The organism is Rhizobium sp. BK491 (assembly GCF_014194925.1).
Classification (GTDB): Bacteria; Pseudomonadota; Alphaproteobacteria; order Rhizobiales; family Rhizobiaceae; genus Rhizobium.
Map to the genome: position 1 here is coordinate 223,676 of NZ_JACIAR010000001.1, position 456,066 is coordinate 679,741.

438 protein-coding genes, 4 tRNA genes and 3 riboswitches (2 of these 445 only partly in view) are annotated in these 456,066 nt (G+C 59.4%); of the genes, 199 read left to right on the forward strand and 243 right to left on the reverse strand.

Annotated features, from left to right (window positions below; all coding sequences use genetic code 11):
* The 3 genes from FHX05_RS01210 to FHX05_RS01220 all read right to left on the reverse strand — a co-directional run.
* Positions 1 to 405 carry the 5' portion of a GntR family transcriptional regulator gene (locus tag FHX05_RS01210; RefSeq protein WP_183870439.1) on the reverse strand. Its footprint begins 210 nt before the window's first position, so the window shows 405 of its 615 coding nt (coding positions 1-405); its start codon is at positions 403 to 405; its stop codon lies beyond the left edge, outside the window.
* 186 nt (positions 406 to 591) lie between these two features.
* Positions 592 to 798, reverse strand: coding sequence for a hypothetical protein (locus tag FHX05_RS01215; RefSeq protein WP_112610249.1), 207 nt, complete (start codon positions 796 to 798; stop codon positions 592 to 594).
* Between the two features lie 193 nt (positions 799 to 991).
* Positions 992 to 1,249: a GlsB/YeaQ/YmgE family stress response membrane protein gene (locus FHX05_RS01220; protein ID WP_015339842.1), complete on the reverse strand. Its 258-nt coding sequence runs from the start codon at positions 1,247 to 1,249 to the stop codon at positions 992 to 994.
* Between the two features lie 377 nt (positions 1,250 to 1,626).
* Between FHX05_RS01220 and FHX05_RS01225 the strand changes: the two genes are divergently transcribed.
* Both FHX05_RS01225 and FHX05_RS01230 read left to right on the forward strand, forming a co-directional pair.
* Positions 1,627 to 1,702: transfer RNA gene (locus FHX05_RS01225), tRNA-Lys, on the forward strand.
* Between the two features lie 799 nt (positions 1,703 to 2,501).
* A complete protein-coding gene (locus tag FHX05_RS01230) occupies positions 2,502 to 2,864 on the forward strand; it encodes a hypothetical protein (protein WP_246698824.1) in 363 nt (120 codons plus the stop codon).
* Between the two features lie 833 nt (positions 2,865 to 3,697).
* Here FHX05_RS01230 and FHX05_RS01235 read toward each other — a convergent pair.
* Positions 3,698 to 3,979, reverse strand: coding sequence for a PsiF family protein (locus tag FHX05_RS01235; protein ID WP_112338356.1), 282 nt, complete (start codon positions 3,977 to 3,979; stop codon positions 3,698 to 3,700).
* A 282-nt stretch (positions 3,980 to 4,261) separates the two neighbouring features.
* Here FHX05_RS01235 and FHX05_RS01240 point away from each other — a divergent pair, with 282 nt between their 5' ends.
* Together FHX05_RS01240 and FHX05_RS01245 are read left to right on the forward strand one after the other, a co-directional pair.
* Positions 4,262 to 5,014 (forward strand): cytochrome c biogenesis CcdA family protein, encoded by a 753-nt coding sequence (locus FHX05_RS01240; RefSeq protein WP_183870440.1) that lies wholly within the window; start codon positions 4,262 to 4,264, stop codon positions 5,012 to 5,014.
* 64 nt (positions 5,015 to 5,078) lie between these two features.
* Positions 5,079 to 6,041 carry an AEC family transporter gene (locus FHX05_RS01245; protein WP_112610255.1) on the forward strand — a complete coding sequence of 321 codons (963 nt, stop codon included), beginning with the start codon at positions 5,079 to 5,081 and terminating at the stop codon, positions 6,039 to 6,041.
* Here the strand turns inward: FHX05_RS01245 and FHX05_RS01250 are convergent.
* On the reverse strand, positions 6,018 to 7,220 hold the full coding sequence (locus FHX05_RS01250; RefSeq protein ID WP_183870441.1) for a UbiH/UbiF family hydroxylase: 1,203 nt from the start codon (positions 7,218 to 7,220) through the stop codon (positions 6,018 to 6,020). The two genes, FHX05_RS01245 and FHX05_RS01250, sit on opposite strands and share 24 nt — an antisense overlap.
* A gap of 212 nt (positions 7,221 to 7,432) precedes the next feature.
* On the opposite strand from FHX05_RS01250, the gene pcsA reads away from it, so the two are divergent.
* From pcsA to FHX05_RS01325, 15 genes are all read left to right on the forward strand, one after another.
* On the forward strand, positions 7,433 to 8,158 hold the full coding sequence (gene pcsA, locus FHX05_RS01255) for a phosphatidylcholine synthase (protein WP_183870442.1): 726 nt from the start codon (positions 7,433 to 7,435) through the stop codon (positions 8,156 to 8,158).
* 12 nt (positions 8,159 to 8,170) lie between these two features.
* Positions 8,171 to 9,154: a quinone oxidoreductase gene (locus tag FHX05_RS01260; RefSeq protein ID WP_183715204.1), complete on the forward strand. Its 984-nt coding sequence runs from the start codon at positions 8,171 to 8,173 to the stop codon at positions 9,152 to 9,154.
* A gap of 42 nt (positions 9,155 to 9,196) precedes the next feature.
* Positions 9,197 to 10,771: an ABC transporter ATP-binding protein gene (locus tag FHX05_RS01265; RefSeq protein ID WP_183870443.1), complete on the forward strand. Its 1,575-nt coding sequence runs from the start codon at positions 9,197 to 9,199 to the stop codon at positions 10,769 to 10,771.
* Positions 10,761 to 11,846 (forward strand): ABC transporter permease, encoded by a 1,086-nt coding sequence (locus FHX05_RS01270; RefSeq protein ID WP_183870444.1) that lies wholly within the window; start codon positions 10,761 to 10,763, stop codon positions 11,844 to 11,846. The genes FHX05_RS01265 and FHX05_RS01270 overlap by 11 nt, the downstream gene beginning before the upstream one ends.
* The gene (locus FHX05_RS01275; protein WP_183870445.1) at positions 11,843 to 12,763 is read left to right on the forward strand and encodes an ABC transporter permease; all 921 of its coding nucleotides are present in this window, start codon (positions 11,843 to 11,845) and stop codon (positions 12,761 to 12,763) included. Before FHX05_RS01270 ends, FHX05_RS01275 begins: the two co-directional genes overlap by 4 nt.
* A 53-nt stretch (positions 12,764 to 12,816) precedes the next feature.
* Positions 12,817 to 13,893 carry a BMP family ABC transporter substrate-binding protein gene (locus tag FHX05_RS01280; protein ID WP_112400646.1) on the forward strand — a complete coding sequence of 359 codons (1,077 nt, stop codon included), beginning with the start codon at positions 12,817 to 12,819 and terminating at the stop codon, positions 13,891 to 13,893.
* Between the two features lie 141 nt (positions 13,894 to 14,034).
* Positions 14,035 to 14,997, forward strand: a complete 963-nt coding sequence (gene ytfQ, locus FHX05_RS01285) for a galactofuranose ABC transporter, galactofuranose-binding protein YtfQ (protein ID WP_112338366.1) — start codon at positions 14,035 to 14,037, stop codon at positions 14,995 to 14,997.
* 131 nt (positions 14,998 to 15,128) lie between these two features.
* Entirely contained in the window at positions 15,129 to 16,652 is a 1,524-nt protein-coding gene (ytfR, locus tag FHX05_RS01290; protein WP_183870446.1) for a galactofuranose ABC transporter, ATP-binding protein YtfR, read from the forward strand.
* A complete protein-coding gene (locus FHX05_RS01295; RefSeq protein ID WP_112338368.1) occupies positions 16,649 to 17,677 on the forward strand; it encodes an ABC transporter permease in 1,029 nt (342 codons plus the stop codon). The genes ytfR and FHX05_RS01295 overlap by 4 nt, the downstream gene beginning before the upstream one ends.
* Positions 17,674 to 18,642 carry a galactofuranose ABC transporter, permease protein YjfF gene (gene yjfF, locus FHX05_RS01300; RefSeq protein WP_112338369.1) on the forward strand — a complete coding sequence of 323 codons (969 nt, stop codon included), beginning with the start codon at positions 17,674 to 17,676 and terminating at the stop codon, positions 18,640 to 18,642. Before FHX05_RS01295 ends, yjfF begins: the two co-directional genes overlap by 4 nt.
* 16 nt (positions 18,643 to 18,658) lie before the next feature.
* Positions 18,659 to 19,405, forward strand: a complete 747-nt coding sequence (locus FHX05_RS01305; protein ID WP_183870447.1) for a FadR/GntR family transcriptional regulator — start codon at positions 18,659 to 18,661, stop codon at positions 19,403 to 19,405.
* A gap of 100 nt (positions 19,406 to 19,505) precedes the next feature.
* Positions 19,506 to 20,867 (forward strand): bifunctional UDP-N-acetylglucosamine diphosphorylase/glucosamine-1-phosphate N-acetyltransferase GlmU, encoded by a 1,362-nt coding sequence (glmU, locus tag FHX05_RS01310; protein ID WP_183870448.1) that lies wholly within the window; start codon positions 19,506 to 19,508, stop codon positions 20,865 to 20,867.
* A 114-nt stretch (positions 20,868 to 20,981) separates the two neighbouring features.
* Complete coding sequence (glmS, locus tag FHX05_RS01315) at positions 20,982 to 22,808, forward strand: glutamine--fructose-6-phosphate transaminase (isomerizing) (protein ID WP_183870449.1); 1,827 nt, start codon at positions 20,982 to 20,984, stop codon at positions 22,806 to 22,808.
* Positions 22,809 to 22,984: 176 nt separating this feature from the next.
* Complete coding sequence (locus tag FHX05_RS01320) at positions 22,985 to 23,677, forward strand: DUF502 domain-containing protein (RefSeq protein WP_112610275.1); 693 nt, start codon at positions 22,985 to 22,987, stop codon at positions 23,675 to 23,677.
* A 241-nt stretch (positions 23,678 to 23,918) separates the two neighbouring features.
* The gene (locus tag FHX05_RS01325) at positions 23,919 to 25,406 is read left to right on the forward strand and encodes an esterase-like activity of phytase family protein (protein ID WP_246698858.1); all 1,488 of its coding nucleotides are present in this window, start codon (positions 23,919 to 23,921) and stop codon (positions 25,404 to 25,406) included.
* Between the two features lie 42 nt (positions 25,407 to 25,448).
* Here the strand turns inward: FHX05_RS01325 and recG are convergent, their stop codons facing one another.
* Positions 25,449 to 27,554, reverse strand: coding sequence for an ATP-dependent DNA helicase RecG (recG, locus tag FHX05_RS01330; RefSeq protein WP_183870450.1), 2,106 nt, complete (start codon positions 27,552 to 27,554; stop codon positions 25,449 to 25,451).
* 172 nt (positions 27,555 to 27,726) lie between these two features.
* Here recG and FHX05_RS01335 point away from each other — a divergent pair, with 172 nt between their 5' ends.
* Positions 27,727 to 28,041: a succinate dehydrogenase assembly factor 2 gene (locus FHX05_RS01335; RefSeq protein ID WP_183871162.1), complete on the forward strand. Its 315-nt coding sequence runs from the start codon at positions 27,727 to 27,729 to the stop codon at positions 28,039 to 28,041.
* Positions 28,038 to 31,538 carry a transcription-repair coupling factor gene (gene mfd, locus FHX05_RS01340; protein ID WP_183870451.1) on the forward strand — a complete coding sequence of 1,167 codons (3,501 nt, stop codon included), beginning with the start codon at positions 28,038 to 28,040 and terminating at the stop codon, positions 31,536 to 31,538. Before FHX05_RS01335 ends, mfd begins: the two co-directional genes overlap by 4 nt.
* 95 nt (positions 31,539 to 31,633) lie before the next feature.
* Here the strand turns inward: mfd and FHX05_RS01345 are convergent, their stop codons facing one another.
* Positions 31,634 to 32,056, reverse strand: coding sequence for a RidA family protein (locus tag FHX05_RS01345; RefSeq protein ID WP_183870452.1), 423 nt, complete (start codon positions 32,054 to 32,056; stop codon positions 31,634 to 31,636).
* A gap of 163 nt (positions 32,057 to 32,219) precedes the next feature.
* On the opposite strand from FHX05_RS01345, the gene FHX05_RS01350 reads away from it, so the two are divergent.
* Positions 32,220 to 32,807: a TetR/AcrR family transcriptional regulator gene (locus FHX05_RS01350; protein ID WP_183870453.1), complete on the forward strand. Its 588-nt coding sequence runs from the start codon at positions 32,220 to 32,222 to the stop codon at positions 32,805 to 32,807.
* A gap of 80 nt (positions 32,808 to 32,887) precedes the next feature.
* On the opposite strand, the gene FHX05_RS01355 is transcribed toward FHX05_RS01350, so the two are convergent.
* Positions 32,888 to 33,559 (reverse strand): DsbA family oxidoreductase, encoded by a 672-nt coding sequence (locus FHX05_RS01355; protein ID WP_183870454.1) that lies wholly within the window; start codon positions 33,557 to 33,559, stop codon positions 32,888 to 32,890.
* Positions 33,560 to 33,652: 93 nt separating this feature from the next.
* Positions 33,653 to 35,464 (reverse strand): extracellular solute-binding protein, encoded by a 1,812-nt coding sequence (locus tag FHX05_RS01360; protein ID WP_183870455.1) that lies wholly within the window; start codon positions 35,462 to 35,464, stop codon positions 33,653 to 33,655.
* A 264-nt stretch (positions 35,465 to 35,728) separates the two neighbouring features.
* Here FHX05_RS01360 and FHX05_RS01365 point away from each other — a divergent pair, with 264 nt between their 5' ends.
* Positions 35,729 to 36,388 (forward strand): invasion associated locus B family protein, encoded by a 660-nt coding sequence (locus tag FHX05_RS01365; protein WP_015339874.1) that lies wholly within the window; start codon positions 35,729 to 35,731, stop codon positions 36,386 to 36,388.
* Between the two features lie 153 nt (positions 36,389 to 36,541).
* Here the strand turns inward: FHX05_RS01365 and hspQ are convergent, their stop codons facing one another.
* The 4 genes from hspQ to FHX05_RS30715 form a co-directional block, all read right to left on the reverse strand.
* Entirely contained in the window at positions 36,542 to 36,871 is a 330-nt protein-coding gene (gene hspQ / locus FHX05_RS01370) for a heat shock protein HspQ (protein WP_015339875.1), read from the reverse strand.
* A gap of 209 nt (positions 36,872 to 37,080) precedes the next feature.
* Positions 37,081 to 38,490 (reverse strand): type I glutamate--ammonia ligase, encoded by a 1,410-nt coding sequence (gene glnA, locus FHX05_RS01375; protein ID WP_112400637.1) that lies wholly within the window; start codon positions 38,488 to 38,490, stop codon positions 37,081 to 37,083.
* Between the two features lie 62 nt (positions 38,491 to 38,552).
* Positions 38,553 to 38,891 (reverse strand): P-II family nitrogen regulator, encoded by a 339-nt coding sequence (locus tag FHX05_RS01380; RefSeq protein WP_015339877.1) that lies wholly within the window; start codon positions 38,889 to 38,891, stop codon positions 38,553 to 38,555.
* A gap of 218 nt (positions 38,892 to 39,109) precedes the next feature.
* Positions 39,110 to 39,241, reverse strand: coding sequence for a hypothetical protein (locus FHX05_RS30715; protein WP_281409876.1), 132 nt, complete (start codon positions 39,239 to 39,241; stop codon positions 39,110 to 39,112).
* On the opposite strand from FHX05_RS30715, the gene FHX05_RS01385 reads away from it, so the two are divergent.
* Entirely contained in the window at positions 39,240 to 40,715 is a 1,476-nt protein-coding gene (locus FHX05_RS01385; RefSeq protein ID WP_183870456.1) for an NAD(P)H-hydrate dehydratase, read from the forward strand. The two genes, FHX05_RS30715 and FHX05_RS01385, sit on opposite strands and share 2 nt — an antisense overlap.
* Before the next feature lie 2 nt (positions 40,716 to 40,717).
* Here the strand turns inward: FHX05_RS01385 and FHX05_RS01390 are convergent, their stop codons facing one another.
* Together FHX05_RS01390 and uvrA are read right to left on the reverse strand one after the other, a co-directional pair.
* Positions 40,718 to 41,524, reverse strand: coding sequence for a DUF72 domain-containing protein (locus FHX05_RS01390; protein WP_183870457.1), 807 nt, complete (start codon positions 41,522 to 41,524; stop codon positions 40,718 to 40,720).
* A gap of 33 nt (positions 41,525 to 41,557) precedes the next feature.
* Positions 41,558 to 44,479, reverse strand: a complete 2,922-nt coding sequence (uvrA, locus tag FHX05_RS01395; RefSeq protein WP_112610291.1) for an excinuclease ABC subunit UvrA — start codon at positions 44,477 to 44,479, stop codon at positions 41,558 to 41,560.
* Positions 44,480 to 44,752: 273 nt separating this feature from the next.
* On the opposite strand from uvrA, the gene FHX05_RS01400 reads away from it, so the two are divergent.
* Positions 44,753 to 45,304, forward strand: a complete 552-nt coding sequence (locus FHX05_RS01400) for a single-stranded DNA-binding protein (RefSeq protein ID WP_183870458.1) — start codon at positions 44,753 to 44,755, stop codon at positions 45,302 to 45,304.
* A gap of 50 nt (positions 45,305 to 45,354) precedes the next feature.
* Here the strand turns inward: FHX05_RS01400 and FHX05_RS01405 are convergent, their stop codons facing one another.
* Positions 45,355 to 45,987, reverse strand: coding sequence for a MarC family protein (locus FHX05_RS01405; protein WP_069612164.1), 633 nt, complete (start codon positions 45,985 to 45,987; stop codon positions 45,355 to 45,357).
* A 224-nt stretch (positions 45,988 to 46,211) separates the two neighbouring features.
* Here FHX05_RS01405 and gyrA point away from each other — a divergent pair, with 224 nt between their 5' ends.
* Positions 46,212 to 48,998: a DNA gyrase subunit A gene (gene gyrA / locus FHX05_RS01410; RefSeq protein ID WP_183870459.1), complete on the forward strand. Its 2,787-nt coding sequence runs from the start codon at positions 46,212 to 46,214 to the stop codon at positions 48,996 to 48,998.
* Between the two features lie 148 nt (positions 48,999 to 49,146).
* Here gyrA and FHX05_RS30285 read toward each other — a convergent pair whose 3' ends face one another.
* From FHX05_RS30285 to FHX05_RS01425, 5 genes are all read right to left on the reverse strand, one after another.
* Positions 49,147 to 49,710, reverse strand: a complete 564-nt coding sequence (locus FHX05_RS30285) for a hypothetical protein (RefSeq protein WP_246698825.1) — start codon at positions 49,708 to 49,710, stop codon at positions 49,147 to 49,149.
* Positions 49,711 to 49,743: 33 nt separating this feature from the next.
* Positions 49,744 to 50,037 (reverse strand): NAD-dependent epimerase/dehydratase family protein, encoded by a 294-nt coding sequence (locus FHX05_RS30290; protein ID WP_281411833.1) that lies wholly within the window; start codon positions 50,035 to 50,037, stop codon positions 49,744 to 49,746.
* Between the two features lie 209 nt (positions 50,038 to 50,246).
* Positions 50,247 to 50,381, reverse strand: a complete 135-nt coding sequence (locus FHX05_RS30720) for a hypothetical protein (protein ID WP_281411835.1) — start codon at positions 50,379 to 50,381, stop codon at positions 50,247 to 50,249.
* Positions 50,382 to 50,420: 39 nt separating this feature from the next.
* The gene (locus FHX05_RS01420) at positions 50,421 to 50,579 is read right to left on the reverse strand and encodes a hypothetical protein (protein ID WP_015339886.1); all 159 of its coding nucleotides are present in this window, start codon (positions 50,577 to 50,579) and stop codon (positions 50,421 to 50,423) included.
* Positions 50,580 to 50,670: 91 nt separating this feature from the next.
* Complete coding sequence (locus FHX05_RS01425) at positions 50,671 to 50,895, reverse strand: hypothetical protein (protein WP_246698826.1); 225 nt, start codon at positions 50,893 to 50,895, stop codon at positions 50,671 to 50,673.
* A 202-nt stretch (positions 50,896 to 51,097) separates the two neighbouring features.
* Between FHX05_RS01425 and coaD the strand changes: the two genes are divergently transcribed.
* The 7 genes from coaD to FHX05_RS01460 all read left to right on the forward strand — a co-directional run bounded on the left by coaD (position 51,098) and on the right by FHX05_RS01460 (position 56,871).
* Entirely contained in the window at positions 51,098 to 51,610 is a 513-nt protein-coding gene (gene coaD, locus FHX05_RS01430) for a pantetheine-phosphate adenylyltransferase (protein ID WP_015339888.1), read from the forward strand.
* 29 nt (positions 51,611 to 51,639) lie between these two features.
* Complete coding sequence (locus tag FHX05_RS01435) at positions 51,640 to 52,212, forward strand: peptidylprolyl isomerase (RefSeq protein ID WP_015339889.1); 573 nt, start codon at positions 51,640 to 51,642, stop codon at positions 52,210 to 52,212.
* 34 nt (positions 52,213 to 52,246) lie between these two features.
* Entirely contained in the window at positions 52,247 to 52,747 is a 501-nt protein-coding gene (locus FHX05_RS01440; RefSeq protein ID WP_183870460.1) for a peptidylprolyl isomerase, read from the forward strand.
* A gap of 88 nt (positions 52,748 to 52,835) precedes the next feature.
* Entirely contained in the window at positions 52,836 to 53,921 is a 1,086-nt protein-coding gene (queA, locus tag FHX05_RS01445) for a tRNA preQ1(34) S-adenosylmethionine ribosyltransferase-isomerase QueA (RefSeq protein ID WP_183870461.1), read from the forward strand.
* Between the two features lie 6 nt (positions 53,922 to 53,927).
* On the forward strand, positions 53,928 to 55,058 hold the full coding sequence (gene tgt / locus FHX05_RS01450; RefSeq protein ID WP_112400629.1) for a tRNA guanosine(34) transglycosylase Tgt: 1,131 nt from the start codon (positions 53,928 to 53,930) through the stop codon (positions 55,056 to 55,058).
* Positions 55,059 to 55,301: 243 nt separating this feature from the next.
* Positions 55,302 to 55,727: a VOC family protein gene (locus tag FHX05_RS01455; RefSeq protein ID WP_183870462.1), complete on the forward strand. Its 426-nt coding sequence runs from the start codon at positions 55,302 to 55,304 to the stop codon at positions 55,725 to 55,727.
* A gap of 253 nt (positions 55,728 to 55,980) precedes the next feature.
* Positions 55,981 to 56,871 carry a cell wall hydrolase gene (locus tag FHX05_RS01460; RefSeq protein WP_183871163.1) on the forward strand — a complete coding sequence of 297 codons (891 nt, stop codon included), beginning with the start codon at positions 55,981 to 55,983 and terminating at the stop codon, positions 56,869 to 56,871.
* A gap of 180 nt (positions 56,872 to 57,051) precedes the next feature.
* Here the strand turns inward: FHX05_RS01460 and FHX05_RS01465 are convergent, their stop codons facing one another.
* The 6 genes from FHX05_RS01465 to FHX05_RS01490 all read right to left on the reverse strand — a co-directional run bounded on the left by FHX05_RS01465 (position 57,052) and on the right by FHX05_RS01490 (position 63,887).
* Complete coding sequence (locus tag FHX05_RS01465; protein ID WP_112415143.1) at positions 57,052 to 57,474, reverse strand: DUF4864 domain-containing protein; 423 nt, start codon at positions 57,472 to 57,474, stop codon at positions 57,052 to 57,054.
* 57 nt (positions 57,475 to 57,531) lie between these two features.
* Positions 57,532 to 58,797 (reverse strand): beta-ketoacyl-ACP synthase II, encoded by a 1,266-nt coding sequence (gene fabF, locus FHX05_RS01470; RefSeq protein WP_183870463.1) that lies wholly within the window; start codon positions 58,795 to 58,797, stop codon positions 57,532 to 57,534.
* A gap of 17 nt (positions 58,798 to 58,814) precedes the next feature.
* Positions 58,815 to 59,321 (reverse strand): helix-turn-helix domain-containing protein, encoded by a 507-nt coding sequence (locus FHX05_RS01475; RefSeq protein ID WP_112610307.1) that lies wholly within the window; start codon positions 59,319 to 59,321, stop codon positions 58,815 to 58,817.
* 146 nt (positions 59,322 to 59,467) lie between these two features.
* Positions 59,468 to 60,058, reverse strand: a complete 591-nt coding sequence (locus FHX05_RS01480) for an NADPH-dependent FMN reductase (protein ID WP_183870464.1) — start codon at positions 60,056 to 60,058, stop codon at positions 59,468 to 59,470.
* Between the two features lie 35 nt (positions 60,059 to 60,093).
* Positions 60,094 to 61,995 carry an ABC transporter ATP-binding protein gene (locus tag FHX05_RS01485; protein WP_183870465.1) on the reverse strand — a complete coding sequence of 634 codons (1,902 nt, stop codon included), beginning with the start codon at positions 61,993 to 61,995 and terminating at the stop codon, positions 60,094 to 60,096.
* Positions 61,996 to 61,997: 2 nt separating this feature from the next.
* Positions 61,998 to 63,887: an ABC transporter ATP-binding protein gene (locus FHX05_RS01490; RefSeq protein WP_183870466.1), complete on the reverse strand. Its 1,890-nt coding sequence runs from the start codon at positions 63,885 to 63,887 to the stop codon at positions 61,998 to 62,000.
* 228 nt (positions 63,888 to 64,115) lie between these two features.
* Between FHX05_RS01490 and FHX05_RS01495 the strand changes: the two genes are divergently transcribed.
* The gene (locus FHX05_RS01495; RefSeq protein ID WP_183870467.1) at positions 64,116 to 64,772 is read left to right on the forward strand and encodes a dihydrofolate reductase family protein; all 657 of its coding nucleotides are present in this window, start codon (positions 64,116 to 64,118) and stop codon (positions 64,770 to 64,772) included.
* Between the two features lie 55 nt (positions 64,773 to 64,827).
* Here FHX05_RS01495 and FHX05_RS01500 read toward each other — a convergent pair whose 3' ends face one another.
* The gene (locus FHX05_RS01500) at positions 64,828 to 65,709 is read right to left on the reverse strand and encodes a LysR family transcriptional regulator (RefSeq protein WP_246698827.1); all 882 of its coding nucleotides are present in this window, start codon (positions 65,707 to 65,709) and stop codon (positions 64,828 to 64,830) included.
* A gap of 101 nt (positions 65,710 to 65,810) precedes the next feature.
* Here FHX05_RS01500 and FHX05_RS01505 point away from each other — a divergent pair, with 101 nt between their 5' ends.
* Both FHX05_RS01505 and FHX05_RS01510 read left to right on the forward strand, forming a co-directional pair.
* Positions 65,811 to 66,038 (forward strand): DUF1127 domain-containing protein, encoded by a 228-nt coding sequence (locus FHX05_RS01505; protein ID WP_246698828.1) that lies wholly within the window; start codon positions 65,811 to 65,813, stop codon positions 66,036 to 66,038.
* 269 nt (positions 66,039 to 66,307) lie between these two features.
* A complete protein-coding gene (locus FHX05_RS01510) occupies positions 66,308 to 67,159 on the forward strand; it encodes a D-alanyl-D-alanine carboxypeptidase family protein (RefSeq protein ID WP_112610323.1) in 852 nt (283 codons plus the stop codon).
* 220 nt (positions 67,160 to 67,379) lie between these two features.
* Here the strand turns inward: FHX05_RS01510 and FHX05_RS01515 are convergent, their stop codons facing one another.
* From FHX05_RS01515 to metG, 5 genes are read right to left on the reverse strand one after another with little or no spacing between them, the layout of a single operon-like run.
* Positions 67,380 to 67,976 (reverse strand): SRPBCC family protein, encoded by a 597-nt coding sequence (locus tag FHX05_RS01515; RefSeq protein ID WP_348648300.1) that lies wholly within the window; start codon positions 67,974 to 67,976, stop codon positions 67,380 to 67,382.
* 29 nt (positions 67,977 to 68,005) lie between these two features.
* On the reverse strand, positions 68,006 to 68,497 hold the full coding sequence (locus tag FHX05_RS01520) for a YbaK/EbsC family protein (protein ID WP_183870470.1): 492 nt from the start codon (positions 68,495 to 68,497) through the stop codon (positions 68,006 to 68,008).
* A complete protein-coding gene (locus FHX05_RS01525) occupies positions 68,494 to 69,321 on the reverse strand; it encodes an MBL fold metallo-hydrolase (protein WP_112413779.1) in 828 nt (275 codons plus the stop codon). The genes FHX05_RS01520 and FHX05_RS01525 overlap by 4 nt, the downstream gene beginning before the upstream one ends.
* Before the next feature lie 4 nt (positions 69,322 to 69,325).
* Complete coding sequence (locus FHX05_RS01530) at positions 69,326 to 70,108, reverse strand: TatD family hydrolase (protein ID WP_183870471.1); 783 nt, start codon at positions 70,106 to 70,108, stop codon at positions 69,326 to 69,328.
* Between the two features lie 8 nt (positions 70,109 to 70,116).
* Positions 70,117 to 71,670 (reverse strand): methionine--tRNA ligase, encoded by a 1,554-nt coding sequence (metG, locus tag FHX05_RS01535; RefSeq protein WP_183870472.1) that lies wholly within the window; start codon positions 71,668 to 71,670, stop codon positions 70,117 to 70,119.
* Positions 71,671 to 71,880: 210 nt separating this feature from the next.
* Between metG and FHX05_RS01540 the strand changes: the two genes are divergently transcribed.
* Both FHX05_RS01540 and FHX05_RS01545 read left to right on the forward strand, forming a co-directional pair.
* Positions 71,881 to 72,714 carry a sulfite exporter TauE/SafE family protein gene (locus FHX05_RS01540; protein WP_183870473.1) on the forward strand — a complete coding sequence of 278 codons (834 nt, stop codon included), beginning with the start codon at positions 71,881 to 71,883 and terminating at the stop codon, positions 72,712 to 72,714.
* A gap of 123 nt (positions 72,715 to 72,837) precedes the next feature.
* Positions 72,838 to 73,758 (forward strand): LysR family transcriptional regulator, encoded by a 921-nt coding sequence (locus tag FHX05_RS01545; protein WP_183870474.1) that lies wholly within the window; start codon positions 72,838 to 72,840, stop codon positions 73,756 to 73,758.
* Between the two features lie 17 nt (positions 73,759 to 73,775).
* Here FHX05_RS01545 and FHX05_RS01550 read toward each other — a convergent pair whose 3' ends face one another.
* The 8 genes from FHX05_RS01550 to FHX05_RS01585 form a co-directional block, all read right to left on the reverse strand.
* The gene (locus FHX05_RS01550) at positions 73,776 to 74,729 is read right to left on the reverse strand and encodes an NmrA/HSCARG family protein (RefSeq protein ID WP_183870475.1); all 954 of its coding nucleotides are present in this window, start codon (positions 74,727 to 74,729) and stop codon (positions 73,776 to 73,778) included.
* Positions 74,730 to 74,971: 242 nt separating this feature from the next.
* Positions 74,972 to 76,003 (reverse strand): DNA polymerase III subunit delta', encoded by a 1,032-nt coding sequence (locus FHX05_RS01555; RefSeq protein WP_112602626.1) that lies wholly within the window; start codon positions 76,001 to 76,003, stop codon positions 74,972 to 74,974.
* Entirely contained in the window at positions 76,000 to 76,677 is a 678-nt protein-coding gene (gene tmk / locus FHX05_RS01560) for a dTMP kinase (protein WP_112602628.1), read from the reverse strand. The genes FHX05_RS01555 and tmk overlap by 4 nt, the downstream gene beginning before the upstream one ends.
* A gap of 153 nt (positions 76,678 to 76,830) precedes the next feature.
* Positions 76,831 to 78,042, reverse strand: a complete 1,212-nt coding sequence (locus FHX05_RS01565; protein WP_112602630.1) for a D-alanyl-D-alanine carboxypeptidase family protein — start codon at positions 78,040 to 78,042, stop codon at positions 76,831 to 76,833.
* A 70-nt stretch (positions 78,043 to 78,112) separates the two neighbouring features.
* On the reverse strand, positions 78,113 to 79,285 hold the full coding sequence (locus FHX05_RS01570; RefSeq protein WP_112602632.1) for a septal ring lytic transglycosylase RlpA family protein: 1,173 nt from the start codon (positions 79,283 to 79,285) through the stop codon (positions 78,113 to 78,115).
* Positions 79,286 to 79,639: 354 nt separating this feature from the next.
* A complete protein-coding gene (locus FHX05_RS01575) occupies positions 79,640 to 80,536 on the reverse strand; it encodes a sigma-70 family RNA polymerase sigma factor (protein WP_112602634.1) in 897 nt (298 codons plus the stop codon).
* Positions 80,529 to 81,152 carry a flavodoxin family protein gene (locus FHX05_RS01580; RefSeq protein ID WP_183870477.1) on the reverse strand — a complete coding sequence of 208 codons (624 nt, stop codon included), beginning with the start codon at positions 81,150 to 81,152 and terminating at the stop codon, positions 80,529 to 80,531. Before FHX05_RS01580 ends, FHX05_RS01575 begins: the two co-directional genes overlap by 8 nt.
* 104 nt (positions 81,153 to 81,256) lie before the next feature.
* Positions 81,257 to 81,346: transfer RNA gene (locus FHX05_RS01585), tRNA-Ser, on the reverse strand.
* Between the two features lie 414 nt (positions 81,347 to 81,760).
* On the opposite strand from FHX05_RS01585, the gene FHX05_RS01590 reads away from it, so the two are divergent.
* Positions 81,761 to 82,357, forward strand: a complete 597-nt coding sequence (locus tag FHX05_RS01590; RefSeq protein WP_183871165.1) for a DNA-3-methyladenine glycosylase — start codon at positions 81,761 to 81,763, stop codon at positions 82,355 to 82,357.
* A gap of 174 nt (positions 82,358 to 82,531) precedes the next feature.
* Here FHX05_RS01590 and FHX05_RS01595 read toward each other — a convergent pair whose 3' ends face one another.
* The 4 genes from FHX05_RS01595 to FHX05_RS01610 form a co-directional block, all read right to left on the reverse strand.
* Complete coding sequence (locus FHX05_RS01595) at positions 82,532 to 84,076, reverse strand: DHA2 family efflux MFS transporter permease subunit (RefSeq protein WP_183870478.1); 1,545 nt, start codon at positions 84,074 to 84,076, stop codon at positions 82,532 to 82,534.
* A complete protein-coding gene (locus FHX05_RS01600; RefSeq protein ID WP_183870479.1) occupies positions 84,069 to 85,295 on the reverse strand; it encodes an HlyD family secretion protein in 1,227 nt (408 codons plus the stop codon). Before FHX05_RS01600 ends, FHX05_RS01595 begins: the two co-directional genes overlap by 8 nt.
* Positions 85,288 to 85,752, reverse strand: coding sequence for a MarR family transcriptional regulator (locus tag FHX05_RS01605; protein ID WP_015339927.1), 465 nt, complete (start codon positions 85,750 to 85,752; stop codon positions 85,288 to 85,290). The genes FHX05_RS01600 and FHX05_RS01605 overlap by 8 nt, the downstream gene beginning before the upstream one ends.
* A gap of 239 nt (positions 85,753 to 85,991) precedes the next feature.
* Positions 85,992 to 86,273, reverse strand: a complete 282-nt coding sequence (locus tag FHX05_RS01610; protein WP_112339004.1) for a hypothetical protein — start codon at positions 86,271 to 86,273, stop codon at positions 85,992 to 85,994.
* A gap of 179 nt (positions 86,274 to 86,452) precedes the next feature.
* Between FHX05_RS01610 and FHX05_RS01615 the strand changes: the two genes are divergently transcribed.
* From FHX05_RS01615 to glp, 5 genes are read left to right on the forward strand one after another with little or no spacing between them, the layout of a single operon-like run.
* Positions 86,453 to 88,345: a peptidylprolyl isomerase gene (locus FHX05_RS01615; protein ID WP_183870480.1), complete on the forward strand. Its 1,893-nt coding sequence runs from the start codon at positions 86,453 to 86,455 to the stop codon at positions 88,343 to 88,345.
* A gap of 25 nt (positions 88,346 to 88,370) precedes the next feature.
* Entirely contained in the window at positions 88,371 to 89,393 is a 1,023-nt protein-coding gene (trpD, locus tag FHX05_RS01620) for an anthranilate phosphoribosyltransferase (RefSeq protein WP_112411771.1), read from the forward strand.
* A 6-nt stretch (positions 89,394 to 89,399) separates the two neighbouring features.
* Positions 89,400 to 90,215 (forward strand): indole-3-glycerol phosphate synthase TrpC, encoded by an 816-nt coding sequence (gene trpC / locus FHX05_RS01625; protein WP_183870481.1) that lies wholly within the window; start codon positions 89,400 to 89,402, stop codon positions 90,213 to 90,215.
* Between the two features lies 1 nt (position 90,216).
* Positions 90,217 to 90,711: a cyclic pyranopterin monophosphate synthase MoaC gene (gene moaC / locus FHX05_RS01630; protein WP_183710083.1), complete on the forward strand. Its 495-nt coding sequence runs from the start codon at positions 90,217 to 90,219 to the stop codon at positions 90,709 to 90,711.
* Between the two features lie 3 nt (positions 90,712 to 90,714).
* Positions 90,715 to 91,941 carry a gephyrin-like molybdotransferase Glp gene (glp, locus tag FHX05_RS01635; protein WP_112602651.1) on the forward strand — a complete coding sequence of 409 codons (1,227 nt, stop codon included), beginning with the start codon at positions 90,715 to 90,717 and terminating at the stop codon, positions 91,939 to 91,941.
* Between the two features lie 128 nt (positions 91,942 to 92,069).
* Here the strand turns inward: glp and gnd are convergent, their stop codons facing one another.
* The gene (gene gnd, locus FHX05_RS01640) at positions 92,070 to 93,095 is read right to left on the reverse strand and encodes a phosphogluconate dehydrogenase (NAD(+)-dependent, decarboxylating) (protein ID WP_112338954.1); all 1,026 of its coding nucleotides are present in this window, start codon (positions 93,093 to 93,095) and stop codon (positions 92,070 to 92,072) included.
* 304 nt (positions 93,096 to 93,399) lie between these two features.
* Here gnd and tehA point away from each other — a divergent pair, with 304 nt between their 5' ends.
* The 3 genes from tehA to FHX05_RS01655 are packed head-to-tail and all read left to right on the forward strand — an operon-like array spanning position 93,400 to position 95,460.
* Positions 93,400 to 94,401 (forward strand): dicarboxylate transporter/tellurite-resistance protein TehA, encoded by a 1,002-nt coding sequence (gene tehA / locus FHX05_RS01645; protein WP_183870482.1) that lies wholly within the window; start codon positions 93,400 to 93,402, stop codon positions 94,399 to 94,401.
* Between the two features lie 30 nt (positions 94,402 to 94,431).
* Complete coding sequence (locus tag FHX05_RS01650; protein ID WP_183870483.1) at positions 94,432 to 94,803, forward strand: VOC family protein; 372 nt, start codon at positions 94,432 to 94,434, stop codon at positions 94,801 to 94,803.
* Entirely contained in the window at positions 94,804 to 95,460 is a 657-nt protein-coding gene (locus FHX05_RS01655) for an alpha/beta hydrolase (protein ID WP_348648301.1), read from the forward strand.
* Between the two features lie 55 nt (positions 95,461 to 95,515).
* On the opposite strand, the gene FHX05_RS01660 is transcribed toward FHX05_RS01655, so the two are convergent.
* On the reverse strand, positions 95,516 to 96,649 hold the full coding sequence (locus FHX05_RS01660) for a citrate synthase (protein WP_183870484.1): 1,134 nt from the start codon (positions 96,647 to 96,649) through the stop codon (positions 95,516 to 95,518).
* Positions 96,650 to 96,733: 84 nt separating this feature from the next.
* On the opposite strand from FHX05_RS01660, the gene FHX05_RS01665 reads away from it, so the two are divergent.
* Positions 96,734 to 97,822: a citrate synthase/methylcitrate synthase gene (locus FHX05_RS01665; RefSeq protein ID WP_112411779.1), complete on the forward strand. Its 1,089-nt coding sequence runs from the start codon at positions 96,734 to 96,736 to the stop codon at positions 97,820 to 97,822.
* A gap of 23 nt (positions 97,823 to 97,845) precedes the next feature.
* On the opposite strand, the gene FHX05_RS01670 is transcribed toward FHX05_RS01665, so the two are convergent.
* Complete coding sequence (locus FHX05_RS01670; protein WP_183870485.1) at positions 97,846 to 98,721, reverse strand: LysR family transcriptional regulator; 876 nt, start codon at positions 98,719 to 98,721, stop codon at positions 97,846 to 97,848.
* 97 nt (positions 98,722 to 98,818) lie between these two features.
* On the opposite strand from FHX05_RS01670, the gene FHX05_RS01675 reads away from it, so the two are divergent.
* On the forward strand, positions 98,819 to 99,418 hold the full coding sequence (locus tag FHX05_RS01675) for a LysE family translocator (RefSeq protein WP_183870486.1): 600 nt from the start codon (positions 98,819 to 98,821) through the stop codon (positions 99,416 to 99,418).
* Positions 99,419 to 99,444: 26 nt separating this feature from the next.
* On the opposite strand, the gene FHX05_RS01680 is transcribed toward FHX05_RS01675, so the two are convergent.
* From FHX05_RS01680 to FHX05_RS01695, 4 genes are all read right to left on the reverse strand, one after another.
* A complete protein-coding gene (locus tag FHX05_RS01680) occupies positions 99,445 to 101,304 on the reverse strand; it encodes an adenylate/guanylate cyclase domain-containing protein (protein ID WP_183870487.1) in 1,860 nt (619 codons plus the stop codon).
* Between the two features lie 12 nt (positions 101,305 to 101,316).
* Positions 101,317 to 101,850: a FecR domain-containing protein gene (locus FHX05_RS01685; protein WP_183870488.1), complete on the reverse strand. Its 534-nt coding sequence runs from the start codon at positions 101,848 to 101,850 to the stop codon at positions 101,317 to 101,319.
* 86 nt (positions 101,851 to 101,936) lie between these two features.
* The gene (locus FHX05_RS01690; protein WP_183870489.1) at positions 101,937 to 102,986 is read right to left on the reverse strand and encodes a HoxN/HupN/NixA family nickel/cobalt transporter; all 1,050 of its coding nucleotides are present in this window, start codon (positions 102,984 to 102,986) and stop codon (positions 101,937 to 101,939) included.
* 139 nt (positions 102,987 to 103,125) lie between these two features.
* The gene (locus tag FHX05_RS01695) at positions 103,126 to 103,518 is read right to left on the reverse strand and encodes a rhodanese-like domain-containing protein (RefSeq protein WP_112398305.1); all 393 of its coding nucleotides are present in this window, start codon (positions 103,516 to 103,518) and stop codon (positions 103,126 to 103,128) included.
* Positions 103,519 to 103,583: 65 nt separating this feature from the next.
* Here FHX05_RS01695 and ftrA point away from each other — a divergent pair, with 65 nt between their 5' ends.
* Positions 103,584 to 104,636, forward strand: a complete 1,053-nt coding sequence (ftrA, locus tag FHX05_RS01700) for a transcriptional regulator FtrA (RefSeq protein WP_183870490.1) — start codon at positions 103,584 to 103,586, stop codon at positions 104,634 to 104,636.
* Between the two features lie 33 nt (positions 104,637 to 104,669).
* Here ftrA and FHX05_RS01705 read toward each other — a convergent pair whose 3' ends face one another.
* The 4 genes from FHX05_RS01705 to FHX05_RS01720 all read right to left on the reverse strand — a co-directional run bounded on the left by FHX05_RS01705 (position 104,670) and on the right by FHX05_RS01720 (position 108,879).
* Positions 104,670 to 106,307, reverse strand: coding sequence for a CTP synthase (locus FHX05_RS01705; protein WP_015339947.1), 1,638 nt, complete (start codon positions 106,305 to 106,307; stop codon positions 104,670 to 104,672).
* Positions 106,308 to 106,441: 134 nt separating this feature from the next.
* Positions 106,442 to 106,960: a preprotein translocase subunit SecG gene (gene secG, locus FHX05_RS01710; protein ID WP_183870491.1), complete on the reverse strand. Its 519-nt coding sequence runs from the start codon at positions 106,958 to 106,960 to the stop codon at positions 106,442 to 106,444.
* Between the two features lie 113 nt (positions 106,961 to 107,073).
* On the reverse strand, positions 107,074 to 107,844 hold the full coding sequence (gene tpiA / locus FHX05_RS01715) for a triose-phosphate isomerase (RefSeq protein WP_183870492.1): 771 nt from the start codon (positions 107,842 to 107,844) through the stop codon (positions 107,074 to 107,076).
* A gap of 138 nt (positions 107,845 to 107,982) precedes the next feature.
* Positions 107,983 to 108,879, reverse strand: coding sequence for an alpha/beta fold hydrolase (locus tag FHX05_RS01720; protein ID WP_183870493.1), 897 nt, complete (start codon positions 108,877 to 108,879; stop codon positions 107,983 to 107,985).
* A gap of 206 nt (positions 108,880 to 109,085) precedes the next feature.
* Here FHX05_RS01720 and parE point away from each other — a divergent pair, with 206 nt between their 5' ends.
* Together parE and FHX05_RS01730 are read left to right on the forward strand one after the other, a co-directional pair.
* Positions 109,086 to 111,146 carry a DNA topoisomerase IV subunit B gene (parE, locus tag FHX05_RS01725; RefSeq protein WP_183870494.1) on the forward strand — a complete coding sequence of 687 codons (2,061 nt, stop codon included), beginning with the start codon at positions 109,086 to 109,088 and terminating at the stop codon, positions 111,144 to 111,146.
* Between the two features lie 235 nt (positions 111,147 to 111,381).
* Positions 111,382 to 112,560: an AI-2E family transporter gene (locus tag FHX05_RS01730; protein WP_112411785.1), complete on the forward strand. Its 1,179-nt coding sequence runs from the start codon at positions 111,382 to 111,384 to the stop codon at positions 112,558 to 112,560.
* A gap of 4 nt (positions 112,561 to 112,564) precedes the next feature.
* Here the strand turns inward: FHX05_RS01730 and FHX05_RS01735 are convergent, their stop codons facing one another.
* From FHX05_RS01735 to FHX05_RS01750, 4 genes are all read right to left on the reverse strand, one after another.
* Complete coding sequence (locus FHX05_RS01735) at positions 112,565 to 113,032, reverse strand: GNAT family N-acetyltransferase (protein ID WP_183870495.1); 468 nt, start codon at positions 113,030 to 113,032, stop codon at positions 112,565 to 112,567.
* Between the two features lie 130 nt (positions 113,033 to 113,162).
* Complete coding sequence (locus FHX05_RS01740; RefSeq protein WP_183871167.1) at positions 113,163 to 114,317, reverse strand: DUF2336 domain-containing protein; 1,155 nt, start codon at positions 114,315 to 114,317, stop codon at positions 113,163 to 113,165.
* A 112-nt stretch (positions 114,318 to 114,429) separates the two neighbouring features.
* Positions 114,430 to 115,035, reverse strand: coding sequence for a flavin reductase family protein (locus tag FHX05_RS01745; protein WP_183870496.1), 606 nt, complete (start codon positions 115,033 to 115,035; stop codon positions 114,430 to 114,432).
* On the reverse strand, positions 115,035 to 115,622 hold the full coding sequence (locus FHX05_RS01750; protein WP_112602681.1) for a nitroreductase: 588 nt from the start codon (positions 115,620 to 115,622) through the stop codon (positions 115,035 to 115,037). Before FHX05_RS01750 ends, FHX05_RS01745 begins: the two co-directional genes overlap by 1 nt.
* 153 nt (positions 115,623 to 115,775) lie before the next feature.
* On the opposite strand from FHX05_RS01750, the gene FHX05_RS01755 reads away from it, so the two are divergent.
* A complete protein-coding gene (locus FHX05_RS01755; RefSeq protein WP_246698830.1) occupies positions 115,776 to 116,846 on the forward strand; it encodes a hypothetical protein in 1,071 nt (356 codons plus the stop codon).
* Positions 116,847 to 116,919: 73 nt separating this feature from the next.
* Here FHX05_RS01755 and FHX05_RS01760 read toward each other — a convergent pair whose 3' ends face one another.
* The 5 genes from FHX05_RS01760 to FHX05_RS01780 all read right to left on the reverse strand — a co-directional run bounded on the left by FHX05_RS01760 (position 116,920) and on the right by FHX05_RS01780 (position 121,448).
* The gene (locus FHX05_RS01760; protein ID WP_112602682.1) at positions 116,920 to 117,759 is read right to left on the reverse strand and encodes a lysophospholipid acyltransferase family protein; all 840 of its coding nucleotides are present in this window, start codon (positions 117,757 to 117,759) and stop codon (positions 116,920 to 116,922) included.
* A 142-nt stretch (positions 117,760 to 117,901) separates the two neighbouring features.
* Positions 117,902 to 119,890 (reverse strand): threonine--tRNA ligase, encoded by a 1,989-nt coding sequence (gene thrS, locus FHX05_RS01765; RefSeq protein ID WP_183870497.1) that lies wholly within the window; start codon positions 119,888 to 119,890, stop codon positions 117,902 to 117,904.
* 128 nt (positions 119,891 to 120,018) lie between these two features.
* Positions 120,019 to 120,546: a DUF1697 domain-containing protein gene (locus FHX05_RS01770; protein ID WP_183870498.1), complete on the reverse strand. Its 528-nt coding sequence runs from the start codon at positions 120,544 to 120,546 to the stop codon at positions 120,019 to 120,021.
* A gap of 3 nt (positions 120,547 to 120,549) precedes the next feature.
* Positions 120,550 to 120,972 (reverse strand): membrane protein insertion efficiency factor YidD, encoded by a 423-nt coding sequence (yidD, locus tag FHX05_RS01775; RefSeq protein WP_183870499.1) that lies wholly within the window; start codon positions 120,970 to 120,972, stop codon positions 120,550 to 120,552.
* A gap of 2 nt (positions 120,973 to 120,974) precedes the next feature.
* Positions 120,975 to 121,448 (reverse strand): iron-sulfur cluster assembly scaffold protein, encoded by a 474-nt coding sequence (locus tag FHX05_RS01780; RefSeq protein ID WP_183870500.1) that lies wholly within the window; start codon positions 121,446 to 121,448, stop codon positions 120,975 to 120,977.
* A gap of 290 nt (positions 121,449 to 121,738) precedes the next feature.
* On the opposite strand from FHX05_RS01780, the gene folE reads away from it, so the two are divergent.
* The 3 genes from folE (at position 121,739) to FHX05_RS01795 (ending at position 123,893) form a co-directional block, all read left to right on the forward strand.
* Entirely contained in the window at positions 121,739 to 122,350 is a 612-nt protein-coding gene (gene folE / locus FHX05_RS01785; RefSeq protein WP_112398297.1) for a GTP cyclohydrolase I FolE, read from the forward strand.
* 25 nt (positions 122,351 to 122,375) lie between these two features.
* The gene (gene hisI, locus FHX05_RS01790) at positions 122,376 to 122,825 is read left to right on the forward strand and encodes a phosphoribosyl-AMP cyclohydrolase (protein ID WP_183870501.1); all 450 of its coding nucleotides are present in this window, start codon (positions 122,376 to 122,378) and stop codon (positions 122,823 to 122,825) included.
* Between the two features lie 108 nt (positions 122,826 to 122,933).
* Positions 122,934 to 123,893 (forward strand): patatin-like phospholipase family protein, encoded by a 960-nt coding sequence (locus tag FHX05_RS01795; RefSeq protein WP_015339965.1) that lies wholly within the window; start codon positions 122,934 to 122,936, stop codon positions 123,891 to 123,893.
* A 111-nt stretch (positions 123,894 to 124,004) separates the two neighbouring features.
* Here the strand turns inward: FHX05_RS01795 and FHX05_RS01800 are convergent, their stop codons facing one another.
* Positions 124,005 to 124,439, reverse strand: coding sequence for a CBS domain-containing protein (locus FHX05_RS01800; RefSeq protein ID WP_015339966.1), 435 nt, complete (start codon positions 124,437 to 124,439; stop codon positions 124,005 to 124,007).
* Between the two features lie 165 nt (positions 124,440 to 124,604).
* Positions 124,605 to 125,375, reverse strand: coding sequence for a rhomboid family intramembrane serine protease (locus tag FHX05_RS01805; protein WP_183870502.1), 771 nt, complete (start codon positions 125,373 to 125,375; stop codon positions 124,605 to 124,607).
* 317 nt (positions 125,376 to 125,692) lie between these two features.
* On the opposite strand from FHX05_RS01805, the gene FHX05_RS01810 reads away from it, so the two are divergent.
* The 7 genes from FHX05_RS01810 (at position 125,693) to FHX05_RS01840 (ending at position 132,215) form a co-directional block, all read left to right on the forward strand.
* On the forward strand, positions 125,693 to 126,316 hold the full coding sequence (locus FHX05_RS01810; RefSeq protein ID WP_246698831.1) for a PAS domain-containing protein: 624 nt from the start codon (positions 125,693 to 125,695) through the stop codon (positions 126,314 to 126,316).
* Positions 126,317 to 126,439: 123 nt separating this feature from the next.
* A complete protein-coding gene (locus FHX05_RS01815; protein WP_112602690.1) occupies positions 126,440 to 127,069 on the forward strand; it encodes a PilZ domain-containing protein in 630 nt (209 codons plus the stop codon).
* Between the two features lie 72 nt (positions 127,070 to 127,141).
* Positions 127,142 to 128,104, forward strand: coding sequence for a prolyl aminopeptidase (pip, locus tag FHX05_RS01820; RefSeq protein ID WP_183870504.1), 963 nt, complete (start codon positions 127,142 to 127,144; stop codon positions 128,102 to 128,104).
* Between the two features lie 389 nt (positions 128,105 to 128,493).
* Entirely contained in the window at positions 128,494 to 129,099 is a 606-nt protein-coding gene (locus tag FHX05_RS01825) for a transglutaminase-like cysteine peptidase (protein ID WP_112338987.1), read from the forward strand.
* A 324-nt stretch (positions 129,100 to 129,423) separates the two neighbouring features.
* On the forward strand, positions 129,424 to 130,191 hold the full coding sequence (locus tag FHX05_RS01830; RefSeq protein WP_246698832.1) for a hypothetical protein: 768 nt from the start codon (positions 129,424 to 129,426) through the stop codon (positions 130,189 to 130,191).
* 117 nt (positions 130,192 to 130,308) lie between these two features.
* Entirely contained in the window at positions 130,309 to 131,814 is a 1,506-nt protein-coding gene (locus FHX05_RS01835; RefSeq protein WP_183870505.1) for a D-alanyl-D-alanine carboxypeptidase, read from the forward strand.
* A 125-nt stretch (positions 131,815 to 131,939) separates the two neighbouring features.
* Entirely contained in the window at positions 131,940 to 132,215 is a 276-nt protein-coding gene (locus tag FHX05_RS01840) for a hypothetical protein (RefSeq protein ID WP_075856917.1), read from the forward strand.
* Here the strand turns inward: FHX05_RS01840 and FHX05_RS01845 are convergent.
* Both FHX05_RS01845 and FHX05_RS01850 read right to left on the reverse strand, forming a co-directional pair.
* Positions 132,212 to 132,646: a DUF1489 family protein gene (locus FHX05_RS01845; protein ID WP_183870506.1), complete on the reverse strand. Its 435-nt coding sequence runs from the start codon at positions 132,644 to 132,646 to the stop codon at positions 132,212 to 132,214. The two genes, FHX05_RS01840 and FHX05_RS01845, sit on opposite strands and share 4 nt — an antisense overlap.
* 58 nt (positions 132,647 to 132,704) lie before the next feature.
* Positions 132,705 to 134,114 carry an L-serine ammonia-lyase gene (locus FHX05_RS01850; RefSeq protein ID WP_183870507.1) on the reverse strand — a complete coding sequence of 470 codons (1,410 nt, stop codon included), beginning with the start codon at positions 134,112 to 134,114 and terminating at the stop codon, positions 132,705 to 132,707.
* A 197-nt stretch (positions 134,115 to 134,311) separates the two neighbouring features.
* On the opposite strand from FHX05_RS01850, the gene FHX05_RS01855 reads away from it, so the two are divergent.
* From FHX05_RS01855 to FHX05_RS01865, 3 genes are all read left to right on the forward strand, one after another.
* Entirely contained in the window at positions 134,312 to 135,004 is a 693-nt protein-coding gene (locus FHX05_RS01855; RefSeq protein WP_183870508.1) for a DUF599 family protein, read from the forward strand.
* A 62-nt stretch (positions 135,005 to 135,066) separates the two neighbouring features.
* Entirely contained in the window at positions 135,067 to 136,056 is a 990-nt protein-coding gene (locus tag FHX05_RS01860; RefSeq protein ID WP_183710049.1) for a DUF1624 domain-containing protein, read from the forward strand.
* 12 nt (positions 136,057 to 136,068) lie between these two features.
* Positions 136,069 to 136,542, forward strand: coding sequence for an isoprenylcysteine carboxylmethyltransferase family protein (locus tag FHX05_RS01865; RefSeq protein ID WP_183710048.1), 474 nt, complete (start codon positions 136,069 to 136,071; stop codon positions 136,540 to 136,542).
* 23 nt (positions 136,543 to 136,565) lie between these two features.
* Here the strand turns inward: FHX05_RS01865 and FHX05_RS01870 are convergent, their stop codons facing one another.
* Entirely contained in the window at positions 136,566 to 136,955 is a 390-nt protein-coding gene (locus FHX05_RS01870; protein WP_069612249.1) for a MerR family DNA-binding transcriptional regulator, read from the reverse strand.
* Positions 136,956 to 137,260: 305 nt separating this feature from the next.
* Here FHX05_RS01870 and FHX05_RS01875 point away from each other — a divergent pair, with 305 nt between their 5' ends.
* Positions 137,261 to 137,755, forward strand: coding sequence for a peptide deformylase (locus FHX05_RS01875; RefSeq protein WP_183870509.1), 495 nt, complete (start codon positions 137,261 to 137,263; stop codon positions 137,753 to 137,755).
* A 60-nt stretch (positions 137,756 to 137,815) separates the two neighbouring features.
* On the opposite strand, the gene FHX05_RS01880 is transcribed toward FHX05_RS01875, so the two are convergent.
* Positions 137,816 to 138,352, reverse strand: a complete 537-nt coding sequence (locus FHX05_RS01880; RefSeq protein WP_041677455.1) for a hypothetical protein — start codon at positions 138,350 to 138,352, stop codon at positions 137,816 to 137,818.
* A 584-nt stretch (positions 138,353 to 138,936) separates the two neighbouring features.
* Here FHX05_RS01880 and FHX05_RS01885 point away from each other — a divergent pair.
* On the forward strand, positions 138,937 to 139,104 hold the full coding sequence (locus tag FHX05_RS01885; protein ID WP_162700929.1) for a hypothetical protein: 168 nt from the start codon (positions 138,937 to 138,939) through the stop codon (positions 139,102 to 139,104).
* A gap of 102 nt (positions 139,105 to 139,206) precedes the next feature.
* Here FHX05_RS01885 and lipB read toward each other — a convergent pair whose 3' ends face one another.
* Entirely contained in the window at positions 139,207 to 139,923 is a 717-nt protein-coding gene (gene lipB / locus FHX05_RS01890; RefSeq protein WP_183870510.1) for a lipoyl(octanoyl) transferase LipB, read from the reverse strand.
* A 237-nt stretch (positions 139,924 to 140,160) separates the two neighbouring features.
* On the opposite strand from lipB, the gene FHX05_RS01895 reads away from it, so the two are divergent.
* The 3 genes from FHX05_RS01895 to FHX05_RS01905 all read left to right on the forward strand — a co-directional run bounded on the left by FHX05_RS01895 (position 140,161) and on the right by FHX05_RS01905 (position 141,030).
* Positions 140,161 to 140,245 (forward strand) — tRNA-Leu (locus tag FHX05_RS01895).
* Between the two features lie 294 nt (positions 140,246 to 140,539).
* Positions 140,540 to 140,755: a hypothetical protein gene (locus FHX05_RS01900; protein ID WP_015339986.1), complete on the forward strand. Its 216-nt coding sequence runs from the start codon at positions 140,540 to 140,542 to the stop codon at positions 140,753 to 140,755.
* Between the two features lie 80 nt (positions 140,756 to 140,835).
* Positions 140,836 to 141,030, forward strand: coding sequence for a hypothetical protein (locus tag FHX05_RS01905; protein ID WP_112338999.1), 195 nt, complete (start codon positions 140,836 to 140,838; stop codon positions 141,028 to 141,030).
* Positions 141,031 to 141,068: 38 nt separating this feature from the next.
* On the opposite strand, the gene FHX05_RS01910 is transcribed toward FHX05_RS01905, so the two are convergent.
* Complete coding sequence (locus FHX05_RS01910; protein ID WP_112339000.1) at positions 141,069 to 141,491, reverse strand: helix-turn-helix transcriptional regulator; 423 nt, start codon at positions 141,489 to 141,491, stop codon at positions 141,069 to 141,071.
* A gap of 218 nt (positions 141,492 to 141,709) precedes the next feature.
* Between FHX05_RS01910 and FHX05_RS01915 the strand changes: the two genes are divergently transcribed.
* The 6 genes from FHX05_RS01915 to sugE all read left to right on the forward strand — a co-directional run bounded on the left by FHX05_RS01915 (position 141,710) and on the right by sugE (position 147,867).
* Positions 141,710 to 142,645: a DMT family transporter gene (locus FHX05_RS01915; RefSeq protein ID WP_183870511.1), complete on the forward strand. Its 936-nt coding sequence runs from the start codon at positions 141,710 to 141,712 to the stop codon at positions 142,643 to 142,645.
* Between the two features lie 81 nt (positions 142,646 to 142,726).
* Positions 142,727 to 144,736, forward strand: a complete 2,010-nt coding sequence (locus FHX05_RS01920) for an acetyl/propionyl/methylcrotonyl-CoA carboxylase subunit alpha (RefSeq protein ID WP_183870512.1) — start codon at positions 142,727 to 142,729, stop codon at positions 144,734 to 144,736.
* A 162-nt stretch (positions 144,737 to 144,898) separates the two neighbouring features.
* Positions 144,899 to 146,026 carry an S-(hydroxymethyl)glutathione dehydrogenase/class III alcohol dehydrogenase gene (locus FHX05_RS01925; RefSeq protein ID WP_112413749.1) on the forward strand — a complete coding sequence of 376 codons (1,128 nt, stop codon included), beginning with the start codon at positions 144,899 to 144,901 and terminating at the stop codon, positions 146,024 to 146,026.
* A 78-nt stretch (positions 146,027 to 146,104) separates the two neighbouring features.
* A complete protein-coding gene (locus tag FHX05_RS01930) occupies positions 146,105 to 146,569 on the forward strand; it encodes a YaiI/YqxD family protein (RefSeq protein ID WP_112606485.1) in 465 nt (154 codons plus the stop codon).
* On the forward strand, positions 146,566 to 147,399 hold the full coding sequence (fghA, locus tag FHX05_RS01935; RefSeq protein WP_183870513.1) for an S-formylglutathione hydrolase: 834 nt from the start codon (positions 146,566 to 146,568) through the stop codon (positions 147,397 to 147,399). Before FHX05_RS01930 ends, fghA begins: the two co-directional genes overlap by 4 nt.
* A gap of 153 nt (positions 147,400 to 147,552) precedes the next feature.
* Positions 147,553 to 147,867, forward strand: coding sequence for a quaternary ammonium compound efflux SMR transporter SugE (gene sugE, locus FHX05_RS01940; protein WP_112334785.1), 315 nt, complete (start codon positions 147,553 to 147,555; stop codon positions 147,865 to 147,867).
* Here sugE and FHX05_RS01945 read toward each other — a convergent pair.
* The 8 genes from FHX05_RS01945 to FHX05_RS01980 all read right to left on the reverse strand — a co-directional run bounded on the left by FHX05_RS01945 (position 147,851) and on the right by FHX05_RS01980 (position 154,217).
* Positions 147,851 to 148,261 (reverse strand): DoxX family protein, encoded by a 411-nt coding sequence (locus FHX05_RS01945; RefSeq protein ID WP_112420487.1) that lies wholly within the window; start codon positions 148,259 to 148,261, stop codon positions 147,851 to 147,853. The genes sugE and FHX05_RS01945 overlap by 17 nt on opposite strands.
* Positions 148,262 to 148,403: 142 nt before the next feature.
* Complete coding sequence (locus tag FHX05_RS01950; protein ID WP_112411947.1) at positions 148,404 to 148,796, reverse strand: DoxX family protein; 393 nt, start codon at positions 148,794 to 148,796, stop codon at positions 148,404 to 148,406.
* A 123-nt stretch (positions 148,797 to 148,919) separates the two neighbouring features.
* Positions 148,920 to 150,452: an acyl-CoA carboxylase subunit beta gene (locus FHX05_RS01955; protein WP_112334782.1), complete on the reverse strand. Its 1,533-nt coding sequence runs from the start codon at positions 150,450 to 150,452 to the stop codon at positions 148,920 to 148,922.
* Positions 150,453 to 150,515: 63 nt separating this feature from the next.
* A complete protein-coding gene (locus tag FHX05_RS01960) occupies positions 150,516 to 150,911 on the reverse strand; it encodes a hypothetical protein (protein ID WP_310232425.1) in 396 nt (131 codons plus the stop codon).
* Positions 150,912 to 151,055: 144 nt separating this feature from the next.
* Positions 151,056 to 151,841 carry an ATP12 family chaperone protein gene (locus FHX05_RS01965; protein ID WP_112334780.1) on the reverse strand — a complete coding sequence of 262 codons (786 nt, stop codon included), beginning with the start codon at positions 151,839 to 151,841 and terminating at the stop codon, positions 151,056 to 151,058.
* A gap of 9 nt (positions 151,842 to 151,850) precedes the next feature.
* Entirely contained in the window at positions 151,851 to 152,504 is a 654-nt protein-coding gene (locus FHX05_RS01970) for an HAD-IA family hydrolase (protein WP_183870514.1), read from the reverse strand.
* Complete coding sequence (locus tag FHX05_RS01975) at positions 152,501 to 153,499, reverse strand: RluA family pseudouridine synthase (protein WP_112334778.1); 999 nt, start codon at positions 153,497 to 153,499, stop codon at positions 152,501 to 152,503. Before FHX05_RS01975 ends, FHX05_RS01970 begins: the two co-directional genes overlap by 4 nt.
* 184 nt (positions 153,500 to 153,683) lie before the next feature.
* Positions 153,684 to 154,217, reverse strand: coding sequence for a copper chaperone PCu(A)C (locus FHX05_RS01980; RefSeq protein WP_183870515.1), 534 nt, complete (start codon positions 154,215 to 154,217; stop codon positions 153,684 to 153,686).
* Between the two features lie 168 nt (positions 154,218 to 154,385).
* Positions 154,386 to 154,469: riboswitch (glycine riboswitch) on the forward strand.
* Positions 154,470 to 154,472: 3 nt separating this feature from the next.
* Positions 154,473 to 154,550: riboswitch (glycine riboswitch) on the forward strand.
* A 71-nt stretch (positions 154,551 to 154,621) separates the two neighbouring features.
* Here FHX05_RS01980 and gcvT point away from each other — a divergent pair.
* From gcvT to FHX05_RS02000, 4 genes are all read left to right on the forward strand, one after another.
* On the forward strand, positions 154,622 to 155,758 hold the full coding sequence (gene gcvT / locus FHX05_RS01985; protein WP_183870516.1) for a glycine cleavage system aminomethyltransferase GcvT: 1,137 nt from the start codon (positions 154,622 to 154,624) through the stop codon (positions 155,756 to 155,758).
* A gap of 23 nt (positions 155,759 to 155,781) precedes the next feature.
* Positions 155,782 to 156,144: a glycine cleavage system protein GcvH gene (gene gcvH / locus FHX05_RS01990; protein WP_112334775.1), complete on the forward strand. Its 363-nt coding sequence runs from the start codon at positions 155,782 to 155,784 to the stop codon at positions 156,142 to 156,144.
* Complete coding sequence (gene gcvP, locus FHX05_RS01995) at positions 156,144 to 159,008, forward strand: aminomethyl-transferring glycine dehydrogenase (RefSeq protein ID WP_183870517.1); 2,865 nt, start codon at positions 156,144 to 156,146, stop codon at positions 159,006 to 159,008. Before gcvH ends, gcvP begins: the two co-directional genes overlap by 1 nt.
* A gap of 148 nt (positions 159,009 to 159,156) precedes the next feature.
* Positions 159,157 to 159,417: an addiction module antidote protein gene (locus FHX05_RS02000; RefSeq protein WP_183710028.1), complete on the forward strand. Its 261-nt coding sequence runs from the start codon at positions 159,157 to 159,159 to the stop codon at positions 159,415 to 159,417.
* Between the two features lie 27 nt (positions 159,418 to 159,444).
* Here FHX05_RS02000 and FHX05_RS02005 read toward each other — a convergent pair whose 3' ends face one another.
* The 8 genes from FHX05_RS02005 to FHX05_RS02040 all read right to left on the reverse strand — a co-directional run bounded on the left by FHX05_RS02005 (position 159,445) and on the right by FHX05_RS02040 (position 167,285).
* Positions 159,445 to 160,137, reverse strand: coding sequence for a transporter (locus FHX05_RS02005; protein ID WP_183870518.1), 693 nt, complete (start codon positions 160,135 to 160,137; stop codon positions 159,445 to 159,447).
* 126 nt (positions 160,138 to 160,263) lie between these two features.
* A complete protein-coding gene (gene sufA / locus FHX05_RS02010) occupies positions 160,264 to 160,653 on the reverse strand; it encodes a Fe-S cluster assembly scaffold SufA (RefSeq protein ID WP_112606464.1) in 390 nt (129 codons plus the stop codon).
* A 76-nt stretch (positions 160,654 to 160,729) separates the two neighbouring features.
* Complete coding sequence (locus tag FHX05_RS02015) at positions 160,730 to 161,110, reverse strand: SUF system Fe-S cluster assembly protein (protein WP_075850603.1); 381 nt, start codon at positions 161,108 to 161,110, stop codon at positions 160,730 to 160,732.
* A gap of 11 nt (positions 161,111 to 161,121) precedes the next feature.
* Positions 161,122 to 162,363, reverse strand: a complete 1,242-nt coding sequence (locus FHX05_RS02020; RefSeq protein ID WP_183870519.1) for a cysteine desulfurase — start codon at positions 162,361 to 162,363, stop codon at positions 161,122 to 161,124.
* A 15-nt stretch (positions 162,364 to 162,378) separates the two neighbouring features.
* Positions 162,379 to 163,653 (reverse strand): Fe-S cluster assembly protein SufD, encoded by a 1,275-nt coding sequence (gene sufD, locus FHX05_RS02025; RefSeq protein WP_112334771.1) that lies wholly within the window; start codon positions 163,651 to 163,653, stop codon positions 162,379 to 162,381.
* Between the two features lie 22 nt (positions 163,654 to 163,675).
* Entirely contained in the window at positions 163,676 to 164,431 is a 756-nt protein-coding gene (gene sufC / locus FHX05_RS02030) for a Fe-S cluster assembly ATPase SufC (RefSeq protein ID WP_015340013.1), read from the reverse strand.
* A 71-nt stretch (positions 164,432 to 164,502) separates the two neighbouring features.
* Positions 164,503 to 165,972 carry a Fe-S cluster assembly protein SufB gene (gene sufB / locus FHX05_RS02035; protein WP_112606458.1) on the reverse strand — a complete coding sequence of 490 codons (1,470 nt, stop codon included), beginning with the start codon at positions 165,970 to 165,972 and terminating at the stop codon, positions 164,503 to 164,505.
* Between the two features lie 146 nt (positions 165,973 to 166,118).
* Positions 166,119 to 167,285 carry a cysteine desulfurase family protein gene (locus tag FHX05_RS02040; protein ID WP_183870520.1) on the reverse strand — a complete coding sequence of 389 codons (1,167 nt, stop codon included), beginning with the start codon at positions 167,283 to 167,285 and terminating at the stop codon, positions 166,119 to 166,121.
* A gap of 233 nt (positions 167,286 to 167,518) precedes the next feature.
* Here FHX05_RS02040 and FHX05_RS02045 point away from each other — a divergent pair, with 233 nt between their 5' ends.
* A complete protein-coding gene (locus tag FHX05_RS02045) occupies positions 167,519 to 168,196 on the forward strand; it encodes an alpha/beta hydrolase (RefSeq protein ID WP_004108794.1) in 678 nt (225 codons plus the stop codon).
* A gap of 11 nt (positions 168,197 to 168,207) precedes the next feature.
* On the opposite strand, the gene FHX05_RS02050 is transcribed toward FHX05_RS02045, so the two are convergent.
* Positions 168,208 to 168,726, reverse strand: a complete 519-nt coding sequence (locus tag FHX05_RS02050; RefSeq protein WP_183870521.1) for a GNAT family N-acetyltransferase — start codon at positions 168,724 to 168,726, stop codon at positions 168,208 to 168,210.
* 179 nt (positions 168,727 to 168,905) lie between these two features.
* The gene (locus FHX05_RS02055; protein ID WP_246698833.1) at positions 168,906 to 171,329 is read right to left on the reverse strand and encodes a caspase domain-containing protein; all 2,424 of its coding nucleotides are present in this window, start codon (positions 171,327 to 171,329) and stop codon (positions 168,906 to 168,908) included.
* 358 nt (positions 171,330 to 171,687) lie between these two features.
* Here FHX05_RS02055 and tyrS point away from each other — a divergent pair, with 358 nt between their 5' ends.
* Complete coding sequence (gene tyrS / locus FHX05_RS02060) at positions 171,688 to 172,944, forward strand: tyrosine--tRNA ligase (protein ID WP_183870523.1); 1,257 nt, start codon at positions 171,688 to 171,690, stop codon at positions 172,942 to 172,944.
* A 171-nt stretch (positions 172,945 to 173,115) separates the two neighbouring features.
* Positions 173,116 to 173,442 carry a hypothetical protein gene (locus tag FHX05_RS02065; protein ID WP_183870524.1) on the forward strand — a complete coding sequence of 109 codons (327 nt, stop codon included), beginning with the start codon at positions 173,116 to 173,118 and terminating at the stop codon, positions 173,440 to 173,442.
* Positions 173,443 to 173,492: 50 nt separating this feature from the next.
* Here FHX05_RS02065 and FHX05_RS02070 read toward each other — a convergent pair whose 3' ends face one another.
* A complete protein-coding gene (locus FHX05_RS02070) occupies positions 173,493 to 176,912 on the reverse strand; it encodes a DUF3971 domain-containing protein (protein ID WP_183870525.1) in 3,420 nt (1,139 codons plus the stop codon).
* 129 nt (positions 176,913 to 177,041) lie between these two features.
* Between FHX05_RS02070 and FHX05_RS02075 the strand changes: the two genes are divergently transcribed.
* The 5 genes from FHX05_RS02075 (at position 177,042) to FHX05_RS02095 (ending at position 181,999) form a co-directional block, all read left to right on the forward strand.
* Positions 177,042 to 177,524 (forward strand): peroxiredoxin, encoded by a 483-nt coding sequence (locus tag FHX05_RS02075; RefSeq protein ID WP_183870526.1) that lies wholly within the window; start codon positions 177,042 to 177,044, stop codon positions 177,522 to 177,524.
* A 4-nt stretch (positions 177,525 to 177,528) separates the two neighbouring features.
* Positions 177,529 to 178,359, forward strand: a complete 831-nt coding sequence (locus FHX05_RS02080) for a ferritin-like domain-containing protein (RefSeq protein ID WP_112411937.1) — start codon at positions 177,529 to 177,531, stop codon at positions 178,357 to 178,359.
* A 114-nt stretch (positions 178,360 to 178,473) separates the two neighbouring features.
* Positions 178,474 to 179,790, forward strand: coding sequence for a peptidoglycan DD-metalloendopeptidase family protein (locus FHX05_RS02085; RefSeq protein WP_183870527.1), 1,317 nt, complete (start codon positions 178,474 to 178,476; stop codon positions 179,788 to 179,790).
* Between the two features lie 197 nt (positions 179,791 to 179,987).
* The gene (locus FHX05_RS02090; RefSeq protein ID WP_183710004.1) at positions 179,988 to 181,508 is read left to right on the forward strand and encodes a DEAD/DEAH box helicase; all 1,521 of its coding nucleotides are present in this window, start codon (positions 179,988 to 179,990) and stop codon (positions 181,506 to 181,508) included.
* Positions 181,509 to 181,576: 68 nt separating this feature from the next.
* On the forward strand, positions 181,577 to 181,999 hold the full coding sequence (locus FHX05_RS02095) for an NUDIX domain-containing protein (RefSeq protein WP_183870528.1): 423 nt from the start codon (positions 181,577 to 181,579) through the stop codon (positions 181,997 to 181,999).
* Positions 182,000 to 182,002: 3 nt separating this feature from the next.
* Here FHX05_RS02095 and FHX05_RS02100 read toward each other — a convergent pair whose 3' ends face one another.
* The 7 genes from FHX05_RS02100 to FHX05_RS02130 are packed head-to-tail and all read right to left on the reverse strand — an operon-like array spanning position 182,003 to position 187,675.
* Positions 182,003 to 182,323 (reverse strand): TfoX/Sxy family protein, encoded by a 321-nt coding sequence (locus FHX05_RS02100; protein ID WP_112606435.1) that lies wholly within the window; start codon positions 182,321 to 182,323, stop codon positions 182,003 to 182,005.
* A gap of 3 nt (positions 182,324 to 182,326) precedes the next feature.
* Positions 182,327 to 183,961 (reverse strand): molybdopterin-binding/glycosyltransferase family 2 protein, encoded by a 1,635-nt coding sequence (locus FHX05_RS02105; protein ID WP_183870529.1) that lies wholly within the window; start codon positions 183,959 to 183,961, stop codon positions 182,327 to 182,329.
* Positions 183,958 to 184,665: an XdhC family protein gene (locus FHX05_RS02110; protein WP_183870530.1), complete on the reverse strand. Its 708-nt coding sequence runs from the start codon at positions 184,663 to 184,665 to the stop codon at positions 183,958 to 183,960. Before FHX05_RS02110 ends, FHX05_RS02105 begins: the two co-directional genes overlap by 4 nt.
* Positions 184,665 to 184,994, reverse strand: a complete 330-nt coding sequence (locus tag FHX05_RS02115) for an XdhC family protein (protein WP_015340028.1) — start codon at positions 184,992 to 184,994, stop codon at positions 184,665 to 184,667. Before FHX05_RS02115 ends, FHX05_RS02110 begins: the two co-directional genes overlap by 1 nt.
* A gap of 7 nt (positions 184,995 to 185,001) precedes the next feature.
* Complete coding sequence (locus FHX05_RS02120) at positions 185,002 to 186,249, reverse strand: VWA domain-containing protein (RefSeq protein ID WP_183870531.1); 1,248 nt, start codon at positions 186,247 to 186,249, stop codon at positions 185,002 to 185,004.
* Between the two features lie 3 nt (positions 186,250 to 186,252).
* Positions 186,253 to 187,179, reverse strand: a complete 927-nt coding sequence (locus FHX05_RS02125; protein ID WP_183870532.1) for a MoxR family ATPase — start codon at positions 187,177 to 187,179, stop codon at positions 186,253 to 186,255.
* 19 nt (positions 187,180 to 187,198) lie between these two features.
* The gene (locus tag FHX05_RS02130; protein ID WP_183710162.1) at positions 187,199 to 187,675 is read right to left on the reverse strand and encodes a flavin reductase; all 477 of its coding nucleotides are present in this window, start codon (positions 187,673 to 187,675) and stop codon (positions 187,199 to 187,201) included.
* A gap of 187 nt (positions 187,676 to 187,862) precedes the next feature.
* On the opposite strand from FHX05_RS02130, the gene FHX05_RS02135 reads away from it, so the two are divergent.
* From FHX05_RS02135 to purB, 4 genes are all read left to right on the forward strand, one after another.
* Positions 187,863 to 188,942 (forward strand): ABC transporter substrate-binding protein, encoded by a 1,080-nt coding sequence (locus FHX05_RS02135; protein ID WP_112606423.1) that lies wholly within the window; start codon positions 187,863 to 187,865, stop codon positions 188,940 to 188,942.
* A gap of 82 nt (positions 188,943 to 189,024) precedes the next feature.
* Entirely contained in the window at positions 189,025 to 189,711 is a 687-nt protein-coding gene (gene rpe, locus FHX05_RS02140; protein WP_112334753.1) for a ribulose-phosphate 3-epimerase, read from the forward strand.
* Between the two features lie 46 nt (positions 189,712 to 189,757).
* A complete protein-coding gene (locus FHX05_RS02145; protein ID WP_112606421.1) occupies positions 189,758 to 190,219 on the forward strand; it encodes a hypothetical protein in 462 nt (153 codons plus the stop codon).
* Between the two features lie 102 nt (positions 190,220 to 190,321).
* Positions 190,322 to 191,623, forward strand: a complete 1,302-nt coding sequence (purB, locus tag FHX05_RS02150; RefSeq protein WP_112420492.1) for an adenylosuccinate lyase — start codon at positions 190,322 to 190,324, stop codon at positions 191,621 to 191,623.
* Here purB and FHX05_RS02155 read toward each other — a convergent pair.
* Both FHX05_RS02155 and FHX05_RS02160 read right to left on the reverse strand, forming a co-directional pair.
* A complete protein-coding gene (locus FHX05_RS02155) occupies positions 191,604 to 192,119 on the reverse strand; it encodes a low affinity iron permease family protein (RefSeq protein ID WP_183870533.1) in 516 nt (171 codons plus the stop codon). The two genes, purB and FHX05_RS02155, sit on opposite strands and share 20 nt — an antisense overlap.
* 70 nt (positions 192,120 to 192,189) lie before the next feature.
* On the reverse strand, positions 192,190 to 193,005 hold the full coding sequence (locus FHX05_RS02160; RefSeq protein ID WP_112606500.1) for a DUF2189 domain-containing protein: 816 nt from the start codon (positions 193,003 to 193,005) through the stop codon (positions 192,190 to 192,192).
* 168 nt (positions 193,006 to 193,173) lie between these two features.
* Here FHX05_RS02160 and FHX05_RS02165 point away from each other — a divergent pair, with 168 nt between their 5' ends.
* The 7 genes from FHX05_RS02165 (at position 193,174) to FHX05_RS02195 (ending at position 197,379) form a co-directional block, all read left to right on the forward strand.
* The gene (locus tag FHX05_RS02165) at positions 193,174 to 193,728 is read left to right on the forward strand and encodes an alpha/beta hydrolase (RefSeq protein ID WP_183870534.1); all 555 of its coding nucleotides are present in this window, start codon (positions 193,174 to 193,176) and stop codon (positions 193,726 to 193,728) included.
* Between the two features lie 266 nt (positions 193,729 to 193,994).
* A complete protein-coding gene (purC, locus tag FHX05_RS02170; RefSeq protein ID WP_015340039.1) occupies positions 193,995 to 194,759 on the forward strand; it encodes a phosphoribosylaminoimidazolesuccinocarboxamide synthase in 765 nt (254 codons plus the stop codon).
* A 17-nt stretch (positions 194,760 to 194,776) separates the two neighbouring features.
* Positions 194,777 to 195,019, forward strand: a complete 243-nt coding sequence (purS, locus tag FHX05_RS02175) for a phosphoribosylformylglycinamidine synthase subunit PurS (protein ID WP_069613006.1) — start codon at positions 194,777 to 194,779, stop codon at positions 195,017 to 195,019.
* 8 nt (positions 195,020 to 195,027) lie between these two features.
* Complete coding sequence (locus tag FHX05_RS02180; protein WP_112413739.1) at positions 195,028 to 195,585, forward strand: RNA 2'-phosphotransferase; 558 nt, start codon at positions 195,028 to 195,030, stop codon at positions 195,583 to 195,585.
* The gene (gene purQ, locus FHX05_RS02185) at positions 195,582 to 196,253 is read left to right on the forward strand and encodes a phosphoribosylformylglycinamidine synthase subunit PurQ (protein WP_183870535.1); all 672 of its coding nucleotides are present in this window, start codon (positions 195,582 to 195,584) and stop codon (positions 196,251 to 196,253) included. Before FHX05_RS02180 ends, purQ begins: the two co-directional genes overlap by 4 nt.
* A 110-nt stretch (positions 196,254 to 196,363) precedes the next feature.
* A complete protein-coding gene (locus tag FHX05_RS02190; protein WP_183870536.1) occupies positions 196,364 to 196,771 on the forward strand; it encodes a hypothetical protein in 408 nt (135 codons plus the stop codon).
* Between the two features lie 74 nt (positions 196,772 to 196,845).
* Complete coding sequence (locus FHX05_RS02195; RefSeq protein WP_183870537.1) at positions 196,846 to 197,379, forward strand: AAA family ATPase; 534 nt, start codon at positions 196,846 to 196,848, stop codon at positions 197,377 to 197,379.
* 122 nt (positions 197,380 to 197,501) lie between these two features.
* Here FHX05_RS02195 and FHX05_RS02200 read toward each other — a convergent pair whose 3' ends face one another.
* Positions 197,502 to 198,383, reverse strand: coding sequence for an AraC family transcriptional regulator (locus FHX05_RS02200; protein WP_183870538.1), 882 nt, complete (start codon positions 198,381 to 198,383; stop codon positions 197,502 to 197,504).
* A gap of 279 nt (positions 198,384 to 198,662) precedes the next feature.
* Positions 198,663 to 198,905, reverse strand: coding sequence for a DUF1127 domain-containing protein (locus FHX05_RS02205; RefSeq protein ID WP_183870539.1), 243 nt, complete (start codon positions 198,903 to 198,905; stop codon positions 198,663 to 198,665).
* 106 nt (positions 198,906 to 199,011) lie between these two features.
* On the opposite strand from FHX05_RS02205, the gene FHX05_RS02210 reads away from it, so the two are divergent.
* From FHX05_RS02210 to FHX05_RS02225, 4 genes are all read left to right on the forward strand, one after another.
* Positions 199,012 to 200,430 carry a PLP-dependent aminotransferase family protein gene (locus FHX05_RS02210; protein WP_112606407.1) on the forward strand — a complete coding sequence of 473 codons (1,419 nt, stop codon included), beginning with the start codon at positions 199,012 to 199,014 and terminating at the stop codon, positions 200,428 to 200,430.
* 122 nt (positions 200,431 to 200,552) lie between these two features.
* A complete protein-coding gene (locus tag FHX05_RS02215) occupies positions 200,553 to 201,161 on the forward strand; it encodes an acyloxyacyl hydrolase (protein WP_181476105.1) in 609 nt (202 codons plus the stop codon).
* 170 nt (positions 201,162 to 201,331) lie between these two features.
* On the forward strand, positions 201,332 to 203,563 hold the full coding sequence (gene purL, locus FHX05_RS02220) for a phosphoribosylformylglycinamidine synthase subunit PurL (RefSeq protein ID WP_112606404.1): 2,232 nt from the start codon (positions 201,332 to 201,334) through the stop codon (positions 203,561 to 203,563).
* 14 nt (positions 203,564 to 203,577) lie between these two features.
* Complete coding sequence (locus FHX05_RS02225; RefSeq protein WP_004108912.1) at positions 203,578 to 203,811, forward strand: BolA family transcriptional regulator; 234 nt, start codon at positions 203,578 to 203,580, stop codon at positions 203,809 to 203,811.
* Here the strand turns inward: FHX05_RS02225 and FHX05_RS02230 are convergent.
* Positions 203,797 to 204,996 (reverse strand): hypothetical protein, encoded by a 1,200-nt coding sequence (locus FHX05_RS02230; protein WP_183870540.1) that lies wholly within the window; start codon positions 204,994 to 204,996, stop codon positions 203,797 to 203,799. The genes FHX05_RS02225 and FHX05_RS02230 overlap by 15 nt on opposite strands.
* A gap of 212 nt (positions 204,997 to 205,208) precedes the next feature.
* Positions 205,209 to 205,511 carry a hypothetical protein gene (locus FHX05_RS02235; protein WP_112401223.1) on the reverse strand — a complete coding sequence of 101 codons (303 nt, stop codon included), beginning with the start codon at positions 205,509 to 205,511 and terminating at the stop codon, positions 205,209 to 205,211.
* Between the two features lie 380 nt (positions 205,512 to 205,891).
* On the opposite strand from FHX05_RS02235, the gene grxD reads away from it, so the two are divergent.
* The 3 genes from grxD (at position 205,892) to FHX05_RS02250 (ending at position 208,908) form a co-directional block, all read left to right on the forward strand.
* Positions 205,892 to 206,227: a Grx4 family monothiol glutaredoxin gene (gene grxD / locus FHX05_RS02240; protein ID WP_112334744.1), complete on the forward strand. Its 336-nt coding sequence runs from the start codon at positions 205,892 to 205,894 to the stop codon at positions 206,225 to 206,227.
* Positions 206,228 to 206,366: 139 nt separating this feature from the next.
* Entirely contained in the window at positions 206,367 to 207,599 is a 1,233-nt protein-coding gene (locus FHX05_RS02245) for a multidrug effflux MFS transporter (protein WP_112606494.1), read from the forward strand.
* A gap of 13 nt (positions 207,600 to 207,612) precedes the next feature.
* Positions 207,613 to 208,908, forward strand: a complete 1,296-nt coding sequence (locus FHX05_RS02250) for a multidrug effflux MFS transporter (RefSeq protein ID WP_246698834.1) — start codon at positions 207,613 to 207,615, stop codon at positions 208,906 to 208,908.
* Positions 208,909 to 208,927: 19 nt separating this feature from the next.
* Here the strand turns inward: FHX05_RS02250 and FHX05_RS02255 are convergent, their stop codons facing one another.
* From FHX05_RS02255 to FHX05_RS02310, 12 genes are all read right to left on the reverse strand, one after another.
* Complete coding sequence (locus FHX05_RS02255) at positions 208,928 to 209,857, reverse strand: adenylate/guanylate cyclase domain-containing protein (protein WP_183870541.1); 930 nt, start codon at positions 209,855 to 209,857, stop codon at positions 208,928 to 208,930.
* A gap of 113 nt (positions 209,858 to 209,970) precedes the next feature.
* Positions 209,971 to 210,795 (reverse strand): inositol monophosphatase family protein, encoded by an 825-nt coding sequence (locus FHX05_RS02260; RefSeq protein ID WP_183870542.1) that lies wholly within the window; start codon positions 210,793 to 210,795, stop codon positions 209,971 to 209,973.
* 16 nt (positions 210,796 to 210,811) lie between these two features.
* Entirely contained in the window at positions 210,812 to 211,639 is an 828-nt protein-coding gene (locus FHX05_RS02265) for an inositol monophosphatase family protein (RefSeq protein ID WP_183870543.1), read from the reverse strand.
* Between the two features lie 73 nt (positions 211,640 to 211,712).
* The gene (ttcA, locus tag FHX05_RS02270; protein ID WP_183870544.1) at positions 211,713 to 212,600 is read right to left on the reverse strand and encodes a tRNA 2-thiocytidine(32) synthetase TtcA; all 888 of its coding nucleotides are present in this window, start codon (positions 212,598 to 212,600) and stop codon (positions 211,713 to 211,715) included.
* A gap of 61 nt (positions 212,601 to 212,661) precedes the next feature.
* Complete coding sequence (locus FHX05_RS02275; RefSeq protein WP_183870545.1) at positions 212,662 to 213,591, reverse strand: glutaminase; 930 nt, start codon at positions 213,589 to 213,591, stop codon at positions 212,662 to 212,664.
* Positions 213,592 to 213,662: 71 nt separating this feature from the next.
* Complete coding sequence (gene rpsD, locus FHX05_RS02280; protein ID WP_015340058.1) at positions 213,663 to 214,280, reverse strand: 30S ribosomal protein S4; 618 nt, start codon at positions 214,278 to 214,280, stop codon at positions 213,663 to 213,665.
* 232 nt (positions 214,281 to 214,512) lie between these two features.
* Positions 214,513 to 216,030, reverse strand: a complete 1,518-nt coding sequence (locus tag FHX05_RS02285; RefSeq protein ID WP_183870546.1) for an ATP-binding protein — start codon at positions 216,028 to 216,030, stop codon at positions 214,513 to 214,515.
* Positions 216,031 to 216,160: 130 nt separating this feature from the next.
* Positions 216,161 to 217,306 carry an alpha-hydroxy acid oxidase gene (locus FHX05_RS02290; protein WP_183870547.1) on the reverse strand — a complete coding sequence of 382 codons (1,146 nt, stop codon included), beginning with the start codon at positions 217,304 to 217,306 and terminating at the stop codon, positions 216,161 to 216,163.
* Positions 217,307 to 217,379: 73 nt separating this feature from the next.
* Positions 217,380 to 217,844 carry a GNAT family N-acetyltransferase gene (locus FHX05_RS02295; protein WP_183709965.1) on the reverse strand — a complete coding sequence of 155 codons (465 nt, stop codon included), beginning with the start codon at positions 217,842 to 217,844 and terminating at the stop codon, positions 217,380 to 217,382.
* A 2-nt stretch (positions 217,845 to 217,846) separates the two neighbouring features.
* Entirely contained in the window at positions 217,847 to 218,647 is an 801-nt protein-coding gene (gene murI / locus FHX05_RS02300) for a glutamate racemase (RefSeq protein WP_183870548.1), read from the reverse strand.
* The gene (locus FHX05_RS02305; protein WP_183870549.1) at positions 218,628 to 219,470 is read right to left on the reverse strand and encodes an RNA methyltransferase; all 843 of its coding nucleotides are present in this window, start codon (positions 219,468 to 219,470) and stop codon (positions 218,628 to 218,630) included. The genes murI and FHX05_RS02305 overlap by 20 nt, the downstream gene beginning before the upstream one ends.
* A gap of 112 nt (positions 219,471 to 219,582) precedes the next feature.
* A complete protein-coding gene (locus tag FHX05_RS02310; protein WP_183870550.1) occupies positions 219,583 to 220,167 on the reverse strand; it encodes a hypothetical protein in 585 nt (194 codons plus the stop codon).
* A 222-nt stretch (positions 220,168 to 220,389) separates the two neighbouring features.
* Here FHX05_RS02310 and FHX05_RS02315 point away from each other — a divergent pair, with 222 nt between their 5' ends.
* Together FHX05_RS02315 and FHX05_RS02320 are read left to right on the forward strand one after the other, a co-directional pair.
* A complete protein-coding gene (locus tag FHX05_RS02315) occupies positions 220,390 to 221,604 on the forward strand; it encodes an NADP-dependent isocitrate dehydrogenase (RefSeq protein WP_112334731.1) in 1,215 nt (404 codons plus the stop codon).
* 117 nt (positions 221,605 to 221,721) lie between these two features.
* On the forward strand, positions 221,722 to 222,351 hold the full coding sequence (locus tag FHX05_RS02320; RefSeq protein ID WP_112334730.1) for a glutathione S-transferase family protein: 630 nt from the start codon (positions 221,722 to 221,724) through the stop codon (positions 222,349 to 222,351).
* 43 nt (positions 222,352 to 222,394) lie between these two features.
* On the opposite strand, the gene FHX05_RS02325 is transcribed toward FHX05_RS02320, so the two are convergent.
* The 3 genes from FHX05_RS02325 to recA all read right to left on the reverse strand — a co-directional run bounded on the left by FHX05_RS02325 (position 222,395) and on the right by recA (position 227,303).
* A complete protein-coding gene (locus tag FHX05_RS02325) occupies positions 222,395 to 223,246 on the reverse strand; it encodes an AraC family transcriptional regulator (protein ID WP_183870551.1) in 852 nt (283 codons plus the stop codon).
* Positions 223,247 to 223,382: 136 nt separating this feature from the next.
* Positions 223,383 to 226,043 carry an alanine--tRNA ligase gene (alaS, locus tag FHX05_RS02330; RefSeq protein ID WP_183870552.1) on the reverse strand — a complete coding sequence of 887 codons (2,661 nt, stop codon included), beginning with the start codon at positions 226,041 to 226,043 and terminating at the stop codon, positions 223,383 to 223,385.
* A gap of 174 nt (positions 226,044 to 226,217) precedes the next feature.
* The gene (gene recA, locus FHX05_RS02335) at positions 226,218 to 227,303 is read right to left on the reverse strand and encodes a recombinase RecA (RefSeq protein ID WP_183870553.1); all 1,086 of its coding nucleotides are present in this window, start codon (positions 227,301 to 227,303) and stop codon (positions 226,218 to 226,220) included.
* A gap of 239 nt (positions 227,304 to 227,542) precedes the next feature.
* On the opposite strand from recA, the gene FHX05_RS02340 reads away from it, so the two are divergent.
* Both FHX05_RS02340 and FHX05_RS02345 read left to right on the forward strand, forming a co-directional pair.
* Positions 227,543 to 228,487 carry a carbohydrate kinase family protein gene (locus FHX05_RS02340; RefSeq protein WP_183870554.1) on the forward strand — a complete coding sequence of 315 codons (945 nt, stop codon included), beginning with the start codon at positions 227,543 to 227,545 and terminating at the stop codon, positions 228,485 to 228,487.
* 46 nt (positions 228,488 to 228,533) lie between these two features.
* A complete protein-coding gene (locus FHX05_RS02345) occupies positions 228,534 to 229,460 on the forward strand; it encodes a pseudouridine-5'-phosphate glycosidase (RefSeq protein ID WP_112334725.1) in 927 nt (308 codons plus the stop codon).
* Between the two features lie 58 nt (positions 229,461 to 229,518).
* Here the strand turns inward: FHX05_RS02345 and trpS are convergent, their stop codons facing one another.
* Together trpS and FHX05_RS02355 are read right to left on the reverse strand one after the other, a co-directional pair.
* A complete protein-coding gene (gene trpS, locus FHX05_RS02350; protein ID WP_183870555.1) occupies positions 229,519 to 230,538 on the reverse strand; it encodes a tryptophan--tRNA ligase in 1,020 nt (339 codons plus the stop codon).
* Between the two features lie 226 nt (positions 230,539 to 230,764).
* On the reverse strand, positions 230,765 to 233,383 hold the full coding sequence (locus FHX05_RS02355; protein WP_112606376.1) for a PAS domain-containing sensor histidine kinase: 2,619 nt from the start codon (positions 233,381 to 233,383) through the stop codon (positions 230,765 to 230,767).
* 393 nt (positions 233,384 to 233,776) lie between these two features.
* On the opposite strand from FHX05_RS02355, the gene FHX05_RS02360 reads away from it, so the two are divergent.
* Entirely contained in the window at positions 233,777 to 234,706 is a 930-nt protein-coding gene (locus FHX05_RS02360; RefSeq protein WP_183870556.1) for a flagellar biosynthetic protein FliO, read from the forward strand.
* A 98-nt stretch (positions 234,707 to 234,804) separates the two neighbouring features.
* Here the strand turns inward: FHX05_RS02360 and dksA are convergent, their stop codons facing one another.
* The gene (gene dksA / locus FHX05_RS02365; protein ID WP_015340076.1) at positions 234,805 to 235,224 is read right to left on the reverse strand and encodes an RNA polymerase-binding protein DksA; all 420 of its coding nucleotides are present in this window, start codon (positions 235,222 to 235,224) and stop codon (positions 234,805 to 234,807) included.
* A 281-nt stretch (positions 235,225 to 235,505) separates the two neighbouring features.
* Between dksA and FHX05_RS02370 the strand changes: the two genes are divergently transcribed.
* The 4 genes from FHX05_RS02370 to FHX05_RS02385 all read left to right on the forward strand — a co-directional run bounded on the left by FHX05_RS02370 (position 235,506) and on the right by FHX05_RS02385 (position 239,327).
* Entirely contained in the window at positions 235,506 to 235,997 is a 492-nt protein-coding gene (locus tag FHX05_RS02370; RefSeq protein ID WP_183871169.1) for a histidine phosphatase family protein, read from the forward strand.
* 122 nt (positions 235,998 to 236,119) lie between these two features.
* The gene (locus FHX05_RS02375) at positions 236,120 to 237,595 is read left to right on the forward strand and encodes a YcjX family protein (protein WP_183870557.1); all 1,476 of its coding nucleotides are present in this window, start codon (positions 236,120 to 236,122) and stop codon (positions 237,593 to 237,595) included.
* Positions 237,592 to 238,671: a TIGR01620 family protein gene (locus FHX05_RS02380; protein ID WP_183870558.1), complete on the forward strand. Its 1,080-nt coding sequence runs from the start codon at positions 237,592 to 237,594 to the stop codon at positions 238,669 to 238,671. Before FHX05_RS02375 ends, FHX05_RS02380 begins: the two co-directional genes overlap by 4 nt.
* A 104-nt stretch (positions 238,672 to 238,775) precedes the next feature.
* The gene (locus FHX05_RS02385; RefSeq protein ID WP_112334718.1) at positions 238,776 to 239,327 is read left to right on the forward strand and encodes a hypothetical protein; all 552 of its coding nucleotides are present in this window, start codon (positions 238,776 to 238,778) and stop codon (positions 239,325 to 239,327) included.
* Positions 239,328 to 239,401: 74 nt separating this feature from the next.
* Here FHX05_RS02385 and folK read toward each other — a convergent pair whose 3' ends face one another.
* From folK to folP, 3 genes are all read right to left on the reverse strand, one after another.
* Positions 239,402 to 239,929: a 2-amino-4-hydroxy-6-hydroxymethyldihydropteridine diphosphokinase gene (gene folK, locus FHX05_RS02390; protein ID WP_210294795.1), complete on the reverse strand. Its 528-nt coding sequence runs from the start codon at positions 239,927 to 239,929 to the stop codon at positions 239,402 to 239,404.
* Positions 239,913 to 240,284, reverse strand: coding sequence for a dihydroneopterin aldolase (folB, locus tag FHX05_RS02395; RefSeq protein WP_112398356.1), 372 nt, complete (start codon positions 240,282 to 240,284; stop codon positions 239,913 to 239,915). Before folB ends, folK begins: the two co-directional genes overlap by 17 nt.
* A gap of 61 nt (positions 240,285 to 240,345) precedes the next feature.
* Positions 240,346 to 241,128, reverse strand: a complete 783-nt coding sequence (gene folP / locus FHX05_RS02400) for a dihydropteroate synthase (protein ID WP_210294818.1) — start codon at positions 241,126 to 241,128, stop codon at positions 240,346 to 240,348.
* 178 nt (positions 241,129 to 241,306) lie between these two features.
* Between folP and FHX05_RS02405 the strand changes: the two genes are divergently transcribed.
* Positions 241,307 to 241,930: a DUF922 domain-containing protein gene (locus tag FHX05_RS02405; RefSeq protein ID WP_183871171.1), complete on the forward strand. Its 624-nt coding sequence runs from the start codon at positions 241,307 to 241,309 to the stop codon at positions 241,928 to 241,930.
* A gap of 439 nt (positions 241,931 to 242,369) precedes the next feature.
* On the opposite strand, the gene FHX05_RS02410 is transcribed toward FHX05_RS02405, so the two are convergent.
* Positions 242,370 to 242,690 carry a 2Fe-2S iron-sulfur cluster-binding protein gene (locus FHX05_RS02410; RefSeq protein WP_015340086.1) on the reverse strand — a complete coding sequence of 107 codons (321 nt, stop codon included), beginning with the start codon at positions 242,688 to 242,690 and terminating at the stop codon, positions 242,370 to 242,372.
* 148 nt (positions 242,691 to 242,838) lie between these two features.
* Entirely contained in the window at positions 242,839 to 243,207 is a 369-nt protein-coding gene (locus tag FHX05_RS02415) for an Hpt domain-containing protein (RefSeq protein WP_112606362.1), read from the reverse strand.
* A gap of 492 nt (positions 243,208 to 243,699) precedes the next feature.
* Here FHX05_RS02415 and FHX05_RS02420 point away from each other — a divergent pair, with 492 nt between their 5' ends.
* Positions 243,700 to 250,380 (forward strand): hypothetical protein, encoded by a 6,681-nt coding sequence (locus FHX05_RS02420; protein ID WP_183870560.1) that lies wholly within the window; start codon positions 243,700 to 243,702, stop codon positions 250,378 to 250,380.
* 139 nt (positions 250,381 to 250,519) lie between these two features.
* Here the strand turns inward: FHX05_RS02420 and FHX05_RS02425 are convergent, their stop codons facing one another.
* From FHX05_RS02425 to FHX05_RS02470, 10 genes are all read right to left on the reverse strand, one after another.
* A complete protein-coding gene (locus tag FHX05_RS02425) occupies positions 250,520 to 250,846 on the reverse strand; it encodes an RcnB family protein (RefSeq protein ID WP_112398361.1) in 327 nt (108 codons plus the stop codon).
* Positions 250,847 to 250,985: 139 nt separating this feature from the next.
* Entirely contained in the window at positions 250,986 to 252,596 is a 1,611-nt protein-coding gene (locus FHX05_RS02430) for a glycoside hydrolase family 43 protein (protein ID WP_183870561.1), read from the reverse strand.
* 91 nt (positions 252,597 to 252,687) lie between these two features.
* Positions 252,688 to 253,719 (reverse strand): L-glyceraldehyde 3-phosphate reductase, encoded by a 1,032-nt coding sequence (gene mgrA / locus FHX05_RS02435; protein ID WP_183870562.1) that lies wholly within the window; start codon positions 253,717 to 253,719, stop codon positions 252,688 to 252,690.
* Between the two features lie 69 nt (positions 253,720 to 253,788).
* A complete protein-coding gene (locus FHX05_RS02440; RefSeq protein WP_183870563.1) occupies positions 253,789 to 254,922 on the reverse strand; it encodes a Gfo/Idh/MocA family oxidoreductase in 1,134 nt (377 codons plus the stop codon).
* Between the two features lie 11 nt (positions 254,923 to 254,933).
* The gene (locus tag FHX05_RS02445) at positions 254,934 to 255,695 is read right to left on the reverse strand and encodes a sugar phosphate isomerase/epimerase (protein WP_183870564.1); all 762 of its coding nucleotides are present in this window, start codon (positions 255,693 to 255,695) and stop codon (positions 254,934 to 254,936) included.
* 106 nt (positions 255,696 to 255,801) lie between these two features.
* A complete protein-coding gene (locus FHX05_RS02450) occupies positions 255,802 to 258,267 on the reverse strand; it encodes a glycoside hydrolase family 2 protein (protein WP_183870565.1) in 2,466 nt (821 codons plus the stop codon).
* Positions 258,268 to 258,325: 58 nt separating this feature from the next.
* Positions 258,326 to 259,417 carry an ABC transporter ATP-binding protein gene (locus FHX05_RS02455; protein ID WP_183870566.1) on the reverse strand — a complete coding sequence of 364 codons (1,092 nt, stop codon included), beginning with the start codon at positions 259,415 to 259,417 and terminating at the stop codon, positions 258,326 to 258,328.
* A 3-nt stretch (positions 259,418 to 259,420) separates the two neighbouring features.
* A complete protein-coding gene (locus FHX05_RS02460) occupies positions 259,421 to 260,317 on the reverse strand; it encodes a carbohydrate ABC transporter permease (protein WP_210293569.1) in 897 nt (298 codons plus the stop codon).
* Positions 260,318 to 260,354: 37 nt separating this feature from the next.
* Positions 260,355 to 261,260, reverse strand: coding sequence for a sugar ABC transporter permease (locus tag FHX05_RS02465; RefSeq protein WP_183870567.1), 906 nt, complete (start codon positions 261,258 to 261,260; stop codon positions 260,355 to 260,357).
* A 219-nt stretch (positions 261,261 to 261,479) separates the two neighbouring features.
* On the reverse strand, positions 261,480 to 262,715 hold the full coding sequence (locus FHX05_RS02470) for an ABC transporter substrate-binding protein (protein WP_015340098.1): 1,236 nt from the start codon (positions 262,713 to 262,715) through the stop codon (positions 261,480 to 261,482).
* Positions 262,716 to 263,161: 446 nt separating this feature from the next.
* Between FHX05_RS02470 and FHX05_RS02475 the strand changes: the two genes are divergently transcribed.
* On the forward strand, positions 263,162 to 264,196 hold the full coding sequence (locus FHX05_RS02475; RefSeq protein WP_183870568.1) for a LacI family transcriptional regulator: 1,035 nt from the start codon (positions 263,162 to 263,164) through the stop codon (positions 264,194 to 264,196).
* Between the two features lie 62 nt (positions 264,197 to 264,258).
* Here the strand turns inward: FHX05_RS02475 and gndA are convergent, their stop codons facing one another.
* On the reverse strand, positions 264,259 to 265,686 hold the full coding sequence (gene gndA, locus FHX05_RS02480; protein WP_183870569.1) for an NADP-dependent phosphogluconate dehydrogenase: 1,428 nt from the start codon (positions 265,684 to 265,686) through the stop codon (positions 264,259 to 264,261).
* 284 nt (positions 265,687 to 265,970) lie between these two features.
* On the opposite strand from gndA, the gene FHX05_RS02485 reads away from it, so the two are divergent.
* Positions 265,971 to 266,369 (forward strand): SRPBCC family protein, encoded by a 399-nt coding sequence (locus FHX05_RS02485; RefSeq protein ID WP_112606340.1) that lies wholly within the window; start codon positions 265,971 to 265,973, stop codon positions 266,367 to 266,369.
* 6 nt (positions 266,370 to 266,375) lie between these two features.
* Here the strand turns inward: FHX05_RS02485 and FHX05_RS02490 are convergent, their stop codons facing one another.
* The 6 genes from FHX05_RS02490 to FHX05_RS02515 form a co-directional block, all read right to left on the reverse strand.
* Positions 266,376 to 266,990 (reverse strand): ABC-type transport auxiliary lipoprotein family protein, encoded by a 615-nt coding sequence (locus tag FHX05_RS02490; RefSeq protein WP_112411895.1) that lies wholly within the window; start codon positions 266,988 to 266,990, stop codon positions 266,376 to 266,378.
* A 38-nt stretch (positions 266,991 to 267,028) separates the two neighbouring features.
* Positions 267,029 to 268,399, reverse strand: a complete 1,371-nt coding sequence (locus tag FHX05_RS02495) for an MlaD family protein (RefSeq protein ID WP_183870570.1) — start codon at positions 268,397 to 268,399, stop codon at positions 267,029 to 267,031.
* Between the two features lie 9 nt (positions 268,400 to 268,408).
* On the reverse strand, positions 268,409 to 269,272 hold the full coding sequence (locus tag FHX05_RS02500) for an ATP-binding cassette domain-containing protein (RefSeq protein WP_183870571.1): 864 nt from the start codon (positions 269,270 to 269,272) through the stop codon (positions 268,409 to 268,411).
* A 12-nt stretch (positions 269,273 to 269,284) separates the two neighbouring features.
* Positions 269,285 to 270,445: an ABC transporter permease gene (locus tag FHX05_RS02505; protein ID WP_112334702.1), complete on the reverse strand. Its 1,161-nt coding sequence runs from the start codon at positions 270,443 to 270,445 to the stop codon at positions 269,285 to 269,287.
* 150 nt (positions 270,446 to 270,595) lie between these two features.
* Entirely contained in the window at positions 270,596 to 271,813 is a 1,218-nt protein-coding gene (locus FHX05_RS02510; protein WP_183870572.1) for an MFS transporter, read from the reverse strand.
* A gap of 155 nt (positions 271,814 to 271,968) precedes the next feature.
* Complete coding sequence (locus tag FHX05_RS02515) at positions 271,969 to 272,775, reverse strand: UDP-2,3-diacylglucosamine diphosphatase (RefSeq protein WP_112334700.1); 807 nt, start codon at positions 272,773 to 272,775, stop codon at positions 271,969 to 271,971.
* 274 nt (positions 272,776 to 273,049) lie between these two features.
* Here FHX05_RS02515 and FHX05_RS02520 point away from each other — a divergent pair, with 274 nt between their 5' ends.
* Together FHX05_RS02520 and FHX05_RS02525 are read left to right on the forward strand one after the other, a co-directional pair.
* Entirely contained in the window at positions 273,050 to 275,362 is a 2,313-nt protein-coding gene (locus FHX05_RS02520) for an NADP-dependent malic enzyme (RefSeq protein WP_112334699.1), read from the forward strand.
* A 195-nt stretch (positions 275,363 to 275,557) separates the two neighbouring features.
* On the forward strand, positions 275,558 to 276,310 hold the full coding sequence (locus FHX05_RS02525) for a hypothetical protein (RefSeq protein WP_183870573.1): 753 nt from the start codon (positions 275,558 to 275,560) through the stop codon (positions 276,308 to 276,310).
* A 52-nt stretch (positions 276,311 to 276,362) separates the two neighbouring features.
* Here the strand turns inward: FHX05_RS02525 and FHX05_RS02530 are convergent, their stop codons facing one another.
* The 3 genes from FHX05_RS02530 to FHX05_RS02540 all read right to left on the reverse strand — a co-directional run bounded on the left by FHX05_RS02530 (position 276,363) and on the right by FHX05_RS02540 (position 280,807).
* On the reverse strand, positions 276,363 to 278,108 hold the full coding sequence (locus FHX05_RS02530; protein WP_183870574.1) for an ankyrin repeat domain-containing protein: 1,746 nt from the start codon (positions 278,106 to 278,108) through the stop codon (positions 276,363 to 276,365).
* Positions 278,109 to 278,271: 163 nt separating this feature from the next.
* Positions 278,272 to 279,096, reverse strand: a complete 825-nt coding sequence (locus tag FHX05_RS02535; RefSeq protein WP_183870575.1) for a PD40 domain-containing protein — start codon at positions 279,094 to 279,096, stop codon at positions 278,272 to 278,274.
* A gap of 31 nt (positions 279,097 to 279,127) precedes the next feature.
* Positions 279,128 to 280,807, reverse strand: a complete 1,680-nt coding sequence (locus FHX05_RS02540; protein ID WP_183871172.1) for an NAD+ synthase — start codon at positions 280,805 to 280,807, stop codon at positions 279,128 to 279,130.
* A 417-nt stretch (positions 280,808 to 281,224) separates the two neighbouring features.
* Between FHX05_RS02540 and FHX05_RS02545 the strand changes: the two genes are divergently transcribed.
* Positions 281,225 to 281,761 (forward strand): DUF1003 domain-containing protein, encoded by a 537-nt coding sequence (locus tag FHX05_RS02545; protein ID WP_183870576.1) that lies wholly within the window; start codon positions 281,225 to 281,227, stop codon positions 281,759 to 281,761.
* Positions 281,762 to 281,764: 3 nt separating this feature from the next.
* Here the strand turns inward: FHX05_RS02545 and FHX05_RS02550 are convergent, their stop codons facing one another.
* From FHX05_RS02550 to rpiA, 5 genes are all read right to left on the reverse strand, one after another.
* A complete protein-coding gene (locus FHX05_RS02550; RefSeq protein ID WP_183870577.1) occupies positions 281,765 to 282,190 on the reverse strand; it encodes a GFA family protein in 426 nt (141 codons plus the stop codon).
* Between the two features lie 157 nt (positions 282,191 to 282,347).
* Positions 282,348 to 283,721 carry a 3-deoxy-7-phosphoheptulonate synthase class II gene (locus FHX05_RS02555; protein WP_112334694.1) on the reverse strand — a complete coding sequence of 458 codons (1,374 nt, stop codon included), beginning with the start codon at positions 283,719 to 283,721 and terminating at the stop codon, positions 282,348 to 282,350.
* 154 nt (positions 283,722 to 283,875) lie between these two features.
* Positions 283,876 to 285,261: a glutathione-disulfide reductase gene (gor, locus tag FHX05_RS02560; RefSeq protein ID WP_183870578.1), complete on the reverse strand. Its 1,386-nt coding sequence runs from the start codon at positions 285,259 to 285,261 to the stop codon at positions 283,876 to 283,878.
* A 181-nt stretch (positions 285,262 to 285,442) separates the two neighbouring features.
* Positions 285,443 to 285,997, reverse strand: a complete 555-nt coding sequence (locus FHX05_RS02565; protein ID WP_112606318.1) for a DUF2059 domain-containing protein — start codon at positions 285,995 to 285,997, stop codon at positions 285,443 to 285,445.
* Positions 285,998 to 286,010: 13 nt separating this feature from the next.
* Positions 286,011 to 286,712 carry a ribose-5-phosphate isomerase RpiA gene (gene rpiA, locus FHX05_RS02570; RefSeq protein ID WP_112411885.1) on the reverse strand — a complete coding sequence of 234 codons (702 nt, stop codon included), beginning with the start codon at positions 286,710 to 286,712 and terminating at the stop codon, positions 286,011 to 286,013.
* A 195-nt stretch (positions 286,713 to 286,907) separates the two neighbouring features.
* Here rpiA and FHX05_RS02575 point away from each other — a divergent pair, with 195 nt between their 5' ends.
* Positions 286,908 to 287,582, forward strand: coding sequence for an HAD family hydrolase (locus FHX05_RS02575; RefSeq protein WP_112334690.1), 675 nt, complete (start codon positions 286,908 to 286,910; stop codon positions 287,580 to 287,582).
* A gap of 90 nt (positions 287,583 to 287,672) precedes the next feature.
* Here the strand turns inward: FHX05_RS02575 and FHX05_RS02580 are convergent, their stop codons facing one another.
* On the reverse strand, positions 287,673 to 289,571 hold the full coding sequence (locus tag FHX05_RS02580) for a L,D-transpeptidase family protein (protein ID WP_183870579.1): 1,899 nt from the start codon (positions 289,569 to 289,571) through the stop codon (positions 287,673 to 287,675).
* 402 nt (positions 289,572 to 289,973) lie between these two features.
* Between FHX05_RS02580 and fumC the strand changes: the two genes are divergently transcribed.
* The 3 genes from fumC to FHX05_RS02595 all read left to right on the forward strand — a co-directional run bounded on the left by fumC (position 289,974) and on the right by FHX05_RS02595 (position 294,588).
* The gene (fumC, locus tag FHX05_RS02585; protein ID WP_112334688.1) at positions 289,974 to 291,365 is read left to right on the forward strand and encodes a class II fumarate hydratase; all 1,392 of its coding nucleotides are present in this window, start codon (positions 289,974 to 289,976) and stop codon (positions 291,363 to 291,365) included.
* A 351-nt stretch (positions 291,366 to 291,716) separates the two neighbouring features.
* The gene (locus FHX05_RS02590) at positions 291,717 to 293,324 is read left to right on the forward strand and encodes a fumarate hydratase (protein WP_183870580.1); all 1,608 of its coding nucleotides are present in this window, start codon (positions 291,717 to 291,719) and stop codon (positions 293,322 to 293,324) included.
* Between the two features lie 196 nt (positions 293,325 to 293,520).
* Entirely contained in the window at positions 293,521 to 294,588 is a 1,068-nt protein-coding gene (locus tag FHX05_RS02595; protein ID WP_112606312.1) for a GGDEF domain-containing protein, read from the forward strand.
* 54 nt (positions 294,589 to 294,642) lie between these two features.
* Here FHX05_RS02595 and FHX05_RS02600 read toward each other — a convergent pair whose 3' ends face one another.
* Both FHX05_RS02600 and FHX05_RS02605 read right to left on the reverse strand, forming a co-directional pair.
* Complete coding sequence (locus FHX05_RS02600; protein ID WP_112606310.1) at positions 294,643 to 295,251, reverse strand: pyridoxamine 5'-phosphate oxidase family protein; 609 nt, start codon at positions 295,249 to 295,251, stop codon at positions 294,643 to 294,645.
* A 56-nt stretch (positions 295,252 to 295,307) separates the two neighbouring features.
* Positions 295,308 to 296,273 (reverse strand): alpha/beta fold hydrolase, encoded by a 966-nt coding sequence (locus tag FHX05_RS02605; RefSeq protein ID WP_183870581.1) that lies wholly within the window; start codon positions 296,271 to 296,273, stop codon positions 295,308 to 295,310.
* Between the two features lie 45 nt (positions 296,274 to 296,318).
* Here FHX05_RS02605 and FHX05_RS02610 point away from each other — a divergent pair, with 45 nt between their 5' ends.
* The gene (locus tag FHX05_RS02610) at positions 296,319 to 296,804 is read left to right on the forward strand and encodes a MarR family transcriptional regulator (protein ID WP_183870582.1); all 486 of its coding nucleotides are present in this window, start codon (positions 296,319 to 296,321) and stop codon (positions 296,802 to 296,804) included.
* Here the strand turns inward: FHX05_RS02610 and FHX05_RS02615 are convergent.
* Positions 296,798 to 297,997: a low temperature requirement protein A gene (locus FHX05_RS02615; RefSeq protein ID WP_183870583.1), complete on the reverse strand. Its 1,200-nt coding sequence runs from the start codon at positions 297,995 to 297,997 to the stop codon at positions 296,798 to 296,800. The two genes, FHX05_RS02610 and FHX05_RS02615, sit on opposite strands and share 7 nt — an antisense overlap.
* A gap of 31 nt (positions 297,998 to 298,028) precedes the next feature.
* Positions 298,029 to 298,403 carry a DUF971 domain-containing protein gene (locus FHX05_RS02620; protein ID WP_112334830.1) on the reverse strand — a complete coding sequence of 125 codons (375 nt, stop codon included), beginning with the start codon at positions 298,401 to 298,403 and terminating at the stop codon, positions 298,029 to 298,031.
* A gap of 133 nt (positions 298,404 to 298,536) precedes the next feature.
* Here FHX05_RS02620 and moaA point away from each other — a divergent pair, with 133 nt between their 5' ends.
* Both moaA and FHX05_RS02630 read left to right on the forward strand, forming a co-directional pair.
* Positions 298,537 to 299,586: a GTP 3',8-cyclase MoaA gene (gene moaA / locus FHX05_RS02625; RefSeq protein WP_183870584.1), complete on the forward strand. Its 1,050-nt coding sequence runs from the start codon at positions 298,537 to 298,539 to the stop codon at positions 299,584 to 299,586.
* 21 nt (positions 299,587 to 299,607) lie between these two features.
* Positions 299,608 to 300,360, forward strand: a complete 753-nt coding sequence (locus FHX05_RS02630; RefSeq protein WP_183870585.1) for an MBL fold metallo-hydrolase — start codon at positions 299,608 to 299,610, stop codon at positions 300,358 to 300,360.
* Positions 300,361 to 300,464: 104 nt separating this feature from the next.
* On the opposite strand, the gene FHX05_RS02635 is transcribed toward FHX05_RS02630, so the two are convergent.
* Complete coding sequence (locus FHX05_RS02635; RefSeq protein ID WP_183870586.1) at positions 300,465 to 303,014, reverse strand: methyl-accepting chemotaxis protein; 2,550 nt, start codon at positions 303,012 to 303,014, stop codon at positions 300,465 to 300,467.
* Between the two features lie 356 nt (positions 303,015 to 303,370).
* On the opposite strand from FHX05_RS02635, the gene FHX05_RS02640 reads away from it, so the two are divergent.
* Genes FHX05_RS02640 through mobB form a run of 3 tightly spaced genes read left to right on the forward strand, consistent with a single transcriptional unit; the run spans position 303,371 to position 305,470 of the window.
* A complete protein-coding gene (locus FHX05_RS02640; RefSeq protein ID WP_183870587.1) occupies positions 303,371 to 304,282 on the forward strand; it encodes a DMT family transporter in 912 nt (303 codons plus the stop codon).
* Positions 304,283 to 304,292: 10 nt separating this feature from the next.
* Positions 304,293 to 304,943, forward strand: coding sequence for a molybdenum cofactor guanylyltransferase MobA (gene mobA, locus FHX05_RS02645; protein ID WP_183870588.1), 651 nt, complete (start codon positions 304,293 to 304,295; stop codon positions 304,941 to 304,943).
* Positions 304,940 to 305,470, forward strand: coding sequence for a molybdopterin-guanine dinucleotide biosynthesis protein B (gene mobB / locus FHX05_RS02650; protein ID WP_183870589.1), 531 nt, complete (start codon positions 304,940 to 304,942; stop codon positions 305,468 to 305,470). The genes mobA and mobB overlap by 4 nt, the downstream gene beginning before the upstream one ends.
* Before the next feature lie 53 nt (positions 305,471 to 305,523).
* On the opposite strand, the gene FHX05_RS02655 is transcribed toward mobB, so the two are convergent.
* Positions 305,524 to 308,040: an OmpA family protein gene (locus tag FHX05_RS02655; protein WP_183870590.1), complete on the reverse strand. Its 2,517-nt coding sequence runs from the start codon at positions 308,038 to 308,040 to the stop codon at positions 305,524 to 305,526.
* A gap of 368 nt (positions 308,041 to 308,408) precedes the next feature.
* Here FHX05_RS02655 and FHX05_RS02660 point away from each other — a divergent pair, with 368 nt between their 5' ends.
* The 8 genes from FHX05_RS02660 to FHX05_RS02695 all read left to right on the forward strand — a co-directional run bounded on the left by FHX05_RS02660 (position 308,409) and on the right by FHX05_RS02695 (position 313,960).
* On the forward strand, positions 308,409 to 309,191 hold the full coding sequence (locus tag FHX05_RS02660; RefSeq protein WP_015340138.1) for a lysine/arginine/ornithine ABC transporter substrate-binding protein: 783 nt from the start codon (positions 308,409 to 308,411) through the stop codon (positions 309,189 to 309,191).
* Positions 309,192 to 309,309: 118 nt separating this feature from the next.
* Complete coding sequence (locus FHX05_RS02665) at positions 309,310 to 310,113, forward strand: ABC transporter permease (RefSeq protein WP_095435085.1); 804 nt, start codon at positions 309,310 to 309,312, stop codon at positions 310,111 to 310,113.
* Positions 310,110 to 310,940 (forward strand): ABC transporter permease, encoded by an 831-nt coding sequence (locus tag FHX05_RS02670; RefSeq protein ID WP_112334674.1) that lies wholly within the window; start codon positions 310,110 to 310,112, stop codon positions 310,938 to 310,940. The genes FHX05_RS02665 and FHX05_RS02670 overlap by 4 nt, the downstream gene beginning before the upstream one ends.
* A gap of 185 nt (positions 310,941 to 311,125) precedes the next feature.
* Positions 311,126 to 311,392 (forward strand): Usg family protein, encoded by a 267-nt coding sequence (locus FHX05_RS02675; RefSeq protein WP_015340141.1) that lies wholly within the window; start codon positions 311,126 to 311,128, stop codon positions 311,390 to 311,392.
* A 111-nt stretch (positions 311,393 to 311,503) separates the two neighbouring features.
* Positions 311,504 to 312,328, forward strand: coding sequence for a methyltransferase domain-containing protein (locus FHX05_RS02680; protein WP_183870591.1), 825 nt, complete (start codon positions 311,504 to 311,506; stop codon positions 312,326 to 312,328).
* A 129-nt stretch (positions 312,329 to 312,457) separates the two neighbouring features.
* Positions 312,458 to 313,150: a glutathione S-transferase family protein gene (locus tag FHX05_RS02685; protein WP_183870592.1), complete on the forward strand. Its 693-nt coding sequence runs from the start codon at positions 312,458 to 312,460 to the stop codon at positions 313,148 to 313,150.
* Complete coding sequence (locus tag FHX05_RS02690) at positions 313,143 to 313,487, forward strand: metalloregulator ArsR/SmtB family transcription factor (RefSeq protein WP_183870593.1); 345 nt, start codon at positions 313,143 to 313,145, stop codon at positions 313,485 to 313,487. The genes FHX05_RS02685 and FHX05_RS02690 overlap by 8 nt, the downstream gene beginning before the upstream one ends.
* Positions 313,484 to 313,960, forward strand: coding sequence for an SRPBCC family protein (locus FHX05_RS02695; RefSeq protein ID WP_183870594.1), 477 nt, complete (start codon positions 313,484 to 313,486; stop codon positions 313,958 to 313,960). Before FHX05_RS02690 ends, FHX05_RS02695 begins: the two co-directional genes overlap by 4 nt.
* Here the strand turns inward: FHX05_RS02695 and FHX05_RS02700 are convergent.
* The 4 genes from FHX05_RS02700 to FHX05_RS02715 all read right to left on the reverse strand — a co-directional run bounded on the left by FHX05_RS02700 (position 313,957) and on the right by FHX05_RS02715 (position 317,965).
* Positions 313,957 to 314,757 (reverse strand): ATP-binding cassette domain-containing protein, encoded by an 801-nt coding sequence (locus FHX05_RS02700; protein WP_183870595.1) that lies wholly within the window; start codon positions 314,755 to 314,757, stop codon positions 313,957 to 313,959. The genes FHX05_RS02695 and FHX05_RS02700 overlap by 4 nt on opposite strands.
* 10 nt (positions 314,758 to 314,767) lie before the next feature.
* Entirely contained in the window at positions 314,768 to 315,604 is an 837-nt protein-coding gene (gene ssuC, locus FHX05_RS02705) for an aliphatic sulfonate ABC transporter permease SsuC (protein WP_183870596.1), read from the reverse strand.
* 23 nt (positions 315,605 to 315,627) lie between these two features.
* Positions 315,628 to 316,803 (reverse strand): FMNH2-dependent alkanesulfonate monooxygenase, encoded by a 1,176-nt coding sequence (ssuD, locus tag FHX05_RS02710; RefSeq protein WP_183709875.1) that lies wholly within the window; start codon positions 316,801 to 316,803, stop codon positions 315,628 to 315,630.
* A gap of 193 nt (positions 316,804 to 316,996) precedes the next feature.
* Positions 316,997 to 317,965, reverse strand: coding sequence for an aliphatic sulfonate ABC transporter substrate-binding protein (locus FHX05_RS02715; RefSeq protein WP_183870597.1), 969 nt, complete (start codon positions 317,963 to 317,965; stop codon positions 316,997 to 316,999).
* Positions 317,966 to 318,106: 141 nt separating this feature from the next.
* Between FHX05_RS02715 and FHX05_RS02720 the strand changes: the two genes are divergently transcribed.
* On the forward strand, positions 318,107 to 319,105 hold the full coding sequence (locus FHX05_RS02720; RefSeq protein ID WP_281411842.1) for an NAD(P)-dependent oxidoreductase: 999 nt from the start codon (positions 318,107 to 318,109) through the stop codon (positions 319,103 to 319,105).
* A gap of 62 nt (positions 319,106 to 319,167) precedes the next feature.
* Here FHX05_RS02720 and FHX05_RS02725 read toward each other — a convergent pair whose 3' ends face one another.
* The 3 genes from FHX05_RS02725 to FHX05_RS02735 form a co-directional block, all read right to left on the reverse strand.
* Positions 319,168 to 319,656, reverse strand: a complete 489-nt coding sequence (locus tag FHX05_RS02725; RefSeq protein ID WP_069613098.1) for an Lrp/AsnC family transcriptional regulator — start codon at positions 319,654 to 319,656, stop codon at positions 319,168 to 319,170.
* Positions 319,657 to 319,722: 66 nt separating this feature from the next.
* The gene (locus FHX05_RS02730) at positions 319,723 to 320,355 is read right to left on the reverse strand and encodes a uracil-DNA glycosylase family protein (protein ID WP_183709864.1); all 633 of its coding nucleotides are present in this window, start codon (positions 320,353 to 320,355) and stop codon (positions 319,723 to 319,725) included.
* Positions 320,352 to 320,924, reverse strand: a complete 573-nt coding sequence (locus FHX05_RS02735) for a thermonuclease family protein (protein ID WP_210290243.1) — start codon at positions 320,922 to 320,924, stop codon at positions 320,352 to 320,354. The genes FHX05_RS02730 and FHX05_RS02735 overlap by 4 nt, the downstream gene beginning before the upstream one ends.
* Positions 320,925 to 321,050: 126 nt before the next feature.
* On the opposite strand from FHX05_RS02735, the gene FHX05_RS02740 reads away from it, so the two are divergent.
* Entirely contained in the window at positions 321,051 to 322,580 is a 1,530-nt protein-coding gene (locus FHX05_RS02740; protein ID WP_183709860.1) for a HAMP domain-containing sensor histidine kinase, read from the forward strand.
* A 118-nt stretch (positions 322,581 to 322,698) separates the two neighbouring features.
* Here the strand turns inward: FHX05_RS02740 and FHX05_RS02745 are convergent, their stop codons facing one another.
* Together FHX05_RS02745 and cobT are read right to left on the reverse strand one after the other, a co-directional pair.
* Positions 322,699 to 323,091 carry a diacylglycerol kinase gene (locus tag FHX05_RS02745; protein WP_092716218.1) on the reverse strand — a complete coding sequence of 131 codons (393 nt, stop codon included), beginning with the start codon at positions 323,089 to 323,091 and terminating at the stop codon, positions 322,699 to 322,701.
* Positions 323,092 to 323,276: 185 nt separating this feature from the next.
* Positions 323,277 to 324,293, reverse strand: coding sequence for a nicotinate-nucleotide--dimethylbenzimidazole phosphoribosyltransferase (gene cobT / locus FHX05_RS02750; protein WP_183870599.1), 1,017 nt, complete (start codon positions 324,291 to 324,293; stop codon positions 323,277 to 323,279).
* A gap of 127 nt (positions 324,294 to 324,420) precedes the next feature.
* Here cobT and FHX05_RS02755 point away from each other — a divergent pair, with 127 nt between their 5' ends.
* The 4 genes from FHX05_RS02755 to FHX05_RS02770 all read left to right on the forward strand — a co-directional run bounded on the left by FHX05_RS02755 (position 324,421) and on the right by FHX05_RS02770 (position 327,137).
* On the forward strand, positions 324,421 to 325,197 hold the full coding sequence (locus FHX05_RS02755) for an adenosylcobinamide-GDP ribazoletransferase (RefSeq protein ID WP_183870600.1): 777 nt from the start codon (positions 324,421 to 324,423) through the stop codon (positions 325,195 to 325,197).
* 19 nt (positions 325,198 to 325,216) lie between these two features.
* Positions 325,217 to 325,438, forward strand: a complete 222-nt coding sequence (locus FHX05_RS02760; RefSeq protein WP_069613105.1) for a DUF1289 domain-containing protein — start codon at positions 325,217 to 325,219, stop codon at positions 325,436 to 325,438.
* Positions 325,435 to 326,136, forward strand: coding sequence for a TIGR02281 family clan AA aspartic protease (locus FHX05_RS02765; protein WP_183870601.1), 702 nt, complete (start codon positions 325,435 to 325,437; stop codon positions 326,134 to 326,136). The genes FHX05_RS02760 and FHX05_RS02765 overlap by 4 nt, the downstream gene beginning before the upstream one ends.
* 98 nt (positions 326,137 to 326,234) lie before the next feature.
* Positions 326,235 to 327,137 (forward strand): EamA family transporter, encoded by a 903-nt coding sequence (locus tag FHX05_RS02770; RefSeq protein WP_112334655.1) that lies wholly within the window; start codon positions 326,235 to 326,237, stop codon positions 327,135 to 327,137.
* Between the two features lie 33 nt (positions 327,138 to 327,170).
* On the opposite strand, the gene FHX05_RS02775 is transcribed toward FHX05_RS02770, so the two are convergent.
* The 6 genes from FHX05_RS02775 to FHX05_RS02800 all read right to left on the reverse strand — a co-directional run bounded on the left by FHX05_RS02775 (position 327,171) and on the right by FHX05_RS02800 (position 332,728).
* A complete protein-coding gene (locus FHX05_RS02775) occupies positions 327,171 to 327,701 on the reverse strand; it encodes a GNAT family N-acetyltransferase (protein ID WP_183870602.1) in 531 nt (176 codons plus the stop codon).
* Positions 327,698 to 329,029 (reverse strand): Mur ligase family protein, encoded by a 1,332-nt coding sequence (locus FHX05_RS02780; RefSeq protein WP_183870603.1) that lies wholly within the window; start codon positions 329,027 to 329,029, stop codon positions 327,698 to 327,700. Before FHX05_RS02780 ends, FHX05_RS02775 begins: the two co-directional genes overlap by 4 nt.
* Before the next feature lie 77 nt (positions 329,030 to 329,106).
* Positions 329,107 to 329,868 carry an ABC transporter permease gene (locus tag FHX05_RS02785; protein WP_183709854.1) on the reverse strand — a complete coding sequence of 254 codons (762 nt, stop codon included), beginning with the start codon at positions 329,866 to 329,868 and terminating at the stop codon, positions 329,107 to 329,109.
* Complete coding sequence (locus FHX05_RS02790; RefSeq protein WP_112606234.1) at positions 329,865 to 330,791, reverse strand: ABC transporter ATP-binding protein; 927 nt, start codon at positions 330,789 to 330,791, stop codon at positions 329,865 to 329,867. Before FHX05_RS02790 ends, FHX05_RS02785 begins: the two co-directional genes overlap by 4 nt.
* Before the next feature lie 382 nt (positions 330,792 to 331,173).
* Entirely contained in the window at positions 331,174 to 331,428 is a 255-nt protein-coding gene (locus tag FHX05_RS02795) for a hypothetical protein (protein ID WP_112606231.1), read from the reverse strand.
* Between the two features lie 106 nt (positions 331,429 to 331,534).
* Positions 331,535 to 332,728, reverse strand: coding sequence for an extensin family protein (locus tag FHX05_RS02800; RefSeq protein WP_112334650.1), 1,194 nt, complete (start codon positions 332,726 to 332,728; stop codon positions 331,535 to 331,537).
* Positions 332,729 to 332,966: 238 nt separating this feature from the next.
* Here FHX05_RS02800 and FHX05_RS02805 point away from each other — a divergent pair, with 238 nt between their 5' ends.
* From FHX05_RS02805 to FHX05_RS02825, 5 genes are all read left to right on the forward strand, one after another.
* Complete coding sequence (locus FHX05_RS02805) at positions 332,967 to 333,356, forward strand: acyl-CoA thioesterase (protein WP_112334649.1); 390 nt, start codon at positions 332,967 to 332,969, stop codon at positions 333,354 to 333,356.
* A gap of 4 nt (positions 333,357 to 333,360) precedes the next feature.
* Positions 333,361 to 333,951, forward strand: a complete 591-nt coding sequence (locus FHX05_RS02810; RefSeq protein ID WP_112334648.1) for a hypothetical protein — start codon at positions 333,361 to 333,363, stop codon at positions 333,949 to 333,951.
* A 131-nt stretch (positions 333,952 to 334,082) separates the two neighbouring features.
* A complete protein-coding gene (locus FHX05_RS02815; RefSeq protein ID WP_183870604.1) occupies positions 334,083 to 335,666 on the forward strand; it encodes a tetratricopeptide repeat protein in 1,584 nt (527 codons plus the stop codon).
* 55 nt (positions 335,667 to 335,721) lie between these two features.
* Complete coding sequence (locus tag FHX05_RS02820; RefSeq protein WP_183870605.1) at positions 335,722 to 336,789, forward strand: SEL1-like repeat protein; 1,068 nt, start codon at positions 335,722 to 335,724, stop codon at positions 336,787 to 336,789.
* Positions 336,790 to 336,986: 197 nt separating this feature from the next.
* On the forward strand, positions 336,987 to 337,502 hold the full coding sequence (locus FHX05_RS02825) for a hypothetical protein (protein WP_112334645.1): 516 nt from the start codon (positions 336,987 to 336,989) through the stop codon (positions 337,500 to 337,502).
* Between the two features lie 52 nt (positions 337,503 to 337,554).
* On the opposite strand, the gene FHX05_RS02830 is transcribed toward FHX05_RS02825, so the two are convergent.
* Entirely contained in the window at positions 337,555 to 338,805 is a 1,251-nt protein-coding gene (locus FHX05_RS02830) for an MFS transporter (protein WP_183870606.1), read from the reverse strand.
* A gap of 283 nt (positions 338,806 to 339,088) precedes the next feature.
* On the opposite strand from FHX05_RS02830, the gene uvrB reads away from it, so the two are divergent.
* The 3 genes from uvrB to FHX05_RS02845 all read left to right on the forward strand — a co-directional run bounded on the left by uvrB (position 339,089) and on the right by FHX05_RS02845 (position 343,751).
* Positions 339,089 to 341,878, forward strand: coding sequence for an excinuclease ABC subunit UvrB (gene uvrB, locus FHX05_RS02835; protein ID WP_112606214.1), 2,790 nt, complete (start codon positions 339,089 to 339,091; stop codon positions 341,876 to 341,878).
* 200 nt (positions 341,879 to 342,078) lie between these two features.
* The gene (locus FHX05_RS02840) at positions 342,079 to 342,534 is read left to right on the forward strand and encodes an SRPBCC family protein (protein ID WP_113230657.1); all 456 of its coding nucleotides are present in this window, start codon (positions 342,079 to 342,081) and stop codon (positions 342,532 to 342,534) included.
* A 158-nt stretch (positions 342,535 to 342,692) separates the two neighbouring features.
* Positions 342,693 to 343,751 (forward strand): adenylate/guanylate cyclase domain-containing protein, encoded by a 1,059-nt coding sequence (locus FHX05_RS02845; protein ID WP_183870607.1) that lies wholly within the window; start codon positions 342,693 to 342,695, stop codon positions 343,749 to 343,751.
* 97 nt (positions 343,752 to 343,848) lie between these two features.
* Here the strand turns inward: FHX05_RS02845 and FHX05_RS02850 are convergent, their stop codons facing one another.
* Positions 343,849 to 344,028 carry a hypothetical protein gene (locus FHX05_RS02850; RefSeq protein ID WP_183870608.1) on the reverse strand — a complete coding sequence of 60 codons (180 nt, stop codon included), beginning with the start codon at positions 344,026 to 344,028 and terminating at the stop codon, positions 343,849 to 343,851.
* A gap of 1 nt (position 344,029) precedes the next feature.
* Positions 344,030 to 345,538 carry an anti-phage dCTP deaminase gene (locus FHX05_RS02855; RefSeq protein ID WP_183870609.1) on the reverse strand — a complete coding sequence of 503 codons (1,509 nt, stop codon included), beginning with the start codon at positions 345,536 to 345,538 and terminating at the stop codon, positions 344,030 to 344,032.
* A 473-nt stretch (positions 345,539 to 346,011) separates the two neighbouring features.
* On the opposite strand from FHX05_RS02855, the gene FHX05_RS02860 reads away from it, so the two are divergent.
* Positions 346,012 to 346,224: a cold-shock protein gene (locus FHX05_RS02860; protein WP_004109325.1), complete on the forward strand. Its 213-nt coding sequence runs from the start codon at positions 346,012 to 346,014 to the stop codon at positions 346,222 to 346,224.
* Between the two features lie 143 nt (positions 346,225 to 346,367).
* Here FHX05_RS02860 and dusA read toward each other — a convergent pair whose 3' ends face one another.
* Positions 346,368 to 347,381, reverse strand: coding sequence for a tRNA dihydrouridine(20/20a) synthase DusA (gene dusA, locus FHX05_RS02865; protein ID WP_183870610.1), 1,014 nt, complete (start codon positions 347,379 to 347,381; stop codon positions 346,368 to 346,370).
* A gap of 142 nt (positions 347,382 to 347,523) precedes the next feature.
* Between dusA and FHX05_RS02870 the strand changes: the two genes are divergently transcribed.
* Both FHX05_RS02870 and FHX05_RS02875 read left to right on the forward strand, forming a co-directional pair.
* A complete protein-coding gene (locus tag FHX05_RS02870; protein WP_112334639.1) occupies positions 347,524 to 348,219 on the forward strand; it encodes a fumarylacetoacetate hydrolase family protein in 696 nt (231 codons plus the stop codon).
* Between the two features lie 16 nt (positions 348,220 to 348,235).
* A complete protein-coding gene (locus tag FHX05_RS02875; protein WP_112411850.1) occupies positions 348,236 to 348,766 on the forward strand; it encodes a gamma carbonic anhydrase family protein in 531 nt (176 codons plus the stop codon).
* Positions 348,767 to 348,816: 50 nt separating this feature from the next.
* On the opposite strand, the gene FHX05_RS02880 is transcribed toward FHX05_RS02875, so the two are convergent.
* The 3 genes from FHX05_RS02880 to FHX05_RS02890 are packed head-to-tail and all read right to left on the reverse strand — an operon-like array spanning position 348,817 to position 350,916.
* Positions 348,817 to 349,215: a Fur family transcriptional regulator gene (locus tag FHX05_RS02880; protein ID WP_112334637.1), complete on the reverse strand. Its 399-nt coding sequence runs from the start codon at positions 349,213 to 349,215 to the stop codon at positions 348,817 to 348,819.
* Positions 349,212 to 350,039 carry a zinc ABC transporter permease subunit ZnuB gene (znuB, locus tag FHX05_RS02885; protein ID WP_183870611.1) on the reverse strand — a complete coding sequence of 276 codons (828 nt, stop codon included), beginning with the start codon at positions 350,037 to 350,039 and terminating at the stop codon, positions 349,212 to 349,214. Before znuB ends, FHX05_RS02880 begins: the two co-directional genes overlap by 4 nt.
* Positions 350,032 to 350,916, reverse strand: coding sequence for a metal ABC transporter ATP-binding protein (locus FHX05_RS02890; protein WP_183870612.1), 885 nt, complete (start codon positions 350,914 to 350,916; stop codon positions 350,032 to 350,034). Before FHX05_RS02890 ends, znuB begins: the two co-directional genes overlap by 8 nt.
* Positions 350,917 to 351,016: 100 nt before the next feature.
* Between FHX05_RS02890 and znuA the strand changes: the two genes are divergently transcribed.
* Together znuA and FHX05_RS02900 are read left to right on the forward strand one after the other, a co-directional pair.
* A complete protein-coding gene (gene znuA / locus FHX05_RS02895; RefSeq protein WP_112605528.1) occupies positions 351,017 to 351,991 on the forward strand; it encodes a zinc ABC transporter substrate-binding protein ZnuA in 975 nt (324 codons plus the stop codon).
* Positions 351,992 to 352,073: 82 nt separating this feature from the next.
* Positions 352,074 to 353,279, forward strand: a complete 1,206-nt coding sequence (locus tag FHX05_RS02900) for a GTP-binding protein (protein ID WP_183870613.1) — start codon at positions 352,074 to 352,076, stop codon at positions 353,277 to 353,279.
* A 188-nt stretch (positions 353,280 to 353,467) separates the two neighbouring features.
* Here the strand turns inward: FHX05_RS02900 and FHX05_RS02905 are convergent, their stop codons facing one another.
* The 14 genes from FHX05_RS02905 to FHX05_RS02970 form a co-directional block, all read right to left on the reverse strand.
* The gene (locus FHX05_RS02905; protein WP_112411847.1) at positions 353,468 to 354,190 is read right to left on the reverse strand and encodes a PAS domain-containing protein; all 723 of its coding nucleotides are present in this window, start codon (positions 354,188 to 354,190) and stop codon (positions 353,468 to 353,470) included.
* 259 nt (positions 354,191 to 354,449) lie between these two features.
* Positions 354,450 to 355,382: a lipid A biosynthesis lauroyl acyltransferase gene (locus tag FHX05_RS02910; RefSeq protein ID WP_112334631.1), complete on the reverse strand. Its 933-nt coding sequence runs from the start codon at positions 355,380 to 355,382 to the stop codon at positions 354,450 to 354,452.
* A 5-nt stretch (positions 355,383 to 355,387) separates the two neighbouring features.
* Positions 355,388 to 356,416: a zinc-binding dehydrogenase gene (locus FHX05_RS02915; RefSeq protein WP_015340187.1), complete on the reverse strand. Its 1,029-nt coding sequence runs from the start codon at positions 356,414 to 356,416 to the stop codon at positions 355,388 to 355,390.
* A gap of 54 nt (positions 356,417 to 356,470) precedes the next feature.
* The gene (locus FHX05_RS02920; protein WP_112334629.1) at positions 356,471 to 357,751 is read right to left on the reverse strand and encodes a beta-ketoacyl-ACP synthase; all 1,281 of its coding nucleotides are present in this window, start codon (positions 357,749 to 357,751) and stop codon (positions 356,471 to 356,473) included.
* Between the two features lie 10 nt (positions 357,752 to 357,761).
* Entirely contained in the window at positions 357,762 to 358,967 is a 1,206-nt protein-coding gene (locus FHX05_RS02925) for a beta-ketoacyl-ACP synthase (protein WP_183870614.1), read from the reverse strand.
* A 43-nt stretch (positions 358,968 to 359,010) separates the two neighbouring features.
* Positions 359,011 to 359,484 carry a 3-hydroxyacyl-ACP dehydratase FabZ family protein gene (locus tag FHX05_RS02930; RefSeq protein WP_015340190.1) on the reverse strand — a complete coding sequence of 158 codons (474 nt, stop codon included), beginning with the start codon at positions 359,482 to 359,484 and terminating at the stop codon, positions 359,011 to 359,013.
* 124 nt (positions 359,485 to 359,608) lie between these two features.
* Entirely contained in the window at positions 359,609 to 359,887 is a 279-nt protein-coding gene (locus tag FHX05_RS02935; protein ID WP_041677496.1) for an acyl carrier protein, read from the reverse strand.
* A gap of 222 nt (positions 359,888 to 360,109) precedes the next feature.
* Positions 360,110 to 360,538, reverse strand: a complete 429-nt coding sequence (locus FHX05_RS02940; RefSeq protein ID WP_183870615.1) for a L,D-transpeptidase — start codon at positions 360,536 to 360,538, stop codon at positions 360,110 to 360,112.
* Positions 360,539 to 360,656: 118 nt separating this feature from the next.
* Entirely contained in the window at positions 360,657 to 361,637 is a 981-nt protein-coding gene (gene cbiB, locus FHX05_RS02945; RefSeq protein ID WP_015340193.1) for an adenosylcobinamide-phosphate synthase CbiB, read from the reverse strand.
* Positions 361,634 to 362,632: a threonine-phosphate decarboxylase CobD gene (gene cobD / locus FHX05_RS02950; RefSeq protein WP_183870616.1), complete on the reverse strand. Its 999-nt coding sequence runs from the start codon at positions 362,630 to 362,632 to the stop codon at positions 361,634 to 361,636. The genes cbiB and cobD overlap by 4 nt, the downstream gene beginning before the upstream one ends.
* On the reverse strand, positions 362,629 to 363,936 hold the full coding sequence (locus tag FHX05_RS02955) for a cobyrinate a,c-diamide synthase (RefSeq protein WP_183870617.1): 1,308 nt from the start codon (positions 363,934 to 363,936) through the stop codon (positions 362,629 to 362,631). Before FHX05_RS02955 ends, cobD begins: the two co-directional genes overlap by 4 nt.
* Positions 363,933 to 364,781, reverse strand: a complete 849-nt coding sequence (gene cobA, locus FHX05_RS02960; protein WP_183870618.1) for a uroporphyrinogen-III C-methyltransferase — start codon at positions 364,779 to 364,781, stop codon at positions 363,933 to 363,935. Before cobA ends, FHX05_RS02955 begins: the two co-directional genes overlap by 4 nt.
* A gap of 288 nt (positions 364,782 to 365,069) precedes the next feature.
* The gene (locus tag FHX05_RS02965) at positions 365,070 to 366,029 is read right to left on the reverse strand and encodes a nucleoside hydrolase (RefSeq protein ID WP_112605499.1); all 960 of its coding nucleotides are present in this window, start codon (positions 366,027 to 366,029) and stop codon (positions 365,070 to 365,072) included.
* A 161-nt stretch (positions 366,030 to 366,190) separates the two neighbouring features.
* Positions 366,191 to 366,595, reverse strand: coding sequence for a cobalamin biosynthesis protein (locus FHX05_RS02970; RefSeq protein ID WP_183870619.1), 405 nt, complete (start codon positions 366,593 to 366,595; stop codon positions 366,191 to 366,193).
* 147 nt (positions 366,596 to 366,742) lie between these two features.
* Here FHX05_RS02970 and FHX05_RS02975 point away from each other — a divergent pair, with 147 nt between their 5' ends.
* The 3 genes from FHX05_RS02975 to FHX05_RS02985 all read left to right on the forward strand — a co-directional run bounded on the left by FHX05_RS02975 (position 366,743) and on the right by FHX05_RS02985 (position 368,794).
* Positions 366,743 to 367,528, forward strand: coding sequence for a TSUP family transporter (locus FHX05_RS02975; protein ID WP_112605493.1), 786 nt, complete (start codon positions 366,743 to 366,745; stop codon positions 367,526 to 367,528).
* Between the two features lie 100 nt (positions 367,529 to 367,628).
* Positions 367,629 to 367,994: a nuclear transport factor 2 family protein gene (locus FHX05_RS02980; RefSeq protein WP_183870620.1), complete on the forward strand. Its 366-nt coding sequence runs from the start codon at positions 367,629 to 367,631 to the stop codon at positions 367,992 to 367,994.
* Positions 367,991 to 368,794 carry a helix-turn-helix transcriptional regulator gene (locus FHX05_RS02985; protein WP_112605487.1) on the forward strand — a complete coding sequence of 268 codons (804 nt, stop codon included), beginning with the start codon at positions 367,991 to 367,993 and terminating at the stop codon, positions 368,792 to 368,794. The genes FHX05_RS02980 and FHX05_RS02985 overlap by 4 nt, the downstream gene beginning before the upstream one ends.
* A 15-nt stretch (positions 368,795 to 368,809) precedes the next feature.
* Here FHX05_RS02985 and cobO read toward each other — a convergent pair whose 3' ends face one another.
* The 5 genes from cobO to cobU are packed head-to-tail and all read right to left on the reverse strand — an operon-like array spanning position 368,810 to position 375,601.
* Positions 368,810 to 369,454 (reverse strand): cob(I)yrinic acid a,c-diamide adenosyltransferase, encoded by a 645-nt coding sequence (gene cobO, locus FHX05_RS02990; protein ID WP_183870621.1) that lies wholly within the window; start codon positions 369,452 to 369,454, stop codon positions 368,810 to 368,812.
* Positions 369,451 to 370,050, reverse strand: coding sequence for a dimethylsulfonioproprionate lyase family protein (locus FHX05_RS02995; RefSeq protein ID WP_183870622.1), 600 nt, complete (start codon positions 370,048 to 370,050; stop codon positions 369,451 to 369,453). Before FHX05_RS02995 ends, cobO begins: the two co-directional genes overlap by 4 nt.
* A complete protein-coding gene (gene cobN / locus FHX05_RS03000; RefSeq protein WP_183870623.1) occupies positions 370,047 to 374,012 on the reverse strand; it encodes a cobaltochelatase subunit CobN in 3,966 nt (1,321 codons plus the stop codon). Before cobN ends, FHX05_RS02995 begins: the two co-directional genes overlap by 4 nt.
* A 9-nt stretch (positions 374,013 to 374,021) precedes the next feature.
* Positions 374,022 to 375,071: a cobalamin biosynthesis protein CobW gene (gene cobW, locus FHX05_RS03005; RefSeq protein ID WP_183870624.1), complete on the reverse strand. Its 1,050-nt coding sequence runs from the start codon at positions 375,069 to 375,071 to the stop codon at positions 374,022 to 374,024.
* A gap of 5 nt (positions 375,072 to 375,076) precedes the next feature.
* Entirely contained in the window at positions 375,077 to 375,601 is a 525-nt protein-coding gene (gene cobU, locus FHX05_RS03010; RefSeq protein WP_183870625.1) for a bifunctional adenosylcobinamide kinase/adenosylcobinamide-phosphate guanylyltransferase, read from the reverse strand.
* A 140-nt stretch (positions 375,602 to 375,741) separates the two neighbouring features.
* Positions 375,742 to 376,141, reverse strand: a riboswitch (cobalamin riboswitch).
* A gap of 180 nt (positions 376,142 to 376,321) precedes the next feature.
* Between cobU and FHX05_RS03015 the strand changes: the two genes are divergently transcribed.
* A complete protein-coding gene (locus FHX05_RS03015) occupies positions 376,322 to 378,118 on the forward strand; it encodes a chloride channel protein (RefSeq protein ID WP_183709800.1) in 1,797 nt (598 codons plus the stop codon).
* Here FHX05_RS03015 and FHX05_RS03020 read toward each other — a convergent pair.
* A complete protein-coding gene (locus tag FHX05_RS03020; RefSeq protein ID WP_183870626.1) occupies positions 378,115 to 379,569 on the reverse strand; it encodes a cobyric acid synthase in 1,455 nt (484 codons plus the stop codon). The two genes, FHX05_RS03015 and FHX05_RS03020, sit on opposite strands and share 4 nt — an antisense overlap.
* A 235-nt stretch (positions 379,570 to 379,804) precedes the next feature.
* Between FHX05_RS03020 and FHX05_RS03025 the strand changes: the two genes are divergently transcribed.
* The 5 genes from FHX05_RS03025 to bmt all read left to right on the forward strand — a co-directional run bounded on the left by FHX05_RS03025 (position 379,805) and on the right by bmt (position 385,143).
* Positions 379,805 to 379,948: a hypothetical protein gene (locus FHX05_RS03025; RefSeq protein WP_015340209.1), complete on the forward strand. Its 144-nt coding sequence runs from the start codon at positions 379,805 to 379,807 to the stop codon at positions 379,946 to 379,948.
* 812 nt (positions 379,949 to 380,760) lie between these two features.
* Positions 380,761 to 381,759, forward strand: coding sequence for an ABC transporter substrate-binding protein (locus FHX05_RS03030; protein WP_112334614.1), 999 nt, complete (start codon positions 380,761 to 380,763; stop codon positions 381,757 to 381,759).
* Positions 381,760 to 382,006: 247 nt separating this feature from the next.
* On the forward strand, positions 382,007 to 382,918 hold the full coding sequence (locus FHX05_RS03035) for a proline/glycine betaine ABC transporter permease (protein ID WP_112334613.1): 912 nt from the start codon (positions 382,007 to 382,009) through the stop codon (positions 382,916 to 382,918).
* Complete coding sequence (locus tag FHX05_RS03040; RefSeq protein ID WP_183870627.1) at positions 382,911 to 383,963, forward strand: glycine betaine/L-proline ABC transporter ATP-binding protein; 1,053 nt, start codon at positions 382,911 to 382,913, stop codon at positions 383,961 to 383,963. The genes FHX05_RS03035 and FHX05_RS03040 overlap by 8 nt, the downstream gene beginning before the upstream one ends.
* 166 nt (positions 383,964 to 384,129) lie before the next feature.
* Positions 384,130 to 385,143: a betaine--homocysteine S-methyltransferase gene (gene bmt, locus FHX05_RS03045; RefSeq protein ID WP_183870628.1), complete on the forward strand. Its 1,014-nt coding sequence runs from the start codon at positions 384,130 to 384,132 to the stop codon at positions 385,141 to 385,143.
* A gap of 120 nt (positions 385,144 to 385,263) precedes the next feature.
* On the opposite strand, the gene glf is transcribed toward bmt, so the two are convergent.
* The 6 genes from glf to FHX05_RS03075 all read right to left on the reverse strand — a co-directional run bounded on the left by glf (position 385,264) and on the right by FHX05_RS03075 (position 391,809).
* The gene (gene glf / locus FHX05_RS03050; protein ID WP_183870629.1) at positions 385,264 to 386,439 is read right to left on the reverse strand and encodes a UDP-galactopyranose mutase; all 1,176 of its coding nucleotides are present in this window, start codon (positions 386,437 to 386,439) and stop codon (positions 385,264 to 385,266) included.
* 36 nt (positions 386,440 to 386,475) lie between these two features.
* Positions 386,476 to 387,276: a hypothetical protein gene (locus tag FHX05_RS03055; protein ID WP_183870630.1), complete on the reverse strand. Its 801-nt coding sequence runs from the start codon at positions 387,274 to 387,276 to the stop codon at positions 386,476 to 386,478.
* Positions 387,277 to 387,532: 256 nt separating this feature from the next.
* Positions 387,533 to 388,465, reverse strand: coding sequence for a hypothetical protein (locus tag FHX05_RS03060; RefSeq protein WP_112334609.1), 933 nt, complete (start codon positions 388,463 to 388,465; stop codon positions 387,533 to 387,535).
* A 155-nt stretch (positions 388,466 to 388,620) separates the two neighbouring features.
* Positions 388,621 to 389,349, reverse strand: coding sequence for a phosphodiester glycosidase family protein (locus FHX05_RS03065; RefSeq protein WP_246698865.1), 729 nt, complete (start codon positions 389,347 to 389,349; stop codon positions 388,621 to 388,623).
* A gap of 85 nt (positions 389,350 to 389,434) precedes the next feature.
* Positions 389,435 to 390,127 (reverse strand): 4Fe-4S dicluster domain-containing protein, encoded by a 693-nt coding sequence (locus tag FHX05_RS03070; RefSeq protein ID WP_183870632.1) that lies wholly within the window; start codon positions 390,125 to 390,127, stop codon positions 389,435 to 389,437.
* A gap of 101 nt (positions 390,128 to 390,228) precedes the next feature.
* Positions 390,229 to 391,809, reverse strand: coding sequence for a trimethylamine methyltransferase family protein (locus tag FHX05_RS03075; RefSeq protein ID WP_112605458.1), 1,581 nt, complete (start codon positions 391,807 to 391,809; stop codon positions 390,229 to 390,231).
* A 259-nt stretch (positions 391,810 to 392,068) separates the two neighbouring features.
* On the opposite strand from FHX05_RS03075, the gene FHX05_RS03080 reads away from it, so the two are divergent.
* Positions 392,069 to 392,770, forward strand: coding sequence for a B12-binding domain-containing protein (locus FHX05_RS03080; protein WP_112334822.1), 702 nt, complete (start codon positions 392,069 to 392,071; stop codon positions 392,768 to 392,770).
* A gap of 66 nt (positions 392,771 to 392,836) precedes the next feature.
* Here FHX05_RS03080 and FHX05_RS30295 read toward each other — a convergent pair whose 3' ends face one another.
* Entirely contained in the window at positions 392,837 to 392,995 is a 159-nt protein-coding gene (locus FHX05_RS30295; protein WP_112334606.1) for an entericidin A/B family lipoprotein, read from the reverse strand.
* 19 nt (positions 392,996 to 393,014) lie between these two features.
* Between FHX05_RS30295 and FHX05_RS03085 the strand changes: the two genes are divergently transcribed.
* From FHX05_RS03085 to FHX05_RS03115, 7 genes are all read left to right on the forward strand, one after another.
* Positions 393,015 to 393,653, forward strand: coding sequence for a DUF1638 domain-containing protein (locus FHX05_RS03085; RefSeq protein ID WP_183870633.1), 639 nt, complete (start codon positions 393,015 to 393,017; stop codon positions 393,651 to 393,653).
* Positions 393,654 to 393,889: 236 nt separating this feature from the next.
* On the forward strand, positions 393,890 to 394,192 hold the full coding sequence (locus FHX05_RS03090; protein ID WP_095435163.1) for a virulence factor: 303 nt from the start codon (positions 393,890 to 393,892) through the stop codon (positions 394,190 to 394,192).
* Entirely contained in the window at positions 394,185 to 394,763 is a 579-nt protein-coding gene (locus FHX05_RS03095) for a methylenetetrahydrofolate reductase C-terminal domain-containing protein (RefSeq protein ID WP_183709782.1), read from the forward strand. Before FHX05_RS03090 ends, FHX05_RS03095 begins: the two co-directional genes overlap by 8 nt.
* A 3-nt stretch (positions 394,764 to 394,766) precedes the next feature.
* Positions 394,767 to 395,873: a methylenetetrahydrofolate reductase gene (locus FHX05_RS03100; protein ID WP_112334603.1), complete on the forward strand. Its 1,107-nt coding sequence runs from the start codon at positions 394,767 to 394,769 to the stop codon at positions 395,871 to 395,873.
* 102 nt (positions 395,874 to 395,975) lie between these two features.
* On the forward strand, positions 395,976 to 396,941 hold the full coding sequence (locus tag FHX05_RS03105) for a methyltetrahydrofolate cobalamin methyltransferase (protein WP_112605452.1): 966 nt from the start codon (positions 395,976 to 395,978) through the stop codon (positions 396,939 to 396,941).
* Between the two features lies 1 nt (position 396,942).
* Positions 396,943 to 397,272, forward strand: coding sequence for a hypothetical protein (locus FHX05_RS03110; RefSeq protein WP_183870634.1), 330 nt, complete (start codon positions 396,943 to 396,945; stop codon positions 397,270 to 397,272).
* Positions 397,273 to 397,326: 54 nt separating this feature from the next.
* Positions 397,327 to 399,327 (forward strand): ASKHA domain-containing protein, encoded by a 2,001-nt coding sequence (locus tag FHX05_RS03115; RefSeq protein WP_183871173.1) that lies wholly within the window; start codon positions 397,327 to 397,329, stop codon positions 399,325 to 399,327.
* Positions 399,328 to 399,344: 17 nt separating this feature from the next.
* Here FHX05_RS03115 and FHX05_RS03120 read toward each other — a convergent pair whose 3' ends face one another.
* Positions 399,345 to 400,244 (reverse strand): LysR family transcriptional regulator, encoded by a 900-nt coding sequence (locus FHX05_RS03120; RefSeq protein ID WP_015340229.1) that lies wholly within the window; start codon positions 400,242 to 400,244, stop codon positions 399,345 to 399,347.
* 119 nt (positions 400,245 to 400,363) lie between these two features.
* Between FHX05_RS03120 and FHX05_RS03125 the strand changes: the two genes are divergently transcribed.
* The 3 genes from FHX05_RS03125 to FHX05_RS03130 all read left to right on the forward strand — a co-directional run bounded on the left by FHX05_RS03125 (position 400,364) and on the right by FHX05_RS03130 (position 402,202).
* Positions 400,364 to 400,609: a hypothetical protein gene (locus FHX05_RS03125; protein ID WP_015340230.1), complete on the forward strand. Its 246-nt coding sequence runs from the start codon at positions 400,364 to 400,366 to the stop codon at positions 400,607 to 400,609.
* Positions 400,610 to 400,738: 129 nt separating this feature from the next.
* The gene (locus tag FHX05_RS30300) at positions 400,739 to 400,879 is read left to right on the forward strand and encodes a DUF1127 domain-containing protein (RefSeq protein WP_233789767.1); all 141 of its coding nucleotides are present in this window, start codon (positions 400,739 to 400,741) and stop codon (positions 400,877 to 400,879) included.
* A gap of 303 nt (positions 400,880 to 401,182) precedes the next feature.
* Positions 401,183 to 402,202 carry a GlxA family transcriptional regulator gene (locus tag FHX05_RS03130; RefSeq protein WP_348627044.1) on the forward strand — a complete coding sequence of 340 codons (1,020 nt, stop codon included), beginning with the start codon at positions 401,183 to 401,185 and terminating at the stop codon, positions 402,200 to 402,202.
* A 40-nt stretch (positions 402,203 to 402,242) separates the two neighbouring features.
* On the opposite strand, the gene FHX05_RS03135 is transcribed toward FHX05_RS03130, so the two are convergent.
* The 4 genes from FHX05_RS03135 to FHX05_RS03150 all read right to left on the reverse strand — a co-directional run bounded on the left by FHX05_RS03135 (position 402,243) and on the right by FHX05_RS03150 (position 409,238).
* Positions 402,243 to 403,574 carry a diguanylate cyclase gene (locus FHX05_RS03135; RefSeq protein WP_112334599.1) on the reverse strand — a complete coding sequence of 444 codons (1,332 nt, stop codon included), beginning with the start codon at positions 403,572 to 403,574 and terminating at the stop codon, positions 402,243 to 402,245.
* Between the two features lie 175 nt (positions 403,575 to 403,749).
* Positions 403,750 to 404,589, reverse strand: a complete 840-nt coding sequence (locus FHX05_RS03140) for a response regulator (protein WP_112413704.1) — start codon at positions 404,587 to 404,589, stop codon at positions 403,750 to 403,752.
* A gap of 222 nt (positions 404,590 to 404,811) precedes the next feature.
* Positions 404,812 to 407,406, reverse strand: a complete 2,595-nt coding sequence (locus tag FHX05_RS03145; RefSeq protein ID WP_183870635.1) for a mechanosensitive ion channel family protein — start codon at positions 407,404 to 407,406, stop codon at positions 404,812 to 404,814.
* A 416-nt stretch (positions 407,407 to 407,822) separates the two neighbouring features.
* The gene (locus FHX05_RS03150; RefSeq protein WP_183870636.1) at positions 407,823 to 409,238 is read right to left on the reverse strand and encodes an FAD/NAD(P)-binding protein; all 1,416 of its coding nucleotides are present in this window, start codon (positions 409,236 to 409,238) and stop codon (positions 407,823 to 407,825) included.
* Between the two features lie 644 nt (positions 409,239 to 409,882).
* On the opposite strand from FHX05_RS03150, the gene FHX05_RS03155 reads away from it, so the two are divergent.
* Positions 409,883 to 411,100 (forward strand): SfnB family sulfur acquisition oxidoreductase, encoded by a 1,218-nt coding sequence (locus FHX05_RS03155; RefSeq protein ID WP_183870637.1) that lies wholly within the window; start codon positions 409,883 to 409,885, stop codon positions 411,098 to 411,100.
* A gap of 20 nt (positions 411,101 to 411,120) precedes the next feature.
* On the opposite strand, the gene FHX05_RS03160 is transcribed toward FHX05_RS03155, so the two are convergent.
* Positions 411,121 to 411,588, reverse strand: a complete 468-nt coding sequence (locus tag FHX05_RS03160) for an Rrf2 family transcriptional regulator (protein ID WP_015340239.1) — start codon at positions 411,586 to 411,588, stop codon at positions 411,121 to 411,123.
* 208 nt (positions 411,589 to 411,796) lie between these two features.
* Positions 411,797 to 413,260, reverse strand: a complete 1,464-nt coding sequence (locus FHX05_RS03165) for an FAD/NAD(P)-binding protein (RefSeq protein ID WP_183870638.1) — start codon at positions 413,258 to 413,260, stop codon at positions 411,797 to 411,799.
* 1,110 nt (positions 413,261 to 414,370) lie between these two features.
* Between FHX05_RS03165 and FHX05_RS03170 the strand changes: the two genes are divergently transcribed.
* On the forward strand, positions 414,371 to 414,667 hold the full coding sequence (locus FHX05_RS03170) for a hypothetical protein (protein ID WP_112334593.1): 297 nt from the start codon (positions 414,371 to 414,373) through the stop codon (positions 414,665 to 414,667).
* A 275-nt stretch (positions 414,668 to 414,942) separates the two neighbouring features.
* On the opposite strand, the gene FHX05_RS03175 is transcribed toward FHX05_RS03170, so the two are convergent.
* From FHX05_RS03175 to FHX05_RS03210, 8 genes are all read right to left on the reverse strand, one after another.
* A tRNA-Lys gene (locus tag FHX05_RS03175) sits at positions 414,943 to 415,018 on the reverse strand.
* 124 nt (positions 415,019 to 415,142) lie between these two features.
* Positions 415,143 to 416,060 carry a PhzF family phenazine biosynthesis protein gene (locus FHX05_RS03180; RefSeq protein WP_183871174.1) on the reverse strand — a complete coding sequence of 306 codons (918 nt, stop codon included), beginning with the start codon at positions 416,058 to 416,060 and terminating at the stop codon, positions 415,143 to 415,145.
* A gap of 68 nt (positions 416,061 to 416,128) precedes the next feature.
* Complete coding sequence (locus FHX05_RS03185) at positions 416,129 to 416,869, reverse strand: NUDIX hydrolase (RefSeq protein WP_183709766.1); 741 nt, start codon at positions 416,867 to 416,869, stop codon at positions 416,129 to 416,131.
* Positions 416,866 to 417,981 carry an endonuclease/exonuclease/phosphatase family protein gene (locus FHX05_RS03190; protein WP_183870639.1) on the reverse strand — a complete coding sequence of 372 codons (1,116 nt, stop codon included), beginning with the start codon at positions 417,979 to 417,981 and terminating at the stop codon, positions 416,866 to 416,868. The genes FHX05_RS03185 and FHX05_RS03190 overlap by 4 nt, the downstream gene beginning before the upstream one ends.
* 48 nt (positions 417,982 to 418,029) lie before the next feature.
* Entirely contained in the window at positions 418,030 to 419,025 is a 996-nt protein-coding gene (locus FHX05_RS03195; protein ID WP_183870640.1) for an isopenicillin N synthase family oxygenase, read from the reverse strand.
* Between the two features lie 76 nt (positions 419,026 to 419,101).
* Positions 419,102 to 420,133 (reverse strand): ABC transporter ATP-binding protein, encoded by a 1,032-nt coding sequence (locus FHX05_RS03200; RefSeq protein ID WP_183870641.1) that lies wholly within the window; start codon positions 420,131 to 420,133, stop codon positions 419,102 to 419,104.
* Positions 420,121 to 421,815 carry an iron ABC transporter permease gene (locus FHX05_RS03205; protein WP_183870642.1) on the reverse strand — a complete coding sequence of 565 codons (1,695 nt, stop codon included), beginning with the start codon at positions 421,813 to 421,815 and terminating at the stop codon, positions 420,121 to 420,123. Before FHX05_RS03205 ends, FHX05_RS03200 begins: the two co-directional genes overlap by 13 nt.
* 17 nt (positions 421,816 to 421,832) lie before the next feature.
* Positions 421,833 to 422,813, reverse strand: coding sequence for an ABC transporter substrate-binding protein (locus tag FHX05_RS03210; RefSeq protein WP_183870643.1), 981 nt, complete (start codon positions 422,811 to 422,813; stop codon positions 421,833 to 421,835).
* A 172-nt stretch (positions 422,814 to 422,985) separates the two neighbouring features.
* On the opposite strand from FHX05_RS03210, the gene FHX05_RS03215 reads away from it, so the two are divergent.
* Entirely contained in the window at positions 422,986 to 424,044 is a 1,059-nt protein-coding gene (locus tag FHX05_RS03215; RefSeq protein WP_183870644.1) for an aldo/keto reductase, read from the forward strand.
* A gap of 142 nt (positions 424,045 to 424,186) precedes the next feature.
* Here the strand turns inward: FHX05_RS03215 and FHX05_RS03220 are convergent, their stop codons facing one another.
* Entirely contained in the window at positions 424,187 to 425,416 is a 1,230-nt protein-coding gene (locus tag FHX05_RS03220; RefSeq protein ID WP_183870645.1) for a PLP-dependent aminotransferase family protein, read from the reverse strand.
* A gap of 158 nt (positions 425,417 to 425,574) precedes the next feature.
* On the opposite strand from FHX05_RS03220, the gene FHX05_RS03225 reads away from it, so the two are divergent.
* Positions 425,575 to 426,162: a class I SAM-dependent methyltransferase gene (locus tag FHX05_RS03225; RefSeq protein ID WP_183870646.1), complete on the forward strand. Its 588-nt coding sequence runs from the start codon at positions 425,575 to 425,577 to the stop codon at positions 426,160 to 426,162.
* A gap of 50 nt (positions 426,163 to 426,212) precedes the next feature.
* Here the strand turns inward: FHX05_RS03225 and ilvC are convergent, their stop codons facing one another.
* Entirely contained in the window at positions 426,213 to 427,232 is a 1,020-nt protein-coding gene (gene ilvC / locus FHX05_RS03230) for a ketol-acid reductoisomerase (protein WP_183870647.1), read from the reverse strand.
* Positions 427,233 to 427,276: 44 nt separating this feature from the next.
* Complete coding sequence (locus FHX05_RS03235) at positions 427,277 to 427,927, reverse strand: TetR/AcrR family transcriptional regulator C-terminal domain-containing protein (RefSeq protein WP_183870648.1); 651 nt, start codon at positions 427,925 to 427,927, stop codon at positions 427,277 to 427,279.
* A 234-nt stretch (positions 427,928 to 428,161) separates the two neighbouring features.
* Here FHX05_RS03235 and FHX05_RS03240 point away from each other — a divergent pair, with 234 nt between their 5' ends.
* A complete protein-coding gene (locus FHX05_RS03240; RefSeq protein ID WP_183870649.1) occupies positions 428,162 to 428,596 on the forward strand; it encodes a hypothetical protein in 435 nt (144 codons plus the stop codon).
* A gap of 18 nt (positions 428,597 to 428,614) precedes the next feature.
* Here FHX05_RS03240 and FHX05_RS03245 read toward each other — a convergent pair whose 3' ends face one another.
* Positions 428,615 to 429,523, reverse strand: coding sequence for an AraC family transcriptional regulator (locus tag FHX05_RS03245; RefSeq protein WP_183709747.1), 909 nt, complete (start codon positions 429,521 to 429,523; stop codon positions 428,615 to 428,617).
* Positions 429,524 to 429,724: 201 nt separating this feature from the next.
* Between FHX05_RS03245 and FHX05_RS03250 the strand changes: the two genes are divergently transcribed.
* Positions 429,725 to 430,768 (forward strand): NAD(P)-dependent alcohol dehydrogenase, encoded by a 1,044-nt coding sequence (locus FHX05_RS03250; protein WP_183870650.1) that lies wholly within the window; start codon positions 429,725 to 429,727, stop codon positions 430,766 to 430,768.
* A gap of 54 nt (positions 430,769 to 430,822) precedes the next feature.
* On the opposite strand, the gene FHX05_RS03255 is transcribed toward FHX05_RS03250, so the two are convergent.
* Positions 430,823 to 432,085 (reverse strand): NAD(P)/FAD-dependent oxidoreductase, encoded by a 1,263-nt coding sequence (locus FHX05_RS03255; protein ID WP_183870651.1) that lies wholly within the window; start codon positions 432,083 to 432,085, stop codon positions 430,823 to 430,825.
* 111 nt (positions 432,086 to 432,196) lie between these two features.
* Positions 432,197 to 432,661 carry an Lrp/AsnC family transcriptional regulator gene (locus FHX05_RS03260; protein WP_015340263.1) on the reverse strand — a complete coding sequence of 155 codons (465 nt, stop codon included), beginning with the start codon at positions 432,659 to 432,661 and terminating at the stop codon, positions 432,197 to 432,199.
* Between the two features lie 162 nt (positions 432,662 to 432,823).
* Here FHX05_RS03260 and FHX05_RS03265 point away from each other — a divergent pair, with 162 nt between their 5' ends.
* From FHX05_RS03265 to FHX05_RS03285, 5 genes are all read left to right on the forward strand, one after another.
* Positions 432,824 to 433,543 carry an aspartate/glutamate racemase family protein gene (locus FHX05_RS03265; RefSeq protein WP_183870652.1) on the forward strand — a complete coding sequence of 240 codons (720 nt, stop codon included), beginning with the start codon at positions 432,824 to 432,826 and terminating at the stop codon, positions 433,541 to 433,543.
* A 70-nt stretch (positions 433,544 to 433,613) separates the two neighbouring features.
* On the forward strand, positions 433,614 to 434,543 hold the full coding sequence (locus FHX05_RS03270) for a helix-turn-helix domain-containing GNAT family N-acetyltransferase (RefSeq protein WP_183870653.1): 930 nt from the start codon (positions 433,614 to 433,616) through the stop codon (positions 434,541 to 434,543).
* Positions 434,544 to 434,629: 86 nt separating this feature from the next.
* The gene (locus FHX05_RS03275; RefSeq protein WP_183870654.1) at positions 434,630 to 435,136 is read left to right on the forward strand and encodes a GNAT family N-acetyltransferase; all 507 of its coding nucleotides are present in this window, start codon (positions 434,630 to 434,632) and stop codon (positions 435,134 to 435,136) included.
* Between the two features lie 90 nt (positions 435,137 to 435,226).
* Complete coding sequence (locus FHX05_RS03280) at positions 435,227 to 435,844, forward strand: TetR/AcrR family transcriptional regulator (protein ID WP_183870655.1); 618 nt, start codon at positions 435,227 to 435,229, stop codon at positions 435,842 to 435,844.
* Between the two features lie 52 nt (positions 435,845 to 435,896).
* The gene (locus tag FHX05_RS03285) at positions 435,897 to 437,111 is read left to right on the forward strand and encodes an MFS transporter (RefSeq protein WP_112605387.1); all 1,215 of its coding nucleotides are present in this window, start codon (positions 435,897 to 435,899) and stop codon (positions 437,109 to 437,111) included.
* Here FHX05_RS03285 and FHX05_RS03290 read toward each other — a convergent pair whose 3' ends face one another.
* Complete coding sequence (locus FHX05_RS03290) at positions 437,112 to 438,359, reverse strand: NAD(P)/FAD-dependent oxidoreductase (RefSeq protein WP_183870656.1); 1,248 nt, start codon at positions 438,357 to 438,359, stop codon at positions 437,112 to 437,114.
* A 9-nt stretch (positions 438,360 to 438,368) separates the two neighbouring features.
* Positions 438,369 to 438,788: a helix-turn-helix domain-containing protein gene (locus FHX05_RS03295; RefSeq protein WP_112334569.1), complete on the reverse strand. Its 420-nt coding sequence runs from the start codon at positions 438,786 to 438,788 to the stop codon at positions 438,369 to 438,371.
* Positions 438,789 to 438,926: 138 nt separating this feature from the next.
* Here FHX05_RS03295 and FHX05_RS03300 point away from each other — a divergent pair, with 138 nt between their 5' ends.
* A complete protein-coding gene (locus FHX05_RS03300; RefSeq protein ID WP_183870657.1) occupies positions 438,927 to 439,814 on the forward strand; it encodes an SDR family oxidoreductase in 888 nt (295 codons plus the stop codon).
* Positions 439,815 to 440,063: 249 nt separating this feature from the next.
* On the opposite strand, the gene FHX05_RS03305 is transcribed toward FHX05_RS03300, so the two are convergent.
* Both FHX05_RS03305 and FHX05_RS03310 read right to left on the reverse strand, forming a co-directional pair.
* Entirely contained in the window at positions 440,064 to 440,816 is a 753-nt protein-coding gene (locus FHX05_RS03305) for a pyridoxine 5'-phosphate synthase (protein ID WP_112605376.1), read from the reverse strand.
* 187 nt (positions 440,817 to 441,003) lie between these two features.
* Complete coding sequence (locus FHX05_RS03310; protein WP_112398953.1) at positions 441,004 to 442,131, reverse strand: ATP-dependent RecD-like DNA helicase; 1,128 nt, start codon at positions 442,129 to 442,131, stop codon at positions 441,004 to 441,006.
* A gap of 152 nt (positions 442,132 to 442,283) precedes the next feature.
* Here FHX05_RS03310 and FHX05_RS03315 point away from each other — a divergent pair, with 152 nt between their 5' ends.
* The 3 genes from FHX05_RS03315 to FHX05_RS03325 are packed head-to-tail and all read left to right on the forward strand — an operon-like array spanning position 442,284 to position 443,999.
* Complete coding sequence (locus FHX05_RS03315) at positions 442,284 to 442,661, forward strand: hypothetical protein (RefSeq protein WP_112605370.1); 378 nt, start codon at positions 442,284 to 442,286, stop codon at positions 442,659 to 442,661.
* Entirely contained in the window at positions 442,645 to 443,199 is a 555-nt protein-coding gene (locus FHX05_RS03320) for an RNA polymerase sigma factor (RefSeq protein ID WP_183870658.1), read from the forward strand. Before FHX05_RS03315 ends, FHX05_RS03320 begins: the two co-directional genes overlap by 17 nt.
* The gene (locus FHX05_RS03325) at positions 443,196 to 443,999 is read left to right on the forward strand and encodes an anti-sigma factor (RefSeq protein WP_183870659.1); all 804 of its coding nucleotides are present in this window, start codon (positions 443,196 to 443,198) and stop codon (positions 443,997 to 443,999) included. Before FHX05_RS03320 ends, FHX05_RS03325 begins: the two co-directional genes overlap by 4 nt.
* Positions 444,000 to 444,223: 224 nt before the next feature.
* Here FHX05_RS03325 and FHX05_RS03330 read toward each other — a convergent pair whose 3' ends face one another.
* The 4 genes from FHX05_RS03330 to FHX05_RS03345 are packed head-to-tail and all read right to left on the reverse strand — an operon-like array spanning position 444,224 to position 446,494.
* Entirely contained in the window at positions 444,224 to 444,595 is a 372-nt protein-coding gene (locus FHX05_RS03330) for a nitrile hydratase accessory protein (protein ID WP_183870660.1), read from the reverse strand.
* Positions 444,582 to 445,241, reverse strand: coding sequence for a nitrile hydratase subunit beta (nthB, locus tag FHX05_RS03335; RefSeq protein ID WP_183870661.1), 660 nt, complete (start codon positions 445,239 to 445,241; stop codon positions 444,582 to 444,584). Before nthB ends, FHX05_RS03330 begins: the two co-directional genes overlap by 14 nt.
* The gene (gene nthA, locus FHX05_RS03340) at positions 445,238 to 445,876 is read right to left on the reverse strand and encodes a nitrile hydratase subunit alpha (RefSeq protein WP_183709728.1); all 639 of its coding nucleotides are present in this window, start codon (positions 445,874 to 445,876) and stop codon (positions 445,238 to 445,240) included. Before nthA ends, nthB begins: the two co-directional genes overlap by 4 nt.
* Positions 445,877 to 445,900: 24 nt before the next feature.
* Positions 445,901 to 446,494: a LysE family translocator gene (locus FHX05_RS03345; RefSeq protein WP_112605352.1), complete on the reverse strand. Its 594-nt coding sequence runs from the start codon at positions 446,492 to 446,494 to the stop codon at positions 445,901 to 445,903.
* Positions 446,495 to 446,697: 203 nt separating this feature from the next.
* Between FHX05_RS03345 and FHX05_RS03350 the strand changes: the two genes are divergently transcribed.
* Positions 446,698 to 447,546: an aldo/keto reductase gene (locus FHX05_RS03350; RefSeq protein ID WP_348648310.1), complete on the forward strand. Its 849-nt coding sequence runs from the start codon at positions 446,698 to 446,700 to the stop codon at positions 447,544 to 447,546.
* A 2-nt stretch (positions 447,547 to 447,548) separates the two neighbouring features.
* Here the strand turns inward: FHX05_RS03350 and FHX05_RS03355 are convergent, their stop codons facing one another.
* The 3 genes from FHX05_RS03355 to FHX05_RS03365 all read right to left on the reverse strand — a co-directional run bounded on the left by FHX05_RS03355 (position 447,549) and on the right by FHX05_RS03365 (position 451,210).
* The gene (locus FHX05_RS03355) at positions 447,549 to 448,556 is read right to left on the reverse strand and encodes a capsular biosynthesis protein (protein WP_183870663.1); all 1,008 of its coding nucleotides are present in this window, start codon (positions 448,554 to 448,556) and stop codon (positions 447,549 to 447,551) included.
* 204 nt (positions 448,557 to 448,760) lie between these two features.
* Positions 448,761 to 449,333 (reverse strand): acetolactate synthase small subunit, encoded by a 573-nt coding sequence (gene ilvN, locus FHX05_RS03360; RefSeq protein WP_112334546.1) that lies wholly within the window; start codon positions 449,331 to 449,333, stop codon positions 448,761 to 448,763.
* Between the two features lie 83 nt (positions 449,334 to 449,416).
* Positions 449,417 to 451,210, reverse strand: a complete 1,794-nt coding sequence (locus tag FHX05_RS03365; protein WP_015340284.1) for an acetolactate synthase 3 large subunit — start codon at positions 451,208 to 451,210, stop codon at positions 449,417 to 449,419.
* 327 nt (positions 451,211 to 451,537) lie between these two features.
* Here FHX05_RS03365 and FHX05_RS03370 point away from each other — a divergent pair, with 327 nt between their 5' ends.
* Positions 451,538 to 453,556 (forward strand): ATP-binding protein, encoded by a 2,019-nt coding sequence (locus FHX05_RS03370; protein ID WP_183870664.1) that lies wholly within the window; start codon positions 451,538 to 451,540, stop codon positions 453,554 to 453,556.
* A gap of 7 nt (positions 453,557 to 453,563) precedes the next feature.
* On the opposite strand, the gene miaA is transcribed toward FHX05_RS03370, so the two are convergent.
* Positions 453,564 to 454,460 carry a tRNA (adenosine(37)-N6)-dimethylallyltransferase MiaA gene (gene miaA / locus FHX05_RS03375; protein ID WP_183870665.1) on the reverse strand — a complete coding sequence of 299 codons (897 nt, stop codon included), beginning with the start codon at positions 454,458 to 454,460 and terminating at the stop codon, positions 453,564 to 453,566.
* On the opposite strand from miaA, the gene serB reads away from it, so the two are divergent.
* Together serB and FHX05_RS03385 are read left to right on the forward strand one after the other, a co-directional pair.
* A complete protein-coding gene (gene serB, locus FHX05_RS03380; RefSeq protein ID WP_183709723.1) occupies positions 454,459 to 455,349 on the forward strand; it encodes a phosphoserine phosphatase SerB in 891 nt (296 codons plus the stop codon). The genes miaA and serB overlap by 2 nt on opposite strands.
* Positions 455,350 to 455,382: 33 nt before the next feature.
* Positions 455,383 to 455,964 (forward strand): GNAT family N-acetyltransferase, encoded by a 582-nt coding sequence (locus FHX05_RS03385; RefSeq protein ID WP_183870666.1) that lies wholly within the window; start codon positions 455,383 to 455,385, stop codon positions 455,962 to 455,964.
* A 3-nt stretch (positions 455,965 to 455,967) separates the two neighbouring features.
* Here FHX05_RS03385 and FHX05_RS03390 read toward each other — a convergent pair whose 3' ends face one another.
* A protein-coding gene (locus FHX05_RS03390; protein ID WP_183870667.1) for a Do family serine endopeptidase crosses the window boundary here: on the reverse strand, positions 455,968 to 456,066 show its 3' portion. The gene runs 1,608 nt beyond the window's last position; only the last 99 of its 1,707 coding nucleotides appear in the window; the start codon falls outside the window, past its right edge; the stop codon is at positions 455,968 to 455,970.

Genomic DNA, 456,066 nt, shown 5'->3' on the forward strand with positions numbered 1-456,066 from the left:
CAGAATTTCATCGAATGTCTTGTCGGCGGCGAAAAAACCGGGCAGGTCGCCGATACTGGCGCATTCCGCCATCCGACGGGCGCATTCCCGCAATCGCTCCCGTTGCTGCGGATCGGCATAGGTGGCGGCGAGCGCGGCAGCAATCGGTTCCAGTTCGCGCCGCACCTGCATGACGTATTGATGATCTTCCGGACGAATTTCCGCGATTTGCAGGCCGACGCGCGGGCGCACATGGATCAATCCTTGCCAGGCCAGCTTCTGAATGGCCTCGCGCACCGGCGTCCGTCCGTGTCCCGCCATCTCGATCAGCTGCTTTTCGGTTACAAGGCCGCCTGGCTTCAGCTCGAGCGACACGATCGCATATTCCAGCGCGAGATAGGCAAGATGGCTGAGCGAATTCTGCATCCGAAATCATGTCCGGCTTATGCGTGAGGGCACACAGTGTCATCTGGCCTCGTCGAAGGCAACGGTCGTGACACGTCAACAAGGCCGGCTTGGGGCGGCCCGTTCAAATCGCCGTACCGGAAATCGTCGTCCCTAAGGGCCGACGATTTCGGGATATTTCGCAAGTGGAGCAAAGGAGCTGCGTCGTTATTGGCTGATTGCGGTGGCGAGGGTGGACGGTCTTCGTTTGGCGGCCATGAGCAGGTCCAGTTCGGTGGACGACGGGCCGAACTTGTAGAAGAGGCGTTTAGCCTCCGCATCGTCGAGACGGTACTTCCGTGCAAACTCGGCAATACTGTATGGGCGGCCGCGGATAACTTTGCGAGCGGTTGTCCGATTGGTGTTTTCTATCATGTTTCCAACCTCCTTTCGGTTCCTCATCCGATAGATAGCGCCAAGGTGGAGCTTGGAAAGACCTTGAAAGTCGCGTTGCCTCCGCTAAAGGCAGACTTCCGCCGGGACTCACGCGACAAAAAAGGGAAGGCGATTTGCTCCGCCTTCCCTTTTTTCCTCTTCCCAATTCGGGCGTATGCAGCCCGATACGCTGCTATCGCCTGATCAATCGCCCGATGAAAATAAGAATGCAGGCGCCGATGAAGCCAGTGACCAGATAGTTCAGCCATACATGGAACGGCAGCGCGATGCCGAGGGCACGGAACAGCCAGCTGGCGACGAGCGCGCCAACAATGCCGAGGATGATGTTCATGATGATGCCGGTATTGCTCTTCATGATCATCTCGGCGAACCAGCCGGCCAAACCGCCGATGATAATTGCTGCAATCCAACCTACGTTTGCGTCTTCCATAAAAGAACCTCCTGAGGGCCCGACAGGTTGTTAACAATAGCTGATATACACCAAAAACGATTCGCACCCCAACTGTTGCGCACGGCGAGCCGATTGATCCGTTCATTGCAACTCTGATTATTAAGGGAAATTGTTACGGTTGTTTGGGTCTCTGAGAATCGATTGTCTTGCCGCAGCTCATTCGTCGCTGACGCCGGAGTTCTGATTTTCCCGAAGAACGGGCGGCTTCTTCGGCCCTATGGCGTCGTTTCGTGGTAGTGAGGCGAGGAAAAGCATCCTCGGCCGCTGACAACCGCAATTTTATGGGTTGACCACAATAAGGCGTCTGCATATGTTCCGCGCACTTCCAGCCGGGGCAGCTTCTGCCAGCGGAGAGGGAGAGCGTAGCTCAGTCGGTAGAGCAACTGACTTTTAATCAGTAGGTCATGGGTTCGAATCCCATCGCTCTCACCATCGTTTCTTTGTCCAGCCCGGAGAGATAGGTCGCCAAACGCCCTTAGGTGAAGGTGCGGATTTTCGTATTGCTCGATTTTCCAGTGATATCGCCGTTACCTAGACCAGGCACCCGGCCAAGATGCGGCACACAAACAGGAAGGGCCAATTTTTTACCGAGCAACCCAGACACAAGAATAACCCGGTATTCGCTGCCTGCAAGGGAGATGCGCGAATCGAGATATTTAACTGAGCTCGCTGATCCACTAAATGAGCGCTCTTAAATACCAAAGGATCGAGATGTCTGACCATCCGCGTTCATTAGAGTCGACAAGGCGTTGCTTATCGGACCGAAAGCCTAAAGGCACCATTATTTACATAATGGTCGCTGCGGTTGCGGTCATCATCGGATTGACTTCCGGAAGGCACGAGAGCGCGATGCAAACTGTCCCCCAGGTTGCGAAGTTGGTTCATTAGAACGATCATGAGCCTACCCGAAGGCCACGCACAGCCCGGCAACCTTCGCAGTTTTTGCATTGCTGAATCTCGCTGATTGTCTTGCCTCTGTTCGCATCGCGCTTTCGTCCGTCAACCAGAACGCACAGGTTGTTGATGACGTTGAGTCCGAATTGGCTGGTGACGAATCTCGATTTGATAGTATCATAGCTTCATCAATAAGACTGTTGGTGAAGACGACGGGCGAATAATGGAATTCGTGGCAGAGCTGTCTCTGTGGGAGATTTATGCAATCGTTTGCGGGTTGCTGGTATCCTTGGGCCTTTTAGCCGGGCTGATCGCGGGCAGGAGGTTTTCTATAGCCTTGAGGGTGCTGCCGCTTCTCGGAATCGCGATCACCGCGCCCGCGACCGAGCGGCTTGTGATCCCCTACCTCTCCGAGCGTTATCCGGTGATTTTCGCCAACAAGGATTTGCCTAAGAAGATCGACCAGAAAACCACGCTGACGAAGATAGACCTCAGCGATCACATCTATAGCTATTTCTACGATCTCGATGGCGATGATGACGATTTCGATCCGCCTCTCGTCAAATCCGCGCAGCTTACGGATCTCTGCGATTTCCTACTGCCGAAATTCAGTTCCGGCGAAGCATCTTTGGCGAATTATATCTATCAGCTGAAGGGCAGGGACTATTCGTTTTCGGTCGACAGCGCCGACTGTTCCTGACGTTGGGCAGGCGAAATATCGAGCAGCAAGATTCGAGATCCCGATAGCGTTATTACCGCGCTCGCCTCTGCGGAGGTCGTGACCGGTACTTACGCGATTGTTGAGAGCGCAACGACTGCGACCGCCGTCAGTCCACCGAAGATCGGCAGCAATTTGAGCATAACAAGCCGCGCGAGCTTCTTTCTTTCGATCGACGTCATGATCAGCATTCCTCACATGGCAGCGAAGCTGAAACGGATGGAATTCAAGATTCGTTTCACGCCTGTCGTCGCATTATTATATTATATGTCGCTAAAAGTACAGCGAAGCGGCATTTGCCTAATTCAAAGACAACAAATCCGCTCGTTAGTGGGATAGGGACCGCTAAACATAATCGTGTCGTGCCTTCGATCGGAACCTAATTTCATCAGGTGAGTTCCCTCTTTAACAAAAAGGAGGCACGCCTTGGCACAAGATCGATATGAATCGAATGGCGAACGTGAGAAGAAGCAAGCGCTGGCAAAGATACAGCACAGCAAGGCGCATGAGAGCGATCGAATGAATAGGGAAAAGGATGGAGCTTCAGTCGTTGCCGATCCCAGAAATAGGCTTGCGGAGGGCAAGACCGATCCGGCGACAAAGGAGCGCAAACCGAGAGATGCATGAGCGCTAACTGCTGCTCATACATTTGGTGGCCATCTGAACGATTGAACGAAATTCAAATCCGGCTAACGCGATTTTTCGCCGAGGCCTGGCATTTCATCTGAATTTTGCGTGAGAGTAACGAGCCGGTCGCGATCAACCTTACCGCCGGCTGGATGGTAAAGTTGACCGCGATTTCAGAGTGAAAAAGTCTAGGCCTTGCCGCCGTTCTTCTTGCAATCGCTTCGGAACTTGGCGCGCGCCTTTCCGTGCAGGCCCTTGGCATCGGCCTGGGCCGAACATGCCTTCGAAACCGCGGTTTGAGCGGGCTTCATTGCCTTTGGCTTCATCGTGTTGGTCGTCGATGGAGCCGATGTGGTTGCACTTGGCGTAGTGGTTGTCGTCGTGCTCGGAGTAGTTGCCGTTTGTGCCATCGCGCTTACGCTGAAGAGGGCGACAAAGGCTGCAGTCGTGAACATGGTAGCAATTCTCATGGGGGCTTTTCCTCTGCTGACTAGCTTGAGTGGAATGTGCGTTGTCCGACGAACATCAACAGCTTGAACCAATATTTTTACAAATGCAATTCGCTCATCGAGCAGATTGCGGATGCCTGTTCCCGCCCGGAAAATCGGGGAAAATCGCTGTTTTGCAACAGGCTGCAGCTTTCCCAATTCCGTCAACTTTAAGGCAAGATGCCGCCCGCTCGAAAAGGTGATTGGCTTTCCGATACCCGCGCCGTTAGGAAGGGGATCGGAATGATATAGCCGGAGTCCATCGTGTCGCTTGCCGATATTTCGCTTCTGAGTGCTTTGGTCGCCGGAGCGCTTTCGTTTCTTTCACCCTGCGTGCTGCCGCTCGTGCCGCCTTATCTCTGTTACATGGCGGGAATTTCGGTCGAGCAGTTTCGCGGCGGCGGAGCGGCCGTCGCTCAGGCACCGGGCATCCGCGGCAATGTGTTGATGTCGGCGCTGTTCTTCACCCTGGGGTTTGCCACCGTATTCATCGCGCTCGGCGCCGGTGCGTCCTCGATCGGCATGCTTCTGCGCCAGCACCTCGATATTCTCGCCAAGATCGGCGGTTTGATCATCGTCATCATGGGGCTGAACTTCCTCGGCATCTTCCGCATCGGCCTTCTGGCCCGTGAGGCGCGCTTTCAGAGCGGCGGCAAGCCGGCGACGCTGACGGGCGCCTATATCATGGGCCTTGCCTTCGCCTTCGGCTGGACGCCCTGCATCGGCCCGGTGCTCGGTGCCATCCTCGGCATTGCCGCATCGCGCGAAACGATCGGCGCGGGCGCTGGCCTGCTCGCCGTCTACTCTCTCGGGCTTGCCATCCCCTTCTGGATCGCCGCCGGCTTTTCCGGCGCCTTCATGCGTTTTCTCTCCCGTTTCCGCCGTCATCTCGGCACGGTCGAACGGATCATGGGTGGGCTTTTGGTGCTCACCGGTCTCGCCTTCATCTTCGGCTATATCAGCGACATGGCGATCTGGTTTCAGCAGACCTTTCCGATCCTGATGAAAATCGGCTAAGTCGGGCGATATTTTCGCCTCTCGTTCTTCTCGGCAAATGGAACATGCCCGATGGCTGACCCCCATGGCTGATATTGTTGGTCTGTTGCTGCCGTTCTTTGGGCTGATCCTGATCGGCTACGTCGCCGCACGCGTTACGAAGCAGCCTGCCGAGGCGCTCGGCTGGTTGAATACGTTCATCATCTATGCCGCGTTGCCGGCCCTGTTCTTCAAGCTTGTGTCCCAGACGCCGATCGAACAACTGACGCGGATCGACTTCATCGCCACCGATATCGCCGCGACTTACTCGATTTTCCTGCTGCTGTTTCTGATCGGCCGTTTCCTGCGCCGCAATTCGGTTGCCGACAGCACTATCCAGGGCTTTGCGGGAGCCTATGGCAACATCGGCTACATGGGGCCGGGGCTTGCGCTGCTGGCGCTGGGCGAAAAGGCGGCTGCTCCGGTGGCGCTGATCATCTGCTTCGAAAATGCGCTGCACTTCATCGTCGCACCCGCTCTGATGGCGCTGGAAGGTGCCGACAAGCGCTCTCCGCCGCGGCTTGCTGCGGATATCGCCCGGAAGGTGCTGCTGCACCCTTTCATCCTGTCGACGGCGCTTGGTTTCGTCGTGGCTGCGTTATCGCTGCATCAACCGATCGCCTTCGAGCGATTTGTCAATTATCTCGCGCAAGCTGCTGCTCCTTGCGCACTATTTGCCATGGGTGTGACGCTCGCGCTGCGCCCGCTTAAGCGGATTCCGGTCGAGATCGGCTACATCGTGCCGGCAAAACTCGTCCTGCATCCCCTTGTGGTCTATATCGTTTTGCAGGCGGTCGGCGGCTTTGATCCGATCTGGATCGAGGCAGCCGTGTTGCTGGCGGCATTGCCGACGGCAACGAATGTCTTTGTCATCGGTCAGCAATATGGTGTCTGGCAGGAGCGGGCCTCCGCCACCATCCTGATCACCACGGCCTGTTCCGTGGTGACGGTTTCACTGGTGCTTTACCTGATAAAGGCGGGCGTCTTACCGGCGCAGCTTTTCCCGTAACGCCGAGGAAAAATTGCGCAGGCCGCCGCCGGGTTCGATGCCCTCGCGCATGACGATGTTGCGGAGCGGCGCGATGGCCGAAAGCACATGCAGGCCTGCTGCCCGCAGCATCTGCACGGGCAGAAAATCCGACAGAAGCGAGCGATTGAGGAGATCGACACTCGCCGTGCGGCTGACAATATCGGCGCGCCTCTTGCGATCGAAACTGTCGCCCGATGTCGCCGGGATCGGAAGGTCTGCGCGCGAGCAGAGAATGTCCGACAAAGCCAGGATATCGCGAAGGCTGAGATTGAGGCCCTGCGCGCCGATCGGCGGGAAGACATGGGCTGCTTCGCCGATCAGCGCGGCGCGACCCTTGCCGAAACGGTAGGCCGTCATGCCGGAAAGCGGCCAGACCTGCACGCTGTCCTCGATCGTGACGTGGCCGAGCATCGACTGCATCCGCTCCTCGACCAGCCGGCCGAGTTCTTCGAGCGACTTCTCCGCGTTGGCAGCGGCTTCGGTCGGCTTCTGCACCCAGACGAGACTGGAGCGTCTGCCGGGCAGGGGTACCTGCGTGAAGGGGCCGCTTTCGGTGTGGAATTCCGTGGAGATGTTCTGATGCGGCAGGCTATGCGCGAAATTCAGAACCATTGCCGATTGCGGATAGGACCAGCCCTTGGTTTTGATTCCGAGGGTCTCTCGCACCATCGAATTGCGGCCGTCCGCGCCGACGACGAATGCAGCTTCGATCGAATCACCATTGTCGAGCGTGATCGCGACACCATCGTCGCGGAAGGCGATTTCGGAAGCCGTGGCTTCGATGCGAAGTACATTGCCTTCCGCTTCGATGGCTTGGCTGAGGTTGTCCAGCAACACGGCATTCGGAATATTGTAACCGAAGGCATCCAGGCCGATTTCCGATGCCCGGAACGAGACCGTCGGTGCCCGCAGCAGCCGCGACGTGCCGTCGATGATGCGCATCGTCGTCAGCGCCGCCGCCGAAGGCGCGATCTTCTCCCATACCGTCAGTCGCTCCAGAAAGCGGATCGATTGATCCATCAGCGCCGTAGTCCGCTTGTCGGCTTTGTTGTGCGGCGCGGCCACAAGGGCGACGGATCTTCCGCCGCGCGCCAGCGCGAACGCCGTGATCATGCCGGCGAGCCCACCGCCGATAACGGCCACTTCAATCTGCTTCATATCGATGCCTCAATTGCCTTCGGTACTGAAAATAAGCGCTTAGCCTGTTGAAATCCATGGGATGAAACTTCGCAACGGGTGAAAATGACAGTAAGTCGCGCTAGCGTGCCCAGATAAACGCTTTTGCGCTGGCGATGCCGACCAAAGGATGCATATTAGCAAGAAAAACCGCCTGCCGGGGCAGGTGAATAAGCTGACGAGTCGTGGGGCGGATGAAAATCTTCAATTACAAGCGGGTGCCTTATGCGGAGATGCGTGCCTTCTCCGTTCATATACTGACGGCATCCGGATCGTTTCTCGCCTTTCTCGGCGTCGTCGCGGCATCAGAACATCGCTTTGTCGATATGTTCTGGTGGCTTGGCCTGGCGCTACTGGTCGATGGCATAGACGGACCAATCGCACGCAAGGTCCGCGTCAAGGAAGTGTTGCCCAACTGGTCCGGCGATACGCTCGACAATATCATCGATTACGTGACCTACGTGCTCCTGCCGGCATTCGCGCTCTATGAGAGCGGCATGATCGGCGAGCCCTGGTCGTTTGTCGCAGCCGGGATGATTGTCGTTTCCAGTGCCATCTATTACGCCGATACCGGCATGAAGACGGACGAATATTTCTTCTCCGGCTTCCCGGTCGTCTGGAACATGGTGATCTTCACGCTTTTCGTCATCGGCGCCAGCGCCACGGCGGCCATGATCCTCGTCGGCGTTTCCGTCGTCCTGACCTTTCTGCCGATCAATTTTCTGCACCCCGTGCGTGTCAAGCGCTTGCGGCCGCTGAACCTTGGCATATTTCTCTTCTGGTCGGCACTCGGCATCTATTCGCTGCTGATGCATTTCGTCATGCCGCAATGGGCCGTTGTCCTCTTCATCATCAGCGGTATCTATCTCTATTGCATCGGTGCCGTGCTGCAGTTTTTCCCGTCCCTCGGGCGTCAGTGAGGATTGTGCATCATGAAGAAGACCAAAGTCATCCGTATCCATGAGAATGGCGGTCCGGAGGTCATGAAGCTGGAGGAGGTGGATCTGCCGCCTCCCGGCGCGGGTGAGGTGCAGCTTCGTCAAGCTGCGATCGGCCTTAACTTCATCGATGTCTATTTTCGATCCGGCCTCTACAAGGCACCTCAGTTTCCATTGCCGCTCGGCAAGGAAGCTGCGGGCACGATCACCGAAGTTGGGCCTGGCGTGACCGATTTTGCTGTTGGCGATCGCGTCGCCTATGTCGGCAGCGATGGCGCCTACAGCGTCGAGCGCAATATCGAGACGCGTCATCTGGTCAAGGTGCCCGATGATATCACGCTCGAAACCGCGGCATCGATGATGCTGAAGGGCATGACGGCCGAGTATCTGCTGAACCGCACCTTCAAGGTCGGCCCTGGAACGACGCTTTTGTTCCACGCGGCCGCCGGTGGCGTTGGCCTGATCGCCGGCCAGTGGGCCAAAGCCCTCGGCGCCGAAACCGTCATCGGCACTGCCGGTTCCGCCGAAAAGGTCGAACTGGCGCTGGCACATGGCTACGACCACGTCATCGACTACAGCAAGGAGAATTTTGCCGAGCGCGTTCGCGAAATCACCGGAGGCAAGGGCGTCGATGTCGTCTATGACTCGGTTGGGAAGGATACTTTCCCGCAGTCGCTCGATTGCCTGAAGCCGCGCGGGATGTGGGTCACCTTTGGCCAGTCTTCTGGTCCGATCGAGAATTTCAATCTCGCCATCCTCAACCAGAAGGGTTCGCTCTTTGCCACGCGGCCGAGCCTTTTCGCCTATGTCGGTACACCTGACGAGTTGAGAGCCAGTGCAAAGTCGTTATTTGCTGTTGTGCAAAGCAGCAAAGTGCGTATCAATATTCATCAAACTTATCCGCTTGTTGACGCAGGGCGCGCACATGCGGATCTGGAAGCCAGGAAAACGAGTGGAACTACACTGCTGATCCCATAGATCCGTAAAGGGCAGGAACGGTGGGAAGGAAATGAGGGGAACGTGTCGTCATCCGATGCGCCGGCAACCGGCGCACTATTGTCGGTTCGCAAACTGACGAAACTGTTTGGCAGTTTTACTGCTTGCAACGAAATCGATCTTGAAATCCAGCCGGGAGAAATTCACGCTCTCCTCGGAGAAAACGGCGCAGGCAAATCCACGCTCGTCAAGATGTTGTTCGGCGTGCTCGAACCGTCGCATGGGCAGATCGTCTGGCAGGGGCAGCCTGTGGCGATCGATGCGCCGGGCACGGCGCGCAAGCTCGGCATCGGCATGGTATTTCAGCATTTTTCTTTGTTCGAAGCGCTGACTGTCGCGGAAAATATAGCGCTCTCGCTCGACAACAATATCCCGCTCGCAAAAATTTCCGAGGAAGCCGCGAAGCTCTCTCACGCTTATGGCTTGCCGCTCGATCCGAATGCGCATGTGGCCGACCTCTCGGTCGGCGAACGCCAGCGCATCGAGATCGTTCGGGCGCTCCTGCAAAACCCTAAACTGATCATTCTCGACGAGCCCACCTCCGTTTTGACACCGCAGGAAGCCGATCGACTGTTCGAAACGCTATTCAAGTTGAGGGACGAGGGCCGATCGGTGCTTTATATCAGCCACCGGCTGGAGGAAGTGCAGCGCATCTGTTCGCGCGCCACCGTCCTGCGTCACGGCAAGGTCACGGGCGCCTGCGATCCCAGGCAGGAAACGACCGGTTCGCTTGCCCGCATGATGGTCGGCAGCGATGTCGCCAGCGTGCAGCACGAGGGGCTTGGCAACAAGGGCGATATTCTCTTGGAGATCGCAGGCCTTTCGGCACCGGCGAGAACCCCGTTTGCCATGGCGCTGAAGGACGTTTCCCTGCGTGTACGGGCCGGTGAGATATTGGCGATTGCCGGCGTTGCCGGTAACGGCCAGGGCGAATTGTTCGATGTCATTTCCGGCGAATACACCGTCCCCGCGGATGATCTGGTCCAGTTGCGCGGCAAGGCTGTCGGCACCAAGGGCATTAATGCGCGCCGGCTGATCGGCGCGGGTTTCGTACCCGAAGAACGCCACGGCCATGCTGCGGTATCGACGTTGAAGTTGTCGGATAACCTCGTGCTTGCCCGGCATCAGTCGGATCGCAAGTCGTTCCTGGGTGGTGGCTTCTTCAATGTCATCAGGCACGGCGCGGTCAAGCAGGCGACGAAGCGCATCTGCGAGGCGATGGATGTCCGCAAGAGCGGCGAGGATCCGGCTGCCGGCGCGTTGTCCGGCGGCAATCTGCAGAAGTTCATCGTCGGCCGAGAACTGGATCGGCAGCCGAGCGTGCTCGTCGTCAATCAACCAACCTGGGGTGTCGATGCCGGCGCCGCAAGCCGCATCCGCCAGGCACTGGTCGATCTCGCCCGCGACGGCTCGGCCGTGCTCGTTATCAGCCAGGATCTGGATGAGATTTTCGAAGTCGCGACCGATATTGCCGTCATCTCGGAAGGACGGCTGTCGCCGTCCTATCCGGCCGGTGAGCTGACGCGCGAAAAGATCGGACTGCTGATGGGCGGTCTGCATGAATCGAAGACGCATTCGGAGCCTGCACATGCGCATTGAACTTGAAAAGCGCCTGCAGGTCTCCAAGCTGTTCGGCTTGCTATCGCCCCTGCTTGCTCTCGCATTGGCGTTGATCGCCGGCACCATCATGTTCGCCGTCATGGGCAAGGATCCCGTCGATGCGCTCGATGCATTCTTCGTCGAACCTCTGCTGGAGGTCTGGTCGCTGCACGAACTGGCGATCAAGGCCGGACCGCTGATCCTGATCGCCGTCGGCCTTTGCCTCTGCTATCGCTCCAACAACTGGAACATCGGCGCCGAAGGGCAATTCACCATGGGCGCGATCGCCGGATCATTCATCCCGATCGTCTTCACTGATTGGCACTCGCCCCTGATCCTGCCTTTGATGCTGATCGCCGGCGCCGTCGGCGGCGCGCTCTATGCCGCCATTCCGGCGCTCCTGAAGGCGCATTTCAATACGAACGAGATCCTGACGAGCCTGATGCTGGTCTATATCGCTCAGCTCTTCCTTGATTGGCTGTCGCGCGGGCCGTGGCGCGATCCGCAGGGCCATAACTTTCCGCAGAGCATCGACTTTCCGCCAGAAGCGGTTTTACCGGCGATCTGGGAGGACTCCGGGCGTGCGCATTGGGGCATCGTCTTCGCCGTGGTCGCGGCGATCCTTGCCTGGTTCATTATGAAATATACGCTGAAAGGCTTTGAGATAAGCGTGCTTGGACAGTCGGCGCGGGCAGGGCGCTTTGCCGGTTTTTCCTCGCGGAAAATGGTCTGGTTCGCCTTCCTCGTCTCCGGCGCGCTCTCGGGACTGGCTGGCATATCCGAAGTTTCCGGCTCCATCGGCCATCTGCAGCCGGCGATTTCGCCGGGTTACGGTTTCACCGCCATCATCGTCGCCTTCCTTGCGCGCCTTAATCCGCTCGGAGCCATTCTCTCCGGTCTGGTGCTGGCGCTGACCTATCTCGGCGGCGAAGCCGCGCAATTGTCGCCGGGGATATCAGCCAAGGCGGCCAGCGTCTTCCAGGGCTTGCTTTTGTTCTTCGTGCTCTCCTGCGACACTCTGATCTACTACAAAATCCGTGTGGTCTGGTCGCGGGTCCGTGGAGGTGCGGCATGAGTGTGTTTGAAGCAATCCTCCTGACTATCATCACGGCGTCGACGCCGCTCGTCATCGCCGGCCTCGGCGAGCTGGTGGTGGAACGCTCCGGCGTCCTGAACCTCGGCGTCGAGGGCATGATGATTATCGGTGCCGTTGCCGCCTTCGTCGGGGCGCAGATGAGCGGATCGCCCTATGTCGGCCTTCTGACCGGCATCGTCGCGGGCGCGCTCTTCTCGCTACTGTTCGGCTTCCTGACCTTGACGCTTGTAACAAACCAGGTCGCGACCGGCCTGGCGCTGACCATCCTTGGGCTCGGCCTTTCGGGCATGATCGGCGAAGGCTATGTCAGCGTGCCGGGCGTGCAGCTGCATGAAATCGTATTTCCGCTGCTGTCGGACATACCGTTCCTCGGTCCGGTACTTTTTAGGCAGGACCTGACCTTCTATCTGTCGATCGCGCTGCTCGCCGGCGTCAATTGGTTCCTCTTCCGCAGCCGTGCCGGCCTGAAGCTGCGCGCCGTCGGCGATAGCCATGGCTCGGCCCATGCTCTCGGTATCGACGTCATCCGCACCCGTTATCTCGCCGTCATGTTCGGCGGTGCCTGCGCGGGGCTTGCAGGCGCTCAGCTGTCGCTGGTCTACACCCCGCAATGGGTCGAGAACATGTCGGCCGGTCGCGGTTGGGTGACCTTGGCGCTCGTGGTCTTCGCCTCCTGGCGGCCGATGCGCGTGCTGGCCGGCGGTTATCTCTTTGGCGCCGTGACGATCCTGCAATTCCATGCGCAGGGCTTCGGCGTCGGCATACCCTCGCAATTCCTGTCGATGCTGCCCTATGCATCGACTATTGTGGTTCTCGTCATCATCTCTCAAAATCGCCGCGCGACCTTGATCAACACGCCAGCGTCGCTCGGCAAAGCCTTCGTTCCGGAGCGCTGATTGCAACAGCCGGACCGATTTCTGCAAAACATGTCAAACCAGTAGGGGTAACCATGAAAAAACTAGCACTCGCCCTCACAACGACAGCCGCTGCCATCGTTGGTTTCGCTGCCGCCGCTGAAGCGGCACCGACCAAGGTCTGCTTCGTCTATGTCGGTTCGCACACGGACGGCGGTTATTCGCAGGCGCACGATCTCGGCCGTCAGCAGATCCAGAAGGAATTTGGCAACAAGATCGAGACGCCCTATCTAGAAAACGTACCGGAAGGCCCGGATGCCGAGCGCGCCATCGAGCGTCTTGCCCGTTCCGGCTGCTCGCTGATCTTCTCGACTTCGTTCGGCTTCATGGATGCGACCGTCAAGGTTGCCGCCAAGTTTCCGAAGGTGAAGTTCGAACATGCGACCGGCTTCAAGAGCGGCCCGAATCTCGCAACCTACAACTCGCGCTTCTATGAAGGCCGCTATATCCTCGGCCAGATCGCCGCCAAGATGTCGAAGAACCATGGCGCTGCCTACATCGCGTCCTTCCCGATTCCGGAAGTGGTGATGGGTATCAACTCCTTCGAACAGGGCGCCCGTTCGATCGATCCGAGCTTCAAGCTGAAGGTCGTATGGGTCAACACCTGGTTCGACCCGGGCAAGGAAGCCGATGCAGCCAAGGCCATGGTCGACCAAGGTGTCGATATCCTGACGCAGCACACCGATACGACGGCGCCGATGCAGGTGGCTGAAGAGCGCGGCATCCATGCTTTCGGTCAGGCTTCTGACATGATCAAGGCTGGCCCGAAGGCGCAGTTGACGGCGATTATCGACACCTGGGGTAACTACTACTCCAAGCGCGTTCATGCGCTGCTCGATGGCACGTGGAAGTCCGAGCAGAGCTGGGACGGCCTGAAGGACGGCATCCTGAAGATGGGCGACTATACGAATATGCCAGACGACGTGAAGAAGATGGCTCAGGAAACCGAAGCCAAGATCAAGTCAGGCGAGCTTGCTCCCTTCACCGGCCCCATCAACAAACAGGACGGTACGCCCTGGCTCAAGGCCGGCGAAAAGGCCGATGACGGGACGTTGCTCGGCATGAACTTCTACATCGAAGGCGTGGACGACAAGCTGCCGGCTTCTAAGTAAGCAGACGAAATAGTTTAAGTTGAAAAGGGGCGTTCAAAACGCCCCTTTTTGTTGCGCTGCAACATCGAATGCTGATTTACAAAAGTATTACTATATGATTTTTAAACCATGGCCTGAGGAAATGGCCTTTGGGAGGAAATCATGAAGTTGAAGACTGCACTGATCAGTGCGACGATGCTCGCTGCCTGCATGTTCACATCGGCATCGGCTAAAGACCTGGTCGTCGGATTCTCGCAAATCGGTTCGGAGTCTGGTTGGCGTGCGGCCGAAACGACGCTGACGAAGCAGGAAGCCAAGAAGCGCGGCATCGATCTGAAGTTCGCCGACGCGCAGCAGAAGCAGGAAAACCAGATCAAGGCGATCCGGTCCTTCATCGCGCAAGGCGTTGATGCGATCCTGCTGGCACCGGTCGTCGAAACCGGCTGGGATGCTGTCCTGAAGGAAGCCAAGGAAGCCAAGATCCCGGTCATTCTGCTTGACCGCACGGTTGCTGCACCGAAGGACCTTTATCTGACAGCTGTCACGTCCGACCTGGTTCATGAAGGCAAGGTCGCCGGTGACTGGCTCGTAAAGACGGTCGGCGACAAGAAGTGCAACATCGTCGAGCTGCAGGGCACGACGGGCTCCTCGCCGGCCATCGCCCGCAAGAAGGGCTTCGAGGAAGCCATCAAGGGTCACGACAACCTGAAGATCGTTCGCAGCCAGACCGGTGATTTCACCCGCGCCAAGGGCAAGGAAGTCATGGAAAGCTTCCTGAAGGCTGAAAACGGCGGCAAGGATATCTGCGCGCTCTACGCCCATAACGACGATATGGCCGTCGGCGCTATTCAGGCGATCAAGGAAGCTGGCCTGAAGCCGGGCAAGGACATCCTGACCGTGTCGATCGATTCGGTTCCGGATCTCTTCAAGGCCATGGCTGCCGGTGAGGCGAACGCAACCGTTGAGCTGACGCCGAACATGGCAGGTCCTGCCTTCGACGCGCTCGATGCGTATTTGAAGACCAAGAAAGAGCCGCCGAAGTGGATCCAGACGGAATCCAAGCTCTATACCCAGGCGGATGATCCGCAGAAGGTCTACGAGCAGAAGAAGGACCTCGGCTACTAAGACGAAAGCCCATCGCACCGGATCGGCAATGCCGCGCCGGTGCGATATCTTGTGCAAGATGCCGGCGCACCCACGGAATGCGCCGGCTATCGCTTTCGCAATTTGATTCATTCCAAGGAAATTCGCGCTTCATGGCTCACGACGTAGAGCGACTTCTGACGGCGACAGGTTTTTGTAAATATTTCCCCGGTTCGACCGCTCTCGATCATGTCGATTTCACATTGATGCGCGGCGAGGTCCATGCGCTTCTCGGCGAGAACGGTGCCGGAAAATCGACCCTGATCAAATGCATGACCGGCGCTTATCGTCGCGATGCGGGCACTCTGGTGCTCGATGGGGCGGAGATCGATCCGCATGATACGCTTGCCGCTCAGAAGCTTGGTATTGGAACCGTCTACCAGGAAGTGAACCTGCTGCTCAATCTGAGTGTCGCGGAAAACCTGTTTCTGGGCCGCCAGCCGCGACGGTTCGGGATGGTCAGCAGCCGCGTCATGAATAAGATGGCCAGAGATCTGGTGTCACAATATGGCCTGGATATCGATGTCAGCCGCCAGCTCGATCGCTTTTCGGTCGCCATTCAGCAGGTGATCGCCATCGCCCGCGCGGTCGATCTCTCCGGCAAGGTCCTCATTCTGGATGAGCCCACTGCGAGCCTGGATACGCATGAAGTCGAGATGCTGTTCGGTATCGTCAGGCGATTGAAGCAGCGCGGTCTGGGAATTGTCTTCATCACGCATTTCCTAGAGCAAGTTTACGAGATCTGCGATCGCATCACCGTTCTCCGCAACGGCCGCCTGGTCGGCACGCGCGATGCGCACGGTCTTCCGCGGCAGACTCTAATCGCCATGATGCTCGGCCGCGAACTCGCCGAGGCTGAAGGCACTATAAAGCAGAGCGAGACGGAAAGCGGCCCGGTCAGATATCATTTCACGAATTTCGGCAAACGCGGCAAGATCAAGCCGTTCGACATGGAGGTACGCGTCGGCGAAGTTGTGGGCATTGCGGGCCTGCTTGGCTCAGGGCGGACCGAGACCGCCGAAGTGCTCTTCGGCGTCGAGCGCGCCGACAGCGGCGAGGCGAAAATCGAAGGCAAGACCATTGCGCTTTCCAGTCCGCGCGCCGCGATCAAGAGCGGCTTCGGCTTTTGCCCGGAAGACCGCAAGACCGATGGGATCATCGGTGATCTCTCCATTCGCGAAAATATCGTTATGGCGCTACAGGCAAGGCGGGGCTGGGCAAGGCCTTTGCCGCGCAGCGAGCAGAACGCCATCGCCGATCGCTACATCAAGGCGCTGGATATCCGCACGACCGATCGGGAAAAGCCGATCAGGCTGCTTTCAGGCGGTAACCAGCAGAAGGCGATCCTTGCGCGATGGCTGGCGACCAATCCGAGCTTCCTCATCCTGGATGAGCCGACGCGCGGCATCGATGTCGGTGCCCATGCGGAAATCATTCGGTTGATCGAGGATCTTTGCCGGCAGGGAATGTCCCTGGTGGTCATTTCATCCGAACTTGAGGAGCTTGTCGCCTATAGTTCGCGCGTCCTCGTCCTGCGCGACCGCGAACATATTGCTGAGTTGGCCGGAAGTGAGATAACGGCTGGAAATATCGTCGAGGCCATCGCTACGGCGCAAAAGACGCGGGAGAAAGCATGAGCTCGCCAATCAAAACCTCCTTGCTTCGGCTGATGCCTCAGCTCATTGCGCTCGCGGTTATTCTTCTTTTGAATTTCATAATGTTCCCGCATTTCTTTCATCTGGAAGTTCAGAATGGAAGACTCTACGGGAGCTTGGTGGACGTACTCAATCGTGGTGCGCCGGTAGCGTTGCTTGCCATCGGCATGACGCTGGTCATCGCCACGAAAGGCATCGATCTGTCCGTCGGCGCGGTCATCGCGATCTGCGGCGCGGTTGCGGCATCCTCGATCGTTGCCGGCTACTCGCTTTCCTATACGCTGCTGTTGACGATCGGCGTCGGTCTGGCATGTGGGCTCTGGAACGGTTTCCTCGTCGCAGTACTCGATATCCAGCCGATCATCGCAACGCTGGTGCTGATGGTGGCGGGCCGCGGCATTGCTCAATTGATCACTGAGGGCGCGATCCTCACCTTCAACAATGACGGACTGATCTTTCTTGGTAGCGGCTCATTCGTCGCCCTGCCGATGCCGGTGGTGATCTGGCTTGTCGCTGCGCTTTTGGTGATCGCTTTGGTCCGGCGCACGGCTCTCGGAATGTTGGTCGAAGCCATCGGCATCAATCGCCGGGCAAGCACCTTGTCCGGTATCCGGACCCCGGTCCTGCTGATTGCGGTTTACGCGTTGAGCGGCCTTTGTGCCTCCATCGCGGGTATCATCGTTACGGCCGACATCAAGGGTGCGGACGCCAATAATGCCGGTCTGTGGCTTGAACTGGATGCGATCCTTGCGGTCGTGGTTGGCGGCAATTCGCTGCTCGGCGGTCGTTTCAGCATCGTCGGTTCGCTGATCGGCGCAATGATCATTCAATCGGTCAATACAGGCATCCTGCTCTCCGGCTTTCCGCCGGAATTCAATCTGGTGATCAAGGCGATTATCGTCATCGTCATTCTGGTCATCCAGTCTCCGGCGGTTCAATCCGCCACGTCATTCTTCTGGCGTCGCCGAGACGAGGGGCAGATGGTGCAAAAGGAGCAGGCAAAGTGAATTCGAAATATCTTCCGCTGCTTGCAACGATCCTCATCTTCATTCTGGCCTATATCGCCTGCGTGACGCAGTATCCGAACATGCTGTCGACGCGGGTGATGGGCAACCTGTTGACTGATAACGCATTTTTGGGAATTGCCGCCGTAGGCATGACCTTCGTCATCATCTCGGGCGGCATCGACCTGTCCATCGGCTCGATCATTGCCTTTACCGGTGTTTTCCTGGCTGTCATTCTGCGCGATACGGCGATCCACCCGTTGATCGCGTTCGTTCTTGTTCTTGTCATCACGACGATTTTTGGCGCCGGCATGGGTGCCATCATTCACTATCTCAGCATGCCGCCTTTCATCGTGACGCTGGCCGGCATGTTTCTGGCGCGGGGCATCGCCTTCGTGTTGTCGATCGACAGCATTCCGATCGAGCATGATTTCTATTCACAGCTCAACGACCTCTATTGGCTGATGCCCGGCGGCGGCCGGCTGACATTGATCGGCGGCCTCATGCTGCTCGTCTTTGCCGGCGGCATTGTGCTGGCGCAGCGCACCCGCTTCGGCGCCAATGTCTATGCTCTCGGTGGCGGCGCTCAAACGGCGGTGCTAATGGGTGTGCCTGTCGGCAAGACGACAATCCAGATTTATGCCCTTTCTGGATTTCTTGCTGGCCTATCCGGAATCGTTTTTTCTATCTATACATCTGCCGGATACTCGCTTGCCACGGTCGGTGTCGAACTCGATGCCATCGCTGCCGTGGTCATAGGGGGAACACTGCTGACGGGAGGAGCGGGATTCGTCGGAGGAACACTCATCGGAATTCTCATACAGGGCTTGATTCAGACCTACATCACCTTCGATGGAACGCTTTCCAGTTGGTGGACGAAGATATTGATCGGCTTGTTGCTGTTTGCCTTTATTCTGATGCAGAAGGGACTTCTGCTGCTTTCCCGCTTAAACCGACGATATGTCTGAGGGAGGGACAGAGCTCTTGCGAAACCGAATGCTTGAGACCGGAAAATCCGAGGGAAAATCGCGCACGAGCCACGCTCAAGTGGTCGATGAGTTGGGTAAGGCGATCGTCTCGGGTGCATTTCCGATCGGAAGCATTCTTCCCGGTGACAGCGAGCTTCTGCAACGGTTCAAGGTATCCCGCACGGTCCTGCGTGAAAGCATGAAGACATTGGCGGCAAAGGGGCTTGTGGTGCCGCGTGCGCGCGTCGGGACGCGCGTGACCGAGAAGATCCATTGGAACATGTTCGATAATGAAGTGCTCAATTGGCATTTCGAGAGCGGCGTCAACAAGGAATTTCTTCTTCATCTTTACGATATACGCATGGCGTTCGAGCCTTTCGCCGCGAGTCTGGTGGCGAAGAGGGCCAGCCGAGAGAGTATTGAACTGCTTCGCAATCTTGCGGCCGCCATGGCGGCGCCGCACCATACATCCGATAGCCTCGCAGTCGCCGATTTGCATTTCCACTTGGCAATTACTGAGGCTTCACAAAATCCGTTCATGCGATCGCTGGGTGGGCTTATCAAAGCTGCACTGGTTGGCATGTTTCGCATGAGCGCGCCGCCGTCAACCAATGGCTTCGCCAATATTGCTGATACGCATATGGCCATAGTGGACGCGATAGCGGCACGGGACGGCCTTGCTGCCCATAAGGCGATGGAATTTGTGATCATCGATGGGCGTCAGCATGTCCTCGAAGCTTTCGAGGCTCTTGCCGAGGCCTGAGGTCGCCTTGAATTTCGCCGTAGTTCATCGCTCGACTTGTTGATATGAGGGGACTCGCTCGGCCTGTGCCGACGCTTGACCGTACATCTCGGAGCCTGAAATGGAACGCAGCTGCCTCGCCATCATCCTCGCCGCCGGTGACAGCACCCGCATGAAGTCATCGATGTCGAAGGTCCTGCATCCGATTGCCGGGCGCCCGATGATCGCCCATGTCATGGATGCGATCTCCAAGACCGGGATTTCGGCGGCGGCGCTGGTTGTCGGGCGCAATGCGGATGAAGTCAGCGCGGCAGCGTCGATCGGCGGCATCACCATCGAATCCTATCTTCAGAAGGAACGTCTCGGCACGGGCCATGCCGTGCTGGCGGCGCGCGAGGCGATTGCCCGTGGATATGACGATATTATCGTTGCCTACGGAGACGTCCCTCTGCTGACCGATGTGCCGCTTCGGGCCGCCCGCCAGGGACTGGCCGATGGTAACGACATCGTCGTCATCGGGTTTCATACGGAACATCCCAACGCCTATGGCCGGTTGCTGGTCAAGGATGGCGAGCTGATCGCCATTCGAGAAGCCAAGGATGCAACCGATGCCGAACTCGCGATAAAATGGTGCAATAGCGGGCTGATGGCGATCAACGGCCGCAAGGCGCTGGAGCTTCTCGACCGCATCGGCAACAACAATGCCAAGGGCGAATATTACCTCACCGATCTCGTCGAAATCGCCCGCTCGCTTGGCGGACGCTCCGTTGCCGTCGATGCGCCCGAAGTCGAGATGACAGGCTGCAACAACCGCGCCGAACTTGCCTTCATCGAGCGCCTCTGGCAGGAGCGCCGCCGGCATGAGGTGATGCTGTCGGGCGTGACCATGATAGCGCCGGAAACCGTTTTCCTCGCCTATGACACCGTGATCGGCCAGGATGCGCTGATCGAGCCGAATGTCGTCTTCGGTCCGGGCGCGGTCATCGAGGGGGGCGCAGTCATTCATGCCTTCTCGCACATCGAGGGCGCCCATGTCAGCGCTGGAGCGACAGTCGGACCTTTTGCACGGCTGCGCCCGGGCGCCGATCTCGCCGGTGGCGCCAAGGTCGGCAATTTCTGCGAGGTCAAGAACGGCAAGATCGGCGAGGGCGCCAAGGTCAATCATCTGACCTATATCGGTGATGCGACGATCGGAGCCGGAAGCAATATCGGCGCGGGTACGATCACTTGCAATTATGACGGCGTCAACAAGCATGAAACGCATATCGGCGCCAACGCTTTCGTCGGTTCCAATTCGTCGCTGGTTGCGCCCATCCGCATCGGCGACGGCGCATATATTGCTTCCGGCAGTGTCATCACCGAGGATGTTCCGGCCGATGCGCTGGCCTTCGGTCGGGCTCGTCAGGAAGTAAAGCCGGAGCGGGCCAAGGTGATCCGCGAGCGAGCCCTTGCCATCAAGGCAGCGAAAAAGGGCGGCCACTAAACTCTCGCGCGTTGACGTAACGGTCGGAAATCGAAAGTGACCGTTGTGGCAATTGAGAAAATTGCAGGAATGATTAGGACTTGCCTTCATATCTGAGGCCAGACGGAGAGCTGTATGTGCGGTATTGTTGGGATCGTCGGAACGAAGCCTGTGGCGGAGCGTTTGGTGGACGCGCTGCGGCGGCTCGAGTACCGCGGCTATGATTCGGCTGGAGTCGCGACGATCCATGACGGCGTGATGGATCGCCGCCGCGCGGAAGGAAAGCTCTTCAATCTGGAGAAGCGGCTGGAGACGGATCCTCTGCCTGGCACGACGGGCATTGCGCACACGCGCTGGGCAACCCACGGTGTTCCGAATGAAATCAATGCCCACCCGCATTTCGTGGAAGGCGTTGCCGTCGTCCATAACGGCATCATCGAAAACTTCTCCGAGCTGCGCGAAGAGCTGAAGACCGAAGGGCAGGAATTTGCCTCGCAGACGGATACGGAAGTCGTCGCCCATCTTCTGGCCAAATATGTCCGCGAGGGCTTGGACGCACGTACAGCCATGCTGAAAATGCTGAACCGCGTGACCGGCGCCTACGCATTGGCCGTTATGTTCCAGAATGATCCTGACACGTTGATGGCGGCGCGTTCTGGCCCGCCGCTTGCCGTGGGTTACGGCAAGGGCGAGATGTTCCTCGGTTCGGATGCAATCGCCCTTGCGCCCTTCACCAATGAGATCAGCTATCTCGTCGACGGCGACTGCGCGATCGTCACCCATGCCGGCGCAACCATTCTCGATTTCAACGGCAATGAAGTGACTAGGCCGCGGCAGATTTCGCAGGCAACCGCCTATGTGGTCGACAAGGGCAATCATCGCCACTTCATGGAAAAGGAAATCTACGAACAGCCGGAGGTCATCTCCCATGCGCTGAGCCATTACGTCGATTTCGCCAGCCATCGTGTGCGCCCGGATGTCTCGGCCATCGATTTCGGCGGGGTTTCCGGCCTTGCGATATCAGCCTGCGGCACCGCCTATCTCGCCGGCCTGGTGGGTAAATATTGGTTCGAGCGCTACGCGCGGTTGCCGGTCGAAATCGATGTTGCCTCCGAGTTCCGCTATCGCGAAATGCCGTTGTTGCAGTCGCAGGCGGCCCTTTTCATTTCCCAATCAGGCGAAACCGCGGATACCTTGGCGTCACTGCGCTATTGCCGGGATAACGGCCTGAAAATCGGTGCTGTCGTCAATGTGAGGGAATCGACCATCGCGCGCGAATCCGATGCCGTGTTTCCAATCCTGGCCGGCCCGGAAATCGGTGTCGCCTCGACGAAGGCTTTCACCTGCCAGCTTGCCGTTCTTGCCTCGCTGGCGATTGGAGCCGGCGTCGCTCGAGGTACCATCAGCGCTGAAAATGAACAGGAAATGGTGCGCCATCTCGTCGAGATGCCGCGTATCATGGCGAATGTTCTGAATATCATCCAGCCGCAGATGGAAAGCCTGTCGCGCGAGATCTCGAAGTTCAAGGATGTGCTCTATCTCGGCCGCGGCACCAGCTTCCCCCTCGCCATGGAAGGCGCGCTGAAGCTCAAGGAGATTTCCTACATCCACGCGGAGGGCTATGCGGCCGGCGAATTGAAGCATGGGCCGATTGCGCTGATCGACGAGAACATGCCCGTTATCGTCATCGCCCCGCATGACCGCTTCTTCGACAAGACCGTTTCCAACATGCAGGAAGTCGCGGCTCGCGGCGGCCGAATCATCTTCATCACAGATGAAATTGGCGCTGCCGCATCGACATTGCCGACCATGGCGACGATCACCTTGCCCGTCGTGGACGAGATCATAGCCCCGATCATATTCTCGCTGCCGATTCAATTGCTTGCCTATCATACGGCCGTGTTCATGGGCACGGATGTCGATCAGCCGCGCAATCTCGCCAAATCGGTCACCGTGGAATAGGATTCCTTCCGCCGCGCATTTGCCGTCACGTCCTCGTGAGTCGATCGCTTGTTGGGCTCACAGATCTGGCTAGCGGGTTGTATGCCGCGCTAATTTCTGGCACGATTCGCCCACAGAGATGGTGGGGAGGGTTTGCCGGGAAGCGGTAGCGACGGGACGGAGTTTTCGAGCGGCGAATGACTGAAAAACTCATCAAAATGTCCGTGACGACGCGGATCAGAAACAATTTCCTGGCCGGCCTGATTATCTGTGCCCCGATCGCCATTACCCTATGGCTGACCTGGTCCGTCGTCCATTGGGCCGATAGCTGGGTTCGCCCCTATATTCCCGCGCGCTACGATCCCGAAAGCTATCTGAACTTCGCCGTTCCCGGTACCGGCCTGGTGATCGCGATGATCTTCATCACGATCGTCGGCTTTCTGGCCAAGAACCTGATCGGTCAGAGCATCGTCCGCTTCGGCGAGTCGATCGTCAATCGCGTGCCGCTGGTGCGAACCATCTATAAGAGCGTCAAGCAGATCTTCGAGACTGTGCTCAAAGAGCAGGGCAGTTCGTTCAAGAAGGTAGGGCTGATCGAGTATCCGAGCCCCGGCCTCTGGTCCATGGTCTTCATATCCACGGATGCCAAAGGCGAGATCGCTTCGAAATTCAATGCCATGGGTCAGGACATGGTGGCGGTGTTCCTGCCACCGACGCCCGTACCGACGGCCGGATTTCTGGTTTTCGTTCCGCGCGAAAAGATCACGGTGCTCGATATGAGCCCTGAAGATGGCGCCAAGCTGCTGATTTCGGGCGGCCTTGTGGCGCCGGAATACGAGAAGCTGGTCGCAGCCAAGGAATTGCGGCAGCGGGTTCCCGTGGCTCCTTAACCTCAATTGCTCATCTTCTAATAGTTGGATCAATGCCTTCGCGTTCTGCGCGAATTGTCATGCCTCTATCATATTGACGCCTTAGATCGTCAGTCGGGGCAGATAATCGCACGTATCTCAGCATCGTATGTTCGGGGCACAGGCACCGAGCTGCGGTTCTCCAACGCGGTCCGAAACGGCCGGAGATGGATGTCGTTGCCTTCACAAAGTTTTTAATTAGGAGGATATGGTTTTGAGATATATGCGTTCGAAGAGCTTGCCGCTGCTGTCGGCAGCGCTTGCCACATTTGTTTTCACGGCTCCAATGCTGGCGCTGGCGGATAATTCCGTGACGATTGACGGTGTTAAGCTGGTCAATAAAGGCCGCGTCGCGATCGGCCGCATTCCGGCCAATCAGCGCGATAAGTTCGGTGAGACTTTCGGCTCCGGTTCAGGCATGTCAATCGACACCAAGAGCTGGACCCGCAACGCTGACGGCACCTACAAGGGCTCGCTGTGGCTGCTGCCGGACCGCGGCTATAATGTCGCCGGCACCACGGATTACCGTGCGCGTCTCAACACCATCGATATCAAGCTGACGCCGGTTGCCCCCGGTGCGACACCTCCAGCCGGCCAGGAACAGGCGGGCGTCGAAGCCAAGCTCGCGGATACGCTGCTGTTGAAAGACAACAAGGGCAACGAAACCACTGGCCTTGACCCAGCCAACGGCGCTCGCCAGGCGGAAGGCGGCTTGCCACTTTTGCCACAGGCACCAAACGGTAAGGTCTCGCTCGACAACGAAGCCATTGCCCGGCTGCCCGATGGTTCGATGTTCATCAGCGATGAATACGGTCCCTATATCTACCGCTTCTCGGCGGATGGGCTGATGATCTCGGCCACGGCACCACCGGCCGCGTTTCTGCCGATGCGCCACGGCGCCGTGAATTTTTCCTCGAACAATCCCGGCCCTGGCGAAACCGCTCCCGATCCGAAAGATCCGACCAGCGGGCGCCAGAACAACCAAGGCTTCGAGGGCATGTCTCTGACCCCGGACGGTAAGTTCCTGATCGTCGTGCTCCAGTCCGCGACTCGCCAAGATGGCGGCGATTCCAGCTCCACGCGCCAGAATACCCGCGCGCTTGTCTATGATGCCGCCGACTCTGCAAATCTGAAGCTGGTGCACGAATATGTCGTGCCTCTGCCGGTGTTCACCAATGAGAAGGGTAAGACAGCCGTTGCCGCCCAGAGCGAAATCGTGGCGCTCTCACCGACAAGCTTCCTGATGCTGGCGCGCGATAGCAACAATGGCTACGGCCAGAAGGGCGATAAGTCGCTCTATCGCAGCGTTGTGGCTGTCGATGTTTCCGCTGCCACCGATATTGCCGGCGGCAAGTTCGACGGCGACACAGCTGTCGCGCCGAAGGGCGTTCTTGATCCTTCAGTCAAGCCGGCGGTAGTCAGCAATTTCATCGATATCAACGACAGCGCCGATCTAGCGCGCTTTGGTCTGCATAACGGCGCGCCGAACGACAGAAACAACCTCTCGGAAAAGTGGGAGGCCATGTCGCTCGTCAGCGTTCAGGATCTGAAGCTGCCTGACGATTACTTCCTGTTCGTCGCCAATGACAACGACTTCATCACCCAGGATGGTTTCCAGGTCGGCGCTGCCTACAAGGATGATAGTGGCGCGGATGTCGATACCATGTTCCAGGTATTCCAGGTTACCATTCCCGGTCTCGCCGCAAAGTGATCTGATGAAACGCGGATGGACGCGGCTAACGCGTCCATCCGCCTACCCCGCTCGCAGGAAGCGGATCGCCTCGTCGCGGCGGAAGAGATAGAGCAGGGTGCGTACCGCACTGCCACGCTCACTGGTCAGTTCCGGATCGCGCTCGATGAGATAGGCGGCATCCTTGCGGGCGATTTCCAGGAGATCGGCATGAGCCTCGAGGCTGGCGATGCGGAAGCCTGGCGTGCCGGACTGGCGTGTCCCAAGAAGCTCACCTTCGCCGCGTAGCTTCAAGTCCTCCTCGGCAATGCGGAAGCCGTCTTCGGTCTCTCGCATGATCGACAGCCGGGCATGCCCGGTTTCGCCGAGCGGCCCTTTGTAAAGCAGAATGCAGGTCGAGGCCTCGTCGCCACGTCCGACGCGGCCGCGCAACTGATGAAGCTGTGCCAGGCCGAAACGTTCAGCATGTTCGATGACCATGATCGTCGCGTCCGGCACGTCGACGCCCACCTCGACGACCGTCGTGGCCACCAGTAGGCGGATCTCGCCGTTCTTGAACGCCATCATCACAGCGTCTTTCTCCGGGCCGCTCATCCGGCCATGGATGAGACCGATGCTTGGGCCGAGCGCCTTGGTCAGTGTCTCATGCCGCTCCTCCACCGACATTAAATCGGATTCTTCGGATTCCTCCACAAGTGGGCATATCCAATAGGCTTTTTTACCTTCCGCTAGCGCACTCCTTAGGCGCGCGACGATGTCGCCGGTTCGTTCATTCGGAATGGTGATCGTCTGGATCGGCTTGCGGCCCGCGGGCTTCTCGGTGAGCTTCGAAACGTCCATGTCGCCGAATGCGGCCAGCACCAGCGTTCGCGGTATCGGCGTTGCGGTCATAACGAGCATGTGGGGCGAAATGCCCTTCGCAGTCAGCCGCAGGCGCTGATGGACGCCGAAGCGATGCTGCTCGTCGACGACGGCCAGCATGAGGTTGGCATAGGCGACGCTATCCTGAAACAACGCATGCGTGCCGATGATGATCTGCGCTTCGCCGGAGGCGATGCGCTCCAAGATCGCATCCCGTTCGCGCCCCTTCGTGCGGCCTGTGAGAACTTCGACGGAAAGGTTTGCACTTGCTGCGAATTTCGAAATTGTTGCGTAATGCTGGCGGGCGAGAATTTCGGTCGGTGCCATCAGCACGGCCTGACCACCGCTTTCGATCACGGCGGCGATAGCCATCAGCGCCACCAGCGTCTTGCCCGCGCCGACGTCGCCCTGCAGCAGCCGCAGCATGCGCTCGGTGCCCGCCATATCCTTGAGAATATCGGCAACCGCATCGTGCTGGCTATTCGTCATCGAGAAGGGTAGGGATTCCAGTATCTTGCCGCTGATTTCTCCAGTTGCATGCACGGGTTGACCGGCAACCTTGCGCAACCTCTGGCGCACCAGCGAGAGTGACAATTGCCCCGCCAGGAATTCGTCATAGGCCAGCCGACGCCGCGCTGGTGCCTGCGGATCGATATCGGCCGCATCCCTGGGCGCATGCAGCATGTGGAAGGCATCGGAGATCGAGGGAAAGCCCGGCTTCTGCGTCAGAGCAATATCATCCCACTCGGGCAGCTGCGGAATGCGCGGCAATGCTGCCTCTATCGTCTTGCGCAGGAACTTCGGCGTAAGCCCGGCGGTTAACGGATAGACCGGCTCGACGAGCGGCAGGTTTTCGGCCTCGCTCTCGCGCATGATATAATCCGGATGCACCATGGACGGGCGGCCGTTGAACCAGTCGACCTTGCCACTGACGGTAACGGTTTCATCGATCGGCAGCTGCTTTTCGAGCCACTGTGCCTTGCCACGAAAAAAGACCAGCGCAAGTTCGCCTGTCTCATCGTGCAGATAGACACGATAAGGCACATTGCTGCGCGGGTTGGGCGGCGGCTGATGTCGGTCAACACGACCGGTTATGGTAACAATGGCGCCCTGCGGTGCTCTCGCGATACCAGGCTGCTCGCGCCGGTCGATGATCGAATGCGGCGCGTGGAAAATAAGGTCGATGACGCGGCAATCGTCGATCGTCTCGCGATCGAGCAGCTTCACCAGCAGCTCGGATACCTTCGGCCCGACGCCTGATAGCGAAGAAATGGAGGCAAATAGCGGGTCGAGGATAGCGGGACGCATGGCCGGCAAAATGCGACGGGCGGGGCGTCCTTGGCAAGGGGCGGCGGAGAACTCGGCCGCATTGTATCAAACACTCCCCCGAAAATTGCGTTTCTGGCGCTTTTTTCTGAAAAACCGGTTCCCACCTTTGAGCGCTGGTTTTATAGAGACGCATCAACATAAAGGTGTTTTGATGACTGGGCTGACCCTCAGCAGTGCCGATCTCGATCCTCGCCGTCGGCGCATCCTTTTCCGTTGCTGGCATCGCGGCATCCGTGAGATGGATCTCGTCTTCGGCCAGTTTGCCGACAACGAGCTGCCGGGCCTCGCTGAAGCCGATCTCGATGAGCTCGAGCGCATCATGGCCGAAGAGGACAATGATCTTCTGAAATGGATCCTCGGTAGCGAGCCGACGCCGCAGCATCTGCGCACACCGCTCTTTGAGCGCCTGGCCTCCTACAAGCCCGATTTCGAAGAGATCGCCGAAAGGTTCGGATTAACCAAATGATCCCCGGTTTCGATGCGAAGAAGCTGCTCGCCGACAGCGAGCCGACAACGATCGGTCATGTTCCGGCCGGTCTTGAGCCGTTCCTGATTGCCGAAATGGCAAAGGCCGGTCAGCCGGTTGCCTATGTCATGTCCGACGGGCAGCACATGGCCGATGTCGAACAGATGCTCGGCTTCATCGCGCCTGAAATTCCGGTACTCACTCTGCCGGCCTGGGATTGCCTTCCCTATGACCGCGTTTCCCCAAGCTCCGACACCTCGGCCCGGCGCTTGGCGGCTTTGTCCGGCCTGATCGCGCATCATCGCAAGCCGCATGCAGCCATTGTGCTGGTGACCGTCAACGCCATGCTGCAGAAGGTCGCCCCGCAGGATATCATCGAAAGCCTGGCGTTCTCGGCACGTCCGGGGAACCAGGTCCGGATGGACGATATTGCGGCTCGTCTCGAGCGCAACGGCTTCGAGCGCGTGGCAACTGTGCGTGAGGTCGGCGAATATGCTGTGCGCGGCGGCATTCTTGACGTCTTCGTTCCGGGCACGGAAGAGCCGGTGCGCCTGGACTTCTTCGGCGATACGCTGGAGAGCATCCGCAGCTTCGATCCGGCCAGCCAGCGCACGACAGGGCAGGTGCGTTCGCTCGATCTCAATCCGATGAGCGAAGTGACGTTGACGCCGGATACGATCAGCCGCTTCCGCAAGAACTATCTCTCCGCCTTCGGCGCCGCCACGCGCGATGACGCTCTCTATCTCGCCGTGTCCGAAGGTCGGCGATATGCCGGCATGGAACATTGGCTGCCGCTGTTCTACGAGAAGCTCGAGACGGTCTTCGATTACCTTAAAGGCTTTCGCTTGGTCACGGATCACACCGGGCGCGAGGCGGCCGAGGAGCGCTCCAAGCTCGTCTTCGACTATTACGACGCCCGCCTTCAATCCGGCCAGCAGGCCAAGGGGCAGATGGCACAGGGCACGCCCTATAAACCAGTAACGCCCGGCCAGCTCTATCTCGATGGCAAGGCTTTCGGCAATGCGCTCGATGCCTTTGACGCTATCCGTATTTCGCCCTTCAACGAGCATGAGGGCGAGGCGCGTCGCGTCATCGAGCTAGATGCCCGCCAGGGGCCACGCTGGGCGCGGTCAGCGACCGACACAACCGATAGCGAGCGCGTCAACGTCTTCGATGCAGTCGTCAAGCATATCGCCGACAAGCGGGCTGCGGGCGGCAAAGTGCTGATTTCGGCCTGGACCGAAGGCTCGCTCGATCGCCTCCTGCAGGTGCTATCCGAACACGGGCTGGCGCGCGTCAAGACGATCGAGGCCTTCAAGGACCTTGGCGGCCTGGCGAAGGGTGAGGCGGCCGCGGCCGTGCTCAGCCTCGAAGCCGGTTTCGAAGCCGGCGATCTGATCGTTATCGGCGAGCAGGATATCCTCGGCGACCGCATGGTGCGCCGTTCCAAGCGCCGCAAGCGCGCCGCCGATTTCATCTCGGAAGTAGCAGGCCTGGATGAAGGCTCGATCGTCGTTCATGCCGAGCACGGTATCGGCCGTTTCGTTGGCCTCAGGACCATCGAGGCAGCCGGTGCACCGCACGCCTGCCTCGAGCTGCAGTATGCCGACGATGCCAAGCTGTTTCTGCCGGTCGAAAACATCGATCTACTCTCGCGCTATGGCGGCGAGGGCACCGAGGCGCAGCTGGATAAGCTCGGCGGCGGCGCCTGGCAGATGCGCAAGGCCAAGCTCAAGAAACGCCTGCTGGATATGGCCGGCGCCTTGATCCGCGTCGCGGCCGAACGCCTGACGCGGCATGCGCCTGTGCTCAGCACGCCGGACGGGCTGTATGACGAATTTGCCGCGCGTTTCCCGTATGACGAGACCGACGACCAGATGAACGCGATCGAGGCGGTGCGCGAGGATCTCGGCGCCGGCCGGCCGATGGACCGTCTCGTCTGCGGCGATGTCGGCTTTGGCAAGACGGAAGTGGCGCTGCGCGCAGCCTTCGTCGCTGCCATGAATGGCGTGCAGGTCGCCGTCGTCGTGCCGACGACGCTGCTTTCGCGCCAGCATTTCAAGACCTTTTCCGAGCGCTTCCGTGGGCTGCCGATCCGCATACAGCAGGCATCTCGCCTGGTCGGTTCCAAGGAACTGGCGCTCACCAAGAAGGAAGTGGCCGATGGCAAGACCGATATCGTTGTCGGCACCCATGCGCTCCTCGGCGCCGGCATCCAGTTCGCCAATCTCGGCCTGCTCATCATCGACGAGGAGCAGCATTTCGGCGTCAAGCACAAGGAGCGCCTGAAGGAGCTGAAGAGCGACGTGCATGTGCTGACGCTGTCGGCGACGCCGATCCCGCGCACCTTGCAGCTCGCGATGACCGGTGTACGCGAACTGTCGCTCATCACCACGCCGCCGGTCGACCGCATGGCGGTGCGCACCTTCATCTCGCCCTTCGATTCACTGGTCATCCGCGAAACGCTGATGCGTGAGCATTATCGTGGCGGCCAGAGCTTCTATGTCTGCCCGCGTCTTGCCGATCTCGCCGATATCCATGCCTTCCTGCAATCGGATGTGCCGGAGCTGAAGGTGGCGGTCGCCCATGGCCAGATGCCCGCCGGTGAGCTGGAAGACATCATGAATGCCTTCTACGAGGGGCGTTATGACGTGCTGCTATCGACGACCATCGTCGAATCCGGTCTCGACGTACCGACGGCCAACACGCTGATCGTCCACCGCGCCGACATGTTCGGCCTTGCCCAGCTCTATCAGCTCCGCGGCCGCGTCGGCCGTTCCAAGGTTCGGGCCTTCGCGCTGTTTACCCTGCCGGTCAACAAGGTTCTGACCACGACGGCGGAGCGCCGGCTCAAGGTGCTGCAGTCGCTGGATACGCTCGGCGCCGGCTTCCAGCTGGCGAGCCACGATCTCGATATCCGCGGCGCCGGCAATCTGCTGGGCGAAGAACAGTCAGGCCATATCAAGGAAGTTGGCTTCGAGCTCTACCAGCAGATGCTCGAGGAGGCCGTCGCCGAGGTCAAGGGCGTCGACGAGATCCAGGATACCGGCTGGTCGCCGCAGATCTCCGTCGGCACGTCTGTCATGATTCCGGACGACTACGTGCCCGATCTGCATCTGCGCATGGCCCTCTATCGCCGCCTCGGCGAGATCACGGAGCTGAAGGAGATCGACGGGTTCGGCGCCGAAATGATCGACCGTTTCGGTCCCTTGCCGATGGAGGTGCAGCACCTCCTCAAGGTCGTCTACATCAAGTCGCTGTGCCGCATCGCCAACGTCGAGAAGCTGGATGCCGGCCCGAAGGGTGTCGTCGTCCAGTTCCGCAACAAGGAATTCCCGAACCCCGCCAATCTCGTCGGCTACATCGCCAAGCAGGGCACCATGGCCAAGATCCGCCCCGACCACAGCGTCTTCCTGACCCGCGACCTGCCGACGCCGGAAAAGCGGCTGCAAGGAGCGGCAGTTGTCATGACGCAGCTGGCGGAGCTTGCGAAATAGGGTGGGCGCTCGCAGCGGCTTTGCCCCTGATGATGAACCCGGTATCCGGCCCGCCGCAACCCATTTTCCGCGGCAGGCCGAGATCGGACATCTCCTCAAGCCGCTTGTGGCTCGCGCATCTCCGCGGCATCCGGAATGCGCGCGATGACCTTGATTTCGAAATCGAAGCCCGCCAGCCAATTGACGCCGATCGCCGTCCAGTTCGGGTAGGGTTTTTCGGTGAAGATCCGGTTCTTGACGGCCATGATCGCACCGAACTGCCGCTCCGGGTCTGTGTGGAACGACGTGACATCGATGATGTCATCGAAGGTGCAGCCTGCCGCTTCCAAAGTTGCTCTCAGATTGTCGAAGGCGAGCTGGACCTGCTTTTCGAAATCCGGCTCCGGGCTTCCATCCGCGCGGCTGCCGACCTGGCCGGAGACGAACAGCAGATCGCCGGAGCGGATTGCGGCGGAATAGCCATGCTCCTCATAAAGCGCATGCCTGTTCTTCGGGAAGATTGCGTTACGTGTCGTCATAATGTTTGGCTTTCGTTGATGTGAAAAGATCGGAAGAACGCAAGCTCACGCGAGACTTCCAAACTGCCGCTTCGTTTGATATACGACATGTATGTGAAATATTCATATGCGCGACGTATGTCAATATTTCAAATACGAAACGTATGTGAAATTTGAGAGTGATATGGCAAAGCGCCTGGAAACCATGGAAGAAAATCGGAGCAAGCTGATTGCCGCTGCGCGGAAAGCCTTTGCGGAGAAAGGATTTGCGGCGGCCTCAATGGATGAGTTGACGGCGGATGTTGGCCTGACGAGAGGTGCCCTCTATCATAATTTCGGCGATAAGCGCGGCTTGCTCGCCGCCGTTGTCGATCAGATCGACAACGAACTGGCGCTGCGGGCGAAGGAGATCGGCGCGCAGGCGGATGGGGACTGGCAAGGTCTGCTTGCGGAAGGCGAGGCCTACATCAAGATGGCTCTCGATCCCGAAGTGCAGCGCATCGTCTTGCTCGACGGTCCGGCCGTTCTCGGCGACCCCTCGAAATGGCCCAGCCAGAACAGCTGTCTCGCCGGCACCCGGCAGACGGTCTCAAAACTTCTGGAACAAGAGGTGGTCAAGCCGGTCGATCCCGAGGCGGCTGCCCGGCTCATTTCCGGTGCGGCGCTGAATGCTGCCCTCTGGGTTGCTGCCAGCGATAATCCGGCGGAAGTGCTGCCCAAGGCGATAGAAGCCTTCCGGGCGATGGCTTCGGGACTACTGGTAAAAGCCTGATGTCGGTATGACGCGGCTACTTCCGCGAATCGCAGATCGCGGAAGCTCTTGCAGCTATGATCGAAAAAGCGGAATCCCGCTTAGTTCATCCCCGCCCGTGCTTCCGCTTTCATCTTGGCGATGTCGCGCAAGGCCTCGACGCGCACATCCGGTGTCTGCGCGCCGCTGATGGCATATTGCTGGTCGAAGATGAAGAAAGGAACGCCGTTGACGCCGATCTTCTGGGCGGCGTCGATCTCGCCGATGATGAGATCGCGGTCCGCATCGGAGGCTAGCAGCGTTGATATGACCGAGCGGTCGAGCCCGGCTTTTTCGGCAATATCGAGCAGTACGGCATGATCGCCGACATTGAGGCCCTCTTCGAAATTGGCCTTGAAGAGCGCATCGACCACCTTGTCCTGCTTTTCGCGGCTTTCGGTGACGGACCAGTGGATGAGGCGATGGGCATCGAGCGTGTTCGGGCCGATCTTGATGGCGTCAAAATCGAACTTGATTCCCACTTCGCGGCCGAGCTCGGTTAACATCTTGTGCCCCTCGGCGACACGCTCGGCGCCGCCAAGCTTTTGCTCCAGCGCCTTTTTCTGGTCGACGCCTTCGGGCGGATAGTCGGGATTGAGCCGATAGGGTCGCCAGTTGAGGTCGACGCCTACTTCGTCCTGCACCTCGGCAATGGCGAGCTCCAGGCGGGCCTTGCCGAGATAGCACCACGGGCAGACGACATCCGAGACGATGTCGATCGTGATGCGTTCCATGGTTTCATCCTTTCGGTTTTTCGCGCTGTTCTTCTCCATCTATGCCTTTGTGCCGATGGCTTCAACCGGTTACCGAAAGGGAACCGGCCGAGATTATTGCGCGGAAGCATCCCACCACGCAGGCAGATAGTACCCGTAAAGCGGCAGAACACCGGGATGGTTGACGCGGCTTCGCCGCGCTGCCCATTGTTGATCGATATGGTAGAGCGGCACTAGATAATATCCGGAAATCAGCATCCGATCGAAAGAACGCACGGCGTCGCGGAAATCCTCGGCCGAACGCGCCATCAGAAAATGCGATATCAGCGTATCGACATCGGGGTCTGCGACGCCGACGAAATTAAGGCTGCCTTCGGTCTTGGCGGCAGCGGAGCTCCAGCGCCCCACTTGCTCGATGCCCGGCGATAGCGACGAAGGGTAGGACTTGATGATCATGTCGTAGTCGTAGTTGATCGTCCGGAGCTGATATTGCGAATCATCGACCGTGCGAATCGTTACTGCAATGCCGAGCAATTCCAGAGATCGGCGATAGGGGATCGCCATGCGCTCCTGATCCGCATTTTGGGTCAATATTTCGAAGCTGAGCTGGCGGCCGTTCTTATCGACCATCTTCTCACCGCGGATTGTATAGCCACCCTCCTTGAGCAGGGCTACCGCCTCGCGCAGGATCTTGCGGTCACGCCCGGAACCGTCGCTGACGGGCAGCTTGTAGGTGCCATCGAGCACGTCCGGATCGATGCGGTCCTTGATCGGTCCCAGCATGGCGAGCTCATGCGGATCCGCTGGAATGCCGAACGACGAAAGATCGGAATTTTGCCAATAGCTCTCCGTGCGCTTGTAGGCGCCCGAATAGAGATTTCGGTTCAGCCATTCGAAGTCGAAGGCGAGGGTCAGTCCCTTGCGCACATTCTTGTCGGCAAACATCGGCCGCCGCGTATTGAAGACGAACCCCAACATGCCGCTCGGCGTTTTTGGCCTAAAGGTCTCCTTGATGATGGCGCCGGAAGTTACCGCAGGAAAATTGTAAGCCTGCTGCCAATGGCCCGGGCTGCCGTCGGGATAAATATCGACATCGCCTTTCTTGAAAGCTTCGAACAGCGTCGTGTCCTGCAGGAAGTAATTGACGGTGATTTCATCATAATTGTCGATGCCGACCTTCGACGGGAGGTTCTTGCCCCAGTAGTTAGAACGGCGCTCGAAGACGATGCGCTGGCCGGGATCGATGCTCTTAATCCTATAGGGGGCGGAGCCGATCGGAATGCGCAGGGAGGTCTGATCGAAACTATCCGTGTCGATCGCATGCTTCGGCAGAATCGGCAGCGACGAGGCGATGATGAGCGGCGTTTCGCGATTGGCTTTCTCGTTGAAGCGGATCATCACGCTGTGCTCACCAACCTTCTCCATGCTGGCGATGGTCTCAAGCCACGATGAAAACGGGACGCGGCCTTTGTCGCGAAGAAGCTGGAACGTGAAGATCACATCTTCCGGCGTCACCGGCTGCCCGTCTGACCATTTGGCATCAGGATTGAGGTTGAATTGAATATAGCTTCGGCTGTCGTCCCATTCGACCGTCTGCGCCAGCAGCCCATACAGCGTAAAAGGCTCGTCGCGCGAGCGCACCATCAGCGGTTCATAAACGAGATTACCGTATTCCGGGTCCCACATGCCCCGCGCCGTCGTGCGCATGCTCTTCAGAATGAAGGGGTTGAGATTGTCGAAAGTGCCGACGACGCCATAGCTGACGCGGCCGCCCTTTTTGACATCCGGATTGACATAGGGGAAATGCTTGAAGTCCACCGGCAGCGCCGGATCTCCATGCATGGCGATGCCGTAAAGCGGCTGAGCTGCCGCGGCATTGCACAAGGTTGCTAAGAACAGGAAGGCAGCGATCCGGAGCGCTTGCATGGCATCCTTTCCGGGAAGGGTATGATTCGGCCGAACATTATCATGAGCGTGCCGAATTCAACACGCGACTGCGGAAATCTTAGGACTTGGCAGAAAAGGCCAAAGAAAAGCTGGATATCCGTGCCAGTGCGATGTAACAGGGGTGCCGGGTTTCTCGGGTCATGTATTTGCCTTATTCATTCGACAGGTGGACGACGGTTTGACCCGAATTGCATGGGACGGCGCGCTGTCGTCCCGCAGCGGATTTCAGGAGGCGGTTTCGCTATGATGTTCAAGACTGACAACAAAATGCGGGCAGGTCTTTCTGCTCTGGCTCTCATGATTGGCGCGGCCATGCCGGCTGCCGCTTTCGCGCAGGATGCGTCCAACGCAGCTCCGGCCGATGGCGGTGGTGATCCCAACCAGCCGCGTCTGGGCTGGTACAAGACCTGCACCAAACAGGACGATGCCGACATCTGCATCGTGCAGAACCTGATCATGGCAAACAACGGCCAGCTCGTTACGGCTGTTGGCCTCATCTCCGTCGACGGCAAGGTAAACCGCAAGATCCTGCAGATCTCCGTTCCGACGGCCCGCCTCATTCCGCCGGGCATCACCATGCAGGTCGATGGCGGCAAGGGTCAGAAGCTCGATTACGCCGTCTGCCTTCCAGACAAGTGCACCGCGGAAGTCCCCGTGACGGACGCGATGATTGCTTCGCTGAAGAAGGGCACCGACGTCACCTTCACGTCTGTGAACTTCCGTCGCGCTCCGAACCCGATCAAGATCTCGCTGACCGGCTTCGGCGCCGCTTTTGACGGCCCGGCTATCTCCGACAGCAAGCTCGCCGAAAGCCAGAAGAGCCTGCAGGACAGCATGCAGAAGAAGGCTGAGGAAGCACGCAAGAAGCTGGAAGACGCTCAGAAGGCTGCCAAAGCGCAGTAAGCTTGCGGAATTTCATTATCCTATAAAAAAAAGCCCGGAGCGCTCCGGGCTTTTTCTTTGCGCAGGGGACGGCATGCGATGCTCGGAAGCCAAATAAAAAGGGAAGGCGTTGGGAGCGCCTTCCCTTTGGAATAGGATATATTTTAGCGGTGTTTAATGGGCAAAGCTCATCTTGGGCTTGAGCTGCCCGGTCGGGGCCTGGTCGAATATCTGAGCGACTTGCGGATTGCGCAAGGGAAGCCCGCTCTCATCGTTGATGAGGTTCTGCTCCGATACGTATGCGACATATTCCGTCTCGTCGTTTTCGGCGAGAAGATGATAGAAGGGCTGGTCCTTATCGGGACGCACTTCCGCGGGAATGGAATTCCACCATTCCTCTGTATTTGCGAATTCCGGATCGACATCGAAGATGACACCGCGGAAGGGGAACATCCGGTGTCGAACCACGTCGCCAATATTGAATTTTGCGTTTCGTTGTTTCATGGCACGACTTCCTTTCAAGCAATCATGTGGTGACTTTCACCACTGATATCAAGGATTTTGCCCTCATTCCTTCATTGAACTGTCACATTCGGCTCGGTTCTACGCCGAGCAGCAGCTCAATGTGAAGACGGTATTTGGAGGGACGCCTGCCACCGGCTTCCTCATAATGAGGAAAGCCCCGGCAAGGCCGGGGCTTTCGCAATTTTTTATTAGACCGAATAGTACATGTCATATTCGACCGGATGCGGGGTCATTTCGAAGCGCATGACTTCCTGCATCTTCAGTTCGATGAAGGCATCGATCTGATCATCGTCGAAAACGCCACCGGCGGTCAGGAACTTGCGGTCCTTGTCCAGGCTTTCCAGAGCTTCGCGCAGCGAGCCGCAGACCGTCGGGATCTTCTTCAGTTCCTTCGGCGGCAGGTCGTAGAGATCCTTGTCCATGGCCTTGCCGGGATGGATCTTGTTCTTGATGCCGTCGAGGCCGGCCATCAGCATGGCGGCGAAACCGAGATAGGGGTTGGCCGTCGGGTCAGGGAAGCGGACTTCGACGCGCTTTGCCTTCGGGTTCGAGCCGAACGGGATACGGCAGGAAGCCGAACGGTTGCGAGCCGAATAGGCGAGCAGAACCGGAGCTTCGTAGCCCGGAACGAGACGCTTGTAGGAGTTCGTCGACGGGTTGGTGAAGGCGTTGATCGCCTTGGCATGCTTGATGATGCCGCCGATGTAATAGAGGCAGGTTTCGGAAAGACCTGCGTATTCGTCGCCTGCGAATGTCGGCTTGCCGCCCTTCCAGACCGACTGGTGAACGTGCATGCCCGAGCCGTTGTCGCCGAAGATCGGCTTCGGCATGAAGGTTGCGGTCTTACCATAAGCATTGGCGACCTGGTGGACGACATACTTGTAAATCTGCATGCCGTCGGCGCTGCGTACCAGCGTATCGAACTTGATGCCGAGTTCGTGCTGGGCGGCTGCGACTTCATGGTGATGCTTTTCGACGGTAACGCCCATTTCTGTCAGAACCGTCAGCATCTCCGAACGCATGTCCTGGCAGCTGTCGATCGGCGGAACCGGGAAGTAACCGCCCTTGACGCGCGGACGGTGGCCGAGGTTGCCAGTTTCATAGTCGGTGTCGTCGTTGGACGGCAGTTCGCTGGAATCGAGCTTGAAACCGGTATTGTAGGGATCGGCCTTATACTTGACGTCATCGAAAACGAAGAATTCGGCTTCCGGGCCGAAGTAGGCGGTGTCGCCGATACCCGAAGCCTTGAGATAGGCTTCGGCTTTCTTAGCAGTGCCGCGCGGATCGCGGTTATAGGATTCGCCGGAGATCGGGTCTAGGATGTCGCAGAGAATGACCATCGTCGACTGCGCGAAGAATGGATCCATGTGGACCGTATCCGGATCCGGCATCAGCACCATGTCGGATTCATTGATGGCCTTCCAGCCCGCAATCGAGGAGCCGTCGAACATGACGCCATCGGCGAACATATCTTCGTCGACACAGACCACATCCATGGTGAGATGCTGCAGCTTGCCCTTCGGATCGGTGAAGCGCAGGTCGACGAACTTGACGTCGTTGTCCTTGATTTGCTTCAAAATTTCGCTTGCAGTCGTCATGAAATTACTTCCCTTGACATAGATGACGATTGAACGAGCCGCGGCCCGAAGGGCCGGGCGGATTAGATGGCGTCGATGCCCGTTTCGCCGGTACGAATTCGGATGACTTCTTCCACGTTGGAAACGAAAATCTTTCCGTCGCCGATACGCCCTGTTTGCGCGGCCTTGCGGATGGCCTCGATCACCGCCTCCGCATTTTCGTCCGCCAACACAACTTCGACCTTCACCTTCGGCAGGAAGTCGACGACGTATTCGGCGCCACGGTAAAGCTCCGTGTGGCCCTTCTGACGACCGAAGCCCTTCGCTTCCGTGACGGTGATGCCCTGCAGTCCGACTTCCTGAAGGGCTTCCTTCACTTCGTCGAGCTTAAAGGGCTTAATGATCGCTTCGATCTTTTTCATGAGAAAATGTCTCTCCGCTTCTCCTGTTACAGCAGGCCTATTTCCCGCTCGGCCAACGTAATGCACGTATCATGCCAATTGAAAACAAGCTGCCGTAAAAATTCCCGGCGATTTCGCACCGAGACGATGAATTGATGAGGATTTTTCGGGAAAATGGAAGCGATTTCGCGTCGAAATGCGTTGGATAAGCAAAATTTCGCAAAAAAGTGCTGTGCGCGTCATGTTTGTGCTCCAGCAAGGTCTTGAATGTTATCGGTTAATTGTTGTGCAAATGCATATTTATAAACCAAAATGGCCGCCGCAATAGCGGTTGTTTTTGAGGCAGATTTCGCATCTATAATATCCGCCATGATGTTCCCGCTCGCCGATCTGCTTCTCACCCCTGACGCCATGTCTCGCGTCGACTGCGCTGCGGCCGCATCCGGCATCAGCTCCTATGGCCTCATGGAGAAGGCAGGGCAGGCGGTTGCTGCCGCGTCACTTCGGCACTTTCCCGGAGCGCTGCGTTATGTCGTCCTTTGCGGGCCTGGCAATAATGGCGGGGACGGCTACGTGGCGGCGCGGGCGCTGCGACAGGCCAGAGCCGACGTGCAGCTCTTTCATCTGGGCGATCCACAGCGGCTCAAGGGGGACGCCGCCCGCGCTTTCGCCGAGTGTCCAATCGATGGCGCTGCGTTCAGTGGTTATGCCCCGATGACCGGAGATGTGGTGATCGATGCTATCTTTGGCGCAGGACTCTCCCGTTCCGTGCCGGATGATGTGGTGGCCATTATTGGGCGTGTCAATGAGGCTGGCATTCCGGTGATTGCCGTTGACCTGCCCTCGGGCCTCGATGGCCGCAGCGGCCGCATTCTCGGCGCTGCCTTTCGCGCTGTGCGAACAGTGACCTTCATGACGCGCAAGCCGGGACATCTTCTCCTTCCCGGTCGCGACCTTTGCGGAGAGCTTGAGGTTTTCGACATCGGCATTCCCGACCGCATCGTCCGCGCCCATGCCGACCGCTTGCTCGCCGAAAACAAGCCGGCACAGTGGCAGGCGGCCATACCTTCGGCAGGCGTCGAGACGCACAAATACAAGCGAGGTCATCTCGTCGTCTTCTCGGGCGGGCCGAATGCGACAGGTGCCGCGCGCATGTCGGCAATGGCGGGCCTGAGGGCTGGGGCAGGGCTCGTCACTATTGCATCGCCCTCGGAGGCTCTGGGGGTTAACGCCAGTTTGTTGACCTCAATCATGCTGCATGCAGTCGACGACGAAGCCGCTTTACGGAAATGGCTTACCGATCAGCGTCTTTCGACCTTCATTCTGGGGCCGGGCTTCGGCGCCGGTGAGAAGGCGCGGCAATTCTGCCTCGCGCTTGCGGATCGGCATCTGGTATTGGACGCAGACGGCATCACCTCGTTTCGCGACGAGCCGCAGCGATTGTTCGATGCTTTTGCCGAAGGGCCGACGCGATTGGTGCTGACGCCGCATGAGGGGGAGTTTGGTCGCCTCTTTCCCGATATTGCGGCCGACGAGACATTGAGCAAGATCGACAAGGCGAGGGCAGCGGCAAAGAGAGCCCATGCCGTGATCATCTACAAGGGCGCCGACAGCGTGATCGCCGCCCCCGATGGCAGGGCACTGATCAATGCCAACGCGCCACCCTGGCTTGCCACGGCCGGCTCCGGCGATGTACTTGCCGGCATTGTCGGCGGCCTCATGGCGCAGGGAGCGCCCGCATTCGAAGCCGCCGCGGCCGGCGTCTGGCTGCATGGCTTGGCGGGCCAGCATGCCGGCAAAGGACTGACGGCCGAAGATCTCGTAGCAGCCGTCAAGCCGCTATAGGGCTACTTTGCCACTTCTTCCTGCAATGCGATCGCGCCCGGAGGCGCGTTCACCTTGCCCTCATGGATCATGAAGGCAAAGACATCACGCGGCTCGGCTTTGATTTTGCGTTTCGCATCGATCAGCGGCAGGTCATCCGGCACCTTGCCCGCGGCCCAGGTTTTCAGGCGATCCGCCCAGGCTTTCAGGTCCTTCTGCGGATAGCAGGTCTTGATGTCATCCGAGCCTTTTTGCAGTCGGGCATAGACGAAGTCCGCGGTCACGTCGGCGATCATCGGATATTCGAAATGCTCTGCACAGACTGGCGCCACATTATACTTTTCAAGCAGTGCAATGAATTCCGGCACCTTGAAGGAATCGTGCCTGACTTCGACCACATGCCTGAGAGCAAGCCCATCCTGCTTGGCCGGCAGCAGCTTCAGGAAAGCCTCGAAATCATCCGGATCGAATTTCTTCGTCGGCGCGAACTGCCACAGCAGCGGGCCGAGGTGATCGCCGAGCTCGCTGATGCCGGATTCCAGAAACTTCTGCATTGACTCGCCCGCCTCGGCAAGGACGCGGCGGTTGGTGACGAAACGCGTCGCCTTCAGGGAGAAAATAAAGCCGTCGGGGACATCGGCGGCCCATTTGGCAAACACTTCAGGCTTCTGCGTGCTGTAATAGGTGCCGTTGACCTCGATCACTTTCAGCTGGCGGCTGGCATAATTCAGCTCGTCCTTCTGCTTCAGCGTGTCGGGATAGAAGGTCCCGCGCCAGGGCTCGAAGGTCCATCCGCCGATACCTGTGCGGATTTCGCCCGCTTTGGTCATTCTCTCCTCCTTGGACGTCAGTCCGGGTGAACCTTACTCCGCCGCGGCAACCTTCTTCACCGGCCGCCGCTCCAGCAGTTCTTTCAGGAATTGCCCCGTATAGGAGCGCTTCTCCTTCACGATCGCCTCCGGCGTGCCGACAGCCACGATCTCGCCGCCGCCATCACCGCCTTCAGGACCGAAATCGAGGATCCAGTCGGCGGTCTTGATGACTTCGAGATTGTGCTCGATGACCACGACGGAATTGCCCTGATTGACCAGTTCGTGCAGCATTTCCAGAAGCTTGGCGACATCGTGAAAGTGCAATCCGGTTGTGGGTTCGTCGAGAATGTAGAGCGTGCGGCCCGTCGATCGCTTCGACAATTCCTTGGCTAGCTTGACGCGCTGCGCCTCGCCACCCGAAAGCGTATTGGCCTGCTGTCCCACCTTGATATAGCCGAGACCGACATCCTTCAGGCTCTGCAGCTTGTCGCGCACGGCGGGGACGGCCGCAAAGAAATCGACGCCTTCCTCGACCGTCATGTCGAGCACGTCGGCGATCGACTTGGTCTTGAAGGTGACGTCGAGGGTTTCGCGGTTGTAGCGCTTGCCGTGGCAGACGTCGCAGGTGACGTAGACGTCGGGCAGGAAGTGCATCTCGATCTTGATGACGCCGTCGCCCTGGCACGCCTCGCAGCGGCCGCCCTTGACGTTGAAGGAGAAGCGGCCCGGCTGATAGCCGCGCGCCTTGGCTTCCGGCAGTCCGGCAAACCAGTCGCGGATTGGCGTGAAGGCGCCGGTATAGGTCGCTGGGTTCGAGCGCGGCGTGCGGCCGATCGGTGACTGGTCGATGTCGATCACCTTGTCGATATGCTCGAAACCGTCGATGCGGTCATGATCGGCGGGGATTTCACGAGCGCCCATGACACGCCGCGCCGCCGACTTATAAAGTGTCTCGATCAGGAAAGTAGACTTGCCGCCGCCGGACACGCCAGTCACTGCAGTGAAGACACCGAGCGGAATAGACGCCGTGACATTCTTGAGGTTGTTGCCTCTCGCGCCGACGACCTTGATCTCCTTGCCCTTCTTGGGCTTGCGTCGCTCGTCTGGAACCGGCACGCCGAGCTCGCCGGAAAGATATTTACCGGTCAGTGACTTCGGGTTCGCCATGATTTCCTGCGGCGTGCCATGCGCCACCACCTGCCCGCCATGCACGCCAGCCGCGGGGCCGATATCGACGACATCGTCGGCTGTGAGGATGGCGTCCTCGTCGTGCTCGACGACGATGACGGTGTTGCCGATATCCCGCAGATGCTTCAGCGTTTCCAGAAGGCGTGCATTGTCGCGCTGATGCAGGCCGATCGACGGCTCGTCGAGGACGTAGAGAACGCCGGTCAGGCCCGAGCCGATCTGCGACGCGAGCCGGATGCGCTGGCTTTCGCCGCCGGACAGCGTGCCGGAATTACGCGACAGGCTCAGATATTCGAGGCCGACATCGTTGAGGAAGCGGAGGCGATCGCGGATTTCCTTGAGAATGCGCACCGCGATTTCGTTCTGCTTGTCGGTGAACGTGCCCGGCAGCGCATCGAACCAGTCGCGAGCAACGCGGATCGACATCTCCGCCACCTGGCTGATGTGCAGCTTGTCGATCTTGACCGCCAGAGCCTCCGGTTTCAGGCGATAGCCGTTGCAGGCCGGGCAGGGGGCGGCCGACATAAAGCGTTCGATCTCCTCGCGTGCCCAGGCGGAATCCGTTTCCTTCCACCGGCGCTCGAGGTTCGGCACGATGCCTTCGAAATTCTTATGCGTGGTGTAGGAACGCGCCCCATCGGCATAGTGGAATTCGATCTTGTCTTCCGTGCCGTTCAGGATCACATCCTTGGCCTTGTCGGACAGCTCGTTCCAGCGATTGCCGAGCTTGAAGCCATAGTGCTTGCCGAGCGCTTCCAGCGTCTGGTTGTAATAAGGCGAGGTCGACTTGGCCCAGGGAGCGATCGCGCCATCGCGCAACGTACGTTCCGGCTCCGGCACGATCAGTTCCGGATCGATCTTCTGCTGCGAGCCTAGGCCGTCGCAGGACGGGCAGGCGCCGAAGGGATTGTTGAAGGAGAACAGGCGCGGTTCGATCTCCGGAATGGTGAAGCCGGAAACCGGGCAGGCGAATTTCTCCGAGAACAGCACGCGCTCATGTGTCTCGTTCAGCGACTTGTTGGCCGAACCGCCGGCAGCGGTTTCTTCAGGCGGCAACGGCTTGTCTGCGAATTCCGCGACCGCAAGCCCATCGGCAAGACGCAGTGATGTCTCGAAGCTGTCGGCAAGGCGCGCCGCCATGTCTGGACGCACGACGATACGGTCGACGACCACGTCAATGTCGTGCTTGTATTTCTTGTCGAGCGCCGGCACATCGGCGATCTCGTAGAACTGGCCATCGACCTTGACGCGCTGGAAGCCCTTTTTCATGAGCTCTGCCAGTTCCTTCTTGTATTCGCCCTTACGCCCGCGCACGAGCGGCGCGAGAATATAAAGCCGCGTGCCTTCCTCATAGGCGAGCACGCGGTCGACCATCTGGCTGACGGTCTGGCTCTCGATCGGCAGGCCCGTGACTGGCGAATAGGGAACGCCGACGCGGGCAAACAGCAGACGCATATAGTCGTAGATTTCCGTAACCGTGCCGACCGTCGAGCGCGGATTGCGCGAGGTCGTCTTCTGCTCGATCGAAATCGCTGGCGAGAGGCCGTCGATCTGGTCGACATCAGGCTTCTGCATCATTTCGAGGAACTGCCGCGCATAGGCCGAAAGGCTTTCGACATAGCGGCGCTGGCCCTCGGCATAGATGGTGTCGAAGGCGAGCGACGACTTGCCGGAGCCGGAAAGGCCGGTCATGACGATCAGCTTGTTGCGTGGCAGATCAAGATCGATGCCCTTGAGATTGTGCTCGCGCGCACCACGTATCGAAATAGTCTTCAGTTCGCTCATCGTCGTATGCAGGTCCTTTGGAGTCTGCCTTTATTTAGTGATGTCAGCCCGCGAGTCGAGGCTGAAATGAAGGGATGGAGCCGGGTTTTCGATTCCGTTGACATCATCATAGGGATAAATTAGAACAAATAAAGAACAAAATTATCGCGGCGATTTCTTTGTGGATGAACGGAACCGAGAAGGCCGCATAAATAGCACCCGACGCCCGCTATGGGTTAAGGTGCTCCCCATAGAATTTCAAAGCCGTCGATGGGCGGCAAGCAGGGTGGTATCATGGCCGGTAGTGTAAACAAGGTAATTCTGGTTGGAAATCTCGGGGCGGACCCGGAAATCCGCCGCACGCAGGACGGCCGCCCGATCGCCAACCTCAATATTGCCACGTCGGAAACTTGGCGCGACCGCAATTCCGGCGAGCGCAAGGAAAAGACCGAATGGCACCGCGTCGTCATCTTCAATGAAGGCCTCTGCAAGGTGGCTGAGCAATATCTGAAGAAGGGTGCCAAGGTTTACATCGAGGGCGCGCTGCAAACGCGCAAATGGCAGGATCAGAACGGTCAGGACCGCTACTCGACCGAAGTCGTGCTGCAGGGCTTCAATTCGACCCTGACCATGCTCGATGGCCGCGGCGAGGGCGGCGGTTCCATCGAAGGTGGAAGTCGTGGCGGCCGCGGCGGCGGTGATTTTGGCGGCGACTACGGTGGCGACGACTACGGCCAGTCCTCATCGCAAGGCTCCTCCCGTGGCGGTGGCGGCAACCGTGGCAGCAGCAGCCAGGGCGGCGGCGGCAACTTCTCGCGCGATCTGGATGATGACATCCCGTTCTGAGATAGGCGCAGCTGCTTGATCGTTAAAAGCCCGCTCGTTTGCGGGCTTTTTCATGAAAGCGTGAGCGCCGCTTTTGCTCCATCCACTACGAACTGCGCGGCAAGCGCCGCAAGAATAACCCCGAGCAGCCGGGTGAGAATGGCCCGGCCGGTAGCGCCGAGCATTCGGTCGAGCCTGTCTGAAATGGCAAGGGCTGCAAAGACCAGGGCGAGATTGACGGCGATGACGCCGATCAGCTGCGCCCGGTCAAGCGTCGTTTGCAGCGAGCCGGCCAACAGAATGGTGGCGGAGATGGCGCCAGGACCGGCGATCAGGGGCAGGGCGAGGGGGAAGACCGCAATATTGCGGATATGATCCTTGGTGATCGCGACTTCGGTCGTCTTTTCCTTCCTGTCCTGCCGCCGCTCGAACACCATCTCGAAGGCGATCCAGAACAGCAGCAAGCCGCCGGCAATGCGGAAGGCGCCGATGGAGATACCAAGCACACCAAGCACGCTGGCGCCGAACAGGGCGAAGGCCGCCAGGATGAAGAAGGCGATCAGCGAGCCGCGCAGCGCCACTTGCTTGCGCTCCGAACGATTCATGCCAGCCGTAAGTCCGATGAAAAGCGGCGCGAGCCCCGGCGGATCGACAGTGACAAGCAGAGTCGTGAAGGCATTGATCAGCGTATCCGCGCTCGCCATATAGTCCCCGAAGCTTGTTCTGTCGCTGTTAGCGAGCATTGTTATGCGAGGAACGGGCTTTCGCAAAGGGTCATGCGCTGGTGTTGATCAGTTTCGCCATGGAAATGTTCGATTCCATGGCTTAAAGGGGCAAAACCTGTTCAAAAACACCGGCCAAAATTGGCGCTCGCCAGGCCTTTCGGCTATAAATTTCGCAGTGATTCTAAAAGAGATCGTGATCTGTTTTGACTGAGCAAACACCACCCGGCGGCGGGAAGCTCCCGCCAGGCATCGAGCCGATTTCCATCATCGAGGAAATGCAGCGGTCGTATCTCGATTACGCCATGAGCGTGATCGTCAGCCGTGCGCTTCCTGACGTTCGCGATGGTTTGAAGCCCGTTCATCGGCGCATCCTCTACGCGGCGCATCAGAGCGGCTATCACTGGAACCGCAAATATGTGAAGTCGGCCCGTCCCGTCGCCGACGTCATGGGTAGCTATCACCCGCACGGCGACGCTTCGATCTATGACGCCTTGGTCCGCATGGCGCAGGATTGGTCGATGCGTGTGCCGCTTATCGACGGGCAGGGCAATTTCGGCTCGATTGACGGCGATCCGCCGGCGGCGATGCGCTACACGGAATCCCGCCTGACGAAGGTCGCCCACGAGCTTCTCGAGGATATCGACAAGGAAACGGTCGATTTCCAGGAAAACTATGACGCGACGACGGAAGAACCAAAGGTTCTGCCGGCACGCTTCCCGAACCTGCTCGTCAACGGCTCCGGCGGCATCGCGGTCGGTATGGCGACGAACATTCCGCCGCACAATCTCTCCGAAGTCATCAACGGCTGTATCGCGCTGATCGACAATCCGGCGATCGAGCTGCCTGAGATGATGGAGATCATCCCCGGTCCGGATTTCCCGACCGGCGCGAAAATTCTCGGCCGCGCCGGCATCCGCTCCGCCTATGAGACGGGGCGCGGCTCCGTCGTCATGCGCGGTGTCGCGACCATCGAGCCGATGCGTGGCGATCGCGAGCAGATCATCATCACCGAGGTTCCCTATCAGGTGAACAAGGCGTCGATGATCGAAAAGATGGCCGAACTCGTGCGCGAGAAGCGCATCGAGGGCATCTCGGACCTGCGTGATGAGTCCGACCGCCAGGGCTATCGCGTCGTCGTCGAGCTGAAGCGCGATGCCAATGCCGACGTCATTCTGAACCAGCTTTATCGCTATACGCCGCTGCAGACCTCTTTCGGCTGCAACATGGTGGCGCTGAACGGCGGCAAGCCCGAGCTGATGAACCTGATGGACATGCTGCGCGCTTTCGTGGCGTTCCGCGAGGAAGTCATCAGCCGCCGCACCAAATATCTGCTGCGCAAGGCCCGTGATCGCGCTCACGTCTTGGTCGGTCTGGCAATTGCCGTCGCCAATATCGATGAAGTCATCCGCGTCATTCGCCAGGCGCCGGATCCGCAATCGGCCCGCGAAGAGCTGATGACACGCCGCTGGAATGCGGCAGACGTCGAATCTCTTATCCGGCTAATCGATGATCCCCGGCATCGCATCAACGAGGATGGCACCTACAACCTCTCTGAAGAGCAGGCGCGCGCCATTCTCGAACTGCGTCTGGCACGTCTAACCGCTCTCGGCCGTGACGAAATCGATGAAGAACTCAATCAGATCGGCGCTGAGATCAAGGACTATCTTGATATTCTCTCGTCGCGTGCCCGCATCCAAACCATTGTAAAAGATGAGCTTGCTGCCGTTCGCGACGAATTTGGGACGCCGCGCCGCACCGAGATCGTTGATGGCGGTCTTGAGATGGACGACGAGGATCTGATCGCCCGCGAGGACATGGTCGTCACCGTTTCTCATCTCGGCTACATCAAGCGCGTGCCGTTGACCACCTATCGTGCGCAGCGCCGCGGCGGCAAGGGTCGCTCGGGAATGACCACTCGTGACGAAGATTTCGTTACCCGGCTATTCGTTCTCAATACGCATACGCCAGTCCTGTTCTTCTCGTCGCGCGGTATCGTCTACAAGGAAAAGGTCTGGCGTCTGCCGATCGGCACGCCGACATCGCGCGGCAAGGCGCTGATCAACATGCTGCCGCTGGAGCCCGGCGAACGCATCACCACGATCATGCCGTTGCCGGAAGACGAGAGCACCTGGGACAATCTCGACGTCATGTTCACGACGACGCGCGGAACCGTGCGCCGCAACAAGCTGTCGGATTTCGTTCAGGTGAACCGCAACGGCAAGATCGCCATGAAGCTCGAGGAGGAGGGTGACGAAATCCTCTCCGTCGAGACCTGCACCGAACATGACGACGTGCTGATGACGACGGCGCTCGGCCAGTGCATCCGCTTCTCCGTATCGGATGTGCGTGTCTTTGCCGGCCGCAATTCGATCGGCGTTCGCGGTATCACGCTTGCACCAGGCGATCGCATCATTTCGATGACGATCGTCCGGCATGTGGATGCCGAGCCGTGGGAGCGCGCAGCCTATCTCAAGCGCTCCGTCAGCGAGCGCCGCTCCGCGACGGGTGACGACGAGGAGATTGCACTGGTCGGCGAGGAAGTCACCGAAGAGGGACAGCTCGGCGACGAGCGCTACGAAGAACTCAAGGCGCTCGAGCAGTTCATCCTGACGGTTTCGGAAAAGGGCTTCGGCAAGCGGTCGTCTTCTTACGATTTCCGCATCTCCGGCCGCGGCGGCAAGGGTATCCGCGCCACCGATACGTCGAAGACGGGCGAGATCGGCGAACTCGTCGCCGCATTCCCGGTCGAAGATGGCGATCAGATCATGCTCGTCTCGGATGGCGGTCAGCTGATCCGTGTGCCGGTCGGCGGCATCCGCGTCGCCAGCCGCGCCACCAAGGGCGTCACCATCTTCTCTACTGCAAAGGACGAGAAAGTCGTATCCGTCGAGCGTATCAGCGAGCCGGAAGGCGACGAGGATGATGTTTCGGCAGCCGAGGACGATGCTGCTGCCGGTGATGCCGGCAGCGAGGGTGGCAGCGAAGAATAGTCTTCGCTGTGGCCGCTTGGAGAGTAGTGAGGCCGGGCTGGCCCATCTGGACGCTGAAGGTTTTCGATCGCGTGAGCTTGGCAACAAGGCTCACGCGGTTGTCATTTGGAGCAGAGCGCACAGAATCTGGCTGCCGATTCCTAACTCTTTATTCCGGGCGTTCGTTATTTTGCGAAAAGGGCGGCAGAACCTCCAGGCTGTCCCGTTCCAGCTGCGCAAAAACCTCGTCATAGCCAAAACGGAAATGCCAGCCGAGAACCGTGCCCGCAGATTTGGATGCATAAATGCGATCGATTCTGTCCGGCAGCGACCAGTTTCGCTGTGCAAATTTCGCGGCAAGGCCGGGCGCGCGCAGCTGGATGACGGAGGCGGCATCGGCCGCGAGCGCTTCGCAGTCTTCTGGTTTAAATAGCGTGCCGGCGGAAACGATATGTCGTTGAAAATCTTTGCCGCTGTTCGTCAGCGCCGCGACATGGGCATCCGCAACATCGCGGATATCGACGCCGCGATGCAGACGATAGACGGCCATCACATTGGTCGATTCCGGAAAGCTTCGAGACATGCGTAAAACGCGGACCTGCAAACCCGGGCCAGTCATGCCTTTAAGGATCTGCTCGGCTTCCAGTTTCGTGCGGTGATAGATGCTTTTCGGTTGCGGTGCGGTGTCTTCATCGACCCCATGTGCAATGACCGGGAACGATCGCCCGACCATAAAGTGCGGTCGTACCGGTAAACACCAGTCGTCTCACGCCGGCAGCCAGCGCCGCTTCCGCCAGCTGCCGTGTTCCATCCACATTGATGCGGCGAATTCATCCTCGGAAACCGTGCCGACATGAGGGGCGTGCAAGGCCGCGCAATGGATGACTGCATCCGCATCCGTCAGCGCCCGGCGTAGCAACGCCGCATCGGTAAAATCTCCAAAGAGATGCGTCGTTGAAAACGGTGAACGATCGATGCCTATCACCCTATGGCTTGGCGCCAGGCCATTAAAGATCGCCCGGCCAAGTCGCCCGGAGCTGCCTATCAGGACAATGCGCATCTTGATCCCTCGATGAACCGCGATCACCATAGCATGATTGAAGCAACCGGCGCGCTTCCTCTTACAAAATCATGCTTTTGCGTCTTGGCAGTGGGGCCTAAGGGAAGCGCCGGGACCATAAGGGAAAAAAAACGGACGCTGGCGGGGAAAGCGTCCGGTTCAGGTTCCATGCGAGCTATGTGGCGGGGGAGGTGCTCGGTACGCGGAGATCAGAGCGTCTTGTGACGCTTATGCAGCCTCTTGCTGTCTTCGCTTTCGCGATGAAGCGCCGAAATGGTGGATGCGACTGACACGACAAACATGATGCTGATGAAAAGTGTAAGCAGCGTCAAAATTGTGAACATGATCGCTCCCTCCTTTGGTGGGACTAGCGTTCAGATCCCTTAGTACTGGCTCGAGGCAACGAAGGGACGAGCCGAAGCAAAGGGACCGTAGATCTTCGACTGGTCGGGTTTCTGATCGTAAAGCGCAACGGTTGCTGCAAGCATTCCCGAAATCATGGCCATCCAAACAACGTTAATAAGGGTGATCTTGTCGGGCATACTCTTCTTCCTTCTTGCCGCAATGTGCAATCTGAGTTTCGGACTGTTAACGCGGCGTTTTCCAAATGGTTCCGCCGATATTGAGAGCTATCTAGCAATGTGTGCCTGAAGCGACCTTGAATGCCTTGTTCATCTGGCGTTCAGATTCGCGATGCGTCTTGCGCATGGCAGTGGCGATTTCTTGGGCAAAATTGATATCTTTGCTGTTTTCCGAGGCGGAATCCCATTCGATCTCATAATGGTCGGAGAAAAGATGAACGAGGTATTCGACGAAAAATGAACCGATGATGGCGCCTGCGATGATGAAGACGAGCATGGCATGATGTCCCTGAAACCGAGATCGGCGAGCCGTTGAACCAGGCCCGTTTCGATGTTGATGCCAGTAAAGCATTGTCGAGCTGAAACAGGCTTGAACGGCGTGTTCATCTGCAGTTCAGAGGCTGCCGCCGGGTTGCAAATCACTTGCGATACGGCCTCATCCATGACAAAAGGCGTCGAAACAACGAGCCGGCTTGATAATGACGACAGCCTTCTATCCAGGGTCCTTCGACCCGATGACCAACGGACATTTGGATGTCCTCGTGCAGGCGTTGAATGTCGCCGCCAAGGTGATCGTCGCGATCGGCATTCATCCGGGCAAGAAGCCGCTTTTCTCTTTCGAGGAGCGGGCGGAGCTGATCCGCAGATCGCTCGGTGAGGCTCTGCCGCAGAAGGCGGGCGATATTTCCGTCGTCGCTTTCGACAATCTGGTTGTCGATGCCGCTCGCGCCCACGGCGCGACCTTGCTTGTACGCGGCCTGCGCGATGGCACCGATCTTGATTATGAAATGCAGATGGCCGGCATGAACAGGCAGATGGCGCCGGATATTCAGACGCTGTTTCTGCCTGCCGGCACGGCCTCGCGGCCTATAACCGCCACATTGGTGCGGCAGATCGCATCCATGGGCGGCGATGTCAGCGCCTTCGTGCCGTCGGCGGTTCTGGAAGCGCTGAACGGCAAACTCAAAAATAAGGCCAGCGGCAACAGCTGAGCCGAAATCCAATCCCGAACGGAGCATCCATGAAACTCTTTCATATTGCATTGGCAGGATTCCTGAGCCTTGCCGCCTTCGCAGGCAGTGCGTTCTCGGCCGCAGCCGCAGATCTTTTGACCATCCAGCTCAAGGACGGCCCGGTGGTTATCCAGCTGATGCCGGAAGTTGCTCCGAAGCACGTCGCGCAGATCGAAGCGCTGGCGAAGAAGGGCGCTTACGACAACGTCGTGTTCCATCGCGTTATCGATGGCTTCATGGCTCAGACGGGCGACGTTCAGTATGGTAACGCCTCTAAGGGTTTTGATCCGAACAAGGCCGGCACCGGCGGTTCCGATCTGCCGAACCTTCCGGCCGAATTCTCCAAGGTTCCGTTCACGCGCGGCGTTGTCGGTATGGCGCGCGCCCAGGACCCGAATTCCGCCAACTCGCAGTTCTTCATCATGTTCGCCGACGGCGCTTTCCTGAACGGCCAGTACACGGTCGTCGGCAAGGTCATCTCGGGCATGGAGCTCGTCGACAAGATCAAGCGTGGCGAAGGCCAGAACGGCGAAGTGAGCAACCCTGACAAGATGGTCAAGGTCACCGTCACCAAGAAATAATTCCAAAGCAAACAGAGAGAACAAGGAAACGAACATGGCTGAGATCAAGGATCCAGAAAACACCCTCATCCTGGAAACCACCAAGGGCCAGGTTGTCATTCAGCTTCTGCCGCAGGTTGCTCCGGAACATGTTGCCCGCATCAAGGAGCTTGCCCGTGAAAAGGCTTATGACAACGTTGTTTTCCATCGCGTCATCGACGGATTCATGGCTCAGACCGGTGATGTCGAGCATGGCAAGGTTGGCGGCAACACCGCCCGCGCCGGCACCGGCGGCTCGTCCAAGCCTGATCTGAAGGCTGAATTCTCCGCAACTCCGCACGTTCGTGGTACGTGCTCGATGGCTCGTTCGCAAAGCCCGAACTCGGCCAACTCGCAGTTCTTCATCTGCTTCACAGATGCACCTTGGCTGAACAAGCAGTACTCCGTTTGGGGTCAGGTCATCTCCGGCATGGAATTTGTTGACCAGATCAAGCGCGGCGAGCCGGTAAAGGATCCGGATTCGATCGTCTCCGCGCGGGTTGCCGCCGACGTCTGATCGTGATTACTCCTGAAACCCGCTTCTTGCGCCTTGGGCGTGAGGGGCGGGTTTCGCTTTGCCTGGATGAACTGCCTGGACCAATTGAATGCGTGTTGACCTTTTCGATTTCGATCTGCCGGAGGAGCGTATCGCGCTCAGGCCTGCCGAGCCGCGCGACGGCGCGCGTCTGCTTGTTGTCGATCCGAACAATGGCTCGCATGCGCTGAGCGACTATCAGATACGGGATCTGCCATCCTTCCTGCGCCCAGGCGACGCGGTGGTCTTCAACGATACCAAGGTTATCCCGGCGCAGCTGGAAGGCATTCGTCACCGCGAAGGCGCGCCCGGCCAGCAGGTGTCTGCTACCCTCCATATGCGCGCCGCACCCGACCGCTGGAAGGCCTTTGCCAAGCCCGGCAAGCGTATCAAGATCGGCGATCGCATCCAGTTCGGTCACGGCGAAAATGTCTGCGCGCTCGGTTCGCTCGACGCCACTGTCGAGGAAAAGGGCGAGGGCGGCGAGATTACCCTGCGATTCGATCTGTCCGGTCCGGCTCTCGACGAGGCGATTGCCAGCGTTGGGCATATTCCACTGCCACCTTACATCGCGGCGAAGCGCCCCGAAGACGAGCGCGATCGCGCCGACTATCAGACGATCTATGCGCGTGAAGAGGGCGCGGTCGCAGCGCCCACCGCCGGCCTGCACTTCACGCCGTCGCTCTTTGCCGCGCTCGATGCCATGGGCGTCGAGCGGCATTTCGTGACGCTGCATGTCGGCGCCGGCACCTTCCTGCCTGTCAAGGTCGACGATACCGATGACCACAAGATGCATTTCGAGATCGGCTATGTCGATGCCGCCACCGCCGAGAAGCTTAACGCCGTCAAGGCGAGGGGTGGGCGCATCGTCTGCGTCGGCACCACGTCGCTGCGACTGATCGAAAGCGCCGCCGCTAACGACGGCACAATCCAGCCTTGGCAAGGCGCTACCGGCATCTTCATCACGCCCGGCTACCGCTTCAAGGCCGTTGATATGCTGATGACCAATTTCCACCTGCCGCGCTCGACCCTGTTCATGCTCGTATCGGCCTTTGCCGGCCTCGATACGATGCGCGCGGCCTATACCCATGCTATCGAGACGGGCTATCGCTTCTATTCCTATGGCGATGGCAGCCTGCTCCACCGGAAAGACTAGGACGAAATGAGCGAGAGCTTTCAGTTTCAATTGAAGAAGACCGATGGTGGCGCCCGCCTCGGGGAAGTTTCCATGCCGCGCGGCACGATCCGCACGCCGGCCTTCATGCCTGTCGGTACCGTCGGCACAGTCAAGGCGATGTATCTCGATCAAGTACGCGAGACGGGTGCCGATATCATTCTCGGCAATACCTATCACCTGATGCTGCGTCCGACAGCCGAGCGGGTCGCCCGCCTTGGCGGCCTGCACCAGCTGATCCGCTGGCCGCATCCGATCCTCACGGATTCTGGCGGCTTCCAGGTGATGTCGCTGTCCGGTCTGCGTAAACTCGATGAGCAGGGCGTCACCTTCAAATCGCATGTCGACGGCAGCTTGCATCACATGTCACCGGAGCGATCGATCGAGATCCAGGGATTGCTCGGCTCCGATATCCAGATGCAGCTCGATGAATGCGTCGCCCTGCCGGCAACGCCGAAGGAAATCGAGCGCGCCATGGAAATGTCGCTGCGGTGGGCGGAGCGTTGCAAGGTTGCCTTCGGCAACCAGCCCGGCAAGGCGATGTTCGGCATCGTCCAGGGTGGCGACGTGCCGGAGCTGCGCGTCCGCTCCGCACAGGCGCTGAGCGGTATGGACCTGAAGGGCTATGCGGTCGGCGGCCTTGCCGTCGGCGAGCCACAGGAAGTCATGCTGCGCATGCTCGAGATCACGCTTCCGGAGCTGCCGACTGAGAAGCCGCGCTATCTGATGGGCGTCGGCACGCCCGACGACATCCTGAAATCCGTCGCCCGCGGCATCGACATGTTCGATTGCGTGATGCCGACCCGCTCGGGTCGTCATGGATTGGCCTTCACGCGCCGCGGCAAGGTGAATATCCGCAATGCCCGCCACGCCGAAGACATGCGTCCGTTGGACGAGCAGTCCAATTGCCCGGCTTCGCGGGATTATTCCCGCGCCTACCTGCACCATCTCGTCCGCGCCAACGAAGCGCTCGGCGGTATGCTGCTCTCCTGGCACAATCTCGCCTACTATCAGGAACTGATGCAGGGCATTCGCCAGGCGATCGCCGAAGGCCGCTTTGCCGATTTCATGGCCGAGACGCAGGAAAATTGGGCGAGGGGTGATCTCGAGCCCGTTTGATTCAATGACGACGAGGATGCGCCACGCGATCTTGCTCCAGTGGCGGTTTCGCGCTAACAGAAGCGTGTCGAAAAAGGCAGGGTTGGTTTCGGTAGGCCCAACCCCTTCCAATCTGGAAGCACTGCTCCTAGCCGTTGGTTATGAGAGCCCGCGACGCGGAACTTGACCATTGTGGTCGAGTGTCTCGCGTTGGCGTGCCGTTTCGACCGACATGTCTCCGCGGGAAAGCCTTTTGGAGCTGTCATGAGACTGAACCACCTGGATCTGCACGTTCCCGATGTCGCCGCGACCCGGGATTTTTTTGTTTCCGTTTTCGGTCTGACGGAGGTGGAAACGCGGGGCGCAAATGGCCTTGCCATCCTTCGCGACGATGCCGGACTTGAACTTGTCATTAGCCGGCCTATCGCGAAATTCGGCGGCGCCGATGGCGTCTCCGTCGGTCGCAATACCTATCACATCGGCTTCATGCAGCCCTCCCGCGAGGCGGTTGATCTGTTGTTCGAGCGGGTGAAATCGAGCGGCTGTGAAGTTTCGAAGCCGCCTTCGACCATACGCGGCAATTGGTCGTTCTATTGTTTCGCACCGGGGCGAATCCTCGTCGAAGTCGGCTGGCGCATGGACCTTGCTCTGTTGGTAAATCATTTATTATCGATTGATTGCTATCCTTAACAAACATCATTCTGAGCCGGCCGGAACGGGCTTGCCTTGGGCAATTTCCGTTCCCGGCCGTGTTTCAAAATGAGCTCGGCGACAATAAACCATTGGGAAAAATAGCGAATCGGAATAAACGGTCCATCCGCCTTTGAAAAACGTCATTGGCAGATTTGATTGCGTGGCCGCTTGGAATTTTGAAAAAATCCGGCTAAAACGCATTCTCTTGATCGATAAGGGCTGTACTACCGAAAATAGGAGGCACTTGCCGTTGAGGGCGCAACGCAAATTCGGGGCATGTCTTTCGGGACTATTGGTTGTCGGTTTGGCCGCTACGGGCTGCACGACGACGCAGAAGACAACCCCCACCCCCAGCAATACTACCAAGCCCATTCGTGGCGCTAAAGTAACGTACAATTACACGACGAAGGACAAGGACTGTCTCGAACGTGCAATGTACTTCGAATCAGAGCGTTCCGACCCGAGCGGTTACATGGCTGTCGGTACGGTCGTAATGAACCGGCTGACCTCCGGTGCTTATCCACCCACGATATGCGGCGTCGTTGCCCAGGAAAAGCAGTTTGCTCCAGGCGTGATGACCAGGGAAGTCAAGGATCAGGCAAAGCCCGATCTTGAAGTCGCTGCCTCGAAGATCCTGCGCGGCGAACGGCATCCCCAGGTGAAGGACGCGATGTTCTTTCATACCGAAGGCCTGAGATTCCCATACGATAATATGCACTACGTCGCTTATGCCGGCGGCAACGCGTTCTATGAGAAGCGTGGTCGCGATGGCGAATTACAGACGCCTGCGCCGCTTCCGGCCTATGAGGTTGCGATGAATTACGTGCCCGCACAGGGCGCGCCGCAATCTCCGTTCGTCCTGCCGGAAACGCAGCCTGCGTCCATGACGTCTGCCGTAGCGGCCTTCACGCCGGTCTCGAATCCGACGGTGACCATGCCACAGAGTGCCGTCGTCATCCCGACTGCGGTTCCGATCCCGACGCCCGCACCTACGGACATGGCAATTTCAGGACCGCTCTCGAGCGGCGAGACCACATACACGAATACACCTATGCCGGCTTCGACAGTTGTGATTCCGCAGCCTCGGCCGGAATTCGAAGGCAACATGCCCGCAGGAAATTCGCTTAGAGTTCGCGGTTAATAAGATCGGGCCTATGCTTTATGACAGCGCGTCTCTTGTTTAGAGGTGCGCTGTTTGCGTTTTGTAGCCAGCGATGCTTTAGAGCGGTTCCAGCAAAAGTGCGAAGCGGTTTTGCGTCCGGAACGGCGTAAAAACAAGAAGATAGAGCGTTTTCGCGATTCGAAGAAAAGCGGAAATGCTCTAAATGCCCTCACTTGCCGTTTTGGCAAGAATCTGCACGCCGTTGATCTTATAACTGCCGTCCGGTTGACGAGTTATCTGGTAGATCGCCGTCCAGTCCTTGTCATCGGTGCCTGTGATCAACACCTCCTGATAGACGACTGCGCCATTGTCGATCGCGCGGCTTTTGCCGAAGGCATAGTTGCCGGGATGATAGACCGGCAGGTAGTTCTTCCTCACCATGGCGAAGAAGCTGTCCTTGTCGGGAAAGAGCGCCTTGATGCCAGGTGCGGCGAAGGAATAGGCCGTTGCTGCATCATCGTGCAGAAAAGCTTCGATCTGCTGCTCAATAAGGCTCTGTGCCGTTTGCACCGGATCTTCCGCGTAAGCGACCGGTGCAAAGGCAACGCAGAAGAGAAAAACGGCGAAAGAAAAAGCGCGCATGTCCGTCCCCAGCCATATGGAGAAAGCTTAGCGCGCTTTGATCGCAAGCAGAAGCGATTACTGCCAGCGGCGGAAGAGGGCGCTGGCGTTGACGCCGCCGAAACCGAAACCATTGGAGATTGCGTAGTCCATGGCCATCGGTCGCGCCGTGCCGCCAACAATGTCGATGCCCTCGGCCGCCGGATCCGGATCCTGCAGATTGCGCGTCGGCGGCGCGATCTGGTCCCGCAGCGCCATGATGGTGAAGATCGCTTCCATGCCGCCGGCCGCGCCCAGAAGGTGGCCAGTCGCCGCCTTCGTGCCACTGACGGCAATCGCACCCTCGCGGCCGAAGACGGTCTTAATTGCTTCCATCTCGCCGCGGTCACCGACTTGGGTCGATGTCGCGTGCGCATTCAGGTGTTTGACCTCGGCAGGCGAAATCCGTGCTTGGACGAGGGCCGCGAGCATAGCCCGGCGTGCGCCATCGCCGTCTTCCGGCCCTGCCGTCATGTGATAGGCATCGGCGGCAGTGCCATAGCCGACAAGCTCGGCAAGCGGCGTGGCACCACGCGCAAGGGCGTGCTCCAATGTCTCAATGACAAGCATTCCCGCGCCTTCACCCATGACGAAGCCGTCACGGCCACTGTCGAAGGGACGAGAGGCTTCCTCGGGGCGATTGCTGAAACCTGTCGAAAGCGCGCGCGCCGCAGCAAAGCCGCCAAGGCTGACCTTGTCGATGCAGGCTTCCGCTCCGCCGCAGATGGCAACATCGGCCTCTCCGGAGCGGATCAGCCGCGCCGCATCGCCGATTGCCTGCACGCTGGCCGCACAGGCGGTGACCGGTGCACCGAGCGGCCCCTTGAAGCCATAGCGGATACTCACCTGGCCAGCGGCAAGATTGACGAGGAAGGAGGGGATCGTGAAGGGTGACAAACGCCGCACGCCCTTCGTTTCGGCTGTGCGCACGGCATCGGCGATGGCGGGAAAGCCACCGACGCCCGATGCAATGATCGTGGCCGTCCGCTCCAGAGCGCCGACGTCAGTCGGTTGCCAGCCGGCCTGCAGGATCGCTTCCTCGGCGGCAGCCATGGCGAAGAGGATGAAGCGATCCATCTTCTTCTGGTCTTTGACGGGCACATAGCGATCGGCATCGAAGCCCGCCTCGGGATCTTCGGCGCTATCGGGAACGACGCCGCCGATCTTCGCTCCGAGATCGCCCACCATTTCTTCGGGCAACAGCCTCAGGCCTGAGCGCCCCTCGACAAGCCTCTTCCAGCTTGCATTGACCCCCACGCCCAGGGGCGAAACCAGGCCCATGCCGGTGACGACGATACGATCCATCTTTTGCTCCTATTATCTCAGGCGTCGAAGCCCAGAAACCATGCTTTCATCTGGGCAATGCGTTCGTGAACCGCGTCGTCGGCGGCCGGTCCCGGCACGAGGATCGTGTCTTCGGGCTGAAAGGCGCGGCCGGTGACGCGGTCGATGAGAAGCGGGTCACGATCTTCACCGGTGTTAGCGTCGGCTAGCCGCACGGCGACTTCTTCGGCAGGCAAGTGCCGATTGCCCCAAGTGAAGAGCGCCATCAGCACAGGGAAGAAATCTCGGCCCTTGTCAGTCAAGACATATTCGTAGCGAGGCGGCCGCTCTTGATAGAGCCGCCGCTCAAACAGACCTTCATCGGTCAGATGCTTGAGCCGGCGCGTCAGAATATTGGGTGCAATTCCAAGGCTTTTCTGGAATTCATCAAACCGCCTTAACCCCTGAAGCGCATCGCGCAAGATCAGAATACTCCACCAGTCACCGACGCTTTCGAGCGCACGGGCGGCTGGGCATTTGAAACTGCTGAAGCTCGTTCTCTGCATGCGGAGGCAGATAGCACGAGTAACTATCATGATGCAAGTTACTATCGCGGAGCCAGATTTGCGCGAAGCTGGAACTCAATCTGCTGGCATGCGAGGCTAGGTGGGGATGAGCGAAATGCGCCTGGCTGCGGCCAGGCGGCAGGTTTTCAGTAAGGAGGTGCCTTGCGGGCACGCTGCAGTTTTGCTGCCTCGGTCCACCAGGCGAGGTCCTCGGCAAAACGGGGAAACGCTTTCGCAAGGGCATCGCCTCCGTTCCCGGTAGGTTTGCCGTCAGCGTCCAAGGCGGCCGAGATATTGGCGACTGCGAGGGTGCTTGAGATGACAACCATTCCCATCTCGGAAAGGGTGCCATGCCAGGAGACCGCCGCGTGGGCGCCGGAAAGGCGGCCGCCGGAATAGCTGGCAATGGCCGCCGGTCGCCAAAACCACTCCTCAAGGTAATGGTCGGTCAGGTTTTTCAGGCCGGGTTGCATGCCCCAATTATATTCGCCCGTGACGAAGACGAAGGCATCGGCAGCCCGAATTTTCTCGGCAAGCTGCTCCATGGCCGAGGGAGCGGAGCCTTTGGGATATTCCTTGTACATTCGGTCCAGCATCGGCAGGCCAACTGCTTTGGCGTCGATGAGCTCCACATCGTTTCCGCGCTGACGCAGGCTGGTTACGAGATAATTCGCGAGACGGATGCCGAGGCGATCCGAGCGGTAGGAACCGTAGAGAACCAGAATACTGTCGGTCATTGTTGATTGCCCCCACAGTTTTGTGTGATCTTATTCTAGGTCTGCGACTCCGCAGGCACTGACACAGACGCCTCTTCCTCCGGAATGTCGTCGAAGGACGCATAATTGAGGTTATAGAGTTTTGAGTAAAGCTTGCCGTTTGCCATCAGCTGATTGTGGTTGCCGCTTTCAAGCAGTTGGCCGTTTTGCAGAACGATGATGCGGTCGGCTTCGCGGATGGTGGCTAGGCGATGGGCGATGACGAGGCCGGTGCGGCCTTCGAGCAGCTTCACCAACGCTTTCTGAATCAGCATTTCGGTGTAGCTGTCGATATTCGCCGTCGCTTCGTCGAGCACGAGGATCTTGGCATCGGCCACGAGAGCGCGGGCGAAGCTGACGAGCTGGCGCTGGCCGAGCGAAAGACCGCCGCCGCGCTCGCCGAGAACGGAATCGTAGCCATCCGGAAGGCGCATGACGAACTCATGCGCGCCGACGGCCTTGGCGGCTTCTATGACTTCCTCGCGCGTCGCCTCCGTCTTGTTGTAGCGGATATTCTCCAGCACCGTGCCAGTGAAGAGGAACGGCTCCTGCAGCACCATGGCGATCTGGCGGCCGAGCGAATCCTGGGTGAGGGAGCGCACGTCGTGACCGCCGACCAGTACTTGGCCCTGCTGCACATCATAGAAGCGATGGATAAGCGCCATCGAACTGGATTTGCCCGAGCCCGTCGGCCCGATCAGCGCCACCGTTTCTCCTGGATTGACCCTGAAGCTGACATTCTTCAGCACAGGGTGCTGCGGATCATAGCCGAAGATCACATCGCGAAATTCCACCGAGCCATCCATATCCGGCGACAGCTCGATCGCATCCGGCGCATCTTTGATGTCAACCGGAACGTCGAGCACTTCGGTCAACCGCTGGCCGGAGGCCATGGCGCGCTGCATCACCGAATATTGCATGGTGAGCGAGCGGATCGGATCGAAGAAGCGCTGGATGTAGAACAGGAAAGCGACCATGATGCCGACATCGAGCCTGTGGTTCAGCACCATCGAGCCGCCGACAATGATAACGATCGCCATCGCCATGCCGGTCAGCGTATCGACGATCGGCACCATGATCTGCGCATAGCGTGCCGCCGTCAGATGCGACTGAAGATTCGTATGTGCCTTGTCATCAAAAAGAGCGAAATTGACGGATTGCCGATGCATGCCCTGGACGGCGCGTACGCCATGGATGGCCTCCGCCAGCGCCCCATTGGTGACGGAGTTGGTCTCATGCGCGTTCATGAAGGCGACACGCGCCTTCGGCAGCCAGAACAGCCGCACGATGAAGAGGATCGGCATGACGGATAGGGTCAGCAGGCCGAGCCGGAAATCGAGCGACAGCATGACGATGACGATGCCGAAAAGCAGGGCTATATCGCCGACGGAAAGCACTGAAGTTTCAAGGAATTCCTGCATCGAGTTCACGTCGCCCTGCAGGCGCGACATCAAACGTCCGACTTCCGTCTTGTCCATGAAGGACAGAGAGACGCGCTGCAGATGCGCGAACATCGCCCGGCGGATGTCGAACAACACTTCTTCGGCGACTTGGCCGACAAAGGTTTCTTGCACGTAGCTCGCGCCGTAGTTGACGAGAATGGCCGCAGCAAAAATCGCCAGGGACAGCCAGAGTGCCGAGTAATCAATGGCACCGGGTGCCATCGCCTTGTCGATCGCATGCCGGATCACGAGCGGGATGACGATCTGCGATCCCGTGAAAAGCAGAACGGCGACGACCGAAATATAGACCTGCCGGCGGTAAGGGCTGACGAAGGCCCAGATGCGGCGGATGATCTTGCTGTCGAAGACCTTGCCAAAGATCTCTTCTTCGACGCGATGCGAGCCGACAACTGCGCGGGGAGGGCGGCGACCGTCGTCGCGCACATCGTTGCGCTCGGTTTCGGTGATTTCCGACATTGTCATACCTCCCTCTTTGCTCTTTCGAGCACATCGCCCGATGTCCTGATGACATCGTCCTCCGGGCGAACCTGCAGATCGTAGAGCGCCTTGTAACGGCCAGCGGCGGCCAAAAGCTGCTCATGCGTGCCGCGCTCGACGATCTCGCCATCCTCGATGAAAAGGATCTGGTCGGCATGCATCAGCGAGCTCAGTCGATGGGCGACGATCAGGGTCACGCGGTCGCGAGCAAAACGCTTCATGGCGCTGCGGATGCGCTGCTCCGTCGCGGCGTCGATCGCGGCGGTGGAATCGTCGAAGACCATGACGGCGGGCTTCAGCATCAATGTCCGGGCGATCGTCAGGCGCTGGCGCTGACCACCGGAAAGAGATACGCCGCGCTCGCCGACGACCGTGGTGTAGCCGGCGGGCAGGCCGAGAATGTAATTATGCAACTGCGCCGACTCTGCGGCGCGCTCGATGCGGGTTTCCTTTGCCCAAGGATCGCCATAGGCAATGTTGTTCTCGATGCTCGTCGTGAACAGGAAGGAATCCTGCTGCACGACGGCAACGTTCTGCCGCAGCGATTGCAGTGTCGCCTTGCGGATATCCTGACCGTCAAGAGTGATCCGTCCGGCCGTGACATCGTAGAAGCGTGGAATGAGATGCGCGATGGTGGACTTGCCGCTACCGGGCGGGCCGACAATGCCGATCGTTTCACCGCGTCTTGCCTCGAAACAGATATTCTTCAACACCGGGCGCTCCTCAGCGCCTGGATAGCTGAAGTCGACATTCTCGAACCGCAGCGTGCCGTCGGTCACGACGAGCGGCTTGGCGTCCGACGCATCCTTGATGGGGATATCGAGATCGAGCAGCGCAAACAGGCGCGAACCGCAGGTCGATGCGCGGGCGAAGGCATTCACCATCAGGCCAAGCTGGCGCACCGGCATCTGCAAGATGGTCATGAAGGTCAGGAACGAGGCCAGCGTGCCGACGCTGATCTCACCCGCAATGACCTTGAGACCACCCAGCCAAAGCACGAGCCCCATAGATGCGAAAAAGGAGAAGTTCATGGCGCTGGTGTTAACCACGCGGATGCCGACGCGCTTGTGCGCCAGCGAAAGCGCATTGTGGGAGGCACGATCGAACTTCAGGATTTCATGCGCCTGAGCGGCAAAGGCCCGGACGACACGGATGCCGCCGAGATTTTCCTCCATGACGCGCGTCAGCACCGAGAGCCGTTCCTGTAGCTCCAGCCATGTCGAACGCAGCCGCAGCTGCGTGACGGAGGAGCGCCAGGCGACGAAGGGCACGAAACTCAAGGCCAGGAGGCCGAGTGCCACATCCGTCGTAAGCAGCATATAGGCGCCGACACCGATCAGCATGGTGAGCAGCACCATACGCACCAGCGCGGTGGAGAAATACATGCGCACGCCTTCGAGATCGAGCAGACCGACGGTGATGAGATCACCGGAATGGACCTTATCGTGGAAGCTGAAGGAGAGCTGCTGGATCTTCTCGTAGCAGGCAAGCCGCAGCTCGTAGCCCATATGGTGGCCGACCGATTCGCTGTAATAATTCTGCACCATCGTGAACAGGCCGCGCAGAATGCTGACGACGAGCAGCAGCAAAGCGGTCGTCATCAAAGCATTTTCGGCGATCTGGCCAGCGGTACCACCAGCGACCGCTGTCTGTGTCTGATCGACCGCGCGACCGAGCAGGCGCGGGATCGTCAGCTGCAACGTTGCAGCTACGAATGTTGCCCCTATGGCGAAGCTCGTCTGCCATGGGTGGCGCAGCGTCATATGGGTGATCCTGACAATCGTCGACAGGCCTTGGCCCCACCCGACCGCATTGATATGCGCACGCGAGGCCAATGGCTTCGCCGCGCTTCTTGATGAATCGCTGCTCACGCTTTTATCCAGGCATAATTGAACGAGGCGGGCCCGCTGACGGGTTCGTATCTCAGGGAAAGTATTGATAGGATGAATTTTGCCGATTCCATGGCGACGTTCAAGAGTCAATCGGTCACAAGTGCCACGCGAACGTTAGATTGCGTGTTCAAAAAAATTGCCGATGAGATGTCGGGATGGGGCTCGATGAGGCGTCCTTTGGGGACCATGCCAGAAAAGGAGAGCATCATGCGCAAGATTATCGCAGCGACATTCATCAGCCTCGACGGCGTCATGCAGGCACCCGGTGGTCCGGACGAGGATCCGACCGGCGGCTTCAAGTATGGCGGCTGGGTCTTCCCGCACTCTGACGAGGAAACCGGCAAGACGCTCTTCGAACTGTTCGAAAAGCCGTTCGATCTGCTGCTCGGCCGCAAGACATATGACATTTTCGCAGCCTATTGGCCCTATATCGACAACGACAATCCGATTGCCAATAAATTCAACAGCGTCACCAAATATGTCGCGACGCGCGGCGACGCCGAATTGAAATGGAACAAGAGCCGATCGCTCGGCAAGGATGTCGTTGCTGCAATAAGGGAACTGAAGGCGGGTGAGGGGCCGGATCTGCTGATCCAGGGCAGTAGCGATTTCATTCAGACCCTGCTCCGCCAAGGGCTGATCGACGAATACCATCTGGTGATCTTTCCGCTGGTGCTGGGCGGCGGCAAGAAGCTGTTTGCCGGCGGGGCAGTGCCTTGCGCAATGAAGCTGCTGCGCAGCAAGATCTCTCCGACCGGCGTCATCTTCGCGACCTACGAACCCGATGGGCCGGTGAAGACGGGCTCCTTCGTTGGTCAGAATCCCTCTGAAGAGGAGATGGAGCGCCGCAGGCGGCTCGAATAGGCAGCCAAGGCCGGGGCGGGACACTGTCTAGATGTCCTGCCAAGGTTTACATCGCCTATTCCGATGTTTGAAAATCACGTAGCGCTTTCATGACTTCGCGAAGACCTCTTGTGAGATGCTTGTCCCGGCGCAACACCATGCCGAGTTGCCGAACGAGCCTCGGCTTGAGTGGCGAGGTAACCAGCTGGCCCGACCTATCCCGTCTCAGAGCCATGTCGGGAAGGATGGACCATCCGAGGCCGGCGGCGACCAGTTCCTTGATGGCTTCGACACTCCCAAACTCCATGGCCGGCTCGGGGTGAACCCTGCCGGCCTCGAACCATCCATTCGTGGCGCGACGCGTGTTGCCGCCTTCGTAAAGCAGCATCGTCTTGGTTTTCATGAACTCTACATCCGGCCCGCCCTCCGGCATCACGCTTCCCTTGGGGGCCACGGCCAGAAGCTCGTCTTCATGGAATGGCTCGACTTCCAGCGAACGGCCAGAGGCGGGCAGGGCAACGACCGCGAGGTCCAACGCATTGGCTTCGAGATCACGCAGAATCTCCTCGATATTGCCGACACGGACGATGATCTCGAGATCGGGCATGCGCTTCTTTGCTATGGCGATGGCGCGGGGCAGCAGATGAATCGAAGCGGTGCCGCCGCTGCCGATTCGCACGCGTCCGACCGATCCCTCTCGAAAAGGCGTCATCGACTCCTCTGCGATCGAGCAGGCTTCGATGATGCGGCGGGCATGCGCAAGCAAATCAAGCCCGGCCGGCGAGGGCTGCGCCCGCCTGCCGACGCGCTCGATCAGCTTTACGCCGAGACGCTGCTCCAGCAGTTTCACCTGCAGGCTGACAGCCGGTTGTGTGAGCCCGGCCTTATCGGCAGCGGCTGTAAAGCTTCCGAGATCGACAACACTGACAAAGGTGGCTAGCTGATCCAGGTTGAACAAAAAAGAATTCCTTATGGTTTGTATAAATATCATAAGCTTCATTCATTGTCAGCGCCAGTGCATCCTAAGCCCATGTTCATATGAGCCTGAGGAGCAGGAAAATGACGACCGATATCGACAGACCGATGCAAGCAGCGGCCGCCGTTGCAGGTAGAGGTCGGCGAAAGCGGGGATTTTGGCGAAAAGCGCTTGAGAGATTCCTGACCTATCTTGAAAAGCGCGAGACGAGATGGAACCTGCGTGAGCTGACCGATGACCAGCTTCGCGACATCGGCATGACGCGCGCCGAAGCCAGGACCGAAGTCAATAAGTCGTGGTTCTGGGGATAGGGCGCTTGAGGGCGTTCAAACCATCGGCGCGCGGGTTGGAACAGCGGTATTTTGCAGCGATTGCCGGCGGAAAGCGGTTGAAAGCTTAGCATTTGGGCGAGGGCGGGCAAAATGGTCTGGGGAGTATTTTCCGATCGTCCTTTTTTCATCCCATTGTTCTTTTTTCCGCCACAGATTTGCCCGATCCATTCCGCTCGAAAGCAGGCAGCCGGTTTCCTCGGTGATCTGCTGTTTCGCCCGGAACATCAAAGTAAGAGACCGCAAAATCCATGCTCAAGACAAAATCCCTGCTCCTCGCCGCGGCGATTTCGACCCTATCGCTTCTCGGCGCAGCTTCGGCAGCGGAGGCCGGGCAGGCGAGTTATCTCGTGGATGCGCATAGCGGTCAGGTGCTGGAAGCATCGAATGAGAACGAGCTGAATTATCCGGCCTCGCTCACCAAGATGATGACGCTCTATCTTGCCTTCGAAGCGCTGCATGACGGCCGCCTGAAATGGGATCAGAAGCTGACCATGTCGGAGAATGCCGAGAGCAAGGAGCCCTTCAAATTCGCGATCGGTGCAGGCCGCAAGGTCACGACGCGCGAGGCTGTCGAAGGCATCGTCGTGCTGTCGGCCAATGATGCGGCTGTCGCGATTGCCGAGCAGCTTGGTGGCTCGGAGGAGAGCTTCGGCAAGATCATGACCGCGAAGGCGCACCAGCTTGGCATGAGCAAGACCGTCTTCAAGAATCCGTCAGGTTTGCCGGATCCGGAACAGGTCACGACCGCACACGATATGGCAACGCTTGGTGTTGCGCTCATGCGCGACTTTCCGGAAGAGTTCAAACTTTTCTCGCTGCGCGGCATGAAGTTCCGCGGCATGAAGCTGCGGGGTCACAACAATCTGATGTATCGTTACGCAGGCGCCGATGGCATCAAGACCGGCTATACCGATGCCTCCGGATACAATCTCGTGACGTCAGCCTCGAAAAACGGCCGCCGCGTAGTCGGCGTCGTGATGGGCGAAAAGACGGCGCAAATTCGCGACGACAAGATGGCGAGCCTTCTTGACGCTTATGTGCCGACAGCGACCGTCGCTACCGGTTCGACAGTGACGGTTAAACAGAGCACCACCAACTGATTTTGGCGCATCGAGGGAGGAGGAAGACGCCGTCGATCGGCGAGGGTGAGTTGCTGACAGCAGTGGGACATGCCAAAACCTCCAAAGTGAAGCCATTGAAATCATTGGCATGTCGCACTTTAAAATAGAATGTACCCGTAAACCACATACTTATCAGATAAGATAGATTATGGAACTAAAGCCGATATCAATACCACAATGAGTTCGACATTTTTCGATTTTATTCCAGATGGTTGGCCAGATTTTCGAGAGTCGATTTCAGTCCCTCGTCATGATCTTCTCTGCTGATACCGTAAGGCACGTTCTCGCAAACTACGGTGACCCTTGTGCCGGTCTGAACTTCTGTCAAGGACCAGCTTATGGTCATCGTCCCGCCAAATGCGGCGTCCTCGGATTCGAAATCCACCGCCTGAACGATGCGTTCATCCGCCACGATCTCGATGAACTGACCAGAGATAATGTCGGTATGCTCGGAGGATTTTCCAGATGTCGAATGATCCGGTGCATCATAGAATAGCACCATTCGATAACTGCCGCCCTTATGCGGTTCGAAGACCTGGATGCGGCACGTCATGCCTTTCGGCGGAAGCCATGAGGCCAGCGCTTCGGGATCGAGGAAAGCTCTGAAGATCGCGTGTGGCGTCGCACGAATTATCCGGGAAGCCGTATCGGTCCTTTTGCCGTCCGAAGCCTCGCCCATCGCATCCTCCCTGTGGCACCACCGCCCGGCTGCATTCGTTATTCTTAGAGCATTTCCGCTTTTCTTCGAATCGCGAAAGCGCTCTATCTTCTTGTTTTTACGCAGTTCCAGACGCAAAACCGCTTCGCACTTTTGCTGGAACTGCTCTAGTTCGCTTTGATGCGGATCACCCTAGCCGCAATCTTCTCGGCCAGCGTCGTTGGATTGCAGGAGAAAATGCTGTCCGGACGCCCGGCCGCGCACCAGACCTGATCATAAGCCAAAAGGCTCTCGTCCATAAAGACAGGCAGATCGACCAAATGGCCGATGGGTGCGACGCCGCCGATGGCAAAGCCGGTTTCGTCGCGAACGCGATCGATATCCGCGCGCTTCAGCCGAACGCCATAAGCCATTGCAATATAAGCGGTGTCGGCATTATGGGCGCCAGAAACAAGAAGCAGCGTCAGTGCCTGCGTATCGGCATTGACGAAGACCAGAGATTTCACGATCTGGCCGACGGCGCATCCTACGGCCTTGGCAGCTTCTTCGGCGGTCCGCGTCGATTGCTCCATGCGCTTGATCGAGATGTCGAGCCCCAGCGTGCGCGCTGCAAGTTCGACGCGCTCCAGGCTGGAAAGCTTCCTGATATCTTCGCTCATAGCTCATCATCCTCCACGTCGAGTTCGATCTGCATCTGATCGTAGGCCGGCTCGACATGATCGGGCGTTTCAGCCAGTACGGTTTCATAATCGAGCGGCGTATGCATGTGGGTCAAGATGGCGTGTTTCGGCGCCAAGCGTTCGATCCATTCGAGCGATTGCTCCAACGACAGATGGCTTGGATGCGGCCGATACTGCAACGCGTCGATGATCAGAATGTCGAGGTTCTGAACTCTTTCTATCGATTCCGGTGGGAAGTCGCTGATATCGCTGCAATAAGCGAGTTTGCCGATACGGAAGCCCAACGAATGGATATCGCCATGTACCTGCTTGTGCGGCCAGAAGCGAATCGGACCGCCTGCCCCATCGATCACGAAACTTTTCTCGAGATTTTCGATCAGCACAGGCCGCACGATCGGTGGATAGCTGCTGCCGGCAGGCGTTTCCAGGCAGTAGCGAAAGCCTTCGCGAATGCGGTCCATCGTCGGCGGATCGGCATAGATCGGGATGCGCTCGTTCGAGATATGGAAATAGCCGCGCAGATCATCGATGCCGTGAATATGGTCGGCATGGGCGTGGGTATAGAGAACGGCGTCGATGAAGCTGACGCCGGCATGGATCATCTGTTCGCGAAAATCCGGACCGGTATCGATGACGACGGTGGTAATGCCGCCATCCGGTGCGATCTGCTCGATGAGAAAGGCAGCGCGCGTGCGGCGGTTTTTTGCGTTTTTCGGATCGCAGGCGCCCCAATCGCCGGTAATACGCGGAACACCCGGCGACGATGAACAGCCCAAAATGGTGAAGCGTCGCCGGTATGTCACGACGTCAGACCCTCGTCATTTTGGAGAAGCAGCGGAAGGCGTTTTCGGTCGTGATGTCGGCGATCTCGTCCATGCTGACACCGATCGTATCGGCCAGCACTTCGGCAGTGTTGATGACATAGGACGGCTCATTGCGTTTTCCCCGCCAGCGCTTCGGCGCGAGATATGGCGCATCCGTTTCGACCAGCAGACGATCGTGTGGGACAGTCTTGGCGATCTCGCGCAGCTCTTCCGATTTCGGAAAGGTCAGGATGCCGGAAAAGGAAATATAGCCGCCGAGCTCGACGCCGATCTGGGCAAGGGCAGGGCCGGCAGAAAAGCAATGGAGGATAAAGGGGAAAGCCCCCTTCCCTGTTTCCTCCGTCAGGATCGCGGCCATGTCCTCGTCGGCGCTGCGGCTGTGGATGACGAGCGGCAGCTGCGTTTCGCGCGCGGCAGCGATATGGCGCAGGAAACCGGTCTTCTGGTCTTCCGGCTTGACGGTATCGTAGAAGTAATCGAGACCCGCCTCGCCGATCGCGACGATCTTCTCATGCTGGTTTGCCAACCGCACGAGATCTTCCGTCTGAATATCAAGCTCCTGATCGGCGCTGTTCGGATGAGTGCCGACCGAGCAGAAAACGGACGGATAACGCTCGGTAAGAGCAAGCAATCCGTCGAGCTTCCTGACCTTTGTCGAAATGGTGACCATCTGCTTGACGCCCATCTCGTGAGCGCGAGCGACGATCGCGTCGCGCTCCTCTTCGAAGTCGGCAAAATCCAGATGGCAGTGCGTGTCGATCAGCATGGAAAACCTTATTCGGCAGTCGGCGCGACATAGCGCGGGAAGACCGGCTTTGGTGCCTCCAGCGGCGTTCCGGCAACGAGGCGGCCGGCCTCGCCGAGGGCTGCGAAATCGCGCTTGTCGGCTGGGATGGCGATGAGATCCAAGAGCTTACCCGAGGATTCCGGCATGAAGGGCTGCAGGAGAATGCCGATCTGACGCACGACATCGGCCGTGACATACAGCACGGTTGCCATGCGCGCCGGATCGGTCTTCTTCAGCGCCCAGGGCTCCTGGCTCGCGAAATAGCGGTCGGTTTCGGAAACCACCGCGATGATGGAAGCGAGAGCGCGATGGATCAGCTGCTTGCCCATGTCTTCGCGGGTCGAGGCAAGCAACGCGTCGGCCTGAGCCAAAAGCGCCTTGTCTTCATCCGTCAGCGGACCGCATTCAGGAATCTGTCCGTCGCAGTTCTTCACGATCATCGACAGCGAGCGGCTGGCGAGATTGCCAATGCCATTGGCGAGGTCGGAATTAATGCGCGTGCCGATCGCTTCTTCGCTGTAGCTGCCGTCCTGGCCGAAGGAGACTTCGCGCAGAAAGAAGTAGCGCACCTGGTCGAGGCCGAAATGGTTCACCAGATTGACCGGATCGACAACGTTGCCGAGCGACTTCGACATCTTCTCGCCCTTGTTGAGCAAGAAGCCGTGGGCATAGACACGCTTCGGCAGCGGCAGCTTCGCCGACATCAGGAAGGCCGGCCAGTAGACGGCATGGAAACGAATGATGTCCTTGCCGATGATATGAAGATCGGCAGGCCAGTATTTCGCCCTCGGATTGTTCTTATCCTCGATGTAGCCGGTCGCCGTGATGTAGTTCGTCAGAGCGTCGACCCAGACATACATGACGTGCGTGGGATCGTTGGGCACCTTGATACCCCAATCGAAAGTCGTGCGGGAAATCGACAGATCCTTCAGGCCGGACTTGACGAAGGAAATGACTTCGTTGCGGCGTTCGGCCGGACCGATGAAATCCGGGTTCTCTTCGTAAAGCTTCAGCAGCCGGTCCTGGTATTCGGAGAGCTTGAAGAAGTAGCTTGCCTCCTCCACCCACTCGACCGGCGTGCCTTGCGGCCCGTAGCGCACGCCATCGGCGCGCAGCTCGGTTTCGTTTTCCTGGTAATAGGCTTCGTCACGCACGGAATACCAGCCGGCATAGGAATCCTTGTAGATGTCGCCGGCATCGGCCATCAGGTTCCAGATGTTCTGCGAGGTCTCGTGGTGGCGCGGCTGCGTCGTGCGGATGAAATCGTCATTCGACGCATTCAGCAACTTGCCCATCGCCTGGAATTCATCGGAATTGCGATTGGCGAGCTGCTGCGGTTCCATGCCTTCGGCCCGCGCCGTCTGCTGCATCTTCTGGCCATGCTCGTCCGTACCCGTCAGAAAGAAGACATCGCGGCCATCGAGGCGCTGGAAACGTGCCAGCGCATCAGTGGCGATCAACTCATAGGCATGGCCGATATGCGGCTTGCCGTTGGGATAGGCGATCGCGGTGGTGATGTAGAACGGAGTTTTTTCGGTCATGTGAGGCAGTGGCCCGCTTTTACTGTTACGTCGCTGTTATTCTTGCTCCGCTCGCTTTAGCGCATGTTTGCCATGAGCGAAACACCAAGTTTCGCGCGCGCAGCATTCGGAACTTCAGGATGGCGCTTTGCTTGACTCGACTCCCCCTCGCCTTTACCCCTTCGGGAGAGTGGAACGCAGGACAGACGTAGCCGTGGATTTCATCGTTTTATGTATTGGTCTGCCAAACGGCTTCAAGAGGCCGTGAGTTTGATCGATTCCTTTCAGCCGCTTTATTCCTTTTCCGGCTTTTTCGTTGGCATGCTTGTGGGCATTACAGGGGTCGGCGGCGGCTCGCTGATGACCCCCCTGCTCGTACTTCTCTTCGGTGTCCATCCGGCAACGGCCGTTGGCACGGATCTGCTCTATGCCGCAATCACCAAGACCGCGGGAACGGCCGTGCACGGCATGCACGGACGCGTCAATTGGAAGGTTGTGAGCCTTTTGGCGTCAGGCAGCGTTCCCGCGGCGCTTGCCATGCTCTGGATCATGGCCGGCGTCAATCGCGAGAGCCCCGCCGTTGCTCATACCATCACCCTGTCGTTGGGCTGTCTTTTGCTTTTGACGGCGCTGATGCTGATTTTCCGTGGCCAGATCCTCAAGGCCATCCGCAAATGGCGCGGCGAACGCGGAACGATATCGCCACGCAATATTGCTCTGCTCACAGTCATCCTCGGCCTTATGCTCGGTATCCTCGTCACGATGACCTCGGTCGGCGCCGGCGCGCTCGGTGTCACCGTCCTGCTGGTGCTCTATCCGCAGACGGATGTCCGCGAAATCGTCGGCTCCGACATCGTCCATGCCGTGCCGCTGACTTTGATCGGTGGCATGGGCTATTGGTTCATCGGCGAGATCAACTGGACGATGCTGTTCGCTCTGTTGGTGGGGTCGATTCCAGGTATCGTCGCCGGTAGCCTGCTCGCGCCTCGCCTGCATGAGCGGTCCGTGCGCATCATTCTTGCCGTGACGCTCACGATCGTTGCCGGGAAGCTGATCTTTCCCTAGGTCGCCCTGAACATAATGCCGGATTGACAGCCGGTACGATCATGCAGTCGCCTTGGAAGGGTTGCCGTAGCTAAAGGCGATTGATCAATTTATAAGAGGTAATGAACCTGATTTCGCCAAAAAATGGATGATCAAGGCCTTTCCCTGGATCGGATGCGGACGTTCGTCCGGGTTGTAGAACGTGGTCGTTTGTCGGCTGCTGCGCGAGAGCTTGGCCTTGGTCAATCGACGGTAACCCGCCATATCAATGAGTTGGAGGCGGCCGTGGGGGTCCCTCTTCTCGGAAGAACCACACGCCGCGTCACGCTCACCGAGGAAGGGAGCCGCTACTATGCAAACTGCCTGCAGATTCTGCGGCTTGTCGAGCAGGCCACCGAAGAAGCAAGAAATGCGCGGCGGTCGCCGGCAGGTGCCGTTCGTCTGTCCTGCACTGCTGCTCTCGGCGTCATGCACGTCACGCGGATGATTTTCGATTTTCAAGATCGATATCCGGAGATCAGGGTAGATCTTAATCTTACGGATGAGCGCATCGATCTCGCTCGTGAGGGGATTGATATCGCTTTGCGTCTGGGGCCGATTGCCGATGACGCCATGAAGCTCGTTTCCATCGGAAAAAGCCATCGAAGGCTCGTGGGTTCGCCCGATTATTTTCGCCGCAAAGGGCGGCCCACACGTCCCGCCGACCTCGCGCAGCACGATAGCGTGGTAATGTCCAACATTGCCGGAAGCGATCAGCTTATTCTGTTTGATCCGGATGGGATGCGTCTGGTGGTTCCGGTGAGCGGAATGCTGCGGGTCGATCACGGCCTCGCTGCTCGCGCTGCTCTGGCGGCCGGCCGCGGCATCGGTCCCGCTCACCTCTGGCTGGTTCAGGATCTGCTCGATGCCGGTACGCTCGAAGTCCTGTTTGACGAGTACGACCTTGAGGCGGTTCCCATCAGCCTGCTCGTCGTCCCCGAACGAGCAGGCGTCGCTCGCGTACGGCTACTAGTCGATTTCCTCGTCAAGGAGTTAAAGAAGCTGCCAGGCATCGCTGTGAGCTGAGAGACAGGCAATCGGCCTCAAAGTCCGAACGCTCGCTTTTCACCGCGCCAGCCGGTGGTTCGCAAAAATTGCTCCCAGTTCAATGTGTCCGAACCCAAGCGGCGACTCCAGCCGAGATCATGTTCTCCACTGAAATAGCCATATTCGACGGCATATTCGACCATCCCCAAAATTTCGCGGACGAGCAGCTCGTTGGCGGCGAATTCCGGAAAATACTGCAGGAGGCCGTCCCTGGAAAAGGCGTTCCGATATTCGGCTTTCAGGCCCGTTACGCGCCGGAAGGTATCGACCATTTCACGCGGTGAAATGATATCGCCCACGATCGGAAGCGTCTTTCCGTTGTAGCGTTCAGGGTGGGAGAAGATCTCCAGGACGACAGGACCGGTGGCCGTCAACGGATCGACGAAAGGTGCGGCGACGTCTTCCGGCAGATAGATCGGCAATAGGAGCGTGTCGCCATCATACCGAGGAACATAATATTCGAGCAGGTTGGTGTAGAAGAACGCGAGCATGACGAAGGAGTGCGAGACCGGAAGTCCGCGTATATAATCGGCAACCTTTGCCTTGTCGGTGAAGTGTGGCGCATATTTCGTCCGGCCTGAGATCTTTTCGACATTCTCCAGCGTGCTGAAGACCACATGGCCGACCCCGGCCTCCACGGCAGCATCGGCCAATTGCCGGCCAAGCGGCGCCTCACTCGTGTCTGGCGGCGCGATAGGAGGCGTCATCAGGAAGGCGCCGGCAGCGCCCTCGAAGGCACCCACGAGTTCCTTTGTCCGGCCGAGTTCGAGCGGCACCGTCACGATTTCCGCCCCTAACGCCTGCAGCGCGCGCGCTGAGGGTGAATCCTTGCTCCGAGTAAGCGCACGGACGCGGAAGCGTTGACTTTGAAGCAGCGTCGTCGCCACGCTTCGCCCTTGCTTGCTCGTCGCACCGACAATCGCGATCAACGGTTTGTCATGTAGTGTCACGGTTAGTCTCCAATCCAATTCCACAGCCGAAAAGCTGCGGCACCTTCAAATGAGACCGATCACTTCAGCTGGGATACGGTCTGACCATGAAGGTAGGGGGCCGCATCGCGCTGCACTACACGCTGGTAATGGATTACATCATGCCGTTTTTTGGATATATCGCTGTGATGATCCGCATGCATCTCTCGCCGCAAAACTAAGGAATGCAGCGAGTTTTCATTCCCGGAAATCGCATAGGGAAGCTAGGCTGAAAGCTGCTGTTTGAGCTCGCCGAGGATGGTAATCAGCGTCTGCTTACGATCGAGATTATAGGCCTGCGACACGTTCAGCCGCTCTGTGGTCTCGGAATGCAGCCGTGCCAGCCTTTCGGCCGTCGAAATCGAGCCGTCAAGCGCGGCGGCGCGGGCTCGCTCGATGATATCGTCGCCGATATGCGACAGGAAGAAGCCGAAGATCGTGTCGCTGTCCTTGCCGGAAAGCGCGTCAGCGAGTCGATGCATTGCCTTGCGTGCCGCAGGTCCGTCTGCCGAAAGCACCTGGCGGTAAGCTTCGATGATCTCGCCGCCACCATAGTTCAGGAGCTTGAGCGCCTCGCTGACGCTGCCTTTGGCTGCTGAAAGCACGTCGTTCCCCTGCCCTGGCGGCACGCCAAGATTTTCGAGCGCCCAGCGCAGAGGCTCGTTTTCGAGCGGCGCGAGCTTCAGAGGCAGACAGCGCGAGCGTATCGTCGGCAAAAGCCGGCCTGGCGCATGCGACAGCACCAGGAACAAAGCGCGCTTCGGCGGCTCCTCGAGGATTTTCAGGATGGCGTTGGCCGCGCTTCGGTTGAGATCGTCGGCGGGATCGATGATGACGATGCGCCAGTTGCCCGTGCCTGATGTCTGCGAGAAGAATTTTCCGGCGCGGCGCACTTCGTCGACGGTGATCGCGGATTTCATCTTGCCGGTCTTGTCGTCGACCGGCCGGCTCAAATGCAGCAGATTATGCGATGCTCCGCCGGAAATCTGCCGGCTGACGACGGATGCCGGGTCGGGATCGCCGATCGTCTTAGGCGCAGATGCCGGATCGGGATGGGAGAGGACGTGATTGGCGAAACGGAAGGCAAGGGTCGCCTTACCGATGCCTTCGGGGCCTTCGATCAGCATGGCATGATGCCCCTTGCCGGAGCGATAGGATTGGGCGAGGAAGGCTTCGGCTTCTTGATGGCCGAACAGCTTCGTATTGTCCTGCGGAGGAATGGCGCCGTCGAGGACACCCGGTCGCTCGTCGCTCATTGCGCGGCTTCCGATCTGGCGACGATATTGGCAGCGCCGAGCCTCTTGTCGACGATCCCGGCAATTTCGGCGGCGATCTCATCTTCCGGCTTCAGGGCGTCGATGACGTGGCAACGCTCGGGCTCGCGGGCGGCGATATCGAGGAACGCCTCGCGGCGCTTCTCGTGGGTCTGCATCTCTTCCTTTTCGAAGCGATCGGGTGCGGTTACGGCGGAGGCGCGCTTGCGTGCGCGCTCCAGACCGACTTCGGCGGGAATGTCGAGAATCAGCGTGCAATGCGGAATGACGCCGTTGACGGCAACCCTCTGCAGAGCCTCGATATAGTCAGGCTCGAGATTGCCCGTCACACCCTGATAGACGCGCGAGGAATCCATGAACCGATCGCAAAGGACGATGGTGCCGCGCGAAAGTGCCGGACGAATGACGTCCTCGACATGATCGTTGCGGGCAGCAGCGAAGAGGATCGCCTCCATGCGCGTGCCGAAGGTTTCCGCAGCACCTGAAAGCAGGACGTGCCGTACCGCTTCCGCTCCTGGCGAGCCCCCGGGTTCACGCGTTACCAGAACCTCGTGACCACGCTCGCGCAACCGCTCAGCCAGCCGGCGAATCTGGGTGGATTTGCCAGCCCCCTCGCCGCCTTCAAAGCTTACGAATAATCCGTCTGCATCAGCCAATGATCATGTCCTGCACTTTTCGCGTGCCATTCGTGCGGCGTGCGATACGCATCCTGTTTAACCCAAGACATGTTCAGGTGGAACCGTGCATGTCCCGGTCTCCGCCACTCTATATGGGGTGTGAACAGAGATTTCGCGAGCCTTACAACCCACTCACGTCGGCAAAGGCTTGTCCCACAGCCAGGAGAACAGCAGCGATTCCGTCAGTTCCATGAAGGCATCGAAAGCGCGGCGACCCAATGTGCCCCGCTCGACCGATTCCTTCGTATAGAGTGGCAGCTCCCGCACCAAACGCGCGCCCAGGAACACGCGAAGGGTGCCGGCTTCGTAACCCGCAGCCACCGGTGCCGTCAAAGGCCAGCGATAGACGATGCGCGCCGAAAGCCGATCCGGCGTCTCAATCGGAACATAGACGTCGACGGGTATTTTCGCCTGCAGGCCGACGGTAGAAGCAGCGCCGCCATAGACGCTGGCGTCGCCGATCACTTCGCCATCGGCGAAGATACGCTGGCTCTTGAAATTGCTGAGGCCCCATTCGAGGACACGGCGCGTCTCCTCGATGCGTTCCTTGTCGCTCTTCAACCCTCCGAGTGCCAGGAACAGCCGGCGGCCATCGCGCTGAATGGACGCTACGATCGAAAAGCCTTCCCCTTCCGCAAAGCCAAGCCCCAGACCATCCACGCCGATATTGAGCAGAAGCATCGGGTTCTTGTTGCGCTGATAGATCTTGTTCCAGGTAAAGTCGGCCTGCCCGAAATATTTGTAGAGATCCGGGTGCTTCTCCTGCAGGTCCTGCGCCAGCATGACCATCTCTCGCGCGGAAACCTTGCCGCCGGCATTGGGATCGTCGGCATCCGGCAGGCCGGTGGAATTGGTGAAGGTGGACCGGGACATCCCGATCTCTCTTGCGCGCGCCGTCATGCGACGGGCGAATTCGCGTTCGCTGACAGACATGCCTTCCGCCAGAACGATACAGGCGTCGTTTGCCTGCTGTACGGCAATACCCTGGATCAGATCGCCGACGCGGATGCGCGATTTCAGAGCTGCGAACATTGTCGATGCGCGTGAGGGAGCGCCGCCCGTACGCCAGGCATTTTCCGAGACGGGATATTCGGTATCGAGATTGATCTCCCCTCGCCCGATCGCATCGAAAACGACATCCAGCGTCATCAGTTTCGCAAGCGACGCAGGCGAAATCAGCTGATCCTCGTTTTTGGCAAGCAGGATAGTACCGGTCGACGCCTCGATCATGAATGCCTGCGCGGCTTTCGTGTCGAAAGCACCTGGCGCGGCCGGCTGCGCGAAGGCCGTGACCTTCGCGAACCCGAGGAGAAGAAGGAACAAAAGAATCAAGCGCTTTGGCATATCGTCCCCTTCATCCGACCACCGGCACGATTATTTTAGTGACGGGTTAAGATTCAGGCAATGACGTCGATCAATCGACCTGCGTCGCACCCTGATGCTGGCGGCGATAGGACAAGAGAATCGATTCCTGCGTGAGGCCGTCGTTACGAACCATGACGGCATCGAAAGCGAGGTCGACATAAACTGTTTTGACCGGCGCATTCTGATAGGCGGCGACAGCCGAACCGATCGATTGATCGTCAAGGCTTGCCAGTCGGGGCGTGAAATCCGGTCGCTCACGGGGAATCGGCCCGATTTGCGGCAGAACGATCATGACCGGCTCGGCGCTCTCGGCGGCAGGCATGGCGCCGCCGTTCCAGGTCATCGGCGGCGGATTGTTGCGCTTGTCGCCATTGTAGGCAGGCTTCGGCGCATCGGCGAAGGCTGTTGCTGAATAGGGCGACTGGCGTGGAACGGGTGCGATCGCCGGCGCGGCATCAAAGCTGCGCACCTGACGGCTGGGGCGCGTCGGTGTAGGGGTATACGAATCCGGCAGCTGATCCGCAGTCATGCGGCCGGCAGAGGCCACCATCACGCCCGTTGCGATCTGGCCACCTGGGTTGATGCCAGGCAGACGCGAACCCTTCGGGATGTAGGAGGCCATCAGATAAGGCTCGTCATGACCGTCCATGCGGGCGCGGCCGACATATTGCACGCGTACGTCGCCGGTGCCGCTGTGCTGAAGGTCGAGCAGCTGTGCCGTCTTGTTCGAAAGGTCGATGATGCGGCCGGGATGGTATGGGCCGCGATCGTTGACGCGTACGATGATGGAGGATCCGGTCTCGACGTTGGTGACGCGGGCATAGCTCGGCAGCGGGAAAGTCGGATGGGCGGCGGTCAGCGACTGCTGGTCGTAGACTTCGCCGTTGGCGGTTAGGCGGCCGTGAAAGGCCGAACCGTACCAGGAGGCGACGCCGACCTTGTTATAGCCGAAATCTTCCTTGGGATAATACCACTTGCCCTTCACCTGATAGGGATTGCCAACCATGAAGCGGCCGCCGCCCTTCGGCACCGGACCGTTATTGACGACGCGTGGGCTCGCCTTCACGCCATATTCCTTCTCGGAGAAATATTCCTTGCCGTGCTGGCGCTTGCTGGGCGCTTTCTGCGTCGTTCCGCAGGCCGTGATGGTTGCGCACATCAGTGAGAGAGCAAACCAACGCATGGCCGTTGTGTATGTCACCGCACGATTTTCGAATGTCATCTGTCCCAAGCCGCTACTCATTACTTTGACGGAGGTCTGCTACCGGTAGTCCCTCGTTCCGGTATCCTGCTACGCTCCAATCACCTAACGGTGCTTTAATCATGATTGCAGTTTGTCCATTTTGCGATGCAAATTGAGCGCACCGAAGAAATTCCGAAGATCATGGTTAATGTTCGGTAAAGCGCTGCCAGCTTCAAGTAGTCTTAATCAAAATCGTTTCGCACCGGTAATGGACTGCTTTCTGATCGCCACCCGCCTGTCCGGATTGCAACGGATGCACTCGGTTTGTGATTGCGTTGGGATCTTGATGGGCAGATTTGGAACAGTTCTTTCCAGTGCTTGTATGAAGTCGCATCAGTAGTTCGCCGTGATAGACGTCGCCGACTCTACCGCCCCGATAACGTGCTGCAGCTTGTCCGGGTTGCGGGTGCAATAAATGGCAACGACTTTTTCCCGCTCGATCTGCAGCGCGGTGGTCTGTACGATGTTTCCGCCCTCTATCGTCACGAAGCCTGGCAAGCCGTCGATAATCGCATAGTGGATCAGTTGCGAGGGCTGTGCCCGGAAGATTCGCGTCAGCCGCTCATGAAGCCGCATGGTGGCAGAAAGCCCGATATGTGGTCGCTGCGATGTCGGCACCTTGCCGCCGCCGTCGGCATAGACAACGACATCCTCGGAAAGCAGCGCCTGAAGAGAGACCATGTCTCCCGTTCTTGACGCCGTAAAGAAGGCTGCGGCAAACTTGAGCCCTTCTTCCTTGTCGACAGCGAAGCGCGGCCGGGCCTCGGTGACATGTGCCCTCGCCCGACTGGCGAGCTTGCGACAGGCGGACGCCTCGCGACCAATCACCGAGGAGATATCATCGAAACTCATGCCGAACACGTCATGCAGAAGAAAGGCGGCCCGCTCCAGCGGCGAAAGGCGCTCCAAGGCCAGCATCAGCGGCATGGTTATATCGTCAGCGGCATCGCCGTCCTCCTGATCGAAAATCGGCTCCGGCAACCAGGAACCCACATAGGATTCTCGGCGGCGGCGCGCCGATTTCAGCTCGTTCAGACAAAGCCGGGTGACGACTGTCCGCAGGAATGCCGCCGGTTCGCGGACGGAAGCGCGATCGGCGGCCAGCCAGCGCAGCCAGCTATCCTGTACGATATCCTCGGCATCCGCGACCGATCCGAGCATTCTGTAGGCGAGCCTGAAAAGGCGCGGACGCAACTCGGAGAAGATCGGGTCGGACGGCGCCTCATTCATTGGCTGCAAACTCGCGTGTAAATGGATTGACCTCGCGGCCACGGGCGAACTGCAGCGCCGTCAGCGCCACCCGCCGGCCGAGATGGCGAGCGGTCGCGAGATCGGATGCCGGCGGGGCGGTCTCAGGGCCTTCATCCGTGTTCGCCTGCGCCGCCGCGCCGAGCCAGAAACCGAGACGGTTCATATCTTCTTCCGAGCCGGTCGAAGAGCAATTGGCCGGCGGCAGATCGAGACCGACCCAATGCATTCCATGCTGGGCTGCGAAGATTACCATCTGCATCAGCGTCGAAAGCTTGTCACCGGATCGTGACCCCGAGGTGGTGAAACCAGCCGCGATCTTGTCCCTCCACAAATAGCCCCTCGCAAGAACGGTCTTCGACGTCGCTTCCTGAAATGCTTTGAATGGTGCAGAAACTGCGCCCATATAGGTCGGCGAGCCAAAGATGATCGCCTGCGCCGCATTGAGATCACCCCAATGGTGCTCCACCCTGTCCACGGTTACGACTATCGCCTCCGCGCCATCAACCTCTTCGACCCCTGCCCTGACAGCATCGGCCTGCCGGCCGGTATGTCCGTAGCCGCTATGATACACGATTGCGATGCCCAGCCGGATCATTGTCATCTCCTTCGAATTTAGCGTTGCGAAGGACATGACAAGGCATGGGCGCGGATTGTGACATGCCTGGATTTTACGAGAACGTAAAAATTGGAAAAGCCCTTTGGCGGAAGAGGTGGGATTCGAACCCACGGTACGGTTTCCCGCACGCCGGTTTTCAAGACCGGTTCCTTAAACCACTCGGACACTCTTCCAAGCAACTGAAAAGGCCTGAAAAATCTAAGCAGTGCTGATTTTTCGAAACCGGGTGTGGCTACCGGTTTTCTGCCCAATCACTCGACGGCTGGCTTTTTAGCAGCTTTGGTCGCCGCGTCAACTTGTTCCGCCTAGCTCCATCGCATTCTCGAGGTCGGCTGGAATGGCAATTGAGGAATGTCGGTCGGTTCAGGTGGCGCCGTGGGGAATTCATGTCGTCAGCGCGCTAAAAATAAGGTGGCCCTGCCGCTGGAAAAGGGCCGGGCCACCCCGCCAGGTCAGGGGTCAAATCTGACTGAAGCAGGCTATTAATAAGTTATGCTTAGCTTTTGTCAATTATCAGTACGCCGGACCAAGCACTTGATGCTCGGCGCCGTGTTGATGGCTTCGGCTATCGGAGATAGTCTCCCTTGATGACTTCTGACGATCATTCCCTCGCTGTCGGTATTAAACCCCTCTCCGGCCCTGTCCTCACCACGTTTTTCAGCCGAGATGCCGTCGTGGTCGCGTCCGATCTGATTGGCATGCGTTTCACGGTTGCGGGGATAGGCGGTCGTATCGTCGAGACGGAAGCCTATAGGCCCGATGACGAGGCGTCCCATGCATATCGCGGGCCGACAGCGCGCAATGCGGCCATGTTCGGACCGGCCGGCCATGTCTATGTCTACCGCTCCTACGGCATTCACTGGTGTTTGAATTTCGTTTGCACTAAAGGGAGCGCCGTGCTCATCCGGGCGATCGAGCCGGAAAACGGCATTGAAGACATGATCCGGCGGCGGGGATTGGCCGACATCGTCTCGCTTTGCAACGGGCCGGGAAAGCTTTCGCAGGCGCTTGCTATCGATATAAGCCTCGACGGTCGCTCGCTGGATGCGGCACCATTTTCGTTGTCTCGGGCGGAACCGGTGCCGATCGTCTCAGGCAAGCGCATCGGCATCACGAAGAATATCGATCCGCTCTGGCGCTTCGGTGCTGCTGGCTCGCGCTTCGTCAGCCGCCGTTTCCCGTAATCATGTTAAAAAAGACCGCCGGGGTGGTGCCCGGCGGCCGTCTGGCCACGCAGTGAAACTGGAAAGACTGCGTGGCAAGCATTTCCGCTCTCCATCGAATCGCGAAACGCTTGTCCTATGATTTCTCAACGCATTCCGGACGGAAAACCGCTTCGCACTTTTCCTGGAAATGCTCTATTCCATCGCGACGCTATGGTCGACCGCCGGCGGCGCCTTCGGTTTGCGCAAAAGCATCAGCAACGGCATGGCAAAGATCGACATAAGCATCAGGAGCTTGAAGTCATCCATGTAGGCAATGATTGTCGCTTGCGTCGTGATTATGCCATCGAGCGTCGCCCGGCCGACTGCCGTCATCGGGCTCACCCCTTGCGCAGCCGTCTCCCCAAAATACCGGTTAAACGGTGTAACATAGGCGGCGATGTTGGCATGGTTGACCTGTGTGTTCTCGGTAATCAGCATCGAGACGACCGAGATTCCAACGCTGGAGCCGATGTTGCGCGAGAGATTGTAGAGGCCCGTCCCCTCGCCGCGCATCTGCGCCGGCAGTGTCGCAAAGGCGATCGTGGTCAGGGGCACGAAGAGGAAGCCGAGGCCGGCACCCTGAACGAAGCCGACCGATATCAGCGTCCATTGTGAAACATCCGGCGTCCAGCCCGTCATGTCGTACATGGCCCAGGCCGTCAGCGCGAGGCCGATGAACAATAGCCAGCGCGTGTCGACCTTGCCGATCAGGCGCCCCACGAGGAACATGCAGAACATGGTGCCGAGGCCGCGCGGTCCCATGACGATGCCGGCAGTGACGACCGGATAGCCCATCAATGTCTGCAGATAGGGCGTCATCAGCGCCAGCGATGCCAGATAAGTCACGCCGACGATGAAGATGAACAGAATGCTGACGGCAAAGTTTTGGTCCATGAAAAGCCGCGGATTGACGAAGCTTCGCTCGGCCGTGAACATGTGCACCAGGAAGAGATAGAAGGCGCTGACACAGACGAGCGCCTCGATTATGATCTCGCTCGAATAGAACCAGTCGAGCTGCTCGCCGCGATCGAGGAAAAGCTGCAGGCCGGCAATCGCGATAGAGAGCATGCCGAAGCCGAACCAATCGAGCTTGGCGAGTGCATCGAGCTTGGTTTCCGTCACGTAGACGACGATGCCGAAGAAGGCGAGCGCGCCGATCGGCACGTTGATGTAGAATACCCAGCGCCAGCTGATATTGTCGGTCAGCCAGCCGCCGATGACGGGACCCAGCACCGGCCCGACCATGACCGAGACGCCGAACAGCGCCATGGCGCGGCCGCGCTCCTCGACATTGTAGATATCGAGCAGGATGCCCTGCGACAGCGGTACGAGCGAGGCGCCGAACAGGCCCTGCAACAGGCGAAAACCAACGATCTGGATCAGCGATTCAGACAGGCCGCACAGCACCGAGGCGGCGACGAAGCCGGCAATAGCGACCAGCAAGACCCGCTTGCGACCGAATTTTGCCGAAAGGAAGCCGGAGGGCGGTGTCATGATCGCCGCTGCGACGATATAGGACGTCAGGACCCAGTTGATTTGGTCGGCGCTGGCCGAAACGTCGCCCTGGATATGCGGTAGGGCGACGTTGGCGATGGTGGTGTCCAATGCCTGCATGATGACAGACAGGATGACGCAGGCGGTGATCGGACCGCGATTGGCGACTGGCGCCGACGGCGAGGCGGTGGTGGCGTTACTCATGATCCTGACCGCGTGAGCGGCCCAGCAGGTTGGTGATGAAATCAGGCAAGCCGCGGGCGTGGCCCGTGTCGACATCGGCGACGACGCTCATTCCGACGCGCAACGGAGGCTTGCCCGCCGTGTCGTCGATATTGATGATCATCGGTATGCGCTGCACGACCTTCACCCAGTTGCCGGTCGTGTTCTGCGCCGGCAGAAGCGAGAAGCTGGAACCGGATGCCGGCGCAATGCTGGCGACCGTACCCTTCCAGGTCACATCCGGATAAGCATCGACGGAGATATCGACCTTCTGGCCGGGGCGGACATAGGTGAGTTCCGTTTCCTTCGGGCTGGCATTGATCCACATATGCGTGGTGGAAACCAGCGAAAAACCAGGCTGGGACGCGGTTAGATAAGCGCCAACCTGCAGGGAGGGAACATTGGCGGTCACTCCGTCAAAGGGGGCCCTCACCACGGTATCGTCAAGTTCGCGCTGCGCATTGTCGACTGCGGCCTTGGCCTGCAGATAAAGCGGGTTCTGTTCCGCAGGCAGATCGGCAGCGCCTTCACCGCCCAACTGTGCAAGGGTCGCGGCGGCCGTGGCCTTTGCGACCAATACCTTCTGCTGTGCCGCTTCGAGATTGTGTCTGGCTTGGTCGAGAGCTGCCTTGGAAGCGACCGAATTGGTGATCAGGTTCTGCTGGCGGTCGAGTTCCGTCTGATAATACGGAATATCGGCCTGCGCCTGGGCGATTTCCGCCAGGGATTGCTTGTAGCTCGCCTGCAGGTTCAGGATCTGGTTCCTGGCATTGCCGAGCTGCGCCTTCGCGCCGTCCAGTGCGATCCGGAACGAATCAGGCTTCAGGCGGAAGAGCACCTGCCCTTTCTTCACCACTTCGTTTTCATGCACGTCGACCGATATCACCGTGCCGGAAACGTCGGTGGAAACACCAACCATATCGGCCTGGATATAGGCATTGTCCGTGGACATGATCTGCCCGCCGGTGACGTAGTAATAGCCGCCGATGACGAGCGCGACAGGCAGCAGTGCAAACAGCACTGGTCGCGTCAGCTTGCGGCGCTTGCGAGGCATTTCTGGGGGCGAAACCGGCGCCGCCACTGCAGCCGCCGCCGGCTGTGGTGAGGGATTGGAGGACGGGGCCTCGGCCACCGGGGCCTCAGTCTGTTCAGCGGAATTTGCGTTCGCGGGTATGCGGATTGAGGAAGAAGCTTCAGCCATGTTGTAACTCTTTGTCGACTGCCTTTGAACGGCAGGCGCTAATCAGGTTCGATTTCATAAGGATAAGCAATTCGTAGAGGCGCTCTTGATCCTCCTGTGAGGCTCCTTCGAGCGCTTCCCTGCGTGTCAGGTCGCCCATACCGCGCATCGTGTCCATCAATGGTCGGGCTTCGTCGCGCATGTAGAGCAGCCAGCTTCTTCGATCGTTTGGATGCTGCCGACGCTCCACCAGACCGCGTTCGCTGAGCTTATCGAGGATGCGAACCAAGGTAATCGGCTCGATTTCCAGCATTTCGGCCAGGCCAGCCTGGTGAATGCCCTCGTTGTTTGCGAGGTAGGCGAGCGTCTGCCATTGCGAACGCGTCAGGCCCAGATCTTTTGCGCGCTGCTCGAATCGTTTCCGAAGAAGCCGGGCAACGTCATGCAGAAGAAAGCCGAGAGTAGGTGTCGAACTCATCTATAAGAAGCCTGCTATTCATAAGCAACCTTATAATGGTTGCTACGTATAGTAAGTGCGCATGCGATACAAGGGGTATGTGATCAACAAATGGCGATGGCACAAGATGTCGCAGCCGCCGGTGGCGCTTTGGGCCAGGTACGAGCGAAGCGAGCAAAGGCCTTTAACGTTCAATCAAAAAAGGCGCAGCTCACTCGGCTGCGCCTTCTGCAGTTTTGCAATTGAGAGAGCCAGCCTGGCTAGCGGCGATTCAGCAGGCCGATGAGGTAGCCGAGCCCGGCTGCCGCGACGACCATGAAAATCGGCTCCTCGCGAACGCGCTCGCGCAGTTGCTCAGTAAGTTCCTGGGCTTCTTCCGTGACGACAGACTTCGCTCCCTGCCCGACGGCTGCCACGCTCTGCGAAAGCTTTGCCAAATCTTCCCGCAATGCTGCGACCTGGGCGGCAAGATCTTCCATTGCCGTTTCAGTCTGCGCCCGCGCCGAAGATGAGGGAGTGGAAGCTGATTTCGTGTCTGCCATCATGTGCTCCTCATGTTTTCTCGTTGCTAAAACGCCGCTGCCTATCAAAGGTTCCGGCATAGCTGCGCCTCATTGGGCGATTTCCCCACTGGCTCTTCAATTCCGGTTCGGATTGTTCTAAGGAACTCCGATTGTTTCGCCGTGTGCGAAGACTTGATGATGACGAGGTTTGCTTTCCGATGTTCGACGTGCTGAGAAAAATCGCCCAAACCTGGCTTGCCAAGGGCCTGTTGCTTCTTCTTGCGGCAGCCTTTGGTGTATGGGGCGTCGAGCGGTCCCTCATCACCGGCGGCAGCAGCAATACGGTTGTCACGGTTGGCGATCAGCATATCGATACCAATGAATTCCGTCTCGCCTATCGTCGACAGATGCAGGCGATCAGCCAGCAGTTGCGCATGCAAATCACGCCGGAACAGGCGCGCGCCTTCGGTATCGGGCAGCAGACGGTATCACAGCTGGTCGCCGGCGCTTCCCTCGATCAACTTGCCGCCGATATGGGTCTCGGTCTTTCGCAGGATCGGCTGGCCAAGCTGATCGGCGACGATCCTGCTTTCAAGGCGACGAATGGCGCTTTCGACCGCCAGAAATTCGACCTGCTGCTGCGCAACAGCAACATATCGCCCGATGATTACATCAAGGAGCGCAGCAAGGTCGCGATCCGTGGCCAGATTGTCGAGGCCGTATCAAACGGTTTTACCGCACCGACAATCCTTGTCGACGCCGTCAAGCAATATCACAACGAGACCCGCAGCATCGATTACCTGTTGCTGACCAACGCCAACATCGATCCCGTCAAGGCCCCTGCCGACGATGTCCTGCAGAAGTGGTTCGATGGCGTGAAGTCGAAATATCGTGCGCCCGAATATCGCAAGTTCGCCTTTGTGAAATTGCAGGCCGAGGATATCGCCGACACCGCGAGTGTTACGGATGACGAAGTGCGTGCGCAGTTCGATAAGCGCAAGGACAGCTTCACCACGCCCGCAACCCGCACGATCGAGCAGCTGACCTTCGCCAACAAGGATCTCGCCAATGCTGCAGCCGATGCGCTGAAGACGGGGACCACCTTCGATCAGCTCGTCTCCGACCAGGGCAAGAAGCCTTCCGACGTGCTGCTCGGCACCTTCACCAAGGATCAGGTTCCGGATAAGACCGTTGCCGAAGCAGCCTTCGCCGTTTCCAAGGAAGGCGGCACCACTCCCGTTGTCGAAGGTTCGTTCGGGCCGGTGATCCTGCGCGTGACCAATGTGAAGAACGAAACGGCGAAGAATTTCGACGACGTCAAGGAAGATATTCGCAAGCAGATTGCGCTCAGCAACGCCGCAAACGAGATCACCAGCGTCCACGACAAGTTCGAAGACCTGCGGGGCTCCGGCGCATCGCTGCAGGATGCGGCATCGCAGCTTAAGCTTAAACTCGTCACCGTCGATTCGATCGATCTGACTGGCCTTGATCAGAATGGCAACGAGATAAAGGATCTTCCGGCCCGCCAGCAGCTGCTTTCGGAAGTCTTCAAGGCCGATCAGGGCGGCAACCCCGCTCCTCTGACGGTCGGCAATGACGGCTATATCTGGTACGATGTGACGAACATCACGCCCGATCACGATCGTCCGCTTGCGGAAGTGCGCGAAAAAGCCGTTGCCGACTGGACTGCCGAACAGCAGAAGATTGCGCTCGCTGCCAAGGCGGCCGAGCTGAAGCAGGAAGCGCAGAAGGGCAAGTCGCTTGCCGATATCGCCGCGCCGCTTGGTATCGCTGTTGAAAGCAAGAGCGGCATCACCCGCTCGACGGACGATCCGGTTTTGGGTCGCGGCGGTATCGCTGCAGCTTTCTCCGGTCCCGTCGATACGGCCGGAAGCGCCATCGGCGCCGATGACACCACGCAGATCCTGCTCAAGGTCACCGATGTCAACGACAATCCGACGACCGATGCGCTGAGCAACGACGATCAGCAGGTTGCCCAGATTGCCAACGCCGCCGGCGACGACATTCTCGATCAGATGGTCAGCCAGCTGCAGGGCAAATATACCGTCACGGTCAACCAGAGCCTCGCCGAACAGGCGATGTCCCGCTAGACCCGGTCGGGAGGATGGATAGTCGATGAGCGAATTGAAGCCTTTTCTCGCCAAGGTCGCCAATCGCGAGGCATTGACGCGGGATGAAGCCCGGCAGGCATTCGAAATACTGATGTCGGGTGAGGCCACGCCGTCTCAGATCGGCGCATTCTTGATGGCTCTGCGGGTGCGCGGCGAAACCGTCGACGAAATCGTCGGCGCCGTGACCACGATGCGTGCCAAGATGCTGCCGGTGAAAGCCCCGGCCGATGCCATCGATATCGTCGGAACAGGCGGCGACGGTGTCGGAACCTATAATATCTCGACGCTGGCCGCATTCATCGTCGCCGGCGCCGGCGTACCCGTCGCCAAGCACGGCAACCGCGCCCAGAGCTCCAAGGCCGGCACCGCCGATACGCAGTCCGTGTTAGGCATCAAGCTCGATATCGGACCGGAGACGATCGCCCGCTGCATTCGGGAAGCCGGCATCGGCTTCATGTTCGCGCAGCTGCATCATTCCTCCATGCGCCATGTCGGTCCCTCGCGCGTCGAACTCGGCACGCGGACGATCTTCAATCTGCTTGGGCCTTTGTCCAACCCTGCTGGCGCCCGTCGCCAGCTGCTAGGCGTCTTCGCGCCGCAATGGGTGCTGCCGTTGGCCGAGGTGCTGAAGGATCTCGATGCGGAAAGCGTCTGGGTCGTGCACGGCGACGGTCTGGACGAAATCACCACGACCGGCAAGACCTCGGTCGCAGCACTTGAGAATGGCAAGATCCGCACTTTTGAGCTAACACCGGCCGACTTCGGCCTGCAGCATGCCGACCTTGCCGATCTCAAGGGTGGCGATGGCGTTGCCAATGCTGCAGCCCTTCGTGCCGTGCTCGCAGGCGAAAAGAACGCCTATCGCGACATCGCGCTTGCCAATGCGGCGGCCTCGCTGGTCATTGCCGGCAAGGCGGAAACGCTGCATGATGGCATGAAGCTCGCGGCCCATTCGCTCGATAGCGGCGCCACCGCCGTTGCGTTGGAAAAGCTTATCGCCGTTTCCAACGAGGAAGAACAGGACTAGGACGTCATGACCGATATCCTTCAAAAGATCGAGGCCTACAAGCGCGAGGAAATCGCCGCTGCCAAGGCCAGGCTTTCCCTTGCCGACCTGAAGGCGATGCAGGCCGGACAGTCCGCGCCGCGCGGTTTCCATAAGGCGCTGCTCGCCAAAAAGGATGCCGGCGTTTTCGGCCTGATTGCCGAGATCAAGAAGGCAAGTCCTTCAAAGGGGCTCATCCGCCCCGATTTTGACCCGCCTGCCCTCGCCAAGGCCTATGAAGCCGGCGGTGCCGCCTGCCTTTCGGTGTTGACCGATACGCCGAGCTTCCAGGGCGCTCCGGAATTCCTGACGGCTGCCCGCGCGGCCTGCTCGCTGCCGGCACTGCGCAAGGACTTCATGTTCGACACCTATCAGGTACAGGAAGCTCGTGCCTGGGGTGCCGATTGTATCCTCCTCATCATGGCTTCGCTTTCGGATGATGATGCCGAGCGTCTTCAGGACGAGGCATTCGGCCTCGGCATGGACGTGCTGGTCGAGGTGCACGACGCCGAAGAGATGGAGCGTGCGCTAAAACTCTCCTCCCCACTGATCGGCATCAACAACCGTAATCTGCGCACTTTCGAAGTCAGCTTGACGGTCAGCGAGAACCTGGCACCCATGGTGCCGGAGGATCGGCTGCTGGTTGGCGAAAGCGGCGTCTTTACCCATGCCGACTGCAAGCGCCTCGAGGCCGTCGGCATCAGCACCTTCCTCGTCGGCGAAAGCCTCATGCGTAAGGACGATGTGACGGCGGCAACCAAACTGCTTCTGAAGGGCGAAACCGGCATTCTGGCGGCTGAGTGAAATGAGCACCGAGAAGGCCGGTCTTACTCATATCGACGCTTCGGGCGAAGCTTCTATGGTCGATGTTGGCGACAAGGCCGAGACGGCACGCAGCGCCACCGCGACCGGCTACGTCAGGATGAAGCCGGAGACCCTGATGCTGATCCGCGAGGGCAACGCCAAGAAGGGTGATGTCATCGGCACGGCGCGGCTTGCCGGCATCATGGCAGCGAAGCAGACCAGCAATCTCATTCCGCTCTGCCATCCCCTCATGTTGACGAAGGTTGCCGTCGACATCGTAGAGGATGCCGCCCTGCCCGGCCTGCGTGTCACCGCGACGGCAAAACTGACCGGCCGCACCGGCGTCGAGATGGAAGCACTGACGGCGGTTTCCGTCGCCTGCCTGACGATCTACGACATGGCCAAGGCCGCCGACCGCAGCATGGAAATCGGCGGTATCGTTCTATTGGAGAAATCCGGCGGCAAATCGGGGGATTTCCGCCATCCGGGGGCCTGACACATGAGCCTATTGCCCGTTGCCGAAGCGCAGGCGCGCCTATTGGACAGTGCAGCGCCGATCCATCGTGTTGAAAGCGTTCCACTCGATATGGCCGAAGGCCGGGTTCTGGCTAAAGATCTGACGGCCCGCCTGACACAGCCGCCTTTCGACGCTTCCGCGATGGATGGTTACGCGCTGCGCTTCGAGGATGCGGCAATGCCGGGTTCGGAGTTGCAGGTCATCGGTGCCTCTGCCGCTGGCCACGCCTTCGATGGTAGCGTCGGCAAAGGCGAAGCGGTTCGCATTTTCACCGGCGCGCCCGTTCCGGCCGGCGCCGATTCGGTGCTTTTGCAGGAGGACGCCGAGCACCTAGAAGGCGATCGTATCCGCACGACCTATCCCTTGCGCAAGGGGCAACATATTCGCCCGCGCGGACAGGATTTCCTGGAAGGAGAAGTGGTGCTTTCCGCCGGCACGGTGATGGACTTTTCGCGGCTCACCGTCGCCGCGGCCATGAACCATCCGGCATTGGATGTCTACCGGCGGCCGCTGCTCGCCATTCTGGCGACCGGCGACGAACTCGTGGCGCCCGGCAATCAACCGGGTCCCTCGCAAATTATTGCCTCGAATACCTTTGGCATTGCCGCACTCGCGCGCAATGCCGGCGCGCATGTGCTCGATCTCGGCATCGTCGCCGACGACACCGACGAGATCACCGCCGCTATCGGTCGGGCGCAAGTGGCCAAGGCCGACATCATCGTCACGCTCGGCGGCGCCTCTGTCGGTGATCACGATCTGGTACAGGCAACGATGATATCAGCCGGCATGAAGCTGGATTTCTGGCGCATCGCCATGCGCCCTGGCAAGCCGCTGATGGTCGGCAGCCTCGGCGACATGCATGTCCTCGGCCTTCCCGGCAATCCCGTTTCCAGCCTTGTCTGTGGCCTGCTCTTTCTCGAGCCGTTGATAAGAAAGCTCGCATCTCTGCCCGTGATAAAGCGTGAAGGTATTGCGCGCGCCGCCGTGCCCTTTGCCGCCAACGATCAGCGACAGGACTATGTCCGCGCGACGCTGACGAAAGCCGCCGATGGCGGTTGGCTCGCCGAGCCCTTCTCGAAGCAGGATTCGTCGATGATGAAGGTCTTTTCGCGCGCCGACTGCCTGGTCGTCCGCCCGCCGCATGCGCCGCAGCTTGATGTAGGCTCGCCCACTCCAGTCATAGTCCTGCGACCTGATCTGCTGGGCTGAAGTTACCCCGGGGAAAGTGCTTAGCGCGGCTTTCCTGCTGGAAGCATTAAGACAATAGAAGCGGGCAAGAAAAAGCCGGGAGGTTTGACCCACCCGGCTCGCAATCATCAGATCGATAGGCCGATCAATTACTTGACCGGCTTCTCATGGTGGCCGCCGAAGCCGGCGCGCATGGCGGAGAGAACCTTGTTGGCGTAATCGTCATTGCCACGCGAAGCAAAACGGCCGTAAAGCGCAGCGCTCAGCACCGGCGTCGGAACGCCTTCGTCGATCGCAGCCGAGATCGTCCAGCGGCCTTCGCCCGAATCGGACACGCGGCCGGCATATTGCGAAAGGGCTGCGTCGCCATGCAGCGCGTCGGCTGTGAGGTCGAGCAGCCACGAGGTGATCACGCTGCCGCGACGCCAGACTTCGGAGATTTCGGCGATATCGAGATCATACTGATAATACTGAGGATGCGAGAGCGGCGCGGTTTCAGCGTCCTTCTCGGCGTCCTGCTTGCCGATATTGGCATGGCGCAGAACGTTGAAGCCTTCGGCATAGGCGGCCATCAGGCCATATTCGATGCCGTTATGGACCATCTTAACGAAGTGGCCGGCGCCGGACGGGCCGCAATGCAGATAGCCCTGCTCTGCCGTGCTCTTCTTGGCAGCCTCTTCCGAGCGCATGGCCGACGGAGCGACGTCACCGACGCCCGGCGCGAGCGTCGCGAAGATCGGTGACAGATGCTGGACGGTTTCCTTCTCGCCGCCGATCATCAGGCAGTAGCCGCGCTCCAGACCGAAAACACCGCCGCTGGTGCCGACGTCGACATAGTGGATGCCCTTCGGCTTCAGCTCTTCGGCACGGCGGATATCGTCGTGATAGTAGGAATTGCCGCCATCGATGACGATGTCGCCCTCTTCCAGCAGCGGGACGATCGCCGCCAGTTCCTGATCGACGATTGCCGCCGGCAACATCAGCCAGACGACCCGTGGCTTTGCAAGTTTTGATACGAAATCCGCAAGAGACTTGCTGCCGGTGGCGCCGAGCTGTTCAAGCCCGGCGATGCTTTCCGGGCGCGCATCGAAAACAACGGCGCTGTGACCGCCTCGCATCAGGCGCTGCACCATGTTGTTGCCCATACGGCCAAGGCCAATCATTCCGATTTGCATGTTTCAGTCTCCTAGGACGGTTTCAATCGTTTGAATACTGCATAGAGATATTTCGCAATATTTTCCAATGAACAAATGACGGGAGAGCTATGCAGGAGCCATGGAGCGGAGAAAAATACGCGCGTTCACGCATCCGTGATGTCGCATGCCGAAGCCTCCCGCTTTTCTCCATGATCGCGCTTTGCCGGCTTGGAGGAAAGCTGTATTTTACTTCCCGTTCGCATTGATAGATTTAGCATCGATCTCGAATTCCTTGCACAATTCTCTTTCAGGTGGGCCTCAGATAGGGCGAAAAAGGGGGCATATGACTGCGTCTTTGAAACTGCCGCTGGTTCCAGCTTCGTTTTTCGGTATGGTTCTTGGCCTTTCTGGTCTTGCCAATGCGTGGCGCGTGGGTGCTCGCATCTGGCGCCTGCCGGCCCTTATCGGTGAAGTGCTGACCTTTATTGCGCTAGCCGTCTGGCTGCTGCTGATCGTGCTCTATGCGTTGAAGTGGATGATGACGCGCGAGGAGGCCTTCAAGGAAGCGGCGCACCCAGTTCAGTGCTGCTTCATCGGCCTCATCGGCGTAGCAACCATGCTGGTGGCCGGCGGCCTGCTGCCCTATTCGCGCATCGGCGCCGAAACCATATTCCTGATCGGCGCCGTCTACACGCTGGCATTCTCCGTTTGGCGCACGGGAGGGCTCTGGCAGGGCGAACGCGATATTGCGACGACGACCGCCGTGCTCTACCTGCCAAGCGTCGCCGGCAGCTTCGTAACCGCCATCGTCGGCGCCGCGCTCGGCTTTCCGCAATGGGCGCAGCTTTTCTTCGGCGCCGGCTTCTTCGCCTGGCTTGCCATCGAATCCGCCCTGCTGCACCGCCTGCTGACCGGACCGGCGTTGGCTGCGCCGCTGCGGCCGACCCTTGGAATTCAGCTGGCTCCCCCGGCCGTTGGTGCGCTAGCTTATATCGGCGTCACGCAAGGCCCTCCCGATATGCTCGTCCATGCAATGATCGGCTATGGCTTGCTGCAGGCTCTGATCATGTTGCGCCTCCTGCCCTGGATCATGAAGGAGGGCTTCAGCCCAGCCTATTGGGCCTTCACCTTCGGTGCAACAGCACTGGCGACTGCACCGATGCGCCTTGTCGAACGCGGCGATGTCGGCGCAGTCACGCAACTTGCCCCCATTTTCTTCGCCGCCGCCAATATCGTCGTGGGTTTGATCGCGCTGGCGACGATCTGGCTGATTGCCAACCGCAAACTCGTCATCGGCTGGGTCGCGCTTGCCGACCGCAACGCTGGCACCGTTGGCCAGCGGTAGTAAAGCTCAATCTCACTTTTGGAGGGTGATGTGCTTGATCATGTGACGATCGGGGTTCGCGATCTCGAGCGATCGAAGATCTTTTATGACACGATACTGCGCTCTATCGGCATAGAGCGTCTTTATGCTGAAGGCGAAAGATTTGCGGGTTACGGCATTGGAAAGAAGGCTTTCTTCTGGATCGGTCAGCGTGATGCACCGCGGACAAGTGCGCATATAGCCTTCACGGCCGAAAGCAGGAAAATCGTCGACGAATTTCACCGGGCGGCGCTTGCAGCCCGCGGCATCGACAACGGCCCTCCCGGGCTTCGTCCTCACTATCACGCGAACTACTATGGCGCTTTCGTTCTCGATCCGGACGGCCACAACATCGAAGCGGTTTGTCACTTGCCGGTGACTTGAGTGGCGGGCGCTGCATTTCCTGTGAAATCGCGGTACGGGTGGCCGTACATAGCGCATACGCCAAACCGGCGCGAAGGCAATGCGGCTATCGAAACGATAAAAAATGGTCTGATTATGTGCCGTTCAAGAACGCAAGACTTGTTGGTCGTTAGCGATATCCATGGCTTTCCGGAAACTTTTGTCGAACCATTGGATGCCGGAGGCATTAGGCACCGCGGTTTACAGCTTGCCAGCCTCAGCGGGCGCCCTGACCTAAGTGGAGACAATCTTCACGACCACCTTTTCAATAAAGGTGGTTTGCAACAAGCGTTTCGAGGACTTCTCGAACTTGATGGACGCATGTGCGTCGGCATTGGCTTCAGCGCAGGTGGAACTGCTCTATGGAATGCGGTCAAGGAGGGGCTGGAGCTCAAGGCTTTGATCTGCGTATCATCAACGAGACTGCGCTTGGAAACCTCCCCTTTGAATATACCGACTATGGTACTCTGGGGAGAGGCCGACCCATATCGGCCAACCGAAAGTTGGAACAACACTCTTCCGAGTTATTGGAAAGCCTACGCAGGAAAGCAGCACGATTTTTATCGGATTGACGCCGTTACGGCGAACTCTCCTTTGCGCACGGATATTGCAGCCTTCATCGAAAGCCTCTTTCCATAGCGCGTATCTGTGCTCCTTTGGGGACATATAGCCTTCACCGCAGCCAGCGGCCAAATTACTCTACCGGCGGGCCGACATAGCGCGCACGCGGGCGAATGAGCCTGCCGCTGGCGGCCTGCTCCATGGCATGCGCAAGCCAGCCGACCGTCCGTGCCAGCGCGAAAATGATCAGCGGTGCATCCTCCCGGAGATGATAGGCGTGAGTCATCGCCGTCAGTGCGAAGTCAATATTGACGCGCTCACCGACCAATTGCTCGCCGACATCGCGAACCCTGGCGAAGAGCGGAGGCAGTGTGAAGCAGCCAAGCAGCGCCTCGCCACGAATATCGACGTCAGGATAAAGCTGATGGCCGAAAGCAGGCAATGGCCGTCCTTCCGCCAGATAGCTGCGCACCGCTTCGTCCACTCCCGTCGTGGCCGCCCGCGCGATCAGCGTGCGCGCGCTCTGCCACGCGCCGCCATGCAGCGGACCGGTCAGCGTCGAAAGGCCGGATAGAGTGGCAGCAGATAATGTCGCGCCTGCGGATGCCGTGATCCGCGCAGTGAAGGTCGACGCATTCAGCTCATGATCTGCGAGCAAGACGAAGCTGCGGCGGATCACATCCTCGGCATCCGGACGGTTCCAGGCGGTGGCGAGACGTCGATGCAGCGGCTGATCCCATGGGCCGGGAGCCAATGCTTCGGCCACCGTACCGAATACGCTTTCAGCTTCGTTTTGGAGGGCCGGAAGTGAACGTCCGAGCGACGGTAGGTCGCGTGTTATGCGCTCGGCAAGCATGGAGAAAGCGCTAACCAGTGAGGGCGGCTTCCGCCGCGCCTCGCTTGGCTCGAATCGCAACGGCCGCTTCATATCCCAAAGCAGCAGCGCGATATCTTCGAGGCTTGCGCTTTCGGCAAGCCGCGCCACATCCTGGCCGCGATAGAAAAGCCTGCCGTTTGAAACCGTCGACAGCGCCGATGGCAATACCGGATCGCCCCATTGAATAGCTTCGGCGGCCACCGCCTCGGTCTTGCGCCTTCCGGCATGGCGGGCGGCCAATCGTTTGACGTCATCGGCGAAATAAAGGCTGCGCCGCGTATCCGAGGGATCGGCTTTCGCACGAATGCGCCCGCGGCTGACATTGGCGTAGAGCGTCTGTGATTTCGTTCCCAGCAGGTTCAGCGCCTGCTCCGCCGTCAGCCAGCTCATCGGTCCTCATATTGATCAATTGTATCAAGATTGACGTCAATAGAAATAGATCCGATCTAATCGGATAGTCAAAGGAGAACCGTAATGAAAAGTGGTCTTGAAGATGTCATTGCCGCAGAAACCAAGCTGTCCGACGTCGACGGCGCTGCCGGTCGCCTGATCATCCGCGGCGTGTCGCTCGATGATCTGGTGGCGACCAGCCGCTTCGAGGATGTTGCTGCGCTGCTGCTCGATGGCCTGTTTGACGAACATATCGATGCAGCTTCCATCCGAACTCAACTCGGCGCGGCTCGCGTTGCGCTTTTCCCGCATGTTGAGGCTGCCGATGCCGCTCTGCTCGCACTGCCGCCGGTGGACGCCGTGCGCGCCTTGCTGGCGCGCGTTGCCGACGGCGAAGATTTTGCAACGGCGATCCGCCTGATGGCGGCCCCGGCCGTTTTCCTGCCGGCCATCTTGCGATTGCAGAAGGGGCAAGCACCGATCAAGCCGGATGCATCCTTGTCCCAATCCGGTGATATCCTGCGCATGCTAACGGGCCGGTTACCAACCGCCGAGCAAACGGCGGGACTCGATGCCTATTTGGTGACGATTTCCGATCACGGCTTGAATGCGTCGACCTTCGCCTCCCGGGTCATTGCCTCGACCCATGCCGGCCTGACCTCCTCGGTGCTTGCAGCAATCAGCGCCCTCAAGGGACCGCTGCACGGCGGCGCCCCCGGCCCGGTTCTGGATATGTTTGATGGTGTCGGAAAGCCCGAAAATGCACGTGCATGGTTGTCTGACGCGCTCGATCGTGGCGAGCGGCTGATGGGCTTCGGCCATCGCATCTACCGCGTGCGTGACCCGCGCGCCGATGCCCTGAAGACAGCGTTGAAACCGATCTTTGCCAGCGGCCAGGCAGATGCTGGACGTATCGCCCTGGCGGAAGCGATCGAGACGGCAGCACTGGCGCTGTTGAAAGAGCGCAAGCCGGATCGGCCCTTGGACGTCAATGTCGAATATTACACCGCCCTGCTGCTCGATGCGCTCGGCTTTCCGCGCAGTTCCTTCACCGGCGTCTTCGCGATCGGCCGCACGGTCGGCTGGATCGCCCATGCCCGCGAGCAGACGCTTGACGGACGTCTGATCCGTCCGCAGTCCCGCTATGTCGGTCCGCTGCCGAAGGCGGCATAGGCGGATCTGCCAGAAGACGGAACTTAGGCGGCCGCGGATTGGCGCGGCCGCATCATGCCCTCGCGGATATGGCGGGCAAGCTCCAGCGCCTGCGGCGTCGCGCCACTTTTCGGCAAATGCAGATTGATCGAAAAGACTGGTAGTTCGGGCAGGCCCTGCTCGACGGTGAGAATATCGAGATCAGCCGGAACGGTCGAAGCGAGCCAAGCGGTGACAGCCAGGTCTGTACGCACGGTCGCCGTGGTCGCCTCGATATTGCCGTTCTCAAAGACCGTCCGCCAGCGCAGACCATCCTTGCTGAGCGCCGCAAAGACGGATGATCGGAAGGCACAGGTATCGGCGACCATCGAGATCGGCAGCGGCACCTTGCGATGGGCATTGCCGGCCTTCGCTCCGACCCAGACGAGCCGCTCCACAGCAAGGCATTCCCCCTGCGACGTGCCGTATGGTTCCTCTGCCACGCAGAGGTCGATGGCTCCCTTCCCCAGTTCTTCCAGCAGTTCCGGTGATGATGCGCAAACCAGCGAAATCTCCACCTGCGGATGGCGCTCGGCATAGGATTTCAGCACAGGCGCCAGCGTTGCTCCGACAAGATCATAGGGAACGCCGAGCCGGACGCCGCCGCGAACCGTGCTTTCCGTCATGTCGTCCCAGATCTCGTCATTCAACGTCAATAGGCGACGGGCATTGCCGCGCAGCCGTTCGCCCGCTTCCGTCAGCCGCAGTCCACGCCTATCACGCTCGAACAGGGCGCAGCCGAGCATGTCCTCCAACCGCTTGATCTGCTGGCTGACGGCGCCTTGCGTCATATGCAGCATATTGGCTGCAATCGTCATGCTCCCCTGGTCGGCAACCGTGGCGAAGGTTCTGATGAGGGCAATATCAAAGTTTCGGATCATGCAGGCATTATAATTGATAATGCATCGATCCTTCAATATTCGATTTCATGATGCTGGAGCGGCGCCTATGCCTTTTTCAATTAGAGAAAGGCTGGATATGACGATCGAACCCTTGCTGCCGCTGATACTCTTCGCATTGGTTTCCACCATAACGCCGGGCGGTGCGACCACGCTCGCGACAGCATCCGGCGCGCACTTCGGCTTTCGCCGGTCCATACCGGTCATGGGCGGCTTTGCCTTCGGCTTGGGTTCCATGGCCGGAGCGGCGGCAGCCGGGTTGGGCGGCGTTTTGATGGCACTGCCAATGCTGCAGGTCGCCATGAAGACGCTGGGCTCCCTCTATTTGATCTGGCTCGCTATTCGAATCGGCAGAAGCGGCCGGCCGCACGAGGCCGGGCAGATGGTGAGGCCGACAGGCTTCCTTGCCGGCGTCTGGATGCTCTGGCACAATCCCAAGGGCTGGGCGATGACGATGGGCGCCGCCGCCTCCTTTGCCGCGCTGGCGGATAGTCCGGCCAGACTTGCATTCCTACTTGGCGTGACCTTCTGCCTTATCGCCGCTTTCTCTTTGGCGGTTTGGTGCGCTCTGGGGCAAATGCTCGGACACCTCTTGAAAACGGCCTGGCAATGGCGAGCACTCAACATTTCTCTCGCTTGTCTCCTCGTGATTTCAATCGCTCCCATGTGGTACGCATAAGATCCGACGCGCTGAGATCTCTCGGGTCACGGCCGATCGCGCCAAAGCCATATGGTCAAAGAACCGGCGCGGCCACGCAGGCTTGTTTCGATCGGGCCGTTGAGGTGCCCATCTTTGAAGGGGGTGCTGTCGCGACCCGCCGCAAGCAAGAGGTCGGCGCTGATGGCAGCCTCCGCATGGTGACCTGCGGCAACCTCCATCAAGCGACTGGCAACGTTGACCGTATCACCTGTCGCAGTGATCTGTTGACGATCGCCGCCGCCGAGCCTGGAGGCGACGATGGTGCCGAAATGAGCGCCGATTTTGAAACCGATTCGCGAAGTTATTCCCTGCGGCAATGCCGAGAGCCAATCTCTCATCCGGTGAGCCAGGCGAATGCAACAATGCGCTGCATTGGCAGGATCGGTAGGCTTTGGATGCGGCAGGCCGAAAAGGATCATGGCGCCGTCACCCATGAAACTGGTAATGGCACCGCCGGATGCAGTCACTTCTTCGTCGACGAGATTGTAGAAGCCGTTCAGCAGTTCACGCACGGCGGTCGGGCCGATCGATTCGCTAAGACCGGTGAAGCCATTGATATCGATGAAGACGACGGCCGCCACCTGGTGTACCGGCTCTGCGAGAAGGCCGGGATCGCGCGCAAGATGCTCGGCCAGACCAGGCGCCTGGATGCGCTGCAACAGCTGGCTTTGTTCGGCGAAGCGGGTGGCGCGTCTGCGGTCGAGCCAAAGCTGGATCGCGCCAAACAGCAGCGCCGGCGGGACAGTTGCCGCAATCGGAAGGGCGGCGCTTAGCCAAATTCCGTGCTTGAAGGCGCTGACGTTGATGGCAAACCAAAGAAGGACGACACCCAGCACCATGATCAGACCTATGGTGCTGCGTCGCCATGAAAGAAGGCTGACAACAGCAATCGGCAGCCCGACGGCGAAATAGAGGTCGATGAAACGAACGTTGCGGTCGCGTACCAGGCCATCTCCTGAGATCAGATGCGTAATGGAAGTGGAGATCACCTCTACACCGGGCAGAACGGGATCGAACGGCGTCGGAAAGACATCTCCTCCTCCTGTAACGGTCGCGCCGATAACGACGACATGGTCCCTGATCGCGGCTTCCGGCAACTGGCCGCTCAGCGCCGCGCTGGCGCTGACGGTGCGGATCGTTCCACGTGGACCGTAGAACGAGAGCGGCATGAGATAGCCGGTGTCGGTATGGATGGAGCGGTCGCCGATCTTGATATGGTCTGAAAGAACAGTCGTCTGCTCGCCGCTTGCGGCGGAAACGACGCGTAGCGAAAAGGATGGCTCGATCCGTTCGCCGCTGCGAAACAGCATCGGAACGAAACGCGGCGTGCCCGCCTTGTCGGTCTGCAGATTGACGATGCCATAGCTTGCGGCATCGGCGAACCGCTGCTGCGGTTCGAGGAATTGCAGCGCGCTGGGCACGCGGGCGAGAGGCTCGTTGCTGTTGTCGACAACGCGCTGGCGGCTTTCGGGAAAGATGCCGGCTGCGGCCAGCACGACCTTGGTCCGCTTGAGTGATTGCTCCAACGCCGCATCGCCGGCTTCGTCACCGGGATCGACCAGAAGCACGTCGAGGGCGATGGCTTTGGGTCCCAGGGCGGAGATGGCGTCGACGATCCTGGCAAGCGTGGCGCGCGGCAAGGGATAGCGTCCCGCCACTCGCGAGGTCTCATCGTCGATGGCGACGATCGTGACGAGATCGGGCGGTTGGCTGCGGCCGCCGAGCGTATTGCGGAGATTTGTAAGTGTTGCTTCCGCGCCGTCGATGAAGGGAATATCACCGCGCAGATGCGCAATGCCAAGACCCAGGCTCCAGGCAACAGTCAAGAGAAGCGCAATCAGCGTTTGCAGCGATGGTCTGCGCATGGCGTCGGGATCTCACTGGCCGAGGCGTGCCATCAAGGCGTTTATGCGCGGCTGTCCCCACGGATTGACATGCAAGGCAGAGCGGGTGCGATCCACATCGACACCTTGCCCTTGCCCGAGCGTCACCCCTTGCCCGGTCGATACCTTGTTAACCGCAACACGGCCGCGCAACACGAGCACGGATGTCTTGCCACGTTGCGCGTCAACAGCCCATCGCGTGCCGCGGACGGCAGCGATCGCCTGCGGCGTTACCACTTCGAACCCACCCTGAACACGGCTACTATCCACATCGACCAAGGCCGCCTTGCTGTCGAGCACGATAGCGTCCACCCGGCCATCCCGATTTCGGTCAGCAAGGTGGAAATGCGCGCCGCGCTCGACGGTGATGCTAAGCCCAGGCTGGCAATTCAAAGTCCGGCGTTCGGTGCTGACGGTCGGCTGCAGCGGGCAATTCGTGAGAATTTGCGCAAAAGCTGTGCCGGCGCCGATGACGAACAGGATGCCTGCCGTCAGTCCTAGGCTGCGAATACTGCTTGCATGGATCATGGTGGTGGCCCCTCATCGCATATAACTGGAGCCGCGGACGACGATGTCCAGTCAAAACATGCTCGATCCCCGGGCGCAATGATGCGTCATGAGCGATTGATCTGCAAGTTGTCGTAGCCTCCGGCTTTATAGAGCACCGTCGAAACCAGCCAGCTCAAAAGGAAAATGCCGACGACGGCGAAGCCGAAGTTGGCAAGATTGTCGTTGAGTTCGCCCACGAAGCTCCAGAAACCTCCTTCGAGGCCGAGTTTGTCGGCGATGAGCCCCAAAGCCTCGATGCCGCCGATGAAGACGGCGACGACGACCGACGCCGCGGTAATGGTCAGATTGTACCAAAGCTTGCGCACCGGCTTGACGAAGGCCCAGCCATAGGCGCCCGTCATCAGCGTACTGTCGAGAGTATCCATCAGCGACATGCCGGCGGTAAATAGAGCCGGAAAGACGAGTATGGTCCAGAAGGACATGCCCTGCGCGGCTTGAGCGGCGGAAATGCCGAGAAGTCCGATCTCTGTTGCGGTGTCGAAGCCGAGGCCGAAAAGGAAGCCGATCGGATACATATGCCAAGAGCGGGTTACGACCTTGAACATGGGCCGGAAGATGCGCGCCAGCAAGCCGCCGCCGGCAAGCAGCGTGTCGAGATCTTCCTCTGCAATCCGCTCACCCCTCTGCGCTCGTCTGAAGGCCGACCACACGCCCTTCAGGACGAGGAGATTGGCCATACCGATCAGCAGCAGAAAAACAGCCGAAACCGTCGTACCGATGACGCCGCCGATATCGTGGAAGGAATCGAGCTGGCTCTGCATGGCAGCTGCCGTCGCGGCAATCAGGATCGAGGCGATCACCACGATGGAGGAATGACCGAGCGAGAAGAAAAAGCCGACGGCATAGGGCTGCTTCTTTTCCTGAATGAGCTTGCGTACGACATTGTCGATGGCGGCGATGTGATCGGCATCGAAAGCGTGGCGTAGGCCGAACATATAGGCAAGAAGCGCAATGCCGAGCAAAGACGGGCGGTCTGCAAAGGCGACCCAGGCCCAAGCCCACGCGGCAATATTGAAAGCGATCAGCAGCGCGAAGGTAATGGCGATCTTCGCCCTTGGTTTTTCCGCGCGATCATCAAATGGATTGAGAATCATACTTTTGTTCCCATTATGCTTACTCGCATAGTGTCACGGAAACGAAAGCGACGCGACAGGCAAATGACGTAGATGCCGAAGTTTTTCGCAGTGTCGTAAAAATGGGCAGACCCAGCATGTGCCGGCTCTGCCCTCGCGCTCAGCCTTTCTCGAACGGATACCCCTCATCTGCCCAGCCGGTCATGCCGCCGATCATGACCTTCACGCGCTTGCCGAGCGTACCCAGGCGCCAAGCCGCCTTGTCGGTGCCATTGCAATGCGGCCCGGCGCAATAGACGACGAACAGGGTATCGTCAGGCCATTCCGCCATCTTCCTTGCGGTCATCTTGCCATGCGGCAGGTTGATCGCAGCCGGGATATGCTTCTCTTGGTACATTGCAGGACCGCGGACATCGAGCAGAACGAAATCGACATTGCCTGATGTCATGGACTGGTAGACGTCGGAGCAATCGGTTTCGAAGCCAAGCCTCTTGGCATAGTGCTCGGCGACGAGACTGGGATCTGCAGTGGGGATTTCACTGACTAGCGACATGGAACGCTCCTTCTTTGTTTCGGTGCATTCATGCCTGAGCGATCCCGTGGTTGAAATTGGCCGAAATGCCATATAACGTCAATATCATGCCAAACTCAGATAACCCCAATCTTCACGGCCCACATGTCGTCACCCTCGTCTATGACGGGCTCTGCACCTTCGAATTCGGTGTCGCCTACGAAATCTTCGGCCTGCCGCGACCGGAGATGGGTGAGGATTGGTATCGCTTTTCCGCCTGCGCGATCGAGGAAGGCCTATTGCGCGCCGCGGGTGGGTTGACGGTGCAGGTCGATCATGGCCTCGAGGTCCTTGCCGATGCTGACCTAATCGTCGTGCCCGGTTGGCGTGGTATAGGCACGGCAGTCCCTGCCCCGCTGATTGCCCAGCTCCAGGCGGCGAGCCGCCGCGGCGTCCGCAACATGTCTCTCTGCTCTGGTGTCGCGGTCCTCGCCGCCGCAGGATTGCTGGCGGGCCGCAAGGCAACCACGCATTGGCGCTATGTCGAGTCTATCGCGGCGCGCTATCCGGATATATCCGTGGATGCCGATGTTCTCTATGTCGATGAGGATAAGGTGCTCACGGCCGCCGGCAGTGCCGCTGCGATCGATCTCTGCCTGCATGTCGTGCGTCGGGACTTCGGACCTGACGCCGCCAATAGCGTCGCCCGCCGTCTCGTGGTGCCCCCGCATCGCGAAGGCGGCCAGGCTCAATATATCGAGACGCCGGTTTTAAAGCAGCGCGAGGGCGCGCGTTTAGGCCCCCTGCTGGAATGGATGCGAGAGCGTCTGCAGGAAGATCAGCCCATTGCGACGCTTGCAGCGCGGGCCGGCATGAGCGTGCGGACTTTTCAGCGCCGTTTCGAGGCGACCACCGGCATGGCGCCGGGCGAATGGCTGCTCAGCGAGCGGCTGCGGCGCGCCCGCGATCTCCTGGAGAAACAGACGGCTATTTCGCTTGACGATGTGGCGGTGGCAAGCGGATTTGGATCGCTCGCCACCATGCGCCATCATTTTCGGGAGAGGCTTGCGGTCAGTCCTAGCGACTACCGCAAGCGATTTGCAGTCCTCAAAGCAGTTCCAGGAAAAGTGCGTAGCGGTTTTCCGTCCGGAACTGCGTAAAAGCAAAGATATAGAGCGCTTCGATGAAGCGCTTTATACCAGCCGGCTCTGTTCCGTCGCCGCTTCGATGAAGCTCGAGAACAGCGGATGCGGTTCCAGCGGACGGGATTTCAGTTCCGGATGGTACTGGACGCCGATAAACCACGGATGATCCGCATATTCGATCGTCTCAGGCAGCACGCCATCCGGCGACATGCCGGAGAAGGTCAGGCCGCAATCTTCCAACTTATCCTTGTAGTCGATGTTGACTTCATAGCGGTGGCGATGGCGCTCCGAAATATCGGTGGAGCCGTAGATTTCCGAAATCTTCGTGCCCTTCTTCAGGGCCGCCTTATAGGCACCGAGACGCATGGTGCCGCCGAGATCGCCCGATGCGGTGCGCTTCTGCAGTTCGTTGCCCTTCAGCCATTCGGTCATCAGGCCGACGACCGGTTCCTTTGTGGGCCCGAATTCGGTCGACGAAGCATGTTCGACACCGGCCAGATTGCGGGCCGCCTCTATGACGGCCATCTGCATGCCGAAGCAGATGCCGAAATACGGTACCTTGCGTTCGCGCGCGAAACGGGCAGCCAGGATCTTCCCTTCGGAACCGCGCTCGCCAAAGCCGCCGGGAACGAGAATGCCATGCACCTTCTCGAGATAAGGTGCTGGATCTTCCTTTTCGAAGACCTCGGATTCGATCCATTCCAGCTTGACCTTGACCCGGTTGGCAATGCCGCCGTGGTGCAGCGCTTCGATCAGCGACTTATAGGCATCCTTGAGGCCGGTATATTTGCCGACGATGGCGATGGTCACCTCGCCTTCCGGCGTGCGGATGCGATTGCAGACCTCTTCCCACTGTTCCAGACGCGGCTTCGGAGCCGGCTCGATGCCGAAGGCGGCCAGCACCTCGTTATCCAGGCCTTCCCTGTGGTAAGCCATCGGCACGTCATAGATGTTCGCAACATCGAGCGCCTGAATGACGGCAGATTCCCGCACGTTGCAGAACAGCGAGAGCTTACGGCGCTCCGCCTCGGGGATTTCCCGGTCGGCACGCACGAGCAAGATATCGGGATGGATGCCGAGGGCCTGCAGTTCCTTGACGGAATGCTGCGTCGGCTTGGTCTTCAATTCGCCAGCAGCCGGAATATACGGCATCAGCGTCAGATGAACGTAGACAGCCGTGCCGCGTGGCAGGTCGTTGCCGAGCTGGCGGATCGCTTCCATGAAAGGCATGGCTTCGATATCGCCGACCGTGCCGCCGATCTCGCAGATGACGAAATCATACTCGTCATTGCCTTCGGTGACGAAATCCTTGATCTCGTTGGTGACGTGCGGAATGACCTGGACGGTCGCGCCGAGATAGTCGCCACGGCGTTCCTTGTCGATGATGTTCTTGTAGATGCGACCGGTGGTGATGTTATCGGTCTTGGTGGCCGAGCGGCCGGTGAAGCGCTCGTAATGGCCGAGATCGAGGTCGGTTTCCGCACCGTCGTCGGTGACGAAGACCTCGCCGTGCTGGGTCGGGCTCATGGTGCCCGGATCCACGTTCAGATAGGGGTCGAGTTTGCGCAGGCGGACTCGATAACCACGAGCCTGCAACAACGCTCCGAGAGCCGCAGCCGCAATTCCTTTTCCGAGGGAAGAAACCACGCCGCCAGTGATGAATACATATCGCGCCATGGGAGTCACCGGATACCTTTTCACAAATGATTCCGCTAGCCCTAAAATTCGTTTCCGGAATTTTGGCTACAGGATGCGGAATATGGACAAAACAAAACCGGCAGATCCGAGGACCTGCCGGGGATGATCTTCGGCGACCGGAATTACTTGCCGGTCGGAACGCCGCCGTTGTCGGCTGGCGCGGGAGTGGTCGTCGCCGGCGCGGTCTGCTGACCGGTCGCGGCCGGAGCCTGCTGCGCAGGAGCTGCCTGATTCGTCGCGGCGGGCGGCGTTGCCTGCGACTGCGGAGCAACGGCGCCGCTGTTCGGCACGCCGCTATTGTCGGCAGGCTTCGGCTGGGTGGTTGCCGGAGCAGCACCCTTCTGATCGCCAAGCGAATCGAGGATGCCGTTGCCCTGCCCCGCCGTGCTCGGGATACGGTTGAGAATATCGGTCGGGCGAGCCTCGAAGCGGGACAGCACGTTCATGCCGAGCGCAAGCGCGAAAAACAGCGTGGCCAGAATGGCCGTTGTGCGCGTCAGCGCATTGGCCGTACCGCGCGCAGACATGAAGCCCGATCCGCCGCCGATGCCAAGGCCGCCACCTTCGGAGCGCTGAATCAGCACCACGCCGATAAGGGCGACGACAACCATGAGATAGATGACAAGCAGTACGGTTTGCATAGGTCCAGTCCTGCCCGGTGCGGGCATCAAAAATAAAAGCTCGCGGCTCTTTACATGAGGCTCTCGCCTATTCCAAGCCCTTTTAAGGCTGGAATTCCGGGCAAGTGGTTGCTTCAGGCGAACTGCCGTTCGAATGCGGCATAAATGGCAAGGAAGTCGACCGCTTTCAAGCTCTGTCCGCCGACAAGCACGCCGTTGACATGCGGGATGTCGAGAAGGTTGCGTGCATTCGCGCCGCTGACCGAGCCGCCGTAGAGAATTCGCATGTTCGCGCCTTCCTTGCCGAAGCGTTCGATAAGCTCCGCGCGCATGAAAGCATGGGCTTCCTCGACGTCTTCGCTGGTTGGAACAACGCCTGTGCCGATCGCCCAGACAGGCTCGTAAGCAATCACGGTCGTTGCCGCGGTCGATCCATCGGGAACCGAACCGATCAACTCCCGCTTCAACACATCGAGCGTCTGGCCGCTATTGCGCTCATAGGCGGTCTCGCCGATGCAGATGATCGCGATCAGACCGGCATCGTGCGCGGCCTGCGCTTTGGCACGCACCAACATATCGCTTTCCGCGTGATTTCTGCGGCGCTCGGAATGGCCGACAATGACATGGGTGCCGAAGCAGTCGGCGATCATTTCGGCCGAAATATCGCCCGTGTGGGCGCCGCTGACCTGCTGATGGCAATCCTGGGCGCCGATGGCGAGCGGGCTGTCGTCGCAAAGCGCCGTCGCCACATACAGCAGCGTCGCGGGGGGGCAGAGCAGCGTGTCGATCTTCTCAGACAGCGGCGTTTTGACGCCATCAGCGATTGCCTTGATCTGATCCAGGCTCGCACGCGTGCCGTTCATCTTCCAGTTTCCGGCCAAAAGCGGCCGTATCGTCTTCGTCATTCCGGTTTCTCCCCCTATTTCATCCATCGGACTAACAAAAAGGCGGAGCAAAGGAAAGTTAGCGAACAAGGCCGAAACCTGTTCAAATCGTTTGAAAAAATGCTTATCCGGAAAATAAATCGAATTGTGCGATGTGTTTCACGGCGCCTGTGGATCCACGAGCCAGTTTAGCACCTTGCGCCAATCGGTCATGCGCACCGGCGTTCCGTGGTTTCCGGTTTCGAAAAGCGTAAAACGCGTGGGATAATGCGCCTTGTAAAGTTTCTCGAACAAGGCTTGCTGGTCGGCCGCGGCGTAGACTGGATCCTTGCTGCCATGGGTAAACCAGAGCGGCAGCTTTGCCTTGTAGAAAGCGCTCTTCGTGAAATCCGGATCGGTAACGCCACTCAGGATCGCCATGCCCTTCAGCCGCTTGACGCTTTCGGCATCGCGCGTGATGCCCCAGCAGATGAAACTCCCCATGGAAGCACAGGTGAGTATGACGGGCTTGCCGCCGGATTGCTCGTAGGAATAGCGGATGAGCGCCGCGATATCGGCAACGCCATTGCTGTCGAAACCTCTGACGCTCGGCGCATAATAGGTGCCGCCGTTCTTGTAAGCCAGGTTCTTCAGCCGGTTGAAATTGCCGCCGAACGCATAATCGTTGGAGCCAAGCCGGCGGTCGCCGCCTCGGCCGTGAATGAAGATCACGGTAAAGGCCTGTTTCGATGCGGGGCCTATGCGAGTGACATCGACCCTGCGATCGCCGATCTCGAGCGTTTCGTCCTCTTGCGCCTTCCAGCGCACGCCGGTATCGACATAAGCCGGTTTGACGCGCTTTTCCGGAATCTGGTCGCGGCCGTTAACGTCACGCAATTCCTGATAATCGATCGTCTGGAAGGCGCCGTTGTCGTGACTCTCAATGACCGTCTGGCTGGAAAACAGTTCGTCCTTGAACGGCTTGAGCATCTCGGCAGAGGTTCCCGAGGCGGTCGCAAGCAACAAAATGCCCGAGATTGCGGACAGAACGGGCAAATGAGCTGTGGACATTGGCATGCGGATACTTCCTCCGATCGGCCATCGGGCTTGCCATTCTTCACCCGGCAACGCAAATCTCTTTCATGAATCTGCCCCGTCGTGGGGCGCCATCGCTCTTGTGCGCTGTTTCTGGCAGAATCACGGTGATTCGCGAATAGCGGCGACAAATGCGATAATGAAGGGGTCTGGCCCCACCAGAACAAATCTGAGCAGCTTGAAATTCTATGGACAATAGCAACGATCTCTTCTCCGGACTCCCCCGCTCCCCGAAGCCGGAGGCAGCGGAAAAGCCGGTGGTAAAGGCAGAAAAGCCCCCTGCGCCCACACAGCGCGCGGCGCCGACGACCCAGTCGTCGGAGGAATATGGCGCGAGTTCGATTCGTGTTCTCGAAGGGCTCGAGCCGGTCCGCATGCGCCCCGGCATGTATATCGGTGGCACGGACGAGAAGGCGCTGCACCACCTTTTCGCCGAAGTGATCGACAACTCGATGGACGAGGCTGTGGCCGGTCACGCCAATTTCATCGAAGTCTATCTCGATCGGGAAGGTTATCTCACCGTCACGGATAACGGCCGTGGCATTCCGGTGGAAAACCATCCGCAGGTGCCCGGCAAATCGACGCTCGAAGTCATCATGACCAAGCTGCATGCCGGCGGTAAGTTCGACGGCAAGGCCTATGAGACCTCGGGCGGTCTGCACGGTGTCGGCGTGTCCGTCGTCAATGCGCTGTCGGACGACCTGGAGGTTGAAGTTGCCCGTAACCGCAAGCTCTATCGTCAGCGCTTCTCGCGGGGTCTGCCGGTGGGCGGCCTGGAAGAGTTGGGCGATGTGCATAACCGGCGCGGCACCCGCGTCCGCTTCCATCCCGATCCACAGATCTTCGGCGATCACGCCCGTTTCGATCCGGCCCGCGTTTTCCGCATGGCCCGTTCCAAGGCCTATCTGTTCGGCGGCGTCGAGATCCGTTGGGGCTGTGATCCCGAGCTGGCGCCGGAAGGAGCCGATGTTCCGGAAAAGGCGGTCTTTCACTTCCCGGGCGGCCTGAAGGATTATCTCAAGGCGACGATGGGCAACGAATTCACCGTCACCCGTGAAATCTTTGCAGGCAAGTCTGAGAAGGAAAGCGGCCACGGCTCGCTCGAATGGGCCATCACCTGGTATGGCGGCGACCCGCAGATCCATTCCTATTGCAATACGATTCCGACCCCGGAAGGCGGCACGCATGAGGCGGGCCTCCGCATCGCATTGACCAAGGGCCTGAAAAACTACGCCGATCTCACCCAGAACAAGCGTGCGGCCAATATCACCACGGATGACGTGATGATATCCGGCGTCGGCATGCTGTCGATCTTCATCCGCGAACCGGAATTCGTCGGCCAGACCAAGGACAGGCTCGCGACGGTCGAAGCCCAGCGCATCGTCGAAAACGCCCTGCGTGACCCTTTCGACCATTACCTTACCGACAATCCGGCCGAAGCCGAGAAGCTGCTGGAATGGGTGATCGAGCGCTCCGAAGAGCGCATGCGCCGCCGCAAGGAGAAGGAAGTCAATCGCAAGACGGCTGTGCGCAAGCTGCGCCTGCCCGGCAAGCTGGCCGACTGCTCGCAGAACTCCGCCGCTGGCGCGGAACTTTTCCTGGTCGAAGGTGACTCGGCCGGTGGCTCTGCCAAGCAGGCGCGCAACCGCTTGAATCAGGCGATCCTGCCGCTGCGCGGCAAGATCCTCAACGTCGCCAGCGCCGGTCGCGAGAAGCTTTCCGCCAACCAGCAGATTGCCGATCTGGTCCAGGCGCTCGGTTGCGGCACGCGCTCGAAATACCGCGAGGAAGATCTTCGCTATCAGCGCATCGTCGTCATGACCGATGCCGACGTCGATGGCGCTCACATCGCCTCGCTGCTCATCACCTTCTTCTATCAGGAGATGCCTGAGCTGATCCGCCAGGGCCATCTCTTCCTGGCCGTACCGCCGCTCTACAAGATCACCCAGGGCTCGAAATCCATCTATGCCCGCGACGACGCCCACCGCCTGGAACTCATGCAGACGGAATTCAAGGGCAAAGGCAAGGTCGAGATCAGCCGCTTCAAAGGTCTGGGCGAAATGCTGCCGGCCCAGCTCAAGGAAACGACGATGGACCCGGCCAAGCGCACATTGCTGCGCGTCGAGATCGACGAAGTGGATTTCGAAGGCACCCGCGACGCGGTCGACAATCTGATGGGCACCAAGGCCGACGCACGCTTCCGCTTCATTCAGGAGCGTGCTGCCTTTGCGGAGGATCTGGATATCTGACGGCGCACCAACCGCCGAACGGATTTGATGGTCCTGCTCACCAAAACAGTTTCAATTCGACGCAAAAACTGAGTCTTTTGCATTCAAGATGCTTTGTGGCCTTGATTATGGCGCGCAGGGCAGTCGTGCTATTGTCATGACGGATGAATAAGAAGCTTGAAGCCGTTGCTCTTGAAACGGCCTAGATCATACCCCATAACCGGATGATCTAGTAAATTGGGGCGAAGTAAGACCGGTGGGTGTATTTGAACGTCATAAGCCAAAGGAACACCGGTGGCTGGGACCGAGCGCGCATGCACGCATGCCTTTGATCCCATCCATTTCCGCGGCACGCTGGCTGCTGATTCTGATTGCCATCGCCGGCATTTATTTCTTCTACGGATTTCTCGTTCCGGTTCTGGCCGCCGCGGTGATCGGCTTTGCCACCTGGCCGCTTTACAGCGATATCGTGCGGCGAACGGGCGGGAATACGACAATTGCAGCCACCATCGCCATCGCGTTCATCGTGACCTTTCTGGTTCTGCCGATCGTTCTTTCCGCCCTCTACATGGCCGGAGAAGTACGCGACTGGTTCGGCTGGGCAATCCATGTGAATCGTGAGGGGGCGCCGCCGCCGCAATGGATTCTGGCTTTGCCGGTCGTCGGCTCCTGGCTCGGCGAGCAGTGGACGCAATATGTCGGCAGCCCTGGCTCACTCGGTGAGCTGGCGCAGCTCGTAAGCGGCGCCCATATCGGCAATATCTACAGGGCAGTACTCGCAGCAGGCGGTGGCGCCTTCCACGTCGTCTTGACCCTTCTCTTCATGCTGATCGCTCTGTTTTTCATCTATCGCGATGGCTCGACCTTCGTTCGCCAGGTCGATCTGCTCGGCGAACGTATCCTTCCCAATCGCTGGGAACGGATTTCCCGCGTCGTGCCGGCGACGATCAGCTCTACCGTCATGGGCATGACGCTGATCGCTATCGGTGAAGGCATCGTTCTCGGTGTGGCCTATTGGATTGCCGGCGCTCCATCGGCCATCACGCTCGGCGTTCTCACGGGCGTCATGGCTCTTGTCCCGGGGGGCGCCCCGCTCTCGATGTCGCTCGTTTCGATCTATCTCGTCGCCAGCGGCTCGCTTTGGGCCGGTATTGGCCTCTTCCTATGGGGTACGATCGAGCTTTTCATTGTCGACAAGACGCTTCGCCCCAAACTCGTCGGCGGGCCGATCAAACTGCCCTTCCTGCCAACCTTTTTCGGCCTGGTGGGCGGCGTGAAGACCATGGGCTTCCTCGGGCTCTTCATCGGCCCGGTGCTGATGGCCATCATCGTTGCCATTTGGCGCGAATGGATTCGCGAAGCCGAATTGACCGAGGAGCAGCACGCGCAGGAGCCCGAACTGCAATTGCATGTCCGGGACGCTGCCGAGGGTTGATTGTTCAGCTGGTTTGTTTCAGCCGCTTTTCCATGAAAAGGCTCAGTGGATCCGGCTGATAGCTGCCGAAAGGCGGAATTTCGAGATAACCGAATTTCCGGTAGAGTCCGATCGCTTCCGGTTGATATATGCCGGTTTCAAGCCGCACTGCGGAAAGGCCTTTCTCGAGCGCCGCCGTTTCGAGCGTTTCCATGAGCCTGCGTGCGACGCTTCGGCCCCTGGCGACCGGATCGACGAACATGCGCTTGATCTCCGCCGTGCCGTCACCGGCTTCCACCAGCGCGCAACATCCGACGATCGTCTCCCCGACCCTGGCGACCCAGAAGGTCACCTCCGCCTTCTCCAGCGAAGACAGATCGAGCATATGGTTGCTTTCCGCCGGATAGAGCGATTCCGCATAGGCGCTCGACATGTCGAGAAGGCGAATGACGCCTTCCTGACGCGGGGATTCGATAGCGATCGTCAGTGACAAGATGAACCTCGGAACCTGGAGCATGTCGCGCAAAAGTGTGCGGCGGTTTTGCGATACGCAAAATCAAGGACCTAAAGCGCGGGAAGCGAATCTGAAAGATCGCGACGCGCTTTAGAACGCCGGCTGGATATCACGCGGCGGCGAGCGTTGCCAGTGCGGCAAAGCTGCGCGCAGTTTGCCGCTTTTCGGCATTGGCAAGCTTCTCGACCATGTCGAGGAGCTGCGTTGCAGCAACCGGGCTTTGCTCTGCAAGGCGGAACTTTCGCATCAGCCGCGAAGAAACATCTTCCAGCATCGCCGTACCGTTTTTACGGGAGGATTCGCGCCAGATCACCGTCGCCTCGACGAAGATCGTGCTGATATCTCGGCGCAAGCCGGCGCTCTCGTAGAGAGCCCGCAGGGCATGAACGCGTCCTCTGGAAACGATCGAGCGCACGCGCCGTTCGTCGCATCCGGAAAGATTGGTGATCGCGCAGGCAAAGAAATCGACTTTGCCGGAGCATAGCGCATGCATGAGGAATGCTGGTGTCAGCCAGCCGCTGCGCCTTAGATGCTCGACCAGATCAGGCAATTGCTCGTGCTGCGCCGTTCCTGCAATGGCAACGGTTGCGGATTCCGTCGCTTCACGCGTGACCTGTTGCAGCCTGGAGCTGCCGACAAAACTCTGGACGAGAGGCGATTCCGAAAGCGCTTCGCTGACGTGGCGCATCAGCAGGTGCCTGATATCTGCGGACAAAATGTCCCGGGAAAGAAGCAGTCCGCGTATGTCAGCGGAGTCACCCATGCGCTCGGCGATGCGCTTGAGGGAGGCCTGCGAAAGCAAGGCACCGTCGTTCTCGAGCAGACACAGAATTTCGACCTCTCCGCCCATCTCGGCAAGCGCAGCACAGACGGCACACGGCACCTCCCCGCGTGACGCGATCAGTACCCGCGTCACGTCGCTACCCCGCAATGCGAGATCGACCAGATCGGCATCGGTGAACACGGGCGAAAACAGGATGATCTGCCCGGCGATTTCAGGCTGATCCTCGGCTAGAGATAGAATGACGTTCCGCGGGGCGCCGGCCGAATGCGCGACCGCTTCTGCGAGCGCCAGCCGCACGCGAGGAGACGGATCGTCGAGCAGATAGGTCATCGCCATCTCGGCGGCCGCACGCTCTTCCCTAGGCATCGCCGACTGCAGATAGGCCCTGCCGAGCGCATTGGCCGCCCGGGTTCTGCTTTCTGCCTTGGCGGTTTCAGCCCAGCGAAGGAATGCTTCTATAATCACGTAACGCCCCGATATCGGCGGGGCGATTCTTGCCCCGCAAATTCCTATACTTCACCTTATCGGGCAAAGGTTTACGGGACGTTTACCTTGCTTGTTAACCTTTCGCCCGCAGGCATGAGTGGCGCCTTCAGGGCGCCTTTGGCCTCATCATCTCGAAGACCTCGCTGCCCTCGCTATAATCCATATAGCCCATGCGTGCGATGGGGCGCGCTAACGCCATGTCCAGCCGGCCTCCGCGAATGATCGTCTCGTCGATGTGGATACCGACGACCTGGCCGATGACCATGATATTTTCGGATGTCTCGCCATTGAGACCCTTGGGCTGCAGGATTTCAGTCACCCGGCATTCGAGCACGGCAAAGGCTTCGGCGACATAGGGCGCATCGACCAGCTCGCCGGGCCTAGCAGTCAGTCCGGCAAGTTCGAATTCGTTGACCCCATAGGGAACGGCAATCGAAGAGTGGTTCATCTTCTCCACGATATGGCGACTAACGAGGTTGGCAGTAAAGACGCCGGTTTCCTGGACATTGCGCACGCTGTCTTTTCGACCGGCGGAAGAAAACATTACCAGCTTCGGCCGATCGCTGACGGCATTGAAAAAGGAATAGGGCGAGAGATTCAGCGAACCATCCCTGCCCTTGCTGCCGATCCAGCCGATCGGCCGCGGCGCGACGATTGCCTTGAAAGGATCATGCGCCAGACCGTGGCGATTGGTGTCTGTCGTATAGAACATCACGCGTCCTCGCCGCCGATCCAGGTCACCGTTTCCGACAGCTCCGGGCGCGGGCGTTCGACGGGCGGGAAGCTTGTCGAGCCGATATGGATAAAGCCGGCAACCTTCTCGCCCGGCTTTACGCCGAGCAGCGGATAGGCGCGTTCGTCGAAGGCGAACCATTCCGTCAGCCAGTTGGAGACCCAGCCATGGGCATTGGCCGCCATTAGCAAGTTCAAGCAAAGCGCGCCCGCCGACATCAACTGCTCCCACTCCGGGATCTTGAAATGCGGCGCCGCCTTGCTGACGACTGCGACGACCACGGGTGCACGAGTGAAGCGGGTGCGCTCGACCTGAATCATTTCTTCCGACAGGTCGGGCTTGGCTTCCAGCGCGAGCTTCAGCAGCTCTTCACTGATGCGGGCGCGTTCCCCGCCGCGATAGACGATGAAGCGCCATGGCGCGAGCTTGCCATGATCCGGCACACGCGACGCCAACCGGAGAATCTCCTCGATTTCAGCCTTGTCCGGGCCTGGTTCCGACATTTGAAACGCAGGAATAGATCGGCGCACCGCGAGATAGTCGACCAGCTTGATATCGGTTTTCATTAAGGAACTGCCTTCATTTGGGCTTTATGGGATGTAGGTCTTGAATTTGCCACCGCATTGGTTTTGAAGTGGCGTGTGTTTTATCGGAAGTCAATCGGTTGGGTATTCATGTCAGGCATTTCATCCGCTCGCCGATTGAGCGCGGCTTTCGCGATGCTTGTGAGCATGAACACTGCCGTCCCGGCACAGGATGCCTTCAAGGAATTCAAGCAGCTCGACGGCAGCGTCAAGATGCCGAAGCTCAATGCTTTCGTGGCACCGAATGGCGAGAATTCGCCTGCGCGCACATTGCGCGACGTTTCCCTCGAAGCCAAGCTCACGCCCCAGAGCGGCCCGCAGCAGCAGGGCCTCGCCTGGTACGTCTTCAGCCCGATTGCGGGCGCTGATGGCAAACTGCCGCTGGTCGCCAGTTCGCGCGGAGGCTCGGCCTCCTTTCACCTTTTGCCGGGCGATTATTTCGTCAATGTCTCTTTCGGCCGCGCCGGCGTCACCAAGCGGCTTAGCGTGCCTGAAAGCGGCGACACCCAGAAGCAGACGATGGTTCTCGATGCCGGTGGCATGGTCCTGAACGCCGTATCCGGGCCCGATGTCCGCATCCCTCCGAACGAGCTGAGCTTCTCGATCTACTCGAGCGAAACCAAGGAGGACGGCGAGCGTGGTCTTGTCATGGACGATGTCAAGCCGAACACGCTGGTCGGCCTGAGTGCCGGCACCTATCATGTCGTTTCCGAATACGGCGAGGTCAATGCCGTCATCCGCGCCGATATCCAGGTGGAAGCCGGCAAGGTGACGGAAGCGACCATTCAGCACAGGGCGGCAAAGATCACCTTCAAGCTGGTTTCGGATGCCGGCGGTGAGGCAATCGCCGATACTGCCTGGTCGATCCTGACAGCTGCGGGCGATATCGTTGGCGAAAGCGTCAGCGCGTTCCCGACCATGGTGCTTGCGGAAGGCCGCTACACGGCCGTCGCCCGAAACAAGGACAAGATCTATCAGCGCGACTTTACCGTCGCCGCCGGCATGAATACGGATGTGGAAGTGCTGATGAAACAGCAACAGCCGCAGGAGGTCGATACCGAACAATCGGCCCGACAGCTACCGATCCAGATGCCGCCAATGCGCCAGAGCCAGACACCGCCGGCCACGACCAACCAGCAGCCGCTGCCCACCTATGAACAATTGGCGCCGGCCGCTGGCGGCGACGACGGCGATAGCATGGATTGACGACTGCGACGCCATTTGGTCGCTGGCGCGAACCATCCAGACAGTTGTCACTCGGCGACAAAAGTCTCGCGATTCATCCCGCCCGGCGCCGGAGCAGCTTTCTCGGCGGGGCCATGGAGAAGACTGCGCCATAGAGCTTCGCCAGCAGATCCTTGCGGTCACTGCCCTCGCTAAGGGCCTCCCAGCTGCGAAGAGCGCCGATATGGGCAGTGATGGTGCTGCCGGAGAGACGCCGGAATTCGCGGATTAGCAGTGAGATGCGCAGGGTCATCGAAATCCGGCTTGCCAGATGGAACAGCCGCCCGTTCTGCCCTTCAAAATAGATGGGAATGACGCTGGCGCGGGCCGCCTGAATGAGTTTTGCCGGGAATATTTTCCAGGGCAGATCTTCTGCCCGGCCGAAACCCTTCTTGGCGGTTGCCACACCGCCGGCTGGAAAGACGATGATCGTCGTGCCTTCCTTGAGCAGGCGAACGGCCTCATGCCGGGTCTTCATGTTGATTGCCATCGCTTCCTTGGTTTCTTCGAAAGAAACCGGTAGCGAATAATCGTTCATTTCAGGCACTTTCAACAATTCGTTGTTGATGAGGACCTTGAAGGGGCGCCCCAGTTGCTCGGCAAGCGCCAGCACCGCGATGCCGTCGCCGATGCCGTAGGGGTGATTGGCGACGATGACGATCGGCGCTTCTGGAATCTGGTTCGGCGGCCACTCGCCCTTGATGAGCAGGCGCACATCGATGAGATCGAGCATCTTGCCGAAGACCCGCTCGCTCTTGCCGACGATATCGGTGCGCCAGATATCGTAGAGCCGGGCGTAACGGTCCCTGCCGGAAAGACCTTCGATGGAGCGGATGAACCAGCGCTTGATCCGCGTGTCCCGTTCGTTGGCGTAGGATAATTCTTTGAATTCCAAGTGCGCGACGGGCTGCCCCGCTCCTATGGTCTCAGTTGCGTCACATGCTGCAGCCACAGCAACGCGTTGATTCATCAACTATATGAAAGCTGTATGTCAGTTCTCTGACGGCACCCTGAAGGTGCCGTCAGGTATGAGGGCGTCAAGCGGCCTTGACGCGCCGTGCTTCGCGCTTACGCAGAATGTCCGGCGGCGTCGCTTCGAGAGCAAGCGAGGCGATCGCCTCGTCGAGCGACATCGACGTTTGCGACTGGCTGCCGAGGCGGCGGATATTGACCGAACGCTCTTCGGCTTCCTTCTTGCCGCAAACGATGATCACCGGAACCTTCGTCACCGAGTGCTCGCGGATCTTGTAGTTGATCTTCTCGTTGCGGAAGTCGGTCTCGACATCGAGACCGGCATCGCGCAGCGCTTCGGCAACTTCTTCGCCGTAGGCATCGGCTTCCGAGGTGATGGTGGCGACGACGACCTGCAGCGGCGAGACCCACAGCGGCATGTGGCCGGCGAAGTTCTCGATCAGGATGCCGAGGAAGCGTTCCATCGAACCGCAAATGGCGCGATGGATCATGACAGGCTGCGTCTTTTCCGAGTGCTGGTCGATGTAGAAGGCACCGAAGCGCTCCGGCAGGTTGAAATCGACCTGGGTCGTACCGCACTGCCATTCACGACCGATGGCATCCTTGAGCGTATATTCGAACTTCGGACCGTAGAAAGCGCCCTCGCCCGGCAGAATGCCAGTCTTGATGCGCCCTTCGGACTGCGCCTCGATCGTTTTCAGCACGTCCATCATCACGCTTTCGGCACGGTCCCAGAGTTCGTCCGAACCGACGCGCTTGTCGGGGCGGGTCGAGAGCTTAACGACGATCTCCTTGAAGCCGAAGTCCTCATAGACTGAGAGAATGAGATCATTGATCTTCAGGCACTCGGCCGCCATCTGCTCGTCGGTGCAGAAGATGTGAGCATCGTCCTGCGTAAAGCCGCGCACGCGCATCAGGCCATGCAACGCACCCGAAGGCTCATAGCGATGCACGGCACCGAATTCCGCAAGGCGGATCGGCAGTTCGCGGTAAGACTTCAAGCCATGCTTGAAGATCTGGATATGGCCCGGGCAGTTCATCGGCTTCAGCGCGAAGACGCGATCGTCGTCGGTATCGTCGCCGGCGACGGTGACCTTGAACATGTTGTCACGGTACCAGCCCCAGTGACCCGAGGTCTCCCAAAGCGACTTGTCGAGCACCTGCGGTGCGTTGACTTCCTGATAGTCGCCCTGCAGCCGCCGGCGCATATAGGACACTAGCGTCTGGAACATGCGCCAGCCCTTGCCGTGCCAGAAAACGACGCCGGGGCCTTCTTCCTGGAAATGGAACAGGTCCATTTCGCGGCCGAGACGGCGATGATCGCGCTTTTCGGCCTCGGCAAGAATGTGCAGATAGTTATCCAGGTCGGCCTGCTCGGCAAACGCCGTGCCATAGATGCGGGTCAGCATCGGATTGTTGCTGTCCCCACGCCAATAGGCGCCGGCGACCTTCATCAGCTTGAAGGCGTTGCCGATCTGGCCGGTCGAAGCCATGTGCGGACCACGGCATAGATCGAACCAGTCGCCCTGGTAATAGATCTTCAGATCCTGACCTTCCGGGATCGCATCGACCAGCTCCACCTTGTAGTTTTCGCCCTTGGCGGCAAAGACTTCCCTCGCCTTCTGGCGCGACCAGATTTCCTTGGTGAACGGCTTGTTGCGCTGGATGATCTCGCGCATCCGCTTCTCGATCACAGGCAGATCATCGGGAGTAAACGGCTCGTTCTTGGCGAAATCGTAATAGAAGCCGTTTTCGATGACCGGGCCGATCGTCACCTGCGTTCCCGGCCAAAGCTCCTGTACGGCTTCGGCAAGCACGTGCGCGGTGTCGTGGCGGATCAGTTCCAGTGCACGGTCGTCCGACCGGGTGATGATCTCGATCTTGCCGTCGGTCACGGGATCGGAAAGATCGCGCACGGTGCCGTCGACGGCAATGGCGACAGCTTTCTTGGCAAGTGACTTGGAAATGGATTCGGCGACATCGCGACCGGTCGTGCCGGCAGCGAAGCTGCGCACGGAACCATCGGGAAATGTCAGGGAAACGGATTGGGACATTTATATTCTCCTTGTCCAGTCCCGCCAACGAATGCGGGTGGTTTCGAAAGATGCGGACCAAGTAAATGCGTACTTAAGTCCGCGCGCCTGATAGCGGTATTTCCTATTCGAGTAAAGGAAAAGCGGCGCTAGGCTCGGACCATCTCGGCTAAACCGCGCACGGTGTTCCGGTTTCGCATCGTTCCAATGCCGAGCAGCTTTGTCGTCAAAGCCGGCAGCATTTTCGACTCGCTGGCTTTGAGACCGAAATCGATCCAGAGATCGCCGTTGACAACGGCCATGCGCTCATCTCGCCTGTATCTCGCGAGCATATCAAGAACGTCCGGTTCGAGCGGCTGGCGCATCACCCGCACGATGACCTCGCTAGCGATCCCGTCGAGGAACGGATTGCCCTCGACAAGTTTCAGCCATGCGTCGGCATCACGCGCGATGATGTCGACATGCTTGCCGAAAGCCGCGGCAAAACCCGCTTCGAGTTGTGCCTCGATCGACGCAATCGGCTGCGGCTCGGCTTCGAAAACGAGATTACCGGTTGCGACAAGCGTTCGGGCATTGCGAAAGCCCAAACTCTCCGCCATGGCTTTGAGATCGGCCATAACGACTCTGCGGCCCGAGTTGAGGCCAATGCTGTAGAGCAGCGCGACGTAGACCGCCAACGGTCAGGCAGCCTTTTGCCCAAGGCGGAAATAGCGCCAGGGAGTCCACCAGTGATAGCGCAGCTCCAGTTCTCCAGGCACAGGATCGAGCCCGCTTGTCCCTCCTGGGCCGCAGCGCGCCACACGAAACAGTGTCATCCAGCCGCCAGCCCAAAGCCCATGGCGGGCAACTGCCTCATAGCCATATTCCGAGCAGGTCGGGATATGGCGGCAGGAATTGCCGATGAAGCCGGAAAGCGTCAGTTGATAGAGGCGAATGAGGCCCATTCCGAAAAGCCGGTCGGGCGTCTTGCGGAAAGGCCCGGCATAATTGCGCGACTTTATTGCCCTGTCGCCGGCCGGTGATGCATCCCGCCGTGCTCGCCTGGAGGGAGCAGCACCGCCTTCGTCTTCATCCTCGTCCTGCATAAGACAGAATTGGCACATGATCAGCCCGCTAAGACGACTTTAGCCGTTTTGGCATTTCCGCCTTGACGCGCTACTTCTATCTGCCCGATGGCATCCACGACCGCATCGAATGTCAACATCGTCGAGGCATGACGCGCCTTGTAATCCCTGACGGGCTTCAGGTAACGCATATCCTCAAAACGGCCATCCGGCCCCTCACCGTCAGCCTTGAGCATGGCAAGCATGTCTTCCCTGGCCTTGCGGACTTCTTCCGCCGAAGCACCGACAACATGGCGGGCCATGATCGACGACGATGCCTGGCCGAGCGCGCAGGCCTTGACGTCATGGGCAAAATCGGTCACCACATCGCCGTCCATTTTCAGCCAGATTTTGACGCGAGAACCGCACAGTCTGGAATGGGCCTGGGCGCTGGCATCGGCGTCGGGAAGGCTGCCGATGCGGCCGATATTACCGGCAAACTCCAGGATTTTGCTGTTGTAGATGTCGTCCATCACAGATTTCGCTCCGATGCACCTGTTTTGCGTTTCAAAACAAAAAACACAGCGTGTCCGCTTAGGACACTTTCACAGGGACAATGCCATACTATATGTATGTCGTTCGAAGACCATCGAAATGCAATGGTCTTCTGTAAGTTTGATGGGAAACCGTGCAGGACGGCAGGCTTGTCCGCCAGCCAGAACGCCCCGGAGCCCGCCAAAGGTACACAATCTCCGTACCTCGGGGAATGCCAGTGGCGAGTCCGACAAGATGATATCCGCTTGGCGGATCAGGAGAACCACAGGTAATGGACGCCATTGTAAAGAACTTTCCGCAAGCCGTTGATTCCGAACGCCCGTCGCAGAAGGAAGCCGAAGACGCAGTTCGCGTTCTGCTTCGCTGGGCTGGCGATGATCCGCAACGCGAAGGCCTGCTCGATACGCCTGCACGTGTTGCCAAGGCGTACCGCGAGCTTTTCGCCGGATACGACATGAATCCCGAAGACGTGCTCGGCCGAACCTTCGAAGAGGTTTCGGGTTACGACGACATCGTCCTCGTCCGCGATATTCCGTTTTTCTCCCATTGCGAACACCATATGGTGCCGATCATCGGCAAGGCGCATGTCGCCTATTTGCCGAACGGCCGCGTGCTTGGCCTCTCCAAGATCGCTCGCGTCGTCGAGATCTTCGGTCGTCGCCTGCAGACGCAGGAAGCCATGACGGCGCAGATCGCCAATGCGATCGACGATACGCTGCGTCCGCGCGGTGTCGCGGTCATGATCGACGCCGAGCATATGTGCATGGCCATGCGCGGCGTGCAGAAACAGGGTTCCTCCACGCTGACGATGACCTTCACGGGTGCCTTCAAGGCCGATCCGGCTGAGCAGGCCCGCTTCATGTCTTTGGTCCGAGGTCGCTGACCGGGCTTCAACGAAAGAGCCGGAGATGAATCTGATTTTCAATGCGCCTTCTGAAGATAAATCCGAACTCGAAGATGCCGGCGATTTCACCCCTCGCTTCGACGACCGCGGCCTGATCACCGCGATCGTGACCGATGCGCAGGATGGCGAGCTGCTGATGCTTGCGCACATGAATGCCGAAGCGCTCGCCCTGACGATCAAGACAGGCACGGCGCATTATTTCAGCCGCTCGCGCGGAAAGATCTGGAAAAAGGGCGAAACCTCCGGAAACCTGCAATCGGTCAAGGAGATCCGCACGGATTGCGATCAGGATGCAATCTGGCTGAAAGTGGAGGTGGCCGGACATGACGCAACATGCCATACTGGCCGTCGTTCCTGCTTCTACCGAACGGTCGAGCTTGAAGATGGCAAGCCGGTACTGAGCGTGACCGACGATCACCTGCATTTCAATCCGGAAGAAGTTTACAAGCAGTAGACCTATCGGGGATGGTGTTTCAACCAGCTACAACCAGTATACGATTTCGAAACGAAAAAGGGACAGTATTTTAGCCGAGGCACACGGAGCCTTGGAGGAGGCGTTTAAATGCTGAATTGGGGCTTGAATCGTCATAACGGCGGACAGAACTTGACGGGTTCAGGCCTCTCGCAGGATACCTCCAATCCACTTCTTCCTCCGTCTCCCCCCAGGAAAGTCAAAATCGCTCTGGCGCTCGGCGGCGGGGCAGCGCGCGGCTGGGCGCATATCGGCGTTCTGCGCGCGCTCGACGAGGCAGGCATTGAAGTCGGCATGATCGCCGGCACATCGATCGGCGCCCTGGTTGGCGGCTGCTATCTTGCCGGCAAGCTAGACGAACTCGAGGCCTTTGCCCGTTCGCTGACGATGCGCCGCATCGCCAGTCTTCTCGACCTGACCATCGGCGGCAGCGGCCTGTTCGGCGGCATGCGGTTGACCAAGCGCATGCAAGAGCACCTGGAAGGCTTTTCGATCGAGGATCTGGACCGCCCCTTTGTCGCTGTCGCATCGGAATTGAATACCGGGCATGAAGTCTGGATTGCCAACGGCTCGCTGATCACGGCGCTGAGGGCTTCTTATGCCCTGCCCGGCATTTTCGAGCCGGTACGAAGCAATGGCCGTACCTTGGTCGACGGCGCGCTCGTCAATCCCGTTCCGGTTTCGGTATGCCGTTCGTATGAGCAGCCGCTCGTGGCGGCGGTCAATCTGAACTATGACCTTTTCGGCCGCTCGGCTGTCGTCAAACACAATGTGGGCCAGCCAAACGGAGATTTGCTGCGGCGGGATGAGACGCCGCCCATGAAACTCGGCATGACCGGCGTCATGGTGCAGGCTTTCAATATCATCCAGGATAGGATTGCTCGCGCCCGTCTGGCCGGAGATCCGCCGGATCTTGCGATGCATCCCCGCCTTAGCGATATCGGCCTGTCGGAATTCCATCGCGCCGGCGAAGCTATTGAACGCGGCTACGAGGAGGCTCTCACGAGGTTGCCGGAAATCCGCCGCATGCAGGAAACCTACGCGCGCTAACGTGTCATCCGAAAAGCTGTGAAAAGCAGCCGGCCCTTCGCTTGAGGGTATGAAGCTAATCGCTGCAATCGACCCGCTGGGTCGATTGCATGGACCGCCTCGAACTTCGCCTCACCCAGCGATATAGGCCTTGATCTGCTCGGCCTCGAGTTCGATCTCGCGGATACGCCATTTGACGACGTCGCCGATGGAGATAATGCCGGAAAGCTTGCCCTTCTCCTCGACGGGAACATGGCGGAAGCGGCGCATCGTCATCAGTTCCATCAATTCGTCGGTTGTCGTGTCTTCTTTGCAGCGGTGCACCTTGGCCGTCATCATCGAAGCAATCGGCTTGTCGAGGCATTCCTGCCCCTGCTTGGCAACGGCATTGACCACATCCCGCTCGGTGAAGATGCCGGAAATCTTGCCGCCCGGTCCGACAACGACGATAGCGCCGATCCGATTCTCGTTCAGAATTTTCGCGGCCTCTGCAACGGTCGTATTACCGCCCGTCGTCACGACGTCGCGGCCCTTGGCTTCAAGTATGGCCTTTACGGAAACTGACATTCGATCCTCCCATCTCGAAAGCATGATGAACACCTGAAGCGTCCGATATGTTCCGAAATTACCCCCGGAGCTCAAACCGGCGCTTTGCCCGTCGGTCGGCCGATCTCCTCATCCCACGATCGACGGATGCCAATGGTGCGCCTGTGTCAGTAAGAAAGCAACAGCTCATTCATCGAGTGGTAAAGGTTCCCGAACTTCCTCGGGCGGTTGCCGGTCGAAGGGGGCGAAAAGCAGGAATCCGAACAGGAAGCCGCCGATATGAGCATCCCAGGCCACCGGCTGTGAGCTGTCGCCCGCAAGGTTGATGCCGAAAGCAACAAGCGCATTGCCGGCAACCCACATGACGATATAGGCGACGACTGTCCGGCTGCGAAGCGACTGCAAAATGCCGAGGCGCGGGTTGAGATGCGCCTGCCGCATGGACACTCTGCGACTGTCCATGGCCGGAAAGGCAAAACGGCAAGCCGCTCCCATGAGCGCCGAGACGACGCCAGACGCACCAATCAGAAGCGTCTGGTCGCCCCAGTAGAGCGCCGCATGCAGGAAGGCGGAGGCGGCTGATGAGAAGATCCAGAAAATCACATAGCGCAGGGCGCCGATGCGTCGCGCCACGGGTGCCGCAAAGACCATCAGCCAAAGGCTGTTGAACACGATATGCTCGATCCCGCCATGCAGCAGCGAATAGGTGACAGGCGTCCAAAGCCATTCCAGCCCCTGCTGTGACAAGGGAAAGGCATAGCGGGCCGGGATGAAACTGAAGGCGAAATAAATCCAGTTCAGCGTATCGTCCGACCACCAGGGAAGGTTCATGACCCCAAAAATGACGATCAGGACGGCAAGGCTCGCCAGAATGGCAGGAGGCAAGTTGAAGGCCGGGGCTCGCTGCTGCGGCCGCGGATTTTCCGGCTCTGGGCGCGGCAGCTGTTCGTCATCCATGTCTTGCTCTGCTTGTCGATAGAAGTCATCGACACATAACGCAGCGAAAATCAAAAAAAAAGCCGCCCGTAGTGTCGGGCGGCATACCGGGGCGCTCCTCTCCGGATCTGACCTCAATGGTTCGTCCGGCGCCCGGGAAATTCGTGCTGAAGGTCACTTGGTGAAGTGATGAACAAAGATTTACATCGACCGCTCGACAAGGCAACCGAAACCCTTTGTTAACCCTAACGGGCCGGTTCTGGCATGGAATTCGCAACGTCAGTTTCGAGGGCAATGAATGCCCTTGTAGTTGAAGTGAAATGGGACACGGACGCATTATGCGCCATAAGACGAGCATCGATATATTTACCTATTGGAAGCGTATACGCGGCAACGCGGACGCTCCCCTGCGCAACTTGATACAACCATCGGCAATCGGCCACATTCTTCCCGAGCTGTTTATCCTGGAAAATACGGTGGGCGATAATCCCCGCTTCCGCCTGGCCGGTACGGCGATCTGCAACCTCATGGGGCGCGAACTCCGCGGCGAGAATTTCGCAGCGCTCTGGGCTGGCAGTCAGCAGGATGACCCGGTACGCATAGCCGCCGGCGTGATGAAACACGTGGTTCCCGCGTTGGTTCACGCGACGGGCTACTGTATCAGCGGCCGCAGCATGACCTTCGAGATGATATTGCTGCCGGTTCGCACATCGAGCGACACTTGCGACAGACTGCTTGGTTGTCTGACGCCAACCGTTTATGCGCCTTGGCTCGGCAACGAAAGCCTTGAATTTCTGGCACTGGATCGCAGCCGGCTGCTTCGCGAGCACCGCGTGCGGCTGGTGGATGCGCCTCCCCATCCAAACCCCGCAAATCTTCTGCCGCATCAGGGAAGCACGAGCCTTGGTGAATGGGTCCGCCGAAAATTGATTCAAGCAAAAAATGGGGCGCGACAGGGTTAGAACTGACCCAGTGCGGAACAAGATAGGCGATCGTCTCTTATTTATGCCTCTGAAAAGACAACCTTACCTTAAGGAGTTGCGGCTATTAGTTGGATGAGACGCAATAGGATTCAAGACGCCTCCATGCACTCGTTTCAGCCAGCCCAGGCGACGCGGCCCAATCAAATGACAGGCAATGCTGCTCGTAATGATCAGCGGACCTTTCAGCGGGTCCCGATCAATATGCAGGGTCGTCTGATGCTGGCAAATTATGAGGAATTCGAATGCGTTGTCACGGAAATGTCGCCGGGCGACCTTCACGTGACCTGTTTGGGACGACCGCGCGCTGATGAGCGGGTCGTGGCCTACATCGACCACCTTGGCCGAGTCGAGGGCTACGTCGTTGCGGTCGACGGCCGTGGTTTCACCATGTCGATCAATGCAACCGAGCGGAAGCGTGAAAAGCTTGCGGCGCAATTGACCTGGCTTGCCAACAAGCACGAACTCGGTCTGCCGGAAGATCGCCGCCACGATCGTCTGACGCCGCGCAATACCCGCTGCGAACTCACGCTCGACGACGGTACGCAATATGTCTGCCGTATCATGGACCTCTCGCTCTCCGGCGCAGCGGTCGACGTCGAAATACGCCCCACCATCGGAACGCCTGTGCGTCTCGGCAATATGCGCGGCCGCGTCGTGCGTCATTTCATAGAGGGTGTTGCGATCGAATTCCTTTCGCTACAGTCTCGCGAAACCTTGCGCGAATTTCTCTGATACCGTCATCTTCCCGTCACGCAGCGTCGCGAAATAGCGATCCCTGTCTTCTCCTCGATGCGTGACCGCGACATGCCCTACCCGGACATAATCCCTTTTGACGAAGGCCTGCTTGAGGTCGGCGACGACCAGCGGATTTACTGGATGCAATCGGGCAATCCCGAGGGTACACCCGTCCTCATCCTGCACGGGGGCCCGGGATCAGGTAGTTCGGCTGGAACGCGGCGCTATTTCGACCCGCAATATTATCGGATCATTCAATTCGATCAGCGCGGCTGCGGCGGCAGTCTTCCGCATGCGTCGGAACCGCTGATCGATCTCTCGGCCAATACGACATGGCACACGATTGCCGATATCGAGCGATTGCGGTTGCGCCTCGGAATCGAACGCTGGATCATATTCGGCAATTCCTGGGGCTGCACGCTTGCGCTTGCCTATACCGAAACCCATCCGCAGCGGGTGGAAAGCTTGCTCCTCGTCGGTGTCACCATGACGAGACAATCGGAAATCGATTGGCTCTATCAAGGTCTCGGCCGTTTCTTTCCTGTGGAATGGGCACGCTTTCGGGCCGCTGTACCTAAGACTGATCGCGATGGTGACCTAGTCGCCGCCTATTATCGCCTCTTGCGCAATCCCGATCCAGCAATCCATGTGAAAGCGGCTAGGGATTGGCACGAATGGGAAGCCGCCTCTATCCTGATCGATCCGCGCGCGGCCCTGTCGCCGCGCTGGTCCGATCCACGTTATCTGGCGGCGCGCGCTCGGATCATCAGCCATTACTTCCACCATCTGGCTTGGCTCGAGGAGCGGCAGATCCTGCGCGACATCCATCGGCTCGCCGGTATCCCCTGCACGATGATCCATGGTCGTATGGACCTCGAAGCACCGCTCGTCACCGCCTGGGAATTGTCACAGGCATGGCCAGAGGCGGAACTGGTGGTCGTCGCGAACGCGGCACACTCGCCGGCGGTCTCGGAGATGGCGACTGCAATCACCCGCGCGACCGATGGGCTTCGCCGGCACACTCGGCAATAAAAATCAAAAATATTTTTGAGCCGGGTTTCCCAAAATGAGACAGGCTCAGGCTCTTGCAGCCATTTCCAACACCAAATCCGACCTGTCGCCACGCGAGCTCTGTATCAATACACACGTCTACTGCCTTAATCGGCACGCGGGCGTTAACGATCCCCATTGCCGAAAGCCGCTTGGAGACAGCGGATGTCAGACTCTTGCATTGCTGCAATCCATACCGAAATCCCTCAAATTTTAATCGAATTTGCCGCGAACTTGAATCAAGTTTTCTGCGTATTTTATGAGAATTTTCGCCAGATTTGATTTAACTAAGCCATTAATTTGACTGTGCAATTTTGCGTCAGATAAAATCACGCGTGTCATTCTGATCCCAATAAAACAGGGACAGGGACATGAACTTTCAAATCGCACTTCGCGGCCTTGCCGCTCTGGCGCTTTCAACTCTTGGCTTGTTCGGTGCTGCTCAGGCAGCACCCGCCAACATGACGATAACAGGCGACGCTGCTCCCCCGATCGGTCATTACGAATTCTGCAAGGAAAACCCGCGTGAATGCGCTTATTCCGGTGGCGATGCAGGGCCGATGATCCTCAATGAGGATAGCTGGAAGACGATCCTGAAGGTCAACTATACGGTCAATACGACCATCAAGCCGATGACGGATATGGAACTCTACGGTGTTGAGGAGAAGTGGGCGATCCCGACCACCGCCGGCGACTGCGAGGATTTCGCGCTATTGAAGCGCAAGCAACTCATCGATGCCGGCGTCTCGCCTTCCGATCTGCTCATGACCGTCGTGCTGCAGCCGAACGGCGAAGGCCATGCCGTTCTGACCGTCCGCACGGATCGTGGCGACTTCATTCTCGATAATATGCGCAACAAGGTGAAGCTCTGGTCGGAGACCGAATACACCTTCCTGAAGCGCCAGTCCGCAGATCATCCGGCTCGCTGGGTCAAGATCCAAGACGGTCGCGCTGTTGCGGTCGGCAGCTTGAAATAAGCCCCCTTCATACCAGATCGCCGGCGGCCTAGCGTCGGCGGTAAAGTCAGAGGCCCGGTCTCGTCCCCTGATTTCTGTCCAGGCCGGTGCTTCCGAGCCGTTCCCGCTGTCCCCGGGAACGGCTCTTTTCATTTCGCGGCGGCTCGAGAGATAAGCACTAAAGATTCCGGCGAATTAACTTTCCCGTTAGCACGGGTTGCGACCTATATTTAACCGTCAATTAACCATCACCGCGCCAATCATATCTTCAATGAGACTCGAAAGTAGGACGCCCTCGGTACTCGTCATCGAAGATGGCGGGCCCAGGGAGATGAAGGCAAGAACATGGCTCCTCTGTCATCCGCCGCAATGGTCGAAGAAAGCCCGCTAATATCGAGCGGCTTTGTCTATCGGCTCATGGCAGGTGTTGCCGTCCTGGCTGCGCTGACTGTAGCCATATCCGTCGGTGGAAACTGGCTCGGCGAGAAAATTTCGCTCGCGGGTCATACGACCGATACCAAACCTATCTCCATCACGATCGGCGATGACACGATACGCCTCGCCGCGAACACCATCCGCTTTCCGAGCGAGCGCCTCAATGGCCCGGCCGAGCGCGTCGATCTCTATCTGATCTGGCCGCAGATGCAGGGCTATAGTGAAGCCGACCGGTTGCGCTTCGACGATATCTCGCAAGCGTCCTCGCTGATCTTTCTCCAGATCAGTCAGAGCACGATGTCTCGTGATATGTCCGGCCGGCTTGGTCCGATCTATTCGCAATTGATGGACGGTGCTTCCTATGCCGGCCCCTTTGGCCTGACGGCACATCGGCTTCGCGCCGATGCCGGCTACAATGGCGAAATCCTTTTAACCGCTTCGCGATCCGGTGAAACCGACTATGTCGTACGCTGCCTCCTGCCCTCTTCGCCAGCCTTGGCAACGAGCGGTGATTGCCAGAGGGATGTCAAGGTTGGCAAGGATCTGAGTGTTCTCTACCGCTTTTCCAGCAATCAGCTCGGGGATTGGCGCACGATGGATGCCGCCGTCCAGAACTTCGTCAAGACGCGCCTTGTGGAAGATGCCCCGCCCGCGGCAATGGCTGTTGATGGCCGCTAAAATGGCGCAAAAACCTGAAACCAACTGTTCATCATAAACCGATTGGTAACGCTAAGCCTCTACTGTCGAGCGGATCGGCCGTTCATGGAGGCGGCGGCCGGATAATCGAGAATGTAAATGCAAGCAGAGAGTGATTTAGTGTCCAGATCCATTCTACCCGTTTCGTCGTCTCAAACCGGTAAAATTCTGGCGAGAGCGCTTCTTGGTTTTTCGATCGCGACAGCGACGATCACTGTGACTGTCGTTGACGCAAGCGCGGCCGGTCCGAAATATGCCGGTATCGTCATCGACGCCAATACAGGCAATGTTCTCTATAGCGAAAATGCCGATACGCTCCACTATCCTGCCTCGCTGACCAAGATGATGACGGTCTACCTGACCTTCGAAGCGCTTGAGGCCGGACGCATCACCCTGGATACTCCCGTCGTATTTTCAAAGAATGCCGCCGCTCAGGCGCCGACCAAGCTCGGTATCGGCCCCGGTCGCTCCGTGACCGTGCGCGAGGCGATCCTTGGCATCGTCACGAAGTCCGCCAACGACGCCGCAATGGCGCTTGGCGAGATGCTCGGCGGTTCGGAGGAGGGTTTTGCCCGGATGATGAACGATAAGGCGCGAGCGCTTGGCATGACGCGCACGACCTATCGCAACCCGAACGGCCTACCGAACACAGCGCAGATGACGACGGCTCGTGATCAGGCTCGCCTCGGTATAGCTTTGCGCGAACATTTTCCGGAATACTACGGCTTCTTCTCCGAAACGAGCTTCCGGCTCGGCAATCGCACGATCCTTGGCCACAATCGCCTTATCGGCTCCGTGCGCGGTGTTGACGGCATCAAGACCGGTTACACGCGTGCCGCCGGCTATAACCTGGCGACCTCTGTCAAAGTCGACGGTCGTTCCATAGTCGGTGTAGTCCTCGGCGGCGCTTCGACGCCGGCTCGCGACAATCAGATGCGCAAGCTGATCGCTGACTATCTGCCAAAAGCATCGACAAAGCATATTGATTCCAATGTGATCGCGCAGGTGCCAGCCGCATCCCCCAACGTGCAGGCAGCCAGCGCACGCATGGCGGATATCAGCCGCGCAAAGATCAAGAACAACGGGGCGACCGAAGTCGCCGATTCCAGTCCTTCCAGCGCGGCAGCCTTCGCAGCGGTAACGCCACAATCTTCCTCCTCCAATCCACTGCTTTCGGCAAAGCCCGAGCCCGCGAAGCGGCCCGCCTATGACGAAACAGCCTCCGCCGGATCTTCGGACGATGCGGATGAGGATGAAATCGATACCGTAACGACGGCATCGACCTCCAGAAGCGATACGAAGCTGGTAAAGCTGCAGCGCACCGAAAAGACCGAGAAGGTTGCAAAGACAACCAAAGCTGAACGCGGGCCTACCGGCTGGATCGTTCAGATTGGCGTTTCCTCCAGTAAGGATGGCGCGACCGATCTCCTAGATACGGCAAAGAACAAAGCCGGCAAGGCATTGCGTTCGGCCAAGCCCTATGCGGTCGCCTTTGACGGCGGTTACCGCGCCCGCTTCGGCGGCTTTGAAGATCAGAGCGAAGCAGTGAATGCCTGCAAGGCGCTCAAGCGTGCCGGCGTCAAGTGCTGGGCGAGTATGGAATAAGCATGTGGCGGGTGTTTTCGCGCCGCATGATTTGAAAATTGGTTGGGCCTTCTATGGCTCTGATCTTCCGGTTCCGAACGTCAAGCGGGCCGGCCCTGAGTTTGTAACGTGTACGGGGTTTTGAAATGGCAATGAACGAGAACTTTCCCGGTTTCTCGCTCGATAGCGGGGGCAAGATGAAACAGAAGAGCTTTGCTCTTCATCCGCTGCATGAAGCGGCGATGCGACTGGCGGACCTCGGTCTCAGCCGTTCGCGCTCACGCAACAAGACGAAAGACCTGATCGGCATCCTGCTTTGCCATGGCGCACGCGCCTGGCGCTACTCACAGCCGGAAGCGCATATTCATCTGCATATCACTGCCCCGACCGGCCGCGCGCCGATCATGATGCGGCTGCGCTAAAGCAAACCAAGTTCGGAAAGTTCCCGGCGCAGATCTGCGGGCAATTCGGCTGCCGCGCCGAGACTATCGAGATCGCGCGGCACGTCGTCCTGCGGCAGATACCGCCAGCCCTGAAATGGACGCTTCGGCTGCCCTGTCGTCTCGACAACACGCGGGTCGAGAATAAGCCGGCAACGCTGAATACCATCAGCATCGGTGAAGGTCTCGATACCAAGCAATTTCTGCCGCGCCTGCACCTGCCCCTTGATCACCCAATAAAGCGAACCGCCGTCCAGCAGTTCCTCGATCCGCTTCGGCACCATGCGCGTCGTATGGGTCGTGTGCGGCTCCAGTCCTGCAGCGATGGCGTTCATTGCCCGCTCGGAAACCCATTCGCGCAGATCATCAAGCGAATCCGCGCCGACGCACAATTTGATGAGATGCAAAGCCATAGTGCCGTTGAAGTCCTTTTGACCGGCAGCGTCAAGCTTTTAGATCAGGCGTCCACACTCAGCATTCCACGACGTTGACCGCCAGACCACCGGTGGAGGTTTCCTTGTATTTCTCGCTCATGTCGTGACCGGTCTGACGCATGGTTTCGATGCAGGCGTCGAGCGGCACGAAATGCTGGCCGTCGCCCTTGATGGCGAGCGAGGCAGCAGTGACTGCCTTGACCGCGCCAAGAGCGTTTCGTTCGATGCACGGCACTTGCACCAGTCCGGCGACCGGATCGCAGGTCATGCCAAGATGATGTTCCAGCGCGATTTCTGCGGCATTTTCGATCTGTTCCGGCGTCGCACCCATCACGGCCGCAAGCCCGGCCGCCGCCATCGCAGCCGCCGAACCGACCTCGCCCTGACAGCCGACTTCGGCGCCGGAAATCGAGGCATTATGCTTGATGATGCCGCCGACGGCGGCAGCCGTCAGAAGATAGTTGCGAATGCCGTCCTGATCCCAATCCTCATGGAAATGCTGATAGTAGCGGATCGTAGCAGGAATGACGCCGGCCGCACCATTGGTCGGCGCCGTCACCACGCGCCCACCGGCCGCATTCTCTTCGTTGACCGCCATGGCGTAGACGCTCAACCAGTCATTGGCGAGCAGCGGATTGATCCGGTTGCTGCGCCACTCCTGCTGCAGCTTGTCGTGAATGGCGCGGGCACGCCGGCGCACCTTCAGGCCACCCGGCATGATGCCGTCGACCTTGAGGCCACGATCGATACAGCTGCTCATGGCCGCCCAGATGCGGTCAAGGCCAGCATCCAGCTCCTCGGCGCTCATACGCGTCTCTTCGTTGGCACGCTTCATCTGTGCGATGGAAAGGCCGGAGCGCTCAGACATTTCGAGCATCTGCTTGGCGGTGGCAAAGGGGAAAGGAACGCGTTCGCCCGCTGCAGCGGGCTTCTCCCGATCGGCCTTCATCTGCTCCAATTCGGTATCGGTGACAACGAATCCACCGCCGACGGAATAATAGATGCGCTTCAGGAGTAGGCGGTCATCCCGGTCGAAAGCAGAAAAACTCATGCCGTTGGCATGGCCAGGCAGCGGCACCTTCTTGTCGAAGATCAGATCGGTCTTGGGCTGGAATTGATAGGTCGGATGACCTGGCGGCGTGATGCGTCCGCTGCGCTCCACTTCGTCAATAATGGCATCCATATGATCGGGATCGACGCTGTCGGGCTTTTCGCCCATCAGGCCGAGGATGACAGCCCTGCCGGTGCCGTGGCCAATACCCGTATGCGCCAGCGAACCATGCAGGCTGACCCTGATCGATTCGACATGTACATTCGAAGACGGCCGCGGCCACTCGTTCGACAGCAAGAGGTCCAGGAAGCGATTCGCGGCCGACATTGGCCCCATCGTGTGCGAGCTGGACGGCCCCACGCCGATCTTGAACACATCAAAAACTGAGAGAAACATGGACCTTTGGTGCCTCCAGGCAAATCGATTTCCGGCAAGGCTACGCTATCGCGGCAAGCTTGCACGGCGATTGGCCGACATCGGATTTCATGGCAGCGACATTACATATAGGCATTCGAGAAGCAAACGGAAGGCCATTGCGCGCGGCTCGCGCTGAGCTACAGTCCACATCGGATTGATCTGGAGAACCTGCCTTTATGACGACTGCCGACTATGTCGCCCTCGCCCTTTTCATCTGTCTCTGGGTCGCGCTGAACTGGATCACCAGCAGCGCCAGCTTCTTCAATCGCACCAGCCTGACGCTGGCGATGAACGAGCGTCGCCGCGAATGGATATACAATTCGCTGCGCCGCGATCTGAAGATGATCGACACGCAGATCCTCTCCGGCCTGCAGAACGGCACCGGCTTCTTTGCCTCCACATCAATCTTCGCGATCGGCAGCTGTTTTGCGCTTCTCGGCGCCACCGACAAGATCAACGCCTTCTTTTCGGATATGCCGTTCATACTCAATGGCGGTCGGGCAGCCTTTGAAATCAAGGTAGCCGGGCTTGGCTGCCTTTTCGGCTATGCCTTTTTCAAATTCGGCTGGGCCTATCGCCTATTCAACTATTGCACCATTCTCTTCGGCTCCCTGCCGATGCGCGAAGATGCCATCCTTGATCCGTTGGCCGCGGAAAGAGCCGCCGAGCGCGTAGTGCGCATGAACATCATTGCCGCGCGCAATTTCAATGCCGGCCTCAGGGCAATCTTCCTGTCCATCGGTTATCTCGGCTGGTTTCTGAGCCCCTATGTCTTCATGGCGACGACGATTTTCATCATCGTGGTGCTGATCCGCCGTCAGTTTTTTTCCGACGCCCGTCTGGCCATCATGGATAGCGATATGCCATGACAAGGCCGCGTCGGCCCATGCCGCTGCAAAGACTTGAATTCATGCCTGGAAGGACTTCCGTAATGGCCGCCATCGCCGCGAGCGCCGACGTTGCGCAAAAGACGCCTCGCATCGGCATTCTGGATACGGCACGCGGTGCTGCCCTGCTCGCCATGGCGAGCTATCATGGCACCTGGGATTTCGAATTCTTCGGCTATCTTGATTCTGGTACGGCGGAAACCGGCTGGCTGAAGCTCTATGCCCGCGCCATTGCCAGTACCTTCCTGTTCCTGGCTGGCTTCAGTCTCGTGCTTGCCAATACGCCGGAAATTCGCTGGCGGTCCTACTGGCGACGGCTGGGCATGATTGTCGCTGCAGCTGCCGCAATCTCACTCGTCACCTTCATTGGTATGCAAGACGAATGGATCTTCTTCGGCATCCTCCACAGCATTGCGGCGGCGAGCCTTATCGGCCTCCTGTTCCTGCGCCTGCCCGCATTCTTGACGCTTTTGGTCGCGGCATTGCTCACCGTCGGCATCGTGATCGACAACGTCATCGCGCCTCTGTCGCTGCATTCAACGTTCTTCGACACGCCGTGGCTATGGTGGGTAGGGCTTTCGGAAAATATTCAGCGCTCGAATGACTATGTACCGCTCTTCCCGTGGCTGACACCATTTCTGTTCGGCCTCGGCATTGCGCAATTGGCACTCTCTCTTGGATGGACGAAACAGCTTGCGAAATTCGGTGCTGGCCGCAATCTCGTCGCGCGTGCAGGCCGTCACAGCCTGATCTTCTATCTGGTTCACCAGCCGGTTCTTTTCGGCCTCGTCTATCTGTTGTCCCTTGTCGCTCCCGCTCCACCGCAGGACCCGACGGTCGGCTATATCAGGCAATGCGTGGCTTCATGCACGCGATCGGGCAGCGAAGCCATGTGCCGCAGCTTCTGCCAATGCACGCTCGACAAGTTGCAGGCTCAGAACCTCTTCAAATCGCTGGAATCAGGGGCGATCAAAGCAGATAGCGATGAACGCGTAAGCCGAATCGCGATACAATGCACGGATGAAGCGCAATGACAGGGTTATTCTATGAATGCCTATCGTTCGAAGTCGCTGAGTTTTCCGTGGCCGCCGCTGCTCTATAGCCTCGCCGTCATAGCGGGGCTGTCCCTGCAGCGATGTTATCCCTTGCCTTTGCCCTTCATCTGGGCGCTGGTTGCATGGGTGGTTGGCGCGCTCCTGACCGCCATCGCGGTTACATTGAATGTCTGGGCCGTCAAGACATTGCTGGAACGCCGCACAACCGTTCTGACGCAGCGCTGCACAGCGCATTTGGTGACGTCAGGCCCCTTTCGCTTCACCCGCAACCCAACCTATCTCGGCTATACCCTGCTGACCGCAGGCCTCGGCCTACTGATCGGCAATCTCTGGTTCCTGGCCATGGCGGCAGCGGCGGCCGCCTTGACGACGTTGCTCGTCATCCGCTGCGAGGAGATGCATCTCCTCTCGCGATTCGGCTGCGAGTTCGAGTTTTATTGCAAACGGACGCGCCGCTGGTTTTGAAAAGCTGAGCGCTTAATAGCGGATCAGGTCCCAACGCCGATTTCGGCCAGGCGTCCGAGGCAGGCTTCCTCGACATTGTCGAGTTCGCTCAGCGTATCGTCGATATCCTTGCGCTTCTGACGCAGCTCGTCGCGCTTTTCGTCGACGCGTTTCATCAGCAGCTTCAGCTGCCCGATCTCGCCTGGAGGCTCCTTGTAGACCTGTATGATCTCGCGAATTTCGGCAATGGTGAAGCCGATGCGGCGGCCGCGCAGAATTTCCATGATCAGACGCCGGTCGGCCGGGCGAAATAGGCGCGTTCGGCCCCTGCGCTCAGGATGAATGAGGCCCTCGTCCTCATAGAACCTCAACGTCCGGGTCGAAACCCCGAATTCCCGAGTGAGCTCCGTTATGCTATAGTATCCGTCGACCAAGAATCCGCCCCTAATCTGCTGACCATCATAATATTGACTTTTACGTAATAGTCAATTTTGACGGGTTGCAGTCAGTTCTCAACCCGCCAGTGCAGCGCTAAATCATAGGCCAACAGGGCCTGAGAGGGCGAAATTTCCCGTAAATGCGATGGGAACGGTCATAGAGACAGCAGACGCCTCAGCGATTCGAATGCACGAATCAATGCGATGGGAAGCGCGGCCACCAAGGCGGTGGCATTGCTATCATCTTCCCTTTATCCTGGCAGGCCTCCTACCCATGTCCTCCAGTTCCGCTAGAGAGTGCCGTGTCTGTCCGCCCCATCATCCGCTTCCCCGATCCGCTATTGCGAAGCCCCTCCACGGCCGTCACGGCCTTCGACGACAATCTGCGGATGCTTGTCAATGATCTGTTGGACACCATGCGGGCTGCGCCCGGCGTCGGCATCACCGGCCCGCATATCGGCGTTCTCAAGCGGGTCGTCGTGATCGAACTCAGCCGCGAGGATGGCGTGCGCATCTATATCAATCCGGAAATTCTGTGGTCGTCGGCAGAGACCACACGGCATACGGAGGGCAGCGTTTCCATGCCCGGAGCGACGGAGGAGATCGTCAGACCGAAATCGATCCGCTTTCGCTATCTGGATATCGCCGGCGAAACCCATGAAGCCGAGGCGCAGGACTTTCTGGCGATCTGCATCCAGCATGAGATCGACCAGCTTGATGGCATTTTCTGGCTGCAGCGGCTTTCCAAGCTCAAGCGCGACCGATTGGTAAAAAAATGGGAGAAGATGCGGGATTGATATAAGCAAACAGAAACGGGCGCCCAAAGGCGCCCGTTCTGCAAGAGGTTGGATCCGCAATCAGCCCTTGAGCTTGGTATTGCAGAGGCTGTAATAGCCGCCGCCCTTCTGGATCCACTTCAGGCCGCCGAGCGAATTGCTGGCCTTGGCGGCGTTATAGGCGTCGACGCAGGTGTGGAAGCGGCCCTTGCCGGGTGTCTCGGTAGCATATTTCGGGTCGACCTTTGCGGGGAAGGTTACGCCGGCCGGGGCAGCCGTGGTCGGCTTTGCCGGTTCTGCTGCCGGCGGCTTGGTAGCGTCGGGCTCGTTGGCGTCGACCTTGGCTGCCGCAGTGGTCTTCGCTGGCTTGGCAGGCGTCGTAGCTGCTGGTGCAGTGGTTGCGGGAGCGGTGGTCGTGGTGGCGCTGGCGTCCGCGCTGCACTGCGTTGTGCGGAAGTCATTCCACTTCTGGCCGTTCAAGGTACCAGCAGTTTTGGCAGCCTGATATTTGGCGCTGCACTCTTTCATGGTTAGCGCAGAAGCCGAAGAAGCGAGGCCCATCGAGCCTACAACTGTGAGAGACGCAAAAGACATCAACAGAATGGCACGACTTGTCATTGGCATTTCCTCCGCTCTATGACGAATGTCGAAACTATTAATCGTATCGTCCCCATCGATTGTCAATCGACACGCGATCTGGGGGCGACGGAAGACACCATATGCGGACGAACATGAACGCAAACTGTACAAAAATAGCTATCGAAAAGAGTGACTTGACTGGAGCAGCAATCCTGGATGGCGGTTCATCGCTGTGTTGAGTTCAGCCGGAGATGGAAGAATCGATGGTGCCGATTCACATTGCAATTTTACTTCCGTCATTCGCGGCCAGCGATACGCTTCGGCAAGGGCGATCGCAGACCAAATACAACCTATCGTGAGCTTCGGTCTTGAAGTGTGGGTACCGCGCCCTAGTTCCCGTCATGCAGTTCCCCTCTCTATGCCCTGGATGCTCTCCCTTCCAGGGCATTTTTCTTTCAGACGTTTTTCTGGCAGATAAGGCCATCGAGAAACAACGCGCCAAAAGACTCGCCACAGCATTCAAATGAGTATAGGCTTATATCACCGTTGGCTACCGAACCCGTAGGCGCTAGCGGCTGAGAGAGACGACTACTCTCGCCTGCAGAGGTCAAGGAGTTACCCGCATGACCTCGCATGATACTGGCGACAACATCCTAAGCGATCAGAAACTGCATGATCTTCTCAAGGCAGAAGACAGGATCGATCTTTTGGAAAGATCGAAACGGTTCATTCCGAATGAGTCGGAAGTACCGATGGTAGAGGACGCCGAAGAGCGCTCCTGCGAGCTATAGCAGTTTTCGCCATCAAATCGGACAGGTCGTTTGACCCGTCCTGCTTAGCACTAAAATTCATCGCAACATCCGGCATCGTCTTCGGACGATCGCCGATCACCTTCACGCGTCATTGACAGTTTCGCCGAAGACCTGTTCGAACGCCTCACGCAGGCGGATATCGACATCCGCCATCATGACCGGCAAGCCGAGATCGACAAGGCTGGTAACGCCATAGGCCGAAATTCCGCAAGGAATGATGCCGGTGAAATGCCCGAGATCGGGGTCGACGTTCAGCGAAAGGCCGTGAAACGTTACCCATTTGCGCACGCGGATGCCGAGCGCCGCAATCTTGTCCTCAGCCACGGTGCCGTTAACCAGAGCGGGCTTCTCCGGGCGCCTGACCCAAACGCCAACTCGATCCTCTCGCCGCTCGCCGCGCACGTTCATCGAATCGAGCGTGCGAATGATGACCTCTTCGAGCGCGCCGACAAAGGCGCGGATATCCTGCCGGCGACGCTTGAGGTCCAGCATGACATAGGCGACACGCTGCCCTGGCCCGTGATATGTATACTCGCCCCCGCGTCCTGTCGCAAAGACCGGGAATCGATCCGGCTCGATCAGATCGGCGGCATCGGCGCTGGTGCCCGCCGTATAGAGCGGAGGATGTTCGACCAGCCAGACGAGCTCCGGCGCCTGCCCTTCGGCAATCGCGGTTACCTCAGCCTCCATGGTGGCAACCGCCTCCTCATAAGGCACGAGACCGTCGCTGATCCGCCAGCGGACGGGCGGCGTACCTTGAACGGGAAACATCTGGTGAGAAAGTTCGGTGCGAAGCATATGGCAGTCCTTTGCGCGCCGCAGGCCGCATGTGTGGAAATCCTGCGCGCCGACGGGTTGTCCACATATGGCGCCATTCGAGCGGGAATTCAAACATGTAAGGCGTTTCGGCAGCATTCGCACATGTCAGATCGGAGGAGCTGTGAAGGAATTTAAAAAAACTGACATATCGCTCTTGTGCCCCCCGAATGCTTTTGCTACATGCAGCCGCGCCGGAGCAATCCGGCCTACCACGATGCGGTCGTGGCGGAATTGGTAGACGCGCAGCGTTGAGGTCGCTGTGGGGCAACCCGTGGAAGTTCGAGTCTTCTCGACCGCACCAAGAACCCGGCTTTGGCCGGGTTTTTTGTTTTTAAAACAATGCGTAGCTAACGCTTTCTTTAGTACCACATTATCTCACACGCCATCGTCCGCCCGCTGACGACACGCGAACCGATCAAAGCGTCGGGGAATATTGCGATGCTGCCCCCGTTTCCAACACAAGTTACTCGCGAGATTCATGCCGAGAGGTAGTTCGCCTCCCCTGATGGGCCGGAACAGCCGTCGTATTTCCCTGGTCACTTGACTTCGCGCCCCTCTCTGGCACCGTGAAACTCTTCAGACAGGGGGAAGATGCATGACACCAGAGCGCTTTTCAGAATGCCTTTTGCATATACGCTGGACGCCCATCAATCTGGCGAGCGCTCTGCAATGTGACCTGTCATGGGTAGAGGCGCTGGAAGCTGGAAATGCCAAAGTCCCGGAAGGGTTGGCGGAATGGCTGGAAACCCTAGCGCAATGCCACGAGAAAGCCGGCGTTCCTACCACCTATCGCGGCCGTGGACACGACTGAGATTGAAGCCTACGAGACGAGCTGGGGAACGATGGCAGTCCGGAAATGGCGACACTTCATTCCAAACGGAGGGATTGGAAATGAATGATGATTTTCGCTTGAAGCTTATCAAAATCAGAGGCGAAAAGATCGCCCATCGCAACGAACTGCTGGCGATGAAGACGCAGGGCATTGACGCGAAACAGATCGGAGAAGTCATCGATCTTGACGACATGATCGCCCGCGAGCAGCTCGCGATCGACACCCTCGACGATACGATTGCCCGATTAAGCTAAAAGTACTTAGGCCCGCGCCACGTCGAGGGAAGCCGCGCTCAATGCGCCACATCCTTGCTCAGATTGCGCAGCCTGATCTGATGGTCGAGACGTTCGAGCTGCTTTGTTGTCGTCTCTATCAGCCGACCGACCTCCTGATAGGCGGTGCGCAGCCGCGATAGCTCGTTCTTGACTGCTTCCAGGGCGCGCTCATCGCTGTCCTCTCCGGGTCCGTCACCCGATCCGGTCATCAACCATGCCGGTGAAACATCGAAAAGAGCTGACATCTTGGCCAGCGCGGAGGGGTTGGGTTCGGCGCGATCGGATTCCCACGCGAGCATCGTCTCCTCGCTGACGCCAAGCTGTCCGGCCAGCGTTTCGAGGCTGATTCCCGCGGCATCGCGAGCCATGGACAGGCGTCCGCCAAGCGTATCGCCGCCTTCATCCGAAAAAACGGTCGTCTCTTGTTCTGGTTTGAACATCGGTGCGATCCCTTTCCTGGTCGCGCCGGCAATTTTTCGCCGCGCAGTCATGTTTTAGCCGGTTCCAAAGCTCCAGATAGGTCTAAGGGCGTCATCTCGCCAGGGAGATCTGTCCCATTTGGAAAAGTACGGCATTTGCGGATGGCTGCCACCGCATCTTGCAACCTACTTTCAAGCGCGTCTTGATTGCATGTTTGTCCTATGTTTGAAGTTGACGCATGCTCGTCTCTTCCCCCGTTTCCACGCAGCAAAATCCGCTTAGAGGCATGACGATCATGGCAAGCGCCATGATCCTGCTGCCGACGATGGATGCGATCGCCAAGTACATGGCGAGTTTTGAAGGCATGTCGCCGGGCCAGGTGACATTCTATCGCTTCTTCTTTCAGCTTGTGTGCATGCTGCCGCTTCTTGCGACCGCAGCCGGGCGGTCAGCCTTTTCGGCGAAGCGCCCATGGATGAACCTTTTACGCGGTGCACTGCATGGCGCCGCGAGCCTACTCTTTTTCGCCGCGGTCAAATACATGCCGCTTGCCGATGTTTTCGCGATCTATTTCGTCGAACCCTTTATGCTGACGGCGCTTTCTGCCTTGTTCCTTGGCGATAGGGTCGGTTGGCGGCGATGGCTGGCAATCGTTATCGGCTTCGGCGGCGCAATGATCGTCATTCAGCCGAGTTTCGCGATCTTCGGACTGAAGGCGCTGCTGCCGGTCGCATGCGCCTTCCTTTATGCGCTCTATCTCTTCATGAACCGTGCCGTCGGTGAGGCGGATTCGCCGTTGACGATGCAGATCATGGCGGGTCTCGGCGGCACCATATTCATGGCCTTGGCTCTGCTTGCCGGCTCGTCAGCCGGCATTACGGATTTCGAGCCGTCCCTGCCCGCCTCGGTGCTCGGACTGGTGCTTCTGCTGATTCTCGGTTCGATTTCAGGCTACGCCCATATGCTCGTCGTCAGAGCCTTCCGGCTGGCGCCGCTTTCGCTGCTTGCTCCATTCCAGTATTTTGAGATCATTTCCGCCACCGTTCTCGGCTACGCGATCTTCGGCGATTTTCCTAATCTTTCCAAGTGGATCGGCATTGCCATTATCGTCGGCTCCGGCCTCTTCATCATCTGGCGGGAGCGTATGCAGTCGAGTTTGGAAAAAACGACGTAAGCGCGGACATGTTGCGCATGGACCAGGTAAGCAATTTATGGCTAAAACACTGACTGAATAGAGTATTTGGGCGGAGATTGCATGTTCAAGAAAATCCTGATCGCCAATCGCGGCGAGATTGCCTGCCGCGTGATCAAGACTGCGCGCCGCATGGGCATTCTCACGGTCGCCGTCTATTCCGATGCTGATCGGGATGCTCTTCATGTCGAAATGGCGGATGAATCAGTCCATATCGGCCCCGCTCCCGCTGCCGAAAGCTATCTTGTCGCCGACAAGATCATCGCTGCGTGCAAGCAGACCGGCGCGGAAGCAGTCCATCCAGGCTACGGCTTCCTCTCAGAGCGCGCCTCCTTCTGTGCGGCACTGGAGAAGGAAGGCATCGTCTTCATCGGCCCGAAGCCGAAGGCGATTGAAGCCATGGGCGACAAGATCGAATCGAAGAAATTCGCCAATGCGGCCAAGGTTTCCACCGTTCCGGGCCATCTCGGCATCATCGATGATGCCGATCATGCCGAAAGAATCGCCGCTGAGATCGGCTATCCTGTCATGATCAAGGCGTCCGCCGGCGGCGGCGGCAAGGGCATGCGTATCGCCTGGAGCAAGGACGAGGTTCGCGACGGCTTTGAACGCGCCCGCTCGGAAGCGAAAAGCTCTTTCGGCGACGACCGCGTCTTCATCGAGAAATTCGTCGTCGACCCCCGACATATTGAAATCCAGGTATTGGCCGACGCTCACGGAAATGCCGTCTATCTCGGCGAGCGCGAATGCTCGATCCAGCGCCGAAACCAGAAGGTCGTCGAAGAGGCACCGTCGCCGTTCCTTGATGAGGCAACGCGCAAAGCCATGGGCGAACAGTCCGTAGCGCTTGCCAAGGCCGTCGATTACCAAAGTGCCGGCACGGTCGAATTCATCGTCGATCGCGACCGGAATTTCTATTTCCTCGAAATGAACACCCGCCTGCAGGTCGAACATCCAGTCACGGAGCTGGTGACCGGCATCGATCTTGTCGAACAGATGATCCGCGTCGCCGCCGGCGAGAAACTGCCGTTCAAGCAGGCGGATATCGGGCTCAACGGCTGGGCCATCGAAAGCCGCCTTTATGCGGAAGATCCCTATCGCAACTTCCTGCCCTCGATCGGCCGCCTGACGCGCTATCGTCCGCCGCGCGAAGGCAGAACGGAGACATCGGTCGTGCGCAACGATACCGGCGTCTTCGAAGGCGCCGAAATCTCCATGTATTACGATCCTATGATCGCCAAGCTCTGCACCTGGGCTCCGACAAGATTAGAAGCGATCGAAGCGATGGGCGAAGCCCTGGATGGTTTTGTCGTCGACGGCATCGAGCACAATATGCCATTCCTCTCCGCGCTAATGAAGCATCCGCGCTGGCGCGAAGGCCGCCTCTCCACGGGCTTCATTGCCGAGGAATACCCTGATGGCTTCGCACCGGTGACGCCGGACGAAGACCAAACCGCTTTGCTGTCGGCAATCGCCCTTTCCTGCAGCCTGATCGAATCCAACCGCCGCGAGCGCTATGCCGACCGCTTGCGTCCAGCCGCCGCGCCGCTGCGGGAGAGCTGGGTTGTCAAGCTTGGTGCTAACTATCTGCCTGTGACGTTGCTTGAAGGCGTGGCGACCATTCCCTTCGAGATGGACATGCAGATCGGCACCCAAACCGTAACCGTCGCAACCGACTGGCGTCCCGGCGATTCCGTATGGGCCGGCACCGTCGGCGACCGCAAGCTGACAGCCCAGATCCGCACCGTGCTCAATGGTCTGCGCATCGATTGGCAGGGTATTTCCGTCCGGACCAGGGTGTTTACACCGCGTCAGGCTGAACTCAACAAGCTGATGCCCGTCAAATTGCCGCCGGATACGTCGAAGCTCCTGCTCTGCCCCATGCCGGGCTTGGTCGTCGCTATTGCCGTCACCGAGGGACAGGAAGTCAAGGCAGGCGAAACGCTGGCTATCGTCGAAGCGATGAAGATGGAAAATGTCCTGCGAGCCGAACGCGATCTGGTCATCGGCAAGATCAACGCCAAGCCGGGCGAAAGCCTCGCCGTCGACGCCGTGATCATGGAATTCACCTGATCGAGAAGCTTCGCCATCGCAGCCATGTGGAAAGAGCTGCGTGGCGATTGCTCGGCTAAAACATGATAATTGCGACGCTAAGTGTCTGATTTTGGCTTGAGCCGCCCCGTGTGCCCATGCCAATGTCGCGCGGACCAAATCATTGCAGGAAGGGACGAGATCATGGACGTAAGAGCAGCGGTCGCGGTTGCGGCTGGCAAGCCGCTTGAGGTGATGACGGTTCAGCTTGAGGGGCCGAGAGCCGGCGAAGTGCTGATCGAGGTCAAGGCGACTGGCATCTGCCATACCGATGATTTCACGCTGTCGGGCGCCGATCCGGAAGGCCTGTTTCCGGCGATCCTCGGCCATGAGGGTGCCGGCATCGTCGTCGATGTCGGACCTGGCGTCACCTCGGTCAGGAAGGGCGATCACGTCATTCCGCTCTACACCCCCGAATGCCGCGAATGCCCGTCCTGCCTTTCCCGCAAGACCAATCTGTGCACCGCGATCCGCTCGACCCAGGGCCAGGGTCTGATGCCGGACGGCACCTCGCGCTTCTCGATCGGCAAGGACAAGATCCATCACTATATGGGCTGCTCGACCTTCGCCAATTATACCGTGCTGCCGGAGATTGCCGTCGCCAAGGTCAATCCCGACGCTCCCTTCGACAAGATCTGCTATATCGGCTGCGGCGTGACCACAGGCATCGGTGCGGTCATCAACACCGCCAAGGTGGAGATGGGCGCAACCGCTATCGTCTTCGGTCTCGGCGGCATCGGCCTCAATGTCATCCAGGGCTTGAGGCTTGCCGGTGCCGACATGATCATCGGTGTCGATCTCAACAATGACAAGAAGGCCTGGGGCGAGCGCTTCGGCATGACGCATTTCGTCAATCCGAAGGAAGTCGGCGACGACATCGTGCCCTATCTCGTCAACATGACGAAGCGCGGGGCCGACCAGATCGGCGGTGCCGACTATACCTTCGACTGCACCGGCAACACCAAGGTGATGCGCCAGGCGCTGGAAGCCAGCCATCGCGGCTGGGGCAAGTCCGTGGTCATCGGCGTTGCCGGCGCCGGCCAGGAGATCTCGACGCGTCCGTTCCAGCTGGTGACGGGCCGCTCGTGGATGGGGACGGCCTTCGGCGGCGCGCGTGGCCGCACCGATGTTCCGAAGATCGTCGACTGGTACATGGAGGGCAAGATCGAGATCGATCCGATGATCACCCACACCATGCCGCTCGACGACATCAACAAGGGTTTTGAACTCATGCATTCGGGTGAGAGCATCCGTAGCGTCGTGCTGTATTGACGGTAAAAGCCACCCACTCGGCAAGATGTATGCGGCGCATGAGAAAAGCGCCGCATATAGCTGAAAAGATTTGATATCATGATTTATGTCGATGCCGACGCCTGCCCGGTCAAGCCTGAGATCCTGAAGGTTGCTGAACGCCACGGCATCGAGGTGACCTTCGTCGCCAATTCGGGATTGCGCCCGTCGCGGGACCCGATGGTGCACAACGTCATCGTCTCCAATGCCTTCGATGCCGCCGACAACTGGATCGCCGAACACGCAGGTGCTGGCGACATCGTCGTCACCGCCGACGTGCCGCTCGCGGGCCGTTGCGTTGCGACCGGTGCGCTTGTGACGGGACCAACCGGCCGCATCTTCGATAAGACCAATATCGGCATGGCGACCGCCATGCGGGACCTCGGCGCACATCTTCGCGAAACCGGTGAGAGCAAGGGCTATAACGCCGCCTTCTCGCCGCGCGACCGCTCCGCCTTTCTCGAAACTTTCGACCGGCTCTGCCGGCGTTCAAAAACCAATCAAACGCCTGGAGGCCAGCCGTGAATATCATTTCCCAGAACACCGCCTTCGGCGGCATGCAGGGTGTCTTCTCGCATGAGTCCGACGCCTGCAAAAGCGAGATGACCTTCGCCGTCTTCGTGCCACCCCAGGCGATCAAGGAGCCTCGGCCCGTCCTCTGGTATCTCTCCGGCCTCACCTGCACCCACGCCAATGTCATGGAAAAGGGCGAATATCGCCGCATGGCCACCGAACTTGGCCTCATCATCGTCTGCCCGGACACCAGCCCGCGCGGCAATGACGTGCCGGATGAGCTGACCAATTGGCAGATGGGCAAAGGCGCCGGCTTCTACCTCGACGCCACCGAGACGCCCTGGGCCGAAAACTATCAGATGTACAGCTACATCACCGAGGAACTGCCCGCTCTCATCGCCAGGCAATTCCGCGCCGACATGAGCCGCCAAGGCATCTTTGGCCATTCTATGGGCGGCCATGGCGCCATGACGATTGCGTTGAAGAACCCGGACCGCTTCAAGAGCTGCTCCGCTTTTGCTCCCATCGTACAGCCGTCGACAGCCGATTGGTCCGCCCCTGCGCTGGAGAAATATTTGGGCAGCGACAAGGCCGCTTGGCGCCGCTACGACGCCTGTGCGCTTGTCGAAGACGGCGCCCGCTTCCCCGAATTCCTGATCGATCAGGGCAAGGCGGACAGCTTCCTTGAAAGCGGACTGCGCCCCTGGCTGTTCGAGGAAGCCATTAAGGGCACCGATATCAGCCTGGCGCTGCGCATGCACGAGCGCTACGACCACTCTTATTACTTCATTTCCAGCTTCATGGACGATCACCTCAAATGGCACGCCGAACGGCTAGCGTGAAACGGGTGGCATGGCAGCCATGCACTCAAACGCTTGAAAGACTCCGGTAACGGCGGCATATAGAAAACGCGCAGACGACTGCGGCGGCCGCTCCCGATTGACCGGCCGTAAGAATCCGCGGGGACGGCCTCGCTCTTAACAAAGGAGCGTAAAATGGCTTGGTTCCTGCTTTTCCTTGCAGGTCTGTTTGAAATCGGCTGGGCAGTCGGCCTGAAATATACCGATGGCTTCACGCGGCTGACGCCGACGATTCTCACCGTCATTTCCATGGTCATCAGCATCGCGCTACTTGGCCTTGCGGTAAAAACCCTGCCCATGGGCACGGCCTACGCCGTGTGGACTGGCATAGGCACGGTCGGCACTGTGCTGCTGGGCATATGGCTGCTCGGCGACCCCGCGACGCTGGTACGCCTCGCCTGCATCGGCCTGATCGTGGCCGGCATTGCCGGCCTCAAGCTTGCGGCCTGACGGGCTGCGACCGGCGCTGGCGATTGCCCAGCGCCCAGCTTCCCGGACCGGCGAACACCAGAAACAGGAAGATGAAGCAGAACAGGATGGCTCCGTCTCCCTGATTGTTGGCCGGGAAGAAGTCGATCTGCATATGCACCATGAAGTAGGCTATCGCCATTTCACCGCTCAGAAGAAAGGCGATCGGTCGGGTGAAAAGCCCAAGCAGGATAAGGATGCCGCCGACAAGTTCAATAATTCCCGCCACGAAGAACAGCGTCGTGATTGCGTAAGGCGCCGGCGGAAAGCCGAAGACCTTTTGCGTACCGTGCTCGATGAACAGCAGTGCAGTTATGATTCGCAAAATGGCGAGGGCGGCGGGCTGATAAGGCGACAAGTGCTCGGGAAATGACATGAGGATCTCCGTTCGATAGGGGATGCGAAGGAGATCCTGTCAAAAGTGCTCTCGCTTCGCTGATAACGGAGTAAACACGCGAGAGACGAATTTATTCGCCGGACCCGGCAATTCAACCGAGCCCGACGAAGAGTCCGGTTACTTACTTCTTGTTGTTGTCGATCGCCAGCAGGCCCGGGCCGGCGAAGATCAGGAACAGGAAGACGAAGCAATAGAGGATCGCCGCGTCACCGCCGTTGTTGGCCGGGAAGAAATTCTTCGGATAATGCGCCATGAAATAGGCGACAGCCATGTTGCCGCACAGAATGAACGCGACCGGACGGGTAAAGAAGCCCACGATCGTTGCCAATCCACCGACAACTTCAAGGATACCCTGAACCAGAAGCAAGGTCGGCAGCGGGCTTGGGAACTGACCGCCGAGCGGAAAGCCAAACAGCTTCTGCAAGCCGTGTTCGATGAAGAGTACGCCGGTGACGACGCGCAAGACAGTAAGAGCAAAGGGCTGATATTGATTCAGCCGATCGGAAAGCGCCATGTTAAACTCCAGTTTTAACTCCCCCACAAGGAAGCAATAGAGCGCACGACCGGGAACGTGAAAACACGGCTTCTGACGTCGGATCAATTTTCCGTGTGATATCCGTGACGTGTTGTCACGGACTCAAAGCGGGATGTTGTCGTGCTTCTTCCAGGGATTGGTCAGATCCTTGTTGCGCAACATTCTGAGACCCTGGGCCAGCCGGCGCCGGGTCGAGCGCGGCATGATCACCTCGTCGATGTAACCGCGCTCTGCGGCAACGAAGGGCGACAGGAAACGGTCTTCGTACATCTTGGTGTGGGCCGCGATCTTCTCCGGATCGGCAATATCCTTGCGGAAGATGATCTCGACGGCGCCCTTGGCGCCCATGACGGCGATCTGCGCCGTCGGCCAGGCGTAGTTTAGGTCACCGCGCAGATGTTTCGAGGCCATGACGTCATAGGCGCCGCCGAAGGCCTTGCGGGTGATGACCGTCAGTTTCGGTACGGTCGCTTCGGCATAGGCAAAGAGCAGCTTGGCGCCGTGCTTAATCAGGCCGCCGTATTCCTGTGCCGTTCCCGGTAGGAAGCCCGGCACGTCGACGAAGGTGACGATCGGGATATTGAAGCAATCGCAGAAACGCACGAAACGAGCCGCCTTCCGCGACGCGTCGCTGTCGAGTACGCCGGCTAGCACCATCGGCTGATTGGCGACGAAGCCGACCGTGGCGCCCTCGATGCGGCCGAAGCCACAGACGATGTTCTTGGCAAAGCTTTCCTGGATCTCGAAGAAATCGCCCTCGTCCGCCACCTTCAGGATCAGCTCCTTGATGTCGTAGGGCTTGTTGGCATTCGCCGGGATCAGCGTATCGAGCGAATTATCCGGTTGCGCCACAGACTGATAGCACTCGATCTCCGGCACCGCGGCCGTGTTCGACTGCGGCAGGAAATCGATGAGACGGCGCACCTGCAGGAGCGTGTCGACATCATTGTCGTAGGCGGCATCCGCAATCGAGGATTTCGTCGTATGCACGGAGGCACCGCCGAGCTGCTCGGATGTCACGGTCTCGTTGGTAACGGTCTTCACCACATCCGGCCCGGTGACGAACATGTAGGAGGTGTCCCGCACCATGAAGATGAAGTCGGTCATGGCCGGAGAATAGACGTCACCGCCGGCGCAGGGGCCCATGATGACGGAAATCTGCGGGATGACGCCGGAGGCTAGCACGTTGCGCTGAAACACCTCGGCATAGCCGCCGAGCGCGGCCACGCCCTCCTGAATGCGGGCGCCGCCGGCGTCATAGATCCCGATGATCGGTGCCCGGTTCTTCAGCGCCATATCCTGCACCTTGGTGATCTTTTCCGCATGTGCTTCCGAAAGAGACCCGCCGAAGACTGTGAAATCCTTGGCAAAAATGAACACGGTTCGTCCGTTGACCGTGCCCCAGCCGGTCACGACGCCGTCGCCGGCAATCTTGCTCTTGTCCATGCCGAAATCGGTCGAGCGATGCTCGACGAACATATCGAACTCTTCGAAAGAGCCTTCGTCGAGGAAGATATCGATGCGCTCACGAGCCGTCAGCTTGCCGCGGGCGTGCTGGGCGTCGATGCGCACCTGCCCGCCGCCGAGCCTTGCAATCTCGCGACGGCGTTCCAGTTCCTGCAGGATTTCCTTCATGCGGCCCTCTCTCCATCATCGCTCGGGCTTAGCATGGCGCGAGCCCTGTTTGAAGCTGTTGGCTTAGTTTGCGAGCCGCGGTGTGTTCAGCGAAAAGATGGAACGAACCCGCGCGGCAATGTCTTCCGCCATCAGCTCATCTGCGGTGGCAGGATCAGGAGCGACAGTTCTGGTCTCGAACGATGCCATGGCAATCACAGCGCCGCCATCGGCTGCCGCAGCATCGATATTGATCTTGGCGCTGCTGCGGTCGCGATTGAAGCCGCGCGCCTTGCGGACGTCGCTCAGTCGGACGGTGATGGCAACCTGTGGCAATTGCGGACCGAAGCTCGTGGCGGCGATCGCGGCGTTGACGCGATCATTGACGGCTGCAACCAATGCCGGCGACACCGGCGGCAGTGCCTGATCGGCTATAACGGTTGCGCTGCGCACGGCATAGGTTGGAGGCGGAGGATCCACGGACCAGCTCGAGCAAGCGGCCAATGCCAGACTTCCCACGAGCGCCGGTATGGCTCTCGGCCTCCACAACAACATGATCCCTGCCCCGACTTTCGAATTTGCAAGATATGCAGATCGATATAAAGGACTGGAAATCAACAATATTCAACTGCGAAGCGCGGAAAAAACCGCGGCTGCGGCCTGAAACTCCTCAAAACGTTGTGCACGACGCTGCTCGGCTTCTTCGTCGCTGCCCCAATGCTCAATCGTCCAATCCTCGTCGAGATGAGCGAGCGACCAAACCTCGGCAAGCGGCAGGAAACCTTTCGCAAAGGCCAGCGCCAGGATCGCCGAACCAGTCAGCGTCGTGATCGTGTGCAAGCTCGCGAGCTCCATCGGTGTGTCAAACTCGCGCAAAGCAGCGGCGAAGGCCGCGATAGCCTCTTTAGGCTGTTCCTGGTGCATGACGCCTTCGGCTAGGATGAAGCGGGCGCCTAGGTCGCGCGCTGCCCATTCGATCACCGGATTCCAGCGCTCCGACTGCCGCTCGACGAGCCGCTCGGGACCGTCGGCGCGGTAGCAAAGCAGATCGCTGCCGGAGAAGCGGACGATTTCGTCGAATACGGCCTGGCTCTCCGTCGCAACGCCATCGATGGCGGTATTGACGAGGCGTGTTATCGGCATGGTCGCGGGATCGATCACGTCAACCTGACGCGCCCATTCTCCGGCCACCAGTCTGGCAAGTGCTTCTGTCGGCAGGGCCAGGGAGTGCCGCGCCGGCGTCTTCACCACCTTGCCATCCAGAGCGATGGCGTGACTGCCCTCGTCCGCGCTGATCGTCACATCCTTGTAGAAGCGCTTGGGCAGCGGCTTCTTCATCTGGATCTGCGCGCGGCGGATCGGATCGGGATGGCTGAGACCTTCGGAAAGATCGTTCAACAGGTCGCGCATGGCGTCACCTCAGAGAATATGGCTCAATATATCGTTCGGATGGTGGGCGATGGCATCGGCGCCTGCTGCCAGCAACTCCTCAACCGAAGCATAACCCCAGGCAACGCCGATGGCAGTCGCACCGGCCGCTTTTGCCATCTGCATGTCATAGATGGCATCGCCGATCACGATCGTGTCGTGCGGATCCATGCCGGTCTCGTCGCAGCATTCCGTGACCATCGCCGGATGCGGCTTGGACGGGCAGTCGTCGGCGGTGCGCGAGACAATGAAATAGGGCGTAAAGTCGTTGACCTCAAGGATATGGGTCAAGCCGCGGCGGGATTTACCCGTCACTGCGCCGATCAGCAGTTCATCGCGGGCCGCCAGCGTCTCGACCAGCGGCTTGATGCCGTCGAAGAGCGGCGTCTGCATGTCGGCCTCGTCTCGCACCTCCGGAAAGATCGACTTGTAATGCGCCGTCATTGCGATCGCTTCGTCGTCGACATGCGGCTTGCCCTGGAGGCGGGCAATGGCGATATCGAGCGTCAGGCCGATGATCGATTTCGTCGCAGAAACATCGGGACGCTTATAGCCGAAGGCCACGAAGGTTCGCGCCATAACCTCATGGATCAGCCGCGCGCTGTCGACCAGCGTGCCGTCACAATCGAATAGGACCAGCTTCATTCGTCGTCCGGCTCCCCTGCCGATTCCATATCGAAACCGAGAAGGTTCCAAGTCTGAACCATATGGGGCGGCAAAGGCGCGGTGACGCGCAGACGCCCGCCGCTCGGATGCGGAATATCGATATGACGCGCATGCAGATGCAGGCGCTTCTGGACACCGCCCGGAAAATCCCAGTTCGGATCGTCATCGAAATATTTGGGGTCGCCGATGATCGGATGGCCCATATGCAGCGCGTGGACACGCAGCTGGTGGGTACGGCCGGTATAGGGCTCCATTTCCAGCCAGGCGAGGCTCTGAGCAGCCGTTTCGAGCACGCGGTAGTAGGAGATGGCATGATCCGCGCCCTCCTCGCCATGCTTGGCGATGCGCATGCGGTCGCCATCCGGCGTTGCTTCCTTCACCAGCCAGGTGGAAATCTTGTCCTCATGTTTGCGAGGCACCCCCTTGACCAGCGACCAATAGGTCTTCTTGGTGTCGCGCTCGCGAAAGGCCGCCGTCAGCTTCTGCGCTGCGCCGCGAGTGCGGGCAACGACGAGCACGCCGGACGTATCTCGGTCGAGACGGTGCACCAGGCGCGGCTTCTCGCCCTTCTTGCTCGTCCACGCCTCCAGCATCTTGTCGATATGGCGCGTAAGGCCGGAACCGCCCTGTACCGCGAGGCCAGCCGGCTTGTTCAGCACATAGACCTTATCGTCTTCATGCAGCAGCATGCGCGCAAGAAGCTCGGCGTCGCCGGAATGTTTGAGGTCGTTGCCCGCGATCGGGCCGCTCTTCAGTGCCTTTGCATCGACATCGAGCGGCGGCACGCGCACCATCTGCCCCGGCTGCACGCGCGCATCCGTCTTCACGCGGCCGCCATCGACACGTACCTGTCCGGAGCGCATCAGCTTCTGCAATTGCCCAAAGCCGAGACCCGGAAAATGCACCTTGAACCAGCGGTCCAGGCGCATGCCGGCCTCGTCAGGCTCGACCTTAATATGCTCAATCCCGGCCATTCTTCTTCTTTCAAATACCGCGGCATGTCCCAAGCGTTGCCAAACCTGCGTTCGGCGGATCATGCAAATTCAAACGACAGGGCATCAGCCCCGCGGCCGGAGATTTCCCGGCCTTTTGACGTGGCTTTAGAGCATTTCGAGGAAAAGTGGAAACCGGAATTGTAACGTCGAATGATTTTCTGGCTCAGTTTCCCTTGGCCGAGACGACGGGAAGATTAATGTCGACCATACCAGCCTTGTCGAACATCAGCATCACGGGCACCGTGCCACCCTGCTTGAAGGGCATCTTCACCTGCTTGAACATCATGTGCATCGTATTCGGCGCGAGTGTCACGGTCGCGCCGGCGGGAATGGCGATGCCGCCCTTCACCTCGCGCATCTTCATAATCTCGCCTTCCATCTTCATCTCATGCAACTCCACCTTGCCGGCGGCTGAGGAAGTCACGGAGGTCAGCTTGTCGTCTGTCTTGCCGGTATTGTGAATGGTGATGTAACCGCCACCGACCGGCTGGCCAGGAAGCATGGCATGAACGTAACCACCGCTGATATCGAGATCGCCAAGCTTGGCAGTCGCCGAGCCGGAAGGCGCCGCACCTGCATCCATGTGCATGCCTGGCATGGATTTCATCGCGCCACTGTCCTCAGCCATCGCTCCGACAACGGAAAGCGAAAATGCGCCAATGGACATCAGCAATGCGGCTGCGTAGTTGCGGTTCATCTTTGTCTCCTGCCCGGCTCCTCAATCGTGCAGAAGGGATAGCCTCTCCCATCTCTGTTGCAAAGGCCCGTATTCATTAGGAAACGCAGGATTGATCGGCGCGACAAAAATTTGTTCAGCGACGACATTTGCCCCTTGCCATCTTTCGCCGAGACCGGATAATGGCTGTCAACCTTGTTGGGAGAATCCGGTGCGAGCCGGTGCCGAAGGAGCAACCGCCCCGGAAACTCTCAGGCCAAAGGACCAGCAAGGGGCAGACGGAACTCTGGAGAGAAGCGCGCAAGCGTTCGCCGAAGGGATAACAATCTCAGGCAAACAGACAGAGGGGGCTCATCGTCAGGCGCAACCGCGCCGAAATTGTGAGCTCTGCGCTTCGAAACGAGCGCAAAACCCGGAGGCGTCATTTGGACGAGACCGCTGCCCTCAAGACCACCCCCCTTCATGCCCTGCATGTGTCCCTCGGCGCCCGCATGGTGCCGTTCGCGGGCTACGATATGCCGGTTCAATATGCGCCGGGCGTTCTGAAGGAACACCTTTGGACCAGATCCTCCGCCGGCCTGTTCGACGTGTCGCATATGGGTCAGGTGACGATCCGCGCTCGTTCCGGCAAATATGAGGATGCCGCGCTGGCACTGGAGAGCCTGGTGCCCGTCGATATTGTCGGCCTTGCTGAAAATCGCCAGCGCTATGGCTTCTTCACCGACGACAAGGGCGGCATTCTTGACGATCTGATGATCGCCCACATGGACGACTATCTTTTTGTCGTCGTGAATGCCGCTTGCAAAGAGCAGGATTTCAAGCATCTTCAAGATCATATCGGCGATAGCTGCGAAGTCACATTACTTGATCGCGCACTCATTGCCCTTCAAGGCCCGCACGCCGTCGACGTGCTTGCCGAACTCTGGGCCGATATCGCCTATATGAAATTCATGGATGTTCGGCATTGTCGCCTCCACGATGTCTCCTGCCTCGTCTCGCGCTCCGGCTATAGCGGCGAAGACGGTTTCGAAATCTCCGTCCCGGCCGATAAGGCCGAGGATATCGCCAAGCGGCTGCTGGAACATCCCGACGTCCAGCCGATCGGCCTCGGCGCCCGTGACTCGCTCCGGCTCGAAGCCGGCCTTTGCCTTTATGGCAACGATATCGACCAGACGACCACGCCGATCGAAGCCGCGCTCGAATGGGCGATCCAGAAGGCCCGCAAGACCGGCGGTGTCCGCGCTGGCGGCTTCCCTGGTGCAACCCGCATCCTCGGCGAACTCGATGGCGGCGCCACGCGCCGCCGTGTCGGCCTGAAGCCTGATGGCAAGGCGCCGGTGCGCGGCCATGCCAAGCTATATGCCGATGCCGAAGGCAAGATGGAGATCGGTGAAGTCACGTCGGGCGGTTTCGGTCCGAGCGTCGAAGGCCCGGTCGCCATGGGCTACGTGCCGGCCGAATTCACCACTCTCGGCACCACCGTTTACGCTGAAGTGCGCGGCAAATATCTGCCAGCCGTCGTCAGCGCCCTGCCTTTCATCAAACCAACCTACAAACGCTGAACGTCTTTTCCAGAGGATTATCCATGCTGAAATTCACCGAAGAACATGAGTGGCTGAAGGTCGAAGGCGATGTCGCAATCGTGGGCATCACGGCCCACGCGGCCGAACAGCTCGGCGATCTCGTGTTTGTGGAATTGCCCGAGGTCGGTGCCAGCTTCTCCAAGGGAGCTGACGCGGCAACCGTCGAATCCGTCAAGGCAGCCTCCGAAGTCTATTGTCCGCTCGACGGGGAAATCACGGAAATCAACGAAGCCATCACCGCCGATCCGGCCCTCGTCAACTCCGACCCGATGGGTGCTGGCTGGTTCTTCAAGCTGAAGCTGAAGAACGTCGGCGATCTCGATGGTCTTCTTGATGAATCCGGTTACAAGGAGCTGATCGGATAATGGCGACGCCTACGGAATTCACCTTCACCGACTACCAGCCATACGATTTCGCCAACCGCCGCCATATCGGCCCGTCTCCGTCGGAGATGGCCGATATGCTCAAGGTGATCGGCTATAAGAGCCTCGACGGCCTGATCGACGCGACGTTGCCGCCGGCGATCCGCCAGAAGGCGCCGCTCGCCTGGGGCGCAGCGATGACGGAGCGCGAGGCGCTCGACCGTCTGCGCGAGACCGCCAACAAGAACAAGGTTCTCGTTTCGCTGATCGGCCAGGGCTATTACGGTACGATCACGCCGCCGGTCATCCAGCGCAACATCCTGGAAAATCCCGCCTGGTACACCGCCTATACGCCATACCAGCCTGAGATCAGCCAGGGCCGCCTCGAGGCACTGCTGAACTACCAGACGATGATTAGCGACCTCACCGGTCTCGATGTTGCCAACGCCTCGCTGCTCGATGAAGCGACCGCCGCGGCCGAAGGTATGGCGATGGCGGAACGTGTCGCAAAATCGAAGGCAAGGGCCTTCTTCGTCGATGCCGAATGCCACCCACAGACCATAGCGCTGATCAGGACGCGCGCCGAGCCGCTCGGCTGGACCGTCATCGTCGGTAATCCCTTCACCGATCTCGATCCGGTCGACGTCTTCGGCGCAATCTTCCAGTATCCGGGCACGCACGGCCACATCAACGATTTCAGTGGCCTGATCGCCCGCCTGCACCAGACCGGCGCCATCGCCGTCATGGCGACCGATCTCCTGGCACTGACCCTGCTGAAATCCCCGGGCGAAATGGGTGCGGATATCGCCATCGGCTCCTCGCAGCGTTTCGGCGTTCCGGTTGGCTATGGTGGGCCTCATGCGGCGTTTATGGCTGTCAAGGACGACTACAAGCGCTCCATGCCCGGCCGTCTCGTCGGCGTCTCGGTCGATGCACGCGGCAATCGCGCCTATCGCCTGTCGCTGCAGACCCGCGAACAGCATATCCGTCGCGAAAAGGCGACGTCGAACATCTGCACCGCCCAGGTGCTGCTCGCCGTCATGGCCTCCATGTATGCGGTCTTCCACGGTCCGCAGGGCTTGAAGGCAATCGCCCAGCAGGTTCACCAGAAGGCCGTGCTGTTGGCCAAGGGACTGGAAAAGCTCGGCTACATCGTTGAGCCTGAAACCTTCTTCGACACGATCACCGTCGAAGTCGGCCACATGCAGGGTCTGATCCTGCGTGCAGCCGTCGCCGAAGGCGTCAACCTGCGCAAGGTTGGTGAAACCAAGATCGGCATCAGCCTGGACGAGCGCACGCGCCCGGCAACGGTCGAAGCCGTCTGGCGCGCTTTCGGCGGCGATTTCCGCATCGCCGATTTCGAGCCGTCCTACCGCCTGCCGAAGACTCTGCTGCGCACCAGCGAATACCTCACACATCCGATCTTCCACATGAACCGTGCCGAAAGCGAGATGACGCGTTACATTCGTCGTCTTTCGGACCGCGACCTGGCGCTCGACCGCTCGATGATCCCGCTCGGCTCCTGCACCATGAAGCTGAACGCGACGGCGGAAATGCTGCCAATCACCTGGCCGGAATTTTCGGATATCCACCCATTCGTCCCGGCCGATCAGGCGCTCGGCTACCGCGAAATGATCGATGATCTGACGGATAAGCTCTGCGCCGTGACAGGCTATGACGCCTTCTCCATGCAGCCGAACTCCGGCGCGCAGGGCGAATATGCCGGCCTGCTGACCATCCGCAACTATCACATTGCCAATGGCCAAGGTCACCGCGACATCTGCCTCATCCCGACCTCCGCGCACGGCACCAACCCCGCCTCGGCACAGATGGCGGGCATGAAGGTCGTGGTCGTGAAAGTCAGCGACGATGGCGATATCGACATGGCCGATTTCCGCACCAAGACCGAGCAACATGCCGACAACCTCTCCTGCTGCATGATCACCTACCCTTCGACGCACGGCGTCTTCGAGGAGACGGTGAAGGAGATCTGTGATCTCGTTCACAAGCATGGCGGTCAGGTCTATCTCGATGGCGCGAACATGAACGCCATGGTCGGTCTCTCTCGACCCGGCGATATCGGCTCCGATGTCAGCCACCTCAACCTGCACAAGACCTTCTGCATCCCGCATGGCGGCGGCGGTCCCGGCATGGGCCCGATCGGCGTCAAGGCGCATCTGGCACCCCACCTGCCCGGCCATCCGGAAACGGACGGCCGCAGCGGAGCGGTCTCGGCGGCCGCCTTCGGTTCGGCCTCCATTCTGCCGATCTCCTGGAGCTACTGCCTGATGATGGGCGGCGAAGGCCTAACACAGGCGACGAAGGTGGCGATTCTCAACGCCAACTACATCGCCACGCGATTGAAGGGCGCGTACGACGTGCTCTACAAGTCCAAGGATGGACGTGTGGCACACGAATGCATCATCGACACCCGCCCGCTGGCCGCAAGCGCCGGCGTGACGGTCGACGATGTCGCCAAGCGCCTGATCGATTGCGGCTTCCATGCCCCGACCATGAGCTGGCCGGTTGCCGGCACGCTGATGATCGAGCCGACCGAATCGGAAACGAAGGCCGAACTCGACCGCTTCTGCGAGGCGATGCTGGCGATCCGCGAGGAAGCCCGCGCCATCGAAGACGGCCGGATGGACAAGACCAACAACCCGCTGAAGAACGCACCGCACACGGTGGAAGACCTCGTCGGCGAATGGGATCGCCCCTATTCGCGCGAACAGGCCTGCTTCCCGCCCGGCGCCTTCCGCGTGGACAAGTACTGGTCTCCGGTAAACCGCATCGACAACGTCTACGGCGACCGGAACCTGATCTGCACCTGCCCGCCGCTGGAATCCTACGCCGAGGCCGCAGAATAGGATTTTTGCAAAAAAGCGAAGCGGTTCAGTCGCTTCGCTTGAAACAGACATAAATCTATCGTGAAACTTGTCTATGAAAACGCCGCGTGTCCGAACGGATGCGCGGCGTTTTTGATGACGCCACGGTGGGACCTTGGAATTCAGATTTATGCCGGAACGATTCGACGTGGACAATCCCGACAGCTATATCGCCGCCGCCTTCGAAACCGACGATCCCGCCTCGATCGCCAGGGCACTGGGCGAAGTCGCGCGCACGCGCAACATGAGCAAGCTCGCCAAAGATGTCGGCATGAACCGTTCCGCCCTTTACCGGGCGCTCAGCGGCGATGGGAATCCGGAATTCGCGACGATCCTGAAGGTCGTCAGGGCACTCGGCCTTAAGCTAACGCCGATATCGGCCGCAAACTAGGAATTCGCTTCCCAATCCCGAGCATCGCTAACCAATCGCCTCTTCAAGCAGAAGCAGCACGAGAAAGCCGGCAAAGAACATAGCCGTCACCCAGGGGCGATCGGGTGTTTCATGGGCTTCGACCAGCAGTTCCTCGGTAACGAGATAAAGTAGCGCAATCAGCCCGAACGCGAAGAAGCCTGTGAGAACTGGGCCGGGCAACGAAGCGATCGGCGTCCCAAGCAGAGCGCCGATCGGCAGCAATAGCGCAAGTGCTGCCGTAGTCGCGACGATCCTGGCTCGAGAGCGAACGCTCTCGCCAAGCTCATTCGCCACCGTCAAGCCAAGAAACAGCACTTCGATCGTCAGAGCGATCGTCAGCAGGAAGCCAACTTTCGGGCCGGCTGCAAAGCCGATGCCGAGCACGAGGCCGTCGATCAGGATGTCGATGCCGATGGCCGCGAGAAGGCCGACCGGCCCTTTGGCCCAGTTTTCCAACTGCTTGACCAGCAGCATCACGCCGACGCCGATCGCTCCGCCGATGACCGTCGCCAGGGGATAACCGCGATGCATGACATCAGGCAGAATTTCTCCGGCGGCGGCGGCAAACACGACACCGGCTGCAAAATGCTGGATTGCGCTGACAAGATTAGGCCCCGGCCGCGTATTCACCGCAACCGCGGCACCCGCGATGGCTGCTGCCGCCGGGATCAATGTGTAAACCCATGCCGATGCCGCCATAAGATCCCCTTGCGCGCCCCGACCTCATCCGGCTCGAAGCCGCTGGTCAGCCGAGGGCGACGAAAGACCCTCAGTATCCATCGATCAAAGCACGAAATGCAGCAAGGTGAAATACAGGAGGTGTCTTTAGGCGGGTTGCGCAGCCTGCCGTTGCGCCACCAGAGCAGCCAGATCGGCAGGTTTCAATTCGACGGATTCGCCGCAGCCGCAGGCCGATGTCTGGTTCGGATTGGTAAAGATGAAGCCCGAGCGCAACGTCGTCGTCTCGAAGCCCATTTCCGTGCCGAGGAGATAAAGTACGGCAGACGGCTCCACCCAAACCTTTGCGCCATCACGCTCGATCAGGTCGTCCTTGGCATTCGGCTCCGTCACCAGGTCGATGGTGTATTCCATCCCGGCGCAGCCGCCCTTCTTGATGCCGACGCGAACGCCCTTGGCATCGGGGCCGGAATTTTCAACGATTGACTTGACGCGGGCCGCTGCCGCATCCGTCATGCTCATGATTGCGAAGCCCATGGGCTCATTCTCCTTCCGCAACCGGGGTCAAGATCCGGCGCTTCGAGTCTCAATGTAAAGCCGGCGGCCTAAAGCTTCAATACCAGCCGACGGCGACCTGCGCTTCTTCCGACATGCGATCCGGCGTCCATGGCGGATCGAAGGTCATGCTGACGTCGACACCGGAAACACCTTCGACGGCGCCGACGGCATTTTCCACCCAGCCCGGCATTTCGCCGGCAACCGGGCAACCCGGTGCTGTCAGCGTCATGACGATCTTCACCATCCGGTCGTCTTCGATATCGATCTTATAGACCAGACCGAGCTCGAAGATATCGGCCGGAATTTCCGGATCGTAGACCGTTTTCAGCGCAGAGATGATGTCGTCGCTGAGGCGCGCCAGTTCATCCTCGGGGATGCTGGAATGCACGATCCCTTCGCGCGCATCGATCTTCTGTTCGCTTTCGTCGAGTGACATCGCTTGCCTCCTCAGGCAAAGAATTTCCGTGCATATTCCAATGCATCCGCCAAGGCATCCACCTCGGCGCGCGTATTGTACATGCCGAACGATGCACGGCATGTGGAGGTGACGCCGAAGCGTTTCAAGAGCGGCTGGGCGCAATGCGTGCCGGCGCGAACGGCGACACCCTGGCGGTCGATCACCATCGAGACGTCGTGGGAGTGTATTCCCGTGAGCTCGAAGGAGAAGATGCCACCCTTGCCGGGCGCCGTGCCGATGACGCGCAACGAATTGATATCCCGCAGCCGCTCCGCCGCATAGGCGGCAAGATCGGCTTCGTGCCGAGCAATCGCTTCACGACCGATACTGTCCATATAATCGAGCGCATAGCCAAGGCCGATCGCCTGGACGATCGGCGGCGTTCCCGCTTCGAAGCGGTGCGGCGGCTCGTTATAGGTGACGTTTTCCTCGGTGACATCGAAGATCATCTCGCCGCCGCCCTGGAACGGCCGCATCTCGGCAAGCCGCTCCTTCTTGCCGTAGAGAACGCCGATACCCGAAGGGCCATAGAGCTTGTGGCCGGTCATGACATACCAGTCGCAGTCGATATCCTGCACGTCGACAGGCATATGCACGGCACCCTGCGAGCCGTCGATCAGGACTGGAATGCCGCGCTCATGCGCGATGCGGCACACTTCCTTCACAGGAACGACAGTTCCGAGCGCATTCGACATATGTGTGATGGCGACGAGCTTCGTGCGCTCCGTCAGGCTCTTTTCGAAATCCTCAATATGGAACGCGCCCTCGTCGTCGACGGGTACCCATACCAGCTTCGCGCCTTGCCGCTCTCGGATGAAATGCCAGGGAACGATGTTGGAGTGATGCTCCATGATCGAGACGACGATCTCGTCGTCCTCGCCGATCTTTGGCATGCCCCAGCCGTAGGCGACCGTGTTGATCGCTTCCGTCGAGTTCTTGGTAAAGACGATGTCGTCGACCGACGGCGCATTCAGGAAGCGGCGCACCTTTTCGCGAGCCGCTTCATAGGCCTCCGTCGCAGCATTGGACAGAAAGTGCAGGCCGCGATGCACATTCGCATATTCGTTGGAATAGGCATGCGAAATGGCATCGATGACGACCTGCGGCTTCTGCGCGGAGGCGCCATTGTCGAGATAGACCAGCGGCTTGCCATGCACCGTCTTCGCCAGGATCGGAAAATCCCGGCGAATGGCTTCGACGTCATAGGCCGTTGCCGGCACGATCTTGTCCACGAGCTTTGCCTCCAATCAGGCGTGCTTTTCCAGCCAGGCCGAAATAACGCCTTCCAGCGCCTCGACGAGGGCTTCGTCTTCCAGTTCCTCGACGATCTCGGCCACGAAGGCGTTGACGAGCATGGCGCGCGCCTTCTTCTCCGGAATGCCGCGCGCCATCAGGTAGTAGAGATGGTTGCCGTCGATATCCGCGACAGTGGCGCCATGGCCGCACTGCACGTCATCAGCGAAGATTTCAAGCTCGGGCTTCACCGAGAACTCGGCATCGTCGGACATCAGCAGCGTGTTGCAAGCCATCTTGGCGTCGGTCTTCTGCGCATCCGGTGCGACCCGGATCATGCCCTGAAAGACGCCGCGAGCGCGATCGAACACAACATTACGGATAACTTCCGTGGAACCGGTGTTCGGAACGTCATGGCCGAGTACCATCGTCACGTCCGTGTGGGTATCGCCACCGAGCAGGTTGATGCCGCGCAGCGTCAGATCGGCGCCCTCGCCTGCTACCTTGATATACAGTTCCTGGCGCACCAGCTTGCCGCCGGCGTTGATGACGAACAGCTTCAGCTTGGCGTCTTCTCCAAGATCGATGCGAAGCTGGCCGAGATGGGTGTCTTCGCTGCCCTGCTCCTGCAGGATGATCCAAGTGATTTCAGAACCCTTGCCGATCTTGATTTCGCTGACCGAGGAAACCAGCGCAGCCGCGCCCTCAACCGCTTGATGACGCTCGATAAAGGTCGCCTTGACGTCAGCGCCGAAGGTAACAGGCAGACGGCTGTGGATCTGGCCGCCGGCATGGATGAACTGCACTTCCAGCGGCGCATCGAGTTCGGTGCCATCGGGGAAATCGATGACGTAGCCATCGCGCACGAAGCTCGCATTGATGCGCCCGATGGCGTCATCCTTGCCGAGCGCTTCGAGGCCGACGGCGGCCGCGCCGTTGATCAAGCTGTCGGCGTAGCGCGCAACGGTCAAATTCTTCACCGAAGCCTTATCACTTGCCTTGCCCTGCAGAACCGCAATGACAGGCGACCCTTCGACCGTCGCCGGCAACGCTTCGGCAAGGCCCTTGCCGATATCGCTCGGGACCAGACGCAGCAGGTTCTTGAAATCGGTGTAATGCCAAGCCTCGACGCGGCGCGTCGGCAGGCCGGCGGTCTTCAGCTCGTCCAGCAGGCGATCGCGGACGGCAAAAACTTCGCCGTCGCCAGGCAGGTCGCCCATCTGGTCGTTATACGCCTCGATCAGCGCCGTTTCGGCTGATGTCAGGCGGTTCGTCGTCTGAATGTTCATCGACGTGTCCTTTCCGCCTCGATCAGGCTGCAGCACCGATGATGTCGGCGTAGCCGTTGGCTTCCAGTTCATGCGCCAGCGTCTTGTCGCCGGACTTGATCACCTGGCCCTTGTAGAGAACGTGGACGGTGTCCGGAACGATATAGTCGAGCAGGCGCTGGTAGTGGGTGATGACGATCACGGCGCGATCGGGCGAACGTAGCGCGTTGACGCCATCGGCGACGATCTTCAGCGCATCGATGTCGAGGCCGGAATCGGTTTCGTCGAGCACGCAAAGCTGCGGCTCGAGCAGCGCCATCTGCAGGATTTCGGCGCGCTTCTTTTCACCGCCCGAGAAGCCGACGTTGAGCGGGCGCTTCAGCATGTCCATGTTGATCTGCAGCTTGCCGGCAGCATCCTTGACGCGGCGGATGAAATCCGGTGTCGTCAGTTCGTCTTCGCCGCGTGCCTTGCGCTGCTCGTTCAGAGCAACCTTGAGGAACTGCATGGTGGCAACGCCGGGAATTTCCACGGGATACTGGAAGGCCAGGAAGATACCCTTGGCGGCGCGCTCGGCGGCGTCAAGCTCCAGGATGCTTTCGCCGTTATAAAGGATGTCACCCTCGGTGACTTCATAGTCCTCACGGCCGGCGAGGATGTAGGAGAGCGTCGACTTGCCCGAGCCGTTCGGGCCCATGATGGCGGCGACTTCGCCAGCCTTCACGGTCAGGTTCAGACCACGGATGATCTCAGTGCCGTCTTCGGCGATACGGGCGTGCAGGTTCTTGATTTCAAGCATTTTAGTATCCTATCGCAGGAATGAAGGTGCGGCGCGCACGGCGCGCCAAAGCTAATTCTGGTTCGGGTGCGTCAGCCAACACTACCTTCGAGCGAGATGCCGATCAGCTTCTGCGCTTCGACGGCGAATTCCATCGGCAGCTCCTGCAGCACTTCCTTGACGAAGCCATTGACGATCAGCGCGATCGCCGCCTCGGTCGGGATGCCGCGCTGCAGGCAGTAGAACAGCTGGTCTTCGGAAATCTTCGACGTCGTGGCTTCATGTTCGAACTGCGCCGTCGAGTTCTTTGCCTCGATGTAGGGCACCGTATGGGCGCCGCACTTGTCACCGATCAGCAGTGAATCGCACTGCGTGAAGTTACGCGCGTTCGACGCCTTGCGGTGAGCTGAAACCTGGCCGCGATAGGTGTTCTGCGAGACGCCGGCGGCGATGCCCTTCGAGACGATGCGGCTCGACGTGTTCTTGCCGAGGTGGATCATCTTGGTGCCGCTATCGACCTGCTGATGACCGTTGGAAACGGCGATCGAGTAGAACTCGCCGCGGCTGTCATCGCCGCGCAGGATGCAGGACGGATATTTCCAGGTGATGGCAGAGCCGGTCTCGACCTGCGTCCAGGAGATCTTGGAGCGATGACCGCGGCAATCGCCCCGCTTGGTGACGAAGTTGTAGATGCCGCCCTTGCCGTTCTTGTCGCCCGGATACCAGTTCTGCACCGTCGAATACTTGATCTCGGCGTCATCGAGCGCAACGAGCTCGACGACGGCGGCATGCAGCTGGTTTTCGTCGCGCTGCGGCGCCGTGCAGCCTTCGAGATAGGAGACATAGGCACCTTCTTCGGCGATGATCAGCGTGCGCTCGAACTGGCCCGTGTTCTTCTCGTTGATGCGGAAGTAGGTCGATAGTTCCATCGGGCAACGAACGCCCTTCGGCACGAAGACGAACGAACCGTCCGTGAAGACGGCCGAATTCAGCGTCGCATAGAAATTATCCGAGGTCGGCACGACGGAGCCGAGATACTTGCGCACCAGATCCGGATGCTCGCGAATGGCTTCCGAGATCGACATGAAGATCACGCCGGCCTTCTTCAGCTCTTCCTTGAAGGTGGTGACGACTGAGACAGAATCGAACACCGCATCGACGGCGATCTTCGGCTTCTCGACGCCGGCAAGGATCTCCTGCTCGCGCAATGGAATGCCGAGCTTCTCATAGGTTTTCAGGAGTTCCGGGTCGACTTCGTCGAGCGACTTCGGACCGGCGAATTTCTTCGGCGCGGCGTAGTAGTAGATGTCGTTGAAGTCGATCTTCTGATAGTCGACGCGCGCCCATGTCGGCTCTTCCAGCGTCAGCCAGCGGCGATAGGCCTCAAGACGCCATTCCAGCATCCATTCCGGCTCTTGCTTCTTCGCGGAAATAAAACGGACAATGTCTTCGGACAGACCCTTGGGAGCCTTGTCCATTTCGATGATGGTCTCAAAACCATACTTGTATTGGTCCACGTCAATCAGGCGAACCTGATCGACCGTTTCCTGGACTGCAGGCATTTCGTTCTCCAATCTCGCCGGATCCAAGGTCCGGCAGCTTGTCAACGTTGCGGCAGACTTATGTCTGCCTTCTATGTAGTCGGCCAGAAGGGACTTTTCACCCCGCTTGGCAAGCGGAAATTTCGGTTTCCGCAAAATTGTGGCCGTCAGGCCGCCGCGCCCGCCAGCTTGCGTCTTCCCGCAATGCGGGCAAAAGCAGCGATTGCGCGATCGATATCCGCTTCGATTGTAGTCGACCCCAGCGAAATGCGGAGAGCCCCGAGTTTCGGGTCACATCCCATCGCCACGAGCACATGACTCTCGCCGACCTTGCCCGACGAGCAGGCTGAGCCGGCAGAAATCGCCACGCCCTCCAGATCGAAGGCGATCTGCCCCGTTTCGGATTTCAGTCCCGGCAGCGTGAAGAAGCTGGTGTTCGGAACGCGTGGGCCATTCTTTCCATGAATGATGACATCCGGTGCTGCAAGTTCCATGCCCGCTTCCAGCCGGTCGCGCAACGAACCGATCGCGGCATTACGAACCTCTAAGTCTGCGGCAGCAGCCTCGGCAGCCGCACCGAATCCGATGATGGCAAGCGTGTTTTCCGTGCCGGAGCGATGGCCTTTTTCCTGGCCGCCGCCGTGGATCAACGGTTTCGGCATCAGCACCTCGCCGCGCGAGACGAGCGCGCCGGCACCCTTTGGACCGCCGATCTTGTGGGAGGAGACGATCAGAAAATCCGCGCCGATCGCATTGATATCGAGCGGAATGCGGCCTGCCGCCTGAACGGCATCCACCACAAGAAGGCCGCCCGCGGCCTGAACGAGCTTGGCCGCTTCGCCGACAGGCTGGAGAATTCCGGTCTCGTTATTGGCGAGCATGATGGCAACCATCGGCAAGCCGCTCGCCTTGTCATGCGCAGCGAGCATGGCCTCCAGCGCGGCAAGATCGACCATACCGTTCGATGTCACCGGTATTTCGCTGACATCATCCCTGGCAAATCGCCCGCCTTCGCGCACGGCTGGATGCTCGACGGCCGATATATATAGATGGCTGACGAGAAGCGGCGTCCGCCCCATGCGGAATTCTGGCGTCAACACCATATTGGCCGCCTCGGTGGCGCCGCTCGTAAAAACGACATGGGCGGGTGCGGCGCCGGTCAATCTTGCAACCTGCCGGCGTGCAGCCTCGACAGCCGCGCGGGCTGCTCTACCTTCGCCATGAACAGAATTGGGGTTGCCTTGAATATCCATTGCGCGCAGCATGGCTTCGCGCGCCGCCGGATGAAGCGGTGCGGTAGCATTCCAGTCGAGATAGAGGCGTGCTGCCGCCATAATCTTCTTCCTGCGCGACTTTGCTTTGCTGCGACCGGCTCATTTTCCTTGAAATTTCAGCCGGGCATGCCTTATGACACGTTCCACAAACCGTTGCGCAAACAACGCGCGGACCACCGCATCAAGTTTCGAATTGTTCTAAACTGCGTTCTAGAAAAGATGAGCGCATTCGTCAAGTCAACTTGCTGCGTGCCGTAGGGTTTGAACGCAGAAAAAGAAGAGCCGGAGTATCGATGCCCGAAGTAATTTTCAACGGCCCCGCGGGTCGCCTTGAAGGCCGCTATCAGCCCTCCAAGGAAAAGAGCGCCCCGATCGCGATTATCCTTCATCCCCATCCGCAGTTCGGCGGTACGATGAACAATCAGGTGGTCTACCAGCTCTTCTATATGTTCCAGAAGCGCGGCTTCACCACGCTCCGCTTCAATTTCCGCGGCATCGGCCGCAGCCAGGGCGAGTTCGACCACGGCGCCGGCGAGCTTTCCGATGCGGCGTCGGCCCTCGACTGGGTTCAGAGCCTTCATCCTGATTCGAAGAGCTGTTGGGTTGCCGGCTACTCCTTCGGCGCCTGGATCGGCATGCAGCTTCTGATGCGCCGTCCGGAAATCGAAGGCTTCATGTCGATCGCGCCGCAGCCGAATATCTACGACTTCTCCTTCCTCGCACCCTGCCCCTCGTCCGGCCTGATCATTAACGGCGATGCGGACAAGGTTGCTCCGGAAAAGGACGTCAACGGCCTCGTCGAGAAGCTGAAGACACAGAAGGGCATCCTGATCACGCACAAGGTGGTTCCGGGTGCCAACCACTTCTTCAACGGTCAGGTCGAAACGCTGCTCGGCGAATGCGAGGATTATCTCGATCGTCGCCTGAATGGCGAATTAGTGCCGGAACCGGCTGCCAAGCGCATTCGCTAACGAGACGGCCGTTATCGAGCCATTCTGAAAGTCGGGCAAGTGATCCCGTCGATCGTCATCGACGGGTAATCCCGCATGCCGATCTTCCGTAAAACACGCTGCGATGCGACGTTTTGCGGATGCGTGAAGGCGATGAATTGCCGGGCAAAGCCACGCTTGAAGAACCATTGCGCCAATGCGCCGGCAATCTCCGTCGCATAGCCGTTGCCCCAAGCGTCCCTCTGAATGGAATAGCCGAGCTCGAACTCGCCCCTGCCGCTTTCCTGATGAAAACGCGAGAACCCGGCACGGCCGATAAAGCGTCCATCCTCGCGCCGCAGCATCTTATATTTGGTCACACCGTCGCGCGCATGTTCATCGAACCAACTTTTCAGCCGCTCCTCGGCCTTCTCCAGCGTCCAGGGAGCCGCGCCTGAGAGATAGCGCGTGGTCTCGATCGTCGAATGCAATTGCCGAATCATTTCGGCATCACCCTTGTCCCACATCGTCAGAACGAGGCGTGCGGTTTCGAGTATGATGGTGTCACTCATCTGCCTGCCTATTTTCGTGATGGATTTGCAGCCTGCCGCGATACGTATGTCAGGGCCGATTGACGACCGGCCGGTCAGTGCTAACCGCTTGGCCTGATTTCAACAAGCCGATTAAGCGGCAATATCGCATGCCAAGGCCCGCCGAGGCGGGCCTTGAGATTATCGCTTGATATCATCCGTCAGTGACATGCCGGCAGGCCGGGAGCGCCGCACTTCTTCTTTTCACGAGGCTTCTGCGGCGGAGGCGGAGGAGGTCTCTTCACCTGCTGCTGTAGAACCTTCAGTTGCGGTTGCGGCCTGGGCTGGGCCTGCGGCTTCGGCGCTGGCGCCCTCGCCTGTGCCACCACATGCGGCGCGGGTTTGGGCTGCGCCGGAGCCGGATTGGCTTGCCGCGACGGCGTGGCAGCGACATGAGGCTGACTGCTGACACGAGGTGGATTGTTGGGGATCGCCTTGGGCTTCGCCGGAGTTCTGGCGGCAACAGCCGGCGCTGCCGGAGCATGCCCATTGGGTTTCGGTGCAGCGGCGACCGGATTCGGTTTGCCGCCCGGCATTGCTTGCGGTGCGGGGGTCTTGGCAATCTGGTTTTGCCCCTTCATGGCAGGCGCATTGCCAACAGCCGGCAGCGGTTGTCCCTTTGCACCGGGAAGCGCATGTGTATTGGCGTTCGGCGTAGCCTGAGGCTGTTGAGCCTGTTTGGTCTGCACTGCGCCACGATTGACCGGCAGCTTGCCCGTGGCTGGCAGAGGTTGACCGTTCGCGCCCGGAAGCGCGTGCGCATTGGCATTTGTGCCTTGCTGGGCGGGTTGAGTGGCAACAGACGGATTATGCACCGCATTCGGCACAGCTTGCGGCGATTGCCCCGGCTTCGTCTGAGCCGTTCCCTGATTGACGGGCAGCTTGCCACCAGCCGGCAGCGGCTGACCATTGGCGCCGGGAAGCACGTGGGCAGCGGCGTTTCCGCCTTGCGGCTGCGGCGACGCCGGCGCCGCTGGAGCAACTCCAGGCATCGTCTTAGCGGCCGCGGCGGGATTCTGCCTTTGTATAACTGCCGCCTTCTTCTGTACCGATGGCGGCAGGGCAACATGCAGTGCTGCAACCCCTGCTCCGGCGATAACGGCCGCGCCGGCGAGTTTCTGACCTGTCGTCAGCCCAGGTGCTGCGGGTGTCGCCCCGTTCTCGTTGATCACAGTGTTGTTGATGACCGTCGTGTTGTTCACGACCGTATTGTGGATGTTGTTGAAGATGACATTGTTCTCGGGCGGCGCGATATCGCGTGGCGGTTCGACCCATGCAGGGACCGGAACGAAGACCGGTGCCGGCAACACATACAGATCGACCGCGGGCTGCGGCGGCGCTAACTCGACGAAATCCGGCGGCGGTGGCGCAAGGAAGACGACGGGCGGCGGCGGGGCATACCCGAAATCGGCATCATCAAAATAAAGCACAGGCCGCTCGACATAGACCACTTCCGGCGGCGGCGGTGGCGGCACGTCATATTCTATAACGGTGAAGGAAGGCGGTGGTTCAAGGGCTGCCTCGAAATGCTCGAGACGGCGGCGGGCATCCCAGACGTGGGGACCGCGCGGATAACGCCTCAGATAGGACCAATAGGCCTCCGGGGTGTCGGCTCGCCATGTCTCGCGCCAGGTTATCGCCTCTCGGCGGGCAGCGATGATGGCGCGCACACGCCTTGCCATAGAATCGTTCGGATAGGCGGCGAGGAAATCCTCATAGCCCTGCAGCGTGTCGCGATCGAGCGCGGCGAAATAGGCATCACGCTCGTCGAAATCGCGAATGGGCTTCGTCCGGTTTGCCACATCCTCGGTGCTCGCCACCGCAGCAGCCGGCGCATTCGGTCCGCGATCGAAGAAAGTAAAGGCGTTCTTGAACTTGGTGGCATCCCAGGAAATTTCGGCACCCTTGGTCAAGTCACCGACCCGCAACCGTGTGCGATCGAAGACCTCATCAAGCGAAAGGCCGCCAACACGGATCATCTCCGCCAGCGCATGCGCATAGGAACCATAGGGACCGGCCTCCTGCGGTGCGACCGTGCCGGGCGCCGCATTGAAGGCAATTAGCTGATTGGCATCGGGATCGACCAGCACCAGACCGCCGGCCAGCGGCTGACTTGATTGCACGAACGGATTGGCTCTAGCCGCGTCGAGCACGACGATGCTGCCACGATTGTTGATGGCCGACAGCGACTTTGTGAAGTCGCTCACGCGGACTGCCTGGAGGGGGACATCCGTGGCATTGGCGATCTGCGCATCCACAGGCACGAAATAATTGTCGCCCTGATATTGAACCCCGTAGCCCGCCAGATAGACAAAGACGACGGTGTTAGGGCCTGACGCGTTGGCTTTCGTCAGAAAGTCGCGCATGGCATCGCGCAAGCCATTCTGATCGAGATCGCGCGCGCCGATCACATCGAAGCCCGCGGCCTGCAGCGTTTGCGCGATCAAGCCGGCATCATTGGCCGGTGTCGGAAGCGCGCCCACCGTATAGGCGGCGTTACCAACGACAAGCGCTATTCTCTTTTCAGGGGAACCCTGAGCTTCGGCCGGATTCGCAGCAGCAATACCGACCAAAACCAACATCATGGAAAAAAATGCCCAGATCGTCTTTTTGGATGACAATCCCATCTTCGAAAGCAGAGGCGACATACCGGTTTCTTTCACGAAACATGAGGTGCGTACGGGATCAATGAGAAAATGCCTAGGATTCGATTCGGGCGAATGCGGGACTTATTCCAGGCAGATTCGCGGCCATGTTACGGTCTATTGACGTTGAGAGGCGTCCGTTTACAAACGCGCCGCCCTACGACATGTGCCGAAACTTGTCGTCTGTTCCCAGCAAAATGATGACGCGTCGCCAAATCGGTGCTAAACGCGCGCCCAACGTCAAACAATAGCGACTTCGCCGCATCCTTCAGGGTTGCGGCCTCGAGAGACCAAGATCATGGCTGAGTTCAAATCCGATTTCCTCCGCACCCTGCGAGAGCGCGGCTTCATTCATCAAATTTCCGATGAAGCCGGCCTCGACGACCTCTTCGCCAAGGAAACCGTGACGGCCTATATTGGCTATGATCCCACGGCATCGAGCCTCCATGTCGGCCATCTCACCCAGATCATGATGCTGCACTGGCTCCAGGCGACCGGCCATCGGCCGATCTCCTTGATGGGCGGCGGCACCGGCATGGTCGGTGATCCCTCCTTTAAGGAGGAAGCCCGCAAATTGATGACCATCGACATGATCGAGGAAAATATCGCCTCGATAAAACGCTGCTTCTCGAACTACCTCGACTACAACAAGCCCGGCAACGCGGCCTTGATGATCAACAATGCCGAATGGCTGCGCTCGCTGAATTATCTCGAATTCCTGCGCGATGTCGGCCGGCATTTTTCCGTCAACCGCATGTTGTCTTTCGACAGCGTGAAGACGAGGCTTGACCGGGAACAGTCGCTGTCGTTCCTCGAATTCAACTACATGATCCTGCAGGCCTACGATTTCGTCGAACTGGCAAAGCGTTACGATTGCCGCCTGCAGATGGGCGGTTCGGATCAGTGGGGCAATATCGTCAATGGCATCGATCTCGGTCACCGCATGGGGACCAAGCAACTCTTTGCTTTGACCTCGCCGCTGCTGACGACCTCCTCCGGCGCCAAAATGGGCAAGTCGGCTTCCGGTGCCGTCTGGCTCAATGCCGACCTGCTGCCTGTTTATGATTTTTGGCAATATTGGCGTAACACCGAGGATGCGGACGTTCCGCGCTTCCTCAAGCTGTTCACCACGCTGCCAATGGACGAAATCGCGCGGCTTTCCGCCGTTGCGGGTTCGGAACTGAACGAAGTCAAGAAAATCCTCGCGACCGAAGTCACCGCGATCCTTCACGGCCGCGCCGCAGCCGAGCAGGCCGCCGAAACCGCCCGCAAGACCTTCGAGGAAGGCGGTCTGTCGGAAAATCTGCCGTCGATCGATGTTCCCTCCTCCGAACTCGACGCTGGCATCGGCCTTCTGGCTCTGATCGTGCGCGCCGGTCTTGCCGGTTCGAACGGCGAGGCTCGCAGGCACGTTCAGGGTGGCGCAGTACGTATCAACGACCAGCCCATCAGCGACGAGCGCAAGATCATCGGCACCGATGAGGTCACCGCAGATGGCGTCATCAAGCTCTCGCTCGGTAAGAAGAAACATATGTTGATCCGCCCGGCCACCTGAGCGTCTGAGCAGTAGGAAAACGACAAGCCGGCGCCCCGCGCCGGCTTTATCTTTGAGTCAGCGCAAATGCAGAGCACTATCGATGCTGACTGCATGATTCTTTGCATCCCCATGTCGGATCGCGACCTGCCCACTCGTCCTCTGTTAAGGTTCCAACCTTGGAGGCGGATTATGGATGAATTGCCGGTGATCAAGACAAGGCGCAAGGGCCGAAGCTCTACGCAAAGCATGTTGATTCCCAATGAGGAGATGGTCGCTCACGCGCTCCGGGCAGCACCTCCGGGGCGATTGTCCGATATTGCGGACGTCAGAAAGGCGCTTGCCAGGCAGTATGGCGCAGATGCCTGCTGCCCTGTCACCGTTCAGCGACATCTGGTGCAGATCAGCCAAAGCGGCGCGGCTCCGTTCTGGCGTGTCGTCGACCCTGATCGACCATTCGCCAAGCGCATGAACGGCGGGCCGGAGCGCATACGCGAGCGATTGGCGGAAGAAAAATAATACGCCCTGCCTCCGCTCTCGAAAGGCGGCAGCCTCAGCTTCGCGCTGCCTCAATACTCAAATATCTGCCTGAAAACGCCCGGTGCGATAATCGAGAGAGGATTGATCTGTAGGTTCGATTTCTCGATCGTACCGGTCAGCCTGAAGGTGATGCCGATCAGACCGCGATCGCTGCCATTGCCCAGGATGAAGCCGACGATCGGAACTTCCGCGAACAGCCGGTTCAGGCCGTAGGCGGGCATGAAGGTTCCCGTCATATCCATCTTGCCACTGGCGTCCTTCAGCACGCCCTGGAACGTCGCTCCGACCTGCACACCACGCACCACGCCGTTCTCGACCGAGAGCACCCCATCGCGCATCACCAGCCGCGCAAAGCCGCGCTCGAAGCTCTGCGAACGCGTATCGATATTCTGCTTCACCGCCGAATTCAGGCTCTTGCCGTTCTTCCCGCTCGGCGTCGACACGATGGTCGAGAGTTTCTTGTCATCGATGATGGAGAAGTTGCGGATATCGAGCGAGCCGTCCCAGTCATCCTGCCCGATCGAGCGCAGCGACAGATTGAGCAGCCCACCCTGCAAATGCTTGTAGAGGTCGGTGAAGCGCGCAACGGCGCCTGCATCGCCGCTCGTGATACGGATGACGCCGTTGGCCCCTTTGCTCATCTGGGTGACGAGCGCTTCGCCGCTACGGGTCAAACCCGAAAAATCCGCAGCCGTCGTCTTGCCGCCTGAGATCGAATAAACGCCTTTGACATTGCCGATCATCTCGTCATTGAAGCCTATGACCTTGTCGAGATTGGCGCGAACCGTCGCACTCGCCGAACCATCCCCGTTTGAACTCTGCTGGCCGCCCGATGTGGATGCCTTCAGGCGCGCGAGGATCGGTCTTATGTCAGCGGAATTTCCCGTTACGGCGACGTCATAGCCGCCGCTTTTGCTCCGCTTGAGCGAAAGCGCGAAATCGTCGAGCGCCGAAAGTTTCACGCTGGTGAAACTCGCCGATGTAAGGCTCCCCTTGCTGATCAGAAGATCGCCGCTGGCGCCGAAGCCATCGCCCTTGAGCATGAAATTCTTGAGCGCCGTCTGGCTGTCCGGGCCGGACGCTTCGAACTGTGCAGTCGCCGCAATGCCGCTGCCCTTCGACCAGCCGATCCAAGGAACGGTCATGGCAGCCTTGCCAAGATCGACCTTCACGCCCTGACGATCGTCATCAATGCGCGTCAGTTCCACTTTGACCGGCCCGTCGATCATATCGCGAAGTCCAGGCAGAACGGTGTTGCGCTGCGCATCGGTCAGCGTTGCCGTGATCACCCGGCCGCGCTTGACGGTCGACTTGCTATCGGTAGGCTCGACCACGTCGATCTGGGCGGGAATGCCATCGATCTGAGCCTGGGCTTGCAGATGCACGGATTGCGGATCGGCCGAAATCACGCCAGTCAGATTGTCGATCTTGCGATTGTTCATCGGCTTCAGCAGATCGACATTGTCGAGATCAAGTGTCGCCCGCCACTCCGGCGGAGGCGGCTGCTGATCCTTGATCAACCCTATCCTGGCATCGACCTTGGCGACGATCTTGCCGTTGAAATCCTCCGGCTTGAATTCGGTCCGCTGCAGGACCTCCAGAGGCTTGTAGCTCAGAAGTTCGCCGATGGCGTCGCCGGAGCCTGAAATCGTCAAATCGAGATTGGCCATCAGCGGCTTATCGTAGGTCGCCGGGATCGAAAAGCTGCTGTCGCTCAACGTGATCGTGCGCCCGGTGGAGAAGTAGGAGGTCGCCGAGGCGATATCGACCACCATATTCGGACCGGTCAGATCGAAATGGCCCTTGGTGTCGCGCAATGGCGGGATTTCGCCCGGGACGTTCATCCGCGCGCCGTCGATGTCGAAGGCGATATGCAGCTCATTCTTGCCAAGCTGCAGCTTACCGGTCTGTGACGCTTCACGCAGCCGGCCAGCCGGAATGAAAACGGATATGACGGCATTGGTCACCGATCCGCCGAAGAGATTGCCCTCGACCCAGGTTCGAGGTTTCGAGGCCATCCAGAACGGCCATAGCTGCTTGACGGCAGCCGTGTCGAGCTTATCCGCGCGGCCGCCGAAACTGATCTCAGGCGAACTGTCGCCGAGCTTCATATGCAGGGAGCCGAAAAGCGCGCCTTGTGGTGTCGATATGCCGAGATTATCGAACTGGAATTCCTTGGTCGCCGAAAAAAACCGGCCGGTAGCACGACCATCGAAGCTGATTGGCTTCTCTCCTGACAGAGACGAGGCGGCGACCCCATCCTTGATCACGAAGTCGATGCCAAAGCCCTTCCCTGCATTGGCGTCGACGCGGTCGAGATCGATCAGCGCGCCGGAGAACGGCACGGTCGTCCCGAGGAACTGTGCATCGGAGGGAGCAATCTCCAGGGTCTGGTGATCGAAATTGTAGGCCAGGTTGATATTGGCCTGCGTCAGCTCCTGCGGATCATGGTCCATATAGAGGGTGCCGGGCTGAACTTTGACGGTGGCACTCAGCTTCGGATCTACACCCGCCTCTCCCTTGACCGCCGAAAGCGTGATGTCCCCGAAGGTCGTGAAGCCCTGTCGGGGCGTACCATTAGGATCATAGGCCATTGTGAGCGGCCTAAGGTCGAGATTGGATATCCTGGCCGCGAGCGAAGAGCTGCGACCGGCCTCCTTTTGATCCGCCCGCACATCCAGTAGCGCCACGGAACCATTGATCGCCACCTCGCCGTAGAGATGCAGAGAATTCGGTGCGGTGCGCTCGAAGGTCAGATTATCGACGACAAGCGAGATCGTCTCGCCTTCCTGCCGCGCCAGCTTCATGGAGAAGCCGGAAATACGCACGGAATTCGTGCCGCCTCGCTGGACGAAATGTTCGAGAAAGTCGAGATTGTCGAAAGCCGCATTCAGTGCCTTGGGCAAGGCATCAACGCGCAGGGCAGTCAAATCCACCGGGTCGCCTTGCGGCAGCAGCGAGGTATCGAGCGCGATCCCCTCTGCCGCGACACTTGCCACTTCCACCCGGCCTTCGATGAGGGCCAAGGGGTCAAGTTCCATGTTGACGGCCGACATCGTCGACAGATGCTTGCCGCTCTCCTGGTCGACGACGTTGACGTCACGGGCCTCCAACGCCAGGCGGAGATCGGAGGTAAATCGGACCACGGTCGCGCCCACCTCTGCCTTGTAACGCGGGCCGATGGCATGATCGAGCGCAGTCTGCGCCTTCTGCGACAGCGGCGCATCGAAGATGCCGCTTTCGATGGTCGCTATGACAGCACCGAGAATGATGGCGAGAAAAGCAAAGAAAACCAGCGTGATACGGCAAACATGCCAGACATGCGAGCGACGACGGCGAACGCGCTCCGGCACATGCACGATCAACGGATCCTCGGCTTGGGCGGACGGCAGATTGTCGAGCGGCACGAGATCCTTTTTGCGGAATGTTATCTTTTCGCCTCGGATCACTCCTGCGCGTGCCTTTCGCTCTCTACAATTTTGTTGGTGACGCTGCGTCCCATTGGACGGCACACGCGAGCAGTATATATGCCTTCCCTCAAGTGTCATCTAAAAAACCGGCAAAAGAAAGGTTTTCCCGTGGCGGAAGTTTTCCCAGTTCAACTCGGCATTGGCGATAAGGCACCGGATTTCGATCTTCCACGCGACGGCGGCGATCGCGTTCGCCTTGCCGATTTTGCCGGAAAGCCGTTAGTGATCTATTTCTACCCCAAGGACGACACCACCGCCTGCACGACGGAATCGATTACCTTCACGGCACTGTCAGCCGATTTCGCAAGGTTCGGCGTCGCCCTTCTCGGCGTCTCGCCTGACACGGTGAAAAGCCATGAAAAATTCGTCAAGAAGCATGCGCTTTCCGTGCCGCTTGCTTCAGACGAAGAAAAGACCATGGCAATAGCCTATGGCGTCTGGCGCGAAAAAAGCATGTATGGCCGCACCTATATGGGTGTGGTGCGCTCGACCTTCCTGATCGACGCCGATGGGCGCGTCGCTGCAATATGGGACAAGGTCAAGGTTGCTGGACACGCCGAAACCGTTCTGGCCGCAGCCAAGGAACTCTGAAGGCATGTCCGGCAGTTCCGAAACCATCACGTCGCTACGCGGTGGCGCCATTGCCGCGATCCGTTCGGCCGATCTCGATCGCAAGACCGAGCTTGCCCAGGAATCGGCAAACCGCTGGTTTGCGCGCACCCTGTCGCTGCGTTCGCCGCTCGACCCGCCACTCGCCGATCGGCCTGGCCGGCCGGAAAAGCCGCAGCTGGTGCCGCCGAAAAACATGGAGAAGCGCTCGCTGCACACGCTGAAAGGCCGAATCGCGCTCCTGCATGCCATTGCCCATATCGAGCTGAATGCCGTCGATCTGGCGCTCGATATCGTCGCGCGTTTTGCGACAGGACCGGTCCCCAACTCCTTCTTCGATGGCTGGATGCAGGTCGCCTTCGAGGAAGCCAAGCATTTTCGCATGGTGCGGGCTCGCCTGCGCGAACTCGGCGCGGATTATGGCGATCTACCCGCCCATGACGGCCTCTGGCAGGCTGCCCATGCGACCCGCACCGATCTCACAGCCCGCTTGGCCGTGGTACCACTGATTCTCGAAGCCAGGGGCCTCGACGTGACGCCGGCGCTGCAGGCCAAAATGCGTGAAACCGGCGACCTCGAGAGCGCCGCCATACTCGACGTCATCTACAATGACGAGAAAGGCCATGTCGCCGTCGGCGCCAAATGGTTCCGCTTCCTGTGCGCGCGGGAAAAGCGCGATCCGGCCCGAACCTTCCAGGAGTTGGTGCGCGCCAATTTCCGTGGTTCGCTGAAAGCTCCCTTCAATGACATCGCGCGGGCGGAAGCAGGGCTGACGCCATCCTTCTACCGTTCCCTGACGTCTACAAGCAATGCTTGATATACTAATAACAAGCAGCTTTTCCAGCATCTAATACTGCAAAAGAAAGCATTCGTTAACCATAATGCCGTGTACTCCGCTGGGTGCCAATACGCACCGATTGGGAGATTCTCGGTGACAGCCAAGCCTCAAAACCGGGTTTTCGGCAAGCAACAGCGACATCACACCATTATTTTGGCGAGCGGCGATACCGTGCGCCATATGACCGTGCGCCCGTGGATAGCTGCCGTTACCGTCTGTATGGTCGGGGTCTTCTCGATCGGCTATCTGCTTGCAACCTCCTACCTTGTACTTCGCGACGATCTCATCGGCGCGACGATGGCTCGCCAGGCGCGCATGCAATATGACTATGAAGATCGCATCGCCGCGCTGCGGGCGCAGGTGGACCGTGTTACCTCGCGTCAACTCCTGGATCAGCAGGTCGTGGAGGAGAAGGTCGACAAGCTGATCGAACAGCAGCAGCAACTCTCCTCACGCAACGGCAAGCTCAGCACTCTTCTCGACCGAGCGGAGAACTCCGGCCTGACCGATAAGAACGCTCATACGGATGCCAACTCTGCCGCGCCAAAGAATGAACATGCCCAGCTAACGTCACCCAAGGCAATCGAAAAGCTTCTCCTGAGCGGCAAGCCGGCTGACGCCACACCCGACAACTCCACGCTTGCCTACGTCCCTGCCCCCGAAACTGTCGCGGACCGCGCCGATCGGGTTTTCTCCAAGGTAACGCTGTCGCTGAAGCATATCGAACAGGATCAATTGTCCCGCATCCGCAATCTCACCGCCGATGCATCCGAAACCGCGACTTCGATCCAGTCGATCATGCAGAATGTCGGCATCAAGGTGCCGAACGAGATCGCGGGCATTGCGCGTGAAGATACGGATAGCGGTGTGGGCGGCCCTTATGTGCCGCCTGAGAATATCGACCAGTTCGAGCGATCCATGGCGGAGCTCGATGCCGCCTTAACACATCTGGAAACAGTGCGGAGCGCAGCCGAAAGCCTGCCCTTCCGCAACCCGGCGCCGGGAAAGCTTATCACCAGCCCTTTTGGCAACCGCAAGGATCCCTTCTTCGGCACGCTGGCTCTCCATACCGGTACCGACTTCCATTTCAGCCCCGGTGAGAAGGTCAAGGCCACCGCCCCCGGCAAGGTGGTTTCGGCGGGCTGGACTGGCGGCTATGGCAACATGGTAGAGATCGACCACGGCGACGGCATCTCCACCCGTTATGGACATATGGAACAGGTGCTCGTCAAAGTCGGCGACAAGGTCAGCGCCGGCGATGCGATCGGTCTTGCCGGCAGCACCGGGCGCTCGACAGGAACGCATCTGCATTATGAAGTGCGCGAGAACGGACATGCCATAGACCCGATGTATTTCATTGGTGCTGGCACGAAACTCGCAAGTTACATCAGCGGATTGGGCGCAATTTAGCTGCCGGAATTGTGACAAACGCGCAACAAAGATGGCACTAATCCAAAAATTGCGTTATGAATGAACTTCAGGCCTGTTGAAGCGCCTGCTTTCCTTGACTTCACGGGTATTTGGTTCTATGTCGCGCTGCATTGCGGCACGCTCCTGTGTGTCGACTCATGGTGTTCGACTGAACCAAGACGGAATTAGATTTCCCTTTGACAACATTTGCTGACCTTGGCCTGAGCCAAAAAGTCCTTTCCGCGGTGACTGACGCGGGCTACACCACACCGACTCCTATCCAGGCCGGTGCAATCCCCTTTGCGCTTCAGCGCCGCGACATCTGCGGCATTGCCCAGACAGGGACCGGCAAGACCGCGTCCTTCGTGCTGCCGATGCTGACGCTGCTCGAAAAGGGACGCGCTCGCGCTCGTATGCCGCGCACGCTCATTCTGGAGCCGACGCGCGAACTCGCGGCACAGGTCGCCGAAAACTTCGAGAAGTACGGCAAGAATCATCGACTGAACATCGCCCTTCTGATCGGCGGCGTTTCCTTCGAAGAGCAGGACCGCAAGCTCGAGCGTGGCGCTGATGTGCTGATCTGCACGCCCGGCCGCCTTCTGGATCATTTCGAACGCGGCAAGCTGCTGATGAGCGCCGTCGAGATCTTCGTCATCGACGAAGCCGACCGCATGCTCGACATGGGTTTCATCCCTGACATCGAGCGCATCGCAAAGCTCATCCCCTTCACGCGCCAGACGCTGTTCTTCTCGGCAACCATGCCGCCGGAAATTCAGAAGCTGGCCGATCGCTTCCTGCAGAACCCGGAGCGCGTCGAAGTCGCCAAGCCGGCATCGACCGCCAAGACTGTGACGCAGCGCTTCGTTGCCTCGCACGGTAAGGATTACGAGAAGCGCGCCACCCTGCGCGATCTTATCCGCGCCCAGACGGATCTGAAGAACGCAATCATCTTCTGCAATCGCAAGAAGGATGTGGCCGATCTCTTCCGCTCGCTCGAACGTCACGGCTTCTCCGTTGGCGCCCTACACGGCGATATGGACCAGCGCTCGCGCACGACGATGTTGCAGAATTTCCGTGATGGACAGATCCAGCTTCTCGTCGCCTCCGACGTCGCAGCTCGGGGTCTCGATCTTCCCGATGTCGGTCACGTCTTCAATTTCGATGTTCCGATCCATTCGGAAGACTATGTCCATCGCATCGGCCGCACCGGTCGCGCCGGTCGTTCCGGCGCTGCATTCACTCTCGTGACGAAGCGCGACACCAAGCATGTCGATGCCATCGAGAAGCTGATCGGCGAAGATGTCCAGTGGCTGAACGGCGATCTTTCGGCTCTTCCGCCGGCTGACGAGAGCGCGGACGACAATCGCTTGTCCCGCCGTCGTGACCAGAAGGGCAAGGGCCGCGATCGAGATCGCAGCCGTGGAGGCCGCAACGCCTCGAGTCATAAATCTGATATCGACGTCGAGGATAATGACGTCGTAGTGATCGAAGCAGCACCAGCAAAGGCCGAAAGCGTGAAGAACGAGCGCAAGTCTGAGAACAACAATAACAGATCCCATAACGGTTCTCGCAACAGCCACCGGCCCTTCCCCGCTGCCAATGACGATCATCGCGAGCGCCGCAACCGTTATCGCGATCAGGATGATGGCCCGACTCCGGTTGGCTTTGGCGACGATATTCCCGCTTTCATGCTCATCGTGGCAAACGCCAAGGCCTGATATATCCAGTTCAGATACGCAGCGAATCGGCTAGCGAGATGCTAGCGTCCAACTTCGGGATCTGAATATTGGGCAAGCCCGGCATCGATTTCCCAGGAGTGGGAACCGGTCTCGCAATCTTGCGGGACGGCAAGCTATTGCTCTACCGACGCCTCAAGGCTCCGGAAGCCGGATGCTGGAGTATCGTCGGCGGCAAGGTGGATCATATGGAGCCGGCGGCCAGCGCCGCCGTTCGCGAAGCCGAAGAGGAAAGCGGCCTCTCCATCGGTGAAATCGATTATCTCTGCACTGAGGAAGTCATCATTGAGGCCGATCGGCAGCACTGGATCTCGCTCATCTATATCTGCCAGGACTTTTCCGGCGAACCACGGCTGATGGAACCGGATAAGCTCTCCGATTTCGGCTGGTTCGGCCGAAACGAATTGCCGGCGCAGCTTTCCGAGTTCGCCAAGGCAACCATCGCCCATTTGAGCGCAGAAGACTTTCGCTAAGACCTACTTCTCCGAGCGAAGCGCGGCCTCATAGGCAAGCCGCACCCAACGCGCCATTTCATCCGGATCGTCGAACGCATCGTCGGGTATCGACCAATAGGGCATGTTGACGGCCTTGCCTTTCTTGCCCTCGTAGGCCCAGCGCCGCGCACCTGCCGCTTCGAATTCGGAAGCACTGGTATCGTCCGCCTTCAGAAGGATTTCGTCACCCACTTCCAGCGCCAGGATCCGACCCATATGGTAGATGCCCTTGCCGCCGAACATCCGTTTGATGGCGATCGGCCCGAGCGACTGAAACATCTCCTCGATATCTATATTGTCCATTCGCTACCCCTTCAAAATCCCACCGGCCGCGACAACGGCCTCAGGTGTATCGACATCAAGATGTGCCGCCTCGCCGATCTCGACGTCGACAACCGGAAGACCCGATGTCTCGATAATATGCCGGGCACCCACATCGCCCTCCAGCCGCATTACGGCGTTCAAGACCGACCGAGGCAGGATAACGGGATTGCCGCGCTTGCCGCCCGATACTGCCCGCACGATCGCCTGGCCGTTCGCCTGACGAAAGGCTGAGATCAAGATTTTCAGATCGTCACTTGTAACGCCGGGCATATCGGCCAGCATGACGAGAACGCCATCGGCCCTCTGGGCTGCCCGGGTACCGACGCCTGCAACCAGCGAACTCGCCATGCCCAACGCATAATCCGGATTGAATACCGCCTCGACTGCAAGACCCTTTAGCGCGTCCTGGATTTCCTCTCGGCGATGTCCGGTGACCGCAACGATATGAGATGCGCCGCTTGCAATGGCGATCGATGCCGAACGACGCACCAGCGGCACGCCTTCGAATTCGGCCAGTAGCTTGTGCGAACCACCCTCGCCCATTCGGCTCGCCTTGCCGGCAGCCAGCAGGACGACGGCGACCGATATTTCAGCCGCCGGCTTAGCGGCAATGTCGCGCGGCCGTGGCCGTGATTGAATTTCCATGAGCAGCCCTCCAACGCCCATGGCGCTGATATCCTGCGGCGCCGGTCGTTCGCCGGCTAATATGCGGTCCAGCACCCAGTCGAAGCCATTCTCCTTCGGGCTGCGCGCGCATCCCGGCGCCCCGACGACATAGACGTCGCCCACCCTGCCTAGCACCAACAGATTGCCCGGATCGACGGGCATGCCGACCTGAATGACCTCGCCGCCGGCAAGCCGGATTGCCGCCGGAATGACGTCGCCGGCATCGATGACAGCCGACGCTCCGAAAACGATCGCCAGCTTGGGCATCTGGTCGGGCGCCGCCAGCGTGCGACGGATCGCGTCGGCAACGGCGCCCGCTCTATGGGCGACACGCTCTTCCCGCTGCAACACGCTGCCCGAAGGCTGCAGCCGCTGCGAAAGGATGCGTGCGGTCTTGTCCATGACCGACGCCTTCAGCAATGGCAGCTCCGTGGCGACAAGCGAAACGGCATGCGGCATGAAGGGCTTGACCTCGAAAACCGGCATCCGCCGGAGAATTTCGACACCAGCAGCGATTTTGGCTCCGGAAACGGCAAGCGGAATGATCTTGAAGGTCGCCACCATGTCGCCGGGTCGCACAGATACATGGTCTGCAAGACAGGCAAGGGTGATCGCCGGGTCGAGACTGTTGATCCAATCGACCGCCATGCGATCTGCAACGAACAGACCGTCAACGGCGCTGTAAACATTCACCCGCCCTGTCGCCGCTTCAGAGAACGTCAGATGATCGGGCGCGACAGCTCGGGCCAATTGCTCGGCTGCCTCGTCTTCCATGAGATCGCCCGGTTCGATGCGCGCAGCGATAACGCGATCAATTCCGGCAGCGGCGAGTTGCTTTATATCTTCGCCGCCAAGCCGATGTCCCTTGGAAAAACTGCCATTGGTCAGCCGGATTGAATGCGCGAGAACCGCGCCCTCCGCCTCCGCCGTCAAGAACTCACCGAAGATCATGGCGCAACGCCCTTTGGCGACGAGACATCGCGCCCACGAAGCGAGCCGATGATCTCCGCCAGGATGGCAACCGCAATTTCGGCCGGGCTGGCAGCGCCGATGGCAAGCCCGATCGGCGCATGGATGCGGGCGAGCTCGGCGTCGCTCAAGCCTTCCCGCCTCAAGCGTTCCAGGCGACCGGCATGCGTCTTGCGGCTACCGAGCGCACCAATATAAAAACAGTTCGTCTTCAACGCCTGAATAATCGGCTCGTCGTCGATCTTCGGATCATGGGTTACCGCCACCAGCGCCATATAGCTGTCGAGCGGCCGCTCTTTCAGCGTATCCACGGGCCAGTCGGCGATGAGATCAATGCCCTCGAAGCGCTCCGGCGTTGCAAAGGCGGTGCGCGGATCGATTATCGTCACATCGAAGTCGGCAAGGGCCGCCATCCGCGCGAGAATCTGGCTGATATGCACAGCGCCGATGATAACGATGCGCGGCGGTGGCAGATGCACGTTGAAGAACAGGCTCTGCCCATCGATATCAAGTGCTGCGGACTTGCCCGAACGAAATGCCGTCGAAGCGGCATCCGCGAATGCACCTTCCAGCGCATCGCCTTCGACGATAAGCCGATCCGGGCCTCCGGAGAGATCGGTAACAAGGATCGCCGCGTGCCGCTTGCACCGCATCTCGTTCAGCCGCGCCAGTATCTGCCGGTCCATCAGCCGAGCCTTTCGACATAGACGCGGATGCGGCCGCCGCAGGAAAGGCCGACCCGCCAAGCTGTTTCATCGGCGACGCCGAATTCGAGCATGCGCGACTTGCCCGTTTCGATCACGTCGAGTGCCTCGGTGATGACGGCACCTTCGACGCAGCCGCCGGAAACGGACCCATGGAAATTTCCCTCGCCATCGATAACGAGATGGCTACCGGACGGGCGTGGCGCCGAACCCCAGGTATCGACAACGGTCGCCATGGCCACGTTGCGGCCTGCCGACACCCATTCCTCCGCGATCACGAGCGGATCCAGACTTTCGGATATATCTGACATCGGAGCCTCATTGCTTGCCGAAAAACCGCCTGGGATCATAAGTGTCCGAGCGGCCGGCGGTGAGAGCCGATACGAGATCGGCCAGAGATGATAGATTGTGAACGGGACGGAATTCGTCAACATGCGGGAGCATTGCTTTTACACCGCGGGCCCGAGCCTCGAAACCCTCGAAGCGCAGAAGCGGATTGAGCCAGATCAGCCGCCGACAGGAGCGATGCAGGCGATCCATCTCCGCACTGAGCAATTCCACGCCTTCGCGCTCCAGCCCATCGGTGATCAACAGCACGATCGCGCCCTGCCCCAGCACGCGGCGCGCCCATAGCCTGTTGAACTCCTTCAGCGTCTCGCCGATCCGCGTTCCACCCGACCAGTCGCGCACCGCCGCCGCACATTCGTCCAGTGCCTGATCCGGGTCCTTGTGGCGCATTGCCCGCGTCACGTTGGTCAGGCGCGTTCCGAACAGGAATGTATGAACACGCCGCCGCCGCTCGGTCAGCACGTGCAGGAAATGCAGGAAGATACGCGTGTACTGGCTCATCGAGCCTGAGATATCGGCCAGCACGACCAGCGGCGGCTGAATTTCCTTCGGCCGTCGAAAGCGTGGCAGGATCAACGCTCCGCCCGTCCGTAGCGCCAAGCGCATCGTCGCGCGTGGATCGACCTTGGCCGCTGTGCGTGACGGTGCGAAGCGGCGCGTGCGCACGCGGTCCAGCGGCAGCTGCAGCTTCCCCAGCTCCTTCTTGGCGACGGCAATCTCCGCCGCCGACATCTGGGCGAAATCCAGATGGCGCAGTACCTCACTGCCGGAGCTGGTAAATCGCGAATCTATTTCGATATCAGGCGCCTCGCGCTGCGGACGTCGTTCGTCACGGTCACTGAGCAAGGCATCGCTTGCCCGGCTCTCGCCCGGCTTCGGTTTTTCCTTCTGCCGGTGGTCGGGTGCAACGGGCGACATCATCGCAATCATCTTGGCGACGAGATCGCGCGAGCGCCAGAAAAGCCGGAACGCTTCATCAAAGACGGCAAGATCTTCATGCCGCTTGACGAAGACGGAGCAGAGGGCGGCGTGAAATTCCTCGCGGGAACCGATGCCGATAGCCACGACCGCTTCTATGGCGTCAGCAATCGCCCCCGGTCCGATCTTTAGCCCGCCCTTGCGCAACGCCCGGCCGAACAGCACGATATTATCGGCAAGACGCCCGTCACCGGGCGGTGACGGAGCAACAATGATGCCATCCTGCGCGCCCGGCTCCATGGCTCATCCCGCCAGCATTTCGGATTTGACTTCATCCAACACACGCTTGCCCTCGGCGCCCTGAATACGAGCGATATCGTCCTGATATTTCAGCAAAGTGCCGAGCGTATCCGATACCGTCTCCGGATCGAGAGCCAGCCGATCAAGTTCAGTCAGGGCCGTCGCCCAGTCGATCGTCTCGGCGACGCCCGGGTTCTTGAAAAGGTCGAGCGTGCGCAGCCTCTGCACATAGGCGACGATCTGGCGCGACAGCGCTTCATTGCAGCCGGGCACCTTACGGCGGATGATCTCAAGCTCCTGCTCGGCCTCGGGATAATCGACCCAGTGATAGAGACAGCGCCGTTTCAAGGCGTCATGGACTTCGCGCGTCCGGTTAGTGGTGATGATGACGATGGGCGGTTCGGCGGCCCGGATGGTTCCGAGTTCCGGCACCGTCACCTGAAAATCGGACAACACCTCCAGCAGGAATGCCTCGAAAGCCTCGTCGGTGCGATCAAGCTCGTCGATCAGGAAGACCGGCGCCCGACCGCCGACACCGGACAGTGCCTGCAATACCGGCCGGCGGATCAGATAGCGCTCGGAAAAGATATCGGCCTCGATACGGTCCCGGTCGGTAAGGCCGGACGCTTCAGCGAGGCGAATTTCCAGCATCTGCGCCGGATAGTTCCATTCATAGACGGCCGAGGAAACATCCAGTCCTTCATAGCATTGCAGCCGGATGAGCGGCCGGTCGAGCGCCTTCGCCAGAACCTTGGCGATCTCGGTTTTGCCGACGCCGGCCTCGCCCTCCAGAAAGAGCGGCCGCTTCATCTTCAATGCGAGAAACAAAACGGTGCCGAGCGCGCGTCCGGCCAGATAGTCATGAGCGCCGAGCAACGCCATCGTCTCATCGATCGAACTCGGCAGCGAAGGTAATGTCTGATCCGCCATGATAACTCCCTTGCAGGGGTTACAGCGTGTGATAGCCCCGGTTCATATAGAGGAGTGCCGGCTTCGGTTCGCTGTAGCGTATGGCCATCACTTCGCCGAAGATGATGTTGTGCGTGGAGGCCTGCTTGATCTCGAGCACGCGGCAATCGAAGGTCGCGAGCGCATCGGCAAGCACCGGCGCGCCCGTGACCAGCGTCTCGAACCTGCCGGCAGCGAAACGTTCATCGACGGTCAGTTGTGTCTTCCCGGAAAAGGCGTCGGCCAGGGCTTGATGATCCGCGCCGAGCGTATTCATGGCGAAGATGCCGCTTTTGAAAAAGATCTCGTTCTTGGCATTGCTGTTGTTGAGGCAGATCAGAACCGTCGCCGGACTATCCGACACCGAGCACGCGGCTGTGATCGTCACGCCACGTCGCTCCGCACCGAGCGCCGTCGTCACCAGTTGCACATGCCCCGCAAAACGGCTCATGGCATCGCGATAAAGCGCCGGGTCCATACGTTGCCTGTCTAGCACCACCGTCTCCCTTTGTTGAGGCGTGCTTGCCTGCCATTCAATATGACGATCAGATGTTAGCTTTTCTACAATAGCATTATTGAAAACAGAGTGATTTTGCTGCTTTTTCTTTGACGATGCCCTGCAGACGGATAAATAGGGCAGGAAAATTGTCCGGGATACTCCATCGATGAACGTTCTGCGCCGCCTTCCGCTCCTGTTTGCGCTGCTTTCGGCAGCCGGCAGCAGCTATGCCGCAGGAATTCACATCGGCGTCGTGGCACCGCAGGAGGGTAATTTCGCGGCGCTCGGGGCAGAGATAATAGCCGGCGCAAATTTCCAAATCCAGGCGCAACAGGATACGGCAACTGTCGTCAACGAGCCTTGTACTGAGGATGGCGGCCGAGCCGCCGCTGAAGCGCTGGTGGCTGCCAATGCACAAGTCGCAATCGGCTTTCTCTGCACGGAGACCCTGGAGGGCGCGCTGCCGCGTCTCAAGGATGCCGGCATTCCCGTCATCACCGTTTCCGTTCGCTCGCGCATTCTCATGGAAGATGCGTTGAAGAACGGCTGGCCCCTGTTTCGCCTCGCGCCGGTCGATAGCGCCGAGGCGGCCGTGGCCATCGATACCATTCTGAAGAATTGGGCTGCAGAGCCGATGGCACTGATCGATGACGGCACGATACACGGCCGCGAACTGGTGGGCGCGATCCGCAACGCGCTAGAGGAAAAAGGTCTGAAGCCCGTTTTCACCGATACGTACCGTCCCGGCCAGGACCAGCAGATCGCCCTCGTGCGACGACTGAAGAAGGCAGGCGCAACACGCGTCTTCGTCGGCGGCGATCGCAGCGATGTCGCCGTGATCGCCCGCGACGCCAAGAGCGAGAACATCCCGCTGGTCCTGATGGGCGGCGACGCCATGCGCGCCGCGGACCAGCCCCTGCCCCTGCTGGAGAGTGTGCAGGCAATTGCGCTGCCCGACTATGCCAGCCTGCCGGCAGCCCAGCCCACTGTGCAGGCGATGCGCGCAGGTGGCATCGAACCTGACGGATATACCCTACCGGCCGCAGCAGCGGCTCAGATTGCCAGCCAGGCAGCCGACGGCGCCAAGACGGACAGTAAACCCATTGCCGAAAAGCTCGTCGGAACGGTTTTCCAGACAATGATCGGCCCGATCTCATTTGGACAAAACCACGAATTGACCGAAAACCCCTATCGCCTGCTGGAATGGCGGGGCAATGCCTTCGTGCCGGTGACGCCATCGAACTGATGGCAAGCCGCTCTGGCGGTTGTTTGCCCGTTGCAGCGGTGGTAATCCAGGCGCGAAATAATCAGTTGGAGCTCAGCCACCCATGACCTTGCCGATCCGTATTGCCCCTTCCATTCTCGCCGCCGACTTCGCCAAGCTCGGGCAGGAAGTCAAGGATGTGACCGAAGCTGGCGCCGACTGGATCCATCTCGATGTCATGGACGGCCATTTCGTGCCGAACATCTCCTTCGGCGCCGATGTCATCAAGGCATTGCGTCCGTACACCACCGCTACCTTCGACTGCCATCTGATGATCTCGCCGGCCGATCCCTATCTGGAAGCCTTCGCCAAGGCTGGTTGCGACCGTATCACGGTCCATGCCGAAGCTGGCGTGCATCTGCACCGCTCGCTGCAGACGATCCGCCATCTCGGCAAGAAGGTCGGCGTCACCCTCAATCCGGCAACGCCGCTTTCCGTGCTGGAAAACGTCCTCGATGATATCGACCTGATCTTGATCATGTCGGTCAATCCGGGCTTTGGAGGCCAGAAGTTCATCCCTGCCATGGCTGATAAAATCCGCAGCGCCAAGTCCCTGATCGGTGACCGCCCGATCGAATTGGAAGTCGATGGCGGCGTCTCGGTTGAAACAGCCCCTCTGATCACCGCTTCCGGCGCCAATGTGCTCGTTGCCGGCTCGGCGATCTTCAAGGGCGAATCGGTCGACGCCTACCGTCAGACGGTAGGCGATCTCAGGGCGGCCGCCGAGCGAGGCCGCGTTGGATCAAACTAATCCGACCAATGTTCTAATAGCGACGGGCCGGGCACGGACCGTCGCTATGCATTGCTTGGAAATCTTCGCTGGCGCGATCGGTTGGGGCGCGGCCACGGCCGCCTCGGCACTTGTTACCCTCTATTTTCGCAATGGCCTACTGACCAGCCACATCACCGCCCTTACGCTCATCTACTTCTTCGGCGGCGCCCTCGCCTGGTCAATCCTTGTGCCGCCCACCCGGCGTTTTGCCCGTCAGCGGCCGACCAGCGCGCGTTTTGCCGCCTTCTTTCTGGCCCTCTCCATCGGCACCGCAGCGATGACGGCCTTCCTTTTCGCCATGGACTATCGCTGGTTCTATTCGCGCTGGCATGCACCATTCGGTTCGCTCATCTGGATCTTCCAGTTCCTGTTCACCGGCGCCAGCGCCGTCTACCAGTTCGCCGTCCTCGGCCTCGCCCTGTTTTTGCCGCTCGGCCTGCTATGCCTGATCGTTGTTTCGGCCTATCTTGCGCGGCAGAGAGATTGAGGCCCTGAAACATTGTGCCCATGAAACATTGTGATTGCCGCCCGTCTTTGTTATGGGGGCGCCGAGTTCTCCCTTTCCGTCAGCCAAGAAAGCTTTGAGCCTATGATCCCGCGCTACTCCCGACCGGAAATGGTCGCCATCTGGTCTCCTGAAACCAAGTTCCGTATCTGGTTCGAGATCGAGGCCCATGCCTGTGACGCACTGGCCGCGCTCGGCGTCATTCCGAAGTCGGCGGCGGATACCATCTGGGAAAAGGGCGGCAAGGCCACGTTCGACGTCGCCCGCATCGACGAGATCGAAGCAGTGACCAAGCACGACGTCATCGCCTTCCTGACGCATCTGGCCGAAATCGTTGGGCCGGACGCCCGTTTCGTGCACCAGGGCATGACCTCCTCCGATGTTCTCGATACCTGCTTCAACGTCCAGCTCGTGCGCGCCAGCGACCTGCTGCTCGCCGATATCGACAAGCTGCTGGAAGCCCTGAAGCGTCGTGCCTTCGAGCATAAGGACACCGTCACCATCGGCCGCTCGCACGGTATCCATGCCGAACCCACGACCTTCGGCGTCAAGCTGGCGCTCGCCTATGCCGAATTCGAGCGCTGCAAGCAGCGCCTGATCGCCGCCCGCGAGGAAGTCGCAACCTGCGCGATCTCCGGCGCCGTCGGCACCTTCGCCAACATCGACCCGCGCGTCGAGGAGCATGTCGCAGCCGCGCTCGGGCTGAAGCCGGAGCCGGTTTCGACCCAGGTCATCCCGCGCGATCGTCACGCTATGTTCTTCGCGACACTCGGCGTCGTCGCCTCCTCGATCGAGCGTCTCGCCACCGAAATCCGCCATCTGCAGCGCACCGAAGTTCTGGAAGCCGAAGAATATTTCTCGCCGGGCCAGAAGGGCTCCTCCGCCATGCCGCACAAGCGCAATCCGGTCCTGACGGAAAACCTGACGGGCCTCGCCCGCATGGTCCGCTCCTATTCGATCCCGGCCATGGAAAATGTCGCTCTCTGGCATGAGCGCGATATCTCGCACTCCTCCGTCGAACGCATGATCGGCCCCGACGCGACCGTCACGCTCGATTTCGCGCTGGCCCGCATCACCAGCGTCATCGACAAACTGCTCGTCTATCCGGACAATATGATGAAGAATCTGAACAAGTTCCGCGGGCTTGTTCATTCGCAGCGCGTGCTGCTGGCGCTAACCCAGGCCGGCGTCTCCCGCGAAGATTCCTATCGCCTGGTCCAGCGCAACGCCATGAAGGTTTGGGAGGAAGGCAAGGACTTCCTCGAGGAATTGCTGGCCGACCAGGAAGTGCGTGCGGCTCTCTCGGAAGCAGATATCCGCGAAAAATTCGACCTTGGCTATCACACCAAGCATGTCGACACGATCTTCAAGCGGGTTTTCGGCTAGAGTTTTCCGTTTCCGATTTTGCTTTGCTTGAGGCGGTGCGGCTGACGCGCCGCCTCTTTCTGTTGTTGGCGGATGTGGCCGCGATAGCACGGTCATGCTCGCTGCTCTCGCCAGCCTTGTCCTGATGTTGTTCAGATTCGCGCTTTGCCGCCTTTTCGACCAGCCGGTCGAGGTGCTTCAAATCCTCTTCGTCAAGATTCTCGATCCCGACAAAGCGGTTCTCGGCCGCGCTCGTCAGGATGAGTTCGTTGAGCTTGGCCTGGATGGCCCGCGTATCGCGCGTCTGTGCATTCTGGAGCAGAAAAACCATCAGGAAGGTGACGATCGTCGTGCTGGTGTTGATGACCAGCTGCCATGTGTCGGAGTAACCGAAGATTGGCCCGGTGGCTCCCCAAAGAACCACCGAAAGCAGCGCCAGCACGAAAATGACCGGCTTGCCAGTCCATTCCGAAACCACGACTGCGAAACGGGTGAAAATATGGGTAAGTCGCGCCATGATCCGCATCTCCTTGTAATGCGGATCAACGTGAAAACCGCCCCGCGGTTCCAATGATGACGGCTTCGGCCTATGCCGGCTTCGTCCGGCTCTCGGTCACAATCAGCTTGCGATAGAGATGCCAGGACGCATGGCCGAGGATCGGTATGACGACCGCCAACCCGGCAAAGATCGGGATGGTGCCGACAACGAGCAGCGCCGCCACGATCAAGCCCCAGACGGCGATCGGCACCGGATTGGTCAGCGTCGCCCGGATACTCGCATCGATCGCGGCGACGACACCGACGTCACGGTCAAGTAGCAGCTGGAACGTAACGACCGTGGTCGCCAGGGCCACGAGCGCAAAGACGAAGCCGATCAGATCGCCCCAAAGCATCATCGCCATGCCTTCCCGCGTCGTCAGCACGCTCGAGACGAAGGATGAAAGCGTTGGAGGGACACCATCGCCGAAGTAGATGAAATAGATATTCCGCGCCACGAAGAGCCAGACAATGAACAGGCCGAACAGCATGAGGCCGGCAACGATGATCGACGGCAGCGCCGGTGAAAAGCGCACGTCGAAAGCATGGCTCCACGACGTATCTTGCCCCTTTTCACGCCGTCGGCTGATCTCGTAGAGACCGATCGCGGCCAAGGGTCCGAGCAGAGCGAAACCGGACATCAGCGGAAACAGCAATGGCAGTAGATTCTGGTCAGTGCTCCATATCGCAAGCGCAATGCCGGCAATCGGATACATCAGGCACAAGAAGACATAATGCGATGGCTTTTCGCTGAAATCGTCAAGTCCCATTTTCAGGGCATCGACGAGATCGGCGATAGCGATCTTACGGATGGCGGGACGCGTAAAAGTGTGGTCTGCTCCAGCCATGACGTGAAAGGCCGTCATAATGCTCTCCTCCTCAACCGTGGTGCTCGGTTGGCGGTGCAAGATGGCGGCAAAACGGGTCGCCGACATCGTCATTCGCTACCGGCAGCAGTAATCATAGCAAATTTTGCCGCAATTGTCGCCTTTTCCCTTGACAGTTGAGCTCCCCTTTTCCACATCGGCGAAATCATGAAAGCCTCCGACGCAAACATCCTCATCATCCCCGGCTATACGAATTCCGGCCCCGACCACTGGCAGACCCGCTGGGAGCAGAAGCTCTCGACCGCGCGGCGCGTGGAACAGGCTGAATGGTCGAAGCCCCTGCGCGACGATTGGGTGGCCCGCATTGCGGAAGAAGTGAATGCCTCGGACAAGCCCGTCGTGCTGGTCGCGCATTCCCTCGGCGTTCCCTCGGTGATCCATGCAATCCCGCATTTCCGCAACAAGGTCGCAGGCGCCTTCCTGGTCGCGCCGCCGGATGTCGCCAATCCTGGCATCCGGCCAAAGCATCTGATGACGTTCGGTCCCTACCCGCGCGATCCCCTGCCGTTCCCGTCGATCACGATTGCCAGCCGCAACGATCCCTTCGGCACCTATGAGCATGCAGACGATATTGCCAACAGCTGGGGCTCGCTCCTGATCGATGCCGGCGAATCCGGTCATATCAATACCGAATCCGGTCACGGCCCCTGGCCGGAAGGCACAATGGTCTTTTCGAAGTTTCTCAGCCAGTTGAAGCCGTAGTATTATCGCAGCGTGACGATGAATAGAGGCATGCCTCGCCTCACTAGCCTGTGAAGTACCCGGCACCTTCATTCCATCGTCAGATAAAAACCTGTAAAACAGGTCATGACTGGACCCCGAATCTGGCATTGGCACCCCGCCGAGGCCGGAATTCCGAGGAAGGAGGCGCAGGCGGATTGTGAATTCGCTTCTTATCCGTTATGGGGACGCCCACATACGATCCACTTGCGCTGTCCCATGAGCGCCAAAGACAGAGAAGAATACCAATGAACCGTCGCCGCCGTATTTACGAGGGCAAGGCCAAGATCCTTTACGAGGGGCCTGAGCCGGGCACGCTGATCCAGTTCTTCAAGGACGACGCCACCGCCTTCAACAAGAAGAAGCACGAAGTCATCGATGGCAAGGGTGTTCTGAACAATCGCATCTGCGAGTATATCTTCAGCCATCTGAACAAGATCGGCATTCCCACCCATTTCATCCGCCGTCTCAACATGCGCGAGCAGCTGATCAAGGAAGTGGAGATGATTCCGCTCGAGATCGTCGTGCGCAACGTCGCCGCCGGCTCGCTCGCCAAGCGCCTCGGCATCGAGGAAGGCGTGGTCCTGCCCCGCTCGATCATCGAATTCTACTATAAGTCCGATGCGCTCGAAGATCCGATGGTCTCCGAAGAGCACATCACCGCCTTCGGCTGGGCCAATCCGGCCGAGCTCGATGACATCATGGCGCTTGCCATTCGCGTCAACGACTTCATGACCGGCCTTTTCCTCGGCGTCGGCATCCAGCTCGTCGATTTCAAGATCGAATGCGGCCGCCTGTTCGAAGGCGACATGATGCGCATCATCCTTGCCGACGAAATCTCGCCGGACTCTTGCCGCCTCTGGGATATCGAAACCCACGAGAAAATGGACAAGGACCGCTTCCGTCGCGACATGGGCGGCCTGCTCGAAGCCTATTCGGAAGTGGCTCGCCGCCTCGGCATCATCAATGAAAACGAACCCGTGCGCGGCACGGGCCCGGTTCTCGTCAAGTAAGTTCAGAAAGGACAATCGTGATCAAGGCTCGTGTAACCGTCACGCTGAAGAACGGCGTTCTCGATCCGCAGGGCAAGGCAATCGAAGGCGCGCTTGGCGCACTCGGCTTTGACGGCGTCCATCAAGTCCGCCAGGGCAAGGTCTTCGATCTCGAGCTTGAAGGCACCGACAAGAACAAGGCCGAAGCCGATCTCAAGGCCATGTGCGAGAAGCTTCTCGCCAATACGGTTATCGAGAATTTCAGCATTTCGATCGACTGATATCATAGATGGTGTCCACCAAACTCCAGACCGACATCTCGAAGTTCATAAGCTATGTGCTGAGGCATGCGCCCCATGAAGCCGGCTTGTCTCTGGATTCGGAGGGATGGGTGCCTTTCAATGATCTGAAAAGGGCGGTTCTTGATCGCTTCGATGTCTCTGAAGACGATATCCTCGAAGTGATCGAGTCTAATCCGAAGAAACGCTTCACTCTGCTGGATCATCGTATCCGCGCAGCTCAGGGCCACAGCGTCGCCGTCGATCTGGCGCTAAGAGCGGGGGAGCCGCCGTTGAAGTTGTTTCACGGAACATCGCTCGAAAGCTGGCCGTCCATTCAAGTTTCAGGGTTGAAGAAAATGCAGCGACATCATGTTCACCTGTCGCCGGATATCGAGACCGCCAAGATCGTCGCGACGAGACGCATGGGTGACTATATCATTCTTGAAATCGATGCGGCGCGCATGCATGCGGAAGGTCATTCTTTCTTTGTCAGCGACAATGGAGTATGGCTCACCGATCACGTTCCAAGTCTGTATCTTTCGCCTCTCTCGGGAACAGCATCATGAAATCAGCAGTCGTCCAACTCCCCGGCCTCAATCGCGATCGCGACATGATCGCGGCGCTGACCAAGATTTCCGGCCATGCACCCGTAACTGTGTGGCAGACGGAGACCGAGATTCCGGCTGTTGACCTGATCGTCATTCCCGGCGGCTTCTCCTATGGCGATTATCTGCGCTGCGGCGCGATCGCCGCCCGCATGCCGATCATGCAGGCGATCAAGGACAAGGCCGACAAGGGCGTCAAGGTCTTGGGCGTCTGCAACGGTTTCCAGATTCTGCTCGAAGCCGGCATGCTGCCGGGCGCGTTGATGCGCAACGCTTCGCTGAAATTCGTCTGCCGCGAGGTGAAGCTGGAAGTCGTCAATGCCGAAACGGACTTCACGTCCGCCTATGCCAAGGGCCAGATCATCCGCAGCCCGGTCGCACATCACGATGGCAACTATTTCGCCGATGCCGAAACGCTGAAGGCTATCGAGGATAATGGCCAGGTGGTCTTCCGCTACGCCGAAGGCACCAACCCCAACGGCTCGGTCAACGACATTGCCGGCGTGATCAACGCCAAGGGTAACGTGCTCGGCATGATGCCGCACCCGGAAAATCTGATCGAGGCAGCCCATGGCGGCAGCGATGGCCGTGGCCTCTTTGCCTCCGCGCTAGGCGTGATCGCGGCCTGATAGGCCAGCCCGCTATCAGAACCATAAAATCGGCGTTTTTGGATAGAACAGCAAGGCGCCGGAATGCGACCCGGCAGACCAGCCCTAACCGCCTCATTGGAAAGAGATTGATGCGCCCTCGCCTCCTGACAGGACTTTACTCCGCCGCCGCTATCGCGATACTTGGGCTATTGGTCACCTCATGCGGCCCGCGTCCGCCGAGCATCATTGCGACCGATCACAGCGCCCTGTCGACGATGGAACGCATCATGCTCAATGCCAATGCCTGCTGGTTCAAGTCTTCGGACCCGGCGTTTGCTAGCTATCAGCTCGCTCCCGAGCTCAATTCCTTTACCGGTCGCCCTCGCATCCTCGTGGTCGACAAGAAACATCCGACCGGCCGGCCTTCGCTCGTCGTGCAAGCGGAAGGCAATCCTGCGCAATTGCAGGCCTTCGGCCCGATGATGTCGGGCGCCTCCGGCGGCCGTATCACGGGCGACGTCAATCGCTGGGCTGGGGGATCGAAGGCCTGCAGCTAAGCCGCAAGCCTTATCCGCGTCAACACTATCCCGCGGCGAGCAGATGACGTGCCCTTTACCCGGGGAACATTGTCATGGACAGGTTTATCATCCTTTCGGGCTGCTCCGGCGGCGGCAAATCGATGTTGCTGGAAGCGCTCAAGCGCCGCGGTTATCATACCGTCGAAGAGCCGGGGCGGCGCATCGTCGTCAAGGAACTGGAAGGCGACGGATCCGCCCTGCCTTGGGTCGATGCACCGGCATTTGCGCGCAGGGCAATCGCCACGTCGCTGATGGATCGTGAAGAAGCAGCAGCATTCCCCGGTCCTGTCTTCTTCGACCGGGGATTGATCGACGCGGCATCGGCGCTCGAACATATGACGGGCGAGCCCGCCTTGGCGTCGCTCGGCCAACTGCACCGCTACAATAAAGATGTCTTCCTGACGCCGCCCTGGCCGGAGATCTATGTCGGCGACCGGGAACGGAGGCACGATTTCTCGGCCGCCGTCGAGGAATATGAGCGGCTGACTGCCGCCTACCCGACACTCGACTATGAGACCCACGTTTTGCCAAAGGTCAGCGTCGAGGAACGTGCCGACTTCGTTCTTTCGGTTCTCGGACTTAGCTAGGCGGCAAACTGCGTTATTATCGGGCGGGCCTACCTGGCGATGAACCCATCAAGACCGGGATCGGTTGTATAGGGACCTGCCCCTTCCTGTTACCGGGAGGGATAGGCCATCGTCGGAGGTCGTCATTTCAGCGGCAAAAACAGTTCCGCAACCGCTTCGTGCTCCGGCACCTCCGGGAAGAAGGCAAGCCGCTGGCAATAGATCGGGAAGTCACGAGCTTCCTCGCCGCTGGCCGGAAGCCAGTCGCGATAAAGATAGAGCGCGGCTGGCTCTAGATTGTCGGTGTTGCCGACCACACGCAGGACCGCACTGCGCCCGCGGGGGATTTCACCGACGGTGATCTCCTCGCCGTTCGTCTCGATCGGCTGGTCGGTCCCGACACAAAGATCCATGCTATAGTCCGCTGGCGACGCGGGGCGCCGCTCGGAACGCCAGACATTGAAGGTCGGATTTGTCTTCGGATGCAGGCCCGCGGCCTTACGCCACGCGATGAACCGCTGGATGGTGGCGCCGATTGTCGTAGGGTCGCCCCGATGCTCCATGATCGCTACCGGCGTCACCGGTACCTCGCGGATTGTTACGTCGTCAAAGGTAAAGGTCTTCTGCATGAGCTTGCTCCTTGCGTTGTCGAAAGGCCCTAAGGCCGCAAGCCACGGCTCCCAGTCCGGAGACTTCCGGAACGACGAAGGCGATTGCCCGAACCTTTGCCGAAAGGCGCGGGCGAAAGCGTCCGGTGCGTCATAGCCGGCATCCATCGCTATGTCCGTGACGCTTTGGTCGCCCGTGTAGGCCAACCGGTGCGACGCCCGTTTCAGGCGGGCAAGCTGGATATAGCGATGTACGGACAACCCGAAGGTCGCCGTAACCTGCCGATGGAAATGGAACTTCGAAAAGGCCGCAATATCGCTCACCGTTTCCAAGTCCAGATCACTGTCAAGATGCCGGTCGATGTGGTCCAGCACTCGCAGCATTCGTGCTCGATAGTTGTGAAGCGCCGTCTTCATCGTCCCTCCTACGTGGCCACATCAATTAGGCGTACGCAGGCATGGCGCGCTCGACCGATCTTGCTGTTCTGTCATGCTTTGCAGAATATCGCCAAGGACCGTTTACGGAGCGCGCCCCATTTGTGGATAAGCGGCATACAAGGGGCAGATCATTGTCTCGATCGATCACTACGCGGACCACGAACAAGCTCCAAGTCGCGGTCGATGGCCCGGGCTTTCCGATCCCGCTCGTCTCGTCACGGCTGTGGTTGCACGTCTATGAGTTGACGCCAACCGTTCTCAATCCCAAAAGAACGACTTGTTGACCTCTTTGACCGCCTGGCGGCGCGTCAGGCCGATGTCGAGCAACTGGTCATCTGTCAGATCCCTCAAAACTCGCCGTCCTTCGCGCTTCTCCCGCCAATGCAGGTAAAGTGCCCAGAGCCGACGCACTACCTGCGGCCTTGGCTGCGCCGCACTCTCCATGTTCACCGAACGAGCGCCTCCCGCCTCGTTCGAACAGATTGTACCCATTGTGCTCATTTTTCGTTTCCAGATGATGATGACAATTTTGATGTACCGAGCCAAATGGTACAAATTGACTCATACTCTTGACTCAACAACGGGGACAATCTAGGAAATTGTCATTATGACAAATTGGCTCCCTGACATTTCAAGCGGAACCGGCCCGGTTTACATCCGCGTCGCTGACAGCATCGAAAATGCGATCACGCATGGCGTCTTGCCGCCGGGCACGAAGCTGCCGCCGCAGCGCAATCTCGCCTATGATATCGGCGTTACCATCGGCACGGTCAGCCGGGCCTACGCCCTTGTGCATGAACGCGGCCTCGTCGCTGGCGAAGTCGGCCGCGGCACCTATGTTCTCGAGCGTTCGAACGGCAAGCAGATCGAGCCTGTCGATCCGATCACGCAGGCGCTTGCCGGTACCCGCGGTCTGAATACGCCCGACGCCAAGATCCGCTTCGACACGACGGCCGCTCCCGACATCGGCCAGGGCACGATCATCGGCAAGCTTTTCGCTGACATCAGCAGCGAGCATCAGTCCGAGATATCTTCCTATTCAAGGAACTTCCCGGCAAACTGGTTTGAGGCCGGGCAGATATGGCTCGCCCGAAACGGCTGGAAGCCGGCAATCGAAACGATCGTGCCGACGCTCGGCGCGCACGCCGCCGCCATAGCAGTCATTTCCGCCGTCACCTCGCCGGGCGACAAGATCGTCTTCGAGAACCTCACCTATACGCAGATCAGCCGCGCCGCGCGCCTGCTCGGAAGGCGCTCGATCCTCGTGGATTCGGACGAGCACGGGATGATCCCGGAGGATTTCGAACGTCTCTGCCAGCAGCAGCATCCGCGCCTCGCCTTTTTGATGCCGACAGCTCATAATCCCACGCTGGTGACAATGCCGGAGGCAAGACGCCGGGCGATTGCCGCCATTGCCCGCCGCCACAGCGTATGGCTGATCGAGGACGACCTCTATGGCGGCATGACCGGCGACCAGAACCCGCTGATGGCGGCCATTGCGCCTGAGCGGACGTTCGTCGTCAGCAGCTTGTCTAAATCGGTGACAGCCGGCGTGCGCGGCGGCTGGGTCGCTTGCCCGCCGCATTTCGCCCAACGCATCAAGGTTACGCACAAGATGACGACGGGCGGCTTGCCTTTCATATTGGCCGAAACCTGCGCCCGGCTCGTACTCGGCGGTCATGCCCTGGAACTGCGCCGCAAGTCCGTCGAAGAGATCAAGGCACGTGAGCAATTGGCACGTGAGGCACTATCGGGCTTCGAGTTCAATTCGCATCCGCATCTGCCATTCCTGTGGCTGAAGCTGCCGGAACCCTGGCTTTCGGGTACCTTCAAGAATGCAGCCCTCTCCGAAGGAGTGCTCATCGATGACGAGGATGAATTCAAGGCCGCCCGAATCGATAGGGTCTATCATCGCGTCCGCGTCGCCTTTTCGTCACCACCACAGCGAAAAGATGTTGCCGCCGGGTTCATGACATTACGCAGGTTGTTGGAAAACGGCTCATCGGGTTACGATAGTCACATTTAAGCAAGCCTTATCAATTTATCGACAGACATCTTGCGCAAATGTGCGTTCGTCGCCTCGACACTTAGCACGCTACCATTCTATCAATGAAAGTGAGGATTCGCCCGCTACACTAGGGGGAGCGCATGGCTATTGCAGGCTTTTTCAGCAAGCGTTTAGTTTTGAGTTTTCTGACAGTCAGTTCGATATTCGTTGCGGGTCAATCGACCGCAATCGCCGCCGACACCGTGGCGGCGGCACCCGCCCCTCAAGTCAAGATTTTCGACGAACTGCGTTTTGGCGCAAGCGGCTCCGTCCAGAGCGGCAACGAGCACGAAAGCGGCGTCTTCCCGGATGTCCAGGTTCTCTTCAATCCGTTCGGCTACAATCCGACCGCCGACTGGAAGGATCAGCTGACCCATCCTCGTATCCATGTAGGCACGTCCATTGGTACGTCGGGCTCCGCGACGCAGGTCTATGGTGGCCTTTCCTGGACGCTCACGAATAGCAACGGCATCTTCACGGAACTCGGCTTCGGCGGCACGGTGCACACCGGCAACCTGGATGACTGGCGAGAGCACGGTCCGATGCTCGGCTGCCGCCTGCTCTTCCACGAATATGCCGGCCTCGGCTACAATTTCGATAATCATTGGAACGTAATGGCGCAGATCGCGCACTCGTCGCATGCCAATCTTTGCGATGGGCCTAATGGCGGCATGACGCGCGCCGGCATCATGGTCGGCTATAAATTCTAACCTTGCGAAACGGCCGCCCATGGCCGCACGCTTGATTTTCGCTGCATCTATGCCGGCGTGTTGTGAACGCCGGTGATTTTCCTGTCGCACGCCAAGGAGAGTTGCGCTAAAGAGACCCCGATCCCTGACCGGTCTTCAAACCCTTTACAGGCAAGGACACTCGAGCGCCCATGACCATTTCCAATACGATCCAGATCACCCCCGAGCTGATTGCCGCCCACGGCCTCAAGCCGGATGAATATCAGCGCATTCTGGATCTGATCGGCCGCGAGCCCACGTTCACCGAGCTCGGCATCTTTTCGGCCATGTGGAACGAGCATTGCTCGTACAAGTCCTCCAAGAAGTGGCTCCGCACCCTGCCGACCAAGGGACCGCGCGTCATTCAGGGGCCAGGCGAGAATGCCGGCGTTGTTGACATCGATGACGGCGATTGCGTCGTCTTCAAGATGGAGAGCCACAACCACCCATCCTACATCGAACCGTATCAGGGTGCTGCCACAGGCGTCGGCGGCATCCTGCGCGACGTCTTCACCATGGGCGCCCGGCCGGTCGCTGCCATGAACGCCTTGCGCTTCGGCGAACCGGATCATCCGAAGACCCGCCACCTCGTCTCCGGCGTCGTTGCCGGCGTTGGCGGCTATGGCAATTCTTTCGGCGTTCCGACTGTTGGCGGCGAAGTCGAGTTCGATGCGCGCTACAACGGCAATATCCTGGTCAACGCCTTTGCGGCTGGTCTTGCCAAGTCCAATGCAATCTTCCTTTCGGAAGCCAAGGGCGTCGGCCTGCCGGTCGTCTATCTCGGCGCCAAGACCGGCCGTGATGGCGTCGGCGGCGCGACCATGGCGTCTGCCGAATTTGACGAATCGATCGAGGAAAAGCGCCCGACCGTTCAAGTCGGCGACCCCTTCACCGAAAAGTGCCTGCTGGAAGCCTGCCTGGAACTGATGCAGACGGGCGCCGTTATCGCCATCCAGGACATGGGTGCGGCTGGCCTTACCTGCTCCGCCGTCGAAATGGGCGCCAAGGGCGACCTCGGCATCGAGCTCGATCTCGACAAGGTGCCGGTGCGCGAAGAGCAGATGACGGCCTATGAAATGATGCTGTCGGAAAGCCAGGAACGCATGCTCATGGTCCTGCAGCCAGAAAAGGAAGCCGTCGCCAAGGCGATCTTCGTCAAATGGGGCCTGGATTTCGCCATCGTCGGCAAGACGACGGACGACCTGCGTTTCCGGGTCATCCATCAGGGCGAGGAAGTTGCAAATCTGCCGATCAAGGATCTCGGTGACCAGGCTCCGGAATATGACCGTCCGTGGCGCGAATCCGACAAGCGCGCCGCCCTGCCCGCTGATCTGGTTGCCGCGCCGGAAGATTATGGTCAGGCTCTGCTGAAGCTGGTGGGCTCCGCCAACCAGTCCAGCCGCCGCTGGGTCTACGAGCAGTACGATACGCTGATCCAGGGCAATTCGCTGCAGCTTCCAGGCGGTGACGCCGGCGTCGTCCGCGTCGAAGGCCATGCGACCAAGGCTCTCGCCTTCTCCTCCGACGTCACGCCGCGCTATGTCGAAGCCGATCCCTTCGAAGGTGGCAAGCAGGCCGTCGCCGAATGCTGGCGCAACATCACCGCAACCGGTGCCGAGCCGCTGGCCGCGACCGACAATCTGAACTTCGGCAATCCGGAAAAGCCCGAGATCATGGGCCAGTTCGTTGGCGCCATTAAAGGCATCGGCGAAGCCTGCCGCGCGCTGGATTTCCCTATCGTCTCCGGCAATGTCTCGCTCTACAACGAGACCAATGGCATCGCGATCCTGCCGACCCCGACCATCGCGGGCGTCGGCCTACTGCCGGATTGGAAGGCCATGGCCCGCATCGGCTCCGCTTCGGAAGGTGACCACGTTTTGATGATCGGTGTCGACGGCAGCCATCTCGGCTCCTCGATCTATCTCCGCGACATCCTCGGCTCAACCGACGGCCCGGCTCCGGAAGTCGATCTCTTTGCCGAGCGCCGCAACGGCGATTTCGTCCGCTCCGCCATCCGCAACGGCCAGGTCTCGGCCTGCCACGACATATCGTCCGGCGGACTGGCGTTGGCACTCGCAGAAATGGCGATGGCATCCGGCAAGGGCCTGAACATTGATCTCTCCGAACACAAGACCCTGCCACATGCCGCCCTCTTCGGCGAGGATCAGGCCCGTTATGTTGTCGCCGTACCGGCCGATGTCGCCGATTTCGTCTGCATCAATGCTGAAAGCGCCGGCGTGCCCTTCCGCCGTCTGGGAACGGTCGGGGGCGATGCACTCGTTATCGATGGGTTGTTAACGCTTCCGGTTGAACAGTTGCGTGAGGCGCATGAATCGTGGTTTCCTGCCTTCATGGATGGCAGCGCTCTCGCCGCCGCTGAATAATCGAGGTACCACTCATGCCAATGAACCCCGGCGATATCGAAGATATGATCAAGGCGGGCATTCCCGGCGCCAAGGTGACAATTCGCGACCTGGCCGGGGATGGCGATCACTATGCAGCCGAAGTTGTCGCGGAAGCCTTCCGCGGCAAGAGCCGCGTGCAGCAGCACCAGATGGTCTATGATGCCCTGAAGGGTAATATGGGCGGTGTTCTGCACGCCCTCGCGCTGCAGACGTCAGCGCCCGACTGAGAGCGCTTGCGCCGCTTCGCCGGAGTTGAAGCTCAGCTCCGGCAATCTCTTCACTGAGAATTCAGCGAAATCCGCAGCCGGCAACGGACCGGCCGTCATCAGCGTGAAATCGAAGAAAGCCCTGAGATCGGGACCGAGCACATATTGCCGGTGAACTCGCAGGAAATCCCGCTTGATCTTCTTGTAATGCTTTTCCGACAGCATCTGCTTGAAGCGCACGAAGAGGATCGAAGCCTGCCGGACATCCTCATGGCCGCAAACAGCCGCGACTTTCGCCTTATAAAAATGGATTGCATCGGTCAGACAGTGAACGTCGAGCCAGAAGATGTCCTTGCAGCGCGCGATCAATCCCACCCGTGAGCGCAACACCTTTGCCGGCCGCATGAGAGCACATTGCAGGATGGCACTGCCAAGGGTCGTAAACACCACGCGCTTGCCTTGCAGCAGGTCCGGCTCGCGCTCCAGCAACAAGCCGAGCACGTGAGCTGCGACGGACGAGCCCATGCTATGCGAGGAGATGACGAACTCTTCGACGTCGGGCTCATCCAAGGCTTGCCGGACGCTGACGGCGCTGGCTTCCAGCCACTGTTCCGCTCCTAATCCATTCAAACCCGCCATCGCGACCGCCATCTCCCAATCGGAAAAGAGATGCAAAGTATGCAGCTTTTCGGCTTGCGGTAGGAAAACATAGACGAAAAAGGCGATTGCGAGCGCGATGCTGCCGATATGGCTCCAGGCCGGCAGCCCGAAAAGGATCGGCGCAAACGCGATCGACAGGCTGAGAATGAGCCCCGCAAGCATCAGCAGAAAGGGAAAGATAAAGAACAGGCCGAAGCGCCATGCATGACGGAAATAGCCGGCCATGCCGCCCGAAGCGGCAACTTTTGCTGCGGCAAGATAGCCCTGCATCAACCGTGTGAAGAATGGCCTCCCGTTCAGCGTGGCAACCAGATCGTTGTGATCGACGATGTGAATGCGGCTTTGCGTATGCCAGTCCGCAGCCGTCGCCGTGACATCGAAATACGGCGCACGGCCGAAATTCTTCATCTCATTCACTGACGCGGTGAAATCCCAGGCGGCGGCGCTCTGCCGCGCAGAACGCTCGTAACGAGCCCGATGTGCGGCAGCGTCCAGCGGCTCGAAGCCAGGGAAGTGGAGAACCACCCTCTTCTTGATAGGATTCATATTATAGTCTGTCCCCGAGGCGCGCCGATAGTACTGATAAAAACTGCAGATGGCCATGATCATGGACTGTCGGCTTTTTCATGGCGGAGCAGCATGATCTGTTGAAAATAGCAACAGTGGAATAAGTGTTGACGAATAAGGCTTTAAGCGGACAGGAATCTGCTCATAAAAATCCTGCCGCCATCGCGTCATGCTGCGGCAACAGCATTGTCTCAGCATTCATGGCGAGGATATGGAGAAGCCTCGGCACATGAGTCTACCGGTGGAGCAATCATGATTTTTTCGGCGATAGGAGACGCCACCCGCTGCTGTGTCGGGGCGGTCGCGGCACGATAGCCGAAAGCGATGCTCAATATAAGGACGATGGCACTGACGGTCACGGCGCTATTCAGGATCGATGCTCTTGGCGTGCGCACGTGCTCGAAATATTCCCGCTCGCCTTCGCTGGTGTCTTCAGAGCTATAAAATTCGCGCTCTTCACCAACCTGCCCGTCTGAATAATGGTGGTGGCTCATGGTGTCCGCTCCCTCAAAATGCGACTGCAATGCTCACAAGGGACCGATACGCGCCAAATCGCATCAATCGAAACACTTTTACAAACATACCGATCGTTTGTAAATTAGATAGCAGACTACTATTAACGGTCTCTTGCTTCACATTCATGTGTGTTGTTCAGGTAAGGAGTTGAAGGGTCGTTTTCAAAACGCACTATTCAGAAAATCAGCCCAATAGGTCATATTCACTGTGGTCTCAGGCGGTAAAACCGCGAGTCCATTCATGCGATGAAAAAAACGATGCTTATGTTTTGCGGCTGGAAATCTTGTCGGCTGCTTGCTATTTAAGGGACAGATGTAACGCTGCGGACCTTGACCCCGCATGTGAAAGGAACTGGACAATGAGCGGCATTCACGAATTCATCGATAATGAAGTTAAGAACAACGACGTCGTTCTTTTCATGAAAGGCACGCCCCAGTTTCCGCAGTGTGGCTTCTCCGGCCAGGTGGTCCAGATTCTCGACTATATCGGCGTCGACTATAAGGGCGTTAATGTCCTTGCCGATGCAGAGATTCGCCAGGGCATCAAGGACTATTCCAACTGGCCGACCATTCCGCAGCTTTACGTGAAGGGCGAATTCATCGGCGGCTGCGATATCGTGCGCGAGATGTTCCAGGCGGGCGAGTTGCAGCAACACCTTCAGGAACACGGCATCAGCGTTCGCGGCGCCGCCTGACCGGGCACCGGGCTCCTCGTCCGGTTTCCATAGTTAGATTTGATCAATTGGGCGCTGCCGCCGGGCGGCGCCTTGACATGTTTATGGGAATAAAACCGTGACGACTTCATCCCAGGCCATGTCCCAGGGGCAGCTGCCCATGGGCAAACGCGAGTTCATCGTACTCGCGGCCTTTCTGATGGCGATCAATTCGCTTGCCATCGACATCATGCTCCCCGCATTGCAGCAGATCGGCTCCAGCCTCGGCGTGATGAACGAGAATCATCGGCAATATGTGGTGACGGCCTATCTGATCGGCTTCGGCTCGGCGCAGCTCATCTACGGCCCTCTGTCTGATCGCTTCGGCCGCCGCCTGCCCCTGCTGATCGGCCTGACCGTTTACGTCATCTCCGCTTTCGGCATTGCCCTTATCCCGTCTTTTGCCGGCCTCCTCGCGCTCCGCTTCATCCAGGGCCTTGGATCGGCGGCGACACGCGTCATCACCATTTCCATCGTCCGTGACGTCTTCGGCGGCCGCCTGATGGCCGAAGTGATGTCGCTCATCATGATGGTGTTCATGATCGTGCCGGTCATCGCGCCGGGAAGCGGTCAGATCATCATGCTCATCAGCACCTGGCACATGATCTTCGTCTTCATCGGCACCATGGCGACGCTCGTCGGTCTCTGGATGTATTTCCGGCTTCCGGAGACATTGAAGCCGGAAAATGTCCGTCCGCTGACTATCAGATCGGTAGCCTCCGGCTTCAGAATGGTTCTGACAAACCGTGTAGCGCTCTGTTACACCTTGGCCAGCACGTTCCTGTTCGGAGCGCTGTTCGGCTTCATCAATTCGGCGCAGCAGATCTATAGCGGCATTTACGGGCTGGGCGTGTACACGCCGGTTGCCTTTGGCGGCGTTGCGCTTTTCATGGCGCTGTCCTCCTTCATAAACTCACAGCTCGTCGGCCGCTTCGGCATGCGGCGGCTTTCCCATGCGGCATTGCTCGGCTTTTCCTTCATTACCTTCATTTGGATGCTGGTGCAGCTCTATGGCCCGGCACCGATGCCCTTCCCACTGTTCATGCTGTTTTTCGCGCTGGCAATGTTCCAGTTCGGCTGGATCGGCTCGAATTTCAATTCTCTTGCCATGGAGCCGCTCGGCCATGTCGCCGGCACCGCCTCCTCGGTGCTCGGCTTCATGAGCACGGTCGGCGGCGCCTCGATTGGCGCCGGTATCGGCCAGTATTTCAACGGTACGGCAACGCCGATGGTCATCGGTTACTTCACCGTTTCGCTGATCGGTCTGGTGTTCGTGGTGATCGCCGAAAGGGGGCGCCTCTTCCGCCCGCACAATGCGCCGCCTCCGGCCGATCAGTCTCTCGCTTTACATTGACAGGCATATTCGAATGACAACCCCGCCTCAATCACAGTCGCCGGCTCAGCCGCCGATGCAGTCCGGCTCCAGCCGCATCGGTCTTGGCATCGTGGAATTCATCCTCACGATCGCCTTGATGACTGCCAGCATTTCCATGGGCATCGACAGCATGCTGCCGGCGCTGCCGAATATCGGCCAGTCGCTTAATGTCGCCAATCCGAACGACATCCAGCTCGTCATAGGCGTCTATTTCCTCGGATTCGGCGTCTGTCAGCTTTTCTTCGGCAGCCTGTCGGACACCTATGGCCGACGATACATCCTGCTTGGCGGTCTTGCCTTCTATACGGTGACCCTGTTTGCCGCCGCCTGGAGCGGCAGCCTGTTTGCCTTGCTTGCCATGCGCTTTGCCCAGGGCGTCGGCGCTGCGGCCGTGCGCATCACGACGCTCGCCATCGTCCGCGATTGCTTCGGCGGTCGCGAAATGGCCCGCGTCATGTCCTATGTCATGATCGTATTCATGATCATGCCGATGGTCGCGCCCTTCGTCGGTCAGATGATCGTTGCCTATTCGAACTGGCAATGGATCTTCATCCTGCTCGGCATCGTCAGCGCCGGCCTCTTCCTGGTCGCTTTCTTCCGTATGAAGGAGACGCTGCCCGCTGAAGAGCGCCTGCCGCTTTCTGTTTCGTCGGTTCTTTCGGGCTTCAAGACGGTGCTGACCAACCGCATCACCTGCGGCTACATGATCGGGCTGACGCTATATACCGGCATTATCTGCGCCTACATCGTCTCCGTGCAGCAGGTCTTCGGCGAAGTCTACGGCCTTGGGGACACGTTCCCGATCGCCTTCGCGGCAACGGCAGCCGGCACCGCCGTCGCACAATTTGCCAATGGCTATTTCGTCCGCAGCTTCGGCATGCGCCGTATTTCCCATGCCGCCATGATCGTTTTCACCGTTTTAGGCGCCATCGGCTACATCGTCGGCATGTTCGGCCAGCCGAGCTTCACCTTCATCTATGTACTGATCTCGGTCATGCTGATGATGTTCGCCGTCATCACCACCAACTGCATGGCCATCAGCCTGGAGCCGATGGGACACCTGGCGGGAACGGCAGCCGCCATCACCAGCTCGGTCTCCACGACAGTCGGCGTCCTGCTTGGCGGCGTCGTCGGCCAGATGTTCGATGGCACGGCACAGCCGCTGCTTGCTGGCTTCACGGTATTTGGCGCGCTGTCGATCGTTGCGACGCTATGGGCTGAAAAGGGCAAGCTCTTCACCCATCCTGGCGATACCCCGGCGCTGGAGCCCGGAATTGGGCACGTCTGAACGACGTTGCCTGCCGTCCTCACATGCCGCTGCGCGGCCGGCGGACCCAGCGCAGTGCCGCGGCGATCGCGAGCCCGAACAATGGCCAGATCGCCCACGGTGTGCCCTGCCAGGCGAAAAGATTGATCGTCACTAGGCCGATGCCGGTAATGACAAGGCCGGCAATCGCCATATCGATCTGCTTGTTGCTGCGAACGTAGCGAAACGTCGCAACCCATAGAATGGCGAGTATGGGCCATTTTGCCCAGAACTCACCGTGCCAAGTCAGGCCGTTGAGTATGGCAAGCCCGATGCAGACGACAAGCGGCGCGGCGTAGCTCCGGCGCCAGTCTTGCAACGCGGGTTCCTGCGCTACAGGCTCGGGCGCCCGCGCAGGAGCCGGCTTCGGAGCCGAGTGATAATCCGCTGTAGTGTCGACAACCTGCACGCCGCCGATCCGCACCGCATAGCTCGGCACGCCGCCCTCGATGTTCTTGACGTCGAGCTGCCCGAGAAAATCGAAACCGACCGCCACCTTGTTGCGCACCTGGTCATAGACGGTGTTGGAAATGACGATGCCACCTGGAGCGGCGCGCGACTGCAGCCGAGCTGCAATATTGACGCCGTCTCCATAGAGATCGTCGCCATCGGCGATCACATCACCGAGATTGAGGCCGATGCGAAAGAGCATCTGCTTGTCGGGATTGATTACGGCATTGTAGCCGGCAAGCTCGTTCTGCGTGTCGATCGCAGCGCGCACGGCCTCGACGACGCTTGGAAACTCGGCGAAGACGCCATCGCCCCAGGTGTTGATGACCCGGCCGCCATGAGCTTCGATCAGCCTTTTCATCGCATCGCGGTAACGACGAAGGGTTGAAAGCGTCCCCTCCTCGTCCTTTCCCATGAGACGCGTATAATCCTGCACATCGGCGCAGAAGATCGTGGTCAGCTTGCGGCTCGTCTCGGACATCTGTCTCATCCCCGCGGCAAGCGCCGACCAAGGCTCTTGCCTGTTGGAGCAAAGATAGCCCTCCGGCTGTCACTTTCCAAGAGGCCGCGCCGGCTATCGTGGCGAGGTGCACCTCAAAGAGTGAAGACTTCGCGCCGCAACAGCTCCCAGGTATCCTTGTCCGCTGCAACCAGCAGCCCGCCGTCGAGGTGATGCGGCAAATAGGGCGAACCGTCGAAACGGCGAACATAGGCGCCGGATTCGGCAGAGATCAGCGATCCCGCCAGATGATCCCAGGGCATCAGCTTGTTGTACATGAGATAGTGTACATAGCCGCCCGCGAGCGTGCGGTACTCATGCGCCGCGCAGCGATAGCAGGTCGTGTAGCGCACCTTGGCGAGATTACCCATAATCTCCGCGCGCTTTTCCTTGGGCAGAAAACCGGTGGCCGCCATGCCGACCAGCTCTTCCAGCGGGACGGACGGAGCAACGTTGAGACGCAGCGTCTCGCCGTCCGGCCGACGCAGCCATGCGCCGCTGCCGCGCTCCGCAAGCACCCAATCGTCGCCCATCGGATCGAAAATGATACCGGCAACGGTTTCTCCCTTCGAGACCACCGAAGCCATAACGCCGAAGGCTGGAATGCCGGCAGCAAAGTTGAACGTGCCGTCGACGGGATCGACGATGATGGCGAGATCGGCATCCTGCAGCTTCTTCAGTAACGACGGGTCGGCCGCAACCGATTCCTCGCCGATGAACAGCGCCTCGGGCCAGAGGCGCGAAACCTCTGCCTTGATCATGCGCTCGGCCCGCTCGTCGGCTTCCGTTACCAAGTCGGTTGCCTCGCTCTTGGCGCGGATATCGTCGCTGCCGAGCCTGCGAAAACGCGGCAGGATCTCCGTCTGCGCCGCGCGGCGCAGCACATGAGCAAGCGTGGTAACGTCAACGAGCAATGTCATGCTTTTTCCTTTCGGGTCAGGCGCCGATGATCTCACGGCGGATCATCCGCCAGCTTTCCTCGTCAGGTGCAGAAATGATGCCGCCGGTCGTTTCGCCGGGCTTGTAGGGCGTACCATCGAATTTGGCGGTATAGCCGCCCGCTTCCTGATGCGCCAGCACGCCGGCCAGATGATCCCATGGCATCAATTTGGAATGGCCGATGAAATGCCATTTGCCCGACGCCACCATCCAATATTCGTAAGCCGAGCAATTGAGCGAGAAAGCCATACGGGTCTTCGATAGATTGCCACAAATGCGTGACCGCTCGGGCTCATCCATATGCCCCCAGGATATGGCGCCCGTCATCGCGTTCAAAGACGCCGGCGCGGCGACGGCAAGCCGCCTCGCCTGCCCGGTTTGCCGGCGCAGGAAAGTGCCGCCGCCTTTCATGGCGGTCAGGGTGTCGCCAAGCACGGGATCGTGGATGATGCTCGCGATCGTCTCGCCATTGGCGATGACGGCGACAATCGTCCCGAAGACAGGCAGTCCGGCCGCGAAATTGAATGTGCCGTCCACCGGGTCGATGGTGAAAGCCAATTCCGCATGCGCCAGCGCCGGCCCGACGGACTTGTCGGCCTCATAGGCTTCTTCGCCCACGATGACGGCCTTTGGAAACCGTGTCTTCAACGCCGCGGTGATGTGCCGCTCAGCCAGAAGATCAGCATCCGTCACGAGGTCGATAGCCGAGGTCTTTTCCGATACGTCGCCGGCATCCAGATTGCGGAAGCGCAGCATGATTTCCTTTGACGCCGCTTCGGCAACGACCGTCATCACATAGTCGAAATCAGCATCGGAGAAATTCATAGGAAGCCTCTGTTTTGAAAGGGCTTCCTCTTATGCCCGATTCGATGACATCGGTGTGGCAAAAGCGCTGAATTTACGTAGGATCGCTGGAAGACTCCGGTGTCATCAACCCAGCGAAATCGAACAGTTTCGGGTCGAGCAGGTGTGACGGGTTCACATGCGCCAGTGCACGCAGCATCGTATCCTTGCGGCCAGGCATGCGGCGTTCGATATCGGCGAGCATGTCCTTCATGGCATTGCGTTGCAGCCCATCCTGCGAGCCGCAAAGATCGCAGGGAATGATCGGAAACTGCATGGCGACAGCGAATTTGGCAAGATCGTCCTCGGCGGCATAGGCTAGCGGACGCAGAAGCATCAAGTCGCCTTCGTCATTGAGCAGCTTCGCCGGCATCGAGGCCAGCCGTCCGCCATGGAAGAAGTTCATAAAGAAGGTCTCGAGAATATCCTCGCGATGATGGCCCAGCACAAGCGCATCGCAGCCCTCCTCGCGGGCGATGCGATAAAGATTACCGCGGCGCAGGCGCGAACAGAGCGAGCAATAGGTCGCTCCCTCCGGCACCTTCTCCTTCACGATCGAATAAGTGTCGCGATACTCGATGCGATGCGCAACGCCGATCTTCGTGAGGTATTCGGGCAGAATATGCTTCGGGAAATTCGGCTGGCCCTGATCGAGATTGCAGGCAATCAGCTCCACCGGCAGTAGGCCACGCCATTTCAGATCGAGCAACAGCGCCAGCAGACCGTAGGAATCCTTGCCTCCGGAAAGGCCAACCAGCCAGCGCTTCTGGCCCTTTAGCATTTGGAAGTCTTCCATAGCCTGGCGCACCTGCCGCAACAGGCGTTTACGAAGCTTGTTGAAGGAAACGGAGCGCGGCGCATCGGAAAACATCGGATGCGCGGCAGAGCCGCCATCTTCAGCCTCGATATCAATGTCGTCTTTCACCGTGGTCGCGATATTCATTCCGTCATTCCTTGGATCTCGTCACGCTGATAGCAGAAAGCGGGACGAGAAGACATGAGTATCAATCACCGAACACCGACCAGCCGGTGTGCGCCGCCAGCATTTCCAATGCCACGGCACCCAGCTGGGAATTGCCAACCTTGTTCAGCCCCGGCGACCAGACGGCGATCGAGCCAATGCCCGGCGCTACGGCCAGGATGCCGCCGCCGACGCCGCTCTTGCCCGGCAGACCGACGTGATAGGCGAAATCCCCTGAGCCATCATAATGCCCGCAGGTCAGCATCAGCGCGTTGATGCGCCGCGCCCGCTTCGGCGAGACGACGGAGTGCCCGGTGATCGGATTGCTGCCGCGCGCAGCGAGATAGAGCCCCGCCTTGGCAAGCTGCCGGCAGCTCATGGAAAGCGCACATTGATGGAAATAGACACCGAGCACATGCTCGACCGGATGGTGGATATTGCCATACGCGCGCATGAAATTGGCGAGCGCGAAATTGCGGAAGCCCGTCTGCGTCTCCGAACGCGCCACCCTGTCATCGATGCTGATCGTGTCGTCGTCGGCCACATAACGGACGAAGCGCAGCAGCTCGCCGATCGCCTCGCGCGGCTCGTGTCCAGCGAGTACGACATCGCTGACAGCGATGGCACCTGCATTGACGAAGGGATTGCGGGGAATACCCTCTTCCCGCTCCAACTGGACGATGGAGTTGAAAGCCGTGCCGGATGGTTCGCGCCCTACACGATTCCACAAGCTCTCGCCGACCTTGCCGAGCGCCAAGGTCAGCATGAAGACCTTGGAGATACTCTGGATGGAGAAAGGAACGCCGGCATCACCGATGCTGTAGACTTTGCCGTCGACAGTTGCGATTGCCATTCCGAACTGCTTCGGATCGACCTTTGCCAGCTCCGGAATGTAATCGGCAACCTTGCCCTCACCGATGCGCGGCGAAAGCTCATTATGAATGCCGTCGAGAATAGCCTGCAAATCCGTCATGAGGCGCTCCAAAGACAAAAAAGCCGCTCGAACCGAGCGGCTTTTCATTCATCAAGAAAGTTATCCGCTTATTAACGCGAATAGAATTCGACGACCAGATGCGGTTCCATGACGACGGCGTAGGGTACGTCGCCGAGAGCCGGAACACGAGCGAAGGTCGCAACCATCTTGTTGTGATCGACTTCGATGTAGTCCGGAACGTCGCGCTCAGCGAGAGCAACCGATTCCAGAACGGTTACGAGCTGCTTGGACTTTTCACGAACTTCGATAACGTCGCCAGCCTTGCAGCGGTACGAACCGATGTTGACGCGAACGCCGTTGACCGTGACGTGGCCGTGGTTGACGAACTGACGGGCTGCGAAAACGGTCGGAACGAACTTGGCGCGGTAGACGATCGCGTCAAGGCGCGATTCGAGCAGGCCGATCAGGTTTTCCGAGGTGTCACCCTTGCGACGGTCAGCTTCAGCGAAGATCGCGCGGAACTGCTTCTCGCGCAGGTCGCCGTAGTAGCCCTTCAGCTTCTGCTTGGCGCGCAGCTGCACGCCGAAGTCGGAAAGCTTGCCCTTGCGGCGCTGGCCGTGCTGGCCCGGGCCGTATTCGCGACGGTTAACCGGGGACTTCGGACGACCCCAGATGTTCTCGCCCATACGGCGGTCAATTTTGTACTTGGACGATTCGCGCTTGCTCATCGCATTTCCTTTCAAGTGTTATGGCGGTCCGTTGCCGAACCGCTAAGGAAACACGCCCTCCTCTGAACTCCGTTTTCGAGCTCTGACAGGCTTCTCACGTTAGCGAACGGACGAAGCCACGGGACATGTCAAATGAAACACCGGACATTTCTGCCCGGCGTTGGCGCGGTCTGTAAGGGGTTGTCATGGAATTGTCAACAGCGCCAGACGCTCTTCAGCGAGAATACGGCAGCTATTCGGCCGCCGCCTGCTCGCCACCATCCAGATCGGGCGCATTGGCATCGCCAGGCGCGGTCTGTGAGCCCATATCCGGGAAAGCGACGATCCGTTTGCCGGAGAAATCCGTATGGACGACGACGCTGCCCTGCTCTTCGAAATAGCTCAGCAGTCGCCGCGCGCGTCTGGCCGAATGTGTGCCGTAGGCACGGGCGATGCGAGCGTCGGACGGGCACGGTTCACCGCTGATGGCGGCCTTGGCCAACATCAAAAAGACGCCCTGCAGGTCATCGGTGACGCTGGTAGACAGCGAAAGCGCCGTTGCCCATTGATCCGTTGCCATGACCTCTTCGTCGGCGCCGGAGCGCGCAATCGCCACGCGGCGACGGAATTCCGAGAGGCTCATGGGCGCACCGGGAACCCGGCGCATGCGCAAACGAACGAGAAACTCCTGATAAAGCACCGAATCGGTACGGAAGCCCGAGGCTGGGTCGTCGAGGATCTCGGAAAGCACGGCGCTCACCCTCGCCTCGCGATCCTCGCTGAATAATTCCGGCTGGCTGACCTTGGGCTCGGAAGGCGCCTGACTTGCCGCCGGCACGGAGCGGGAAAGCTCGGCCAGAATATCGGTCGTCGGGCGGGGCGCTGGCGTGGTGCGGCGGACGACGGGCCGCGTAAATTCTTCCGGGTCTGGTGTGAAGATCAGATCCTCGACATCCTGCGGCGCATCCGGCAGCGGCATCAACTTCGGGCTGGAAGAGCGCGCCGAGGTCTCCACTGCGCCGATGGCGATCGGCAACGGACGACGCGAAAGTGCCGGCCCGAGGGCTACGAAATTGCCGCGCTTCAGGTCTCGGAACATTTCCGCCTGCCGGCGGTCCATGCCGAGAAGGTCGGCGGCACGCGCCATGTCGATATCGAGGAAGGTGCGGCCCATCAGGAAATTGGAAGCTTCCGCTGCAACGTTCTTGGCAAGCTTTGCGAGGCGCTGCGTCGCGATGACGCCGGCAAGGCCGCGCTTTCGACCGCGGCACATCAGATTGGTCATGGCGCCGAGCGACATCTTGCGCGCATCTTCCGAAACGTCGCCGCCGACCGAGGGCGCAAACATCTGTGCCTCGTCAACCACGACAAGTACCGGATACCAGAATTCGCGATCGGCATCGAACATGCCGTTCAGAAAGGCGGCGGCAGCGCGCATCTGCTGCTCGATATCAAGCCCCTCCAGCGTCAGCACGCAGGAAACGCGATGCTGGCGGATGCGGTTGGCGATGCCGGCAAGCTCGGCTTCCGTGCGCTCGCCATCGACGACCACATGACCGAACTTGTCGGCCAGCGTGACGAAATCGCCTTCGGGATCGATGATAACCTGCTGCACCCATTGCGCCGACTGCTCCAGCAGCCGCCGCAGGAGGTGCGATTTTCCGGAACCGGAATTGCCCTGCACCAAGAGACGCGTTGCCAGCAGCTCCTCGATATCGAGCTGGGCGCTGGTCCCGCCGGACGCCGTTCCCATGTCGATGCCGACCTGCAATGCACTTCCCCTATGAGCAAGAATCAAATGTGAATGCGTCCCATCTTTCTGAAAGGACGCGCCCTCGTCTAGCAAAGATTTCCAAGCTTCGCGCCCGTGGATTGAAAAAACCCACAGGCGATTGCGAGGCCTATCTGAAGCGCAGATTGGCGCGCGACAGCTCATTGACCGACGTGCAGCCCATCAGCTTCATGTCGCGCTCGACTTCGGTGCGCAGATGCCTCAGCGCCCGCTCCACACCAGCCTGACCGGCAGCCGCGAGCGGATAGAGATAGAAGCGCCCGAGGCCAACGGCCTTGGCGCCGAGCGACAGAGCCTTCAGCACATGCGTGCCGCGCTGGATGCCGCCGTCCATCATCACATCGATGCGATGGCCGACGGCGTCGACGATCTCCGCCAGCTGGTCAAATGCCGAGCGTGAGCCGTCCAGCTGCCGGCCTCCATGGTTCGAGAGCACGATGCCGGTGCATCCAATATCGACGGCGCGCTTGGCGTCCTCGACCGACATGATGCCCTTCAGGCAGAACTGTCCGTTCCAGTGCTTCACCATCTCTGCGACGTCATTCCAGTTCATCGACGGATCGAGCATCTCGGTGAAATACTTGCCGATCGACATCGCACCGCCGCTCATGTCCACATGCTCGTCGAGCTGCGGCAGGCGGAATTTCTCATGGGTGAAATAGTTCAGTGCCCAAGCGGGCTTGATGGCGAACTGGGTAATGCCGGCGAGATTCAGCTTGAACGGAATGGAAAACCCAGTGCGAAGATCGCGCTCACGATTGCCGCCGGTAATGCTGTCCACCGTCAGCATCATTACATTGACACCGGCTCCCTTTGCCCGCTCCATCATCGCACGGTTCAAGCCACGGTCTTTGTGGAAATAGAACTGGTAGACCTGCGGCCCGGAATGCTTCTTGCGAATTTCTTCAAGGCTGACAGTACCGAGCGAAGAAACACCGAACATCGTGCCGAGCGAGGAAGCCGCGGCGGCTACCGCATTCTCGCCCTGGTGATGGAACAGCCGCTGCAAGGCCGTCGGCGAGCAATAGAAGGGCGTGGCAAGCTTTTGCCCCATGACGGTGACAGACATGTCGATCTCGCTGACCCCACGCAGGACGTTGGGCACGAGATCGCAGCTTTCAAAGCTGGTTGTGTTTCGCCGGAGCGTCACCTCGTCGTCGGCTGCGCCGTCGATATAGTTGAAGATCGGGCCGGGAAGACGCTTTTTCGCAAGAAGACGAAAATCATGGAAATTGTGGCACTCACGCAGACGCATGGCTGACCTCGGCATTCTCAAAAGACATCAATGACATACCCCCCAATATCCCGCCGCTCAGTCAAATCCTGCATTACAGCCGGTGCAAGCGCGCTTCCCATTTGTAAAGCACATCCGGCTCCTTCTCCTCATTGCCTGCTCCGTCAGACTCGTCAACCACGAAGAAGCCGTGCTTCTCGTAAAAGCGGCGCGCCGGCTCGTTTCTCTGGAATGTCCAGAGCGACAACGCCGGGTAGGTCGACTTGGCGACATCGAGCAGGCGGCTGCCGAGGCCGCGCCCCTGCGCCTCGGGCAGGACGTAGAGCTGGTCTATCCAATCCTCGAGGAAGGCAATGACGCCGACCAGGCGACCGCCCTCTTCCGCGCCCCAGACCTGGCAGTCTTTGAAGACCACAGCGCTCCAGAAACCGATATCCTCTTCCGGCGTATGAAGCCCGGCAAGCGTCGGCAGCCGCTCGTTAAAGGACGCGCGATGAACGGCCGCAGCGGCCGGCATGTCCGCGAGATCGAGTTTACGCAGCGAAACTTTGTCTTTCATGATCAAGCCTTGAGTCCAAAACCCTGCATCAGCCGGCGGGTGGGAAAATCCGGTGCACCGGAGGTAAACACCGCAAAATCAAAATCATCGGGATGGACGGCATCGGCCACCTGCGGCACGAGACTGCGGGCTCGCCTTGCGATCGCTTCAGCCGGATCGAGCCAGTCGACTGGCCATGGCGCGAGCCTGCGGAAGATATTGGCCATGAAAGGATAATGCGTGCAGGCAAGTACGACGATATCGGTCTTGCGGCCATCCATCTCGACGAAGCACTGCTCGATCTCGGTCATGACTGCCTCATCGCTGACGACATCGCCGCGAATATAGGCTTCCGCCAGGCGTGCCAGGTCCTGCGATCCGACGAGCCGCACATGGCACTGCGTGGCAAAAGACTGGATCAGGTCGCGCGTATAGGCGCGCTTGACGGTGCCCGGTGTCGCGAGCACCGAGACAAGGCCGGAGCGGGTCCGCTCGGCGGCCGGCTTGATCGCCGGTACCGTGCCCACGAAGGTCATTTGCGGAAAGGCGGCACGAAGAGCGGCGCCGGCCAGCGTGAACGCCGTATTGCAGGCGATGATACAGACTTCCGGATCATATTGCGCAAGCAGCTTTGCGAAGAGATCGACGATGCGCTCCTTCAACGCCGCTTCTTCCCAACTGCCATAGGGAAAACCGGCATCATCGGCGATATAGATGAAGCCGCGCTCGGGCATCAGCACGCGCGCCTCGCGCAGCACGGTCAAACCGCCGATCCCTGAATCGAAGACGAGGACCGGTTTCAGCTCATTCGCCGCTGCTGTCATCGCTTGGGGCTTCCTTCGGTGCTTTCGAGGATCTGGGATGCGAGCCGCTGCCGCGCGGGGATTTCCGCGAGAAACGGTCGAGAGACGAGATCACCCCGCGCAAGACGCTGATTTCCTGTTCGGTGAACGCCCGGCGCGAGAGGACCGCCCGAAGATTGTCGACCATTTTCGGCTTTTTCCCGACGGGATGGAAATAATTGCGCGCATCCAGCGCCTCTTCGAGCTGATCGAACAGGCCGAAAAGCTGCTCCTTGGTCGAAGGCCGCTGCTCGATCGCCTGGAACGGCACATCGCCCAGATCCTCCATGCCCGATTTCATCCACTCATAGGACATCAAGAGCACGGCCTGGGCTATGTTCAGCGAGGCGAAAGCAGGATTGACGGGAAAGGTGACGATCTCGTCGGCAAGCGCCACTTCCTCGTTCGTCAGGCCCCAGCGCTCGCGCCCGAAGAGAATGCCGGTGCCCTCGCCCGCCTTGAACTTCGCACGAAGAGTTTCGGCCGCGATGACAGGCGAGCGTACCGGTTTGTAGCCATCCCGCTCTCGCGCGGTCGTCGCATAGACGAAATTGAGATCTGATATCGCCTGCTCCAAGGTCTCGTAGACCTTCGTCGCTTCGATGATGTGATCCGCCTTCGAAGCGGTCGCCTGCGCCCTCTCGTTCGGCCAGCCATCTCGCGGGTTGACGAGACGCAACTCGGCAAGGCCAAAATTCGCCATGGCACGCGCCACCATGCCGATATTCTCGCCCATTTGCGGCTCGACCAGAATGATGGCCGGTCCTTCGGCCAGAAGTTGACGCTCGCTGTTCGTGCCTGCCATGATGCCTAAATCTCCGCGCGCGAACTCAATCGCGCAAATCACGGTCGCAATAACGAGACACCAGCCGCTCGGCAAGGTTTTTGCGTGTCAGCGCCGCGACGAGCCCTCCCGATTATTGCGGATTGGCCGACTTCTGCTGATTGGAAGGCGGTTGCTGCTGCTGTTTGACGAGATCAACCATCACGCTCTTGAGCGAGCTCGGATTGCCGTTGTCGTCGTTGGTGACAATATCATCCACCACAGGCCGTCCGCCCTCCTCGATGACCTCGAAGCGAACCGTCGTCACCTTCTGATAATCGGCGTCGGAGCCCATGCAGGTTAATTTCTTGAAGGTCGCCAGCACTTCCGTCACATTGTTCTTTGGTGGCTGGGCTGCAATCTTCACATCCTCCAGCGGACACGCGTCCTGCGCATTGACGATGACATCGTAGTCGAAAGGCGAGATACCATCCTCGTCGGCGGCAGGAAACTGCGCCGCCGCCTCGTATTTCGCTCCAAAGTCCTTGCTGTAGATATCCTTGAGCTTGTCCTCGCCGAAAATATCCTGCCAGTCGCTGTCGCCGCCTGCCCAGTTCGAGACGGTCGCATCCATGATGGCCTTGACCGGCGTCGTCGCATCGGCAGCAAGCGCGGTATGCGCACCAAATGAAAACTGGAAAAGCGTAAAGGCAATCGCGGAGGCGGCAAATTTCTGCATGATATGATTCCGTTGCAACAGGCAAAACATGCGCGACATTAGACCCATCGACCGCTTTGGCAATGGCCGGATCGCAAAATGCGCGGGATGTCACGAATGATCAAAAACGCGACGCGGAAGGCTCTATCGGCTTTGCGTTCCGCGCTTGCGGTGCTATAGCCCTCGGGACTTCACATTACCCACAGGACCATCCGGTCCCACTAGCTTAAACGAGGCAGAAGTATGAAGAAGATCAAGGTCGCAAATCCCGTTGCCGATCTCGATGGCGATGAAATGACTCGCATCATCTGGCAGTTTATCAAAGATAAACTGATCTACCCCTACCTCGACATCGATATCGACTACTACGACCTCTCGGTCGAAAACCGCGACGCGACCAACGACCAGGTCACGATCGACGCCGCCAACGCCATCAAGAAGCATGGTGTCGGCATCAAGTGCGCGACGATCACGCCGGATGAAGATCGCGTCAAGGAATTCAACCTGAAGCAGATGTGGAAGAGCCCGAACGGCACCATCCGCAACATCCTCGGCGGCGTCATCTTCCGCGAGCCGATCATCTGCAAGAACGTTCCGCGCCTCGTTCCCGGCTGGACCAAGCCGATCGTCGTCGGCCGTCACGCCTTCGGAGACCAGTATCGCGCGACCGACTTCAAATTCCCCGGCAAGGGCAAGCTGACCATCAAGTTTGTCGGCGAAGATGGCGAAGTCATCGAAAAGGAAGTCTTCAACGCTCCGGGCGCCGGTGTTGCCATGGCCATGTACAACCTCGACGAGTCGATCCGCGAATTCGCCCGCGCCTCGATGATGTACGGCCTAATGCGCAAGTGGCCGGTCTACCTCTCCACAAAGAACACCATCCTCAAGGCCTATGACGGCCGCTTCAAGGACATCTTCGAAGAAGTCTACCAGAACGAATTCAAGGCTCAGTTCGACGAAGTCGGCATCACCTACGAGCACCGCCTGATCGACGACATGGTCGCCTCGGCCCTGAAGTGGTCCGGCGGCTACGTCTGGGCCTGCAAGAACTATGACGGCGACGTCCAGTCCGATACCGTTGCCCAGGGCTTCGGCTCGCTCGGCCTGATGACCTCGGTTCTCCTGACGCCGGACGGCAAGACGGTGGAAGCCGAAGCCGCACACGGCACGGTGACCCGCCACTACCGTCAGCACCAGAAGGGCCAGGAAACCTCGACGAACTCGATCGCTTCGATCTTCGCCTGGACCCGCGGCCTCGCTCATCGCGCCAAGCTCGACGACAATGCCGAACTCGCCAAGTTCGCGTCCACGCTCGAAAAGGTCTGCGTCGATACCGTCGAAGCCGGCTACATGACCAAGGACCTGGCGCTGCTGATCGGCCCCGACCAGCCGTGGCTCTCGACCACCGCCTTCCTCGACAAGATCGACGAAAACCTCAAGAAGGCCATGGCTGCCTAAGCCCCGGCATCGGAACCTATGAGAACCCGGCCTCAGTGCCGGGTTTTCTTTTGCCCGGAATCTTGCCGCCGCGGCCTAGCAGTGGCAAAAATGCGCGCAACAAAAAGGGAGAGGCAGATGGCTGAAGAACTCGTTTTCTATACCAATCCGATGTCACGCGGACGCATCGCACGCTGGATGCTCGAGGAGATCGGCCAGCCTTACCGCACGGAGTATCTCGATTTCGGTACGACAATGAAGGCACCTGAATATCTGTCGGTGAATCCCATGGGCAAGGTGCCGGCTATCAAGCACGGCGACACCGTCGTCACCGAAGGTGCGGCTATCTGCGCTTATCTGGCCGAAACATTCCCACAGGCAGGCCTTGCCCCGACGGCGGCCGAGCGTGGCCGCTACTTCCGCTGGATGTTTTTCGCTGCCGGCCCGATGGAAATGGCAGTCACCAACCGCGCACTCGGCTTCGAAATCCCTGCTGAGCGCCTGCGCATGGCGGGCTGCGGCAGCCTGGACCATGTCTTCGACACGCTGGAACAGGCCGTCACCGCCTCGCCGTTCATCGCCGGCGACCGCTTCACGGCCGCCGACGTCTATGTCGGTTCCCATGTCGGCTGGGGCCTCAACTTCGGCACTATCGAAAAGCGGCCGGCCTTCATCGACTATTGGAGCCGGGTCAGCGATCGCGACGCTTACCGCCGCGGCAACGAGATCGATAATGCCGCCATGCCGAAGCCGGCTAATGCCCGATAATACAAGGCATTAAGAGGAAATCTTCGATCGCGCTCGTATGCCGCTATTGCAGCGGCATATAGATATCGGTCAACAGCTCCGTCGGCGGCACGTCGCGCGGATTGTTGATATATTCCTCGAACATGACGGTATCGCGCAGTTGCCGCCCGGAAGCCGGCAGCCATTGCGCATAAAGCCAGTGATAGGCCTTATGCATGTTTGCATAGGGACCCTTGTGGCGCAGCACGGCATAGTCGCCTCCATCGAGCGAACGCCGCTCCAGCGGAGCATTGGCAACGACGGCCTCGCCAGCGGTGACGCAGGCATAGGAGCGTAGTTTGTCCGCTTCCACCACATCCGGATCATCGAGATAGATACCGATCATGCGCATGTCCGGCCCGGCAAGGCCGCGGGCGAAGATAGTACCGAAAAGTGTTTCGAAAGCTTGGCCGATCTGCATATAGGAGCCGCGATGGGCGACACCGATCAGTGACATCGGGGAAATGGTGCGAAGCGTAACGTCGAACATGACCGTGATCCTTCCTTGGGTGCTGGGTTCGAAAATCGTATGGCTTCCCTCATTCCGATATCGCGCTGGCGGCATGCCGTAGACGGATCTGAAGATGCGGTTGAACGACTGGAGGTTGGGATAGCCCGACCGCTTTGCAATGTCGCTGACGGATAGACGGGTGTTGACGAGATCGCCGGCGGCACGATGCAGCCGAAGCCGCTTGACGGTTGCAGCCGCCGTCTCGCCATAGATCGCCCGATAGATCCTGTGCCAGTGATAGCTGGACATGCAGGCGATTTCGGCAAGCCTTTCCATATCGAGCTCATTATCCAGATGCTCATGGATATAGGCCGAAACCCGCCGCAGCCGGGTCTCGTAAAGCGTCCACGCCGTTCCACCACTCATGTCTAACCCCTTGCAAATCGATCGGCCCGACAAGAGCATAACCCGATTTGACAAATCCTGCGGAGTTGGAGGTGCAAATAAAAATGGCGGACACCGAAGCATCCGCCATTTTAATTAGAAATACGAAATCAGCGTCTTAGCCAGCAAGTGCCGCGGCAATCGCCTCGATCGCCTCGTCAGCCTTGGCACCATCCGGGCCTCCGGCCTGCGCCATATCGGGACGACCGCCACCACCCTTGCCGCCGAGGGCAGCTGAAGCGACGCGCACGAGATCGACGGCGCTGAAGCGGCCAACCAAATCCTCCGTGACGGCGACGACGGCGCTGGCCTTGCCATCATCCGAAACGCCGATCAGCGTCACGACGCCGGAGCCGAGGCTTGCCTTGGCTTCATCCGCCATGCCCTTGAGATCCTTGGGATCGACGCCGGAAACCGGCTTGCCGAGGAACTTGACGCCGTTGACTTCTCGGACTGCATCGGCGGAGCCGCCTTGGCTGCCGCCCATCGCAAGCTTGCGCTTGGCATCGGCCAGTTCGCGCTCGAGCTTGCGGCGCTCGTCCATCAGGGATTCGACACGCGAAACCACTTCGGCCGGCTGGACTTTCAGCGTCGAGGCGAGGCTCTTCACGCGATCATCCTGCTCGGCGAGATAATCACGCGCGGATTCACCTGTGACGGCTTCGATGCGGCGCACGCCAGCACCGACGGCGCTTTCGCCGAGGATGCGCACGAGACCGATCTGGCCGGTCGCGGAGACATGCGTACCGCCGCAAAGCTCGACCGAATAGGGCCTGCCGGACTTTGCGCCGCGCACGCCCTGCCCCATCGACACGACGCGGACTTCATCGCCATACTTCTCACCGAACAGCGCCATCGCGCCTTCTGCAATGGCATCATCGACGCTCATCAGACGGGTCGTAACGGGTGAATTCTGAAGGATGATCTCGTTGGCCATCTCTTCGACGACCTTCAGCTCCTCAGCCGACATCGGCTTCGGATGCGAAACGTCGAAACGCAGGCGCTCCGGCGCGACCAGCGAGCCCTTTTGCGCGACATGGGTGCCGAGCACTTCGCGAAGTGCTTCGTGTAGCAGATGGGTCGCGGAATGGTTGGCGCGCAGGCGCGAGCGCCTGTTGTGATCGACCGTCAGGACGACGGCATCACCGACCTTGATCTTGCCTTCCGAAACTTCGGAGCTGTGAACGAAGAGGCCTTCGCCCTTCTTCTGCGTATCGCTGACGGCGAGCTTGCCATGGTCGCTGGAGATCACGCCGGTATCGCCCATCTGGCCACCGGATTCGCCGTAGAACGGCGTCTGGTTGACCACGATCTGCACTTTGTCGCCGAAGGAAGCGCTATCGACGGCGACGCCGTCCTTGACGATCGCCTGAATCACGCCTTCGGCAGATTCCGTGTCATAGCCCAAGAATTCGGTCGCACCGTTCTTCTCCTTGAGCTCAAACCAGATGGTCTCGGTCGCCTTGTCGCCGGAGCCGGTCCAATGCGAGCGCGCCTCGGCCTTCTGGCGCTCCATGGCATCGGTAAAGCTGGAAATATCGACGCCGATGCCGCGGGCGCGCAGCGCGTCCTGCGTCAGGTCGAGCGGGAAGCCATAAGTGTCGTAGAGCTTGAAGGCGGTCTCGCCGTCCAAGCTGTCGCCCTTATGCAGGTCCGAAGTGGCATCGTTGAGCAGCGAGAGGCCGCGTTCCAGCGTTTTGCGGAAACGGGTTTCTTCGAGCTTCAGCGTCTCGGAGGTCAGCGCTTCGGCGCGCACCAGCTCCGGATAGGCACGGCCCATCTGCTGGATCAGCGCCGGCAGCAGCTTCCACATCAACGGTTCCTTGGCGCCGAGCAGCTGCGCGTGACGCATGGCGCGGCGCATGATGCGGCGAAGCACGTAGCCACGGCCCTCATTCGACGGCAACACGCCATCGGCGATCAGGAAGGCGGAGGAACGCAGGTGATCGGCGATCACACGGTGGCTGGCGCGATGCTCGCCTTCCGCCTTGACACCGGTCGCCTCTTCCGAGGCTTCGATCAGCGCGCGGAACAGGTCGATATCGTAGTTGTCATGCTTGCCCTGCAGCACGGCGGCAACGCGCTCGAGTCCCATGCCGGTGTCGATCGACGGACGCGGCAGGTCGACGCGCTGCTCCTTGGTGATCTGCTCGAACTGCATGAAGACGAGATTCCAGATCTCGATGAAGCGGTCGCCGTCTTCTTCCGGAGAGCCGGGAGGGCCACCCCAGATGTGATCGCCGTGATCGTAGAAAATCTCTGAACAGGGACCGCAAGGACCGGTATCGCCCATCGCCCAGAAATTGTCGCTGGTGGCGATGCGGATAATCCGATCGTCGGAAAGGCCGGCAATCTTCTTCCACAGGTTAAAGGCGTCGTCGTCGGTGTGATAGACCGTGACCAGCAGGCGCTTGGCATCGAGGCCGAATTCCTTGGTGATCAGGTTCCAGGCAAGCTCGATGGCGCGCTCCTTGAAATAGTCGCCAAAGGAGAAATTGCCGAGCATCTCGAAGAAGGTGTGATGACGGGCGGTATAGCCGACATTGTCGAGGTCGTTATGCTTGCCGCCGGCGCGCACGCATTTCTGCGCGGTAGACGCCGTCGTATAGGGACGCTGCTCCAGGCCGGTGAACACGTTCTTGAACTGCACCATGCCGGCATTGGTGAACATCAATGTCGGATCGTTGCGCGGCACCAGCGGGCTCGACGGCACGATCTCGTGGCCGTTTTTCTTAAAATAGTCGAGGAAGGTCGACCGGATTTCATTAACACCGCTCATATGGGGCCCTTCAGTCCTGCGCTCAGCAACTTGCATCAAAGTCAGTGGCTTTTATCGTCCGCTCCCGGCGCTGTCCAGCCGCACGAACAAAACCGGCCGCACATCCCTTGGACAATACGGCCGGTTTCGACTTTTGGGTCTCGATCTTAGGTCGGGAATTGCTTCCCGAAGCCTTTATTCGCCAGAGGTATCGCCATCATCGGCATCGGGGCCGCCATTCTGCAGGAAGCGATCGGCGATCAGGCCGGCATTCTGGCGCAGCGACAATTCGATTTCGCGCGAGAGATCCGGATTGTCGCGCAGGAAGATTTTCGCGTTCTCGCGGCCCTGGCCGAGACGCTGGCTGTTATAGGAAAACCAGGCGCCGGACTTTTCGACGATGCCGGCCTTGACGCCGAGATCGACCAGTTCGCCGGTCTTGGAAACGCCTTCGCCATACATGATGTCGAATTCGACCTGCTTGAAGGGAGGCGCCATCTTGTTCTTGACGACCTTGACGCGCGTCTGGTTGCCGATCACCTCTTCGCGCTCCTTGACAGCACCGATGCGGCGGATATCGAGGCGAACCGAGGCGTAGAACTTCAGCGCGTTACCGCCCGTCGTCGTTTCCGGCGAACCGAACATGACGCCGATCTTCATGCGGATCTGGTTGATGAAGATCACCATGGTGTTGGACTTCGAGATGGAAGCCGTGAGCTTGCGCAGCGCCTGGCTCATCAGGCGGGCCTGCAGGCCCGGCAGGCTGTCGCCCATTTCGCCTTCGATCTCGGCGCGCGGCGTCAATGCCGCAACGGAGTCGACGACGAGGACGTCGATCGCGCCGGAGCGCACCAGCGTATCGGTGATTTCAAGCGCCTGCTCGCCGGTATCCGGCTGCGAGATCAACAGGTTCTGCAGGTCGACGCCGAGCTTGCGGGCATAGACCGGATCCAGCGCATGTTCTGCGTCCACAAAGGCGCAGATGCCCCCCTTTTTTTGTGCCTCTGCAATGGTCTGCAGGGCCAAAGTCGTCTTACCAGAGCTTTCCGGCCCGTAGATTTCGATGATGCGCCCCTTCGGCAAGCCGCCAATGCCGAGAGCGATATCGAGGCTCAGAGAGCCGGTGGAAACCGTTTCGATTTCGACCACGTTCTCGTTGGAGCCGAGCTTCATGATCGAGCCCTTGCCGAACGACCGCTCAATTTGAGAGAGTGCCGCTTCAAGTGCCTTGCTTTTATCCACCGATTTGTCCTCTACAAGCCGCAAAGAATTCTGAGACATTCGATCCACCTTTAGGTTATTGAAGCCGCTCTAGCAATGTCGCCGCCGATGAGAATTCTGTACTCTATTTGTTCTCTTATCGCAAGAGCACAACAAGCAATTGAAAGAAAAAGATAAAATGATTTCCGTTCTACTTTTGTTTTCTTCTTTCTTCCCAGATACTTACGGTTATGGGGCGGCCAATTCACGCCTGTCGCCGCCCCGCTCGATTCGTCTTTTCGACTGCCGAGGATAACCCTATGGCGAAAAAGATTCTCGTTCTCGGCGGCGCCCATATAGACCGGCGTGGCCGCATCTTCGGCGAGACGGCGCCCGGCGCCAGCAACCCCGGCGCATGGTTCGAGGAGCCCGGCGGCGGCGGCTTCAATGCGGCGCGAAATCTCGCCCGCCTCGGCTTCGACGTAAAGCTGATCTCGCCCCGCGGCGGCGACCCCTCCGGCGAAATGGTGGCCGAGGCTGCAAGCCACGCCGGCATCGACGACAAACCCTTCGTCTTCCTCGATCGCAAGACGCCGAGCTATACCGCGATCCTTGAGAATGACGGCAATCTGGTCATCGCGCTTGCAGATATGGAGCTCTACAAGCTCTTCGTTCCGCGACGCCTGGCGATTCGCGCCGTTCGCGATGCCTTCGATGAAACCGACCTCATTCTCTGCGACGCCAATCTGCCGGCCGAAACCTTAGGCGCAATCGCGGCAAGAGCCGCTATATGCGGCAAGCCGGTCGCCGCTATCGCCATCTCGCCGGCAAAAGTGGTGCGGCTAAAGCCGAGCCTTGCCGGCATCGACCACCTGTTCCTCAACGAAGCCGAAGCCGCCGCATTGACTGGAATCCGCCCGGAAGACCCACGCGAATGGGTGAGCGCTTTGCGCGCGCTCGATCTGCGCAACGGCGTGATCACGCGTGGCAAGCGCCCCCTGATCGCATTCTCGCGTGATATCGTGGTCAGCTTGCAGCCGCCTATCGTCGAAGATGTCGCCGATGTCACCGGTGCGGGAGACTCGCTTGCCTCCGGCGTTCTTGCGGCGCTGATGGCCGGCCACGATCTCGCAGAAGCCGTCCGTCATGGCGCGGCAGCGGCGGCAATCACAGTCCAGTCCCCCTATGCGACGGCAGAAAATCTCTCTCCCGAGCTGCTAAAGACAGTGCTGGCCCTTGTTCCCGAGGCCGATATTCTGTCATGAAGCCTGTTCAAAACGCGTATATTGTTTCAGTGAATTGGAAACGACAATGACCCAGCCTATCTCGCCCCTGCTTCCGATCTCCTATTCGAAGGAAGTCGCTGCCGCCAAGCTGCGCGGTGCGCCGATCGTTGCGTTGGAATCGACGATCATCACCCACGGCATGCCCTATCCTGGCAATATCGAGATGGCTCGCAGCGTCGAAGCGATCATCCGGCAGGAAGGCGCGGTACCCGCGACCATCGCTGTCATCCATGGCACGTTGCATATCGGCCTGGAGCCGCAAGAGCTGGAAGCATTGGCCAAGACGGAAGGTGCGATGAAGGTTTCGCGCGCCGACATTGCCTTTGCGATCGCCGAACGCCGCACGGGCGCGACCACCGTTGCCGCCACGATGATCGCGGCCGCCCGCGCCGGCATCAAGGTTTTCGCCACCGGCGGCATCGGGGGCGTCCATCGCGGCGCCGAAGAAAGTTTCGATATTTCGGCCGATCTTGAAGAGCTGTCCCGCACCGGCGTCATCGTCGTCTGCGCCGGCGCCAAGGCGATCCTCGATATTCCGAAGACGCTCGAAGTGCTCGAAACCCGCGGCGTTCCGGTCGTCACCTACGACAGCACCGAGTTTCCGGCCTTCTGGTCGCGCTCATCCGGCCTGACAAGCCCGCTGACGCTGAACAGCCCGGCGGCCATCGCCAACTTCCAGACGACGCGCGAGCAGCTGGGCATCGATGGCGGCATGCTGATCGCCAATCCGGTTCCGGAAGCCGACGAGATTCCGCGCGAGGAGATGGAAATCTATATCGAGCGGGCCCTCGACAGCGCCGAGCGCGACGAGATCACCGGCAAGGCGGTTACGCCCTATCTGCTGAGCACGATCTTCGACATCACCGAAGGCCGCAGCCTCAAGACCAACATCGCGCTTGTCGAAAACAATGCGCGTTTGGCCGCGGAAATCGCCGTAGCTCTGGCGGACTAATCAAGGCCCTCGTCACAGGAACGGCCGGGTGTGCGAGCGCCCGGCCGTTCTCTTTCTTTCAAGTGAGAGAGAACAGACCCAGCGCTGACCTTAATTCGGCAAGCGTCGCCTCTGTCCGTTCCCTCGCCTTTCGCGTCCCCTCCCGCAAGACTTCCATCACATAGTCCGGTTCAGCAGCATAAAGCGCACGACGCTCTCTGATCGGCGCGAGCAGCGCCTGCAGGACATCCTCGAGATGTCTCTTCAAGGTGACGTCTCCAAGTCCGCCGCGGCGATAATGCTCTTTCATCTCTTCGACGAATTGCCGATCCTCGCAAAAGGCATCGAAATAGGTGAAGACGATGTTTCCCTCGACCTTGCCGAAATCGCTGACACGCAGGTGATCCGGATCGGTATACATGCGCCGCACCGCATCCCTGATCTCATCGGACGATGCCGAAAGCGGGATCGCATTACCCTGCGATTTGCTCATCTTCGCCTTGCCGTCGACGCCGGGCAGACGCCCGATAGCCGGCACCATCGCTGTTGCCTCCACCAGAACGTCTCGCCCGATCTGCCGGTTGAGACGGCGAACAATCTCGTTTGTCTGCTCGATCAACGGCGCCTGATCCTCGCCGACGGGAACGACGGTCGCCTTAAAGGCGGTGATATCGGCGGCTTGCGCGACCGGGTAGCAGAGAAAGCCGGCCGGCACGTCGCGTTCGAAACCGCGCAGCTGGATCTCCGTCTTGATCGTCGGATTGCGCTCCAGGCGACTGACAGTCACGAAATTCAGATAGAGTAGTGTCAATTCCGCGAGCGCGGGTAAAGCGGATTGAACGCAGATCGTTGTCAGCGCCGGATCGATGCCGACTGCAAGATAGTCCGTGGCGACTTCAAGGACGTTGCGCTGCACTTTCTGGGGATCATGCGCATTGTCCGTCAGTGCCTGCGTATCCGCCAAGAGCAGGAATTGCTCATGGCTGTGCTGAAGTGCAACGCGGCTTTTCAGCGACCCGGCATAATGGCCGAGATGGAGTGGACCCGTGGTCCGGTCGCCCGTCAGGATGACGGGACGATTATCGGTAGGGGAAAACATTTCATTGCTCCGCAAAAGGAGCCGCCGCAATCGGGAAGGGAAAAACGGAAATGTATAATGCCTGCCGGATTACGGCGGCAGGGTCGATTTCAAGACATGACGACTGCCGCTCCTAGAAGGAGCGCCACCACATTTGGAAAACGGGCTTGGCGAGGTCGATCATGGTCGGTTGATTATACCGTTGCGCCTCAATCGGCAACATGGAGAGGCGCGAAACGCCTCCTTCTTAATTCTTGTCCAGGGTCTCGCGTACGACGACGGCAAGCTGCTTCAGCGAGAATGGCTTCGGCAGGAAGCCGAATTGCGCGTCCGCTGGCAGGTTGCGGGCAAAGGCATCCTCGGCATAACCCGAAACGAAGATGAACTTCAGATCCGGATATTTCTTGCGCAATTCGCGCAGCAGCGTCGGCCCGTCCATCTCGGGCATGACGACGTCGGAGACGACGACATCGACCTGTCCGTCGAGCTCCTCCATGATGTCGAGCGCCTCAACGCCGGAGCCGGCCTCGTGGACGGTATAACCCCGCGTCTCAAGCATGCGCTTGCCACCGCGGCGTACCGCCTCTTCGTCCTCGACAAGCAGCACGACAGCGGACTTGCCTGTAAGATCGGCCGGTTCTTCCGAAGAAGGGGCGACACCCGCACCCTGGTCCATGGCCGTAACATCGCGGCTTTCCGACACTTTCGCTTCGGTTACCGAGGGCATTTCCACGATGTGCCGCGGCAGGAAAATGCGGAAGGTCGTTCCCTTGCCAACTTCCGATTCCGGCTGGATGTAGCCGCCGGATTGCTTGATGATGCCGTAAACCATGGCAAGGCCGAGGCCGGTGCCCTTGCCCACTTCCTTGGTCGTGAAGAAAGGCTCGAAAATCTTGTCCATGATCTCAGGCGCAATACCGGTTCCGGTATCGCTGACCTCGACGAGCACCATATCCTCATGCGGAAGGTAGGGATAGTTGAAGGCGCTGACATCGGCCGCGCGCAGATTGCGGGTGCGCAGCGTCAGCGTACCGCCGCCCGGCATGGCATCGCGGGCATTGACGCAGAGGTTGATCAGCACCTGCTCGAACTGTGAGAGATCGGTTTTCACAGGCCAGAGGTCGCGCCCGTAATCGACGTCGAGTTTGACATGCGTACCCGATAGCAGCCGGTCCACCAGCATGCGCAGATCGCCGATCACATCCGTCAGGTTCAGGATCGTCGGCCGCATGGTCTGCTTGCGCGAGAAGGCGAGCAACTGCCGCACCAACACGGCCGCACGATTGGCATTGCGCTTGATTTCCATCAGATCCGCAAAGCTGGCATCGGAAGGCCGCGCCTGCAGCAGGAGATGGTCGGAAGACAGAAGGATCGCCGTCAGAACGTTGTTGAAGTCATGCGCGATGCCGCCTGCGAGCGTGCCGACAGCATTGAGCTTCTGCGTCTGCGCCATCTGGGTCTCGAGCGCCTTCTGCTCGGTCACCTCGACCGCATAGACGATGGCAGCCTCTTCCGGCGCCTCGTCGGTCTGGTCGATGACGGCATTGACGTAGAAGCGGAAATGCCGCGTTTCGTCTTTCGGATTGCGGGAGTCGATCGGCGGAATGTCGCCCTGCCGGTCCTTGGCGGCCGCCAGCGCCTGCTGCAGCTGCGGCCGGTCGCTGTCGTTGACGACGCTCTCCAGGGCAGCACCGCGCTCGATATCGTCGCGCGAGACCAGATCCGAGAAAAGCTTCAGGAAAGGCGCGTTCGTCCGCAGAATGCGGCCGTTGCCGTCAACGGACGCGATTGCCATCGGCGTATTGTTGAAGAAGCGGCTGAAGCGCATCGCGGCGGCGGAGGCCGATTGCTCGGTATCCGCACCATTCCGGCGGGTCAGGACGATGGTGCGGCTCTCGCCGGGAGCGCCGTCGCGCATCGACGTGACGCTGTGGACGATCTGCACTGGCAGGCTTTGGCCATTGGACCGGCGCAGATCGAGATCGAGCGTCACCGTCTTCTTGAGACCCGGTTCCGCCTGCACCGATTGGATCAGCGCCAGCCCCTCGCCGGCCACAAGATCGCCTATGGTCATCGAGCCCGGCACGAATTTCGTCAGATCGAAGCCCAGCCATTCGGCGAGCGTCGCATTGAGATAGAAGATCTCGCCCTTGCGCCCCGCGGAAAAGAAGCCGGCCGGCGCATGGTCGAGATAGTCGATCGCGTTCTGCAATTCCTTGAAGAAACGTTCCTGGTCATCACGCTCGGAGGTGATGTCGGTAATCTGCCAGATATGCAGTGCCTTGTTGGCGCCTTGCTCGGCCGGCAGCACGCGCGCCTTCAGCCGGTACCAATGCGCCCCATTGCCGCTTCCATCCACGGGCCCGAGCGGCTTCAGCAGGCGGAACTCCTCCGATCCTTCCTTGCCATCGCGCAGGCCATTGGCGAGACGATAGAGAGCCTCGTTGGATTCGCGATTTCGCGACAGCAGCATCTCCAGCGACTGCACTTCCGTCGCCTTCGTCGCCCCGGTCAGCCGGCCATAGGCGGCATTCGCATAGACGATGCGCCCCTTCTCGTCCGTGATCAGCGTTCCGTCCGGATGACTGTTGAGGAAGGACCGGGCCAGACTGTCGGACTGAGGCTGCGGCATGACCTCGACAAAGCCGATGATCGAGGAAACCAGGAAGAAGATGCCGACCATGGCGAGAATGCCGAGGCCACCGAGAACCGCTTCGTTGTCGAGCTGGTTCTTGAAGACGACGAAAGCCGCAGCCGCAGCCACGAGAACGAGCGCAAGCAGGATGATGCGCAGCACGGTTCCCGAACGAACCCCGCGATCCACCAGCGGCACGCTATACTCGTCGGACGGACGCTGCTTTGTCATGAACCCCTCGTATCGGCCGTTCTCCTCGCGACATGTCATACACGTTTAGGGGTCGCCGGAGTCGGACCTTTCGAATCTTCTTTATCAAGTTGCGTCATCGGCAAAAAGCTTTGCCGGGCCAGAAAGGCTTGAATTCACAGGCAATAGAAGACAACAGCCTGCAATCGCATCTTGTCTCCGGCGCAATCCTGTTCATATGATCGCCGTATAGAAGGGTCACGGTCAAAGCATTACCCGCGGCAGTTGCGCCTACTGCATAATTCCTTAAACAGGATTCAATTTAAGGATAAAATTATGCAGTGGATTTAAAGTACTACAGCGACCTTTGCGCGTCACATGTGACGCGCGGCGCTGTAAACCGCAACATCGGGGACAATTACGGAGTATCTCGACATGTTGGACGATATCGCCGGAGCCTATGGCAGCCGTTTCTTTCTCGCAGCCGGTGGAGTTGGCATTGCCCTGCTCGTGCTCATCGGCATTCTGTGGATCATGCGCAACCGAGCGCCTTCTCCTTTCGTGCGCGGCGGCAAGAACCGTCAGCCTCGCCTGCAGGTGTTGGATGCCGCCGCCGTCGATGCTCGCCGCCGTCTCGTGCTCGTGCGACGCGATGGGATCGAGCATTTGATCATGATCGGCGGCCCGACGGACATCGTCATCGAATCGGGCATTTCCGATGCCACACGCGCTGGAACCTCCGCAACGCCGGTCGATATTCCCATGGCATTTGAAGAGAGGCAGTCGCAGCAACAGAAGGCGGCTGCGGTGGAAGCTCCTCCCGCAACGCTTCCGCAGCCCCAGCAAACCGCTGAGGACAAGATCGAAGCCTATCTGCGCAACGAGCCGCGCCTCGAGCCTACGGCGCAACCAACTCCAGTACCGCAGGTGGCCGAACACCCGCAACCCGCCGCCGTCAGGCCACAGCAACCGGCGTCCCAGGCGGTGCCGACTATCAGCGAGACGGAAGCCGCCGACATACTGGACGCTGCCCGACATGTCGTCCTGCCTCAGCAACAACCGGCTCCCGCACTCCCGGCAACAGCCGAGCCTACCCCTGCACCGACGCCATCGGTCGAACCCGGCAATGATTTCCAGCGTATTCTGGAAGCGGAAATGTCGAAGAACCTGACCGCCGAACGGATCATTCCGAACGCGCCGGCACCGCGACAGGTGCAGCAGCAACCAAATGCTGAACCATCCACGATCCCAAGCCCGGCAAAACGCGTCGAACCGGAGCTCGCTCCGCTGACCGGAGCGGACAGCGCTCTTCAGAAGGAAGTCGCTCGCATCTTTGGGGAAATGAGCGTCAGCCGCGACAAATAAGGTGCGGCCTCTCAGAAACGCCGGAATTGAAAAAGGCACGACGGAGATTTCCATCGTGCCCTTGCTTTTATTTAAGCCGGTCGAAACCGATGCTGTTACTACTCGTCGCGGTAAACCTTTTCGCGGCGCTCGTGACGCTCTTGCGCCTCGATCGACAAGGTTGCGATCGGGCGAGCGTCAAGACGCTTCAGGCCGATCGGCTCGCCGGTTTCTTCACAATAGCCGTACGTGCCATCCTCAATGCGCTGCAATGCGGCATCGATCTTGGAAATGAGTTTACGTTGGCGGTCGCGAGCCCGAAGCTCGATGGCTCTATCTGTTTCAGAAGAGGCACGATCGGCCAGGTCAGGATGATTTGCGCTTTCTTCCGCCAGATGATCCAGGGTTTCGCGCGCTTCTCTAAGGATGTCGTTTTTCCATGCCACCAGCTTCGCTCGAAAATAAGCTCGCTGATTCAGATTCATGAACTCCTCGTCTTCCGAGGGCACATAATTGCTAAGATCGATCTTCTCACTCAACGCGATTCTCCTGAAGAACATCTCATATGGCTGGGCTGTATATCCCAACCGATAGTGCCGATTCAAGCCAAATAGATGCTGTCAACTGATTTTTAAATTTGTCATAAAATTCAGCTAAGGGTCTATTTTTTCATCACTTCTTCTCATCGAGCCAGATTCGCGTCTTTCGTAACCTTCCCGTGATGATGGAGCATTTCGCCTTCTGACAGATCGCGCAGCAGTTGACGGCACCAATGAAGAGACGTTACCTCATGAGTGAAATCGAGCCTCGAGATCTTGCCATGATCAGCATTTCGCCGCCGCCCTCCCGGATCTATCTTCTACGCCACGCCGAGGCCATGCAGCCTGCACCCGGCCAAAAAGATTTCGACCGTCCCTTGAGCGACAACGGCTACGCCGCGGCCGAGATTGTCGCCGACGAGGCGGCTGATAAAGGCTACAAGCCCGACCTTGTCATTTCCTCCACCGCCCTGCGCTGCCGCCAGACCGCCGAGGCTATACGCCGCGTCGTCACGCCGTCGACGGAGTTCCGCTTCGTCGACGAACTCTATAACGGCTCACCGGATATCTATCTGTCACTCATCGCTGCGCAGACCGATCAGGAGTCGGTCATGCTGGTCGCGCATAACCCGGTCATCGAACTGACGCTTGCGGCCTTGATTGGACGCGATGCTCTGGCCAGCGCTCTTCCACGCGGATTTCCGACAGCCGGTCTTGCCGTTGTCGATTCGACGCCATCGGGCTGGGTACTGCTCGACTTTGTCACCGAATAGAGACTTCGGCGATATGGGCCGCAACGGCGGCGCCGCTGATTGCAGACACATATCCGCTCATCTTTTCGGCGCAAGTTTCCATCCCTATATTCACGGTCACGCTGTCATCCAGGGATCCCGTCTTGCCCCCAAGCCTGACCTCTTTTACCGACGACGCCCTCATCGCCTTCGACAATCTGGCCGATCGAGCCGCCGGTCTCGTCAATCCGACAATTCGTCTGGGCGTCACGGGCCTCTCCCGTTCGGGCAAGACCGTCTTTATCTCCTCGCTGGTACATAATCTCCTGAATGGCGGACGTCTGCCGTTGTTCGAGCCGGTGCAGTCCGGCCGTGTCTCCGCCGTTCGTCTCGAACCGCAGCCCGATGACGCCGTGCCGCGCTTTCAGTATGAGGATCATATCCGCGCGCTCGTGAAAGACCGCGTCTGGCCGGATTCGACAAGGGCGATTTCCGAGCTGCGCCTGACGCTGGATTACCAAAGCGCCAGCGGCTGGAACCGCCTGTTCTCGCCCGGCCGCCTCTCGATCGATATCGTCGATTATCCGGGTGAATGGCTGCTGGACCTGCCATTGCTCGCCAAGGATTTCCGTACCTTCAGCGAGGAGACGCTGGCGCTGGCGGAGACCGGCATTCGTGCCGAACTGTCACGTCATTGGCTTGGCATAACGGAAGCGGCAGATATCGCTGAACCCGCGGATGAAATGAAGGCGCGCGATCTGGCCACGGCTTTCGCCGACTACCTGAAAGCCTGCAAATCCGACGAACGTTCGCTTTCCACATTGCCCCCCGGCCGTTTCCTTCTGCCCGGCGATCTCGACGGTTCGCCTGCCCTCACCTTCGCACCGCTGAAGTTGCCTTCCGAGGGCAATGCGCCAAAAGGGTCGCTATGGGCGATGATGGAGCGGCGCTATGAGTCCTACAAGGCCGTTGTCGTCAAACCCTTCTTCCGCGAACATTTCGCCCGGCTTGACCGCCAAATCGTTCTGGTCGACGCCCTGCAGGCCATCAACCGCGGACCGGAAGCGGTGCAGGATCTCGAACGGGCCCTGACGGATGTGCTCGCCTGCTTCCGTCCAGGCACCAACTCCCTCCTCTCCTCGCTGCTCGGCCGCCGCATCGACCGTGTGCTGGTGGCCGCGACCAAGGCCGACCATCTCCATCATGAAAGTCACGATCGGCTGGAGGCGTTGACACGCCGTCTCGTCGATCGCGCCATTGAGCGCATCGGCATGGCCGGAGCCGGCATCGATGTGATGGCCATCGCTTCGGTGCGGGCGACCCGCGAGGCAACCGTGACCCGCGATGCGCAAACGCTTCCCGTCATCGTCGGCACGCCGATGGACGGCGAAACCATCGCCGGCGAGACCTTCGACGGTCATCGCAAGACAGCGGTCTTCCCCGGCGATCTCCCGGAAAATCCCCGCTGGCTGTTCGAAGCCCTTGAAGCCAATGGGGCAAAGGTCCATCTGCCCGAAGTGAATGTCGTGCGGTTCCGTCCGCCGGAGCTGGAAAAAACCGGGGAAGGCATCAAGCTTTCGGTGCCGCATATCCGCCTCGACCGCGCCATGCAGTTCCTGTTCGGAGACCGCCTCGCATGACGAAATCGACCGAAAACGAGCCGAACGGTAATCGTCGTCCCGGCGCCTTCGCGGTGGAACCGGAAACCTCCAAAAAAGAGGCAACTGCGCCAGCGGTTCGCAAGCCGCAGAGCTTCGATACCGATATCGTGCTGACGCCCGACGCGGAAGATCCGTTCATCAATCCGGCCCTCGGTGCCGATGCGGATGCAACTGCCATTGCAAAGCCACGCCGCAAAGGATTTTCCTTCGGCAAGGTGGCACTCAGCGCGCTCGGCATTCTGGTATCGCTCGCTTTCGGCCTCTGGACGGATCAGCTCATCCGCGACCTGTTCAGCCGGGCCGATTGGCTCGGCTATACTGCCCTTGCAGTTGTGGCCGTCGGCATCCTGGCCGTGTTTGCCATCGTCATTCGCGAGACGGCCGGAATGATGCGGCTCGCTGCTGTGCAGAGCATCAAGGCAGAGGCGGACGCCGCCATCGTCGAAACCCGGCCGGCGCGCGCCAAAGCGTTGGTCAAGCGACTCTGCGCCATTCTGGAAGCCAATCCGGACACGGCAAGAGGCCGCGCGACCCTGAAGGCGGCAGAAGACGATATCATCGATGCGCCGCAACTGATCGACCTCGCCGAACGCGAGCTGCTCGGCCCGCTCGACCGCCGCGCCCGCGCGCTGATTCTCGGTGCCTCGAAACGGGTATCGGTGGTAACTGCCGTCAGTCCCCGTGCCCTCGTCGATATTCTCTACGTTCTCTACGAAGCGGCGAGACTCGTCCGCGCCATGGCCGAGCTTTATGGCGGTAGACCCGGAACGCTCGGCATGGTCAGGCTGATGCGCGATGTGATCGCCCACCTGGCCGTCACCGGCTCCATCGCAGTCGGCGACAGCATCGTCCAGCAACTGATCGGCCACGGCCTGGCGTCGAAACTGTCGGCGCGTCTTGGCGAGGGCGTCGTCAACGGCATGATGACCGCAAGAATCGGCATCGCCGCCATGGACCTCTGCCGGCCGCTCCCCTTCAAGGCGCTCAAGCGTCCCGGTATTGCCGATTTTGCCGGCGACCTCACGCCGAGCGTAGGCGGCCGCAATCCTGCATGAGGACCTGAAAATCAGGCGCTTCGGCATTCAGGAAACCAAGCATTAACCATTCTGCGGCAAAAGTGACAATCAGTTTCACGGTTCCGCCTCGCTAGGGAATGTCCATGTTTTCGCGTCGATTTCTTCTTGTAAGCAGCCTTGCAGCCGCAGCCATCTTCACCGGCGCCTGGGTGCAGTCGGCCGACGCGGCGCCCCGCGACAAGGCCTTCTTCCAGTCGATCTCCGGTACCTGGAGCGGCCCCGGCGAAATCGTCGCCGGCAAGTACAAGGGCACGAAGTTCACCTGCAATCTCACGGGCAAGCCATCCGATGGCGGCAGCGCCGGCGTCAAGCTCGACGGCACCTGCCGCGTCGGCGTCTTCCAGCAGCCGATGTCGGCCGAGATCACGCAGAATGGCGGTTCCTACAGCGGAAAGTTCCTGGATGGCGCAGCCGGTAAGGGCCTCGACGTGACATCAGGCGCGGTCAACGATAACACCGTCGTTCTCGGATTGATCCGCCAGAAGCTCAACGGCGCCATGATCGCCCGCGTTGCGGACAACAAGTCGATGAATGTCACAATCTCCGTGAAGGTCGGCGATCAGATGGTCCCGGTTATCGGCGTCACACTGAAGCGTGCAGACGTCGACCAGATGGCGGTCGGGTCGATCCAATAGCGTTGAACGAGAATCCATAAAGACAAAGGCCGGCAATTGCCGGCCTTTGTCTTTATATATCCATGGGGTCCAGTTCAGGCTGTCCGCCACCAGTCACGGCTTTCGTCCGCGACCTCGATACCTTCGATATCAACATCCTGCAGCCAGTCGGTGATCGTGCGGCCCTTCACCACGAGATCGGCGGCAAAATCAGCAAGCGGCATCAGCACGAAACCACGCTCGACCATTCGCGGATGTGGAATGGTGAGCAACGGCTCGGCCTTTTCCAAATCTCCATAGGTCAGCACGTCGATATCGATCGTGCGTGGTCCCCAGCGTTCGATCCGCACCCGCTTCATCTGCCGCTCTATGTCGAGGCATACGTCGAGCAGGGCTTCCGGCGAGAGTGTCGTATCGACGGCAGCACAGGAATTGTAGAAAAAGGATTGGTCCGTCTTGCCCCAGGGCGGCGTGCGGTAAAGCCGCGACACCGAAACCACCCGGCAATCGGCGCGCGCGTCCAACGTACGCAGGGCGAGCGCCATGGCGTGGACGGGGTTATCCAGATTGCCGCCCAAACCGAGCGTCGTCCGCACGGCTGCACCCTCAGGCAAAATGCTCAATGCTCACCTGTACATAATCGAGAACGCCCGGAACCGGGGCATTGGGCTTGCGTACCGTGATTTTGGCCCGGCGGATACTCGGAAAACGACGGCACAGCTCCTTGGCCACATCGAGCGCCAGCGCCTCGATCAGATAACGCCGGCGACCTGTCACGATTTCCTCGATGACGCTGAAGGCGACGCCGTAATTGACGGTATCGTCGATCGAATCGCGCTCCAGCGCATCGCCGGCTTCGACATCGAGTTCGGCATCAACGAAGAAGCGCTGGCCGAGGAATTCCTCCTCGTCATGGACGCCGTGCCGGGCAAAGAAGGCGCAATTCTGAAGAGTAATGGTGTATGTCACAGCGCTCATGGCGTATCTCCGTTTCGAACAGGCGCGATCGCGTCCGAAAACCGCTCCTTGGATCCGAGCATCATGTTTTAAGTCTCGCCCGCGTCGCGAGAATAGCATCCGCAATGGCCAACACGTCCCTATTGATTGCGACATTGTGTACGCGGAATATCGCAGCTCCCTGCAATCGCAAGATTGCGCTGGTTGCAGCGGTGCCAACATCGCGATCAGCTGCTTCGCGACCCGTTATAGTGCCGATGAACCGCTTTCGCGAAGTGCCGACTAACAGGGGCAGTTCGAAGCGCAGCAGAGCGTTGAAACGCGCCATGAGCTCCAGATTTTCCTCGGCATTTTCCTTGGCGAAGCCGAAACCAGGATCGAGCACGATCGTCCGTCTGTCTACGCCTGCGGCGGCTGCGATCTCCAGCGAGCGATTGAGAAAGAAAAGCTGGTCATCGATGACATCAGGCAGCTTCTGCCGGTTGCGGCCCGTGTGCATGATGCAGAGACCGGCGCCCGTTTGTGCGGCCACAGCGGCGATGTCAGGCTCGCGCTGCAGGCCGAAGATATCATTGACGATATGGGCACCCGCTCCGATCGCCAGCCGCGCCGTATCGGCGCGGTAGGTATCGACCGAAATCAGGGCATCGGTACTCCCGCGCAGGGCTTCGATGACAGGCAGTACCCGTCCCTGCTCCTCGGTGGCATTGACGGCGACAGCACCCGGCTTGGTCGATTCGCCGCCGATATCGATAATGGCGGCCCCGTCATCGACGCAAGCCAGCGCATGGGCAACGGCCGCATCGACGGCCTCATAATGACCGCCGTCGGAAAAGGAATCTGGCGTCACATTGACGATAGCCATGATGACGCTCTGCCCGCCGACATCGATACTGCGGCCATGCGCGACATGCCAGCTTTGGCTGTGAAGCTCCGTCACGAACTGTCCATCCCATTGAAAAGGAAAAAACCTTGCGCTTGATATTGCGCTCACAGTGGCTATGCCGCAAGGTTTACAGAAGTTCAACATGGTAGCGACACGAATGCCGCTTGCATCCCATAAGTTCAGTCTTTCGTGTGCATTGCTGCTCGCGGTCTGCATACCCGGTGTGGCCGGTGCGGAAGTCATCGCCCGCAAGTCAACTTCCTATTTCGACATCAAGGGAAGCACCGCCGACGAGCTCGATGCAGCCCTGAATCAGCGCGGGCCATTAGCGATAGGCTCAAGCAGCCACCATCCCGGCGCAACCAAGATCCGCTTCGGCGGTAGTGCGACCTACAGCGAATCAAACGGCCGCTGCCATATCTCCAGCGTCAAGGTAACGGTCGATACGGAAATCATCCTGCCGCGCTGGCGGGATCGGCGGGGCGCCAGCAAGCAGCTTTCCGTGATCTGGGATACCCTGACCGGCGATATCCGGCGCCACGAAGACCGGCATGTCGAAATCGCCCGCCAGCATGCGCGGCAGATGGAAAAGCAGATCCTGGCTCTGCCACCCGCCAGCAATTGCGATACGCTGCAGGAACGGGCAAACGCAGTGACATCGCGCGAAACCGAACGGCACGACGCCGATCAGGCACGCTTCGACCGCATAGAAGCGCTCAATTTTTCGAGCCGCATGCAGAGGCTGCTCTACTATCGCAGCCGACAAGGCAATTCGCAGTAGTCCGAAGAGCTGCTCTCAGCGCAAAAAGCGATCGAGTAACGACGGCTGTGGGAAATAGGTCACTATATCCTGTGAATCGTACGATCTCGCTGCTCTTTGAACTTTACGAGAATCTGAAATAGGTTTTTCCTATCAATTATAGAGACAAACGCGCTGGTTGATTCGAAAAAGGCCGGGCGGTTGTCTCGTAAGGATCGATTTCGAGTGCCTGCGTCGGCGGGTCTATTCGCTCTTCGGCGCAGTCGGGTTTGTTTTTCGAAGCATGCGCTAAGTGTTCTCCTGGCGCGTCCTGAAGCCGCAGGTGTTTCCTCCCTTGCCTGTGGTGATGCGCCCGCCTCGCCTCGCTCGCTGCACCGGCTGAGCGGGGCATCTTTTTGCGTGACGAGCGCCTACAGGAGATCTGGCCGAGGAATCGCGCAAGGCGCGTTGGAGCGCTGCCTCAAGCCTGGCGCTCCGGCACATGCACCACAAGCCCGTCAAGCGCGCTCTTCATCTTGATCTGACAGGAAAGCCGCGAGTTCGGACGGACGTCGAATGCAAAATCGAGCATGTCTTCTTCCATGGCTTCCGGGCCGCCGACCTTTTCGGTCCATTCCTCATCGACATAGACATGACAGGTGGCACAGGCACAGGCGCCGCCGCATTCCGCTTCAATACCCGGAACGGAGTTGCGCACTGCATTTTCCATCACGGTGGAGCCCTCGTCGACATTGAGGTCAAAGCGCGTGCCGTCGAAGGCGACGATGGTCAATTTGGTCATGTGGGTGAATTCCGAATTGCTTGAATGAAGGACGATCGGAATTTTACTTCCAACAATTCGCTGGAGCAGTCAACATTTGCGCCGCCGAAACGGATTATCCCGTCTGGCGGCGGAAGACTGGATAAGATTTGCTGTTCGAACGCTTGGCCTAGCGCGAGAGCTTCAAAATGAAGTTCTCGGCCTCGATAACGCTGGCTGTAACCGCTGCCATACGAGCGGCGTCGCCGACGTTGCTTTCGAGCGCTCCGGCCGCATCCGCCACGCGAAAGGCGCCAATGGAGCTGGCAGCCCCCTTCAGCTTGTGCGATGCAGCTTCCATGCGTTTAAAATCGCCGCTGCCAATCTCCTGCAGGCAGGAACGAGCCTGCCTTGCGAACATCTGCAGCACCTCGACTTCCAGCGCCTTATCACCCATCGTCTGCTTTCCGAGATGGACAAGATCGATCGCCCGCTCCCGCGACGGAGCCGCGCCTCGCGAATTGTCCGGAGATTCAAATGCGATGTTCAAAGCTGCCATGTGCCAATGCTCCAGTCTTTTATCTGTGTCTGTTTTAGGAACCTGCCGCATAGTTGCGGCCCGGACATGGCCATCGAGTTAAATTTTGGCACATTAAGGGCTGAAAACTCGGGACATGGTTAACGTGCGTTAAACATGCTCAAAATCTTGGGTTTTCATCGCATTGAACAGCCAAACAGGGTTAATGGCCCCTTAACGATCCACTGGCTTTAAGGTGGAATTAATTGTCATGACTGGGGGAATGTGTCACTACGATACTGGTAAATTGGGTGGATGGCACATGCCTTTGCCCCGGAAGTGGATGATGGTAATGTTTTCATAACATCCGTTTGAAAAACCAGTTATCCACTCTGAATGTAATGGGAAATCCAAGCTCGGTGTTGATCGAAGGCGGAAGACCCCACGGGAGGCAGGGTTCGTCTTTTCCGGACGCGGCGGAATTACCGGAAAAGGCACGGCAAGCCCGAGTGAGTTGTAACGAGGCGTAACCGCATGGCGAACAAAAAGTACATCGAGTCGGTCGAGGACAAGGCCTTTCAGGCATTGGACGAAGCTTTGCAGATCGATTTCAGTGACGAGAGCTTGGAGTCTCGCAGCGGAACTACGCCCGATATCCCGGAGCAAAATGTGTCTGAGCCGCCGAAACAGCCGATAAAGCAGACCAAGGATGATGCCGCCCGCAAGAATGGCGGAGCGCGCAGCGCCGCAGCCCCTGCCACTCCGCCCCGCCCTGCCGAGGCGCCGAAGAATCCGAACCTCGCTGCTGCCAATGACGGCAGCAGGGCAAGTTCCGCAAGCATATTGAGAGCGCTCGACGGAGCCTCGCAGAGCCATGCGGTGCGAAACGCCACGATCTTTTCGCTGTTCTGGATCATCGGCGGCGCCGGCCTCGCGTTCATGCTTTACGGCACCCAGATCAGGAACATTCATTCCATCGCGGATCTTGCCGCCCTTCCGGGCGTCATCGCCTGCATCGTCGGCATTATCGTTCCGGTGCTGCTCTTCTATGCTTTCGGCATGATGATCTCGCGTGCGCACGACATGCGCAATGCAGCGCGCTCCATGGCGGAAGTCGCCCTGCGTCTCGTCGAGCCGGAAACCATTGCTTCCGAGCGCATCATGACGGTCGGTCAGGCCGTTCGCCGCGAAGTCTCGGCGATGAACGAAGGCATCGAGCGCACCATTGCACGCGCAACGGAACTCGAAACCCTCGTCCATTCCGAGGTCAATGCGCTGGAGCGCAGCTACGCCGACAACGAATTGCGCGTGCGCGGCTTGGTCCACGAACTCGGCGCAGAACGTGACGCCATCGTCAATCACGCCGAGCGTATCCGCTCCTCGATCTCAGGCGTGCACGATCAGATCAAGGAAGACCTGTCGCTGGCGACCGAAGAAATCGCCGTACGCCTGTCTACCTCTGGCGAAGCTTTCGCATCGATGATCGATACGCGAGCAGCCGCCTTGATGGAGAAGTCGGATTCTGCGGTCCAGACCCTCGGCACCCTGCTTTCCGCCAAGACCGACAGCCTGCTGCAGAACCTCAACGCTTCAGGCCTCGCTCTCAGCCACGAGTTCGATACCCGTCTTGAATCTCTGTCGTCGACTCTTGCCGACCGCGGCAAGGACCTGCTTGGCCAGTTCGAAACGCGCGCCTCGACGCTCGATGCAAACACCGAAAAGCTGAATTCCGCATTGAACGAACGTGCACGCCAGCTCAACGAAACGCTGGTGGCCCGCACGAAGGAGATCAGCGAAAGCCTCAGCGGCGGCGAGCGGTCCATCACGGGCACGCTGGACAATGTTCTGTCCCGCCTCAACACGGCGCTCGACGAAAAAGGCGCGAGCTTCCGTCAAAGCCTGCAGTCGACAGCCGACGACACCATCATGGATCTCGACCTGCGCTCCGGCTTCTTCGAAGAACGCTTCCAGTCGACGATCGCCCAGCTTTCGACGACCTTCGATGACCGCGTGTCGGAATTCACCTCCGCCTTCGACAAGCGCGCCGGCTCCCTGGACACCAAGCTCTCGGAAAGCCTTGCCCGCATCAATCAGTCGCTCGGCAGCAATTCGGATGCCCTGGAAGGCATCCTGACCTCCAGCATCGAGCGCCTGGGTTCGCATCTCACCGACCAGTCCTTCGCTCTCGCAACGACGCTGGCAACCGGCCAGGAAGTATTGGAAAGCGCGATCGGCTCCAAGGCGAACGAGATCACCTCGGCGCTGCAGAACGCCACGACAGGCATTTCTTCCGCCCTGACCTCGGGCACGAGCGAACTCAACACCACGCTCGCCTCGCATGCCGGTGCCTTCACATCCGCCGTGCAGGGTGTCACGCGCGATGTCTCCGCCGCGCTGCAAAGCGGCACGGAAGAACTCACCTCGGCCTTCACCGGCAGGGCCAACGACATCAACAACACCCTCTCTGCTCGCACCAACGAGATCACGCAGGCTTTGAGCTCTGCCCATGAACGGGTCGATGCCGTGATGGCGGCCCGCAGCAATGCCTTGTTCGGCGCGCTGGCCGATAACCAGTCCCGTTTCGAGCAGACGCTTGCCGAGCGTTCGGAAGCGATTGCCAGCGCCGTCAGCGGTTCCCACGAACATTTGACCGCCGCCCTGGACGAACGCACTTCGATGCTGGCCATTTCGCTGGCCGAAAGCCAGCTGCGCCTCGAAAACACGCTTGCGAGCCGCGCCGACGCGATCACCGGCGTCATGGCCGATACTCACAGCAAGCTGGCCGACACGCTCGACGACAAGACGATGGCGCTTGCTATCGCGCTTTCCGAAAGCCAAGCCCGGCTGGAAGACACGGTTTCCGGCCATGCGGAACACGTCGCCGGCACACTGGACGCCAAGACGACGGAACTTGCACGCGCGCTGGCCGAGGGTCAGGCTCGTCTCGAAAGCACGGTCTCGGGTCACGCCGAAAGCGTCACCAATGCCCTCGACGACAGGACGATGGCGCTCGCCATCGCACTTTCCGAGAGCCAGGCTCGGCTGGAGGAAACCGTCTCCGGTCACGCAGACCGTGTCGCTGACACGTTCGAAGGCAAGGCCAGCGCCCTCGCCGCCGCGCTGACCTCCGGACAGACTCGTCTTGAAGAAACTCTCGCGAACCGCGCCGAGGCCATCATCAAGGCATTTGCAGGCAATCATAATGCCTTGGCCGAAGCGCTGGACGACAGAGCTATGGCGCTCGCCATCGCATTGTCGGAAGCCCAGGCCCGCCTGGAAGATACCGTTTCCGGCCATGCCGATCGCGTTGCCGACACGCTGGACGGCAAGACACGGGCGCTTTCCGATGCGCTGACCTCGGGCCAGTCGCGTCTCGAAGCAACGCTTGCCAATCGCGCCGAGGCGATCACGAATGCGTTCACCAGCAACCACAATGCGCTGGCCGACGCACTGGACGACAAGGCGATGGCTCTTGCCATTTCGCTTTCGGACACCCAGTCACGCCTCGAGGATGCGGTATCCAGCCGTCTCGACGCCCTCTCCGAAACTGTCGCCGGCACTCACGACAAGATCGTCAACAGCCTAGACGACCGGACGATGGCGCTCGCCGTCGCTCTTTCGGAAGGCCATGCGAAGCTGGAAGACACTCTTTCTCACAGCGCCAAGGCTATAGCCCATACCGTCACCAGCGGCCACGAGGCGCTGACCAACACGCTCGACGACAAGAGCATGGCCTTCGCAATCTCGCTTGCAGAAAACCAGAACCGCTTCGAAAGCGCTCTGGAGGAACGCGCCAACGCACTTCTCGACAGCGTCTCCGGTGCTGAGTCCCGCGTTGCCGGAGCCTTTGGCGACAAGGCGGAAGCCATCCGTGCTGCCTATAGCGAAAACCAGGAACGCCTCGACCGCTCGCTCACCGCCCATACGGACACTCTCTCCGAAATGCTCGGCGCCAACAGCGATCGCGTCGAAACCGTTCTCGGCACGACGACCCGCCAGCTGGAGAACACGCTCGGCGCCGGTCTGTCGCAGATGGATCAGAACCTCGCCTCGGCCTATGAGCGTATGCGCTCCACGCTGGAAGACCGTAGCAATGCGATCAACCTTGCCCTGCGCGATGCCCACGCGCAGATCGACAACACGCTGATGGAACAGACGACCGCCATCGGCACCTCGATTGCCACCAGCGCCAGCATGCTGGAAATGTCGCTCGAGGACCGTGAGGCTTCGCTGCGCCAGACCATCGACGCCAGCGCGAGGACGCTGGAAGAGCGCCTGAACAGCGGTGCGGGCGACATTGCCGGCCGTATCCAGCAGGCCGCCGGCGATATCGCACGCTCAGCCGAAACCTTCTCATCCAACCTCAACCAGTCGATCGACGGCATGACGAACCGCTTTGCCGAGACCGGTTCGCGCGTCGAAGCGAGCCTTTCGGCGCTCGAAAATCGCATCAACGAAGGCGTCACTGGCGTTGCCGCCCAGGTCGATATCGCCGGCAACCGCCTCTCCGATACGCTGGCGAGTGGCGCGGCAAAGATCGACGACAGCGGCAGCCAGGCAGCTGCTCGCATCGAAGAGCGCCTTTCGACCATGGATCGCGCTCTCAATCTCGGCCTCGAAGCGGTCAACCGCACGATCGAAGGCAAGGCTGCCAATCTTGCAACGACGCTGCGCACGGCCGTTGCCGACGCCGCGCAGGGCATGGACACGGAAGCAACCCGCACGGCCGAATTGCTCGCCAATACCGGCCAGCAATTCGCCGAGAACCTCGGCAGCCATAGCGATGCCTTTACGCGTGCCATGAGCGAGCGCTCCGACGAGCTCGTCAACCGCGTCTCGGAAACGCAGAACCGGCTGGCAAGCCAGGCTGCGGCCGTCGCCCAGACCTTCTCGGAAGCAGGCAACGCGATCGTCAACAAGGTTGCCGAAGCCGAAGGCCTCGTCAGCAGCCAGGTCAATACGATCTCGCAGGCGCTCTCTTCGGCCGAACAGTCGCTGGAAGCCCGCGGCGCGGCCATCCGCAACACGCTTACCGGCGGCAGCGAGCAAATCGCCTCCACCATGGCGCAGGTCGAGCGCGCGCTCGACGAGCGCAGCACGGCGATCCGCAGCTCTCTGGAGGAACGCGCCCGCGAAATCGACAGCACGCTTGCCGATGTCGACAAGGCCCTGGAAGCCCGTGGCTCCTCCATCCGCACCTCGCTCGACGAGCGCACGCGCGAGCTGAATTCGATGCTGGCTGGGCGCTCCACCGAACTCTCGCGCCTCATCGACGAAAAGGCTCGCCCGATCGTCGATCGCTATGCCGCAACGGGTCAGGAGGCGGCCGCTCTCATCACGGCGGCAGCTCAGGAAAGCACGGAACGTCTGCGCGCTGAAAATGCCGCGCTCATCAATGCGATCTCGTCGCGCACTGAGCACGCCGTCAACACGGTCAGCACACTCGAAAACAACCTGCTTGCGAGCGTCAACGGCATCATCGCCCGCCTGGCGGACAACAACTCGGCGATCGCCGGACTGCTGTCCAATGCCGCAAGCGAATTCGCAAACGTCGATGACCGCCTCATGGCAACCTCGTCGCGCTTCGCCGAATCCGCCGCGAAGGCCGGCGAGATGGTCTCGGCCTCCAGCCGCCTTCTCGAAGGCAAGGTCGACAAGCTGTCTGAGATTACCGGCCAGACCTTGTCGCAGGTTGGCAGCATCGTCGGTCGTTTCGACGATCACTCCAAGGTGCTGACACAAGCATCCCAGCTCCTTGGCGCTGCCCAGTCGAACCTCGTATCGACGCTGGAAGAGCGCGAGACGGCATTGCAGAACCTGGCCGTCGGCCTCGTTCAGCGCTCGGAAGAAATCGAGAACACCATGCGCGCCCTCGGCTCGATGGTGGAAACGGCCTTCGACCGGGCGGAACAGCGGTCCAACCAGGTGACCGGCAACCTCCGCCAGAGCGTGCAGTCTTCCTTCGGCGATATCGGCCGCGTTCTCTCAGACGCCGAGAAGCGCGCCGAAGATGCGGCGGAAAACATGCGCACTGCATTGCAGAAGGCGGGCGAAGAAGCCAATCAGGCTGTCGAGAATACATTCGCCAATGCCGAGCGCCGCTCCAGCGATCTCACCAATCGACTGCGCGGCGGCCTCACGGCCTCGCTGTCCGAGGTCGAGCAGATGCTCGCCGACGCCGGCAAGACCTCGGATACCGCTGCCCAACAGCTGCGGGAGACCCTGCGCGTTGCGGTCGATGACGCGATCGGCCGCTTCGCCGGCGCGACGGATGAGATCCGCCGCTCGGCAGGCGATATCCGCCGCGAGCTTGACCTCACCCGGAACGAACTGAAGCGCGGTGCCTTCGATCTTCCGGAAGAAGCAAAGGAGAGCGCTGCAGCAATGCGTCGCGCCGTTGCCGAACAGATCAAGGCCCTGCAGGACATCTCGCAGATTGTCGGCCGCTCGACGCAGCAGCTGGAGATTTCCGAGCCGACCGCTCGCGCGCTGGCCGAATCACAGCCTGCTCCACGGCCGCAGCCCGCCGTATCTGCCCCGCGGCCGCAACAACCTGCTCCGCAGCAACCGGCGCCACAGCCGCCGGTCGCCCAGCAGCCCGTACAGCGCCCGGCACCACAGCCGCAGCAGCCTTCGATCGAGTCCCTCGGCTTGCGTGGATCACTCCCTGCCGAGCGACCGGTAGCGCAGCCGCAGCGTCCGGCGGAAACAGCAGCCCCTGCTCGCCAGGAAGCGGCCGGTGGCGGCTGGATCAGCGATCTGCTGCGTGGCGCGTCGCGCGATGAAAATGCCGGTCTGCAGCCGGCCCGCCAACCGGCACCAAAAGCCCCGGCGGAACAGGCTCCTGCTCCCGCCGCACGCAACCCACGCCATGTCGTGGAGTCGCTGAACTCGCTTTCGGTCGATATCGCCCGCGCCATCGATCATGACGCCTCGGTCGATCTCTGGCGCCGTTACCAGCGCGGCGAACGTGACGTGTTCACCCGCCGGCTCTATACGCTCAAGGGTCAGCAGACTTTCGACGAGATCAAGCGCAAATATGACCGTGAGCCGGAATTCCGTACCGCAGTCGATCGCTACATCGCCGATTTCGAAAAGCTGCTGGCCGATGTCGCGCGTACCGATCGCGATCGCACCGTCACGCAATCCTATCTCACGTCCGATACCGGCAAGGTCTACACGATGCTGGCCCACGCAGCCGGCCGCCTGAACTGAGATTGATAGATAAGAGACGAACGCTCGATCCCCGGCAGAGATGCCGGGGATTTTTGTTTCAAGCTGCTCCATAAGTTTTGGGCACGAAAAGGGCGGCTCTCGGCCGCCCTTGGTTTGCTTGGTGGTAGCTCCATCCGGCCTACCTGGCTTCATGCACCTTCGAAATCAAACCGCTGGTAATGCCGACGAGGAGAAAGCTGTTCTTGAGGCGAACCCAGTGATAGCCGCGCGGAGGCGTGGATAGCTGAAAGGCGCGATAGTCGATTTCCGTGGCGCGGCGGCGGTCGGAGGCCGACAGGCGGCGCCCCTTGACCCATCCGCCCTTGCGGATAACGACCTTCTTCTTCACCGCCTCTTTTTGAACAACGGCCTGCTTGCCGGCGGGAGCCGGCTTGACCTGCGCTGTCGCAGCCAGCGGCATACCGAGGACGGATGCAGCAAGAAGGACAGTGAAGATTTTTCTCATTGGTTGTTTCCTCATTTCAGAATCTGCACGCGAACTTACCGTGACAGACATGAAACGCATCTGACAGTCGAATTACAATTCCGTAATAGAGTGAGAACAGCGGCCGGCTTTACAGCCCACCGCCGGAAGTCATCACCTCTCACAGTTCATCGTAGTTGAACCAGTCGAAATCCGCTGTCTTTGCCCGGCCTGAGAGGTCGAAGGCAAACATGCCCACGAAGGCACCGGTGAATGAGCCGTGTTCGCCACGCCCGCCCTCATCCGAGATGACGCCGGCATCGAGCACTGGCCCGATCGCCTGCCATGCGCCCATGCCTTCGGCTTGCCAGAAAAACTGCAGGTCGTTGTTCCGCACTTCCATGGCAAGCTGGATCCGCCCATCCGGCACGGCGACGCCGCCCTCGATCGGAAAGCTCAGGCGGCCATTCGGATAATCGCCCGGGCAGGTCATGATGGTGACGCAGCGGCCGAGCTTCTCGTGCAGGGTCACGGCAATGGCATGCAGCTTGAAGCGATTGTAGTAGTGCGTCAGGCCCGCAACCTGCTGATAGGTGTCGGGCTCGAAATCGACGACCGTTTCAGCGCGGAAACTGTGATGTTCCTGGCGGCGGGCAACGAGCGATTGCTCGAACCAGGAACCGATGCTCTCGCGGGCGATAAGCCGCAAATGGCCGGGTCGCTCCATCACGCTGAAGATGCGTTCCGGTTGCGGCGTCCGCAGCCACTGAAAATCCATCGGCAGTCTGCCTTCGTCGAAATTATAACCGCTACGGCGTGGCTTATCCACCGGTACGGCACCGTTCAAGCCTACGACATTGACATCGGGAACACTGGTGCCGTTTTCGAGATAGAGCCAGCCATCCTCTTTCCAAACACATTTCTGCAGGGACGTTTCCCGACCGAGCGTACAGCGACGATGCGGAGGCAAAGGCCGCCCACAAAGATGCGTATGGTAGAAGTGGCCATCATGGGTCTCGACATACTGGCCATGGCCCGCACGTTGCAGCGCCGCCTCCGGATGATCCTTCGAGGTGATCAGATGCTTGTTCGGATGTAGTTCGTATGGCCCAGCAATGTCGCGGGATCGCGCCATGGTTACGGCATGATCGTACCCCGTGCCTCCTTCAGCCGTGGTCAGATAGTACCAACCGTTCCGCTTGAAGAGATGCGGCCCTTCGACCAGCCCCAGCTCGGTGCCGGCAAAAATGTTCCTGATCGGCCCCTTCAACGATTTCGTCGCCGGATCCCATTCCTGCAGCAGGATACCGTCGAAAGCCGGCGTTTTCGGCGAGCCGCCATAGCTCTCGGTGCGATGGTTCCATTGCATGTTGACGAACCACTTGCGGCCGTCATCGTCGTGGAACAGGGATGGATCGAAACCGGAGGAATTGACATAGGCCGGCTCGGACCATTCGCCTTCGATGGTTGGCGAGGTCACGATGTAGTTATGAGCGTCCTTGAAGTTGCCGTCATAGCGCTTGACGTCGGTATAGACGAGCCAGAACAGCCCATCCGCATAGGAGAGACAAGGTGCCCAGATGCCGCAGCTGTCGGGTTCGCCGCGCATGTCGAGCTGCGAAGCCCGCTCCAGCGGCCGTCGAACCAGGGTCCAGTTCACGAGATCGCGCGAATGATGGATCTGCACGCCCGGATACCATTCGAATGTCGAGGTGGCGATATAGTAGTCTTCGCCCACGCGGCAGATGGATGGATCGGGATTGAAGCCCGGCAGGATCGGATTGCGGATCATGAAACTCTCTCCTCCAGAGACCACGACATCAGGCGATGTGCGGTCATACAAATGAGACGCCCGGAACCAGGTCCCGGGCGTCTTATGATGATCAGTCGCGTTCAGCCGACTTGGCCCAGAGATTGATATCAGCCTCCTTGGCATAGACATCGATCTGCTTCAGCTCTTCGGCCGTGAAGTCGAGATTATCAAGCGCCTTGACGCAATCGACGATCTGCGACGAACGGCTGGCGCCGATCAGAGCCGACGTGATGCGGCCGCCGCGCAGAACCCAGGCGATCGCCATTTGTGCCAACGTCTGGCCGCGCTTTTCGGCGATCTCGTTCAGCTTTTTGATGTTGTCGATGATCGACGGGCGGATGAAGTCGCGCTTCAGGAAGTGGTTCTGTGCCGCACGGCTGTCTTCCGGAATACCGCCGAGATACTTGGTCGAGAGCATGCCCTGAGCGAGCGGCGAGAAGACGATTGATCCGATGCCGAGGTCTTCGAGCGTATCGACCAGACCGTCATCCTCGACCCAGCGGTTGAGCATGGAATAGCTCGGCTGATGGATCAGGCATGGCGTGCCGAGGTCCTTGAGGATGGCGGCAGCCTCACGCGTACGCTGCGAGTTGTAGGAGGAAATGCCGACATAAAGTGCCCTGCCCGAGCGGACGATATGGTCGAGCGCGCCGCAGGTCTCCTCGAGCGGCGTATCCGGATCGAAGCGGTGGGAATAGAAGATATCGACATAGTCGAGGCCCATACGCTTCAGGCTCTGATCGCAGGAGGCGATCAGATATTTGCGGCTGCCCCATTCGCCATAGGGACCCGGCCACATATCGTAGCCGGCTTTGGAGGAGATGATAAGCTCGTCGCGCAAGCCGGCAAAATCGGTGCGCAGAATCTCGCCGAACGCGGTCTCGGCGCTGCCGGGAGGCGGTCCGTAATTGTTGGCGAGGTCGAAATGGGTGATACCGAGGTCGAAGGCCGTGCGGCACATGTCGACCTTGCGGTCATGCGGCGTGTCGCCGCCGAAATTGTGCCAGAGCCCCAGCGAGACCGCCGGCAGCTTGAGACCGGAACGGCCGGTCCTGTTGTATTTCATTTTTGAATAGCGATCGGATGCCGGTTGCCAGGCCATAGTGGAATTCCTTCGAGATGAAAAAGCGCGCGGGTTGGTTACCCGCGCGCAAATTAGCTCTTCCTGCGCCTACTTCAAGAGCGCCTGAGCCTCTTCGATGCCGAGCGCTGCCGGCTGCGTGCAGGTGGTCGTTAGATCGATGAAACGGCCTTCTTCACCGGATTTCAGGATCGAGGTCATGACATCGACGCCATGCAGGGTGCGATCAAGCGAGCAACGGGCATCGCGGCCGTCGATCAGCGAGGCCGCCATGTCGGCAAGCCCGGCCGTGCGATAGTTGGCGCGGGCACCGTTCGGGCTTTCCTGATTGACGATACCGAAAGGATGCGCCCAGTTTTCCAACGGCTTGATGTCCTTGTCGCGGCCGCTTGCCTCGACGGTTCCGCCGAAGAAGTTCGGATCGGGCACGTAGAGCGAGCCATCGGTGCCGTAGAGCTCCATATTGGCATGGCGGTGCGACCACACATCCCAGCTCGCCGTCAGCGTGATCCGGGCGCCGCTAACGAATTCCAGCAGCGCCTGGATCGTCGTCGGGGTCTTCACCGGAATGATATCGCCATTGCGCGGCTGGCTGGTGATGGTGCGGGTCGGCGATGCCATGGAGGTCATCGCGCCAACACGCCTCACCGGTCCGATCAGGTTGATGAGGTTGGCGACGTAGTAAGGGCCGAGATCGAGGATCGGGCCGCCGCCAGGCAGGAAGAAGAAGTCCGGGTTCGGATGCCACATTTCCATGCCCGGGCTCATCACATAGCATGCGCCCGAAGTGACGCGCCCGATACCGCCGTCATCGATGAATTTGCGGGCGAGCTGGTGCGCACCACCGAGGAAGGTGTCTGGAGCGCAGCCGACTGCCAGACCCTTTTCCTTGGCGATGCGACGGAGCTCCTCACCCTGCTCCAGCGTCAGCACGAGCGGCTTTTCGGAGTAGACGTGCTTGCCCGCTTCGAGGATGCGCTTGGAAACCGGGAAATGCGCGTCCGGGATGGTCAGGTTAACGATGACGTCCAGCTCGTCATTGGCGAGCAGTTCGTCGATGGTCTGGGCCTTGACCTTGTATTCCTCGGCGCGCGCCCGCGCCGCATCCATGTTGATATCTGCGCAAGCCAGCACCTTCAGACCCTTGAAGAGCGGTGCGAGCGAGAAATAAGTGGTTGAGATGTTGCCGCATCCGATGATGCCGACGCCAAGTTCCTTAGCCATGTGGAAATGCCTCAAAAGCTCTTGAAGGATGCGATGGAGCGCGTGATCAGGCGATCGACATCGCTCGGATTGTCATGTTCGACGACGAAGTGCTTGACCTTGGTGCCGGCGAGCGCCTTGAGCAGCTTTGCCCACGGAACGGTGCCGTGCCCAACATCGGCCCAGCCATCTTCATTCTTGTTTTCGCCGACCGGCGCAATGTCCTTGACGTGAACGGCCGTGATGCGCGGACCGAGCTTTTCGATCCAGGCGAAGGGATCGCCGCCGCCGCGGATGACCCAGGCGATATCGGCTTCCCAGGAAATATCCGGTGCGCCCTCGAAAATCTGCTCGATCGGCAGCGAGCCATCAGCCTGCTTGACGAATTCGAAATCATGGTTGTGCCAGCCGAATTCGAAGCCTGCATCCTTGTAAGGCTTGCTCATTTCATGCAGGCGCTTGCCGAAGGCGAGCCAGCCGGCGGCATCCTTCGGGCGCTGGTCGGCGCCGATATGGGGCGCATAAATCGAATCCATGCCCAGGGTCTTGGCGATCGCGAGCGACTTCTGCACCTCGCCGTCGAGGAAATCCGGGCCGAAATGGCCGCTTGCCATCCGCAAGCCGTTCTTGTCGAGTTCGGCGCGCAGGTTCTTGAGGCCGGTCTCATCAAGATCGGCATAGATACCGCCGAAGCCTTCGACTTCGGCATAGCCGGCCTTGCCGAGCTTTACGAAGATCTCCGAATAGGGCTGGAAATTGCGAGCGCTGTAGAGCTGAAATCCAAGTTTCGTCATCAATAGTCCTCCAATGGCCTTCCGGCCGTCTGTTTTGGGGCTTGGGGCCCCGAAAGCGCCGCCACTGCGGCGCAATAGCTCAATCCATCAGCCGGCCGTTCGCCGCTTAGCTGTCCACCGACTGGCTGGATTGCAGATCGTAGATGCGGAATTCGGGCACGCCGCTTGCGAGCGGCTTGGCCGGCGTGAAGACGACGCGGCGGCTTTCGCCGGCGGCAAGATCGAAGGCGTTGTCGGAATAACGCCCTTCCGCCTCGCTCTCGATCATCACGAACAGCGCAAGTCCCCTTGCGGTGACGGTGAGTTCCACGGTCCCGTTTTCCTCTTTCTCCTCCCGCAGCACCGTCAGGCCGGCGGGCTGAAGCTCAAGCGCCTTGTAGGTGCCGTGGACATAGTGCCCCTCGCCGCCCATGCCGTTCGATGCGGTGAAGCGCCACGCCAGCAGACAATCGGTGGGAACCTGATCCGCATCGATCGACAACGCCGTGACGGCGGCATCCGGCGTGCAGACGGCATGCGCCATCGTCAGCGGCATGCGCTCACCATCAAGCTTAAGCAGCGATACGGAAATATCGACCACCACATCGGCATTGGTGTCGTTGACCAGAGAGAAGCGGATCGTCTTATTGTCGTCCGAAGGAATTGCCGCAACGGATACAGGCTGAAAGAAGCGCCGGACCAGATAATGCATCACCTTCCATCGGCCGCCGTAATCGAGACTGGACCACGAGGCCACCGGCCAGGTGTCGTTGAGCTGCCAGTAAATAGTGCCCATGCAATGCGGCTTCAGCGATCGCCAATATTCCACCGCCGTCTTGATGGCGAGGCCCTGCTGGACCTGGCTCAGATAGACGAAATTCGGGAAATCCTTGGGAAAGCGGAAATAGCGGAACATCGTGCCGGCAATGCGCTCGTTGCCGCCGGCATTCTTCTGGTGCAGTTCCATGACCGGAGAGGCGATATTCATATCCTTCGCCTCGGCATAGGTCTTGATGACAGGCAGCGAGGTATAGGACTGGAAGCCGAACTCCGAGCAGAAGCGCGGCCGCACGGACCGATAATTGTCGAAGGACTTGTTCTCGTGCCAGACCGACCAATAATGCATGTCGCCGGAGCCATCGGCGTGCCAGGCGTCGCCGAAATTGAGATAGCCCGAAGCCGGGCTCGATGGCCACCAGATCGCATCCGGCAGCGCCTTCTTCATCGCCGTCTCGATTGTCCTGTTCAGGCGATCGTAGGAGACGAGATAGCGGTCGCGATCTTTGCGGGATTCTTCGAACCAGGTGAGCGCACCCACCAGCTCATTGTCGCCGCACCAGAGAACGATGGAGGGATGCGTCGCAAGCCGGCGCACCTGATAGCCCACCTCCTCCTCGACATTCTCCAGGAAGTCGCTCGTCGAGGGATAGAGATTGCAGGCAAACATGAAGTCCTGCCACACCATCAGACCCAGGCGATCGCAGGTGTCGTAGAACCAGTCATGCTCATAGAAGCCGCCGCCCCATACACGGATCGCATTCATATTGGCATCGACGGCCGATTGCAGCAGATCCTCGGTCGCGGCCGGATTGGAGCGTGAGAACAGGGCATCGGCCGGGATCCAATTGGCCCCACGGGCAAATATCTCGCGACCGTTGATCTTCAACGCGAAACGGCTGCCAGCCTCGTCCTCGTCGGTAATCAACTCGACCGTGCGCAGGCCGATCTGCCGCGTGACGGTTTCGAAATTGGTTTCCACCGACAAAGCATAGAGTGCCTGCTCGCCATTGCCTGCCGGCCACCAAAGCTTAGGCTTGTCGATATGGAAGAAATGGGTGATCGACGTCTCGCCGGCGTTGACGCCGACATCGAGGCGAACCCGCTCGTCATCAAGCGAGAAATAAAGCTGCGCGATCCCCGTTCCCTTGGCAAATAGCGCCACCGTCACCTTGAGATCGACCGAGCCGTCGTCATTGTGAATCTGCTGGGTGACGACATTTTCGATGCGGGCTATTTCGAGCTTCTTCAGCGCGATGGTGCCATAGAGGCCAAGCGGTGCAATCGCAATGTTCCAATCCCAGCCGAAATGGCATTGCGGTTTGCGCAGCATGTTACCGTTCGGGATCGGCGAATTGCCGGTGCTGTAGGGAATGTAGAAAGGCTGCTTCGCCTGCAGGGCAGCACCAGCCGAAATGCTCGAATGCAGGACGATGCGAATGGTGTTCGTACCCGTCTTCAGCACTTTCGAGACGTCGGGGCGATAACGCTGAAAACAGTTATTGCCCTCCAGCACCAACGCATCGTTGACGTAGACGCTGGCGACCGTGTCGAGATAATCGATATCGAGATACCAGTCTCCGCCGGCATCATCGAGTACGAAGCTGCGCGTCAGCTCCCAGTCCTGCTTGGCGACCCACTGCACGACCTCTTCGTTCCGCGCAAAATAAGGATCGGGAATAAGCCCCCCCGCATAGAGCGCGGAATGGACATCACCGGGCAGAGACATAGACAGAGAATGATCGCTGTCGGGGGACGTCAGCCTCCACGATCCCGCGAGATCGACGGTGAGGCTATCATTGATGGAAGAAGACATCGGACCTCCTCGGACCGCTGCAAAGAAGGAGGCGGCTGAGCCGCCTCCGGGCATGGGATCATATTCTGAGTTCTGTCTGCGCATCGAAGAGCGATGCGACAGACATATCGAAGCCAAGCTTTACGGCCGAACCGGGGCCAAAGCGCCTCGCGCCATTGACGCGAACCGACATGGTATGACCGGCATGCTTCAACCAGAGCAGATTATCGGCACCCATCGGCTCTTCGATGTCGACCGTGGCATCGTGAATTTCGGCACCTAACGCGGTCGCTTCATTGACCTTGATATGCTCAGGACGAACTCCCAGCACAACCTTGCGGCCGACCTCCAGAGCCTCGCCGGCCTTGTAGCCGTCGAGAGAAAACAGCACGTTATTGGTCGCGAACACGACCTTGCCTTCGCGGTTTACCAGTTCGCCCTTGAGGAAATTCATCGACGGCGAGCCGATGAAACCTGCAACGAAGAGATTGCGCGGCTCATTGTAGATCGTCGTGGGATCATCGAGCTGCATGATGACGCCGTTCTTCATGATCGCGATGCGATCGGCGAGCGTCAGCGCCTCGATCTGGTCATGGGTCACGTAGATCATGGTATTCTTCAGCGACTGATGCAGCCGCTTGATTTCGACGCGCAGCTCCGAGCGCAGCTTGGCATCGAGGTTCGAGAGCGGCTCGTCGAACAAGAACACATCGACGTCGCGCACCAAGGCGCGGCCGATCGCGACGCGCTGGCGCTGACCGCCCGAAAGCTCGGCCGGCTTGCGCTTCAGAAGCGGCTGGATCTGCAGGATCTCGGCAGCCCGCGCGATGCGCTTGTTGATCTCGTCCTGCGGCACCTTGGCAACGCGCAGGCCGAAGGACAGGTTCTTCTCGACCGTCATCTGCGGGTAGAGGGCATAGGACTGGAACACCATGCCGATGCCGCGATCCTTAGGCTCTTCCCAGGTGACGTTCTTGTTCTTGATGAAAATCTGCCCCTCGGTGATATCGAGCAGGCCGGCAATGCAATTCAACAAAGTCGATTTGCCACAGCCCGACGAACCGAGAAGCACCAGGAATTCACCGTCATTGATCTCGAGGTTGAGGTTCTTCAGAACGGTGACCGCGCCAAAATCGAGCGAGAGGTCTTTGATGGAAACGCTACTGTTCATGGATCACCCCTTCACTGCGCCGGCGGCGATGCCGCGGACGAAGAGTCGCCCGGACACGAAATAGACGATAAGTGGAACAAGACCGGTGAGGATCGTTGCCGCCATGTTGACGTTGTATTCCTTCACGCCCTGGACGGAATTGACGATATTGTTGAGCTGGACGGTCATTGGATAATATTCGGGCCTGGTGAAGACGACGCCGAACAGGAAGTCGTTCCAGATGCCTGTGACCTGCAGGATCATGGCAACGACGAAGATCGGCAATGACATGGGCAGCATGATGCGCAGGAAAATCTGCCAGAAGCCGGCGCCATCGATGCGCGCGGCCTTGAAAAGCTCTACCGGCAGCGATGCGAAATAGTTCCGGAACAACAGCGTCAGGATCGGCATGCCGAAGATGCTGTGCACCAGGATAAGTCCGGTCAGCGTACCGTAGATGCCGATTTCGCGTAGCACGATGACGATCGGATAGATCATCACCTGATACGGTATGAACGCCCCGATCACCAGGATCGAAAAGAACAGATCGGCTCCCTTGAAGCGCCAATTGGCAAGCGCATAGCCGTTGACCGAGGCAATCGCGATCGACAGGATCGTCGACGGCACGGTGATGCGCACGGAATTCCAGAAGCCGCGGGAAAGGCCGTCACAATTGAGGCCCGTACAAGCCGTTGCCCAGGCCTTCACCCATGGTTCGAAAGTGATTTCGAGCGGCGGCGAAAAGATGTTGCCGAGCCGGATTTCAGGCATCCCTTTCAGCGACGTGACGATCATCACATATAGCGGCAACAGGTAATAGGCCGCGGCGACGAAGAGCGTACCGTAGAGCATGATATTGCGGCCGGAAATCACCCGCCGCGGCTTGCGGCCACTCGGTCCGGAGAGCGTCTTCTCCGTCAAGGCGGCACCGCCGTTTACATTCTTGAGAGTAACAGGATTAGACACGTTTGCGCCCTCCGCCGAATTCCAGATAAGCCCAGGGGATGACGATGATCGCGACGGTCACCAGCATCATGGTGGAAGCAGCAAACCCTTGACCGAGGTTCTGCGCCTGGAACATGTAGTCGTAGACGTATTTCGCCGGGACTTCCGACGCGATGCCAGGTCCGCCGCTCGTTTGCGCGACGACGAGGTCGTACACTTTGACGATACCGCTGGCGATGATGACCAGTGTGGTGATGAAGACGGGGCGCATCATCGGAATGACGATGAAAACATAGGTCCGCCACATCGGAATCCCGTCCACGCGCGCCGCTTTCCAGATATCTTCGTCAATGCCGCGCAGGCCTGCGAGCATCAGGCACATCACGAGCCCCGTACCCTGCCAAAGAGCTGCTATCAGCACACCGTAGATGACAATGCTCGGGGTATAGAGCGGATCGAAAGTAAATGTCGTCCAACCGAGCGAGCGCACCACGGACTGGATGCCGAATTCGGGGTTAAGCAGCCACTGCCAGACGAGGCCGGTGACGATGAAGGAGAGAGCGAAGGGATAAAGAAAAATCGTGCGGAAGGTGTTTTCGAACCGGATCTTCTGGTCCATCAGCGCAGCCAGCACGAAGCCGATGACGAGACTGAAGATCATGGAAAAAATGCCGTAAACGGCAAGATTCTCAATGGACACGACCCAGCGCGGCGCCGCCCACAAACGGTGGTATTGGTCCAGCCCGACGAAGCTGAGACGTGGCAGCAGCTTTGAATTGGTGAAGGAATAAACCACTGTCCAGATCGTGCCGCCGAGGAAGATGACGACGGCCGTCAGGATCATTGGAATGGATGCAATCTTCGAATTCAGATTGCGCAGAAATTGATTTGGCCGGCCGGCTTTCGCATGACCCGTCATTGTAGCTCCTTCTAACGCGCGATTGCTTCGACGATCAGGAACTCTGGGCCATGACCCGATCTCGGTTCCTGTCGCTCCCTCCTCATCCACGGCCGAACGTCACGTCCCTGTGGGTCCGCCGCCTAAGGGCGCCGTAGCCAGCCGGATCACAGGACGTGTCCCGGCCGTGATACCGACCCGCAACGCGAGGCCGGCATCACTACAGCGAGAAGATAGAGATCAATCAGCAGCAGCGATGATCTCGACAAAGCGTTTCTGGGCAGCTTCCGGCGTCATCGAAGGATTGGCGAAGAACTCGGAGAATAGATCTTCTTTCTGCTTCTGGCTGTCGGCAGAAAGAAGCTGGTCCGTGCCCTGGATCACGTTACCCTTCTTCAGAATTTCCAAGCCCTTCTTCATGCAGTCGTTGGCTGCTGTGAGGTCCACGTCGCCGCGCACCGGCAGCGAACCCTTCTTCAGGTTGAAGGCAACCTGGGTCTTCGGATCGAGAAGCGTCTTCGCGAGCGCATCCTGAGCCTTCGACTTGGCCTCATCCTTCAGCAGCGGGAAGTAGAATGCGTCGCCGCCTGTGGAAATGACTTCATTGACACCGAGGCCGGGAAGGCAGGTATAGTCCGTGCCGGCCTTCTGGCCTGCCAAGGCGAACTCACCCTGTGCCCAGTCTCCCATGATCTGGCCGCCGGCCTTGCCGGTGATGACCAAGTTCGTGGCCTGGTTCCAATCCTGAACGTTGGAGCCCTTGGACATCTTGCGTGCGTCATCGGCAGCCTTGAAGACCTTGGCAATCTCCGGTCCGGCAGCGACTTTCGCATCCTTGTCCTTGAACACTTTCTCGAAATTATCCTTGCCGGCGATGGCGACCATCAAAACGTCAAAGGCACCTGCCGCCTGCCATGGCTGGCCACCGACAGCGAGCGGAACGATGCCTGCCTTTTCCAGCGCAGGAGCGGCGGCAACGAATTCATCCCAATTCTTCGGAACCGGAACACCGGCCTTCTTGAAAGCAGCATTCGAAAGCCAGAGCCACTGCCAGGAATGGATATTGACCGGCGCGCAATAGATCTTGCCGTTGATCGTGCAGGAATCAAGCAGGCTCGACGGACGGATGATGTCCTTCCAATGCTCCTGCGTCGCGACGTCGGTCAGATCGCGCATCAGGCCGGCCTGCACCAACTCCTCGGCCTGACGACCGTGGTTGAACTGGGTGGCACCCATGGGATCGCCGCCGGTGATGCGGCTGATCATGATCGGACGAGCAGTGCCGCCCGAGCCGGCGATCGCACCATCGACCCAATGATTACCGGTCGCGTCGAACGCCTTTGCCAATTCCGCCACGGCGGCAGCTTCACCACCGGAAGTCCACCAATGCGTTACCTCAAGATCAGTTGCCTTGGCCGCACCAAGCGGCAATGCAACTGAAGCGGCCAGCACAGCGGCCATCAAACGAATATTCATGAGTTCTCCTCCCTCACTGAAACGTTGCCGGAAAAACGTAGTCGAATCATTTTCAACGCGCAACCGCTCGCTCACAAATTTTTTCAGCAGGCTCAAATATAGCACCTCGAATTATATACCTTCTTTCGAATAAGCCAAAACGCCTGCCATTCATCCCACCATTCGCAAGGATCTGGAAAATTTAAGCTGCTGATTATATTTATTTATTTTTAACATCATCAGCCGAACACCTGAAACCTTCTCGAGTATCTGCAAATTTTGGAAAAAGGATGCGGATTGAACCGTCGCATATATTAGTTTTCTCGACATGAGAAAAAGTGCTCGACTTTTCCACTGTATCGTTACAGATTTTCGAGACGAGGAAGGAGTGACCACATCACAAATATGCTTGCGGCGCTGCTGCGGGCACTATAAGCGGTCGGTCGCGGGAGGCAGCATTGCAGGATATGGACAGTAAGAAGATTTCCGGCAGCAGCACAGCGCAGTCTACACATGAACGGCCGACGCTCAAGACGATCGCCTTTATGACCGGGCTTGGGATAACCACCGTCTCTCGCGCCTTGAAAGATGCTCCTGACATCGGCGCCGAGACCAAGCAGCGTGTGCGCATGGTCGCGCGGCAACTGGGATATCATCCCAATCGCGCCGGCGTACGTCTCAGGACCGGAAAGACCAATGTTATCGCCCTGGTCCTAAGCATGCATGAAGACATCATGGGCTTTACCAGCCAGATCGTCTTCGGCATTTCCGAGGTTCTCGCCGGTACTCAATATCATCTGGTCATCACGCCGCATTCGCTTAGCAAGGACTCGCTGGTTCCGGTCCGCTACATCCTGGATACTGGCTCGGCTGACGGCGTCATCATATCGCGCACCGAACCCAACGATCCGCGCGTCGCGCTCATGCATGATCGTGGCATGCCTTTTTCCACGCATGGACGGACGGATATGGGCATCGTGCATCCCTTCCATGATTTCGACAACGAAGCCTTCACGCACGAAGCCGTGCAGGCGCTGGTCGCCAAGGGACGGCGTCGCTTGGCGCTTCTGCAGCCCTCCAGCAAGCTGACTTACTATTCCCATACCCGCATCGGCTTCCAGGCGGGTTTGCGTCAATATGGTGCGGAAGAGATCCCGCTCGGGATTACCACGGACAACACCCTTGCCGATATCAAGGACACGGTCGAAGCACTGATGCGCTCTCCACATGCACCCGATGGTTTCATCTGCTCCAGCAGCGGCGGCGCCATTGCCGTTAATGCCGGAATCGAGGCCGCTGGTTTTCGTCTCGGGCGTGACATCGACATGGTCGCCAAGCAATCGACCGATGTCTTGAGCTGGATCAGGCCCGATATCATTGCGGCGTCGGAAGACTTTCGTCATGCCGGCCGCGAGCTCGCCAAGGCGGTCATCGCGCGCATCGACGGCGTGGAACCCGAGCTTCTGCAAAGCATCAGCCCGCCCGTCTGGTCAAACGGCTGATAAGGAAAAGGCCTGCAGGGTTTCACCGGCAGGCCTTTTGATCATCGTATCCGACTGCTCTATCAGGCTGTAGCACCACTGCCCCATGGGCCGTGGTGAATATCCTTGCCGTCGACACGGTCGAAGCCGTGAGCGCCGAAGAAGTCGCGCTGAGCCTGGATCAGGTTGGCGGTGCCGCGCGCCTGGCGATACGCGTCGAAATAGGTCAGAGCCGAAGCAAGCGCCGGAACCGGCAGGCCGGCAGCCGTCGCAGCCGAAACGATTCGGCGCAGCGACGGGATCGATTCCTTGACCATTTCTGCAAAGGCGGGCGTGACGATCAGATTCGCCGCATCCGGCGTCTTCGTGAAAGCGCTGGTGATCTCATCGAGGAACTGCGAGCGGATGATGCAGCCGGCGCGCCATATCTTGGCGATGACGGGCATCGGCAGCGACCAGTTGAACTCCTTCGAAGCCTCGGCCATGACGGCAAAGCCCTGCGCGTAGGCGCCGATCTTTGCAGCAAAAAGCGCCAGTTCCAGATCTTTCAAGAGGTCGGGGCCGAAGGCGATCGGGAACTTGTAGTCCGGCGTGCCGAAGATCTTCTCGGCTGCTTCGCGCTGGCTCTTGATGGCCGAGAGGCTGCGGGCGGCAACGGCGGCTTCGATGGCGGTTGCAGGAATGCCCATGTTCTGGGCTTCGATAACCGACCACTTGCCTGTGCCCTTCTGGCCGGCTTTGTCGAGAATGACATCAGGCATGGCATTGCCGGTTGCGGGATCCTTCGCGGCAAGAACCTTCTCGGTGATCTCGATGAGATAGGAATTGAGGCGGCCCTTGTTCCATTCGCCGAAGATCGAGCTGATCTCGGCCGCGCTCTTGCCGAGGCCGTCGCGCAGAATGCCGTAGATTTCGGCAATCATCTGCATATCGGCATATTCGATGCCATTGTGGATCGTCTTGACGAAATGACCGGCGCCGTCATTGCCGAGCCAGGCAACACACGGATCGTTATTGTACTTGGCCGCGATCGAAGTAAGCACCTTCTCGACGCGCTTGTAGGATTCCTCCGTGCCGCCGACCATGATGGAGGGGCCATGGCGTGCACCTTCCTCGCCGCCGGACACGCCCATGCCGATGAAGGTCAGGCCGGTATCCTTGAGGCGGTCGAAGCGGGCGATCGTGTCGCGGAAATTAGCATTGCCGGCGTCGATCATGATGTCGCCCTTGTCCAGATAGGGCTGTAGCGCCGCCATCTGCTGGTCGACCGGCTCGCCGGCCTTGATCATGATGATGATCGGCCGTGGCGGACGGATTGCCTCGACGAACTCCTCGATCGTCTTGCAGGGAATGATCTTGTCCTTGAGTGCGCCCGCATTCGCGTAAAATTCATCCGTTACTTGAGGAGTACGGTTGAACACTGCAATCTTGTTGCCTTTTTCAGCGATGTTGAGCGCCAGATTCGATCCCATTACCGCGAGACCGATCAGCCCGATTTCTGCCTTTTCCACGACAATCCTCCAATGAACCGTTCACCGCGCCCAGCCCACCCTGAAGACGCAGCAACATCCGATGTGACGCAATGCCGCCGACGCTCGGCGCGACAGGCTGCAGCCCTGCGTTGGGGCTGTTGTTGCACTCCGGGCGGAAAACGGCAAGCCTCCGAAAGCCGTGAATCGTTCCCTTTGCAGGACTGTGCAACAATGTTGCCGAATTGGCGATTCATTCGCGTGCGAACTCTGGCGTGTTCCGCAGGTCTCAGTCCCTTGATGGTGATATAGAGGAGGAAAACACCATGTCGACCATGAATGCGAAGATCGTACATATCTCCATCGATCGCGACTGGAGGGAGGTCTACAACTACGCCAGCCGTCCGGAAAACATGCCTTTCTGGGCCTCAGGTCTGGCATCCGGGCTGACGCAGGATGGCAATGATTGGATCGCCGAAGGCACGCTCGGCACTGCCCGGGTTCGGTTCTCGCCTCGCAATGACTTTGGTGTCATCGACCACTGGGTAACGCTGGAATCTGATCTGCAGGTCTACAATGCGTTGCGCATCGTGCCGAACGGCGATGGTTGCGAGGTCATGTTCACCCTGCTCCAGCTACCGGACATGGAGGCAGAGCAATTCGCGGCCGATGCCGCGCATGTCATGCGGGATCTGAAGACGCTGAAGGAGTTGATGGAGCGCTGACCGCCCTTACAGCGAGCGCAACGTCCAATCGACGAGTTCGCCTGTCACACCTGCAAATGCGGCATCGAGCGCCCGCACGAAATCGGGATTGCTGCCACCGCTGACCGGCACGACCTTCCGGAACACGTTCTGGGCCTTCACCGTACCGGTGCGATCGTTCAGGATCTTTTCGGAGATTTCGACGATTGCCGTCTTATGGCCACCGGACGCATTGATCTCGAAGGAGCGGATATCGGTGACGATCTGATAGTCGATCGCAAGCCCCTGCCCGGGTACGCCGACGCCACCGAGCTTGCCGGTATTCTCGAAAGCCTCGACAAGTTTCGATTGCACCATTCTGCTCAGCTTGTCGCTCCATTGCGATTTGCCAAGATATTGGATTTCCGAGCCCGAGACGCGAATGACGATCTGATTGCTGTCCAGAGCCTGCAGCGCGGTCGGCGGCGGGATGAGGATCTGGCGGCTTTTGACCGAAGGTCCATTCGTCTTCGCCGACGCGGAAAGATCGTAGGTATCATTGTTGGAAGAGGTTCCACAGCCTCCCAGCAAGGCCGCGAGCAACGGCAACGCGATCACAGCTTTCCACACCTGATGACGCTCACTCGACACGCAACCGACCATATTTCGCTTATCCCCTGGAGACCAGATATCGCTCTTCATCAATGCCGCGCGCGGCCGTTGTAAGTCTTGACCGTATCCCCGCCGAAAATCAGTCGTTGCGGATTGCGGTCGAAATTAGTGATTGTACTATTCAGATTGTCAACCGTGCCCCGCATGTCGTTGATGAGGGTCTGGGCGTCGCGCAAGCCGCTGCTGGAAAATTTCTGCAGATTGTCGGCGATCGGCCCGATGCGGGAATTGAGATTGTCCGCCATCTTCTTGAAGGATTCGAGCGTGTCCTTGGCTTCTGCAAACAGCGACTTGGTGCTGTCGTCGCCGAGCAAGGAATTGACCTTGGTCAGGATGCCGTCGACCTTGCCGGACGCCGCATTGAGCTTGGTCGAAATCTCGCGGGCATTGGCAATCGTCTGATCGATATCCTGCTGATGCGAGGCAACCGAGTTGGCGACATCCCGGATCGATGCGACCGCGGTACGAGCCTGTTTCGTCACATCGGCAATATCGTCAACCGATCCCTTGATCTTGGCAGGATCGATCTGCGCGACGATCGCATCGACTCGATCCAACGTTTTTTGAGCGTTCTGACCAAACGTCGTATAGGTGTCGGCCGTCTGCTTGAAACTTGCAATCGTCGCCTTTAGGTCGGTCGTCGCATCGGCGACATTGGCCGTGATCTTGTCGGCATTGGCGATGACGTCGTTGACCTTCTGGGCATCGACCGCGCGCACCAGCTTTTCGATCGCATCCAACGTCGAGTCGACGCGGACCGAGACCGTCTTGAAGGTATCAGAAAGCTGGCCGACGCTTGCCAAGAACTTGTCGATATTGTCGGAATTGTCAGCAATCGCCTTGGAGAATTTCTGCGCATTGCGCACGGTATCCGTCAGCGGCCCGCGCGAATCCGAGACGAAGCCCTGGATGTCGCCGATCGTGTCGTTGGCGCGGTTCAGGATCTTGTCGGCCGTCGTTAACAGGTTGGTCACGCTCGACTGGTCTGCGAGCAATACCGCTCGCTTGCCCGTGTCGATCGAGCGCTTGAGGATATTTTCGTCGCTGTTGCGACCGCCGGAAAGCTCGATATAGGCCGCACCCGTCAGGCCCTGGATCTCAAGAATGGCCTTGGTCGAGGTGTAGACCGGCGCATCGGCGCGCACCTGCGTGAAGGCGAGAGAATAGTTCGGGTCGTCGGCGTCGATCGAAAGCCCCTGCACCGAACCGACCTGAATACCGTTGAAGCGGACCGGCGAGCCGACGCTCAACCCATTTGCCGAACCGGGAATGCGCACGACGAGCTCAACCATAGGACCGCCCCGGCCGTATTCCGCCATCCAGTAGACGAAGCCGAAGGCGGCAGCGATGACAACCAGCGTGAAGAACCCGACGATCGTGTAATTGGCTTTGGTTTCCATTGTCTCCAGTCACTTCTCGCGGCTGTGGGCGCCTGCGCCTTTGTCGTCGTTGTGCCCTCTGATGTCCTCGCGCGGCACGATCGAGCGTGCGCGCTTGCCCCTGAAGTAGGATTGCACCCAGGGGTCATCACAGGCGAGCATGTCCTCAACCGTGCCTTCCACCAATACCCGCTTCTGTCCGAGAACAGCAATACGGTCACAGACGGAAAACAGGCTGTCGAGGTCGTGAGTCACCATATAAACGGTCAGGCCAAGCGTGTCGCGCAGCTTGGCAATCAATTCGTCGAACTCCGACGCACCGATCGGATCGAGGCCCGAGGTCGGCTCATCGAGGAAAACGAGGTCGGGATCGAGCGCCAGGGCTCTGGCCAGCGCCGCGCGCTTGATCATGCCGCCCGAGAGCTCGGAAGGATATTTGTCGGCGGCATCAGCGGCGAGACCGACCATGCGGATCTTCATCAGCGCAAGCTCGTCCATCATCTCTTTCGGCAGGTCCAGATATTCCCGCATCGGTACCTGGATGTTTTCCTTGACCGTAAGCGAGGAAAACAGTGCACCTTGCTGAAAGAGCACGCCGAGCCGCATGTCGAGCCGATTGCGATCCTCTTCGTCGAGCTTATCGTAATCTTCGCCGAGGATCTCGATATTGCCCGATCGGCGCGGCAGTAGCCGCAGCACAGTGCGCAGCAGCACGGACTTACCCGCGCCGGAAGCGCCGACGAAACCGAGGATTTCGCCGCGATAGATATTGAGGTTCAGCTTATCGAGAACCACTTTCGAGCCGAAAGCCACGGTGACATCCCGTGCCGACAGCACGATGTCTCTGCCGTGCTCATCCTTTTCCAATGGAATTTCCGAGTGAAGCGCGCTCATCGTTATCGTCCCTCAGAAATCGATTGCCGCATAGAACATGGCGAAAAGCCCGTCCATGAGGATAACGACGAAGATCGACTTCACCACGGATGACGTCACGTGCTGACCAAGAGATTCGGCACTGCCTCCCACCTTCAATCCTTCAACCGCAGCGACGATGCCGATGACCAGCGCCATGAACGGCGCCTTGATCATGCCTGAAATGATCGTCGAAAGGCTGACGGCCTCATGAAGGCGCGAGATGAATGTCGCAAACGTGATGCCGGAATAGGCCCAGGACACCAATGCAGCGCCAAAGAGCGCGGCAAAGTTGGCAATAACCGTCAGCAGCGGCAAGGCCACCGTCAGCGCCACCAGCCGGGGAAAGATGAGCACGCCGACGGGGTTGAGGCCCATGACCTTCAGCGCGTCCACTTCCTCGCGCATCTTCATGGAGCCGATTTCGGCGGTAATCGCGCTGCCGGAACGGCCGGCAATCATGATCGCGGTCAGAAGCACGCCGATTTCGCGCAATTGCAGGATGCCGACCAGATCGACCACGAAGATTTCCGCGCCGAAATAACGCAGCTGGAAAGCGCCTTGCTGGGCGATGATCGCTCCGATCAGCGACGACATCAGCAGGATGATCGGAACGGCGCGCACAGCCATATGATCGATCTGATTGACGATCGAGGCTGGCGAAACGCCGCTGCCGCGGCCAAACTTGAGCTGACCCCCGCGCACGGCCGAACCCAGTATATACATGGCGGCAATGAGATTGCCCCAGATATCGTAGACGCTTTCGCCGATAGGCGCGAAGACACGCTCTGCCCATGATTTCCTCGGCTTCGCCGCTGCCGCCTCATCGTCCGGATGCGCGTCGAAAGTCGTCAGCAATTCGTCGATATGCGGATTGGAACCCTCGATCGTAACGTGAGCCTTGTGCGCTTCCTGGCTTTCCTTCAGCCGGCGGATCAGCAGCGCACCCGCCGTATCCACATCCGAAAGACCGGAAAGATCGATCACCACGTCGCCGCCGGAACTGCGCTTGGACAGCTGCTCGATCTGTCGCAGCACGCCATGCACATTGGCGCTGCGCCAATTGCCTTGCAGCCGATAGCGATGGCCTGCGCCTTCGGGCGCATCATCGATCTTCGGTGCGTCGGACCTTTGCTCGGCTGCTTTCAAACTCATGCGTCTTTCAAATCTGGCACAACATACGCCGACTCGGTGAGCCCGCGTGGTCAATGCTTAATACACCGACTACGCGTGGAATTTCCATCTCGCGCCGACGCCAACTTATGTCACGGCTTTTTGATATCCAAATGAATTTGTTGCGCCGCATCAGGATACGCCGTGAGCGCCGCCGCCGATTGCCGGCGTCCTGGCCTGCAGCCCGTAGGCGAAAATGACCATGACCAGCCCGAAAGCTGCAATGCCCGCCATGACATAATAGCTGGCGAGGTCAAGCCAGGCATAGAGATAGCCGGATGCAAGGGTCATCAACCCTAAGAACATGCCGTTGTAAAAATAATACGCCCCTTGGGCCGATGATTCCTGCGTTTCGTGCACTGAGGCCACGATGCGACGCTGAATGCCTGTGTGGACGCAGGCATAGGTACAGGAATGAAAACACTGCAGGATGAAATAGCCGAAGAAGCCGAAATTGATCGGAAACAGGATCCAGCGCAAAATACACATGGTCGCGCCGAAAAAGATCAATGTCCAAGCGCTGAACCGCCGACTAAGCTTCTTCGACAGGAAGAAAACCATCACCTCAGCCGCAACGCCGATGCTCCATAGGACAGCAATTTGCGCGCCGGAAAAGCCAAGCCTATGCCAATAGATCGATGCAAACGTATAGAGCATCGCATGGCTCGATTGCTGGATCGACACGCCGATCATGGTGATGAGCAAGTGCGGCGAGCGCAGATTTCCGGTCGGAGATTGCAGATTGATCGGCAGGTTGCGCCGGCGCGTCGGCCCGATGCGCGGGGCGAAAAACCCCATCAGCGTCGTCAGAATGAATCCGGCCACCATTACCGGCAAGACAGTAGTGCCGCCCCACATGCCGATCAGCTGGCCGCCGAGAAGGGTCGACAGGATGAATGTGATCGATCCCCAGACCCGCATCGAGCCATAGTCGAAGCCCCAGCGGCGCACGCCCGACATGGCGATCGACTCAACCACCGGCACGTAGGGCGCGTAGGTGGCCCCCTGAATGCCGTAGACCAGAAGCACCGGCCAGAAGTCGCTCGTCCAATAGAGCGCGACAGCCGTCAACAGCGACAGTGCACCCGACCATAGCAGCACATCCGCCCGCTCCGTCATATGATCGGCGAGCACCGCGATGATGGGTGTCACGAGCACCCGAACGACCATAGGAATGGCGAGCACCAGGCCGATCTCATGATCATTGAAATTCAGCCCCGCCAACCAGACGGGGAAAAACGGCAGGGCAATTCCGTTGACGAACAACGGAGCGCAGTAGGACAAGGCAGTGCGCAAGCGGAAATATGGAGGCGCACCCTCGCCCTGGAAGGACTTGATCGCGGGAATCATGACAGACCTGAAGGGAACTTACTTTGTCCCTATCACGCTATCGAGAATACGACTATGGCGAGAAATGGCCAAACCGTACCGTTTCGGAAAAACCGAAGCTGTAGGCGTTCAATAATTATGACAAGCTATTAGCAAGCCTGTGAACAGGCGCAGAATTATGCTGCCTGTGCCCCGAGTGCCCGCGGCATTTCCTCGACAGGTGAGCCAACCGGTTCCGTCTCGAGAATATTCTGCCAGGTAATCAGCTCGAACGTGCCGTCTTCGTGCTCGGCAATCGCCGTGCAGCTTTCCACCCAGTCGCCCGTGTTGATGTAACGGATCCCATCGAGATCCTCGATCACCGCATGGTGGATATGGCCGCAGATGACGCCATCGGCATCGTTGCGCTTGGCCTCTTCGGCGACGACACGCTGAAATTCGCCGATGAAATTGACGGCGTGCTTAACCTGCAGTTTCGCCCAGGCCGAGAAGGACCAGTATGGCATGTTCAGGCGGCGGCGTACCGCTGCAAGGCCGATGTTGATCAGGATTGCCATGTCATAGGCCCAATCGCCGAGATAGGCGAGCAGGCGGGCATTGCGGACGACGACATCGAATTCATCGCCATGCAGCACGAGATATTTCTTGCCGTCGGCCGTTTCATGCATGGCGCGCTGCGCCACCTCGATGCCGCCGAAATGCATGCCGGGGAAGTCACGCAGGAATTCGTCGTGATTGCCGGGTATATAGACGATGCGCGTGCCCTTGCGCGCCTTGCGCAGGAGCTTCTGGACTACGTCGTTGCAGTGCTGAGGCCAATACCAGTTTCGCTTCAGTCTCCAGCCATCCACGATGTCACCGACCAGAAAGATGGTATCGGCTTCGTGATGACGGAGAAAGTCGAGCAGGTAGTCCGCCTTGGCGGCCTTCGAGCCGAGGTGCACGTCAGAAATGAATAGCGTTCGGAAATGCCGGGGGTCCATGTTTTCATTCACGAACTATATGTCCGTGCCCTATCCTACGTTGGCTATTCCAAAACCAGACTCGTGTTTCAGGAAGATGACAATCCCTGTGCTTGACGGCTCAGCCACGAGCGCAGCGTTCGATCCAAGGGACGCGCGCCGCTCAATTCTTGCAAAAAGGCAATTCAGTTTTGTCACGACAAAAACGCTTTGTGACCTCAATTGCATACTGTGAAGGCGAAGCGATTGATGTATGCAGAAGACTCAAAGCGCAGGCAGGAATGGAGACCGAGAGATGGATACGCACGACACTTCGAAAAAAGCCGAAAACATGGCGAGTGGCGATTTCGACGAACAGGCGCTCTATTTCCATCGCTATCCCCGCCCCGGCAAGCTTGAAATCCAGGCCACCAAGCCGCTCGGCAACCAGCGCGATCTGGCGCTTGCCTATTCGCCCGGCGTCGCCGCGCCCTGTCTTGCCATTCGCGACAACCCGGAAACGGCCGCTTATTACACGTCCCGCGCCAATCTCGTAGCGGTGATTTCCAACGGTTCGGCGGTGCTCGGCCTCGGCAATATCGGCCCGCTCGCTTCCAAGCCAGTCATGGAAGGCAAGGCCGTTCTCTTCAAGAAATTCGCCGGCATCGATGTCTTCGACATTGAAATCGCAGCCCCGACGGTCGATGAGATGGTCAACACCGTCTCGGCGCTCGAACCGACCTTCGGCGGTATCAATCTCGAAGACATCAAGGCGCCGGAATGCTTCGACGTCGAGCGCCGCCTGCGCGAGAAAATGGAAATTCCGGTCTTCCACGACGATCAGCACGGCACCGCCATCATCGTCGCCGCCGCCATCCTCAACGGACTGGAACTGGCCGGCAAGAAAATCGAAGAGGTCAAGATCGTCGCCTCCGGCGCGGGCGCAGCCGCGCTGGCCTGCCTCAACCTGCTCGTCATTCTCGGCGCCAGGCGCGAGAACATCTGGGTCCATGATATCGAAGGCCTGGTCTACAAGGACCGCAACGTCCTGATGGACGAGTGGAAATCCGTCTACGCTCAGGACAGCGACAAGCGTGTGCTGGCCGAATCCATTCCCGGCGCCGACGTCTTCCTCGGCCTCTCCGCCGCCGGCGTGCTGAAGCCCGAACTGCTGGCGCAGATGGCCGAAAAGCCTCTGATCATGGCGCTCGCCAATCCGACGCCGGAAATCATGCCGGATCTCGCCCGCGCCGCCCGCCCCGACGCGATGATCTGCACCGGCCGCTCGGACTTCCCGAACCAAGTCAACAACGTCCTCTGCTTCCCCTATATCTTCCGCGGTGCGCTCGATTGCGGCGCCAAGACGATCAACGAAGAGATGAAGATGGCCGCCGTGCGCGCCATCGCAGCACTTGCCCGCGAGGAGCCTTCCGATGTCGCGGCGCGGGCCTATACCGGTGAAACTCCGGTCTTCGGGCCGAATTACCTGATCCCCTCGCCCTTCGACCCGCGCCTGATCCTGCGCATCGCGCCCGCCGTGGCAAAGGCAGCAGCAGACAGCGGCGTCGCGCTGCGCCCGATTACCGATTTCGACGCCTATATGGACGAGCTCAACCGCTTCGTCTTCCGTTCGGGCTTCGTCATGAAGCCTATCTTTGCCGCCGCGAAGATTGCCGAGCGCAAGCGCGTCGTCTTTTCCGAAGGCGAGGACGAACGCGTGCTGCGCGCCGCCCAGGTTCTTCTTGAAGAAGGCACGGCCGTCCCGATCCTGATTGGCCGTCCTTCCGTCATCGAGACGCGCCTGAAGCGCTACGGCCTGAAGATCCGTCCGAATACCGATTTTGCCGTCATCAATCCGGAAGACGATCCCCGCTTCCGCGAGTATGTCGAGCTCTATTTCTCGCTGGTCGGTCGCGCGGGCGTTATCCCCGAAGCAGCGCGCACCATCGTTCGCACCAACACGACTGTCATCGGCGCACTTGCCCTGAAGCGCGGCGAAGCCGATGCGCTCATCTGCGGTCTCGAAGGCCGTTATGAGCGTCATTTGCGCATCGTCCGCCAGGTCATCGGCAAGCGGCCGGACGTTCGTGATTTCTCGGCATTGAGCCTGCTCATTTCGCAGCGCGGCGCGACCTTCTACACCGATACCTATGTGACGTTTAACCCGTCCGCCGAGGAAATCGCAGAATCCACATGGCTGGCTGCCGAGGAAATCAAGCGTTTCGGCATCGAGCCGCGCGCCGCCCTCGTCTCGCATTCCAACTTCGGCTCACGGGAGTCGGAAAGCGCTACGAAAATGCGCGAAGCGCTGGCTCTCATTCGCAAGGCAGCGCCGGATCTGGAAGTCGATGGCGAAATGCATGGAGATAGCGCCATTTCCGAGAGCCTGCGCCGCCACGTTATGCCGGACAGCGCGCTTTCCGGCGAAGCCAATCTACTGGTCTTCCCCAATCTCGATGCGGCCAATATCACGCTCGGCGTGGTCAAGACGATGACCGATGGTCTGCATGTCGGTCCCATCCTGCTTGGGACGGCGCTTCCGGCCCATATTCTCTCGCCGTCGGTCACTTCCCGCGGCGTGGTCAACATGGCGGCGCTCGCCGTCGTCGAGGCCTCGCAGATCGCCTGATGCTGCGCCTCGCAGCCGCCGTCAGAACGGCACCGCGCTTCATGCAATCGCGGTGCCGCCCATCTCCTGGCTATTGGCGGCTGCGAGCTGCAATTTCACGAAAATCCTCTCGAAATCCGTGCTTTTTCATGGATACGTTGTTAAGCTGCAGCGTGTAATCTTCAGCGAGTTAAAACCGCTTTCGAGAGCAGCACCGTGAACCGCGGCATAAAACACACTTCCATTGCCCTCTTTTCCCTGCTGACGGCCACGCCGGCCCTTGCACAGGCCGATCTCTGCGACGAGCTGCGCGGCCGCTATGTCGACATCAATGAGGTGGTCGGCGCCAGCCAGGAAACACGCCAGCTCTCGCGCGCCATCGTGCAGCAGAACCTGATGATCCGCCGGACGATGAGCGATCTGCGCAACCAGGGCTGCGCCGAAGGCGACGATGGCGTATTTGGCGGCCAGGACAATCAGGGCGTCTGCGATGACATCAGGCAATCGATCGATCAGATGCGGCAGGATCTCTCCCTGCTGATGGATCAGCGTGAGGAAAGCGTCGGCCGCGTCGATGCCGTAGCCATGCAGCGGCGGCAGTTGCTGGATATGATGCAGCGTAACGGCTGCAGCCTGCCGGCTTCGGCCACCCCGGATATCGTGATCGACACCCACACGAAGATGGATGCCTATGCGCCGCAGGAGCAGTCCCTTGCCAAGCCTGAAAGCTCCATTACCGTCATCGAAACGCCACGGCTCCAGACGAATTCCAGCCTGGAACAGAAACAGGCACCGCCGACGCCGGCGCCCAAGATAACACAGGCGCAGCCGCAGCAATTTCCGCCGGATCGGCCATACGATCCCTCAGCCCATAAGGTGCGCCAGGTCGGCCCGCAATTCCTCGCGACCGACCAGGGCAGCATTGACCTCAAGCACCCGAAAGAAGCCGGGCCGCAGCCGACGCAATAATGCGCGGCCAGCCGTTTCTCATTTTCGCCTGACCCGCCCTGCTTCCAAGGTTTTATGCCGATGCCGACTGGCGCAACAGAGAGATAACGGACTCATCACCCGCCTCCAGCGCAAGATCGCGATAGGACCGTCCGGAAGCATCCCTCACCGAGCGATCCGCGCCCTGCGCCAGCAGGAAGCGCACCGCGTCACCGCATCGATTGAAGATGGCAAAGCCGAGCGGCGTCATCCAATCGCGATCGGTAGGCTGTCTACGCGAACGGAATTCACCGAAGCGTATATTCACCTGCTCGGGATGCTTATCGAGAATGGCAGCCAGCTGATCGATCTGGCCGAAGGCTGCAGCCGCGAAGATATCGAGCGGATGGGCTTTCAGAAACTCGACCATCTCATCCTTGCCGTTATATTCGGCCCAACCGATTGGCGGCGCATGAAAATTCGGATCGCGAACGGTGGTATCGGCTCCATGCGCGATCAGCAGTTTCGCCATCTCCATATGGCCATGCAGTGCCGCCTCATGCAGCGGTGTGCGGGTCGTCATGGCGTTGACGTCGAAGCCCAAAGCCAGCATGCGGCGCACGGCCTCCAAGTCGTTTTCCCCGGCAGCGTCGTGGAGCATGGCCGGATGAGCCCGCTGCATCGCAGCTGCGATATTAAGATTGCTTCCGCCCTGCATCTGCTTGAAAATCTTTATGATCTGCTCGATGTCGACGGCACTTGCCTTAATCTGAATATAGGCCCAATCCTCCGGCTTCAGGCGAACCGCGACGGCACCCTTCTGAATAAGGTATGCTGCCAGCTTGCTATCGCCACTTAGGCGAACCCATTCATAGGGAGTCCTGTCGTTAATGGGCTTGTTGACATCAGCACCATTTTCCACCAGCAGGCGCACGCGTTCGCCCATGCGATGTTCCAGCGCCCAGGCAAGCTGATAGTCGAAAACGGTCTGCGAGTTCTCGACGAACTTGCCATCCTCGCGCACGAGCCAATTGTTCTTATCCCTGGCGGACAAGCCATATTCGATCAGCAATTTCAGGCATGTATTGTCGGGTTCGAACATGCGGTTGTAGAGCGCCTGGCTGTCATTGGCTTCGGCTCCGGCATCGAGCAACAGCCGCGCGAATGCCTCGCATTCCGGATGCTGAGGCTGGCGCTCCTTCCCCGCCTCGCCTTCACCGAAGACGCCAGTCAAAACGGTGAAGCGATATTGGCCGGCATCGAGGAAGAAGGCGTTGACGTCGGCCCCACGCCCGACCAACTCGCGGGCTGCCGGCAGGCTGGAACGACCCGGCACGCGAGCATAGGCCGCGCACATCAGCGGAGTGAGATCATGCGGCCCGCCCCTGCGATCGAGAAGCTGTGGCTGACGATCGAGCCAGCGACTTACACGGTCGGCATCGCCAAGCGCAGCAGCGACGTGAATGCTTTCATCGGCAATCTCCGGATGAGCCTCCAGCAGTCGCAGCGCCTCATCGAAGCGCGCGGGATCGGCGGGAATATTGGCAAAGTAAGAAACCGTCGCCAGTGACAGGAAACGGTTGGCGAGCTGGTCCCGTGGAACATGCTTACGATCGTCGCTTTCCAGATGCGCCTTGAGCTTCGCCCAGCTGGAAAAACCGAATTCGCGGGCAAGAACAAGCTGAATGTCCTGCAATCCCACATCTGCGACGTCGGCAAAATAGGGCGCAACGCGGCTGCGCGCCGAAGCATCGCCCGACTGTACGGCCTTGAGGAAAGACTTGGCCTGTTTTTTCAGGGAATCGAGGGTGGCGTCGACAGCCAAAGAGCGCGTGGTCACGAAGACCTCCTTCCATTTACGTCCGGTATCCGCGCCCACAGACTGAAAAGAGGTGTGGCAGTCTCACTTCATATGCATCAGGTGGGCCTAGCCCTTCCCGCGGATCGGATGCGCCCTGAGAACGCATCCAGATCTATCGCGGCAGTTGCGGTCTGTCCAGAACTCAGGCCGGCTCATAGCGGACATAGGCGAACTCGTCCCCATCCGGTGACCAGTTCGGCACATTGATTGATCCCTGCCCGCCGAAGAGCTCGAACAGCGTCGTGAGATTGCCGCCATCCATGTCCATCAGCCGCATCCGCACATTGAGATCGCGCGGATGATCGAAGACGCCGGGATCGTAGGAGATCAGGACGACCTTGTCGTTTTTTGGCGACGGATGCGCGAACCAATTGCCGTAATTGTCGTCGGTCAGTTGCTGCAAGCCGGTGCCGTCCGGACGGATGCGCCAGATCTGCATGAGGCCGGTGCGGCTCGAATTGAAATAGATCCATTGCCCGTCGGCCGAATAGTCAGGTCCGTCATTACGGCCCTCGCCATGCGTCAGTCGGGTCTCTTCGCCACCATCGATCGAGATCGTATAGATATCGAAAACGTCGTTGCGGATGCCGCAATAGGAGAAGCGCTTCCCGTCCGGCGACCAGCCGTGCCAGTAGGACGGCAGATTGGTCGTCACCTGCCTTGGTGTGCCGCCCTCTGCGGGTAGAACATAGATGCAGGATTTACCATGCTGCGTCTTGTCGGAAATCGCGATCAGCGAACCATCCGGGGAAATGCCGTGATCGTTGTTGCACTGGGTCGCAAAGCCGGTATCGACCTGGGCGATGCCGCTGCCATCCAGCGGCAGCCGGTAAAGTAGGCCGTCGCCATTCAGCAGCAGATATCGCCCGTCAGGCGAATAGTTCGGCGCTTCGATCAGCTGGTCCGTTTGCCAGACGATCCGGTTTGCACCCGTACGGATATTATAGATCTCGACCGAGCTGCGCATTCTTCCTCTCCCTTGCCGCTGGATACCGCGATCAGCGATCGCGGAACCGGTTGGTGATCGGATAGCGACGGTCGCGACCGAAATTCTTCTTGGTGATCTTCACACCCGGTGCCGACTGGCGGCGCTTGTATTCTGCAAGATAAAGCAGGTGTTCGATGCGATGTACGGTCGCGACATCATGGCCCCGGGCCACGATCTCCTCCACCGACATCTCCTTTTCCACCAGGCATTCGAGGATATCGTCAAGCACCGGATAGGGCGGCAGCGAATCCTGATCCGTCTGGTTCGGCCTCAATTCCGCCGAAGGCGCCTTGTCGATGATGTTATGGGGAATGACCTCACCCGAGGGGCCGAGCGCACCGGGGGGCACATGCAGGTTGCGCCAGCGCGACAGCGCGTAGACCTGCATCTTGTAGAGATCCTTGATCGGGTTGAAGCCGCCGTTCATATCGCCATAGAGCGTGGCGTAGCCGACAGACATCTCCGACTTGTTGCCCGTCGTCACCACCATCGAGCCGAACTTGTTGGAGATCGCCATCAGAATGGTGCCGCGCGCGCGGCTCTGCAGGTTTTCCTCGGTGATGCCGCTTTCCGTACCTTCGAAGAGATCCGACAAGGCCGAAGTGAAGCCCGTCACCGGATCTTCGATCGGCACGATATCATAGCGGCAGCCGAGCGCCTTGGCGCAATCGGCCGCATCCTTCAATGAATCCTGCGAGGTATAGCGATATGGCAGCATAACGGTGCGCACGCGTTCTTCGCCGAGCGCATCGACGGCAATCGCGGCGCAGATCGCCGAGTCGATGCCGCCGGAGAGGCCAAGCACGACCGACTTGAAGCCGTTCTTGTTGACATAGTCGCGGAAGCCTAGCAGGCAGGCGCGATAATCCGCCTCCTCGCCTTCCGGAATATGGGCCATCGGGCCTTCGGCACAGTGCCAGCCATCGCCGTTCTTCTTCCAGGTCGTCACGGCAAGCGCGGTCTCGAACTGACTCATCTGGAAGGCCAGCGTCTTGTCTGCGTTGAAGCCGAAGCTGGCGCCGTCGAAAACCAGTTCATCTTGGCCGCCAACCTGTGCGGCGAAGATCAGCGGCAGGCCTGACTCAATCACCTGCCGCAAAGCGACCTGGTGACGGACATCGACCTTGCCCCGATAGTAAGGCGAACCGTTCGGCACCAGCAGAATTTCCGCACCGCTCTCGGCCAGCGTCTCGCAGATGCCGAGATCATTCCAGATTTCCTCACAGATCGGTATACCGATACGCACGCCCCGGAAATTGACAGGGCCAGAAATCGTCCCTTCATCGAAGACGCGCTTCTCGTCGAACTCGCCGTAATTTGGCAAATCGACCTTGTCTCTGATGAAGATGACTTTGCCACCATCCAACACCGCCACGGAATTGTAACGCCCGGTATCGTCCTGGCGCGGAAAACCTACGACGACGCCGGGGCCACCATCGGCCGTATCCGCGGCCAGAGCCTCGACCGCTTTCCGGCAGGCGCGGATGAAGGCCGGCTTCAGCACGAGATCTTCCGGCGGATAGCCGGAAATGAACAATTCCGTCAGCAATACGAGCTGCGCGCCTTCGCGCGCGGCTTCGGCGCGGGCGTCACGCGCCTTGGCGAGATTGCCGGAGACATCGCCGACCGTCGGATTGAGCTGCGCGACGGCGATGCAAATGGTGTTGGTAATCTGGCTTTGCTCTGTCATGCCATACATTTAGCGATGCCATCTTCCTTCCGCAACCGCCTTCCTTCCCGCACACGCATCAAAGATCACGCCACCCGCATAGGTGGTATTTTTGCCCGGAAAAATACCAAGCTAGCCTTGCAAAGAAGACTTTGATCGCATTGATCATTGAAGCCGCGATGGCAGACACTCCCTTCATCGATGCCATGAATGCCGATGCTTTATTACGACATAAAGGACCCGATCTTCGACATTATCATGGACGGCGCGAATGCCTGGGTGCGGCAGGTCGGATGCTCCGAACCTCAACGGCTAGCATGCGCTCTGGCAGCACAGCGGCAAACCGCCTCGTGATGTTTGGTACCCTTCCCTCGTTGCATTTTTGCCCGTTGGTCGAATAGTTGCATTCAACGCCACTTGGACCTCGGAGCCCTCCCAATGCATAATCTTCCCAACTTCGTTCATCTGCATTTTGACAAGACAGCCGATCAACTCGGCGATATCGAAAAGCGCGTTCTCAAAAAGGCGCACGAGCGGAAAGTCATCTCCACCGATGTCAATGCAGCTATCTCGGCGGAATCGTCCAGAGGAGAGCGTCTGGCTGATGGCATTGCCCGCGTTGGCGGTTCATGGTCCTTCATCACTGCCTTCCTGCTGTTTCTGGTCTTCTGGTGCATCGTCAACACGATCCTTCTCAGCACGAACGCCTTCGACCCCTATCCTTTCATCTTTTTGAACCTCGTTCTCTCCATGCTCGCCGCGATCCAGGCGCCGATCATCATGATGTCTCAGAACCGGCAGGCAGAAAGGGACCGCTTCGAGGCAGCCAAGGATTACGAGGTCAATCTCAAATCCGAGCTGGAAGTGCTATCGCTGCACCAGAAGATTGATATGCAGGTGTTGACCGAGCTCGCAGTGGTGCGGGAGGAGCTCGCCAAGCTCAGCAAGCTCGTTACCGAAAAAGGCAGTATGTGAAGGTCAATCGGAGGGGCCAGCCGTCAGTAATCCCGGTCGCCCCTGCCGATATTGCGGCAGTCCGTCGCTGACCTCATAATAGTCGCCCTTGTCGGCGCAATAGATGTGATAGGCTATCTTGAGACCGCTCGGCTGGTCGAACAGACCGGCCATGATCGATATTTCATCGGCGCTGTCGGCCACCCAGAACAGGGCCGAGCCGCAAGTCTTGCAAAAACCGCGGCGCGCGAATGTGCTGGCACGATACCAGGTAATCGCCTCTTCTCCCTCGATAACGAGATTTTCGCGCGCGACGTTGGTTGCGGCGTAATAGAGACCGGTCTGCTTGCGGCACTGCGAACAATGGCAGGCAACAACCTCGCGCAATTTGCCGCGTGTCCTGAAACCTACGCTGCCGCAAAGGCAGGCTCCCGTGTGTTCGTCGCTCATCATTGCTCCCTTTATTTCAGGGCAGCCTTCCCGAGAACGGCACTCGGGTCAATTTCAAAGAAATGAAGTGTCTTTCAGCCGCGCTGATCGGCCCAGCCCAAAAGCAAGCGGGCCGGTTTTCGCCGGCCCGTTCGATAGGTCATGAATAAGGCTTCACTCAGCCGTGCGCACGCATGCGCTTCTCGTCACGGCCGCCCTTCATCCGCTCGGCGAGCAGGAAGGCAAGTTCCAGCGCCTGGTCGGCATTGAGGCGCGGGTCGCAATGGGTGTGATAGCGATCCTGAAGATCTTCGGCACCGACGGCGCGGGCACCACCCGTGCATTCGGTCACATCCTTGCCGGTCATCTCGATGTGGATGCCGCCCGGATGCGTGCCTTCGGCACGGTGGATCTGGAAGAAGCTCTCGACTTCCGACAGGATGCGCTCGAACGGACGCGTCTTGTAGTTGTTGAGCGTGATCGTGTTGCCGTGCATCGGATCGCAGGACCAGACGACCTTGCGGCCTTCCTTCTCGACGGCGCGGATGAGGCGCGGCAGGTTGTCGGCAACCTTGTCATGCCCGAAACGGCAGATCAGCGTCAGGCGACCGGCTTCGTTCTGCGGGTTCAGAATATCGATCAGATTAAGCAGATCGTCCGCCTGCAGCGAAGGCCCGCACTTCAGACCGATCGGGTTCTTGATGCCGCGGAAATACTCGACATGGGCATGATCGGCTTGGCGCGTGCGGTCACCGATCCAGAGCATGTGGCCCGAGGTCGCGTACCAGTCGCCGGTCGTGGAATCGACGCGGGTGAAGGCTTCTTCATAGCCAAGCAATAGCGCTTCGTGGCTGGTGAAGAAATCCGTTTCGCGCAGGCTCGCATTGCTCTCGGCGGTAATGCCGATCGCGCGCATGAAATCCATCGTCTCGCCGATGCGATCGGCAAGCTTGCGGTAGCGTTCGCCCTGCGGGCTATCCTTGACGAAGCCGAGCATCCACTTCTGCACGTTTTCAAGGTTGGCATAGCCGCCCATGGCAAAGGCGCGCAGCAGATTGAGCGTCGCAGCGGACTGGCGGTAAGCCATCAGCTGACGTTCCGGATTGGGAATGCGTGCGTCTTCGGTGAAATCGATGCCGTTTATGATGTCGCCGCGATAGCTCGGCAGCGAGATGCCGTTCTGCGTTTCGATGTTCGACGAGCGCGGCTTGGCGAACTGACCGGCAATACGGCCGACCTTGACGACCGGCAGCTGCGCACCGAAGGTCAGCACGACGGCCATCTGCAGGAAGGCGCGGAAGAAGTCGCGGATCGTATCGGCACCATGCTCGGCGAAGCTTTCGGCGCAATCGCCGCCCTGAAGCAGGAAGCCATTGCCTTCGGCAACATTGGCAAGATGCGCCTTCAGACGACGGGCCTCACCGGCAAAAACAAGCGGCGGATAGCTTGCAAGCTGAGCTTCGGTCTCTGCCAGCGCTGCCTTGTCCGGAAAATCCGGCACCTGCTGGATCGGTTTCTGCCGCCAACTGCTCGGTGTCCAATTCTGTGCCATCTCACTCACCTGCTTGTGCGCCCGATCTTTCTCGGGCGGCCCATCGTCGTAAATAACGCGCGCTTATAAACCTTTGCCGCCCGCTTGCAAAGGCGGGCAAACTACTGTGCGAATCTTTTATGGTGCAGCCGATATTTGCGTGAAAATGGGGGCGTTACACGCGCTCGCCATTGCGGATGCGGTAGCTTGGCGAATACATCGTCACCAATTCTTCCGCAGCCGTCGGATGGACGGCCATGGTGCGGTCGAAGTCGTCCTTGGTGCAGCCCGCCTTCAGCGTAATGCCGAGAAGCTGCGCCATCTCGCCAGCATCGTGGCCGAGAATATGGGCGCCGATGACCTTGCGGTCCGCGGCATTGACGATCAGCTTCATGATCATCTTCTCGGCTCGGCCCGAAAGCGTCGCCTTCATCGGCCGGAACTGGGCGCGATAGACCTCCAGTTCAGGATAGCGCTTGGCCGCATCCTCCTCGGTCAGGCCGACGGTACCGATCTCCGGCTGCGAGAAGACGGCCGTCGGGATGAGTTCGTGGTCCGGCCGGGTCGGATTGTCCTTGTAGACGGTCTCGATGAAGCACATGGCCTCGTGGATAGCGACGGGCGTCAGCTGTACCCGATCGGTGACGTCGCCGAGAGCGAAGATATTCGGAACGGAAGTGCGCGAATATTCGTCGACGATAATGGCGCCCTGCTCATTGATCGCGACGCCGGCGGCCTGAAGCCCCAGATTTTCTGTATTCGGCGTACGGCCGAGCGCCAGCATGACGGTATCGACCGTCAGCGCCTTGTTGTTCTTCGTCCGAACGCTGAGCCTGCCCTCTGCCTTCTCGACGTGCTCGATGATGTCATGGCAGAGAATGCGGATGCCCTTCTCCTCCATGGCCTCATGCAGGCCTTTGCGCAGGTCGTGATCGAAGCGTGACAGGATCTCGGCACCACGATAGATCAGCGTCGTCTCGACTCCGAGCCCGTGGAAGATATTGGCGAACTCGACGGCAATATATCCGCCGCCGGCGATCAGGATCGATTTCGGCAGTTCCTTCAGGTGGAAGGCCTCGTTCGAGGAGATGCAGAGCTCATGGCCGGGCAGCGCCGTATGCAGGTTCGGCCTGCCGCCGGTCGCAATGACGATCGTCTCGGCGGTCACGGTCTGCCCGGTCTTCAGCAGCTTGATCGTATGGGCGTCCACCAGCTCGGCGCGAGTATCGAAGATCTCGGCCTTGGCGTTGTCGAGCCCTTTGCGATAGAGGCCCTCCAGCCGGGCGATTTCCTTGTCCTTTGCCTCGATCAGCTTTTTCCAGTCGAAGCTGCTCTCGCCGACCGTCCAGCCGAAACCGGCCGCATCCTCTAAGTGCTCGCTATACTGCGAGGCATAGACAAACAGCTTCTTCGGCACGCAACCGCGAATGACGCAGGTGCCGCCATAGCGATACTCCTCGGCGATGCCGACCTTCTTGCCGAGCGATGCGGCCACGCGTGCGCTACGCACGCCGCCGGAGCCGCCGCCAATCACGAAAAGGTCGAAATCAAACGAAGGCATGGATCGCTCCTGTAGACGTCAGACGCGCGCGAAGCGCCAATGGGGGTCGCCCTCATATAGGGAGCCGGGATATAAAAAGAAAAGCCCGGAATCGATCCGGGCCTCGAATTTCAACTGCCTGCCGTACGCACCAAAAAGACGAAACATCTCTTTCGGAACGAATGCAGCAACGACGCGTCGCTTACTGCTTCGGCGCCGGCTGAGCGGCCGCACCGGCATCCGGCGTAACGACCGGCTGCTTGACGACCTTCTGCAGGGCATTGTTGCTCTGCTTTGCGAGATCGCGCGAAATGCCCTGGCTCCAGATATCGGCGGCCTTGTAGAGTTCGCGGGTGGCCAGCGGACCATCCTTGAGAAGCTTCTTGCCTGCCGGCGAACCGTAGAAATCGGCGATCGCCTTGAGTTCGTCGGCCGAGAAAGCCTTGGCATAGGTGATGGCAGCTTCACGCTCCAGATCGGCACGACGTGGTGCGAGCGCGAGCGCGGTGGCATCGACGGTCGAATTGATCGCATCGCCGAAATTCGGGTTTGCCTGGATCATCGTGCTCTTTAGCTGCTCGGCGAGATTAGGCAGAATATTGTCGAACTGGTTGGTAATGCCGAGAGCATTGATCGCGGCGCGGGCAGCCTTGATCTGATCCTCGGAAACTTCCTGAGCGTTGACCGAACCAAAGGCAATGCCGGAAAGAAGAATGGTTGCAGCGGCAAGACGGCCAAGACCCGCAAATTTGATCATGAGATGAGTGCTCCTATGTATTGTTGGCCTGCAACGTGCGCGCACCGGCAGGGCCGGCAATGATCGCTAATGTCGCCATATGGATAAAGAGCCCGTGTTCGACAACGCCGGGAATCGAATAGAGCTCGTTCGACAGCGCCTCTGCATCAGGAATGCGGCCGAAAGATGCATCGACGATGTAATGCCCCCCATCGGTGACAAAGAGGCTGTCGCCCGAGCGGCGCATGTTCAGTGCGCCGGAAAGACCGATGCGTGACGCCGCCTTCTCGATGAGGATGCGGGTGGAAACGAGCCCGAACGGATTGACCTCGATAGGCAATGGATATGCGCCGAGCGTCTCGACGACCTTGCTTTGATCCGCAATGACGATCATGCGGGCTGACGATGCCGCAACGATCTTCTCGCGCAACAGCGCGCCGCCGCCGCCCTTGATCAGCGTCAGCGCGCCATCCAGCTCATCGGCACCATCGATGGTAAGGTCAAGTTCGGGAAGCTCGTCCAGGGATTTCAACGGGACGCCGAGCTCATTGCAAAGCTTGGCCGTCCTTTCGGACGTCGGAACGCCTTGGATCGAGAGGCCGGCAGCAACCTTTTCGGCGAGCAGGCGAACGAACTCCTCCGCCGTGGTGCCGGTGCCGATCCCGAGCCGCATGCCGCTCTCGACATGAGCGAGCGCGGCTCTCGCAGCCTCAATCTTCATCTGGCGGGCGTCCATGCGCCACCTGCTCCCATTGTTACGTTGGTCTGCTGTTTACACGGCTCTCCAGCCAAACGAAAGCCAAAATAACGGGATGATATAGAAATCCCCGGCCCCTTCCCGCCAAGGCATTCCGGCACTTCAGTTGCAATTGCCTACGCGATCTTTTAACTCCAAAAGACGCACTCTTTTCTCTGCAAAGGCCGATTCCTAGTGAAATCCCCCCTTGTCGTATTCGATCTCGACGGCACGCTGCTGGACACGCATGCGGACCTGATCGTCAGCCTGAACCATACGATCGCGGCGCTCGAACTTCCCCCGGTCAGCTACGACGACGTGACACATCTCGTCGGCAACGGCGCGCAGGTCATGATCGAGCGAGCCTGCAAACTGCACGGCTATATGCTGACATCGGAAGAATTGCCCGCCCTTCTGCAGCGCTTTATCACTCATTATTCCGAAACCATGCCAGGCGTGACGCAGCCTTACCCGGGGCTGCTTGCAGCTCTCGATACGCTGAAGAGCCAAGGCTATAAGCTCGCCGTCTGCACCAACAAGATGGAATCGCTGGCGCGCACCTTGCTCGACCGGCTGAAGTTGACCCATTACTTCGAGGCCATTACCGGCGGTGACACCTTCACCGTCCGCAAGCCGAATGCCGAGCACCTGATCGGCACGGTCGAACGCGCCGGCGGCGACATCGCCCGTACGATCATGATCGGCGACAGCATCAACGACATCCTCGTCGCCCGCAACGCCGGCGTCCCCTCGATCGCCGTCCCTTTCGGTTACTCCGATGTCGGCATCGAAACGCTCGGACCGAACCGCATCATCTACCACTACGACGAACTGACGCCCGAGCTGGTCGAGGGATTGCTGGCCGCTTAAGGCTTGCTGGCGGCCTGAGGCGCATCAGCCCTTAAACGAATAAGGGCGACCAATGGGCCGCCCTTATTCGTTTTCGCCGCTGAACAGACTTTAGATCTGAGCAGTGCGTGCCTTCGAGGTCGCATCGAGCGCCTTCTGCGTGGCGGCGTCACGATCGTAGACGTCGTTGAAGTACTGGATAACGCCATCCTTGTTCGGCCACGCGGTGAAATAGGCGATGTAGATCGGGAATTTCTGCGGCACGGCTACAGCCTTGTTCTGGCCGGTGGCGATCTGCTTGGCGACATCGTCGACCGTGGTGTTCAACACGGCGGCAGCCATCGCGCGCGGATCGGCAAGGCGGACGCAGCCGTGGCTGAGTGCGCGCATATCCTTCTTGAAGAAGCTCTTCTGCGGCGTGTCGTGCATATAGATCGCATGCGAGTTCGGGAAGAGGATCTTCAGTTCACCGAGTGCGTTGTCGCTGCTGGGCGGTTGGCGAACCGAGATGCTCTTCGTCGAGCCGTACCAGTCGACGCTGGACGATGCGACGGCGCGGCCGCCGACTTCGACCTGATAGCCCATCCGGTCGAGATAGTTCGGATCGGAACGCAGCTTCGGCAGCATCTCGTTGATGATGATCGACTGCGGAACGCCCCAGAACGGATTGAATTCGACCGTCTGCACCTGATTTTCGAAGAAGAAGGTCTGGTGCTGCTTGCTGCCAACGACGACGCGCATCGACAGCTGCTCCTGGTTATTATTGTAGTAATAAACCATGAAAGCCGGCTGGTTGATGAAGACATAGCGCGGGCCAAGCTCAGGCGGCAGCCAGCGCAGCTGCTCCATGGCGATGACCAGCTTCTGGATCTTCACGTCATTGTTCTCGCCGACCATGGCGCGAACGGAGGACGAGCCGATCACGCCATCGGCTGTCAGACCCTTCTCGCGCTGGAAGTCTTCAACCAGCGACACGAGTTCGGGCGTATAATCCGGCGTGCCCAGATAGGCATCGAAAAGATCGGCATGAGCGGCCTTCAGCGCATCCGATCCGCGGTGCTGAATCGCCTTGACGATGTTGGCCATTTCCGGGGAACTGCCGCCCGGCTTCAGAATTCCGCTCAGCGAAATGGAGATATGGCTGCCGTCTGATCCGGATTCCGCACGAAGTTTCGCGAGCTCCGCCTTCAAGGCCAGGAATTGCTGATTGGATGGGGTTCGGCTGTTCAGATAAGCTGGAACATCCGGGCTGGCGCGCAATACGTCGAGCATCGCCGTCAGATTGACGTCCTTGCGCTTGAAGTCGTGATAGCCGGAAATCTTGTTCGGGTCGAGGCGACCCCGAACCGTATCCTGAACGAACATCAATATCTTGCTCGACAGCGCGAGCTCGAATTGCATGAGCGCGCGATCGCGCATGACCGGATCGGCGCTTTCCGCATCGGCACTGGGCAAAGTTACCGCATAATCGGCGGGATCGAGGCCGACGGAACCCGCATCGGCAAGAGCCGCCATGGCAGCCTTCGCCTTGTCGCTGACGGCATGATCTGCAACCCAGAGAAGCGGCTTGCTCTGATCGGCATAATAGGCCTCGATCGCCTTGGCGATGTCATTGGTCGCCATGACGCGCGCATCCGCCAGATAGCGGCGCTGCGAAATCCCGGTGTCGACCGCGACCGGCGAGGGAGAAGCATCTGCAACGGCACCGGTCACGACCGGGTCGGCGAAATGTGCCGTCGACACCAGGCGCATCTGGTCGGCCTTATAGGTATAATATTTCGGCGCATCGACGGTCGGCAGCGGCTGCTTTACTCGCGGAGGCTGATCAGGATCCAGCGTCTGCACCGGATTGACAGGAACGGGAGCCGAAACCTGCGTGCTCTGCTGACGGCCTTGGCCGCCACGGATGAAATCCATGAGGGTCATGGCACTTGCAGAGGTTGCGCCTATCGAAGAAAGGCAACAGGAGAGAGCCAGGACGGATGCGGTGGCTTTGGAAGCAAGTTTCATTCTGTAATCAGTCCCTGTATCGTGCGGTGACTTCGAGCTTGACGGTGCTGTTTTCAACTCGGCCGCGATGTCTTCGACATCGTATACTCACACTATGAAAACGGCGAGGCCCGCCTTTCGTTCAATGCCTCAACTTCATGTGACGAAGCGGTGGCGTCTTTCGCGGCTCAGTCCACACAAAAATATGAAATTATTGGTTAATGCTTTATTGAATTTTTGGAGACTTTTTAAGCGCCCGAAAATGCGTGTCCGTTAATATATGCGCAGCGTGTTAAAAAGAGCACGCCGCACCAAGCAAAACATGACTATAACAGTCATCAAATTGCGCGTTGATATTTTCATGAGGCCCTTTCGGACCTATATGAGCTGCTATCCGTCTCAATGGAAAGCAGGACCAGGAAGATGACCTCCACCCGCACCGAAACCGACACATTTGGCCCGATCGAAGTCGCCAGCGACCGTTACTGGGGGGCGCAGGCGCAACGCTCGCTCGGCAATTTCAAGATCGGCTGGGAGAAGCAGCCGCTATCGGTCGTGCGCGCCCTTGGCATCGTCAAGCAGGCGGCCGCACGCGCCAACATGGAGCTCGGCCAGTTGGATCCGACCCTCGGCAAAGCGATCGTTGCGGCGGCGCAGGAAGTCATCGACGGAAAGCTTAATGAGCATTTTCCGCTTGTGGTCTGGCAGACCGGCTCGGGCACGCAATCGAACATGAATGCTAACGAGGTGATCTCCAACCGCGCGATCGAGATGCTCGGCGGCGTCATGGGCTCGAAAAAGCCGGTGCATCCGAACGATCACGTCAACATGAGCCAGTCGTCGAACGACACCTATCCGACAGCCATGCACATCGCCTGCGCCGAGCAGATCGTCCATCATCTGCTGCCGGCCCTGCGGCATTTGCATGCGGCTTTGGAAAAGAAGGTCGCCGATTTCGCCCATATCATCAAGATCGGCCGCACTCACACGCAGGATGCAACGCCGCTGACGCTCGGCCAGGAATTCTCCGGCTATGCCGCGCAGGTCGCCTCCTCGATCAAGCGCATCGAGCTGACATTGCCGGGGCTTTGCGAACTCGCCCAGGGCGGCACGGCGGTCGGAACCGGGCTCAATGCACCGATCGGCTTTGCCGAGAAGGTCGCCGACGAGATCGCCAAAATTACCGGCCTACCCTTCGTTACTGCACCGAACAAGTTCGAAGCGCTGGCGGCCCATGACTCGATGGTCTTCAGCCACGGAGCCATCAATGCCGCCGCAGCGGCGCTGTTCAAGATCGCCAACGACATCCGCCTGCTTGGCTCCGGTCCGCGCTCAGGCCTCGGAGAACTCTCACTGCCGGAGAACGAGCCGGGCTCGTCGATCATGCCGGGCAAGGTCAATCCGACACAGTGCGAAGCACTGACGCAGGTCTGCATTCACATCTTCGGCAACAATGCCGCGCTGACCTTTGCCGGCAGCCAGGGGCACTTCGAGCTCAATGTCTATAATCCGATGATGGCTTATAATTTCCTGCAGTCTGTGCAGTTGCTCGGCGACGCCGCAGTCTCCTTCACGGATAATTGCGTCGTCGGTATCGAGGCGCGCGAGGACAACATCAAGGCTGGCCTGGAGCGCTCCTTGATGCTGGTGACGGCGCTCGCCCCGAAGATCGGCTACGACAACGCCGCCAAGATCGCCAAGACGGCGCACAAGAACGGCACGACGCTGAAGGAAGAAGCGCTGGCGAGCGGATTGGTATCATCGGAAGAATATGATGCCATCGTCCGCCCGGAAACGATGATCGGGCCAAAGTGATATCACTGGACGGTGATCGTCCGGGCATGTTCTCCGATATTGCAGCCGTGTGCATGGCCCCTCTCCCCGCATTGCGGGGAAAGGGAGTTGATCATGCGACATCAGCAGCCTCTTAGTAGGTGCCGCAAACACAGAATAGGTCCCCTCTCTCCGCATTGCGGGGAGAGGGCTAGGGTGAGGGGCCGGGCAGAAGGTTTCGCCATCGGAAGACCCACCTGACCTGAGTATGCCCAATCAACGAACCCCACTTTGAAGTTTCAACTTATCAGCCAAACAATTGCTTTTGCCTCAAGCCGGATTTAGATCGTTTCCAAACATCTTCCCCGCCATCCGGCTTGAAAGGTTTCCCACATGGCTGACGATCTATTTCCCCTCGGCGACGACACGACCCCTTACCGCAAGATTTCGGGCGACTATGTTTCCGTCGACACCTTCAAGGGCCAGGAAATCCTGACCGTCGATCCAGAGGGCATCCGTCTCCTTGCCGAAACGGCTTTCGCCGATATCAATCACCTGCTGCGCCCCGGTCACCTGAAGCAGCTTGCCTCGATCCTGGAGGACCCTGAAGCGACCGATAACGACCGCTTCGTCGCCTACGATCTGCTGAAGAATGCCAATATCGCTGCCGGCGGCGTGCTTCCGATGTGCCAGGATACCGGCACAGCGATTGTCATGGCCAAGAAAGGCCGCCGCGTCTGGACCGAGGGCGGCGACAGCGGCGCGATCGCCAAAGGAGTGCTTGACGCCTACGAGAAGAAGAACCTGCGCTACTCGCAGCTCGCACCGATCAAGATGTTCGAGGAAAAGAACACCAAGAACAACTTGCCCGCACAGATCGATATCTACGAGGAAGGCACCGACGCCTACGAATTCCTCTTCGTCGCGAAGGGCGGCGGCTCGGCCAACAAGACGTTCCTCTATCAGGGCACGCCGTCGCTGCTAACCCACGACCGCATGCTGGACTTCCTGAAAGAGAAGATCCTGACGCTCGGCACGGCGGCCTGTCCGCCCTACCATCTCGCGATCGTCATCGGCGGCACCTCGGCCGAGATGAACCTGAAGACGGTCAAGCTCGCCTCGACGCGCTATCTCGACTGTCTTCCCACGGAAGGTTCCGAAAGCGGACATGCCTTCCGAGATATCGAAATGGAGAAAGAAATCCATAAGCTCACGCAGAGCCTCGGCGTCGGCGCCCAGTTCGGCGGCAAGTATTTCTGCCATGACGTCCGCGTCATCCGCCTGCCCCGTCATGGCGCATCGCTGCCGATCGGCCTCGGCGTCTCCTGTTCCGCCGACCGCCAGGCGAAGGGCAAGATCACGCGCGACGGCATCTTCATCGAACAGCTGGAGACCGACCCGTCCAAGTACATGCCGGAGATCGACGAAGCCAAGCTCTCGGAATCCATGGTCCGCATCGATCTCAACCGGCCGATGGCGGATATCCTGGCAGAACTGTCCGCACATCCCGTCAAGACGCGCCTGTCGCTTACCGGCACCATCATCGTCGCGCGCGACCTTGCCCACGCCAAGATCCGCGAGCGCCTGGAAAAGGGCGAAGGCATGCCGGAATACCTGAAGAACCATCCGGTCTATTATGCCGGGCCGGCAAAGACGCCAGCCGGCTATGCCTCCGGTTCGTTCGGCCCGACGACCGCAGGCCGCATGGACAGTTATGTCGACCAGTTCCAATCCTTCGGCGGCTCCATGGTGATGCTCGCCAAGGGCAACCGCTCGCGTACCGTACGGGAAGCCTGCAAGACATATGGCGGCTTCTACCTCGGTTCGATCGGCGGGCCGGCTGCCCGCCTTGCCCAGGATTGCATCAAGAAGGTGGAGGTACTCGAATATCCGGAACTTGGCATGGAAGCGGTCTGGAAGATCGAGGTCGAAGATTTTCCCGCCTTTATCGTCATTGACGACAAGGGCAACGATTTCTTTCAGGAACTTAACCTTGGATAGAATAGCTGTTTTGAATTGAGCATATCAAAGGGGCGCATCGGCGCCCCTTTCTGTAAAACCCTCTTCAATTGTATTATTTTTGAATAAAACCATAGTGACGGAGGATTTTTCATAACCACACTCTTAATATTTTCTCAAAGAATCTTTGCATAGATAAAGAAGAGTTTTAACAAATACATTATTACGGAGCTCACCGATGAGTACGGCGATTGCGCCGAAGGCGCAAATTCCCGACGTGGCAGGGCAAATTACCTACGCCATGCGATCCATGGGGGTCGCACCTATTCCGCGCAATTACGAACTTTTCTACGAAGCTTATATCGGCTCCAATCCCACTCTCACGCGTGAACTGGCGGCTCTGGGCAAAAACGCCACCCAGGAGGAGTTGGACGCGATCGGCGCCAAGTATTTTCCGCATCATGCGGCTCGCGTCTTCGATGAAGCGCATACCCGCCTCGCCTCCGAACTCGATGCCGTCCTACGCGCCCTGCGTCAGGAACAGACAACACTCGAAAGCTATAACCGCCTGCTCGGCGAAACTAGTGCAAGCATAAGCTCCAGAAGCCACAACAGCGCCGAACTGCTACGCAGCGCCATTGACATGCTCGCCACAGCAACCGGCGATACGATGGCTCACGGTGAAAAGACCGTCGAGCATGTCGTGGAGCGCAGCCAGGAAATGGATCTGGTCCGCAAAGAGCTGGACGAATACAAGCGCATCGCCAACACCGATTCGCTAACCCGGCTTTCCAACCGCCGCGCCTTCGAGGACCGGCTGATCTCCATCTTCGACAACCAGCTTACCCGGCCGACGACCGCTCTGGTTCTTGCCGATATCGATCACTTCAAGCGGGTCAACGACACATTCGGCCACCCGGTCGGCGACAAGATTCTCGCCACCGTCGCCTCCATCATCCGCGCCAATGTACGTCGCGACGTCTTCGTCGCCCGCGTCGGAGGCGAGGAATTCGCTCTCATTCTGGAAGCCACCAGCATCGAGGAAGTTACGACGGTATGCGAACGGATACGTCGCACCCTCGAAGCGACGCCGTTCAAGAATTCGCGCACCGGGGTCGACTATGGTCCGATCACCCTCTCCCTCGGCATCTGTATGGCTTCGGAAGCAGCCGATTCCGGGGAACTGTATAACAAGGCCGATCTGGCGCTTTACTGCGCCAAGAATGCCGGCCGCAATTGCAGCAGCGTCTATCAGGATGGCATGCGGAAGGATTTCACCAAAAGTTGGCTCATCTACAAGAATTAGAAGCGAAGCCAACCAACCGCCGGCGCCGCTTTCCCAGGCATGCCGGCGGCTTGCTTACCAGAGTGTCTTGGCCGCCCGTACGGGCGCCTCGCGATCATAAGTCTCCTGATCGAAATCGGCCTTCGCCGCCTTCAGCATCATACCCGGCGATGGCAGGCTTGCCGGATCGACGAACCGTTCCGCATTCCACAGCTCGGCCCGCATCACCGCCCGGGCACACTGGAAATAGACTTCCTCGATCGTAATCACGACAACGCAGCGCGGATGCTTGCCATCCATCTCGAAACTGTCGAGCAAGGCCGGGTCGATCGAGACGACTGCCCGACCATTGAGCCGCATCGTCGTATTCGATCCCGGGATGAGAAACATCAGCGCTATGCGCGGATCGCGAACGATATTCGCAAGAGAGTCGACGCGGTTGTTGCCGCGCCAATCCGGCAGATGCAGGGTCTTCTCATCCTCCACGCGAACGACTCCACCCAAGTCACCACGCGGTGAGCAATCAAGCCCCTCGGACGCGACCGTTGCCAGCGCCATGAAGGGCGATGCTTCGATCATTCGGCGATAGAGCGGTGTCAGAACGCTCGTGACCTTGGTGATCGACGCCTCGCCGGCGTCGCCATAGAGCTGCTTCAGTTCCTCGACGGATGTGACGATGTGCATGCGGCCTCACGCTTCTCTGTGGCATTCCACTCGAATCCGGGGCGGCGCAGACATTATTATAACGAGCGACGCAGCGGAGTTCGGTAGAACGATAACACTGTCCCGTCATGATTTTCGAGCGGATTTTCCTCTTGGAGGTCTTTAGCGAGGAAGTCCTTGATAGCCTCAAGCACGGGTGCGGCACTGACGATTCGCCGATGACCGAAGCCATTGGCCCAGAAGAGACGGACATGCGGACCCTCGGCCGCATAGCCGCGCGCATGATCGGCGCTCACTTCCTTGTCATCCTCGGCATGGATGACAAGAACTGGCCGGCTCGGATCGAGCCGGTCGCGCTTCTGGTCATAGGAAGCGAGCGTCCTGCCCGTTACCAGACGAACCTCGTCTTCCAGGGCCGCCTGCGTCGCCGACCCCAGCCGCATCAGGCGCCCGAAATCCTTGAACAGCCAGCCCATGGCGCTCGGCGCACCGATCAGCACCAGCTTTCCCGGCCGAAGCGGCTCGATATCAGGCAGAAAACCCGCGGATGCCAGTGCCAGGGATGCGCCGCCGAAGGAATGTCCGATGGCGGCATCGAAGGCTCCGAAACGGGCCGAGGCCGCGGCAATGGCGGAGACGGCCAAACGCACATTCAGGAACCGCCCGCCCGAGCGCCCATGCCCGGGAAGATCGAGCGAGATCACCTCCGCTCCATCGTCGGCAAGGAATGCAGCCAGTTCGGACATGTATTCACTGCTGGAACCCCAGCCATGGACCACGAGATAGCGTCTGCGCGGCCCCTTGGCTCCGCCATTGAAGCGGTAAGCCATGGCGCGGCCACCGGGAAACGGCAGCATCACCTGCTCCGCTGCAAGGAGACGCTGCCTGCCCTCCACATACGCAGACTTGGCCTTCGAGCCGCGCGGCCGACGCGATGGCGTCAGACAGAAAAGCCGGAAAGCCGCCTTGCCGGCGAGCCGCGGAGACAGCCTTTCGAGACCGGCGAGACCCGACCGGGTGACCTTGAGCGCAAAGGATGGCATAGTGGGAATCCAATAATGTTCAACTATGAACAATAAAGTACAACGATGAACAAAAATCAATCCCTTCCCTGGGACCATCCGCGTTTTCGAAGCTGGATCGCCGTGGCACGCGCCTGCCAGCTGATGCAACAATCACTTGGACGGGCATTGACGCATCTCGACATCAAGCCACCGCACCTCGACATTCTCGTCAACCTGTTTCGCTTTGAAGGCATCTCCCAGCAGGAACTCGCCCGCAAGCTATTGGTCGGCCGCTCCAATATGAGCATGCTGTTGCCGCAGATGGAAAAGCGGGGACTGATCGAACGCCGTGGCGATCGTCTCGACAAACGGGTGCTCCGCCTCTACCTGACCGAGGAAGGGCGGCGCGTGACGGAAGAGGCCATGACCATCCAGACCACGCTCATCGACCGGATGCTCTCCGATGCGCCAATCGAAGAGTGCGAAGCGATCACCGTGCATATGGAGCGCGTCGTCAGCCTCCTGATGCAGGAAGAGCGTGAACCACTGGAGCCCGTCGGCGATCAGTGATCGCCGGCTGAGCGTGCCGAAGGAACGACCCGGTTCAACGAGGCGAATTCCCAGATCGCAACGACGACGAGCACGGCCGTCGCCAGAATGCCGAGCTGATAGACCACGACCATCGGCAGGGTGAGGAGCAGCAACGCCAGCCCGACGAGCCCCGCCATATGCGATAGCGGCGGCCGGCCGGTGGTTACCCCTTTGAACCAGAGATTTCCAAGCAGGAAGACCGCCGGTCCGCCCAAAATGGCGGCCGCGGCATGCATATCCGCAGCATCATGCGGATGAGCAAAGAGAAATTCATCTCCGACGACGCTCAGGATAATACCGGCCAAGATCGGAATATGCGCGTAGGTGAATGCCTGCCTAGCGAGGCTGCCGGGCGTGTCGTCATGCTCGATGCGATGGGCCGCCCTTTCATGACCAAACTGAAAGTAAATCCACCACAGAGCAACCGTGCCGACGAAGGCGGTGACGAACACCGCGACGATCAAGGGCGTCATCGGCTGCTCGGCAAAGGTCTTGCCGGCCTGCAGCACCGCTTCGCCGAGACAGATGATGATGAATAGCGCACAACGTTCGGCCAGATGCGCGCCTGATACATTCCAATCCGCCGTCGTCGATTTGCCGAGCCCGGGTACCCGGAAGCCAAGCGCTGGAGCTGCATATTCGATGATGAGCGCGATCAGCCAAAGCACAATACGAGCCTCGCCCTCAACCAGGGCGCCTGATATCCAGAAGATGCCAGACAGGACGAGCCAGCTGGTGATGCGCAGGAAGTTGCGATGGTTGGCCGCGCTGGCATTCTTGAGGGCGTAGACTGTGAACAGCGAGCGGCCTACCTGCATGAAGACGTAGGCGCCGGCAAAGAAAATCGCCTTCTCGCCGAAGGCCTCAGGGATGGCAGCGGAAAGGATAAGTCCCGCAAACATCAGCGTGAACAGCATGATGCGCACCGGCATGCGGTCGGGATCGAGCCAGTTCGTTACCCAGGCGGTGAAAACCCAGACCCACCATACCGCGAAGATCAGCATGATAGCCTCGAGCGCCCCCCGTGGGGTGAAATGCTCGGCCAATGCATGCGCGAGCTGCGAGATCGAGAAAACGAAGACCAGATCGAAAAACAGCTCGACGAAGGAAACCTTGCTCTCGTTCTTGCTACCCTTGGCGCGAAGCCAGTTTTCCCTACCCCCAAGGATCATGCTTGCGTCCCCTGTCCGTTACTGGAGTTTGCTAATGCGGCTTTCCAACCGGGTCGCGGCTGAGACCCTTTTCCTTCAACTCAGCCTCATAGGCCGCAAAAAGCTCCTGGCCCTTTTCTCCAAGCTCGCGCAGATAGGACCATGTGAAAATGCCCGTGTCGTGCATGTCGTCGAACCCGATGCGAACGGCATAGTTGCCGGTCGGCGTCATCGACATGATGCCGACATTGCGCTTGCCCGGTACGGTAACCTTCTGTCCCGGTCCGTGTCCCTGGACCTCTGCGGAGGGAGACAGCACCCGCAGCATCTCTGCCGGCAAGTCGAAGCTCGCGCCGTTATCGAACGTCACCATGAGGTGACGGCGATCCTTCGAGACCCGTAATTCGGTCGGCCAAACGTCGCTCATCGATTTTCCCATGCCTTTCAATGTGTTTTCGAGAATTATGCCGCTACACGTTCACACGCAAGCATAATTGAAAGGCATTTTCCTTGACGCAACAATCGCCTATGCACACATTAGCAGTGTGATGGAGATTTGAGTGAATAGCATTGTCGGTACGATAGGCGGCGCCTCGCCGCTGGCAGCGGATAAAAGCCCGATGATTGACCCTTTCGGGCGCGCAGTCACCTATTTGCGCGTTTCCGTCACCGACCGCTGCGATTTCCGCTGCACCTATTGCATGGCCGAGCACATGACCTTCCTGCCCAAGAAGGATCTTTTGACGCTCGAAGAACTCGACCGGCTCTGTTCCGCCTTCATCGCCAAGGGCGTGCGCAAAATCAGGCTCACCGGCGGCGAACCTCTGGTGCGCAAGAACATCATGTTTCTGGTCCGCAAGCTCGGTGAGAGCGTGAAAAATGGCGCGCTTGACGAATTGACACTGACGACAAACGGCTCGCAGCTCGCCCGCCATGCCGAAGAGCTTTATGATAGCGGCGTCCGGCGCATCAACGTGTCGCTCGATACACTGGATCCCGATAAATTCCGCACGATCACCCGCTGGGGAGATTTCTCCAAGGTGATGGAAGGCATCGATGCGGCGCAGAAAGCCGGTCTCAAGATCAAGCTCAATGCCGTCGCGCTCAAAGGCTTCAACGATACCGAAATTCCCGACTTGCTACGGTTCGCGCATGGTCGCGGTATGGACCTGACCGTCATCGAGACCATGCCCATGGGCGAGATCGACGAAGACCGTACCGACCAATATCTCCCGCTCTCCCAGTTGCGCACCGATCTCGAGGGTCAGTTCACGCTGACGGATATTCCCTACCAGACGGGCGGACCTGCCCGTTACGTCCAAGTCGCCGAAACCGGCGGTCGCCTCGGCTTCATCACGCCCATGACCCATAATTTCTGCGAGAGCTGCAATCGCGTAAGGCTCACCTGCACGGGCACGCTGTATATGTGCCTCGGGCAAAACGACGCGGCCGACCTGCGCACGGCGTTGCGTGCAAGCGAGGATGACGCCCTGCTCCATGCAGCGATAGACGAAGCCATCACCCGCAAGCCGAAGGGTCATGATTTCATCATCGACCGGACGCACAACCGTCCGGCAGTCGGTCGCCACATGAGCGTCACCGGCGGCTAAATCCCACCGAGAACATCAAATATGCAGCTTGAGCTTATTCGCAATGCGACGCTGAAGGTCACCTATGGCGGCCATATTCTGCTGATCGACCCTTACTTTGCACCGCGCCACAGTCTCCCGTCCTTCACCGGCCGCTCTCTTAATCCGATGACGGAACTGCCGCGTTCCATCGACGACATTCTCCAGGGCGTCGAACTGGTGATCGTATCGCATCTCCATACCGATCATTTCGATGCTGTGGCGAAGGAGCGCGTGCCGAAAACACTGCCGTTTCTTTGCCAACCCGGTGACGAAGGACGCATCCGCGACGCTGGCTTCACAAACGTCACCCCGCTTGCGCAATCGGTCGTTTGGCAAGGGCTGACAATCACGCCGCGGCAGGGCAGCCACGGCGTCGGGCCGGTCGTGGAAAAAATGGGGCCGGTCATCGGCTTCACGCTGGAGGCCGATGGCGAACCCACCGTCTATTGGGCTGGAGATACCGTGCTCTACCCTCCGGTCGCCGAAACCATCCGCGAATTCTCCCCCGATATCATCGTCACCCATTCCTGCGGCGCCCGTTGGGATGGCGACCTGATCGTCATGGACGACAAACAGACGCTCGAAGTCAGCCGCCTCGCCCCGCAAGCGACTATTGTTGCAGCTCATATGGAAGCACTCGATCACGCGACCGTCACGCGCCAGGATCTTCGCCAAACCGCAGAGGCAGGCGGTCTCGATCCCTCGCGGCTGCTCATTCCCGCCGATGGCGAGACGCTCCATCTCGGTCGGTAATTCATTCGCAATTCATTTAATCGCGATAGCAAGCTTCAATCGAAAAGCGCCGGACATTGGTCCGGCGCTTTTCGATTCATGATGGTCTTTCTATCGATGCAGCCTTACGCAGCGCGGTAACGTGCATCCGCACTGCCATAGCTCGCATGCTCCGCCTCGCCATCGCCAGTGCGGAAGCGATCGATCTTTTCCGAAAGCATATCCACGCGCTGGCGCAGGCCGTGGATCTCCGCATTGTTCTCCTCGACCATCGCCGCGTTCCGCTGCGTGATCAGCTCGACTTCCGAAACCGCGCGGGTGACTTCCTCGATACCGGTCGACTGCTCTGTCGTAGCAGAGGAAATATCGGCAACGAGCCTCTGAACGCCGGTGACGTGGTTGATGATCTCGGTCAGGGCCGCGCCGGTCTGCTCGACCAGATGAACGCCGTTCCGCACCTGGGTGGAGCTTGCGGAAATCAAGCCCTTGATCTCCTTCGCCGCATTGGCACACCGTTGCGCAAGTTCACGCACCTCCTGAGCGACAACAGCAAAGCCGCGACCGGCCTCACCGGCACGGGCTGCCTCGACACCGGCATTCAGAGCAAGGAGGTTAGTCTGGAAGGCGATCTCGTCGATGACCCCGATGATAGTGGCGATCTTCTCCGACGAACGGTTGATCTCGCTCATGGCGCCCACAGCCTTGGCGACGACTTCGCCCGATTGGGTCGCATAGGCCTGCGTCTCGTTGACGGAGGTCGCCGTTTGCCGTGCACGATCGGCGGTCGAGCGCACAACGTCGCTGAGGCGATGCAGCGCCCGCGAACTTTCCTCGAGGGCGGCAGCCTGCTGCTCGGTGCGCCGAGCGAGGTCGTCGGCCGACATGGCAAGATTGCCAGTGCCGCCCTTGATCTCCTCGGCCGTGTAGCGAACGTCCGTCAGGGTCTCACGCAGCGCCTCGACCGCGTGATTGTAAGTGAAGGCCATTTCCACGAAGTCAGCCGAAAGATCCTCGCGCATGCCTTCTTCAAGATTGCCGTCGGCAAGCTTGGCGAGAACGTCGGCCAGCGCATTGAGTGCCTGCTTCTGCTCGGCTTCGATGCGGGCGCGCTCGGCAGCGCGACGGGCAGCCTCTTCCGCAGAGAGCGCACGGGCGCTTTCGGCTTCCCGCTCCAGCCGGACATTTTCAAGCGCGGCATCGCGGAAGACGCTGACGGAGCGTACCATGTCGCCGATCTCATCGCCGCGATTGCGGCCGTCGATCGCGACTTCCAGGTCGCCGCTTGCAAGGCGCGTCATCACGTCGGCAACGCGCTTCAGCGGACCGCGCAGGGTTTCCACGAGCATAAGGCCGCCGATGATGGCAAGCAGCGTGCCGACGATCATGGCGATGACCGAGACGTTGGCCGAACGCTCGCTATCTTCCTTGCCAAGTTCCTGTGCCTGGGCAACGAAGCCACGCAGCGAGGTCATCGCATCGGCGAGCAAGGTGTTGGACTGAACACGCGTCGTCTTCCAGTCGGCTGCCGTCTGCAGCAGATCGGCCGATCCATTGGTCAAGCCCTCGATCAGCGGCTTCATGTGAGCCGCAAAATCACGCATGGTGGCGTTAGTCGGGCCGAGCTCCGAAATCCTTGCAGCAATGCTCTGCAGATCCTTGAGATCCGCAAGAACCGGTTCGCGTGAGGCTGCATCGCGAACGTTTTCCATGCGCGAGGCATGCAATATCAGGCGGTCGACGAGACTAAGCGCCTGATCGACGTGATCCAGAAGCTCCTTCTGGCCGTCGATGATCTTGTCCAGGCTGACGAAGCGATCGGCAGCGGTATCGCTGTTCTTGGCCGACTGCAGGGTCATCTCGCCTTCGATCTTCACAAAGCTCTGCAAGATCGGCCCCATCGCCTCGACCTTCTGGTCCGGCGTGCCGGAGCTCTTCAATACCGCATCGAGCTTGTCGGCCGCATCGGAGGCATTGGCGACGAGGCTGGCGCCGCGCTTGGAAACCAGTGCCTTCGAAATCGTCACCTGCTTCAGGATAGCGTCCGCATAGGTACGCGCGTCCGAAATCTCCTCGGTGGAATCGGCCGCCATTTGCACTTGGATGCGCAGATTGCTCATCTTCTCCGAGAGGCCCTTATAGGCCGCAGCATCGTAGAGCAGTTCCTTGGCGAAAGTTTCCTTGTCGCTGAAATCCTTGCGGATGATGTCTATCTGCTTGCCGGCGGCTTTGGCGGTCGCCTCGATATTCTGCACCGCCTTCCGGATAGCTTCGACATCGCTATCCTGCTTCTGCCTGATGGACCAGAGCGTCGCTTCCTGCGTGCGCATCTTGGCGGCAAGCTCGGTGACCGGAATGATCTTGGCGCGCTGATCGTCACTGAGCAGCCCACTTAAGCGACGGACACCCTGTTCCTGCGCGTCGATCTTGGCGGCCAATGTCTGGCGCGTGTCATCGGAAGGTGAACCCGTGAATTCCTGCAGGGCAGCCTGAAGGTTCTCGAAATCGCTGATATTCTCGATCGTGGCGCGCGTCACGGTCATATGACCGTTCAGAATATTGGCCGTGTGATAGCCCACCAGGCCGACGCCGGCGATCAGAACCACCAGAGGCACCACGAAAATAAGGACTTTGGTGACAATCCTGCGGCCTTGCAAAAGACGATCAATGAAAAACATACGGCGCCTCAACTGGATTATTAAAAATCTCCAGCGAAGGCGGGATCGTCATTCCTGCTGCGCTGCGGTAGGTGCTTCTGCCTCATGCAAAACCGCTGTGAGCCTCTGGAAATAAGATTGAATAAGCATTAATCGCCTGCCTAAAAGCCTCTGCAATGGCAAAAAAACTGCAACCGCTGTCTCATTCCGCGACCACAGCGCGAAAAATTACGTCAATGAATGACAAATATCTCGCAATGCACAATCGAATTTGACTGCCGCTCAAACGAATTCAACTTCGGCCGAAACACAGCCGATTCCAATTTGCTGAAAACGGCGCTAATCCAGATGGGTATATCGGGGGACTCATCTTTCTCATGCGACTGACCAAGAATACGCAGGGCGCTCTCTTCATGGCGGCCTCCATGGCCGGCTTCTCCTGCAGCGATGCGCTGTCCAAGACCGTCATCGCCACGATGAATGCAGGCGAGATCATCTTCATCCGCGGCTTGTTCACGAGTTTTTTTGTGTATCTGCTTGCCCGTCAAATGGGCGCCCTGCGCAATTGGCGCGTCATCCTGCAGCCGATGATTGCGCTGCGCATCGCCTGCGAAGCTCTGGCGGCAGCAACCTACATCACTGCTCTTGGAATGATGCCCATCGCCAATGCCTCCGCTATCCAGCAGGCTGTTCCGCTTGCCGTGACGCTTGGCGCGATGATCTTCTTGAAGGAGCCAGTGGGATGGAGGCGATGGACGGCCATTGCCGTCGGCTTCGTCGGCGTGCTGATCATCATCAGGCCCGGCCGTGACGGGTTCACGACGGCCGCCCTCCTTGCTATCGCCTGCATGTTTGCGACCGCCGCCCGCGATCTGGCGACACGCTGCATAGACAAGGACGTGCCGTCGCTGATGGTCACGCTCTGCACCGCAATTTCCATATCCATATTCGGAGCATTGTGCATCATCCCCTTCGGCGGCTGGCAGCCGGCGAGCACAACGTCGCTCCTGCAGATCCTGCTGGCCTCCGTTCTGGTGCTGATCGGCTACCAGGGCGTCATATTGGCCATGCGCTCGGGCGAAATCTCTTTCGTCGCGCCGTTCCGTTATCTCAGTCTCATCTGGTCGGCTCTGCTCGGATTGATCGCCTTCGGCGAAGTGCCGGACGGATGGTCTGTCTTCGGCGCAGCCATTGTCATCGCCTCCGGTATCTATACTTTCTATCGCGAAAGCAGACGGCGGGCGGCCGAGCCTGTCGCGCAGGAATCAGAACCCCGCGTTCCCGCCTGAGGTCGCAATCATGTCCGACTTCATCGCCACTCCCCAAGATATTCCCGTCGTTCTGCTTGCCGGCGGCCGTTCCAGCCGCATGGGCGCCAACAAGGCCTTTGCACTGCTCGCCGGCGAAAGCTTGATCGCTCGTATCGCGTCGAAGATTGGGCAACGTCAGCTCAAACCGATCGCACTGAATGCCGATGCCGATTGGCCTGACGCCATGGGGATGCGGCTCATTCCGGATAGAATTCCCGGTAAATTAGGGCCGCTTGCAGGTGTGCTCGCTGCTTTGCAGGACGCGCAGTTGCATCACCCTGAGGCCTCGCACATCGCCACCATCCCCATCGACACCCCCTTCTTTCCTTCCGATCTTGTCGCGCGCCTTGCCCATGTCATTCACGGCCCCGATGAGATTGTCATTGCCGCATCACTCGGTCAGGATCATCCTGTTTTCGGTCTCTGGCCCGTCTCCGCCACCGCCGATCTGGAACTATGGATCTCCTCCGACGACAAACGGCGCGTCAGGGATTTCCTCGCTCGACATAAGGTGCAGCGGGTGGAATTCCTCCCGGTCGAAACGGCAATCGGGCCTCTCGATCCCTTCTTCAACATCAATACGCCAGCCGATCTCGCCGAAGCGGAGACATGGCTGGCAGCTTTGGAAGACATGCCATGACGAAATCTCGGCCCAAAATCTTCGGCATCGCCGGCTGGAAGAATTCCGGCAAGACGGGGCTTGCGGTGCGGCTGGTCACGGAGTTCACCCAGCGCGGCTATCGCATCTCGACCATCAAGCATGCGCATCATGATTTCGATATAGACAAGGTGGGTGCCGACAGCTTTCGTCATCGCGAGGCCGGCGCGCATGAAGTCACCATCGTCTCCGGCACGCGCTATGCCATCATGCACGAATTGCGCGGCGCGCCCGAACCGAGCTTCGAAGAAATACTGGCGCGTCTCGCTCCCTGCGACCTCGTCTTGATCGAGGGTTACAAGCGCGAACCCATCCCGAAAATCGAGGCGCGCCGACTGGAAGCGGTTAAGCGCGAACCGCTCGCCCCGCAGGACCCTCACATCGTCGCCATCGCCGCCGACCACCCTGTTGAAGACGCCGGTTCTCTTGTCGTTTTCGACCTCGACGATACGGTCGCAATTGCCGATTTCATCGCTGCAAAGGTCGGCCTCGAGGGCCCGTCGAAATGAGAAGGGCCGCCGGTTTCCCGGCGGCCCTTACTATCAAGCTATAAGCTGATCCCTTACCGGTTCGATGCCACCGGACGCACCAGCGGCGTGATGCGGCGGATCGTGACGCGGCGGTTTTCCTGCGACGGGCCGAGCGTATTCACCTTGAGATACTGCTCGCCGTAGCCCTGGGTGACCAGGTTTTCGGCAGGAATGCCGTAGACATCCGTCAGCACGTTGGCGACCGATTCCGCGCGTTGGTCCGACAGGATCAGATTGCTTTGGGCCGAACCCACCGCATCCGTATGGCCCTCGATCAGGAAGGTTTCTGTCGGATCGCGCTTGATGATCTTCAACATGCCATCGGCGACACCGCGAAGGGTGCTCGCCTGCGACATCGGAATCTCGGCGCTGCCGGTCGCGAAGGTGATAGTATCGAGGTCGATACGGCGGATCTTGTCGCGGATACGAGCCGAATAACGGACTTCATTGACCGAATAGATGCGCTCGACCGGCTCGACCGGCGGCTCACGCAGGAAGTCGTAATAGTCGGCATTGCGGTTCGATGCCGTATCGATGATGTACTGGCTCAACGGAATGAGCAGGCGCATCGGCGGCAGATCTTCACCCGGATCGCGGTAGTAGTCGTCATTGTCAGGACGACTTTCCAGTTCCGGCGAGTAGAACAGCACATATTCGCGGCCGCTTGCATCGATGCGCGAGCGCTGGATGATGTCGCCGTAGCGGTTGCGGATCGTGACGACGCGATCGCCATCGGGCTGATCGATCGTCTCGCGGTAGCGGTCACGCGGCAGTTGTTCGTAGACCGGCCGCTCACCGCCTCGAATGAAGCGCTCGCTATCATCGTGACGAACGACATAGGTGTTGTCGACGTTGACGATGGTCCGATTGTCCTGATTGATGATGGTCTGCACCGTCGTTCCCTGTGGCGGGGCGAAGTCCGGCCGGCGGTCGATGCGACGACCCTGCTCGCTGGTTACGGCTTCCATCTTGACCGGAGGTTGCGGTTGGCCGCCGGCTGCCGCGCGCTGGGCCTCAGCATCGGAGGTCGGCGGCTTGGTGTAAGCCGGTGGCGGCTGCTGGGCCGGAGCGGTCTGGGCCTGCCCGCTCTGCGGAGCCTGACCCGCCTGTCTGCGACCACCCTGGGCGCCTGGGGCAGCGGGATTCTGCCCGTTGTTTAGATGCTCGCCACGACGAACCGCATCCTTCTGGCTGTCCAGAACCGCGCTTCCGTTTTCGACGGGCAGGATGACGGGACCATTGGCGGAGGCGGGATTCTCCGCGATCTTCTTACGGCGCTCCAGTTCCTGCGGCGAGACCTGCTCGGCGGGAGGCAGCTGGATTTCGCCAGCCTGCTGGCCATTGCCGTTGGCGGCGGGAGCCGTTGCACCAGCTTGAGCCGGCGTCGCGGCGCCATTGGCCGGTTGCTGCTTGCCAGGCTGCGGCGTTGCCGGATTGCCAGCCTGTGCTGGCTGTCCTTGCGGCGTGCCCTGCTGGGCCGGCTGCTGCGGAGTGGCCGCGGGCTGCTCGCCCTGCTGCTGGTTCTGCGGCTGTTTGCCGTGGGTCTTGTCCCCACCCTGCTTCTGCCCCTGCTCAGTGCCAGGGGTCACAGGCGTCCCGGGCTGTGCCTGCGTCTGAGGCTGCGTTCCCGGCTGCACCTTATGTCCCTGGGCAGGTTCACCGGCCGGTGCCGGCTGCTGCGCGGCGGGCTGCTTTGCCGGAGCCTCGGTCTGACCTTGCGGCTTGGGTTGAGCGTTCTGTTCGGGCTGCGCCTGCTTTCCAGGCTGGGCCCCCTGATTCGGCTGTTCGCCCGCGGCGGGAGCCTGCTTTTCGGCCGGCGCCGGCTGCTGCCCCTTCGAACCAGGCTTGGCCTTCGGCTCCGGCTTGACCTCGGGCTGCGCTTCCGTAGCAGGCTGCTGTTCTACCTTCGGCTGCGGCGCTTCGGCCGGCTGCTGCTTTTGCGGCTTCGGTTGCTCTTGCTCCACAGGCTGCTTGGCTTCGGGCTGCTTGACCTTCGGCTTCGGCTGCGGTGCTTCCGGCTCTGCCTGGGGAGCGACAGACTTGGGCTGCGGCTTCTCTTCGGGTTGTGCCTGAGGCTCTTCGGCGGGTTGCTGACGTTGCTTCTTCGGAAGCTCAGGCGGCGCCTCTGCGGCAGGCTGCTGCTTCTGCGGCTTCGGCTGCTCCTGCTCGGCGGGCTGCTGATGCTCGGCCTTCGGCGGCTGCGCTTCCGGCTGTTGCTGCTTCGGCGCCTTCTGCTGCGGCTCACCCTCGGGCTCAGCCTGCTTCATCTGGTGCTGCTGCTCGCCACCACCCTGATGCTTCTGGCCCTCCCCGCCTTCGGCAGGCTTCTTGTGCTTGAGCTGCTCTTCATCGGGCTGAGCTGCCGGCGCCTCCTGCTGCGCCACCTCGAAACTTGTACCTGCGGCGGTCGCGGCTGCGCCGGCGATGCCGTTGTTCAGCGGTACGATTGGCTGTTCACGAAGGGCCGCGGCTGCTGCCGGCTCGAAGGCGAGCGATAGCGAAAGCAGCGGAAACGCGGCGCTGGCAAATAGTCTGGATCGCTTTCCCATAGGGGTCTCCTCTTATGATCTTTGTCCGCCGAATTGCGAATCTGAGCGGCAAGGCGATTGCCTCAGGAACCCGGCCAATTTTCGGTTCTCATGAGGCTGAATCGCGGCAAGCCGCTATATGTTCCCGCACTATTAGGTTGCCGTAATTAACCCTGCCTGAACGCAATGGATGGCTTACATTCAGATTTGCCTGTGTAGCGCGTGCATTACGGCGGCATTGCGCAAAGGCAGATTGCCTTTGTAATTCCAGTTGCATTTTCCCAAAAAAAAGTACGAATATCGCCGCGAGGCGGGCCACCAGCCCGCTCCACTCGAGCCGTCTGCCAAAAACAATAATGGGCTGCCGGCCACCAACAGAGAGGGTCAATATGCGCATCTCCACTCGTCTTATTGCCGCCGCGTCCTTCGCCGCAATGTCGCTCGTCGCCGGTGCGGCGCTTGCCGATGGCGACACGATCGTCTTCGGCACGGACGCGACCTACCCGCCTTTCGAATCGCTTGACGCCGGCGGCAAGTTCACCGGCTTCGACATCGATATAACCAATGCGCTTTGCGATCACATGAAGGTCAAGTGCACCTTCGTGAACCAGGATTTCGACGGCATCATTCCCGCCCTGCAGGCCAAGAAGTTCGACGCGATCATCTCGTCCATGTCGATCACGCCCGAGCGCGAGAAGATCGTCGACTTCACCAACAAGATTTACAACACGCCGCCAGCAATCGCCATTCCGAAGGACTCCACTCTCAAGGAAGCGACCGACGAAGCCCTGAAGGGCAAGACGATCGGCGCACAGTCCTCCACGACGCATGCCAACTATGCGTCCGCCCACCTGAAGGATGCCGAGCTCAAGCTCTATCCGTCGGCTGACGAATACAAGCTCGACCTCAGCAACGGCCGTATCGATGCAGCCATCGACGACGTCGTCGTGCTGTCCGAATGGGTGAAGTCCGATGCAGGCAATTGCTGCAAGATGCTCGGTACGCTGAAAAGCGACCCGGTCATCAACGGCGTCGGTGCGGGCATCGCCATCCGCAAGGGCGATGCGGCCCTCAAGGACAAGCTGAACGCCGCGATCGCTGCGATCCGCGCTGACGGCACCTACAAGAAGATCCAGGACAAGTATTTCGATTTCGACGTCTACGGCGATTGATCGCCCGTCGATTCCCTGGGAAAAGACGACGGCGGAAGCTTGCCCTTCCGCCGTTTTTGTTTGACAACGAGATGAATATAAGCAGAAACGCGGCAAAAGCCGCTAGGGGAAATATGGCATGAGCGGATTGTTTTCCGCCCTTGGTTCCTTGTGGACCTGGTTGAGTACGATTTTTGACCCATTGTGTGGTCCGGCTGGACTGTTCACTCTGTTCGGCCAAAATACGATGCTCGCCTGTGGCGACACGGGATGGGGCGACGAGCTAGCCGGTGGCTTGAAGATCACCATCACCGTCTCCGTCCTGACGCTGCCGCTCGGCATCGTCATCGGGTTCTTCGTCGCGCTGGCGCAGCAATCGGAAGAGAAATCGCTGAGGCTCGCCGCTGGTGTCTTCACGACGATTTTCCGTGGCCTGCCGGAGCTGCTGACGCTCTTCATCATCTACTATGGCATGCAGATCCTCTTGCAGTCCGTGCTCGCCAAATTCGGTTATGACGGCCCCGTTGAGATCAACGCCTTCGCGGCCGGCATGGTGGCGCTGGCAATCGTCTTTTCCGCCTATTGCTCGGAAGTCCTCCTCTCTGCCTTCAAAGCCATTCCCAAAGGTCAATATGAGGCAGGCGATGCACTTGGATTTCATCGGGCGCGAACCATGCGGCTTATCATCGTGCCGCAACTCGTGCGTATTTCCCTGCCAAATCTCGGGAACCTCTGGATGAACCTGCTGAAGGATACGTCTTACGTGTCCATCATCGGCCTTGCCGATATCATCAGGCAGACGGGGATTGCCGTCCGCGCCACCAAGGCGCCCTTCACCTTCTATTCCATCGCCTGCCTGTTTTATCTGACACTGGCCGTCATCTCTTCCGTCGGCCTCTTCTATCTCGATCGATGGGCTAAACGCGCGGAGGTCCATCGATGAGCCATGCCGAAGTTCTGATCGCCGCGCAGCCGGCACCGCCGAAGACGGTCACGAAGCTATCCAAGGCGCGTATCGCCGGTTATTTCTTTCTGACCCTCTGGGCAATTCTCGGCATTTCGCTGCTGGCGATGATTATAAGCGGGTGGGATGTCGACAAGCTCGAAACCTATGGGCCACGGCTGCTTCACGGTCTCTGGATCACGGTCAAGCTGGTCGCAACATCCTTTATCCTCGGCGCGATTCTCTCGATACCGCTGGCCTTTGCCCGTATGTCGAGCAACAAGATCCTGAGCACGCTGACCTATTGCTATGTCTATCTGTTCCGCGGCACGCCGCTGCTGGCGCAGATTTTCATGGTCTATTACGGTTTCCCGAGCTTTCGCTGGTTCTTCGAGGATATCGGCCTCTGGTGGTTCTTCAAGGACCCTTTCTATTGCGGCGTTTTCGCCATGACGCTGAACACGGCGGCTTATCAGACGGAAATCGTCCGGGGCGCCATTCAGAGCGTACCGAAGGGCCAGCGGGAAGCGGCCAGCGCCCTTGGTATCCATACCTGGATCGCCTTCCGCAAGATCATCATTCCACAAGCGCTCATCGTGGCGCTGCGCCCCTATGGCAACGAGATCATCCTGCTGATCAAGAGTTCGGCAACCGTCTCCATTATTACGGTCTTCGACCTGATGGGCGAAACACGCTACGCCTTCTCGCGGACCTACGACTACCAGATCTATCTCTGGGCTGCGATCTTCTATCTCGTGATTGTCGAACTCATGCGAAACGGCTGGGCGCGGATGGAAGGCGGGCTGACACGGCACCTCAAGCGCTGATCCTGCCAAGGCGGCGTCTGGGCGCAGCCTTGGCAGCACTCCCATGCAGTCGCTGCTAATACATTGATTTCTGTGAATAAATTTCCATCATGACATTTTTGTAAAGCTTGAGTTTACCATCTGTTGTTTCCATATTTGAGTGACCATGAGTCACGAACAAGAATGGGAACGGAAAGAGAAAGCTCATGCATAACGACATGCAAAAGCAGTTGCAGGGTTATGGGTTGACGACGGCGCAGATCTTCTACCGCCTGCCCGATCATCCGCAATTCCTGCAGACCTATATCTGGCAGGATTATGATCTCGCCCCGAACTTCCCGGAAATGCGCGGCTTCCTGAAATTCTGGCAGGAAACGCTGGATGGCCCGCTGCATTCCGTGCGCTATGTCCATCGCAAGCTGATTTCAGCAACCGAATGGCGGGCGCTAAAGGGAGAATTCATCCTGCACTAGCCGCATCGGGTCTTCGGCATCACCAATGCGCCCGCTGGGCGACACGGCAAGCATTGCAAAAGCCGATCAACCGCCTTAATGCCTGCGTGACGAATGGAAGGGCTGTCACTCATGGCAAAGAAGAAGATCGACGAAGACGCGCTTGCGGAAGCCTATAACCAGGCACTGGCACTGGAGAAGGCGGGCGATATCGACGCTGCGGTTCAGGCCTATGAGAAGGTGCTGGCTCTCGATCCGGAAGACCATGGTGGAGCAGCCGTGCGCATCGCCTCGATGGGACGCGGCGAGACGCCGGCCAAGGCGCCGGACGCCTATGTCGAAACCCTGTTCGACCAGCATGCCGAGGTTTTCGAGGATGTGCTGGTGGAGCAGCTCGGCTACCACGTCCCGGTTCTCGTGCGCCAGCGCCTGCAGGCTCTCGGCCTCGGTCCCTTCAAGCGTATGCTCGACCTCGGCTGCGGTACTGGCCTCACCGGCGGCACGCTGCGCGATATCGCCGAGGATATCACTGGCATCGACATTTCCGAAAACATGGTCGAAGTCGCCCATGAAAAGGATATTTACGAAACGCTCTTCGTTGCCGAGGTCGAGGATTTTCTCGACGACAATGACGAGGAAGCCTTCGATCTGATCACCGCGACTGATGTCCTGCCCTATCTCGGTGCGCTGGAACCCCTCTTCTTCGGCGCCGCCGAAAACATGACACCGGGCGGCCTCTTCATCTTCTCTTCGGAGACCCTGCCTGAGGCGATCATGGCCGGACGTCCCTATATGGTCGGCCCTCACCAGCGCTTTGCCCATTCCGAAGCCTATGTGCGCGAAAGGCTGACTGCGACCGGCTTCGAACTCGTCGAAATCACCGACATCAACGTCCGTATGGAAGATGGCCAGCCGACCCCGGGTCATCTGGTCATTGCCCGTCGTCTCGCCGATTGAGGCAAAATACATCCCATCGGAAATAGTTATCCATTTGGATAACTATTTCCTTGCGCGGCGACCGGTGAGCTGATACTTAGCCATTCAGATAAGTATCAGCTCGAATCTTGATCTTGGAAAGGTCGCCGCATGTCCCTTATTCTCTACCAGCATCCCCTCGCCTCCTTTTGTCACAAGGTGTTGATGGCGCTCTATGAAAACGGGACGCCGTTCGAAAGCCGCATCATCGATCTCGGCAATGCGGAATCGCGCGCCGCGCTGGTGCGCCTCTGGCCGCTCGCAAAATTTCCGGTGCTTCGCGACGAAGCCCTCGACAGCACCGTTCCCGAGACCAGCATCATCATCGAATATCTCGACCGGCATTATCCCGGCGCAACGCAACTGTTGCCGACCGAACTTTCGGATGCCCTGTGCGTCCGGCTCTGGGATCGCTTTTTCGATCTCTATGTGCAGGAGCCGATGCAAGCGATCGTCGCGGACGTGCGCCGGGCAGAAAAGGACAAGCGCCCGCAAAGCGTCGCCGAAGCCGAGACCTTGCTGCGCACGGCTTATGGCATGATCGAAAAGCAGCTGGACGGAAAGATCTGGATCACCGGCAACAGCCTGACCATGGCCGATTGCGCCGCTGCGCCAGCCCTGTTCTACGCTGAAACGCTCGTTCCCTTTGGCGAAGAGCATGATCGGCTGAAGGCATATTATAGACGCCTCGTCGAGCGCCCTTCCTTCGCCCGCGTCCTGCAGGAAGCAATGCCTTATTTCCAAATGTACCCTTATAGTGACAAACTGCCGGCGCAGTTCCGGCCGGAAAAGCCGAATGCTTGAAGAATCGCTGGCGCTCGACCGCATGTTCCAGGCTCTGTCCGATCAAAGCCGCCGCGGCATGATCGACAGGCTCGGGCGTGGACCGGCTTCCGTCACGGAACTGGCGCAGCCGCTCGACATGGCGCTGCCGACCGTGATGAAACATCTGCAGGTGCTGGAAACGAGCGGACTGGTGCTGTCGGAAAAGGCCGGACGAGTGCGCACCTATCATCTGCGCAAGGAAGCGCTGGCAGCCGTCGAGCGCTGGATCGCCGACCGCAAGGCATCCTGGAACCAGACCTTCGACCGGCTCGATCTCTTTCTTGCTGATACATCGACGGAGACGACAGACAAATGAGCATAAGATCGACAGACCATACGACGATCACCATAGAGCGTCATTTCAAGGCGCCTCTGCCGAAAGTCTTCGAGGCATGGGCAATACCGGAGCAGAAACGGCAATGGTTCGCCTGTCATGATGATTGGAAGCAGCTGGAGTTCCAGCTCGATTTTCGTGCCGGCGGCAGCGAAAGCAGTCGCGTCGCCTCAACCGAGGGCGTCATTCATGCCTATCAGGCGCGATATATCGACGTCGTCCAAAACGAGCGCTTCATTTATGCCTTCGACATGATGCTCGACGACGTCAGAATCTCCGTATCGTTGGCAACGGTCAGCTTCGCTCCCGAGCCCGGCGGCACGAAAATGACCTTCGTCGAACAGGTCGTGTTCCTCGACGGCTACAGCGACAATGGTTCGCGCCTCATGGGCACGGAAATCGGCTTCGATAACCTCAAGCTCTACGTCGAGGGGGACGACGGAAAGCCGAACTAACCCTGCGCGTCACCGAGAATTGCCGCCAGCAGCTGCCCTTCGAGCTCCGCCAGGCCTGGATTGCCGTGACGGCGGGGATGCGGATAGGGAATGTCGAGATCGAGCACGATCCGGCCCTCGTCCAGCACAACAACCCGATCGGCCAGGTGCACGGCTTCGCTGACATCGTGCGTCACGAGCACGGCGGTAAAGCCGAGCTCCCGCCAAACGCGGTTCAGCAGCTCCTGCATGCTGATGCGGGTCAAAGCATCCAACGCACCGAGCGGCTCATCAAGCGCGAGGATACCGGGTTTGCTGACGAGCGCACGGGCCAGCGCCACGCGCTGCCTCTGTCCACCGGAAAGGCTGGATGGCCATTCATCTACCTTCTCGGCAAGCTGTACCTCGGAGAGAACCGAAGCTGTTTCCTTCTTCGATACGTTTTGCGGCACGCCCTCGCCCAGGCCCACCGCAACATTGTCGGCGACGGAAAGCCAGGGCAGCAGCCGCGGCTCCTGAAAGACGATGCGTGTATTGGGCTGTGTGTCACCACCATCGACCGCTTCAAAGCGAAGATGGCCTGCGCTCGGCTCCTCCAGCCCCATCAGGATGCGCAGCAGAGTGCTCTTGCCGCAGCCGCTCTTGCCGATGACGGCGACGAACTGACCAGCGGGAATATCGAGATCGATGCCGCGCAGGACGCGGTTGTTGCCGAAACTCTTCTCAAGACCCTTGATGTGGATGGCCGCAGCGCCCGCAGCCTGCGCGGCGACATTTTTGGCCTCTGCCAGTGGGCGATCGAGTGTATTGACGCTCATGGGAAGCTCCTCAATTCCGATAGGCCGGATTCCAGCGCAAAGCCCTGCGCTCGATCGCCCGTGCGACGACATCGGCAAGCTTGCCGAGAATGGCGTAGATGACGAGCGTCAGCACCACGACATCAGTCATGCCGAACTCGCGGGCATTGTTGGCCATGTAGCCAATGCCCGACGATGCCGCGATCGATTCGGCAACAATGAGCGTCAGCCACATGATGCCGAGAGCAAACCGCAAGCCCACGAGAATGGACGGAAGTGCGCCGGGGAAGATGACCTTCCGGAATAGCGTCCAGTTGCTCATGCCGTAGACCTGTCCCATCTCGATCAGCCCGCGATCGACATTGCGCACGCCGTGATAGGTGTTGAGATAGATCGGGAAAAGCACGCCGAGCGCGGTCAGGAACAGCTTGGATTCCTCGCCGATCCCGAACCAGAGAATGACGAGCGGTACCATGGCGAGATGCGGAATGGTTCGCAGCATCTGCAGCGTCGTATCGGTCAGCTGTTCCGACAGCCGCGACACGCCGTTAGCGATACCAAGCAGAAAGCCGATCGAGCCGCCAACCAACAGGCCGGCAAAGGCGCGGCCGGCGCTGACCAAGATATTGTTTGGGAGTTGGCCCGAAATCGTGGTCTGCCAGAAGGCGACCACGACGGCCGCCGGCGACGGCATGATACGGGTGGAGATCCATCCAAGCGACGAGCCCAGCTGCCATGCCGCGATAACGACAACCGGCAGCAGGAACGGCAGAAACCTCTGGAACGAAATACCTTGCCGCGCGACCCTGGCCTGGCGTGCGCGCCGTTCCGAGGCCACGCGGACGAAGGACGTGTCGAATGCCGACATGGGGATCTCCCTTTGATCTGGCGTTACGAGCCGGAAACGACCTTGAGATTGCCGCCATGACTGCCGCCCGCAAAAATCTGCTTGGCGCCGAATTCGTTACGGAACCCGGCACGCTGCTCGTCACGCTTCAATCCCAGTTCAGGGAACAGAAGCTCTGCGACACGATAAGCTTCCTCCAGATGCGGATAGCCCGAGCCGATCACGGTTTCGATGCCGAGCTCCTGATATTCCCGCAGCCTTGCAGCGACCGTCTTCGGCGATCCCACAAGTGCCGTACCAGCGCCAGCACGGACTAGGCCGACGCCAGCCCAGAGATTCGGCGACACTTCGAGCTTGTCGCGGCGACCGCCATGCAGCGCCGCCATGCGCTTCTGGCCGACGGAGTCGGACTGGTTGACGAATTGCTCCTGCGCTTCACGGATCGTCTCGTCGTCAAGCTTGGAAATCAGCTTGTCGGCCGCAGCCCATGCCTCTTCGTCCGTCTCGCGAACGATGAAGTGAAGGCGAATGCCGAAGCTGACCTCGCGTCCACGTTTGGCAGCGGCTGCCCGCACCTTTGCAATTTTCTCGCCGACCTGCGCCGGCGGCTCGCCCCAGGTCAGATACTTGTCAACACGGCCAACAGAGAACTCGATGCCGGCATCGGATGATCCGCCGAAGTAGAGCGGCGGGCGCGGTGCCTGCACCGGCGGCAATCCGAGCCGTGCATTCGTCGCCTTGATATATTTGCCTTCGAAGGTGGACGACCCCGTCTCCAACAGCTCCTCCCAGACATGGAAGAATTCATCGGCATGGGCGTAGCGTTCATCGTGTTCCAGATGAATGCCGTCACCGGCGAGTTCCGCCGGGCTGCCGCCAACGACGATGTTCAGCAACACGCGGCCGTTCGAAACGCGATCAAGCGTCGAGGCGAGGCGGGCGTAGTAGGCGGGCGAGGCCGTACCCGGGCGGATAGCGACCAGAAACTTCAGCTTCTGCGTATGCGCCGAAAGCGCTGCAGCCGTCACGAAGGACTCTTCACAGGAAACGCCGGTCGGCAAAAGCACGCCCGTATAACCCAGCCGATCGACTGCCTGCGCGATCTGCTGGAGATAGCCGATCTCCGGGCCGCGGTTGAGATCGGCCGTACCCAGATAGGTGCCGTCACCGGAGGTCGGGATGAACCAGAGAAAATCGATGGGTTTTGCGGTCGCGGTCATGAAGCTTTCCTGCTTTCTGGATGCGCGTGGTCGGGAGCCACCTCCCGATGTTCGATCCGGATAATGGCATAGACTATCGATTACATCGACAATATGGATTTTCTAATTGTCGGCGTTTGACGAAATATTTTGCCCATAAAGTCCGCGCCCGTAGTGTTAGGGGCGCAGACGATATCCGTGGGTCTTGTCAGCCTCAGCTCGCCTTTGGTCGCCAGACGATGTCCGTGACGTTGAGCTTCTTCGGAACGATGCCAAGATTATAGAACTCGTCAGCCAGCCCCTGCTGATAGGTGATCGCCGCATCTGTAATGGTCGAGACGCCACCAAGATTTGCACCAGGGCGCGTCAGCACCACCCGCGTCACCTCGGCCGGCACGCCGGTGATTTCGGACATGGCCTTAAGGGTGCCGTCCAAATCCGATTGCGCCGCCGCCCCCACCTTGGCCAGTTCGTCGATGACGTCGATAATCACCTGCGGATTATCCTTGGTGAAATCGCCGTTGGCCAGGAAATAGCTGAAGGAATCGACGATGCCCCGCGCAGTCGCAAGGATGCGGGTATCCGGATCGGCCTCTGCAATGGCGAGATAGGGATCCCAGATCGACCAGGCATCGATCGCACCGGTCTTGAACGCAGCGGCTGCATCCGGCGGCGTGAGATCGAGCGGCTGGATATCGCTGATCGTTAGCCCGCCTTTGCGAAGCGCCTTGACGGCGACGTTGTGGGCGCTGGAGCCGCGCTTGAAGGCAACCTTCTTTCCCTTGAGATCGGCAAGCGTTTGGATCGGCGAATCCTTGCGCACGAGAATGGCGGAGCTTTCGGGGCTGCCGGTGTAAATGCCGACGTACAGCAGATTGCCGTTGGCAGCCTGCGCAAACAGCGGCGGCACATCGCCCGTCGCACCGAAATCGAGAGCACCCGCGCCAAGGGCTTCCAGCAGCGGCGGGCCGGATGTGAATTCCGACCATTCGACGGATATGCCGCGATCGGAAAGCCGCTTTTCCAATGCCCCTTGACGCTTTGCCAATGCCAACACGCTGTTCTTCTGCCAGCCGATCCGAAGCGTCGTCGCCGCAGCCGCACGTGACTGTCGAACGGAAGGCAAAGCGAAGGCAACCGCCGCCGCACCGAGAAGGCCGAGTGTCTGTCTGCGCGAAATCATCGAAGATCCCTTTTCATAAGGCCTCGGCGCTTCCGCGGCCACCGGCTCGTTGTCGATGGCTTAAAGATCGCAAATCCATAGATTATATCGACAAAGAATATTATGAAGATTCACGATGATGACGAAATTTCATTCCAATAAATGCAGAAATTTGAAATCAGATTTCACGTCGCATGCCATGGTGACAAGTTGCCCGACAAATCGGTCTTTCGTCTCCGTGCCCTTTCGGCTAAGCCTGCGGAACAAATTCGGTCATGGAGTTATGAAATGGCAAAGGTCTCATTCATCGGCATGGGCGTCATGGGTTACCCCATGGCCGGGCATTTGAAGGTCAAGGGCGGGCATGATGTCACCGTCTATAACCGCACCGTTACCAAAGCTGAAGCATGGGCCAAACAGTATGACGGCAAGTTTGCCCCTACCCCGGCCGAAGCGGCTGCAGGCGCCGATTTCGTCTTCACCTGCGTCGGCAATGACGACGACCTGCGCTCGGTGACGACGGGCGAGAACGGCGTCCTTTCAAGCATGAAGGCCGGTTCGATTCTTATCGACAACACTACCGCAAGTGCCGAAGTCGCCCGCGAACTCTACGCAGCCGCCAAGGAAAAAGGCGTCGACTTCATCGACGCACCTGTTTCCGGCGGACAGGCAGGCGCGGAAAACGGGGTGCTGACCGTCATGTGCGGCGGTGACGAAGCCGCCTTCGAGAAGGCTCGTCCCGTCATCGACGCCTATGCCCGCATGGTCGGGCTGATGGGGTCTGTCGGCGCGGGACAGCTGACCAAGATGATCAACCAGATCTGCATCGCCGGCATCGTCCAGGGCCTGGCCGAAGGCATTCACTTCGGCAAGCAGGCCGGCCTCGATATCGAAAAGGTCGTGGAGGTCATTTCCAAGGGCGCCGCCGGTTCCTGGCAAATGGAAAACCGCCACAAGACCATGAATTCAGGCAAGTATGATTTCGGCTTTGCGGTCGACTGGATGCGCAAGGATCTCGGCATCGTGCTCGAGGAGGCCCGCCGCAATCAGGCCAAGCTGCCGCTCACGGCCCTCGTCGACCAGTTCTACGGCGACGTCCAGGCGATGGGAGGCAATCGCTGGGATACCTCCTCGCTGCTCGCGCGCCTGGACAAGAAGTAAAAGGCTGCCGGGAAATCAACAGCTTCTGCTGAGCGCCTCATCAGAGCGGCGCTCAGTCTATGTCAGTCCTCGTTGGACTTGGCATTTTCCAACAGCATGTAATCGAGCGGCAGCTCCGTCGAATACTTGATCTGCTCCATCGCAAAAGCCGAAGAGACATCCCGGATTTCGATCTTGGCGATCATGCGCTTGTAGAAGGCATCATAGGCGGCGATATCCGGGACGACGACACGCAGCAGATAGTCCACATCACCGCTCATGCGATAGAATTCGACCACTTCCGGGAAATCGGCGATCACTTCTGAAAAACGCTTCAGCCATTCGATGGAGTGACTATTGGTGCGGATGGACACGAAAACCGTGACCTTCGTATTGACCTTTTCCGGATCGAGCAAGGCCACGCGGCGGCGAATGACGCCATCCTCTTCCATCTTCTGAATACGGCGCCAGCAGGGCGTCGTCGAGAGACCGACCTTCTTGGCAAGATCGGCTACGGCCAGAGTGGAATCCTCCTGCAGCAGGCGCAGGATTTTGCGGTCAAGACGGTCCATTAAAGCATCCCTTCGAATTATATTCTCTCTATAGCTCATTTTAAGCGATAGAAAAGAAACTTTTTCTCAAGGAAGCAGGCTTTTCACACGTTGTTGTAATACGGGAAGCAACTCGGCCTCGAACCACGGGTTACGTTTCAGCCAGCCGCTGTTGCGCCAGCTCGGATGCGGTAATGGCAGGACGGACGGCGACCGGTTGGTTAGAAGATAACGCCGCCACTCAGCGACCGTCTCGGTCATCGAACCCATGCGCTCCGCTCCAAGATGCCAAGCCTGTGCATATTGACCGATCGTCAGGATCAATTCGATCTGCGGCATCGCATCCATCGCCCGCTGCCGCCATAGTGGTGCGCACTCCTTGCGCGGCGGCAGATCGCTTCCCGCCTTGTCATAGCCCGGAAAGCAGAAGCCCATGCCCATTATGGCGAAATGATCCGTATTGTAGAAACTCTCGCGATCCACAGCGAGCCACTGACGCAAACGGTCACCAGAGGCATCGTTGAACGGCAGGCCGCTCTCGTGAACGCGCAATCCTGGCGCCTGCCCTGCGATGAGTATCCGTGCAGTCGATGATAGTGTCGCAACCGGACGCGGCTCATGCGGCAGGCGATCTGCCTCGCCCTTTGCCGGTGCGTCCCGACAGAGACGGCAGGCCGCAATCGCCGAACGCAGGATTTGCAATTCGCCCTCGTGCTTCATGGGGCGCTCCAACCGGCAAGCTGGCGCAAATAGCCGAGCCATCCGGCAATCGGATCATTGTCGTTGTCATGGGCCATAAGCTCCTCGCGCCGATAGTCGCTCGGCCTCTCGAAATCACTGGCCCAAAGCCCAGCCTTCGCCTGCCGTGCGCTCCGCTCCTCGCTTGCATAGCCGCCATAAGAAACCGCCATGCCACTGCGCACCATCGCGGCGTTGATATCGGCATCGCCGGCGACACATGTCACCAACAGGCGACCATAGCGATCCCTCTCCCGCCCCCGACATTCGGGCGCTCCGGTCTTAATCATTGTGGCAAGCGCCTTGCGTGCTTCTTCGCCGCAGGCCCAATCCGCGCCATTGCGTTGGCAGCGCTGCCGATATTCGGGCGCATCGATCCCTTTCAGTCTCAAGCGCTCGCCACTGGCGGAAAGCGTGTCGCCATCAATGACATAAAAGCTGCCGTTTTGAACGATTTCCGGTCGATTGTTCATCTTCAACGCGAATAATGCAAGAATGGCAAGCAGCGCGAAAGTGACCACGCCGTCACGAAACAGGCGGCCCGACCGCATCACGTTGTTGCCTCCTTTAAGAACAAATCCTTGGCGAAGATGGCAAACAAATCATTTCGGCGCAGCATCTTCTTAAGATTTAAACGCTAGGATGTAGCCTCAGGCAGGCTAAGTTTCAATGTAACCATGAGCAACGGCGTCAGCACATCGACAGATAAAAACATTGTCGACCGATCGCGCAGTCACCGTAACCGGGCTGTGTCGAAGGCCGTGCGGCAAACGCGCGAGCGCCTGCAAAGCGGCCACAGCCGCAATTTCGATCGCGAACTGATGATGATGCATATCGACACCTTGCGGCAGAGTGCCGCCGTCGTGCCGATCTTCGTCATCGTGGTCGCTGTTCTCGGCGTCTACCTGACGCGTGATGCCGGCATTCTCTTCTGGACCATTCCGATCCTCACGGCGCATGCCATCAACATGCTGATCGGACGGCGCGCCAAGAAGCAGGAAATGTCAGCCGAAAGCGCCAGAAAGTGGCGGCAGCTGCTTTTGCTGGGGCAATTGCTCGTCGGCTTCTGTTGGGCGCTCTTTGCGATGCAAAATTGCGCGACCTGCGGCGGCGACAGTTTCGCCTTCTACAAGGGCACGACCCTGCTAGCGGCAATCTGCATTACGGCCATGTCCAGCTTCATGCTGCCACGAGCTGTTCCGTTTTCCTTCGCACCGGCGACCGTAGCGCTGACCGTGGCAGCCATCCTGACGCGAAGGCCTTCCGATATCGCCCTCACCGCAGCCATTTCGGTTGCCGTGATATTCTTCAGCTTCATCACCAACCGCATGTATCAGTCGAACCTGAAGATTCTCTCTTTCCAATCGGAGAAGGACGATCTGATCGCCGAACTCGAAGTCGCGAAATCGATGTCTGACGAAGCCCGTAGGCGTGCCGAAGAGGCAAACCTCGCCAAATCGCGCTTTCTTGCTTCCATGTCGCACGAGCTTAGAACGCCGCTGAATGCGATCCTTGGCTTTTCCGAGGTCATGTCGGCGGAGGTCATGGGGCCGCTCAACAATCCGACCTATCGCGAATACACCAGTGATATACATCGATCCGGCCAGCACCTGCTCAACCTGATCAACGAAATCCTCGACCTTTCTCGTATCGAGGCCGGCAAATACGAGCTGAACGAAGAAGCGATTTCTCTCCTCGATATTGCCGAGGATTGCATCGGCATGGTGCAGTTGCGTGCCCGCGCCAAGAACATTTCGATCTCATCGCAATTTGAAGCGCAGCTGCCCTCCGTCTGGGCCGACGAGAAATCGATGCGCCAGGTGATCCTCAACCTCCTGTCGAATGCGGTGAAATTCACGCCGCAGGGCGGCGAAATCAGCGTCAAGGTCGGCTGGACCGCCGGTGGCGGCGAATATGTCGCGATCAAGGACAACGGTCCGGGCATCCCCGAAGAGGAGATCCCGATTGTGCTGTCGGCCTTCGGCCAGGGCTCTATCGCCATCAAGAGCGCCGAACAGGGCACGGGCCTCGGGCTGCCGATCGTACAGGCCATTCTCGCCAAGCATGACGGTCAGTTCATGCTGAAATCCAAGCTGCGGGAAGGCACGGAAGTCATCGCCATCCTGCCGCCCAAGCGCGTGCTGCAAAGCCTGCCGGCGGTCGAGGATGCCCCGCTCGCCGAGCGACGCAAGAAGAGCTTCGCTTAAACGAAGCTCGGGTGCGGATCGCTAGAGCGCTTCAGCTTTCACGGAATCTCTGAATCGCTCTGTCTTTTTTCACGCAATTCCGGACGGAAAACCGCTACGCACTTTTCCTGGAATTGCGTTAGCGAAACAGCAGATGGCTACCGATGACGTAAAGCAGGTAGATGCCGGACGCGACCAGCATGCACAGAACGGCAAACGAGCCGAGATCCTTGGCATGTTTGCCGACGTTGGAAATCTCCGGCGAGATCCGGTCGATCACCTCTTCCACCGCCGTATTCATGGCTTCGACTGCGAAGACGGCAAGGAACAAGACCATCGCGATGACGATCTCACCGATGGTCGCGCCGACAGCGATCAACAGGATCAGTCCCACTCCGGCAAAAAGCAGCTCCTGTCGAAAGGCAGATTCCTGCAACAGCCGCTGAAATCCGCCCCAGGAATAGCCGGCAGCGGCGAAAAAGTGCCGGATCCCGGTCTCCTTATTGACCGCTGATTTTGAAAACTCCGCCATTCGCGCTCCGCCCGTATTGTCCCGGTTGCAATCTGGATGCCTTGCGAATACCGCCTCACCGTGGGCGAAGCAAGGCGACAGCTCTCGCCGCCTCGAAATTCATTGCAGTTTTATGACGGAAAACCGATCATCTACAGGAAATTGAGCGGCGAAACATTTATTTCAACGTTTCGCCGCTCGGTTTTTCAGTGCTTGTTCGTAACCCCGGCGCTTTCGAACGTCGCCATGCCCGAATGGCAGGCTGCCGCAGCCTTGACGATACCGGCGGCCAATGCCGCCCCCGTACCTTCGCCAAGCCGCATGCCGAGCGCCAGAAGCGGCGTCTTGCCGAGCTTTTCGATCGAACGGAGATGACCCGGCTCGGCCGAGACATGCCCGATCAGGCAATGATCGAGAGCAGAGGGATTGGCAGCCTTGAGAATAGAGGCGGCGGCCGTCGCTACATAGCCGTCGATGATAACAGGGATACGCTCCATGCGCGCGGCGAGGATGGCGCCGGCCATGGCGGCGATCTCGCGGCCGCCAAGGCGGCGCAGGATTTCCAGCGGATCGTTGAGATGATCGCGATGAAGCGCGACCGCCTTCTCGACGGCGCCGATCTTGCGCTTCAGCATCTCACCTTCCGAGCCCGTACCGGGACCGACCCAGTCTTCAGCCTTGCCGCCATAGAGCGCGTAATGAATGGCCGCGGCGATCGTGGTATTGCCGATGCCCATCTCGCCAATGCAGAGCAGATCCGTGCCGCCGGCAATCGCTTCCATGCCGAAGGCCATGGTGGCCGCGCAGTCGCGTTCGCTCAATGCCGGTTCTTCGGTGATATCCCCGGTCGGGAACTCGAGCGCGAGATCGAAGACCTTGAGGCCGAGGTCATAGGCAACGCAGATCTGGTTGATGGCTGCACCGCCAGCTGCGAAATTTTCCACCATCTGCTGCGTTACCGAAGGCGGGAACGGGGTGATCCCCTGCTTGGTGACACCATGATTTCCGGCAAAGATCGCCACCAGAGGCCGGGTCACGGCCGGCGGACGACCGGTCCAGGCCGCCAGCCAGAAAGCGATTTCCTCTAGTCTTCCGAGCGCGCCCGGCGGCTTGGTGAGCTGTGCATCACGTTCGCGCGCGGCCACGAGCGCCCGGGCATCCGGGCCTGGAAGGTCGCGCAGCAATGCGCGGAAATCGTCGAATGGGAGGCCGCTGACGCTCATGAATGCGTTCCTTGTCTTTTAGTCTCAAATCGGGTTCTTTGCGTGCGACTCTATTAGTCCTGGGAATCGGCGTGAACAACTCCAAAAGCGCCCGATGCTGTCGCGCGTATGGCGGGGAGAGGAAGAAATGCGGGAATATATGCGTGACATCGCGCGCTCCGTCGCTTTCTTGAGCCGCATTCCCGTGCCGCCGTCCTTCTTCGAAGGCGATGACGGCAAGCTCTCGCGTGTTTCACGCGCTTTTCCTGTCGCCGGCCTGCTGATCGCCCTGCCCTCTGCACTGACCTTCAGCGTGCTGCTTGCCCTCAACGCCGATCCGTTGATGGCCGCATTGCTGGCGCTTGCCGTGCACACGCTCCTGACCGGCGCCCTCCATGAAGACGGGCTCAGCGACACGGCAGACGGATTGGGTGGCGGTAAGGACCGCGAGCGCGCACTCGAAATCATGAAGGATAGCCGTATCGGGACGTACGGGGCGGCAGCGTTGATACTGTCCTTCGCATTGCGAGTGGCAGCACTTGCCGCCATCGCCCGGCATCTCCCGCCTGAGGACGCCGCGGTCGCAATCCTCGCCGCGGCCACCTTGAGCCGTGGTGCCATGGTCTGGCATTGGTACGCCCTGCCGTCAGCCAAACCGGATGGGATCGCGGCATCGGCGGGCAAGCCGGATGACGACGCCATGCAGCTGGCGCTGCTTGCGACACTTGGCCTTGCGGTACTACTCGTCGGTCCTGCCATGGGCGTTCCGGCGCTGGTTGGCTGCCTTCTTGCGACAAGCGTCGCGGCATTTCTGGCCACGCGATATATCCGTCAGAAATTGACTGGCCATACGGGCGATACGATCGGCGCGACCCAGCAGATTTGCGAGATCGCGTCGCTCTGTACTCTTGCCATGTGCGTTTGAAGCATCGATATATGATCCCATGCTGACACCCTGCATCCTCGTCTGCTCCATCGATCAGAACACCGGCTATTGCTTCGGCTGCGGCCGCACATCTGCTGAAATCGGCGCATGGATGAGCTATAGCGATGACGAACGCCGTCAGATCATGGAAATGCTTCCGGAGCGCCTGACCAAGGTCGAGCGCAAGCCACGCCGGGAGACCCGCCGCCAAAGGATGGCACGGGAGCGCAGCGCCGTATGAACCGCCTGAACATCGTTCTCGCCATTCTCGGCATCGGCCTCGCACTACTCGTCTTCAACAATAATACCGGCTCCACCTTCGGCATGCGCAATGACGACTTCGCGCGTGTCGTCTATCTCGTGCCGATCGCCCTGATGATGAGCGCCGCCGTCTGGGCTAGCCGGCATACGGTCAGCCAATCGATCCGTAATCTTCTCATCTGGTTCGTCATCATCATGGCGCTTGCGACCGCCTATATCTATCGCCGCGATGCCGAACAGGTTGGCAACCGCCTCTTTGCCGGCCTGATGCCCGGCCATGCCGTCGTCGTCACGACGAGCGAAGGCGGCCAGGAAGTCATCCTTCACAAGCGTTCGAACGGGCATTTCGAAGCGAAGGTCATGATCAACGGCCAACCGATCGACATGCTGATCGACACCGGCGCCAGCACCATCGCCCTGTCGCAGGAAGACGCCGAGCGCGTTGGTATCATTCCGGAAAACCTCACCTATTCGCAGACGGTACTGACCGCCAATGGCCGCGCCAGAGCGGCCCCCGTAGAACTCGGCTCGGTGGCAATCGGCCCGATCAAGCGCAGGGATGTCCAAGCGAGCGTGGCAGAAGCAGGCAGGCTCGATCAGAGCCTGCTCGGCATGAGCTTTCTCGAAACCCTGGGGTCCATGCAGATGCAGACGGACGAGCTTCGGCTGCGAGACTAACGAACCGCCGTATGCGATAGTTCGGTTGGGAGCGAAGCATTCGCCGGCCTCTTCACTCTAAAAGATGGCATGTCCAAACCTTATAAGAGTGAAAAACGATGACGCCGGCAAGACCGAACCTGACGACCGAACTGCTGCTTCTCCTTGCGCTCGCGATCTGCTGGGGCGCCTCCTACACCTTCATCCGCGTCGGCGTGGCAACCATTCCGCCGATCACGCTGATTGCCGCGCGAACCCTGATCGCCGGTCTTGTCCTTCTCGCCATCATCCGCTGGCGCGGGCTGAGCCTGCCGAGAGACGCCGCCACATGGAAGCGTTTCCTCATTCAGTCCTGCCTCAACAGCGCCATTCCCTTCACGTTGATCGCCTGGGCGGAACAAACCGTCGATGCCGGTCTGGCGACCATATTGAATTCCACGACGCCGATTTTCGCCTTTCTGATCGCCGCTTTCCTGCTGCGCTCCGAGTCGCTGACGGGACGCAAGCTATTTGGCGTGATTGCCGGCATGGCGGGCATCTGCCTGATCATCGGCCTCGATGCGCTACATGGCATGGGCCGCCAATTGCTGCCGCAGCTTTCCGTTGTCGCGGCATCGATCTGCTATGCCTGTGCCGCCTTGTTCGGCCGCAATTTCAAGGGACTGGACCCGATGATGCCGGCAGCGGGCTCGTTGCTTTGCGGTGCCGCCCTCCTGGTCCCGGCGAGCCTGATTGTCGAACATCCCTGGCAGATTGCGCCATCGACAGCCTCGATCCTGGCACTGCTCGGCCTGTCGGTCGTCTCCACCGCGCTTGCCTTCAGCATCTATTTCCGACTTATCCAGACCCTGGGCTCGGTCGGCACGACGGCGCAGGCCTATCTTCGCGTCCCGATCGGCGTCGGCATCGGCGTTACCTTCCTCGGCGAGCCTCTATCCCCGACGGCAGCCATCGGTCTTGTCTGTGTCGTGGCAGGTGTCATGGCCATGACCATCGCACCACGCAGGAAGGCCCTGGCCTAAAAAGGCAATCACGTTCAGCGCTTGCATGGGGGGTTAGCTTAGCAGAGACAGATCGTCCCATGCGAAAATGAGATTGTCGGAGCGCCAGATAGGCCCCGGATCGGTATAACGGCCGATCAGCTGCCCTCCAAGGGCGCGATAGAAGGCGATCGCAGGCTCGTTGCCGACGACAACGCCGAGCGCGGCGCCCGAATATCCCATGGCAGCAAACTCTTCCATCATTGTCCGCATGAGCCGGCGGCCAAGTCCCTGACGCTTGATGGAGGGATCGATATAGAGCGATTTTATCTCACCGCGCCCCTCGAATGCTGGCTCGGACGCAGCTGCAATCGCGCCGATGCCGACAAGTCGCGCACCTTGTTCAGCCAGGAACACGCGCTGATCCGGACGCGGAGTGGCCAGCATATCCGCCCATCGCGCGCGACGGTAATCTTCATCAAGGACCCGATAGACTTCGGCAGGCGCGAGATCGCGATAGGTATCGCACCAGATCGCGCGATGCAGCCTGGCGATGTCAGCAACATCACCGGCGAGCGCGGGCCTGATCGCTATGTCCATCGTCATTGGGCATTTCTGAGGACGGTGCTACGCAGCGCGCCGACGAGATAGAGCGAGCCGGTAACAAGCATCCAGCCGCCGCGCTCGGCGGCTTTCACCATAGCCCGATCCAGCGCCCTGTGCGGGTCCGGCTCGGCTTCGCAATTCATACCCATGGACTTCCCCAACGCTTCCAGCTCGATCGCTGGATGGGCACGCCCCGATCCGGACGCTTCCGTAAAGACAGCATAAGCCGCGTATCGCGATAACACGTCCAGAAAGCCGGGTGCATCCTTGTCGGATGCCAGTGCGACGATGGCAACAAATTCGCCGCTGACCGAGGAGGAGCGCGTGATATCGCGCAACACAGCCTCGATATTGAACGGCACATGCGCGCCATCCATGATGATGGGCAGGCTTTGCCGCCCCTTTGCCAATGCAGGCGACAGAGAAACGTCGAAACGCTCCATCCGCCCCGGCAGACGCGCCTTGTCGATGACTGCTTTTTCGAGCAGCCATGCACCGATCGGCTGACCCTTTTCGCCTCCCTCTCGCACACTCTCACCCTGCCGCCCCAGATGATCGAACACGAGTCCGACCAGGGCGATATTCGTTGCGGCAATCGTCTCATCGTCTGGAAGATTGGTCCGAAGCACCTTGCAGCCCAGCTCATCGGCGCGCTGCTGCAACACCTGTCCTGCGACATCGTCGGCGGCAAGCGTCGTCACAAGCGTCGCGCCGGGCTTCAATATGCCGACTTTCTCCCGCGCGATCGCCTCGCGCGTGCTTCCCAGAATCTCCGTGTGCTCAAGGCCGATATTCGTGACGATCGCGACTTCGCCGAAGACCACATTCGTCGAATCCAGCCTGCCGCCCAGCCCGACCTCGACCACGACCCAGTTCAAACCGGCGTCCCTGAAGACGACGAAAGCGGCCGCCGTTATCACGTCGAACCAGGTGGCGTCCTCGCCGGCGGTTGCCGCCTGCTTCGCGTCCTCATAGCCATCCAGAACCTGCATGATCGCCGTCGCCAGCGCATCGTCCTCGACCTCCTGGCCGAGAATGCTGACACGCTCGTTCACCCGATCGACATGTGGCGACCCATAACGTCCGATCCGCCAGCCAGCCCGCAGCAATCCAGCCTCAAGGAGCGCTGATACCGATCCCTTACCCTTGGTGCCGGCGACATGGATGGCGCGAAAGCTCCGATGCGGGTTGCCCAAGCGCTGCATGAGATCGAGCATCGGCTCGAGACCGACCCGCATCTCTCCACGCGGCTTGCGCTCCCAATTGGTTAGTTGATCGAGCCGGGAGAGTGCCTGGGGCAACAGAGGGTTGAGATGAGCCTGCGACATTGAATGCTTTCCTGGACCATTTTGTTGCGGCTGAGAAAGCCGCGGGCCTTTTTAGTCCCGCCAGCCCGGCATCGCCATCAATTTCTCAAGCGATATCCCGTCCGGAAAATCCATCTCAGGATGATCAGACAGATGACTAGGAAAAGCGTGATCATGGCAAGGCTCAGCACCGGATTGACGTCGGCAATGCCATAAAAGCTCCAGCGGAAGCCGCTGACCAGATAGAGAACCGGATTGAGATGGCTGACCGCCTGCCAGAACGGCGGCAGCATGTTGATAGAATAGAAGCTGCCGCCAAGGAAGGTGAGCGGCGGCACGACCAGCATCGGGATGAGGTTCAGCTGCTCGAAATTCCCGGCCCAGATGCCAATCATGAAACCGAACAGGCTGAAAGTGACCGCCGTCAGCACGAAGAACAGGATCATCATAAAAGGATGCTCGATCCTGATATCGACGAAGAAACTCGCGGTCGCGAGGATGATCAGGCCGATCAGCATCCCCTTGGTGGCAGCCGCACCGACATAGCCGAGCACGATTTCCGTCATGGCGACAGGCGCCGACAGCACCTCGTAGATCGTACCGGTGAACTTCGGGAAATAGATACCGAAGGAGCCGTTGCTGATGCACTGACCGAGCAAGGTCAGCATGATCAGGCCGGGCGTAATGAACGCTCCATAGGAAACGCCCTCGACCAGGTTGATGCGCGAACCGATCGCAGCACCGAAGACGATGAAATAGAGCGACGTGGAAATGACAGGCGAAACGACGCTCTGCAGCAGAGTGCGGCGCGTGCGGGCCATTTCGAACGAATAGATAGACTTGATCGCTTCGAAGTTCATTTGCCTGCCTCCACCAGCGAGACGAAAATATCCTCGAGCGAACTCTGGCGCGTCGAAAGATCCTTGAAATGAATTCCCTCGGCACCGAGTTTCGACAGCAGAGCCGCAATGCTAGACTGCTCGTGCTGGGCGTCGAAATCATAGATCAGCGTCAGTCCGTTCGGGCCTAGCGAAAGCCCGTTCCCGTTGAGAGACTCCGGTATGGCGTCGATAGGCTCGCTCAAATCGAGGATCAGCTGCTTGCGGCCGAGCTTGGCCATGAGCGCCCTCTTCTCCTCCACCAGCAGCAGCTCGCCACCATTGATGACGCCAACGCGATCGGCCGCTTCTTCGGCCTCTTCGATGTAATGCGTTGTGAGAATGATCGTGACGCCGGACGCGCGCAAGCGCTCGACCACATGCCACATGTCCTTGCGCAGCGTCACGTCGACACCGGCCGTCGGCTCGTCGAGGAAGAGGATCTCCGGTTCGTGCGAGAGTGCCTTGGCGATCAGCACGCGCCGCTTCATGCCACCGGAGAGCTGGCGAAGCATGTTGTCTTTCTTTTCCCAGAGCGAAAGATCCCGCAATATCTTCTCGATATATTCCGGGTTCGGCTTCTTGCCGTGAAGCCCGCGCGAAAAGCTGACTGTATTCCAGACGGTTTCGAACTGATCGGTCGTCAATTCCTGCGGCACAAGGCCGATCAGGCTGCGCGTAGCGCGAAAATCGCGCACGACGTCATAGCCGCCGACGGTCACAGACCCACCGCTCGGGTTGGCAATCCCGCAGACGATGGAAATCAGTGTTGTCTTGCCGGCACCGTTCGGCCCTAGCAGCGCCAGGATTTCCCCTCGCTCAATATCGAGACTGACACCTTTCAGCGCCTGAAACCCGTTGGAGTAGGTTTTGGTCAGATTACTTATGGAAATGATCGGAGCCATAGCGAGGCAAAGTCCGGCTTTTGTGATGAATTTCGCGGCGTTTGCCCGCTATATAACCGGTTCTAACCTTTGACCACCCCACAGTAGCGGAACACAGCGTTCGCCCAGGGTAAATAAGCTGTCATCAAATCGTGACCTTCGTCGGGCATATAGCTCCTTAGGTGAGCAACGTTTGTCGCAACTCCGCCCAACGCCTCTTGGCGACACCGTCAGCGCCTGCTGTATTGGCCGATTTATTGCTTTGCATTCATATTGCGTGCAGCATCATTGCAACATGAAGTTCTTTTCTGGAGCTGGCAAGGATCCCCCGTCGTTGCCATGCTCCGCTCAAGCCGGCTCAGCCGGCTTTTTTCTTTTTTGCCAGCTTACGATCGGGAAGAACCTACCAATTGCCGTTTACGCCGCAACCCGCCGGCGGCAGCGTCTTATGCTCGAAGCGAGCCTTCAGCATCGCACAACCCTTGTCGCGAATGGGTCCAGGCATCATGGAGTTGAGACCGATGCCGACTTCATCGAAAGGATCATCGGCATAGGCGACATAAGCATACCAGCGGCCGCCAATGACGATAATGATGGCAATCAGTGCGGCAACGAGCGCCCTTCCCAGGCTTCTCTTTCGTCTCGGTATGTCTTCCATGAACCCCTCCCTGCCATTTAGCTCGCGCAGTTGAGCGCGATTCCGCCGAAAGGTAAATCAGCTTTCCCGTTTGGCAAGGGTGGATGCTGTCCCGGCAAAAGGCCAATCAAAGGCTGCAATAGCGCCGGCCACCTTGACGGTCCCTGAGGTCGAAATGGAAGTGGTTCCAGTGCTCCGGATTGCTGCCTGGGCCGAGCACCGTATCGAAATAGCGGCAGCTGTCGCTACGTACCGCCTTGAGCAACCGCCCTTCCCGGAAGGAAAACAAGCCCTTCTTCCGTACGTCGATCACATGGCCATTCTTCAGGATAAAGGTACCAACATCGATCGCGTTGCCATGGGCATGTTCCGACATCGGATTATAGCGTTGCCGGCTATTGTTCATCCGCCGGCAGGAATAACCACCGAGCGGCACGATCGTGCCGATGCCCGTCCAATAGCGGGTGCGCGCCGCCGGCGCCAGTTCGTTCTTCACCCATTTTGCGAAGGCGAGCGTCACTTGGCAATTCAACGTGACGGCGGGCCGCACCGCTATATTGCCTGAGAGGCCGCTGAGCGAAACCGGATAGGGAACCTGACATGCCGGGCCGTTCGAGATCGCCGGCTTGTCGGTATAAACCACGCCCATGCGCTGCAATTCCCGACGGCAGGCGATTTCAGAAGGCGGCATCATGCCCGGCGTCGATTGCGGCGCTTCAAACTGCTGATCGAGGCGCGGTATCGGATTTTCGACACGCGGCAGCATCGCAACCTGCGTTCCCGGCAGCTGCCTCGGTATCCGTGACTGGTTGAGTTCGGCCTGTGCCGCCGGCCGCTGAATAATCGACCGGTTGGTCTGTACCGGCGCATCGGTGCCGATGCCATCGACCACGGGCTGGTCGGATTGACCTTCCGCAATGTTCTGCTGCTCTTCCTGCGCCAATCCCACCACCGAGGCTGATTGCGCCTCTTCGCTCGGCCCGACGCCAAGTTCGGCATCCATGTTGACGCCCTGAGAGGGGATATCCGACTGCTGTGCTAAGCCGGCTTCGACATCCGTGGTGGTCACGGCCTCGCCAGTGCCGTTGGAGCGAACGGGACCGCCACTCTTGTAACTGCTCGATGCGGAAACGACGGGATCTTGTACCCCTTGGTAGGCAAATTGGCGTTGCGGCACACTGCGATGCGGCTTGATGGATCCGACACGCGAGGAACTGTCTATGCCGGACGGCGGCACGAGGCTGTCGGCCGTACAGGCGACCAGCGCCGACGACAATAGCAATGGCAGCGCGACCCGCCGTAGAATGGGTAAAATGGTCATAATCCTGATCCGCTGCCCCAGCCACGGTCGGCAATGATTACAAATCCTAAATGGGAAGGGTGAACGAAAGCTTACCGCAGGGTGATCTCGGTGTTTCACACAGGCGCCACGTCACCGCATAGTGGCTTGAAGCAAAACACCCACAGGAGTCCTCCATGGAAATGCGGGTATGGCTTTTCCATCGAGGCAGGATTGCATAGGCTGATTATCGGAATCGACCGTCAACAGGAGCAGATGAATGAATGACAGCGTCAAACCGAGAGGCGAGCTGACATTGCGCACGCTTGCCATGCCCGCCGACGCCAATCCTGCCGGCGATATTTTCGGCGGCTGGGTCATGGCGCAGATGGACTTGGCAAGCGGTATCCGCGCTGCCGAGCGGGCGCGCGGCCGCGTCGTCACGGCAGCGGTCAAGGAGATGGCCTTCGAACTGCCGGTCAAGATCGGCGATACGCTGAGCGTCTTCACCGATGTCGAACGCGTCGGCCGCACCTCGATCACCCTGAGCGTAGAAGCATGGGCGCACCGGGCCCGTTATAACAGCCTGGAGAAAGTCACGGCTGCGACCTTCATCATGGTCGCGCTCGATGAAAACGGCTTGCCGAAGGCCGTACCGGAGGAGAGCTGACGCGATGGATTCCGCGCACACACCGGAAGTCTACGTCTATATCAGAACGGTCATGAGCATGGTGATCGGCCTTTCGCTGGCTCAGCTTCTGACCCGGCTTGCCGGTTTCGTGCAGGCGCCGGGCAAGAACAAGATCTACCCCGTCCATATCGGCTGGGTATTGTCCATGTTCCTGTTCATCATCCATTTCTGGTGGTGGGAGTACCGGCTGCAATCGGTTGCGCAGATCAATTTCGGCGTCTACCTCTTTCTCATCTGCTTCTGCTGCCTCTTCTATTTCCTATGCGTATTGCTCAATCCGCCGTCGGTCGAGGATTATGGCGGCTTCGAGGAATATTTCATATCCCGCCGCCATTGGTTCTTCGGCCTGCTCGCGGTGACCTACGCGGTAGACCTCATCGACACATTGCTGAAGGGGGAAGCCTATTTCCGGTCGCTCGGCTGGGAATATCCAATACGCAATGTCGTCTATATCATCCTTTGCATCATCGCCTCGATCACCGCGAACCGGCGCTTCCAGGCGGCATTCGTGATTGTCGGGCTGATCTATCAGATCACATGGATCTTCCGCCTCTACGACGTGCTTCCGGTATAGCGATCGCATCCGCCAGCGGGCATTATATCCACCGCCATTTGGGTTCCTGCGATCCTTGACCAAGACATCGCCATATTGTTCAGATCGATTACGGTCTGCGACGCAGGTGGGAGACTGAAGCCTTGAGGACAATGAGCTATGCATTGGGATTGGCGCTCGCTCTTTCGCTGCCCTGGCTTGCTCATGCCGAGGACCCAGCCCCAGGACCCGCCAATACGACGATCGACCTGAAATACTGGGTGGAATTCGCAAAACAGGGAAATCCGGCCGCTCAATATGGTCTCGGCTATCGCTACGCCAACGGTCAGGGCGTGGAACAGGATGACGCTCAGGCCGTCGATTGGTATCGGAAATCGGCCGAGCAAGGCAATGCGCAGGCCCAATATGCACTCGCCTACATGTATGCCAGCGGCCGCGGCGTCGATACCGATCTGAAGCAGGCAAACGACTGGTATTTAAGGGCGGCGCAAAACGGCAATGCCGATGCCCAATATGCCATCGGCTATTCCTATGCCAATGGCCGCGGCATGGCTGTCGATAATGAAAACGCCGTCACCTGGTACCAGAAATCCGCCGCCCGGGGACAGGCGCAGGCGCAATATGCGCTCGGCTACATGTATGCCAATGGTCTCGGGGTGCATCAGGACGAGGCGATCGCACTCGGCTGGTATCGCAAGGCGGCTGACCAAGGTCGACCCGACGCCCAATACGCAATCGGCTACATGTACGACAACGGTCAAGGCGCCGAAGAAGACCAGGAACAGGCTGTCGCCTGGTACAAAAAGGCCGGCAATCAAGGAGTTGCGCAGGGTCTGTATGCAGTCGGCTATGCCTATGCCAACGGCAAGGGTGTCACACGGAACGATGCCGAAGCCTATTCCTGGTGTATGAAGGCGGCGATAAAGGGCCGCGCCGACGCCCAATACGCCGTTGGTTACAGTCTTGCGAACGGGATAGGCGTGGCCCGAGACTACAGGCAGGCGCTGCAATGGTATCGCAAAGCTGCCGATCAGGGCCGCCCCGATGCGCAATATGCTATCGGCTACCTCTACGCCAACGGCCAGGGCGTGAAGACTGACGATGACAGCGCGGTGAGATGGTATCGCAAGGCCGCCGAACAAGGCGATGCACAGGGTCAATATGCCCTCGCCTACATGTATGCCGGCGGCCGCGGCGTTGGCAGGGACTATGGCAAAGCCTTTGACTGGTACCAGAAGGCTGCAAGCCAGGGTCACGCTGACGCCCAATACGCGCTCGGTTATATGTATGAAAACGGTCAGGGGACAACGGCTGACAAATCGGCCGCCGCAAATTGGTATCGCCAGGCGGCCGACCAGAACAATTCACAGGGCGAATATGCCCTCGCCTACCTTTATTATCAGGGCGCGGGTGTTCCCAAGGACTATGGCCAAACGGCCGCTCTGCTTCGCAAAGCCGCCGATCAGGGCAATGCTCGGGCGGAATACGGTCTTGGATATCTGTATTATAACGGCTATGGCGTGCCAAAGGACTCCAAGACCGCTGCCGACTGGTTCAACAAGGCGGCGGCCAAGGGATTGCCGGAAGCGCAACACGGGCTCAGCTACATGGAAGCCAATGGCGACGGCCCGATCAAGGATCTCGGACCGCTGGGACAAGGGGCCGCCGATAAAAAAGACTCGGGCGTCAGCACGGGCTGGCTCTTGTTCCATTTGCTGATGGTGCTCGTGCCTTAGCGGTTGCGAAGCGCTCGCCATGTTAATTCAACGGATTTCGACTGAGGGGTAGATTGTGAACTGGAAGAAAGCGGCAGCAGGTTTGCTCTTCGCGCTGGCGTCCGCGGGAGTCGCACAAGCCGATGTCGGACGAAACAGCTACGATCGCGGCGACATCAAATCCGGCCTGGATTACTGGCGACCCCTGGCGAACAAGGGCAATCCCGCCGCACAGCTGAAACTCGGACGAATGTATGAGGAGGGCAATGGCGTCGAAAAGAACCTGACGCTCGCCCTCAGCTGGTACAAGAAGGCCGCCGATCAGGGCAATGCCGAAGCGCAATTCAACGTCGGCACCATGTACGATCAGGGCGAAGGCGTTACCGCCGACAAGAGCCAGGCCATAGCCTGGTACAAGAAGGCTGCGGCACAAGGATACCTCAACGCGCAATACAATCTCGGCGTCGTCTACGACACGGGCCAAGGCGTAGCCCAGGACAAGCCGCAGGCGTTTGCCTGGTACAGCAAGGCCGCCGAACAGGGCGACGCCGATGCGCAATTCAATGTCGGCACCATGTACGACCAGGGCGATGGCACGGGCAAGGACAAGACCAAGGCCGTCATCTGGTATCGCAAGGCGGCCGAACAGGGAAAAGTCGAGGCACAATACAATCTCGGCATTATGTATCGCGACGGCGAAGGCGTCGCCAAGGACAGCGCTGCCGCCTTCTCCTGGTTCAAGAAGGCGGCCGACCAAGGCGATGCCAGTGCGCAGTTCAATATCGGGGCCATGTATGCCGATGGCGATGGGATCAGGCAGGATCAGGCCGAGGCGATCGCATGGTTCCTGAAAGCTGCAGCGCAGAACGATGTCGAGGCCGAATACAATCTCGGCGTCATGTTCCGCGATGGCGAAGGCGTTACCAAGAACGGCCATCGAGCCGTCTACTGGTTCGAAAGGGCGGCGGAACATCGCTATGCCGGCGCGGCCTACAATCTCGCTATGATGTACCGCGACGGCGATGGCGTCGCTGCGGACGCGGGCAAGGCAGCAGAATGGTTCCGCAAGGCGAAGCATTTGGGTTACGACGGAGACACGGAGCCGCCGGAAGCTCCCTCCGGTGGACAGACTATTCCGATTTGAGCGCTTTACGGGCCGACCGGTAAACCTTCATGGCCTGTCGATCATTGCCCTGCTCCCGGTGGAGCGCGGCAAAGCATGCGGATACCTATCGGACGGTCATCATCAAGTCGGGGATTGCCTTGGCAAAGGAAGAGATGGAAGACTGTCGCGGCGCCGCGCCTGATTTGCTGCTTCTTCCCTTGAGAGGATAGATCGTCGTGAACCTGAAATATCCCATGTTCCCCGTCTCACTTCTGCCGCCGCTTCGCATGGCTTCGTTGACGGTGGCGATCGTGCTGCCGCTCTCTCCGCTTCCGATGGCGGCTATGCCGGCGGAGGCTGCGCCCGGTTCGTGCTGGTCGCTGCTGCAGAGCAAGTTCGGCCCCGAGATCGAAAAATCGGTGAATGAGGCCGATCCGTGCAAGAAGCTCCCGGGTGTCGATCACAAAGACAAGTTCGAGGTGAAATCGCTCGATGTCTGCGACGGTCCGAACGGTGGCGTCCAGATCAATGCCCATGCAGAGATGGCCTGCAAATCGCATGGCGTATTGAAGACGACGATCAAGGGGGAACTCGATGCCTCGATGACCGTCGATGTCGGCGCATGCCACATCACCGACCTGCATCTCGGCATCAATGGCCCGATCGGCGAGCTGATATCCTCGGTCGGAGGCTTGCAGGAACTTGCCCGCGGCTTTGCCCAGGCCAAGATCTCGGAAATCTGCGGAAAGTGAAGAAGGGCCGGTAAGGATCGCCGGCCCTTGAGATGGAATGACGACAAACCGTTCAAGTTTGCATGACACTATCGGCTTGCCCTGCGTCTTTGCTGCCGAACCGAACACCCTTCTTCTCGAAGCCAAAGCCGGCAAACAACGCTACGACGACGGCCACGATGCAGGCGACGATCAACAGCGCCAGCGCATAGTCGCCGCCCCATTGCTTGGCCAATCCCGCCTGGATCGAGGCATTGCCCGAAGCCAGCAGATTGCCGAGCTGATAGGCAAATCCGGGGAACGTGCCGCGCACTTCATCCGGCGACAATTCGTTGAGATGCACGGGGACGATGCCCCAGGCGCCCTGCACGAACAGCTGCATCAGGAAGGCGCCGATCGCGAGCATCACAGGTCCGTGGCCCCAGACCCAGAGCGGGGCGACGGGTATGGCCAGAAGTGCCGCGATGACGATCGTCCGCCGCCTGCCCCAGCGCTGCGACAAAGAGCCGAAGGTCAGGCCGCCGACAATCGCACCGATATTGTAGACGATGGCGATGGCGCCGACCGTATAGGAATCATATTGCCGCTGGGTTTCGAGGAAGGTCGGATAAAGATCCTGGGTGCCGTGGCTGAAGAAATTGAACGCGGTCATGAGAAGCACGGCCCACAGGAAGAGCGGGATATTCTCGCGCAGCACGGTGAGAAACGGCCGTTGCGGCTTGGCCTGCCGCTGCAGGAAGGCCGGAGATTCCTCCACGTTACGCCTGATATAGAGCACCAGCAGCGCGGGGACCGCACCGACGAAGAACATGCCGCGCCAGCCGATGATCGGAAACAGCAGGAAGAAGACGATCGAGGCGATCAGATAGCCCGAGGGGTAACCGGCCTGCAGGATACCCGATACCAGACCGCGGGAATCCTCCGGTATCGTCTCCATGACGAGCGACGCGCCCACGCCCCATTCCCCGCCCATGGCGACGCCGAAAAGCGCACGCAGGACGAGAAACATCGTCAAGCCGGTCGAAAAGCCGGTCAGGAATTCGAAGACGGAATAAAGCAGCACGTCGACCATCAGGGTGGTGCGCCGCCCGAACCGATCCGCCGCGAGCCCGAAGATCAGCGCGCCGAGCGGCCGCATGGCGAGGGTAAGAAAGATCGCCACGGCAACCGCCGGAACGTCTGTGTGAAATTCTTCGGCTATATGCTTGAGAACGAAAACCAAAATGAAGAAATCGAAAGCGTCCAATGTCCAGCCCAGATAGGCTGCGATCACGGTGTTTCGCTGCTGGGGGGACAGGGAACGTAAACTATCCAATGCGGTCATCATGATCCTCCGACCGGATGGCGGCGGCGAGGCGGGCAATACCGGATGCCGTCGAAGCTGGGGAAACCCGGCATTGGCCGGGCATGTCGACGTTGCGGCTGGTTCCTCCCTTGGCGCCTGCGAGGAGCGCGCTATGCGGACTTTGGATCAGCGATAACGCATTGGCCGCCCGTGGGTTGTAACATATTTGACATCTCCGGCGAATGGAAAAATCCGCCACTTTGTTTCCCTTTTGTACCCTTTACCTCTTCACATCTGCGCGATCTGTCGCCATATTCGCCTCATGGCCAAATCATCGAAAAAATCCCCCGCCCCGACCGGTTTCGAAGAGGCGCCGCAGGCACCGTTTGAAGGCGCGCCGCTCAGCGGCAGCGTTGCCGATTGGGTGAAGCAGCTCGAAGCCGATGCGGAAGCGTCCGGCGTCGAAACCCAGCGCGAGATCGCTTCGAAGGCCGGCAAGCACCGCAAGAAAGTGGAAATAGCTGCATCCAAATCAGGACGCGGCACATCGATGGGTGGATCGACCGATCCGAAAACGCGTGCCGCTGCCGGTCTCAACCCGGTGGCCGGTCTCGATATCGCGCTTGAAGACGCCGACAAGATTTCGCGCGAAGGCGTTACAGCCACCGTCGAGGCGCTATCGAAGCTAATCGAAAGCGGTAATCCTCTCTTCAAGGACGGCAAGCTCTGGACGCCGCACCGCCCTGCCCGGCCGGCGAAATCCGAAGGCGGCATCCGGATCCGCATGGATTCGGAGTATCAGCCCGCAGGCGACCAGCCGACGGCGATCCGCGATCTTGTCGAGGGATTGGAGAATGGCGAGCGCAGTCAGGTTCTGCTCGGCGTCACCGGTTCAGGCAAGACCTTCACCATGGCCAAGGTGATCGAGGCGACACAACGCCCCGCCGTCATCCTGGCGCCGAACAAGACGCTGGCGGCACAGCTCTATTCCGAGTTCAAGAATTTCTTCCCGGACAACGCGGTCGAGTACTTCGTCTCCTACTACGACTATTATCAGCCGGAAGCCTATGTGCCGCGTTCGGACACCTTCATCGAGAAGGAAAGTTCGATCAACGAGCAGATCGACCGCATGCGCCACTCGGCAACGCGCTCGCTGCTGGAACGCGACGATTGCATCATCGTCGCATCGGTTTCGTGCATCTACGGTATCGGCTCGGTCGAAACCTATACCGCGATGACGTTCCAGATGAATGTCGGCGACCGGTTGGACCAGCGTCAGCTTCTCGCAGACCTCGTGGCGCAGCAATACAAGCGCCGCGACATGGATTTCATCCGCGGCTCCTTCCGCGTTCGCGGCGATACGATCGAAATCTTCCCGGCCCACTTGGAGGATGCCGCATGGCGCATCTCCATGTTCGGCGATGAGATCGACGCCATCACCGAATTCGATCCGCTGACCGGCCAGAAGACCGGCGACCTGAAATCGGTGAAGATCTACGCCAATTCGCACTATGTTACGCCGCGCCCGACGCTGAACGGCGCCATCAAGGCGATCAAGGAAGAGCTGAAAATCCGGCTGGCCGAGCTGGAAAAGGCCGGACGCCTGCTCGAGGCGCAGCGCCTGGAACAGCGCACGCGCTACGATATCGAGATGCTCGAAGCCACCGGCTCCTGCGCCGGCATCGAGAATTATTCGCGCTATCTGACTGGCCGAAATCCCGGTGAACCGCCGCCGACTTTGTTCGAATATATCCCTGACAATGCCTTGCTGTTTATCGACGAAAGCCACGTCTCGGTCAGCCAGATCGGCGGCATGTACCGAGGCGACTTCCGGCGCAAGGCGACGCTCGCCGAATACGGTTTCCGTCTGCCCTCCTGCATGGACAACCGGCCGCTGCGCTTCGAGGAATGGGACGCCATGCGCCCGGATACGATCGCGGTTTCGGCAACGCCGGGCAGTTGGGAAATGGAGCAATCCGGCGGTGTCTTTGCGGAACAGGTCATTCGCCCGACCGGCCTCATCGACCCGCCTGTCGAAGTGCGCTCTGCCCGCACCCAAGTCGACGACGTGCTCGGCGAAATCCGCGAAACCGCCGCCAAGGGCTATCGCACGCTCTGCACCGTGCTCACCAAGCGCATGGCCGAGGACCTGACGGAATATCTGCATGAACAGGGCGTGCGCGTGCGCTACATGCACTCGGACATCGACACGCTGGAACGCATCGAGATCATTCGCGATCTTCGCTTGGGCGCTTTCGACGTACTCGTCGGCATCAACCTGCTGCGCGAGGGTCTCGACATTCCGGAATGTGGCTTCGTCGCCATCCTCGATGCCGACAAGGAAGGCTTCCTGCGCTCGGAAACGTCGCTTATCCAGACGATCGGCCGTGCCGCGCGTAACGTCGACGGCAAGGTCATCCTTTATGCCGATACCATTACCGGCTCGATGCAGCGGGCGATGGACGAGACCAGCCGCCGCCGCGAAAAGCAGATGGCCTACAACAAGGAACACGGCATCACGCCGGAATCGGTCAAGGCTAAGATTTCCGATATCCTCGACAGCGTCTACGAGAAGGACCATGTCCGCGCCGATATCGGTGGCGCCTCCGGCAAGGGCTTTGCCGATGGCGGCCACCTCGTCGGTAACAATCTGCAGGCCCACCTCAACGCGCTGGAGAAATCCATGCGTGATGCCGCTGCCGACCTGGACTTCGAAAAGGCGGCACGGCTGCGCGACGAGATCAAGCGCCTCAAGGCCGTCGAACTCGCCGCCATGGACGATCCGCTCGCCCGCGAGGAAGCGAAGAGCCTCGAAAGCCGCGGTTCTTCATCGAGCAAACGTGCACCGCCAGCGCCAGATACCTCCCGCTCCTATTTCGCCAAGCCGAGCCTCGACGAAATGGGACCGGGCAGCGATGCCGGCACGCCGCTCTTCCGCAAGAATACATTGGACGAGATGACTGTCGGCCGCACCGAAAAGCCTGTCACAGGCAGAGTGCCGGACAAGCCAATCACCCGGGCAAAGCCGGGCGTCGGCTCCTATGAGGACCCGGTGGACGAGAAGCAGCGCAAGGGGCGGACAAAGGGCAAAACGGGACGGCCCGGGCGATAAGGCGACCGCGATTGTCGGATATCTGCCGCCGGGTGCTGCCGATTTTATGAAGGCTGAGGCCTGCGAGCGTGGAGCAATGCCTTGCTGACGAGGCTGCAACTGCTACATGGCATCATATGAGAAGGCTCACGAGGAGACGGAAGGCGCTTGAGCGCGTACCGGGCCGGTGGGAAGCGATAGCAAGCTGGGGAGAAAGACCGATGTCCGAGCCTTTGATCGTCCGTCGCGAGACCCATGTCTCAGCGCCGCCTGCCGCAATATTCGCACTGCTGACCGATCCAGAAAAGATCCTGCGCTGGATGGGCACGGAGGCCCGGACGGAGCCGGAGCCTGGCGGCATCTATCTCGTCAACGTCACCGGCGCCCGTGCCGCGCGCGGCACTTTCCGCGAAGTCGTTCCGGTTCATCGCCTCGCCTATAGCTTCGGCTGGGAAGGCAGCGAGGAGGTGCCTCCCGGATCGAGCCTTGTGGAGATCGACCTGATCGAGCAACCCGACGGGACGCTGGTGCGCCTCACCCATACCGGCCTGCCGACCGTCGAACAATGCGAAGCGCACGCAAAGGGTTGGGCGCATTATCTCGACCGCATGGCAGCGGTGGCTGCCGGACGCGATCCCGGTCCGGACCCTATGCGCGGCCACGACGGCAGGAGCTGATGGAATTTTGAGCGCGCCGCCATCGGGCCAGATGCTCGATGGCCGCGATAGCACTGCCCCGCGACAGCCATTGCTTATGGCATTTTGCTTTCAAATGTCGTTGGCATGGCCACACGGGCACGGATGACAGCCGGCAAGCGTCATGGCATGATCGCCGCATGGATTTGCCCGCTCCCCTCGCCTGGCTGGTCGACGAAGCCGGCACCTCGCCCAGCCCCGAACGCTTCCTGGCCGATCTGGGCGGACATCTATTGGCCGCCGGCCTCCCGCTTGCCGGCGGCGCGCTGACGCTCGCCGCGCCGCATCCGATCATCACGCAGCATACGTGGCTCTGGCGCGCCGAGACCGGAGCGGTGACCGAAGCTCTCGGCTTCGCCGGCACGGCGCTCGGACAGGCCGGCCGCGATTGGCTCGGTGATCTCGGCCCGATATGCGAGGAAACGATCGGGATCGCGCCCGGCAATTCCGTGCTTGCCTGGGCAAGCATCCGGCCGTTCAGCACCTCCGAAGCGGAAAACCTGCGCGAGATCGCCCGATTTGCCGCAGCCCCCTTGGCGGGATTGGTTGCACGCGCCACTCTATCCACCCTGCTCGAAGCCTATCTCGGCCGCAGAAGTGCAGCGCGCGTGCAAGCGGGCGCGCTCAGCCGCAACAGCGGCGAGACCATCCGCGCGGCCCTGCTCTGCGCCGATCTGCGGGATTTCACCGCCCTTTCCGAAGCGACTGAACCAAGCGTCGTGATCGCGGCGCTCGATGCCTGGTTCGACCGCGTCGCCGGCGCCGTGCATGCCTTCGGCGGCGAAGTGCTGAAATTCATGGGCGATGGCGTGCTGGCAATATTCCCCGTGAGCGGGACACCGAAGGAAGCCTGCGAGGCGGCCTTGCGCGCCGCCACCGCCATACGCGCCGGCATGGCGCATCTCGACGCGACGCGGACAAGCCAAGGCCTGCCGCTGCTCCCCTTTGGCGTCGCGCTGCATTTCGGCGACATGCTCTGGGGCAACATCGGCGCTGCCGATCGGCTGGACTTTACCGCGATCGGCCCCGCGGTCAACCTCGTCAGCCGGCTGGAGGGCCTCTGCAAGCCGCTCGGACGCAATATTCTCGTTTCCGGATCGGTCGCATCCGAGACGGCGATGCCGCTGCTGTCCTTGGGAAGTTATGAGCTACGGGGGATTGCCGAGCCCTGTGCGGTGTTTACGCTCGTAAATGCGTGACTCTAAAAGCGATTTGCGCCCCTAGAGTCTACTGTAAGCATTACAAGATCTCCAGTACCGCTTACAATACAACCTCTTTCAAAAAAACCCCAGGTAGTCAACTATGATTAGATTTTAGGAGGCCTTTATTTTTCAGAGACTGCTTAATTTGGAGATGTCTCTTATCCGCTGCTGCAGTTGGCTTCTCCAAATTATTTTCTTTTGTAGGAGAGCGTTCTCTGTACCCACGCTCGTTGGTAATCGGCAACAACATCGAAAGCTGTTGTTCTTTCTTCATCTCATATCCCCTCCTTTTCCAATACCGGATGCAAAACCAACTGCTCACGAGTTACGAGGGAGTCCAAAGGCGGCGACGCAAGCGGCCTAGCAGTCTTAGGTATAACCTCTTTTAGCTTACCTGATTCTTTACGTTCTTGCTTGGCGCCAAAAACCCGCGAAAAACTTGAAGGTGAGACACCAGCGTATTGCAAAAAAGCGACCTTGCCACTCTCATTGGTGTTGGTAGTTATAGCATCTGAGTGCAACGTCAATGCTAAACTTTTAGGATAGGGCTCAATGTAGACGACTGTATCAATGCCACTCGCTACAATGTGCCTAGCGCAATTATGGCACGGAAAAGTTGTCGTAAACAGCTTCGATCCGACAATTCCGCCCTTACCTAATCTGGCAACCGAAATAATTGCTTCCATCTCAGCATGAACTGCCCGCGAGAATTCTATTAGATTTTTAACATCCGTATTTCTTAAACTTTGCCTAAGATCAATTGCGTTAACAGAATTACCTACTTTTGCATTAATTTGATCAAATAGCTTATTTTTATGAAAATCATTCCAACACTGACATGCTTTCCACTTATAACATCTATTATCTCCAGATCCGTCATCTATATTATATGTCCCTCCGCCGAATTTTGGCACGTCGTTAGCACCTTGGCCAATTATTTCACCGGTTTTCGAGACAATTACAGCGCCAACTTGTCTGGAGAGACAAGCCGAATTTAATGAGATGCCCGACGCGGCCTGCATTGCGTACTCATCACGGGTAGGCGTTTGGACGCCAACTCCAAAAATCAAGTTTAAAAACCTATCTACGGCGATACCGACGTTGTCAGTGTTATCTTCGTCGTTGCGAAAGAAGATATCCGCGTAATTCATCGTTTTACGAACTGATTGTCCGGAATCCAAACCTTCATCATAATCAGCATCTTTGATTTTTGATAGATAAGCAGAACTAGCCACATTACTTTCCAACCGAGATATTCTTTTTTCCTCTGGTGAAAAAACACCGACTAGCCAGAATAAATCTCCGTAAACCTTCCTAAGAACGGCAACCTCTTCCGGATTTTTTAAGGAATCTATTATCGTGCAATATCGTCTATCCTCGCCGCTTTCGCTATCATTTCGGGTCTTATATATTTGATCTATACTCAGGATTCCAAGAACATCATTTGAGTGCCTCCCCCTAAGTCGGTTGCCAATATCTTGAAGCTTTTCAACCCTATGAGAGTCATTTGCATCAACTTTAATCGCACCGACACTTTCAGCATGACTATTTATTATCTCACTAATCTTTATTATATTAGCTTTATAAGAAAAGTTTTCTTCTATTTTCTTTTTAATTAAATTTGCAACAGTCGATGCCCCTGATCCAATCGGCGCAACCATGGCAAAGACAAGCTCCTGCGTTCTCCGCTGATCTAGACTCAACGGCTTTTCTTGCTCATCCTCTATAGACTGCTCGACTTGAATTTCATTTGCAGAGTATTTCTTATCTGGGGAGGCTGCCATCACATCACCAAGAACGATTCATTTCCGGCTAAAGAACCCAATATTCTTAAACTTAGCAAGCATTTAAAGCGTAAGTTGAAAAGACTCTTCGGATAATCGCGTATTCTCCGTATTTTTGGCAATATAGCCGTCTCTATTTGGGCTACTCTGTAGCTATTTTTTAGCCCCGCGTTCAGCGACCCAACCCCTTGAAATTCCCCACCCTATCCTACCCGTTTCCCACCCTGCCCCGATATTGCCCCTTGCCTTTTTCCACAAACCCTGTCACCCATATGCATGCTCGGGCATTTGCATGCCGGTGACTGGACTGATTTGGTGATCCGCTTGCGGCAGGCAGCGGTTGGGTCTTCTGACCCGCGCAGACGTTCTTTCCCCGTACGTGAACTTCTCGACTGGCTTTCGCATGTTGCGGAAGCAAAGCCGTCCGGGTTCATCCGGATAAACTAAGACTGATGGGTAAAGGACTATCCCCCATGGCCACCAAGGGCACCGTAAAATTCTTCAACCAGGACAAGGGTTTTGGTTTCATCACTCCTGACGGCGGCGCGAAGGACGTTTTCGTCCACATCTCCGCTCTTCAGGCTTCCGGCATCCAGTCGCTGCGCGAAGGCCAGCAGGTCACCTTCGACACCGAGCCGGATCGCATGGGCAAGGGCCCGAAGGCTGTCAACATCCAGGCTAACTAAGCCCCGGGTGACTGCCTGAATAAGGTTTTCGGACGGCGCGGTGCAAACCGCGCCGTTTTTCGTTTGATCTTTTTTCGTTTGCTGGATGAGGTTTGCAACGGGTTCGAGTCCTATCTCGCCCTTGGCGGGTGAGATAGGCCCCCTCAAGCGCTAACCGGTTCACCCTCGCCGGCAAAGTCCACTGCCGCGAAGGCGGCCGCAATCACCTCCGGCCCAGCCCCCGGCTTATTGGCGTCGGTGGACAGGATCTGGCGATAGCGGCGCGAGCCCGGCAAGCCGGTAAAGAGGCCGACCATGTGCCGCGCGACATGCTGCAGGCGGCCACCGTTGGCGATGTGGCGCTCCACATACTCCATCATCCGGTCGCGCAGTCCGTTCCAGTCGGCCTCGGTAGCCGGTTCGCCAAAGAAGCGATGGTCGACATCGGCAAGGATCGCAGCATTCTGATAGGCGGCGCGACCGAGCATGACGCCGTCAACGTGAGCCGAATGCGCCTCGGCTTGATCCAGCGTCTGAATGCCGCCATTGATGCCGATGAACACATCGGGCCAGCGCTGCTTCATGCGATAGACGATGTCATAATCAAGCGGCGGTATTTCGCGATTCTCTTTCGGCGACAGGCCCTTCAGCCAAGCCTTGCGGGCATGGATCCAGATTGCATCGGCGCCGGCATCGAGCACGCGCGTCATCAGCTCCGGCAAGGCCTCTTCCGGCTCCTGCTCATCGACGCCGATCCGACATTTCACGGTGACAGGCGCCTTCGAAACCGCCTTCATCGCCGCAATGCAGGATGCGACCGTCTCCGGCGTCAGCATCAGGCAGGCGCCGAAGGTGCCTGACTGCACGCGATCGGACGGGCAGCCGACATTGAGATTGATCTCGTCATAATGATACGCCTCAGCAATCCGCAAAGCCTCGGCAAGCTTGGCCGGATCGGAACCGCCGAGCTGCAGCGCGACAGGATGTTCGGCAGCATCATGCCCCAGCAACCGGTCGCGCGGCCCGTGAATGATCGCATCGGCCACCACCATCTCGGTATAGAGCAATGCATGCCGGCTCATCTGCCGATGCAAGTATCTGCAATGGCGATCCGTCCAGTCGATCATCGGGGCAACCGCAAAGATCTTGCGGCCAGTTTTCAGCGCGTCGCTATACATGGGAAACCTTTCTGATCCGCGCTCTACACCAAATCCCTCAAAAAGGCCAGTTTTCGTGGCAGTCACAATGATGCTAGTTTGCCGGACGGAGTCGGAGGGCAACAGGCCTTCTCGAGAAAGAACAAGAGTTTCGAAAGCCCATATGAACGCCCCATTGACGACAGTCATTCCGCCGCCCGCCCCTGTCCTTCTGCCGATCGAAGGTGAGACCGAGTTTTTCCCTGTACGTCGTGTCTATTGCGTCGGCCGCAACTATGCCGACCACGCCATCGAGATGGGTCATGACCCTACCCGCGAACCGCCATTCTTTTTCCAGAAAAACCCCGACAATCTGCTGGTCTCCCGCGACTTTCCCTATCCCGCCCTGTCGTCGGACGTGCACCACGAAGTGGAGCTTGTCGTAGCGTTGCGTAGCGGCGGCACGAACATCCCGGTAGAGCAGGCACTCGACTGCGTCTATGGCTATGGCGTCGGCATTGATTTTACCCGTCGTGACCTGCAGGGCGAGGCCAAGAAGCTCGGCCGCCCCTGGGAAATCGGCAAGGCCTTCGATCATTCGGCACCCATCTCCGCGCTCATACCCGCCACCCACGTCGGCCATCCAGACAAGGGCGGCATCTGGCTGATGCGCAATGGCGAGGCCGCACAAAGAGGCGATCTCTCCCAGATGATCTGGAAGGTGCCTGAGATCATCGCCGAGCTTTCCAAGCTCTTCACGCTCGCGCCGGGCGATATCATCATGACCGGCACACCCGCCGGCGTCGGTCCTGTTGCGCGGGGCGACCGGATCAGCTGCGCCGTCGATGGCGTCGCAAACCTGGTACTGAACGTCGTCTGACCGAGGAGGATCGACCATGCCGCTCTACGCCCTTGCCGGCTCGACGCCGAAAACACCCGAGCCGGGCCGTTACTGGATCGCGCCCGATGCCAGCGTCATCGGCAAGGTCGAAATCGGCGAAGATGTCGGCATCTGGTTCGGCGCAGTGCTACGTGGCGACAACGAGCCGATCGTCGTTGGCAAGGACACGAATATCCAGGAAGGCACGATGGTCCATACCGATCCGGCCTACCCGACCACCATCGGCGAAGGCTGCACCATCGGCCATCATGCCATCATTCACGGCTGCACCATCGGCAACAACTCCTTGATCGGCATGGGCGCAACGATCCTGAACGGCGCGAAGATCGGCAACAATTGCCTCGTCGGCGCCAATGCGCTTGTCACGGAAGGCAAGGAATTTCCGGATGGCTCGCTGATCGTCGGCGCACCGGCAAGAGCGATCCGCACGCTGGATGAAGCCGCGATCGAAGGCCTGCGCCGCTCCGCCCGCAACTATGTCGCCAACTGGCAGCGCTTCGCACGCGATCTTAAAAGATTGGATTAGAAATTTCTAATAACTATTTGCCGAGTATGAAATAAACGGCGATTCGCAGATCAAGCCGCGCAATTGGCGCAATGACCGCGAATTTCGATGGTCGACTTTTCCGCCTTGAACTTCTGCGATTTCAGCCAGTCCATCAGCCGATGATCCACCTCGTGATCGTGAAACTCGATCACTTGGCCGCAGCTTTCGCAGATGGCGAAGGCGACGAGGCCATGGCTATGGCAATCCTCATGCGGATGGGCGCAGGCGACGAAGGAATTGATGCTTTCGAGCCGATGCACCACGCCGTATTCCAGCAGCTTGTCCAGCGCGCGATAGACCTGCAGCGGCGCGCGAAAGCCCTGATCGCGCAGCTTGTCGAGAATGGTATAGGCGCTGAGCGGCGCTTCCGCCTTGGTCAGGATATCGAAAACGAGAGACTGGTTCTTGGTGAGCATCGGAGTGGTCATGATGACTGTCCTCTCTGTTGCGCCGCTGGCGTGCCGCTCCTGCGAACAAGGGGCAGCAGACTGATGATAAATAGAACGAGCGCCGCAACCACGATCGACGGGCCGGACGGTGTGTCGTAGCGCAGCGACCCGAATAGCCCGCCGACAACGGCGATAGCGCCGAGCAGCGAAGCAAAGATCGCCATCGTTTCCGGCGTGGCGGCAAAGCGGCGTGCGGTGGCCGCGGGGATGATCAGAAGCGCGGTGATAAGCAGGATACCGACGATTTTCATGGCAATCGCGATCACCACGGCCATCAGCAGCATGAAGAACAGCCTTGCGCGCTCCGGCCGCAACCCTTCCGCCTCGGCAAGTTCGGGATTGACGGTCGAAGCCAAAAGCGGCCGCCAGAGCCAAGCGATTGCCGCCAGGACGAAGATGCCGCCGCCCCATATCACCGCAATGTCCGACTGGGTGACAGCCAGAATGTCGCCGAAGAGGAAAGCAATGAGATCGATCCTCACCCAGCTCATGAAGGCGACGATGACCAGGCCGATCGCCAGCGTCGCATGCGAGAGGATGCCGAGCAGCGCGTCAGCCGACAGCGCCTGCCGCCGCTGCAGGAACAGGAGCAGAATCGAGACAAGTGCAGCAACGGCAAAAACTGACAGTGTCACATTAAGCTGAAACAGTAGCGAGAGCGCCACGCCGAGCAGCGCCGAATGTGAGATCGTATCGCCGAAATAGGCCATGCGTCGCCAGATGATGAAACAGCCGAGCGGCCCGGTCGTCAGCGCCAGCCCGACGCCGGCCACGACGGCGCGCAGGAAGAAATCGTCAAACATGGCGTTCTCCCTTGCTGTGGTCATGATTGTGATCATGGCCATGATGGTGACCATGATCGTCATGTTCATGAGGGTGGTGGCCGTCGTCGGCATGGCAATGATCTGTTATCGAGCCGTCAGCATGTTGTACGCGGCCATCAGGCAGATGCGTGTGGTCGTGATGATGGCTGTAGATCGCCAGGGATTGTGCCGCCCGCGTACCGAACAGTTTTACATATTCCGGGCTCTGGCTGACGGTCTGCGGCGTGCCGCGGCAGCAGACATGGCCGTTCAGGCAAACCACGGTATCCGTGGCCGCCATGACGACATGCAAATCATGTGAAATCAGCAGGATACCGCAGCCCTGTGAATTGCGGATGGACTTGATGAGATCGTAAAGCGCGATCTCGCCGTTGAAATCCACGCCTTGCACGGGCTCGTCCAGCACAAGTAGATCGGGCTTGCGGGCGATGGCGCGCGCCAATAGCGCCCGCTGGAATTCGCCGCCGGAAAGATGCTGCACCTCGGCCTTGGCAAGATGCGCGATGCCGACGGCTTCCAGCGCCGCGATCAGCTCACGCTCCGGCAAAGGTCCCGTCAGCGTCATCAACCGCTGCACGCTGAGCGGCAAGGTCCAATCGATCGCAAGCTTCTGCGGGACATAGCCGACCTTCAGATTGGCAATACGCTCCACGCGCCCTTCGTCCGGCTTCAAGACGCCGATTGCCGTCTTGGCGCTGGTCGACTTGCCGGAACCGTTAGGGCCGATCAGGGTAACGATCTCGCCCCGGCTCACGGAGAAATCGACCCCACGCACCAGCCAGCGGCCGCCGCGTCGGACGCCGACATCATGGAGCGACACGAGCGGACGGCTCTTGCTGTCGATGGAGGAAAGCATGAAATTTCCAATTGCACTATTGCGCCATGCTATCGCACACGTTATAGCATAACGCAATTGATGTAATAACATAACAGACCCATTCAAGGGCATTTCTGGCATGAACGCAGCAAAAACTCTTCTTCCCGTGGCGGCCTCACTTTTCCTTTCCGGCCTGCTCGTCGGTACGACCGCAACCGCAGCCGATGCGCCGAAAGTCGTCGTTTCCATCAAGCCGATCCACTCGTTAGTCGCCGCCGTCATGCAAGGCGTGGGCACCCCGAATCTGATCGTCGATGGTGCTGCTTCGCCGCATACCTACGCGCTGAAGCCCTCGAATGCGCGCAGCCTTCAGGAGGCGAAAGTGGTCTTCTGGGTTGGGCCTGGCATGGAAGCCTTCCTGCAAAAACCGCTTGCCGCACTCGGTTCCAATGCCACCATCGTCGAGCTTGACGATGCGCCCGGCATTACCAAACTCAAGTTCCGCGAAGGCGGCGCCTTCGAACCGCATGACGATGGCGATGAACACGAAGCCAGCGACGATCACGCCCATGGACACGACCATGATCATGGCGAGTTCGATACTCACCTCTGGCTCGATCCGCATAATGCCAAGGCGATGGTCTCCGAGATCACCACTTCCCTGGTCGCGGCGGACCCCGTCAACGCCCTGACCTATCAAGCGAACCAGAAAGCTCTGAACGACAAGCTCGACGCTCTCGATACGGAAATCGCCTCGACCCTCGCCCCGGTGAAGGACAAGCCCTTCATCGTCTTTCACGATGCCTACCAGTATTTCGAGCACCGTTATGGCGTGCGCGTGTCAGGTTCCATCACGGTCAGCCCGGAAACCATTCCGGGGGCGCAGCGCGTCGCCGAGATCCACAGCAAGGTCGCCGACCTCGGCGCGACCTGCGTCTTCGCCGAGCCGCAATTCGAACCGAAGCTGGTCAACGTGGTGCTCGAAGGCACCTCCGCAAAATCGGGAACCCTCGATCCGGAAGCTGCAACGCTGCCGCAGGGGCCGGATCTCTATTTCGACCTGATGCGCGGCATCGCGAGCTCCCTCAAAGCCTGTCTTTCAGCGCAAGGCTGAACATCGCCGAAGGAAGCGGGCATGCTGCTCGCTTTTTTCACCACAACATATGTAATGATATTACATTACAAAGGAAGTTGTCATGAACAAGAAGCTCCCAGTCACCGTACTCTCCGGTTTTCTCGGCGCCGGCAAGACGACGCTGCTCAACCATATCCTCAACAATCGCGAGGGCCTGCGCGTCGCCGTGATCGTCAACGACATGAGCGAGGTCAATATCGATGCGGCACTGGTGCGCGATGGCGGCGCAAATCTATCCCGGACGGAAGAGCAACTCGTCGAAATGACCAATGGCTGCATCTGTTGCACGCTGCGCGACGATCTGCTGAAGGAAGTCCGCCAGCTCGCAGAGCAGGATCGCTTCGATTATCTGCTGATCGAATCCACAGGCATCGCCGAGCCCCTGCCCGTTGCCACCACCTTCGAGTTCCGCGACGAGGATGGCAGCAGTCTTTCCGACGTTGCCCGGCTCGATACGATGGTGACGGTCGTCGATGCTGCCAATCTTCTCGCCAACTATGGATCGACGGATTTTCTTGCCGATCGTGGCGAGACCGCCGGCGACGGCGACAACCGGACCATCGTCGACCTCCTGGTCGAGCAGATCGAATTTGCCGATGTCGTCGTTCTCAACAAGGTCGGCGCGGCGACGGCAGAGCAACGCGACGCCGCCCGCAAGATCATCGTCGGCCTCAACCCCGATGCACGTCTGATCGAAGCCGACTTCGGTGTGGTGGAACCATCGGAGGTTCTAGGTACCGGACGCTTCGACATCGATCGCGCCGAAACCCATCCGCTGTGGTACAAGGAGCTGCACGGCTTCAAAGATCACGTTCCGGAAACGGAGGAATATGGCATCCGTTCCTTCGTCTATCGCGCGAAGAAACCGTTCGATCCTCTTAAATTCCAGGCCTTTCTCAATCGGTCATGGCCGGGTGTCATTCGCGCGAAGGGCTTCTTCTGGCTCGCGACCAGGCCCTATTATGTCGGCGAGCTGAGCCAGGCCGGCGCGCTCGTCCGGACGAGCAAGATGGGCCTCTGGTGGGCAGCCGTGCCGCAAGACCAGTGGCCGCATGATCCGAGCTTCAAGCGTGCCCTGGCGCCTTATCTCGATCCGATATGGGGGGATCGCCGCCAAGAGCTGGTGTTCATCGGTGCCGATCCGATGAACGAAAAGCATCTCACGGCCGAACTGAACGCCTGCCTGATTGAGGCGGACGGCTTCACGCCCGAACGCTGGCGGAACCTGCCCGATCCCTTTGCCAGCTGGAACATGACCGCAGCATGAAGAAGACGAAACCAATCAGATTCCAATGCCATTGTTTCGAATGCAGCTCCGATGACGAGCAGACCGATGATAGATCGAGCTCCGGTACGAGCGAAACGGATCAGGCCAGCATAAAACCAGGCGAAGAGGAGCATCGCCTGATCACGGACGTCATTGGAAAATTGCTGTTTGGTGCCTGAACGGCAGGTTCAGGCCACCAACATGCCCGCGGGAACGGCGATGATCTCATGCATGACCAGCAATGCGCCGATCACTTCTTCCTTGGCACGCAACGGGGTGATGGTGCAGCGAAACACCTTGCCGGGTTCGATCTGCCGATAGGAGGGATAAAGACACTCCACCTTTTCCCCGGCAAAGCAGGCATCGAGCTTCGCCTTCAGACTGATTTCGAAATCTTCCGAACCGATGAATTCCGAGATGTGACGCCCCACAAGCTCCATCGACTTCGATTTCAGAAATTCCGAATTGGCGGCGTTGCTGTAAAGATAGCGATAATCTCGTGTGACGACCGCGACACGATTGGGCAGGCTGTCCAGAATGACATCATTCAGAACGCTGCCTTCCTCGAAGCCGAGCGTATCGTCCCGGTCGATTTTCTCGCTCGAAAAGACCCGGAAAACTTCGCCCGCCGCTTCGCTCGCACCGCCGAAATAACGATCGATCAGTGCCGAAAGCGACGCAGAATTGCGCAGGACCCGTGAGCGATCATCCGCTTCTTCGCGGATGAGATTGTTCATGAACTGGAGCTGCATGTAAATTTCAAGCAGACTCACGGCCTTATAGGCCAGGATAGCTGCGATAAGGGGCTCCAATTCACGATCGAGCGATGCCACAAGCTCGTCGTCGCCAAGTTTTATCGCACGCTGAATCTGACTACATTTCATGGAGAAGGCATGAAAGAGTGCCAGCAAAATTGCCCTCCTGTCCCTGACCACAACAGGACGCAGGGCCTCGATTCCCGGCGCTGCCATGCCCAAGGATATTCAGCTTGGTGTCCGCATTCTCACCAAACTTTCTATATTGTGAATTAACATGACTTATCCCCACTTTCAATCGGGATGAGCAGAAGTTCTCGCCAAAGGAGAACTTTATGAAAAACAAGGCTTATAAGCACAATGACTGGATGCGGGCATGCACTAGGAGCTGCGGCCAACCCAGGGGGAAACGAACCTAGAAGACGCTCTTCTTGATATTCCAGCGATCATGATACCACAGCCATTGCTCGGGATTTTCCCTCACCCAGCTCTCTACCTTGTCGTTCAGCAGCTGTGCCGTTGCGGTCAAATCGAGTGCGCCGGCTTCATTGCGCGGCATCTCAAGCTTCGGCTCGATCTCCAGCCGGTAGCGATTGTCAGGCAGGCGGATGCAACGGGCCGGATAGACTTCGCAATTGAACTGGCGCACGAGCTTCGGCAGCAGCGGGTTGGTCTTCACGTCGCGACCGAAGAACAACGTCTTCAAACCTTTACGGAATTTCTGGTCGACCAGCACACCGACGCCACGACCGGCCTCAAGCTCTCTGGCAAGCGCGAACGACGAGCCAGCGTGTGATGGCACGAGATTGCCCATACGCTTGGCACGAAAGTCGAAAACCTTCTGAGCGACATAGGGATTGTTCGGCGGGCGAAAGAGCACAGTCACCTTCAGACCAAAGGCAGCGCCAGCGACCGGCAACAGCTCGAAATTGCCGGTATGCCCGGTAAAGACGATGAACGGGCGCGGATTGTCCCGGAGATCGAGAAAGATCGGAATGCCGGAAACTTCGATGCGGCCAGGCTTGTCGCTAAAGGGATCGAAGTCGAAAAGCCGGTCGAGAAAGACATATTCCGCCGCCAGGCGCCCCATATTGCCCCAGCTCGCACGTGCGATCTCTTCAATCTCCGCCTCGGTCTTTTCCGGAAAGGCATTGCGCAGATTGGTCAGCATCAGCTGATGCCGGCGCATACGCGGACCGATCTTGCGGGTCAGGCGATCGGCAAAGTTGATACCCGCATCCGCCGGAAACAGTTTCAGGAAATTCAGGAAGCCGAAGATGACCTGCGCCACCAGCCACTGCTGGAAATTTCTGAGCGCAAGGACAATCCGGGTGATGAAAAGCTTCACGCGGCTCAGTCCATCTTCAGGATGATCTTGCCGAAGATCTGGCGCGATTCCATCCGCTCCAGCGCTCGGTCGATGTCATTGAAGCTCACTTCGGTATCGATCACTGGGTGAACGAGGCCCCGCGCCATCTTCTGCATCGCGTTGGCCATGTTCTCCATGCGGCAGCCGAAAGATCCGAGAAGCTTCAGCTGCTGCTGGAACAGCATCATCAGGTTCATTTCGGTCGAAACGCCCGATGTCGAACCGCAGGTGACGAGACGACCGCCGCGCTTCATGCAGAGCATGGAGCCAGCCCAGGTATCCTTGCCGACATGCTCGAAAACCACGTCGACGCCCTTCTTCTTCGTCAGCTTGCGCACGACGCCCTCGAAGCGGTCGGTGCGGTAGTTGATGACGTGATCGGCGCCCAAGGCCTTGGCTTTCTCGATTTTGTCGTCGGAGCCGACCGTCGTGATGACCGTGCAGCCGATCTTCTTGGCAAGCTGAATGGCAGCCGTACCGATACCCGAGCCGCCGGCATGAACGAGGATCGTTTCGCCGGGTTCGAGCTTGGCATTGTCAAACAGCATGTGCTCAACGGTGCCGAAAGTCACCGGAGCAAGCGCTGCTCCGACCGCATCGACGCCGGGAGGTGCCGGAACAAGCAGGCGAGCCGGCAAATTGACCTTCTCCTGCGCGAAGCCATCGAGATGGAAACCGTGCACGCCGCCGACATGTTCGCACAGATTGTCGCGTCCTTCGCGGCAGTGGCGGCAAAGGCCGCAGGTACGCGCGCCGTAGATCGACACGAGCTGACCCGGCAGCACATTGGCGACGCCAGGTCCGATCGCCTCGACCACGCCGGCAGCCTCCGCACCGATGACCAACGGCATCTTGCGCTTGGCAAAAGCCATACCGCGCCAGCCCCACACATCAATGTGATTGAGGGCGACGGCCTTGACGCGCAGGGTCACCTCACCCGCGCCCGGCGCCTCCGGCTCCGGCAGATCGGTGATCTCAAGTTTGCGGTCGTCGATCAGTTGCAAAGCACGCATGGCAAAGTCCCTCGCCCCTCGGGCGCAGTTGTATCCTGTTTTTCAGATGTCCGCTTAAGCCGGTTCAAGCGCCATGACAAGGCTGGCGTTCTGACCGCCGAACCCGAAAGAGTTCGAAAGGACAGCATTCACCTGCTTTTCACGCTTCTTGTTCGGCACCACGTCGAGGATGATCGACGGGTCCGGATTGTTGTAGTTGATGGTCGGCGGCAACGTGCCGGTCAGCATCGTCTGCAGCGAGAACACGGCCTCCACAGCGCCGGCGGCCGTCAGAGTATGGCCGATCATCGATTTGTTCGACGAAACGGGAATGGTCGGAAGCCGTTCGCCGAAGACGGCGGACATAGATCCATATTCCATCTTGTCGTTTTCCGGCGTCGAGGTGCCGTGAGCATTGATGTAGCCGATATCGGTCTCGGCCATGCCCGCATCGGCAAGTGCTGCGCGGATCGTCGCGATCGCCGGACCGCCGTCAGGCGAAGAGCGGGTGCGATGGAAGGAGTCCGCCTTGTCGCCGGCGCCCTTCATAATGCCGAGGATCTTGGCGCCGCGTGCAACAGCCGCCTCCAGCGATTCCAGCACCAGCGTCGCCGCTCCTTCGGCAATGACGAAGCCGTCACGATCCTTGCTGAACGGCTTGGACGCCTTCGTCGGCGGATCGTTCTGCGTCGACAGCGCCGAGAGCAGCGAGAAGCGGATCAACGCCTCCGCGCTCAGCGAGCCGTCGGTCGCAACCGTCAGTGCCCGCGTGGTGCGACCCTGACGGATCGACTCAATGCCCAGCTGAATGGCCGTCACGCCCGACGCGCACGCCGTCGACAAGGTTACCGGCAGGCCGCGCGTGCCAAAACGGTCGGCAAGGCGCTCGGAAATGGCGCCGAAAAGAGCGGCTTCATGGAAGGCGGGATCGGGGCGCTGGCGCATGGCGGCAAGGAAGCGCTCATATGCATCGCCCTCGTGATCTGCCGGAGGAGAACGGTCGGCCAGCTCGAAGCGGGCGCTCCATTCGGGTTCGATCGGCGGCGCAGCCAGGAAGAGCGGCGCGTCGAAATCGCCGGAAATCCCCGCCTGGGCCAAAGCTTCGATAGTCGTTTCACGGGCAAAAGCATAGGAGCGCTCGACAGCGTTCGGAACGGGGATATCGATGAAATCCACCGTGCCGGCAATCCGCGTCGAAAGCCCGTCCGTCGGGAAGCGCGTGATGCCGTGAATGCCCGACGTGCCCGAAGAAAGAGCATTCCAGTTATCCTGTAGCCCCTGCCCCAACGACGTGATGATCCCCATGCCGGTGACGGCGACGATCGGACGTCCGAGATGATCCTTGTAAGCGGTCATGTCCTGTTCCTCACGCTTCGGCTGACAGTACGGCGATACCTTCACCGCGCGCATGGCCGACGGTTGTTACCACGGCATTGCGTGCGCCCGTGGCCATCGGCTTTTCATTCGCGGCATCGAAGGGCGGTACCTTGGCTTTATTGGCGACGGCCAGTGCCGCAAAGGCGAGCCCGAGCGGAAACTGGCCTTCCAGCCCATGCCCGGAAACGCCGGAATAGCCACGGATGGCCGCCTTCGGAAGCTGTGCTTCGATCACGGCTTTTTCGCGCTTGGCGAGATCGGGAATTGCTGTCGTACCGGAGAAGACGACCGTCGCATCGCCAGGCGCCTGCTTTGCGGGTGCGAGCATGCGCTCCAGCCGTGCTTCGAGCTTGCCTTCGTCACGCCGGCCGCGATCGCCCTCGACCGCATCGATCGTCGCATAGATATGCGCGCCGCGAGCTTCGGCGTGCGCACGCGATTCAAGAACGAGGAAGGCGCTCAGCGAGCCCATGATCATGCCACCGCCATCTTCCGGCTTGCGCGACCAGACAGGATGCCAATCACCGATAGCATGCGCATTGATGGACTCGATCAGCAGGATCATGTCGAGGCGTTCGGCGGAAAATGCGCCGCCAACGAGAGCATGGCTCGATTCACCGGACTTGATGCGGTGGAACGCGGTCTCGACGGCCGAAATACCGGAGGCCTCTTCACCCATGAAGGTGCGCGACGACCCCGTGACCTTGTGCACGATCGAGATATTGCCGGCGAGCAGGTTGGAAAGCTGCGCAAGGAATAGCGTCGGCCGCAATTCGGTTGTCAGCTTCTCATTCAGCAATAATTCGCGGTCGTTGCGCTTCAAGCCTTCGTTGACGATCAGCGTATCGACATTAGTATCGCGCTCGCCACCCCCGGCCGCGACGATCATGTCCATGGTGCCGCAGGCTTCCAGATCATCCTTGAAACCAGCATCGTCGAGCGCCAGACCGGCGGTGAAGACGCCGATGCGCTGCCAGTTTTCCATCTGCCGCTGATCGCCACGCTTTGGAATCTGCTGCGACCAATCGATCTCAGGCAGGGGATGCACGGGATAGGGCTTGAACTTCTCGGTTTCGACGATGGTCGCCGGCGCTTTGTCCGCCTTCAGCAGGGCAACATGCGCGTCCTTGCCAACGCCCTGGCAGGTAACGATGCCGATACCCGTTATGACCACATCATTCTGAGCCTTGCTCATTCATCAATCCTCTTCGAATGCGGCGCCGAACAAGCCGGCGGCATCAACCGTTGGCGGCGATGGCGTCGAGAAGTCCGACCTCGCCTGCCCGCTTGCGCACGATATCGCCGAGCGGCACCTCATTAAACGGCATGGTCCGCAGCTTCAACTGCGCATCGCAGACCTTCTTTCCACCGATGGTAATGCGCGCCTTGGTGACAGCAAAGCCCGAGCCCTCGTGCTCCAGATCGGCTTCGATATCTAGCTCGGCTTCGGGCTCCACGAAGGTCCGCATCTTGGCGCCATCGACCGACATCAGGAATGGCATATAGGCAAATTTTGTCGCCGCAAGCACGAGCATGCCCGAAGCCTGCGCCATCGTTTCGATAAGGAGAACGCCGGGAACCAGCGGCATGCCCGGGAAATGGCCTTCGAAAACAGGGCTTTTGGCCGGAACGACGGAATGAGCCTTCAATCGGCCCTTGGACAGATCGACAGATTCGACCCTGTCGATCATCTGGAAATATTCCAGCAGCATCAACGCCTCCGATCCAACTCGGCAACAAGGAACGTGCCGGGCGGGATACGCTATTTAAGAATAAAACCGCCCGGCCGCCATATTCATGGGCGGCTGGGCGTCAAAAAAAATGCAAGGATGTCGCTCAGCCCTTGGCGGCGCGCAGCTCATCGATCTTGGCGCAGAGATTCTTCAGCACGAAGTACTCTTCGGTCGAGACCTTGCCTTCGTTGACTTCCTGCGTCCACTTCTCGAGCGGGATCTTGATGCCGAATTCCTTGTCGATCGCAAAAACGATATCCAGGAAGTCCAGGCTGTCGATGCCGAGGTCGTCGATCGTGTGGCTATCCGGGGTGATGGTGTCACGGTCGATTTCGCTGGTTTCAGCGATAATGTCGGCAACTTTGTCAAATGTAGCAGTCACTGCCCATACCTCTTGAAATAATAATTCAATCCCCCTCATAGGGAAATCCATTCCAAAAGCCAATGGCTTCCACCAGAAACCCCGGCAATTTGGCAAGCCACTGTTGCGCAAACAGCAAAATGACCGTCGCGCCATACCTGTGAAATCGCGCGCGACGTGGACGCGGGATATGGCAGCATTGCGGCCGAACCGCAACGGCAGAGCGTGTCTATTCGCCAGAGATCATTCGCTGATCACGATGCGTGTATTGTGAAGCCCCGCGTCAGCCGCCATGGCAAAGAAGGTGGCAGCATTGCGGGTATCGAGCCGAACGCAGCCATGCGATGCCGGCCGGCCGAGCCGCCGCACCTCATAGGTGCCGTGAATGGCATAGCCGCCGTTAAAAAATACGGCGTAGGGCATCGGAGCATCGTCATATTTCTTCGAGCGATGATCCCTGGACAGCCATTTGGCCGTGTAGGAACCGATCGGCGTCACATAACCTTTGCGGGCCGTCGACACTCGCCAGCGATACTTCAGAGCTCCATCCTCGGAAACGGTCATTGTTTGCGATCGAAGATCGACCACCGCGACAACAGTTCCGGCACGAGCCGAAACAGTACTGAATTGCATAAATAGACATGCCGTTACTGCTAACGCGATACGCTTCATCTTTCCCCTCCGACCGTTTGCTTCCTCTCGAAGCAATTCAGACGATGGGAGAGTCTATCGCTATGCCAATTATACCAAATTAATACATATAGTGAGCGATTGCTTAATTTAGGGACGCTCACAAGAGCAGCAGGAAGCCAAGGAAAGCGAGAAGCGTCAGCATCGAGCACGCGGAATAAAAGATGGAAATACCGGCTTCGACGTCACTTACGGTCGCCGTATCCCGGCCGGCACCGTTGATCATTGGCTCGCGCACGAGCTCGCCGCCATAGATTCGCGGGCCGGCAAGCTGGATGTCGAGGGCACCGGCCATTGCCGCCTCTGGCCTGCCTGAGTTGGGCGAGCGATGCAGCCCGCCGTCGCGGACGGCGATGCGGATCGCATTTCCAAGCGCGGAGATTCCCCGCTTGGCCAAGGCTCCGGCGGCAATCAGCAGAATGGAGAGCCGTGCAGCCGGCCAGTTGGCGATATCGTCCAGCCGCGCAGCGGCGCGGCCGAAATCGACATAGGTCTCGGACTTGTGGCCGATCATCGAATCGGCGGTGTTGAGCATCTTGTAGAAAAACAGGCCCGGCAGACCGAAAACGCCGTACCACAGGGCCGGCGCGACGACGCCGTCGGAAAAGTTCTCGGCGAGGCTTTCGATGGCCGCACGGCAAATCCCAGGCTCGTCCAGTGTCTCGGGGTCGCGGCCGACGATGCGCGACACGGCAAGACGGCCGCCTTCCAAACCATCGGAGCGCAATGCCCGCGACACCTCACCGACGTGATCGGCAAGGCTCTTCTGCGCCATGAAAACCGCCACCAATCCCGCCTCTACCAATATGCCGAGCCAGCCGAAAAAGGCGAGAAATCCATGAATAGCCCAGCCAGCGATGGCAGCGCCCATCAGCAGCGCGACGATCGACATCAGCCCATTACGGCGGCGAAGAACGCCCGGCAGATGCTTTGCATTGAACCGTTGATCGAAAGCTGAAATCGCCTTGCCGAACAGTACGACGGGATGCGGAAAGCGCTGCCAAAGCCAGTCGGGATCACCGACGAAGCGGTCAAGCAGCAAGGCAAGGACCAGAATGAGCAAATGTTCGTCGGCGGTCATGTCGAATAATCCTCTAATACCCCGGCGAGTCTCTCATCGGCCGCCTCATCAGGAGCGAGTCCGAAGCGCAGCCAATTGCGGGCGTAATCGAACTTGCGGACGAGAATATGATGACGGCAGAGCTGCGTATATATGCCTTCGGCGCGGTCGTCTGCAACCAATGCAAAAAGAGCAGTGCCTCCCGCTACATGCAGCTTCGAACGTCGCAGAACCGCTTCCAGCGCCGAATGCCGCTGGAGAATGCGGTTTCGGATGGCGCTTGTATCGCTTTCCATCAGGGAGGCGGCAATCGAAAGGGCTGGCCCCGAAACCGCCCAAGGCCCGAGCCAATCCTCGAATCTTGTCATAATCGAAGCTTCGGCAATCACGAAGCCGAGCCGAAGTCCGGCTAGGCCGAAAAACTTTCCGAACGAACGGAAGATGATGAGATTTGGCATCGAGGCGGCAAAAGGCGCCGTGCTTGCCGCCGGTTCGACGTCGCCGAAAGCCTCGTCCACCAGAAGAATGCCGCCTTGCTCGCGCTGCCTGTCATGTAGTTCCCGCAACTGCTCGATGGGCAGCACCCGCCCATCAGGATTGTTGGGATTGACGGCAACGACCAGCCTGTCGTCGACCGTCAGTTCGGCAATCGTCGAAACCTGGCGAACCTGCAAGCCGGCGAGCGTAAAAGCGCGCGCATATTCGCCATAGGTCGGCGAGAAGATCGCAACCCTGCCGCCCGTCACGAGCTTTGGAAGCAATTGAATGACGGACTGCGTGCCTGGAACCGGCAGCGGCAGAATATCGCCGCTGCGGTAATAGCTCCTCGCCGCTTCCCGCGCCCGCTCCTGCAAATGCTGGTCAGGCAACCTGTGCCAAGCCGCAACGGGGATTTCCGGCGGTATCACCGGATTGGGATTGATGCCGGTTGACAGATCCAGCCATTCCTCCGGACGCCCGCCATATTGACGCGCCGCCGCGGTAATCCCGCCGCCATGGACGATTCTGGTGGTCATGCGGCTTCACCGGCTAGATCGATCAGATGCATGTAGGAGCCGGCGATATTGCCGCGTTGCAGACCGGCTGCACCAAGATCGGTATCGAGCGCATCCCTGACGGCAAACAGACGGTCCGCCTCGCCCTCCGATACGATGGTCGAATAATGAAACTCATGCGCCGTCATCGGCTTTTCGAAGAAGGAGTTGCCAAGCGGCACCACGCGTCGATAGCCGAGATGCCGCTGTCGTTTCTCGTAACTGGTAACGGCGGGCAAGAGACCCAGCATTTCGTGGCGCACGCCCGCCGCATCCACAAGCCCCTCGCCGAGCACCATGTACCCGCCGCATTCGCCATAGATGCGCACCCCACGCGAGGCCGCCGCCTTCACGCCATCCCCGAAATGCTGAGCGGCGGCGAGCTTTCCAGCGTGCAATTCCGGATAGCCGCCCGGCAGATAGATCGCATCCGCATCGGCCGAAGGAGCTTCACCCGCGAGCGGAGAAAAGAAGGATATTTCTGCACCGCGCCGCCTCCAGCCGAGCAGCATATGCTCATAGCAGAAGGCGAATGCGATATCCCTTGCCACCGCAACGCGCTGGCCGAACGGCATGAGCCGCGCGATATTGGCCGCGGAGGTGCGAATGAGATGCTGCTGTGCCGCCCGCAAGAGCAGATCGAAATCGCAGGCCTTCGCGACGACCTCTGCAGCCGCCTCGATAAACTGCTCGAGCGCCGCATGCTCTCCAGCCTGTACCAGACCGAGATGCCGTTCCGGCAATGCCAGGCTCGCATCATTGCGGATAACGGCGACGAGAGGCATACGCACCGCATTCAGTGCCTGGCGCAGCATTTTCTCGTGCCTATCACTGGCAACGCGATTGAGCACGACACCGGCAATGCGGATATCGGCGCGAAAATTGGCAAAACCGCTGACGACGGCCGCAACCGACTGCGACATGCGAGAGCAATCGATGACGAGCACGACGGATAGACCGAGCAAGGCGGCTAGATCGGCCGGCGTGCCCCTGCCATCGGCGGCCCCGTCGAACAGGCCCATCATCCCCTCGATCACCAGCATGCGCCCTCCGGCGCGATGAAGCGCGGCATTCGCTGAAATCAGTTCGGCGCGCATGGACCAGGGATCGAAATTGAGGCAGGGCGATCCGACCGCTGCCGTATGAAATGCAGGATCGATATAATCGGGGCCGGCCTTGCCGGGTGCAACCGCAACACCCCTGTTTCTCAATGCCCGCAGCAAACCAAGCGTGAAGGTGGTTTTGCCGGAGCCTGAGGAGGGTGCTGCGATCAGAAGCCCGCTCATGCCGGCACCTTGCGTCCGCTCTCGCCCTGCCTTTCGCTCGGCGATACCAGCGTGCGACCGGAAAGCGCGCCCAGCCAGTCGAGCGACGGCCGCAGTTTCACCACCTCGCCGACGACGACAATGGCCGGCGGCTCGAGACCGGATGTTTCGATATCTGCGGGCGCACGCCCAAGCGTTGTCTCCAGCACTTGCTGGGAGGGCGTCGCCGCATTGCAGACGAAGGCAACAGGTTCGTCCGCCGAACGACCGGCGGCAATGAGATTTGCACTGATCTGCGCGATGTGCTTCATCGCCATATACATGACGATGACGGGCGATCCCTTGCCGATCGCCTCCCAATCGATGGCGTCCGGTACGACGCCGGACGAATCATGGCCGGTCAGGAAGGTGACGGCGTGATTGACGTCGCGATGGGTAACCGGAATGCCGGCATAGGCCAAGCCGCCGATCCCGGCCGTAATGCCGGGCACGATGCGGAAGGGAATGCCGTGCTGAACGAGCATCAGCGCCTCCTCACCACCACGCCCGAAGACGAAAGGGTCACCGCCCTTGAGGCGCAGAACGCGCTTGCCGGTCCGCGCCAGTTCCACCAGCCGCAGCGAGATATCCCGCTGCTTGGCCGATGGCTTGCCGCCACGCTTACCGGCATATTCCAGCATAGCGCCCGGGCGGGCGAGCTTCAGGCAATCTTCGTTGACGAGCGCATCATGCACGATGACATCTGCCTCGGCCAACCCCTTGGCGGCCAGCAGGGTCAAAAGCCCCGGATCGCCCGGCCCGGCGCCGACGAGCCAGACCGACCCCGGCTCCAGGGCCGGCAGAGTGGAAAAAGCGGTATCGTTCATCCCATGTGTCCTATGCCCGGACGGGCGAAATTGCAATGTTGAGAACGGGATAAGGCGATCTCGATTCGACATCGCTCCCACTGCAAACATTACGTCACATACCCCGATCGGCATGAGCGGCAGCACGCTATGGGCTTTTCCAACCACGACAGGAAACGAAAAACGGGTTTGTCGATCGCATGACGTTCCGGACTCGATATTTCCGGACACTCGAATAGGCTCTTGATAGAGCTGGAGAATGGTCTTCAGCGAATTGTGAAGGGGGCACTGTTGCCCCCTTCACCGAACTTAGTACTTCACCTTGCCCAAAATCACATCGCGGATCAGATCGAGAACCTGCTGCGAGCGGATGCCGATGCAAGCGATCTGGCTCGGCAGATTGTCCCAGTCGCCCGGCGGAAAGTGGCGGCCGGCCGGCTTGATAACCGTCTGACCATCGGCAATGCCGCCGCAGACGACGCGGATCGATCCCTCGATCGTGTCGAACAACTCGGGCGCCACGACATAGACGCAGGCGCAGCTGTCGTGAACCATCATGCCGTCTTCGACCGCATGCTTGTAGAAATCGATATAGGACTGTGACAGGTCGGCCAGGAGTTGCACCGAGGGACCGCCCGCTTTCGCCATATCAGCGAGATAGCTGCGGCCCATGGTCGTCACTGACGTCACGTCGAGACCGACCACGACCACCTTCCAGGCTGCCGTCATGACGAAGTCGGCGGCTTCTGGATCGCCGTGAATATTGGCTTCCGCGACCGGAGAAACATTGCCCGGTAGGTAGAAATTGCCGCCCATGATGACGACATCCTTCACGAGCTTGGCGATTTCCGGATCGTGCTTCAGCGCCAACGCCAGATTGGTCATGCGGCCGACAGCGACCAGGGTCACCTCGCCGGGATGGGCGCGAACCGTGTCGATGATGAACTGATAGGCCGGTCGCGGATCGGTCGGCAGGTCGATCGTCTCGGGCACGTCGATGTCGCCGAGACCGTTATGGCCGTGAACCATCGTCGGCCACGGGCGCTCGTGCCGCGAAGGATCGAAGGTAACGCTGGCGCCGCGCGCGACCGGGCACGGAATATCCCACTCGCGTTTGAGGAACAGCGCATTGCGGGTCGTGGTATCTACGGAGGCATTGCCGAAAACCGTCGTCACGCCGAGAAGGTCGATACCCGGATGACGATGCAAAAAGAGAAGCGCCATGGCGTCATCGACGCCAGGATCGGTATCATAAATGACCTTATGCATGATTTTTCCTTACCAACATACTGAATAAGCTTGATCTTTCGAAATTTACTTCGCTTGGGACCAGCGCTTGGCCTACCGGCATACACGAGAACAGACGGCGGTGAAATGCCGTCGGGATCTCCTGCAGATCATTTGCGAGACTTGCATTGCGAATTCGCTGCTCAGGCAATCCTGGCGATCGCCGCCGTAGCAAAGCCGGACTTGATCTTGGGAAGCACGAGCTCGGAGTCCGGACCGGCGGCCGCCAGCGCCGCCGCTTCTGCGACGCCGTGACAACCGACATGCGCGAAAACAATCTCTGAGGGATTCTTCAGTCTGGGTGTCTCCCGCTCCAGTGCAGCCGCCTTGAAGAAGCGTGCCGGGAGACGAAAATGCGTGGCGGTCTCGAGGATAGCCGGTTCATCCATGCGCGTGTCGATCGATACAACAGCCAGAACCTGATCACTCCCGATTCCAGCTTCCTGGAATGCTCTTTCCGCAAGCATCCGCACTTCATTCCAGTCCGTGCCGCGCTCGCAGCCAAGACCCAGAAGATAGCGGCGGGTGGAATTGGCATATGTCGTCATATTCGCTCCCAGCAACATCGACCGATATAGCAGCTGTAGCGGGCACCTTTCGACACGTCAATTTCGCCTGGTGTGTCCCGATAGCAATTGCCTTGCGGCGGGCGAAGTGCCAGAAGGCCGCTGATTTCCCGCCTCCGAGTTCCCACCTTGCCAGATATTACATTTCAACTCCTGCTTTTGCTCTTTGCCGCTGCGTTCTTCGCCGGTTTCGTCGATTCGATCGCAGGCGGCGGTGGGCTGATTACCGTGCCTGCCATGTTGTTGGCCGGTATTCCTCCGCTGCAGACCCTCGGCACGAACAAGGTGCAGTCGATCTGCGGCGCGGCTTCGGCAACCATCGCCTATGCCCGACAAGGACATGTCAAGCTTCGCGAGCAGCTTCCGATGGCGGCGATGGCTGTGATCGGCGGCATGCTCGGTGCGATGCTGGCGACCATCATGCCAAGCCAGGTGCTGCGCATCATCCTGCCCTTCCTGCTGATCGCAATCGCGCTCTATTTCGCCCTGAAACCCAATCTCGGCGATGTCGAAAAGCATCGGCGCATGAGTGCCGGACTTTTCGGCGTGACGTTCGTGCCGCTGATCGGTTTCTATGACGGCGCGTTCGGCCCCGGAACCGGCTCGTTCCTGATGCTCGCCTTCGTGACGCTCGCCGGCTTCGGCCTCCTGAAGGCGACAGCGCATACGAAGCTGCTCAATTTCGGATCGAATCTCGGCGGCCTGATCGTCTTCATCTTCTCCGGCGCTATCCTGTGGAAAGTCGGGCTGACGATGGGGTTCGGCCAATTCCTGGGCGCGCAGCTCGGTTCGCGGCTTGCCATGCGCATCGGCGCCAAGCTGATCAAACCGCTGCTCGTCATCGTCTGCATCGCCTTCGCGATCAAGCTGCTGGCAGACCCCACCCATCCCGTCAGGATCTGGCTCGGCCTCTAGAACGGGCCTTTGATTACCTCCGACGTAATTGATAGTACTTCGGTCCGCACCGATGATCGCCCTGCCTGAACGGTTCAGGTGATCCAAAGGAGTTTGACCGATGACCGACGCAAACATCATTGCTGACCGCTATATCGCCATCTGGAACGAGGCCGACACCGAACGTCGCCGTGCGCTCATTGCCGAAGCCTGGACGGAAGACTGCAGCTACGTCGATCCCATGATGCGCGCGGATAATCGCGAGCAGATCCACGCGCTGGTCACGGCCGCCCATGAGCGCTTCCCCGGCTTCCGTTTCACGCTCATCACCGAGGGCGAGCGCCACGGCGACAATCTCCGCTTCTCCTGGGGCTTCGGTCCGGCCGACGCCGAGCCACTCGTCAAGGGCACGGATTTCGCCATCCTCGAAGGTGAACGCCTGAAGTCCGTTCACGGCTTCATCGATCAACTGCCGGCTGCCGCATGATGAACCCGGCCCGCTCTCTCGGCGACCATCTGCGCGAATGGCGGCAACGCCGCCGCCTGAGCCAGCTCGAATTCGCCCTTGAAGCCGATATATCGCAACGGCATCTGAGCTTCATCGAGAGCGGGCGGGCACTTCCAAGCCGTGAGATGCTGATGCATCTCGCTGAACGGCTCGACGTCCCCTTACGCGAACGCAATCCGATGCTTCTGGCGGCCGGCTTTGCCCCGGTCTTTCCAGAGCGCAAACTGGATGATCCGGCGCTTGCTCCGGCACGGCGCGCGATCGATATGCTGCTGAAAGGACACGAACCCTTCCCAGCTCTGGCCGTCGACCGACATTGGACGCTCATCGCCGCCAATGCCGCCGTCGCTCCGCTGCTCGCGGGGGTGACCGATGCCTCGCTGACCGAAGGACCAATTAACGTCCTGCGGCTCAGCCTGCACCCCCACGGCTTGGCGCCTCGGATCGCCAATCTCCATGAATGGCGGGCACATCTGCTGGAACGCCTACGCCAGCAGATATCGGCGACAGGCGATTCAATCCTCATAAAACTGCTTGCGGAACTGTCCGCCTATCCTGCGCCAGCGACATCGAAGTCGGCGGCTCCGGAACGGGATTTCGCCGGCATCGCCGTACCTCTGGAGCTCGTCACCGAAGTGGGACATCTGTCGTTTCTGTCCACTACGACCGTCTTCGGAACGCCCGTCGATGTCACGCTGTCGGAACTCGCCATCGAATCCTTCTTTCCCGCGAACCCGCAGACGGCGGAAGCGCTGAAGGCGATGCTGCCGGGCAGCTAAACGTTCGCCAGGCGATCAGAACTCGACGCCCGGCTGTCCCTTGATGCCCGAGCGGAACGGATGCTTGATCAATTCCATCTCGGTGACGAGGTCGGCAATCTCGATCAGCTCTTCCTTGGCGTTACGGCCCGTCAAGACCACATGCGTCATGTAGGGCTTCTCATTCCTGAGGAATTCGATCACGTCGTTGATGTCGAGATAGTCGTAACGAAGCGCAATGTTGATTTCATCAAGCAGTACCATGGAATTACGCTCGTCGCGGATCAGCTCCTTGGCCTTTTCCCATGCAGCAGAGGCCGCTGCCACGTCTCGGGCTCGGTCCTGAGTCTCCCATGTGAAGCCCTCACCCATCGTATGGAACTGGCATAGATCGGAGAAATGCTTCTCGATCAGATCGCGCTCGCCGGTCCACATGGCGCCCTTGATGAACTGCACTACAGCACTGGGCTTCCCATGAGCGATGTGGCGGAAGATCATGCCAAAAGCGGAGGAAGACTTTCCCTTGCCCTTGCCGGTATGGACAATGATCAGACCCTTCTCATCGTTTTTGGTCGCCATGATCTTGTCGCGCGCGGCCTTCTTCTTGGCCATCTTGTCGGCGTGACGGGCGTCGTCGCTCTTCGGGGCGTCCGCGCCGGTTTCGGCAAATTCGTCGCTCATTGCATTCTCCCTGATATGATCGATTTCTGTGCCAGCGGGCCACCGCGCCAAAGATAGAGCGCGACGAGTGGCTGGTCTTCCGTGCGCATGGCGTGGCGGATATTCGAGGGGTGATGGATGATCTCGCCCGACCAGCGCGGCAGGAATGGCTGGGCATCCTTGCTCCACAGCGAGCCGTCGGTTAGCGGAATATAGATCTCCTCAGCCTCGTGGTGATGATCCCGATAGTGCACGCCGGGACCAAGCAGCAGGAAGCCGCCGGCCATCTCCTCGCTCGCAAAATGGCCACGCGTGCCGAACAGCTCGACCCAGCCGTATCTTTCGAGGAAATCGCCGCCGAAGTCGGTGATGCTGTAGGTCTGGGCCCAATGCAGCACAGCGGCCGCGTGGGAAAGCCTGTTGCGCAAAGCCCCTTCCGCACCATTCGCAGCCTGATCGAGCTCGCGCAGATAGGTCACCACGGGAAGATCGTGCGGCGCAAGCGCCCGCTCCTCGGTCGGCCAGTCAAAGCCTTCGATAAAATGCTGCAGCACGGGATTGCTGCGCGACTGCAGATAATCCCGAAAGGCGACCAGAAGCTCGTCGACAGCGCTCATGCCGCCGCCTCCTTACCCTCTTTCAAGCTTTCGAGATCGAACCGCGCCGAATTGCTTCTCGGCGTCCAGAGCTGGCGGTCGATCGCTTCAAGCAGACGCTCTCGCATCTCCCGAAGTGCTGCCGGGTTCTTCTCCGCCATGAAATCACGCACGCCTTGATCGACGACGAAGGCTTGGTAGACGGCCTCGAAATGATGATTGCGCACCGCACCCGTCGTCGCGGCAAAGGCAAAGAGATAATCGACCGTTGCCGCGATCTCGAAGGCGCCCTTATAGCCGTGGCGCATGATGCCCTCGATCCACTTGGGATTGACGACGCGACCGCGCACCACACGGCCGATCTCCTCTTCCAGCGAGCGTATCACAGGCTTTTCCGGCCTCGAATGGTCGTTGTGATAGATCGAGGGACGCGCACCGCCAAGCTGCTCGGCCGCCGCCGCCATGCCGCCCTCGAACTGATAATAATCGTCACTGTCGAGCAGGTCATGCTCGCGATTGTCCTGGTTCTGCACGACCGCCTGGATCGAACGCAACCGCTCCTCGAAGACGCCGCGCTCGGCTCTTCCTTCCTCGCCGGCGCCATAGGCATAGCTGCCCCAGACGAGATAGGCTTCGGCCAGATCCGCGCGCCGTTCCCATCCCTTCTCATCGATGAGTGCCTGCAGACCGGCACCATAAGCCCCAGGCTTGGAACCGAAGACGCGATAGCCGGCCCTGCGGCTGGCAGAGGCAGCGTCGAGGCCGGCAGCTTCGAGCCGCGCGATCTCGCCGCGTATGCGAGCCGCAATGGGATTGTCCGCCGCATCTTCATCGAGCATACCGACAGCACGGATGGCCTTGTCGAATAAGGCGATCTGTTCGGGAAACGCATCACGGAAGAAGCCGGAAATACGCAGCGTCACGTCGACACGTGGCCGCCGGAGCATGGCCGGCGGAATGATCTCGTAGCCGGTGACGCGGCGCGAGGTCATGTCCCAGACGGGCTTGACGCCGATCAGCGCCAGCGCCTGCGCGATATCGTCGCCACCCGTGCGCATGTTCGATGTGCCCCAGGCCGTCAGGCCGAAGGAAACGGGCCATTCGCCGTGGTCCTGAACATAGCGGCGGATGAGCAGTTCAGCCGATTTGCTGCCGAGCTCGTAGGCAGCGGGCGTCGGAACCGCACGGCTGTCGACCGAATAGAAATTCCGCCCTGTGGGTAAAACATCCGGCCGGCCACGGGTGGGCGCACCGGAGGGGCCGGGCGGAACGAAGCGGCCGTCGAGGCCCTTGAGCAAGGCTGCGATCTCGGCGTCACCGCAGGCGAGGATGGAGGGCTTGAGCTTTGCGGCGATCTCGCCGAGGACCATAAGGGTGTTTGGCCAGTTCTCTGGACAGGCTATGTCGCCATTCACGAGTTTCGCGGCCAGCAGTTCGATGCGCTCGACAGTGTCGCCCTGGGTGCGCCAGGGGGTATCGGACATATCTTGGAGAATTGATGGGCGCGGGCCGGTCCAATCAGCGGCCATGTCGCAGTCAAGCGGGTCGAATGATTTCTGCGCGGGAATGCTTTCAAGCACATCCCCGATCACAAAAGCATCTCTTGCAATCGCCCGCTGCAAGCTCTGATCGCCCCCCTCGCCCAGTCCGCGCGGCACTCTCGCGAGCGCCACCGTCAGATCCGTTAACAGCCGCCCGGAAGGCGAAACGCCGAAGATGTGCAGACCATCGCGGATCTGCATCTCCTTGAGGTCACAGAGGTAAGCATCAAGCTTGCGCAAGGCCTCGTCTTCGCCCTCGCCCTTGGCGATGCCGGCATCCTGATCCAGTCCGATATCGGCGACGAGATCGAGGATCTGCTTGCGGAGCAGACGGATGCGGCGCGGATCGCCGCCCGAAGCCTCGTAATATTCGTCGACGAGCGCCTCCAGATCCTTTAGTGGGCCATAGCTTTCGGCGCGCGTCAGCGGCGGCGTCAGGTGATCGATGATGACGGCGCTCGTGCGGCGCTTGGCCTGCGTGCCCTCGCCGGGATCGTTGACGATGAAAGGATAGAGGTTCGGCAGCGGTCCGAGGATCGCTTCCGGATAGCAGCTTTCCGACAGTGCCAGCGCCTTGCCCGGCAGCCATTCGAGATTGCCGTGCTTGCCCATGTGGATGACGGCATGGGCATCGAAGGAGCGACGCAGGAAGGCATAGAAGGCGAGATAGCCGTGTGGCGGCACGAGATCGGGAGAGTGGTAACTCTCCTTAGGATCGATGTTGTAGCCGCGCGCCGGCTGGATGCCCACAAGCACGTCTCCAAAGCGGGCGAACGGCAAGGCAAAACCGTTATCGAGCGCGTAAGGATCGGCCTCAGGCTTTCCCCAACGCACCGTAATTTCATCCTGAATCTGTTTGGGAAGCGACGAGAAGAAATCCTTGTAGTCGCTAAAGGAAAGCCTCTCGCGAACCACGCGGCCATCGCGCCCCGAATTTGTCGGGCCTTCCGCTAAGTGCCGCATCAGCGCATCGCCGTCGGCAGGCAGATCGGCAACATTATAGCCCGCCATCTGCATCGCCTTCAGCACCTCGATCGTGCCGGCTGGCGTATCGAGCCCGACTCCATTGCCGAGCCGTCCATCGCGATTGGGATAGTTTGCCATGACGAGCGCAACACGGCGATCACCGGGCGGCGTGTTGCGCAGCCGCGCCCAATTGGCCGCGAGCCGCGTCGTATAGCGCATGCGATCCTCGAGCGGTTCGCTGGCGACGATATTGGCCTCGACCCTCTCGTCATAGCGGGCGGCCGCCTTGAAGGACACGGCTCGGGCGAGAACGCGCCCATCCACTTCGGGCAATGCGACATTCATGCCGAGATCGCGCGCCGAAAGCCCCTGCGAGGATGCCTCCCACGCCTCCTTCGATGAAGCCGAGAAGATGGCCTGCAGAACCACGGCGTCGCCCGTTTCCAGTACCGTCGCCTGACGATCCGCGCCCGGCGCCGAAACGGCAAAGCCGGTGGCGTTGATGACCACGCCCGGTTTCAGCTCGGTAAAGACGCTTTCGAGAATGCCGACGGACACGGCGTCCTTCAGGCTATAGGCAAAGACCGGCAACGGCCGCATGCCCTCGGCAATGAGGGCCTCTATCATGGCCTCGACGGGTCTGGTTTCACCGCTCTGAACCAGCGCGCGGTAGAAAGAAACGGCAACCGTCGGGGGGTCGAATCCTGCAGGGGTCACCACCTGTTCGAAAGCGATGTCGGCGTCCGACGACTGCTTCAAAGGAGAGTCTTGCCCCTCATCCGCCCTCCGGGCACCTTCTCCCCGCAAGCGGGGCGAAGGGGGAGCCGTGGCCTCGATATGCCCCCTCTCCCCGTCAATACGGGGAGAGGGCTGGGGTGAGGGGCAAGCTCTCCATTCGATTTCGAGCCCCCTCCACTCCTCGACGCCGATCACGCCCCTGCCCGGCCACCATATCCCGGCCTTCATCAGGGGTGCAGCAGGCATAGGCTTCTCAGCGCCCGTGAGCATCGCCTCTGCATAGACAAGAAACGCCCGGGAATTCGCTTCCCCGCCCTCGATCAGATAGGACCAGAGCGCGTTGAGATCATCGAGCGCAACGTTGGAGAATGGCGTCAGCCCAGGATCCGGCTTCGAATCCCCCGGCAGCACCGCAATCAAGGCGCCCTGGCGCGCCGCGCAGGCATGCAGCGCTTCCAGAGCATAATGGAAGTAACTCGCCCCTCCCAGCGCCCGCACGATGATGAGCTTCGCATGCCGCGCTGTCCTGTCGACATAGGTATCGACGGACATCGGATGCTTGAGGCTCATCAGGCTTGCAAGCCGAAGGGAACGGTCGCCCTCACCATGCGCCGCGGCAATCGCCGCAAGCTCGGTATCGGCAGCCGACAGAAAGAGGATATCGCCGGGCGACTGCCCAAGGTCGATCGCCTCCTCGCCGTCGCTGATCGTTCCCTTCTGTGCCAGGAGGAGATGCATGGATTTCCCTTAGGCCAGCGCCTCGATCGCCTTGCGCACGATCGTCTCGTCCATCTCGTGCAGACCGATCACCACGAGCCGGGTCGCGCGAGCTTCGCCCGGTGTCCAGGGGCGATCGAAATAGGTGTCGATGCGGCTGCCGACGGCCTGCACCTGCAGGCGCATGGGCTTGCCGGGGACATCGACAAAGCCCTTGAGGCGCAGCACGTCATGCTCCGCAATCACGCCCTTCAGCGCATCGACGAAAGCCACCGGATCGGCGATCGGGCCAAGCTCGACGACGAAGCTGTCGAACTCGTCGTGATCGTGCGGCGTGCCGTCCTCATGCTCCAGCTCGTGATGGGATTTGCGGTTGACAATATCGTCTTCCGTGCCGATTCCGAGGCCGAGCAGGATGGCGGCCGGCACATCGCCGTTCTTCGCTTCGATGATCGTCGGCTTGCGGACCGTGCGCGAGGCAACCTCGGCGCGGACGCGGCCGAGACCGTCGATATCGATCAGGTCGGTCTTATTGAGCACGATCAGATCGGCGCAGGTCAGCTGGTCCTCGAAAAGCTCTTCGATGGGGCTTTCGTGGTCGAGCGAATCATCCTCGACGCGAGCGGCTTCGACAGCGTCATGATTGTCAGCGAAACGGCCGGCAGCAACGGCGGCACTATCGACCACGGTGATGACGCCATCGACGGTGACGTGGGTGCGGATGTCGGGCCAGTTGAAGGCAGCGACCAGCGGCTGCGGCAGAGCAAGGCCTGACGTTTCGATGACGATGTGATCCGGGCGCGCATCGCGCTCTAGAAGCTTCGTCATCGTGGGGATGAAATCGTCGGCCACGGTGCAGCAGATGCAGCCATTGGTCAGCTCGATGATATCGTCTTCGGTGCAGTTCTCCGCGCCGCAGCCCTTCAGCACGTCGCCATCGACACCGAGATCGCCGAATTCGTTGATGATGAGCGCGATCTTCTTGCCGCCGGCATTCTGCAGGAGGTTGCGGATCATCGTCGTCTTGCCGGCTCCGAGGAAGCCGGTGATGACGGTGGCGGGAATCTTTTCCTGGTTCATATGCATCAACCCTTCATTTTCAGCGGCAGGCCCGCTGCGATAAAATAAACTTCGGCACTCGCCGCTGCGACCATTTGGTGCAGACGGCCGGCATGATCGCGAAACGCGCGCGCCATGCGATTTTCCGGCACGATTCCCAAGCCCACCTCGTTGGAGACGAGAACGAGCCTCGATCGTGCGGTCGGCAGAAAGGCGGTCAGGGCGGCAAATTCCGCCGCCATGTCACGCTCGGCCATCATCAAATTGGTGACCCATAGCGTCAGGCAGTCGACAAGCACGGCTCGCCCCTCGGCATCGATGGCGGCAAGCTGCCCGACAAGATCGATCGGCTCCTCATGCGTCTGCCAGAGATCGCCGCGGTCGGCACGATGCTTTGCGATGCGCTCGCGCATCTCCTCATCCCATGCCTGCCCTGTCGCCACATAGTGACGTTCAAGACCAGTGTCCAAAACCAGGGATTCGGCAAACCTGGATTTGCCGGAACGCGCGCCCCCAAGGACGAAGACTGCTCGGGAAGTCGAAGACGACATACGCTATGCCCGCTCCCACGCGGAAGCGAGGGTGGGCAGCACATCGCTGGAACCGGAAAACGGGCGCCTACACGCCGAAAACTCGTCTTGCGCCATGACAACCTCCGTGCTGGCAGCGGAACTTACGTCCCAGAACAGGCTCTGTGCCCGGCACGCATGGCAGGTCTCCTGGCTCGCGGATAAGGCGCCGCGACGGGGGCAGACCGAAACCGGTCGCCCCCAATCGTGCACAAGCGGGTCTTTCTCGCCTTCCCGGCAATGCATCATGAAAAGGCGGACGATTCGTAGAATAAGAGGCGTCCAGCCCCGGTTAATCATGATGCCACGCCAGTGGCTTTTTCGACTTGAGCCTGTCCCGCCCCGTTCGCCCCATGCGAACCATCGACAGAACAGGCTTCGAACCGAATGAAAGACCCTGACCGCTCTACAGTCGCGGGGTCGGCTGTGATGAGAACGCCCGAATTGGGTCCGTCCCTTCACATTCCCTTTTCATCCCATGCGGCAGATCGCCGCTCGGGAACCATTCGTTATGCCGGCAATGATTAGGCTTTCACTTACGTCAAGTCAATCAAGGGCATGGATGCGACCTGCGCCGTCCCGATTGCGAAATCGGCGGAAAATTCTCATGAAACCAGCGGCTTTTTTGCCGTATTTCTTTGATGTTAGGAGTTTATAGAGGGTAAGCTCTCACATTCGAGTAAAACGTATCGTCCGTTTCCCATGCTGCAGAAATTCCAACCGCGACGCCTCGGCGTCTTCTCGGCCCTATTCGATCTCGGTCGCTTCAGGGCATTGCTGCGCCGTGGCGAATTGGGACTTGTCTTCGCCGGAGCGCTGGTAGGCATAGTATCCGGCTGTGCGGTCACGGCGATGAGCTATATCTCGCGCAAACTTCACAGCGTCATCTATGGCATAACCGACTACGAACGCTTGAGTTCGGCGGCGATGGCAATTCGGGACAAATCGGTAGTGTTCATCGCACCAATCGCAGGCGGCATCATTCTCGGCATCCTGCTCTACATATTGTCCCGCACACGCAAAAAGCCGATGGTCGATCCGATCGAAGCCAATGCGCTGCACGGCGGTCGCATGTCGCTCACCGACAGTATCATCGTTGCCGTGCAGAACCTGATCTCGAATGGATTCGGCGCCTCTGTCGGGCTTGAAGCAGGTTACACACAGATTGCCGCCGGCATCGCCTCCAAATTCGGCTACAAGATGCAGATGCGCCGCGCGGATCTGCGCATGCTCGTCGGCTGCGGCGCGGCCGGCGCCATCGCCGCCGCTTTCAACGCGCCGCTCACCGGCGCCTTCTACGCCTTCGAGCTGATCATCGGCAGCTATTCGATCGTGACCCTGACACCCGTCGTCGTTTCGGCGCTGATATCCACAATGATCGCAAGACTGCTTGCCGGCGACGACTTTGCCATCGATATCGATCACTTCGGGGCGATCGTGCCGGCGGATTATCTTCCGGCCATCCTGCTCGGCGCCTTCTGCGCCGGTATCGGCATCCTGATCATGCAGGGCGTCGCATGGGTCGAGGAACTGGCGCGCAAAAGCTCGATCGCGCCGCCTTTCCGCCCTGCACTTGGCGGCTTGGTGGTGGGAACACTGGCGTTGATCTCGCCACAGGTTCTGTCTGCCGGCCACGGCGCCCTGCATCTTAACCTATCGGCCGATGTGACGCTGAGTGCACTTGTCGGCGTCTTCGTCCTGAAGTCCCTGGCATCAGCGGTCTCGATCGGCTCCGGCTTCAGAGGCGGTCTCTTCTTTGCGTCGTTGTTCATGGGTGCGCTGCTCGGCAAGATCTTCGCTTATTGCGCACCTTATTTCGATCACGCCACGCTGACGCCGGCCGTCTACGCAGTCGTCGGCATGAGCTCGCTTGCCGTCGCGATCATTGGCGGGCCGCTTACCATGACCTTCCTGGCGCTCGAAATCACCGGAGATTTTCCGATCACCGCCCTGGTTCTGGCGGCGGTCATCACCTCCTCGCTGGTGGTGCGCACGACCTTCGGCTACTCCTTCGCCACATGGCGCTTCCATTTGCGCGGCGAGAGCATCCGCAGCGCTCACGATGTCGGCTGGATCCGCAACCTGACCGTCGCCCGCATGATGCGCCCCGATGTGCATACGGCCAGCATCGACATGAGCATCGAGGAATTCCGCAGGAATTTCCCGATCGGCTCGGCGCAGCGGGTCATCCTGGTTGACAAGAACGAAAAATATTCCGGATTGGTTCTCGTACCCGACGTCTATGCGAGCCCCGTCGAAAAGGATGACGAGGAACACGGTCTTTCCGATTTCATCCAGCTGCGCAATGAATTTTTGCAGCCGCAAATGAACGCCAAGCAGGCAGCAGCCATGTTCGAGCAGACGAAGAGCGAAGCGCTCGTCGTCGTCAACGACCTCATCGAACGCAAGGTCATCGGCCTGCTGACGGAGAGCTATACGCTGCGTCGCTACAGCGAAGAACTCGACCGCCGCCGCCGGGAAGTCTCCGGCGAACTCTAGGCGACCAGACCGTCGAGCCAGGCGGGATCGAGTACGCTTTCCAGCTCTGCCGCAACTTCGTCCAGAGCCGCGTCGACGCTGGCGCGATAGTTCATGCGCTCGCCGGAAAGGCCGAAGCTTGCCAGCAGCTTTGCCCGATAGCTGTCACTGCTGAAAAGGCCATGCAGATATGTGCCCATGATGCGACCATCCGGTGATACGGCTCCATCAGGCCGCCCGTCGATCATGGCCAATGGCCGTTCACAGTCCCGGCCCCGCGTCACGCCGAGATGGATTTCATAGCCCGATAACGGCACATCATACTCTTTGGAGACGGCAATGCTGTTGCGCACGGTCTTTTCCGGCGCCATCTCCGTCTCGATATCCAATAGGCCCAATCCGGGCGTCTCGGTCACCGATCCTTCGATGCCAAGTGGATCATGGACCATGTGGCCGAGCATCTGGTAGCCGCCGCAAATGCCGATGACGCGGCCGCCGCGGCGAACATGCGCGGCTATATCGCGGTCCCATCCCTGCTCGCGCAGATCAAGGAGATCACCGATCGTAGACTTCGAACCCGGCAGCACCACGAGCGCTGCATCGGCAGGCAAGCGCTCTCCAGCGCGGACAAACACCAAATCGACATCCGGTTCGGCCCGCAGCGGATCGAGGTCGTCGAAATTGGCGATGCGCGACAGCACGGGTACGGCGACCTTGAGCGCGCCAGTGGAACCTCGAGCAAGTCGCTCCAATACGACCGAATCCTCCGCCGGCAGGCGCACCGCCGCCTTCAGCCAGGGGACGACACCATGGCAGTGCCACCCCGTGAAGCTACCAATTGCCTCTATACCCTCACCGAAGAGGGAGACATCGCCACGGAACTTGTTGATCAGATAGCCGCGGATCATCCGCCGATCTTCCTCCGGCAAGATATGGTACGTGCCGACCAGCGACGCGATCACGCCGCCGCGGTCTATGTCGCCGACCAGCACGACGGGGACATTGGCGCGTGTCGCAAAGCCCATATTGGCGATGTCGCCGCGCCGCAGATTGATCTCGGCAGGCGAACCCGCCCCCTCGACGATGACGAGATCAGTCCCCGCCCGCATCGCGGCGAAGCTTTCGAGCACCGCGCCGAGCAATTGCGGCTTGAGCGCCTGATAGTCCCGGCCCTTGGCTTGGCCCCAGACCTTGCCCTGCACGATGATCTGGCTGCCGGTTTCCGATTGCGGCTTCAACAACACCGGATTCATATGAACAGATGAGGGAACGCGCGACGCCAGCGACTGCAGCCACTGGGCGCGTCCGATTTCGCCGCCATCTTCGGCAACGGCGGCATTGTTCGACATGTTCTGTGGCTTGAACGGGCGCACTCTCACGCCCCGGTTTGCGAACAGCCGACACAAGCCCGCGACTAATACCGTTTTTCCGACATCGGAGCCGGTTCCCTGCAGCATGATCGCTCTCGTCATTCCTCACCACCTTGATATGCTACAGCCACTGAAAACGCTGGATTCTGCCTTGATTTTGCCGCGATCTCCGCCCCTCGGAGCCCACCGACACGATACAAAAATGCATCATCGTCCGATATGCTCTGTTTGCGACATTGGATGACGATTTCATCCATTGTGAGTTACGCGGAAGAGGATTATCTCCATCGCGAAAACAAACAACGAAACCGGCCGGTCCGGGTCGGAGGATACCCCAATGCTTTTCATCTTCAACAGACAGAATTCCATCCAGATCGCCTGGAACGGCAAGCTTCCGGCTCACCGCCCCGAGAGCCGGCTGCAGCAGCTCGATACGCGCTTCGGCACGGTGGGCTTCATCCGCACGTATAATGTTGGCTGATAGCGCGTCAAGCCGCTAGTCCAACACACGAGAAGCCGCCATGCGATAGCATCGGCGGCTATATTTTTGCTCAATGTCGGGATCGGAGCGGATTGCCGCTCTCACACAGAAAACTGTCTTGTAACGGCACTCTATAAAGCGCGAAAACCGCGCGATCCAGAGATCGACGCGGTTTGCCAAAAACGCCGGCTTCCCTGCACATACACCGCAAGGTTCGCATTCCCCGGTACGCTATACCTGATCCAGGGAAGCAGCGGTTGTCCCCCGCCACGCATCGATTGATAAACCGACATCGTTACTGGAGGGTTATTAAGTGCTTAAATTAGAGTGAATCTGAAAATTTTTTGAAAATTTTCCGCTTTGCGTTGAGAAATCGCAAACGACGCAAATGAGATATAAAACGTCTTTCAGGGACACGATATTTGAGCACCATTCAAATCCGCCTGGGCGGCAAAGCTTTGAGCAAGCCATGTGATGGACGTTTTACAGCCACGAATGGCGGAAAATAGGCTAATTCAGGCGCTTAATTAAGCTTCTCCAAGAGACACGATAACGTCCATCGGACGACCGGCTGTTGATTTCTTCATCCAAATCCTTACGCTGCCTGATGTCGATGCAAAGAATGCCCGGCCGCGATAAAGTTCAGCGGTCGCAAAAAGACCAGATGCACGACGGCAGCAAAGGGGACCGTACGGGCGTCGTCAGCGGCGTATGAACGGTTGCAATTGGACCGCGCTGACAGGGGATCGACAGAAATCGAACGCATTAGGGTCGATTTCCGCAACGTAACGAAAAATTGGGAGACGATATCAATGAAGAAGCTTCTCGCTTCAGCCATCTTCGCATTCGGCGCCTATGCTTTGGCTGGCTCGGCGCACGCTGCGGATTGCGGCAGTGTATCCATTGCTGAAATGAACTGGGCATCCGCAGGCGTTGCCGCGCAGGTCGACAAGATCATCCTGCAGAACGGTTACGGCTGCAATGTCACTCTGGTAACCGGCGATACACAGCCGACCTTTGCCTCCATGAACGAAAAAGGTCAGCCTGACGTCGCACCAGAGCTTTGGGTCAACGCTGTGCGCACCGCGCTCGACAAGGCCGTATCCGAGGGCCGCTTGATCGTGGCCGCACCGCTTCTGAGCGACGGCGGCGTCGAAGGCTGGTGGATTCCGAAGTTCCTCGCCGACGCCCATCCGGACATCAAGACCGTTCAGGACGCCCTCAAGCATCCCGAACTTTTCCCTGCCCCCGAAGATCCGTCCAAGGGTGCCGTCTATGACTGCCCGGCAGGTTGGAACTGCCAGATCTCCACGACTAACCTCTACAAGGCTCTTGGCGCCGACAAGCTCGGCTTCACGCTTGTCGATACCGGCTCCGCCGCAGGTCTCGACGGTTCGATCGCCAATGCCTTCGAAAAGAAGACCGGCTGGCTCGGCTACTATTGGGCTCCGACAGCCATCCTCGGCAAGTACGAGATGGTTCGCCTGAGCTTCAACGTGCCGCATGACAAGAAGGATTGGGATGCCTGCACGTCGCAGCAGGATTGCGCCAATCCGAAGGTGAACTCCTATCCGGTTTCGGACGTCTATACCGTCGTGACCAAGGACTTTGCCGCAAAGGCCGGCATCGCCATGGACTACATGAAGACCCGCAAGTGGGATAACGCCACGGTCGGCAAGGTTCTCGCCTGGATGACCGACAATCAGGGTACGAACGAGGACGGCGCCAAGTACTTCCTCAAGACCTACCCCGATATGTGGACCAAGTGGGTCGCTCCGGACGTCGCCACCAAGATCAAGGCATCGCTCTGATCCATGTTGCTGAATCGGCGGTGGCCTCGTGCCTGCCGCCGATTTCATATTCGCGCAGAACACCTCAAACGACGCTCATACCGACAGTGCGGCTCGGCACAAGGTCGCAACGAGTGCAGATTGATGGTGGCGAATATAGTAAGAATGCAAGGGCAGCCTGAAGAACCGGTCGCAGCGCTGCAAGCCATCCGCACGTGAAGGCCACACGGGCGGAGCGGGACAAAACCGGACCAAGAAGGGGAAATACATGGCTATTCAGTGTACGATCCTGCCGAATGTGCTCTGCAACTTTCCGGCAATAGATGAATCGCTCATACGCCTCGCGCGCAAGAATATCGACGACGGCTTCAGGGCGTCCGTACGCGCCTACGGCACTCTCATCGATGCCATCGTGCAGCCGCTGCAATGGTTTCTGAACTATCTCGAATGGGCATTTACCAATACGCCCTGGTTCATCGTGCTCATCGTGATGATGCTCGTCGTCTATGCAGCAAGCCGCAACCTGAAAATTGTTGCCGGCACCGCGATCTCCATGATCCTCATCGGCGTCTGCGGCCTTTGGACCGACACGATGATCACGCTCGCGATGGTAACGGTCTGTACGCTGATCGCCATCGTCATTGGCCTGCCGATCGGCATATTGATGGCGCGCTCAGACCGGTTGCAATCGATCGTCAATCCGATCCTCGATGTCATGCAGACCATGCCGAGCTTCGTTTATCTGATCCCGGTCGTCGTCATCTTCGGCATCGGCAAGGTGCCGGGTCTTATCGCCGTCGTCATCTATGCCGTCCCACCGATGATCCGCCTGACCAATCTCGGCATCCGCCTCGTGGACAAGGAAGTGCTGGAAGCCGCCGACGCTTTCGGGTCGTCGCATCGCCAGAAGCTGTTCAACGTGCAGATCCCGCTCGCACTGCCCACCATCATGGCCGGCATCAACCAGACCATCATGATGTCGCTCGCTATGGTCGTCGTCGCCTCCATGGTCGGCGTCGGCGGGCTCGGCCGAAATACGCTGCAGGCGATCAACAATCAGTTCTTCACCGTCGGTTTCCTCAACGGTTTCGCATTGGTCGCCATCGCCATCATTTTCGACCGAACGAGCCAGGCCTATGGCAGACGGCTCCAGAAGCACTCGGAGGTCATCCATGGCTAGTCACGCGATCCAGATAAAAAACCTCTACAAGATTTTCGGCCCTCGCGGACGCGACTATGTCGACCAGGTCAAGAACGGCTTGGGTAAAGCCGAACTCAACGAGACGCATGGTCATGTGCTCGGCCTGCAGGATATCAACATCGACATGCCGGCCGGCGCCATCACCGTCGTCATGGGCCTTTCCGGCTCGGGCAAATCGACGCTGATCCGTCACATCAACCGCCTGATCGAGCCGACCGCCGGCGAAGTGCTCTATGACGGCGTCGACGTTTGCAAGATGAACGAAAACGACCTGCGCGAATTCCGCCGCCACAGGACGGCGATGGTGTTCCAGAAATTCGCACTTCTGCCGCACCGCACCGTGATCGAGAACACGATCTACGGCTTGGACATTCAGGGCGTACCGCGCTCCGAAAGCCAAAAAAAGGGCCAGTACTGGATCGAGCGCGTCGGGCTGAAGGGCTTTGAGAGGCACTATCCGAACCAGCTTTCCGGCGGCATGCAGCAACGCGTCGGCCTTGCCCGGGCGCTGACGAACGATGCCGACATCCTGCTGATGGACGAAGCCTATTCGGCGCTCGATCCGCTGATCCGCGTGGATATGCAGACGGTGCTGCTCGATCTGCAGAAGGAGTTAAAGAAGACTGTCGTCTTCATCACCCACGATCTCGACGAGGCCCTGCGCCTTGGCGATAAGATCGCAATCCTGCGCGACGGCAAGGTCGTGCAGCAGGGCACCGGTCAGGAGATCGTGCTGCAACCTGCCGACGACTATATCACGGCCTTTGTTAAGGAGGTGAACCGCGGTCGCGTCATCCAGGCCCAGACAATCATGAAGCCGCTTTCGGGCGAACCCAGCGGCACGCGCGTGCCCGGCGACATGACGCTGGAAGTCGCCGCCAAGCAGATCACCGAGGCGGGCCAGACAGGAGCCGTCGTCACGGATGCGAGCGGCAAGCCTATCGGCACGATCGATCTGCAAAGCATCATCGCCGCCATGGTCACGCCCACGACCCACGACACGGCGGAAATGGCAGCAGCCTGACGGCGCGATTTTCATCTCAAGTGACAAAGCGCCCTTACGGGGGCGCTTTTTCTGTCTTGTTGCAGCGTCGACATATGGGGCAGCCATCTTGTCGTTGTGTTCACATAAAGAAATGTTTATATCTGCATTTGACACTCTTTAGAGCCGCCGCATCCGAGGACACACTATGACCGTCGCCACCAATCCCTTGACCGATCTGCTTGCCGAAAAAGGCGTACTGCTTGCCGACGGCGCAACCGGCACGAACCTCTTTGCCATGGGCTTGGAGGCCGGCGAAGCGCCCGAGCTCTGGAACGAACAGCATCCCGACCGGATCACGAAACTGCATCAGGATTTCGTCGATGCCGGCGCCGACATCATCCTCACCAATACCTTCGGCGGCACGCGCCATCGCCTCAAGCTTCATCACGCCCAGGATCGCGTGCACAGTCTCAATAAGACGGCGGCCGAGATCGCCCGTGCCGTTGCCGACAAGGCCAGCCGCAAGGTCATAGTCGGCGGCTCGGTAGGGCCAACGGGCGAGTTGCTGATGCCGCTCGGCGCCTTGACCTATGAAGACGCCGTCGCAGCCTTCGTCGAGCAGATGGAAGGCCTTCAGGCCGGCGGTGCCGATGTTGCCTGGATCGAAACCATGTCTTCGCCGGAAGAGATCCGCGCTGCTGCCGAAGCCGCCGCCAAGGTCGGCTTGCCCTATACGTATACCGGCTCGTTCGACACGGCCGGCAAGACGATGATGGGCCTACACCCGAAGGATATTCATGCCGTCGCCACCGATATCGGTGCAGGGCCGCTCGCGGTCGGCGCCAATTGCGGCGTCGGCGCATCGGATATCCTGTCCAGCCTCCTCGACATGACGGAGGCAGACCCGGCCGCCATCGTTATCGTCAAGGGTAATTGCGGCATTCCCGAATATCGTGGCGCAGAGATCCATTATTCCGGCACACCGCCACTGATGGCCGACTATGCCCGTCTCGCGCGCGATGCCGGAGCCAAGATCATCGGCGGATGCTGCGGCACCTCCTGCGGCCATCTGGCCGCCATGCGAGAGGCGCTGGACAGCTACGTGCCTGGCGCTCGCCCGACGCTGGAGACGATCATCGAGCGGATTGGCCCCATGCGCAACAAGACGGCCAACGAAGGCGGCACCGCTCCGGCGCGTGAGCGTCGCCGGCGCTCCTAAGCAATTTAAGGAAAGCCCGACAACCGAGCTTCCCCCTGCGAATCGGGTATTTTTGCCTTGAGCCTTGTTCGGCACTGCCGACAGTTACGCGCCGAATATCGGCGCGTAACTGTCGATCGCCTATCTTTCACCGCCGATAGCGCGGCCCTCGGTGAAATGCGGAACAATCCGGCTGTCGAAGGCCTTCAAGGCAGCGCCGATGGCTTGGTGCATGTCGAGATATCGGTAGGTGCCGAGCCGCCCGCCGAAATGGAGATTCGCCTCCGCCTCGGCCCGCTCGCGATAGCGCAGGAAGATCTCCTTGTCCTGACGCGTGTCGATTGGATAATAGGGTTCATCGACGCGCTTCGCCGATCGTGAATACTCCCGCACAACAACCGTCTTTTCGGTCTGGTAGCTTCGCTCGGGATTGAAATGCCGAAACTCGAGGATACGCGTGTAGGGGATTGTTTCATCGGCATAATTCATGACCGCCATCCCCTGGAAGTCGCCGGTGTTCAGCGTCTCCTTCTCAAAGTCGATGGTGCGCCAGCCCAACTCGCCTTCGGAATAATCGAAATAGCGGTCGATCGGGCCGGTATAGACGATCGGAAGCCCGGCCGGCAGCGTTGATTTTAGCGAGAAGAAATCGACGCCCAGGGCAATTCGGATCTTCGGATGCTTCAGCATCCTCTCGAAAATCGCCGTATACCCGTCGACCGGCAGGCCCTCATACTTGTCGTTGAAATAGCGATTGTCGAAGGTGTAGCGGACCGGCAGGCGCGTAATGATGTGTTCGGGCAGGTCACGCGGATCCGTTTGCCACTGCTTGGCCGTATAGCCACGAATGAACGCCTCATACAAGGGCCGGCCGATCAGAGAAATCGCCTTCTCTTCCAGATTGGCCGGATGGCGGCCGGCCATTTCCGCCGCCTGGTCCGCAATCAGTGCCCTCGCCTGGTCGGGCGAAAGGCGTCGATTGAAGAATTGCGAGATCGTGCCGAGGTTGATCGGCATCGAATAGACTTGATCGCGATAGGTCGAATAGACACGATGCTTATAGTCGGTGAATGCGGTGAACCTGTTGAGATAGGTCCAGACCAGTTCGTTCGGCGTATGAAAGAGATGCGCGCCGTAGCGGTGAACCTCGATACCGGTCTCGCTGTCGAACTCGCTATAGGCATTGCCGCCGACATGTTTCCGGCGGTCGATCAGAAGCACGTTCTTCTGCAGCTCGTTAGCCACCCGCTCCGCGAGGGTCGCGCCATAAAAACCGGCGCCAACAACAAGCAAGTCAACATCGGCGAAATTGATCATGATCGCGAGACCAACCCTCTTGCCGCCAACTTTCGATCAGACCTGCCCGAATACACTGAAGACCTCCAATTCGAACTTTGTCTCTTCGACGGCAATAGAGCGCCGATAGACACCGAAATCCTCGAACCTCTCCGGAAAATTCTGGATCACGTCATCGATCGCTCTTGAAATCTCGTGCGTTCGTTGGGGATGATTGCCAAACTTGTATTTGGCCGGAATGGGCAAATCCTCGAAATTACTGGCCGAACCGTTCCGACCGGTGATCACGCAACATCCGAGCAGCGCCGCTTCGCGCGGCATGCGATCCTTGCCGGCATGTGGACCAAAGTCGACGTAAAGCTTGGCTTGCGCCATGTTTTGATGGACTTCCGTCGGTGACATATTGCTGAGGATCTTGAATTTATATTGCGGAGACATGGTCGCCAGTTGGCGCCCGAAAGCCTCGGCCTTGTTGTTGAACAGAACCAGATCGCGCCGCTGCTGAATCGGCTGTGGCGCCACGTTGTTTGCCAGTGTCGTAAAATCCGAGATCCGCAAGACATCGCTGAAGCCCAAAATACTGAGCTGTGCCGTGGCATAGGAGGATTGCGACAGCATCTTGCAGTCGTTCTCCAGAAGGAACGGTACGCCGCCCAGCGGCATCAGATGCCGCATGCCGTAATCGAAACTCAGCCACCAATAGGCTTTAGTCGCCCTCTTGAAGAGCGGAATCAGATGCGGCCATATCTCCGGAAACACCACGATCGCGTTTTCGTTGTCGATGATATAGTCCGAGCTTTCGGTCGCGTAGGCCCGATATTGCGGATGAACGGCATTCTCGTATTCCCGAAATACCATTGTGGTTTCCCCATCGGGGGACGGCATCAGGGAGTGATCGGAACCGTTGGTATAGACCATCCTGGCGCTGCGCCCGATTTTGGTCAGCCTTGCGCAAAGTTGGTGAAGGGCTTCCGGGCCGCCCGTCATATGATTCGGTGGGCAGAGGATGTAGATTGTTTCATTTCCAGTCATAGTCGCAGTCCGCCTTCACATGTCGTTTGCCGATCCACCCGCCACAGGCGCCCGGTTCGCCGCCAAAATGCTCTAAAAAAACCTAGCCGCCCCTCGCCATCAAAGCGGAAAGAATAGTCGCCTGCTGGCGCTCGCACATGAGGCCGAAGCCGCGGCTCGCAATTGCCGACCGTCTCTCGTCGTCGCGAACGAGCTCGATGCAGGTTTCGACAAGCCGATCATAATTGCAAAACGCCATTCCCTCGGCAAAAGCAGCCACTTCCGGGTCGTGGATATTGCCCTCGCTGACGACGCAGGCGCCATTGGCAAGCAGGAAGGAAACGCGGCAAATCTCGAAGATCGCGGCGTCGAAATGATGCACGTTGAGGACGATTTTGGAGCGCCCGATGAAAGCGTCGCGCTCGGTGCCGTAGACACCGAACAGGTGAACGAGGTTCAGCCCGCTTGCTTGCAGCGCCACCAGCACATTCTTGCGGCGTTCGTTGACCGAGCCGTAAAAGAGAACGTCGATATCCTTCACCGGCGCTTGGGGCACACGCGTCAGGTGCCTGTTGTATCCCACATCGAGAATTTCGGCGGGAACGCCGAACCTGGCCAGTCCCTGGCGATTGCGCTCGCTGTAGTCGAGCACGGCGAATTTCTTGAGCAGTCCGAGATATCGATGATTGATCCAACTGCTTTCAGCCGAGACCTGCTCCATATTCACGATGATGCTCTCGGGTGGCAGCCATTGCGCCGCGACCGAGGGCAGCAAATTTGCGCCGTAAACGATCGGTACGCGTCCGTTCCAATCTCGCGGATTGGTAACCAGAGGCGCGCTGCCACCGAGTTCGGCAAAGGCGTAGTGAAGGCCGAGGGCAACATCCTCGAAAGCGCGGCTGTGAACGTAGCCCTCTGGGCTGACGATCCAAATGCAGTGCCGATCCTTGTGATGTTCCCAACCGAAAGGAAAGGCTGGCAGGGCGTGTTCCGCGCCATGCGATGCGACAGTCTGTTTCTCCGCTTGCGCGTGCATGTTGATCCTTCTCGAAGACTCGCTGGAACCCCTCGCTTGAAAACTGCGCGATGGGCCTTGCTCAAACCTTGCGAGACCGAGAGCCGGTGGAGAGCTTCGTGAAGGCGTTCTTGTCTATATATTGGAGCTGGCCCTAGCCCGATATTGGAGCTGCCCTAGCCCGGCAGCATTTGCGTCACCGCGATGATCGGCCCGAGCGGAAACAGACTGTCGCGCCTTTGCCATTCCGGTATGTCGACGCTGGAAATGCTGCCGTCGAGAAACAGGGCATTCGGACAGTTCAGATCGTCACGAAACAGCGTCGCAAAATCGTGGAAGCGCACGGGGCCATCTGAAATCGCGAACACGACGAGCCCGTCGATAGTGACTCCGACACCGTTTCTAGTCTTGAGACTGGTGCTATCGGCCAGAAACGACGGATGCAGCTTTCCATCGATGACGAGCATCGGACCGGACTGTGTCGCATAGAATGGCCTGGCGCCGGAAGCAGCGAAGGCTTTGCTCTCCACGATCCCGGCCCTGCCTCCATCGACATAGAAAACCCCGTTCGGCAATAGATGGAAATTGCCCCAGCCCTTGTTGGTGTTGATCGCCTTCACCTCGCGTCCGTTTTCGATGAAGAGACCGACGGGAGATTGATCGTCGAGATACATGCCGCCGTTCATCGCAAAGCGCACATAGACGCGCTCCTGGCGCAGATCCATTTCCAGCGCCCGGAACGAACCATAAGGCTTACCGTTGCGGTCATTCTGGAAAATCTGGACGTCGTAATGGGCGGGATCGAAGGTGCAAACCGTGTAGCCGTCACCGAGATGCTGAACCTTGCGGCAGGCCTCACCGGCCGAGGCGGTGGCGGCAAAGGCAAGAACGGCAAGGATGAGCATCAATCGAATCAAGCGCATAGCTCCGCATCAATAGCACAAGCGCTAGAACGCATCGCAATGCGGCGAAACAAGGAGTACGCGGGAACTAAAGCTGGAGTGCCGCCATATGGAATGCAAGCTGTTCGGCGGGATAACGATAGCCGGCCCCGATCGGGCAGGCATTGCGTGCGAGACAACCGCCGACCATGCAGTCGGCCTGCCCTTCCCGCGTACGCAAATGCGAGCGACAGCTTGGAACATGAAAGCCCGCTGTCGTTACGGCCGCTACCGGGCAGGCAGTGACACAGGGCTTGTCAACGCATACATCGCATGGATGCTGAGGAAATGCCGGTGCGAGGTTATTTTCAATGGCATCTGCAAATCCCAACGCGCCACGATAGCCGTGCCACACGCCATAAACAGGATGGATCAGTATACCGAGCGGCGATGCCTTCAAGCCTTCGGCCTGCATGGCCCATCGCTGGAACGGCTGCCAAGGCGGATCCGAAGGAAAATAGGCCGTGGCACCCAAGTCACTTGCAACTGGCCGGATGACTATCTTCGACCAGTCGTCGAGCGGGTCGGGCCGGCCGGCATTCTCGGGCAATTGCCACCAGCGCGAAAACGGAATCCAGATCGAGCCGCCGATATTGCCAAGCAGGACCACGCTTTGCGCCGCCGTGCCATCGGCCAATAGCGGCCCCTCGCCGTCGCCGAAGGACACTATACCTCGAACGAAAACTCCGTCGACGCCGAGCGCCGCACGAAGCTGTTCGAGTATGAGAGGGCCGCGGCTCACCGTGGCCCCTTATATTCATAGTGCGGCCGCCAGACTTCCTTCTGGATGAGGTCGGCAACGCGCGTCGCACCGCCTTGCTCCCTGGCGGCCTCGGGCTCTCTTCAGGTGAAAGCGTCCGGCATGGAGTCCTTGCGCGTCTGGATATAGGCCAGAAGAGCCTCGTCGATCGCCGGATCGAGCGGCGGCGCTTCGTAGTGATCGAGCCAGGAACGGCAAAGCGCATTGGCGCGCTGTTCGATGCGCTTCTGGCCTTCGATCTCCCACTGCTCGAAGGAATTGTTGTCCGCAAGCGCCGAGCGATAGAAGGCGGATTGGAAGTTGGCCTGCGTGTGGCCGCAGCCGAGATAATGGCTACCCGGGCCGACTTCGCGGATGGCATCGAGCGCCTGACCGTTCTCCGAGAGATCCACCCCTTCGGCCATCTTCTGCATCATGCCGAGCTGATCCTGGTCGATCATGAACTTTTCGTAGGAGGAAACGAGCCCCCCTTCGAGCCATCCCGCCGCATGCAGCACGAAATTCGTGCCGGCCAGCAGCGTCATGTTCAGCGTATTGGCGGATTCATGCGCCGCCTGTGCATCTGGCACCTTCGATCCGCAGAGCGAACCGCCGGTACGGAACGGCAGACCGAGGCGGCGGGCGAGCTGTGCCGCGCCGTAGGACACGAGCGAGGGCTCCGGCGTGCCGAAGGTCGGCGCCCCCGACTGCATCGAGATCGATGCTGCGAAAGTGCCGAACAGCACCGGCGAGCCCTTGCGGATCAGCTGCGTAAAGGAAGCACCCGCCAGCACTTCGGCCAGAATCTGCGTCAGCGTGCCTGCGACCGTCACCGGGCTCATTGCGCCCGAGAGAATGAAGGGCGAAACGACCGAAGCCTGGTTGTGCCGCGCATAAACTTTCAGAGCGCCGAGCATGGTCTCGTCGAACACCATCGGCGAGTTGGCGTTGATAAGGTTCAGCGTTACGCAATTATTCTCGACAAAATCGTCGCCAAAGACGATCTTCGCCATTGCGATCGTGTCTTCAGCACGTTCCGGCGCAGTCACCGAGCCCATGAACGGCTTGTCGGAATATTTGATATGGCTGTAGACCATATCCAGATGGCGCTTGTTGACCGGGATATCGACAGGCTCGCACACCGTGCCGCCGGACGAATGCATCGACGGCGCCATATAGGCAAGCTTCACGAAATTGCGAAAATCCTCGATCGTCGCATAGCGGCGGTTGCCCTCGAGATCGCGCACAAAGGGCGGGCCGTAGACCGGCGCGAAAATCGTTGCCTTGCCGCCGACATGGGCGTTGCGTGCGCTGTTGCGGGCGTGCCAGGTGAATTCCTTCGGCGCAGTCTTCAGAAGCTCGCGGCAAAGGCCCTTCGGAAAGTGCACGCGCTGCCCTCGCACGTCGGCACCGGCCTCCTTCCAGAGCGCCAGCGCTTCCGCGTCATCGCGAAACTCGATGCCGATTTCTTCCAGAACCGTATCGGCGTTACGTTCGATGAGCTGCAGGCCCTCTTCGTCAAGCACTTCGTAGACGCCGATCTTGCGGGTGATATAGGGGAGCGAAGGACCCGGCCCACCGCCGCTGCGCGAAGCACGCCGGGCTGCCGCACCCCTGCCCTCGCTGCGCGAACGCCGTCCACCGCCATCATTGCCTGCAGCCGGTTGCTCAATCATATCGTCCATGATGTTTCCTCACTCCTGCGCATGGATGCGTCTATCAAGCCCCATGCTACCCGATTCCGCCAAGCGGACGTTCCTTAATGCGCCAGCAATTAGCATAGGACAGACATGGGCTGCTAATATCAACTGTTCTTCGTCCGTCGCGATTGTTCCGTGCGACGTCGCATTCAAAAAGAGTTTTGGCGGCCTTCCGGTCTATCCGTAATGGCGGCAGTGTTTTATACAAGTCTCTGATGCATTGCACGAAAACGGGATGGAGCGCATGTCTGACGACGAAATCATTCTCTCGGAACTTTCTGACGAAGAGCTCGTGCAGCAGATGCATGACGACCTGTATGACGGCTTGAAGGAAGAAATCGAGGAAGCCACCAATATCCTCCTGGAGCGTGGCTGGGCGCCCTATGATATTCTGACCCAAGCGCTGGTCGAAGGCATGCGCATCGTCGGCATCGACTTCCGCGACGGCATTCTCTTCGTTCCGGAAGTTCTGCTGTCCGCCAATGCGATGAAGGCCGGCATGTTTATTCTGCGTCCGCTTCTGGCGCAGACCGGCGCGCCGAAGCTCGGCAAAATGGTGATCGGCACCGTCAAGGGCGACATTCACGACATCGGCAAGAACCTTGTCGGCATGATGATGGAAGGCGCAGGCTTCGACGTCATCGACCTCGGCATCAACAACCCGGTCGAAAACTATCTCGACGCCATCGAGCGCGAACAGCCCGACATTCTCGGCATGTCGGCCCTGCTGACCACGACGATGCCCTACATGAAGGTTGTCATCGATACTCTGAAGGAAAAGGGCCTGCGCGACGACTACGTCGTGCTGGTTGGCGGTGCGCCGCTGAATGAGGAATTCGGCAAGGCCGTAGGCGCCGATGCCTATTGCCGCGACGCCGCCGTGGCGGTCGAAACCGCCAAGGAATTCATGAAGCGCAAGCACAACAGCCTGGCTGCCGGCGCCTGATTGCAAGAAACTGATGGCCGGCGATAACCAATGAGTTGCCGCCGGCGCATTGGCATCCCAAATTGATTATTGAGCCGCCTTCTTGACGGTATGACCAGCGTCCTCCGTCGCGTGGACCGCGTTTGCAGTATCTCTGCCCACGCCGCGTATGGTATTGGCGCAGGAAGCAAGTACCATGAGAACGGCGCAGGCCGCTGCAATTTTCGTGAGTGTCGATGCAGTCATGATTGGGAACCCCCTCTGAGTGGATATCGATCAAAAAAATGCGGAGAAGAACCCTCCGGGCGATAAACGTATAACAAAGCAAAAGGTTCATGTGATCGCGTGCGGCGCAATCGCGCGCGAAATACTGGCGCTTACCCGAATAAACGGGCTCGATCACATCGATCTTCACTGTCTTCCCGCAATCTATCACTCCTATCCGCAGAAGATCGCACCTGCCCTGGAAGAAGCGATTGCCGATGCCCGCGCGCGCGGCTTCGAAAAGATCTTCATCGGCTATGCCGATTGCGGCACCGGCGGCGATATCGACAGGATTTGCGAGCGCGAGGGAGTAGAGCGGCTTTCCGGACCGCATTGTTATTCCTTCTTTACCGGCAACGAGGCCTTCGCGGCGCGTGACGATGATATCACCTCGTTCTTCCTCACCGACTTCCTGGCCCGCCAGTTCGAAGCCTTCGTCATCGTCCCGCTGGGTTTGGACCGTCATCCCGAATTGCGCGATATGTATTTCGGCAACTACCGCAAGGTGGTCTATCTCTCGCAGGAGGAAGATCCGGCGCTGCAGGCAAAGGCGAAGGAAGCCGCCGCCTATCTCGGACTGGACTACGAATATCGCTACACCGGGTACGGCGATCTTGCCCGCGAGTTGCTGACCGTCTGATTACGACACCTACGTCGCTTTTCTGTCTTCCTCCTCGTTGCCTGCGCCGACATGCTGGACGACGGAAGAACATTCAATCACAGTTCGAACCCGACCGTTTCAAAGGATAAAGCGCCTTGGCGATACTTCCAGACAAGGTTTTCATCTCGCGTCGCTTTTCGGCATGTGGCGCGTCGTGGCGAGTGCAGTCCCGAGGTCGGCCGGCGTGCATTCTGGCGTGAAGAGGAGATTTGTGCATGGCGGATCGCATTGTCGTCTACTGGCGGGACATTCCGGCCCAGGTGATCATCAAAAAGGGCAGGCAGACGGCAAAACGCGAGCTCTCGTTGCGCTTTACCGAAGCAATAGACATGTGCGCCATGCGCACCGGTGCCGCTGAAACTGACGATTATCTCGCCGAATGGCGCAAGGCGGACCCGGTGCCGGTATCGGACGATCTCGAAGCCGAAGCAGACAAGGCGGCGAGCGAGCTCGAGGCAGCTTATGATCGCGAGCGGCTGGTGGCTCTGGTGAAATCCGGAGGCCGCGATAATGGCTGATGCCGTTCAGAAGCCCGGCAATGCCGCCGCGGGCGCAAAAGCGGCCAGCGGTGCCTATACGCCTGCGGGAGTTTCGCCCAATCGCCGCGCCCGGCGCAAATACACGGTCCGTCTCTGGGCCGTACGTCACTCACGTTTCTTGGAATGGTTCTATCGTCGCTTCGCCGACGCCTTCCTCCTGCTTCATCCGCTGTGGAAGGCGTTCGGCTATGACCGCGTAGAGCGCCCGATCACCTTCATCGAACGCAATGTGAAGGGCTTCCTGTTCGATTGCCGCATGTGCGGCCAGTGCGCGCTATCATCGACGGGCATGTCCTGTCCGATGAACTGTCCTAAGCAGCTGCGCAATGGCCCCTGCGGCGGCGTGCGCGCCAACGGCAATTGCGAGGTGGAGCCCGACATGCCCTGCGTCTGGGTGCAGGCCTGGAATGGCTCGCGGAACATGACCCACGGGGACGCGATCCTCAACGTGCAGAAGCCCGTGAACCAGTCGCTGCGCGAAACATCCTCCTGGCTCCGCGTCACGGCGGAGGCCGCGGCAACCCGCGAAACGGCGAAAAAGGAAGCCTGAGCGATGTCGCATATCGATGAAAACCCGCTTGGCGTCCATCTGCCGCTCGATCCCCTGCCCGGCCACTCTTCGCTCGGCCGGCTGGAACGCGTGCTTCGCCGCGGCGAGTTCGCCGTGACAGCCGAATTGAACCCGCCCGACAGCGCCAATGCCGAAGACGTTTATGAACGCGCAGCCATCTTCGAAGGCTGGGTCGATGGTATAAATGCCGTCGATGCCTCGGGTGCGAACTGCCATATGTCTTCAGTTGGCATCTGCGCGCTTCTGACACGCATGGGCTATGCGCCCATCATGCAGATCGCCTGCCGCGACAAGAACCGCATCGCCATCCAGGGCGACGTGCTGGGCGCTGCCGCCATGGGCGTTTGCAACATCATGTGCCTGACCGGTGACGGCGTGCAGGCGGGCGACCAGCCGGGTGCCAAGCCGGTCTTCGATCTCGATTGCATGTCGTTGCTGGAAACCGTGCGCATCATGCGCGACAACGCGAAATTCCTCTCCGGCCGCAAGCTGACCTCGCCGCCGAAGGTCTTTCTTGGCGCCGCCATCAATCCCTTCGCACCGCCTTACGATTTCCGACCCTACCGGCTGGCGAAGAAGATCGAGGCCGGGGCGCAGTTCGTCCAGAGCCAGTATTGCTACGACGTGCCGATGTTCCGCGAATACATGAAGAAGGTCCGCGATCTCGGCCTCACCGAAAAGTGCTTCATTCTTGTCGGCGTCGGTCCGCTTGCCTCGGCAAAGACGGCCCGCTGGATGCGCTCCAACGTACCGGGTGTCCACATTCCCGATGAAATCATCAAACGCATTGAAGGTGCGCAGGATCAGAAGAAGGAAGGCAAGCAGCTCTGCATCGACATCATCAACGAGGTGAAGGAGATCGAGGGCGTTTCCGGCATCCACGTCATGGCCTACCGCCAGGAAGAATATGTCGCCGAAATGGTGCATGATTCAGGCGTGCTCAAGGGCCGCCAGCCTTGGAAGCGTGAAGCCGGCCGCACCGATGCCCTGGTTGCCGAGCGCCTGCATCAGATCAGCGAAGGCCGGGAAGAGAACCAGCAGGCGATGGCGGAAATTGCAGCCCACCATACGCCGCCGCAGACGCATTGAATTCGATAGATTGAGGCAGGCCAGGAGAGGAACCGGCCGGCTTGTAACCCAGATCACTGCGCGATAGACCAGCTATCGGGCCAATTGACCAGAGGATCAGACATGACGCGTACCATCGTTGCCTCCGCCACCCGCGAAATCATCATAGGCTTCGACCAGCCTTTCTGCGTGATCGGCGAGCGCATCAATCCGACGGGGCGCAAGAAGCTCGCTGCCGAGATGATCGAAGGCAATTTCGACACCGTCATCAAGGACGCTCTGGAGCAGGTGGCCGCCGGTGCGACCATGCTCGACGTCAATGCGGGCGTCACGTCGGTCAATCCGAACGAGACCGAACCGGGTCTGCTGGTGCAGACGCTGGAGATCGTGCAGGGTCTGGTCGACGTACCGCTCTCGATCGACAGCTCGGTCACAGCGGCCATCGAAGCCGCACTCAAGGTTGCCAAGGGCCGGCCGCTGGTCAATTCGGTGACGGGCGAAGAGGAAAAGCTCGAAGCCATCCTGCCGCTGGTCAAGAAATACGACGTGCCCGTCGTCGCCATCTCTAACGACGAGACCGGGATTTCCATGGATCCGGACGTGCGTTTCGCGGTCGCCAAGAAGATCGTCGAGCGCGCCATGGATCACGGCATCAAGCCGCATGACATCGTCGTCGATCCGCTCGTCATGCCGATCGGGGCGCTGGGCGATGCCGGTCGCCAGGTCTTCGCGCTGCTGCACCGCCTGCGCAACGAACTCAAGGTGAACACCACCTGCGGCCTCTCCAATATCTCCTTCGGCCTGCCGCACCGCCATGGCATCAATGCCGGTTTCATCCCGATGGTCATCGGCGCCGGCATGACCTCGGCGATCATGAACCCCTGCCGACCGCAGGAAATGGAAGCCGTGCGCGCCGCCAACGTGCTGAACGGCACGGACGCCAATTGCACCAACTGGATCATGACCTATCGTGACTACAAGCCGGCAGAAGGCGTCGCAGCCGCCGCAGCAACGGCGGCACCTGCCGCCGGCGGCGGACGCCGCGGCGGTCGTGCAGCGCGCGCCGGTGCAGGAGCAGCGAGGGAATAAGATGTCATCCGGTCGCGGCCTTTCCAATGATCTTGCCACGCTCTGGCTACAGACACCTGTCGTGATCGCGATCAGGCTGCAGCAGATGTGGATGGACGCGCTGACCGGCAATGTGAATGCCGCCGAAATGAACCGGATGGTTTCCGAAAAGATGATGGCCGCGGCGGAAAGCGCCGTTGCCGTAAATGCAGCAATGATGCAACAGGGTTTCGCGACTCTGACGTCCGCGGGCACGACAAGCCAGCGCAGCATCGTCGATGCGGTCACCCACGCTGCGATAAAACCCTATAGCAAGCGCGTTCGCTCGAACGCACGCCGTCTTAGCAAATAGAAAGGCTGATCCGTGGCCGAAGCCAGCGACAGCGCCAAACCTCTCGTCCTTTTCATGCCGTCCGGCAAGCGCGGCCACTTTCCGGTGGGAACGCCCGTGCTGGAGGCAGCCCGTCAGCTTGGCGTCTATGTCGAGAGTGTCTGTGGCGGCCGTGCCACCTGCGGGCGTTGCCAGGTATCCGTGCAGGAAGGCAATTTCGCCAAGCACAAGATCGTCTCGGCCAATGACCATCTTTCGCCGATCGGGCCGAAGGAAAAGCGCTATGCCGAGGTGCGCGACCTGCCCGAAGGCCGCCGGCTCTCCTGCTCCGCCCTCATCCAAGGCGATCTCGTCATCGACGTACCGCAGGATACCGTCATCAACGCACAGGTGGTGCGAAAGGCAGCCGACGAGCGCGTCATAGCCCGCGATCCGGCCGTGCACATGTGCTACGTCGAGGTCGAGGAGCCCGATATGCACAAGCCGCTTGGCGATCTGGATCGCCTGAAGGCGGCAATCGCGGCCGACTGGAAATACGACAATCTCGAGGTGGATTTCCACCTCATCCCGCAGGTGCAGTCGATCCTGCGCAAGGGCGAATGGAAGGTGACGGCCGCCATCCATCGCGATCAGGAGAGCGAACGCCCTCGCCTCATCGCGCTCTATCCGGGCTTGAAGAACGAGGCCTATGGCATTGCCTGCGATATCGGTTCGACAACGATCGCCATGCATCTGTCGTCGCTTCTCTCGGGCCGAACCGTCGCCTCGGCTGGCGCCTCCAATCCGCAGATCCGCTTCGGCGAGGATCTGATGAGCCGCGTCTCCTATGTGATGATGAATCCGGACGGCCGCGAGGCGATGACCAACGCCGTTCGCGAAGCCTTGAACGGCTTGATTGACAAGGTCTGCGCTGATGGTGGTGTGTCGCGCGAGGATATTTTGAATGCCGTCTTCGTCGGCAATCCGATCATGCACCACCTGTTCCTCGGCATAGACCCCACCGAGCTAGGGGGGGCGCCCTTTGCGCTTGCCGTATCCGGGGCAGTGCATCTGAAATCGGCCGAAATCGGCCTGCCGATGAACACAGGCACCCGCATCTATATGCTGCCCTGCATCGCCGGCCATGTCGGCGCCGATGCGGCTGCCGCGACACTTGCCGAAGGGCCGCATCGTCAGGATGAAATGATGCTGCTGGTCGATATCGGCACCAATGCGGAAATCGTGCTCGGCAACCGCCATCGCGTCGTCGCCGCCTCCTCGCCGACCGGGCCCGCCTTCGAAGGCGCGGAGATTTCCAGCGGTCAGCGCGCCGCTCCCGGCGCGATCGAACGCGTGCGCATCGATCCCGCCACCCTGGAGCCGCGCTACCGAGTCATCGGCATCGAACAGTGGTCGGATGAGCCGGGCTTCGAAGAGGCTGCCGCCAAGGTCGGTGTGACAGGCATCTGCGGTTCGGCCATCATCGAGGTCGTCGCCGAAATGTTCCTGACCGGCATCATCTCGGAAGATGGCGTCGTCGATGGCTCGATGGCTGCACGCTCGCCGCGCATCTTGCAGAATGGCCGCACCTTCTCCTATCTTCTGCGCGACGGCGAACCGCGCATCACGGTCACCCAGAACGATATCCGCGCCATCCAGCTTGCGAAGGCAGCGCTTTATGCCGGCGTCAAGCTGTTGATGGACAAGCAGGGCATCGATCACGTCGACCGCATCGGCCTCGCCGGCGCCTTCGGCACCTTCATCGATCCCAAATATGCGATGGTGCTGGGGCTCATTCCCGACTGCGAACTCGACAAGGTTAAGGCCGTCGGCAATGCCGCCGGCACCGGTGCGCGCATGGCGCTGCTCAACCGCGGGCATCGTCGCGAGATCGAGGAAACCGTCAGGAAAATCGAGAAGATAGAAACGGCTCTTGAATCAAAGTTTCAGGAGCATTTCGTCTACGCCATGGCGCTGCCGAACAAAGTGGACGCCTTCCCGGAGCTCTCGAAGGTAGTGACTTTGCCCGAGCGCAAGCAGATCTCCGACGATGGCGGAGAAGGCAGCGGCCGCAGGCGTCGCCGCAGCCGCGAATAAAGATCGACTGGCCGCGTTCACGCGGCCATTTTGCGCCCGATCTCAACGAAGGCCTGGCGAATGCTGTCTGCCACCGCTTTCATCGGTCCGGTCATCTGCGATGCCGTCAGCAGACGAATGTCGAAGGACGTCAGTTCCGGCAGCCCCTCGTTCGGTCCGAGAATTTCCATGTCATCGGTGATGTAGGAGCGCGGGAATGGCGCGACGGCAAGATCGGAAACGATCGCCGCGCGCTGCGCCATCGTATGAGCGCTGAGATAGGAAACGCGATAGGCGCGCTTCTGCCGCTCCAGCTGCGCCATGGCTTCAGACCGCCAGATGCAGCCCTCTTCCCAGATCGAGATCGGCAGCGGATCGCGGCGATAGGCGGTACCGCACTTGGCGCCGGCCCAGACGAGACGCTCAGTGTAGATGACCTCACCCTCGGTCGGGAAGGGACGCGTCGCGCAATTGATCAGCGCGAGGTCCAGCCGCTGTTCCTCGATGCGCTTCTTGAGCTGGATGCTCATATCGACGACGACATCGACCATGATGCCGGGATATGTCTCAGAAAAGCTCTTGAGGATGGTAGGCAGCAAACGTTCGCCGATATCGTCAGGCGCGCCAAGCCGCACGACGCCGCTGAGTTCTGGCATGATGAAGCGTGACACCGCCTCATTGGAGAGCGCCAGAATATTGCGCGCATAGGAAAGCAGCATCTCCCCGTGCTGCGTCAGGCTCACCGAGCGCGCATCGCGGAGAAACAACGTAACGCCGAGCTGCTCTTCCAGCTTTTTGATCTGCATGGAAACAGCTGACGGCGTACGAAAGACCGCATCAGCCGCGGTTGAGAAATTCCCCGTTTCGGCAATCGCCACAAAGGTACGCAGAACTTCATTGTCAAGCAACGGTATGGGCCGGCGGAACGGTACGGTCATATCGATTACCTTTCAATTTTTCTGATCCTAAGCACCATATCATTTCATTTGTCTGAATGTCAACGAAGCACCATATTAGACGTAATGGAAATTCATCGCAGCCTCAAAGGAGTAAAATCATGGCTGGCATGGTATCGGACGAAGCCTCACGGCTTTTCTCTCTTTTACGCCTCCGCAAAATTCAGCGGATGGCGCAGCATACGCTCGACGAGATTGCCACCCGCTTTCCCGCTCATCTGATCGATGACGTCAATGCACGCGGCCTCCCGCCGGATCGCACATTGTCGGCGCTGGAGCGGAAACCGGGCAAATTGCGTTCGTTCAATAATACTAATGGCAGCTATAAGATCTATTCGTTTGATTGATAGATCTGGCAGGCCCATATTAAACCCGTGACATTTTGAGGTGTTGACACTGAAAGGACCCTGAAAATGACGACCATCAGCTATAGACAGACCGGCACGCGGAACCCGTTTCCGTCAGGCGGAAGTTACATGCCCTTCTTTTCTCGCCTCGCTAATCGCTGGCAGCAGTGGCGCTCCCTTCGCGAGCTTGAATCTCTGTCCGATGACATGCGCAAGGACTTGGGCTGGCCGGCCGCAAACGAAATCAAGAAGCCGAAAGCTACCCGATGATAATCAGCAAGTACAACGGCTGAAGGCGGCGCTCAACCCAAGCGAGCGTCGCCTTTTGAACATTTACGCATCAAGATGCGAATCGCATTTTAATCCTGAGAATTACCCACAAATATATTTCGTCGCTTGAGCATATTGCTCGCTTCCCCTTTGCTTCTCTCCTTCATAGCCCGATTTTTCAAAGTAGACGCAAATATCCCTTTGCGGCCGCGATTATCCATGCCAATGTCGCTTATAGACCATCGGGCCGGCGTATTTGACGCAAGGAATACGTAACGGCCCTGGAACATGGATTTTCACGACATGAGCAAGACCCCGATCAAGACGCGCTCCCTGGTTTTCTTCCTTGTTCCGCATTTCACCATGCTGCCTTTTTCCGCCGCGATCGAGACGCTGCGGATTGCCAATCGCATGCTGGGCTATCCCGCCTACACATGGCGGCTCGCCTCGACGGACGGTCAGAAAGTCTATTCGTCCAGCGGCATCGGGCTGGAGGTCAATTCCTCCCTTACCGACGAGCGCCGCTATCTCGGCGGCGAGAACCGCCCGAACATGGTGCTGGTCTGTTCCGGCATCTATGTCGAAGAATTCCACAACAAGTCGGTCAATGCCTGGCTGCGTGAGACATACAATCGCGGCGTCGCCGTCGGCAGCCTCTGTACGGGCGCGCATGTGCTTGCCCAGGCAGGATTGCTGAACGGCAAGCGCTGTGCGATCCACTGGGAGAACCTGCCGGGCTTTTCGGAAACCTTCCCGCAGGCGGAAGTCTATGCCGATCTCTATGAGGTCGACAGCAACCTCTATACATGCGCCGGCGGCACCGCCTCGCTTGACATGATGCTCAATCTCATCGGTCAGGACTTTGGCGAGAACCTCGTCAACCGCGTCTGCGAACAGCAGCTGACCGATCGTGTCCGCAGCCCGCATGACCGCCAGCGCCTGCCGCTGCGCGCGCGTCTCGGCGTGCAGAACTCCAAGGTGCTATCGATCATCGAGCTGATGGAAAGCAACCTCGCCGAGCCGCTGTCGCTTCTGGAAATCGCCGACGATGCCGGCCTGTCACGTCGGCAGATCGAGCGCCTGTTCCGGCAGGAAATGGGCCGCTCGCCGGCTCGTTACTATCTTGAAATTCGTCTGGATCGCGCCCGGCATCTACTGGTGCAGTCCTCCATGCCGGTCGTTGAAGTAGCGGTCGCATGCGGCTTCGTATCGGCCTCGCACTTCTCCAAGTGTTATCGCGAACTCTATAATCGCTCGCCGCAGCAAGAGCGCGCAGAGCGCAAGCTGACCATGTCGACCAACCGCACCGGCATCGTCGTCTGAGAGCGATGGAAATCAAGGCAAACGGATTATTGCAGGCGGCTTACTGGGCCGCCTGTTGGGCCATCTTGAAATCGGAATAGACTTGGTTTCGGCCATTGTGCTTCGCCATGTAGAGAAACTGGTCGGCAGCATTGAGATAGTTGTCGAAGGACTCGTAGCCGGCAATTTCCGCAACCCCGATGGAAACAGTCACCGAAAGCTCTTCGTCGTCGGCATGAACCTTCAAGCTCGCAAGGCTGAGGCGGACCTCATCGCACAGCTCGGTTGCCGCACGCGAATTCATTTCCGCAAAAAGAATGGCAAACTCTTCGCCCCCAAGGCGGGAGAGCAGATTATCCGTGCCTTCCAGAAGCGTGTGAAGCCTGCCGGCAACGGCCTTCAGCACTTGGTCTCCGATCTCGTGCCCATAAGTATCGTTCAGATGCTTGAAGTGATCGATGTCGAGAATGGCAACGGAGCTCGGACGCTGGCGACGCAGGCATTCATTCACCAGACGCGGGCCATGATCATAGAAATAGCGCCTGTTATAGAGCCCAGTCAGATAGTCGCTCGCCGCTGCCGCCCGCAATTGCTTCAGCTGCGACAGCGTCTCCACATTCAATGCGATGCGGCATTGCAGCTCCTCCTGAACGAAGGGCCGATAGATGAAATCGCTGGCACCCGCCTTCAGAAATGTCGCAGACAGCAAACGATCGTTCGAAGACGAAATGCCGATGATCCGCATCCGATCCGAGCCATAACGGTGGCGGATGCGGCGGGTCAGTTCATGCCCGTTCATGTCAGGCATATTATAGTCGGTGACAACGATTTCGATGTCGTCGAATGTTTCGAGCATTGCCAGGGCCTCGACACCCGTGCCGGCTTCAGCGACCTTGAATTGCTGGGCGTGCAGCAAGTCCGTCAGCATTTTCCGCGCTGAAGGCACATCATCGACGACCATCACGCGAACAGACCGATTGGCAATGGCGCGCCGGACGGAGGAAACGAGATTGTCGAGCGCGAACTCGCCATCCTTGAGCACATAGTCGACGACATTGCGCTCCATGATGCGATTGCGCGTCGCTAAGTCGAAAGATGCCGTAAAAACGATGGTGGGAATGTCATGTGCGACGGCAACATCCAGGGCTTCTCCATGGGCAGCATCCGGAAGGTTCAGGTCGATCACCGCCATCGTGAAGCTGCGATCCGCTCCTGCCAGCACCTCGTTCAGCACTTTCAATGAAGAGCAATGGGTTACCGCAAGACCGAGTTCGGTTTCGAACCGATGCGATAGCACCGCCGAAAACATGCGCGAATCCTCAACCAGAAGTATTTTCTGGCTGCCGTCGCGGTGACCGATGCCACCGCTGAGGTTTCCCGCATGCAGTACCATTTCCCTTCAATTCCTCCCACACCATCAGGTGTATGAATATTCAGTCAATTGCAGGTCTGCTAAACCGTCTTGCCCGTATCCTGAACAGGATTCGTGAAAAAATTGGAACCGCCGATTGCGGAGATTTACATAAAAGTGATTTTTCCTCACTTTTCCTGGATTGCTCAAGCCGATTTTATCGGGCCTGTACCTCCCTAGCGGGCGGCTGAGCCGACTGAATCTGCAACAGCGTGTCGAGATTCTGATTCACGCGGCAGTAGAATTCCTCGTCGATGAACGGCCGCAAGATGAAATCATTGCCGCCCGCTTTGAGGAAACGGGCAGAAAGCAGCCGGTTGCTGGATGACGAGACACCGATAATGCGCAGCTCATGGGAGCCGGTGGTCGCGCGGATGCGCCGCGTCAGCTCGAATCCGTCCATGTCGGGCATATTGTAGTCCGTGACCATAAGGCCGATATCTGAGCTGGCCCTCAGGATTTCGAGCGCTTTTGCACCATTCTCTGCAACGCTGACGCGGAAATTGTAGCGTTTCAGGCGGCTGGACAGCAAAGCGCGGGCCGTTGCGCTGTCGTCGACGATGAGAACGTGGTGACGGTGGTTGGTCAAAAAGCGGCAGATCGATTCCGCCAGCATATCCACCGCAAAGATATTGTCCTTGAGAATGTAATCCACCACATCCTTGGCGATCAGCTCGTCGCGCGTGCCTTCGAGAAAAGTGCCCGTGAAGGCAATCGTTGGAATGCTGAGATCGAGAAGATAAGCCAAGGCCTCTCCCTTCTCGGCACCCGGCAGGTTCATATTCGAGATCGCCAGCTTGATCGGCTCCGACGACTTGTCATAGGCAAGCTGCAGTTCTTCGAAATTGCGGCAAATCTCGACGTCGATGTCCAGAAGCTCCTTCAGCTTCGCCCTGACCATCGATGTAAAGAGATTGGAATCCTCCACAAGAAGAATGCGCGAGCCGGCAAGAGACGCGCCGGAATATTGCATCCCCGAAACACCCAGAAATGGCATAATGAAAACCTGTTTTTGAAAATGATCCCCTCTGTATTGTTTTAAGACAAAGCTTTTGCGTATTTGTTAAGTCGATTGGTTTCCCGGAAGTGAACAAAATTATGCTGGTCGGCCGACGCCTTTCGAGGCGCGGGCCTTTCTGGCAGCGCATTGTCCATGTAGAGAAGTCGGGCTTAAAGCTTCCAGACGGAGCACACAGGCGGCGGTTTACCTGCGTGCAACTTACTCCGCTGCGGTCCGGCCACGACGCCGGCTCGCCCCCTTTGCCTCCGGCACTTTATCTTCGCGGGACGAAGCAGAGCCCTCCTGAATGGCATCTCCGGCCTCAGGCCCGTCGGCAGAATCCGTCAGCGCTTCGGCTGTAGCATCCAGCTGCCTGCCTCTCCTACCGTCGCGAACGATATGCAGTTCCTGATGTGGATAGGGAATTGAAATCCCCTCCTCGTTGAAGCGCTTGAGGATTTCGATGCGCAGATTGTTGCGGATCTCCATGCCGTCGGAGAGATCGGACAGATAGAAGCGCATCTCGAAATCGAGCGATGACGGCCCGAAACGCAGGAACTCCACATGCGGCTCCGGATTCCTGAGCACCTTCGGGATCGAGCGTACCAGCTCCAACAGGATATCCATCACCTTGCGCGGATCGGCATCATAGCTGACGGATACGGGGATTTCGGAGCGACCGAGCCTGTTGCGATGTGTCCAGTTGCCGAGGGACGCGTTGATGAGCTCGGAGTTTGGCACGATGATAGACTGCTTGCGGAAGGTCTCGATCTCGGTCGCACGCACCGAGATGCGCTTGACGATGCCTTCCGATGTACCCGAAACGATCCAGTCGCCAACCTTGAACGGCCGCTCGACCAGCAGGATCAGGCCCGACACGAAGTTCGACACGATATTCTGCAGACCGAAACCGATACCGACCGAGAGGGCACTGGCGACGAGCGCCAGGCTGGACAAATCGATGCCGGCAGCGGAAATGGCAAAGATCGCCGCCAATGCTATGCCCAGATAGCCGATGCCGGTTCTCACCGAATTGCGGACACCCAGATCCACCTGCCCGCGCGCCATGACATTGCTGTCGAGCCACCGCTGGAACCAGCGTGTCACCAGATAGCCGCCCGCAAACAGCAGGATACCGACAAAGATGCCGAGCAGCGAGATCGACATGTTACCGATCTTGATCTCGGTAAAGAGCCTGTAGGCGAAGGCTTCCAGATCCTGAATGTGGAAACCCCAGGAGAGCAGAATCAGGGGAATGCCCGTCAGCAGCGCGACTGCGTAGGTCGCAAGTCCGGCTGCGAGACCTGCCTGATCAAGCGCCACCTCACGCAGCTTCAGGCGGTTTTCCAGAAAGCGGCCGATAATGGTTTCGGCAAAAACGCCCTGCTTGGATACGGCCTTGCCGAGCTGAAAACCGAGATACATGGTTGCAATGACAGCACTCGTCACGATCATCTGCGTTGCCATGAAGCGGGCAAGCCCTACATAGCCGATGAACGAGGTGAAGATCACCAATATGCCGAGAGCGCGAAGAATGATGGCCATGCCATGCGGCCAATGGCGGCCAGGCGCATCCGGATCGCCATTCTTGGCCAGCATCGGCGAGCCGAAGGATGCCGCAATCAGGATGAGGCCGATCAAAAGTGCGGCCAGGAAACTTTTCGCCACGGTAACGACGACCGGCGATCCCATGGACTCGCTGATGCGGTCGAAGACGTAATCCAGCCCGTTGACCACGGCCATCGCCTGCAGGCACCAGGTGAGCGAATGCGCTCCCTTGTTTGACAGCTTGACCAAGCGCCAATGCGGCCGGAATGGCGCGAAGACGGCATTGCTGAGGCGACCGACAAAATAGACGAGGCCGATAAAGCCGAAGACCGCAGCCAGTATCGGCGCGATGTCGGGCCGCAGCACGTTGAAATTCGAGAGGAAGAAGAAGGACGTGACGAGAAAAGCTGCCAGCGACAGCGTGCGGATCAGGGTCGACCAGAAGGCGACGGATAGTCGGCTGATATAGGGCGGATTCTCGATAGCCTCGTCCTGCACGTAGTAGCGGCGGAACAGCCGATAACCCCCAAAAAGAAATATCAGCGCAGCGCCGATCGACAGGCAAACGGCAGCCAGAAGCGAGGCAAGCTTTGCCTTGAACACGAAGGCGATCCAGCTCGTCACCGCGGCACTAAACTTGACGCCCTCCTCGACCAAAGCCGCGCCTGCATCGTCGAATGTCGTGGTGGAAACCTCCGTCCGCTTGAATAGCGTCTCGGCAAACAACTTTCGGCGCATCTCCATGAATTGCATCGAAAGCCGATTGCTTTCTGCGGTCAGATTGTCTGCATCGAGGATCACGGCACTGATCTGCGAGCGTTCGGCATTGAGCCGGTCGCGCTCCTGTGTCACGATCGGAGCCTCAGGCGGCTGGCCTTCCTTTGGGGCAGCACCGAGTTGCGTCAGGCGTGCATCGATCTCGGCGGTACGGGGTTTCAGGCGCGCGGATATAGCAGCAGTGGTGCGATTGAGTTCGTCAACCTGGCCGGAGAGCGCTACGAGCGTCTCATCATCAGCTGTTGCCTGCTTCGCCGCCTCCTGAAGCGATGCGTAGGTCTTCTTTGCCTTGCCGAGTTCAGTGACGGCCGTATCCAGCAGCCCATTGGCGAGCTGCCCGGGCGGTTGATCCGTTTGCTGCGATGTCTGGGCCGGCTGCTGATCCTGCGCAAAGGCGTTCTCGCCCACCAGCGGACCGGCGATGGCAAACATAGCCAATCCCAGCAGCAAAAGAGGCAATAGAAAAAGGCGAGATTTCAGCGGGCGCAAGCAGAGCTCCTCGTTGCACATGAAGTCGCAGCCAGTGGATGACCGAAATCGCCGCAAAAACAGAGACCCGACTCGTCCTATAATATGATTGCGAATTCCATAGTCTTTACGCGTACGCCTTGTAAGACAAAGAAAGGCGACACGAAGGCATTTCACGCCCTTATCCTGTCCAGAACCTCGCTCAATACTAGTAACACCGCCTCATATCGGACACGACCTATCCCACGGACCAGCGCCCGTCCAGAAATAGGCCAGAGAACCACCTTGGCAATGATAGGTTATACGCGCTGGGCAATCACGATGAAGGTGGCGCCATGATCGGCGCCCGCAGCAAGCCGCTATTCTGCCGCGATGCGACACGCTTAACGAACCAAACGATCGCCATCTTGCTTGCAAATGGAGACGCTGCTGAGTGGTCAGACCGCCTTGCATTGCGGATGAAAACGTTCCGCCACGCTTTCGGCGGCCGCATAGGCCTGCGTCACGATCTCAGGCACGAGATCGATGTCCGGGAGACTTCCAAGCCCCAGGGGGCCAATGGCAAAGAGTCCCTCCGTCGAACGCCCATTGACCTCGAGTGCACCCGCTGCATCGACCGCGAGACCAAGGCCGAGCTCGTCCGGCACCGCAAGGCCGGCGTCGATAAGGCTGCGCAGCAACGGCGCATTCAGATCGGGCGCCTGGCATCGACAATCGATCACGTCATCGGCATAGAGCTGCTCGGTCTCCTGCCGTCCCGCGGGCCTCAAAACCAGCCCTGTCGGCGTCCGCCGGATGAAGTGACCGCGCCGCAACACCGTGTTGCCCTCAGCCATCTCCTGATTGAGGCGAACATGCAGGGCTTCGGGCAACCGATTGCGATGGCTATCATAGAGCGCCCGCAGATGACGGTTGAACTGCTGCTTCTGACCGGCCGGCAGGGATCGCCATAGCGATCGGGCGTGCTTGCGCAAACCATTCATGACGGACTGCCAGCTCTGCCCGTTCGCCTCCGCCTCCTCGCAAGCGCGGCGAATGAAGCGAACAATTTCGCTGAGTTTATCTGGCATCTCATCTGCAGGGAAAACCGGGTCGGCGTTGTTGCGCGTATGGCTCTGCGGCAGGAAGCCCCGCCGCGAAACGATGGTGATCTGCCCCGTATAGCCGTTTTCGCGCATCTGCAGCAGCCGATCGACCACGCGCAGGCCGCTTCCCAGCAGGATCGTGTGCGGTCGCGACACGAGGCGTCGCGCACGAACGGTGGTCGGGACCGTCACGAGATCGCTGGCCTGCGCCTCCCAATCGGCAATGCCGTAGCCCGTTGCCAGCACCACCATATCAAATGGCGCATTGCCGGCCCCGTCGCTCTCCACCACGAAACGGCCGCCGCGAACACGCCTGAGACCGAAGACCGTCTCGCTGCGGACCTGCACTGCCACATCGCGCCGTGATGAGAAGGCTTCCGAAAAGCGCTGGTAGACGTAGTCGCTAAAGATGCTCTTCGGCACGAAGATCTGCAGGAAACCCGGTATGGCGGCGGGGACGGCGCTACGGAAAGGCGCATTGCTGGAGAGCCATTGATTGAAATCGTCGGGATCGCCGGCAGAGACCGAAAGATCGCGTACGCGGCTGTTGAGGATTTCGCTGCTGTGTCCCGAGGCGAGCGCCTGACCACCGCTGACGCTGGAATTGGGATCGAAGAGCTGCAGATGGAAGGGAAAGCGCACTGTCTTCAGCAGGGCGATTGCCATCATCATGCCGGAAAAACCACGTCCGATCACGGCAATCCGCGGCATCACATAAGCCGACGACGCCGCATTCGTCCTGGCGGAAAAGAATCCCTGAACCGTCATATCAACTCCTGGGGCGAGAGGTGGTCGATCATGCCTTTCTTGGGCTTGTCACTTAACTGCCCGAAATTCAAACTCTGATCTGACGCTCGACAACCGAAGAACGGTGGCTGACAAAACGCATAAGAGCCGCTTCGGGTCTCAAAATTCCACCATTCTTCTCCAACGAAAGAAGGGTGCGACAGGCAGGTCCAACTCGGTGCAATATCCGATGCCTGCAATCGTCCGCCATTGCTTCTTGAAGCGATGAGGCGGCATGATTATTGTCATTGTCTACTTATTTAGTCGTATATGAAAGCGCGAAAATGCGCCTCTAGCAAGCGCTTTCTTCTGCGGGCGGAATCGGATCGGCGATAATGCGGCTTGAAAAACATCCAGCGGTCGGTTGCTTTCTTCGTGCCGCGCCCTCGATTGAACTGGGAAAAGGGAAAGCAATTCCGGGCCCTAAGATCAGATTTCGAAACCGCTTTCGCTGTGGAGGGAATGGCATTGGAAGGCACCGAGTTCGCTATTCGACCTGACTGACATCGTGTCGAGCGCTTACAATTTTTCAGTCGGCGCCTATTATATGGAAGGGTGCGAAACCAGCATCTCGCTGATTTGCCACGCCCTGAGGAGCCGAGCCGGCGCTGGTCAAGGAGTGACAAATGGGGACTGTTTCCCAATTGTATGAACGCGTCAGGCCGCCCGCCCATCGCGTTCAAAGCGAAGAGGAGGCGCTCGATATTGCGCGCTCGTTTGCGGCAGCCTTTGCACAGCAGGCGAGCGACCGCGATATCAACCGCATCCTGCCCTATGACGAGGCCGAGGCTCTATCCCAATCGGGGCTGCTTGGAATTTCCGTTCCTTCCGAAAATGGCGGCATCGACATTTCGAACAGCGTTCTCGCCGAAGTCATCGCCATCCTTGCGGAGGCCGATCCTTCCATCGCGCAGATATTGCAGACGCATTTTCACGTGCTGGAAGCGGTCAGAATTGGCGGCGGTGAGGACCAAAGGGCATCCCTTTTCGATCGCGCCATTACCGGCGATCGTTTCGGCAGCATCTTTTCCGAGGCCGGTGCAAGCGGCGGCGACCAGCACTCCTGGCATCTGACATCGGACGGAGCCGGCTTCCGCCTCAACGGACGTAGCCGGCCGTCCGCCAGCGTTCTCTTTTCAGATTGGATCGCGCTGTTCGCGGCGGACAAACGCCAAGGATCGATAGCCGCTGTCGTGCCCAGAAATGCGGAAGGCATCCAAATCATCGACGATTGGGACGGCTTTGGTCAACGCACCTCCGGAAACGGCACGGTCATATTGCATAATGTCTATCTCAACGCCGACACCCTGCTTGTAAACCGAGAAAAGTTGGCGGCGCCGACGGTGATCGATTGCGTGAACCAACTCACGCACGCTGGAATCAATCTCGGTATCGCCAGATCCGCACTGGCAGCGACTATGGAGTTCGTGCGGGCGCGTTCTCACCCGAGGGAAAGCGATGGGGATGAGCAAGCCGTCAACGATCCGCTGATCGTAACGAGAATCGGAGAAATTGCCGTGCGCATCGAAGCTGCAACGGCAACGATGGAACGGGCCGGCGGCAAGATCGACGCGGCGCAGATCAATCTCACGGAAGACCACGTCATCGATGCGGCGCTCTCAGTTACGGCAGCCCAGACGATGACGGCTGATATTGCGATGGAGGCAGCCGACACGCTGTTCGAGCTTGCCGGCACGGCGTCGGCGGGCATCGGCCTGAACCTCGACCGCCATTGGCGCAACGCCCGCATCCATACGCTGCATGAACCGGCCCGCCAGAAACATCACATCGTCGGCAACTACCATCTTAACGGCGTGAAGCCATTGAAGAGTTGGTTGCCTTGAAAGCCAAGTTACGTCGAAAATCAGGCGGTATGAGAAGCGCGTCGATCTTCCCGTTCCGGGACGTCGAAATCCGCGCCGCCGGCGACGAATTGTTCCAGCGACATGTTGTCGAGAATCTCGGCAATCGCGTCACGCACCTCCGTCATCGAGCGCCGTACCTGACAACGCTCCGGATCGGAACAGTCGTCGCAGGCTTCATAGGCCGTGCGGCTGGCGCAGCGGATAGGAGCCAGCGGACCGTCCAGGGTACGGATGACATGGCCGATGCGGATTTCCGAGGCGGGACGCGACAGCGAATAACCGCCGCCTGGCCCCTTCTTCGAACGCAACACGCCGGCGTTTCGCAATTCGAGCAAGATGGTATCGAGAAACTTCTTCGGAATATTGTTGCGTAACGCGATATCGTTGATGAACGCGGTTTCACCCGGGCCGAGGCGTGCGAGATCCACCAGCGCCTTCAATCCGTACTTTCCTTTTTTCGTAAGCATCGCCGTCCGCTTTACTGCAAAGTCAGTTGTTAAAAACCCGGCATGGCTCGAAAGAGACTCAACGGGCCGATCCTGTCAGCATGGGACTGCGGAAGTAACCCCGCAATCTCGTGGGAACAAGATAGTAACTCACAAATTGTATAGTTTATATGAGTAAATTTAGGCAATTGTATCGTCTGAGCAACGAATTTGCGGCTTTTCTTGGATTTTAGGCGGCACTACTGTCCAAATATGCCTTCCCTTGCCCACGCGTCGTGTAATCGGCGATCGCGCCTGCCACCTGGTCGGCCACGAGAACGGCGTGCTCGACCACCTCGGGCAATCCCATCAATTCGCCGAAGGTTCCGCGTGCAAGCGGTCCGGAGATAAACAGAGATGGTGTCACTGTACCGTCGGCCGCCAAGGCGCGTGATTGCGTATCGCAGGAAAATCCCAAGCGGGCGGGATCCAATGTGAGATATCCGGCTTTCGACAACTCATCGATCCAGGCTTGGGATTGCAGAATGCCACGGTGTCCGGGACCCGTGGTGACGACGACCGCATCGAATTGCCTTCTCACGAAGCGGTCGGAACGGCTCAATCGCAACCGGCAATCGATGACATCATCGGTAACGCCAACCTCCGCAACCGAAGCCGCCAGCACCTCAAGCCTGCCGCTTGCAAGCGCCCGTTCGCTGACAGCTTCCACCTGCGGCGCAACACGGAAGCGATGGACATCCCAAAACGGCCGCAAATGCCGAACTAGCCGGCGTCGCTCCTCGATCGGAAGCGCCTCCCAGATTTGCCGCCCCTGCGTCCTTACCTGATCGATGACCGCATGCCAGCTGCGTCCTTCACCTTCCGCCCTGCGGATAGCCGCTCGCACGCTTTTCAGCAGATCAACCGCGGTTTTCGAGGGCTGATCAGCAAAATCGCCGAATAGCTCCTGCTTGACCGCGGCATGGCCGCGCGAGCGCAGACCGCGTCGGGATATCGCGGTGACCGGCCCCTTATGTCCCCTAAGTTCGAGCGAGGCGATGACGTCGGCCGAGGTCAGGCCGTTGCCGACCACAAGGACGCGATCTCCGGCGCCGACGACCGAAAGCGCATCAGGACGCGTTGGGTCGGCAACAAAGCGTGGGTGATCGGCAAGCGCATCCCGCAACACCTGCGGCGGCAAAGGCGACGGGTGGCTTGTCGCGATGACGAGAATATCGGCATCAACGCGCTCTCCGCCAGCACCGGTCACCGCCCAGCGGCCGCCCGTCCTCTGGATCCGCTCGACGCTTTGCCTGACGTGGCGCAGCCGCCCGTTCTCGACGAAGGGACGGATCATGCTGTTGATATAGCTCCCGAAAACGGAGCGTCGCGGAAAAAGACTGCCATCGACGGCAATCGCCGCATCATCATCGGCAAGCGCATTATTTTCCAGCAACCAGCGCTGAAAATGTTCGATGTCATCGGACAGCAGGCTCATCCTCGCCGCAGGCACGTTGATGCGATGGGCGACATCCTGCGTGTCGTAGGCGAGCCCTGCCCCCAAACGCTCCCGCGGCTCGAATATGAAAACCTGCCCAGCCCGCAGCAACTGTCGCTGCAGCAGATGAAAGGCAACCCCGGTTCCGGAAACGCCACCGCCAACGATAACGACAACAGGCAGGTCACGCGGCTGATGGTCAGAGCCAAGGGTCAATAGCCAACTCCCTCCAAATCGATCGCACCACGTGATTTCTGCAAGCGTTGGGCAATCGGACTTATCACTGTGCCGATGCTATACTCTATAAAATTTGTTGACAATACGATTGCAGCGCGCGCTCGCCCTCGCCGCAACCAGTAGCAGTTAATAGAGTGCTGATATCTCTTTGGAAACAACTGGTTATTGTGCCTCGCACAACATTGTTTTTGCACCGCAGGATGCAAAAAACTTGGCATGCGCCCGCGGGAGGAACATACTAGCGGTTGTTCTGGTTCGTGTTCTCTGTGGGAGGAGAAACATCATGGAACTGCTTCGACTGCTCTCCGCCTTCGATTATACGCTGATCGTGATTCTGGCCGCTATCTTTGTATTCAGCGTCATGGAAGGTGGATATAGGAAGCCTTGAACGCACATGGCCGAAAGCGATGGCCATTGCCCTCGGCCGGACATGTCTGACGTTATTTGAACGCGGAGTGATCACCGGAAAGCTCCGTTGGCCGGCCCGGCCTATCCGAGCGAGCGCAGGCGCGGGCGTCGCTTACAGCAACAGCATAATCTGGTGATGTAGATTGGTTGATGCGCGATCAGTGCCCGGCTGGATGTTCAGTCAAATCAGAGATTGCAGCTCGCGCAAAGTCTACGATAGGGTCCAAACTCACTACTTCTAGTTTAATAATGGACCTTTTCGGTTATACTTGCAAAAACAAAAGAAAAAATTGCAGCACAGGATTGTATAATCCGATGTATTTATTCATCGCCTTGATAAAAACAATTCACAAGCTTCGCGCAAACAATTCATGGGATATTTCCAGCATCAATAAACGCAAAGCAAACAGGATATACTTATGGGATACGACTGGGACGGCTTAAAGACGCGCCGAATGCGAAGACTGAAATATGGGCTTTCTCTATTTCTTTTCACGATGTCGATATCAGCGCCGACCGCGTTTCTCCTGCATCTGCGCTGAAGCCATTGGCATATCGGTCGCTTCGTGACCGTTTCAAAACTTCTCCAACTGCGAAAGACGTCGTTCAACCTGATGGGAACCAAAGCAAGCCTCCATTCGTTCCTGGAGGAACTTACCCGCAATCAAGGAGGAGGGCATCATGGCCGACATCTCGCTGGACAAGGACATCAATGCGCAGATCGATGAACTCCGCAGCCAGATCGATAGGCTCTCCACCGATTTGGCAAAGCGGATCGATAGCGCCTCGGACCGCGCCGACGAGGCCCTTTCTTCAGCAAAGGGAAAAGTGGCAAACATCGCGGATCATGCCCGCGCCGAGGGCCGGAACGTAGTGCAGGCCGCAAAGGAAAATCCGACAGCTACGAGCTCCGTCCTGATCGTGACGGCGCTCCTCGGCTTATTTACCGGCCTTCTACTGGGCAGGCTTTCCGACTAGAGCGACAACCCTACCGACAACATCGATTGCTGTCCGATCGGGAGAAGAACCGCGGACGAACACCTGTCTTATGCTGAAGTACGGGAAGGACGTCGCGCCACGGAGTTCAGCGCGGATGCGATGAAGCTCATGGAAAGCCGCTGGAACGAGATCAAGCCCGCTGCATTCCGGAATAGCGCGGATCTTGAATTGGAAACCGTTTCCAATCTGCTGGGAACCGCGCAGCCGAAAACCCTCGAGACGTTTCGAATTAACTAACGATTTCAAGGAGTTTTTGGTGGGTGATGTAGGGCTCGAACCTACGACCCGCTGATTAAGAGTCAGCTGCTCTACCAACTGAGCTAATCACCCGTACCGCTTGCTGGCGGCGTGACCGGGCATATAAATAGGATCGGTTTGATTGTCCAGCGGCCAGACGAATTTTCTTTGTTTTTTTGTCAAAAAAATTTCAGAGGCGGCCGAAAAGTCAATAAAATCAAAGCTCAAGAATTCCCGATGCAACACGCACCGCCTGGCCGCCGATGCGGGCATTGGCGATCAGGCCACCATTGATATCGAGGTGAAGATGAATCAGCGATGGCCGTCCCATCTCGATGCCCTGCTCTATGACAACAGGATGATGCCCATCCGGCAAAGCATCGAACTGATTGATCGCCCCGGACAGCGCCGCCACTGCAGCACCCGTCGCCGGGTCCTCGACGATACCCATTCCCACGGGGAACATGCGCGCGTGGAATTTGGCAACGTGATTGACGCCGCCGCGGCAATAAATGAAAGCCGAAGCAAGCGCGCCGTCGACGAAGGGCACCGTCTTTTCCCAAAGCTGCAGATCGAACTCCAGCCTTTCAGCCACGCCGACATCGTGCACCGGCACCAAAAGAAACGGCACTCCGGCACTCCATATGGAAGGTACATGGTTCTCGAAGCCAATCTCGGTGATCTTCAGGCTGAGCGCATTGGCGATATCGGCCCTGTCGAGCGGCAGCGGGATCTCCTGCGACTTCTTCGGTAGATCGAACTCGGCAAAACTCGCCTTGTTCTGGCGTAGCTTGATGGCGCAGCGCACCGGTCCGACGCGCTCGTCGAGAACGGAAACGAGATCGAGGTCACCGCCATGATTGGCATGGACCTTCTCTGCCAACGCGATCGCCGTGCCGACTGTCGGATGCCCTGCAAAAGGCAGTTCGCGACCGGGCGTGAATATGCGCAGGCTCGCCGTGTGGGCGGGATTTTGCGGCGGCAGCACAAAGACCGTCTCGGAAAGGTTCATCTCCCTGGCGATCGCCTGCATTGCCTCATCGCTCAGGTCCCCCGCATCGAAAATGATTGCGAGCGGATTGCCCGCCAACTTGTTGTCGGTGAACACATCATAGACACTGTAGCTGCGCGCCAATCTGGCCTCCATCCATACTTCCAGACTTGATTATTCATACCGGCAAGCGACCCCAGCGCAAGCCCAAGCTATCTACCGCCACCGAAGAACCAAGCAAGGATCGGCAGCATCGCCACGCTGTAGTGATGCGCGGCGGGATCTGCCGAGCGAATGGCGACCACGCCATCGACCTCGTCCTCTTCGGAAACCAGTATATGCGCCTCGATGCGCCGAAGCATATCCTCGGCCGTCCACGGAAAGCGGAAAACCCGAAAGAGCGTGACGGAACGATTCATATGGGTTGCGTAGTATCCAGGGTCGGCGATCGCGTTGTTCAAATCCAGACCGGTTTCCTCCAGCACCTCGCGTCGCATATTGCCAGCGACGTCGGCGTGGTCGTTGACAATATCATTTTCGTCCATCGATCCAGCCGCGCAATAAATTTGGCCGGGATTGGCAGTGTGCGGCGCCATGCGGATCGCGATGATCGCACCATCGGACGATACCGCCACCGGAAATGCGAAAAGATGAAAGCCACCGTGCCGCTCACTTTGCTTGCGCCACCAAAGGAAGGTCGAGAAAGGCGTCACATAGGCTTCACCCCTGACGAGGCCGTCGGCAAGCGAAAGACGACGCTGGAAGATCATGCGCCCATCAAAGAGGGCTGGATTGGCGGCGATTTCCCTTGCCCAGTTCTCCTGCGCCGCCGCAGACTCCTGAACGTGGAAAGGATGCTCGCCTGGCAGCACGGCAAGATCGATCCCGGAAACGGGAAATACGGTGCCTTCCGGCGGCCAGCCGGCCATGTCGTTCTGTTCTGAGATGCTCATATCAAATCCAATGTCATGACGACGGGGCAATGGTCTGAGGCTTTCGGCCTGTCCCAGCCGACGCGCGGATAGCGCTCCACCTCCTGCCCCGGTGGGAAAATAGTGCGGAAAGGCTGGCCCGAGCGGATGATATCGGGCATGCGCGTGGCATTGGCGCGTGCCAGCGCCGGAGAGAGCCAGATGTAATCAAGCTGGCAAAGCCGCTGCTCCTGCGGCCCTCGGGCGTGGTAAAGCGTCCAGCGGTCAAGCTCCTCTCGCCGCCGCACAACGTTCTCCGCAAAACCATCATGGCTGAAAACATCGAGGGCGCTGCCCTTCTCCTCGTCGCGTGGTTCGAACCGATAGCCGCTGCGGCGTGTGCCGATGACGTCGATCCATTCCTGATAGTCGTTCATGTCGCCGCAGATGGCGAAATTCTTCGTCGCCGTGTGGCCAGCCCCGAAGCGATCTTCGATGATGCGGCGAACCGCCATGGTCTCGGCTCGGCGGATCGGCATGGTCGCATGACGTCCATCCACGCCCTCGCGCGCAGGTCCCATCGATTTCAGATGGATGACATAGAGCGAAAACGGAACCCCACCAATATGGAGGTGCAGCTCCAGGCAATCGCGCTTGAAGATCTTGTCCTCCGAATGAAGGCCGAGCTCCGCAAGCTCGTCGTTAAAAAGACCGAAATTGCCGTAGGTCACCATGGCGTGACTCTTGATGTCGTTAAGCACGATCGGCTGGCCGTCGCGCGTTTCCTCGCGCATCATCACGGCGACATCGATGCCGCGGCTGTCATTGCCTTCGATCAGGAATTTCTGCCGATAGCCATTGCCGACCATGCGGTAGAGATAGCCATATTCGAAAGCCTGCAGCGCCGCCATGTTGTCGACCTCCTGCAGGCAGATGATGTCAGCATCGGCATCCGCAATCGCAAGCGCCGTCATCTGCCTGGTGTCGTCGGTCGCCGCAATCACGCGTGCCGCTTCCAGCTGCTGATAGATCTCTTCATTACGGACATCGAAGAGCTGCAATACGCGATCCTGGCGCAGCTGATTGCGAAAACCAGTGTAATCGAAACGGGTCAGAAGATTTTCGACATTGAAAGTCGCAAGGCGCAGGGACATGAAGCATTCCAGTTTAAGAAGAATATGAGCCGGCTTATTATACTCGCATCATCCGGCCTTGGCTGTTACCGTCGATTTGAACTTGCCCATCAGATATGGGCCGGAAAGAACGGGAGCATATTTCGGCTCCTCGCCTTCCTTCAGGCACGACGGCAGGCAGGCGATTTCGGCAAACCAGTTCGGCTGGTGGAAGAAGGCTAGAGACTGGCGGCGCTGCATGCCGCCCTCTTCCGGCGGCGGATTGACGACACGATGCACCGTGGACACCCAGCGATCGTTGGTCCAGAGCGCCATCAGGTCGCCGATGTTGATGACGAAAGCACCTTCGACCGGCGGCACTGGCGTCCAGTTGCCATCAGGGGCGATGATCTCCAGCCCTTTCGAGCCGGGTTGCGGCAGGAGGATCGTCAGGCTGCCGTAATCGGTATGCGCGCCGGCGCGAAGCTGGCCCGGCTGCGGTGGCACATGCTGTTCGGGATAATTCAGTGCCCTCAGCGCGCTGATCGGCGCGTCGACATAGGAATCGAAGAAATGTTCATCGAGGCCGAGCGCCGTTGCGAAGACACGCATGATACGCGCCGCGAGATCTTCCATCGCCCGATAATAGCCCTTCCATGCCTCCACGAATCCTTCAGGCCCCTCCGGCCAGATGGTCGCGGCATAGCAGAAGCCGAGTGCTTCAGGATCCGTCATGCCTGAGGGTACAGAAAGTGGGCCACCATTGAAGCTTTCTTTCAGATCCGGCGGCGTGTCCACGTTGCGCGATTTTGCAAGTGCCTCAGTGCCCGGCCCGAGATAGCCGTAGGGGTAGCCGGGATAGAGCGTTTTCGCCTTCTGCTTCACCTCAGACGGCAGATCGAAAAAAGTCTGCGTCTTCTTCCACACCTCGGCGATCATGGCATCCGCGACACCGTGGTTGGCAATCGCCAGAAAGCCGGTCGAGCGGCATATTCGATCCACCTCCGCACCGAGCCGCTTCTTCTCGTCATGATCGGCTGCTTTGAAAGCGCCGAGATCGAAAATCGGAAAGCTATGATCGGACATGCGCGACTCCCCTTCGTGACGCCGAGCAAATCAAGCATAGGAGGCGACATGGAACAACCATCTTGTCCCCTACCGATCAAAGCCGCCAGGCGGAGCGGATCGCGACCCGATAATCATCGCCCACGGCAACAGCCTCGCGGCTATAGGCGCGCAGCACCTGTCCATCCGGCATCGACAGCCTCAGCGCATAGCGCTCGCCCTCATAAAGAATGGAATCGACACGGCATGAAATGCCCTCCCCATCGGCAACCACGTCCTCCGGCCGCACGAGAATATCCGCTCTGGCCGAGCCACCTGCCCCATTCTCCCACAAGTCTCGGAAGAACGGCCAATCGATACGGCGTGGACCGCCATCGGGAAAAGCCATCGATAGGATGGCACCCTGCCCGACCAATCCGCCGACCATTTTGCCTTCGGGGCGCGCATAGATCTCCGCCGGCGGCGCCACCTGCAGGAGCCGCCCTTCGGACATGACGGCAACGTCGGTCGCGAGCGCCATCGCTTCGCTCTGGTCATGGGTGACATAAATCATGGTGGCACCGGAGCGCTGGTGGAATTCGCGAAAGGTCTCCTCCATCTCCTTCTTCAGATGACGGTCAAGGTTGGCGAGCGGCTCGTCCAGCAGCACGACATCGGGCGATGTCACCAGGCAGCGGGCGAGCGCCACGCGCTGGCGCTGGCCGCCGGAGAGATCGGCGGGCCGGCGTTCGGCGTAGTCGCCAAGACGCACCGTCGCCAGTGCCTCGCGCACTTTCTCGCGGTAGCGCTCGCCGGAGATGCCGCGCACCTTGAGCGGGTAGCCGACATTGTCAGCGACGTTCATATGCGGCCAGAGCGCGTAGGATTGAAACACCATCGCCATATTGCGCCGCTCCGGCGGCAGCATGTTCGCCGCATCCGCCAGCAGCCGTTCGCCGAGATGGATGGAGCCATCGGTCGGCTGCTCAAAACCGGCGATCATTCGAAGCACGGTCGTCTTGCCGCAACCGGAGGGGCCAAGCAGCGCTAGGAAGCCGCCTTCGCGGACATCGAGCGACAAAGCATTGACGGCAGCGCGTCCGCCCGTGCCGAAATCCTTGCTGACATGATTGAGGATCAGCTTCGCCAAGGCACCACTCCCTTCGGCAGGCGCTTGGCCATGATTTCCAGAAGCGCCATCATGATGACGACCATGGCGATGACGATGACCGACATGGCCGAGGCTAGATCGGCGCTCCCGCCATCGTCGAGATTGTAGATGACGACGCCCAGCGTCTGCGTGCCGGCCGACCAGAGCAGCGCCGAAACGGTCAGCTCGTTGCAGGCGATGAGGAAGACGAGGATCACGGATGCGCCCGCCGCCGGCGCGATCAGCGGCACGATGATGTCGGCAAGACGGCGGAAAAAGCCGGCCCCGGAAAGTCGGGCCGCCTCTTCCAGTGCCGGATCGAGCTGCAGGAAGGCGCTCATGACCGGCTTCAGGCTGACCGCGAAATAGGCGGAGAAATAGGCAAGCAGAATGATCCAGATCGTCCCGTAAAGCGTGACGTTGAGGATCGGCAAGGGTGCCGCAAACACCAGGATGAAACAGACAGCGATGATGATGCCCGGAAGCGCATAGGGAATCTCGATCATGCCGCCGACGATGCGGCTCAGCATGTCTTTGCGCCGCGTCAGCGCATAGGCCGCGAGCACTGTCACCAACAGGAGACCGAGTGACGTCACGCCGGCGAGGAATAGCGAATTGGAAAAGGCCGTGCGTGTTATGCTCTGCCGAAACAGGATTTCAGTGAAGGCGTTCAGCGATGCCGTCTTGACGGTGAGAGGCACGCCATAGGCCGGCACAAGCGCACCTGCGACCAGCGCCAGAAAGGGAGCAACGAGCATGACGAAGAGGGTGGCATAGAGCACCGGCAGCGCCAGATAGCGCCAACGGCCGAGCGAAAAGGCAGCCGTCGCGCCGGAAATACCGATGACGCGATAGTCACGCCCCTTCAAGGCCCTGCCCTGCACGGCAAGCCCGGCAATCGCAATGATGGCGATCATCGTCGAGAGCACGGCGATATCGCCGAAGGTGCGCGGCCCGAAATTGGAGAACTTCGTGAAGATCAAGGTCGAGAGCGTATAGATCGAGGCGGGAATGCCAAGGATCGCCGGAATGCCGAAATTGCCAATGGACGAGACGAAGGCAATCGCAGCGCCCGCAATGACACCGGGCAGAGACAAGGGCAGGATGATATCGCGGAAGACACGCAGGCCGGACGCGCCGGAAAGCCTTGCGGCCTCGACGCCATCGCGCGGCAGCGCCATCAGGCCGGCGCGCAGAGCGAGATAGACGAGCGGCGCATGCTGAACGCCATAGAGCAGCGCAATGCCGCCAACAGAATAGAGCGGCTGCGGCGAACCGAGCGGCGGCGCGATATGCAACGCTTTCAGTAAAGGGCTCGACGGCCCGGACATCTGCACCCAGGCTAGCGCCGTTACCTGCGGCGGGATCATCATAGGCAGCACGAAGAGGAAGCCAAGAAGCCCCCTGCCCGAGAGATCCGTCAATGTCAGCAGGAATGCGAAGAGGCAACCAAGGACCACCGAAACGACAGTGCCGAGCACGGCAGTCTCTATCGTGTACCAGGCCGAGCGCCAGAGCGAGGGATCGGTGATGAGTTCATAGGTGCCGCCCCTAAGCAGCGCCTCGATGCCGGCAAACGCCAGCCGTGCCAGCGGCAGGACACTGAGCAAAAGCACAACGGCAACAACAAAAGGAAACAGCCAGGCCGGCTGGCTGTTTCCTCGACGCACATATGAGTACATTCCAAATCCGGGTTGGATTATTTCGACTTGAAGTAGGTGGAGAAGGTCTTGAGGTCCTGATCCGCGTTCTTGAGAGCATCGGCTGCATTCAACGGCAAAATCTTGATGCTGTGACGTGACGGAAAACCTTCCGGCAGCGGCGTGCCGTTGCGAGCCGGGATGTAGCCAAGCTTCAGGAAGCCTTCCTGGCCCTTTTCGGAAAGGACGTAATCGACGAACTTCCTGGCGGCATCGGCGTGCTGCGTGCCGGCGAGAATGCCGACCGGCTCGGTGACGGCCGAAACGCCTTCCTTCGGGAAGACGAATTCCAGCGGAGCGCCCTTGGCCTTTTCACGGATCGGCATGTAATCGACAATCATGCCATAGGCCTTCTCGCCGGAAGCGACCGACTTCAGCACGGCGCCATTGCCGCCGGAAGCGATCGCGCCGTTGTCGGCGAGGTGCTTGTAGTAGTCCCAGCCGAGGCTGCCGACGCCGGCGAGCGTCTGTGCGTGGATGAGAGCGGCGCCCGAAGCAAGCGGGCTCGGCATGGCGACGAGGCCCTTGGCTTCCGGCTTCACCAGATCCTGCCAGCTTGCCGGCTTCATGGCGGCGGCCGTGTTGTAGACGATGCCGGTCGTGATCAGCTTGGTGGAATAGTAATAGCCGTCAGTGTCATAAAGCGACGCATCGTAATTCGCGGCTTCCGGCGACTTGTAGGCGAGCAGCTTGCCGGCTTCCTTCAAGCGCTCGAGCGTTACCGTATCGGCGATCAACAGGACATCGGCAACCGGAGCGCCGGCCTGCATTTCGGCCTGAAGCTTGGCGATAATCTGCGGCGTACCGTCACGAACCCAATCGACCTTGATGCCGGGATTGGCGGCCATGAAACCATCGACGGTTGCCTGCGCATCGGCGTTCGGCTGGCTGGTGTAGAGGACGAGATCGGCAGCATTGGCGCTGCTGGAGAAAAGAGCAATGGCCAACAGGCCGGCAAAGGCGGAAACAAAGGTCTTCATGAAAACGTCCTCGGCTAGATTGTAGGAGGTTGTCTAGACGCAGGGCTTAACATGATTGTGACAGTTGAATTTGAATAGACTGCCGTTCATATGATGATTGAATCTTGACCCCAGCCATCAGGCACTATTTTCTGAGGCACGTTATTCAGACGGGATCGAGGAGGATAGATCTATGGAATATCGCCTGCTTGGCCGCTCCGGCCTCAAAGTTTCCACCATCACCATGGGTACCATGACCTTCGGCGGAGTCGGTTGGGCAAAAACCGTTGGTGATCTCGGCGTCAAGGAGGCCAAGAAGCTCGTCGACATGTGCATCGATGCCGGCGTCAACCTGCTCGATACCGCCGATGTCTACTCGCAAGGCGCCTCGGAGGAGATTCTCGGCGAGATCATCGGCGGCCCGCGCAAGAACGGCGTGCTCATCGCCACCAAGGCACGCTTCCCGATGGGGCCGGGCGTCAACGATGTCGGCTCATCCCGCCAGCATCTTATCCAGGCCTGCGAGGCAAGCCTGAAGCGCATGAAGACCGACGTCATCGATCTCTACCAGCTGCATGAATGGGACGGACAGACACCGCTGGAAGAAACGATGGAAGCGCTCGATACATTGGTTCGCCAGGGCAAGGTCCGCTATATCGGCTGCTCGAACTTTTCCGGCTGGCACATCATGAAGGCACTTGGCGTCAGCGAGCGCGACAAGCGCGAACGCTTCGTCAGCCAACAGATCCACTACACGCTGGAAGCGCGCGACGCAGAGAACGAACTGGTGCCGATCAGCCTCGACCAGGGCCTCGGCATCCTCGTCTGGAGCCCGATTGCCGGTGGCCTGCTCTCAGGCAAGCATCGCCGCAATCAGGCAACGCCGGAGGGCACGCGGCAGTTCGCCGGCTGGACGGAACCGCCGATCCGCGACGAGAACCGCCTGTGGAATATCGTCGATACGCTGGTGGAAATCGCAGACGGTCGCGGCGTTTCGGCAGCCCAGGTGGCGCTTGCCTGGCTCATTGGCCGCAGGGGCGTGACCTCAGTCATCATCGGCGGCCGCACGAAGGCACAGTTCAAGGACAATCTCGCCAGCGCCGAGTTGAAGCTGACCGACGAGGAGCGCAAGCGGCTAGACGACGTCAGCCTGCAGCCGCTGATGTATCCCTATTGGCACCAGCGTAATACGGCCAGCGACCGCTTGAGCGAGGCCGATCTGGCGCTGATCGGTCCGCATCTGGCGAAGTGATAAACCCCTTCTCCCCTCGGGGAGAAGGTGCCGACAGGCGGATGAGGGGGATACCGAGAGCACAAAGACGAATGGGACACAGCAATTGGCCCCCTCATCCGACCCTTCGGGCCACCTTCTCCCCTAGGGGAGAAGGTAAAAACTAGGCCGCCATCGCCCCAATTTCACCCGCAATCAACTTGCCGAGCCGCGAGATGCCCTCTTCGATCATGTCGTCATTGGCGCAGGAGAAGCTGACGCGGAAGGTGTTCGCACCGCTGCCGTCGGCAAAGAATGCCTGACCCGGCACGAAGGCGACCTTCGCCGTTTCGAGAGACCGAGCGAGCAGCTTGGCGCCATCCATTCCCTTCGGCAGGGTGATCCAGACAAACATGCCGCCTTGCGGCTTCGTCCAGCTCGTACCGTCAGGCATGTATTTCGCAAGCGCCGCCAGCATGCAGTCGCGGCGGTGGCTATAGGTCTTGCGGACCTTGGCAACCTGCGCATCAAACCCGCGCTCGGCGACCTGATGGATCGCGATCTGGTTGATGGTCGAGGAATGCAGGTCGGCCGCCTGCTTCATCAGCACCAGCTTGCGGATGACAGGCGCATTGGCGACGATGAAGCCGACGCGAAGGCCGGGCGCCAGCGTCTTGGAGAAGCTGCCGCAATAGATCGTGCGCGTGTCGTTGATCCTGCCCTTGCGCGCGATTTCCAGCGCCAGGATCGGCGCAACCGGCTCGCCGTCATAACGCAGCGACTGATAGGCTGCGTCTTCGATGACAGCGATATCCAGCTCTTCGGCAAGGTCGAGCAGTTTCTTGCGGCCGGCCAGATCGACAGTATCGCCCGTCGGGTTGGCGAAGTCGGCCGAGAGATAAGCAAACTTCACCCTGCCCCCCGCCTGCGAAGCCGCGGCGCGATAAGAATCCGGCGTGCGGTTGCCGTTCGGCGTCAACTGATCGTAGGTCGGCTCATAAGCGTTGAAGGCCTGCAGCGCGCCGAGATAGGTCGGCGCCGTCACCAGCGCCGTGTCTTTCGGCGACAGGAAAAGCTTGCCGAGATAATCGAGCCCCTGCTGCGAACCGGAAACGATGAAGACATTTTCGAGCTCACAGGGGATGCCGAGCGCGCCCATCTGGCCGACAAGCCATTCGCGCAGCGGCTTGTAGCCTTCGCTGACCGAATATTGCAGCGCTGCATTGACAGTCGGACCGGAAAAGATGTCGGCATAGGCCTGCTTGAACTCCGCATCCGGGAACAACGCGGGATCGGGAATGCCGCCGGCAAAAGAGATGATATCCGGCCGCTCCAAAAGTTTCAGCAGCTCGCGGATTTCGGAGGCGCGCATACGGCTCGAACGCGTCGCAAAGATATTTTCCCAATTCAACATGGGGCTTCCTCGTAATTTTTGGTCTTTGTATCACAAGATCACGCAACAAAAGATAAGTCAACAATGCTGACCTATTTTGTTTGTCATGGTGACAGATATTGTCTGCCTTTCCTGCTAGCATCGACGATGGCCTTACAAAGGAATGAACGCCAGCCAGCATGAGCACCGACCCGACAGCGTCCTTCTATACCGACAACGCCGCCATCTACGCAGCGCGTGAACGCCGGCTACCGCGCCAGAGGCTGGATGCCTTTCTGGCCGCCCTGCCCGCCCGCGCAACCATCCTCGAACTGGGTTGCGGCGGCGGCCAGGATGCCGCCTATATGCTCTCGCGCGGCTTCGACGTCACGCCGACGGACGGTTCGGCCGAGCTTGCGAAGGAAGCGGAAAAGCATCTTGGCAGGCCTGTTCGAGTCATGCGTTTCGAAGCCTTGGATGCCACCGAAATCTTCGACGGCATATGGGCGGAGGCCAGCCTGCTGCATGTTCCGCGATCCGCTCTGCCAAATATCTTCGACCGGATTTTGCGCGCCCTGAAAACGGGCGGCATCTTCCACGCCAGCTTCAAGGCGGGTGAAGCAGAGGGACACGACAAGTTCGGACGCTATTACAACTGTCCTTCCGCCGTATGGCTTGAGGCTATGCTGAGCGCCAGAGGATGGAAGAACATCACCATGACCGAAGCCGATGGTGGCGGCTTTGATGGCGAACCGACGAGATGGCTCTACGTCAAAGCTCAAAAATAGAAAGGCCGGAGCTTTCGCCCCGGCCCTCCAATCCTGCTCTCGCCGAAAGCTTAGTTGACCGACTTGTCGACCAGCTTGTTCTTGCCGATCCAGGGCATCATGCCGCGCAGCTTGGCGCCGACTTCTTCGATCTGGTGGCTGTCGTTGTTGCGGCGGATGCCCTTGAAGCGGGCAGCGCCCGAACGGTATTCCTGCATCCACTCGGAGGTGAACTTGCCGGTCTGGATATCCTTGAGGACGCGCTTCATCTCAGCCTTGGTTTCTTCGGTGATGATGCGCGGACCGGTGACGTATTCGCCCCATTCTGCCGTGTTCGAGATCGAGTAGTTCATGTTGGCGATGCCGCCTTCATAGATCAGGTCGACGATCAGCTTCACTTCGTGCAGGCACTCGAAATAGGCCATTTCCGGAGCGTAGCCGGCCTCGACAAGCGTTTCGAAGCCGGCGCGGATGAGTTCGACCAGACCGCCGCAGAGAACGACCTGTTCGCCGAAGAGGTCGGTTTCGCACTCTTCGCGGAAGTTGGTTTCGATGATGCCCGAACGGCCGCCGCCGACGCCGCAAGCATAGGAGAGAGCCAGTTCAAGCGCGTTGCCGGAAGCGTTCTGGTGAACGGCAACGAGGCAGGGAACGCCGCCGCCCTTCTGGTATTCGCCGCGAACCGTGTGGCCCGGGCCCTTCGGAGCAATCATGACGACGTCGACCGAAGCCTTCGGCTCGATGAGGCCGAAGTGAACGTTGAGACCGTGGGCGAAAGCGATCGCAGCACCGTCACGGATATTCGGAGCGATGTCGGCCTTGTAGATGTCGGCCTGCAGTTCGTCCGGGGTCGCCATCATCATCAGGTCGGCCCAGGCAGCAGCTTCGGCAACGGTCATGACCTTGAAGCCGTCCGCTTCGGCCTTCTTGACCGTAGGGGAACCGGACTTCAGCGCGATCACAAGGTTCTGTGCGCCGCTGTCCTTCAGGTTCAGCGCGTGAGCGCGGCCCTGCGAACCGTAGCCGATGACGGCGACTTTCTTCGACTTGATGAGGTTGAGATCGGCATCACGATCGTAATAGACGCGCATTGTTTGTCCTTCCCTTTGCTTGTCTGGGTGCAGATTTTAAATTGTCAGACGGTCGCTGCTGCTTCCGCCAATACCTTTTCCGTGCCGTAAAGCTTGAGGAAGGCGCTGACCGCCTTCTCCGCCTGACGGCTCGTATCCTTCAAACCGGGCTCGCCGAGCAGCATGCGCACATGCAGATCGGAGACGATGAGCCCGTAAAGCGTGTGATATGCCTCGTCGGCATCGATGAAGCGCAGCAACCCTGCCCGCTTGCCGGCATCGATGAGGCCGATGGCGCGGCGGTCGATCTGCCGCCGCCCGCGCTCCAAAAGCAGTTTGCCGAGCTTCGATCCGTCGCGGTTCGACTGACCGATCGCCAGGCGGTTCAATGCGAGAGAGACGTCGCCGGCCAGAACCTCAAGCAGATCACGCGCGAAAATCACGAGATGATCGTGCAGGCTTATCGTATTTAGCCGCTCGCCATTGCGCTCGAAGGTGCGAACTTTGCTGGCCTGATAGGTGATCATCGCCGACAGCAGGCCGTCGCGATCGCCGAACCATTTGTAGAGACTTTCCTTGGAGCAATTGGCGGCGCGTGCAACGCCCGAGGTCGTCAGCGCCTTCTCGCCGCCGTCGACGAGGAGACGCAGCGCCTGTTCCAGAACGGCGTTCTGGCGCGGCGAAAACTCGCTCGACTGTCCTGCTTCGCTCAGCACGATGGCTACTCCCAAATGCGTACCGTACGGTACGGTTCGTGGCGCTTTATGCAGGACACCGATGCAGCCGTCAAGCGGAATTCGTTGCTGCACCGCGTTAAAAAGACGGAGGACACTTGTCATGGCGTGCGCACAATAGATAGATCATGTCGGTCTCTATTGCTGCGAGATCGTTCGGTGAAACCCATGGTCAATCAATCTTATAAAGCGGCGTCAGCCTGACGCGTCGGACGCATGGAAAAGTGTAGACGCCAGGCAATCACCTGGATTGCTGGAATCTGCTTTGCGAGCGGACTATTTCATCTACCCGTGCCGGCTGACGCAGCGTCAAAATCCCTAACGCGTCCCGCCGGGCACTATTGCGGCAAGCTTCTCTCGAGCGATCGGTTGGTCGATGTTGAAACGTCGCTCCAGGTCGATGCGAAGGGCCACATAGCGGGAACCTATCGTTTCAACGACGATGGCGAGACAACGGTCGGCACACTCTCGGAAATCGGAACGACACCCGGCAGAGCGCGAACACTGCGATGGTTCGACAAATATGGAATGGGCTCGCTGACGATCCGCTTCGATGCCGGCTATCATCGTTTCGAAGGTCTGTGGGGGCCGCAGGACGTCACGCCGAGCTACACATGGAATGGCGGCAGCTGCAACGCGCCGATCAGCTAACTGCCGTCGGCCCGAAACCTACTCGGCGGCAACCACGCTATTGCGCATCGCCTCGACGTCCTTAAGCGGCGGCAGGCCATAAAGGCGGCTGTATTCCCGGCTGAATTGCGAGGGACTTTGATATCCGACGCGATGGCCGGCCGATCCCACGTCAAGCTGCTCGACGATCATCAGCCGGCGCGCCTCATGAAGCCGAAGCTGCTTCTGATACTGCATCGGCGATAGTGCCGTAACAGTCTTGAAATGGTGATGCAGCGACGAAACGCTCATGCCGACGCGTTCGGCGAGTTCTTCGATGCGCAGCGGCTGCGTATAGTTGCCGCGGAGCCAAGCGACGGCCCGCGCCACCCGGTTGCTCTGGCTCTCCGCCATCGCGATCTGCAGCAGCCGAGGGCCATTCGGACCGGTCAGCAGGCGATAGAGGATTTCCTGCTCGATCAAAGGCGCCATGGCTGGAATATCTTCGGGCCGATCAAGCAATCGGAGCAGCCGCAGCGAGGCATCAAGCAGTTCCGGCGAAGCGGCATTGACCGCAATGCCGCGCACAGGCTCGGTCAACGCCTGACGCGGAATGCTGACGCGCGACAGGAGCTCTTTCAACCGTTCGCTGTCGAGCGCCATACCGAAACAAAGATAAGGCGTATCGCTGCCGACATTGGTGACCTGCGTCGATACCGGAAGGTCGAGCGCGGTCAAAATATACTCGCCGACACCGTAATTGTAGGTCTCGGCGCCGATTGTCAGGTTCTTGCGGCCCTGAACCACGATTGCAAAACATGGCCGATAGGCCCCATGCTGCCACACGGTCGCGGCCGACTGCCGATAGAGATTGAGATTGTCTATCGGTGTGCGGTGTTCGCCGTCTTCCGTGGCGAAACGTGCAACGATCGACGCGAGTTCCTGATTGGGATTGAAAGGCAGTGTCATGCGCAACCAACTGTTTTCGAGCAGATATCGATGCCTATCTAGGTAGCACCGTTCGATCGCGAAAGACCCGCTGCTTATTTAGATTCGCAGGATCGTACATAAAGCTTGCAGGATCGCTCTAACGCTGTGGCCCGGACCTGATGCATGGTGGGGCATCGAAATTCTACTCCCAACCCATCCGAAAAGATAAGGAAATCTCCCATGCCTATCGCAAAGGGTTATGCAGCAACCGACGCGTCCAAGCCGCTCACACCATTCACTTTCGACCGTCGCGACCCGAACGCGGACGACGTCGTCATCTCCGTCAAGTATTGCGGCGTCTGCCATTCCGACATTCACCAGGCCCGCAACGAATGGGGCGGCTCGAAGTATCCGATGGTACCCGGCCATGAAGTCGCCGGCATCGTGACTGCCGTCGGTTCCCAGGTCACGAAGTTCAAGGTCGGCGACCGCGTCGGCGTCGGCTGCTTCGTCGATTCCTGCACGACCTGCGCCACACGCGACCTGGATTACGAACATTACATGCCTGGTCTCGTCCAGACCTACAACGACGTCGAAGCCGACGGCAAGACGCCGACCTTCGGCGGTTATTCCGACTCGATCGTCGTCAAGGAAGGCTATGTCCTCTCCTTTCCCGACAATATCCCGCTCGATTCGGGCGCACCGCTGCTCTGCGCCGGCATTACGCTCTTTTCGCCGCTGCGCCACTGGAAAGCCGGGCCGGGCAAGAAGGTCGCGATCGTGGGCATGGGTGGCCTCGGCCACATGGGCGTGAAGCTGGCCCATGCCATGGGCGCCGATGTCACGGTTCTGAGCCAGACGCTGTCGAAGAAGGAAGACGGGTTCAAGCTGGGCGCGAAGGACTACTACGCCACCAGCGATGCCGAGACCTTCACGAAGCTTGTCGGCACCTTCGATCTGATCATCAACACGGTCGGCACGGCGATCGACTGGAACGCCTATCTCAACCTGCTGAAGTATGACGGCAGCATGGTGCTGGTCGGCGTTCCCGAACATGCGGTTCCGGTGCATGCCTTCTCGCTGATCCCCGGCCGTCGCAGCCTTTCCGGTTCCATGATCGGCTCGATCAAGGAAACCCAGGAAATGCTCGACTTCTGCGGCGAGCACAACATCGTGGCCGAGATCGAAAAGATCAACATCCAGGAAATCAACGAAGCCTATGAGCGCGTTCTGAAGAGCGACGTGCGCTACCGCTTCGTCATCGACATCGCTTCGCTGGCATAAGCACTGTTGCGCAGCAACTCATACGAAAAGGGCAGCCGCTACGGCTGCCCTTTTTCATTCCTCGCGCATGGTTTCCTTCTGCGTGATCAGCCGGGCGCTGTGCTGCCGGCTGATATAGATCCAAAGCCAGCTCCAGGCGACGGCGATGCGCCAACGCACGCCGATCAGGAAATAGATGTGGGCAAGCCCCCAGACCCACCACGCGAGCCATCCCTTCAGCTTAATCCAGCCGAAATCGATGATCGCAGCACTTTTGCCGATTGTCGCAAGGCTGCCCTGATGGCGATAGTGGAACGGTCCCGGCGCCGGTTGGCCCGCAAGCTTTGCCTTGATGACCTTGGCGACATAAGCGCCCTGCTGCTTGGCAGCCGGAGCGATCCCCGGCACGGGGCTGCCATCGTCACGCATGACGGCTGCGGTATCGCCGATGATGAAGATATCCTCCTTGCCCGGCGCCCTCAGATCCTTGTCGACAATGGCGCGGCCGGCACGATCGGCTGGAATGCCAAGCCATTTCGCCGCCGGCGACGCCTCGACGCCAGCCGCCCAGACGATGGTGCGGCACGGCACGAAGGTGTCGCCGATCGTCACGCCTTCTGCCGAGCATGAGGTGACGGGTTTGCCGAAACGGACCTCGACGCCCAGCAGCTCGAGTTCCTTGTGCGCATAGTCGGAGAGTTCCTGCGCAAAAGCCGGCAGCACCCGCGGACCGGCCTCCACGAGCAGGATCTTCGCCTTGCGGGTATCGATATTGCGGAATTCCTTCGGCAATGTCGTCCTCGCCAGTTCCGAGATGATCCCGGCGAGTTCAACCCCGGTAGGACCGGCGCCGACAATCACGAAGGTCAAAAGCGCCTCGCGGACGGCAGGGTCGGTTTCCATTTCCGCCTGCTCAAAGGCCAGCAAGAGGCGCCGGCGGATGGTGGTTGCATCCTCCAACGTCTTCAATCCAGGCGCCACCGGCTCCCACTCGTCATGGCCGAAATAGGCATGGGTAGCGCCGGTTGCCAGCACCAGCGTGTCGTAATGGATCTTCTGACCGTTCTTCAGGAGCACCTCATGCGCCGCGCTATCGACGCCGACAACCTCGCAGAGCAAGGTCGTCACGTCAGGTCGATCGCGGAAGAAATTGCGGATCGGCCAGGCGATCTCGGAGGTCGCAAGCAGAGTGGTTGCGACCTGATAGAGGAGTGGCTGAAAGAGGTGATGATTGCGCCGATCGATCATCGTGATCCGGACGGGAGCACCCTTCAGATCGTTGGCGAGCTGTACCCCACCAAAGCCGCCTCCGACCACGACGACATGATGATCCTGCATATGGCAACACCTCGCGATTAACTCTGCTCAAAAACGTAGGGTTGAGAAGGATATGCAGCAACCATCTTTTATGCATGGCACCTCTGCACGGCTACGATATGGCCAAGGCACCTATTGTGCATACCCGACAGGAACGGAGGCGCCGCTTTTAAGTTCCTCCATCGAGATCGACGCCGAGACGTCGAAGAGCTCGATCTTGCGCACGAGCTGTTTATAGATGACATCGTAATGCTCGACACGCGGCAAGACGATCTTGAGGATATAATCATAATTCCCGGTAAGCCGATGCGCCTCGACGATCTCGGGGATATCGCCGATGACTTTGCGGAAGGATTCGATCCACTCGTCGGCGTGATGCGCCGTCTTGATCATCGCATAGACCGTGGTTGGCACTCCCATCTTCTCGCGATCGAGCACGACGATACGCCGGGCGATATGCCCGCTTTCCTCAAGCCGCTGTATGCGGCGCGAGCAGGCCGACACCGACAGGGCAACGCGATCGGCAAGTTCGGTGACGGAGATGCCGGCATCCGCCTGCAGAAATTCGAGAATCTTTCGGTCACGTTCATCAAGCATGTACGGCAACTCCTCATATATACGCCAATGTTTTGCACATAAATCGAAAAATGCGCAAACATTTGCATATAGATCCTGATAAGCTTCAAAAAACGCAAACATCCGGCGGATGAATCGCCGCACTATTCCTCCATTCAAAATCCACGAGCGGAGAACAGCATTATGCGCACCATTGGCCTGATCGGCGGCATGAGTTTCGAGAGTTCGGCAGTCTACTATCGCCTGATCAACGAAATGGTCCGCGAGCGCCTCGGCGGCCTCTCCTCTGCGGAGCTGGTCATGTACTCCGTCAACTTCGAGGAAATCGTTACGCTACAGAAGGTTGGGCGCTGGAACGATGCCGCCGATCGCCTCGCCGATGCCGCGCAGCGCCTGCAGTTGGCCGGCGCCGAATGCGTGCTGATCTGCACCAACACCATGCATCTGATCGCGCCTCAGGTTGCCGAGCGTGTTTCCGTGCCGCTCATTCACATCATCGATGAAACCGCGGCGGCACTGAAGGCCGCAGGCCGGGTCAAGCCGCTGTTGCTCGCCACCCGTTATACGATGGAACATGGGTTCTATGCCGAGCGTATGGCTGAAAACGGCGTCTCCATCATGGTCCCCGGTCCCGAGGATCGCACCGTCACGCATGACATCATCTTCAACGAACTCTGCGCCGGCATCATCAAGGACGAGTCGCGCCGGAAGCTGAACGGCATCATCGAACGCGCCAAGGCGGAAGGTGCAGACAGCGTCATTCTCGGCTGCACCGAGATCTGCCTCATCCTCGATCCGAAGGCGCTGATCCTGCCGAGCTTCGACACGACGACGATCCACGCGGAAGCCGCCGTAAACTTTGCTCTTGCGGATGCAAAGGCTCGCAGCAGCTGCGCCGCCTGACGCCAATCAATTTACTTGACTGAGTCCAATAAATATCAGACATCGTCTCCATACCTGAGGAGACGATGTCATGCCCGCCGCTGCCGATTTCACGACCATCGATGCCGTTCGTAACTTCAATCGCTTCTATACGAATTTCCTCGGCGTCCTGAACAAGGCCTATCTCGACAGCCCCTATACGCTCACGGATGTGCGCGTGCTGTTCGAAGTCGGCTTCCGCGGTGGCGTCGCAGCTTCCGCGCTGACACGCGAGCTGCATCTCGACCCCGCCTATCTCAGCCGTATCGTCAAGCGCTTTCGCGAGGATGGGCTGGTCGAAACGACGCCGGACCCGACCGATGCGCGCAGCCAGGTCATAAAAGTCACCGACAAGGGACAGGCGCAGTTCGAGGAGTTCGTCCGCCGCTCACGCGCGCAGATCGCCGGATATTTCGAAAAACTCGCGCCCGGCGAACCCGAGCGTGTCGTTGCAGCGATGCAGACGATACAGGAAACACTCGGCCCTGATCGAACCGAAGCGCCCCGCGTGATCATTCGCAATCACCGACCCGGTGATATCGGCTGGATCGTACAAAGCCAGGCACGCTTCTACACCGAGGAATTCGGCTGGGACGATCGCTTCGAAGGCTTGGTGGCCGAAGTCGCCGGCAAATTCCTGTCTAATTTCAATCCGCAAAAAGATCGGTGCTGGATTGCCGAGCGAGGCGGCCTCAATGTCGGCTCCGCCATGATCGCCGATGGCGGCGACGGCGTCGCAAAGCTTCGGCTGCTCTATGTTGACAAGAGCGCGCGCGGCCTCGGCCTCGGTAAGATGCTGGTCGATGAATGCATCCGTTTCTCGCGCGATGCCGGCTATAGAACACTCTCGCTCTGGACCAATGACATTCTCGATACTGCACGCGCCATCTACATCAAGGCGGGCTTCAAGCTCGCCGCAGAGGAGAAGCACCGCATGTTCGGCCCGGAACTGAACGGTCAGACATGGGAACTCGATCTCTGAAGGCAGGCGGCTGACTGCGTGAATGGACACCCTCTGGTTTTGCCCATATCCTCAATGCTTCCCTGATTTGCAATGAGATACCAACGATGGCCGAAAGTGGCGAAATCCGGATAGAACCCATATCAGCCGAGCATATCGAAGGTTTTCACAGGGCGCTCGACACGGTCGCGCGTGAGCGGGAATATCTGTCGCTGCTCGAAGCCTTTCCGCTGGAAGAAACACGCATTTTCGTGCTTAGCATGATCGAAAAAGGCAATCCGCAGTTCGTCGCCCTAGACGATGGGAAAGTTATCGGCTGGTGCGACATCAGCCGTCATGGCTTTCCATCCCATGCCCACGCTGGCAGGCTCGGCATGGGCATCATCCCAGCCTATCGCGGCCGGGGATTGGGACGTCGATTGATAGAGACAACGCTGCGCGCCGCCCGCGATGCAGGAATGGCGCGCGTCGAACTCAGCGTGCATGCCGACAATGACAGAGCCATCGCGCTCTACGAAAAAGTCGGCTTCGTCCGCGAGGGCCTCGCTCGCAATTCCGTATGCATCGACGGCCGCTATAAGGACGCGATCCACATGGCGTTTTTCCACGAGTAGCGGGACCGGTCGCAATCAGTATTCTTCCGATTCTTGCTGCGACGCAAAAATTCGCTTGATTTGGAAACGATCATTTCCTAAAAGAATGACATGACGACAGACACGCTCGACATCGCACCGAAGCTTCGTGGACGTCCGCGTGAATTCGACATGGATTCCGCGCTGGACGAAGCGCTGCGCGTTTTTTCCGAGCGCGGCTATTATGCCGCCTCGATCAGCGAATTGACCGAGGCCATGGGTCTGACCGCAGGAAGCGTCTACAAGGCTTTCGGCGACAAGCGCGGGATCTTCCTCGCCGCGTTCAGCCGGTATCGTCAGGTCCGCCAGCAACTCATCGACGAGACGCTTGCGGAAGCTCCGAATGCTCATGAAAAACTTCGTGCCTTGGTGATGTTCTTCGCGGAGGCCTCATGCGGGGAGATCGGCCGCCGCGGCTGCCTTGTCGTCGGAAGCGCAACCGAACTTGCGCTTTTCGACGAAGAAGTCGCCGGTCGCGTCGGCGTCGCCTTCGATTTCGACGAAAGGCGTATCCTCAATTTGATCCGTCTCGGACAGGAGGATGGCTCCATATCGAAGCATGTCGATCCGGAAAGCACCGCCTGCTCGCTGCTGGCCCTGACGAAGGGTATGCGCGTGATCGGCAAGACCGGCCGCAAGACCGAACAGATGCTCGCCGTCGCCGAGACAGCCATGAAACTGCTGAACTGATTTTCACTGAAATTTCGGGGAACGTAACCCCCGCTCCTATTGAGGACGAGACATGCCCGCAACTGCCGCTGCCAGACGGGAGAGCACGCCGCTCCCGGAAAAAACCATTTCGCCGCTGCTGACATTCATGTTCGCCGCCGCCTGCGGGCTGGTGGCCGCCAATCTCTACTATGGCCAGCCGCTTGCCGGCCCCATCAGCCAGTCACTCGGCTTCAGCCCGGCGGCGACCGGCCTCATCGTCACGCTGACCCAGATCGGCTACGGCCTCGGCCTTTTGCTGATCGTACCGCTGGGCGATCTTCTCGAGAACCGGAAACTGGTCCTGACGCTGGTGGCGCTCGCCGCCGTCGCGCTTGTCGGCGCGGCCTTCGCATGGTCGCCGTCGCTGTTCCTGCTCGCCTCGCTCTGCATAGGCCTTGCATCCGTTGCTGTGCAGGTCCTTGTTCCCTTTGCCGCTCATATGGCGCCTGACGCCAGCCGCGGCGCTGTCGTCGGCAATGTCATGAGCGGCCTGCTCGTCGGCATCATGCTGGCCCGTCCGGCTGCGAGCTTCCTGTCCGAGCTTTTGTCGTGGCACGCGGTCTATATCATCTCGGCGGGTGTCATGATCGGGCTGATCGTTATCCTGCGCCTTGTTCTGCCGACCCGCGTGCCCCATACGAAACTGCATTATGGGCAGTTGCTGTCCTCCATGGGCCACCTCGCGCTCCGCACGCCGGTCCTGCAGCGGCGAGCGCTCTATCAGGCCTGCATGTTCGGCGCCTTCAGCCTCTTCTGGACGACGACGCCGCTGCTGCTGGCAAGCCCTGCCTTCGGCCTGACACAGAATGGCATCGCCCTCTTCGCACTTGCCGGAGCCGCCGGCGCCGTCGCCTCGCCGATTGCCGGACGCGTTGCCGACCGTGGCTGGACGAAGCTTGCCACAGCCTTCGCCCTGGTGCTCGCCATCATCGCCTTCCTGATCGGCCATTTTTCCGGCAGCGGTTCATTGCTGGCGTTAATCACGCTGACGCTGTCAGGCATCATGCTCGACTTCGGCGTCCAGACGAATCTCGTGCTCGGTCAGCGCGCCATCTTTGCGCTCAGCGCCGAACATCGCAGTCGCCTCAACGGCCTCTATATGGCGACCTTCTTCGCCGGCGGCGCCCTTGGCTCGGCGCTCGGCGGCTGGGCCTATGCCACCGGCGGCTGGAGCATGGCCTCCTGGATCGGCGTCGCCTTCCCGGTCATTGCGCTGCTTGCCTTTCTAACCGAGCGCGAGAAATGATCAGGACGGCTGCGGCACCGCCTGCCGCAGCCAGTCACATTCCCGCAAGCCTGCGCCGTGAAACGGATCGACCAGGGTGCCGGAGACAATGCCGGCCAGGATCTGCGGTGCCGGCGGTACTTTGGCGATGGTTGCGACCAGTCGGTCGCGGATCCAGGCCAGTGCCGCAGAGTCCGATTGATAGAAGGGCGTGAAGGCCGCTGAGAGCAGCTGAAACAACCGCACATGCATCCGCCGTGCCTTGGCATAGGCAGCAAGAGCGGCATCGATCGTTTCATGTCCTGCTAAAGCATGTGCGAGCGCGGCCACATCGAGCAACGCCATGTTGGCGCCCTGCCCGAGCTGCGGACTGGTGGAATGGGCCGCATCGCCGACGAAAACAGTCCGCCCGCTATAGGGCGTCATCACCGTGCGATGGGCATAACGCGCCAGCGTCAACTGGTCCCAGTCTGTAATCTGCTCCAGCAAAGGCTCGCATTCAGGCCAGTAGCCGCGGATTGTCTGCTTCCAGCGCTCAAGCCCACGCCTGCGCACCTCGTCGGCGTCCGCCACCTTCAAGCTCCAAAACAAAGCGGCCTGCTTCGGCAAATCCGGCCTTCTGCTGCCGATCGGCAATACACCGATCATCACGCTCGCCTTGTCATAGCGTTGCGTCAGCGCTGCCTGATCAACCAGCCCATCCGGACAATCGAGCGTCGCCCAAAAGGCGCCGTAGACGAGGTTGCGTACACGCGGCGCAACGGGCGATGCCGTCACCAGTTCCGAGCGCGCGCCGCTGGCGTCGATGACGAGATCGTAAGGTCCGAGGCGCTCGCCACCTTCGACAGAGAGATAGCTTTCACCGCCCTCCTCCACCACACCGATAGCACGCTGGCCGGTATGGATCGGATGTCGCCGCGCGGAGACTTCGTCGTAAAGCGTGTCGAACAGGGCCGCACGATGAACGCCAAGCCCATAGCGCCCGCCTGGCAAGGCATTGTAGCGCACATCGAGAACGATGCGCCCCCGTGTGGTTTCCGTGCCGAACAATCGATCGATGCGGTTGCCGGCGGCGTGGATGGCGGGACCAAGCCCGAGCGATTCCAGCACGGTCAATCCAGTCGGCTGCAGCATCAGCGCTGAGCCGACGGGAGCCGGGCTATCGAACCGCTCGATGATATCGGTCGTATGGCCGGCGCGAGTGAGAAAGAGAGAGGCGGCAAGACCGGCAGGCCCGGCGCCGACGATGGCGATCTTCAAGGGCTTCACTGTGACAGCTCAGTCCGGCGATTGATCGAAACGGGCTCTTGCGGCCTTTACGGCCTCATGATTGGCTTCCGCCCAATTCAGAAGCAGCGCCAGTGGCTCGTAAAGCGAATGGCCGAGAGCCGTCATGCGATATTCGACGCTTGGCGGCTTGGTGGGAAAGACCTCGCGATCGACATAGCCGTCGCGCTGGAGGTCGCGCAGCGTTTGTGTTAGCATGCGTTGGGAGATATCGGGCACAAGACGGCGCAACTCGCCGAAACGGTATGGCCGTTTGGCCAGTGTTTCCAGCAGCAGCACTGACCATTTTCCGCCGATCTGCGAGATCAGATCCCGCACCGGACAGTTACTGAAATCGAGATTGCTGAGATCGACGTCGCGTAACGGCGGATTTATGCTGTCACGCAGATTGACGACGGCGCTAGCTGCCATGCCGGTTCCCTTTTGGTAACTTGGAGCCGAAAAACTGCCTCCTTTACACTGCGAAGTCAATTCCTATTCTAGTGCTAGTCTCTTTTTGAGAGCAACAAGGCCTCTGCGAATGTGCGGCGGTCCAACAAGGGAAAACACATGAGCAGCACTCTTCTCGTCACCGGCGCCGCCGGCAAGCTTGGCCAGCGCGTCATCCATCACCTTCTGGAGACATACAAGGTCGCACCCGGCCGCATCATTGCGGCCACGCGCAGCCCGGAGAAGCTTGCCGACCTCGCCGCCAAGGGCGTCGTCACCCGCAAGGCCGATTTTGATGATGCCGCTACCCTGCCCGCCGCTTTCGCCGGCGTCGATCGCCTGCTGATCATCAGCACCGATGCGCTCGCCGTGCCCGGCCTGCGCCTGAAGCAGCAGACGGCTGCGGTCGAAGCCGCGAAGAAGGCTGGTGTGAAGCACATTCTCTACACCTCCATGCCCGCTCCGGAAGATTCGCTCGTCAGCTTCGCGCCCGACCACCTCGGCACGGAAAACGCCATCAAGGCCAGCGGCATCGGCTATACGATCCTGCGCGACGCCTGGTATTTCGATAACTACCTCATGGGCCTGCCACACAGCCTCGAAACCGGCAAATGGTACACCGCCACCGGCAACGGCCGCGTCAGCAATATCAGCCGCAACGATTGCGCGCTCGCCATCGCCGCCGCCCTGGCTTCTGACGCAACGGACAGCGCCACCTACACGCTGACGGGCTCGACTGCCGTCACCATCGAGGACGTCGCAAGCGTCGTCAGCAAGATCACCGGTCGTCCTCTCGAAGTCGTTCAGGTCAATGACGAACAGCTTGCCGCCGGCCTTACCGGCGCCGGCCTGCCGCCCTTCGTGGTCGACATGCTCGTCTCCGCCGACGCCAACACCCGCGCCGGCAAATTCGACATCCTGACGAACGACTTCAACAAGCTGACCGGCAAGGAGCCGCAGACGCTGCGCAGCTTCTTCGAGGAACACAAGACCGCATTGGCTGGCTGAGTTTTGGAAGGGGTCAAGTGAGGCTTCGTTTGCCGCACCCTTGTACAAGGCCCCTCACCCCAACCCTCTCCCCGCTTGCTGGGAGAGGGAGCTTTCATGCCTCACGCACGAACTCCAATCGAATGAGATAAGTACCGTTTGCGCGCTGTCATCCCTTCTCCCCGCACGCGGGGAGAAGGCTAAGATGAGGGGCCAGGCACTATGGCGCATTAAAGACGCCCTCGCCCGACCAGCCCAAGCCTATTCCTATCAAACCACCTGACCGCAAGCCCGGCGGAAGCGGCGCACCGTTTCGGCCATGCCGTACTCCAGCGCATCCGCCGTCAGCCCATGACCGATCGAGGTCTCCGCGAGCTTCGGAATACGCTTGAGCAGCGCCGGCAGGTTGGCGACCGTCAGGTCATGACCGGCATTGACATCGAGACCATTGGCGAAGGCGGCGTCGGCGGTCTTGCCGAGCGCTTCGAGAATGACGGCAGCCTTTTGCGGATCATCGTAGCAGCCGCCATAGGGGCCGGTGTAAAGTTCGATGCGGTCAGCACCGACCTCCTTGGCAATCTTCACCGCCTCAGCATCGCCATCACCATCGGCAAACAGAGAGACGCGGCAGCCGATCGTCTTGTACTTGGCGACGACATCGACCAGCAGATCGCGATTCTTGCGGAAATCCCAGCCATGATCCGATGTCGCCTGCGAGGGATCGTCAGGCACCAGCGTCACCTGCTCGGGCTCGGCCGAAGCACAGAGATCGAAGAATTCGTCGCTCGGATAACCCTCGATGTTGAACTCCGCCTCCGGAAACTCGTCATCGATCAGCGCGCGGATGTCTGGCAGATCGGAAAAGCGGACATGCCGCTGATCGGGACGTGGATGAACCGTCAACCCGCTGGCGCCGGCCGCCAGCGCGATACGGCCCAAACCCGTAACGCTCGGCCAGGGAAGATCACGCCGGTTGCGCAGCATCGCGATGGCGTTGAGGTTCACGGAAAGCTTGGCGGGCATGATCGAAATCCCTGATTTTCAAAGCGGATGATAGCAGCCGTTTTATGCCATTATGGTCAACAAAACCAACGAGATTCCGACATCGTTCCATGCAAAACTTTGATGGGCACGACAAAGCAACATCCCCACGCGGTGACGCATCGGCAGCAATGTCCTTCTGCAGATATTTGTTACCGCAAACGCTGCCCTATCGGACGATCGTCAGCGTCTCCGCAGCGCGGGTAATGGCCGTATAGAGCCAGCGCTCGCGCGTATCGCGGAACGCCCAGCTCTCGTCGAACAGCACCACATTGTTCCACTGCGAACCCTGGGCCTTATGCACCGTCAGCGCATAGCCGTAATCGAATTCGTCGTAACGCTTGCGGGTCGACCATGGAATCTCGCCCTCGACATCCTCGAAGGCCTGTTTCAGCAGCTTGATCTTCGCCGCACCGCGATCCATGTCGTCGTCTTCCGGCCGCACCAGAAGATTGATGCCGGGCTTCGTCGTTTCCCGGGAAGACGTCATGACCTGCCAGAGCGAGCCGTTGAGCAGCCCCTTGGCGGGATCGTTACGCAGGCAGACCAGCTTGTCGCCGGATTGCGGGTAGTCGGCCGTAAATCCTTTCAGCTCGCGCAGGCGCTGATTGTAACGCCGGCGCGTCCTGTTGGTGCCGACCAGCACCTGATCGGCCTCCAGCACCAGCGGCTGCGTGACCTCGTTCTTCGAGATCACCTGCGCGGTGCCATAGTCGCCGTGCATGATTTCCTTGCCCTCACGCACCTGCATGGCGAGCTGGATGATCGGATTGTCGCGCGCCTGACGATGAATATCCGTCAGCAGATAATCCGGTTCTTCGTTCGTGAAGAACCCGCCGCCGGAAACGGGCGGCAGCTGTCCGGGATCGCCAAGCACGAGAATGGGCGTGCCGAAACTCATCAGATCCTTGCCGAGCGCTTCGTCCACCATCGAGCATTCGTCGACAATGATCAGCGCAGCCTTGGCGACCGGGCTCTGGCGGTTGATGGTGAACATCGGGGCGATCGATGTCTTGCCCGTCTCCTCGTCCTCGACGGCCTCTTCACCGCGCGGCCGGTAGATCAAGGAATGGATGGTCTTGGCATTGGAGGCGCCGCGCGAGCGTAGCACCTGCGCCGCCTTGCCGGTAAAGGCAGCAAACAGCACGTCGCCATCCACATGCTCGGCGAAATGCCGCGCAAGCGTCGTCTTGCCCGTGCCGGCATAGCCGAACAGACGAAACAACGGCGAGCGCCCCTCTTTCAGCCAGTTTGCGACGGCCTTGAGCGCTTCATCTTGTTGCGGCGCGAATTGCATGGTTCGACTTGGCAGGATTCGGCTAATGGAAGCAAGCGGTAAAAAATACCCGGCGAGCTGGGAATAAAATCCCGAGCAGGCGTGTCTCATGTCCGGCAACGCAAAATGCGAGGCCTGGACGACCATCGTTCACCCACCCGAGGAGAGACATCATGAAGACCCTGAGTTTCCTGGCCGCGCTTGCTGCGGCATCGGCCTTTGCCACCGCCGCCTTCGCCGCGCCTGTCAAGACGGTCGACAGCGCGAAGGGCAAGGTGCTGGCCGGCGAAAACGGTATGACGCTCTATACGTTCAAGAACGACAAGTCGGGCGAATCCAATTGCAACGGCGATTGCGCAAAGGCCTGGCCGCCGCTCATGGCCGATGGCAAAGCCAAAGCAGAGGGTGCATATTCGATCATTACCCGCAAGGACGGGATGAAACAGTGGGCAAAGGACGGCATGCCGCTCTATTTCTTCGTCAAGGACGCAAAGTCCGGTGATGTCGCCGGTGACGGCTTCAAGGGCGTCTGGGATGTCGCACGGCCCTGACCGGACCAGAAACGGCGCGGCAGGCCCCTCCGCCGCGCTCGATAGTTTCGAGGCGGAGGTGCTGGCGCTCCTCCCCTCGCTGCGACGCTATTCGCGCAGCCTCGCCCAGTCGGATGCCGATGGCGAGGACCTGCTTCAGGATTGTGTCGAGAAGGTTCTGACCCGCCGCGGCCAATGGCGCGGACTGAACCTGCGCGGCTGGATCTTCACCATCATGACCAATCTTTACCGCAACGAGCGGCGCCAGCAGGGCGGCCGCAGCTTCGTCGATATCGATGACAACAGCCACCTGCCGGCTGACGAAACGGACAACGATCCGCTACAGCGATCGCGCCTCGAAACGGCGTTGTACAGCCTTGGCGAAGACTATCGCGCGGTACTGATGCTCGTCGTCGTCGAGGGCTACAGCTATCAGGATGTCGCCGACATGCTCGATATCCCGATCGGCACAGTCATGTCGCGCCTGTCACGCGCCCGCCAGAAGATGACCAGCCTGCTGAATGCAGACAATGTTGTCACGCTTCGGAGACCAAAATGAACGAACACAAACCGACCGTGACCGAAGCGGATCTTCACGCCTTTGCCGATGGCCTTCTGCCGCCGGAAAAACAGGCGGAACTGGATGCATGGCTGGCCGAAAATCCTGAAGAGGCTGCTTCCGTGGCTGCATGGCAGACCCAGAACCATGACATCCGGGCCATGTTCTCCCCTTATGCGGTATCGAGAGATGGCGACACAGACCTCATTTTGAAAAGCGGAACCTCATCGGCCGCACAGGCGTTTGCCCCGCAACGAAGCCCCAAGCTGAGGATGCTTGCCGCCTCATTAGCGCTCTTCATCGCCGGTGCTGCAGCCGGCCACTTCGGCCCTGATCTTTTTGCCAGACCCGAATTGCAGCTGACATCAATCGAAGCTCTGCCGCAGCAAGCACACTCGGCCTTCGTCGTCTATGCCAGCGATGTCCGCCATCCCGTCGAAGTCGGAGCGGATCAGGAGACACATCTTGCCACTTGGCTCGGGAAGCGCATGAATGTCGCTAGCCTCAAGGTGCCGAGCCTGCAGAAACTGGGCTTCCAGCTCGTCGGTGGCCGGCTGCTGCCGATCAACGGTACGCCCGGAGCGCTATTCATGTACGAAAATGCCAGCGGCCAGCGTCTGACCGTGCTGGTGGGGCGCAATAGCGGCAACACGACGACCAGCTTCCGCATCGCCAGCGACAAAGCCGTCGAGACCTTCTACTGGATCGACGGCGATCTCGGCTATGCCGTGACAGGCGAAATCTCGCGCGACATGCTGCGGCAGGTGGCGGACGAGTGCTACAAGCAGTTCTCTTCCTGACGCCGGCGGGACACTCGCATAGGACATTTAGATAGGGGCCGGCCACTCGCCCTCGTGGTTCGAGACGGCCCCTTGGCCCTCCTCACCATAAGGGCTAGTCTTTTGCGCAGGCCGATCAGGTGAGCTTTCATGGAATTCGACACTCGCTCCATCCTTATCCTAAGGTGCGGAGGTCGCAGATCGAAGCCTCGAACGGCAGGGATGGTCCCAGGCAAGCCCGCCTTCTAACGTCGAGGATCATTCTCCAGCGCGATCGGCTTTCCATGCGGCGTGGCCTCCGCCGCACGTTGCCAGCTTTGCTGCAAAGCCAGGATCGCATCGGCATCCGCGATACCCTTCGACACGAGCAAGCCAGACAGCGCTGCCACCCAGCAATCGAAATAGTCGCTGCCGTCGACCGCGCGGCCCGGCTTGTGCAACTCGCCAGACAGGCGCTCCGCCCATTCGCTCCAGGAAAACAGGCCTGTCTCGTGCAGATGCACGGTAATGGCGAAAGCCTCTGCCGCCCAGGGTTCTGGAAAGATCGGCTCACCATCGGCAGACTTTGGCAATCCAGGCGATTGCGCCAGAGGCGATGGAACCTCACACGCGCTCAAGATAGCTCTCCCAGGCATCGATCGAGACGGTCAACGAGGGATCAGCGCCCTCACCCCAGATCTCCGCACCGTCAAAGACCACCGTATAGACCCATTGCGGATTTTCGCCCCGGCCATGGGCATTGTCGTCGGGAAAGACGAAAGAACCCTGCACGGCCTCAACGACACCGATTTTGGCGCGGGCGTAGCGCGGCAATCTGGTGTGGCCAGTCGGATTGAAATTCTTGGTGCGGACGTGATCGCCGACGGCAAAGAGCGGTGCAGTATCGACCGGCCGGTCGCAAGGACCGCCCTTGGCCAGCACACCGTCGACCATATCCGCCTTCAAAATCCGCTTCGGCACTCTGCCCTGTTCGAGCGAACGACCGGTGCGCAACTCCTCCGCCGTGGCAAAACCATGCCGCTCCAGCAGCATATCGACTGCGCGGGTCCAGATCTCGTAGTAGCTGGCACCCAGATAGTCGGCCGGCGGAATGTTTTCGCGCGCATGCCGGCTCTCGTCGATCGTCCAGGCCCCAAACGCACCGCAGGAGAGCGTGATGCCGAGCGCGCGCTTTTCCCATTCGGCGTGGAAATAAGGCTCGTTCGGCTCCGGCGCGACCGGGCCGAAACCCATTTGGCCGCCAAGATCGTGCGGCCCGTTCATAGCCCTGCCTCCGGCATTCCGACGACCGCCGTGCCGATCATCGCGTCGCGGCTGACGAGATCCGCCAACGCCGCCTCACCCATGCCTTCGGAACCGGCCGGCCGCTCGGGGATTACCAGATAGCGAAGTTCCGCCGTCGAATCCCAGACGCGGATCTTCGTTTCCTGTGGTAGCGTCAAGCCGAATTCGGCAAGCACGCCGCGCGGGTCGATCACCGCACGCGAACGATAGGCCGGCGCCTTATACCAGACCGGCGGAAGCCCGAGCACCGCCCAGGGATAGCAGGAGCACAGCGTACAGACGATCAGATTATGCGTTTCCGGGGTATTGAAGACAGCGCGCATATGCTCGCCCTGGCGGCCGATAAAGCCGAGGCTTGCGATCGCCGCTGTCGCGTCACGCCGCAGCCAGTCGGCGAAATCGGGATCGCTCCAGGCTTTCGCCACCACCTGCGCGCCATTGCGCGGCCCGACCTTTGTCTCATATGTCTCCACGATGCGGTCGATCGCAACCGGATCGATCAACCCCTTTTCCGTCAGCAGCGTTTCCAGCGCCTTCACCCGCGCCTGCATATCCGAATAGTGGTTGTCGTGGTGATGATGACCATCGTCATCATGCGAGTGGTCGTGGGACATAGCCGTCTCCCTGTCTCTTTGCGCCTACTTTAACATCGGCCAGAGACTGAGCACCAGCAGAACGGCCATGGTTATGTTGAACCATTTCAGCCGGACAGGATCGGAGAGCCAATCGCGCAGGACGGAGCCGAAGCCGGCCCAGGTCGATACGCTCGGGACGTTCACAGCGGCAAACGCGAGCCCGACGAGAAGGACAGTGAAGAGATAGAGCTGCTCATTTGTGTAAGTGGCCATGGCGGTGACAGCCATCACCCACGCCTTGGGATTGACCCATTGGAAAGCAGCAGCGCTGATGAAACTCATCGGCTTTGCATCGCTTTCCGCCTCGCTCAGGCTGCGCGAGGTGCCGATCTTCCAGGCAATCCAGACGAGGTAGGCCCCGCCGGCGAATTTAAGCGCGGTATAGAGCACCGGCACCGTGTGCAGAAGCGCACCCAATCCCAACCCCACGGCAATCAGCAGCACAAAAAAGCCGACGCCGATGCCGAGCATGTGTGGAATGGTGCGCCGGAAACCGAAGTTCACACCGGAGGTAAACAACATCATGTTGTTCGGTCCGGGCGTAATTGAGGTCGTGAATGCAAAAAGTAGAAGAGCCAGAAATGTATCCAGCGCCATGATGCCTCCTAGGACACCGTATCGTGACAAGGCGGCATCCAAAATTCTTCTTCACGCGCGCAAAAATACGAGGGCGCATTATCGTGCGACATTAGTTCGCCGGCCATACGAAAGCCATAGGATGATTGTCACCGTGACACGACGCATGTCGATTGAAATCCGGCCGAATGCTTCTATCCTTCGATTTTCTGCAGTGAGGAATGATCATGCGCGAGCCCATCCCAACCGTCACCCTTCCCTCGGGCATCGAGGTTCCGGCACTTGGCCAGGGCACCTGGAATATGGGCGAGAATAGCGCAAGCGCCAGGGATGAGATCGCCAGCCTCAAGACCGGCCTCGATCTGGGCATGACGCTGATCGATACGGCTGAGATGTACGCAGACGGCGGCTCGGAAGAGATCGTCGGCAAGGCGATCGAAGGCCGTCGCGACGAGGTTTTTCTTGTCAGCAAGGTCTATCCCGCCAATGCCAGCCGCAAAGGCGCGGTCGAAGCCTGTGAACGCAGCCTGAAGCGCCTGAATACCGATCGCCTTGATCTCTATCTGCTGCATTGGCGCGGCAACTACCCGCTTGAAGAGACGGTGGAAGCTTTCGAAGGCCTGAAAGCCGCCGGCAAGATCGAGGCCTGGGGCGTTTCGAATTTCGATGTCGACGATATGGACGAGCTGCTTTCCGTGCCGAACGGCGGCAATGTCGCCGCCAATCAGGTGCTCTACAATCTCTCCCGACGCGGCATCGAATACGACCTCTTGCCCTGGTGCCAGGAGCGCAGCATTCCGATCATGGCTTATTCACCGATCGAGCAAGGCCGCCTGCTCCATCATCCCGAGCTGATTCGCGTCGCCAAGACCTATCAGGCGACCCCGGCCCAGATCGCGCTTGCCCTTCTGCTGGAGCGCGACGGCGTCATATCGATCCCGAAATCCTCGAACGCACAGCGCATCGAGGAAAATCGAGACTCTGTCGATATCGATATTACAGATGAGGATTGGGCCGTGCTCGATGCCGCCTTCCCGCCGCCGTCGCGAAAGAAGTCCCTGGACATGCTGTAGGTTCAGGCGGCCGCCTTCTGCTGCGCGACGATCAGCTCGATCGCCCGGAAGACGTCGATTTCGCCCCAGTCAGCCGGATCGCGATAGGTCGGATAGAGCGAAAAGGCGGCGACGGCGATCTGATCGACCGTCCGCCGCTTCGTCCGGCGTCCGGCGAGCGCTGCCTTGGTGTAAACGCCGAAATGATCCTCGGTCACGCCCCAGCCGGCATAGAAGGGCGCGGCATAGCAGCGAACCGGAATGCCGCGCAGAAGCGCATCGAAGCCAAACTGGCTGGAAACCGTCCAGACCTCGTCCACGACGTCAAGGATCGACGCCACGGATACCTCGTCATCGACTAGGATTGCATCACCTTTCGAGGCGTCACGCGTGAGATACCCCTTGCGAAGGCCGGCCATGACATCCGGATGGGTGCGGATCAGGCATTGCGCATCGGTTGCCAGCGCATCGGCGAGCATCTTCTCAAAGGAGACTTTTGAGCCGAGCGCACGACCGACAGAAACGTCGCCAACGACCTGATCAACCAGTAGAATGCGCCGCTTGGCCGTCTGCTCGATGTGAGGCGATCGATGAGGAAGATGATTATATTTCGAGAGCTTGTTAAGAACGATCTGCTCGCGAATTGCGCGGCCGAGCTCTCCCGCCTCCCCGGCACCTTCTATCAGCCGCTCAAGCCGCGACGGGCTGTTTGCATCGACGGGCAGACCAAGATCGTCGATAACGATGGATAGCGGAATAGCGCCGGACTTGCCGAGCCCCATCGACCGTAGAAAGCCGTCCTCCAGATGCCAGTGACGCAATCCGCGAAACCGCGCAATCCTGGCGGCCACCTTGGCCGGCGCACGGCCACCCCAGGATACGACACCGCCTATTCCAGGAGAAGCGATCGAAGCCAGCTTCTGCGAGCCGAAATAATGTCCGAGCCAGGGAAAGTCACTTCGTACGAAAGGCGCGGCGCCGAGGCGCATACCAGCGGGCGGATGCCATGGCTTTTCGCCGATATCAGCCATTGTTACCGCGTTTCCCCTTCTCCCCTCGGGGAGAAGGTGCCGTCAGGCGGATGAGGGGGTGTCTGCCAGGAGCACGAAAATTCGTGAATTCAAATCGGAAAGCTCCCCTCATCCAGCCCTTCGGGCCACCTTCTCCCCAAGGGGAGAAGGAATTTGCAGCCCCGATTTGCCTCATATGCGATGCCCCCTCAACGCCGCAGGCCCTTACATCCCTTGCGAACCGCGATTCATTGCAGCAATGCCTGTGCGGCAGACTTCGATGAGACCGAGCGGCTTGATGATGGCGATGAACTGATCGATCTTCGAGGACTTGCCGGTGATCTCGAGAATGAAGTGCTCGATGGTCGCATCCACCACCTTGGCGTGGAATGCGTCGGCGAGCCGCAGCGTTTCGGCGCGCATTTCGCCGCTTCCGGTCACCTTCAGCAGCGCCACTTCGCGCTCGATCGGCCGTTCCTGGCCGAGTTCGCGGGCGCGTACCGTCAGATCGACGACGCGGTGAACGGGAACGATGCGCTCGAGCTGCGCCTTGATCTGCTCCAGCACCTGCGGCGTGCCGCGCGTGACGACGGTGATGCGCGACAGATGCGCCTGATGCTCGGTCTCGGAAACCGTAAGGCTTTCGATGTTGTAGCCGCGGCCGGAGAAGAGGCCGATGACGCGGGCAAGAACGCCGGGCTCGTTGTCGACAAGCACCGAAAGCGTGTGGCTCTCGGCCGCCGCGGTTTCGGGCGAAATGAAGTAGGCGGAGCCCGTGGGTTGAAGGTGTGCGTTCATGATCCTTGTTCCGTTTCCTCGGTTCTTGTTCGGTATGCCAGCGAGATCGGCCGGGCGCAGCTTGTGCCGCACCCGACTATCGATCAAACCAGCTGGCGACCCTTGGCATCGATCGCGTTGGCGACAGCCTCATCGGTCGCCTCGTCCGGGAGCAGCATCTCATTATGTGCCTTGCCCGAGGGGATCATCGGGAAGCAGTTGGCGAGATTGGCGACACGGCAATCGAAGATGACCGGCTTGTTGACGTCGATCATTTCCTGGATGGCGGCATCGAGGTCACCCGGCTTCTCGCAACGCAGGCCGACGGCGCCATAGGCTTCCGCAAGCTTGACGAAATCAGGCATCGCTTCCGTGTAGGAGTTCGACAGGCGGTTTCCGTGCAGCAGCTGCTGCCACTGACGCACCATGCCCATGTACTGGTTGTTGAGGATGAAGATCTTGATCGGCGCATTGTGCTGGATCGCAGCCGACATTTCCTGAATGCACATCTGGATCGAGGCATCGCCGGCAATATCGATAACCAGGCTCTCCGGATGAGCGATCTGAACGCCGAGCGCAGCCGGCAGGCCGTAACCCATGGTTCCGAGACCGCCCGAGGTCATCCAGCGGTTCGGCTGTTCGAAGCCGTAGAACTGCGCCGCCCACATCTGGTGTTGACCGACTTCGGTCGTGATGTAGGTATCGCGATGCTTGGTCAGCTCATAAAGGCGCTGGATCGCATATTGCGGCATGATGACGTCGTCACTCGGCTTGTAGGCGAACGAGTTGCGCGCACGCCAGCGCGCAACATCGGCCCACCAGTCGCTGAGGCGGTCCGCCGCAGGCTTCTGCGGAAGGGCGCGCCACAGGCGAACCATGTCTTCCAGAACATTGCCGACATCACCGAGAATGCCGATATCGACGTGTACGTTCTTGTTGATCGAGGATGGATCGATATCGATATGGATCTTCTTCGAATTCGGCGAGAAAGCATTCAGGCGGCCGGTAATGCGGTCGTCGAAGCGCGCACCGATGCAGACCATGACGTCGCAATCATGCATCGCCATATTGGCTTCGTAGGAACCGTGCATGCCGAGCATGCCGAGCCAGCTCTTGCCCGATGCCGGGTAGGCGCCGAGGCCCATCAGCGTCGATGTGATCGGGAAATTTGTCAGCTCGACCAGCTCGCGCAGCAGCTTGGAAGCTTCTGGACCGGAGTTGACGACGCCGCCGCCGGAATAGATGACCGGACGACGAGCATTCTTCATCAGCTCGATCGCCTGGTGAATCTTGTTGAGATCGCCCTGGATTTTCGGCTGATAACTTTTCTGGACATCATGGGCTTCCGGCGGCGTATAGGTGCCGGTCGCAAACTGGATGTCCTTCGGAATGTCGACAACAACGGGACCGGGACGGCCTGACTGCGCAATGCGAAAGGCTTCGTGGATGACGGCGGCCAGTTCGTTGACATCCTTGACCAGCCAGTTGTGCTTGGTGCAGGGACGCGTGATCCCGACCGTATCGCATTCCTGGAACGCATCTGAGCCGATCAGCGTGGTGGGAACCTGACCACTGAGGCAGACGAGCGGAATCGAATCCATCAAGGCGTCCTGCAGCGGCGTGACCGCATTCGTCGCACCGGGACCGGAGGTGACCAGCATGACGCCGACCTTGCCAGTGGAGCGGGCATAGCCTTCGGCCGCATGGCCGGCGCCCTGCTCATGGCGGACGAGAATGTGCTTGATGTCGTCCTGCTGGAAGATCTCGTCATAGATCGGAAGCACAGCGCCGCCCGGATAACCGAAGATGTGTTCGACGCCGTTGTCCTTGAGCGCCTGCAACACGATCTCCGCGCCTGTCATTCGATTGCCGCTCGCCTGATTATCTGTGCCGGTCATACGTTTGTTCCGCTGTCTGCTGGAGTTTTGGAAAGATGAAATCTCGATTTCGGGCATAAAAAAAGGCCCCTTCGGGAGCCTGTCATCTAGCGCATGGGTGGCTATCGCCGGATGGTTACACCATCCTGCCCATGCGCCTTCCCACCACGATAAGAACGATCGAGTTTTTCATGGGCCGAAGTGATAGACAGAAAATTTCGAAGCGTCAACGCGTGAAGCAATAAAAAATCGCGGCTGCATCATAACCCTATAAAAAGAGCGGATGGCAGACAGGGTTTTATTAAGCCCACGTCTCTATGCTCCGACATCTAAAATTGGGGTAATTGTTTGCTGAATAACGATCTGCAGACATCAGGCAGCGCGGGAGATCTTGATCGCCGCGACAAGTTGAAACCGGGAAATCGCTTTCTCGGTCGCGTCGTCGCGTGCAACGGTTCCAGAGCGACGATCGCCGCTGTGGCCGAGGCCGGCGGCACGGACTTGACCGAACTCTGGTCGGTCGGCCGACTGATTTCCATCAGCGTCGGGAAGAACCGCGTCGCAGCCCTCGTCTATTCGATGAATACGCAGAGCGTCGGTTGGGGCGAAGGGCAGGACAATCTCTTTCGCATCGAGGTGGAATTGCTTGGGGAAGTCCGCGTCGGACCGGATGGGCGCGAGGAGTTTTCGAGCGGCATTACCGCCTATCCCTATCTCGGGGCCATCGCGCATCGCATCCGTGCCGCCGATCTCATGCGCATCTTCGATGCCGGCAAGGGCAGCAGCTGCGTCATCGGCAAGCTGACGCAAGACGAAAGCATAGACGCCGCCATCCACATTCCCACGATGCTGGCGAAACATTTCGCGGTCGTGGGATCGACCGGTGTCGGCAAATCCACCGCCGTATCGCTGCTGTTGCACAAGGCAATCACAGCCGATCCGAAATTGCGCGTGCTGATCCTCGATCCGCATAATGAATTCGCTGCCGCCTTTCCAAGGCACGCTGTCGTCATCGACACTGACACGCTTGATTTGCCCTTCTGGCTGATGCGTCTCGACGAATTTAGCGAAGTCATCTTCCGTGGCCGGCCGGCGGTGCCTGAGGAACTCGATGCTCTGCGCGATCTCATTCCCGAAGCGCGCCGTGCCTTCCGAGGCAGCGATTCAGCTCTGATGCGCCGCCAGACGGAAAAGTCTTCGGTAACGGCGGACACGCCAGTCCCCTATCGCATGGCCGATCTGCTGGCATTGATAGACGAACGCATCGGTCGCCTTGAAGGCCGTCAGGAAAAGCCGCATCTGCGCTCCCTGAAGATGCGCATCATCTCGGCGATCAACGATCCCCGCTATCATTTCATGTTCTCCAACAATACGATCACCGACACGATCATGGAGACCATTGCCAAGATCTTCCGCATTCCAGGCGACGGCAAGCCGATCTGCACGTTCCAGCTCGCCGGCATCCCCTCGGAAGTCATCAATTCCGTTGCCTCCGTCCTTTGCCGCATGGCCTTCGAACTGGCGCTCTGGAGCGACGGCGCGATCCATATGCTCGTCGTCTGCGAGGAAGCTCACCGCTATATTCCTGCCGATCCGAGCCTTGGCTTCTTCCCGACGCGCCAGGCGATCGCCCGCATTGCCAAGGAGGGACGCAAATACGGCGTGTCGCTCGGCATCGTCACGCAGCGGCCGGGCGAACTGGATCAGACGATCCTGTCGCAGTGCTCGACGCTGTTTGCCATGCGCCTTGCCAATGATCGCGACCAGGAAATCATTCGCTCAGCCATCCCGAACTCCTCGATATCGACAACCAGCTTCCTGTCATCGATCGGCAACGGCGAAGCTATCGCCTTCGGCGAGGCTATCGCAGTGCCGATGCGCATGCGCTTTTCCCAGGTCGATCGACATTTGCTGCCGAAAGCGAGCGGCAGCGTCGCGAAAACCAGCGAGGACTCGCCGGACACTGTCGATTTGCGTACGATTGTCGGCCGCATGCGCTCGATTTCAGGCCCCGATATCAGTCCTCTGCAGCAAAGCTACAATGCTATGCCCGTGACGGATATCAAGGATGATTTCGACGAAGTGCCAGTCGAGCAGCCAATCCGGCCCCACGTGGAACCGAACCCGCCGCCGATCGAACCCTATCGTCCAGACATGCTGCCTCGTACCGCCGCACCGGCAGCGGCTTCACAAACGTCGATTGACAGCAAGCTTGCGGAATTGCGCCGCGAATTCCGCAGCGACGAAGGAGGCACGCGCTCGGTATCGCCGAGAGAGCCCGCTCCATCCCTGCGGCGCGAACCCGGCTTGTCCTTGCGGGACAGCATTTTGAGAAAGCCGCTCAGCAGTCTTTACGACAAGGACTGATACCGGACTACGGGCTCAAGCGCTCCCAACTCTCGTCCATCTGATTACGGAACCAGGTCATCTGCCGCTTGGCATATTGCCGTGTCGCCGCGGATCCGGTTTCGATGACCTCGGCGCGCGTCATCTCCCCCTTCAGCATCGCGGCGATCTGCATGACCCCGATCGCCTTCATGACCGGCATTTCCGGCGGAAGATCCAGTGCCAGCAGAGCCCGCACCTCGTCTTCCGCTCCCATCGCCAGCATTTTCTCGAAACGGCTGTTGATGCGTTCATGCAGGATAGCGCGCTCAGGCAGAACCACGATCTTTCGCGCACGGTCGGGATTAATGATCATTGGTCCGTTCTTACCCTGAAAAGCGGCGATGGAGCGGCCCGTCGCTTCAATCACTTCCAGGGCGCGAACGATACGCTGTCCGTCCTGCGGGCTCAGCGTTTTCGCGACGGCGGCGTCGCGCTCCGCAAGCTCACGATGCAGAGTTTCCGCCCCTTCCGCCAGCAGCCGGCCGCGGAGCCGATCGCGGATATCGGACGGAATCTCGGGCATATCGGACAGTCCGCCCGTCAGCGCCTTGAAATAAAGACCCGTCCCCCCGACAAAGACAGGCATTCTGCCCTCGCCGCGCAAGCGTTCGACCAAGGTGCCTGCCTCGCGCAGCCAGACACCGGTCGAATAGGCTTGGCCGGCTGGAACGTGGCCATAAAGATGGTGCGGAATGCCTTCCATATCTGCTTCATCTGGCCGCGCGGTCAGCACGCGCAGGGTGTCATAGACCTGCATGCTGTCGGCATTGATGACGACGCCATCATGCGAACGGGCCAATTCCACCGCCAGTGCGGACTTGCCGCTGGCGGTCGGCCCGGTTATCAGGATCGCGTCGATATTGCTCATAGGGTTTCTGCTCATGGCCTTCGTTGCCACGCTTATTGCCAATCCGTCAAACCCCGTTCTCGTTCCGGCCATCGCAGAACAGGCGGCTGATGCTGTCAAAGCGTCCGGGCTCTATTGGCTTGCCGACGGTATTGCCTGCGATATCGCGCTGCGCGACGACACCGATATCGAGGCAGCGGAAGCCAATATCCTGGCGGTGATCGGCAGCGCGCCGATCGATCTGGTGATCCAGGAAGCCGAAACCCGTCGCAAGAAATTGCTGATCGCCGACATGGATTCCACGATGATCGGCCAGGAATGCATCGACGAGCTCGCCGCCGAAGTCGGCCTCAAGGAGAAGGTTGCCGATATCACCGCCCGCGCCATGAATGGGGAGATTGCCTTCGAGCCGGCCCTGCGCGAACGCGTCGCTCTGCTGAAAGGATTGCCGCTCTCCGTTGTCGACGATGTCATCGCCAAGCGCATCACGCTGACGCCAGGTGGCCCTGAGCTCATCGCCACCATGAAAGCGAAGGGCTACTACACCGCCCTCGTTTCCGGCGGCTTCACTGTCTTCACCATACGGATCGGCGCCACCCTCGGCTTCAACGAGAACCGGGCAAATGTCTTGCTGGAAGAAAACGGCATCCTGACCGGCCTTGTCGAGGAACCCATCCTCGGCAAGCAGGCCAAGGTGGATGCGCTGAATGAAATCGCCGAGAGGCTCGGCATTTCTGTTGATGACGCGCTGGCCGTCGGCGACGGCGCCAACGACCTTGGCATGTTGCAGCTTGCCGGTTCCGGCGTCGCGCTCCATGCCAAGCCCACCGTTTCGGCACAGGCCAGAATGCGCATCGACCACGGTGACCTGACTGCCCTGCTCTATATCCAAGGCTACCGCAAGACGGACTTCGTCAAACCATAGAGCAGTCGAAATCGCTGAAGTCAGGGGCCGCAGATGATCATCACCGAAACCGAACGCCTCATCATCCGCAATTGGCGCGAGACGGATCGCGATCTGGCCTACGAGATCAATTCCGACGAGGCCGTCATGGAGTTCTTTCCGTTTCGCCGCAATCGCGCGGAAGCGGACGCCTTCTTCGCTCGCGTCCAGTCCATGATCGCGGAAACCGGGCTCGGCCTCTATGTGCTGGAACTTAAGGAAAGCGGTGAGGCAATCGGCTATTGCGGGCTGATGCGGACGGATCACCTTGAGCCATTCGTCCCAGTCGGAACGATCGAGATCGGCTGGCGGCTGGTGGCGCGGCACTGGGGCAAGGGGCTGGTCAGCGAGGCGGCGCGGGCATTGCTAGCCTATGGCTTCGGAAAGCTCGGCCTCAATCAAATTGTTTCCTTCGCCGTGCACAACAATGTCAGATCGACCACTGTAATGGCGCGGATCGGCATGCATCGCGTCGAGGGCGGCGACTTCGATCACCCCAATGTTCCCGACACTCATCCGCACCTAAAGCGCCACGTCCTCTATCATCTGAGCGTCGCCGAATGGCAGGCGCAACAGACGGAGCAAGCCGGGAGCTGACTTCTACTCAAGCGCGACGGCGATGAAACGCAAGTCACCGTTCGGAGATGCGATCATCATCTGCGCATTGCGGCGGCCTTCCCGCTTCAGCGAAGCCACTTT

Bases quoted from the DNA above. Each gene is read 5' to 3' on its own strand.
- FHX05_RS01215 (WP_112610249.1), bottom strand. From the start codon at position 798: ATGATAGAAAACACCAATCGGACAACCGCTCGCAAAGTTATCCGCGGC.
- FHX05_RS01220 (WP_015339842.1), bottom strand. From the start codon at position 1,249: ATGGAAGACGCAAACGTAGGTTGGATTGCAGCAATTATCATCGGCGGT.
- FHX05_RS01235 (WP_112338356.1), bottom strand. From the start codon at position 3,979: ATGAGAATTGCTACCATGTTCACGACTGCAGCCTTTGTCGCCCTCTTC.
- FHX05_RS01245 (WP_112610255.1), top strand. From the start codon at position 5,079: ATGGCTGATATTGTTGGTCTGTTGCTGCCGTTCTTTGGGCTGATCCTG.
- FHX05_RS01250 (WP_183870441.1), bottom strand. From the start codon at position 7,220: ATGAAGCAGATTGAAGTGGCCGTTATCGGCGGTGGGCTCGCCGGCATG.
- pcsA (WP_183870442.1), top strand. From the start codon at position 7,433: ATGAAAATCTTCAATTACAAGCGGGTGCCTTATGCGGAGATGCGTGCC.
- FHX05_RS01260 (WP_183715204.1), top strand. From the start codon at position 8,171: ATGAAGAAGACCAAAGTCATCCGTATCCATGAGAATGGCGGTCCGGAG.
- FHX05_RS01270 (WP_183870444.1), top strand. From the start codon at position 10,761: ATGCGCATTGAACTTGAAAAGCGCCTGCAGGTCTCCAAGCTGTTCGGC.
- FHX05_RS01275 (WP_183870445.1), top strand. From the start codon at position 11,843: ATGAGTGTGTTTGAAGCAATCCTCCTGACTATCATCACGGCGTCGACG.
- FHX05_RS01280 (WP_112400646.1), top strand. From the start codon at position 12,817: ATGAAAAAACTAGCACTCGCCCTCACAACGACAGCCGCTGCCATCGTT.
- ytfQ (WP_112338366.1), top strand. From the start codon at position 14,035: ATGAAGTTGAAGACTGCACTGATCAGTGCGACGATGCTCGCTGCCTGC.
- ytfR (WP_183870446.1), top strand. From the start codon at position 15,129: ATGGCTCACGACGTAGAGCGACTTCTGACGGCGACAGGTTTTTGTAAA.
- FHX05_RS01295 (WP_112338368.1), top strand. From the start codon at position 16,649: ATGAGCTCGCCAATCAAAACCTCCTTGCTTCGGCTGATGCCTCAGCTC.
- glmU (WP_183870448.1), top strand. From the start codon at position 19,506: ATGGAACGCAGCTGCCTCGCCATCATCCTCGCCGCCGGTGACAGCACC.
- glmS (WP_183870449.1), top strand. From the start codon at position 20,982: ATGTGCGGTATTGTTGGGATCGTCGGAACGAAGCCTGTGGCGGAGCGT.
- FHX05_RS01320 (WP_112610275.1), top strand. From the start codon at position 22,985: ATGACTGAAAAACTCATCAAAATGTCCGTGACGACGCGGATCAGAAAC.
- FHX05_RS01325 (WP_246698858.1), top strand. From the start codon at position 23,919: ATGCGTTCGAAGAGCTTGCCGCTGCTGTCGGCAGCGCTTGCCACATTT.
- recG (WP_183870450.1), bottom strand. From the start codon at position 27,554: ATGCGTCCCGCTATCCTCGACCCGCTATTTGCCTCCATTTCTTCGCTA.
- FHX05_RS01335 (WP_183871162.1), top strand. From the start codon at position 27,727: ATGACTGGGCTGACCCTCAGCAGTGCCGATCTCGATCCTCGCCGTCGG.
- mfd (WP_183870451.1), top strand. From the start codon at position 28,038: ATGATCCCCGGTTTCGATGCGAAGAAGCTGCTCGCCGACAGCGAGCCG.
- FHX05_RS01345 (WP_183870452.1), bottom strand. From the start codon at position 32,056: ATGACGACACGTAACGCAATCTTCCCGAAGAACAGGCATGCGCTTTAT.
- FHX05_RS01350 (WP_183870453.1), top strand. From the start codon at position 32,220: ATGGCAAAGCGCCTGGAAACCATGGAAGAAAATCGGAGCAAGCTGATT.
- FHX05_RS01355 (WP_183870454.1), bottom strand. From the start codon at position 33,559: ATGGAACGCATCACGATCGACATCGTCTCGGATGTCGTCTGCCCGTGG.
- FHX05_RS01360 (WP_183870455.1), bottom strand. From the start codon at position 35,464: ATGCAAGCGCTCCGGATCGCTGCCTTCCTGTTCTTAGCAACCTTGTGC.
- FHX05_RS01365 (WP_015339874.1), top strand. From the start codon at position 35,729: ATGATGTTCAAGACTGACAACAAAATGCGGGCAGGTCTTTCTGCTCTG.
- hspQ (WP_015339875.1), bottom strand. From the start codon at position 36,871: ATGAAACAACGAAACGCAAAATTCAATATTGGCGACGTGGTTCGACAC.
- glnA (WP_112400637.1), bottom strand. From the start codon at position 38,490: ATGACGACTGCAAGCGAAATTTTGAAGCAAATCAAGGACAACGACGTC.
- FHX05_RS01380 (WP_015339877.1), bottom strand. From the start codon at position 38,891: ATGAAAAAGATCGAAGCGATCATTAAGCCCTTTAAGCTCGACGAAGTG.
- FHX05_RS01385 (WP_183870456.1), top strand. From the start codon at position 39,240: ATGATGTTCCCGCTCGCCGATCTGCTTCTCACCCCTGACGCCATGTCT.
- FHX05_RS30715 (WP_281409876.1), bottom strand. From the start codon at position 39,241: ATGGCGGATATTATAGATGCGAAATCTGCCTCAAAAACAACCGCTATT.
- FHX05_RS01390 (WP_183870457.1), bottom strand. From the start codon at position 41,524: ATGACCAAAGCGGGCGAAATCCGCACAGGTATCGGCGGATGGACCTTC.
- uvrA (WP_112610291.1), bottom strand. From the start codon at position 44,479: ATGAGCGAACTGAAGACTATTTCGATACGTGGTGCGCGCGAGCACAAT.
- FHX05_RS01400 (WP_183870458.1), top strand. From the start codon at position 44,753: ATGGCCGGTAGTGTAAACAAGGTAATTCTGGTTGGAAATCTCGGGGCG.
- FHX05_RS01405 (WP_069612164.1), bottom strand. From the start codon at position 45,987: ATGGCGAGCGCGGATACGCTGATCAATGCCTTCACGACTCTGCTTGTC.
- FHX05_RS30285 (WP_246698825.1), bottom strand. From the start codon at position 49,710: ATGGTCGGGCGATCGTTCCCGGTCATTGCACATGGGGTCGATGAAGAC.
- FHX05_RS30290 (WP_281411833.1), bottom strand. From the start codon at position 50,037: ATGCGCATTGTCCTGATAGGCAGCTCCGGGCGACTTGGCCGGGCGATC.
- FHX05_RS30720 (WP_281411835.1), bottom strand. From the start codon at position 50,381: ATGTTCACAATTTTGACGCTGCTTACACTTTTCATCAGCATCATGTTT.
- FHX05_RS01420 (WP_015339886.1), bottom strand. From the start codon at position 50,579: ATGCCCGACAAGATCACCCTTATTAACGTTGTTTGGATGGCCATGATT.
- FHX05_RS01425 (WP_246698826.1), bottom strand. From the start codon at position 50,895: ATGCTCGTCTTCATCATCGCAGGCGCCATCATCGGTTCATTTTTCGTC.
- coaD (WP_015339888.1), top strand. From the start codon at position 51,098: ATGACGACAGCCTTCTATCCAGGGTCCTTCGACCCGATGACCAACGGA.
- FHX05_RS01435 (WP_015339889.1), top strand. From the start codon at position 51,640: ATGAAACTCTTTCATATTGCATTGGCAGGATTCCTGAGCCTTGCCGCC.
- FHX05_RS01440 (WP_183870460.1), top strand. From the start codon at position 52,247: ATGGCTGAGATCAAGGATCCAGAAAACACCCTCATCCTGGAAACCACC.
- queA (WP_183870461.1), top strand. From the start codon at position 52,836: ATGCGTGTTGACCTTTTCGATTTCGATCTGCCGGAGGAGCGTATCGCG.
- tgt (WP_112400629.1), top strand. From the start codon at position 53,928: ATGAGCGAGAGCTTTCAGTTTCAATTGAAGAAGACCGATGGTGGCGCC.
- FHX05_RS01455 (WP_183870462.1), top strand. From the start codon at position 55,302: ATGAGACTGAACCACCTGGATCTGCACGTTCCCGATGTCGCCGCGACC.
- FHX05_RS01465 (WP_112415143.1), bottom strand. From the start codon at position 57,474: ATGCGCGCTTTTTCTTTCGCCGTTTTTCTCTTCTGCGTTGCCTTTGCA.
- fabF (WP_183870463.1), bottom strand. From the start codon at position 58,797: ATGGATCGTATCGTCGTCACCGGCATGGGCCTGGTTTCGCCCCTGGGC.
- FHX05_RS01475 (WP_112610307.1), bottom strand. From the start codon at position 59,321: ATGCAGAGAACGAGCTTCAGCAGTTTCAAATGCCCAGCCGCCCGTGCG.
- FHX05_RS01480 (WP_183870464.1), bottom strand. From the start codon at position 60,058: ATGACCGACAGTATTCTGGTTCTCTACGGTTCCTACCGCTCGGATCGC.
- FHX05_RS01485 (WP_183870465.1), bottom strand. From the start codon at position 61,995: ATGTCGGAAATCACCGAAACCGAGCGCAACGATGTGCGCGACGACGGT.
- FHX05_RS01495 (WP_183870467.1), top strand. From the start codon at position 64,116: ATGCGCAAGATTATCGCAGCGACATTCATCAGCCTCGACGGCGTCATG.
- FHX05_RS01505 (WP_246698828.1), top strand. From the start codon at position 65,811: ATGACGACCGATATCGACAGACCGATGCAAGCAGCGGCCGCCGTTGCA.
- FHX05_RS01510 (WP_112610323.1), top strand. From the start codon at position 66,308: ATGCTCAAGACAAAATCCCTGCTCCTCGCCGCGGCGATTTCGACCCTA.
- FHX05_RS01520 (WP_183870470.1), bottom strand. From the start codon at position 68,497: ATGAGCGAAGATATCAGGAAGCTTTCCAGCCTGGAGCGCGTCGAACTT.
- FHX05_RS01530 (WP_183870471.1), bottom strand. From the start codon at position 70,108: ATGCTGATCGACACGCACTGCCATCTGGATTTTGCCGACTTCGAAGAG.
- metG (WP_183870472.1), bottom strand. From the start codon at position 71,670: ATGACCGAAAAAACTCCGTTCTACATCACCACCGCGATCGCCTATCCC.
- FHX05_RS01540 (WP_183870473.1), top strand. From the start codon at position 71,881: ATGTATTGGTCTGCCAAACGGCTTCAAGAGGCCGTGAGTTTGATCGAT.
- FHX05_RS01545 (WP_183870474.1), top strand. From the start codon at position 72,838: ATGGATGATCAAGGCCTTTCCCTGGATCGGATGCGGACGTTCGTCCGG.
- FHX05_RS01555 (WP_112602626.1), bottom strand. From the start codon at position 76,003: ATGAGCGACGAGCGACCGGGTGTCCTCGACGGCGCCATTCCTCCGCAG.
- FHX05_RS01565 (WP_112602630.1), bottom strand. From the start codon at position 78,042: ATGCCAAAGCGCTTGATTCTTTTGTTCCTTCTTCTCCTCGGGTTCGCG.
- FHX05_RS01570 (WP_112602632.1), bottom strand. From the start codon at position 79,285: ATGACATTCGAAAATCGTGCGGTGACATACACAACGGCCATGCGTTGG.
- FHX05_RS01575 (WP_112602634.1), bottom strand. From the start codon at position 80,536: ATGAATGAGGCGCCGTCCGACCCGATCTTCTCCGAGTTGCGTCCGCGC.
- FHX05_RS01580 (WP_183870477.1), bottom strand. From the start codon at position 81,152: ATGATCCGGCTGGGCATCGCAATCGTGTATCATAGCGGCTACGGACAT.
- FHX05_RS01590 (WP_183871165.1), top strand. From the start codon at position 81,761: ATGACTTCTGACGATCATTCCCTCGCTGTCGGTATTAAACCCCTCTCC.
- FHX05_RS01595 (WP_183870478.1), bottom strand. From the start codon at position 84,076: ATGAGTAACGCCACCACCGCCTCGCCGTCGGCGCCAGTCGCCAATCGC.
- FHX05_RS01600 (WP_183870479.1), bottom strand. From the start codon at position 85,295: ATGGCTGAAGCTTCTTCCTCAATCCGCATACCCGCGAACGCAAATTCC.
- FHX05_RS01605 (WP_015339927.1), bottom strand. From the start codon at position 85,752: ATGAGTTCGACACCTACTCTCGGCTTTCTTCTGCATGACGTTGCCCGG.
- FHX05_RS01610 (WP_112339004.1), bottom strand. From the start codon at position 86,273: ATGGCAGACACGAAATCAGCTTCCACTCCCTCATCTTCGGCGCGGGCG.
- FHX05_RS01615 (WP_183870480.1), top strand. From the start codon at position 86,453: ATGTTCGACGTGCTGAGAAAAATCGCCCAAACCTGGCTTGCCAAGGGC.
- trpD (WP_112411771.1), top strand. From the start codon at position 88,371: ATGAGCGAATTGAAGCCTTTTCTCGCCAAGGTCGCCAATCGCGAGGCA.
- trpC (WP_183870481.1), top strand. From the start codon at position 89,400: ATGACCGATATCCTTCAAAAGATCGAGGCCTACAAGCGCGAGGAAATC.
- moaC (WP_183710083.1), top strand. From the start codon at position 90,217: ATGAGCACCGAGAAGGCCGGTCTTACTCATATCGACGCTTCGGGCGAA.
- glp (WP_112602651.1), top strand. From the start codon at position 90,715: ATGAGCCTATTGCCCGTTGCCGAAGCGCAGGCGCGCCTATTGGACAGT.
- gnd (WP_112338954.1), bottom strand. From the start codon at position 93,095: ATGCAAATCGGAATGATTGGCCTTGGCCGTATGGGCAACAACATGGTG.
- tehA (WP_183870482.1), top strand. From the start codon at position 93,400: ATGACTGCGTCTTTGAAACTGCCGCTGGTTCCAGCTTCGTTTTTCGGT.
- FHX05_RS01660 (WP_183870484.1), bottom strand. From the start codon at position 96,649: ATGAGCTGGCTGACGGCGGAGCAGGCGCTGAACCTGCTGGGAACGAAA.
- FHX05_RS01665 (WP_112411779.1), top strand. From the start codon at position 96,734: ATGAAAAGTGGTCTTGAAGATGTCATTGCCGCAGAAACCAAGCTGTCC.
- FHX05_RS01670 (WP_183870485.1), bottom strand. From the start codon at position 98,721: ATGATCCGAAACTTTGATATTGCCCTCATCAGAACCTTCGCCACGGTT.
- FHX05_RS01675 (WP_183870486.1), top strand. From the start codon at position 98,819: ATGACGATCGAACCCTTGCTGCCGCTGATACTCTTCGCATTGGTTTCC.
- FHX05_RS01680 (WP_183870487.1), bottom strand. From the start codon at position 101,304: ATGCGCAGACCATCGCTGCAAACGCTGATTGCGCTTCTCTTGACTGTT.
- FHX05_RS01685 (WP_183870488.1), bottom strand. From the start codon at position 101,850: ATGATCCATGCAAGCAGTATTCGCAGCCTAGGACTGACGGCAGGCATC.
- FHX05_RS01690 (WP_183870489.1), bottom strand. From the start codon at position 102,986: ATGATTCTCAATCCATTTGATGATCGCGCGGAAAAACCAAGGGCGAAG.
- FHX05_RS01695 (WP_112398305.1), bottom strand. From the start codon at position 103,518: ATGTCGCTAGTCAGTGAAATCCCCACTGCAGATCCCAGTCTCGTCGCC.
- ftrA (WP_183870490.1), top strand. From the start codon at position 103,584: ATGCCATATAACGTCAATATCATGCCAAACTCAGATAACCCCAATCTT.
- secG (WP_183870491.1), bottom strand. From the start codon at position 106,960: ATGCAAACCGTACTGCTTGTCATCTATCTCATGGTTGTCGTCGCCCTT.
- tpiA (WP_183870492.1), bottom strand. From the start codon at position 107,844: ATGACGAAGACGATACGGCCGCTTTTGGCCGGAAACTGGAAGATGAAC.
- FHX05_RS01720 (WP_183870493.1), bottom strand. From the start codon at position 108,879: ATGCCAATGTCCACAGCTCATTTGCCCGTTCTGTCCGCAATCTCGGGC.
- parE (WP_183870494.1), top strand. From the start codon at position 109,086: ATGGACAATAGCAACGATCTCTTCTCCGGACTCCCCCGCTCCCCGAAG.
- FHX05_RS01745 (WP_183870496.1), bottom strand. From the start codon at position 115,035: ATGTTCTATACGACAGACACCAATCGCCACGGTCTGGCGCATGATCCT.
- FHX05_RS01750 (WP_112602681.1), bottom strand. From the start codon at position 115,622: ATGAAAACCGATATCAAGCTGGTCGACTATCTCGCGGTGCGCCGATCT.
- FHX05_RS01755 (WP_246698830.1), top strand. From the start codon at position 115,776: ATGCTTGTGAGCATGAACACTGCCGTCCCGGCACAGGATGCCTTCAAG.
- thrS (WP_183870497.1), bottom strand. From the start codon at position 119,890: ATGTCCCAATCCGTTTCCCTGACATTTCCCGATGGTTCCGTGCGCAGC.
- yidD (WP_183870499.1), bottom strand. From the start codon at position 120,972: ATGTGCCAATTCTGTCTTATGCAGGACGAGGATGAAGACGAAGGCGGT.
- folE (WP_112398297.1), top strand. From the start codon at position 121,739: ATGGACGCCATTGTAAAGAACTTTCCGCAAGCCGTTGATTCCGAACGC.
- hisI (WP_183870501.1), top strand. From the start codon at position 122,376: ATGAATCTGATTTTCAATGCGCCTTCTGAAGATAAATCCGAACTCGAA.
- FHX05_RS01795 (WP_015339965.1), top strand. From the start codon at position 122,934: ATGCTGAATTGGGGCTTGAATCGTCATAACGGCGGACAGAACTTGACG.
- FHX05_RS01800 (WP_015339966.1), bottom strand. From the start codon at position 124,439: ATGTCAGTTTCCGTAAAGGCCATACTTGAAGCCAAGGGCCGCGACGTC.
- FHX05_RS01805 (WP_183870502.1), bottom strand. From the start codon at position 125,375: ATGGATGACGAACAGCTGCCGCGCCCAGAGCCGGAAAATCCGCGGCCG.
- FHX05_RS01810 (WP_246698831.1), top strand. From the start codon at position 125,693: ATGCGCCATAAGACGAGCATCGATATATTTACCTATTGGAAGCGTATA.
- FHX05_RS01815 (WP_112602690.1), top strand. From the start codon at position 126,440: ATGCACTCGTTTCAGCCAGCCCAGGCGACGCGGCCCAATCAAATGACA.
- pip (WP_183870504.1), top strand. From the start codon at position 127,142: ATGCCCTACCCGGACATAATCCCTTTTGACGAAGGCCTGCTTGAGGTC.
- FHX05_RS01825 (WP_112338987.1), top strand. From the start codon at position 128,494: ATGAACTTTCAAATCGCACTTCGCGGCCTTGCCGCTCTGGCGCTTTCA.
- FHX05_RS01830 (WP_246698832.1), top strand. From the start codon at position 129,424: ATGGCTCCTCTGTCATCCGCCGCAATGGTCGAAGAAAGCCCGCTAATA.
- FHX05_RS01835 (WP_183870505.1), top strand. From the start codon at position 130,309: ATGCAAGCAGAGAGTGATTTAGTGTCCAGATCCATTCTACCCGTTTCG.
- FHX05_RS01840 (WP_075856917.1), top strand. From the start codon at position 131,940: ATGGCAATGAACGAGAACTTTCCCGGTTTCTCGCTCGATAGCGGGGGC.
- FHX05_RS01845 (WP_183870506.1), bottom strand. From the start codon at position 132,646: ATGGCTTTGCATCTCATCAAATTGTGCGTCGGCGCGGATTCGCTTGAT.
- FHX05_RS01850 (WP_183870507.1), bottom strand. From the start codon at position 134,114: ATGTTTCTCTCAGTTTTTGATGTGTTCAAGATCGGCGTGGGGCCGTCC.
- FHX05_RS01855 (WP_183870508.1), top strand. From the start codon at position 134,312: ATGACGACTGCCGACTATGTCGCCCTCGCCCTTTTCATCTGTCTCTGG.
- FHX05_RS01860 (WP_183710049.1), top strand. From the start codon at position 135,067: ATGGCCGCCATCGCCGCGAGCGCCGACGTTGCGCAAAAGACGCCTCGC.
- FHX05_RS01865 (WP_183710048.1), top strand. From the start codon at position 136,069: ATGAATGCCTATCGTTCGAAGTCGCTGAGTTTTCCGTGGCCGCCGCTG.
- FHX05_RS01880 (WP_041677455.1), bottom strand. From the start codon at position 138,352: ATGACAAGTCGTGCCATTCTGTTGATGTCTTTTGCGTCTCTCACAGTT.
- FHX05_RS01885 (WP_162700929.1), top strand. From the start codon at position 138,937: ATGACCTCGCATGATACTGGCGACAACATCCTAAGCGATCAGAAACTG.
- lipB (WP_183870510.1), bottom strand. From the start codon at position 139,923: ATGCTTCGCACCGAACTTTCTCACCAGATGTTTCCCGTTCAAGGTACG.
- FHX05_RS01900 (WP_015339986.1), top strand. From the start codon at position 140,540: ATGACACCAGAGCGCTTTTCAGAATGCCTTTTGCATATACGCTGGACG.
- FHX05_RS01905 (WP_112338999.1), top strand. From the start codon at position 140,836: ATGAATGATGATTTTCGCTTGAAGCTTATCAAAATCAGAGGCGAAAAG.
- FHX05_RS01910 (WP_112339000.1), bottom strand. From the start codon at position 141,491: ATGTTCAAACCAGAACAAGAGACGACCGTTTTTTCGGATGAAGGCGGC.
- FHX05_RS01915 (WP_183870511.1), top strand. From the start codon at position 141,710: ATGCTCGTCTCTTCCCCCGTTTCCACGCAGCAAAATCCGCTTAGAGGC.
- FHX05_RS01920 (WP_183870512.1), top strand. From the start codon at position 142,727: ATGTTCAAGAAAATCCTGATCGCCAATCGCGGCGAGATTGCCTGCCGC.
- FHX05_RS01925 (WP_112413749.1), top strand. From the start codon at position 144,899: ATGGACGTAAGAGCAGCGGTCGCGGTTGCGGCTGGCAAGCCGCTTGAG.
- FHX05_RS01930 (WP_112606485.1), top strand. From the start codon at position 146,105: ATGATTTATGTCGATGCCGACGCCTGCCCGGTCAAGCCTGAGATCCTG.
- sugE (WP_112334785.1), top strand. From the start codon at position 147,553: ATGGCTTGGTTCCTGCTTTTCCTTGCAGGTCTGTTTGAAATCGGCTGG.
- FHX05_RS01945 (WP_112420487.1), bottom strand. From the start codon at position 148,261: ATGTCATTTCCCGAGCACTTGTCGCCTTATCAGCCCGCCGCCCTCGCC.
- FHX05_RS01950 (WP_112411947.1), bottom strand. From the start codon at position 148,796: ATGGCGCTTTCCGATCGGCTGAATCAATATCAGCCCTTTGCTCTTACT.
- FHX05_RS01955 (WP_112334782.1), bottom strand. From the start codon at position 150,452: ATGAAGGAAATCCTGCAGGAACTGGAACGCCGTCGCGAGATTGCAAGG.
- FHX05_RS01965 (WP_112334780.1), bottom strand. From the start codon at position 151,841: ATGCGCGACCTGTTGAACGATCTTTCCGAAGGTCTCAGCCATCCCGAT.
- FHX05_RS01970 (WP_183870514.1), bottom strand. From the start codon at position 152,504: ATGAAGCTGGTCCTATTCGATTGTGACGGCACGCTGGTCGACAGCGCG.
- FHX05_RS01975 (WP_112334778.1), bottom strand. From the start codon at position 153,499: ATGGCCGGGATTGAGCATATTAAGGTCGAGCCTGACGAGGCCGGCATG.
- FHX05_RS01980 (WP_183870515.1), bottom strand. From the start codon at position 154,217: ATGAACCGCAACTACGCAGCCGCATTGCTGATGTCCATTGGCGCATTT.
- gcvH (WP_112334775.1), top strand. From the start codon at position 155,782: ATGCTGAAATTCACCGAAGAACATGAGTGGCTGAAGGTCGAAGGCGAT.
- gcvP (WP_183870517.1), top strand. From the start codon at position 156,144: ATGGCGACGCCTACGGAATTCACCTTCACCGACTACCAGCCATACGAT.
- FHX05_RS02000 (WP_183710028.1), top strand. From the start codon at position 159,157: ATGCCGGAACGATTCGACGTGGACAATCCCGACAGCTATATCGCCGCC.
- FHX05_RS02005 (WP_183870518.1), bottom strand. From the start codon at position 160,137: ATGGCGGCATCGGCATGGGTTTACACATTGATCCCGGCGGCAGCAGCC.
- sufA (WP_112606464.1), bottom strand. From the start codon at position 160,653: ATGGGCTTCGCAATCATGAGCATGACGGATGCGGCAGCGGCCCGCGTC.
- FHX05_RS02015 (WP_075850603.1), bottom strand. From the start codon at position 161,110: ATGTCACTCGACGAAAGCGAACAGAAGATCGATGCGCGCGAAGGGATC.
- sufD (WP_112334771.1), bottom strand. From the start codon at position 163,653: ATGAACATTCAGACGACGAACCGCCTGACATCAGCCGAAACGGCGCTG.
- sufC (WP_015340013.1), bottom strand. From the start codon at position 164,431: ATGCTTGAAATCAAGAACCTGCACGCCCGTATCGCCGAAGACGGCACT.
- sufB (WP_112606458.1), bottom strand. From the start codon at position 165,972: ATGCCTGCAGTCCAGGAAACGGTCGATCAGGTTCGCCTGATTGACGTG.
- FHX05_RS02040 (WP_183870520.1), bottom strand. From the start codon at position 167,285: ATGGCGGCAGCACGCCTCTATCTCGACTGGAATGCTACCGCACCGCTT.
- FHX05_RS02045 (WP_004108794.1), top strand. From the start codon at position 167,519: ATGCCCGAAGTAATTTTCAACGGCCCCGCGGGTCGCCTTGAAGGCCGC.
- FHX05_RS02050 (WP_183870521.1), bottom strand. From the start codon at position 168,726: ATGAGTGACACCATCATACTCGAAACCGCACGCCTCGTTCTGACGATG.
- FHX05_RS02055 (WP_246698833.1), bottom strand. From the start codon at position 171,329: ATGATGTTGGTTTTGGTCGGTATTGCTGCTGCGAATCCGGCCGAAGCT.
- tyrS (WP_183870523.1), top strand. From the start codon at position 171,688: ATGGCTGAGTTCAAATCCGATTTCCTCCGCACCCTGCGAGAGCGCGGC.
- FHX05_RS02065 (WP_183870524.1), top strand. From the start codon at position 173,116: ATGGATGAATTGCCGGTGATCAAGACAAGGCGCAAGGGCCGAAGCTCT.
- FHX05_RS02080 (WP_112411937.1), top strand. From the start codon at position 177,529: ATGTCCGGCAGTTCCGAAACCATCACGTCGCTACGCGGTGGCGCCATT.
- FHX05_RS02100 (WP_112606435.1), bottom strand. From the start codon at position 182,323: ATGGACAATATAGATATCGAGGAGATGTTTCAGTCGCTCGGGCCGATC.
- FHX05_RS02105 (WP_183870529.1), bottom strand. From the start codon at position 183,961: ATGATCTTCGGTGAGTTCTTGACGGCGGAGGCGGAGGGCGCGGTTCTC.
- FHX05_RS02110 (WP_183870530.1), bottom strand. From the start codon at position 184,665: ATGGACCGGCAGATACTGGCGCGGCTGAACGAGATGCGGTGCAAGCGG.
- FHX05_RS02115 (WP_015340028.1), bottom strand. From the start codon at position 184,994: ATGTCAGATATATCCGAAAGTCTGGATCCGCTCGTGATCGCGGAGGAA.
- FHX05_RS02120 (WP_183870531.1), bottom strand. From the start codon at position 186,249: ATGGAGCCGGGCGCGCAGGATGGCATCATTGTTGCTCCGTCACCGCCC.
- FHX05_RS02125 (WP_183870532.1), bottom strand. From the start codon at position 187,179: ATGGCGGATCAGACATTACCTTCGCTGCCGAGTTCGATCGATGAGACG.
- FHX05_RS02130 (WP_183710162.1), bottom strand. From the start codon at position 187,675: ATGGACCCGGCGCTTTATCGCGATGCCATGAGCCGTTTTGCGGGGCAT.
- FHX05_RS02135 (WP_112606423.1), top strand. From the start codon at position 187,863: ATGAACGTTCTGCGCCGCCTTCCGCTCCTGTTTGCGCTGCTTTCGGCA.
- rpe (WP_112334753.1), top strand. From the start codon at position 189,025: ATGACCTTGCCGATCCGTATTGCCCCTTCCATTCTCGCCGCCGACTTC.
- FHX05_RS02145 (WP_112606421.1), top strand. From the start codon at position 189,758: ATGCATTGCTTGGAAATCTTCGCTGGCGCGATCGGTTGGGGCGCGGCC.
- purB (WP_112420492.1), top strand. From the start codon at position 190,322: ATGATCCCGCGCTACTCCCGACCGGAAATGGTCGCCATCTGGTCTCCT.
- FHX05_RS02155 (WP_183870533.1), bottom strand. From the start codon at position 192,119: ATGGCGCGACTTACCCATATTTTCACCCGTTTCGCAGTCGTGGTTTCG.
- FHX05_RS02160 (WP_112606500.1), bottom strand. From the start codon at position 193,005: ATGACGGCCTTTCACGTCATGGCTGGAGCAGACCACACTTTTACGCGT.
- FHX05_RS02165 (WP_183870534.1), top strand. From the start codon at position 193,174: ATGAAAGCCTCCGACGCAAACATCCTCATCATCCCCGGCTATACGAAT.
- purC (WP_015340039.1), top strand. From the start codon at position 193,995: ATGAACCGTCGCCGCCGTATTTACGAGGGCAAGGCCAAGATCCTTTAC.
- FHX05_RS02180 (WP_112413739.1), top strand. From the start codon at position 195,028: ATGGTGTCCACCAAACTCCAGACCGACATCTCGAAGTTCATAAGCTAT.
- purQ (WP_183870535.1), top strand. From the start codon at position 195,582: ATGAAATCAGCAGTCGTCCAACTCCCCGGCCTCAATCGCGATCGCGAC.
- FHX05_RS02190 (WP_183870536.1), top strand. From the start codon at position 196,364: ATGCGCCCTCGCCTCCTGACAGGACTTTACTCCGCCGCCGCTATCGCG.
- FHX05_RS02195 (WP_183870537.1), top strand. From the start codon at position 196,846: ATGGACAGGTTTATCATCCTTTCGGGCTGCTCCGGCGGCGGCAAATCG.
- FHX05_RS02200 (WP_183870538.1), bottom strand. From the start codon at position 198,383: ATGAAGACGGCGCTTCACAACTATCGAGCACGAATGCTGCGAGTGCTG.
- FHX05_RS02205 (WP_183870539.1), bottom strand. From the start codon at position 198,905: ATGAGCACAATGGGTACAATCTGTTCGAACGAGGCGGGAGGCGCTCGT.
- FHX05_RS02210 (WP_112606407.1), top strand. From the start codon at position 199,012: ATGACAAATTGGCTCCCTGACATTTCAAGCGGAACCGGCCCGGTTTAC.
- FHX05_RS02215 (WP_181476105.1), top strand. From the start codon at position 200,553: ATGGCTATTGCAGGCTTTTTCAGCAAGCGTTTAGTTTTGAGTTTTCTG.
- purL (WP_112606404.1), top strand. From the start codon at position 201,332: ATGACCATTTCCAATACGATCCAGATCACCCCCGAGCTGATTGCCGCC.
- FHX05_RS02225 (WP_004108912.1), top strand. From the start codon at position 203,578: ATGCCAATGAACCCCGGCGATATCGAAGATATGATCAAGGCGGGCATT.
- FHX05_RS02230 (WP_183870540.1), bottom strand. From the start codon at position 204,996: ATGAATCCTATCAAGAAGAGGGTGGTTCTCCACTTCCCTGGCTTCGAG.
- FHX05_RS02235 (WP_112401223.1), bottom strand. From the start codon at position 205,511: ATGAGCCACCACCATTATTCAGACGGGCAGGTTGGTGAAGAGCGCGAA.
- grxD (WP_112334744.1), top strand. From the start codon at position 205,892: ATGAGCGGCATTCACGAATTCATCGATAATGAAGTTAAGAACAACGAC.
- FHX05_RS02245 (WP_112606494.1), top strand. From the start codon at position 206,367: ATGGGCAAACGCGAGTTCATCGTACTCGCGGCCTTTCTGATGGCGATC.
- FHX05_RS02250 (WP_246698834.1), top strand. From the start codon at position 207,613: ATGACAACCCCGCCTCAATCACAGTCGCCGGCTCAGCCGCCGATGCAG.
- FHX05_RS02255 (WP_183870541.1), bottom strand. From the start codon at position 209,857: ATGTCCGAGACGAGCCGCAAGCTGACCACGATCTTCTGCGCCGATGTG.
- FHX05_RS02260 (WP_183870542.1), bottom strand. From the start codon at position 210,795: ATGACATTGCTCGTTGACGTTACCACGCTTGCTCATGTGCTGCGCCGC.
- FHX05_RS02265 (WP_183870543.1), bottom strand. From the start codon at position 211,639: ATGAATTTCTCCGATGCTGATTTCGACTATGTGATGACGGTCGTTGCC.
- ttcA (WP_183870544.1), bottom strand. From the start codon at position 212,600: ATGAATATCGCGACCACGGTGAAAGACGACATTGATATCGAGGCTGAA.
- FHX05_RS02275 (WP_183870545.1), bottom strand. From the start codon at position 213,591: ATGACGGATTTGCAGGCTATTCTCGACGGCATTCATAATGAGCTTTCG.
- rpsD (WP_015340058.1), bottom strand. From the start codon at position 214,280: ATGAGCAAGCGCGAATCGTCCAAGTACAAAATTGACCGCCGTATGGGC.
- FHX05_RS02290 (WP_183870547.1), bottom strand. From the start codon at position 217,306: ATGCGTCTGCGTGAGTGCCACAATTTCCATGATTTTCGTCTTCTTGCG.
- FHX05_RS02295 (WP_183709965.1), bottom strand. From the start codon at position 217,844: ATGAAAGACAAAGTTTCGCTGCGTAAACTCGATCTCGCGGACATGCCG.
- murI (WP_183870548.1), bottom strand. From the start codon at position 218,647: ATGACAGCAGCGGCGAATGAGCTGAAACCGGTCCTCGTCTTCGATTCA.
- FHX05_RS02305 (WP_183870549.1), bottom strand. From the start codon at position 219,470: ATGGCAGGCACGAACAGCGAGCGTCAACTTCTGGCCGAAGGACCGGCC.
- FHX05_RS02310 (WP_183870550.1), bottom strand. From the start codon at position 220,167: ATGCAGAAATTTGCCGCCTCCGCGATTGCCTTTACGCTTTTCCAGTTT.
- FHX05_RS02315 (WP_112334731.1), top strand. From the start codon at position 220,390: ATGAAGAAGATCAAGGTCGCAAATCCCGTTGCCGATCTCGATGGCGAT.
- FHX05_RS02320 (WP_112334730.1), top strand. From the start codon at position 221,722: ATGGCTGAAGAACTCGTTTTCTATACCAATCCGATGTCACGCGGACGC.
- FHX05_RS02325 (WP_183870551.1), bottom strand. From the start codon at position 223,246: ATGAGTGGTGGAACGGCGTGGACGCTTTACGAGACCCGGCTGCGGCGG.
- alaS (WP_183870552.1), bottom strand. From the start codon at position 226,043: ATGAGCGGTGTTAATGAAATCCGGTCGACCTTCCTCGACTATTTTAAG.
- recA (WP_183870553.1), bottom strand. From the start codon at position 227,303: ATGTCTCAGAATTCTTTGCGGCTTGTAGAGGACAAATCGGTGGATAAA.
- FHX05_RS02340 (WP_183870554.1), top strand. From the start codon at position 227,543: ATGGCGAAAAAGATTCTCGTTCTCGGCGGCGCCCATATAGACCGGCGT.
- FHX05_RS02345 (WP_112334725.1), top strand. From the start codon at position 228,534: ATGACCCAGCCTATCTCGCCCCTGCTTCCGATCTCCTATTCGAAGGAA.
- trpS (WP_183870555.1), bottom strand. From the start codon at position 230,538: ATGTTTTCCCCTACCGATAATCGTCCCGTCATCCTGACGGGCGACCGG.
- FHX05_RS02355 (WP_112606376.1), bottom strand. From the start codon at position 233,383: ATGACAAAGCAGCGTCCGTCCGACGAGTATAGCGTGCCGCTGGTGGAT.
- FHX05_RS02360 (WP_183870556.1), top strand. From the start codon at position 233,777: ATGTTGGACGATATCGCCGGAGCCTATGGCAGCCGTTTCTTTCTCGCA.
- FHX05_RS02370 (WP_183871169.1), top strand. From the start codon at position 235,506: ATGATCAGCATTTCGCCGCCGCCCTCCCGGATCTATCTTCTACGCCAC.
- FHX05_RS02380 (WP_183870558.1), top strand. From the start codon at position 237,592: ATGACGAAATCGACCGAAAACGAGCCGAACGGTAATCGTCGTCCCGGC.
- FHX05_RS02385 (WP_112334718.1), top strand. From the start codon at position 238,776: ATGTTTTCGCGTCGATTTCTTCTTGTAAGCAGCCTTGCAGCCGCAGCC.
- folB (WP_112398356.1), bottom strand. From the start codon at position 240,284: ATGAGCGCTGTGACATACACCATTACTCTTCAGAATTGCGCCTTCTTT.
- folP (WP_210294818.1), bottom strand. From the start codon at position 241,128: ATGGCTATCGTCAATGTGACGCCAGATTCCTTTTCCGACGGCGGTCAT.
- FHX05_RS02405 (WP_183871171.1), top strand. From the start codon at position 241,307: ATGCCGCTTGCATCCCATAAGTTCAGTCTTTCGTGTGCATTGCTGCTC.
- FHX05_RS02410 (WP_015340086.1), bottom strand. From the start codon at position 242,690: ATGACCAAATTGACCATCGTCGCCTTCGACGGCACGCGCTTTGACCTC.
- FHX05_RS02415 (WP_112606362.1), bottom strand. From the start codon at position 243,207: ATGGCAGCTTTGAACATCGCATTTGAATCTCCGGACAATTCGCGAGGC.
- FHX05_RS02420 (WP_183870560.1), top strand. From the start codon at position 243,700: ATGGCGAACAAAAAGTACATCGAGTCGGTCGAGGACAAGGCCTTTCAG.
- FHX05_RS02425 (WP_112398361.1), bottom strand. From the start codon at position 250,846: ATGAGAAAAATCTTCACTGTCCTTCTTGCTGCATCCGTCCTCGGTATG.
- FHX05_RS02430 (WP_183870561.1), bottom strand. From the start codon at position 252,596: ATGATCCGCAATCCGATCCTGCCGGGCTTCAATCCCGATCCATCCATC.
- mgrA (WP_183870562.1), bottom strand. From the start codon at position 253,719: ATGGCCTGGCAACCGGCATCCGATCGCTATTCAAAAATGAAATACAAC.
- FHX05_RS02440 (WP_183870563.1), bottom strand. From the start codon at position 254,922: ATGGCTAAGGAACTTGGCGTCGGCATCATCGGATGCGGCAACATCTCA.
- FHX05_RS02445 (WP_183870564.1), bottom strand. From the start codon at position 255,695: ATGACGAAACTTGGATTTCAGCTCTACAGCGCTCGCAATTTCCAGCCC.
- FHX05_RS02450 (WP_183870565.1), bottom strand. From the start codon at position 258,267: ATGTCTTCTTCCATCAATGATAGCCTCACCGTCGATCTCGCGGGATCG.
- FHX05_RS02455 (WP_183870566.1), bottom strand. From the start codon at position 259,417: ATGAACAGTAGCGTTTCCATCAAAGACCTCTCGCTCGATTTTGGCGCG.
- FHX05_RS02465 (WP_183870567.1), bottom strand. From the start codon at position 261,260: ATGACGGGTCATGCGAAAGCCGGCCGGCCAAATCAATTTCTGCGCAAT.
- FHX05_RS02470 (WP_015340098.1), bottom strand. From the start codon at position 262,715: ATGAATATTCGTTTGATGGCCGCTGTGCTGGCCGCTTCAGTTGCATTG.
- FHX05_RS02475 (WP_183870568.1), top strand. From the start codon at position 263,162: ATGGACAGTAAGAAGATTTCCGGCAGCAGCACAGCGCAGTCTACACAT.
- FHX05_RS02485 (WP_112606340.1), top strand. From the start codon at position 265,971: ATGTCGACCATGAATGCGAAGATCGTACATATCTCCATCGATCGCGAC.
- FHX05_RS02490 (WP_112411895.1), bottom strand. From the start codon at position 266,990: ATGGTCGGTTGCGTGTCGAGTGAGCGTCATCAGGTGTGGAAAGCTGTG.
- FHX05_RS02495 (WP_183870570.1), bottom strand. From the start codon at position 268,399: ATGGAAACCAAAGCCAATTACACGATCGTCGGGTTCTTCACGCTGGTT.
- FHX05_RS02500 (WP_183870571.1), bottom strand. From the start codon at position 269,272: ATGAGCGCGCTTCACTCGGAAATTCCATTGGAAAAGGATGAGCACGGC.
- FHX05_RS02505 (WP_112334702.1), bottom strand. From the start codon at position 270,445: ATGAGTTTGAAAGCAGCCGAGCAAAGGTCCGACGCACCGAAGATCGAT.
- FHX05_RS02510 (WP_183870572.1), bottom strand. From the start codon at position 271,813: ATGATTCCCGCGATCAAGTCCTTCCAGGGCGAGGGTGCGCCTCCATAT.
- FHX05_RS02515 (WP_112334700.1), bottom strand. From the start codon at position 272,775: ATGGACCCCCGGCATTTCCGAACGCTATTCATTTCTGACGTGCACCTC.
- FHX05_RS02520 (WP_112334699.1), top strand. From the start codon at position 273,050: ATGGATACGCACGACACTTCGAAAAAAGCCGAAAACATGGCGAGTGGC.
- FHX05_RS02535 (WP_183870575.1), bottom strand. From the start codon at position 279,096: ATGCGCAGCTCGGTCGAGATCTATAATATCCGTACGGGTGCAAACCGG.
- FHX05_RS02540 (WP_183871172.1), bottom strand. From the start codon at position 280,807: ATGACAGAGCAAAGCCAGATTACCAACACCATTTGCATCGCCGTCGCG.
- FHX05_RS02545 (WP_183870576.1), top strand. From the start codon at position 281,225: ATGCATAATCTTCCCAACTTCGTTCATCTGCATTTTGACAAGACAGCC.
- FHX05_RS02550 (WP_183870577.1), bottom strand. From the start codon at position 282,190: ATGAGCGACGAACACACGGGAGCCTGCCTTTGCGGCAGCGTAGGTTTC.
- FHX05_RS02555 (WP_112334694.1), bottom strand. From the start codon at position 283,721: ATGGCACAGAATTGGACACCGAGCAGTTGGCGGCAGAAACCGATCCAG.
- gor (WP_183870578.1), bottom strand. From the start codon at position 285,261: ATGCCTTCGTTTGATTTCGACCTTTTCGTGATTGGCGGCGGCTCCGGC.
- FHX05_RS02565 (WP_112606318.1), bottom strand. From the start codon at position 285,997: ATGATCAAATTTGCGGGTCTTGGCCGTCTTGCCGCTGCAACCATTCTT.
- rpiA (WP_112411885.1), bottom strand. From the start codon at position 286,712: ATGGACGCCCGCCAGATGAAGATTGAGGCTGCGAGAGCCGCGCTCGCT.
- FHX05_RS02580 (WP_183870579.1), bottom strand. From the start codon at position 289,571: ATGAAACTTGCTTCCAAAGCCACCGCATCCGTCCTGGCTCTCTCCTGT.
- fumC (WP_112334688.1), top strand. From the start codon at position 289,974: ATGACCTCCACCCGCACCGAAACCGACACATTTGGCCCGATCGAAGTC.
- FHX05_RS02590 (WP_183870580.1), top strand. From the start codon at position 291,717: ATGGCTGACGATCTATTTCCCCTCGGCGACGACACGACCCCTTACCGC.
- FHX05_RS02595 (WP_112606312.1), top strand. From the start codon at position 293,521: ATGAGTACGGCGATTGCGCCGAAGGCGCAAATTCCCGACGTGGCAGGG.
- FHX05_RS02600 (WP_112606310.1), bottom strand. From the start codon at position 295,251: ATGCACATCGTCACATCCGTCGAGGAACTGAAGCAGCTCTATGGCGAC.
- FHX05_RS02605 (WP_183870581.1), bottom strand. From the start codon at position 296,273: ATGCCATCCTTTGCGCTCAAGGTCACCCGGTCGGGTCTCGCCGGTCTC.
- FHX05_RS02610 (WP_183870582.1), top strand. From the start codon at position 296,319: ATGAACAAAAATCAATCCCTTCCCTGGGACCATCCGCGTTTTCGAAGC.
- FHX05_RS02615 (WP_183870583.1), bottom strand. From the start codon at position 297,997: ATGATCCTTGGGGGTAGGGAAAACTGGCTTCGCGCCAAGGGTAGCAAG.
- FHX05_RS02620 (WP_112334830.1), bottom strand. From the start codon at position 298,403: ATGAGCGACGTTTGGCCGACCGAATTACGGGTCTCGAAGGATCGCCGT.
- FHX05_RS02630 (WP_183870585.1), top strand. From the start codon at position 299,608: ATGCAGCTTGAGCTTATTCGCAATGCGACGCTGAAGGTCACCTATGGC.
- FHX05_RS02635 (WP_183870586.1), bottom strand. From the start codon at position 303,014: ATGTTTTTCATTGATCGTCTTTTGCAAGGCCGCAGGATTGTCACCAAA.
- FHX05_RS02640 (WP_183870587.1), top strand. From the start codon at position 303,371: ATGCGACTGACCAAGAATACGCAGGGCGCTCTCTTCATGGCGGCCTCC.
- mobA (WP_183870588.1), top strand. From the start codon at position 304,293: ATGTCCGACTTCATCGCCACTCCCCAAGATATTCCCGTCGTTCTGCTT.
- mobB (WP_183870589.1), top strand. From the start codon at position 304,940: ATGACGAAATCTCGGCCCAAAATCTTCGGCATCGCCGGCTGGAAGAAT.
- FHX05_RS02655 (WP_183870590.1), bottom strand. From the start codon at position 308,040: ATGGGAAAGCGATCCAGACTATTTGCCAGCGCCGCGTTTCCGCTGCTT.
- FHX05_RS02660 (WP_015340138.1), top strand. From the start codon at position 308,409: ATGCGCATCTCCACTCGTCTTATTGCCGCCGCGTCCTTCGCCGCAATG.
- FHX05_RS02665 (WP_095435085.1), top strand. From the start codon at position 309,310: ATGAGCGGATTGTTTTCCGCCCTTGGTTCCTTGTGGACCTGGTTGAGT.
- FHX05_RS02670 (WP_112334674.1), top strand. From the start codon at position 310,110: ATGAGCCATGCCGAAGTTCTGATCGCCGCGCAGCCGGCACCGCCGAAG.
- FHX05_RS02675 (WP_015340141.1), top strand. From the start codon at position 311,126: ATGCATAACGACATGCAAAAGCAGTTGCAGGGTTATGGGTTGACGACG.
- FHX05_RS02680 (WP_183870591.1), top strand. From the start codon at position 311,504: ATGGCAAAGAAGAAGATCGACGAAGACGCGCTTGCGGAAGCCTATAAC.
- FHX05_RS02685 (WP_183870592.1), top strand. From the start codon at position 312,458: ATGTCCCTTATTCTCTACCAGCATCCCCTCGCCTCCTTTTGTCACAAG.
- FHX05_RS02690 (WP_183870593.1), top strand. From the start codon at position 313,143: ATGCTTGAAGAATCGCTGGCGCTCGACCGCATGTTCCAGGCTCTGTCC.
- FHX05_RS02695 (WP_183870594.1), top strand. From the start codon at position 313,484: ATGAGCATAAGATCGACAGACCATACGACGATCACCATAGAGCGTCAT.
- FHX05_RS02700 (WP_183870595.1), bottom strand. From the start codon at position 314,757: ATGAGCGTCAATACACTCGATCGCCCACTGGCAGAGGCCAAAAATGTC.
- ssuC (WP_183870596.1), bottom strand. From the start codon at position 315,604: ATGTCGGCATTCGACACGTCCTTCGTCCGCGTGGCCTCGGAACGGCGC.
- ssuD (WP_183709875.1), bottom strand. From the start codon at position 316,803: ATGACCGCGACCGCAAAACCCATCGATTTTCTCTGGTTCATCCCGACC.
- FHX05_RS02715 (WP_183870597.1), bottom strand. From the start codon at position 317,965: ATGATTTCGCGCAGACAGACACTCGGCCTTCTCGGTGCGGCGGCGGTT.
- FHX05_RS02720 (WP_281411842.1), top strand. From the start codon at position 318,107: ATGCAGAAATTTGAAATCAGATTTCACGTCGCATGCCATGGTGACAAG.
- FHX05_RS02725 (WP_069613098.1), bottom strand. From the start codon at position 319,656: ATGGACCGTCTTGACCGCAAAATCCTGCGCCTGCTGCAGGAGGATTCC.
- FHX05_RS02730 (WP_183709864.1), bottom strand. From the start codon at position 320,355: ATGAAGCACGAGGGCGAATTGCAAATCCTGCGTTCGGCGATTGCGGCC.
- FHX05_RS02735 (WP_210290243.1), bottom strand. From the start codon at position 320,924: ATGCGGTCGGGCCGCCTGTTTCGTGACGGCGTGGTCACTTTCGCGCTG.
- FHX05_RS02740 (WP_183709860.1), top strand. From the start codon at position 321,051: ATGAGCAACGGCGTCAGCACATCGACAGATAAAAACATTGTCGACCGA.
- FHX05_RS02745 (WP_092716218.1), bottom strand. From the start codon at position 323,091: ATGGCGGAGTTTTCAAAATCAGCGGTCAATAAGGAGACCGGGATCCGG.
- cobT (WP_183870599.1), bottom strand. From the start codon at position 324,293: ATGAGCGTCAGCGGCCTCCCATTCGACGATTTCCGCGCATTGCTGCGC.
- FHX05_RS02755 (WP_183870600.1), top strand. From the start codon at position 324,421: ATGCGGGAATATATGCGTGACATCGCGCGCTCCGTCGCTTTCTTGAGC.
- FHX05_RS02760 (WP_069613105.1), top strand. From the start codon at position 325,217: ATGCTGACACCCTGCATCCTCGTCTGCTCCATCGATCAGAACACCGGC.
- FHX05_RS02765 (WP_183870601.1), top strand. From the start codon at position 325,435: ATGAACCGCCTGAACATCGTTCTCGCCATTCTCGGCATCGGCCTCGCA.
- FHX05_RS02770 (WP_112334655.1), top strand. From the start codon at position 326,235: ATGACGCCGGCAAGACCGAACCTGACGACCGAACTGCTGCTTCTCCTT.
- FHX05_RS02775 (WP_183870602.1), bottom strand. From the start codon at position 327,701: ATGACGATGGACATAGCGATCAGGCCCGCGCTCGCCGGTGATGTTGCT.
- FHX05_RS02780 (WP_183870603.1), bottom strand. From the start codon at position 329,029: ATGTCGCAGGCTCATCTCAACCCTCTGTTGCCCCAGGCACTCTCCCGG.
- FHX05_RS02785 (WP_183709854.1), bottom strand. From the start codon at position 329,868: ATGAACTTCGAAGCGATCAAGTCTATCTATTCGTTCGAAATGGCCCGC.
- FHX05_RS02790 (WP_112606234.1), bottom strand. From the start codon at position 330,791: ATGGCTCCGATCATTTCCATAAGTAATCTGACCAAAACCTACTCCAAC.
- FHX05_RS02795 (WP_112606231.1), bottom strand. From the start codon at position 331,428: ATGGAAGACATACCGAGACGAAAGAGAAGCCTGGGAAGGGCGCTCGTT.
- FHX05_RS02800 (WP_112334650.1), bottom strand. From the start codon at position 332,728: ATGACCATTTTACCCATTCTACGGCGGGTCGCGCTGCCATTGCTATTG.
- FHX05_RS02805 (WP_112334649.1), top strand. From the start codon at position 332,967: ATGAATGACAGCGTCAAACCGAGAGGCGAGCTGACATTGCGCACGCTT.
- FHX05_RS02810 (WP_112334648.1), top strand. From the start codon at position 333,361: ATGGATTCCGCGCACACACCGGAAGTCTACGTCTATATCAGAACGGTC.
- FHX05_RS02815 (WP_183870604.1), top strand. From the start codon at position 334,083: ATGAGCTATGCATTGGGATTGGCGCTCGCTCTTTCGCTGCCCTGGCTT.
- FHX05_RS02830 (WP_183870606.1), bottom strand. From the start codon at position 338,805: ATGACCGCATTGGATAGTTTACGTTCCCTGTCCCCCCAGCAGCGAAAC.
- uvrB (WP_112606214.1), top strand. From the start codon at position 339,089: ATGGCCAAATCATCGAAAAAATCCCCCGCCCCGACCGGTTTCGAAGAG.
- FHX05_RS02840 (WP_113230657.1), top strand. From the start codon at position 342,079: ATGTCCGAGCCTTTGATCGTCCGTCGCGAGACCCATGTCTCAGCGCCG.
- FHX05_RS02845 (WP_183870607.1), top strand. From the start codon at position 342,693: ATGGATTTGCCCGCTCCCCTCGCCTGGCTGGTCGACGAAGCCGGCACC.
- FHX05_RS02850 (WP_183870608.1), bottom strand. From the start codon at position 344,028: ATGAAGAAAGAACAACAGCTTTCGATGTTGTTGCCGATTACCAACGAG.
- FHX05_RS02855 (WP_183870609.1), bottom strand. From the start codon at position 345,538: ATGGCAGCCTCCCCAGATAAGAAATACTCTGCAAATGAAATTCAAGTC.
- FHX05_RS02860 (WP_004109325.1), top strand. From the start codon at position 346,012: ATGGCCACCAAGGGCACCGTAAAATTCTTCAACCAGGACAAGGGTTTT.
- dusA (WP_183870610.1), bottom strand. From the start codon at position 347,381: ATGTATAGCGACGCGCTGAAAACTGGCCGCAAGATCTTTGCGGTTGCC.
- FHX05_RS02870 (WP_112334639.1), top strand. From the start codon at position 347,524: ATGAACGCCCCATTGACGACAGTCATTCCGCCGCCCGCCCCTGTCCTT.
- FHX05_RS02875 (WP_112411850.1), top strand. From the start codon at position 348,236: ATGCCGCTCTACGCCCTTGCCGGCTCGACGCCGAAAACACCCGAGCCG.
- FHX05_RS02880 (WP_112334637.1), bottom strand. From the start codon at position 349,215: ATGACCACTCCGATGCTCACCAAGAACCAGTCTCTCGTTTTCGATATC.
- znuB (WP_183870611.1), bottom strand. From the start codon at position 350,039: ATGTTTGACGATTTCTTCCTGCGCGCCGTCGTGGCCGGCGTCGGGCTG.
- FHX05_RS02890 (WP_183870612.1), bottom strand. From the start codon at position 350,916: ATGCTTTCCTCCATCGACAGCAAGAGCCGTCCGCTCGTGTCGCTCCAT.
- znuA (WP_112605528.1), top strand. From the start codon at position 351,017: ATGAACGCAGCAAAAACTCTTCTTCCCGTGGCGGCCTCACTTTTCCTT.
- FHX05_RS02900 (WP_183870613.1), top strand. From the start codon at position 352,074: ATGAACAAGAAGCTCCCAGTCACCGTACTCTCCGGTTTTCTCGGCGCC.
- FHX05_RS02915 (WP_015340187.1), bottom strand. From the start codon at position 356,416: ATGCGTGCTTTGCAACTGATCGACGACCGCAAACTTGAGATCACCGAT.
- FHX05_RS02920 (WP_112334629.1), bottom strand. From the start codon at position 357,751: ATGACCGCTTACAAGGATCATCTCGGACGTCCGATCGTCGCCGTCACC.
- FHX05_RS02925 (WP_183870614.1), bottom strand. From the start codon at position 358,967: ATGAGCAAGGCTCAGAATGATGTGGTCATAACGGGTATCGGCATCGTT.
- FHX05_RS02930 (WP_015340190.1), bottom strand. From the start codon at position 359,484: ATGCTGCTGGAATATTTCCAGATGATCGACAGGGTCGAATCTGTCGAT.
- FHX05_RS02940 (WP_183870615.1), bottom strand. From the start codon at position 360,538: ATGAAGCGTATCGCGTTAGCAGTAACGGCATGTCTATTTATGCAATTC.
- cbiB (WP_015340193.1), bottom strand. From the start codon at position 361,637: ATGACCGCCGACGAACATTTGCTCATTCTGGTCCTTGCCTTGCTGCTT.
- cobD (WP_183870616.1), bottom strand. From the start codon at position 362,632: ATGACCACCAGAATCGTCCATGGCGGCGGGATTACCGCGGCGGCGCGT.
- FHX05_RS02955 (WP_183870617.1), bottom strand. From the start codon at position 363,936: ATGAGCGGGCTTCTGATCGCAGCACCCTCCTCAGGCTCCGGCAAAACC.
- cobA (WP_183870618.1), bottom strand. From the start codon at position 364,781: ATGAACGATACCGCTTTTTCCACTCTGCCGGCCCTGGAGCCGGGGTCG.
- FHX05_RS02965 (WP_112605499.1), bottom strand. From the start codon at position 366,029: ATGCATAAGGTCATTTATGATACCGATCCTGGCGTCGATGACGCCATG.
- FHX05_RS02970 (WP_183870619.1), bottom strand. From the start codon at position 366,595: ATGACGACATATGCCAATTCCACCCGCCGCTATCTTCTGGGTCTTGGC.
- FHX05_RS02980 (WP_183870620.1), top strand. From the start codon at position 367,629: ATGACCGACGCAAACATCATTGCTGACCGCTATATCGCCATCTGGAAC.
- FHX05_RS02985 (WP_112605487.1), top strand. From the start codon at position 367,991: ATGATGAACCCGGCCCGCTCTCTCGGCGACCATCTGCGCGAATGGCGG.
- cobO (WP_183870621.1), bottom strand. From the start codon at position 369,454: ATGAGCGACGAATTTGCCGAAACCGGCGCGGACGCCCCGAAGAGCGAC.
- FHX05_RS02995 (WP_183870622.1), bottom strand. From the start codon at position 370,050: ATGAGCGCTGTCGACGAGCTTCTGGTCGCCTTTCGGGATTATCTGCAG.
- cobN (WP_183870623.1), bottom strand. From the start codon at position 374,012: ATGCATCTCCTCCTGGCACAGAAGGGAACGATCAGCGACGGCGAGGAG.
- cobW (WP_183870624.1), bottom strand. From the start codon at position 375,071: ATGAACCAGGAAAAGATTCCCGCCACCGTCATCACCGGCTTCCTCGGA.
- cobU (WP_183870625.1), bottom strand. From the start codon at position 375,601: ATGTCGTCTTCGACTTCCCGAGCAGTCTTCGTCCTTGGGGGCGCGCGT.
- FHX05_RS03015 (WP_183709800.1), top strand. From the start codon at position 376,322: ATGCTGCAGAAATTCCAACCGCGACGCCTCGGCGTCTTCTCGGCCCTA.
- FHX05_RS03020 (WP_183870626.1), bottom strand. From the start codon at position 379,569: ATGACGAGAGCGATCATGCTGCAGGGAACCGGCTCCGATGTCGGAAAA.
- FHX05_RS03025 (WP_015340209.1), top strand. From the start codon at position 379,805: ATGCTTTTCATCTTCAACAGACAGAATTCCATCCAGATCGCCTGGAAC.
- FHX05_RS03030 (WP_112334614.1), top strand. From the start codon at position 380,761: ATGAAGAAGCTTCTCGCTTCAGCCATCTTCGCATTCGGCGCCTATGCT.
- FHX05_RS03035 (WP_112334613.1), top strand. From the start codon at position 382,007: ATGGCTATTCAGTGTACGATCCTGCCGAATGTGCTCTGCAACTTTCCG.
- FHX05_RS03040 (WP_183870627.1), top strand. From the start codon at position 382,911: ATGGCTAGTCACGCGATCCAGATAAAAAACCTCTACAAGATTTTCGGC.
- bmt (WP_183870628.1), top strand. From the start codon at position 384,130: ATGACCGTCGCCACCAATCCCTTGACCGATCTGCTTGCCGAAAAAGGC.
- glf (WP_183870629.1), bottom strand. From the start codon at position 386,439: ATGATCAATTTCGCCGATGTTGACTTGCTTGTTGTTGGCGCCGGTTTT.
- FHX05_RS03055 (WP_183870630.1), bottom strand. From the start codon at position 387,276: ATGGTATTTCGGGAATACGAGAATGCCGTTCATCCGCAATATCGGGCC.
- FHX05_RS03060 (WP_112334609.1), bottom strand. From the start codon at position 388,465: ATGCACGCGCAAGCGGAGAAACAGACTGTCGCATCGCATGGCGCGGAA.
- FHX05_RS03065 (WP_246698865.1), bottom strand. From the start codon at position 389,349: ATGCTCATCCTTGCCGTTCTTGCCTTTGCCGCCACCGCCTCGGCCGGT.
- FHX05_RS03075 (WP_112605458.1), bottom strand. From the start codon at position 391,809: ATGGACGATATGATTGAGCAACCGGCTGCAGGCAATGATGGCGGTGGA.
- FHX05_RS03080 (WP_112334822.1), top strand. From the start codon at position 392,069: ATGTCTGACGACGAAATCATTCTCTCGGAACTTTCTGACGAAGAGCTC.
- FHX05_RS30295 (WP_112334606.1), bottom strand. From the start codon at position 392,995: ATGACTGCATCGACACTCACGAAAATTGCAGCGGCCTGCGCCGTTCTC.
- FHX05_RS03090 (WP_095435163.1), top strand. From the start codon at position 393,890: ATGGCGGATCGCATTGTCGTCTACTGGCGGGACATTCCGGCCCAGGTG.
- FHX05_RS03095 (WP_183709782.1), top strand. From the start codon at position 394,185: ATGGCTGATGCCGTTCAGAAGCCCGGCAATGCCGCCGCGGGCGCAAAA.
- FHX05_RS03100 (WP_112334603.1), top strand. From the start codon at position 394,767: ATGTCGCATATCGATGAAAACCCGCTTGGCGTCCATCTGCCGCTCGAT.
- FHX05_RS03105 (WP_112605452.1), top strand. From the start codon at position 395,976: ATGACGCGTACCATCGTTGCCTCCGCCACCCGCGAAATCATCATAGGC.
- FHX05_RS03110 (WP_183870634.1), top strand. From the start codon at position 396,943: ATGTCATCCGGTCGCGGCCTTTCCAATGATCTTGCCACGCTCTGGCTA.
- FHX05_RS03115 (WP_183871173.1), top strand. From the start codon at position 397,327: ATGCCGTCCGGCAAGCGCGGCCACTTTCCGGTGGGAACGCCCGTGCTG.
- FHX05_RS03120 (WP_015340229.1), bottom strand. From the start codon at position 400,244: ATGACCGTACCGTTCCGCCGGCCCATACCGTTGCTTGACAATGAAGTT.
- FHX05_RS03125 (WP_015340230.1), top strand. From the start codon at position 400,364: ATGGCTGGCATGGTATCGGACGAAGCCTCACGGCTTTTCTCTCTTTTA.
- FHX05_RS30300 (WP_233789767.1), top strand. From the start codon at position 400,739: ATGCCCTTCTTTTCTCGCCTCGCTAATCGCTGGCAGCAGTGGCGCTCC.
- FHX05_RS03130 (WP_348627044.1), top strand. From the start codon at position 401,183: ATGAGCAAGACCCCGATCAAGACGCGCTCCCTGGTTTTCTTCCTTGTT.
- FHX05_RS03135 (WP_112334599.1), bottom strand. From the start codon at position 403,574: ATGGTACTGCATGCGGGAAACCTCAGCGGTGGCATCGGTCACCGCGAC.
- FHX05_RS03140 (WP_112413704.1), bottom strand. From the start codon at position 404,589: ATGCCATTTCTGGGTGTTTCGGGGATGCAATATTCCGGCGCGTCTCTT.
- FHX05_RS03150 (WP_183870636.1), bottom strand. From the start codon at position 409,238: ATGACGGTTCAGGGATTCTTTTCCGCCAGGACGAATGCGGCGTCGTCG.
- FHX05_RS03155 (WP_183870637.1), top strand. From the start codon at position 409,883: ATGGGGACTGTTTCCCAATTGTATGAACGCGTCAGGCCGCCCGCCCAT.
- FHX05_RS03160 (WP_015340239.1), bottom strand. From the start codon at position 411,588: ATGCTTACGAAAAAAGGAAAGTACGGATTGAAGGCGCTGGTGGATCTC.
- FHX05_RS03170 (WP_112334593.1), top strand. From the start codon at position 414,371: ATGGCCGACATCTCGCTGGACAAGGACATCAATGCGCAGATCGATGAA.
- FHX05_RS03185 (WP_183709766.1), bottom strand. From the start codon at position 416,869: ATGAGCATCTCAGAACAGAACGACATGGCCGGCTGGCCGCCGGAAGGC.
- FHX05_RS03190 (WP_183870639.1), bottom strand. From the start codon at position 417,981: ATGTCCCTGCGCCTTGCGACTTTCAATGTCGAAAATCTTCTGACCCGT.
- FHX05_RS03195 (WP_183870640.1), bottom strand. From the start codon at position 419,025: ATGTCCGATCATAGCTTTCCGATTTTCGATCTCGGCGCTTTCAAAGCA.
- FHX05_RS03205 (WP_183870642.1), bottom strand. From the start codon at position 421,815: ATGTACTCATATGTGCGTCGAGGAAACAGCCAGCCGGCCTGGCTGTTT.
- FHX05_RS03210 (WP_183870643.1), bottom strand. From the start codon at position 422,813: ATGAAGACCTTTGTTTCCGCCTTTGCCGGCCTGTTGGCCATTGCTCTT.
- FHX05_RS03215 (WP_183870644.1), top strand. From the start codon at position 422,986: ATGGAATATCGCCTGCTTGGCCGCTCCGGCCTCAAAGTTTCCACCATC.
- FHX05_RS03220 (WP_183870645.1), bottom strand. From the start codon at position 425,416: ATGTTGAATTGGGAAAATATCTTTGCGACGCGTTCGAGCCGTATGCGC.
- FHX05_RS03225 (WP_183870646.1), top strand. From the start codon at position 425,575: ATGAGCACCGACCCGACAGCGTCCTTCTATACCGACAACGCCGCCATC.
- ilvC (WP_183870647.1), bottom strand. From the start codon at position 427,232: ATGCGCGTCTATTACGATCGTGATGCCGATCTCAACCTCATCAAGTCG.
- FHX05_RS03240 (WP_183870649.1), top strand. From the start codon at position 428,162: ATGGAAAAGTGTAGACGCCAGGCAATCACCTGGATTGCTGGAATCTGC.
- FHX05_RS03245 (WP_183709747.1), bottom strand. From the start codon at position 429,523: ATGACACTGCCTTTCAATCCCAATCAGGAACTCGCGTCGATCGTTGCA.
- FHX05_RS03250 (WP_183870650.1), top strand. From the start codon at position 429,725: ATGCCTATCGCAAAGGGTTATGCAGCAACCGACGCGTCCAAGCCGCTC.
- FHX05_RS03255 (WP_183870651.1), bottom strand. From the start codon at position 432,085: ATGCAGGATCATCATGTCGTCGTGGTCGGAGGCGGCTTTGGTGGGGTA.
- FHX05_RS03260 (WP_015340263.1), bottom strand. From the start codon at position 432,661: ATGCTTGATGAACGTGACCGAAAGATTCTCGAATTTCTGCAGGCGGAT.
- FHX05_RS03265 (WP_183870652.1), top strand. From the start codon at position 432,824: ATGCGCACCATTGGCCTGATCGGCGGCATGAGTTTCGAGAGTTCGGCA.
- FHX05_RS03270 (WP_183870653.1), top strand. From the start codon at position 433,614: ATGCCCGCCGCTGCCGATTTCACGACCATCGATGCCGTTCGTAACTTC.
- FHX05_RS03275 (WP_183870654.1), top strand. From the start codon at position 434,630: ATGGCCGAAAGTGGCGAAATCCGGATAGAACCCATATCAGCCGAGCAT.
- FHX05_RS03280 (WP_183870655.1), top strand. From the start codon at position 435,227: ATGACGACAGACACGCTCGACATCGCACCGAAGCTTCGTGGACGTCCG.
- FHX05_RS03285 (WP_112605387.1), top strand. From the start codon at position 435,897: ATGCCCGCAACTGCCGCTGCCAGACGGGAGAGCACGCCGCTCCCGGAA.
- FHX05_RS03295 (WP_112334569.1), bottom strand. From the start codon at position 438,788: ATGGCAGCTAGCGCCGTCGTCAATCTGCGTGACAGCATAAATCCGCCG.
- FHX05_RS03300 (WP_183870657.1), top strand. From the start codon at position 438,927: ATGAGCAGCACTCTTCTCGTCACCGGCGCCGCCGGCAAGCTTGGCCAG.
- FHX05_RS03305 (WP_112605376.1), bottom strand. From the start codon at position 440,816: ATGCCCGCCAAGCTTTCCGTGAACCTCAACGCCATCGCGATGCTGCGC.
- FHX05_RS03310 (WP_112398953.1), bottom strand. From the start codon at position 442,131: ATGCAATTCGCGCCGCAACAAGATGAAGCGCTCAAGGCCGTCGCAAAC.
- FHX05_RS03315 (WP_112605370.1), top strand. From the start codon at position 442,284: ATGAAGACCCTGAGTTTCCTGGCCGCGCTTGCTGCGGCATCGGCCTTT.
- FHX05_RS03320 (WP_183870658.1), top strand. From the start codon at position 442,645: ATGTCGCACGGCCCTGACCGGACCAGAAACGGCGCGGCAGGCCCCTCC.
- FHX05_RS03325 (WP_183870659.1), top strand. From the start codon at position 443,196: ATGAACGAACACAAACCGACCGTGACCGAAGCGGATCTTCACGCCTTT.
- nthB (WP_183870661.1), bottom strand. From the start codon at position 445,241: ATGAACGGGCCGCACGATCTTGGCGGCCAAATGGGTTTCGGCCCGGTC.
- nthA (WP_183709728.1), bottom strand. From the start codon at position 445,876: ATGTCCCACGACCACTCGCATGATGACGATGGTCATCATCACCACGAC.
- FHX05_RS03345 (WP_112605352.1), bottom strand. From the start codon at position 446,494: ATGGCGCTGGATACATTTCTGGCTCTTCTACTTTTTGCATTCACGACC.
- FHX05_RS03355 (WP_183870663.1), bottom strand. From the start codon at position 448,556: ATGGCTGATATCGGCGAAAAGCCATGGCATCCGCCCGCTGGTATGCGC.
- ilvN (WP_112334546.1), bottom strand. From the start codon at position 449,333: ATGAACGCACACCTTCAACCCACGGGCTCCGCCTACTTCATTTCGCCC.
- FHX05_RS03365 (WP_015340284.1), bottom strand. From the start codon at position 451,210: ATGACCGGCACAGATAATCAGGCGAGCGGCAATCGAATGACAGGCGCG.
- serB (WP_183709723.1), top strand. From the start codon at position 454,459: ATGGCCTTCGTTGCCACGCTTATTGCCAATCCGTCAAACCCCGTTCTC.
- miaA (WP_183870665.1), bottom strand. From the start codon at position 454,460: ATGAGCAGAAACCCTATGAGCAATATCGACGCGATCCTGATAACCGGG.
- FHX05_RS03385 (WP_183870666.1), top strand. From the start codon at position 455,383: ATGATCATCACCGAAACCGAACGCCTCATCATCCGCAATTGGCGCGAG.